Below are 453,398 nucleotides of genomic sequence, written 5' to 3'. Positions count from 1 at the left end.
CTGGTGCTGCTGGATCTGAACATGCCCGGCGCGTATGGCTTCTCTGGCCTGGTGTTGTTGCGCGGACAGTATCCGCAGATCCCCGTGGTAATGGTGTCGGCTCAGGAAGAGGCTTCGGTGATGGTCAAGGCCCGCGAGTTCGGTGCCAGCGGGTTCATTCCCAAATCCAGTTCCCTGGAAATGATTCAGAGGGCGGTAAAGGCCGTCCTCGATGGCGATGTGTCCTGGCCGCCGCAGGCGTTCGAAGCGGTGAGCGTGTCGGCGGAAGCCAAGGCTGCCAGCGAAGGGTTGGCCAGCTTGACGCCGCAGCAGTTCCGAGTGCTGACCATGGTCTGCGAAGGCCTGTTGAACAAGCAGATTGCTTATGAATTGAACGTGTCGGAGGCAACCATCAAGGCCCACGTCACCGCCATCTTTCGTAAACTCAACGTGCGTACCCGAACCCAGGCGGCGTTGTTGCTGCAACAACTTGAGTCAATTTCGCCGCAGTCGTAGCGTTGGATTCACGCTTTTTTGACTGGGTTTACATTAGCTTCTCCACTCCTTCCGATCAGTTGCCTACTCTATGTCACCTTTTAAAGGCCAAACCGGCCTGAAACGCATCCTCAATGCCTCCGGCTACTCCCTGGACGGGCTGCGTGCCGCTTTCGTCGGCGAAGCCGCATTCCGCCAACTGGTCCTGCTCAACGTCATCCTGATTCCGCTGTCGTTCTTCCTGAATGTCAGCCGTGTCGAACAAGCGTTGTTGATCGCGGTCTGCTTGCTGGCCCTGATCGTCGAGCTACTCAATTCAGCAGTGGAGGCGGCGATCGACCGTATTTCCCTCGAGCTGCACCCGCTGTCGAAGAACGCCAAGGACATGGGCAGCGCCGCCCAGTTTGTCGCCCTGACGATGATTGCGTTGGTGTGGGGCCTGGTACTGCTCTAAGTCTCAGGCGATGGCCGGCAGGACGATTTCGTCGCTGCGCTGGACCCCTGCGGTAAATGCCCGGCACAACTCTAGAAATTCACGCATGGCCGAGGTCTGGTATTTTTGCTTGTGCCAGATGAAGTAGAACTGGCGCGCCAAATCCATGTCCGGCGTTTCCACCGCCACCAGGCTGCCGCGGCGAAAGGCATCACGCAAAGCCAAGCGTGAGATACAGCCGATCCCCAGGCCGGATTCCACCGCGCGCTTTATCGCTTCGGTGTGTTCCAGCTCCAGGCGAATGTTCAACGCGCTGCGGTGGTGGCGCATGGCCTGGTCGAAAGTCAGCCGGGTGCCGGAACCCTGTTCACGTAAAATCCAGGCCTCATGGGTCAATTCCTCCATGGTCGCCTGCCCGCGCTTGGCCAGTGGATGCTGGGGCGCGCAGAACACCACCAACTCATCCTCGACCCAGCTCTGCACCTCGATGTCCGGGTGGCTGCAGTCGCCTTCGATTAGACCCAGATCAATTTCATAGTGGGCAACCTGGTGCACGATGTTGGCAGTGTTTTGCACGTGCAGCTTCACCTGGCTTTCCGGATGGCGCTGCATGAAACCGCCGATCAGCAGGGTCGCCAGGTAATTGCCAATCGTCAGCGTGGCGCCGACCGCCAGTGAGCCGAAGCCGGACTTGCCGTTGAGCAGGTCTTCGATCTCCTTGGCCTGGTCCAGCAACGCCACGGCCTGTGGCAGCAACTGTTTGCCCAAGGCATTGAGGCTCAGGCGCTTGCCGGCGCGGTCGAAGAGTTGACAGCTCGATTGGCGCTCCAATTCGGTGATGGAGGTGCTGGCAGCCGACTGCGAAAGATTGAGCAGGCCCGCGGCACGGGACACGCTCTCTTGCTGGGCGACAGCGACGAAGACTTGAAGTTGACGTAGAGTAAATCGCATATCTATATAACCGATAACCCTTATCTTAATAATCCATTTAACAGATATTGTCGCCGCCATTAGAATGCGATGCAATTGCGCAGATTATCGACGCAGGCATCATTTCCAGGAGTCCCCCGTACATGAGCAACATGAACCACGAGCGTGTCCTCAGTGTTCATCACTGGAACGACACTCTGTTCAGCTTCAAGTGCACCCGCGATCCGGGCCTGCGCTTCGAGAACGGTCAGTTCGTGATGATCGGCCTGCAGCAGCCCAACGGCCGCCCGCTTATGCGCGCTTATTCGATCGCCAGCCCGAACTGGGAAGAGCATCTTGAATTTTTCAGCATCAAGGTCCCCGACGGTCCGCTGACTTCCCAGTTGCAGCACCTGAAGGAAGGCGACGAGATCATCATCAGCAAGAAGCCTACCGGCACGCTGGTGCTGGACGACCTCAAGCCTGGCAAGCATTTGTATCTGCTCAGCACCGGCACCGGCCTGGCGCCATTCATGAGCGTCATCCAGGATCCGGAAACCTACGAGCGTTTCGAAAAAGTGATCCTGTGCCACGGCGTGCGTTACGTCAATGAAGTCGCCTACCGCGAGTTCATCACCGAGCACCTGCCGCAGAACGAATTCTTCGGCGAAGCGCTGCGTGACAAGCTGATCTACTACCCGACCGTGACCCGCGAGCCGTTCGAGAACGAAGGCCGTCTGACCGACCTGATGCGCAGCGGCAAACTGTTCCGCGACATCGGCCTGCCACCGATCAACCCGCAAGACGACCGTGCGATGCTGTGCGGCAGCCCGAGCATGCTCGACGAGACCAGCGAAGTGCTCAACAGCTTCGGCCTGACCGTTTCGCCGCGTATGCGTGAGCCGGGTGATTACCTGATCGAACGAGCATTTGTGGAAAAGTAAGTCGCAGCCCATAAAAAGCCCGCGCCGCCTGAATAAGGCCGCGCGGGCTTTTTCGTTCCTGGACTTATTTAACCGCTGGAATCACTTCCAGCACGCGGATCACGCCGGGCTCCGGGTAATGCCAGCGTACGTCCAGGTCCCAGAACTGCGCGCCATATTCCCGTTCGGCTGTAGGAATCTGGTACGCCGGGCGTGGGTCCTGCGCCAGGCATTGCTCAATCAACTCCACCAACGGCTCGTCGAGGCGCAAGGCGTGATCGCGGGCTTGAAGCAAGGCTGACTCCGCCCATTGCACCGGGATCAGGCCAGGCGCTGCGCTGGCGATGTCGTTGGAGGCTGAGCCGATGATGTCGGCGTAGGGCACGTAGGGCTTGATGTCCAGCACGGGCGTACCGTCCAGCAAGTCAATGCCCGAGATCCACAGTCGGTCGGCTTCTACCCGATCCAACTTTACCACCGACTGGCCGATTCCATTGGGACGATGGGTGGCGCGGGTGGCGAACACGCCCATGGATTTGTTGCCGCCCAGGCGCGGCGGGCGCACTTTCAAGCGGGGTTTGTCTTCCAAAGCCTGGTGGAACAGAAACAGCAGCCAGACATGACTGACCTGCTCCAGGCCCTGCACCGCGTCGCCCTGATCGAACGGCGCCACCAGCTCCAGCACGCCGCGCGCGGCCGGGGCCAGTTGTGGTTGGCGCGGGATGGCGAACTTCTCCTTGAAACAGGAGCGGACGAAGCCGACGGGGGAGACGGTGTAGGTCATTTCGAGTGCTTCAAGTGGCAAGCGACAAGCCGCAAGCTTATGGCTGCTGTTTAAGCTCTGACGCGCAGCGTCAGGCCCTTGAGGAAGTTGCGCAGCAACTGGTCGCCACATGGGCGATAGTTGGTGTGGCCGAACTTGCGGAACAGCGCGCTCAATTCCGGCTTGGACACCGGGAACTCGGCAGCCTTGAGGATGGCGTGCATGTCGTCTTCCTTCAGCTCGAAGGCGACGCGCAGTTTCTTCAGGATGATGTTGTTGGTCACCGGCACTTCGATCGGCTGCGGCGGACGGCTTTCGTCCTTGCCGCGCTTGAAGATCACCAGGCCATCGAGAAAATGCGCCATGACCTCGTCAGGGCAGAACACGAAGCCTTCTTCCTCGTCTTTCTTGAGGTAGCCGGCGAGGTCCTCCAAGGAAACCTCCAGGCCGCCCAGCTTGATGATCTCGATGACTTTCTTGTCGCTGATGTCGAGCATGTAGCGCACGCTGCGCAGTACGTCGTTGTGAATCATGTGTGCAGTCCTGATCAATCGACAGTGGGCGCCGCGCTTCGCTGCGGCGCCGGAAAATTAGAATTTCTCTTTGGCGGACAAATAGCGCCACTGGCCCAGCGGCACCTTGCCGATGGAGACGCCGCCGATGCGGATGCGGCGGATGGCGACGACCTTCAGGCCGACCGCCTGGCAAAACAGCGCGATCACGCCCGGTTGCGGGTTCTTCATGGCGAAGCGCAGGCGGTTCTCGTTCTGCCAACTGGCCTTGACGGCCGGCAGCTCCTTGCCCTTGTAGGTCAGGCCATGGTTCAGGCGATTGAGGCCATGGGCGACCATTTCGCCTTCGACTTCAACCACGTATTCCTGCTCGATCTTGGCCGCGTCGGCGGTGAGCTTGCGCAGGATCTTCCAGTCCTGGGTGAACACCAGCAAGCCGCTGGCACCAGCCTGCAAGTCGTCACTGGCGGTCAGGCGCAGAAAATGCCCTTTGAGTGGGCGCTTGCCGAAGCGATGTTCATCGCTGAGGCTCTGCGGTCCAAGGGAAGCCATCGCGGTGTCTACATCCATGCCCACCGGGGCGTTCAGCAGGAGCGTCACTGGCTCCGGCGCGGTAGCCTTGGCCTCGGGGTCGAGTTCGACCTTCTGGGTCGTCACCTTGAACTGCGGCTCGTCGATCACTTCGCCATCCACAGTGACCCAGCCGCCCTCGATGAACAGCTCAGCCTCCCGACGGGAACAGCCGACGAGTTCGATGAGGCGTTTGGAGAGACGAATCGGGTCAGTCATGACGGGGGCCGTAACAAAAAGAGGGTGGGCATTGTACCTGCCTGGCGCCGGTTAATCGCGGGTCCATTTGCCTCATGCAACTATTAGCCGCGTCCAACCCTCAGGCCAGGCTGCTTGTAACGCATATGCAGCAGTGGGTAGGGCTGGTTCATGCCATCTCTTGGCGAGCGCCCGACCACTTCGAAGCCTTGCTTGAGATAAAAGCCCAGCGCCTGCGGATTCTGTTCGTTGACGTCCAGTTGATGGGCGTTCAGATGTTCCATGGCGTAGCGCAGCAACTGCTTGCCCAAGCCTTGGCCGCGGTGTTCAGGACCGATGAAAAGCATCTCGACCTTGCCGGCCGCCACCCCAGCGAAACCGGTGATGCGCTGGCGTGTGTCTCGCGTGCAGATGAGCATCACCGCGTCCAGGTAGCGGGTGAGCACCAGGTTCTTCAGCAGCTCGATGTAACTGTCCGGCAGGAAGTCATGGGTAGCGCGTACCGACGCTTCCCAGACGCGGGTCAATTCCTGGTAGTCGCTCGGTTTCGGTGTGTAAATGACCGAATGCTGACGCATGTCCGCCTGTTCCTTGTGGTGGGTGTCTCCATACGATAGCCGTAAAAAAGCCCCGCATCTTGTTGCAAGAGCGGGGCTTCAGGATTTTTTCGAGGCTGGCAGGCGAGTGGCTGAAAACAACAGCAGTCCCGCCTGGTCTGGATCAACCGATCTGTTCAGCCCACAAATCGTACTCGTCGGCGTCGGTCACCTTGCACCAGACCTTGTCGCCTGGCTTGAGGTTGCTGCCATTGTCGATGAACACGTTGCCGTCGATTTCCGGGGCGTCGAAGAAGCAGCGGCCCACGGCGCCTTGTTCGTCGACTTCGTCCACCAGCACTTCGATTTCACGGCCGATGCGCATTTGCAGGCGTGCCGAGCTGATGGCCTGTTGGTGCGCCATGAAACGATCCCAGCGGTCCTGCTTGACGTCGTCCGGCACCACGTCCAGGTCCAGGTCGTTGGCCGGTGCACCGTCAACCGGCGAATACTGGAAGCAGCCGACGCGATCGAGTTGGGCCTCGGTCAGCCAGCCCAGCAGGTACTGGAAGTCTTCTTCGGTTTCGCCGGGGAAGCCGACTATAAAGGTCGAACGGATGATCAAGTCCGGGCAGATCTGGCGCCAGTTCTTGATGCGGGCCAGGGTCTTGTCTTCGAAGGCCGGGCGCTTCATGGCCTTGAGGACTTTCGGGCTGGCGTGCTGGAACGGGATGTCCAGGTACGGCAGGATCTTGCCGGCGGCCATCAGCGGGATCAGCTCGTCGACATGCGGGTACGGATAGACGTAATGCAGACGCACCCAGACGCCGAGGGTGCTGAGGGCTTCGCACAGTTCGGTCATGCGGGTTTTCACCGGCGCGCCGTTCCAGAAACCGGTGCGGTACTTGATGTCGACGCCGTAGGCGCTGGTGTCCTGGGAAATCACCAGCAGTTCCTTGACGCCAGACTTGACCAGGCGCTGGGCCTCGTCGAGCACATCACCCACCGGGCGGCTGACCAGCTTGCCGCGCATCGACGGGATGATGCAGAAGCTGCAGCTGTGGTTACAGCCTTCGGAGATCTTCAGATAGGCGTAGTGACGCGGGGTCAGCTTGATGCCTTGCGGCGGCACCAGGTCGATCAGCGGGTTGTGGTCCTGGCGCGGCGGTACCACGTCGTGCACGGCGTTGACCACTTGCTCGTACTGCTGCGGACCGCTCACCGACAACACGCTCGGGTGCACGTTGCGGATGTTGCCTTCTTCCACGCCCATGCAGCCGGTGACGATGACCTTGCCGTTTTCCTTGATGGCTTCGCCGATCACTTCCAGGGACTCGGCCTTGGCCGAGTCGATGAAGCCGCACGTGTTGACCACAACCACGTCGGCGTCCTGATAGGTGGACACAACGTCATAGCCTTCCATGCGCAGCTGGGTGAGGATGCGCTCGGAGTCGACCAGTGCCTTCGGGCAACCCAGGGATACGAAGCCAACTTTTGGATTGGCCGGCGCGGGAGTGGTGGACATGTCTAACCTCGGTGTAGGGGGGATCGTCTCTTGCCGAGACAGGGCGCCTGGCGCGCCTCTGATCAAAAAGTGCGCAATTCTATCCATGGCCGACGCACTTGACCAGCTTTATGCAGGTTTATGCAGGGAAATGCGACGAGTGCTGCGCTATGCTTCGCGCCTTTACGCCTTGAAGAATTCCGACAGTCAATAAAACGTCTGTAACAATGCGTAAAAAGCGCATGCTGACTCACTCGGCATGGTGCTTCGCTCAAGAAGACAGGTCTGCAAACCAGGAGTATTGGATGGGTCATGCAAGTAGTCAGGCGGCGGGGGCCGGGCATTCGGCAGCGAAACCGCTGAGCATGCTGGTCGCGGCGGTTGGAGTGGTCTATGGCGACATCGGCACCAGCCCGTTGTACACCCTCAAGGAAGTGTTTTCCGGTGCCTATGGCGTGCCCGTCAATCACGATGGGGTGTTGGGGATCCTGTCGCTGATTTTCTGGTCGTTAATCTGGGTGGTGTCGATCAAATACATGATGTTCGTCCTGCGGGCCGACAACCAGGGCGAGGGCGGGATCATGGCCCTGACCGCCTTGGCGCGGCGGGCGGCGGCGGGAAGGGCGCGGCTGCGCACGTTGCTGGTGATCTGCGGCTTGATTGGCGCGGCGCTGTTCTACGGCGACAGCATGATCACGCCAGCGATCTCGGTGCTTTCGGCGGTCGAAGGCCTCGGCCTCGCATTCGAAGGCATCGATCATTGGGTGGTGCCGCTGTCGGTGGTGGTGCTCGTCGCACTGTTCCTCATCCAGCGCCACGGCACCGCGCGGATCGGCATTCTGTTCGGCCCGATCATGGTGACCTGGTTCCTGGTGCTCGGTGCCCTCGGCGTCTATGGCATCAGCCAGCATCCGGAAGTATTGCAGGCTGTGAGCCCGGCCTGGGCCGTGCGGTTCTTTGTTGTCCATCCGGGCATGGGCGTGGCGATCCTGGGCGCCGTGGTGCTGGCGCTGACCGGCGCCGAAGCGCTGTACGCCGACATGGGCCACTTCGGTCGCAAGCCGATCGCTCGTGCCTGGTTCATCTTGGTGTTGCCCGGCCTGATGCTCAACTATTTCGGCCAGGGCGCCTTGCTGCTCGGCGATCCGGAAGCGGCGCGCAACCCGTTCTATCTGCTGGCGCCGAGCTGGGCGTTGCTGCCGCTGGTGGGTTTGTCGACGCTGGCCACGGTAATTGCTTCGCAGGCGGTGATTTCCGGTGCTTTCTCCCTGACGCGCCAGGCGATCCAGCTCGGTTACATCCCGCGCATGTACATCCAGCACACTTCCAGCGCCGAGCAGGGCCAGATCTATATCGGTGCGGTGAACTGGTCGCTGATGGTCGGCGTGGTGCTGCTGGTGCTCGGTTTCGAGTCCTCTGGTGCGTTGGCTTCGGCCTACGGCGTGGCTGTGACCGGGACGATGCTGATGACGACGATCCTGGTGTCCGCCGTCATACTGCTGTTGTGGAAATGGCCGCCGTTGCTGGCGGTACCGCTGTTGTTCGGTTTCCTGCTGGTGGACGGGCTGTATTTCGCCGCCAACGTGCCGAAGATCATCCAGGGCGGTGCGTTCCCGGTCATCGCCGGCATTGCCTTGTTTGTGTTGATGACGACGTGGAAGCGCGGCAAGCAACTGCTGGTGGATCGCCTCGACGAAGGGGCGTTGCCGCTGCCGATCTTCATCAGCAGCATTCGCGTGCAACCTCCCCACCGGGTGCAGGGCACGGCGGTGTTCCTGACCGCGCGCTCGGATGCCGTGCCTCACGCGTTGTTGCACAACTTGCTGCACAACCAAGTGCTGCATGAGCAAGTGGTCTTGCTGACAGTGGTGTACGAGGACATTCCCCGTGTGCCACCGCAACGGCGCTTCGAAGTCGATGCCTACGGCGAGGGATTCTTCCGGGTCATCCTGCACTTCGGTTTCACTGACGAGCCGGACGTGCCCGAGGCGCTCAAACTCTGCCATCTGGATGAGCTGGATTTCAGCCCGATGCGCACCACTTACTTCCTCAGCCGCGAAACCGTCATTGCCTCCAAACTCGAAGGCATGGCTCGCTGGCGTGAGTCGTTGTTCGCCTTCATGTTGAAAAACGCCAACGGCAACCTGCGCTTCTTCAATCTACCGTTGAACCGGGTGATCGAGCTGGGGACGCAGGTCGAGATGTAGCACCGGGAAACCACAAGCCCTCGTTGCCTTGCGGCGGCGGGGGCTTTTTTATGGGTGCTGTTTTTCAATGCGTCATTGGTCGAATAGTGTTTTCCCAGCTTGATTCATACGCATTGTCGCGCAATACTTCGCGCATCAAAGTATGTATAAAGATATGCGAAATTTATGCTGTAGGAGGCAAGACATGGCAGCATTACTCGATCGGGCTGATCAAGCAGTATCCGTTACGGCAATGGTCAGAGGGTTCAGCGCGAAGCTCAAGGAAGTATCGAGCCGTGCAACCGAAAGGCTGGTCATCTTCAAGGACAATGAACCGGCAGCGGTGATTATCAACGTCGATGCCTATCAGGAAATGCTCGATGAACTGGAAAACCTTCGCGTCGAAGCGACGGCTCGCGAGCGCCTGATCGGTTTCGACCAGGCCAAGGCTATCAGCCATGAGGGTATGCGGGCACGGTACGCCAAAAACAACTGAAGGAGTGGTGAATGGCTTGGGGCATTATTTATCACCCGGAAGTTCAAGACGATTTGGATCAGTTGGGTGCGGCCGCGGCGAACCGTATTCTTGATGTCATCGAGGAGCGGATCATGAATGGCGAGCCGGACAAAACCGGCAAGCCGCTCAGAGCCAGCTTGGCGGGATGTCGAAGAATCCGAACCGGGGACACCCGTATCGTGTACAGGGTCGACGGGAAAGCGATTCAAGTCTTGATCGTAGCCGTTGGTGCGCGGCGGGATAAGGAAGTATATGACGCGGCAGAGCGTCGTCTTTAACCATTTTAAAAAGCCCTCGTTGCCTTGCGGCGGCGGGGGCTTTTGTCAGGCGGGTAGCCGCTTATTGTTCGGCTGGCTTGCTCTGCCGCTTGTTGATTTCATCGATCAACCGCTTGGCCAGGGCCGGGTAGTTTTCGTCGAAGTGGTGCCCACCAGGTAGCTTGATGGCTTCGCCGACGGCTGTCTTGTCGGTGCAGCCGCTTTCGTCGGTTTCTTCAGCACCATAGATGCAGACTACTTTTTCGGCGGGCAGCTTGGCCATTTCCGGGCCGGTGGCGGCTTCGGTGCCCGCGTTGCCGAGCCAGCCTTCCACTTCGATCTCGAAACTGCCCGTGCGGGCGAAGGCGAGCAGGATGATTGCATCGACCCGCTGCTGCTCCGTCGCTGGCAAGCGGTTGTAGATCGCTGGCAGCACATCGGCGCCGAAGGAATAACCGGTCAGGATGAAGCGCTTGGTGCCCCAGATCTGGCGGTAGTGCTGCATCAACTCGGTCAGGTCGGCCGCGCTTTGCTCCGGGCTCTTGTGCTGCCAGTAATAGCGCAGGGTGTCGATGCCCACCACCGGGTAGCCGATCTTGGCCATTTCGTCGGCCACGTCGCGGTCGAGGTCACGCCAGCCGCCGTCGCCGGAGAGGAACAACGTCACGGTATCGCGGGCCTGGCTGGCAGGGATTTCCACGACTGGAATGCTCAGGCCACCCTTGCCCTTCTCGGCGCCCACCAGGATCTTGCGCAGCTCGTTGTTCAGCACCTGCGGCAGATTGATGTCGTAGTCGCTGATGCTGGTTTCGGCATTGCGTTGATCGCGTACGAAGCCGGCACTGGTGTCGTCGGGGTTATCGTTCCAGGCCACCAGCCAGCGACCGTGGGCCGCGCTTTTCGGCAACAGGTGCGTGCAGCCAGGTTTTTCCAGGGCCAGGTCCACCGAGATGGCCTGGGCCTTGTCGTCTTTCTGTTCGGCCAGCCAGCGCCAGGCCAGCACCGCGCCAGGGCCGATGCCGCTGACCAGCGTGGCCGGGCCTCGGAGCTGTCTCAGGCCAGCCTGCAGGGCGCGACCTTGGAGCATGCAGTCCTTGGGCAGGATCACTTGGACAATCTCGGCCGAGCCGCTGCGGCTGAGGGTCGTCAACTGCGTGTCGCTGAGCTTCTGGTCCTCATTGACTGCCACCAGCACGTGGGCGCGGGACTTGGTGCCGGGCGTGATCCGCGTCATCGGCACGCCGTCGGCGGGTTCCAGTTGTTCCAGGGTTGGTTGCGGGGCCGGACGGTTCCAGTACCAGTAGCCGCCACCGAGAATCACCGCCAGCACCAGCAGGGCGGCCACTACGTATCGCCAGGAGCGTTGCATCATCAGCGTTTCACCAATCCAGTCAGGCCGCCCGCAATCAGGGCGGCGGTATCGGCCAGCGCCACCAGCGGATCGAGTCCGGCGGGCACGGCCATGTAACGAGGTTCCCAGTCAGGCTGGAATTTGTCTTTGAAGCGGCGCAGCCCCTGGAAATTGTAGAGCTGCTCGCCACGGCGAAACACCATCGAACCCAGGCGCTGGGTCAGCGGTGCGCCGCGACGTGGTTGCAGGCCCGAGAGTGGGACCATGCCGAGGCTGAAGCGGGCGTAATCGTGGTTCTTATAATGCTGGATCAAGCCGACCATCATGAATTCCATGGTCAGTTTCGGAGCGTCGGGGTGCGCGCGCATCAGGTCAAGGCTGGCCAGTTCGTGGTTGTGGGTTTCCAACAGATTGGCAAACGCCACCGGGCGACCTTCGAAACGAATCACGGCGATGCGGAAATGCTTGAGGTAGTCGTTGCTGAAACGGCCCAGGGAAAAGCCTTTCTCGCGCACATTCTTGCCGGTCAGCCAGGCATCGGAAATGACCTTGAGCTCATCCATCGGCGCCTGGCCTGGCTCATGGATCTCCAGCGACAAGCCATCGCGGGTGCCCCGGTTCCAGGTGTAGCGCAGGTCCTTCATCTCCTTGCCCTTGGCTTCGAGATCGAAACGCTTGAGATCCACGCGCGCTTCTTCGCCAAGCTTGATCGCGGTCAGGCCGATGTCCATGTAGTACGGCAGGTTCTCGGCGCGCACTTGATAAAACACCGGCCTGGCGTGGTGGATGTCGCACAGGTCACGAAACTGCCAGATCATTTCCGCGCGCTGCAGGGGTGGCCCGATCGGGTCGTACAACGCCACCAGGCTGCGGCCACGGCGGGCATACATCAGAAAGGCTTCATCGTTGGGATGAAACAGCAACGCCTTGTCGCCGGTCAGCGCGAGGCCGCCGTCGGGCTGCGAAGACGCCATGAGAATCGTCTTGGCCCGCTCCAATTCGTCAGCAATGGGCAGGTGGATCACCGGTCGCGCGGTCCGCAGCAGCCAGGTCAGCGACACCACCACCAGCAGCACCGCGGCGCCCAACAATGAGCGCAGGCCGCGAGGGGCGTCGGCGTCCAAGGTGAACTGCCACCACAGTTGATGGCTGTAGGGCACGTCCTGGTAGGCAAACAGCAGCAGCCAGATCGACGCGCCCAGCACGCACAGGCTGGCAATCAGGAACAGTGGCGAAAACGGCAGCTCGGTCAGGCGACTCGGCCGATAGAAAGACCGCCGGAACACCGCCAGCAGGGCAGCCGTCAGGGTCAGCAGCGTGGCTTCTTCCCAGTCGAACCCCTTGAGCAGCGAGAGCAGGGCACCGACTAGCAGCAGAATGGTGGTCAGCATCCAGGCAGCGGACAGGCGACGGCGCAAGCCTTGGGCCAGCAACAGGCACAGCACGCCTACCAGGCTGGCGCCAAAGTGCGAAGCGTCCACCAGTCGATGGGGGATCAGGAAGCCGATGTGCTCAAGACGCGTGTCGATCTCGGGCGTCACGCCGGAAAACAGCAGCACCACGCCGGACAGGAACACCAGCACCGCCAGGATCGGCGCGGCGAAACCCGACGCCGCCCGCAGCGTCTGACGGGTCTGGAACAATCGTTGCGCCTCATTGATCAGCAGCAACACGCACGCCACCAGCATCGGCAGCAGCACATAGATCAAGCGATACAGCAACAACGCGGCGGCAAGTGGCGCGGCCCCGAGTTTGTCGGCAAACGCGGCCAGCAGGATCGCCTCGAACACCCCGACGCCGCCCGGCACATGGCTGAGTACGCCGGCGGCCAACGCCAGCAAGTACACCAGCAAGAAGGGAGCGAACGGTGGCGCCTCGGGTAGCAACAGGTAAAGGACCGTGGCGGCGGCCGCGACATCCAGCGCGGTGATGACCAATTGCAGGAATGTCAGGCGGCGGCCCGGCAGACGCAGCGTGCGGCGACCGGCCTTGACCAGCAGGGCATCCCGATAGGGTTGTTCCGGTAGGCGACGGCGATAGATGCCGATGGCCAGCGCACTGGTCAGCACCAATACGGCGACGGCGATGGAGCCCAGCAAAGCGGCTGGAAGGTGCAAGGCCGCCGATGCGGCGGGCAGGTTACTCAGGGTTGCCAGCGCCGCCAACGGCGGCAGCGCGCAGCCCAGGGACAGGCTGGCGAACAAGGTCATGTGGGCAACGTCCGCCGCCCCCAGGCCATGTCGGGCGTACAGCCGGTAGCGAACCGAACCGCCTGAGAGCAACGAAAGGCCAATGGCATTGCCGATGGCGAACGCACTGAAGCCACCCAGGATCAGGGTCTGTGGCGGCAGCTTCACGCCGGCGTAGCGAGTGGCGGACCATTCATAGCCCAGCAAAATGATGAAACCGACCACGGTGGCGGCGATCGCACCGAGCAGGGCCGGTCTCGGCACCTCCAGGATAGAGTCATGAAGGGCGTAAAGGTCGAGTTCGCTCAATAAGTGGTGACAAGCAATCAAGGCAATCGCGAACAGCAGTAACGTGACAGCGAGGCCGATCGGTTGGCGGTACTGGCTGATCCGATTCAGCCAGCGTAATCGCTCGGCCTTGATCGGTTGTGTCGCAGTAACAGTGTCTTGTGAGTCAGACGAGTGGGCGCGCATCAATCACCTCTTGAGCTATGCGCGACAGGATGGGGGTATCCAGCCAAGTAACCAATCCCTGCGGCGGAAAATAATTACAAAATATTTGTAATGCAGACTTTTTCGACACACACAAAAAAGGCCACTCTTTCGAGTGGCCTTTCTTGATATTTGGTTGCGGGAGCCGGATTTGAACCGACGACCTTCGGGTTATGAGCCCGACGAGCTACCAGACTGCTCCATCCCGCGTCTGTGTGGCGGCATTCTACAGGCGAACGCCGGAGTGTCAACCGTTAATAAGATGCTGGGCAAAATAAACGCCCGGTTGGCTAAATACGCGAAAACAAACGGAAAATCGTCCTACAACTTTGACGGCGCGGAGCGGTGATGGAGTCGGGTCTCCACGACGCTGCAAAACAAGCGCACACAAAAAAGGCCACTCTTTCGAGTAGCCTTTCTTGATGTTTGGTTGCGGGAGCCGGATTTGAACCGACGACCTTCGGGTTATGAGCCCGACGAGCTACCAGACTGCTCCATCCCGCGTCTGTGTGGCGGCATTCTACAGAGGATCGGCGCCCTGTCAACCCCTTACCTGGAAAAACCTGTTCCGCTTCAAGTGGTTAGCCTCGGGCAAAGCGAATGTTGCAGTGCTGTGACGCAAGCCTGGCAAGGGCTGGCGCTCTATCGAGCGGTTCGCTGCGATTGAAGAAACACATTCACGTAGGTTTTTTCCCTGTCCGCTGAAGGATCTTTCAAACTACTGGTGCTATGTACAGGTTCGGGTGAGATACTGGCGCTCCGATCCATCCCACGTACCGCTTCTTTATATGACGCAACGCAAAATCATCCACGTCGACTGCGACTGCTTCTATGCCGCGATCGAAATGCGCGATGATCCGCAGCTGGCCGGCAAGCCCCTGGCGGTCGGCGGCTCGGCGGACCGGCGTGGTGTGATCGCCACTTGCAATTACGAGGCGCGGGCCTATGGCGTGCGCTCGGCCATGTCCTCCGGCCACGCCTTGAAACTCTGTCCGGACCTGACCATCGTCAAGCCGCGGATGGATGCCTATCGGGAAGCGTCGAAGGAAATCCATACGATTTTCAGTGATTACACCGACCTTATCGAACCGTTGTCCCTGGACGAGGCCTATCTGGATGTCTCCGCCAGCGCGCATTTCGGAGGCAGCGCCACGCGTATCGCCCAGGACATCCGCCGACGGGTTTCCAATCAGTTGCACATCACTGTGTCTGCCGGCGTCGCGCCGAACAAATTCCTCGCCAAGATTGCCAGTGACTGGAAAAAGCCCAACGGCTTGTTCGTCATCACCCCCGACCAAGTAGAAGATTTCGTATCGGCCTTGCCAGTGAACAAGCTCCACGGTGTCGGCAAGGTCACCGCCGACAAGTTGAACAGGCTCGGTATTGTCGATTGCCGGCATCTGCGCGAGTGGGACAAGCTCGCGCTGGTGCGCGAATTCGGCAGTTTTGGCGAGCGACTCTGGAGCCTCGCCCGTGGGGTTGACGACCGCCTGGTGCATAACGACAGTCGGCGTCAGTCCATCAGCGTTGAAAACACCTACGACGTCGATTTGCCCGACCTGCAGAGCTGTCTCGACAAGCTGCCCGAACTGATGGAAACCCTGAGCGGCCGCATCGCGCGGATCGACAGCAGCTACCGTCCGGGCAAACCGTTCGTCAAAGTCAAATTTCATGACTTCACCCAGACCACCCTGGAACAGGCCGGGGCAGGGCGGGACCTGGGCAGTTACCAGTTGCTGTTGACCCAGGCCTTCAACCGCGGCGGCAAGCCGGTACGGTTGCTGGGAATAGGGGTGCGGCTGGAGGATTTACGGGGTGGGTTTGAGCAGTTGGAGTTGTTTGAGCGGTAAAGCCGCAGCCCAGCGGGAGCAAGCTCCCTCGCCACAGGGGAGCATTCACTCAGCTAGCGCCCGGGTCCGCCACCAGCCGCCCGCCGTCCTTGGTCAGGGCTTTCAGGAATTCGGCCTGCAGTTCCGGATCATTGCGGGTCAGTTCGATCAGGCTCTGCTCCAGCTCGCTGGCTTCTTCTTCAAGGCCCAGCTCCGACAGCCGCTTGACTCGGTGAACCCACTGGCTCACTTCGTCATCTTCCAAGTCGTCATAGATCAACGCATGGGCTTCCACCAATTTGCTGCGCAAGGTGCTGCTGATGCTCAGGGACGAGTCAGTATGCACCTCGTCCTGGGCATCGGTGACGCTGATCTGCAATTTGCCGAACTGGCTCAGGTCATGTTCGGCAAACGGGCTTTCCAGCAGGTTCAAGCGCAACACGCCGTTGCGGTCGGTGCTCAGCTCGAACGTCTGGCGGGCAGCTTTCACCTCGACCGGGCGCTCGCTCCAGGGCAAGCTCGAATATTCGGTGCGCTTGTCCCGTTGGACTTCGTCGATACCCGCCAGGTTCTGTTGCGCCCGGCCGTTGGACGGAACGTTCATGAACGGGTTGAGCCCGGCGAAACCGTAGCTGATCCAGTCGCGGGTCGCCGTGTCGGGCAGGGTGCCGAAGGCGAACACATTGACGACGTTCGCGCCGACACCGGCCACCACCGCCACCGCGCCCAACGGGATCTCATAGACCTCCCGCCAAGGTTGGTAGGGCGTGTAGCGGTCGTAATGGCGGGTGACCTCGAACTCGGTGACTTCGAAAGTCTTTTGTTCGTTGATCCGCACGCGACGCTGCGGCAAGTCGAGCACCTTGGGTTCGCCCACATCGATCTGCAGGCTATGGTCGAGCAGTTTGCGCTCGATCCGTTCTTCGTGCTCGTTGCGTTGCGACATCTGGTTGGCGCATCCGCTGACCAGCAGGGCGCCGCACAGTACGGCGCCCCCCAACGCTAAGGTGTTTCGCTTGAACATGACGTCTCTATCTGGTCTCAGCGGCGGATACGGGCCTGGAGGAAGGACAGCACGTCGGCGACCGGCAGCGCTTGTGGCTCGGCCTCGGTGCGGCTCTTGTATTCCAGGTTGCCATCGGCCAGTCCGCGGTCACTGACCACGATCCGGTGTGGAATGCCGATCAGTTCCATGTCCGCGAACTTGATGCCTGGGCTGGTTTTCTTGTCGCGGTCGTCCAGCAGCACCTCGAAGCCGGCGGCCGTCAATTCGGCGTAGAGCTTGTCGGTGGCTTCGCGGACCTGTTCGGTTTCATAGCGCAACGGCACCAGGGCAACCTGGAATGGCGCCAGGGTGTCGCTCCAGATGATCCCGTTTTCGTCGTTGTTCTGTTCGATCGCTGCCGCCACTACGCGGGACACGCCAATGCCGTAGCAGCCCATTTGCAGGGTGACCGGCTTGCCGTTCTCGCCCAGCACTTCGCACTTCATCGCTTTGCTGTATTTGTCGCCCAGCTGGAAGATGTGCCCGACTTCGATGCCGCGCTTGATTTCCAGGGTGCCCTTGCCGTCCGGGCTCGGGTCGCCGGCAACCACATTGCGCAGGTCCGCGATGGTTGGAACCGGCAGGTCGCGCTCCCAGTTCACGCCGAAATAATGCTTGTCATCGATGTTGGCGCCGATGGCGAAGTCGCTCATCAATGCCACCGAGCGGTCGATGATGATCGGCAACGGCAGGTTCAATGGGCCGAGGGAGCCCGCACCGGCGCCGATGGCATCACGCAGTTCGGCGTCGGTGGCCATGACCAATGGGCTGGCGACGCCTGGCTGGTTGCCGGCCTTGATTTCGTTCAGCTCATGGTCGCCGCGGATGATCAGGGCAATCAGCTTGCCTTCTTCTTCCGCGCGCACGATCAGGGTCTTGATAGTGCGCTCGATCGGCAGGTTGTAGCCTTCCACCAACTGGGCAATGGTCTTGGTGTTCGGCGTATCCACCAGGCGCAGTTCTTCGGTCGGCGCGGCGCGGGAGGTTTCCCGTGGCACGGCTTCGGCCTTCTCGATGTTCGCGGCGTAGTCGGAGCCGTTGCTGAAGACGATGTCGTCTTCACCGGATTCGGCCAATACGTGGAACTCATGGGAGCCGGCACCGCCGATGGAGCCGTTGTCGGCTTCAACCGGGCGGAATTTCAGGCCCAGGCGGGTGAAGACGTTGCAGTAGGCCTGGTGCATGCGGTCATAGGTGACTTGCAGCGAGGCCAGGTCGGCGTGGAACGAGTACGAATCCTTCATGATGAACTCACGGCCGCGCATCAGGCCGAAGCGTGGACGGATCTCATCGCGGAATTTGGTCTGGATCTGGTACAGGTTGATAGGCAGCTGCTTGTAGCTGCTCAACTCGTTGCGCATCAGGTCAGTGATCACTTCTTCGTGGGTCGGGCCAGCACAGAAGTCGCGACCGTGACGGTCTTTGATGCGCAGCAGCTCAGGGCCGTATTCTTCCCAGCGGCCAGATTCCTGCCACAGCTCGGCCGGCTGGGTGCTCGGCATCAACACTTCCAGGGAGCCGGCGGCGTTCATTTCTTCGCGGACGATGGCTTCGACCTTGCGCATCACTCGCAGGCCCATCGGCAGCCAGGTATACAGGCCGGAGGCGAGCTTGCGGATCATGCCGGCACGCAGCATCAGCTGATGGCTGATCACGACGGCGTCGGAAGGCGTTTCTTTCTGTGTGGCGAGCAAAAATTGACTGGTGCGCATGGTTGGCCGTTGTCGGTTGCTGATGACGAGAAGTGACGCAGCATTGTACGGGCGAGATGCCCTGGCGTACAGGCGCGTGGCCTGCCGCCGGAACCAGGCACCGCTTTCTTCGGCGCCTGCTGAAATTTCCTACGACTCTTCGGCGGGCCGGGTCGGCGGCGATTCCGGATCGGAGTTCACGCCCTCGCGGCGGTTTTCCTGGTACCAGTGCAAGGCGATCAGCAGCAGGGTCGGAACGCCGAGCAGGGCGGTGATCAGGAAAAAATCGTGATAACCGAATTTTTCCACCATGACCCCCGAATAGCCGCCGATCAAGCGTGGCAGCAACAGCATGATCGAGCTGAGCAGGGCATATTGAGTGGCGGAGAACTTCAGGTTGGTCAGGCTCGACAGGTACGCGACGAACGCCGAGGTAGCCAGGCCGGAGCTGAAATTGTCCAGGGAAATCGTGCCAATCAGCATCTGCAAGTCGGGGCCCATGTCGGCGAGCATCAGGAACAGGATGTTGGTCGCGGCCGAGGACACGCCCCCGATGAACAGGATCGGCAGGATGCCGAAACGTACGATCAACAGGCCGCCCATGCCTGCGCCGACCAGGGTCATGATCAGCCCGAAGATCTTGCTGACGCTGGCAATCTGGTCCTTGGTAAATCCTTGGTCGATGTAGAAAACGTTGGCCATGACGCCCATGACCGTATCGGACATCCGGTAGGTTGCGATCAGCCCCAACAGCAAGAGCGCCTGCCAGCGGTAACGGAGGATGAAGTCGTTGATGGGCGTCAGCACAGGCGCAAGGCCTCGGCGACCTATGGATGACAGGCAGATGGCGGTCAGGATGATATAGAGGATGGCGCGCAGGAAGGCGCGGTCTTCGAGCAGCAGGTCGAGCAGGCTGACCCCCTCGAACAGCACGCTGGCGAAGTCGGTGTTATAGAGCTGGGTGAACATCGCCGGCACTGACACCAGCAGCACGATCAGTACGAAAACCGACGCCAGTTGATGGACGAACGTATAGCGCCCCGCCTGCAGCTGTGTGCGCAGTGGCACGGGCGGTTCGCGCATGATCAACGAAGTCAGCAACGCCGGCACCATCAATACGCCAAACAGCAGGTACGTACCGGCCCAGGCTGAGTGCTTGTAGCTGAACCCGGTGGAACCGAAGCCTTCGGCGAAGAACAGGGCACCGGCGGTGGCCAGCAGAGCGGCGATGCGATAGCCGGACATGTAGCTGGCGGCGAGGGCGGCCTGACGCGTGTCGTCGACGATTTCCAGTCGATAGGCATCGACGGCGATGTCCTGGGTGGCCGAGGCGAAGGCCACTATCACGGCAATCGCGATCAGCCAGGACAAGTGTTTTTGCGGATCGCAGAAACCCATGCCGATCAAGCCCAGGATCACCAAACCTTGAGAGAGCACCAGCCAGGAGCGGCGACGCCCCAGCTTGCCCAGCAACGGCAGGCGCCATTGGTCGAGTAGTGGCGACCAGACCCATTTGAAGGCGTAGGCCAGGCCGATCAGGCTCGCGTAACCAATGGTTTCGCGGGCCACGCCGGCTTCACGCAACCAGACCGACAGCGTGGAGAAGACCAGCATGTAGGGCAAGCCGGCGGCGAAGCCAAGCAGCAATAGCACGAGCGTCGAAGGACTGGCATAGGCGGCGAGGGCGGCGCGCCAGGTTTTACGGGGCATGGGCTGGAGTCTGCCTCAAAAATTGCGAAAACAAAGCGCGCACTCTAACCGCTGTGCTCTACCGGACGCCAGCCATGGCGCTGAATATCAACACGATTGTTCAGGACACTGATCCCTTCCATGCGCAAGCGCGCACGTTGTTCATCCCCCGAGGCGCTGCCCGCCGGCAGGCTGATCCGGCCACCGGCCGCCAGGACCCGGTGCCACGGCAGCTTCGTGTCGTTCGGCAACTGGCTGAGCGTCCGTCCGACCCAGCGCGCGGCGCGACCCAGGCCGGCCATCTCGGCGAGCTGACCATAGGTGACAACCTTGCCGGCCGGTACTTGGGCCAAGGTCAGATAAAGCGTGGTACGGCGGATTTGGGCGGCATTCTCGGTGGCCGCTGGAGCGTCAGTCACGAGCAAGGTTCCTAAAGGTGTCCGTCTGTAGATTAATTCCTACAGGATGCGTTGATAAATGAACTCATCCCCCATACGCGGGTCAGTCGTTGCTGAGGTGTCATCCTGGGGGATAATGCCGCCTTTTCAACGCAAACTTGAGCTCATTATCGCTTATGTTGTCTAGAACCCTGCTGTGCCTAGCTGTTACGAGCGCCTCCATGCCCTTGCTTGCCGATACCGTCTGGTTGAAGAACGGCGACAAGCTCAGTGGCAAGATCACCGTTTTCGATGGCGGCAAACTGCTGATCCAGACCGATTACGCCGGCGCAATCCCGATTGACTGGAACCAGGTCAAGACGCTTGAAAGCGACCAGCAATTGCTGGTCAAGCAGGACGCCTATACCGGCGAGAAGGCCAAGGCGTTGCAGGCGGCCGAGGATGGCAAGGTCACCCTGGCCAACGGTGATACGCCCAAGACCGTCGATCTGGCGAGTATCCAACAGATCCTCAAGCCCAAGCCGGTGGTCGAGGATCTGGTATGGAAGGGCAATATCGATGCCGCGCTGGACTACCAGCGAGCGGAAAACGATACCGACGATTACGACGTCGACTTCAAGACCTCGGCACGCCACGGCAGATGGCGGCATATCGCCGAGGGCGAGTACAACCGTGAATTCCAGGACGACGTGGTGTCGACTGACAACTGGCGGCTGGAGTATTCCCTCGACCGCTTCTTCACGGACAAGTGGTTCTGGCAAGGTCGCCTCAACTACAAGCGCGACAAGGTCGAAGACCTGGCTCGCCAACGCGTGGTGGGTACCGGTCCGGGCTATCAGTTCTGGGATGACGAGTTGGGCGCGTTCTCGCTGGGTTCATTGTTCAACCGCACCGACTATGAATACCGTGATGGCGGCAAGGACAACTTCTATTCCGTGGCGATGAAGTGGGACTACAACCGCTACCTGATCGGCAAGCGCGTCGAGTTCTTCACCAACGGCGAGGTGGGCAAGCCGCTTTCGGGTGTTGCCGAGTATGCCTACGACGCGGAGATGGGACTGCGCTACAAGGTGACCGACTGGGCGTCGCTCAATCTCAAGGCCGAGAAGGATGTCATCGAGGGCACCGAGGATAGCGACCTGAGCAAGACTCGCTACACGGCAGGATTTGGCGTCACCTGGTAAGTAACCAGTCAAGGCGGAACAATGTGGGGGCTTGCTCCCACATTTTTTTTGCGCGGGATTAAAACTGGCAGGCACAAAAAAGCCCCGCTTTTGAGGGCGGGGCCTTTTACTAAAGCAAGGACAAGTTAGATAACTTGAACTTCTTCAGCTTGCATGCCTTTCTGACCGCGGGTAGCGATGAAAGAAACCTGTTGGCCTTCTTTCAGGCTTTTGAAGCCGTCGGATTGGATAGCTTTGAAGTGAACGAACAGATCGTCACCGGATTGTGGGGTGATGAAGCCGAAGCCTTTTTCATCGTTGAACCACTTAACGGTACCGGTTTGGCGATTAGACATGGTGTAACTCCTTGAACAAAGATAACTGCGACACAGGAAGAACCCTGGCCGAGACTGAGTGCAAAGAGCAGGAAAAATTCTTGTAGATGGTTGGATCGAAATTCAACATATCGTGTAGAGATTCTCAGTGACACAAGCAGCACAGTGACGTCACCTTACCCCTTTTTCCGGAACGTGCCAATGGTCTTTGCGAAGGTTTCTCGGTTTTAATGACTGACGGCGCGCACGATGGCCGTCAGGGCCCGGAAATCAGGGTGGATCGCCGAGATTTGCTTCCCGCACTTTGAACCCGCCCCGCGCCCCGGTAAGATGCCGGACAGTTTTTTCCACCTCGCTATTCAGGACACCGCCATGAGCATCAAATCGGACAAGTGGATTCGCCGCATGGCGCAAGAGCACGGCATGATCGAGCCCTTCGTGGAACGCCAGATGCGTGGCGAAGGCGCCAACCGGCTGATTTCCTTCGGTGTCTCGAGCTACGGCTACGACGTGCGCTGCGCGGACGAATTCAAGGTGTTCACCAACATCAACTCGGCCACCGTCGACCCGAAGAATTTCGACGAGAAGAGCTTCGTCGACGTCAAGAGCGATGTCTGCATCATTCCGCCGAACTCCTTCGCCCTGGCCCGCACCGTGGAATACTTCCGCATCCCGCGCAACGTGCTGACCATCTGCCTGGGTAAAAGCACCTACGCCCGTTGCGGCATTATCGTCAACGTTACGCCGCTGGAACCGGAGTGGGAAGGCCATGTGACCCTGGAGTTTTCCAACACCACGACCCTGCCGGCGAAGATCTACGCCAACGAGGGCGTGGCGCAAATGCTGTTCCTTGAGTCCGACGAAGAATGTGAAGTGTCCTACAAGGATCGTGGCGGCAAATACCAGGGCCAGCGTGGCGTGACATTGCCGCGCACCTGATTCTGACGAGCTGTTGGAATTCCTGGGCGGGCAGGCACTCTATGAAGTGTACTGCCCGTTTTTTTTTGCGTTAACGCAGCGGGCCTTCGCTCAGGAGTTGCTCTATGAAGATCGATCCGCGAATCAGTGCCGAACTGGCAAGGCTTGAGCCCAATCAGATCGGCGTCCTGGCCTGGTCACTGCTGGCCCATCCCGCTGAGGCGGCAGGCGGTATTCCTGGTGATCCCGATCCTGATCCCAATCCTACGGAACCCACTGAACCCGGCGAGCCGACTCTTCCGGACGAACCGCCGCCCGCGCCTGTAGCATGACGTCAGCTTCAAGCTACAAGTGACAAGCTGCAAGTGGGTGCGCCTAGCCTTGTTTTGAAGCTTGAAGCTTGAAGCTTGAAGCTTGAAGCTTGAAGCTTGAAGCTTGAAGCTTTCAGCCAATCGGCCATATTTCATTGTCGCCGACCACGAAGATCTTGCAGCCCTTGTCCTGTTCGACCCGGTAGCCTCCGGTGAATGCACCGAAGGCCGGCAGCAGGCTGATCTCGCTGCCGAGGCGGAAGCAGGCCAGGCGCAGGCGCTGCCGGCCCTTGCCGCTCAGGTGATAGACCGGGTGCACGTGCCCGGCCAGCACATGACGGCTGGGGTGTGGATTGGGCTCGTGTTGCACGGCGAAGGGCCCCAGCAGCAAAGGCTCGGGAACGACGCGGATGTTCAGCGCCAGCGGCGGGTCGCCGGCGTGTTTGTCGTGGTTGCCGCGAATCAGCGTCATGGCCAGGTGCGGATGTAGCCCACGCCAATCGGAAAGTGCCTTCAAGGTGCCGGGTGCGTGGGAGCCGGGTCCATGAAGAAAGTCCCCGAGAAAAATCAACTGTCGACACGGCAGGTCGGCCAGCAGCGCATCGAGTGCCGCGATATTGCTCGCGGTGGTGCCGTGGGGCACCGGTTGACCGAGGCTGCGGTAAGCCGCGGCCTTGCCGAAATGGACGTCGGCCACCATCAGGGTTTCCTGGGCCGGCCAATACACGGCCTTTTGCGGCAGCAGCCAGAGTTCTTCCCCGGCGAGGTTGACCGGATACGGGGCGGGCATCAGGCGTCCCCTCGATCGGCGGTTTTTTCCAGTTCGCTGACCATTCGGCGGATGCGATCGGCAAGCTTCTCCGAGCTCATGCTTTCGCGAAAACGCTCCACCAGCAAGGGGAAGCCCAGGGGCGTGGGGCGCTTGATGATGTGCAGGTCCAGCTTCAACGTACCGAGGCGTAGCAAGGTGTGCTCCAGTCGACGTATATCCAGTTCTTCGCGCAAGACTTCCTCCCCGGCTTGGGCCAGCAGCAGGTTGTCGGCGTCGTATTGCTTGAACACTTGAAAAAACAACCCGCTCGAGGCTTGGACTTGCCGGGTACTTTTCGGCGCGCCGGGGTAGCCGGCGAAGACCAGTCCGGCGATGCGAGCGATTTCGCGAAAGCGGCGCAAGGCCAGTTCCCCGGCATTCAGGCTGGCGAGCACATCGTCCAAGAGGTTTTCAGCGCTCAGAAGCGTCGGGTCCAGGTGTGTCGACCAATCCACCGCGGTAGCACTGAGCAGTTCCAGGCCGTAGTCGTTGACGGCGATGGAAAAGGTCACCGGCTGTTGCTGGCTGACGCGCCAGGCCAACAGGCTCGCCAGCCCCAGATGCACTTGGCGCCCGGCAAACGGATAGACAAACAGGTGCCAGCCTTCCCGTGATTTAAGCGCTTCAGCCAGCAAGGTGTTTTGCGTAGGCAAGCCGGACCAGCGATGCTGGGTCGATAGCAAAGGCTGCACCGCCTGCATTTCCGGCCCCTCGAAGCGGCCAGCGGCGGCTTCGCTCAGGCGCGCCACGACGGCTGCCGCCAACTCGTTTGAGAGCGGCATTCGCCCACCGTTCCAGCGCGGCACGGCAGCTTTTTTGGCCTGGCTGCGGCGCACGTAGGCGGTCATGTCTTCGACCCTGACCAGTTCCAGCAAGCGCCCGGCAAACAGGAAGCCATCGCCAGGGCGCAGGCGAGCGATGAAACCCTCTTCCACGCTGCCCAGGATCTTGCCGCCACCGCCCTTGCTCCAGAATTTCAGTTGCAGGCTGGCATCGCTGACGATGGTGCCGATGCTCATGCGGTGACGCCGGGCCAGACGTGCATCGGGCACGCGCCAAATGCCGTGTTCGTCCGGCTCGACCCGTCGGTAGTCAGGGTAGGCGGTCAACGACAGGCCGCCGTGGCGCACGAATGCCAGGGCCCACGCCCATTCAGCCAGGTTCAGGTCTCGATAGGCCCAGGCGCCGCGCACCTCCTCAAGCAGTTCGTCGGGAACGAAACCGCCGCCCAAGGCCATGCTGACCAGATGCTGGACCAACACGTCCAAAGGTTTGTGGGGCGATTCTCGGGGCTCGATTCGCCGCTGCGCCACGGCGTCCTGGGCGGCGGCCGCCTCGATCAGTTCAAGGCTGTGGGTCGGCACCAGGGTGATCCGCGAAGTCCGCCCAGGCGCATGTCCGGAGCGTCCGGCACGCTGCATCAACCGCGCGACGCCCTTGGCGGAACCAATCTGCAGCACCCGCTCCACCGGGAGGAAATCCACACCGAGGTCCAGACTGGACGTACACACGACCGCCTTGAGTTGGCCGTCCTTCAACGCTCGTTCCACCCAATCGCGGGTGTCACGGGACAACGAGCTGTGGTGCAGGGCGATAAGCCCGGCCCAATCCGGACGTGCTTCGAGAATCGCCTGGTACCAGATCTCCGATTGCGCACGGGTGTTGGTAAACACCAGGCAACTGCTGCTGGCGTCGATTTCAGCGACCACCTGGGGCAGCATTTTCAAGCCGATGTGCCCGGCCCAGGGAAAACGTTCGAGGGTCGGCGGCAGCAGCGTATCGATCTGCAGCGCTTTCGCGTTGGCGCCTTGCACGCTGATTCCATTGCCTTGCGGGATCAACACCTGCTCGGCGTGGGCCTGGTTGCCCAAGGTTGCCGATATACCCCAGACGATCAGTTCGGGGTTCCAGCGCCGCAATCGTGCCAAGGCCAGTTGCAATTGGACGCCGCGCTTGTTGCCGAGCAATTCATGCCATTCATCCACCACGACCATGCGCAGCGTCGAAGCCGCTGTTTGCGCGTCGGCGCGGGCGAGCATCAGGGTCAGGCTTTCTGGCGTGGTGATCAATGCCGTGGGCAAGCGGCGGCCTTGGCGGGCGCGTTCGCTGGCGCTGGTGTCACCGGTGCGCAGGCCAACGCTCCAAGGGATGTGCAAGGGTGCGAGAGGCGCTTCGAGGGCCTTGCCGGTGTCGGCGGCCAGCGCGCGCATCGGGGTGATCCACAAGACCGTCAACGGTTCGGCCGGCGGTTTGCGTTTACGCGGTGTGTCAGGCGGCGGTACTGAGCGGGCGAAACGGTTGAGGGCGGCGAACCATACGGCGTAGGTCTTGCCGGCGCCGGTGCTGGCATGCAGCAACCCCGACTCGCCACGCTTGACCGCGGTCCATACCTGCTTTTGAAAAGCGAACGGCTTCCAGCCGCGGGCATCGAACCACTGTTTTGCGAGGTTGTTAGATGTCGCCATGCGTGCCGTGTGCGCCCTGAAAGTCTTCTTTCAGTGACCACGGCGAGAGATGAAAGGTTTAATGAACGACATCACGGCGGGCGCGCTTTTGCGTTGATCGTTCCCACGCTCTGCGTGGGAACGATAGAAGGGATCTGTCTACTTCAAGTTGCCGCTGAGAAACTGCTTGAGCCGTTCGCTCCTGGGATTGCCCAGCACATCTTCCGGCGCGCCTTCTTCTTCCACCAGGCCTTGGTGCAGGAACAGCACCTGATTGGATACCTTGCGGGCGAAGCTCATCTCGTGGGTCACCATGATCATGGTCCGGCCTTCTTCCGCCAGGCCCTGGATTACCTTCAAGACTTCACCCACCAGTTCCGGGTCCAGCGCCGAGGTCGGCTCGTCGAACAACATGACCTCCGGTTCCATCGCCAAGGCGCGAGCAATCGCCACGCGCTGTTGCTGGCCACCCGACAGGAACGCCGGGTATTGCTCGGCAACGCGTGCCGGCAGGCCGACCTTGTCGAGATAACGGCGGGCGCGATCCTCGGCGTCCTGCTTGCTGACCCCCAGCACCCGGCGCGGCGCCATGGTGATGTTTTCCAGCACGGTCATGTGGCTCCACAGGTTAAAGTGCTGGAACACCATGGCCAGGCGCGTGCGGATGCGTTGCAGTTCGTCGGGGTCAGCCACGCGCATGCCGTGGTGATCCTTGATCATCTGGATCGATTGGCCGTCCAGGCTCATGGCGCCGTCGTTGGGCTGTTCCAGGAAGTTGATGCAGCGCAGGAAGGTGCTTTTGCCCGAGCCGCTGGCGCCGATCAGGCTGATGACGTCGCCGGTCCTGGCCTTGAGCGAAACCCCTTTGAGCACCTCGTGTTGGCCATAGCTTTTATGTAGGCCTTCGATGGTCAGTTTGTACATGGAACAGGCATCCTCAAGGCGAAAGTAGGTAGCCGCTGCGGTAGGCTTCGGTCCCGGCGACATGGGCGATGACCATGCCGGCAGTGGCCATGCGACGCAGCGAACGGGCGTATAGCAGCCCGGCATTACGGCAATGAACCGGTGTGACGGTGTCGTTGATCGGGTCGATGATTTGCGCAATCAGCTGTCCCGCTTCCAAATATTCGCCGGGCATGGCGCTGTAGACCAGCAGGCCGCCGACCGGGGTGGTCACCGGTTCGACACCGGCCAATGGGGTGGCCGGGTAGGGCAGCTCGGGCAGCGGCATCGGCTCGCCCTCGATGGCGCCGAAGTGAATCAGGTATTCGACCAGGGCCTGGCAATCGAGACTCGCCAGGCCATGGTTGACGTCGCCCTGGCCACGCAATTCGACGGTCACCGAAAAGCTGCCGAGGGGAATCTCGAACTGCTCGCCGAAACGTTCCTTGAGTTGCCACCAGAGCAGCGTAAAGCATTCATCGAACGACTGTCCGCCCGAATCGGTGGCCAGCAGGCTGGCCTCGGCACCGATGTAGCGGGCCAGCGGCTCGACCTGGGGCCAGGCTTGCGGCGTGGTGTAAAGGTGCGCGACGGCTTCGAAATCGCAATGCAGGTCCAGCACCATGTCGGCGTCGCAGGCCAGTCGCTGCAGGACCAGGCGCTGGGATTGCAGTTGCGTGCTGGCGGTTTGCCGGTTCAGAGCGTCACGCAGGCTGGTGCGGATCAGCAATAGGTTGTGCTGCGGGTCGTCGGTGAGCAGGCCTTCGATTTCGTTGCCGATCTCTTCACTCAAGTCGACGAACCGGCGGTTGAAGTTCTGTCCGCTTTCCAACTCGTAGCGGCCCAGGGGCACGTCCATCAGCACTTGTTCAAGGCCGATGGGATTGGCGACCGGCACCAGCACGATCTCGTGCTGCAGGTGCCCCGACGCTTCGAGTTCGGCCAGGCGCTGCTTGAGGTGCCAAGCCACCAGCATGCCCGGCAATTCGTCGGCGTGCAGGGAGGCCTGGATGTAGATTTTGCCGACCGCTTTTTCCGGGCCGAAGTGAAAACTGTGGATCTTGCGTGCGGTCCCCGGCAGCGGGGCCAACAGGTCATGAATCTGGTGGCGCATTTACGTGGGTGTCCTGGGAGCGGAAGCTTTAGTGAGTCGGCCCTAGAAAAGCCAGCCAGCGACGCTCGGCGAGGCGGAAGAGGCCGACCAGTGCAAACGTGACGGTCAGGTAGATCAACGCGGCAATCCCGAACGACTGGAACGTCATGAATGTCGCCGAGTTGGCATCCCGGGCGACTTTCAGCACGTCTGGAACGGTAGCGGTGAAAGCCACCGTCGTCGAATGCAGCATCAGAATCACTTCGTTGCTGTAATACGGCAGCGAGCGACGCAGCGCCGAAGGCATGATCACATAGGTGTAGAGCTTCCAGCCGGTCAACCCGTAAGCCTTGGCCGCTTCGACTTCACCATGGTTCATGCTGCGAATTGCCCCGGCGAAAATCTCCGTGGTATAGGCGCAGGTGTTCAAGGCGAACGCCAGGATCGTGCAGTTCATCGCGTCGCGAAAGAAACTGTCGAGCAGGGGTTGGGCGCGCACCGCCTCGATGCTGTAGATGCCGGTGTAGCAGATGAGCAGCTGGATGTAGAGCGGTGTCCCACGAAACAGATAGGTGTAGAACTGCACCGGCCAACGCACGTAGACCTTGGGCGAAACCCGGGCAATGGACAATGGAATCGACACCACGAAGCCGATCAACAGCGAGGCGCTGAGCAGCCACAGGGTCATGGCCAGGCCGGTGATGTGGGTGCCGTCGCTGTAGAGGAACGGCCGCCAGTATTCTTGCAGGAGTTCGATCATCGCACCGCCTCCCGGGCTCCGGCGGCGTAGCGACGTTCGAGCCAGCGCAGGATGAAATTGGACGCGCTGGTGATCAACAGGTAGATCAGCGCCGCCAGCACCAGGAAGTAAAACAGCTGGTAGGTGCTCTTGCCCGCATCCTGGGCGGCCTTGACCAAGTCAGCCAGGCCAATGATCGACACCAGGGCGGTGGCCTTGAGCATGACCATCCAGTTGTTGCCAATGCCCGGCAGGGCAAATCGCATCATCTGTGGGAACACCACGAAGCGAAAGCGCTGGCCACGCTTTAGGCCATAAGCCGTGGCGGCTTCCACTTGCCCGCGAGGCACCGCGAGGATCGCCCCGCGAAACGTCTCGGTGAAGTACGCGCCATAAATGAAGCCCAGGGTGATCACCCCGGCGCCGAATGGGTTGATCTCGATGTATTCCCATTCCATGAAATCGGTAAAAGAAGTCAGCCAGGTTTGCAGGCTGTAGAAAATCAGCAGCATCAGCACCAGGTCCGGTACGCCGCGAATGAGCGTGGTGTAGAGCTGGGCCGGGATACGCAGCAGCTTGACGCTGGACAGCTTGGCACTGGCGCCCAGCAGGCCGAGCAAGACGCTCAGCAACAGCGACAGTACCGCCAATTTGATCGTCATCCAGGTGCCTTGCATCAGCAGCGGGCCAAAGCCCTGCAGGCTGAAGGCCGAGAGCCCCAGATTTTGTAGGAGTTGTTCGAACATGGAAGGTGCCTTTGGCAGAAAAAAAGTGCCCACCCGAGGCCGGGTGGGCACTGCACATTATTTGCCGCTGTACAGATTCAGATCGCCAAAGTGTTTTTTCTGGATCTCGGCGTATTTGCCGTCGTCGTGTAACGCTTTGATACCTTTGTCCAAAAGCGCCTTCAGCTCTTTGTTACCTTTCTTGATACCGATGGCGGTCTTGGATGGCAGCAGTTCGCTGTCGACCGGCTGGCTGACTTCATAGCCTTCGCCTTTTGGCGACTTCAGGAAGCCCAGCTCGGCCTGGAGCATGTCCTGGATCGCGGCGTCGAGGCGGCCGGAGGTCAGGTCAGCGTAAACCTGATCCTGGTTCTGATAGGCCTGGGTCTTGACGCCGGCCTTATCCAATACGGCCTTGGCGTAGGCTTCCTGGATGGTGCCTTGCTCATAGCCGACGGTCTTGCCCTTGAGCGAGGCAACGTCTGCGCTCAGGCCCGAACCCTTCTTGAAGACATAGGCCGTTGGGCCGGAGAACAGCTCGCTGGAGAAGTCGATGACTTTTTCGCGGGCCGGGGTCACTGTCATGGACGAGATCACACCGTCGAATTTATTGGCCTTGAGGCCTGGGATCATGCCGTCGAAATCGCTTTCGACCCATTTGCATTTGACCTTCAGCTCTTCGCAGATGGCATTGCCCAAGTCGATGTCGAAACCTACCAGGCTGCCATCGGCGGACTTGGATTCGAACGGGGCGTAGGACGGATCGACACCAAAACGCAGTTCCTTGTATTCCTTGGCCGTGGCAACGCCAGCAGCCATGCACAACGCCAGTGCAGAAAGGGTCAGCAGTGCTTTTTTCATTATTGAGTCCCTAAAACCAATTTGAGCGCTTGTGGCGCATAAGTTGTTACCGGTGAAGGTCTGAACGGTATGACGGCATAAAGGTAGCAATTTCCGAACCATAGTGCCGAACAAGTGTTTTAAAAGCACGGGCGGCGGTGGACGGAACGCGATGGTGCGCGAGCGTGAGCGTACATCAAAAAGCGCACCGGGATGGAGCATGCTGTGCGTTGGCTTATGGCAAGGCAGCGAGGGCTATTTCAACAGGTCCTGCAGCGTTGCCAGGGTGTCCGCTTCTTCGACGGCTTTATCCTGGCGCCAGCGCAACATCCGCGGAAACCGTACCGCGATGCCGCTTTTGTGGCGCTTGGACAAGGCGATGCCTTCGAAACCCAGCTCGAACACCAAGGTCGGCGTCACGCTGCTCACCGGGCCGAATTTTTCCACGGTGGTCTTGCGCACGATGCTGTCGACCTGGCGCATTTGCTCGTCGGTCAGCCCCGAATAGGCCTTGGCAAACGGCACCAGGGTGCGCTCGCGGCTGCCGGGCGGGTTGTCCCACACGGCGAACGTGTAGTCGCTGTACAGGCTGGCGCGGCGGCCATGGCCGCGCTGGGCATAGATCAACACCGCGTCGACACTGAACGGGTCGATTTTCCACTTCCACCACACGCCCATGTCCTTGGTCCGGCCGACGCCATACAGCGCGTTGCGGGCCTTGAGCATCATGCCCTCGACGCCGAGGCTGCGGGATGCCTCGCGCTGGCGGGCGAGGTCGAGCCAATCCTCGCCCGTCACAATGGGCGACGGCAGCAGCACCGGGCTGTGGCAGCGGCCGATCAACGCTTCCAGCTGCTCGCGGCGTTCGGCCTGTGGCCGGCTGCGCCAATCCTTGCCTTGCCATTCCAGCAGGTCATAGGCCATGACCACCACCGGGGCGTCTTCAAGCACTTTCTTGTTCAGCGTCTTGCGGCCGATGCGTTGTTGCAACAGCGCGAAGGGCTGCACCGCCGGTTGCAGCGGTGCTTCTGGATCAAAGGCATCCTCAGTGACGGACTGAGGCGCTTTCCAGACGACGATTTCTCCATCGATCACCGTGCCGTCGGGCAGGGCCTGCGCCAATGAATGCAATTCGGGGAATCGCTCAGTGACCAGGTCTTCTCCTCGTGACCAGACCCACAAGTGGCCGTCGCGCTTGATCACCTGGGCGCGGATGCCATCCCATTTCCATTCCACTTGCCAGTCGCTGGCCGGTCCCAGCAGGGCGTCGAATTGTTCCACCGGTTGCGACAAGGCGTGGGCCAGGAAGAATGGATAAGGCTGCCCGCCGCGCTGGGCATGTTCATCGTCGGACTCGGCAGCGATCAGCTTGAGGTAACTGACCGCTGTCGGACGGTGGGACAGGTCGGTATAGCCCACCAAGCGCTGAGCCACCCGTTTGCTGTCCAAGCCAGCCATGGTGGCCAACGCCCGAGTCACCAGCAGCTTGGACACACCGACGCGGAAACTGCCGGTGATGAGTTTGATGCAGAGCATCAGGCTCGGCCGGTCGAGCTGTGCCCAGAGGGCCGGGAGCCGTTCGGACAGCACCTCGGGCGGCGCGCCTCGCAACGGCAGCAGTTTTTCCTCGATCCACGACGCCAGGCCTTCATCGGAGCTGTGGGGCGATTCGGGCAATACCAGCGAGATGGTTTCCGCAAGATCGCCCACGGCCTGGTAACTTTCCTCGAACAGCCACAGTGATAATCCAGACATCTGGACCGCCAGTTCCCTGAGGATTTTTACCGGCACCAACTGCCGTGGCCGGCCACCGGAGAGAAAGTACACGGCCCAAGCGGCGTCCTCGGGCGGCGCCTTGCTGAAGTAATCCTGCATGGCGGCAAGCTTGGCATTGCTGGAGGTGGTCGCATCCAACTCGGCATACAGTTCGGCGAAGGCTTTCATGAGGCCTCCGCGCCAGTGTCGACTGCCGACACGCTGTCTTCTTCGTCGTCGCCGTATTCCGTGGTAAAGCCCTGGGCATCGAGGCCTTGCTCGCGCAGATGGCGCACCAGCACGCCGACCGATCCGTGGGTGACCATGACCCGTTCGGCGCCGGTCTGTTCGATGGCCCAGAGCAAGCCTGGCCAATCGGCGTGGTCTGACAGCACGAATCCCCGGTCCACGCCACGGCGACGACGGGTACCCCGCAAGCGCATCCAGCCGCTGGCGAAGGCGTCGCTGTAATCGCCGAAACGACGTACCCAAGTGCTGCCGCTGGTGGACGGCGGGGCGATGATCAGTGCCTGGCCCATGATCGGATCGTTCTTCTTCACATCCCCAGCGTAAATCGTCGGCGGCAGGTGCACACCGGCCTCGCGATAGACCCGGTTCAGCGGTTCCACCGCCCCGTGGGCGAGGATCGGTCCCAGGCTTGCATCAATGCCGTGGAGAATTCGCTGCGCCTTGCCGAAGGAGTAGCAGAACAACACGCTGGCCCGGCCTGCGGCAATATTCCCGCGCCACCACTGGTTGATTTCGTCGAAGATTTGCGCCTGGGGCTGCCAGCGATAGATCGGCAGGCCGAAGGTGGATTCGGTGATGAACGTGTGACATTTCACCGGCTCGAATGGCGCGCAAGTGCCGTCGGGCTCGACTTTGTAGTCGCCGGACGCCACCCATACCTCGCCTTGGTATTCCAGCCGGACCTGGGCTGAACCCAGTACATGGCCGGCGGGATGAAAACTCAGGGTGACGCCATGATGCTGCAGGCGTTCGTCGTAGGGCAGGGTTTGCAGATTGATGTCTTGGCCCAGCCGCGAACGCAGGATGCCTTCGCCGGGGGCCGCTGCCAGGTAGTGCTTGTTGCCGCCACGGGCATGGTCGCCGTGGGCGTGGGTGATGACCGAGCGCTCCACCGCACGCCACGGGTCGATGTAGAAATCTCCCGGCGGGCAATACAGGCCTTCGGGGCGGGCAATGACAAGATCCATGCGTTTACCGGGGCGATGGGCTTGTCAGGTAGAGGCGGGAGGCGCGGGAGAAGTTCGATCGGGTTTGGGCGGGCAGGATCAGGTGACAGGATGGACAAATGTGGCGAGGGGATAAATCCCCTCGCCACATTGGTGTATCTATTTCCCGGGCACCAGAGTCAACCGGGTCTTGCCGTACGCCCGGTCGAAGTTCTGCGGTTGCAATGGTAGGCTTTGATATTGACCTTTGATCCATTGATCGATGCCGTTCAGATAAGTCGGGCTGGCCGGGTTGCCCGACTGGCCGGCAGCGCTCTGGATCGTCAACGGTTCGGGCTGGCTGAAGTCCACGATAAAACGCGTGGCCGGCGCCAGGGTCGTGTTGAAGTCCTGGCCCCAGGCGAACGCGGCGGTATTGAGCGTGGTGGCATCGCCGCCGGCTGCCAGCGGGCCGCGTACGACCTGGCCACTGCCGTTCTTCCACTCATGGCGGTGCAGCTTGCCCCATTGCCAGGTGGCGCGGTCGCCGCCCAATTGGTTCTCCCCGGCGCTGATGGCCGCTGCCAGGCTGCGGGCCAGGATGACGGCCTTGTCTTCCTTCTGCGGCGTGCGCACATCGTCCCAGAACGGACTGTCCTCGCGACTCAGCAAATGATCGGCCTGGGCCGAGTAGGACAACTGGCCGTTGGCGACCAGCGCTTTCCAGGCCGGGCTGCCTTCCGGGCCCAATTCGTCGAGGAAAATCTGCTTCATGCTTTCTTGCAGGAACAACTCATAGATCGCTGCGTCGGTGGAGACCGGACTGAGCCGGCCGTCGAACGCCATCAAGCGGGTATAAGCCTCGCGAGCCTTGGCCCGGTCCGCCACCGGCAGGGCCTCAATCGCTTGTTTGAGCGGCTGGGCCATGCCCGGGGCTTCGAAGACTTTCTTGAGCTTGGCCGCGAACGTCGTGGTCTGGTCATATTGCATGGCGCTCAGGCTGCGGGCGTCGTGCTTGCCCGCGCCGGCCAGCTCGGCCATGCGCTCGCCACGCTCCGGCGCCGCCCAGGAATTGGACAGTTGCATGCCGTAGCCATGGGGAATGACGCGCTGGTTGGTGGTGCCGAGCCAGCCCTGGGCTGGATCCTGGTCGTAGGGATGCAGCATCGGATCGGCGTAACCATCCCAATCGTAGCGACCTTCCCAGCCTGGCGATGGCAGCAGGCCTTCGCCTTCGCGGCGGTTCGGATAGCGGCCAGTGACTTGCCAGCCGATGTTGCGGGCATCGGCGAAGACCATGTTCACCGCCATGGCACGGATTTCCCGGCTGGCATCGGATGCCTTCTCGACACTCTGGGCGCGTGACAGATCGAAGAACGCGTCTAGGGTCTTGTCATCAGTGAAGCTCGGCAGTTGCAGGGCCAGTCCGAAACCATTGGCCATGGCCAGGCCTTGGGCGCTATTGAGCAACGGACCGTGGCGGGTTTCGTACACGGCTTCGCGTATAGGCCGTTGTCCCTTGATGAAGTAGGTTTCGTTGCGCACGGTCACTGGCTGCCATTTGCCATTGACTTCGTAGGACAACCCATTGCCCTGGCGTCGGATCTTTTCCAGGAAGAGATCCTGGTTGTCGCCCAGCACGCTGGTCATGCTCCAGGCCACGTTACCGTTGAAGCCCGCCAGGATCATGGGGACGCCTGCCACGGACAGCCCGGCGGCCTGGTATTTGGGCGCGCGGATCTGCACCGGGCTCCAGAGCGACGGTACGCCCAGCGGTCCCTGGCTGTCGCTTGCCAGCAGGCTCTTGCCGTTGCGGCTGCGCTGCGGGGCGATGGCCCAGTTATTCGAGGAGGCTGCGCCCAGCAGGTTCAGGTCGGCCAGTTGAGTGCCCGCCTTGCTGATTTCATCCAGGCCGGGAACCTGGCCATTGAGCCGCACGCCCTGAAGCTTTTCGGCTTCCGCCAAGGGCAGTGGCTCATCCGGGTAGGACGGGCTCAGCCAAGCCAATTTGTCGTGGGTAACGGTCTGGGCAAGCACCAGTGCCTCGACCTCTTCCGGCAGGTTGGCCGACTGGCTGAAGTTCAACAGACAGAAGATCAGTGCCGAGTCTTCCGGTTTCCAGTATTCGGGTTTGTAGCCGGTGGCGGCGAGGTCCGAAGGCAGTTTGTCGCGATAGCGGAACAGGTAGGCATTGACGCCGCGCGCATACACTTCGAAGAAACGCTTGAGGCGTGGTGAAGATGCCTTGTACAGCTCGTCGGCGCTTTTCTTCAGGTTCACCGCGCGCATATAGCGATCGACATCCAGCCGCTCGGCGCCGGACATCTCCGCCAATCGGCCCTGGGCAAGCAGGCGCAGGGTCGTCATTTGCGTGATCCGGTCGCTGGCATGGACATAGCCGAGGGCAAACAGGGCGTCATGAAAACTGTTGCTTTCAATCAGCGGCATGCCCATGGCGTTGCGCCGGATCGAGACATTTTGCGCCAGCCCCTTGAGCGGTTGTACACCGGTGGCGGGTGGGACCGTGTCCTGGGTATTCCAGGCCTGGCAACCGCTCAGACCGAGCACGCTGGCCACTGCTGCGGCAACGCCGAGCTTGGGAAAGAACGAAATAGAGGCTGGCGAGGCCATGGCAAAGCTCCTGCGGGAGGGGGTAGCACCAATAAAGGCGCTACGTTAGTGAGCGGGAGGAGGGCGCGCAAGCGGGGGCTGGGGTTATTTGTTGATTTGGCGATGAAAGCCCGGGGCAGGCGCTTTCGACACAGGCCGATGGAGGGCTTGCTTGTAGGAAACGGTGATGCTCAAGTGTGGAAAATCAATGACCGAGCATGAGAAGACCGGCATGGAACTACAGGAAAACGCAGCACTGATCCTCATCGACCAACAAAAAGGCATCCTCGAACCCAGGCTCGGCCGTCGTAACAATCCCCAGGCGGAGCTGCGCATGCTGGCGTTGCTTGCTCACTGGCGAGGTTCGGCGCGGCCGGTCTTCCACGTCCATCATTTGTCCCGCTCTCCCGAGTCAGTCTTCTGGCCCGGTCAGTCAGGCGTGGACGTCCAGCAGCGCTTCGCGCCGGTGGCCGGGGAAAGTCTGGTTCAAAAGCAGGTGCCGGACGCCTTCTGCGGCACGGACCTGGAAGCGCAGCTGCGGGGCGTCGGGATCTCGCAACTGGTGATCGTCGGTGTGGCCACGAACAATTCGGTGGAGTCCACCGCTCGTACGGCCGGCAATCTGGGGTTCGATACCTGGGTGGCCGAGGACGCCTGTTACACCTTCGACAAGGCCGATTACTTCGGCAATGCCCGTTTAGCGGCCGAGGTGCACGCCATGTCCTTGGGGAACCTGAACGGGGAGTATGCAACGGTGGTGAATGTGGAGCGGATTCTGCAGGCGGGCTGATAAAAAATGGAGATCGGCTGCGGCGGCGTCATCGCGAGCAAGCTCGCAATGACGTCTAGCCGACGAAAAAGCTTATCGCCTGGGCCATCAAGCCCCGTGGCACTTCTTGAACTTCTTGCCGTTGCCGCAAGGGCAAGGGTCGTTGCGACCGACGTCTTTCAGGGCATTGCGCACGGGCTCCTGATGAGCGTGGCCGCAATTGGGGCCGTGGACATGGCCGTGATCATGATCGTGGTGATGGTCATGATCGTGGTCGCAATCAGGGCCATGGACATGGGGTTGTTGGGTCATCGGGGGTCACTCCGCAATTAAATCGGCGGCGATTATCACGCCATTGCGTTCCAGGTGCACGTAGTCAGCGATGAATAAACCGGTTTCCAGCTCACCTTCCAGACGATAGGGGATCTGCTGCCGGGGTTTCTCGAGCATTTTCACCACTTCCCGGACCTGCGGCCACAGGTTGGTGCGGATCGGCACCTTGAAGTAAGCGCTGCGTCGGGGACGGACGGTGAACCAGTGTTCATGCTCGCCTTCGGTCAGCAGCAGGTCGCCCAAGTGGATCCGGTAGGTCAGGCCGCGTACGGTGAGATCACCCTCGCCGGGGTTGTCGACCCGAAAGTGCAACATGAACTTCTGCTCCAGCAACCGGGCCCGCACCACCTCGACCTTGACCAGATGCACCTGCGGCTCGGGCGTTTCGTCACCTCTCCAGGACGCGCAACCGCCAAGCCCGATGAACAGCAGCAGGCAAGTGATGCGTAAAAACTGTGATGGCTGTGTCATGTCCGTGCCTCTGGTTTATACCCAGTCTAGGCTTCTGACCGGCGGGCGAGCGTCGGACGCTTGCGAAACTAACGGGTGAAGTAAGCGGCGCAGCACTTCTTGAATTTATGTCCGCTGCCACACGGGCAACTGTCGTTGCGGCCGGTCTTGACCGGCACGGTCGGGTCGATGAAATACCAGCGACCGCCGTTCTGCACGAACGAAGAACGTTCCCGGTGGCTGTGTTCGCCTTGGCCGTCATGCCAGCGCGCCGTGAATGTGACAAACGCGTGTTCCGGCTGGCCGCCGAACACTTCGCTGCTTTCGACGTCCAGCCCCAGCCAGGTGCTGCCGGCGCTCCATTCGGCGATGGAATGACGGTCGAGACCGTCCTGCTGCGCGGGCAGGGTTGTGCTGACCAGATAATCCACCAGGCCCAACACGTAGGCGCTATAGCGCGAGCGCATCAAGGCTTCGGCGCAGGGCGCCGGGTGGCCGTCGTGATAATGGCCGCAGCAGGCGTCCAACGGATTGCCGCTGCCGCAGGGGCAAATGGGTGTGTGCATGGGTGTGTTCACCGCTACCACCAATATTTTCCAAAGTTTTCCGGGTTGGCCCAGAAACGTGAGTTGAGCCAGTCGGGGACTTGTTTGTATTCAAGCAGATCGTAGGTAAACAGGGTCAGCACCTGATCTTCGCGCTGGAACCGCTCGCTGGCCTGCAGCGCCAGCGAGAAAAAGTCTGTCTCTTGCCATCCGCAGGCGTCGAGGTCCGCCAGCACGGCGATCCGGCTGGCGTTGAGATTGCGGATGCCACCCAACAGGTTAAGACCATCGCGCTTGGGCAAATGCTCCAGGCAATCGAGCGCCAGGGCCAGGTCAAAACGTCGCGCCGCCACCTCCGCCGGCAGCACGCCTGGGCTGGCGTGGACGACCTCGGTATCGGGGTGCGCTTGTTGGAACGCCTCGAGCGCAGGAAAACTGCTGGCGCCGATCAGCAAGAGCCTTTGCGGGGCGTAACGGTCGAGTACGGCAGCCAGGGCTTGCTGGGGCGTACGCGAAGAAATGGCAACGGTCATCGAAGTTCCTCAGTCAGAACCGCCACGATAGCCTGCCCGCACAGCATGGCCTAGAGCGGTTTGTCCCTGAATGTGCGCAAACGTCGCAAACACGGGGCGAAAACCCGCGATTGCTCAGGCTGGCGCAGATCCGAAGTCGGGTCTTTACTCCCCTGAATCGGCGACAAGCCGATCCTTCAAGGAGAAACCCGATGAGCATAGTTCGGACAGCGTTACCCCTGGTTCTGCTAACCAGTGTGTTGACTGGTTGCGCAGGTTTGCAGAAAACCGACTGGCCGACTTGTGCGGCCGTTGGCGGAGCGATTGGCGCCGGATTAGGCGCAATAGAAAGTACATCCTGGGCTGGCGGCGGCGCGCTGTACGTTGGCGGCATGGCGGCAGCTTATTGCTGGGTCAAGGGCGACGGCGACGAGGATGGCGATGGTGTGCCGGACAGCCGTGACAAGTGCCCAGGCACACCGAAGGGCGTGCAGGTCGATGCCGACGGCTGCCCACCACCCGCCCCGGCCCCCGTGGTCGAGGAACCGGTCGTGGTGACGGAAGAAACCATCGTCGTGCGTGATGTGCATTTCGAGTTCAACAAAGCCACGTTGACGCCGACCGACAAGGAGGTGCTGAGCACCATCGCAACCCGCCTCAAGCAGGAAACGTCCACCGCGCAGCTGCGGGTGACGGGCCATACCGACAGCGTCGGCAGTGATGCCTACAATCAGAAACTGTCGGAAAAACGGGCCAACTCGGTCGTGCAATACCTGGTCGAAAGCGGCGTGCCTCGCGCCAGTTTCGTCACGGTATCCGGCGCTGGGGAAAGCCAGCCGGTGGCCGACAACAACACGGCCGATGGTCGCGCCATGAACCGTCGCACCGAAATCAAGATAAACCGCTGAAGCCCTTGTCGTCCGCGGCTTGTACAGTCGCGGATGCGGGTCTTTACTCCTGTGTGACCGGTATGGGCCGGTGACACAGGAGCTTTCACCATGAACGTTCTAATCAAAGTCGCCTTACCGGTGCTGCTGGCGAGCAGCCTGTTGTCCGGCTGCGCCACCCACAGCGACGGCAGCGCACCACTCAATCAACGTACCTGGCCAATCTGCAGCCTGCTCGGCGGACTCGTCGGCGGTGGGCTGGGTGCCATCAAAAGCAGCGGCTGGGCCGCCGGTGGAGCCGCTTTGGGCCTGATCGGTGGCGGCTTGATCTGCTACGCCCAGGATGGTGACGAAGACGACGACGGTGTGTTCGATCGTCGCGACCGTTGTCCCGATACGCCCGCCGATACCCCAGTCGAACACCACGGCTGCCCGCTGCCGCAATACCCCGCCAGCGTTCCGCAAGACGAACCCGAGACGCCGACCAGCGAAGTCATCACCCTTAATGACGCTGGCAAGGTGTTGTTCGATTTTGATCAATCCGATCTCACCGCCGCGGCACGAGGCCAACTCGATGGGCTGGTGGCGAAGTTGAGCCATGCCAACGTCGCCAGCATTCGTGTGGTGGGCCACACCGACAGTGTTGGCACCGATACCTATAACGAGGGACTGTCCGAGCGCCGGGCCGGCAGTGTCGTGGAGTACCTGCTGACCCAGGGACTGGCACCGGACAAACTCACCAGCGAAGGCAAGGGCGAAAGCGAGCCGGTGGCCGACAACGAGACCGACGAGGGGCGTGCGCAGAACCGTCGGGTTGAATTGCATATCCAGCGTTGAGCGCCGGGCCAGGGCTGTCGGGTCGTCGGAAGGCGAACCGCTGGCCCCGGTCTGGGATCAGATTAAATTTGCCGGGCCCTCTGGCTTATCCGCCGCGCATGCCGTTACTGTGCGTGCAAAGAATAATTCCCGAATGGGGGGCGTATGAAGGTGTTTTGGGGGCTGGGGCGCTTGCTGACCCTGCTGTTCTGGCTGGTGGTGCTGGTCAATCTGTTGATGCCGTTCGTCCATCCGCTGCATCTGTTGGTCAATTTCGCCGGGGGGCTGTTGCTGGCGGTCCATTTGCTCGAACTCTTGCTGTTCAGGGCGCAGTTTCGCGGACGTCCCGCGCCTGGCCGTGACCGCCTCCGAGTGCTGCTGTTCGGCATCTTTCACGTGCAAACCCTTCCGACCGCACCAGAGGCTTCCCATGCGTAAATTGTGTCTGCTCGCAGCATTTGTGTGCCCATGGGCTTGTGCCCAAGTGGTCCAGGTCGAAAGTCATTCGCTGATGCGTCTGCCCAACACGACCAGCGCGCTGGCCCTGGAGCGCTTGGACGTTGCCGATTACGGCACGCTGCTGGTGCCATCCAACGTTACCGAACTGTCCATCGGTCAGTTGCACTTGGGGCGCGAAGCGCGGATCGCAATCGTGCCAGCGCAACAGGTGCTGGAGATGAAAGTCACCCAGGCTGAAATGGCCGAAGGCAGCCAGATCACTGCGCGCGGCGCGCCAGGGACTTATACGAAGGCGGCACGCCCGGGGCGCAATCTCAATGTGCGCTTCAATGCGTTGAACGCGACGCTGCTGTCGGTGGACGCCCGTGGCGGAACCGGTGCGCCCGGTTACGTGGGGCTCGACGGTGCCAACGGGCAGGCGCCGGGTTGCACCTGGGGTTCGGCCGGTCGCGGCGCCGACGGCAGCAATGGCGGCGATGGCCAGGCCGGTGCGGCCGGTGCGCTGGTGCGCCTGGAACTACCCCGAGAATACCCCGACGAACGCATCAAGGTCGCGGTGGATGGCGGCGCCGGAGGCGCACCTGGGGCGGGTGGCAAGCCCGGCGCGGGAGGCAAGGCCAAGGGGTGCCTGGTCTATACCGCCGACGGCGGCAAGAGGGGTCGCCCTGGCACCGATGGCCAGCCGGGGCCAGCCGGCGCGCCAGGGGCGGTGACGGTGCAGCGGTTCTGAGGAACGTCAGACGGGTGGGAGCGCGTGCGCCCCCCACTTGTCGATGACGCTCTTTCAGAACATCGGTCTTGCCGCGCCAAGCGCCACCACCAGCAGCCCGATCAACAGGTTGATGCCCACCAACCGACGGATCTTGCCCAGCACCGCCGCGCCCGTCGGCCAGTCCTGCGCGGCTACCGCGCTACGCAACGACGGCAGTTGCAAGGCCTGGATGCGGATGAACAGCGCCGTCATCACCACGTACAGCCCCATCATTACCTGCACATAACGCGGCGCGGTTTCGAAGCCGGCGAAGCGTAGATGGATCAGGCCGACGCCACTGATCGGCAGAATCGCCACGGCGACCCACACCCAGACAAAAAAAAGCTGAAACACTTCTACCCACAACGTGAGCCGTGCAGGGCCTTCAAGGGCCGTCATTGCGGCGGGACGAAGGATCATCCAGGCGAAAAACATGCCGCCGACCCAGACCAGGGCCGCCAGTAAATGCAGGGTGTAGACGAGGGCAAAGGGTGTCATTGGGTCACTCCGTTCTGCGCAGGATTGATTAGCGGGGTATGATAGCCGCCGATCCGAACCACTGAAAATTTATCCAGCGTTTATTGCGCCCGACCATTCATGATCAGCACCGAACTCAAAACCACGATCCAGGGCGCCTACTCGCGTTTTCTCGAAGCCAAGAGCCTCAAGCCGCGATATGGCCAACGCCTGATGATTGCCGAAGTGGCAAAGGTCCTCGGTGACATCGACACCGACGACGAAGGCCGGCGCAGTGGCGAGCCTGCGGTGGTGGCGGTGGAGGCCGGCACCGGTACCGGCAAGACCGTGGCTTATAGCCTGGCGGCCATTCCCACTGCCAAGGCCGCCGGCAAGCGCCTGGTGATCGCCACGGCCACCATCGCTCTGCAAGAGCAGATCGTCTACAAGGACCTGCCCGACCTGATGCGCAACAGCGGGCTGAACTTCACGTTCGCCCTGGCCAAGGGCCGTGGGCGCTACATGTGCCTGTCCAAGCTCGACATGCTGCTCCAGGAGGGGCACGCGCAGACCGCCACCGCGCAGTTGTTCGAAGAGGAAGGCTTCAAGATCGAGGTCGATGAAGCCAGCCAGAAGCTGTTCACCAGCATGATCGAGAAACTGGCCGGCAATAAGTGGGACGGCGACCGGGACAGCTGGTCCACGGCCCTGGAAGACGCCGACTGGTCCCGCCTGACCACCGATCACAGCCAGTGCACCAACCGTCATTGCCCGAACTTCGGCCAGTGCGCCTTCTACAAGGCCCGCGAAGGCATGGGCAAGGTCGACGTGATCGTTACCAACCACGACATGGTCCTGGCCGACCTGGCCCTGGGCGGTGGCGCGGTGCTGCCAGACCCGCGTGACACGATCTACGTGTTCGACGAAGGCCATCATCTGCCGGACAAGGCCATCGGCCATTTCGCCCATTACACGCGCCTGCGTTCCACTGCCGACTGGCTGGAAACCACCGCCAAGAACCTCACGAAACTGTTGGCCCAGCATCCGCTGCCGGGTGACTTGGGCAAGTTCATCGAGCAGGTGCCCGAGCTTGCGCGCGAGATCAAGACGAACCAGCAATTCATGTTCACCGCGTGCGAGCAGGTGGCCGACTTCAAGCCCGGCGAAGATGTCGAGGGCCGCGAGCGACCGCGGCATCGTTTTGTCGGCGGGGTCATTCCCGAGTACATGCGTGAAATGGGCATCGAGCTGAAGAAAGGCTTTGCGCGCCTGACCGACCTGTTTACGCGCCTGACCGATCTGCTCAAGGAAGGCATGGATGGCGAGGTCAATATTGGCATTGCCAGCAACCAGGCCGAGGAATGGTATCCCTTGTTCGGCAGCCTGCTGTCTCGCTCGCAGGGCAACTGGGAGCTGTGGACGGCCTTTACCGTCGAAGATCCGGAAGACAACCCGCCGATGGCGCGTTGGCTGACCCTGGCAGAAAGCGGTTCGCTGTTCGACATCGAGGTCAATGCCAGCCCGATCCTGGCGGCGGACATGCTGCGACGCAACCTGTGGAATGTTGCCTACGGTGCGCTGGTGACCTCCGCCACGCTCACCGCCCTGGGCACGTTCGACCGTTTCCGCATGCGCGCCGGCCTGCCGAAAAAAGCCGTGACCGCCGTGGTCCCGAGCCCCTTCCATCATGCCGACGCTGGTGTGCTGCGGGTGCCGGACCTCAAGGCCGATCCACGGGACGCCCCCGCCCACACCGCCGCGATCATCCGCGACCTGCCGGAGCTGGTGGAGGGTTCGAGAGGCACGTTGGTGCTGTTTTCCTCGCGCAAACAGATGCAGGACGTGTTCGATGGGCTTGACCGTGACTGGCGCAAGCAAGTGTTCATCCAGGGCAACCTGTCGAAGCAGGAAACCTTGAACAAGCACAAGGCGCGGGTCGATGGCGGGGATTCCAGCGTGCTGTTCGGCCTGGCCAGTTTTGCCGAAGGCGTCGACTTGCCGGGTGCCTACTGCGAGCACGTGGTGATCGCCAAGATCCCGTTCTCGGTCCCGGACGATCCGGTGGAAGCGGCACTGGCCGAATGGATCGAAGCGAGGGGCGGCAATCCGTTCATGGAGATTTCCGTGCCGGACGCGTCGCTGAAACTCGTCCAGGCCTGCGGTCGCTTGCTGCGTACCGAGGAAGACCGCGGCACCATCACGCTGCTCGACCGCAGATTGGTGACCCAGCGCTACGGTAAAGCCATCCTCAATGCGCTGCCGCCGTTTCGGCGGGAGATTTCCTAGCCACAACCAACCGTCTCACGGCGGTTCCCAAAACCCTCAATGGCTGAAACAATGCCAGCCACCTGAAAAAGTGTTTTGTTTCAAGGGAGTTGCGGGTGCAAATTCAAGGTCATTACGAGCTTCAGTTCGAGGCGGTGCGTGAAGCGTTCGCGTCGTTGTTCGATGATGCCCAGGAGCGCGGCGCGGCGTTGTGCATTCAAGTGGGCGGCCGCACGGTCATCGATATCTGGGCTGGCACGGCTGATAAAGATGGCAGTGAAGCCTGGCACAGCGACACCATCGCCAACCTGTTTTCCTGCACCAAGACCTTCGCTGCCGTGACGGCCCTGCAACTGGTGGCGGAGGGCAAGCTGCAGCTGGACGCCCCGGTCGCTCGCTATTGGCCTGAATTTGCGGCCGCCGGCAAGGAATCCATCACCCTGCGACAGTTGCTCTGCCATCAGGCCGGGTTACCAGCGCTTAGAGAGTTGATGGCTCCTGAAGCACTTTACGACTGGCAAGCCATGGTCGACGCCTTGGCGGCTGAAGCGCCTTGGTGGACGCCCGGCGAGGGGCACGGTTATGCCGCGATCACCTACGGCTGGTTGGTCGGCGAATTGCTGCGAAGGGCCGACGGTCGAGGGCCGGGTGAGTCCATCGTCGCCCGGGTCGCAAAACCGCTGGGCCTGGACTTCCATGTCGGCTTGGCCGACGACGAATTTTATCGCGTGGCGCATATCGCCAGGGGCAAAGGCAATGTCGGCGATGCCGCGGCCCAGCGCCTGCTGCAGGTGACGATGCGCGAACCGACGGCCATGACCACTCGGGCGTTCACCAATCCGCCGTCGATCATGACCAGCACCAACAAACCCGAGTGGCGACGCATGCAGCAGCCGGCCGCCAACGGCCACGGCAACGCGCGCAGCCTCGCCGGGTTCTACGCCGGCCTGCTCGATGGCAGCCTGCTGGAGGGCGAGATGCTCGACGAGCTGACGCGCCAGCACAGCTTCGGCGAAGACAAGACGCTGCTGACCCAGACCCGTTTCGGCCTGGGTTGCATGCTTGACCAGCCGGAAGTGCCTAACGCGACCTACGGCCTCGGGCCACGGGCGTTTGGTCATCCAGGGGCAGGGGGCTCCATCGGTTTTGCCGATCCGGAGCATGACGTCGCGTTTGGTTTCGTGACCAACACACTTGGGCCCTACGTCTTGATGGACCCGCGTGCGCAGAAGCTTGCGAGGGTGCTTGCCACTTGTCTATAAAACGCCCTTGCAGGTAGCAGGGACAGGAACCTCATGTCCTTTTCAGTTTCAAAGCGTCTGTTTATGCGGCCGGAACATGGCCTTTGTTTTTTCATTTTGATCATTTTGTGGATATCCAATGTCATCGAATAAAACCCTCGCTCTGGCGCTGTGCTTCGCTATCACCGGTTGCGCACAAAACCCACAAAATGATGCCGAAGGCGGCAGCGGTTGGTGGCCGTTCGGTTCGTCCGACAAGGTTGCAGCTAAAGAACCGGCTCCAGCGGCACCCTTGAAGCCTGCCGCAGCAGCACCGCAAGCCAAGGCCGAAAGTGCCGGTGGCACGCATTGGTGGTGGCCATTCTCCTCCGACGACGCCGCTGATAACGTCGCGCAAAAAGATCCGGTGAAGCCTGAAGCCAAACCTGAAGCCAAGGCGCCGGCGACCGTTGCCAAGGCCGATGCCGAAAGTAACGGCAAATGGTGGTGGCCATTCGGTGGCAAGGACCAGGAGACCGCCAAGGCGGTGCCGATGCCCGACCCGAAAGTCACCCAGGCCTGGCTCGACGACTATGAGCCGAAGCTGCGTACCGCCATCCAGGACAGCAAGCTTGAACTGGAGCGCCGCGATAACGTGCTGGTCGTCACCGCCCCCGTCGACGGCTCGTTCAACCCGGATCGGCCGGCCATGCTGCTGCCGGTGACACTTGGCCCGTTTACCCGCGTCGCCAAGATTCTCGAAACCGATCCGAAAACCGCCGTGCTGATCCTCGGCCATGCCGATACGTCGGGCGCGGCACCGGCCAATCAGAAGCTCAGCCAGGAGCGTGCCCAATCCGTGGCGGCGATCTTCCGGCTCAGTGGCTTGCAGCGTGATCGCCTGATGCTGCGCGGCATGGGCTCGGTTGCTCCCCGTGCAGCCAACGATAGCGTAGAAGGCCGGGCCTTGAACCGTCGTGTGGAGTTGCTGGTCACGCCGGCAAACACGATGGTTGCGCTGTTGAGCAAATACAACATGCCGGCCCCTGCACCGGTGACTCTGGTGGCAGCCCAGGACGTCAAGCCTGCGGCCCCGGCCCCGGCTCCTGCGACGAAAAAAGCCGCAGCCCCGGCAGCCAAGAAAGCCGCGGCCAAGAAGGCTCCCGCCAAGGCCCCTGCGAAGAAGACCCCGGCCAAGAAAACCACGCCAGCGAAGAAACCGGAACCGGCCAAGGCCGCTGCCGATGGGAAAAAAGTCGCTGCCGCCGATACGTCCAAAAAACAGTGATGGGCTGATCACAAGGAGCGCGCCATGACCCAAACGCTGGCTGATATGCGCCGTGACTACACCCGCGATGGCCTGACCGAGGCACAAGCTCCGGCCGAGCCGTTCGCGCTGTTCCACCAGTGGTTCGCCGACGCGGTGAAAACCGAACAGGCTCCGGTGGAGGCCAACGCCATGACCTTGGCGACGGTGGATGCGGACGGTCGGCCGCACTGCCGGATCCTGCTCCTCAAGGGACTGGATGCCCAGGGTTTCACCTTCTTCACCAACTACGACAGCGCGAAGGGCCAGCACTTGGCGGCGAATCCTTACGCGGCCATGACTTTTTTCTGGCCTACCCTGGAGCGCCAGGTGCGTATCGAGGGCAAAGTCCTGAAGGTCACGGCGCAGGAGTCGGACGCCTACTATCAGGTGCGGCCGCTGGGCAGCCGTCTCGGTGCCTGGGCCTCACCCCAGAGCCGGGTGATCGCCGGACGTAGGGAGCTGGAAGATCTGCTGAAAGCCACCGAACAGCGTTTCAGCGACAGCCAACCTCATTGCCCCGAGCATTGGGGCGGCTATCGCCTGTTGCCTGAGCGCATCGAATACTGGCAGGGACGGCCGAGCCGTCTTCATGATCGTCTCAACTATCGTCTGCAGGGCGGGGATTGGGTTCTCGAGCGTTTGGCGCCTTGACTTCGGGATAAGCTGCCGCAGCGGCTTGAAGCCATTGCGGCAGGTCCCGGCGCTTGATGCCTTGTTCGCGGGCACGGGCCAGTTGTTTCAGCATGTGAGTTTTCTTCTGCTCATCCTGTCCCGCCAATGACAACGCCAAGTCACGGTCCATCCAGCGTTTGATGCGTACGTACAGCCACCAATGGAAGTACAGGCCCGCCACGGTGGTAGCGACTATGATGAAATAATCCATGGAAATCCCTGGGTCGGTGACGCGGACTTTTGAAATGAGCGCTACTGTGTGGTGAATTTTTTCCGGTGCGCCTGTATCCCACCTGAATGAAAACAAATTTTCCCTGGCGAGGCCGTGACAGGCGTCAAGCCGGGGAGTTTAATGGATCCCTGTCTTTTGGAGTTGATGCTATGCGTAAGTCTGTTTTGCTGGTTGCTTCCTTTTCCACGATGGCGATGTTGCTCACTGGCTGTCAGTCGAGCCTGACCGGTGACTCCTACTCCCGTGACGAAGCGCGTCGCGTCCAGACGATTCGCATGGGTACCATCGAATCCCTGCGTCCGGTCAAGATCGAAGGCACCAAGACCCCGATCGGCGGTGCAGCCGGTGCGGTGGTGGGTGGTGTGGGTGGCAGCGCCATCGGCGGTGGCCGTGGCAGCATCGTCGCCGCTGTGATCGGCGCCGTGGCTGGCGGCTTGCTCGGTTCTGCTACTGAAGAAGGCCTGACCCGCACCCAGGGTGTTGAAATCACTGTTCGTGAGGACGATGGCAGCATGCGTGCCTATGTGCAGCAGGTTCAGGAGAACGAGGTGTTCCGTGTGGGTGAGCGGGTTCGTATTTCTACTGTCGGTGGTACGAGTCGCGTATCGCACTAAGCAGTTTTTGATTCGTGGGGCTGTATCTGTCCTTCGAGCGGTGGGCATATCCGTTTCTTTGGTAATGGCCACTTATGGTTCCGCTCTTACAGCGGGTCACTTTTGAACAGCGCAAAAGTAACCAAAACGCTTTTGCCCCACCACTTGGTGCCTCGCCTAGGCTCGGCATGCCTGAACGAAGGCACTGCTCCGTGGGTCGCGAAGGGCCATGGATGGCCCTTCGCGGCGGCCCACGGAGCAATGCCGGAGTGAGGGCACACCGAGCCCAGGCGAGGTGCCGAGTGGTGGGCAGAGCGTTTTTGGTTACTTTTGGCGCTCTTCCAAAAGTGACTCGCCGTCAGGGCGAAACCCTAAGTGGCCATTACCGCAGCAACGGATATACACACCAACCGCCCGAAACAAAGCGGCCGTTACCGCAGCAACAGATACACACACCATCAAGAAGGCCGCAAAACAGCCTTACGACTGGCCATCGCCGTCACCCCATAGCCAATCACCGCCGCCAGAATCGACCCCGTCAGAATCCCCATCCGATCCATGCCGGCATACTCGCTCACACTCGGATCGAACGCCAGGGAGCCGACAAACAGGCTCATGGTGAAACCGATGCCGCAGAGAATCGCCACGCCCAATATCTGCCCCCAATTGGCCCCGGCGGGAAGGCTGGCGATGCCGATTTTCACCGCCAGCCACGTCAGGCCGAACACGCCGACAGTCTTGCCCAGCAACAGGCCGACCGCGATGCCCATCGGTACGTGATGAGTGAAACTCTCGACCGTGACGCCGCTCAGGGACAAGCCGGCGTTGGCGAATGCGAACAGCGGCAAGATACCGTAGGCCACCCAGGGATGCAGCGCGTGTTCCAGCGTCAGCAGGGGTGACGTTTCGGCGTTCCTGGTGCGCAGTGGAATGCAGAACGCCAAGGTCACGCCCGCCAATGTGGCGTGGACACCGCTCTTGAGCACACAGATCCATAGAATCAGCCCGACCACCATGTAGGGCCCGAGCTTGACGACGCCCATCCGGTTCATCGCCACCAGCCCGGCGATGCAGGCGGCTGCCAGTCCCAGTGACAAGGTCGACAGATCACCAGAGTAGAAGATAGCGATGATGACGATGGCGCCCAGGTCGTCGATGATCGCCAGGGTCATCAGGAACAGCTTGAGCGACACCGGCACCCGCTTGCCGAGCAAGGCCAGCACGCCGAGGGCGAAGGCGATGTCGGTCGCCGTCGGAATCGCCCAGCCCGCGAGGGCGGCCGGGTTGTCGCGGTTGAGAAACCAATAGATCAACGCTGGTATTAGCATGCCGCCAATCGCCGCCGCGCCAGGCAAGACAATTTGTGAAGGATTCGACAATTGCCCGTCCAGTACCTCACGTTTGACCTCGAGGCCGATGAGCAAGAAGAACAGCGCCATCAGGCCGTCGTTGATCCACAGCAGCGCCGGTTTCGCAATCTTCAGCGCCCCGACCTGAGCCACCACGGGCGTGTCCAGGAAATCTGTATAGAGCCACGACAGTGGCGAGTTATTCAGTATCAGGGCTAGCACGGCAGCGGCGATCAAAAGCAAGCCGCCGGCGGCTTCCAACTGAAGAAAACGGGTCAAAGCGCTACGGATAGGCAAGGTAGCTCTCCATTATTTGAATCAAAAAGATGGCACACCCTAACCCGTACCGTTAGTTGTTAAAACAAAAGTTATATTCTTTTTTGTTATATGTCGTTACAGGCTCTCGCCAGGCTGTCGGGCAGTTATGCGGCATATTGGACCTTAGCTGTACCTGTGCGAGATGTCGGTTTTTTCCTAAGCTTGCGTCACGTATTTCCGAAACCAGGTCGTGTATGCGGGGCCGTCAGGTTCGCTCGCGTCGAACCGATCCAGTGAGAACACACCATGAATGACCCTCGCCAGTGGGCGCGCGAAGCCATCCGCATCATCGAGGCGGATTTCCAGCGCAGTGCCGACACGCATTTGATTCCACTGCAACTGCCGGGACTGCCGGGCATCGAGCTGTATTTCAAGGACGAATCCAGCCACCCTACCGGCAGCCTCAAGCATCGACTGGCCCGTTCCCTGTTTCTCTACGCGTTGTGCAACGGCTGGCTCAAGCCGGGCGCGCCGGTGATCGAGGCCTCCAGCGGCTCGACGGCGATTTCGGAGGCTTACTTTGCCCGCTTGCTGGGCCTGCCGTTCATTGCGGTGATGCCGGCAACTACCTCCAGGGAAAAAATCGCACAGATTGCCTTCTATGGTGGCAAGAGCCATCTGGTGGACGATCCTACGCAGATCTACGCCGAATCCGAACGCCTGGCGCGCGAGCATGACGGACATTTCATCGACCAGTTCACCTACGCCGAGCGCGCCACGGACTGGCGCGCCAACAACAATATCGCCGAGTCGATCTTCCAGCAGATGCGCTTCGAGCGGCATCCGGAGCCTGCTTGGCTGGTTTCCAGCCCTGGGACGGGCGGTACGACGGCGACCCTCGGGCGCTATGTTCGTTATCGCCAGCACTGTACCCGCGTGCTGTGTGCCGACGCCGAGCGTTCGGTATTCTTCGACTACTACCGCAGCGGCAACGCCGACCTGCGCCTGGATTGCGGTTCGCGGATCGAAGGCATCGGCCGGCCACGGGTCGAGGCGTCGTTCCTGCCCAAGGTCATCGATGCGATGGTCAAGGTGCCGGACGCCTTGTCCCTTGCGGCCATGCATTACCTGGCCCAGCGGTTGGGGCGACGGGTCGGCGGATCCAGCGGCACCAACCTGATCGGCGCGTTGATTGCCGCGAAGCGAATGGCAGACGCCGGCGAGTCGGGGTCGATCGTGGCGATTCTATGTGATGGCGGGGAGCGCTATGCCACGACGTATTACGACTCGGCCTGGCTCGAGGCTCAGGGGTATGAATTGAGTGGATTGATCGATGCCGTGGCGGCATGTGCGGAGCGGGGAGAGGCGTTGCCGGAGAGTGTGTTGCGAGCTGATATCTGAATCTTCGATAAGACGAGTTTCCTGGTGGAGCGAGCAAGCTCGCCCCCCAGCAAACTTGGTCAGGCTTTCAGGCCAAGTACATCCCGCGCCACCGCTTCGGCAATCCGGATACCGTCCACGCCCGCTGACAGGATCCCGCCCGCATAACCGGCGCCTTCGCCTGCCGGGAACAGACCCTTGACGTTCAGGCTCTGCAGCGTTTCGTCGCGGGTGATGCGCAGCGGTGACGAGGTACGAGTCTCGATGCCGGTGAGCACCGCGTCGTGCAACGAATAGCCGCGGATCTGTTTTTCGAATGCCGGCAGGGCTTCGCGGATGGCTTCGATGGCGAAGTCCGGCAGGGCCAAAGCCAGATCACCCAGGGACACCCCCGGCTTGTAGGAAGGTTCGACGCTGCCCAGTGCGGTGGACGGCTTGCCAGCGATGAAGTCACCCACCAGTTGCGCGGGGGCTTCGTAATTGCTGCCGCCGAGCACGAAGGCATGGGATTCCAGGCGTTCCTGCAACTCGATGCCCGCCAGCGGTCCGCCCGGGTAGTCCACTTCCGGGGTGATGCCGACGACGATGCCGGAGTTGGCGTTGCGCTCGTTGCGTGAGTATTGGCTCATGCCGTTGGTCACGACGCGGTTCGGCTCGGAAGTCGCCGCCACCACGGTGCCGCCCGGGCACATGCAGAAGCTGTACACCGAGCGACCGTTCTTGGCGTGGTGCACCAGTTTATAGTCGGCGGCGCCGAGTTTCGGATGGCCAGCGTATTTGCCCAGGCGCGCGCTGTCGATCAGCGATTGCGGGTGTTCGATGCGGAAACCCACCGAGAACGGCTTGGCTTCCATGTACACGCCACGGCTGTGGAGCATACGGAACGTGTCCCGGGCGCTGTGGCCGAGGGCGAGGATCACGTGTTTCGAATGGATCCGCTCACCGCTGGCCAGCTCGACGCCAACCAGCTGACCATCCTCGATCAACACATCGGTGACCCGCTGGCCAAAGCGCACTTCGCCGCCCAAGGCGCGAATCTGCTCACGCATGGTTTCAACCACGCCGGTCAGGCGGAACGTGCCGATGTGCGGCTTGCTGACGTAGAGGATTTCTTCCGGTGCGCCGGCCTTGACGAATTCGTGCAGGACCTTGCGCCCAAGGAATTTCGGGTCCTTGATCTGGCTGTAGAGCTTGCCGTCGGAGAAGGTCCCCGCGCCGCCTTCGCCGAACTGCACGTTGGACTCGGGGTTGAGCACGCTTTTGCGCCACAGGCCCCAGGTGTCCTTGGTGCGCTGGCGCACTTCCGGGCCACGCTCGAGGATGATCGGCTTGAAGCCCATCTGTGCGAGCAACAGGGCGGCGAAGATCCCGCACGGCCCGAAGCCGACCACGATCGGCCGCTCGCTCAGGTCGGCCGGTGCCTGGCCAACGACTTTGTAACTGACATCCGGCGCTTCGTTGACGTTCCGGTCATCGGCGAACTTGCGCAGCAGGCTGGCTTCATCGCGCACCGCCAGGTCGATGGTGTAGATGAAGCACAGCTCAGAGGATTTCTTGCGTGCGTCGTAGCTGCGCTTGAACAAGGTGAAGTCGAGCAGGTCATCGCTGGCGATGCCCAGGCGTTGCACGATGGCAGGGCGCAGGTCTTCTTCGGGATGGTCGATCGGCAGCTTGAGTTCGGTGATTCGTAACATGGCGTGATCCGGTTCGCGGGGTGCACAACTGCACCAGGGCGTGAACCGGCGATTATAAGCCAAAAGCTGCGAATCAGTCGTCGCGCGCACCACCGAAGTAGGCGCAGCCGCGCTGGACCTGGCCGTTGACCCGCAACTCGGCGCTCATGTGCTGCACGCTGCCGCTGGCGCTGTCGACACAGCGTGCCGGTGTCACCCAAAGCTCGACTTTCTCGCCGTTGGCCTCGGTGCCAAGGTTGAAGCGGCCGTCGCCCAGTTGCTCCTCGACATAAGGCACCGCCAGTGGAGGCTTACCGACGCGATCCAGCACCAGGCCCTTGCCGCTGGCCGTGAGGGTCCATTCCGGACTGTGGCCCACTGCGCGCAGAATCACCCGTTTGAAGTCAGCGTTATCGCAAGCTGTTCCCGAAGGTTCCAGGCGATAGAGCTGCTCGACGTCCAACTGGCTGTCAGTACCGGCCGCCGCGCTGGAAACGATGCGGCCGCGCACATCGGCAAATAGCTTGCCGCGATCATCCGCCAGGGTGGCAGCTTGTTGCAGCACGCTCGTCCCGCCGGCGTCGTTGACGATATAACGCCGTTGCTCCTGGCACGGCTGGAACACCAGCTTGCCGTCGGCCGCCGTCAGCTCGCCCTGCATGCGCACCTGTCCGACATGGGACGCACTCTGGCGCGGAGCGTCGAGCAATTGGCAACCGGCGAACAGCGGGAGCAGGGCAATACACAACAGGGAACGAACGGCACGCATCATTGGGTCTCCAGACAAGTGCCGCCACGTTACTCAGACTATTCTTTCACCACAACCCATGGAACGAAGTTACAGATCAATCGTGTGGCTTCTGCAACATTCCGTGCTATCTCAAAAACCAAGGCGCTGGGTGGGGGCTGTAGTCTTGGGCAAGTTCAAATTGCAGGTGATCGCATGAAGAAGGCGCAACAGGCGTTGTTCGTAGCATTAGGAATGGCGGCGGCTTTGCAGTGCCTGGCGGCCGATATCAATTTCTCGTCCGCTACGGACTTTACGACAATGAATCTGAGGATCGAGCAAGTGGGCGACCCCAAGCCAGACTTCGTAACGCTTGATGTCACGCTTAGCCCGGACGCGCAACGCCGCATGGCACAGGTTTCGCGCGAGGAAATGAACAAGCCCTTGCGCCTGTTTATCAACGGGATTCTGGTGAGCACCCCGACCGTAAGATCGGTAATCGACGGTGTTGGCATGCAGATAGCCGTGCCAAGTGACGTTGCCCGTTCGTTGATCCCGACGTTGTTGGAACCTTTGGCGCCCTGATGAAGCACTGGGCGCCGCTAGGTATCCTATCCTTCAGCCCACGTGAAACGTCTGGCCGGTTTGCAGGCCTTCGACACTCTTGGCGTAGGCCAGCGCCACATCCGCCGCAGGAACCGGCTTGTAGCCACGGAAGTACGGGACATATTTGTCCATGGCTTCGAGCAGCACGTTCGGGCTCACCGAGTTGACTCGAATGCCCCGTGGCAACTCGATTGCCGCGGCGCGCACAAAACTGTCCAGGGCGCCGTTGACCAGGGCCGCTGAAGCACCGCTCTTGATCGGATCGTGGCTGAGCACGCCGGTGGTGAAGGTGAAGGACGCTCCGTCGTTAGCGAATTCGCGGCCGATTAGCAAAAGATTCACCTGGCCCATCAGCTTGTCCTTCAAACCGAGGGCGAAGCTTTCTTCGGTCATGCCGTCCAAGGACGCGAAGGTGACGTTGCCCGCTGCGCAAACCAGCGCATCGAAACGCCCGGTCTTAGCAAACAGGGCGCGAATCGAGGCGCTGTCGCTGATATCCACCTGCAAGTCACCGCTGTGGCGGCCGATCCGAACGATTTCGTGGCGGGGCGACAGTTCGTTATCGATGGCTGAACCGATGGTGCCGCTGGCGCCGATCAACAGGATTTTCATGGGCTGTTTCCTCAATGGGTTGAACGAGGTTGCAGTCTAGGATGGATTTTCTCGTAGATAAGCGTGCTAATAGGAAACCTTTGGTTTTCAATTGGAAACAATCCAATGAGCGAGATAGACGATCTTGCGGCATTTGCCGTACTCGTCGAGGCCGGGAGTTTTACCTTGGCGGCGCAGCAGTTGGGGTGCAGCAAAGGCCAACTGTCCAAGCGCATCAGCCTTTTGGAAGAACGGTTTTCGGTGCTCTTGCTCCAGCGCACGACCCGTCGCTTGAGCCTCACGGCGGCGGGGGCGGCGCTGCTGCCCCAGGCCCAGGCATTGCTGGTCCAAGTGGAAAGGGCGCGTCAGGCATTGGCCCGCTTGAAAGGCGAAATCTCCGGGCCGGTGCGTATGACGGTTCCGGTCTCGCTGGGGGAAACCTTCTTTGAAGGCCTGCTGACGGAGTTCGCCCATGCGTACCCCGACGTGCAGATCGAGTTGGAGCTCTACAACGGCTATCGTGACCTGTCTCGTGATGGCTTCGACCTGGCGATTCGCTCGGATGCCTCTATCGATGAGCGGCTGGTGGCCCGCCCGTTGCTGGCCTGGCATGAAATGACCTGCGCCAGCCCGGCCTACCTGGAGCGTTATGGCGAGCCCGAGGCGCCCCGGGCCCTGGCCGAGCACAAGTGCTTGCTCAACAGCCATTACAGCGGCCGGGAGGAATGGCTGTATCACCAGCAGCACGAACTGCTGCGGGTGCGGGTGTCCGGGCCGTTTGCCAGCAACCACTACAGCCTGTTGAAAAAAGCCGCCCTGGCCGGGGCAGGAATCGCGCGATTGCCGTCGTATTTGCTCAACGAGGAACTGGCTGATGGACGCCTGCGCTGGTTGCTGCGCGATTTTCAGACCCGCCGGATGCCGATGTACCTGGTGCATCCGTATCAGGGCGGGTTGCCCAAGCGTACGCAGGTGCTGGCTGATTATCTGATTGATTGGTTCAAGCGCAGTGGGGAGGCGTTGGATCGGTTGTAGCCGGTCCCTGTGGCGAGGGAGCTACGTCCAACATCCGAGCAAAAAAACGGCCCGAAGGCCGTTTTTCTTGTAGCGACAGACTCAACCGCCCAAATACGCCTCGCGCACTTTGGGGTCGGTCAGCAGCGCTTCACCGCTGCCCTGCATCACGACGCGGCCGTTCTCCAGCACATACGCCCGGTCGGCGATTTTCAGCGCCTGGTTGGCGTTCTGCTCCACCAGGAACACCGTCACGCCATCCTTGCGCAGCTGTTCGATGATGTCGAAGATCTGCTGGATGATGATCGGCGCCAGGCCCAGTGAGGGCTCGTCGAGCAACAGCAGCTTGGGCTTGCTCATCAGCGCACGGCCGATGGCGAGCATTTGCTGTTCGCCGCCGGACATGGTGCCGCCGCGCTGGGTAAAACGCTCTTTCAGGCGTGGGAAAAGGTGCAGCACCTTGTCCATCTGTTCCTGAAAGTCGCCCTTGTCGGTAAAAAAACCGCCCATGGCGAGGTTTTCTTCCACGGTCAGCCGGGCAAATACCCGACGGCCTTCCGGCACCACGGCGATGCTCTTGCGCATGATCTGCGCCGAGTCCTGGCCCACCAGTTCCTCCCCCATGTAACGGATACTGCCGCTGTGGGCCTGGGGCGAACCGCAAAGCGTCATCAGCAGGGTGGATTTACCGGCACCGTTGGCGCCGATCAGCGTGACGATTTCGCCCTGGCGAACTTCGACGTTGACGCTGTGCAGGGCCTGGATCTTGCCGTAGAAGGTGGAAACGTTTTCGAATTGCAGCATTTACGCTTCCCCCAGGTAGGCTTTGATCACTTCAGGATTGTCGCGGATCTGTTCCGGCGTACCGTCTGCCAGGGGCGTGCCCTGGTTGATCACGACGATGTGGTCGGAAATGCTCATGACCAGCTTCATGTCGTGCTCGATCAGCAGCACGGTGACGTTGTGCTCCTCGCGCAGCACGCTGATCAGCGCCTTCAGGTCTTCGGTTTCCTTCGGGTTCAGGCCGGCGGCCGGTTCGTCGAGCATGAGGATCCGCGGGCGGGTCATCATGCAGCGGGCGATTTCCAGGCGCCGTTGCTGACCGTAGGCCAGGGTCCCGGCGGTACGGTTGGCGAACTCGGTGAGGTTGACCTTGTCCAGCCAGTACTCGGCGTACTCCATGGCCTCGCGTTCGCTCTTGCGGAACGCCGGGGTCTTGAACAGGCCGGCAAAGAAGTTGGTGTTCAGGTGACGATGCTGGGCGATCAGCAGGTTCTCGACCGCCGTCATGTCCTTGAACAGCCGCACGTTCTGGAAGGTCCGCACCACGCCCTTGCGAGCGATGTGGTGGCCGGGCAGGCCCTGGATCGGCTCGCCGTCCAGCAGGATGGTGCCGCCGGTAGGCTGGTAGAAGCCGGTCAGGCAGTTGAACACAGTGGTCTTGCCCGCGCCGTTCGGCCCGATCAAGGCAACCACTTGTTTCTCTTGCACGGTCAGGGCCACGCCGTTGACCGCCAGCAAACCGCCGAAGCGCATGCTCAGATTTTCGACTTTCAGGATCTCGCGGCTCATTTGCGCAGCTCCATGTGCGGACGTTGCATAGGCAGCAGACCTTGAGGACGCCAGATCATCATCAGCACCATCAAGGCGCCGAACATCAACATGCGGTATTCGCTGAATTCACGCATCATTTCGGGAAGCAGAATCATCACGATCGCCGCCAGGATCACGCCCAGCTGCGAGCCCATCCCGCCCAGCACGACGATGGCGAGGATGATTGCCGACTCGATGAAGGTGAAGGATTCGGGCGTCACCAGGCCCTGGCGAGCGGCGAAGAAGCTGCCGGCAAAACCGGCAAACGCAGCGCCGAGGGTGAAGGCCGACAGCTTGATCACGGTCGGGTTGAGACCCAGCGCACGGCAGGCGATTTCGTCTTCGCGCAACGCTTCCCACGCACGGCCGATCGGCATGCGCAGCAGGCGGTTGATGACGAACAACGCGGCCAGGGCCAGCAGCAACGCCACCAGGTAGAGGAAGATCACCTTGTTGATCGAGTTGTATGGCAGGCCAAAGTACTCGTGGAAGGTCTGCAGGCCTTCGGCGGCTTTACGCTCGAAGGTCAGGCCGAAGAACGTCGGCTTCTCGATGTTGCTGATGCCGTTCGGACCACCGGTGATGTCGGTCAGGTTGCGCAGGAACAGACGGATGATCTCGCCAAAACCCAGGGTCACGATTGCCAGGTAGTCGCCGCGCAAGCGCAGGACCGGGAAGCCCAGCAGGAAACCGAAGGTGGCGGCCATCATCCCGGCGATCGGCAGGCAGATCCAGAAACTCAGGCCGAAGTAATGGGACAGCAGCGCGTAGCTGTAGGCGCCGACGGCATAGAAACCGACGTAGCCCAAGTCCAGCAGGCCGGCCAGGCCTACGACGATGTTCAGGCCGAGGCCGAGCATCACGTAGATCAGGATCAGCGTGGCGATGTCCACCGCACCGCGCGAACCGAAGAACGGCCACACCAATGCCACGACGACCAGGCCCAGGACGATCCAGCGTTGGGTCGACGGCAGGGTCAGGAAGTTGCTGGCCTTGGGCGGGATCACCGGCAGGCCGGGCGAAGCTTTCCAGGCGGCGCTGATCTGCGTGCTGAACAACACCCGCAGGAACATCAGGACGGAACACACGGCGATGGTCGCCAGGATGGCCGGGCTGGTGCCGTGCACTTCCAGGTTGATGCCGACGATGGTCAGTTTGAGACCGAGTACCGGGTAGGCCACGGCCCAGACCAGCAGGGCGCTGAAGAGCGCCGATTTGAGATGCCTAGTCATACTTTCTCAACCTCCGGGCGGCCCAGGATGCCGGTCGGCCGGAATAACAGAACCAGAACCAACAAGCCGAACGCTACGACGTCCTTGTACTGGTCGCCGAAGATGTCGGCGCCAAAGGCTTCCGCCACGCCCAGCACCAGCCCGCCGAGCATCGCGCCGGGAATGCTGCCGATGCCGCCCAGTACCGCGGCGGTGAAGGCTTTCAGGCCCACGAGGAAACCGGCGTTGGGGTTGATCACGCCGTATTGCATGCTCAGCAGCACCGCGGCGATGGCCGCCAGGGCGGCACCGATGACGAAAGTCAGGGCGATGATGTTGTTGGTGTTGATGCCCAGCAGGTTGGCCATCTTGATGTCCTCGGCGCAGGCACGGCAGGCGCGGCCCAGGCGGGAACGGGAGATGAACAGCGTCAGGCCGAGCATGGCGACCAGGGTCACCACGAACACCACGATTTGCATGTAGGAAATCAGCACTTCATGTGCCCCGCCTGGCCCGATGGCAAAGTTGCCCGGGATCAGGTTGGGAATGGATTTGTCCTTGGAGTCTTGCGAAAGCAGTACCGTGTTCTGCAGGAAGATCGACATACCAATGGCGGAAATCAGCGGAATCAGACGGTTGCTGCCGCGCAACGGACGATAGGCAATCCGCTCGATGCTGTAGCCATAGGAACTGGTGACCACGATGCTCGCGATGAAAGCTGCGGTCATCAACAGCGGGACACTGTCGAGTCCCATCATGGCCAGCCCGGCGATGGCGATGAACGCCACGTAGGAGCCAATCATGTACACCTCGCCGTGGGCGAAGTTGATCATTCCAATGATGCCATAGACCATCGTATAGCCGATGGCGATCAGGGCATACGTGCTGCCAACGGTCAGGCCGTTAACCAGCTGCTGGAAGAAGTGATAGATGTCAGGCATTACAGCGCTCCTAAAAACCTGATACGCATTTCACTGGTGGAGTCATTTTCCCGCCCGGGCCCCGTGGATCTTCATCCACTTCGAACACGAGGTTTGCCAGCGAACCGCTGATGACGGTTTTGAGATTTTCAGGTGGGGAGACTGGCGGATCACGCCAGCGCGGCCCAATACATTTAAAACAAAGCCCACGGCACGCCGTGGGCTTTATTGGCAGTCAGTCAGGCCAGGCCTTACTGAGGCGAAGCTTCGGTTTTAGGTTTGCCGAAATGCCACTCGTAAACCACGAACTTGAAGTCCTTCAGGTCGCCCTTCGCGTCGAAGCTCAAGTCACCGGTTGGGGTCTTGAAGGTGCCGGCGTGGATGGCTTCGGCCACTTTTTCCGGGTCTTCGCTCTTGGTGGAAGTGATGGCCTGGGCGATCACTTGCACGGCCGAGTAGGACGGGAATACGAACGGACCGCTCGGGTCTTCTTTCTTGGCCTTGAACGCGTCAGCCAGGGCGACGTTGGCCGGGTCCTGGTCGAAGGATTTCGGCAGGGTCACCAGCAGGCCTTCGGAAGCTTCCTTGGCGATCTGCGAGATCGAGTCGTTGCCCACGCCTTCCGGCCCCATGAACTTGGCTTTCAGGCCTTTTTCCTGGGCTTGACGCAGGATCAGGCCCAGCTCCGGGTGGTAGCCGCCGTAGTAGACGAAGTCGACATTGGCTTGCTTGAGCTTGGCGATCATCGAAGAGAAGTCCTTGTCGCCGGCGTTCACGCCTTCGAACACGGCAACCTTGGTGCCTTTCTTCTCGAGGGTGGCTTTTACGGCGCTGGCGATGCCTTCGCCGTACTGCTGCTTGTCGTGCAGGACCGCAACGACTTTCGGCTTGACGTGGTCGGCGATGTAGTTGCCGGCCGCTGGGCCTTGGGCGCTGTCCAGGCCGATGGTGCGGAAGATCATCTTGTAGCCGCGAGCGGTGATGTCCGGGCTGGTGGCGGCCGGGGTGATCATGATCACGCCTTCGTCTTCGTAGATGTCCGAAGCCGGTTGGGTGGAGCTGGAGCACAGGTGGCCGATCACGAACTTGACGCCGTCGTTGACCACTTTGTTAGCAACCGCGACCGCTTGTTTCGGATCGCAGGCGTCATCGTATTCAACGGCGACCAGTTGCTTGCCGTTGACGCCGCCCTTGGCGTTGATCTGCTCGATGGCCATTTTCGAGCCACTGAACTGCATGTCGCCGTATTGGGCTACAGGGCCGGTTTTCGGGCCGGCGATGCCGATCTTGATGGTGTCGGCGGCGAACGAATGGCTGGCAACCCCGGCCAGAACCATAGCGGCAAACAGTTTGGAAATCTGCTTAGTAGCCTTAGTCATAGTGCTCCACTCATGCTGTTGTAGTTTTTATAGTCCTGGCGCCGTAGCAGCAGAACCGGGTCAGATATCTTGGATATCCTCGCGGAAAATGCCCCCGGCAACTGTACCGGTACAGTGTAGAGCGCCGATTGTTGGCAAGGGAAGCTGGCGCTTGGGGGCAAAACCTGAGGGTGTCGCTTTATTGAAAGAAAAAGACAGATTGGCGGCGGGGTTGGTCCGGTCAAATCGGCAATCCTTGGCTTTGCTGCGCTTTTCAATCGGTACTGCAATTGCAACCGGGTTTTTCTGCCAGACCACCGACGTTATCATTCGCGCCGATTTCTTTTCCGGACAGCTCCCCATGAATCAAGAACCTAGCACCCTCTATGCCAAATTGCTCGGTGAAACGGCATCCATCACTTGGAAGGAGCTGGAGCCGTTCTTTGCCAAGGGTGCCCTATTGTGGGTCGACCCGGCATTGGATCTGATCGCAGCCGCCGAGGCCGTTGCCCAGGACGAAGGTACCAAAGTCGCTGCCTGGCTGGCCGCCGACCAGCTCGCCAAGCTGTCTGAGACGCGGGCGCTGGATCTTTTCGAGCGTGATCCGCAGCTTTGGGCCGTGGTGGTTTCTCCTTGGATTTTGATCCAGGAAAGGGCATCGAATTGATCGATGCACCAAGTTGGTTCGTGTTGTTGCGCTTGGGAAAGTGTGTACGTGAGTAGCGTGATGGCAGCCTGCCGTGGCGAAACGCCACAGGGGAGGGTGACGTATACGTAACGGGAACAGTTTATCGAGCAGCCTTTGGGCTGCTCAATTGTTTCTGAATGCCTCAGTAACTCTTGCCAGTGTGGTTATTAAGAGAAATAACCTTGGTCTTGCCGATCCGGTGACGGTAGATCTCGCGCAGGTACTTGATCGCCTTCTTCACGCAGTCGCGGGACAGGCGGATGTCGTTGATCGAGACAAACTTGTCCTTGTCGCTGATCAGCTCGCGGTACTTCTTCTCGTACATCGGCTTGATCGCGTACCAGTTGGTGTCGAGGATCTTCGCCGGGTTCTCGAATTCGTTGAGCAACTCATTGATGCGTCCTTCATCGAACTCTTCATTGATGATGAAGTCCAGGATCGAGTTGTCCAGGGTGTCGTCGAAACGGTACGGGTTGCGAGCGAAGCAGCGCTTGATGAAGGCCACGATCAGCGTCAGGAAGTCGTCCGACAGGCACGGGCTCTTGGCGATCAGGGTGGTCAGCGACAAGTTGGCCGAGGCGCCGATCACCAAGGCGTAACGCTTGAGCGTGGTGTTGGGGAACAGGCTGTTGAGGTGGGTCTTGAGCCGGTTCAGGTCCATGTAGGACAGCTTGTAGTCTTTAGGCAGCGAGACGATCGACACCACCGACGAGCAGTTCTTGAAAAAGTGCAGGTCGTGCAGGGCGGCGGCGTCGTAGCCGGAATTCTTGTATTGCTCCAGCGAGGCCCGGTAGCGCTTGGATTCGATGGGCAACAAGCTGATGCCTTCGATGGCCTGGGTGACTTTGTTGAAGTGTGGCAGGTCGATGGAGCGGAAGAACAGGTCGTCGATGTTCAGGCGTGGCGGTTCTTTCTCGAATACCTTGAACTTGTCGCCGCTCGGCGCCGGGGTTTCCGGGACCACGGATTCGGCGTAGGCAATCGCCACGGGGCCGGCCAGGCTCATGAACAGGTCGTTGGCGTCCAGGCGAATGGTTTCGCCAATGTCGATGCCGGCGCGCCGGAAATAGTTCTGGTCGTAGTCGGTGGTCACGGCCTGGGCCGTCAGAATGTTGAAGATCTGCTGGGAGATGTACTGGTTGGCGTGCTTCTCCATCGCATTGACGTCAATGTTCTGGATGTTGCCGTCATCGCTTTCCTCGGCGTAGCGCATGATGTCGTTGGAGATCAGCATCATCGCGTTCCATGGACGGATACGGCCCATGACGCTGGCTTCGCTGCTGTCTTCATTGGCGAAGTTGTAGGAGAAATCCCATTCTTCCGAGAGGTATTTGCACAGCAGGCGTCCGGCGTTGATGTGCAGCGCCTCGGACATTTCACTGCGGTGATCGGAAATGTTCGGCAGTACGCAGATGCCGCTGGTGAAGATTGGCTCGAAGACGAAGGAGTGGCCGCTCTTGCTGTCGTGCTCGTCCATCGGCTTGGTGTCGAACGTCTTGTTCATGTACGAGTACTGCTGGGCCAGGCCGAACTCCGAGGCCATACCTGAACCGGTACCGCCGCCGGCGCTGAAGATCGAGAAATACAGGCGCGACTGGTTGGCCTTGATGCCGCAGCTGTCGATCAGGTACGAGTGGATCATTTTCCAGTCGGGGCTGGAGAAACGCTGGGTGTCCTTGTTCAGGATGATCTTGGCCAGGTACTGGCCGAGGATCGGCGCGTTACCGGCACCGCCGGCATGGACTTCCGACAGGTCCATGATTTTCATCTTGCTGTAGTCGCGCAGGAAACCGCTTTTCTCGCCCTTGCGCGAGAAGCGGATGCGTCCGGCGATGTCCTTGTCCAGGTCGCCGAGCATGACCAGCGGTTCTACCAAAAACACCGGTTTGCTGGCCTTGCTGGTGCCCAGGCGCAGGTTGCGCATCCATTGTGCGGGGCGATAGCCTTTGTCGCCGTACTTCTTGTCTTCGGCGTTGAATTCGTTGAGGTAGAACTTGCGCGCGTTGTAGACCAGTTCCGCGACGTCCAAAGCGATGTTGGAGCCGCAGCGCCCCAGTCCGATCAGGCACACCGACGGGAATTCCTGCTGGCCACGCTCGCTCTCGTCGTCCACCAGGTGGGGCGGACGGGGGAACACGGCATCGCGCAGGCCATCGAGGTTATCGAGGATGCGGTCGGTGTTGGTCTCGGTGAAATACAGGTATTGCTGGGTCGCCAGGGATCGCGAGCTGCTCGAAAGCGTAGTGGCTTCGGGGCCGTTGGCGGCCGGGCTCAGGGTCAGATCGGAAACCGCAGTGGCTGTTTTTTTGGAGGTCATTGTGCGCCGTATGCCTGACTGGTCGGTCCAACGACCTCTGTCATCGAACCATCGCGGATGGGAACTCGCGTCCTGACGGTCGCGAATGTCGGCCCAAGCGTTCAGGGCTGCAGCCTGAGTAGCGCTCGGGGGAATCTTTTCCTGATCATCTTGGATCGGCCATCGCGCGGCGTTCTTTAACGGTTAACAGGCAAAATGATGGCTATTGTTACGGGAAGTTGGCTGAGGCCATGAATAACGCTGCGCGCCATGGTCGGGTATCAGCCCTGCGAATGATTGGAGACAGCGCGCGCGCCGCTGTCTAGATTGCAGACTCCGGGCTCGGATGCCTCGCCCAACAATAAAAAGAGACGGACCCATGCAGAACTCGACCCAAGCGGCGAATGCCTGGCGCATTCTGTTCCTGCTGTTCCTGGCCAACCTGTTCAATTTCTTCGACCGTACCATCCCGGCGATCATCATCGAGCCGATCCGCATGGAATGGAGCCTCAGCGACTTCCAGATCGGCATCATCGGTACCGCCTTCACCATCGTCTACGCCATTGCCGGCTTGCCGTTGGGGCGGATGGCCGATACCGGTTCGCGCAGCAAGCTGATGGGCTGGGGCCTCGCGGCCTGGAGCGGGCTGACGGCGGTCAACGGCCTGGTGGGCAGTTTCTGGGCGTTCCTGGTGGTGCGCATGGGCGTGGGCATCGGTGAAGCCAGTTATGCACCGGCGGCCAACTCGTTGATTGGCGATCTGTTCCCGGCCCACCGCCGAGCTCGGGCGATGGGCATCTTCATGCTCGGCCTGCCGCTGGGCCTGCTGTTGGCGTTCTTCACCATCGGCGCGATGGTCAAGGCGTTCGATAGCTGGCGTGCGCCGTTCTTCATCGCGGCGGTGCCGGGGTTGATCCTGGCGGTGTTCATGTTCTTCATCAAGGAACCCAAGCGCGGCGCGGCGGAAACCGTGCAGGTGTCCCAAGAAAAGGTCGATCGGCCGGTTCGCCGGGTGTTGGCGGTGCCTACATTCCTGTGGCTGGTGATGGCGGGGCTGTGTTTCAACTTTGCCACTTATGCCTGCAACTCATTCCTGGTGCCGATGCTGCAGCGTTATTTCTTGATGCCGCTGCACGAGGCCGCCGTGGCGACCGGGATCATGGTCGGCGTGACCGGGTTGTTCGGGTTGACCCTCGGGGGCTGGGTGGCCGACAAGATTCACCAGCGCGTGCCCAACGGCCGCTTGCTGTTCGCGGCGTTCAGCCTGGCTATTTCGACGATCACCACTGCGTGGGCGTTGCATGCCGGGCGCATCGAGATCGGTGTGTTCGTGGCGGTGTTCAGCGTGGGTTGGCTGTTTGCCTACAACTTCTACACCTGCGTCTATACCGCGATCCAGGACGTCGTCGAGCCGCGCCTGCGCGCCACCGCGATGGCCTTGTATTTTGCCGGGCTGTATCTGCTCGGCGGCGGCCTGGGACCGGTGGTGGTTGGCGGCTTGTCGGACTACTTCGCCCACACCGCCATGGCGGCCGCGGGCGTCGACCAGATGACCGAAGCGTTCAAGGCCATCGGCTTGCATGACGCGATGTACCTGATCCCGGTAGCGCTGCTGTTGACCATGGTGTTCTTGTTCCTGGCGTCACGCTGCTTCGTGCGCGATGCCAAGCGGATGAAAGAGGGAATGAGCGTGGTGGAGGCGCCGGGGGCCGTGGCGGCGACGGCCTAAAGGGATTTTGGGGCGACGATGCTTTTGTGGCGAGGGAGCTTGCTCCCGCTGGACTGCGCAGCAGGCCCAAAAAATCTGAGTCAGACGGTGAAAGATGGGGCCGCTTCACGGCCCAGCGGGAGCAAGCTCCCTCGCCACGGGTTCAGTGTCGTCTTTGCTACCGAGCCTTCTCTTCGCGCCCACGCAACAGGTGATTAGGCATCGCTACCGCTGCCGCCAACCCTAGCAGTGATATAGCCGCGCTGATCATCAACAAGTGCCGGAACGTTGCCTGCAATTGCTCATGCAAGGCGCCCAAGGTCTGGCCCGGCGCGGCGTTGAGGCCGTCGAGCAGGACGTTGCCGGAGTGCCCTTCGCCTATCAGCGCCGAACCGGCGAGCTGGGCCAGGCCCGACCCCTGCAGCAGGGCCAGCAGCAAGGCCGACATCAGTGCCACGCCGACCGCGCCGCCGAGAGAGCGGAACAGGTTGGTGGTGCTGGTGGCCACGCCGATGTCCCGTTGTTCCACTGAATTTTGCGAGCCCACCAGCGACGTGGGAAATTGCATGCCGGAGGCGATGCCGCTGAGCAGCATGAACAGGCCGCTGAGCCAGAATGCATCGGGCGGGGTGAAGGCCATGCCGAGGATGGCGAACGGGAAGAGCAGGGCGCCACTGAGGATCATCGGTTTGTAGCGACCGGTGATCGAGGTGCGGCGTCCGGCGAAATAGGCGCCCATCGGCAAGCCCATCGCCAGCGGCAGCAGATGTAACGCGGCGCTGTCGGCACCGGCGCCGGTCACGCTCTGGAAGCGCAACGGCACCAGCACCGTCAACGAGATCGCCTGGAAACTGGTGAAGAATACCGTGCACCAGCACAACACCGCGCTGCGGTTGACGAACAGGTGCATGGGCAACAACGGCTCCCGGGCACGGCGTTCGTGCCAGACGAAACTCCCCAGCACAATCACCGCGCAAGCCAGCAGCCCGAGCACCTCGCGGCTGTGCCAGGCATGGCCCTGGCCGATCTGGGTAATGCCCAGCAGCAGCGCGGTCAGGCCGATGATCAGCAAAACGGTGCCCAGGTAGTCGATGATCGGTGTGCGTTGCGGCACGGGCAGCCCGACCAGGCTGCGATGGGCCACCCACCACGCGCCCAGGCCCAGCGGCAGGTTGATCCAGAACACCCAGCGCCACGACAGGTACTCGGTCATGTAGCCGCCCAACACCGGCCCGGCGACGCTGGCCACCGCATACATGCTGCTGAAATAACCCTGGTAACGGCCCCGCTCCCGGGGTGGAATGATGTCGCCGATGATCGCCTGGCTCACGGAGATCATCCCGCCAGCCCCGATACCCTGGACGATCCGCGCCAGCACCAGTTGCTCCATGTTCTGTGCCAAGCCGCAGAACAGCGAGGCGAGCGTGAACAGGCCCATGCCGAACAGCATCAGCGGTCGCCGACCGTACAGGTCGCCCAGCTTGCCGTAGATCGGCACCGCAACGGTCATGGCGACCATGTAGCCGGAGATCACCCAGGCCAGCAGGCTGACATCCTTGAATTGCGCGGAAATGGCCGGCATCGAGACCGCGACGATGGTCTGGTCCAGCGCCCCGAGGAAAATCGCCATCATCAGCGCCACCAGTACGCTGCGGATCGCGGGTTGCGGGGCTTGGGGCGTGTCGAGCTGAGTCAAGGTAAGACCTGCGGGCACCGTGCCGGGGAGGCGAATGAACGGGAGCCCGCAGTTTAGATCGATAGTTGGCTATTCGATAGCCTCGTAAGGAAGGCCCACATAATTTTCCGCGATGGTTTTTCGGCCGGCCTCGGAGTCGACGAAATATTCCAGCTCCGCTTCGCTGATGCGCTGGTTGAACGCATCGTCCTCGAAGCGGTGCAGCATCGAGGTCATCCACCAGGAGAACCGCTCGGCTTTCCACACGCGCCGCAGGCAGATCGCCGAGTAGCGTTGCAACAGATCGACGCGGCCGTCGCGGTAGACCTTCAGCAGGATGTTGTACAACGTGCTGACATCGCTGGCGGCCAGGTTCAAGCCTTTTGCGCCCGTGGGCGGAACGATGTGAGCGGCGTCGCCCACGAGGAACATCCGCCCGTACTGCATCGGTTCGACGACGAAACTGCGCAGCGGCGCGATGCTTTTCTCGATGGACGGACCGGTCACCAGCGTTTCGGCCAGGTCGGCGGGCAGGCGATTTTTCAGCTCGCCCCAGAAACGCTCGTCCGGCCAGTCAGCCACTTGCTCTTCGGCGGGGACTTGCAGGTAGTAACGCGTGCGGGTCCGCGAGCGCATGCTGCACAGGGCGAAGCCGCGCTCGTGGCGAGCGTACACCAGTTCTTCGTGGACCGGCGGGGTGTCGGCGAGAATGCCGAGCCAGCCGAACGGGTAGACACGCTCGAAAACCTTGAGTTTTTCCGTCGGGATCGACTGCCGCGCGACACCGTGGAAACCGTCACAGCCGGCCACGTAGTCGCAGTCCAGGCGCCAGGTTTCCCCGGCGTGTTCGAAGGTCACGAACGGGCGTTCGGTCTGCAAGTCGTGGGGCTGGGCGTTATCGACTTGATACAGCGTTTGGGCGCCGGATGCCTGGCGGGCGGTCATCAGATCGCGGGTGACTTCGGTCTGGCCGTAGACCATGACGTTCTGGCCGCCGGTCAGGCCCTTGAGATCGATGTGCACGCGCCGGCCGCTGAGCACCAGTTCGAAACCGTCATGGGGCAGGCCCTCGGCGTCCATGCGCTGGCCAACGCCGGCCTGGCGCAGCAGATCGACCATGCCTTGCTCGAGCACGCCGGCGCGGATGCGACCGAGGACGTAGTCGGGCGTCTGGCGTTCAAGGATCAGGGTCTCGATGCCGGCGTTGTGCAGTAGCTGGCCGAGCAGCAGTCCAGAGGGGCCGGCGCCGATAATGGCGACTTGGGTCTTGAGTGTTTTCATTGTTGTTATGACTCGCAAGGAGCACGCGACCAGGGTCGGTGTTTATTATTAGTAATCCTGGCCTGCATTTTTCGCTTGCGAACCTGTCAATTGAAGGGGAAAACTGCGCTGATACCTGTACTTTCTGCCAATCGGTGCGATTATCGCCCGTAACCCGAGGCCGAACCTCGCTATGAAGAAAACTGAGCTGCCTTCTATTCCGGTGTTCAAGCTTTATGGCGAGAGCCAGGATTGGCCGACGCCGGACCTGCTGCACTGTGAAACCATTTCCTCGCGCAGCAGCGAGCACCAATGGGAAATCAAGCCCCATCGGCATGCCGACCTGTGCCAGTTGCTGTTTGTCTTCAAAGGCCAGGCAGAGCTGGAAATCGAAGGCCAGCGCACCCGGCTCGAAGAGCCGGCCGTGCAGATCCTGCCGCCGCTGTCGGTGCATGGCTTTCGTTTTTCCGAGGATGTGCAAGGCTATGTGGTGACCCTGGCGGCGCCGTTGGTGACGCACCTGCAGGCGCAGCTCGGCCATTCGGTGAATGTCCTGGCCCAGGCCGAAGCCTACCCGGCCGGTGAAAATGCCGATTATCTCAACAGCCTGTTCAGCGCCTTGCAGGCAGAGTACGTCGGCCACCAACCGGCCCGGGAAATGCTGATGCATGCGCTGGTCAGCGTGATCATGGTCTGGGTCAGTCGGCAAGTGATGCACCGGCGCACCTCCAGCCAGCGTCCGCAACGGGCCCGGGAATACCTCAACGGGTTCATTCAGTTGGTGGAAGAAACTTATCGCCAGCACGTCAAGGTAGAAGACCTGGCCCATCGCCTGGGCATCTCGGTGTCACACCTCAACGGGACCTGTCGCGAACTGGCGGGGCAGCCGGCGTTGCAGATCATGCATGAGCGTCAGTTGCTCGAAGCCAAGCGGCTGCTGACTTATACCGGCATGACCATCTACGAGATTTCCGAGGCGCTCGGCTTCTCCGATCCAACCAACTTCACCCGGCTATTCCGCCGGCGCGTCGGCATCTCGCCCAAGGCCTTCCGCGACCGGCTCAAGACCGATCCGCAGGACGACTGAAACCGCCTCAGCGCAGCGCGTTCAAGGTGGCGTTGTGCGGTATGCAGCGCTCGAAGTTGCAACTGGCGTAATCACGGGGCAATTGCCTGGCCTGCTCGACCCGATAAGCCGCAGTGCCATACAGCGCAAGCGTGGCGGTGCAAGTGACAAAAATGGCGAGGCGTCTTCTTGTTTTGATGTTCATGGCGATGACCTCTGAACGAATACCCGGGGGTACTGTTTTCAGCATAGGTCAGCCGTGGCGGGTTGCCAGTGAGCAAGGTGTTGTGTGTAGCCCGATATTCAGGTTACTGATAGCCGCTATGTACAGGGATTCATTGTGGCGAGGGAGCTTGCTCCCTCGCCACAGGTGCTTTTGATGCACGAAATGGCATGTCAGGCATTACTCCAAATGTTCTGGCTTCATCGGATCCCCCGACTTGACCTCCAGTTGCTGGCGTACGTCTTCGAACATTTCGTCGTAGTACTTGTGCATCGAGCCGATGCTGGCGGTCTTGGGCATGCCGTATTGCTGGGCGATCCGCGTGGCGTGGCGGGCGAAGTCGAAGGCCTGGTCCTTGGCCAGGAAAAACGTCTTGTCCACGCTCTTGTCTTCCACCGTGCCGTGCAGCCGGAACGACATGCCCTTGCCCTCCTTGTCGTCCTGATCGACCTTGTAGTCGATGCACAGGTTATAGCTGTAGTCATCCTTGTTCAGCGCATGGCGTTCCATGTGCAGGTGACCGGGTTCGAACGTGGCCATGGATCTCTCCTTCGAAGGCGTGGAGAACGGCAGACACCGCGCCTGCCGCATAAGTTTTGCGGTTACCGATAAACAATGCCTGGCGTTGCCGTGCTGACGTGCGTTTGCTCGCGATAGCGCTCGTGCTGTCACCACTGCGGGCGATGAGCGCCCAATTCGGCCGCCGGCAAGGTCCATTGCAGCGGCGTCCCGGTGATCTTCAATGGCACCCGCAAGCGATGGGCGGGTCCCCATGGCGTCTGTTCGACCAATAATCCCTGATCATCGTTGGCCTCGGCTCGCAAGGGACTCGCGTCGCCTGCGCCGCGCTCGATCAACAGCTTCGCCGTGCGTGCCAGGGACAAGCGTGCGCAACCGCCACGGCCATCGACCAAGCGGCGGAAGAACAACACGATCGCACTGGCCGCCATCAGGTAGCCCGTGCCATGGTCCAGTGCCTGGACGGGGAGCGGCGTCGGTTTGTCGGCCTGTTTCCACACCATGCCGGCCTCGGCGATGCCGCTGCTCATCTGCACCAGGCTGTCGAAGCCACGGCGATGCTGCCATGGCCCGCTCCAGCCGTAGGCGTTGAGGCTGACATCGATCAGCCCAGGCGCCACTCGCCGGCGTTGCTCGACGCTGTAGCCCAGACGCTCCAGCGCGTCGGCGCGATAGCCGTGCAGCAGGACATCGGCGTCTTTGAGCAGCGCCTCGAACACCGCGCGGTCAGCGGATTGATGCAAGTCGAGGCGGGCACACCGTTTGCCGAGGGTGACTTCCGGCACCACGCCGGGTTCGTTCCAGTTCGGCGGGTCGATGCGCAGTACATCGGCGCCCAGGCCGGCGAGGAAGCGACTGGCAATCGGGCCGGCCAGTACGCGGGTCAGGTCCAGTACCTTGAGGCCGGCCAATGGCTGGGCGACGGAGCCAAGCCAGGGCCTGAGCGGACCTTGCCCATCGTCGTACCGGTGGACGAGGGGCTCGGCGTTCACGGCCATGCCCTGTGGATGAGCCTGCCATGCTTGCCAGGATCGCATCTGCGCGGCGCAACCACCGGCGTCGACCACGGCCTGTTCCAGATCCGTCTTGTGCCAACGGAGAACTTTGCGCGCCATGTCGGCGCGGTCGGTGCAGGTGCCGAGGACTTTTTCCGCGGCAAGGCGATGGTGCGGTGCATTGGTGTGCAGGCGAATCCAGCCGTCGACGGTGGCGTAGTCGCCAGCCACCGGATCCCACATCGGCGGGACGCTCCAGCCAATGGGCCGCAGGGAGGTGGAGAACCAGAACGAGGCCAGGCGCCGGTCGACTTCGAGCGTCGGCATGCGGCCAGTCTGCTGGCGGATGAGTTCGGCGGCGGCTTGACCGGCCGTGGCGATGCTGGCGCTGGCCAGTTCCGTGACGGCGAAGGCCGAAGGCAAGGCGCCTTCGCCCGTGAAGGGGATCGGGGTCATCGGCAAACCGAGGGCGGCCTGCATGGACGTGAGTAGATCTGACATCGAAAGCCCTCCACTACGAGAGGGCGATCATAGTTCAAAACTGCGTTTGAGGTCGCTCGTAGCCGCGTGCGAGCAAGCGCCGACCGTCAGGCCAATTCTGTCGCATACGCTTGTTCCAACAGCACCGTAAACCGGTTGAAGGCGTCCAGCGCGCCTTTGTCCGCTTCGGCTTCCTGCTGTTCGGTGAAGGGCAGGTTGTCGAGGGTGCGCGTGAAGCTTTTCCAGCCTGCGGCGCGTCCGCCCGCCGGTTCCGCCAGATGACGGGCGCCAAAGGTTTCATTCATCCCCAAGGCCACGGCGCGCTTGATCAGGAACGCCGCGCCGAGCTTGGAGCCTTCGGAGACGAACAGCCAACCGAGGGCTTCGGCCTGGGTCGGATTTTTCACCGCACCGGCGACCGGGGCGGGTACTTCGGTGTGCAGGTCCGCCAGGTCGGCCTTGGCCGCTTCGGCGCGGCAGCGAGCAGGCAAGTCGAAGATCAGCGCGGTCAGTTGCGCGTCGTTGTACAGCGCCACCAATTCCGACTGGAACAGGTACTGGGCGACGACGAAGCGGGCGAAGCTGGCCCGGGTCTCGAAGGGCGCGTGGGCCTTGACCAACGCGTCGAGCTTGCTGTGGGACTCGTGGGTGATCTGGTTGAGGCGTTGGGAGCGTGAAGCGGGGCGTTGGATGGTCATGTAAATTCCTTCGAGTGAATACAGTGTGGCGAGGGAGCTTGCTCCCGCTGGACTGCGTAGCAGGCCCCGAGGACTTGCGGCCGCTGCGCAGCCGAGCGGGAGCAAGCTCCCTCGCCACGGGGTCATCTTTTGTCAGGCGACCGATCAGATATCCCAGATCAGGTTGACCGCGAAGTTGCGCCCGGGCGCGGTCAGGCGATCGAGGTTGGCCGGGCTCAGCACCGCTGCTTCGCCAACGCTGTCGTAGCCGCGCACGTCATCCCACAACCAGTACTTTTTGTCGGTGAGGTTGTAGAGGCCGCCGCTGACCGTGACGTCCTCGGTAACCTTGTAGTAGCCGCTCAGGTCGAGGATGCCGAAGCCGGGCGTCTTGAACTGGCTGGTCACGCCGTCGGGCGAATTGAAATTGCTGTCATCGACGCGGTTTTTCTTCTTCACCAGGGTCCAGCTGAGCAAGGTGCCGAACTGTTCCTGGTCGTAGCCAAGCCCGAACACGCCGGTGAGCGGGTTGATGCTGTTGAGCGGTTCGCCGGTGTCGTTGTTGCGGCCATGGAGATAGCTGACCGAACCTTGGGTGTAGAGGCCCTGTGGTGCGCCGAACACGTCCAGGTCGAGGCGTCCCTTGGCCTCGACGCCCTTGATGGTGGCGTGCTTGATGTTATTGCTCTGGAAAGTCAATTGATCAGCGCCAGGGGTAATGGCGTCTTCGTTGATGAAGTCGCGGTACTTGTTGTAGAACACCGCCACGTCGAACGAGCCCGAATCGAAACGACCGCGCAGACCGCTCTCATAACCTTGGCTTTTTTCCGGTTCCAGATCGGGGTTGGGCTTCACGCTGTAGCCCACGCCTGTGTTATCGAAACGACCGTACAAGGCCTTGGCGGTCGGGGTGCGGAACCCCTCGGCATACTGGCCGTACCAGGTGTATTGGTCGGTGAGGGCATAGGTCAGGCCGAATTTGGGCGAGACGCGGTGCCAGGTCTTGTTGTCGTCGCTGACCGTGCCGCCAGCGGTAGGGTCCACGGTGCTGAGGAACTCATCGGTCAGGTGGGGCTTGAGCCGGGTGTAGTCGTAGCGCAGCGCTGGCGTGAAGGTCCATTTGTCCCAGCTGATCTGGTCCTGGGCGAACAGGCTGTAGGTGTTGATGGTCGGGTCCGGGAAGTCACTGGCTTTTGCCAATACGTCTCGCGTGCTGAGGGCGCCGACGGCGGGACAACCCACGCCGACCGCCAGGCACACGCCGTTACCGCTGCGCGAACCGGTGACCTTTTGTTGCTTGAGGGTAGTGCCGTAGGTCAGCGCGTGATCGGTGTCGGCAATGCTGAAAGCCTTGTCCAACTGCGCGTCGAAGACCCACTGCTTTTCTTCATAGAGTGTTTCCCGGGTTCGCAGTACCTGGCGGGTGATCGGGAAATAGAACTCGGCGGTGCTCTGGTCGGTCTTGGCGACCTGGTGGTTCAGGCTCCACTTGATGCTGTCGGCGAACAGGCTATCCAAGGCGAAGCTGTGTTCCAGGCCGAAACGCTCGCGGGTGATGGTGTCGTTGCCGGTGCGCCATTGGTACATGCCGCCGGGCAGGATCGACCCGGGAATGGCCGGTTGGCCATTGGCGTAGGGGCCGCCGTAGGCGCTTTTCAGGTCGGTATCGCGATCGTCCTTGTACTTTTCATAAACCAGGGACAGGCGCGCATCATCGCTGTAGTTCCAACCGAGTTTGGCCAGCACGTTGTTGGCGCGCACGTCTTCCGGGTTGGCCGCGGTGCGGTCCAGGCCGGTGCCGTTGTTGCTGCCGTAGGATTCGGTTTCGTGACCGTCGCGCTGGCTGTAGTGGAGCAGGCCATCAAACGGTCCGCTGCGACCGGCGACGGTGCCGGATTTAAGCCAGCTTTCATCGACGGAGCTGTAGCCGGTCTTGAGTCGAGCGCCGACGTCCTTGCCGGGCTTGATGATGTCGTCCGGATCGAGGGTGAAATAACTGACGACGCCGCCAATGGCATTGCTGCCGTACAGCACCGAGGCCGGCCCGCGCAGGATCTCCACGCGCTTGATGATTTCCGGGTCGACGTAGTTGCGCTGGGTCTTGGCGTAGGGACCGTTGAAGAAACCGCCGGGTACTTCCACGCCATCGATCTGGGTCAGGATCCGATTGCCGTCGATGCCACGGATGTTGTAGCCGCTGATGCCGCCACGCTGGCCCGCGCCGCCCACTGACATGCCGGGCTCATAGCGCACCAGGTCCTTGATGGTGTTGACGTTGTTGCGGTCCAGCTCCTGGCGACCGTGAATCGAAACGGTGCTCGGCACGCTGGTGATGTCCTGTTCCTGGCGGGTGGCGCTGATGGTCACCTGCTGCAGGTCCAACACGTTGCCGGCGCTGCGCTTTTCCAGGACGACGCTGTTATCGCCCAGTTTGCGGTAGTTCAGGTGCGTCCCTGCCAGCAGCCGTTCCAGGGCTTTCTCCGGTGGCAGCGAGCCATTGACGCCTGGCGACGCGACCCCCTCGGCCAATTCGGCGGGCAGCCCAACCTGCCAGCCCGTGACGGCGGTAAAGGCATTCAGGGCCGAGACCAGCGGCTGCCGGGCAATCGAAAACGTGTAGTCGCCCATGTTGCGAGCCGGCGGTTGCTCGGCGGTGGCGGCCAAGACGGCCGGCGCGGTGCCGGCCATCAAGATGGCAGCGGTCAGCAGTGACAGCGTGTTAGGGGCAAGGAGTCGGCAAGTAAAGCGCGAGGACATCGATAGTGCTCCGTGTCGCATCTGTTATAGGTGCAGATCGGCATCGGGAGATGCGAATCAATTGCATTGGCTATAACGAGACGAACCAGCGAAGCCTATCGAGTAAAAATAATTCTCATTTAGTTCAAGATCACCAGCGCCGGAAATTCCCTCAGGCGCGCGGAGGTGATGTGGGCCAGGGAGCGCACCACGTCGAGGGGTTGATCGAGGCGGTAGTTTCCGGTGACCGCGACGTTGGCCAGCCGGTCGTTACGGGTGATGATCCAGCCGGGGTAGTAGCGCCGCAATTCGGCAAGGACCTGGCTCAGCGGCCGGTTTTCGAACACCAGCCGACCCTGGACCCAGGCCAGGTCGGTGCCGACGTCGAGCCGTGCCGGGCGGTCGAAGCCGTTGGGGCCGATGCGAATGCTCTCGCCGGCCGAGAGCCGGACATGGGTGTCATAACGGGTTGCCCTCAGGTCGATATCGCCGCGTTGCACCTGGACCTGCGCGACACCGTCCAGGTAACGCACCGCGAATGTGGTATCGCTGACGCTGGCGGTGACCGGGCCGGCGTCCAGCTCCAGCGGCAGGTTGCGGCTGGCCGGCACCTCGAAAAACGCCTCGCCCTTGTACAGCCGGGCGACGTGCCGGTGTTCGTCGAAGGAACTGGAAAAAGCCGAATCGGTGTTGAGCAGGACCTTGGAGCCGTCTTCCAATTGCAGGCGCTGACGTTCGCCGACCACGGTCAGGTGATCGGCCTGGAATTGCAGGGGCAGGTCGCTGAAGTTGAACAATCCCAATAACAGCACGGCAGCCGTGGCCAATGGTTTCCAATGGCTGCGCAGGCGCGACAGTGCGCTGACCTTGGGGCGGTCCAGCAGCTGCCGGGCGCTTTCGATGATTTGCGGGCCGTTCCAGATCGCCTGGGCCCGGGCGAACGCTTCGCCGTGGCGCGCGTCGGCCGCCAGCCAGGCCTGGAACTGTCGGCGCTGTTCCTCGCTGGGGTTATCGAGCAGGATCAGCCAGTCCAGCGCCTGGTCCATGGCATGGGCGGTGAGCCGTGCCTCGGCGGCTTCAGGGGGGCGGGGCGTATCCGTCACGGTGGATTCTCGATGTAAGCAGTGAGCGATAAGCTACAAGCTGCAAGCTGTAAGCTGCAAGTGGCCTGTACGCAGCTTGAAGCTTGAAGCTCATAGCTGCAGTTGCCCCACACAGATCGCCATGATCAATTTCAGTTCCTTTTGCACGGTACTCGAGGACACGCCCAATCGTTCGGCGATGTCCTGGTAACTGTGGCCGTGCAAGCGGCTGAGGATAAAAATCTGCTGCTGGCGCGAGCTCAGCGATTGCAAGCGTATATTCAGTCGCTCAAGCATTTGCTCGGCATGGGCGGCGTCTTCGGCGCTGCTTTGGGGCGCGACCACATTATTCACGACGTCCAACGGAACGTCGTCGAGCACGGTTCGCGACTGGATCCGCCGCGCGCGCAAATGGTCCAACGCCAGGTTGCGGGCGGTCTGGAAGACAAAGGGTTCAAGATGATCGATCGTGCGTTCGGCCAATGCGCGGGTGACGCGCAGGTAGGTTTCCTGCAGCAGGTCTTCGGCGGTACTCGGGTTGTTGACCATGCGCTCGAGGGTGCGCAGCAGCGGGGTGCGCTGGGCGAGAAAGACGTGGTGAAAGCGCGATTGACTCACGGTAGGGCCCGATCCGATTCGACTAGATGATAATGCTTATCATCTGCGCGAATGGTCAAGCCCTGATTTGCCACGGCAGAGCCGTTGTGGGAGCGAGCTCCCACGATTGGCTCGCGTTAACGTCGCGCTGAGTTACTCGGCGTTACACAACGCCAGGCAGTTATCCAGCATGCGGTTGGAGAAACCCCATTCGTTGTCATACCAGGCCAGTACCTTGAGCAGCTTGCCGCTGGCCTTGGTGTGGTTGGCGTCGAAGATCGACGACAGCGGGTTGTGGTTGAAATCGCTGGAGACCAGAGGCAGGGTGTTGTAGCCGAGGATCGTCGAATGCTGGCTGGCCTGGCGCAGCAGTTCGTTGACTTCTTCGGCCGACGCTTCGCGCTTGAGCTGCACGGTCAGGTCCACCAGGGACACGTTGATCACCGGTACACGCACGGCCATGCCGGTCAGTTTGCCGGCCAGTTCCGGCAGCACCAGGCCCACCGCTTCGGCGGCGCCGGTCTTGCTCGGGATCATGTTCTGGGTGGCCGAGCGGGCGCGGTACGGATCGCTGTGATAGACGTCGGTCAGGTTCTGGTCGTTTGTGTAGGCATGGATGGTGGTCATCAGGCCGCTTTCGATGCCCAGCTCGCGGTGCAGCACCTGGGCCACCGGTGCGAGGCAGTTGGTGGTGCACGAAGCGTTGGAAATGATCTGGTGGGACTGGCGCAGGATATCGTGGTTCACGCCATACACCACGGTGGCGTCGGCGCCCTTGGCCGGGGCCGAGATGATCACCTTGCGGGCGCCGGCGCTGATGTGCGCGGCCGCCTTGGCACGGTCGGTGAACAGCCCGGTGCACTCGAACACCACGTCGATTTTCTCGGCGGCCCAAGGCAGTTCGGCCGGGTTGCGGATGGCGCTGACCGAGATGCGGTCGCCGTTGACCGTCAGGCTCTCATGGTCGTGCTGTACGTCAGCATCGAAGGTGCCGTGGACGGTGTCGAACTTGAGCAGGTGAGCATTGATTGCACTGTCGCCCAGGTCGTTGATGGCGACGATCTGCAAGTCGCGACGGTAGCCTTGGGTATACAGTGCACGGAGGACGTTGCGGCCGATGCGGCCAAAACCATTGATTGCAATTCGAAGAGTCATTAACTGCGCCGCCGTCGATTTGTTGTTGGAATTACAAGATTATTCGCATAAAAATAGAAAACAAGCCTTTTTAATGGCAATATTTTGTTTTATCTACAACGAGTGACCTGAATCAACTGGTCCGATTGGTCAGAAACCGTTTGTCGCCCGGTCTTTCCTGCGGTGCGCAAGGGGCTTTGAACCAGCATAGACAATCAGGTCGCCATACCCGTTAGCCTGGAGTTCTACACATGCATCCCCGCGTACTTGAGGTCACCGAACGGCTTATCGCCCGCAGTCGCGCTACACGCGCGGCTTACCTTGAACTGATCCGCGGTGCAGCCAGCGACGGTCCGATGCGCGGCAAGTTGCAGTGCGCCAACTTCGCCCACGGCGTGGCCGGTTGCGGCACCGAAGACAAGCATCACCTGCGGATGATGAATGCCGCCAACATCGCCATTGTGTCGTCCTATAACGACATGCTCTCGGCGCACCAGCCCTACGAAACCTTCCCTGAACAAATCAAGAAAGCCCTGCGCGAGATCGGCTCGGTCGGCCAGTTCGCCGGCGGCACCCCTGCCATGTGCGACGGCGTGACCCAGGGCGAAGCAGGGATGGAACTGAGCCTGCCGAGCCGTGAAGTGATCGCGCTGTCCACGGCGGTGGCGTTGTCCCATAACATGTTCGATGGCGCGCTGATGCTCGGTATCTGCGACAAGATCGTCCCGGGCCTGATGATGGGCGCGCTGCGCTTCGGTCACTTGCCGACGATCTTCGTGCCGGGCGGGCCGATGGTCTCGGGCATTTCCAACAAGGAAAAAGCCGACGTGCGCCAGCGCTACGCCGAAGGCAAGGCCACCCGCGAAGAGCTGCTGGAGTCGGAGATGAAGTCCTACCACAGCCCGGGCACCTGCACGTTCTATGGCACCGCCAACACCAACCAGCTGCTGATGGAAGTCATGGGCCTGCACCTGCCGGGCGCTTCGTTCGTCAACCCGAACACGCCGCTGCGTGATGCGCTGACCCGCGAAGCGGCGTTCCAGGTGACACGCCTGACCAAGCAGAGCGGTCATTTCATGCCCATCGGCGAAATCGTCGACGAGCGTTCGCTGGTCAACTCCATCGTCGCGCTGCACGCCACCGGCGGCTCCACCAACCACACCTTGCACATGCCTGCCATCGCCATGGCGGCGGGTATCCAGCTGACCTGGCAGGACATGGCCGACCTCTCCGAGGTGGTGCCGACCCTGAGCCACGTCTACCCGAACGGCAAGGCCGACATCAACCACTTCCAGGCGGCGGGCGGCATGTCCTTCCTGATCCGCGAATTGCTGGAAGCCGGTCTGCTTCATGAGAACGTCAACACCGTGCTCGGTCACGGCCTGAGTCGATACACCCAGGAGCCGTTCCTCGAGGATGGCGAGCTGGTGTGGCGCGACGGTCCGGTCGAAAGCCTCGATGAAAACATCCTGCGCCCGGTGGCCCGTGCCTTCTCGCCGGAAGGCGGGTTGCGGGTGATGGAAGGCAACCTGGGCCGTGGCGTGATGAAGGTCTCGGCCGTGGCCCTGGAAAACCAGGTTGTCGAAGCGCCGGCCATGGTCTTCCAGGATCAACAGGACTTGGCCGATGCGTTCAAGGCCGGTTTGCTGGAGAAGGATTTTGTCGCGGTGATGCGCTTCCAGGGCCCACGCTCCAACGGCATGCCGGAACTGCATAAAATGACGCCGTTCCTCGGCGTACTGCAGGATCGCGGCTTCAAAGTTGCGCTGGTGACGGACGGGCGCATGTCCGGCGCGTCGGGGAAAATCCCCGCGGCCATTCATGTCAGTCCCGAGGCATATGTCGGTGGTGCGTTGGCCCGGGTGCGGGAGGGCGATATCATTCGTGTCGATGGCGTCAAAGGCACCTTGGAATTGAAGGTGGACGCCGAGGAATTCGCCGCGCGCGAACCGGCCAAGGGCCTGTTGGGCAACAACATCGGCACCGGTCGCGAGCTGTTTGGCTTCATGCGCATGGCCTTCAGCTCGGCAGAGCAGGGCGCCAGCGCGTTCACTTCTGCCCTGGAGACGCTTAATTGAAACTGGCTTTGGTCGGTGACATCGGTGGGACCAACGCACGTTTCGCGTTGTGGAAGAACCACAGCCTGGAAAACATCCAGGTGCTGGCGACGGCGGATTACGCCTGCCCGGAAGATGCCATCAAGGTGTACCTGAGCGGCATGGGCATGGTACCGGGGTCGATTGGCTCGGTGTGCCTGTCGGTGGCCGGCCCGGTGAGCGGCGATGAGTTTCGCTTCACCAACAATCACTGGCGATTGAGCAACCTGGCCTTCTGCAAGACCTTGCAGGTGGACAAGCTGCTGCTGGTCAACGACTTCTCCGCGATGGCCCTGGGCATGACCTGTTTGCGTCCCGATGAATATCGGGTCGTTTGCCAGGGTACGCCCGAGCCGATGCGCCCGGCGGTGGTGATTGGTCCGGGCACCGGGCTGGGCGTCGGCACGCTGCTGGACCTGGGCGAGGGCCGTTTCGCGGCGTTGCCGGGGGAGGGCGGTCATGTCGACCTGCCGATGAGCAGTCCGCGCGAGACTCAACTCTGGCAACACATCTACAACGAGATCGGCCATGTCAGCGCCGAAACGGCCCTGAGCGGCAGCGGTCTGCCTCGCGTCTATCGGGCGATCTGCGCGGTGGACGGGCATGTGCCGGTGCTCGATACACCTGAGTCGATTACCGCCGCCGGCCTGGCCGGCGACCCCATCGCCCTGGAGGTACTCGAGCAATTCTGTCGTTGGCTGGGGCGCGTGGCCGGCAACAACGTGCTGACCATAGGTGGGCGCGGCGGCGTGTACATCGTGGGTGGGGTGGTCCCGCGGTTCGCCGATTTCTTCCTTGAAAGCGGTTTCGCCGCCTGCTTCGCCGACAAAGGCTGCATGAGCGATTACTTCAAGGGCATTCCGGTCTGGCTGGTGACCGCGCCGTACTCTGGGCTGATGGGTGCGGGCGTGGCGTTGGAGCAGTCGGCGTCGGCCTCCGTCTGAAATAGGCTACCTGTGGGAGCGGGCTCGCTCGCCTCGCAGGTTGTGGTGTTTGCAGGTTCCGTCCATCAGGCATAATCCGCCCCAACCTAAACAGCAAGGACGATGCCCCGTGAGTTCAGTGAACAAATCGATTTTGTTGGTCGACGACGACCAAGAGATTCGCGAACTGCTGGACACTTACCTCAGCCGTGCGGGGTTCCAGGTGCGCACTACGCCTGACGGCGCCGGGTTTCGCCAGGCCCTGAACGAGGCGCCGAGCGACCTGGTGATCCTCGACGTGATGCTGCCGGATGAAGACGGTTTCAGCCTTTGCCGCTGGGTTCGCCAGCATCCGCGCCAGGCGCACGTGCCGATCATCATGCTCACCGCCAGTTCCGACGAGGCCGACCGGGTCATTGGCCTGGAGTTGGGGGCCGATGATTACCTGGGCAAACCTTTCAGTCCTCGTGAATTACAGGCGCGCATCAAGGCGCTGCTGCGCAGGGCGCAGTTCGGCCAGGAACGCACCGGCGGCGAAGTGCTGGCCTTTGACGAGTGGCGCCTGGACATGGTCAGCCACCGGCTGTTCCACGCCGATGGCGAAGAAGTGATCCTGTCCGGCGCCGACTTTGCCTTGCTCAAACTGTTTCTCGACCATCCCCAGGAAATCCTCGACCGCGACACCATCGGCAACGCCACCCGGGGACGTGAACTGATGCCGCTGGACCGGATCGTCGACATGGCGGTGAGTCGCCTGCGCCAGCGTTTGCGCGACACCGACAAGCCGCCGCGGTTGATCCGCACCGTGCGCGGCAGCGGTTATCAATTGGCGGCCAGTGTGGTTGCCAGCAATGGTCATTGAAGGGGTCAAGAAGCTTGTCCGGCGAGTGCCCGTGCCGCGTTCGTTGCTAGGACGAATGCTACTGCTGACGTTGCTGGTGGTGCTGTTCGCCCAGACCCTGTCCAGCCTGATCTGGGTCTCGCAATTGCGCGCCACCCAGCTCGAAGGCCTGGTCACCAGCGCTCGCAGCCTTGCGCATTCGATGACCGCCACTGTCAGCTACCTGCGTTCGCTGCCGGTGGCCTATCGGCCGTTGGTGTTGGACCAATTGCGCAGCATGGGCGGCACGCGGTTTGTCGTGACGCTCAATGACAAGCCACTGGGCATGGACGTGTTGCCAGTGACGCCGCGCAAACTGGCGGTGCTAAAGGCCGTGGACGAAGTGTTGCGTCGTTCCCTGGGCAATAACGCCGATATCTCCGTCAAGTTTGTCAGCCCCGAAGACCTGCGAATCTTCAATGGCGGACTCAAGCTCGATGAGTTGCCCCGCTCTTGGGCTCATTACGCCTTGACCCTTGAACCGGTGAACCCGCCGGTGCTGGTCACGCAAATCCAGATGGCCCCAGGCGAATGGCTGTACATCGCCTCGCTGCTGCCCGAACCCTACACCAGCCTCGAAGAACAGGACCTGCCCAAGCAACAGGTTGGTTTCATCGTGCTCACCAGCAGCCTGTTGCTGCTCTTTATCGGTTTGCTGGTGCATTGGCAGAGCCGACCGCTCAAACGCCTGGCCCGGGCCGCGCGGGACATGTCCCTGGGCGCCGAAGTGGAGCCCGTGGCCGAGGGCGGCGGCAGCGAAGTGGTGGAAGTGGGGCGCGCGTTCAATGCCATGCGCGAGCGGATCAGCCGCTACCTGACCGAGCGCAGCCAGTTGTTCAGCGCGATCTCCCATGACCTGCGCACGCCCATTACCCGACTGCGACTGCGGGTCGAGCTGCTGGAGGACGAAAACCTGCAAGCCAAGTTCGGCCGCGACCTGGACGAGTTGGAGCTGCTGGTCAAAGGCGCGCTGCAATGCGTCAAGGACACCGATATTCATGAAAACATCGAGCCGGTGGACCTCAACCACGTGCTCGACTGCCTGGTGGAACCTTACCTCGCCCCCAACGGTAACGGCCGGGTTACACAGGATGGCCGGGCGCTGGCGCCGTATCCCGGCAAGCCGCTGGCCCTCAAGCGTTGTATTGGCAACCTGATCGACAACGCCTTGAAATACGGGCAAAGAGCCCACCTGCACATCGATGACGATGAAACGGCGTTCATCCTGCATGTGGACGATGAGGGCCCTGGCGTGCCGGAGCAGCGTCTGGAACAAGTCTTCGAACCGCACTTTCGCCTTGCCGGGCAACAGCAGGGCTACGGCCTGGGGCTGGGCATCGCCCGCAACATCGCCCACAGCCACGGCGGCGAAGTGAGCCTGCAGAACCTGCGCGAGGGTGGGTTGCGGGTGACGTTGCAATTGCCGCGCAGTCAGGATTAGCCGGGTTGTGTCGACTGATCGTTCCTGCGCATAGCGTGGGAGCGTTCATTATCAATGTCACGGATTGGTGACATAACTCGTCCCTTTCGTTACCTGTCGCTTGCCTTCCCTTGTTTAGACTCCCCGGGTCAGAACAACAAAAAAGGGACCTTGATGGACACCTTCCAACCGGCGTTCAGCAGTTGGCTGAATGCACCAGCCCACCAGCAATGGCTCGCCGCCGAAGGCTTGCGCCTGCTGGCGTTCGCCAAGGCCTCGCGGCTGCCGGCCGGCTTCGGCAACCTGGATGAGCTGGGTCGCCTACCGGCCGATGCGCGGGCCGAAACCATGAACACCGCGCGCATGACTCATAGCTTCGCCATGGCCCACATCCAGGGCCTGCCGGGGTTTGCCGAGTTGGTCGATCATGGCGTCCAGTCCCTCGCAGGGCCGCTGCGCGACGCCGAGCAGGGGGGCTGGTTCGCCACGGCCAATCCCGATGAAAACGACGCCGGCAAAGCCGCTTACCTGCACGCCTTCGTTGCCTTGGCTGCCAGCTCTGCGGTGGTGGCCCAACGGCCCGGCGCCGAGGCATTGCTCAAAGAAGCGGTGCGGGTCATCGACGAGCATTTCTGGTGCGAAGAAGAGGGCGCCATGCGCGAGTCCTTCAACCGCGACTGGAGTGGAGAAGAAGCCTACCGGGGCGCCAACAGCAACATGCACGCCACCGAAGCATTCCTCGCCTTGGCCGATGTCACCGACGATCCGCGTTGGCTGGCGCGTGCGCTGCGCATCGTCGAACGGGTCATTCACGGCCATGCAGCTGCCAACGACTACAGGGTCGTGGAGCATTTCGACCGCGACTGGCAGCCGCTGCGCGAGTACAACCACGACAATCCCGCCGATGGGTTTCGCCCTTACGGCACCACGCCGGGCCATGGCTTTGAGTGGGCGCGGCTACTGCTGCACCTTGAAGCCGCGCGCGTCCAGATTGGCATGCTGACGCCGGGCTGGCTGGCCCAGGATGCGCAGAAACTCTTCGACCAGAATTGCCGCCACGGCTGGGATGTCGATGGGGCCCCGGGAATTGTCTACACGCTGGATTGGGACAACCGCGCCGTGGTTCGCCATCGCCTGCACTGGGTGCATGCCGAAGCGGCAGCGGCGGCCAGTGCCTTGCTCAAACGCACCGACGAGGTCCAGTACGAGACCTGGTACCGGCGCTTTTGGGAGTTTTGTGACAAACATTTCATCGACCGTTGCAACGGTAGCTGGCATCACGAACTCGATCCGCAAAACCGCCCCAGCGCTGACATTTGGCCGGGTAAACCGGACCTTTATCACGCCTGGCAGGCGGTGCTGATACCTCGTCTTCCGTTGGCACCCAGCATGGCATCAGCCCTGGCGCGGTTGTCTGATCCTGCGCCTGTGTAACCATGTCGTGACATACACGCGTCCCTTCGTTACCTGCGAAGGGATATCCCCTGATTAGAATCCATGCAGCGCAAGCACCAGACTTGCATGCATAACAACAAGAAAGGTACTTCTAGATGAATGCGATTTCTCGCCTCGCTACTGTCATTTCTCTTGCTTCCTTGCTTCCCGCCGCAGCATTCCCTGTCAGCGCACTCGCCGCCGAATCGAAAGGTTCCGTGGAAGTCGTCCATTGGTGGACGTCGGGTGGTGAAAAAGCCGCGGTCGATGTGCTCAAGGCGCAAGTAGAAAAAGACGGCTTTACCTGGAAGGACGGCGCTGTCGCCGGCGGTGGCGGCTCCACTGCCATGACCGTGCTCAAGAGCCGCGCCGTGGCCGGCAACCCGCCAGGCGTGGCCCAGATCAAAGGCCCGGACATCCAGGAATGGGCGACTACAGGCCTGCTCGACACCGACGTCCTGAAAGACGTCGCCAAGGAAGAGAAGTGGGACAGCCTGCTCGACAAGAAAGTCTCCGATACCGTGAAGTACGAGGGTGACTACGTGGCCGTGCCGGTGAACATCCACCGCGTCAACTGGCTGTGGATCAACCCGGAAGTCTTCAAGAAAGCCGGCATCACCAAGAACCCGACCACCCTTGAAGAATTCTACGCAGCCGGCGACAAGCTCAAGGCCGCGGGCTTCATTCCCCTGGCCCACGGTGGTCAACCTTGGCAGGACAGCACCGTGTTCGAAGCCGTGGTGCTTTCGGTCATGGGCGCCGATGGCTACAAGAAGGCACTGGTTGACCTGGACAACAAGGCGCTGACCGGTCCGGAAATGGTCAAGGCGTTGACCGAGCTGAAGAAAGTCGCGACCTACATGGATCCTGATGGCAAGGGTCAGGACTGGAACCTGGAAGCGGCCAAGGTCATCAATGGCAAGGCCGGCATGCAAATCATGGGTGACTGGGCCAAGAGCGAATGGACTGCCGCGAAGAAAGTCGCCGGCAAGGACTACGAATGCGTAGCCTTCCCGGGTACCGACAAGGCCTTCACCTACAACATCGACTCCTTGGCGGTGTTCAAGCAGAAAGACGAAGGCACCGCGGCCGGCCAGAAAGATATCGCCAAAGTCGTGCTGGGTGAGAACTTCCAGAAAGTCTTCAGCATCAACAAGGGCTCGATCCCGGTGCGCAACGACATGCTGGGCGACATGGCCAAGTACGGGTTCGACTCCTGCGCCCAGACCGCTGCCAAGGACTTCCTGGCGGACGCCAAGTCCGGCGGACTGCAACCAAGCATGGCGCACAACATGGCGACCACGCTGGCGGTACAGGGCGCGTTCTTTGACGTGGTGACGAACTACATCAACGACCCGAAAGCCGACCCTGCCGATGCCGCCAAGAAGCTTGGCGCAGCGGTTCAGTCGGCCAAGTAAGGCAGCTGCAAGCTACAAGCTACAAGCGTGCACCGGCTTTAGCTTGCAGCTTGCAGCTTGCAGCTTGCAGCTTATAGCTGCTCTTAGTCCCTATTCTCTGTCTTGGATTTCCCCATGAGTTCTGTTGCTGTGTTCAGCAAGGCCTCGCCGTTCGATGCATTGCAGCGCTGGCTACCAAAACTGGTGCTGGCGCCGAGCATGTTCATCGTGCTGGTGGGCTTCTATGGCTACATCTTGTGGACGTTCGTCCTGTCGTTCACCACCTCGACCTTCCTGCCGACCTACAAGTGGGCGGGCCTGGCGCAATACGCGCGGCTGTGGGACAACGACCGCTGGTGGGTGGCGAGCAAGAACCTCGCGGTCTTCGGCGGCATGTTCATCGGCATCACCCTGGTGATTGGCGTGCTGCTGGCGGTGTTTCTTGACCAGCGTATCCGTCGCGAAGGCTTTATCCGCACCATTTACCTGTACCCGATGGCGCTCTCGATGATCGTTACCGGTACCGCTTGGAAATGGCTGCTCAACCCAGGCATGGGCCTGGACAAATTGTTGCGCGACTGGGGTTGGGAAGGCTTCCGCCTGGACTGGCTGATCGACCCTGATCGTGTGGTGTATTGCCTGGTTATCGCTGCCGTATGGCAGGCGTCGGGCTTCATCATGGCGATGTTCCTGGCCGGCTTGCGGGGTGTCGATCAATCGATCATCCGCGCCGCGCAGATCGACGGCGCGAGCATGCCGCGCATCTACTGGAAAGTGGTGTTGCCGAGCCTGCGTCCGGTGTTCTTCAGCGCCGTGATGATCCTGGCGCACATCGCGATCAAGAGTTTCGACCTGGTAGCGGCCATGACGGCCGGTGGACCAGGCTACTCCTCGGACCTGCCCGCCATGTTCATGTATTCCTTCACATTCAGTCGCGGCCAGATGGGCATGGGCTCGGCCAGTGCCATCCTGATGCTCGGTGCGATTCTCGCGATCATCGTGCCTTACCTGTATTCCGAGCTGAGGGCCAAGCGTCATGACTAGTCTCGCTGCCAAACCCTCCATCAGCCTGAGCCGCATCGCGATCTACGCGGTGCTGATCGTCGCGGTATTACTTTACCTGGTGCCGCTGGTGGTCATGCTGTTGACCAGCTTCAAGACGCCGGAAGACATCAGCACCGGCAACCTGTTGAGCTGGCCGACCGTGGTCAGTGGTATCGGCTGGGTCAAGGCCTGGGCCACGGTCAATGGCTACTTCTGGAACTCGATCAAGATCACCGTTCCGGCCGTACTGATTTCCACCGCCATCGGCGCGTTGAACGGCTACGTGTTGTCGATGTGGCGCTTCCGCGGTTCGCAGCTGTTTTTCGGCTTGTTGCTGTTCGGCTGCTTCCTGCCGTTCCAGACCGTGCTGCTGCCGGCCTCGTTCACCCTCGGCAAGATGGGCCTGGCCAGCACCACCACTGGCCTGGTGTTTGTCCACGTGGTCTACGGGCTGGCATTCACCACGCTGTTTTTCCGTAACTACTACGTGAGCATACCGGACGCGCTGGTGAAGGCCGCACGGCTGGATGGTGCGGGCTTCTTCACGATCTTCCGCCGGATCATCCTGCCGATGTCGACGCCGATCATCATGGTCTGCCTGATCTGGCAGTTCACCCAGATCTGGAACGACTTCCTGTTTGGCGTGGTGTTCTCCAGCGGTGACTCCCAGCCCATTACGGTGGCACTGAACAACCTGGTCAACACCAGCACCGGGGCCAAGGAATATAACGTGGATATGGCGGCGGCGATGATCGCCGGGTTGCCAACCCTGCTGGTCTATGTGATCGCAGGCAAGTATTTCGTGCGCGGCCTCACGGCTGGCGCGGTCAAGGGGTAATCATGGCTACGCTTGAACTTCGCAACGTAAACAAGACCTATGGCGCGGGCCTGCCCGACACCTTGAAAGACATCCAATTGTCGATCAAGGAGGGTGAGTTCCTGATCCTGGTCGGCCCTTCGGGCTGCGGCAAATCCACACTGATGAACTGCATCGCCGGCCTGGAGACCATCACCGGCGGTGCGATCATGATCGGCGACCAGGACGTCAGCGGCATGAGCCCCAAGGATCGTGACATCGCCATGGTGTTCCAGTCCTACGCGCTGTACCCGACCATGAGCGTGCGCGAGAACATCGAGTTCGGCCTGAAGATTCGCAAGATGAAACAGGCGGACATCAACGAAGAAGTCGCGCGTGTTGCCAAGCTGTTGCAGATCGAACACCTGCTGAACCGCAAGCCCGGCCAGCTCTCCGGCGGCCAGCAACAGCGCGTTGCCATGGGCCGGGCCCTGGCGCGGCGGCCGAAGATTTACCTGTTCGACGAACCGCTGTCCAACCTCGACGCCAAGCTGCGGGTCGAGATGCGTACCGAAATGAAACTGATGCACCAGCGCCTGAAAACCACCACGGTCTACGTGACTCACGACCAGATCGAAGCCATGACCCTGGGCGATAAGGTGGCGGTAATGAAGGACGGCATCATCCAGCAGTTCGGCACGCCAAAAGATATCTACAACAACCCGGCCAACCTGTTCGTGGCGAGTTTCATTGGTTCTCCACCGATGAACTTCATTCCCCTGCGCCTGCAACGCAAGGACGGTCGCCTGTTGGCTTTGCTCGACAGCGGTCAGGCCCGTTGCGAGTTGCCGATGGGCATGCAAGACGCCGGCCTCGAAGATCGCGAAGTCATCCTTGGCCTGCGCCCGGAGCAGATCGTGCTGGCCGCAAATGAGCCGAACGGTTTGCCGACCATTCGGGCAGAAGTCCAGGTCACCGAGCCCACCGGTCCGGACACCCTGGTGTTCGTCAACCTCAACGACACCAAGGTCTGCTGCCGCCTCGCACCGGACGTTGCGCCAGCGCCGGGCGAAACCCTGACGCTGCAATTCGACCCATCGAAAGTGCTGCTGTTCGATGCCAAGTCTGGCGAGCGCCTGGGCGTGGCCGGCCACCCACAAGCGCAAGCCCGAACCGACAATGTCGCGCAGTTCAAAGGCCGATGAGTAATAGAAGGCGGAGCGGGCTTGATCGCTCTCGACAGGAGTCTGCGGCGAGTGGGGGACCTCTCGTCGCAATCGTTGTAAACCGCGTTAGATAAAAACAGTTAATAACAATAAAGACGAGGATGTAGGGATGAAGAAGAAGAACAATGCCCAGCTTATCTGCCAGTTGTCAGCCGTTGCGGCGATGATGCTGGCCGGTAGCGCCCATGCTGCCGACGCGTTCAGTGCCGACTCGAAGTGGATGACGGGCGACTGGGGCGGTGAGCGGACCAAGCTGATCGAGCAAGGTATCGACATCAAGGCTGACTTCGTCGGTGAGATGGGTGCCAACCTCGACGGCGGCTACAACGATGACAAGACCGCGCGTTGGTCCCAACAGTTTGGCTTGGGCGTAGCCCTGGACCTGGAAAAACTGCTGGGCTGGAATGAAACGGAAGCCAAGATCCAATTCACCCGCCGGGATGGTCGCAACATCTCCAACGACCGTATCGGTGATCCGCGTGCCGGCACCCTCAGCTCCTCCCAGGAAGTCTGGGGTCGCGGACAGACTACCCGTCTGACCCAGCTGTGGATCAAGCAGAAATACTTCGACAGCAAGCTGGATGTCAAAGCCGGTTACTACGGCGTGGGCGAAGACTTCAACACCTTCCCTTGCGAGTTCCAGAACCTGGCCTTCTGCGGTTCCCAGGCAGGCAACTGGGCCACCGGCATCTGGTACAACTGGCCAATCATGCAGGCAGCTATCCGGTTCAAATACAACATCACGCCTGAGCTGTATGCGCAAATCGGCGCCTACAACCAGAACCCTTCGCAGCTGGAAAACAACAACCGCTACAAGCTCAGCGGCAGCGGCACCCAGGGCACCTTGATTCCGGTCGAATTGGTCTGGTCGCCGAAGATCAACAACTTGCCGGGCGAGTACCGTGTCGGTTACTACAAAAGCACCGCTAAGGCTGATGACGTCCGCGAAGACGACAATGGCAATGACGCCGCGACCACCCGTAACGCCTACCGCAGCCACAGCAGCAAGGACGGCTACTGGTTCGTCCTGCAGCAGCAGCTCACCGACCACAACGGTGACGCTACGCGCGGCCTGAACATCGCGGCCAACGCCACCTTCCATGACAAGGAGACCAACGTCGTCGACAACTATCAGTCGCTGATGTTTGTGTACAAGGGGCCGTTCGATGCGCGTCCTAAAGACGACGTCGGGATCGGTTTCTCGCGCATCCATGTCAACGAAGACGTGAAGAAAAACGCCGAGCTGACCAACGTTGCCAATGGTGTAAGCGATTACGACAATCCGCTGTTCTCGCCGTTGCGCAGCACTGAGTACAACTATGAAATCAACTATGGCTTCCATGTCACCAACTGGCTGACCGTGCGTCCTAACTTGCAATACGTGACTCACCCAGGCGGTGTCAATGAAGTCGATGACGCGCTGGTGGCCGGTCTGAAAATTCAGTCGGTGTTCTAACGCTGTTGCGATAAGCTCCTCTCTATGTGCGCATATTTGCGGACAGCCAAGGCTGTCCGCTTTTTTTTGCGGAGTGCGTTTGGTTGTGTGCAGAACCCGTGGCGAGGGAGCTTGCTCCCGCTGGGTTGCGAAGCGACCCCAAAGCCATTCACTGCGATGCTTCAGCCAGATCACAGTTGCCTCGTTTACGACTGCTTCGCAGCCGAGCGGGAGCAAGCTCCCTCGCCACAAAAAACGCGTCGTACACCGTTGAATATCGAATGATTTCCAGGACCGCGACCCATGCATGAGCATCCGCTACAACGCTTTTTCAGATCCTTGCGCGAGCGTCCGGTGTTTGCGTGGGAGCGTTATCAGCAGCGCGATGTGCTGGTGATCGACCACCCCTTGTGCCAGGCGGTGTTCAGTCGCCAGGGCGCGCAACTGTTGCACTTCCAGCCGCGCGGGCAAAAACCGTGGTTGTGGTGCGCGGCCAGGTGGCCACAGGTCGGGGCGATTCGGGGCGGGGTGCCGGTGTGTTGGCCATGGTATGGCCGGCATCCAAGCGAAAACGCTTGGCCCTCCCATGGTTGGGCGCGGCTGATCGATTGGAAATTGCTGGACAGCAGCAGCGACGAGCAGGGCGTCCACCTGCATTGGCAATTGCAACTGTGTGACTGGCAAGTAGACCTGCATGCCGACCTGGGCGAGCACATGGAGCTGCGCTTGAGCACCGAGCATCACGACAGCTTGCCTTGCCAGTTGAGCCAAGCCTTGCATGCCTATTGGCGTATTGGTGACGTCGGCGAGGTAGCGCTGTCTGGGCTCGAAGGCGCGCACGGTTACGACCAGTTGAACCGTGCGGTTTGCCAGCAGGAAGGCGAGTTGCGAGTCGATGGTGGGTGTCAGCGGGTGTTCCAGCATGAGGGAGAATTGCAGCTCAAGGATCACGCCTGGCAGCGCGAATTGTGCATCGATACCGGTGATAGCGCCGACACGGTGGTGTGGCACCCGGGTGCCAGGCCATTGCTGGGGGTGAGCTGGGATGAAGTCAGTGAGTTCGTTTGCGTCGAAGCGGCCAGTGGCGGCACCGAGAGCCTATGCCTGGCACCCGGGGAGCAGGCGCATTTGAGTTTGCAGGCGCGGGCGGGAGTTTAGGTCAGATGATCGGTCCCACGCTCTGCGTGGGAATGCCTCTACGGACGCTCCGCGTCCGACGCAGAGCGTGGGAACGATCAGGATGGTCAGTTGAACTCATCCCCCACTGGATACCGGCTGGCGTTCAGGCTTTCCTTGATCTTGCGCAGGTGCGGCTGGAAGTCCACGCCTCGGCGCAAAGTCATGCCGGTGGCCAGCACGTCCAGCACGGTGAGTTGGATGATGCGCGAAGTCATCGGCATGTAGATGTCGGTGTCTTCCGGCAGCGGGATGTTCAGGCTCAAGGTGCTCGCCTTGGCCAGCGGCGAGCCCTCGGCGGTCAGGCCGAGCACCGATGCACCGTTTTCCCGGGCAATGCGCGCCACTTCCACCAGCTCGCGGGTACGCCCGGTGTAGGAAATGATCACGAACAGTTCGCCGGTATGGGCCACCGACGCGATCATGCGTTGCATCAGCACATCGGCGTGGGCGGTCACCGCCAGGTTGAAGCGAAAAAACTTGTGCTGGGCATCCAGCGCCACAGGGGCCGAGGCGCCGAGGCCGAAGAAGTGGATCTGGCGAGCCTGGATCAACAGATCCACCGCGCGACTGATCAAATTGGGATCAAGGGCCTGGCAGGCGCTGTCCAATGAGGCAATGGCACTGCCGAAGATTTTCCGGGTGTAGGCTTCCGGGTTGTCATCGGCCTCCACGGCACGACTGACATAGGCCGCGCCGCTGGCCAGGCTCTGGGCCAGTTGCAGCTTGAGTTCCGGGTAGCCGCTGACGCCGAAGGAGCGGCAGAAGCGGTTGACGGTCGGCTCGCTGACCGAAGCCGCCTGGGCGAGGGCGGCGATGCTGAAACGGGTAGCCTGCTGCGGGTTGAGCAGGATCACTTCGGCCACCTTGCGTTCGGCCTTGTTCAGGTCTTCCAGGCGACTCTGGATTTGCTCCAGTAGATTTCGCACGCGGTCCATACAAGATTCCTAGAGAGACGGGTCTTTGATACGACCCTTTGCGGTGGCCTATCCTACTGATGGCTCCGACGGACCACCACTCGGAATCGGTATTTTCGGAAAATGTTGTGGTTATTACTACATTTTTCCTTGAGTGATACCTTGAAAAAAGGTATTTGTAGCTTAACTTGATAAAAGAACAAACATCATGCATTCGATTACGGTTGAACCGTGCACTTTTGCCTTGTTCGGCGCGCTGGGCGACCTGGCGTTGCGCAAGCTGTTTCCTGCCCTTTATCAGCTCGATGGCGCCGGCCTGCTGCATGAGGACACGCGAATCTTCGCGCTGGCCCGTGAACCCGGCAGCGAGCAGCAGCACTTGGCATTCATCACCACGGAGCTGCGCCGTTATGTGGGCGATAAAGACCTCGACGAAGCCGTGATCGAACGCTTCCTGGGGCGGTTGACTTACCTGCATGTGGATTTCCTCAAGGCCGACGACTACGTTGCGCTCGCTGAGCAGGTCGGCCAGACCCCACAACAGGTCATCGCCTATTTCGCCACCCCGGCGGCGGTCTACGGTGCTATCTGCGAAAACCTGGCGAAAGTCGGCTTGAGCGAAAACACCCGCGTCGTGCTGGAAAAACCCATCGGCTCGGACCTGGAATCGTCGCGCAAGGTCAACGACGCCGTGGCGCAATTCTTCCCGGAAAACCGCACCTATCGTATCGACCATTACCTGGGCAAAGAGACGGTCCAGAACCTGATCGCGCTGCGGTTCGCCAACAGCCTGTTCGAAACCCAGTGGAACCAGAATTACATTTCCCACGTGGAAATCACCGTGGCCGAGAAGGTCGGTATCGAAGGCCGTTGGGGTTATTTCGACAAGGCCGGCCAACTGCGCGACATGATCCAGAATCACCTGCTGCAGTTGCTGTGCCTGATTGCCATGGACCCGCCGGCCGACCTGTCCGCCGACAGCATCCGCGACGAGAAGGTCAAGGTGCTCAAGGCCCTGGCGCCGATCAGTCCGGAAGGCTTGACCACCCAAGTAGTGCGCGGCCAGTACATTGCCGGCCACGCCGAGGGCAAGGCCGTCCCGGGTTACCTGGAAGAACCCAATTCCAATACCCAGAGCGACACCGAGACGTTCGTCGCCCTGCGCGCCGACATCCGCAACTGGCGTTGGGCTGGGGTGCCGTTTTACCTGCGCACCGGCAAGCGCATGCCGCAGAAGCTGTCGCAGATTGTCATTCACTTCAAGGAACCGTCGCACTACATCTTCGCCCCCGAGCAGCGCCTGCAGATCAGCAACAAGCTGATCATCCGCCTGCAACCGGACGAAGGGATTTCCTTGCGAGTGATGACCAAGGAGCAAGGCCTGGACAAGGGCATGCAATTGCGCAGCGGTCCATTGCAACTCAACTTTTCAGACACTTATCGCAGCGCACGGATTCCCGATGCCTACGAGCGGTTGTTGCTGGAAGTCATGAACGGCAATCAGAACCTGTTTGTCCGTAAAGATGAAATTGAAGCCGCGTGGACGTGGTGTGACCAGTTGATCGCCGGATGGAAGAAGTCTGGCGATGCGCCCAAGCCGTATGCCGCTGGGTCGTGGGGGCCGATGAGCTCCATTGCACTGATCACGCGGGATGGGAGGTCATGGTATGGCGATATCTGAAGTGAAACTGCCCCAGGGCGTTACTGCCCTGGCGTTCAAGAACCCGGTGATGCTGGCTGAAAGCCTGGCGCTGAACGTTGCCGAGCAATTGCGCGCGGCGATCGATGGCAATGGCGCGGCCACCTTGGTGGTCTCGGGCGGTCGCAGCCCGGTGGCGTTTTTCCAGCACCTGTCCAAGCAAGCGCTGGATTGGTCGAAAGTGGTGGTGAGCCTGGCGGACGAGCGCTGGGTGCCGGTTGAACATACCGACAGCAATGCCGGTCTGCTCAAGCGGTATCTGCTCCAGGGCGCGGCGGCCAAGGCGCAGTTCCTGAGCCTGTACAACCCCAGCGCGAACTTGGAAGCGGCGGCCGAACAGGCCGATCGCCTGCTGGCCGAGTTGCCGCCTATCGACGTGCTGGTGCTGGGGATGGGCGATGACGGGCACACCGCCTCGTTGTTTCCCGACAGCCCGAACCTGGCCGAGGCCCTGGACGAACAAGGTGCTCGCCGTTGCTGGCCAATGCTCGCACCGACCGTGCCGCACCAACGCCTGACCATGAGCCGCGCCTTGCTGGCTTCGGCGAAACACAAGGTGCTGGCGATTTCCGGTCAATCGAAATTGACCACCCTGAACGCCGCGGTGGCCGGTGACGACGTCGCCGCAATGCCGATCCGCGCGTTTCTGCAACCTACGTTAGAGATTTACTGGTGCCCATGAACCAAGGATCAGCCGCTATGAAAAACCCATCCCCTACCGTTTCCATGGCGGACAAAGTGACGCTGATCGACAGCCTCTGCGCCAAGGCGAGAATCCTGCCGGTGATAACCATCGCCCGTGAACAAGACATCCTGCCATTGGCCGATGCCTTGGCCGCCGGTGGCCTGACGGCACTGGAAGTGACCTTGCGTTCGCAGTACGGGCTCAAGGCCATCCAGGTGCTGCGCGAGCAGCGCCCGGAGTTGGTGACTGGCGCTGGCACGGTGCTCGACCGCCATATGCTTGCTGCCGCTGAGGCGGCCGGTTCGCAATTCATCGTGACCCCAGGCATCACCCGGGATTTGCTGGAAGCGAGCGTCCAGAGCCCGATCCCATTGCTGCCCGGGATCAGTAACGCCTCGGGCATCATGGAAGGCTACGGCTTGGGCTATCGCCGCTTCAAGTTGTTCCCGGCCGAAGTCAGCGGCGGCGTTGCCGCTATCAAGGCCTTGGGCGGACCGTTTGGCGAAGTGAAATTCTGCCCGACCGGCGGCGTGAGCCCGGCCAACATCAAAAGCTACATGGCGTTGAAAAACGTGATGTGCGTGGGCGGCAGCTGGATGCTCGATCCGGAGTGGATCAAGAACGGCGACTGGGCCCGTATCCAGGAATGCACCGCCGAGGCGCTGGCGCTACTGGACTGATTGTCTTACCAAACTTCGTTGGATGTTCTACGGCTTTACGGTGCGCTTGGTCGGCGCGCCGTTTTTTTTTGCCTGTTATTTCGCCACGGGTTATGTACTGCTCAGGTTAATCAGCGCCTCAGTCAAACGCTCGATATCACGGCCCAAGGTAATCAACCCGGGCGTAATGCGAATGCACGCCCCAGCGCTGGTCTTGCGCACCACGGTAAAAATCCCATAGTCGTCGAGCAGTCGATCAGCCATGGTCTGCTGGTCACTTTGGGCGGTAAACCGCATCGAGGTGATGCCGCAATAAAGACGACGGTCGTCCGGTGTCATGACTTCGATGCCAGGCACATCGCGCACCGCGCTCACCCACATATCCCGCAAGTAGCGCAGCCGTGCGCCTTTGGCCGATGCGCCACCCAAGGCACGGTGTTCTTCAAACACCAGTGGCAGCGTCAGCAGGGCCGGGATGTTGGGCGTGCTGTGTGGCGTGCGTGAGCGTATGTCGGCGGCGGGATAGGTGGCTTCGTCCATGTCCGGGTCGATGTCGGCCAGCCGCTGTGGCGCGATATAGAGAAAGCCCAGGGCCAAGGGGCCACCAATCCACTTCTGCAAGTTGAACCCGGCGAACTCAATACCGAGTTTCTTCAAGTCGAATTCGATCTGACCCAAGGCGTGGGCGCCATCGAGAATGATGTCGACATCGAACTCCCGAGCCGCCTCGGCAATGGCCTGGACCGGCATCACCAGACCGGTCAGGTGATTGACATAGGTGAGTGGCATCAGCTTGAGGCGGGGATACCGAATGAAGGTTTCTCGATACGTGCCAACCAGGCTGTCGAAACTGGCGGGGTGCGGGTGGACCAGTTCAATGACCTCCGCCCCGCGTTGGCGGGCCAGCCAGCGCATCGCACTCTTGACCGACTCGTATTCGACATCGCTTATCAAGACCTGATCGCCCGGCTTGAGACCGTTGTAATTACGAATCAGCCTTTGCAAGGCGTCCACGGCGCTGGTGGCCAGCGCCACGGTAGACGGGGGGACATGGATCAGTTTAGCCACCTGGAGACGAATCGCCTCGCCATGTTCCCGATCAAAATCCTGGCGCACGTAAAACGAATTGCCGCGGTTGACGAACTCGATGTTGCGTTGGTACTCCTCGACCACGGTGCGCGACATCCGCCCGAAGTAGCCATTTTCAAGATTGAGCGGCCCGCCGGCATCGACATCGTACCGATCGACAAAGGTTTCCCAGAAGCGTTCATCGTGGGCGCGTAGCGTATTTTCGGGCATGGCGGGCTCAATCAATCAATGGCAGCGGTCAGTGGCGAGGTTTAGGCAAGCCATGTTTAGCCCGCAGCGGGTCCAGCAGGCCTGACAAACCGTTGTGGTCGATCTCCTGCATCAGTGCCAGCAAACCGCCCAGTTCGCCCTTGGGGAAACCCTCCCGGGCGAACCAGTTCAAGTACTGGCCAGGCAGGTCGGCAAGGATTCGCCCCTTGTATTTACCGAAGGGCATTTGGCGCGTTACCAACAGTTCGAGCTTTTCTGGATTCATGGCAATTGTCTTGTTCGGGACCATCGGCAAAATACAGGCATTCTGCATGCAGGCCAAATGACAGATCATGCAAATAACGCGGATACAGATTCTTTCCGTGTAAATAAATGATTGAATTTAAACGTATTTTTTATAATTAAGGGCTGGCACGACCGATGCAATATTCCTTGCAGGTTTTTATTCACCAAGCAAAGGAACTGAAAAATGACTGACATCAATAAAGAATCCATCTCTGTCTTGAACGACCTGATCGAGACCAGCAAGGATGGCCAGGAAGGATTCAAGACCTGCGCTGAAGACATCAAGCACCCAGAACTCAAGGCTTTGTTCGTTAAACGCGCCGCCGATTGCGCAACCGCCGCGGCCGAACTTCAAGCTGCTGTCCGCTCCCTGGGTGGCGATCCGGAAACTTCTACCAGCGTTGCCGGTGACCTGCATCGCCGTTGGGTAGACGTGAAAGCGATGTTCACCGGCAAGGATGAAGAGGCGGTGCTCAACGAAGCCGAGCGCGGCGAGGACCACGCACTGAAGGCTTACAAGGAAGCCATCGAGAAAATCAACAAGCACAACCTAGTGGGCATTCGTGACCTGGTGGAACGCCAGTACCACGGCGTGCAACGCAACCATGACCAAGTCAAGGCCCTGCGTAACCAGGCACGCGCCAGCTAATACTCGTGTGTGATGCAAAAAACGCCAGCTCGTCTGGCGTTTTTTTATGGGAGGCAATCAGTGGAAAGACGCGTAATAGTGTTTGTCGAATCCGTCAACAAACAACGCTGGACTCAATTAGATAGCTAGCTAATAATTGCGCCACCTCTAACGCAATCTATTGTTACAACGTCCCCAGAAAAGAGTTTTCCGCGTGCCCATCACCTTCCAGGCCCTGTTCGCTCCCGATCGCCTCGCTGTGCAGTTCGCCATCAAAACCGTCCTCGGCGGTGGCCTGGCGCTGTGGCTGGCGTTGCGCTGGGGTTTGGAGCAGCCGTCTTGGGCTTTGATGACGGCGTTCATCGTCGCCCAGCCGCTGTCCGGCATGGTGGTGCAAAAGGGCTTGGCGCGATTGGTCGGGACGTTGGTGGGAACGATCATGTCGGTCGTGTTCATGGGGCTGTTTGCCCAGGCGCCGTGGTTGTTTTTGCTGGCGCTGGCGTTGTGGCTCGGCGTGTGCACAGCCTGTTCGACGCTGTTGCGCAGCGCCTGGTCGTACTCTTTCGTGCTGGCCGGCTACACGGTGGCGATCATCGCCCTGCCGGCCATCTCCCATCCGCTTGGCGTGTTCGACCAGGCCGTGGCCCGTTGTACCGAGATCAGCCTGGGCATCACCTGCGCCACGGCGGCCAGTGCGTTGCTCTGGCCGTTGCGGGTCGAACGACAATTGGCGGATCAGGCTCGCGCTGCCTGGCAGAGCGGCATGCAGGCGGCCCGTGCGACATTGGCCGGCGATGCCCAGGCGCGCAAAGGTTTGCTGGAGATTCTCGGCAAGATCGTCGCGGTGGATGCCCAGCGCGAGCACGCCTGGTTCGAAGGCAGCCTGGGTCGCCAGCGCGCCCGGGCCATCAGCGGTTTGAGCCAGAAGCTGCTGATGCTGCTGCGTATTGCCCGTTCGGTGCGTCGGCAATGGAAACAGCTTGAGCCGCTGGAGGCCGAAGCGCTCCAGCCGTGGATGACAGAGGTGCAGCAGGCTCTCGACGCGGATAGCGCGACGCTGCAGGCGCTGCGGCCTCGGGTCCTGGACGCGTCTCACGACCCGCGGATCAGCTCGGCGCAAAGTTATTGCCTGGCGCGTTTCGCCTTGCTGCTTGATACCGCCCTGGCCGCTTGCGCTGCGCTGTCGGCAGTGCAGGAGGGCAGGGAAGCGGCGGACCCGCCGCGAACCCTGGCACCCCACCGGGATGTGTCCCTGGCCATGGTGTTCGGCGCCCGCAGCGCCTTGGCGTTCCTGACGGTGTCGTGTTTTTGGCTGGCGACCGCCTGGCCCGCCGCGTCGGGCGCGCTGCTGCTCACCTGCGTGGTCTGCAGCCTGTTCGCCAGCCGTGAAAACGGTGCGCAGATCGGCATGAGTTTTTTGCGCGGCATTCTGTTGGCAGTGCCGACAGCGTTTGTGATCGGTGAAATCCTGCTGCCGCAATGGAGCAGTTTCGCGATGCTCTGCATCGCCATGGGCGTGCCGTTGTTCTTCGGCGCGCTGGGCATGGCCAAGCCGCCGCTCTACGCCACGGCCACGTCGTTCTGCCTGCACTTTGTGGTGTTGGTGTCGCCGCTCAACGCCATGAAGTATGACGTCTCGACTTTCTTCAATAACGCCCAGGCCATAATGATTGGCGTAGGTGCGGCGGTATTGGCGTTCAAGCTGTTGATCCTGCGCAACCCGGCCTGGCACAGCCGTCGGCTGCTGGCCGCGACGCTGGACGATCTGGTGCGCCTGACCCATCGCAACCTGCGCGGGGCCGAGAGCTGGTTTGGCGGACGCATGGCCGACCGTTTGTTGCAACTGGCGCGGCATTATCCCGAACTGCCGGTGCCCGCGCGCAGTCGTTGGGATGACGGTTTGTTGGGCCTGGACATTGGCGATGAGTTGCTGCACCTGCGCTTGAGCCTGGCCGTCGCCCAAGTGCCCGAGGCCCCGGCCCAGCGCCGCTATTTCGAAACCCTGGAGCAGGCGCTGGAACGCGGTCCGTCCGGTGGCGAGGCCGAGGCATTGGCCCAGGCGAGCGACGAGTATCTGCAAGTGCTGTCGCAGCAGCCCTCCAGCGATGCGCTGAAGTTGGCGCAAGGCGCGGTCGTGCAGTTGCAGAACAGCTGGCGCGCCTGGTGCCGTCAGCACGAACCTCAACGAGGGGAGCATAGCCATGGGCTTGCGTGAGTGGTCGATCGGCGGGGTCTTGCTCAGCCCGTTCCTGATTTATGTGGTGCTGGCCTTGCTGGTGACGGGGGCGCTGCGCCTGTTGCTCAGCGTCGTGCCGGCCGGGCGCTGGATCTGGCATGAGGCCTTGTTCGACTGCGCCCTGTATGTCTGTGTCCTGACTGTCATTACCCTGGTCCTCGGACCGTTATAAGGAGTTGAACATGCGTACTTCCGTACGTGTTGCCGTCACGCTGAGCGTGGTGGCCGTGGCGATCTTCGCCGGGTTTCATTTGTGGCAGTACTACATGCTCACGCCCTGGACCCGGGATGCGCGGATCCGTGCCGACGTGGTGGTAATCGCGCCCGACGTATCGGGGTGGGTGCGCGAGCTCAAGGCCGTGGATAACCAGCAGGTCAAGGCCGGCGACGTATTGCTCAATATCGATCGCGAGCGTTTCGAGGCCGCGGTGGAGAAGGCCAGGGCGGTGGTCCAGACTCGCCAGCAGCAACTGAGCCTGCGCGAACACGAAGCCAGTCGCCGCGCCGCATTGGGTCCACAGGCCATCAGCGCCGAGTTGCGCGAAAACGCCCAGATCAACGCGGGGATCGCCCGTGGTGAACTGCGCGAGGCCCAGGCCGAGGCCAAGGTTGCCGAGCTGAACCTGGCGCGCAGCCAGGTCCTGGCCCCACGTAGCGGCCACATCACCAACCTGCGCCTGGCCGAAGGCAACTACGTGAACGCCGGGCAGCCGGTCATGGCGCTGGTGGATGACTCAACGTTCTACGTGCAGGCCTATTTCGAAGAAACCAAACTGCCGCGGATCCGCGTCGGCGATCCGGTCAAAGTCTGGTTGATGAGCGCCGGCCATGCGCTCGAAGGCCATGTGCAAAGCATCAGCCGAGGCATTACCGACCGCAATACCAACCCCGATGCGCAACTGTTGGCCGAGGTCGAGCCGACGTTCAACTGGGTGCGCCTGGCCCAGCGGATTCCGGTGCGGATCAAGCTGGACAAGGTGCCGGAAGGGGTGAGCCTGAGCGCGGGGATGACGGCGAGCGTGCAGGTGCAGGAGGGGCGGCAATAACCGTTGCCTGCGGACCCTGTGGCGAGGGAGCTTGCTCCCGCTCGGCTGCGAAGCGGCCGCAAAAAGAACACACGGTTAATCAGATTAAACGCGGTGGGCTTTTCTCAGGGGCGCTTCGCACCCCAGCGGGAGCAAGCTCCCTCGCCACGAAGAGCACCATGTGCCATCAGCCGATGCTGATCGGCGGCAACGTCGGCAATGTCACGGTCTGCTGTTTACGCGGGGCGAGAATCTCGGCCTCGCCGTCCACCACCATTTCATCACGCTGGTTGAACACGCGGGTGGCGATGCGCACGCGAAATTTTGGCAGCTTCTCCAGGATCTCCAGGCGCACGGTCAAGGTGTCACCGATCTTTACCGGTTTCTGGAAACTCATCTGCTGGCCAATATAAATGGTGCCCGGCCCAGGCAATTCACAGGCGACCGCCGCGCTGATCAACGCACCGCTGAACATGCCATGGGCGATGCGTTCCTTGAACATGCTGGCTGCGGCGAACTCGGCGTCCAGATGCACCGGGTTGTGATCGCCCGACATCGCGGCGAACAACTGGATGTCGCGCTCTTCGACGGTCTTGCTGTAGCTGGCAGTCTGACCGACTTCGAGGGCTTCGTAAGGGATGTTGGTAACCTGGGTCATGTCTGGATCCTGGACGGGTAAGGGAAAACGCGGCAAAGCTACTCGCTGCGTGGCGGCCGCTGGTGACTCAGGGCCTGGGCAATCCAGACCAGCACATCGGCCGTCACTTCATCGCGGTTGGTTTCATTGAACAGTTCGTGCCGGGCCTGCGGGTAAATCGTCAAGTGCATATGTTGGTTGCCGGCGTCGCGCAAGGCGTCGGCCAGATCCTTCAGACGCTTGCCCTCGCTCACCGGATCACATTCGCCGCCAATCACCAGCAGCGGCAGGCCCGGATCGATCTGCGCGAGATTGGACGCTTTGCTGATCTGCTGCAACCCACCCAGCAGGTCGACCCACAGCTGATTGGTGCAACGAAAGCCGCATAGCGGGTCTCGGACGTATTTGTCCACCTCGGCCGGGTCGCGGCTGAGCCAGTCGAAAGGCGTGCGCACGGGTTTGAATTTTTTGTTGAAACTGCCGAATGACAACCACTCGATCAGCGCGCTACGCCCCGTTGCTCCCTGACGTCGACGCTCGAAGCGGGCGATCAGGCGCGCCGCACGGTAAAGCGCCACGGGTTGGAAATTCGAACCGCTGAGAATCGCCCCGTGCAGGCTGGCGCTGTGGTGCAGCAGGTAAGCTTGGGCGATGTAGCTGCCCATGCTGTGGCCCAGCAGCAGGATGGGGATATCGGGATGCTGCTGGCCGATGTGGTGGTTAAGGCTCGCCAGGTCGCCGACGACCTTGGCCCAGCCGTCCTCGTCCGCGAAATGACCGAGGATGGCTTCTTCACCGGTCTTGCCGTGGCCACGCAGGTCCGGCGCATAGACGCCGTAACCTTCGTCGCACAGCGCTTGCGCCAGGCGCCCATAGCGGGCGCTGTGTTCGGCCATGCCGTGGGCCAGCATGATCACCGCCGATGGGGCGGTTTCGGGCAACCACTGATTGACGAACAGGCGGCTGTGGTCGGTCGCGGTCAGCCAGAACGTTTGGTGGATCATGGCGGTTCCTTTGCACAAATCAGACGCAGCGTCGCTGCATTGTATAGCGCATCCGCTGCGTCTCGCCTGATCAGCTCTCGGCGAGGCAGGAAGATTCACACAATCTATGACGCAAGTTGCCATATTTGCCTGATTGGCCATAGCTGCTAGTGTCCCATGAGCACCGCCTGTGCAAGCGATACGCAAGCGGTCCCGGATACGTTCAGGTAAAGAGGACAAAAACAATGCAGCCTGATTTCTGGAATGACAAACGCCCGGCCGGCGTGCCTTCGGACATCGAACACGGTGTCTACAAGTCGGTCGTCGAGGTGTTCGAGCGTTCCTGCAAGAAATTTGCCGACCGTCCGGCGTTCAGCAACATGGGGGTGACGCTCACTTACGCCGAGCTCGAGCGCTACAGCGCGGCCTTTGCCGGTTACTTGCAGGCCCATACCGACCTGGCACCGGGCGATCGCATCGCGGTACAGATGCCCAACGTCCTGCAATACCCGATCGCCGTCTTCGGTGCGCTGCGCGCCGGACTGGTGGTGGTCAACACCAACCCGTTGTATACCCCGCGGGAAATGCGCCACCAGTTCAAGGACTCCGGAGCCCGGGCGCTGGTGTACCTGAACATGTTCGGACAGAAAGTCCAGGAAGTGCTGCCTGACACCGACCTGCAATACCTGATCGAGGCAAAGATGGGCGACCTGATGCCCACCGCCAAGGGCTGGTTGGTGAATACGGTGGTGAGCAAGGTCAAGAAAATGGTCCCGGACTATTCGCTACCCCAAGCCGTTTCTTTCAAGACTGCCTTGCGCCTGGGCCGTGGCCAGGGCATCAAGCCGTTGAACGTCAGCCTCGACGACATTGCCGTGCTGCAATACACCGGCGGTACCACCGGGCTGGCGAAAGGCGCAATGCTGACCCACGGCAACCTGGTGGCCAACATGCAGCAGGCCCGGGCCTGCCTGGGGCAGATCGGCGACGACGGCCAGCCGTTGTTGCGCGAAGGCCAGGAAGTCATGATCGCGCCGCTGCCGCTGTACCACATCTATGCATTCACGGCGAACTGCATGTGCATGATGGTCACGGGCAACCACAACGTGTTGATCACCAATCCACGGGACATCGGCGGCTTCATCAAGGAGCTGAAGAACTGGCGGTTTTCCCTGTTGTTGGGGCTTAACACGTTGTTCGTGGCGCTGATGGATCATCCGGATTTCAAGACGCTGGATTTCTCCAACCTCAAGGTCACTAACTCAGGCGGTACCGCGCTGGTCAAGGCCACCGCCGAGCGCTGGAAACAGCTCACCGGTTGCGGTATTACCGAAGGGTACGGGCTGACCGAAACCTCGCCAGTGGCCAGTGCCAACCCTTACGGCGGCAAGTCGCGCCTGGGTACGGTGGGCTTGCCGGTGCCGGGGACGCTGATGAAAGTCATCAGCGATGACGGTATCGAGCTGCCTCTTGGTGAGCGCGGAGAGCTGTGCATCAAGGGCCCGCAGATCATGAAGGGCTACTGGAACAAGCCTGAAGCTACCGCTGAAGTGCTGGACAGCGAAGGCTGGTTCAAGTCCGGCGATATCGCGGTGATCGACCCCGATGGATTTGTGCGTATCGTCGACCGCAAGAAGGACATGATCATCGTCTCGGGTTTCAACGTGTACCCCAACGAGATCGAGGACGTGGTGATGGCTCACCCGAAAGTCGCCAGTTGCGCCGTCATCGGCGTGCCGGACGAACGTTCGGGGGAGGCGGTGAAGCTGTTCGTGGTGGCGCGTGAGTCGGGCGTCAGCCTTGAAGAGCTCAAGGCGTACTGCAAGGAGAACTTCACGGGGTACAAGATCCCCAAGCACATCGTGCTGCGAGAGTCGCTGCCGATGACGCCGGTGGGCAAGATCTTGCGACGGGAGCTGCGCGACATCGCCTGAACCAGAGAGGTCCGGTAGAACCCCTGTGGGAGCAAGCATGCTCCCACAGTGCTTTATGTACTTGACGTAATTATTCAGGGCTTAGAATTTTTACTCTAAAAATGACTATTGAATGTTCTTAAGTCATGTTTGTGACTGTGGGGGCCGTTTTTGGCTCTAGGCGACCCTTGGCAAAGCTGCTACTCTCGGCGCGCTTTTGTGACTTCTCGGCCTTTACCCAGCCAGATTCACCAATAGACACACACCAATAATAATCGCATCAAATGCGGTGAGAATTCGCGTTGCTGAGGAGTGGGGCTTCCATGATCGAAGACTTTTGGAAGGATAAATACCCAGCTGGGATTGCTGCCGACATCAATCCAGATGAGTATCCGAATATTCAGGCGGTGTTGAAGCAATCCTGCCAACGCTTCGCCGACAAGCCGGCATTCAGCAACCTTGGCAAGACGATCACCTACGGTGAGCTGTACGAGTTGTCCGGTGCCTTTGCCGCTTACTTGCAACAGCATACCGATTTGCAGCCGGGCGATCGAATTGCCGTGCAACTTCCCAACGTCCTCCAATACCCAGTGGCCGTGTTCGGTGCGATTCGTGCCGGGCTGATCGTGGTCAATACCAACCCGCTCTACACCGCGCGGGAAATGGAACATCAATTCAATGACTCCGGTGCCAAGGCGCTGGTGTGCCTGGCAAACATGGCGCACCTGGCCGAGCACGTGGTGCCCAAGACGGGCGTCAAGCACGTCATCGTGACCGAAGTCGCCGATCTTCTGCCGCCGCTCAAGCGTTTGCTGATCAACAGCGTCATCAAGTACGTCAAGAAGATGGTCCCGGCTTATCACTTGCCCAAGGCCATCAAGTTCAACGATGTGCTGAGCAAGGGCCATGGCCAACCCGTGACCGAAGCCAACCCTGCCAGCGATGAAGTGGCCGTGTTGCAGTACACCGGCGGCACCACTGGCGTGGCGAAGGGCGCGATGCTCACCCATCGCAACCTGGTGGCGAACATGCTGCAGTGCAAGGCGCTGATGGGCTCCAACCTCAATGAAGGCTGCGAAGTGCTGATCACGCCGCTGCCGCTTTATCACATCTACGCATTCACCTTCCATTGCATGGCGATGATGCTGATCGGCAACCACAACATCCTGATCAGCAACCCGCGCGACCTGTCGGCGATGGTCAAGGAACTGTCGAAGTGGAAGTTCAGCGGTTTCGTTGGCCTCAACACGTTGTTCGTGGCGCTGTGCAACAACGAAGCTTTCCGCAAGCTGGACTTCTCAGCGCTGAAGGTGACCTTGTCTGGCGGCATGGCCTTGCAATTGGCCGCGGCGGAGCGTTGGAAAGCGGTCACGGGTTGTCCGATCTGCGAAGGCTACGGCATGACCGAGACGAGCCCGGTCGCCACCGTCAACCCGATCCAGCACATCCAGGTTGGCACGATCGGTATTCCGGTGCCGTCGACGCTGTGCAAGGTCATCAATGACGCTGGCGTCGAGCTGCCATTGGGTGAAATCGGCGAGTTGTGCGTGAAAGGTCCACAGGTCATGAAGGGCTATTGGCAGCGCCAGGACGCCACCGACGAGATGCTCGACAGCGATGGCTGGCTCAAGACCGGCGACATCGCGGTGATCCAGCCGGACGGCTACATGCGCATTGTCGATCGCAAAAAAGACATGATTCTGATCTCCGGCTTCAACGTGTACCCCAACGAATTGGAAGATGTATTGGCGACCCTGCCGGGTGTGCTGCAATGCGCGGCCATCGGGGTGCCGGATGAGAAATCCGGCGAGGCGATCAAGATATTCATCGTCGCGCGCCCGGGTGTCACCCTGACCAAGGAGCAGGTGATGGAGCACATGCGCGCCAACGTCACGGGCTACAAGGTGCCCAAGACCGTGGAATTCCGCGATGCGTTGCCGACCACCAACGTGGGCAAGATCCTGCGCCGTGAGCTGCGTGATGAAGAACTGAGGAAGTTGGGGTTGAAGAAGTAAGCCCTCCACCCACAAAAAGCCCCGCTGATGCGGGGTTTTTGTTACAAGGTGAAGTCCTCGCGCGGGGCTGCCGTTGTGGCGAGGGAGCTTGCTCCCGCTGGGCTGCGCAGCAGCCCCATCCGGTCCGACTGATACACCGCAAGGGGCCGCTTCGCGTCCAGCGGGAGCAAGCTCCCTCGCCACAGGGGAAACCGGCGTCTGGCGATCGGACTACAACCGAAACTGCGCAAAATCTAGATTAGTGCCACCCGGGCGCATGTCTTGCAGGTACGAATCCTTGTCGGCACTGAGTTCCAGACTCAAGGCTGCCTTGCGTTTGCCCTGGTTGCGCACTTCCAGGTTTTCCATTTTTTCGCGAAGGAACACGGTCGGTACCTTCAGATGCAACAACTCGTCGGTGGCCGGCGTGTGCAGCAGCAGGTGAATCCATTCGTATTGCCCAATGGCCAGGCGGGCCACTGGAATGTCGAACCAGAAAATGTTGCGGTTGCGGTTCAGTTCGCTGAAATGGCAGTTATTGACGCCCAGGACGGCGCCGCCCAGTTCTTGGTTCCTGCGGGCGATGGCCTGCTTTTTATCGAGTTTCATAACGTTCCTACGGGATTGGAGCTTCGGGCCGCAGCCTGAATACGTGGAGCATTCTCGGGGGTGGATCGGCAAACATAAAGCGTAACCTGCATCTGACGATGAAATGCGCCGCTGAAAAAATGAAACTCCCCGCAAACGGCCTCGGTCAACCCTATGTAATGACTTTTCGTACAGTTATTCACAGGAGAGACATCATGGGTAGCACGAGCGATAAAGTGAAGGGCGTTGCCAACGAAGCCGTCGGCAACATCAAGCAAGGCGTCGGCAAGGCCACCGACAATGACCGCATGCGCGCCGAGGGCGTGGTCCAGGAGAAAAAAGGTGAGGCCCAGCAAACCGTGGGCAAGGCCAAGGATGCGGTCAAGAAAGGCGTTAACGAGGCGTAACCGGCCTGTTAAAAAACGATTGGAACGGCCATCCGCGGGTGGCCGTTATCATGTCGGCTCGAACTTGCACCGGGGAAAATTGTTCCAAAGTCGCCAAACAGGTTACTTTTGTCTTGGATAGCAACTCCGTGAGTCGCCAGGCGACCTTCCTTTTTTGCGGCGAAAGGAGACGCACATGATGTTCTCGGCCTTGAAAGGCTTGCCCCTGCACCGCGTGATGATACGCACGGTGAATGAATTTCTCGACGACGAGATGTCGACGTACGCCTCCGCTCTGGCTTACCAGATGCTGTTTTCGCTGTTCCCCTTCATTCTTTTCCTGATTGCCCTGATCGGTTTCCTGCACCTGCCGGACTTCTTCTCCTGGTTGCGCCTGCAATCGGAGCTGGTGCTTCCGCCCCAGGCCCTGGAACAGGTCAACCCGGTGATCGACCAGCTCCAGCAATCCAAGGGCGGATTGCTTTCGATCGGTATCGTGATCGCGTTGTGGACTGCCTCGGCCGGTGTGCGGCTGATGATGAGCGCGATGAACGCAGCCTACGATGTGGTCGAGGGGCGTCCGGCCTGGAAGCGCTTTCCGCTGTCGATTTTCTACACCATCGGCATCGCCGGCATGTTGCTGGCCGCTGCGGCGCTGATGGTGCTGGGGCCGCAGGTGATGGGCTGGATTGCCGCCCAGGTCGGGCTGGAGGAGTTTATCGTCACCCTCTGGACCCTCGTGCGCTGGCCGATCATCGTCTTTCTGCTGATGGTGGCCGTGGCGCTGATCTATTACGTGATGCCCGACGTCAAGCAGGAGTTTCGGTTCATCACGCCAGGCTCGGTGTTGGCTGTGGTGGTGTGGATCATCGCGTCCCTGGGCTTCGCGTTCTACGTCAAGACCTTCGCCGACTACAACGCCATGTATGGCAGTATCGGCGCGATCATCGTCTTGCTGCTGTATTTCTATATTTCTTCGGCGGTGCTGCTGCTCGGTGCGGAGATGAACGCGGTGATCGAGCACATGTCCGCCGAAGGCAAGGACAAAGGCGAAAAGAATCCGGACGAGCATAGCGAAAAACAGCATGTGTCCGGTCTTGGTCGCGACCACTCCATTAAGACGAAAACTGACGAAGCCCAAACATGATCCGCGAAATCCTGAAGATGGGCGATGAACGCCTGCTGCGCGTTGCGCCGCCGGTGCCAAAGGAGATGTTCGACACTCCTGAGTTGTGGCAACTGATCGATGACATGTTCCAGACCATGGAGAGCGTTGGCGGCGTTGGCCTGGCGGCACCGCAGATTGGTGTCGACCTGCAATTGGTGATTTTCGGCTTCGAGCACAGCGAGCGTTATCCCGACGCCGAGGCCGTGCCGCAGACTATCTTGATCAATCCGCTGATCACGCCGCTGGATCCGCTGACGGAGGAAGGCTACGAAGGCTGCCTGTCGGTACCGGGCCTGCGCGGTGCGGTGGATCGCTACCAGCACATCCGCTACGAAGGTTTCGACCCCAAGGGCGAAGCCATCGTGCGCACGGCTTCAGGTTTCCACGCCCGGGTGGTCCAGCATGAATGCGATCACCTGATAGGTCGCTTGTACCCATCGCGCATCACCGCTTTCAGCAAGTTCGGATTTACTGAAGTGATGTTCCCGGACCTTGACCCAGCGGCCGACGATTGATCGTCAGGGTTTTGCAGGTTCCAACCCCATTGCAATCATCGGCTTGCTGCGCGCGTACCGGCTCAGGCGTTCAGCCAGCGCATAGGGCAACTGAGGGTCGACGCTGAAACCACGTCGCTCATAAAAGCTGCGCAGGTCAGGATGGCAAAACAGCCAAACCGGCCCCTCCACGCCGCTCAGCGCCTCTTCGATCAACCGCGCGGCGATGCCTTGCGTGCGGTATGCCGGGTCGACGAACAATCCGGTCAGCCAATGCCCACCCGACAATGGGCGCAGGCACAAGGCGCCGACGATTTTATCCCGCCGCGCCACCCACAATTGCGCTTCACGTACCGCTTTCATCGACGATTGGTGGGCGCGATAAAACTTGTTCATCAGCGGCCACAGCGATTCTTCGAGCTGTGTGTAATGGATTTCCAGCATGGCGGGGGGGCTTAGGCGATAAGGGGAGGGCGATTATAAAAGAACGCCGGTGCAGCGATAGGTGTATACCTGGCTTACATCCCGTATGACTGGAGTACGTATCATGGCCAAAGGCATGGATTCAAAAAAGGCGGCAAAGAAAAAACCGGCGAAGACCGCCGATGAAAAGCGCGCCGACAAAAAAACCAAGAAGGTCAACCTGTTCGGCCATTGAACCGGCAACGCCTGGCTTTGCCTCGGGAGGAGCTGGGGCTGTAGCCCCAGCTTCACATTCGCGGTTCGTCGGCATGGATCGACCGCTTCATGTCGGAACCGCTCAGGTACTTTCGCGAACCTTGAGTTCGAATCCCAGGTCAACCACCGGCTGGGTAATACGATTGCCAGCCATCAAGGTGAGCATCTGTTCAGCGGCGCGGCGGCCAATCGCTTCCCTTGGAGTGCTGATGCTGCTCAAGCGCGGCACCATATGGGCCGAGGCGGGCAGATCGTTGAAGCCCAGGATCGATACCTGATCGGGGACCTTGATGCCACAGCGCAACGCCTCGAGCAGGGCGCCGTGGGCCAGATCGTCGTTACCGAAGAAAATCGCATCGACGTCCGGGTGGCTGGCGAGCAATTGCAGGAACAGTTCTGCGCCCAAGCCCACCGACGACGGACGCGGCGTCAGTACTTCCAGGTCCGGGTCGTAGAGTTCGGCTTTCTGCAGCGCATGGCGGAAGCCCTCGCCGCGCAGCAGCGTGCGTTGGTCTAGCTGGGCGCCGATATAGGCCAGGCGCTTGCGACCTCGGAAAATCAAATGCTCGGCGGCGGTCTCGCCGGCCTTGAGCTGGGAAAAGCCTACGCAGTTCAAGCCGGCGCCTGGGTCCAATTCCATCATGTACACGCAAGGAATATTGCTGGCCTCGATCATGCGCCGGGCGCTTTCGGTACGGTCGAATCCGGTCAGCAGCAAGCCTCGAGGCTGGTACGCCATGTAATTGCGCAGCAGGTCTTCTTCTTCATCCCGGGAATAGTGGTAGTTGCCAATCACCACTTCGAAGCCTTTGGGCCGCAGCACGCGATGAATGGCTTCCAGGGTGTCAATGAACAGGAGGTTGGACAACGACGGCACCAGCACCACCACCGAATGGCTCTGGGCCGAGGCCAGTGCGCGGGCGGCGGGGTTGACGACGTAGTTGAGTTCCAGGGCGGCCTGGCGGACCTTGTCCACCAATTCGGCGGCCACGGTGCTGACGCCACGCAGGGCACGGGAGGCGGTGATCGGACTGACACCGGCCAGGCGTGCGACTTCGTTGAGCGTGGGGCGACCGGTGGTGCGAGTATTCTTATCGTTTTTAGGGGCGGTCATCAGGGTGGCTTGCCAAACAAAAATCAAGGCACTAAGGTAGCGCTGTCTCGGCGCGGCTGCAAATGCGCGAGCAGGGTTTGCCTGATCCCTGTGTGCAAGTGTCGTGGACGTACATGCTGCAACCACAAAAATGACAAGAAGGCGTCGGCAACTTCTGCTTTTGCTGCGGTGTCATAACTGGCAAAGGTAGCGCTGTCTGCGCGCTGAGGTGTTACATGAATAATCCAATCACCGCCCTGGTCATCATGGGCGTTGCCGGTTGCGGCAAAACTTGCGTCAGCCAGGCCCTGTGCCAACTGAGCGACGCCACCGCCATTGAAGGCGACACGTTCCACCCTGCGGCCAACATCCAGAAGATGAGCGCCGGTATTCCCTTGAACGACGACGACCGTGCCGGCTGGCTCGACAGCCTGTGCGACGAACTGCGTCGTGTCGACGCCCAGGGCAACCGCCCGGTGTTGACCTGTTCCGCGCTCAAGCACAGTTATCGCGAGCGTCTGCGCAGCGCCTTGCCAGGCCTGGGCTTCGTATTCCTAGAATTGACTCCAGAAGTGGCCGCTGATCGGGTTTCCCATCGTCCCGGCCATTTCATGCCGTCGACCCTGATTGACAGCCAGTTCGCCACTCTTGAATCCCCTGTCGGCGAGCCCCTGACCCTGGCTCTGGATGCGTCCAGCCACAGCGTTGATGAACTGGCGCGCCAGGCTTACGTCTGGTGGCTGGCCCATGGCTTGAAGCTCGCCAGCTGAGCCTGGAAAAATTTGCGTCAGAAAGATAGCGCTGTCCCGACGGCTTGAAAATAACTGCTTCAATAACAACAACAAATCAGGAGACACCTCCCATGTTCGGCATGTCCCACGAGACGTACCTACTGCTCGATGCAGTGGTCACGGTGATTGGACTCATCGTCCTCATCACCAAGTTCAAGATCCACCCCTTCATCGCACTGACCATCGCCGCCGCTTTCCTCGGCCTGACGTCGGGCATGCCGGCCGGCACTATCATCAAGGCGTTCCAGGACGGCTTTGGTGGCGTGCTGGGCTTTGTCGGCATCATCCTGGCGCTGGGCACGATGCTCGGCAAAATGATGGCCGAGTCGGGCGGCGCCGATCAGATCGCCCAGACCCTGATCCGCGCCTTCGGCAAGGACAAGGTGCAGTGGGCCATGATGTTCGCCGCGTTCCTGGTGGGCATCCCGCTGTTCTTCGAAATCGGCTTCGTGCTGCTGATCCCGCTGGTGTTCATCGTCGCGCGCCGCACCGGTGTGTCGATCATCAAGATCGGTATCCCGCTGTTGGCCGGTCTTTCCGCGGTCCACGGCTTGGTGCCGCCGCACCCGGGGCCTCTGCTGGCGATCGGCATCTTTGGCGCTGACATCGGCAAGACCATTCTCTATGGCCTGATCGTCGCGCTGCCGACCGCCATCATTGCCGGGCCGATCTTCGGTACCTTCATTGCCAAGCACATCCCCGGTCATCCGAACCAGGAATTGGTGGATCAGCTGGCGCGTGATACGAACGCCGCCGAGCTGCCAAGCTTCAGCATCACCTTGATCACCGTGTTGTCGCCGGTGTTCCTGATGTTGCTCAAGACCTTCGCTGATGTGGCGCTGCCGGACGGCAACGTGTTCCGCGTCTGGATGGACATGATCGGTCATCCGATTTCGGCGCTGCTGCTGGCCTTGCTGCTGTCGTTGTACACCTTTGGTTATAAACAAGGCATCGGCTCCAGCCAGATGCTCAAATGGCTGGACGCAAGCCTGGCCCCTACGGCCGCGATCATCCTGATCATCGGTGCCGGTGGCGGCTTCAAGCAGATGCTGGTGACCAGCGGCGTGGGTGATGTGATCGGCCATATGGCGGTCAGCGCGCAGATCTCGCCGATCCTGCTGGCCTGGCTGGTGGCGGCGGTGATTCGGATTGCGACGGGTTCGGCGACGGTGGCAACCATTACCGGTGCCGGGATCGTCGTGCCGGTGGTAGGAATGATGCCGGGTGTGAACCGCGAATTGCTGGTGCTGGCGACCGGTGCCGGTTCGCTGATCCTGTCTCACGTCAACGATGCGGGCTTCTGGCTGGTCAAGCAGTACTTCAACATGACCGTGGCCGAGACCTTCAAGACCTGGACCGCGATGGAAACCATCCTGTCCGTGGTGGCGCTGGGCTTCATTCTGTTGCTGTCGCTGGTGATCTAAGAACACCAGGGTTGTCTGCGGCGAGGGGCAAGCTCCCTCGCCACATTAGCCGCGTAATCAGCTGTTGGGTTTGCTTAACCCATCCGCCCTAAACATCCCACGGATCCCGCGCACCGCCTGGCGAATCCGGTCCTGGTTTTCGATCAGCGCAAAGCGCACGTGATCATCCCCATATTCCCCGAACCCCACCCCCGGCGAGACGCAAACCTTGGCCTCGGCCAACAGCTTCTTGGCGAATTCCAGCGAGCCGAGGTGGGCATAGGCCTCGGGGATCTTGGCCCAGACGTACATCGACGCCTTGGGGATTTCCACCATCCAGCCCAGCTCATGCAGGCCCTTGACCAGCACATTACGGCGCTGGCGGTATTGCTCGGCGATGTCACGCACGCATTGCTGATCACCTTCAAGGGCGGCGATGGCGGCAACTTGAAGCGGGGTGAAGGTGCCGTAGTCGTGATAACTCTTGATCCGGGCCAAGGCGTTGACCAGTTCCGGGTTGCCGACCATGAAGCCGATGCGCCAGCCGGCCATGTTGTAGCTCTTGGACAGGGTGAAGAACTCCACCGCAATGTCTTTCGCGCCCGGCACCTGCATGATCGAAGGGGCTTTCCAGCCGTCATAGACGATGTCGGCGTAGGCCAGGTCATGGATGACCAACACGTCGTATTGCTTGGCCAGGGCGATGACCCGCTCGAAGAAATCCAGCTCCACGCATTGGGCGGTGGGGTTGGATGGAAAGCCGAGGATCATCATCTTCGGCTTTGGAATCGAGCCACGGATGGCACGCTCCAACTCATCGAAGAAATCCACGCCTGGCACCAACGGCACCGAACGCACTTGGGCGCCAGCTATCACCGCGCCGTAGATGTGGATCGGATAACTGGGGTTGGGCACCAGCACGGTGTCGCCCTGGTCCAGGGTCGCCAGCATCAAGTGCGCCAAGCCTTCCTTGGAGCCAATGGTGACGATGGCTTCGGTTTCCGGGTCGATGTCCACCTCGTAGCGGTCCTTGTACCAGCGCGAAATGGCGCGGCGCAGGCGCGGGATGCCTTTGGAGGTGGAATAGCCATGGGTGTCTTCACGCTGGGCGACGGTGACCAATTTTTCCACGATGTGCGGGGGCGTGGCGCCGTCGGGGTTACCCATGCTCAAGTCGATGATGTCTTCGCCGCGCCGACGCGCAGCCATCTTCAGCTCGGCAGTGATATTGAATACATACGGGGGGAGTCGATCGATGCGCGCAAAGCGGCGCGGCGAACCTTGTTCGGCCATTGTTGCCTCGAGATACGTGAGCGCCCGGAACCGTCCGAGCGACGTCGGCCACTGCGGTGGCCTGCGGCGCAAGATAATAGGGCCAGTGTCAGATTGTCCAGTAGCGGCGCCGAATTATTTTCGACGACACTGTGGCGCTGCCGTGGGGCCATCAAGGCGTCCTGTCGGCAGTTGAATACGTCATACCCAATCCTGATGGAACGAATAATGGAATTTTCCAGCGGCTTCCTGCTGAGTCTTTCGCTGTGCCTGGACATCGGTGTCGCCAATATCGCGATGATCACCCTGGCGATGCAGCGCGGCTATTTCCAGGGGTTTGCCTTGGGCCTGGGCACCTGCGTGGGGGATCTGGTCTACGCGGTCCTGGCATTGGCGGGCATGACCGTGCTGCTGCAATACGAAACGGTGCGCTGGGTGCTGTGGATCGGCGGCTCGGTGCTGCTGTTGTATTTCGCCGCGAAAATGGTGCATTCGGCGATCTATCACAGCGCGTTGCTGGCCGAGGCCGGCGAGGTCCGGGGCCACTCGCCACGCCAGGAGTTTTTCCGCGGGATCTTCCTGGCCATGTCGTCCCCCCAGCGCCATCCTCTGGTTCGCCGCGGTGGGCGGGACGCTCATCGCCCGCTCCGGGGGTGGAACGATGCTCAGCTCGGCGCTGTTCCTGGGCGGATTTCTCTGTGCCGGGCTGCTGTGGAGCGCGGGCTTGTGCCTGGCGGCGACCCAAGGCGGCAAATTGTTGGGCGACAAGTTGCTGCGCTACTCTTATTGGGCATCCGCAGCGATCTTCTGCTATTTCGCGGTCTATGTGGTCGTTTCTGGTTACAACGAGTTTGTAGGAGAGACTACCGCAGTCGTCCTGCCTGGACTTTGACAAGCGAAACGGCCTGGCAATCACGGTTTGGCTTCTATACTGCCAAGCCCGACTTCAAGTTTTCCGGAGTGTTGAAACAATGGAAACGCAAAAACGCGTTAACGCAATCGAGCCGCGCTTTGAACAGGGACGCTTTCAGCTCATCGCCGGTTTCGGCGCGCGTTTTACCCAGGACACCGCCCAGGACATCCCGCAGCTCTGGGAAAAATTCCTGCCTTGGCTCGGCAAGGTGCCAGGTCAGAAAGACGAAGTGACCTACGGTGTGTGTTGCAACCCGGACGGCAAGGGTGGCTTCGAATACATCGCCGGCGTGGAAATCAGTCGGCTCGACGACCTGCCTGAGCAATACCGCTGGATCGAAATCCAGCCCGGGCCCTACGCCGTGTTCGTACACAAAGGGCCGCTGAAGAGTCTTCCTGACACTTTCCAATACATTTGGAAAGAATGGTTGCCGCAGTCCGGCCACCAAGCGGCGGACGAGCCTGAGTTCGAGCGCTACAGCGAGGATTTCAATCCCAGGACCGGTGAAGGCACCCTGGAAATCTGGATACCCCTCAAACCGAGCTGAGCGATGGATCCGTCTGGTCAAACACCAGCCGCATCCGCCGTTCATAACCGATACGGCCTTTATAGGCCTCGCCGTTGTCGACCCAGCCCAGCCGCGTGTACAGGCCAATCGCTGCTTCATTGTCTGCGTCGACTGAAAGCTCCAGTCCATTTATTTCCGGCCACGCCGAGCGGGCCACCGTCGGCAGTGCTTGCAAGCAGGCCATGCCGTATCCCTTGCCCTGGGCTCGGAAGTCGACCTGCAAGGCATGCAGGGTGGCGCTGTGTTCATCGGCCCACTCGGGCAGCACGGGCGGGCGCTTGAGCAGCAAGAACGCGACGGGCACATCGCCAGCCAGCAATGCGAAACCCTTTACACCCGGTCCGGGCCTGGACAGCAGCGTATGCAGCGCACCGTGGATATCGCCGGAAAACTTGATCTGGTCAGGGTGGATTTCGATGGCTTCGACCTGTTGCTGTTGCGTCGGGGTCAGGTCTTCATAAGGTACGAGCTGAGCGGTCACGAGAACGTCCGTTGTTTGCCGACAGAATGGGCCTCGAATTCTAGCGAAAATTTTTCTTTGGTTTATTTTTGTTTGGCTGTCGATTCACTGTTTCACCAAACGACAAAGGGTGTCTCTAACAAAAACCTGCGGAGAATCACTATGAATACCCAAGCTACCGAAAGCGAAATCCAGACGCTGATCGACACCTATCGCCAGGCGGTCATGGCCAAGGACGTGGAAAAGGTCATGGCACTCTATGACGACAACATCGTCTCGTTCGACGCCATCCAGGCCCTGCAATTCAAGGGCAAGGTCGCCTACCGGGCCCATTGGGAGGCGTGCATGGAAATGTGCCCCGGCCCGCACAAGTTCGATTTCCATCAGGTCCAGATCACGCCGGCCGAGAACATCGCGTTCGCCCATTGGCTGGCCTATTGCGGCGGCACCAACGATAAAGGCGAGGAACAGGCCTGCTGGATGCGCGTGACAGCTTGTTACAAGCGTACGGCCGGGCAATGGAAGATCGCCCATGAACATTGGTCGGCGCCGTTCGATCCGATGGCGGGAACGGCGATATTCGACTTGCAGCCCTGATTGGCCACGGTTTCTTCTGTCATCCTCGTCGATCAGTTCGACCACGGAGCTTACCCATGAAGTATTTATGCCTGGTGTATAGCAACGAACAGGCCCTGCACAACTCGCCCGACAGCCCTGAGGACGCCGAATGCATGGCTTATGCCGAGTCGATCCAGGGCAGCGGCCGGATGGTTGCCGCCGAAGCCCTGGAGTCGGTGCAGACCGCCACGACAGTGCGCATGCGCGGCGGCAAGCTGTCGATCACCGATGGTCCGTTCGCCGAAACCAAGGAACAACTGGCGGGCTTCTACCTGATCGAAGCCAGGGACCTGAACGAGGCGATCCAGGTCGCCGGCAACATTCCGGCGGCCCGGGTCGGCTGCGTTGAAGTCCGGCCGGTCCGTCAACTCAATCCCTGAACAGGACTGTGTCCATGAACCTTAAACCCGCATCTTTGGAATGGGTCGTCGGCCGGCTCGAAATGCTGATAGCCCAGGGCATGCCCGACTGATGCCGGCCGAGGCGGTCAAGGCGCGGGTCGAGCAGGTTTATCGGCAAGACTCGCGGCGGATCCTGGCAACGCTGATTCGCTTGCTGGGCGACTTCGATCTTGCCGAAGAAGCCCTGCACGAGGCGTTCTTCGTCGCGGTCGAGCGCTGGCAGCGCGACGGTGTGCCGGACAATCCACGGGCGTGGCTGGTGTCGGCAGGGCGTTTCAAGGCGATTGACAGCCTGCGTCGGCGGGCGCGCTTCGCGGCGTCCCAGCCGATGCTGGTTGCACAGCTCGAAGAGCTGGAGCAGGCCGATTGGAGTGGTGAGGACGTGGAAGACGATCGCCTTCGGCTGATTTTTACCTGTTGCCATCCGGCCCTGGCGGCTGATGCCCAGGTGCCGTTGACGCTGCGTGAAGTGTGCGACTTGACCACCGAAGAAATTGCCCGTGCCTTTCTCGCCTCGCCGGCGGCCATCGCCCAGCGCATCGTGCGGGCCAAGGGGAAAATCCGCGACGCGAAGATTCCCTATCTAGTGCCATCGCGCACCGAACTGCCGGAACGGCTGGACAGTGTGTTGCGGGTGATCTACTTGGTGTTCAACGAGGGGTATTCGGCCTCGATGGGCGCAGAATTGACCCGTGAAGATCTCACCCGCGAAGCCATACGCCTCGCGCGTTTGCTGATGGAGTTGTTGCCGGAAGCTGAAGTCATGGGGTTGTTGGCGCTGATGCTGTTGCACGAATCGCGACGCCGGGCACGAAGCTCGGTGACGGGTGAACTGATTCTGCTGGACGAGCAGGACCGATCCCTGTGGGATCAAGGGATGATCGCCGAAGGCTGCGCCATGGTGGAGGCCGCGCTCAATACCCGGCGGTTCGGACCCTATTGTCTGCAAGCAGCGATTGCCGCCGTGCACGCTGAAGCGGCCACCGCGCAAGAAACCGACTGGCCGCAGATCGTTGGCCTCTACGATGTGTTGTTGCGCGCGATGCCATCGCCAGTCATCGAGCTCAACCGCGCGGCTGCCCTGGCCAAGCGCGATGGGCCGCAGGCAGGGTTAAGTCTGGTCGAGGGGATACTCGCAAGGGGTGAGTTGCTCGACTATCACCTGGCCCATTCGGCGCGGGCGGAATTCTGTCGGCAGTTGGGGCGGGTGGACGAGGCGAGGGCGGCTTATGGACGGGCGCTTGAACTGACGCAGCAATTGCCGGAGCGACGGTTTATCGAAGCCAGGTTGGCCGGGTTGGATTGATAGTCCAGAGGTATCCGAACCTATTCGTGGCGAGGGAGCTTGCTCCCGCTGGGGCGCGAAGCGGCCCCCCGCGGTGTGTCAGTTGAATCAGGAGGGCTGCTGCGCAGCCCAGCGGGAGCAAGCTCCCTCGCCACGGGGTTTTCCTGAGTTTTCTGAACTGGCGGACAACAAACAAAAAAGGCGACCCGAAGGTCGCCTTTCTCATTCGCCCAACGTTGATCAGAACTCGTGATCAGCGTTGTCCGGGTTCAGGTCGCTGATGCCCAGTTTGCCCGCAGCTTGTTCGATCGAACCGGTCTGCTTGACCAGGGCGGCGATGGCGTCGCGCACGATCTGGTTGCCCGCGGTGTTGCCGGCGGCGATCAGCTGGTCGTAGTGCTCACCCTTGTTGGCGTGATCGACCATAACCTGAATCTTGGCTTCGGTGTCGGCCAGGTCGGCCTTGAGCGCGGTGTCAGCGGCCGGATCGGCCTTGGCTATCAGCGACGACAGGCTGGCGCCGGTCATCTTGGTGCCGTCTGCGCGGGTGTATTCGCCCAAGTAAACGTTACGTACACCCTTGGCATCGTAGAAATGCGAGTTGTGGGTGTTGTCGCTGAAGCAGTCCTGTTCGTCTTCCGGGGAGTTGGCTTCCAGGGACACCTTCATGCGCTCGCCTGCCAGTTCGCCCAAGGACAGGCTGCCCATGCCGAACAGCATCTTGCGCAGGCCGGTTTCGGCCGGCTCGGCTTCCAGGGTGGCGCGGTAGTTGTCGGCCACGTTCGGCTTCCAGTTACCGACCATTTCCTGCAGGTCGTTGACCAGCAGTTGGGTCACGGACTTCAGATAGGCACGACGACGATCGTTGTGGCCTCCGGTGGCGCCTGCCCCTTCCAGGTAATCCGAAGCTGGGCGATTGCCAGCACCAGGGCCGGTGCCGTTGAGGTCCTGGCCCCACAGCAGGAATTCGATGGCGTGGTAGCCAGTGGCGACGTTCGCCTCGGAACCGCCCAGCTCGTTCAGGCTGGCGAGTTTTTCCGGGGTAATGTCTTTGACATCGACCTTGTCTTCGCCGACCTGAACCTCGGTATTGGCGATGATGTTGGCGGTGGCGCCCGGGTTACCCAGGGCATGCTCGTAGGTCTTGTCGACGTAGTCGATCAGGCCCTCGTCCAGGGGCCATGCGTTCACTTGGCCTTCCCAGTCGTCGATGATGGTGTTGCCGAAGCGGAACACTTCGCTCTGCAGGTAAGGCACGCGGGCGGCGACCCAGGCAGCCTTGGCGGCTTTGAGGGTGTCGGCGTTCGGCTTGGCCAGGAACGCGTCGACGGCGGTTTGCAGGGTTTTCGCGGTGGATTCGGCATCGCTGTAGACGGCATGGACGATGTCGGCATAGTGCGCGACAACAGCCTTGGCGGCGGCTTCGTCGATCTTGCCAGCGGCAGCGGGGGCAGCCGGAGCAGCGGTACTGGCGGCCGGCGTTGGCGCTTGCGGCGCGGCGGCCTTGTCTTTGCCTTCGCCGCAACCGGCGAGGGAAATAGCGATGGCCAACAGACTGGCGGTAGCCAGAGGCATACGAATCATGGCGAACATCCTGCTTCGGTGATGAATGGGACAGGCGCAAGGGTGCGCAAAAGCTGCGACATAATGCGAAAGATTTGCATTATGTGTAAAGGGCTGTGGCTGTAAATATTTCTTATTTAATAATGCAGATCGCTGCGTTTGGGCGGCGTCTGTAGGGATTGTCTGGTTGCCAACTCCTTGAGCGGAGCAATGGCCGCGCAAAAGATTCAGACGATGGAGGCCTTGGTGCGCTCCGCCTGCTTCAGATAAAGGCCCAGCTCCCGTGCCGGCAGGGGTTTGCTGTAGTAATACCCCTGGCCTTCATGGCAGCCCTCGGAAATGATGTAGGCCTCTTGCTCGATCGTCTCGACGCCTTCGGCAATGACCTGCATCCCCAGGCTTTTGCCTAGCTGGATGATGGCCCGGACGATGGTGGCGTCGTCTTCGTCGTCGAGCAGGTCTTGGACGAAGCTCTTGTCGATCTTGATCTTGTCCAGCGGCAAGCTCTTGAGGTAACTCAACGAGGAATAGCCGGTTCCGAAGTCATCGATGGCGATCAGCGCACCGGAACGGCGCAGGCTCAGCAGGTGCTGGGCAGCGGTGGTGATGTCTTCCATCAGGCCGGTCTCGGTGACTTCCAGCTCCAGGCTGCGAGGCGGCAAGCGATACATCTGCAGGAAGTTGTTCACCACCCGCGGCAATTCGGCGTGGTGCAGTTGTACGGTGGACAGGTTGACCGCCATGCGCAGGTCGACGAAGCCCTGGTCATGCCATTCGCGCAATTGCTTGCAGGCCTGGTCCAGTACCCATTCGCCAATGGCAATGATGGTGCCGTTCTGCTCGGCCAGGGGAATGAACAGGTCTGGCGGCACGAGACCGTGTTCCGGATGATGCCAGCGGATCAAGGCTTCGGTGCCCACCACGCGCAAATCGCGATAACTGATCTGTGGCTGGTACACCAGGCTGAATTGCCCGCGGGCCAGCGCCTCGCGCAGGTCCTTTTCCAGTTCGCGACGGCGGCGCATCTCGCTGTCGACGCTGGCGATGTAGAACTGGTAGCGATTGCGCGAGCGGGTCTTGGCCAGCGTCATGGTCTGCTCGGCCTTTTGCAGCAGCTTCTCGGTGCTGTCGCCGTCCTCGGGAAACAGCGTGATACCGATGGTTGCCCGCAGGCGGATCTCCTGGTCATCCAGTGCGAACGGCGCTTCCAAGTCATCCAGAATGCTCTGGGCCAGTTCGGCGGCCTCGTAAGGTTGCTCGATATCGGCCTGGACCAGGGCGAACTGGTCACCGCCCAACCGGGCCAACGCACCGAGGCGTCCGCTGTGGGCCCGCAGCCGATCAGCCAGGGCCAGCAGCAGCTGGTCGCCGGTCTGGTAGCTGAACTGTTCGTTGATGCTCTTGAAATCATCCAGCCCCACGCAGAGCACTGCCACGCGACGTTGCAGGCGTCCGGCATCCACCAGGATCTTGTCGAGTTGTTGTTGCAGTTGCTGGCGGTTGGGCAGGCCAGTCAGGAAGTCGTACTGCGCCATGCGCAACAGGCTGTTCTCGGCTTCGTGGCGTAGATGGGTGTTGCGCTCGATGGAGGCCAGGAGCTGGTTGGCGGTATTGATCCATAGGCCCAGCTCGTTCTTCTCATGGCCTCGCAGTTGCGGGATCTTGTGTGCGCTGGGGCGGTCAGGGTTGATTTCGGTCAGGTGCTGGATAATCCGCGACAACGGCTTGGTCAGCAGCCAGTGATAGACCAGGTACAGCACCAGGCCCATGGCGAGGGCGCGCAGCATTCCAGAAATGAAAATGATAACGGAGCTGATAATGAAGCCCTGGCCGTAGGTCGCGGTATCGAGCGTGATGCTCAGGTCGCCGTAATATTCGCTGTAGGGGCCGCGGCCCACCAGTTGTGTGGTGAAGGTTCGTTCCTGGCCAAGGATCAGGTCGGTCAGCCAGCGACTTTCGGAGTGCTGCAAGGGCCGGGTTTTTTCGGCAAGCATGGTTTCGCGAGGGTGGCCGATGGAGGCCATGCGCACGGCCTCGTCCTGGAACAGCCCTTCGATGACCTGCATGCCCATCTCCCGATCCAGGCTGTAGACCGCCTGGGTAGAAGGATCGCGGAACATATCAAGGATGCGCTGGGCGTCGACAGCTACGGCACGGTTGGTTTTGTAGGCGTCGAATACGATCTGGGCACAGCTCAAGATCATGCCAACGATCAACGCCGAGAGGAGCACGACCCGGAGCAACTTCACAGACAAGCTGTTTTTAAGTTCCAGCTTCAAAGATGGATTCCTTGTTTCGTGCGGATAGCGTCAAGTTGCCATGAGTATTGGCAATCCTGTGATGTCAGTCAAAGGGACAATCAAACACAAGGGTTTTCGCCTGAAGCCTGGCCGTTATACGGTGTCTACAGAGTTATTACTCTACGACCATTGTTTCGGTTGGAAAGGCCTGCAACTTGAGGCTTGGCGGGATTTTTTATTGGATTTCGGACGCGAGGTCATGTGCCTACTGCTGGGGATCGAGAGAGCGAGCTTAAAAAAAAGGCGCTTTGCCCTCTCGGGAAAAGCGCCTTTTTCCTGGCATCAAAGCTTAGGCAGTAAAGGCTTTGCCTTCGAACTGCTCAGCCACGAACTTCCAGTTGACCAGGTTCCAGAACGCTTCGACGTATTTCGGGCGAACGTTGCGGTAGTCGATGTAGTAGGCGTGTTCCCAGACGTCGCAGGTCAGCAGCGGGGTGTCGCCGCTGGTCAGCGGGTTGCCGGCGCCGATGGTGCTGGCCAGGGCCAGGGATCCGTCAGCCTTTTTCACCAGCCAGCCCCAGCCGGAACCGAAGGTGCCGATGGACGTCTTGCTGAATTCTTCCTTGAACTTGTCGAACGAACCGAAGGCAGCATTGATGGCTTCAGCCAGTGCGCCGGTTGGTTGGCCGCCGGCGTTTGGCGCCAGGCAGTTCCAGTAGAAGGTGTGGTTCCAGACCTGAGCGGCGTTATTGAAGATACCGCCCGAGGAAGTCTTGACGATCTCTTCCAGGGTCTTGCCTTCGAACTCGGTGCCAGGCACCAGGTTGTTCAGGTTCACGACATAGGTGTTGTGGTGCTTGTCGTGGTGGTATTCCAGAGTCTCTTTGGAGATGTGCGGCTGCAGTGCATCGTGAGGATAGGGCAGCGGCGGCAATTCGAAAGCCATGGTGATTCTCCTAATCAGGTCAGTTGCGGTGAGCGCAAGGCCGATCACGGGCGGCCAGACTAGCGCCGGGGAGTTTGTACTCTTTGCGGCGCAGGAGTCGGATCATAGCACCGGGGGTGCGGCATAACCACGCAACAACTGTGTGGAATAGAGGTTCCAGAGCGGTTTGGAATATCAGCCGGAGACGATCAGCTGCACCGCCACGGTGAACATCATCAGTGCCACCAGCAGGTCGAGGATTCGCCACGTGCTGGGTCGGGCTAGCCAAGGGGCCAGCCACGCGGCGCCCAGCGCCAAGGTGGAAAACCAAAGCAGCGAGGCGCTGGCCGCACCCGCTACATAGGCACCGGGAACGCTTTGCTGGGCGCCGAGGGAGCCGATCAGCAACACCGTGTCGAGATAGACGTGGGGGTTGAGCAGCGTGACCGCCAAGGCGCTGAGCAGCACGGTTCGCAGTGAACGCGTGACGTGTTTTTCATTGCGCTGCAGGCTCTGTTTCGAACACGCCCGACGCAGCGCCTGGCTGCCGTACCAGAGCAGGAACGCCGCGCCGCCCCATCGTGCGATCGAAAGCAGCAGCGGGCTTTGAGCCAGCAGCGTCGCCAACCCGAACACTCCGGCGGCGACCAATAGCGCATCGCAGGTGATGCACAGCGCGGCGACCGGCAGGTGGTGCTCACGCCGCAGGCCCTGGGCCAGCACAAAGGCGTTCTGGGCGCCAATCGCCATGATCAATCCAAGCGCCACCAGCAGCCCGTTGACGTAACTTTGCCACATGAGTTCTTCCCTTTGAGTGTTTGCAATGCTGGTCATTCTCCAGTGCGGGGATGTATAAGAAAAACCAATACTGCTGATTGCCCATTAGGAATACTGATGTTCGATTACAAACTGCTTTCTGCCTTGGCGGCCGTCGTCGAACAGGCTGGTTTCGAGCGTGCCGCGCAGGTGCTGGGATTGTCGCAGTCGGCCATCTCCCAGCGGATAAAACTCCTGGAAGCACGGGTCGGCCAGCCCGTCCTGGTGCGCGTCACGCCGCCGGCGCCTACCGAAATCGGCCGCCGGTTACTCAACCATGTGCAACAGGTCCGGCTACTGGAACGTGACCTGCAAAGCCTGGTGCCGGCGCTGGATGAGGAAGGGTTGCCGGAGCGCCTGCGGATTGCATTGAACGCCGACAGCCTGGCCACGTGGTGGGCCGGCGCCGTGGGGGCTTTTTGTGCAGAACAGCATCTGTTGCTCGACCTGGTGGTGGAAGACCAGACTGTCGGACTCAAGCGAATGCGCGCCGGCGAAGTAGCGGCGTGTGTCTGCGCAAGCGAACGCCCGGTGGCCGGGGCCCGCAGCGTATTGCTGGGGGCGATGCGTTATCGTGCGCTTGCCTGCCCTGCGTTCATCACTCGACATTTCCCTGAAGGGGTGCGCGCCGATCAGCTGGCGCGCACGCCAGCCCTGGTGTTCGGCCCGGACGACTTCCTGCAGCACCGATACTTGGCGTCCCTCGGCGTCGAAGGCGGTTTCGAGCACCATTTGTGTCCTTCGTCCGAAGGCTTCATTCGCCTCATCGAAGCCGGGCTGGGATGGGGCCTGGTGCCTGAGCTGCAAGTGCGCGAGCAGTTGGAGCGAGGCGAGTTGATGGAATTGCTGGCAGATAAGCCGATCGACGTGCCGCTGTACTGGCATCATTGGCGCAACGGCGGACAGTTGCTCGGTTTGCTGACCGAACAATTGATCGCAGCGACAAGCAGCACGCTGCAAGCAGTGAGTTGAAGTCGTATGGCTTGCAGCTCTTGGCTTGTAGCTCGAAACTGATTTTTAGGAGCACCACATGAAAATTCTGGTCACCGGCGCAAGCGGCTTCATTGGCGGACGCTTTGCGCGTTTTGCCTTGGAGCAAGGCCTGGATGTTCGGGTCAATGGCCGCCGGGCCGAAAGCGTCGAGCATCTGGTCCGGCGCGGCGCCGAATTCATCGAGGGTGACCTGGTCGACCCGATACTGGCCCGTGATCTGTGTCGCGATATCGATGCCGTGGTGCATTGCGCTGGTTCGGTGGGCGTCTGGGGACGCTATCAGGATTTCCACCAGGGCAACGTCCAACTCACCGAAAACATCGTCGAGGCTTGCCTGAAGCAGAAGGTCCGGCGATTGGTGCATCTCTCATCGCCGTCCATTTATTTCGACGGTCGTGATCACCTCGCGTTGACCGAAGAGCAAGTGCCCAAACGCTTCAAGCATCCCTATGCCGCCACCAAGTACCTGGCCGAGCAGAAGGTCTTCGGCGCCCAGGAGTTCGGCCTGGAAGTGTTGGCCTTGCGGCCGCGTTTCGTCACCGGGGCCGGCGACATGAGCGTCTTCCCGCGGCTGCTCAAGATGCAGCGCAAGGGGCGACTGGCCATCGTCGGCAACGGATTGAACAAGGTCGATTTCACCAGCGTACAGAACCTCAACGAAGCGCTGCTCAGCAGCTTGCTGGCCACCGATTCAGCCTTGGGCAAGGCCTACAACATCAGCAACGGAGCGCCGGTCCCGCTGTGGGACGTGGTCAATTACGTAATGCGACAAATGGAGGTCCCACAGGTCAGGCGTTATCGCTCCTACGGGCTGGCCTACAGTGTCGCGGCCATGAATGAAGGTTTCTGCGCGTTATGGCCCGGCCGCCCCGAGCCGACGCTGTCGCGCCTGGGCATGCAGGTCATGAACAGGAATTTCACCTTGGACATCGGTCGGGCGCGGCATTATCTCGATTATGATCCGCAGGTCAGTTTGTGGGCCGCCCTCGATGAATTTTGCGCTTGGTGGCGCGTCCAAGATGCCCGCTGATCGGTCCGTCATGAACCGAGTGCCCAGTTCGGGGTCAATGGGTGCGGCGGTTGCGGGGGTTATACTCGCTGCACCGAGCCATTACCGGTTTTCCAAAGGTTGAACCCATGCCCATGCGTAACGATGCCGACGACGACTTCGATGATGTACCGAGCCTGCGGATGCGGGCCGACATTCCCGATGACGATGACTTCCCGACCAACCGCGAGCCCCGCGTGCAAGCGCGTCCGGCACCCGCTGCGGCGGCCAAAGTCAAGGCACCGAGCACTGGGCCGCTGTGGGCATTGGTCGGTGCCCTACTGTGCGCATTGGCCTTCCTGGCGTGGTGGAGCTTCCAGCAGATTTCCCTGATGGAGCAGCAACTGGTCGCTACCCAGGAAAGTTTCGCCCGGATCAGTGAGGACGCGGCGGGACGCTTGCAGGACATTTCCGGCAAGGTCGTCGCCGGGCAGTCCAACGTGATGAGCGACAGTGAAGCGTTGAAATTGCAGATCAAACAGTTGGATAACAAGCTGCAGGAGCAGGCACGGCAATTCGAAGGCAAGCTGCAAGAACAGTACAAACTCCTGCAAGGCGCGTTCGGTCCATCTGCCGACCTGGACAAGCAGCTGGCCCAGATGATCGCCCAAGACTCCGAACAGCAGAACGCCTACACCCAGTTGCAAGCAGCCAATACCCAGCTTCAGGCCCAGGTCAAGACGTTGGCGGCGGAGATGGCAGCCTTGAAGAACCAAGGCGAGGGCGGCGCGCTGGATGCCCAGCTCAAGAGCATCGGTGCCGACATCACCGCTCTGAAAAGAGCCACCTCGAACTCGGCCATCGAGCGCCTGGAACAGGACATGATCGTGCTCAAGAGCCAACAGGAGAATCGTTCGGGCGGCTCTGCCGCGGAGTTCGATGCCTTCCGTGGCCAGGTCACGCGTAACATCAATACCCTGCAATCGCAGATCCAGTACCTGCAACAGCAACTGAGCAACCGGGCCCAGTGACGCTCTGGAACCTGTGGAAGCCAGCTCGCTTCCACAGGTTTGCGCTTGCCTCGCAACAATCCCCTGAATACTCCCACATCACCCCGCGCCGTCTACGCTCTTGAAACATCAACAAGAACGAGGGCGCGCGCATGGGATTGATTCGAAAGATGGCCAGGCTGACGGCGTTGCTGTTTCTGGTAACACAGGTCCAGGCCGCCACTCCGGACGACGGTCAGGCAGCCCGGGCACTGCTGGAAAAGGCCCTGGCCTACTATGACGACTACGGCGACTATGCGTTCGCCGCCTTCAGCCGCCAAGGCGAGTTCGTCGACAAGGACCGCTACGTGTTCGTGGTCGACACCCAAGGCGTGATGCTCGCCAGCGGCGGTCCCTCGTCAGCATTGATCGGGCGAGACGTTTCCGAGGTGCTGGGGCCGGAGTTGCGCAAGGCCTTCAAGGACGCACTGAAAACCCCTGAAGCCAGCGGTATCCAGCAGGCTGAATACCGTTGGCAGAACTGGGCCGACGGCAAGGTCGAGCGCAAGCATGTGTACTTTCAGCGGGTCGGCGAGCGAATCCTCGCGGTCGGCTATTACCTGCCTCGGGCCTCTGCCGAACAGGCCAGGGCGCTGCTGGACAAGGCGTCGGCCGATTTGTTGAAAAACGAGAAAGCGACGCTGACGGCGATCAACGCTCTCAAGGGCGGCTATCTTGAGGATGACCTGTATGTCTTTGTCGTCGACCTTGATACCCGACGCTATGTCGGTCATGGCACCAACCTGCGCTTGATCAATACTGATTTTGCCAAGGTCAAGGATCCGGCGGGCAAGCCGGTGGGCGAGCCGATATTGGCCATGATCGGTAAGCAGGATGCGGGGGAGTATGAGTATCGCTGGAAGAATCCGGTAACGGGGAAGGTCGAGAACAAGCATGCCTATTTGAAGAAGGCGGGGCATTTGCTGGTGGCGGTGGGGTATTACAGTCCTTGAGGCTGGGTGGCTGGGGTTTTGGGTGTATATCCGTTACCGAAGATACGGATATACACACCCAAAAACCGCCGAAATCAGCCCGCCACCAACACCCGAATCGCCTCCAACCGCAACGCAGCCTTCTCCAGCATCGCCAGCCCTTGCTCGCGCTGCTGACGCAAAGCCTCCAGCTCGCTATCGCGCACGGTAGGGTTGACCGCTTGCAGCGCGGTCAGACGTGCCAGTTCCTCTTCGGTATCGGCTGCAAGGCGGCGTTGAGCCTCGGCCACGCGCTCGGCATGGCGCGGGATGATCTTCTCTTCGCCGGCATTGATCCGTGGTGATAGCTGATCACGCTGGGCCTGGATGAACTTGTTGGCGCTGGCGCGGGGCACGCTTTCGAGCTGGTCGTTCAGGGTCTCGAACGAGACCCGGGCAGCCAGGTCGTTGCCGTTGGCGTCCAGCAGGCAGCGCAGGGCGGCCGGTGGCAGGTAGCGGCCCAGTTGCAGCGAGCGCGGGGCAACCACTTCGCTGACGTAGAGCAATTCCAGCAACACGGTGCCGGGCTTGAGTGCCTTGTTCTTGATCAGCGCCACGGCGGTGTTGCCCATGGAGCCGGACAGCACCAGGTCCATGCCGCCTTGCACCATCGGGTGCTCCCAGGTGATGAATTGCATGTCTTCGCGGGACAGCGCCTGGTTGCGGTCGTAAGTGATGGTCACGCCTTCGTCGTCGCCCAGCGGGAAACTGGCGTCGAGCATTTTTTCGCTCGGCTTGAGGATCAGCGCGTTGTCGGAATGGTCCTCGCTGTCGATGCCGAAGGCGTCGAACAGGGTTTCCATGTAGATCGGCAGGGCGAACTGGTCGTCCTGTTCGAATATGGCTTCTACCAATGCGTCACCTTCTCCCGCACCGCCGGAATTGAGCTCCAGCAGACGATCGCGGCCGGTGTGCAGCTCGGCTTCCAGGCGTTCACGCTCGGCGCGCGCCTCGTCGATCAGCGCTTGCCACTCGCCGTCATCGGCTTCTTCCAGCAAGGGCAGCAGGCGCGGGCCAAACTGGTGTTGCAAGGCGTTGCCGGTCGGGCAGGTGTTGAGGAAGGCATTCAGCGCTTCGTGATACCACTGGAACAACCGCGCCTGCGGGCTGGTTTCCAAATAGGGCACGTGCAGCTCGATGGTGTGTTTCTGGCCAATCCGGTCCAGGCGGCCGATGCGTTGTTCGAGCAGGTCCGGGTGCGCCGGCAGGTCGAACAGGACCAGGTGATGGGCAAACTGGAAGTTGCGACCTTCGCTGCCGATTTCCGAGCAGATCAGCACCTGGGCACCAAACTCTTCGTCGGCGAAATAGGCGGCCGCGCGGTCTCGCTCAAGGATGTTCATGCCTTCATGAAACACCGTGGCCGGGATGCCGGAGCGCACGCGCAAGGCGTCTTCCAGGTCCATGGCGGTTTCGGCGTGCGCGCAGATCACCAGGACTTTGGTGCGCTTGAGCATTTTCAACTGATCGATCAGCCACTCGACGCGCGGATCGAATTTCCACCAGCGCTCTTCTTCACTGGCGTCCGGCTGGGCCTGGAAGCTGACTTCCGGGTACAGCTCGGCGTGATCGCCCAATGGCAGTTCAAGGTATTCGTCCGGGCACGGCAGCGGATAGGCGTGCAGCTTGCGCTCGGGGAAGCCCTGTACGGCGGCGCGGGTATTGCGAAACAGCACGCGACCGGTGCCGTGGCGGTCCAGCAGTTCGCGGACCAGGCGGGCGCTGGCTTCGATATCACCGTCATTGACGGCGGTCAGCAACGCTTCGCCTTCGTTCCCCAGGAAACCGTGGATGGTCTTGTGGGCTCCGGGCGACAGGCGACCTTTGTCCAGCAGTTCCTGGACAGCCTCGGCCACCGGGCGATAGTTTTCACTCTCGGCGCGGAAGGCCTTGAGGTCATGAAAGCGGTTCGGGTCGAGCAGGCGCAGACGGGCAAAGTGGCTGTCCTGGCCCAATTGCTCTGGGGTTGCGGTCAGCAGCAATACACCCGGGATCGTTTCGGCAAGCTGTTCGACCAGCGCGTATTGCGGGCTGACGTGGTCTTCATGCCAGACCAGGTGATGCGCCTCATCGACGACCATCAGGTCCCAGCCGGCGGCGAACAGCGCGTCCTGGGCTTTCTCATCTTCCACCAGCCACTCCAGCGCCACCAGCGCCAGTTGGGTGTCTTCGAACGGGTTGCTGGCATCGCTTTCGATGAAGCGTTCTTCGTCGAACAGCGCAACCTGCAGGTTGAAACGTCGGCGCATTTCCACCAGCCATTGGTGCTGGAGGTTTTCCGGCACCAGGATCAGCACGCGGCTGGCGCGGCCGGACAGCAGTTGCCGATGGATGATCAGGCCGGCTTCGATGGTCTTGCCCAGGCCCACTTCGTCCGCCAGCAACACCCGGGGCGCGATGCGGTCGGCCACTTCACGGGCGATGTGCAGTTGATGGGCGATCGGTTGGGCGCGTACGCCACCCAGGCCCCAGAGCGACGACTGCAACTGCCGGCTGGTGTGTTCCAGCGTGTGATAACGCAGGGAAAACCAGGCCAGCGGGTCGATCTGGCCGGCGAACAGACGGTCGCTGGCCAGACGGAACTGGATGAAGTTCGACAACTGGGTTTCCGGCAGGGTTACGACTTCGTTCTGTCCGTTGAGGCCGTGATAGACCAACAGCCCGTCGACGTCATCGACTTCGCGCACGGTCATTTTCCAGCCTTCGAAGTGAGTGATCACATCGCCCGGCGAAAACCGTACACGGGTGAGGGGCGCATTCCGGAGCGCGTACTGGCGGGTGTCGCCAGTGGCCGGATAGAGCACGGTCAACAAGCGGCCGTCCTGTGCCAGAACGGTGCCTAAACCCAGCTCGGCTTCGCTGTCACTGATCCAGCGTTGCCCCGGTTGATACTGCTGCGCCATGCTGCCTGACTCCCGCCGTGAAAAAGCCGGCTATCTTAACGGAATGAGCCGTCAGACCAAAGGATTTACGCACGCATCCTGGCCTCATACAGCGTGCGTACTCTTCCTCCGAAGGGAACTTAACCTTGCTTAGGGATCAAAGAAGCTTGTGTGTGGGCAGGGCATAATGCCAACTAGGTCACAAGTTTCAGACCAGCGGTTCAAGCTGCATCCACCACAGCCGACAACCTGAAGACAGGAGACCTTTATGTTGCCACCCATGCTTCCTTTGAGCGCCGTACCCGTTACCGCGCAACAGGATCCGGTCCGCCAGCGACCGGACATACCGCCCGTGGTCCCGGTGCAGAAAAGCTCCAGCGAAAGCACCATCGACCTGCAAAAGCGTGACCCGGAAGAAACCGCGCTGCTGCTGCGTGAGGAACAGCGCCGCCAGCAGGAACGCCAAAGGCGCCGCCAGGAAGCCGACGAAGATCCCGAGGAACACTTGGCTGTACCGGGTACGGAACTGAACGCCGACAACACTGTGCCGGTCGCGCCGCTGGTGGAGGGGGAGTCGCGCCAGGGCCTCTGGGTCGATATTCAGATCTGATCCAGGCGTACCGAACCGACAGGCTGGTCAAGCTCGACGACAGCCCGCATCATGGGCGCATCCGCAACTCACCGTACGATGCCGACACGCCATGAGCCAAGAAGACAAGCTGATCGACCTCTGTGCTGAGCGCGCCAAGCGCGTTCACGACCTCAACGATAAACGCCTCAATGAAGTCCGCCAGGCTTTCGAGCAGGCCATGCCTTTGAGCAAATCCAAGAAAAAATCTAAAAACAAACCGAAAAAGCGCTGAGTCCCCCCCGATCCATTGATACAGATCAGTTATTCCCCCTCCATTTCGCTCAGTCACGAGCGTTATTGACGCCGGTCAATTTTTATCCAGGCCTGATTGGTTACCTTGGCTCCAACGAAACAAGGGCAAGACCAGGAGGCCAGTCATGTTTTTCGATAATGTGGTGTTTGCCGGTGTGTTGACGGTCGGCCTCATGTTCGTGTTTTTCGCAGGTTTTGGATTATTCATCTGGAAAGACGCACACAAGCGCAAGAAGCTGTAGATCTTTCCAGCGACAACGAGCACGCAAGGCATTTTGGGCGACTTCGGTCGCCCTTTTTTTTTGCGCCGCGATTGTTGGACCTACAAAAGCAATGGCATAAAAAAAGGTGCGAACCGCAAGGGACGCACCTTTTTTACGCTCCGCTGGAAATCAGCTGCCGATGGCCTTGGAGGCCAGCCAGAACAGTGCGGCCGACAAGGCCACCGTGGCCGGCAGGGTCAACACCCAGGCCAGCAGGATGGTCCTGACCGTGCCGCCTTGCAGGCCGCTCTTGTTCGCGACCATGGTGCCCGCCACGCCGGAAGACAGCACGTGGGTGGTGGACACCGGAAGGCTGAATATATTCGCCGCGCCGATCATGCAGGCAGTGGTGATCTGGGCGGACATGCCTTGGGCATAGGTCATGCCTTGCTTGCCGATCTTCTCGCCGATGGTCAATACCACGCGTTTCCAGCCGACCATGGTGCCCAGGCCGAGTGCCAAGGCGACCGCCAGGATCACCCAGAATGGGGCGTATTCGGTGGTGGCGGTCAGGTCCTTGCGCAGCTTGTTCAGGTCGTCTTTTTCACGCGCCGCCAGCCCAGGCAACTTGCCGACTTTTTTCGCCGTGTCGTCGAGGCAGAGCAGGTAGCGACGCACTTCGATACGGCTTTCCGACGGCAGCGAGTGATAGTCCGCCACGCCTTTGAGGGTGTCTAGCAGCGCATTGATGGTCGGCTCGGTCTGCTGCGGGTTGCAACGGAATTTCTCCGGCAGGTCGCCTTCGACGCTTTTGCCCAAGGCCAGGAATTCGCCGAGGGACTCGTTGTTGCGCTTGTAGAACTGGCTCAGGTGCAGGGTCGCGTCGCGAGTGCGCTCGATCTGGTAGGTGGTGCTGTTCAGGTCGAGTACGAACTGCGCAGGCACGATACCGATCAATACCAGCATGATCAGGCCGATGCCTTTCTGGCCATCGTTGGAACCATGGACGAAGCTCACGGCCATGGCGGAAATCACCAGCACCAGGCGGTTCCAGAATGGAGGATGCTTCTTGTCATCGATCTTGCGGCGCTGTTCCGGCGTCTTGTGCATCTTCGACAGGGGACGCCACCATTTCAGGCCGATCAACACCAGGGCAGCGATCAGGAAACCGGCCATCGGCGAGAACACCAGGGAGGCACCGATGTCGATCGCCTTCTGCCAGTTCACGCCGTCGCCCAACGGAATATCGTTGATCAGGGCGTTGGCCAGGCCCACGCCGAGAATCGAGCCGATCAGCGTATGGGAACTGGAGGCCGGAATACCGAAGTACCAGGTGCCCAGATTCCAGGTGATGGCCGCTGCGAGCAGCGAAAACACCATGGCCAGTCCGTGCCCGGTGTTCACATTGATCAGCAACTCTACCGGCAGCAAGTGAACGATGGCATACGCCACGCCTACGCCGCCCAGCAGTACGCCGAGAAAATTGAACACACCGGAAAAGAACACCGCCAGGTGGGGCGGCATGGCTTTGGTGTAGATAACAGTGGCAACCGCGTTAGCGGTGTCATGAAAGCCGTTGATGAACTCGAAGGCGAGGACAAAAGCCAGGGCGAGCAAGAGGCTCACAAGCACCCAAGCATCCAGTCCGCTGAATAAATCGATCATGAAGGTTTTCTGACCCGGTCATAAGGGGGCGCGATTATGCCAGAAAACCGCGTTAATCGATGCATTGCCTGCTCATCGGTAACATTCTTCTACGAAATAACCGCGAGGAAACCTGCCCGGTCCTGGTTAGCCATGAGGATCGCAACCCTTTGTTTAGAAGGTCAAATGCCCTGTGGGCAGGGTTCGTATCGAGATGGGAAGGGAGTAGGAATAGTCGTAGGAAAAATCCAAAGCAGGACCTCCACTCAAGCTCTCCGATCGATGGCGGAGGAGCACAACGGCCCGCTTTTGGCGGGCGCTCGATGCCGGGGCGCCAGCCTGGGTGACGACCGGACACGGTAAGCAAGAACGTCCAGCCCCGGAAGCTAACCCTCTTCGGCCTTGAGTTCTTTTTCGATCTTCTGAAGTTCCTGGCTGAAAGCCTGGTCCTGAACGGTGGCGCGTTTACGCCAAGGTTTGCGTTCCGGTTCTGGTTGCGCGGCGTAAGTGGTGATTTCCCCGCCGTAAACTTCCTTGTAACGTTGTTCCTGGCGCTCAAGTTCCGCGCGCAGTTCGTCTTTCGTCACAGTATTACCTAATGAATTGAAATTAATCTGGTGATACGCACTGCATGCAGGCATGCAGACGGCCACGGCACCAGAGCTGACAGCTGACGTAGCATCAGGGCTTCGGATATTGCCGATACAGCGGAAGCGTCATGGGTGCTTCAGGCACCGGCTTTTGACACCATAGGGACTCACTGTGGTGCCGGAGACGGGCAAGCCTATTGGCCGCGCCGTCACCGAACGCATTATAGCGGTCTGCCTGAAGAACACTATCAGTAAACGTTAAACCGTACGTTGCCTTGTGTGAATTGATGTTTGTATGGGCTAGTTATGTAGACAGAGTTACACGCTGCACCACAAGTTCAAATATTGCTCGATCTGTTCAAGTCAATCGCGGCGCTGTCCTCAAGTTTCATTTGCCAGTAAGACGAGACGAATCAAATGGAACAAGCGGGGGGCGGGGCATTGCGATTATCGGTCGTCGGTTCGATAATCGAACGGTCTTGGCGATTCGGCCGTTGTCTGTCTGCCGGGTAGCCGCGTGTAATAGCCGTCATTCCCAGAGGACCCGACATGAACGACCAATTGCGCAATGCCTTCACGTCAGTCGCGCCGCCGATCGTTGCCTCGCCGGCCAAGCGGATCCAGGCCCTCACTGGCGACCCGGATTTCATGACATCGCTGGCCCGTGGGCTGGCCGTGGTCCAGGCCTTCCAGGAGCGCAAGCGGCACCTGACCATCGCCCAGATCAGCCACCGCACCGAAATCCCCCGCGCCGCGGTCAGGCGTTGCCTGCACACCCTGATCAAGCTTGGCTACGCGACCACCGATGGGCGCACTTATTCCTTGCTGCCCAAAGTGCTGACCCTGGGCCATGCCTATCTGTCCTCGACGCCCTTGGCCGTTTCCGCCCAGCCGTATCTGGACCGCATGAGTGAACAACTGCACGAGGCCTGCAACATGGCGACGCTCGAAGGCGACGATATTCTCTATATTGCGCGGTCGGCCACCACCCAGCGGCTGATTTCCGTGGACCTGTCCGTGGGTGGTCGCCTGCCGGCTTATTGCACATCGATGGGCCGGATTTTGTTGGCGGCCCTGGACGATGCTTCGCTGCGCGATTACCTGGACCATGCCGACCTGCAGGCCAAGACCAGCCGGACATTGCACACACCCGAGGCTCTGCTCGAATGCTTGCAGGAGGTCCGTCAACAAGGCTGGTGCATCGTCGATCAGGAACTGGAACAAGGCCTGCGCTCGATCGCCGTGCCGGTCTATGACGCTTCGGGTCAGGTGGTGGCTGCGCTGAACGTCAGCACCCACGCCGGGCGGGTCAGCCGCAACGAGCTGGAACAACGATTTTTGCCAGGCTTGCTGGGGGCCAGCCGGGACTTGAGCGCGCAGTTGTTCACGTAGCTGTTCGATAAACGCACACAGTCGGCCGCGCTGAATTGACGGTGTTTGCCTGGGCTCATTAATGTCGCGCAGCGTCATCTGGCGTTTCTTGCGTGGAATAAAAATAAAATGAACCAGCCCCACACTTCCGTAGGCACTTGCCTCGATGTGCAGTCCTTTATCAATGCCCAACCCATCTCGCGCTATCAATGGCGGGTGGTGATTCTGTGTTTCCTGATTGTTTTCCTCGACGGCCTCGACACGGCCGCGATGGGTTTCATTGCGCCGGCACTGTCCCAGGATTGGGGCATCGACCGGGCCAGCCTTGGCCCGGTGATGAGTGCAGCACTGATCGGCATGGTATTCGGCGCATTGGGTTCCGGCCCCTTGGCGGATCGCTTCGGGCGAAAAGTCGTGTTAGTGGGGGCCGTCGTGTTGTTCGGCGGGTTCAGCCTGGCGTCGGCGTACAGCACGAATGTCGACCAGCTGCTGGTGCTGCGCTTCCTCACGGGCCTGGGCCTGGGCGCCGGGATGCCGAACGCAACCACGTTACTTTCGGAATACACCCCGGAGCGCAAGAAGTCGCTGCTGGTCACGAGCATGTTCTGCGGCTTCAACCTCGGCATGGCCGCCGGCGGATTCATCTCGGCCAAGTTGATCCCTGCCTTTGGCTGGCACAGCCTGTTATTCATCGGCGGCGTCTTGCCATTGATCCTGGCGGTTGTGCTGCTGTTCTGGCTGCCAGAGTCGGCGCGTTACCTGGTGGTGCGCGATCGTGGCACCGATAAGGTGCGCAAGGCCCTGGCGCCGATTGACCCGCAGACCGTTGCCCACGCGGCGAGCTTCAGCGTCCCCGAACAGAAAACCGTAAAGGCGCGCAACGTGCTGGCGGTGATTTTCTCCGGTACCTACAGCGCCGGCACCCTGTTGCTGTGGCTGACCTATTTCATGGGGCTGGTGATTGTTTATCTGCTGACCAGCTGGCTGCCGACCCTTATGCGCGACAGCGGCGCGAGCATGGAACAGGCCGCGTTCATCGGCGCGTTGTTCCAGTTCGGTGGCGTATTGAGCGCGGTGGGCGTGGGCTGGGCGATGGATCGGTTCAACCCGCACAAGGTCATCGGCATTTTCTACTTGATGGCCGGGCTGTTTGCCTACGCGGTAGGGCAGAGCCTGGGCAACATTACCCTGCTCGCCACCTTGGTGCTGGTGGCCGGCATGTGCGTCAACGGCGCGCAATCGGCGATGCCGTCCCTGGCGGCGCGTTTCTACCCGACCCAGGGCCGGGCCACCGGGGTTTCCTGGATGCTCGGCATCGGCCGGTTTGGCGCGATTCTCGGTGCTTGGATGGGCGCGACATTGCTGGGCCTGGGCTGGAATTTCGAACAGGTCTTGACCGCGCTAGTGATTCCCGCAGCCCTGGCGACCACGGCTGTGGTGATCAAGGGCGTGGTCAGCCATGCGGATGCGACCTGAGTTATTCACCTGCACGAAACGCTGGGTCCGCACCTGTGGCGAGGGAGCAAGCAAGCCCCCTCGCCACGGTTTTAGTGTGTTTTCGAGTTAAGGAAATATCGATAGCCAAGCAACAATCTGTTCGATAAACGAACACTTAGTCGATTATCGGATTGTTTTGGCGTTATCCCGAAGCTTAATCTTCAGGCATTCCGGCGCTGAACCTCGCGCCTTTTTCTTCATGCCGGTCCACTGGAAAACGGGAGCCTGCCCCATGGCTGAAATCCTTTCGCTGCACGACGCGGTGAAGCAATTCGTCAACGACGGCGATACCGTCGCGCTCGAGGGCTTTACCCATCTGATTCCGACGGCGGCGGGTCATGAAATCATTCGTCAGGGCAAGAAAGACCTGACCTTGGTGCGAATGACCCCGGACCTGATCTACGACCAGTTGATCGGCGCCGGTTGTGCTCGCAAACTGATTTTTTCCTGGGGTGGCAACCCCGGCGTGGGCTCCCTCCATCGGTTGCGCGACGCGGTCGAGAAGCAATGGCCGCACCCGCTGGAAATCGAGGAACACAGCCATGCCGACCTGGCCAACGCCTACGTCGCCGGCGCCTCCGGCCTGCCATTTGCGGTATTGCGAGCCTACGCCGGTTCCGACCTGCCGAAGGTCAACCCGCTGATCAAGAGCGTGACCTGTCCGTTCACCGGTGAAGTCCTCGCTGCCGTGCCTTCGGTGCGCCCGGACATCACGGTGATCCACGCCCAGAAAGCCGACCGCAAGGGCAACGTGCTGCTGTGGGGCATCCTCGGCGTGCAGAAAGAAGCCGCCCTGGCCGCCAAGCGTTGCATCGTCACCGTCGAAGAGATCGTCGACGACCTGAACGCGCCGATGAATGCCTGCGTACTGCCGACCTGGGCATTAAGCGCGGTGTGCCACGTACCCGGCGGCGCCCATCCGTCCTACGCCCACGGCTACACCGAACGTGACAACCGTTTCTACCAAGCGTGGGACCCCATCGCTCGGGACCGTGAGACCTTTACCGCATGGATCAACGAATACATCCACGGTACCCGGGATTTCAGTGAATTCCAGGCCCGGCTGGCAGCCGCTTCGCAGGTGAAACCATGACCTATACCACCAACGAAATGATGACCGTCGCTGCGGCGCGTCGCTTGAAAAACAATGCTGTGTGCTTCGTTGGCATCGGCCTGCCGTCGAAAGCGGCCAACCTGGCGCGGCTGACCTCGTCACCCGATGTCGTCCTGATCTACGAATCCGGCCCGATCGGCGCCAAGCCCAGCGTACTTCCGCTGTCCATCGGCGACGGTGAACTGGCGGAAACCGCGGACACTGTCGTACCGACCGGTGAGATTTTTCGCTACTGGTTGCAGGGCGGCCGTATCGACGTCGGTTTCCTTGGCGCCGCCCAGGTCGATCGTTTTGGCAACATCAACACCACGGTGGTCGGCGACTACCGCCAGCCCAAAGTGCGCCTGCCGGGTGCCGGTGGCGCGCCGGAAATCGCCGGTTCGGCCAAGAGCGTGTTGATCATCCTCAAGCAGTCGGCGCGTTCGTTTGTCGAAAAGCTGGATTTCATCACCTCGGTCGGCCATGGCGAAGGCGGCGATTCGCGCAAGCGTCTTGGCCTGCCGGGTGCCGGCCCCGTGGGCATCATCACCGACTTGTGCATCATGGAGCCGGAAGCTGGCAGTCATGAATTCGTGGTTACCGCGCTGCACCCGGGCGTGACCCGCGAGCAGGTCATTGCCGCCACCGGGTGGGCGATCCGTTTCGCCGACCAAGTGCAAACCACCGCCGAACCGACCGAAGTGGAGCTGCGCGCACTGCGCGACCTGGAAGCTCGTACCGCGGCGGCCCACGGCCAGGCGCCGGGAGAAGCTTGATGCGCGACGTGTACATCTGTGATGCGATTCGAACCCCTATCGGGCGGTTTGGCGGCGGTTTGTCCGCCGTGCGCGCCGATGATCTGGCGGCCGTGCCGATCAAGGCATTGATGGAACGTAATCCGTCGGTGGACTGGAGCGCGGTGGACGAGGTGTTCCTCGGCTGCGCCAACCAGGCCGGCGAAGACAACCGCAACGTGGCGCGCATGGCGCTGTTGCTGGCGGGTTTGCCGCAGAGCATTCCCGGCGTGACCCTCAACCGCCTCTGCGCCTCGGGCATGGACGCCATCGGCACGGCATTCCGCGCCATTGCCAGCGGCGAGATGGAGTTGGCGATTGCCGGCGGCGTGGAGTCGATGTCCCGCGCGCCGTTCGTGATGGGCAAGGCCGACGCGGCGTTCTCGCGCAACATGAAGCTGGAAGACACCACCATCGGCTGGCGCTTCATCAACCCGTTGATGAAAGCCCAGTACGGCGTGGACGCAATGCCGCAGACCGCGGACAACGTGGCCGATGACTACAGGGTGTCCCGCGCCGACCAGGACGCCTTCGCCGTGCGCAGCCAGCAACGCGCGGCAGCCGCCCAGGGAGCGGGTTTTTTCGCCGAAGAAATCGTTCCGGTGCGCATTGCCCATAAGAAAGGCGAAACCGTTGTCGAGCAGGATGAACATCCTCGCGCCGACACCACACTGCAAACCTTGAGCAAACTCAAACCAGTCAACGGCCCGGACAAGACCGTCACCGCCGGCAATGCCTCAGGCGTCAACGATGGCGCGGCGGCGATGATCCTGGCGTCGGCCGAAGCGGTGAAGAAACACGGCTTGACCCCTCGGGGTAAAGTGCTCGGCATGGCCAGCGCCGGGGTTGCGCCTCGGGTGATGGGCATTGGCCCGGTACCGGCGGTGCGCAAACTCACCGAGCGCCTCGGCCTGGCGGTCGCGGATTTCGATGTGATCGAACTCAATGAAGCGTTTGCCAGCCAGGGCCTGGCGGTGCTGCGTGACTTGGGGCTGGCGGACGATGCGCCGCAGGTCAATCCGAACGGCGGCGCTATTGCCCTCGGGCATCCACTGGGCATGAGCGGGGCGCGCTTGGTCATGACGGCGCTGCACCAGTTGGAAAAGACCGGCGGCAAGAAAGGCCTGGCGACCATGTGCGTTGGCGTCGGCCAGGGCCTGGCGCTGGCCATCGAACGCATCTGACGGGTCGTCTACCAATAAGAAATCGAGGAATGCTTCATGACTGACAAGCCTGGTTATCGTCGCCCTCAAGCGGGCACCCAGCCGGAGTATTTGCACCCGCCGTACCAGTCCACCAACCTGCGCTCGCCGTCCAAGCCGTTGGTGTATTTGCCTCACTCGCTGTCGGAAATTACCGGGCCGACTGTAGGCGCTGACCGCTTGCAGGAGAAAGATCACGACCTCACCGCCCAACACGCCGGCGAACCATTGGGTGAGCGGATCATCATTCACGGGCGCGTGCTGGATGAGCACGGCCAGCCGGTGCCGGGCATCTTGGTGGAGATCTGGCAAGCCAACGCCGCCGGTCGCTATAACCACGACCGTGACAAACACGATGCGCCGCTGGACCCGAACTTCACCGGCACCGGTCGCACCGTGACCGATGCCGATGGCTGGTATCAGTTTCAGACGATCAAGCCCGGCGCCTACCCGTGGGGTAATCACCACAACGCCTGGCGCCCGGCGCATATCCATTTCTCACTGTTCGGGCCGAGTATCCTGACGCGGCTGGTGACGCAGATGTATTTTCCTGGCGACCCGCTGCTGGAATACGACCCGATCTACAACTGCGTGCCGGACACCCGTGCCAAGGAACGCCTGATCGCCCGTTTCGACCTGGAAAAAACCATCCCCCACTACGCCCTCGGTTATCGCTGGGACATCGTCTTGCGCGGCCGCGAAGCCACGCCGATGGAGAAATAAGATGACGCTCAACGCCACTACGTCCCACACCGTCGGCCCGTACTACCACATCGGCCTGACCTGGCTGAACCGCGAAGACCTGACCGTCGCTCAGACCCTGGGCCAACGCGTGGCGATCACCGGGCAGGTGATCGACGGCGACGGCCAGTTCGTCAACGATGCGATGCTGGAAGTCTGGCAGGCCAACGCCGCCGGCAAGTACGCCCACCCGGAGGACGACCAGGACAAGCCTCTGGACCCGCACTTCGAAGGCTTCGGCCGGGTGCCGGTGGATGCCGAAGGGCGCTTTCGTTTCACCACGATCAAGCCGGGCACGGTGCCGGGCCTCGGCGGCACGACCCAAGCGCCGCATCTGGTGGTGCTGGTGTTCGCGCGTGGACTGGTCAAGCATCTACTGACGCGCATCTACTTCGACGGCGAACAGGCCAACGGGGCCGATCCGTTGCTGGCCTGCGTGCCCGAAGAGCGCCGGAGCACAATCGTCGCCAAGCTTGATGCGTCGGGCGTGTACCAGTGGAACGTGATCCTGCAGGGCACGGATGCCGAGACGGTGTTCTTCGATTACTGATTGAAAACCCCCGTGGCGAGGGAGCTTGCTCCCGCTGGCTTGCGCAGCAAGCCAATGGCAGGCGAAGCGGTGTATCAAAGCAGTGCGGAGCCTGGTTTTGCGACTGCTGCGCAGCCGAGCGGGAGCAAGCTCCCTCGCCACGGATGGCCAGACTGTGGAACGGGATTGTTACCAAGTGTGTCTAGACGTGGTCAGTCCCCAACGAGTGAATAACCCATGACCACCCCAATCAGCCACTACACCGGTGAGGAACGCAGCAAGCGCATCTTCGCCATCGTCGGTGCCTCATCCGGCAACCTGGTCGAATGGTTCGACTTCTACGTCTATGCGTTCTGCGCGATCTACTTCGCGCCGGCGTTCTTTCCCTCGGACAACCCGACGGTGCAACTGGTCAACACGGCCGGTGTGTTCGCCGCTGGGTTCCTGATGCGGCCCATTGGCGGTTGGATCTTTGGTCGAGTGGCGGACCGCCACGGGCGCAAGAATTCGATGATGATCATCGGTGATGATGATGTGCTTCGGCTCGTTGCTCATCGCCTGTCTACCGACCTACAAGGACATCGGCGTCTGGGCGCCGGTGCTGCTGTTATTCGCCCGTTTGTTGCAAGGGCTGTCGGTGGGCGGCGAATACGGCACCACCGCCACCTATATGAGCGAAGTCGCCCTCAAGGGCCAGCGCGGCTTTTTCGCCTCGTTCCAGTACGTGACGCTGATCGGCGGGCAACTATTGGCGGTGTCGCTGGTAGTGGTCCTGCAACAATTTCTCAGCGAAGACGAACTGCGCGCCTATGGCTGGCGGATCCCATTCGTGGTGGGCGCCGCGGCCGCATTGATTTCCCTGTTCCTGCGACGCTCCCTGAAGGAAACCAGCAGCAAGGAAATGCGCGAAAACAAGGACGCCGGCAGCATTGCGGCGCTGTTTCGCGACCACAAGGCCGCGTTCATCACCGTGCTGGGCTACACCGCCGGCGGTTCGCTGATTTTCTACACCTTCACCACCTACATGCAGAAATACCTGGTGAACACCGCCGGCATGCACGCCAAGACCGCCAGCTACATCATGACCGGTGCTCTGTTCCTCTATATGTGCATGCAGCCGCTGTTCGGCATGCTGGCGGACAAGATCGGCCGACGTAACTCCATGCTCTGGTTCGGCGGGCTGGGGGCGTTGTGCACCGTGCCGATCCTGCTGACCCTCAAAAGCACCAGCAGCCCGTTCCTGGCGTTTGTCCTGATTACGTTGGCGCTGGCGATCGTCAGTTTCTACACCTCCATCAGCGGTCTGGTGAAAGCCGAAATGTTTCCACCGCAAGTGCGGGCGCTGGGAGTAGGGTTGGCCTACGCGGTGGCGAACGCGATTTTTGGCGGTTCGGCCGAATATGTCGCCCTGAGCCTGAAGGCCCAGGGCATGGAGAACGCCTTCTACTGGTATGTCACGGTGATGATGGTGGTGGCGTTCCTGTTCAGCCTGCGCCTGCCCAAGCAACCGAAGTATTTGCACCATGATCTTTAAGGCATCCACCTTGCGAAGGACTGTTTATGAGCGAACGACCGGGCAATCAGCTGTTCGATGCCTATTTCACCGCCCGCGACATGCGCGAGGTGTTCTGCGATGCGGGGCGGGTCCAGGCGATGCTGGATGTCGAGGCGGCCCTGGCCCGGGCCGAGGCGCGGGTAGGGTTGATTCCCCAAGACGCAGTTGCGTCGATCGAGAACGCCTGTCGCGCCCAGCTGTACGATTTTTCGCAGTTGAGCGAAGCAATCGCCAGCGCCGGTAACTCGGCAATCCCGCTGGTCAAGGCGCTGGGCAAGCGCATCGCCGCCCAGAGCACCGAGGCTGAGCGCTACGTACACCTGGGCGCCACCAGCCAGGATGTGATGGACAGCGGGTTGGTGCTGCAATTGCGTCAGGCGTTGGGCCTGATCGAGGCAGAGCTGGCGCAACTGGCGGGCGCCCTGGCCCGACAAGCCGAACGCTACGCCGCCACGCCGTTGGCCGGGCGCACCTGGTTGCAACACGCCACGCCAGTCACCCTGGGCATGAAAATCGCCGGTTGGCTGGGGGCGATCACCCGCAGTCGCCAGCGCTTGAAAGAGCTCAAACCACGCCTGCTGGTGCTGCAGTTTGGCGGCGCCTCCGGGACGCTCGCCGCCTTGGGTGACCAGGCGCTGCCGGTCGCCGAAGCCTTGGCCGCCGAACTGCAACTGACCCTGCCGGAACAGCCGTGGCATACCCAGCGCGATCGTTTGGTGGAGTTCGGCGCGGTGCTGGGCTTGCTCGCCGGCAGCCTGGGCAAGTTGGGGCGCGACGTCAGCCTGTTGATGCAAACCGAGGCTGGCGAAGCGTTCGAACCCTCCGCGCCGGGCAAGGGCGGTTCTTCCACCATGCCGCACAAGCGCAACCCGGTGGGCGCGGCCGTGTTGATTGGCGCGGCGACGCGGGTGCCTGGTTTGTTGTCGACATTGTTCAGCGCCATGCCCCAGGAACACGAGCGCAGCCTGGGCCTGTGGCACGCCGAATGGGAAACCCTGCCGGAAATCTGCTGCCTGGTCTCCGGCGCCCTGCAACAGGCGCGGCTGCTGGCCGAAGGGCTGGAAGTGGATGCGGCGCGCATGGCCCGCAACCTGGAACTGACCCAGGGTTTGGTGCTGGCCGAAGCGGTGAGCATCGTCCTGGCCCAGCGTGTGGGACGCGACACGGCGCATCATTTGCTGGAGCAATGCTGCAAGCGCGCCGTGGCTGAACAGCGGCATCTACGTGCGGTGCTGGGAGACGAACCCCAGGTCACCGCGCAGTTGTCCGCAACCGAGCTTGATCATCTGCTCGACCCGGCGCACTACCTCGGCCAGGCCCAGACCTGGGTTGCCCGGGCCGTGGCCGAACACCTTGCCTTGAACGCCTGAAAGGAGATTGTTGTGGGATTGGTCAAACTCGCCGATGGCGAACTGAACTATTGTTTGGATGAGCGACGATTGGACGGGCCACAAGACGCCCCGGTGCTGGTGCTCTCCAACTCCCTGGGCACCGATCTGCACATGTGGGATGAGCAGGTCGCGGCCTTCAGCGAACACTTTCGCGTGCTGCGTTTCGACACCCGCGGCCACGGCCAGTCGCTGGTCACCGAAGGCCCCTACAGCATCGAACAGCTGGGCCGCGATGTGCTGGCGATGCTCGATCAGTTAAACATCGACAAGGCGCATTTCTGTGGCTTGTCCATGGGCGGCTTGATCGGCCAGTGGCTGGGGATCAATGCCGGCGAGCGCCTGCACAAATTGGTGGTGTGCAACACCGCCGCCAAGATCGGCGACCCGTCGGTGTGGAACCCGCGCATCGAAACCGTGCTGCGTGACGGCAAGGCCGCGATGGTGGCCTTGCGTGATGCCTCGATTGCCCGTTGGTTCACGCCTGATTTTGCCGAGGCCCATCCGGACAAGGCCAAGCAAATCACCGACATGCTCGCCGCGACGTCGCCTCAGGGCTACGCGGCCAATTGTGCCGCCGTGCGCGATGCCGATTTCCGCGCGCAGTTGTCTGCGATTCGCGTGCCGCTGTTGGTGATCGCCGGCACTGAAGATGCCGTGACGCCGCCGTCGGGTGGGCACTTTATCCAAGAGCGGGTCAGTGGCGCCGAGTACGCCGAGTTCCATGCCGCGCACCTGTCCAATGTCCAGGCGGGCGCGGCGTTCAGCGCGCGGGTCCTGGATTTCCTGATTGATTCTGGCCGTGCCTGAGGAGTTTTTTGTGGACGAGAAACAACGTTACAACGAAGGCATGCAAGTACGCCGCGCGGTGCTGGGCGATGCCCATGTCGATCGCAGCCTTGATGCCCTGACTGAATTCAACAGCGAATTCCAGGAAATGATCACCCGCCACGCCTGGGGCGACATCTGGACCCGCCCGGGCCTACCGCGCCATACCCGCAGCCTGATCACCATCGCCATGTTGATCGGCATGAACCGTAACGAGGAACTCAAGCTGCACCTGCGCGCCGCCGCCAACAACGGCGTGAGCCGCAGCGAGATCAAGGAAGTGATCATGCAGAGCGCTATTTATTGCGGCATCCCGGCGGCCAATGCGACGTTTCATTTGGCCGAGTCGGTTTGGGATGAACTGGGCGTTGAATCCCGGGGTTAAGAATCGCCCCCAATCGTCCATGGGATCGGGCTTGCTCGCGATAGCGATGGGTCAGTTGGCATCGACACCCGCTGACCCATCACTTTGGCTTACAACAAGCTGATCGGGTAGCTGACGATCAAGCGGTTCTCATCGAACTCATTGACGTTGAAATCCCGGCGCATCGTCGAGTTGCGCCACTTCACATTCAGGCTCTTCAGCGCGCCGCTCTGCACGGTGTAGGCCAGTTCACTTTCACGGCCCCATTCCTTGCCATCGTCAACGGTGGCGGTGTGCACGTTATCGCCGCTGATGTAGCGGTTCATCAGGGTCAGGCCCGGCACGCCGACAGCGGCGAAGTTGTAGTCGTGGCGCACTTGCCAGGATTTTTCCTTGGCGTTGTCGTAGCTGGAGTTATAGCTGTCGTTCGCCAGGGTGCCGCCGCTGGTGCCGTTGACGCGCATCCAGGCATCATCGCCGCCGACTTTCTGCAGGCCGACGTAGAAGGTGTTGCCGCCGTATTTGGCCGAGAGCATGGCGAATGCGGTTTTGTTGTCCAGGTCGCCGGCCAAGGCACTGCCATTTTCCTTGCCGATGAAGTAGCCAAGGTTGGCGCCCAGGGTCCAGTCGCCCATGGGTTGGCTGTGGGTCAGGTTGAAATATTGCTGCTGGTAGATGTCGGACAGTTCCGCGTACCAGACGCCCACCTGGGTGCGTTTTTCGTTGAAGGCGTATTCGCCGCCACCGAAGTTGAAGCGGTCGGAGGTGAACGCGCCGCGGCCGTTCATCGACATGTCTTCCATGCTCGCGTCGTTGCGCGGGCTGTTGCCACGGAACTGGCCGCCGTAAAGGCTCAGGCCGTTGATTTCGGTCGAAGTCACCTGGCCGCCACGGAAGGTTTGCGGCAGGGAACGACCGTCGTCGGAACGCAGGATCGGCAGCACCGGCATCCATTCGCCGACTTTCAATTCGGTCTTCGACACTTTGGCCTTGAGGGCTACACCCAGGCGACCGTAGTCGTCGGCGGGGCGGCCATCGTCATGAATCGGCAACAGGGACGTGTTCGCCGTGCCACGGCCACCGTCGAGCTTGACCGCGTACATCCCCAGCACGTCCAGGCCGAAACCGACTGTGCCTTGGGTGAAACCGGACTTGGCGTCGAGGATGAAACTCTGGGTCCACTCTTCGGCTTTGCCCTGGGCATTGTCCGGGTTGATGAAGTTGCGGTTGATGTAGAAGTTGCGAAGGTTGAGATTGACCTTGGCATCCTCGACGAAGCCCGATTCCGCGGCCAGGACGGGCAGGGCGGTGCTGGTCAGGGCGACGGCAATGAGGCTTGGGAACAAGTGCTTTGTGGGCTTCATGGGCGTTGTCTCTATTTTTGTGGACGAAGCGAGTCGTTGCCGCACTTTTGAGGTGCAGACGGTACGGGTGTAGCCAGGGTCGTCAGGGCGATCGGGATCAGCCGGGTGAGGCGGGGCGTCTGGGCATGGCATCGAACCTGTTGTTATTGGTTTTGTGCGAGCGATGGTGAAGCGCGGGTCGGGATCGGTTCAATTGCCGTTTGCGGGTTTTGGGCGATTATCGAACGGCAAAACGCTGACCGGGTACATATCCGTTCCTGCGGTTACGGCCACTTATGGTTCCGCTTTTACAGCGAGTCACTTTCGAAGGGCGCGAAAGTAACCAAAGCGCCTTTGCCCCACCACTCGGTGCCTCGCCTAGGCTCGGCATGCCCTCTCTCCGGCATTGCTCCGTGGGCCCGCCGCGAAGGACCATCCATGGTCCAGCGCGGCTATCCCGGCGTCCATGCCGGGATGCCCACTGCGCAATGCCGGAGTGCGGGCACACCGAGCCTAAGCGAGGTGCCGAGTGGTGGGGCAAAAGCGTTTTGCTTACTTTTACGCTTCATAAAAGTGAGTCGCTGTAAGAGCGAAACCGCCAGCAGCCGTGGCCGCAGCAATGGATATGTACTCAGTCAACAACGTCCCGCGAGCTGTCAGGCCGCCATCGCGAGCAAGATTTGTAGCCGGTCTGACAGACGCGACGACTTTTCCGACGAGGTTTTAAGGTTGCTGCTCGGAAGCGATATCTCTAGCTTGTCAGTGTCGCTGCCAACTCAGCGACCGGGACTGCAAGCCCGTCCGATCTGGAAGGCTCTCGGCGACATGTCGCGTTAGGCGTGGTGCAGATGATCGACTTGAGTGAGTTGTTGGCCAATCGAGCGCTGGATCTCGTCGATCCCCGTTAGCCTAATCGGACCGTATTGTGGCGAGGGGATTTATCCCCGTTGGGCTGCGTAGCAGCTCATACGCCCGCCACCTCGGTTCATCAGTTTTTTTCGCATCGAGCCTTTGGGGTTGCTGCGCAACCCAGCGGGGATAAATCCCCTCGCCACAGAGTTGTGTGTTGAACTCGGAGACTTATTAATCCTTGAAAACAAAAAGCCCACCTTTTCGGTGGGCTTCGTGTTCAGCATTCAAGCATCCATCAGAACAGCTTCGTCTCTGGCGCTTTCTCCGCGATCGGCTCGTGCTTGCCGGTCTCGGCATTCCAACCACCGCCCAGTGCCTTGTACAAATTGACCTCGCTGGTCAGCTGCGAAAGGCGGTCAGTGATCAGCGATTGTTGCGCGCTGAAAAGCTGGCGCTGGGCATCAAGGAAGGTCAGGTTGCTGTCGACACCGATGCGGTAGCGCCGCTCGGCCAGGCGGTAGTAGTCCTGGTTGGCGGCGACGAAGTCGGTCTGCGCCTGCAACTGTTCGTTGTAGGTCTGGCGCGCGGCCAGGCCGTCCGAGACTTCCTGAAACGCCGTCTGAATAGACTTCTCGTAGTTGGCCACGTTGATGTCTTTTTGGATCTTGGCGTAATCCAGGCTTGCCCGCAGGCTGCCGGCGTTGAAGATCGGCAGGTTGATCTGCGGCGCGAAGGACCAGGTGCCCGAGCCGCCCTTGAACAGGCCGGACAGGTCCGGGCTCAGGGTGCCGGCGTTGGCCGTCAGGCTGATGCTCGGGAAGAACGCGGCCCGCGCGGCACCGATGTTGGCGTTGGCGGCCAGCAGGTTGCGTTCGGCCTGGAGGATGTCCGGGCGCCGTTGCAGCAGGTCCGACGGCAAACCGGCCGGCACTTCGCTCAGCAGGTCATCGCTCAGCGGTTGGGTGCGCAGGTTGGCCGGCAGGCCGGTGCCCAGCAGCAGGGTCAGGCTGTTTTCATCCTGGGCCACCTGACGGGTGTAACGGGCCAATTGCACCCGGGCGTTTTCCACCGCCGTACGTGCCTGGCTCAACTCCAGGGCCGAGGCCACGCCGACTTCGGCGCTGCGCGAGGTCAGCTTCAGGCTTTGCTCGTAAGTTCCCAGGGTGTCCTGGGTCAGCTTGAGCAGTTCCTTGTCGGCCTGCCAGGTCAGGTAGGCGTTGGCGACGTTGGCCACCAGGCTGATCTGCGTGCTGCGGCGGGCTTCTTCGGTAGCGAAGTAGTTCTGCAGCGCTTGCTCGCTCAGGCTGCGGACGCGGCCGAACAAATCCAGCTCATAGGCGCTGATGCCCAAAGTCGCCGAGTAGGAACTGGTGATTGCTGCTTCACCGGTTTGCGAGGCCCGTGCCGGCACCCGCTGACGGTTGCCGGAGCCCGTGGCCGAGACCGCCGGGAACAGGTCCGCCCGCTGGATGCGGTATTGCGCGGCGTAGGCATCGATGTTCAGGGCCGCGACGCGCAGGTCGCGGTTGTTTTCCAGGGCGACCTGGATCAGCTGTTGCAGCGCCGGGTCATGGAAGAACTGTTTCCAGCCTTGCTCGGCAGCGGCCTGGCCGGGTGCCTTGGCCGGCTCGTAGGCCGGACCTTGCGGGTACTGGGCCGCGACCGGTGCTTCGGGCCGCTGGTAGTCGGGAATCAGCGAGCAACCGCTGAGCACGACGGCGGCGATGGTCAGGGAAAGTAGCGACTTGCTCATTGGCCAGCCTCTTTAGAAGTTTCAGGAGTGTTGTCCTGGTCGATATTTTTTCGGCGACCCATCGACGACACCGTCACGAAGAACAAGGGCACCCAGAAGATTGCCAGGATGGTCGCGGTGAGCATACCGCCAATCACGCCGGTACCGATGGCGTGCTGGCTGCCCGAACCGGCGCCGGTGGAGATCGCCAGCGGAACCACGCCGAGGACGAACGCCAGGGACGTCATGATGATCGGTCGCAGACGCATCCTACAGGCTTCGATGGCGGCTTCCGTCAAGGTCTTGCCCTGTTCATGGAGTTCCTTGGCGAACTCGACGATCAGGATGGCGTTTTTCGCCGCCAGCCCGATGGTTGTCAACAGGCCCACCTGGAAGTACACGTCATTGGACAGGCCGCGCAGGCTGGTGGCCAGCAGGGCACCGATGATCCCCAGTGGCACCACGAGCATGACCGCGATCGGGATCGACCAGCTTTCATACAGCGCCGCCAGGCACAGGAACACCATCAGCAGCGACAACGCATACAACGCCGGCGCCTGGGAACCCGACAGGCGTTCCTCGTACGACAGGCCAGTCCAGGAAATACCGACACCGGCCGGCAGCTTCTTGGCGATGGCTTCTACTTCGGCCATCGCTTCACCCGTGGAGTAACCCGGGGCCGGGGCACCGAGGATTTCCATCGCTTCTACGCCGTTGTAACGGGCCAGTTTTGGCGAGCCGTAGATCCATTCTCCCTTGGCAAACGCGGTGAACGGCACCATGGTCCCGGCGCTGTTGCGCACGTACCACTTCTGCAGGTCTTCTGGGCTCATGCGCGCGCCCGGCTGGCCTTGTATGTACACCTTCTTCACACGACCACGGTCGATGAAGTCGTTCACATAGCTACTGCCCAAGGCAATCGACAGGGTGTTGTTGATGTCCGAAAGGGTAATGCCCAGCGCGCTGGCCTTCTCGTCGTCAATTTCCAGTTGATATTGCGGTTCGTCGTTCAGGCCGTTCGGACGCACCTGGGACAGGATCTTGCTTTGCGAAGCCATGCCCAGGAACTGGTTGCGGGCTTCCATCAACTTGTCGTGGCCGATACCGGCGCGGTCCTGCAGGAACACGTCGAAACCGGTCGCGTTCCCCAGCTCCAATACCGCTGGCGGGGCGAAGGCGAACACCATGGCGTCGCGGAAGGAGAAGAAGTGCTGCTGGGCGCGCGCGGCGATTTTCGACACGCTGTTGTCGGCGTTCCGCTCGTCCCAAGGACGCAGCATGATGAAGGCCATGCCGGAGCTCTGGCCACGACCGGCGAAGTTGAAGCCGGTCACGGTGAACACCGAAGCCACGCCGTCGCCTTCACCGCCATCCTTGCTCGGACGCAGCAGGAACTCACGCATCTTGTCCACTACCACCTGGGTGCGTTCGGCGCTGGAGCCGGCCGGTGTCTGCACCTGGGCGAACAGTACGCCCTGGTCTTCTTCCGGCAGGAACGCCGTCGGGATGCGGGTGAACAGCCAGATCATGCCGACCACGATAATCAGGTAGGCCAGCAGGTACGGCGCCTTGTGCTTGAGCATATTGCCCACGCCCCGCTCGTAGCTGCGGACACTGCGGTCGAAATTACGGTTGAACCAGCCGAAGAAGCCGCGTTTCGGCGTGCCGTGCTCACCCTTCGGAATGGCCTTGAGCATGGTGGCGCACAGGGCCGGGGTGAAGATCAGGGCAACCAGCACCGACAGGGCCATGGCCGAGACGATGGTGATGGAGAACTGCTTGTAGATCACGCCGGTGGAACCGCTGAAAAATGCCATCGGCAGCAGTACCGCCGAGAGCACCAGGGCAATGCCCACCAAGGCGCCCTGGATCTGGCCCATGGACTTTTTGGTGGCCTCCTTGGGCGACAGGCCTTCTTCGCTCATCACCCGTTCGACGTTCTCCACCACGACAATGGCATCGTCCACCAGCAAGCCGATGGCCAGCACCATGCCGAACATGGTCAGGGTGTTGATGCTGAAGCCAAACGCCGCGAGGATCCCGAAGGTACCCAGCAATACCACCGGCACCGTCATCGTAGTGATGATGGTGGCGCGGAAGTTCTGCAGGAAAAGGAACATCACCAGGAATACCAGCACGACCGCTTCGACCAGGGTTTCAACCACACCCTTGATCGATTCGCTCACCACCGGCGTGGTGTCATACGGGAACACCACTTCCATGCCTTGCGGGAAGAACGGCTTGAGATCGTCGATGGTCTGGCGCAGGGCCTTTGCCGTGTCGAGGGCGTTGGCGCCGTTGGCCAGTTTCACCGCCAGGCCGGATGCCGGGGCGCCGTTGAACTGGGCGCTGATGCTGTAGTTTTCACCGCCCAGGCCCACATCGGCCACGTCGCCGACGCGCACTTGCGAACCGTCCGGGTTGACCTTGAGCAGGATCGCCTTGAACTGCTCGGCGGTCTGCAGACGGGTCTTGCCGATGATGGTGGCGTTCAGTTGCTGGCCGGGCAGGGCGGGCAAGCCGCCGAGTTGGCCGGATGAAACCTGGACGTTCTGCGCGGCGATGGCGGTTCTCACGTCCACCGGGGTCAGGTTGAAATTGTTCAACTTGGCCGGGTCGAGCCAGATCCGCATCGCGTACTGGGCGCCGAAGACCTGGAAGTCACCGACACCCGCGGTGCGCGAGATCGGGTCCTGCATGTTGGACACGATGTAGTTGGACAGATCGTCCTTGGTCATGCTGCCGTCGCGCGACACCACGCCGATGACCATCAGGAAGTTCTTCACCGCCTTGGTCACACGGATGCCCTGTTGCTGCACTTCTTGCGGCAGCAGCGGGGTGGCCAGGTTCAGCTTGTTTTGCACCTGGACCTGCGCGGTATCGGAGTTGGTGCCCTGCTCGAAGGTCGCGGTGATGGTCATGCTGCCATCGGAGTTACTTTCCGACGATACATAACGCAGGTTGTCGATGCCGTTGAGCTGTTGCTCAATGACCTGGACCACGGTGTCCTGCACGGTTTGTGCGGACGCGCCTGGGTAAGTCACCTGGATCGCAATGGCTGGCGGCGCGATGCTCGGGTATTGGTTGATCGGCAATTTGAGGATCGATAGAGCACCGACCAGCATGATCACCAGGGCGATCACCCAGGCGAAAATCGGACGGTCGATAAAGAATTTCGACATGGTTTACTCCCCTTTGCCGCCGGCGGCTTTGTCAGCTGCCTGGGCGGGGGCCGGGTTGTTTGCGCCAACGTTGGTGGCTTCGGTGGCTTTGACTTCCACCCCTGGCCGTACGTACTGCAATCCCTCGGTAATCAAGCGATCGCCGGCCTTGAGGCCGTCTTCGATCAGCCACTGGCTGCCAACGGTGCGGCTGGCCTTGAGCTGGCGCAGTTCGACCTTGTTGTCCGCGCCAACGACCAATGCGGTCGGCATGCCCTTGAGATCGCGAGTCACGCCTTGCTGCGGCGCGAGGATTGCCGCGCTGTTCACGCCGGCCTGCAGTTGCGCATGAACGAACATGCCTGGCAGCAGCGTGTGGTCAGGGTTTGGGAACACGGCGCGCAAGGTCACCGAACCGGTGGTCTGGTCGACCGACACCTCGGAAAATTCCAGTTTGCCCTCGTGCGGGTACTGGCTGCCGTCTTCCAGGGTCAACTTGACCATGGCGGCGTTGTCGCCAGCCTTTTGCAAACGACCGCTTTCAAGTTCACGGCGCAGTTGCAACAACTCGACGGAGCTCTGCGTCACGTCGACATAGATCGGGTCCAGCTGCTGGATGGTCGCCAGGGCATCGGTCTGGCCGTTGCTCACCAGCGCACCTTCGGTCACCGACGAGCGGCCGATGCGGCCGGAAATTGGTGCATAGACCTTGGTGTAGCGCACGTTGATCTGGGCGGTCTGCAGGTTGGCTTCCGACTCCAGGCGATTGGCCACGGCGGTGTCGTATTCCTGGCGGCTGACGGCCTGTTCGTCCACCAACTGCTTGTAGCGGTCGGAAATCGACTTGGTGGACCGCAGGTTCGCCTCGGCGCTCTTGAGGGTCGCTTCATACACGGCCGGGTCGATCTGGTACAGCTGCTGGCCGGCCTTGACGTCGGCGCCTTCCTTGAACAGGCGCTTGAGAATGATCCCGTTGACCTGTGGCCGTACTTCCGCGACGCGAAACGCGCTGGTGCGGCCCGGCAGTTCCGAGGTCAAGGTAAAAGGTTGGGTCTTGAGGGTTACAACGCCGACCTGAGGGGGCGGTGCGGCAGGTGCCGCCTCTTCCTTTTTGCATCCGCTAAGCAGCGATGCCAGGGCGATGGCAGTAACCAGAGCGGTAACAGCTGGCTTGAATTGCATGGAAATCCTCGGGTCCAGGCGCGTAATGGGCGCGCTCGAAAAATGAAAGATGAAAAAAGAGCGAGATACGCAATTAGTAGGATGCTAAGAAATATACTTACGTACACGGTTGTTTGTAAACAGCCAAATTGCGTACCATCCGGATTTACAAAAGCCTGACAAAGGCCAATGTGGGGCGGGGACGCGACCTGACAGGCGCTGCCTCATAGCTTGTCCTGCTGATCCTTACGCATTGCTTACGCATCCTGATTGAGGTGTTTACTGCCATGGTCCGTCGTACCAAAGAGGAAGCGCTGGAGACTCGCAGCCAGATACTCGAAGCGGCCGAAAAAGCGTTTTTCGAACGAGGCGTGGCGCGCACGACGCTGGCCGATATCGCCATGCTCGCCGGCGTGACGCGTGGCGCGATCTACTGGCATTTCAGCAACAAGGCGGACTTGCTCCAGGCCATGCTTGACACCTTGCATGAGCCGCTCGATGAACTGGCCCGCGCCAGCGAAAACGAAGAGGAGCTTGACCCTCTGGGCTGCGTGCGCAAGCTGCTGGTGCGGTTGTTCCAACAGGTGGCCCTGGATCCGAAAACCCGACGCATTAATGAGATCCTGTTCCATAAGTGCGAGTTCACCGATGAAATGTGTGACTTGCGACAGCAGCGACGAGAGGTCAGCCTCGATTGCAATGTGCGAATTGCACTGTCGTTGCTCAATGCAATGAAACGCGGCCAATTGCCGCATGACCTTGACCCGGAAAGGGCCGCCGTGGCGATACATGCCTACATCGACGGCATCCTCTACCAATGGCTGTTGGCCCCCGACAGCTTCGCACTGGCGGGCGAGGCCGAGCGCTGGGTGGAGATCGGGCTGGATATGCTGCACCTGAGCCCGAGCCTGCGCAAATGAAACAAAATGCGTAATTGCGTCGCTTTGTGTCAATAGCCGATCCTAACGTACCCCGCTGGGCCTGATCCCGGCGGGGTACTTTATATAGCTGCTCCGGCGCCTTTGACAGGCGGCGAGCCGGCTATTTTGTAGGGAAATTGTTGCGTGTTGGTTAAGTCGCGTCTCGGTCGGGCACTCCCCTTGGTAGGCGCAGGGGTAAAGCCGATCAGCTCGGGTTGTTATCGTCGACTGTCAGGCTAATGGTGTAGCTGAACGGCGCTTCAGTCATTTTTTGGGTGATGACAGCTTTGCAACTGTAGTTGTCATTGCCAGAAGTATTAACTGTTTTACTCCAGCGAGGGTTGTAGCTGGGCTCCGACCAGCCAGGAATAATGGGAACTTCGAGTCGAGTGACAAGTTGGCAAATATGGCCGTTGATTTCATAAGTCAGGTTGAACTGGATGGGCGAGATTTTTCTGAGTGTGGGTTGCCAGCCGGACGTCGGGTAAGTGAATATCCTTTGAAAAGGGATGTTTATATTGCGCAGCTTGTTCGGCGCTACGTCGTAGCCCGAAGTAGGATAGTCGGGTGGCAGAACCGAAAGATGTGTCAATTTCAACGTGTCCGAACTGTTGTTCGTGACTTGAACCAATACGGCAGTGTCCGCCAGGGCGCTGCTGATAAATACTGGCGTCAGTACGGCAGCCAGGGTGAAACGCTTTAAGTCATTCATGATGGACTCTTCCATGAGCACAGATGCAGTTGGGTTTGCATGAGCTGTTTGATGTATAAGTTATTTGCTGTGGGGCGGTGATATAACTGGGGTGTTTGTCACTGTCTCAGCGCATTTATTATTATCGAGTTCCAGGTGATCAATCCAGCGAGCGGGTTGTTTGGGTTGTTTTATGATGTGTCGTCACTGTGTGGGTGGGCATGGGTTGTTGATGGGGTAAGTGTGCCAGGCATAAAAAAAGCCCCGGCGTCTTTCGATGCCGAGGCTTTTGCATATACAGCGGTCGTGAACTTACATGACGGGATAATCGATATAACCCACCGGTCCCTTGGCATAAAAGGTTTCCGGATGCGCTTCGTTCAGCGGTGCATCGGTTTTCAAGCGTGCCGGCAGGTCGGGGTTGGCAATGAACGGCACACCGAACGCCACGGCGTCGGCCTTGCCCTCGGCCAGCCAGGCATTGGCGCTCTCCTTGGTGAAGCGTTCGTTGGCAATGTACGGGCCGCCGAAGGCTTGCTTGAGTTGTGGGCCAATGCTGTCTTCGCCTTCTTTTTCCCGGGAGCAGATGAAGGCGATGCCACGCTTGCCCAATTCACGAGCCACGTAGCTGAAGGTTTCCAGGCGGTTCTCGTCGCCCATGTCATGGGAGTCGGCACGCGGTGCCAAGTGCACGCCAACACGGCCGGCGCCCCAGACTTCGATGGCGGCGTCGGTCACTTCCAGCAGCAGGCGCGCACGGTTCTCCAGGGAACCGCCGTAGTTGTCGGTGCGCTGGTTGGTGCTGCTTTGGAGGAACTGGTCAAGGAGGTAGCCGTTGGCGCCGTGGATTTCCACGCCGTCGAAACCGGCGGCCTTGGCGTTCTCGGCACCCACCCGGTAGGCGTCGACGATGTCGGCGATCTCAGCGGTTTCCAATGCGCGTGGGGTCGGGTAGTCGGCCAGCGGCCGCACCAGGCTCACGTGGCCCTTTGGCTGGATGGCGCTCGGCGCGACCGGAAGTTCACCGTTCAGATAGGAAGGATGCGAGATTCGCCCCACATGCCACAGTTGCAGGAAGATCTTGCCGCCGGCGCCGTGGATGGCCTTGGTCACGTTGGCCCAACCGCGTACCTGGTCGTTGGACCAGATCCCCGGGGTATCCGGATAGCCCACGCCCATCGGCGTCACCGAAGTGGCTTCGCTGAGGATCAACCCGGCGGAGGCGCGTTGCACGTAATACTCGGCCATCAGCGCGTTGGGCACACGGCCCGCGTCAGCGCGGCAGCGGGTCAGCGGAGCCATGATGATGCGGTTCTTCAGCTCGATGTCGCCGAGTTTGATAGGGTCGAAAATTGTCGCCATGAAATAACAACCTCGCAAGTAAAAGGATTAAAGGTCAGTGAGTGGCAGGCGCCAGGCCGGCATTGCCGCCCTGGCGGAAAGTAATCAGGGTCACCAGCAGCGCCAGCACGGCGAGTGCGCCAGCAGCCAGGGGCACGGCGGTCAGGCCCAGGCCATGGGCGATGACGCTGCCGCCGACCCAGGCGCCCAAGGCGTTGCCGATGTTGAAGGCGCCGATGTTCAAGGTGGAAACCAGGTTCGGCGCATCTTTGCCGAAGGTCACCACGTTGACTTGCAGCGCCGGCACCGCGGCGAAGCACGCCGTGGCCCAGAGGAACAGGGTGATTTCAGTCGGGATCAGCGCCACGCTGGTCCAGCTCAGTACCGTTGAGACCACCGCCATGGCGATGAAAACGCCCATCAGTGTGTTGACCAGGCTCTTGTCCGCTAGCTTGCCGCCAATGATGTTGCCCAAGGTCAGACCCAGGCCGATCAACACCAGGGTCCAGGTCACGCCACGGGGCGATACGCCGGTGACTTCGCCCAGCAACGGGGCGACGTAGGTGAACAAGGTGAACACCGAGGCGGAGAACAGCGCGGTGATGCCCAGGGACAGCCACAGGCCGGCGCCTTTGAGCGCCACCAGCTCCGAACGCATGTCGAGTTTTTCCTCGTCGCGCTTGGCCGGCAGGAAGCGGATCAGGCCGATCAGCGCAATCACACCAATGACCGTTACCGCCCAGAAGGTCGAGCGCCAGCCGGCCTGCTGGCCAAGCGCGGTGCCCAGCGGTACACCGAGCACATTGGCCAGCGTCAGGCCGGTGAACATCAGGGCAACCGCCGAAGCGCGCTTGTTAGGCGCTACCAGCCCGGCCGCCACCACCGAACCGATGCCGAAGAACGCACCGTGGCACAGAGCGGTAACGACCCGGGCGAACATCAACACGTTGTAGTCACTGGCGATGGCACAAAGCAGGTTGCCGACGATGAATATCCCCATCAACACCACCAGCGCTGCCTTGCGCGGCAGTCGCGCAGTGGCCAGGGCCATGAACGGTGCTCCGATGGCCACGCCGAGGGCGTAGCCGGTCACCAGCCAGCCGGCGCCGGGAATCGAGACGCCCAAATCCGCCGCCACATCGGGCAACAGGCCCATGATGACGAATTCCGTCGTGCCGATGGCGAAGGCGCTCAGCGCCAGGATGATGAGTGAAAGGGGCATGTCGAATCCTTGTCAGGTTAGAGCTCTTGGCTCATTTGCTTGAGGAACTGCTGGATCACTTCCTCGTTGCGTTTGAAGAAGTGCCATTGACCGACCTTCTGGCTGGTAATCAGCCCCGCCCGTTGCAATACCGCCAAGTGCGCAGACACCGTGGATTGCGACAGGCCGCAACGCTGGTCGATCTGCCCGGCGCAAATGCCGAACTCGTGGTTGTGCAACTGTTCGGGGAATTGGACCTTGGGGTCCTTGAGCCAGTTGAGGATGTCTCGCCGTACTGGGTGCGCCAGGGCTTTTATTATTTCGTCGAGGTCGAGGGTCATGGGCTGCTCATTTGAGTAACGCTATATCGCGATGAGGCGAACCTTAAATCGTTGCTTCCCGATATACCAATATGTATTTGATCTGAACGCCGAACAAATCGCTATATCGGGTTATAACGATACAGGCACAGCGGTGCTAAGCTGCCCGCCATGAACTATCTCGCACACCTGCACCTCGGCGGCCCTGGCCGGGAACAACTGCTCGGCAGCCTCTATGGCGATTTCGTCAAAGGTCCTCTGCAAGGGCAATACGATCCGCAGATCGAAGCGGCGATAGCCCTGCATCGACGCATCGACATGTACACCGATCGCCATCCGTTGGTGGACATCGCCTTGTCGCGCTTCTCCACGGTGCGGCGGCGTTATGCCGGGATCGTGCTGGACGTGTTTTTCGATCATTGCCTGGCGCGGGACTGGATGCTGTACGGCGAAGGCCCGTTGGTCGACTTCACTTCCCGGGTCTACCAGGTCCTTGCCAACGAACCTCGATTGCCAGGACGCTTGGCGCAGATCGCGCCTTACATGGCGGCGGATGACTGGTTGGGGTCTTATCAGCAATTTCAGGTGCTGGGACAGGTGTTGCGCGGCATCTCGCGACGCCTATCCCGGCCCGAAGAACTGGCCGGGGCGATGGAGGAGTTGGTCAGGCTTTATGAGCCGTTAAGCGAGGACTTCCGGTTGTTCTACCCGCAGCTTCAGGATTTTGTGCAGAACCACTCGACAGCGCAAAACTGAAGGGATCAGGCCGCAATCGCAGGCCGCATCGGCACGTGTTGCTTCTCGGGTATCGCACCAAACAATGCCTTGTGTACCGCCTGTTGCGCCTGGAATGCCAGCGCTGCGCGTTCTTGGCCGTGGCAGGCGATAGGTTCGAGCAAATGGATTTCTACGTCGCCACGGTCGTTGGCAAACAGACGCATCAGGTGCGATAGCAGATCGTCATCGCCCACGAACGGTGCCAGCAAGTCGATTTCGCCATTGCGCAGGTAACGGATCGCTACCGGTTGCAAGGCGACGTCGGCGTCGATGGCCGCCGACAACAGGCGACCATGAAAGGTGCGCAGGGTCCGGCCGTCAGTGGTGGTGCCTTCCGGGAACATCAACAGCGGATGGGCTTGTTCCAGGTGTCGGCTCATCTGCTTGCGGATCAACTGGCTGTCGCCGGAACCACGACGTATGAACAGGCTGCCAGCCTTGGCGGCCAGCCATCCGGCCACCGGCCAGGTGCGCACCTCAGCCTTGGACAAAAACGATAGCGGAGCGAGCATGCCCAGCAGTGGGATGTCGGTCCATGACACATGGTTGCTGACCCACAGCATCGGCCGTTGCGGCAGTTGACCGTGGACGGTGACGGAAAAGGGCAGGGCATGGCTCAGCCGCGCCATGAAAAACCGCGACCAGCGCTGGCGACGGACCATGGAGTTGGCCACCCCCAGGCGCTCGAACAGGCCGAACACGCTGGCCATGGTCAGGCCCAGGGTCACCACCAGTAAGACTCGCGCGATTCGCGCGTACACCCGCAGCCGGCTCATCAGACCGCCGCCTTGAAGTGACGGGCATAGCGCGGGCAGAGTTCGTCGCGCTTGAGCAGGATGAACACGTCCGCCACTTGGAAGTCCTCGTCCCAGCACGGCTCGCCGCAGATTTTCGCGCCCAGGCGCATATAAGCCTTGAGCAATGGCGGCATCTCGGCGATGACGTTGGACGGCACGTCCAGGGTCGGCAAGGGTTTTTTCGGTACCGCTTGCAGGTGTTCGGTGCACAGGTAACGTTCGCGCAGGCGCTGCATGATCGCCTGGGCCTGGACGCCGCCGTCCTGCATTGGAATGCTCGCGCAGCCCATCAAATAGCTGTAGCCGCCTTCGTTGAGAACTTCGGCCAATTCACCCCAGAGCACCGCGATGGTGCCGCCGTTGCGGTAGGCCGGGTCGACGCAGGTGCGGCCGATTTCCAGGATCGGGCCCTTGAGATGGACCAAGCCGTGGAGGCTGAACTCTTCTTCGCTGTAGAACCGGCCCAGGCTGCTGGCGGCCTGGTGATCGAGCAAGCGGGTAGTCGCCACGAGGCGGCCGGTGTTCAAGTCGCGTACGCCGATGTGGGCGCAGTGAACATCATAGTCATCCATGTCCAGACCCATCTCCGCGCCCTTGAGCTTGGCGTTGAATTCGCCGCTGAAGACGTTGAAGCGCAGGGCCTGGGCTTCTTGCAAAGCGTGGGCGCCAATCAGGCGTTCGGCTTGCAGGCGGCGTTCATTGCCGGTGTCGCTGATGCGGGCGATCTGAGTCATAGCGAATCTCCGTGCGGGCTGTGGACCCGTCTTGGGTGGCAGCCAATCGACTTTCTTTATGCAGCCATGTTGTGCAAAGTCAGGCTATGTAGCCCCGGTGTCATCGCCATGAAGCTTTGGTGATGCTTATATGACAGCCCTCCAAGGAGGCCCTTATGCCCTGGCAAACCCTGATCGAACGCGGCGAGCGACTGGCTGCTTTTTCCCACCTGGCGGACGGTTATTCGACCTTGCTGCAGCGCTTGGGGCCTGTCGCGCCGTTCGAGTTGGCCGTGGCCGGTGCGCGATTGATGGCCACGCCGGGGCTGGCTTTCCTGATGGGCTATCAAGCGGCGCTGCGGGCGCTCTGGCCGAGCGCTCCGCACAGCCTCGGCGCCTTGTGCGCCACCGAACGGCGTAGCCTCTCAGTGCGATGGCCGCGTGGCTGTATGGCGTGGGCGAGGAATGCGCCTGGCCCCAGGTCTTGCAACTGCGTCTGTTGGCGTTATTGGCCGGTTGCGCGCAGGTGAGCCGCCATAACCCGTCCAGCGCCGTCGGGCACGTGCTGCTGGGCGGGTTGTTCGCCCAGTTCGAAGGGCTCGACGGCGAGCTCAACGATGCCCTGGCCGCCGGGCCTGCGACGTGGCGCGAGATGTGGGCGCGGGACAAAGGTGTGATGGCGATTGCCGCTGGGGCACGGGCCAAGCGGTTGGCCAAGGCCCTGGGGTAGCCTGCTCAACGAGAAATCTGCTGTTGGGGAATATCCAAACTGTCATCGAGCCTGATTAGGCTTTGCAGGTTCAACCCCACGAGCTCCCGAGCATGTCCAAAGGCTGGCTGCTGATTCCGTTCCTGCTGCTCAACCTGCAGGCCCACGCCGAGGACTGGCCCGGCGAGCAGTGGCCGACCGCTCCGATGCCCACCGGGCCGGCCATCGAAGCCTTGGAGCAATACGCCTTCGCGCCTCAGGACGATGCGACCCGCCAAGGCATCCGCACCGATGCGCTGTTGGTCATCCAAGACGGTCGGCTGGTCTACGAGCGCTACGCGGGAAACACTCGGGCGGACACTGCGCACCTGACCTGGTCGATCAGCAAAAGCCTGCTGGCGACGGTGTACGGCGTCGCCTATGGCGAAAAGCTATTTGCCTTGGAAGATCCGGCAGCCAACTACTATCCGCCATTGAGCCGGCTGCCGCGCATGACCCTGGCCGATCTGTTCCACTGGGCGTCCGGCCTGGACTGGCAAGAAGACTACGAATACGCGCCGCTCAATTCCTCGGTGGTGGCGATGCTCTACACCCGTGGACGCCACGACATGGCGGCATTTACCGCCGGGCACGACAGCTTCAGCCCGCCCGGGCAGGCGTTCCGTTATTCCAGCGGCGACAGCAACCTGCTGGCGGCGGCGCTGAAAAACATCGTCGGTCCGGCGCGATATGCCGATTATCCGTGGACGGCTTTGTTCGAGCCGCTGGGCATTCGTCACGCGACGTGGGAAACCGACCCCAGCGGTACGTTCGTTGGTTCGTCCTATGCCTATCTCACCGCGCGCGACCTGGCGCGGGTCGGATTGTTGATGCAACGCGAAGGCCGCTGGGGCGGGCGGCAACTGATTCCCAAGGATTGGATCGCGTTCAACCGCGAGCCTTTCGCGCACTTTCAGGCCGGCCAGGACGAAGCCGTGCCGGGCGGGCATTGGTGGCTCAACCGCGCCGCCGATCCGACGATCCACCCCTGGCCCGATGCGCCGCCGGATACCTTCGCCGCGCTGGGCCATTGGGGCCAGGCGCTGTACGTCATTCCCAGCGCGCGGTTGGTGATCGTGCGCTACGGCGATGACCGCGACGGCAGCTACCGCCATAACGAAATGCTCAAGCGCGCCGTGGCGGCGTTCGCCGGGACGGTGCAACCATGAGGCGCAGCGTATTGCTGACCTTGTTGTCGGTGCTGCTCATCGCCCTGTTCGGCTGGATGTGGTTGGAGCGGGTGGCGTTACGGGCCTTTCCCGACATCATCAGCGCCTACACCGCCAAGGAATATTGCTCGTGCCGCTATGTGATGCTGCAACCGGCCGAATATTGCCGGGGCTATGTGAAGCAATCGGTGCCCATCAGCGAATTCCTCGAAACGGCGCAAGCGAAACGCATCACCGTCAGCGGCTTGGGGCGTAGCCACAGCGCACGGTGGATAGGCGAGCGGCAGGGGTGCCGGTTGGAGTAGATCCCGAAACGACTCCTGCCATTGTCGAAACAGACAGTTTGCAAGCGCTCTCGGCCCGGTTAAGGTTCGCCACAGGTTTATCTGCCCCCGAGTGTGTATGTTCAAGCGGTTTCTCCCTCACGCTGTCGCGAGCTTGCTTCTGGCCTGTATCGCGCTGCCGGCCCAGGCCGACTGGTACCTGGACGGCGAGTCGTCACGGCTATCGTTTATCAGCAGCAAGAACGGCAACGTCTCCGAGGTCCAGCGGTTTCTCGTGCTTCACGGCCAAGTCCAGCCCAAGGGCCAGGCGCGGTTAGAGATCGAGTTGGAATCGATCAACAGCGGCATTCCGTTGCGGGACGAGCGCATGCGCGCCGATCTTTTCGAGGTCAAGCAATTTGCCGAAGCCACCATCACCGCGCAGTTGGACCTGATGCCGATCCAGGACCTGGCCAACGGTGCGCAACTGGAACTGCGCCTGCCAGTGACGGTGGACTTGCATGGCAAGCAGCATCAATACACTGTCGAACTGTTGGCGACGCGCCTGGACGAACGCCGTTTCCAGGTCGTGACCCTGGAGCCGGTCGTGCTCAACGCGGCCGACTTCGACTTCGCGCCGAGACTGGAAAAGCTTCGTGAACTGGCCGGGTTGTCGGCCATCAGCCTCTCGGTGCCGGTAAACGCGGTGCTGATTTTTACGGCGCGCTGACGTGAGCGGCCCGGTATTTCCCTGGCGCGAAGGCAACCGTTTCGAGCTGTTGATCGACGGTCCACAGTTCTTCCCACGCATGCTGGTGGAAATCGCTCGTGCCCAAGAGCAAGTCGAGCTGGAGTTGTACCTGGTGGAGACGGGTGCTTGCGCCGAGGCGATGGTCCAAGCCCTTGTCCAGGCCGCCCGACGTGGCGTTCGCGTGCGTTGCCTGTTCGATGACTACGGTAGCTTGGCGTTTACCCTGAGCTTGCGCAATCGCCTGGTCGAGGCCGGGGTCGAGCTGCGTTTCTACAATCGCCTCAGCTGGCGCCGCTGGGTGCGCAACCTTTACCGGGATCATCGCAAATTACTCTTGGTCGATCAGCGCCTGGCGGTGGTCGGCGGCACCGGGGTGACCGATGAGTTCTGGAATCCCCTGGATGATCGCAGCGACTGGCACGAGGTGATGGTGGAGATCGTGGGTCCGCTGGTGCTCGACTGGCAGCTGCTGTTCGATCGTCAATGGCTCGCCAACCGTCATCGCCAAGCCTGGAAGCCCGCTTCTAATTTCGGCTTGCCGCGTCTGCCCCGCGTTCCGCCGATGGGTGAGGGCATGGGCCGGGTAGCCTATGCCGACGCCCGCCAGCACCGTGACATCTTGCAATCACTTTCCCGGGCGCTGAACAGCGGCCAGAAACGCATCTGGATGGCCACGCCGTATTTCCTTCCGACCTGGAACGTGCGCCGCTCGTTGCGCAAGGCTGCCGCGCGAGGCATCGATGTGCGCCTGCTGCTGACCGGGCCGCGCACCGATCATCCCTCCGTGCGCTATGCCGGACATCGTTATTACCCGCGCCTGCTCAAGGCCGGCGTAAAAATCTACGAGTACCAGCCGTGCTTTCTGCATTTGAAAATGGTGCTGGTGGACGATTGGGTCAGCATCGGCTCGTGCAATTTCGATCATTGGAACCTGCGCTTCAACCTGGAAGCCAATCTGGAAGCCCTTGATTCCGGGCTCAGCCGTGCCGTGGCAGCCAGTTTTGAACGGGACTTCGAGCAAAGCCTGCAAGTGAGCCTCGACGCGTGGCAGCGCCGACCTCTGTGGAAACGCGTCAAGCAGCGGTTATGGGGATGGGTGGATCGACTGGTGGTGAATCTGCTGGATCGGCGCGGCTAAGCGTCCATCGGCAAAACGCTGGGAGCGAGCAGGCTGGCTCCCAGGTTTAACGGTATGGATAAATCAGAGCAACTCGAAACTCTGCTGCTTGACCTCCTGGGAGTCCAGGCCGATCTGCACATTGAACTTGCCCGGTTCAGCCGCGTATTTGAGCTGGGTGTTGAAGAACTTCAGGTCGTCTTCCGTAAGGGTGAAGTGGATGACCTTCTTCTCGCCGGCCTTGAGCATCACCTTGCGGAAATTCTTCAACTCTTTCACCGGACGGATCATCGAGCCGGTGACGTCCTGGATGTACAGCTGGACCACGGTTTCGCCATCACGCTGGCCGGTGTTTTCCAGGGTGATGCTGGCGTCGAGCTTGCCGGACTTGTTCAGCGTGGTCGACGACAGCACCATGTCCGACAGACTGAACTCGGTGTAGCTCAGACCGTAGCCGAACGGGTAGAGCGGACCGGTGGTGTCGTCGAAGTACTGCGAGGTGTAGTTGCCCGGCTTGCCTGGCGTGAACGGCCGGCCGATGCTCAGGTGATTGTAGTAGGTCGGAATCTGCCCGACCGAGCGTGGGAAGGTGATTGGCAGCTTGCCTGACGGGTTGTAGTCGCCGAACAGCACGTCGGCGATGGCGTTACCGCCTTCGGTGCCGCTGAACCAGGTTTCCAGGATCGCATCGGCCTGTTGCTTTTCTTCCAGCAGCGACAGCGGACGGCCATTCATCAGCACCAGTACCAGCGGTTTGCCGGTGGCTTTCAGCGCCTTGATCAGCTCGCGCTGGTTGGCCGGGATGTTCAGTTCGGTGCGGCTCGACGATTCATGGGACATGCCACGGGACTCGCCCACGGCGGCCACGACCACGTCCGCTTCCTTGGCGGCTTTCACCGCTTCATCGATCAGCACCTGGGCCGGGCGCGGGTCGTCCACCACTTCCGGTGCGTCGAAATTGAGGAAATTGAGGTAGTCGAGCACCTTCTTGTCGCCGGTGATATTGGCGCCACGGGCATAGATCAGCTTCGACTCGCCGCCCAACGCGCGGGTAATGCCGTCGTACACGGTGACCGATTGCGCAGGCCGGCCAGCGGCTGCCCAACTGCCCATCATGTCGATCGGCGCCTTGGCCAGCGGCCCGACCAGGGCGATTTTCGCGGTTTTCTTCAGGGGCAGGGTCTGGTTGCGGTTTTCCAGCAGCACCAGGCTGCGGCGCGCCACGTCACGGGCATCGGCGCGGTGCATGCGGCTGTCGGCATAGACGTCGGCCGGGTCATCCTCGGCCTTGCCAATGCGCAGGTACGGGTCCTTGAACAGGCCCATGTCGTATTTGGCGGCAAGCACCGCGCGCACCGCGTTGTCGACGTCGCTCTGCTCGATCTCGCCGGCCTTGAGCAGCCCTGGCAGCTCCTTGCCGTACAGCGAGTCGTTCATGCTCATGTGGATACCGGCCTTGATCGCCAGTTTCGCCGCTTCGCGACCATCGCGGGCGACGCCATGCTTGATCAACTCGAAAATCGCACCGTGGTCGCTGACCGCCAGGCCCTTGAAGCCCCATTCCTTGCGCAACAAGTCATTCATCAGCCAGGTATCGGCGGTGGCCGGCACGCCGTTGATGGAGTTCAGCGCGACCATTACCCCGCCCGCGCCGGCATCGATGGCGGCGCGATAAGGCGGCAGGTAGTCCTGGTACATTTTCACCGGGCTCATGTCCACGGTGTTGTAGTCCCGGCCGCCTTCCACCGCGCCATACAGGGCGAAGTGCTTGACGCTGGCCATGATGCTGTCCGCCGCGTTGGCGCCGTTGCCCTGGAACGCCTTGACCATCACCGCGGCAATGCGCGACACCAGGTAGGTGTCTTCGCCGAAACCTTCGGATGTCCGGCCCCAGCGCGGGTCGCGGGAAATATCGACCATGGGCGCGAAGGTAATGTCCAGGCTGTCAGCCGCCGCTTCCTTGGCCGCGACACGACCGGAGCGGTAGATGGCGTCCATGTCCCAGCTTGAGGCCAGGGCCAGGGGAATCGGGAAAATGGTGCGATGGCCGTGGATCACGTCATAGGCGAAAAACATCGGGATCTTCAGCCGGCTGCGCATGGCCGCGTCCTGCATCGGACGGTTTTCATCACGGGTGATGGAATTGAACGTGCCGCCAATGTTGCCGGCGGCGATTTCCTTGCGGATCATCTCCCGGGGCATTTCCGGGCCGATGCTGATCAGGCGCAGTTGGCCAATCTTTTCCTCAAGGGTCATTTGCTTCATCAGGTTATTGACGAAAGCGTCCTTGTTCTCTATGGGGGCTGGCACGTTGTCGGCTAATACGGATTGACTGGCCAGGGTGACAAACAGGCCCAGCAAACACAGCTTCTTCATGAATAGTTTTCTCGCAAGCCTAAAGGGCGGTGATCTGTACACGCCGGTCAGCCTAAATGTGAGGAGCGGCTATTGTTGTTCGGGTGTTATCCAGCTAAATGCAGCACACTTTCGAACCTGTGCCGATGAACTTAGTTTCGCACCGCGCATCTTTTAGCCCATAGACCTGATTCGATCCAGTGCGGGGGCGATTATGCCCCAGACGCCGGTAAGATAGGTGGCGGTGTTTTTTTAATGCAATGCAAGGGAGAGCTTCACCTGATGAATCCACGACTGAATCACCGCAGCGCGCTGCAGATGCTGGCCCTGATGCTGTTCACCACGCTACTGGCCGGTTGCGGCATCAATAATATTCCGACGCTGGATGAGCAGGCGAAGGCGGCCTGGGGCCAGGTGCAGAACCAGTACCAGCGCCGCGCGGACCTGATCCCCAATCTGGTGGAGACCGTCAAGGGCTACGCCCGGCATGAGCAGGAAACCCTGACCGCTGTGGTTGAAGCGCGTGCCAAGGCCACGTCGATCCAGGTCGATGCCAGCACCTTGGACAATCCGGAAAAACTCAAGCAGTTCCAGCAGGCCCAGGACCAACTGAGCGGCGCGTTGAGCCGACTGATGGTGGTGGTCGAGCGCTACCCGGACCTGAAGGCCAACCAGAATTTCCTGGCGTTGCAATCGCAACTCGAAGGCACCGAGAACCGTATCGCCGTGGCGCGCCGCGACTTCATCCTGGCGGTGCAGAAGTACAACACTGAAATCCGGACCTTTCCCGGGCGCCTGTGGCACAGCGTGATGTACAGCGACTTGCCGGTTCGCGAGACCTTCGAGGCCACCAGCCCGAACGCCGAAAAAGCGCCTGAGGTGAAGTTTTGATGGAGCAGCTTCAAGTTCCAAGCTGCAAGCTTCAAGCTCAGGCAACGCGTACCGCTTGCAGCTTGAGGCTTGCAGCTCAATGCTTGTTTGCGCTGTTGCTCTGGGTATTTGCAGTCACGGCCCAGGCCGATTTGAAATTCCCGGCGCTGACCGGGCGGGTGGTGGACAGCGCCCAGATGCTCGAACCGTCGGTTCGTACGCAACTCGATGCGCAGCTCAAGGCCCATGAACAGGCCTCTGGCGAACAGCTGGTGGTGGTCACGCTGCCGGATCTGCAAGGCGCGAGCATTGAAGATTTCGGCTATCAATTGGGCCGCCATTGGGGCATCGGGCAGCAAGACAAGAACAACGGCGCGCTGCTGATCGTGGCGCGCGATGACCGTAAACTGCGGATCGAAGTGGGCTATGGCCTGGAGGATCGGCTGACCGATGCCCAGAGCTCGGTCATCATCAACCAGGTGATCACCCCGGCGTTCAAGACCGGCAACTTCAACAAGGGCATCAGTGACGGCGTCGCGGCGATGCTCGTGGTCTTGGGCGGCAGCCCGCTGGACGAGCCGGCCCCGGTATACAGCGCGGACGGGCAGGATGAGGGCGACTTCATCGAGCGCCATCCGGGGCTGTTCATCTTTCTGGCGATGCTGTTCATCCTGACCATATTCGTCTGCCAGGTGCTCGGTATCCTGCCGAGCGGCGGCGGCTCCGGCGGCGGCTCGCGAAGCAGCGGTGGCGGTTTCGGTGGCGCAGGGGGTGGCGGCTTCAGCGGTGGCGGTGGCAGTTTCGGAGGCGGCGGTTCGTCGGGCGGCTGGTGATAATCATAATGAGCAGGCATTTTTAACCATGGCATTACTGACTGAACACGAACAACGCAAAGTGGCCGAGGCCATCGCCCGGGTCGAGCGCGACACCGATGCCGAACTGGTCACGGTGCTCGCTGCCCGCGCCGACGATTACGCCTACATCCCGCTGCTGTGGGCCAGCTTGCTGGCGCTGGTGGTACCCGGAGTGCTGCATTACCTGACGGGATGGCTGAGCATGCACAGTTTGTTGTGGGTGCAATGGAGCAGCTTCATCGTGCTGTGCCTGCTGTTTCGGATTCCCTTCATCACCACGCGCCTGATCCCGCGCTCCGTGCGCCATTGGCGAGCCTCCAACCTGGCGCGCCGGCAATTTCTCGAGCAGAACCTGCACCACACCGCGGGCGGCACCGGCATGCTGATCTTCGTCTGCGAGGCCGAGCGGTATGTGGAAATCCTGGTGGACGAAGGCATTTCCAAGCGACTCGACAACAGCAATTGGGACTCCATTGTCAGTGCGTTCACCCAGCAGGTTCGCCAGGGGCAGACATTGCAGGGCTTTGTGACCTGTATCGAGGCCTGCGGCGAGTTGCTCAAGACGCACGTACCGGTGACTCACGAGCGCAATGAATTGCCGAATCGGTTGGTGGTGTTGGCGTAGCGGCTTCAAGCTTCAAGCTTCAAGCTTCAAGCTTCAAGCTTCAAGCTTCAAGCTTCAAGCTTCAAGCCAAAGCCTATCTACTGCGTTTGACTTGCAGCTTGCAGCTTGCAGCTTGCAGCTTGCAGCTTGCAGCTTAAAATACCATTCCCGATTCGCCCGCCCCGAGGCCGCTTCTCCATGTCTGCCACCGCCACGCCAGTCCGTCCCGCGCCGGATCATCACGCCCAGTTCATCGAGCTGCTGCAAACCAGCCTCGAACAGAACGCGTTCATCAAGCTGGTGCTGGCCAAGTACTGCGGTGACGAAGCCGATCTGCAGCGGCTGATCATCAAGCAACTGATGGTCAAGGATCAGCCGTGCCTGTCCTTCGTCTATCGCTACAAGACCCGCGATATCACCAAGAACTTTGCCTTGGCCGAAGGTGTGCAAACCGTTGCCGCACTGCTGCCGGCGTCGTTCAAGAACGCACATCTGCTGGCGGTCACCGATGAGGCGCAGCTGGAATACAGCAAGAAGGGCAAGAGCTCGCTGTTCAAGAGCAAGCCCCAGCAACTGCGGGAAGTGCCGTCCGCCGGGCACAACCGTGAGAAGAACCGTTTCCTCGACCTGAGCCGGCCATTCCTGGCCGACCTGGGCGTGACCAACCACAAGCACGAGTTGATCCCGGCGATGTCGCGCAAGTGGAAGCAGATCAACAAGTTCATCGAAGTCTTCAGCCATGCGCTGACGTCTTCGCCACTGGCGCTCGACAAACCGGTACGGGTCTCGGATTTCGGCTCGGGCAAGGGTTACCTGACGTTCGCCATCCACGATTACCTGCGCAACACTTTGCAGGCCGAGGGGCTGGTCACCGGCGTGGAGCTGCGCGAGGACATGGTCAAGTTGTGCAACGAAGCTGCCGCGCGGCTTGAGCACCCAGGCCTGGACTTCCAACACGGTGACGTGCGCAGCGTGGCGCCGCGCGCGGTGGATGTGATGATCGCCCTGCATGCCTGCGACATTGCCACCGATTATGCGATCCACATGGGCATCCGCTCGGGCGCCTCGATCATCATGTGCTCGCCGTGCTGTCACAAGCAGATCCGCCTGCAAATCCAGAGCCCGGCGCTGCTCAAGCCCATGCTGCAATACGGCCTGCATCTGGGCCAGCAGGCCGAAATGGTCACCGATAGCCTGCGAGCGCTGTTCCTGGAAGCCTGTGGCTACGAGACCAAGGTGTTCGAGTTCATTTCCCTGGACCACACCAACAAAAACAAGATGATCCTGGCGGTCAAGCGCGCCGAACCGGTGGACGCTACCGAGCTTTTGGCCAAGATCCAGGAACTGAAGGCGTTCTATCACATCACCGAGCATTGCCTCGAAACGCTGCTGCGGGCTGACGGTTACCTCGTCTGATCCGCGGCCTCAATCAAGATTTTGCCAAGGTCCAGGCGGCCGACTACGACGCGCTGCTGGTACCGGGCGGACGTCCAGCGCCACGTGCCGGACTGGGAGCGCGGATTGGCGAATCTAGACCTCCACCGGCACCGTCAACTTCGGATCGCCCAGCGGATGGCTCTTGGCGTCGAAGAAGCGCAACTCGGTGTCCAGTCCCTCGAATACCTTGGCGTAATGGCGCTTCTGATGTTGGATAAACGCCTGGCTGCGCGGGTAGATCGAGATCGCCACGGTCCTCGGCGCGGCAAGGCGCAAGGCATGGGCGATATGACTGTCCTGTTCGCCCAAGGCATGGCCAAACAGGCACAGGTTGTCGCGATGGTGGAGCAGCTGTTCGTAGCAGAACGACAGATAGTCGCTGCTGCGGATGGTCTTGAGTTTGTCCTGGCTCGGCCCCTCATTGACGAACAGCGGTACGTCGTCGAGCGTCTTGAGCGTGTTGTTGATGGCGAAACTGCCCAGCAGCGTGCCCTCGGTGGAGGTGAGCTTGCGCGCGGTGCCGTCCTGGTTGCGCACCAGGTGCAGGCCGCCGTGCAGATACAGCAGGCGAGGTTTGTCAGAGTCGGCCTGGCTCAGGTCGAAGCTATGGTCCGCACCGAGGAACAGGTCGGTGATGGTTTCGGGCGAGTGCTGGATCGCCCAATAGCTCAGCAGATCGTAGTTGGTGGTGAACACGGTGCGGTAGCGGCCCAGTTCCTGGTTGAGGCTCGCCAGGGTTGAGGGCTGCACCAGCCGCCACGGGATGTGCACGGTGTGCACGGTGTTGATCAGCGCTTCCTTGATCGCGTAGTAGCGGTTACGCGGTGCGGCGGAGCTGACGGCCAGGGCCTTGTTGACCCGGCTGGTGGTTTTCAATGCGCCGAGCACCTGTTCGAAACTGCGCGTCTGCAGCGCGTCGAACACGCTGAGTTCCGACGGGCTCAAGGGTTTCTCCTCGACGGTGCGGGCGTTTTCGTACAACGAGTCATAGCCGAAATCGTCCCACACGGCGCGGCTGGCGCCATTGCCCACCAGAAGGCCGCTGAAGGCGGTGTTGGCGCGCAACGTCTGCCAATCTTCGAGCCGGGTGTCGTATTCCTGGAAATCGGTCATCACGAAAGTCATCTCAAAACGTGGCAAAGGCAGGGCTGTGACTTTATCACGACCCAGTCTTGAGCCAGATCAAGATACGTTGTGACCGGTCGGTCAATGCTGTACGCCCCTGCCGATCCGGCCTTTATCAGGAGCGTGTCCCATGAGCAGCACTTTTTTCATTCCCGCCGTGAACATCATGGGCCTCGGTTGCCTCGACGAAGCCATGACCGCCATCCGCAACTACGGGTTTCGCAAGGCCCTGATCGTCACCGACGCGGGACTGGCGAAGGCCGGGGTCGCCAGCAAGGTGGCCCAGCTGCTGGCCCTACAGGACGTCGATTCGGTGGTTTTCGACGGTGCCAAGCCCAATCCGAGCATCGCTAATGTCGAATTGGGGTTGGGCTTGCTGAAAGAGGGCCAGTGCGACTTTGTCGTGTCGCTGGGCGGTGGTTCTCCCCATGATTGCGCCAAGGGCATCGCGCTCTGCGCAACCAATGGCGGCCAGATCCGCGACTATGAAGGGGTCGACCGTTCGAGCAAGCCGCAACTGCCGCTGATCGCCATCAACACCACGGCAGGCACCGCCAGCGAGATGACCCGTTTCTGCATCATCACCGACGAAACCCGCCATGTGAAAATGGCGATTGTCGACCGCAACGTCACGCCGCTGATGTCGGTCAACGACCCGGCGCTGATGGTGGCGATGCCCAAGGGCCTGACCGCCGCCACTGGCATGGACGCATTGACCCACGCGATCGAGGCCTATGTCTCGACCGCCGCCACGCCGATTACCGATGCCTGCGCCCTGAAAGCCATTACCCTCATCAGCAACAACCTGCGCCTGGCCGTGCGCGACGGTAACGATCTGGCGGCGCGGGAGAACATGGCCTACGCGCAGTTCCTGGCGGGCATGGCGTTCAACAACGCCTCACTGGGTTTCGTGCATGCCATGGCGCATCAACTGGGCGGTTTCTATGACTTGCCCCACGGCGTATGCAATGCGGTGCTGTTGCCTCATGTGCAGAGTTTCAACGCCATGGTATGCGCCACCCGGCTGACCGACGTAGCCGTTGCCATGGGGGCCGATGCGCACGGTTCCAGCCCGGAAGAAGGCGCGCAGGTCGCCATCGCCGCGATCCGCAGCCTGGCCTTGGACGTGGAGATCCCCGCAGGCCTGCGCGAGTTGGGCGTGCGCCTCAACGACGTGCCAGTCCTGGCGGCCAACGCCATGAAAGACGCATGCGGGCTTACCAATCCACGGGCGGCGGACCAGCGGCAGATCGAAGAAATTTTCCGCAGCGCATTCTAGGCGGTCCGCGCTGGCGTGAGCCTGATACAGAGCATCGCCGCCGCCGCCAATAACGTGCACAACACCGCCAGTGGCCAGGCCTGTTGACTCAATAACAGGCTGGCCATGGCGCCGATCAAGGAGGCCATCAGTTGGTGCAGGAAACCGCTCAACGCCATCGCATAAGCGCCGGCGATTGGCGCTCCCTCGTTCGCCAACGACAGGCTGATGGGGTAGTTCAACGACTGGCCGAACACCGCGAAGCAGTAAGGCAGCCAGAACAGCAGGGCGACGCTGCTCATTGAAACACTGCCTGCCAGCATGGTGACGCTGCCGCCCAAAACCAGGGCGATGCCCCAGCCCATCAGCCGCCGCTGGCCCGTGCGCAATACAAACGCATTCACCGCAAGCGCACCCAACAAATACGCCGCACTGATCGGCCAACCCAACAGACCGTATTCGATCGCTGACCAGTGAAAGCTTTCCTGCAGGATCAGCGGCGCAGCCGTGTTGAAAGCGATGATCACGCCATAGCCCAATCCTCCTGCCAGCGCTGGCAACAGGAATCCACGATGACGCAGTATCTGTCCGTACACCCACCACGCCGATTGCCCGTTGCTCGCCTCGGCCAGGACCGGGAAGCGGGCCCTGGACACTGCCGCTGCCATGGCGAGGCTGGCCGCGCCCAATCCCAGGAAGATCGCCTCCCATCCGAACGCCGCCTGGATCAGCGAGCCCAGGTACTGGCCGATGCCGAGGGCCACCACGAAGGCGATCGATATCCAGGACAGGGCCTTGGCCAGCAGATCGCCACTGAAACTGTCGCGTATCAGCACTCGCGCCATGACGGAAATGCCGCTGGCGCCGATCCCCTGGATTAACCTGAGCGTCAGGAACGCCTCTATGGACGTGCCCAACGGCAAGGCCAGGTTGCCCAGGCCGTAAAGCGCCAAGGCCGCCAGCAGGACAGGCTTGCGCCCGAGCCGCTGGCTCAGGCTGCCCCATAACAGCATTGGTAACGCCATGCCAATCAGGTACACCGGCAAACCCCACGAAACCCGCGCCGCGTCGGCTCCCAGGTCTTGGGCGATATCAGGCAGGGCCGGCAAGTAGATGCTCATGCCCAGTTGGGCCAGGAAGACGGTGGCGCAGGTGACGATCAGGGTTGTGCTGTTCTTCATCAGGGGCTCGTTTCAAGGGCGAATGTCACGCCCATGGGCCAGCAGCCGGTCAATGACCCGCTCGCAGAACGAACGAATCACGTCCGCCTCCATATCGGCACGCAGGGTGATGCGGATTGCGGCCTTGTCTTGCGGTACCACGGGGAAAAAAACCGCTGAAGTGAAATACCCCAGGTCGGCCAGTTCGACCGCCAGGCGGGTGGCCACGGCCGCCTCGCCGCAGTTCACCAGGCGGATTGCCATGGGGCTGGCGTACTGTTCGGTTCGGATGAGGCTGTCGAAGAAGCGGATATTAGCCTGCAAACGCTCCTGCAAGGTCTGGAATTCGCGGCTGCGATGCAAACGGATCGAGGCCATGCCGGCGCCGATCGCCGCCGAATTCAGGCATTGCGACCAGTTGCTGGGACCGCCGTAACGCTGCACCAGCGTCTTGTGCCGTTCATCGCCGAACATGGCCAGCCCACCGCCGGCGCCGAATGACTTGGCCAGCGAGGCGACGATCAAGGTGCGCTCATCCACCGTGTGCACCCGCGAGCGCATCAGGCCGATGCCGGATTTCCCTACAGTGGACAGCGCGTGGGAATCGTCCACATAAAGAAACAGGTCATAGCGTTGCTTGAGGTACAGCAAGCTGTCCAGGTCCGCCATGCCGCCCATGCTGTAGGCGCCGTCGGCCACGTAGGCTACGTTGCCCTGGCGTTTGCACACGTCTTCGAGAAAATCCATGTCGTTGTGCGGGCAGGTGAGGACTTGGGTTTCGTCGGCGCACGCGGCCTTGATGTGGTTCATCGAGTAATGGGCCTGCTTGTCGAACACCATTACCGGCGGACGGTTGCCCGTCAGCGCGCCGCTGGCCAGCAGCGGCAGGATCCCCGCGCTCGCCGCGCTGCAGGACAGCGCACTGAGGCAACTGGCGCCAAACAATTCCGACAGTTGGGTTTCGTATTGGTCCAGGATCGCTAGCCGGCAACGGTTTCTCGAATTGGCGATGCGCAGGGTCCCGGTTTCCCACAGCATGGTCATGACGCCATCCAGCAGCGCAGGGTGGTAATCCAGGCCCAAGTAGGAGGTCGTGCAAAAGTGTTGCAGGGTGCGGCCGTATTGGTCGACGAGAACATTGGGCGTCTTGACCTCGACATTCAGCCCTGCGACTTTTCCGGTTTCGGCGCTTTGCCAGTCCTGGTCTGCCAGGGAAACGATTTTGCGATAGTTGCTGAAGTGATGAGTCGGTTGCGAAGTCTGGTTCATGGGTAAATTAGATCCTTGGTTAAGCAGGCTGTCCGTAGGGGCGTTTCAATATCTGTGTGTTTCCAGACTTTACAGATGGGCGGGTAGCGCTTTGAATCGGCCGTTTCCGGTGTGTTTGAGTGTTACCGGAGACTTCTATGTAGGACCTTGCCTAAGGGCTTGGGCGGGGAATCCATTTGCAGCGTCGGAGCTGCGTCTTGACCCTGTATATGTTGGGCCTGCCTTGTTCCGCTGCTCGGGCAACCCACTGCTTGACGAATCTCAGAGCTGCTTGTCGATGCGGCACGGCTGGGGACCGGCCTGGCATTTGGTTTCACCCTACCGTTTGTCGTGGCGCCAGTGTTTTTCTCAAACCTTGAGTCTTGGATCACTTCGAATGAGATACGGGGTGCGCATGCCCATCATTCATAAAAACGGAGGGCCGGATCATGCGAGGGCCGAGCAACATTTATCCGGGAAACATCACTCACGATCGAACGAAGGTGTCTGAATCGGGTCGCAAAAGTGGAAGGACCACCATCATGAGCGTCGATAGATACCCGGGGAAAGGTGAAGTTGGCCGCCAGCCGGGACGGATGCCTCGCTGAATATCCATCGGTGGTTCTGATTCAGCGGCGGGCAAATCCCGTCGAAATTTTCTTATCAGAGGAGGGCGCGACCATGAGCCGGATGGCCACCTTTTTACGCACCACCAGCGTTGTCGTGCTGATGGGCCTGGGTGCCAGCAGCGCCTGGGCCCAATCGCCAGCCGAATTCATCAACGATGCATCAGCCAAAGGCATGGCTGACATCGAAGCCAGCCGCGAGGCGCATTCCAAAGCCGAATCCCGGGAGGTCAAGGATTACACCATCATGGTGATCAACGACCGCACCACCGCGAATCAACACCTGGCGAAAATCGCCAAGAAACTCGATTTGCCTGTTGCCCCAAGAGAAGAGGTGGCTGACAAAGCCAAGGCCCTCATGCCGAAGGTAGCCGAGGGCGAGTCGTTCGAAGCGGCTTATGCCGCCAGTCAGGTCAAGGCCACTGAGGAAGCCATCGAGCAGATCCAGCAGCAGGCCCAGACCACCGAAGTGCCGGAAATCAAGGCATTCGCTGACGAAACCCTGCCCAAGTTGCAGACTCATCTCGAAATGGCCAGGGCGCTGCAGGCCAGCCGCTGATCCGCTGCACCTGCTTTACATAGAGGACCGGGGCGCCCGCGTCCCGGCTTGTTTTGCCCGCAGAAAAGGAGAACCTCAATGTCTACACGCCGAGAACCCAACCAATACGCGATGCAGAATCCACTGACCCAATACCCTCGTCCGGAGTTTCCCGACCAGCCACAGTCGCCGCCGGGCATTGACCAGGACATGGAGCCGCAACCCGATCATGGCGAAAAAAGTTATCAAGGCTTCGGTCGCCTGGAAGGTCGCAAGGCGCTGATCACAGGAGGCGATTCGGGTATCGGTCGCGCAGCGGCTATCGCCTATGCGCGAGAAGGGGCTGACGTAGCGATCAATTATCTGCCTAGCGAAGAGCGCGACGCGCAGCAAGTCATCGAACTTATCAAGGCTGAAGGCCGCAAGGCCATCGCGATTCCTGGCGATCTCAAGGATGAAGCGTTCTGCGTGCAGCTGGTAAAAATGGCGCAACAGGAACTTGGTGGGCTGGATATCCTGGTGAATGTCGCCGGCAAGCAGGAGGCGCAAAAAGACATCGCCGACATCACCACCGCGCAATTCGACGACACCATGAAAACCAACATCTATGCGATGTTCTGGATCTGCAAGGCTGCGGTGCCGCTGATGCCGGCCGGGGCGACCATCATCAATACCGCGTCGATCCAATCCTACGATCCGTCCGCGACGCTGCTGGATTACGCCACCACCAAAGCGGCTATCGTCGCCTTCACCAAGGCGCTGGCCGGACAAGTCATCAGCAAGGGGATTCGGGTCAACGCCGTCGCACCGGGCCCGATCTGGACCGTGTTGCAACCCAGCGGCGGACAACCTCGCGAGAAGATTCCTACGTTTGGCTCCCAAGTACCGATGAAACGTCCGGGACAGCCTGCGGAGTGCGCGCCGCTCTATGTACTGCTCGCCTCGCAGGAATCGAGCTATATCACCGGGGAAGTGTTCGGCGTTACGGGTGGCAACCCGCTGCCCTGATCGTTTGACCAACCGTTGCATGGGCGATCGACGCCCATGCAATGCCGGTCAGCACTGGTTCAGATCAACCTTGTTTTTTTCTTCCAGCCCTTCAAGGTGCTTGGCCTCACCTTCTCCCATGGCCTGGTAGTGCTTTCTGAGTGCCTCTAGCTGCTTGAGATCCAGCGATTCGAGCCCAAGCATGGCGTTCTGTGCACTTTTGCTGGCGCGCAGCAATTCGTCGACTTTCAAATGCAGGATATCGGTGTCGCGGTTTTGCGTGTTCTGGATCAGGAACACCATCAGGAAGGTGATGATCGTGGTCGAGGTATTGATGATCAATTGCCAAGTGTCGTTGAAACCGAAGAACGGTCCGCTGGCAGCCCAGAGCGCCAACAACACGATGGCTCCCAGAAAGGTCTTGGGACTCCCCGCCCACAGGGCCAGTTTTTGAGCGATTTTTGCGAACGTCATTGCCGTGTTTCCTTATGGGATGCACCTGTCTGGTGTGACAGCAACGAGGCGGCGAAAATTCTACTTACATTTCAATCTGACGTCTGTCGGTATTCGTCATCCAGGCCCAAGACTGTCGCAACCATCTGCTCCATCCAAGGGTCACTCTTTAAAGCCTTAATCTAGGGAGTACGTCATGAATCTCACTCGCACTTTTTGCCTCGCCTGCTGCCTGTTCGCCCTGCAAGGCTGTTTCGACAACTCCAACAACGAGACCAAGGACAACACCGACGGCACCAAGTCGTCGGTGCAGATGCAGGAGTCCAAGTCGCAAAGCAAGTAGATGGCATAGCCCAAGCTTGGCTATGGAAAACCTGGGGGAACAAGCTTGCCCCCAGGTTGGGGCTGTTTCTCACCGGCCCTGCTGCAACACCTTCAGCGCTGCCGAGGCAAGGAAGCCGGAGCGGCTCTTCTCTTCAGGATGGTGCAACACGTATTCATCAATACGATTGAGCAGGTAGCCGGGCAACGTAATGTTGAGCTTCTGTGCCTTGCCCAGGTATTTGGTCACGTCGATATCCACCAGCGCCCATGTACATCCGGCATATTTCGGGTCGGCCGCGTGCAGCGTGACCGTATTGGCTGGCGGAATGGGCGAGCCATCCTCGGCGAGAATTTCGAAGTGCCCTTCGATGGCCTCGCGCGCCATGGCCATGGCTTCATCGAGATCGTCGCCAGCGGAAAAACAACCGGGAATATCCGGCACTTCCACACCCCAGGCGTGGTTCTCATCGCCCAAGGAAATCGCAATTGGGTAAAGCATTCAATGGTCCTCCGGAAAAGCTTGGCAACTGGCTTCCTGAAGCAGGGCCTGTTGCAAAATACTGATGGCCGTTTTCTTGAGCAGATCTTTTTTTGGATGGGGAACCGTGACCAGTCCCGGTTTGGTCGGGTGCTTGAAATGATGGTGACTGCCTCGAATCCGCACCAGGTACCAACCATCCGCAACAATCTGACCTATCAAGAATCGGCTATTCACAACACCTCCGTGTGGTGCGCTTGGTGGGAACTATACCCACTAAAAAATAATGATCAACACTATAACCACCGCAGGGGGATAAGCGGGTTTAGCGGTATGTCGTAACCAAGTCTAGAAGCCGCGCCAGGGAAGGCGGGCAGGGGGCGGGTTGGGTTTATTTCTGGATGTGAGGCCGCGTACAGATGCCCCTGGTGGCGAGGGAGCTTGCTCCCGCTGTGCTGCGCAGTAGCCCCCGTTTGAGCTCAACCGCGAACAACAGCTGTTCGCCCTAAGCGCCTATGATTGCTGCAAGAAAGTCAGCCGCACCGCAAACCCAATCAGAAGGCCACCAAACAACCACTGCTGCACCCGCTGCGCTGTGGGCGATCGTTGAAGCCAGCGCCCCAGGGCTACTCCAGCGAAGGCATAGAGCACGTCGTACAACAAACCGACGCAGACCAATATCACCCCCAACGTTGCAAACTGCGCCAGCACCGGTCCGTTCTGGGGGGCGATGAATTGCGGCATCAACACCGAGCAAAACAATAGTGCCTTGGGATTAAGCAGATTGGTCAGCAGGCCGCGCTGCACCGCTTGCCAGCGTTGCCCTTCGGTTGCAAGGCTGTGGTCTTGAAGGTTCGGCAACAACGTGGTCCGCAAACACTGAAGCCCGATCCAGGCCAAATAAGCAGCCCCGGCCAGGCGCACCACATCAAAGGTCCAAGGCGCCGACTTGAATAGCACCGAGAGTCCCATCGCTGCCAGCGCGACATGACATGCCCGGGCGATCCCCAAGCCCACCGCCGTGGCTAACGCCGCGCCCTTACCCTCGCGGGCGCCGGTTTGCAACACCAGGATCATATCCGGCCCGGGCAGCAGATACGCCACCGTCAACGCCGTGAAAAACAACCAGAGCCCTGTCATCCCTACACCCCTTATTCGACGAATCAGTGCTGTCAGTCTATGGCCGAACAGCAGGGCAGGTGGTTGCGTAGTCGGCTTCTAATGATTCGTAAATTGGCATAACCTGCCAAGCACTCGAACTACTCAATCGGAAGATGCCAATTCATGAAGCTGGACGCCTTCGACCGCAAAATCCTCGCCGCACTGCAACGGGACGGCCGCCTGAGCAACGTGCAACTGGCCGAAGAAATAGGCTTGTCTCCCTCGCCGTGCCTGCGTCGCGTGCGGATGCTTGAGGACGCCGGAGTGATTCGCGGCTACCAGGCCATCCTCGACCGTGATGAAGTGGGCCTCGGGATGACGATCTTCGTCGGCGTCAAGGTCGAGCGGCACACCGACGAACGAGCCGAGGCGTTTCGTCAGGCGGTAATGGCTTTGCCTGAGGTGATCTCGGCGTTCCTGGTGTCAGGCGAGTCGGATTTTTTGCTGCAAGTGGTGGTGCCGGACCTGCGGGCCTATGACCGTTTTGTCTCAGGGCATCTGCTGAAACTGCCGGGGATCAGGGATATCCGCAGCAATTTCGCGATTAACACTGTGAAAGCGCCGGTGCCGTTGCCGTTGGGGCATTTGGCTGGAGGGTGAAGCACTGGCAATTCTCTGTCGCACACCATTCTCTGATTTTGCCTACAAACTAAGCGGGAGTCGCCCGCTACCCACAATTGCACAAATAGGAAATAGTGTTCCGCAAACGGACTATGCGACTGGCAACGAACAATTGACGTCCGACAGATTCTGCCGGCTTCGCAGAGCGCGATGCTTGGGGCAGTGGGGCAAACCTTGGAGGGATGGTCAATGTATCCTAATACGGTAATTGAGCTTTCAAGCACACGGCTCACATTGTTCCAGATGGTTCACAGACTCAGCACGGCCTCCGGCCGCGGAGGAGAAAGGAGACATGCCTACACCTCGTAGTTATCAAGCAAGCATCGAGCAATTGCATCAAGAGGTAGAGGCGTTAGCTGAAGAAATGAGACGCCCGACTCCAACTACGGTTCGCGTTACGCTGCTGCCGTTCAGCATCGGCGCTGCGTTCGCCCTGACCTTGTTCACCATCGTGGCTTTTGTCGCAAAGCATGTTTGATCCTCCTGCGCGACCGTCAGGGACGCCAACCCCAAAAACCCCAGACCAAAAAAAACCGGCCACCAAGAGCCGGTTTTTTTTTTATCCCCCGTCAAAACCACACGACGCAGGACCAGAATTTGATTGGAGCGGGTGAAGGGAATCGAACCCTCGTTATCAGCTTGGGAAGCTGGAGTAATGCCATTATACGACACCCGCTCAGAGCGGCTGACTTTGTACCAGATGTCGCTTGGGATTTGAAGTTTTTCTTTCCGGACGGTGAGGTCATCCGTCCACGCAAGCCTCAAACCAGAGCGGTCGTTCGCGGGCGAGCCCCGTTGCCGGAGGCTTGCTCGCGACGACTTTTTTCAAATGGCCAGCGCATGGTAATCCTGCACGTAGCTGTACCGCGGTCGGCTTTCGTGGTGGGTCGGTTTCAAGAAGCTCAGCAACGCGTCGCGGCTGTCGCGGCAGGCGGCCTTGTGTTCCATGTCCAGGAAATGCCCGGTGGCTTGCAGCGTGGTGAAGGTGCTGTGCTGGACATGGTTGCCGAAGAGCCTGGCGTCGGTGGCCGAGGTGTACTCGTCCCATTCGCCGTTCAGGAACAGTACCGGCACGTTGATTTTTCTCGCCGCGTTGACGTAGCACTGCTGGTCGCTGTGGAGGATGTCATGGATGTGAAAGTGCATCTGCCCATATTCATGCTCGGCCAGGTTGCTGACGTGGCGATAATTGAAGCGCTTGAACAGCGGCGGCAGGTGTTTGCCAATGGTGCTGTTGACCAAGTGCCCCACACGGTGACCGTCCAGGCTGCCCAGGTAGTCCACGCCGCGTTCGAGATAGTCGCGCATCGGCGCGTTGAGCACCGGTGAGAACGAGCTGATCACGGCCTTTTCGATACGACGCGGGCGCTGGGCCAGTGCCGTCAGTGCCGCGGCGCCGCCCCACGAGAATGACAATACGTGCTCGGCAGCGAAGTGGTCGATCAGCTCCAGCAGGATCTGTCCTTCGATTTCCTTCGTCAGCATTTGCTCGTGGAGGTTGTGGGGCTTGGATTTGCCCGCGTAGGGCTGGTCGTACAACACGACGTTGAATTGCGGATAGAGGTTTTTGGCGGTCTGTGCAAACGACGCGGTGGTGGCCATCGAGCCGTTGACCAAGATGATGGTCTTTTGTGCGGCGTCTGCGCGATAGAACTCCGTGTAAACCCGATACTGACCCTGTATATCCAGCACAGCGATTTCTGGCCTCATGTCATAAGACTCCTGGCAAGCGGGTATGCGCGCAATGAGATTGCACGGGCAATGTGACAGGTAGGCATACGCCTGGAAGATAAGGCCCATGTCGATCCAGGAAAGCCGGTCGACGGGTATTGTTATGGCGGGCAGCTTGCCGGCGGATATGGCGGAACCTGAGGGTTCCAGCCGGCAAAAAGTTTCTTAGAGGTATGAAGTGACCAGTCGGTCACATTTCGGCCGACGGTTTGATTCAAGCAGGGGGTCGACCGTTGCGCAAGTGCTCTTTGAAAATTGCTCGACACTTCTGCCCAGCGGTCATCTGGCTCAGATCAGGCGGATTTCATCGGGGCTCAGGGCGCGGTATCGGCCCGGTTCCAGATCGACGTCCAGCACCAGCGGCCCCATGCGCTCGCGGTGCAGGCGCAACACCTTGTTATTGAAGTGCCCGAACATGCGCTTGACCTGGTGATAGCGTCCTTCAACGATGCTCAATCGCGCCGAAGACGGCCCAAGCAACGTCAGCTCCGCCGGTTGAGTGGTGAGGTCTTCGAAAGCGAAGTACAGGCCTTGGGCGAACGTGGCGGCGTATTCGGCGGTGATGGTCTGTTCGGTCTCGACGTAGTAGACCTTGGGCAGCTTGGTCTGCGGCTGGGTCAGGCGCCGCGACCAGCTGCCATCATTGGTGATCAGCATCAGTCCGGTGGTGTTGAAATCCAGGCGGCCGGCGATGTGCAGGTCGTCCTTGTCCGGTTCGTCGAGCAAGTCGAGCACGGTGCGGTGCTGCGGGTCGTGCGTGGCACTGACGCAGCCTTGCGGTTTGTGCAGCATGAAGTACCGCGCCATTCGGCCTGCCTGCAACACCTCGCCATCTACTTCGACGTGGCTGAATTCGCGCACTTGCGCGTGCGGATCGTTGACGGTCTGGCCATCGATCCGCACTCGGCGCTCCGCCAATAGCAGTCGGACCTGTTGGCGATTGAAACGCGGCAGATTACTGAGGAAACGGTCAACGCGCATGGGCAATTCGGGCAAGGAGGCGGAGGGCGGGCATCTTACGCCAACGGTTGGGGCTTGGCGCGCAACTGGTCGTCCACTCGCGCGCATTGCGGGCACAGGCAGGATTTATCGCGCAATTGCGCTGGCAGGGCCTCGAGCACGGCCGGGTCGATACTCACGCCATAGCACCAGCAGGCGCGGTCGGCGGTTTTCGGGTTGGCCAGGGTGCAGTCGTTGGCGGCGCCGCAGGCGGGGCAGAGGTCAGGTTTATTCATAACTCGAATGAGGCATCTCCACGCAGGTTCTGTTGGTTCCGGTTTGTCGGGCGCGTTGCAGGGCATGATCGGCCCGGGACAGCAGGCTGTGCAAGGTGTCCTCGTCCTGCAAGGTGGTCAGGCCGATGTTGATGGTGACGCGCAATTGTTTCCCGCTGCAAAAGTAGCGCTGTTGCTCAATGCGCTGGCGAATTTTCTCGGCGATCTTCAGACCGTTCTGTCCATCGGTGTCCTTGAGAAGCAAGGCGAAAGCGTCAGCACTCCAGCGGCAGACAATGTCCGAATGGCGCACGTTATTGGTCAAGTCGCGCGCGAATCCGCTCAACAATTGATCGCTGGCGATGTGGCCATGGGTGGAATCCAGTTGCTTGAAATTGTCCACTTCCAGCAGCAGCGCACTCAACGGCTTGGGTTCACGTTGGGCTTCGTGCAGGGCCTGCACCGCCAGCAGGTCGAAGCCCCGTCGGTTGGGCAGTTCGGTGAGGCCGTCAAGAATGGCTTGGGCATCGATCCGACGTTGATAGCTGACCACCAGCCGATAAAGCATCGCAAGTACGGCCACCGTCACCAGCAGGCCGATCAGCAGATTGAGGTACAACGCCTTGAGAATCGTGTCCCGCAGCAAGGTGCCGGCAGCGTAGTACCCCAGCAGCGAGGTCACCAGGAAGCCGGCACTCAACAAAATGGTCAGTACCAGCATTGGCGAGCGCGGGGAATACAACGGCGAACGAAGCGACATGGCGATTCCCTTGGAGTGATCCGATGGAATCAGTTTAGTGGCCTTGTGGGAAAAGGTGCCTGGATTTGTAGTTCGTGAAGCGGTGGAGAGGGAGCAGCCCCCTCGCCGGAATAAAGCAAAAGGCTACATGTTTCGAGTTATTGCCACGTCGCACCAGATTCCGATTTCACTGTCAGATTAATCGTCAGTCACCTCAATAGATGACTGCCGCCCGTCAGCGTCGCTGATGTGGCCCACCCGCGGTCCAGGAGGCCGCCATGTATCGACGACTGCTGTTCATTGCGTTTCTCGGTTTGACTCTTTCAGCCTGCGTGCCTTACGAGGGAGGAGGTTCGAACTATTACCGTTCCGAGGTCTACACCTCACCAGCGCCGGTCTATTACGGTGGCGGGAGTTATTATTCGGCCCCACGTGGCTACTACGCGCCACGGTACTATCAGCCGGCCCCACGTTATTACTCGGCACCGCGTTATTACCAGCATGGGCCTCGTTATTACTCGCCCCCGCGAGCAGCGTACCGGCCTTATCCACACCGGGGCGGCTGGGATGGCCGTGATCGGGGCGGCTGGAACGACGATCGCGGTCGTCGAGGCGGTCGTGATCGCGGACACGATCACCGGGGACGCGGCGGTCATGATGGACGAGGCGGCCATCGCTGACAGAGTGGCAGCAAAAAGCGGCGCATTGAGCGCCGCTTTTTTTATGCGTGCACTTTTTATACGGATCCCAGGTATCGCTTCCTCTATTGCCGCTCGCCCATTGTTCGATGACTACTGGCCAAAAGCGGCAGAAAAGCGGCATCCAGCGGAAGCCGATTGCCGCTTTTCTGGCATTGCCGCCGTGCCAATATCCCGCAAAGCGCCGGTTTACGGGGCTTTCTGCAAGTGGCACGCCGCTTGCTAAAGCCATCGTAAGTACATTTCTGGTCACCCAAAGGTTTCCGACATGAGCATCAGCTTCGATAAAGCGCTCGGTATCCACGAACAGGCCCTGAGCTTCCGCGCCCAGCGTGCCGAAGTCCTGGCCAACAACATTGCCAACGCCGACACCCCGAACTACAAGGCGCGCGACCTGGACTTCTCCAAGGTGCTCGCCGAGCAGAACGAAAAGACCAAGAACGGCCACTTCGCCTTGAACATGACCAACAACCGTCATATCGAAGCAGAAGGCCTGGGCAGCGGCGACGAATCGCTGATGTACCGCACGCCGATGCAGCCGTCGATCGACCAGAACACCGTGGACGCCCAACTGGAACAGTCCAACTACGCGGAAAACTCCGTGAACTTCCAGGCCAGCTTCACCCTGCTCAACAGTAAATTCAAAGGGCTGGTATCAGCCCTGCGTGGAGAGTAAGCCATGTCGATCGCGAGCGTATTCCACATCGCCGGCAGTGCCATGAGTGCCCAGACCACTCGCCTGAACACCGTCGCCAGTAACATCGCCAACGCCGAGACTGTTTCGTCGAGCATCGACCAGACCTACCGCGCCCGTCATCCGGTCTTCGCCACCATGTTCCAGGGCGGCCAGTCCGGCGGCAGCGACTCGCTGTTCCAGGACCAGGACGCCGCCGGGCAGGGCGTTCAGGTGCTTGGCGTGGTCGAAGACCAGAGCAACCTCGACGCCCGTTATGAACCAAACCATCCGGCCGCGGACGCCAAGGGTTATGTCTATTACCCGAACGTCAACGTCGTCGAAGAAATGGCCGACATGATTTCCGCCAGCCGTTCGTTCCAGACCAACGTCGAAATGATGAACACCGCCAAAACCATGATGCAGAAGGTCCTGACCCTCGGTCAGTGATAAGGGGCGAGTCACATGAGCGTCACCAACACCACCAGCGGTTTGAGCCTCAACGAGATTCTGGCCAACTCCTCGGTCAAGACCAACACCGCCACCGATACCCTGGGTACGGTGACCGGCACGGCGACCGGCAAGAAGGAATTGGGCAAGGATGCGTTCCTGCAACTGCTCGTGACCCAGCTGAAAAACCAGAACCCGCTGGAGCCTCAGGACAACGGTGAGTTCGTTGCCCAGCTGGCGCAATTCAGCAGCCTGGAAGGCATCACCACGCTCAACCAGACCGTGAGCGGCATCGCTGGCAACTACAACTCGTCCCAGGCCTTGCAGGCTTCGTCGCTGGTGGGTCGTTCGGTCATCGCGCCTGGTGACAAGGCGGTGGTCGATACCTCCAAGAGCCTCAACGGCACGGTGGTGGTGCCGGCATCGGTGTCCTCTGTCGCCGTCAAGATCGTGGACAAGGACGGCAAGACCGTTCGCACCATCGACCTGGGCAGCCAGAACGCCGGCAAATCGGCATTCATCTGGGACGGCAAGAACGATGCGGGCGCGACGGTCGAGTCGGGCACGTACACCTTCGCGGCCTCGACCACCATCGATGGCAAGGCCACGTCGCTGATCACCCACCTGCCGGCCACGGTCAGCAGCGTGACGATCAGCCAGACGGGCGGTGAGCTGATGCTCAACCTGGCCGGGCTGGGCAGCATTGCCCTGTCCAAAGTACAAACTATTGGTATGTAGAGCCGACTAACCGGCAAAAGGAGTCAACATGTCTTTCAACATCGGCCTTAGCGGTCTCTATGCTGCCAACAAACAGCTGGACGTGACCGGCAACAACATCGCCAACGTGGCGACCACCGGTTTCAAATCGTCCCGCGCGGAATTCGAAGACGTCTACTCGGCCACCAAGCTGGGTTCGGGCTCCAAGACCGTCGGCAACGGCGTGCGCCTGGCCAACGTTTCCCAGCAGTTTGGCCAGGGTGACGTGAACAACACCGGTAACGTATTGGACATGGGTATCCAGGGCCAGGGCTTCTTTGTCCTGAGCAACGACGGTTCCCTGAGCTACACCCGTGCCGGTACTTTCAAGACCGACAAGGAAGGCTACGTCACCAACAGCGATGGCACTGCACGCCTGCAGGGTTATGGCGTGGATGCCAACGGCAAGATCCAGAACGGTATCCTGACCGACCTGCGCATCGACACCTCGAACCTGCCGCCGAGCGCCACCAGCCTGGTTTCGTCGACGATCAACCTGAACTCCACGGCGACGCCGATCACCGCCGCGTTCAATCCGACCGACACGGCCACGTTCACCAAGCAGTTCACCACCCCGGTCTATGATAGCCAGGGTAACCAGCACTCCATGGACCAGTACATGGTCAAGACGGGCTCCAACACCTGGAACGTCTATACCTTGATCGACGGTCGCAACCTCACCGGTAGCTTGCCAACCACGACCGGTGCGACCGCGCCTGTTCCGTCGACCATGAACTTCGATGCGAACGGCAAGTTGACGACGGTCACCACTCCGCCCGCGACGGTCAATAGCGATCTGGTATTGACTGGCTGGGTTCCTGGCACCGTGACCAACGGAACATGGACCGCCAACGGCGCCGCGAGTGCACCGACAATCACGATCTCCATGGGCACCACCACCCAGTTCAACGCCGACACCGCTCGTTCGATCCCGGCCCAGAACGGCTACGCCACTGGCCAGATCACCAACCTGACCATCGACGGCAGCGGTGTATTGCTGGCCAACTTCAGCAACAACCAGACCAAGCCGATCGGCCAGCTCGCGCTCGCCAGCTTCACCAATGAGCAAGGCCTGCAGCCGGTAGGCGGCACCAGCTGGAAAGAAACCTTCGCTTCGGGTATCCCGGGCTACGATGCTCCGCAAACCGGCACCCTGGGTTCGATCGTCTCCAACTCGCTGGAAGAGTCCAACGTCAACCTGACCAACGAACTGGTCGAGCTGATCAAGGCGCAGAGCAACTACCAGGCGAACGCCAAGACCATCTCCACCCAGAGCACCATCATGCAGACCATCATTCAGATGGCTTGATAACGTTGGTTGCTTGAAGGCTGCACGAAGAGCCCCTCGCAAGAGGGGCTTTTTTGTGGCGGCTCTTTTTGTGGTGCTTGTCCCGGGCCACTCCAGGCCCCGGCTTTCTCCAGGCAAAAGAAAACCCCCGATAAACCAGCGGTCTATCGGGGGTTTCTTCAGCAGGCGCCTTGCAGCGCCTACCCGCTCAGCTTATTGGCAAGCTTCGCAATCCGGCTCGTCGATCGCGCAGGCCTTTGGCACTGGCGCAGGTCCTGCTGGAGCAGCCAGGACCGAGTCGTCACCGTGGTTGCCGCCGCTGGAAACCGCGTTCAGCTTGCCGGTGTTGATGGTCGACTTCTCGGTGCTGGTGGCGGCCAGGGCACGAAGGTAGTAAGTGGTTTTCAGACCACGGTACCAAGCCATGCGGTAGGTCACGTCGAGCTTCTTGCCCGAGGCGCCGGCAATGTACAGGTTCAGCGACTGAGCCTGGTCGATCCACTTCTGGCGACGGCTGGCAGCGTCGACGATCCACTTGGTGTCCACTTCGAACGCGGTTGCGTAAAGCTCCTTGAGCTCTTGCGGGATGCGTTCGATCTGCTGCACGGAACCGTCGTAGTACTTCAGGTCGTTGATCATGACCGAGTCCCACAGGCCGCGAGCCTTGAGGTCGCGAACCAGGTACGGGTTGATCACGGTGAATTCGCCCGACAGGTTCGATTTCACATACAGGTTCTGATAGGTCGGTTCGATCGACTGCGACACGCCGGTGATGTTGGCGATGGTCGCGGTCGGCGCGATGGCCATGATGTTGGAGTTACGGATGCCTTTCTGTACACGGGCGCGAACCGGTGCCCAGTCCAGGGATTCGTTCAGGTCAACGTCAATGTACTTCTGGCCGCGCTGGGCGATCAGGATCTGTTGCGAGTCCAGCGGCAGGATGCCCTGGGACCACAGCGAACCCTGGAATGTCTCGTAGGCACCGCGCTCGTCGGCCAGGTCGCAGGAAGCCTGGATCGCGTAGTAGCTGACCGCTTCCATGGACTTGTCGGCGAACTCGACCGCAGCGTCCGAACCGTACGGGATGTGCTGCAGGTACAGCGCGTCCTGGAAGCCCATGATGCCCAGGCCGACCGGACGGTGCTTGAAGTTGGAGTTCTTCGCTTGCGGCACCGAGTAGTAGTTGATGTCGATCACGTTGTCGAGCATGCGCACGGCCGTGTTCACGGTGCGTTGCAGCTTGGCGGTGTCCAGCTTGCCGTCATTGATGTGATTCGGCAGGTTGATCGAGCCCAGGTTGCAGACTGCGATCTCGTCCTTGTTGGTGTTCAGGGTGATCTCGGTGCACAGGTTCGAGCTGTGGACCACGCCCACGTGCTGCTGCGGGCTGCGCAGGTTGCACGGGTCCTTGAAGGTCAGCCATGGGTGGCCGGTTTCGAACAGCATCGAGAGCATCTTGCGCCACAGGTCTTTGGCCTGGACGACTTTGAACAGCTTGATCTTGTTGTACTCGGTCAGGGCTTCGTAGTACTCGTAGCGCTCTTCGAAGGCCTTGCCGGTCAGGTCGTGCAGGTCCGGTACTTCGGATGGCGAGAACAGGGTCCACTTGCCGTCGTCGAAGACGCGCTTCATGAACAGGTCCGGGATCCAGTTGGCGGTGTTCATGTCGTGGGTACGACGACGATCATCACCGGTGTTCTTGCGCAGCTCGATGAACTCTTCGATGTCCATGTGCCAGGTTTCCAGGTAGGCACAGACCGCGCCCTTGCGCTTGCCGCCCTGGTTGACCGCGACCGCGGTGTCGTTGACCACTTTGAGGAACGGCACGACGCCTTGGGATTTGCCGTTGGTGCCCTTGATGTACGAGCCCAATGCGCGAACCGGAGTCCAATCGTTGCCCAGGCCGCCAGCGAATTTCGACAGCATGGCGTTGTCGTGGATCGCGCCGTAGATGCCCGACAAGTCGTCTGGCACGGTGGTCAGGTAGCAGCTGGACAGTTGCGGACGCAGGGTGCCGGCGTTGAACAGGGTCGGGGTCGACGCCATGTAGTCGAAGGACGACAACAGGTTGTAGAACTCGATCGCACGGTCTTCGCGTTGCTTCTCTTCGATCGCCAGGCCCATGGCCACGCGCATGAAGAAGATCTGCGGCAGTTCGAAACGCACGCCATCCTTGTGGATGAAGTAACGGTCATACAGGGTTTGCAGGCCCAGGTAAGTGAACTGCTGGTCGCGCTCGTGGTTGATCGCCTTGCCGAGTTTTTCCAGGTCGAATTCGGCCAGGACAGGGTTCAGCAATTCGAACTCGATACCCTTGGCGACGTAGGCCGGCAGGGCCTTGGCGTAGAGGTCGACCATTTCGTGGTGGGTCGCGCTCTCGGCGACTTCCAGGAAGCTCAGGCCTTCGGCGCGCAAGGTGTCCATCAGCAGGCGGGCGGTGACGAACGAGTAGTTCGGCTCGCGTTCCACCAGGGTCCGTGCGGTCATCACCAGGGCGGTGTTGACGTCCTTGAGCGCGACGCCGTCATAGAGGTTCTTCAGGGTTTCGCGCTGGATCAGGTCGCCGTCGACTTCTTCCAGGCCTTCGCAGGCTTCGGTGACGATGGTGTTCAGGCGGCCCATGTCCAGCGGCGCCAGGCTGCCGTCGGCGCGGGCGATGCGGATCGAAGGGTGAGCCTGGACCGGTGCGTCGGCCGGGGTGCGGATGGCGCGCTCCTTGGCGCGCGAATCACGGTAGATCACGTAGTCGCGAGCGACTTTCTGCTCGCCAGCACGCATCAGGGCCAGTTCGACCTGGTCCTGGATTTCTTCGATGTGGATGGTGCCGCCCGAGGGCATGCGACGCTTGAAGGTCGCAGTGACTTGCTCGGTCAGGCGGGCCACGGTGTCGTGGATTCGCGACGAAGCGGCAGCGGTGCCGCCTTCAACTGCGAGAAACGCTTTGGTGATGGCGACGGTGATCTTGTCATCGGTGTAAGGAACGACAGTCCCGTTACGCTTGATCACGCGCAGCTGGCCAGGCGCGGTGGCGGACAGATCCGGGTTCGAATCAGCGGCCAGCGGCGCGGTGCCCTGCGGGTTCTCGCGAGTTGTGTCGGTGTGCATGGGTGTCTCCACGTTCTCTATGTTTATTTGGGCACCATCACGGTGCCCACCGTTCCGTCCTGAAGCACTACAACCGACTGGCGCCGGGTATAACAACTTCGGGACAGTAGGAAGCGAGCCAGTGGCGCCGCTTCCATCCGAAGTTCTCGGGTCGCGAGCCTGGGCTCGAAACCGGGTTTGCAGGGGTGGCAGCAAAGGACTGCAACACCCGTACCGTTTCGGTCGTTCCAGACCCTGAAACAGTCGCCATCCGCAGGGGGCGGTCTGGACTTGGAAAAACTGTCGTGTTGCAGGAGGGCAGAGGCAAGAAAATCGCTTGAATTCTCTATCCAACTTGTGTTTGGTTTTTGGCCTGAAACCCTACATGTAGGGTTTTTTACGCGGCGGGCTACAAGATAATGCGTTTTGGGGCATGAATCAACGTGCTACCTGTGGATAAGCCTGTGCGTAATTTGTGTGCGAAACGTGGAACTGCTCTGTAGGCCGCGACCTTGCTGGAGCGCGGCTTTTTTCATCGATTTTGACGACTTGAAAACAGCCCGGGGTTTTTTCGGGCGCGGACGTTACCACACAAATCCAGCCCGACCGAACGCATTTGTCCGCTTGTTTTCTGTACAGCCGGCGTTTATACAATCGGCCGGCGCATGGGCGTGTTTATCCTCCTTTGATATGACAAACAGACGGGAGGATCCGGGTTTCAAGCGGCCACAGGGTGAGTGTTCATCCTTTCTTTTTATACCTACAACAAGACGAGGCCCCCACGTGGAACAAGAAGCCTGGCAGATATTGATCGTCGAGGATGACCAGCGTCTGGCCGAACTGACCCGCGAATACCTGGAAAGCAACGGCCTGCGCGTCGCCATCGAAGGCAACGGCGCGGTGGCGGCGCAGCGGATTATCAGCGAACAGCCAGACTTGGTGATCCTCGACCTCATGTTGCCCGGCGAAGATGGCTTGAGTATCTGCCGCAAAGTGCGCGAGCAATTTGACGGACCGATCCTGATGCTCACCGCCCGTTCCGATGACACCGATCAGATCCAGGGCCTGGACCTGGGCGCCGACGACTACGTCTGCAAGCCGGTGCGCCCGCGTCTGCTATTGGCGCGCATCCAGGCGCTGTTGCGCCGCAGCGAACCGGAGCCGTCCGTGCCGCAGAAACAGCGGCGCCTGGAGTTCGGTCCGCTGGTGGTGGACAACGCCTTGCGCGAAGCCTGGCTGCAGGGCAACGGTATCGAGCTGACCAGCGCCGAATTCGACTTGCTGTGGCTGCTGGTGTCCAACGCCGGGCGCATCCTGTCCCGTGAGGAGATCTTCACCGCCCTGCGCGGCATCGGCTACGACGGCCAGGACCGCTCGATCGATGTGCGTATCTCGCGCATCCGCCCCAAGATCGGCGACGACCCCGACCATCCGCGATTGATCAAGACCATTCGCAGCAAAGGCTACCTGTTCGTCCCCGAAGCCTGCGTAGACGCGGCTTCGTGAACTCGATCTTCCTGCGCATCTACGGCGGCATGTGCGCGGCACTGGTGCTAGTGGCGGTGCTTGGCGTGCTGGCCCTGCATCTGCTCAACCAGACGCGTGGCGAGCAATACCGCGAGCGCTTGGCCCATGGCACGTTTTCCCTGATGGCCGATAACCTGCGGCCGATGAACGACACCGAGCGTCGACGGGCGCTGGCGGTGTGGGAACGCCTGCTGGGGATTCCGCTGCAGCTGAGGACTTTCAATCAGACCGACCTCGACCTGGGGCAGCGCACCCGCGTGCTGCGCGGTCAAGTCCTGGTGGAGCAGACCGGCCCCCATGCGGCGAAGGTCTATCGGCTGGTCAGCGATGGTGAACAGTTGACGCTGGTGGGCGAGGTTCGCCAGATCAGCGAGCAACTGGCCCGGGCGACTATCTATCTGCTGGCCGATGAGCTGGTGCGTTACCCGGTGGCCGAGCAGCCCGGACGGCTCGCGCAACTGAAGCAGGAAAAAGGTTTCGGCTTCGACCTGCGGCTGATGAAGGTCGAGCAGGCGGACATGGACGACGATCAGCGTCGGCGAGTATCGGAGGGCGATACGGTGATGGCGCTGGGCAAGGGCGGTGACTCGATCCGGGTCTTTGCCGGGATGGTCGGCACGCCGTGGGTCCTGGAGATCGGTCCGTTGTACCAAATGAATCCGTACCCACCCGAATGGCTGGTGCTGATCGCCGCGTTGGGGTTGAGCCTGATCGGTTTGATCGTCTATCTATTGGTGCGCCAGTTGGAGCGACGCCTGCGCGGCCTTGAGTCGGCCGCCACTCAAATCGCCCAAGGCAGCCTGGAGACCCGCGTCCCCGCCCGAGGCGCCGACTCGGTGGGGCGCCTGGCCGCTGCGTTCAACGGCATGGCGGAGCATTTGCAGCAGTTGCTGGCGATCCAACGAGAATTGGTGCGCGCGGTCTCCCACGAGTTGCGCACGCCGGTGGCGCGTCTGCGTTTCGGCCTGGAAATGCTCGGCAGCGCCAGCACGCCCGATGCCCGGGACAAATACCTGGCGGGCATGGACCACGATATTGAAGACCTGGACCGGCTGGTGGATGAAATGCTGACCTACGCCCGACTGGAACAAGGGTCGCCGGCGTTGAATTTTCAGCGGGTGGACCTGGATGCGCTGGTCAATCAGGTCATCGAGGAACTCGGGCCTTTGCGCGCCGGGGTTACCGTAGAGCGTGGCCTCTGCCTGTCCGCCGCCGATTGTGACGACGCCTGGGTCGAGGCCGAGCCGCGGTTTTTGCACCGTGCCCTGCAGAACCTGGTGGGCAATGCCATGCGCCACGCCAGATCCCGGGTCACGGTGAGTTACCAAGTTGGGCAGTTGCGTTGCCGGGTCGATGTCGAGGATGACGGACCCGGTGTGCCCGAGGCCGCATGGGAGCGGGTGTTCAAACCGTTCCTGCGCCTGGATGACAGTCGCGCGCGGGCGTCGGGCGGCCACGGGTTGGGGCTGTCGATCGTGCGGCGGATCATCCACTGGCATGACGGCCGGGCGTTGATCAGCAGGAGCAAAAGCCTCGGAGGAGCCTGTTTCAGCTTGAGTTGGCCGAGGCACCAGGACCGGTCTTGAGGGATGGGGCCCAAATCTCAGGCCTTGATCCCCATCAGACTCAGCAATTGCCCGTTCTTCACAGCAAATTGTCCGTGCAGTTCACTGCCATGACGCCACTCGGGCGACAGGTCAATCAACAAGCGCAATCGCACGTGCCCATCGTGCGCCCACTCCAGCACCTCAGCGTGTTCGAAGTAAAAACGCTGCCCGACGATCGGGTACAGCGCTTTGAACAGGCTTTCCTTCATGGAAAAGGTCAGGGTCACCAGCAGCGCCCGATCATCTCGCGAGACAGTGGCCAGGCGCAGCAGCTCGGGTGGCGTGAGGATTTCACCGGCCAGGCGCTCGGCGCGCTCAGGGTCGAGCAGGTTTTCCAGATCCATGCCCAGCCCTTGCCAGTGCTGTTTTTGCGCGACAATCGCCGCCGCCCGGCCTGTGCTGTGGGTGATCGAGCCGCTGACATGTGCCGGCCACACGGGCGCGCGATCTTCGCCGATGGGCGGCACGCAGGCTTGGCCGTCAAGGCGCAGCAAGGCCGCCCGGGCGCAGATTCTCCCGGCGAGGAACTCCGCCTGCCGCTTGGCCACCGAGCGCTGGATGCTCGCCGGCGGCTTGATGGCGCTGTTGGGGAAATCGTCAGCGACGAGCAACAGTGGATCGAAGCGAGTGCTGACCAGCACCGTATCGGGCAAGGCGTCGGGCAGCAGCCAGTGTTCATCCAGAGGCGAACAGCAGGCGGGCAGGGCGGGGAGTCGGTTCATGCCGGGCATTTTGCCGGGTTGGCTTGAGGCTGGGTAGTGGAAAGAGCAGTACGCGAAGATGCTTCTGTGGCGAGGGAGCTTGCTCCCGCTCGACTGCGCAGCAGTCGCCGGTAATCTTGGGACCGCTTTGCGGCCCAGCGGGAGCAAGCTCCCTCGCCACAGGTATTTGTTTCAGCTTGAAGGAATCGGTATCAGCCAAAGATCTTTTTGAAGAACTTCTGCATATCCGCCCACGATTTCTCATCGGCTGCCTTGTTGTAGCCGATGTCCGGCCCGCCATGTTCGCCATGGCTCAGGCGGTCGGCGTCCGGGTTGCTGAAGCCGTGCTTGGCGCCGTCGAGGCTGACGAATTTATAGTCGGCGCCAGCCTTGTCCATTTCGCTCTTGAACGCGGTCACGTTGTCGCCGGTGACCATGCTGTCCAGCGCGCCGTGTTCCACCAGGATCTTTGCCTTGACGCTGCCTGGAGTCGCCGGGGTATTGGTGACCAGGGCACCGTGGAAACTCACGACGCCAGCCAGCGGCAGGCCCTGGCGCGCTGCGTCCAGCACGACCTTGCCGCCGAAGCAGTAACCGATGGCGGCGATTTTGTCCGGGTCGGTCTGGGGTTGCTTCTTCAACAGATCGAGCCCGGCCTGGAAGCGCGCACTGGCCGCCTTGCCGTCCTTGAGCGCCGCCTGCATGAAAGCCATGGCGTCCTTGGGATGCTCGGTGTTCTTGCCGTCTCCGTACATGTCGATGGCCAGGGCGCTGTAGCCAAGCCCGGCGAGGTCGCGGGCGCGGCGCTTGGCGTAATCGTTCAGCCCCCACCATTCATGCACCACCACCACGCCGGGGCGCGGGCCTTTGACCGCGTCGTCATAGGCGTAATAACCGATCAGCTTCGTGCCGTCGGCACTGGTGTAGGGGATCTCCTGGGTCTGGATGGCGGCGTGGCTTGCGCCGCTCAAGGCCAGAAGTACAACAGCAAACAACCTGCGCATGATTGAATCTCCTTGAAAAGTTGTTCGGACAGACTAGCCGATTCATTCAGCCCAGGTTCAGAGAACGTTCAAGAGGGGTTCAGGGACCGTTGGATAACGTGGCTGCGACTTCACACAACCACGGCTTCAAAAGGAACCTGATCATGACTCATATGAAAAAACTGCTGTTGGCCTTCACCGTGCTGGGCGCCAGCGCCCTGGCTCACGCCGACGATAACTTTGCCAGCCTGACGCTCGGCCAGACCAGCGACAAGGTCAAGAAGTCCAATGCCTTGAACAGCGCGCTGAACAACCCGAACGCCGACGGCATCATCGCCAAGGACAGCACCTATGGCCTGCGCCTGGGCCGGCAAAACGACCAGGGTCGCTACTACGCCACCTACGATAACGTCTCGGGCAGCCACAACGGCATCAAGTTGCGCCAGGAAAACCTGCTGGGCAGTTACGACCTGTTCTATCCGGTCACCAGCAGCACTAAACTGTTCGGTGGTGGCACGGCGGGCCTGACCAAGCTGACCCAGGATTCCCCAGGCTTTAGCCGCGACACCGACATCGGCTACGCCGTTGGCCTGCAAGGGGGCGTGTTGCAACAGATTTCGCAAAACACCTCGGTGGAACTCGGGTACCGTTACTTGCGCAGCAATGCGAGCACCGAGATGAGCCCGCACGGCGGTGACAAAGTCGGTTCGCTGGACTTGACCAGCAGCGCCCAGACCTACCTGTCCGCCAACTACACGTTCTAGGCAACCTGGGGATGAGCATGTCCAGCCGGATCGGCCCGAGGCGATCCGGCGCCTTTTGTTTGAAATCGGCTTTTTGATTGGCCTGGGAGCGGTTCATGAAACTATTGGTTGTCGAAGACGAAGCGTTGTTGCGTCATCACTTGCAAACCCGTCTCACCGACAGCGGCCATGTGGTGCAGGCCGTGGCCAATGCCGAAGAAGCCTTGTACCAGGTGCGCGAGTTCAATCATGACCTGGCGGTGATCGACCTGGGCCTGCCGGGCATCAGTGGCCTGGAACTGATCCGCCGATTACGCTCACAGGACAAGACTTTCCCGATCCTGATCCTGACCGCCCGCGGCAATTGGCAGGACAAAGTCGAAGGCCTGGCCGCCGGGGCCGATGATTACGTGGTCAAGCCGTTTCAATTCGAAGAGTTGGAAGCGCGGCTCAATGCCCTGCTGCGTCGCTCCAGCGGCTTCACCCAGTCGACCATCATCGCCGGTCCGCTGTTGCTGGACCTCAACCGCAAGCAGGCGTCCCTGGGCGACGAGCCGTTGGCCTTGACGGCCTATGAGTACCGCATCCTTGAATACCTGATGCGCCATCACCAGCAAGTCGTCGCCAAGGACCGCCTGATGGAGCAACTCTACCCGGACGACGATGAGCGCGACCCGAATGTCATCGAAGTATTGGTAGGACGCCTGCGTCGCAAACTCGAAGCGCCGGCCGGCTTTAAACCGATCGATACCGTGCGTGGCCTGGGTTATTTGTTCAACGAGCGCTGCCAGTGATTCGTTCGCTGCGGCTGCGGCTGATGCTGGCCGCCATGACCCTGGCGGTGCTGTTCATGCTGGCGCTGCTGCCGGCGATGCAAGGCGCGTTCAGCCTGGCCTTGCAGGAGTCGATCGAACAACGCCTGGCCTCGGATGTGACCACGCTGATTTCCGCCGCCCGGGTGGAAAACAATCGTTTGAAGATGCCCGCGCAGTTGCCCGACGAGCGATTCAACCTTGCCGATGCTCGCCTGCTGGGCTACATCTATGATCGCGAGGGGCGGTTGGTCTGGCGTTCGAAGGCGACCCGGGAAGAACACATCAATTACACCCCGCGCTATGACGGACAGGGCAACCAGTTCGCGCGTATCCGCGAGGACAACGGCCAGGAATTCTTCGTCTACGACGTCGAGGTCAAGTTGCTGGGCGGCCAGAGCGCCGCGTTCAGTATCGTCACCCTGCAGCCGGTGCATGATTATGAGCTGACCCTGCAAGGCCTGCGGGAAAACCTCTACCTGGGGTTCGGCGCCGCGCTGGCGGTGTTGTTGGCACTTTTGTGGATCGGCCTGACCTGGGGCTTGCGAGCCCTGCGGCGCCTGAGCCAGGAATTGGATGAAATCGAAGCCGGCACCCGCGAAAGCCTCAGCACCGCGCACCCTCGGGAGCTGTTGCGGTTGACCGGCTCCCTCAATCGCCTGCTGTACAGCGAGCGCGAGCAGCGCAGCCGTTATCGCGATTCCCTCGATGATCTGGCCCACAGCCTGAAAACTCCGCTGGCGGTATTGCAAAGCGTCAGTGAGGACATGGCCCGGCGCCCCGAGGACCGTGGCCAGGCCTGGGTGCTGCAAACCCAGATCGAACGCATGAGCCAACAGATCGGCTATCAGTTGCAGCGTGCCAGCCTGCGCAAAAGCGGCCTGGTGCGCCATCAGGTGCGCTTGCGCCCCGTCCTGCAAAGCCTGTGCGACACACTCGACAAGGTGTACCGCGACAAGCGCGTGCAGGTCGTATTCGACCTGCCGGAGCACTGCCAGGTGCCGATCGAACAGGGCGCGCTGCTGGAAATGCTCGGCAACCTGTTGGAAAACGCCTATCGGCTGTGCCTGGGGGAAGTGCGGGTCAGCGTGCACCAGACCCTCGGCGGTACGGAGTTGAGCATTGAAGACGATGGTCCGGGCGTGCCGCCAGACCAGCGTGCGCGGATCCTTGAGCGTGGCGAAAGGCTGGATCGCCAGCATCCGGGACAGGGAATTGGCCTGGCGGTAGTCAAGGACATCATTGAAAGCTATGGGGCGAAATTGGCCCTAGGGGATTCGGAGCTGGGCGGGGCGGCGTTTCGGATTCATTTTTCGATGGTTTGAAACCAAAATCAGTTTTCCTGCTCCCGATAAGCCCCCGGCGTCACCCCCGTCCACTTCTTGAACGCCCGGTGAAACGCCGATGGCTCGGAGAACCCGAGCTGTTCGGCGATCTGCTGCAATGACAGATCGGCCCTTCCCAAATGGTAGATGGCGATATCCCGCCGCAGCTGATCCTTGAGCTCCTGGAAACTCGTGCCTTCCTCGCGAAGGTGCCGGCGCAACGTCTGGGCGCTGATGTGCAAATGCGCGGCGACGTTGTCCAGGTCCGGCCAGCGCGCCGTGTCACGGCTGAGCAGGCGGCGCAACTGGCTGGTCAGGCTGCGGCCATCGTCCGGTCGTGATAGCAGGTCAGCGGGGGAGCGTTCGAGAAAACGCTTGAGGGTTCGCTCGTCCTGCAGCAGCGGCATCTCCAGATAGCGGCCATGAAACAACAGGCTGTTGCGTTGCGCCTCGAACAGCAGCGGGCAGGGGAACAGCAGGTCGTATTCTGCGCCGTGGGGCGGCTTGGCATAGCTGAACGTCGCTTGTTCCAGGCCGATCCGCTGGCCGATCAGCCAACTGCCGAGGCGATGCCAGATGACCAGCAGGCTTTCGGCCAGGAAATTCTCGGGGTCACGCAGCGTCGACTCATCCAGGCTCAACCGTACCCGGTCTCCTTCAGCCTCCAGCGTCAGGCGCGGTGCGTCGGCAAACAGGCTGTAGAACAACAAACCGCGTTGCAGGGCCTTGCCCAGCGTCCGACAGTGGATCAACGTGTGACACATCATGGCAAACGTCCCGGGTTTACTCGTCACCCGGCCGAATCCCAGATATTCATCCTCCAGCGCCGACCACAGCGCCCGCAACAGGCGGGCGAATTGCTCTGGCGCGATGCGCGCACGCGGTTCGTCGAGCAGCTCGGGGCTGATGCCCAGCTGTTGCAGCAGGGGAAGGCAGTCGAACCCTTGCCGGCGCGCGCCACCGAGGGCTGCACGGGCGAAGTGACTGGCGATGGTGCGTTGGCGCATGGGCACTGATCCGTCCGTTAAGCGAGGCGATGTTAGCAGGGACTTCAGGCTCGACAAGGCGGATATCCGCCAAATCATGGAGTGGTAAGCGGTAGGTTGGCGGATATCCGCCACGTTTAGCCTTGTGTTTAATCCTTCAGAAATACACAAATACCGCCTGCGATGGCGCTTGTAGGGCGTTTCGCAAAAATGGCACGCGCCTTGCGATGCAGTTTGCAGGTCTGCAGCGTGCAGCCGACAAAAAACAAATCCCTCCAGTGCAGGAGGGTTCGCAATTGAGGTGTCGTGGACAACAGGCGGATGTTGTCACACGGGACTCTTGAGGAAGGTTTTGCCATGACGACTCGTCAGCCCCTGTACAAATCCCTGTATTTCCAGGTAATCGTAGCCATTGCCATCGGCATTTTGCTCGGCCACTTCTACCCGCAGACCGGCGTTGCCCTCAAGCCCTTCGGTGACGGGTTCATCAAATTGATCAAGATGGTCATCGCCCCGATCATCTTCTGTACCGTCGTCAGTGGCATCGGCGGCATGCAGAACATGAAATCGGTGGGCAAGACCGGCGGCTACGCGCTGCTGTATTTCGAGATCGTCTCCACCATCGCCCTGCTGATCGGCCTGGTCGTGGTCAACGTCGTGCAACCGGGCGCCGGCATGCACATCGACGTATCGACCCTGGACACCAGCAAGATCGCCGGTTTCATCTCGGCCGGTAAAGATCAAAGCATCATTGCCTTCATCCTCAACGTGATCCCGAACACCATCGTCGGCGCGTTCGCCAACGGCGACATCCTGCAAGTGCTGATGTTCTCGGTGCTCTTCGGTTTCGCCCTGCATCGCCTGGGTGCCTACGGCAAGCCGGTGCTGGACTTCATCGACCGCTTCGCCCACGTCATGTTCATCATTATCAACATGATCATGAAGCTGGCGCCAATCGGTGCGTTCGGTGCCATGGCCTTCACCATCGGCGCCTACGGTGTCGGTTCGCTGGTGCAACTGGGCCAGTTGATGATCTGCTTCTACATCACCTGCGTGGTGTTCGTGCTGGTGGTGCTGGGCGCCATCTGCCGCGCCCACGGCTTCAGCGTGATCAAGCTGATCCGCTACATCCGTGAAGAACTGCTGATCGTGCTGGGCACTTCCTCGTCGGAATCGGCCCTGCCGCGCATGCTGATCAAGATGGAGCGCCTGGGTGCCAAGAAGTCTGTAGTAGGCCTGGTCATCCCGACTGGCTACTCGTTCAACCTCGACGGTACTTCGATCTACTTGACCATGGCTGCGGTGTTCATCGCCCAGGCCACCGACACCCCGATGGACATCACGCACCAGATCACCCTGTTGTTGGTGCTGCTGCTGTCGTCCAAAGGCGCTGCCGGCGTCACCGGTAGCGGCTTCATCGTGCTGGCAGCCACCCTGTCGGCCGTAGGCCACCTGCCGGTCGCCGGCCTCGCGCTGATCCTGGGTATCGACCGCTTCATGTCCGAAGCCCGCGCCCTGACCAACCTGGTGGGTAACGCCGTTGCGACGATCGTGGTTGCCAAGTGGGTCAAGGAGCTGGACGAAGACCAGTTGCAGACCGAGCTGACTTCCGGTGGTCGCGGTATTTCCGACGTTCGTGAAGACGACGAGCAGATCGCGCAAGCGCAGATTGTAGCGGCTGAATCCTCTGCCCCAGGCACTGTAAGGTAATCTTAAGGCTGCAATGAAAAACCCGCTTCGGCGGGTTTTTTATTGCGCCGCATTTTCCAGGTGAGCTGCTTTTGTGGCGAGGGAGCTTGCTCCCGCTGGGTTGCGCAGCAGCCCCAGGATATATCTGCCACCGCATGGCTTCAGGTCATACGTAGGGGACTGCTGCGCAGTCCAGCGGGAGCAAGCTCCCTCGCCACAACAGCCCTCGCACTGAGCAGATTTGTCAGCCCGAACGACACCCTTGGTAATTGCCCCAGCGCCAGTCCCTGCCTAGTCTTGAATGCATCATTCAAGCGGAGGTCGTCCATGCAAGGCCCACTGGCATCGCTCAAGGTTCTGGATTTCTCGACCCTGCTGCCGGGCCCGTTCGCCTCGCTGCTGCTGGCGGACATGGGCGCCGAGGTGCTGCGCATCGAATCACCGGATCGTCCGGATCTGCTGCGGGCCTTGCCGCCGCACGACCAAGGCATCTCGGCCAGCCATGCCTACCTCAATCGCAACAAGCGCAGCCTGGCCTTGGACCTCAAGCAGCCGGCGGCGCTGGAGATCATCAAACGGTTGCTGGGTGACCACGATATCCTGCTGGAACAGTTCCGCCCCGGGGTGATGGAGCGGCTGGGCCTGGGGTACGAAGCTCTGAAGGTGATCAACCCCCGGCTGATCTACGTGTCGATCACCGGCTATGGCCAGACCGGGCCCTACAAGGATCGCGCCGGCCATGACATCAACTATCTGGCCCTGGCCGGTTTGGCGAGCCAGACCGGTCGTGTCGACAGCGGCCCGTTGCCGCTGGGCATCCAAGCGGCGGACATCGCCGGTGGTTCGTTGCATGGCGTGATCGGGTTGTTGGCGGCGGTGATCGCTCGCCAGCACACTGGGCTGGGCCAGCACCTGGACGTGAGCATGACCGACTGTGTCTTCAGCCTGCACGCCATGGCCGGTGCAGGTTATCTGGCCTGCGGTGTGGAGCCGGGCTGGGAGCGCCAGATGCTCAACGGCGGCAGTTTCTATGACTATTACCGCACCCGCGATGGTCGCTGGATGTCGGTGGGCAGCCTTGAGCCGTCCTTCATGCAGGCGCTGTGCGACGTCTTGGGACGGCCGGAGCTGGCGGCCTTGGGACTGGCGCCTGAACCTGGGCAGCAGCAGACCCTCAAGCAGCAACTTCAAGCCGAGTTCGAGAAGCATGACTTCGCTGACATTTGCGCGTTATTCGCCCGGGTCGATGCGTGCGTCGAGCCGGTGCTGAGCCTGGAAGAAGCACTTGAGCATCCACAATTGCAAGCCAGGGAGTTGGTGACCACAGTGCCTCGCAGCGACGGTTCGAGCCAGGCGCAGCTGGCCTGTCCGTTGAAGTTTTCCCAAGGGCTGCCCGAGCCCCGGCACGTTGGTGCGATGCTGGGCGAGCATACCGACCAGGTACTGGAAGAATTGGGGTTCAGTGACGAACGGATTGCCCAACTGCGCGGCGACAGGGTCGTTGGGTAGTGTCATCAGGGCCCTATCGCTAGCCGGCGCATAACCAACTCCAGCTATTCGACCCGCGTTTCTCCACTGAACACCAAGGTATTGCGGCAACTGCGGCATAAATATCGTCGCCCCTGGCGCACCAGGCTGTGGCGCTGGGCTGTGAACGAAAAGTCGCTGCCGTCGCAAGGGCATTTGTAGATGTAGCGGGTGGCGGTGCGGCGCTTGATCTCATAGGTGTGGCAGCGGTTGGGCGGCAGTTCGTAGACCCCGCGCATGATCAATTGCCATTCTTCGCCGTGGGCCTGGATGCGGTCGCCGAACAATTGGTGGGCGATCAGGTGCGCGACTTCATGGGCGACCGTCTGTTTGAGGAAGTCCTCGGCGTTTTCCCGGTACAACTGTGGATTGAAGCGCAGCAGGTTTTCATGCAGGTGTGCGACACCGGCCTTCTGGCCGCGCAATTTGAGGCTGACGACCGGGCGTTTGAAAGGACGTTTGAAAAAGGATTCGGCTTGTTGGTAACACTCTTCGACGCGGGTATTGAGTTGCTCGAGCATGCTTTACGGGTCTCCAGAAAGCCGAGTATGCCGCAAGCGCCGGCCGTTGCGAATCGCCCAGGCGCCCAATGGTCGTTTCGGCAGTTCCAGGCGCAGGAAGGCCGCCTTGCGGCGGCCTGTGTTGGCAGGTTCTTTTTTGTTGGAGAGCTTCAAATCTTCAGTTGGTATAGACCGGACCAACGCCCAGCCCCCAGACAATCACCGTGAACGCCATGATGGCTACCAGCACGACCAGGCCGACGGCGAGCACCGAGCTGGAAAACAGGAAGCCTTCATCCTGGGGAATGTTCATGAACGTCGGCAAGCCCACGTACAACAGGTAGACCGTGTAGCAGATCGCCGCGGTGCCGACGATCATCCCCAGCCACATATGCGGATAGAGTGCCGCCAGGCCGCCGATGAACAGCGGGGTCGCAGTGTAGGTAGCGAACGCGACGCAACGAGCCAGGCTCGGGTTGGCGTCATAGGTGCGGGCCATCCAATGGATGAAGGCGCCCATCACTGCCACGCCGCCCAACATGGCCAAGTACGACATGACGGTCATCCACAGCGCGCTTTCCTGGGTAAGCATGACCGGTGGACGATTGCCGATGACCCATCCCACCTGCGTGGTGCCGATGAACGCGGATATGGCGGGGATCGCCGCCAGGATCAGCGTGTGGGTGAGGTACATGTGGCTGATGCTTTCCTCCTGATCGCCACGGATTTCCTTCCATTCTTGATCAGGGTGGGTAAAGAGCCCCACGACATGATGGATCATAGTCAGTCACTCCTTTGTTGTTGCCATCGCCCCCCAACGGAGCGCCTACGGGCCAAATGGCCGGGTAAGTGAAGGTCTGTAAGTGTGTGCGACCTTATGTCGCAGTATAGAAAGGAGTCGCCGCGAGGGGGATGGGCGGCTTAGAGCAAATCGCGCTGTAGGGGAGGCTGCTGATAGCTAAAAGCTGCAAGCCATAAGCTGCAAGATAAAGCACCTCGCCTGGCTTGCCGCTTGTGGCTTGTAGCTTGCAGCTGCTTGAAAAGCTAAAATGCCGGCCTTTCGTCACACCTCACGGATTTCGCGTCATGGGCACTCTTACGGTCAATCAGAACAAACTGCAAAAGCGCCTGCGCCGCCTGGCCGGTGAGGCGGTCGCCGATTTCAACATGATCGAGGATGGCGACAAGGTCATGGTCTGCCTGTCCGGCGGCAAGGACAGCTACACTTTGCTCGACGTGCTGATGCATTTGCAGAAGGTTGCCCCGATCAAGTTCGACATCGTTGCCGTGAACATGGACCAGAAGCAGCCCGGTTTTCCCGAGCATGTGCTGCCGGCCTACCTCGAGTCTCTCGGCGTTGAATACCACATCGTCGAGAAAGACACCTATTCGGTGGTCAAGGAGCTGATTCCCGAGGGCAAGACCACTTGTTCGCTGTGTTCGCGCCTGCGCCGTGGCACGCTCTACACCTTTGCCGACCAGATCGGCGCGACCAAGATGGCCCTGGGGCATCACCGCGACGACATCGTCGAGACCTTCTTCCTGAACATGTTCTACAACGGCTCGCTAAAGGCCATGCCGCCCAAGCTGCGCGCCGATGACGGACGCAACGTGGTCATTCGCCCGCTGGCTTATTGCAACGAGAAAGACATCCAGGCCTATTCGGATTTCAAGCAATTCCCGATCATTCCCTGCAACCTGTGCGGCTCCCAGGAAAACCTGCAGCGCCAAGTGGTCAAGGAGATGCTCCAGGAATGGGAACGCAAGACCCCGGGCCGTACCGAGAGCATCTTCCGCGGTTTGCAGAACGTCATTCCGTCGCAACTGGCGGACCGCAACCTGTTCGACTTCACCAACCTGCGTATCGACGAAAGCGCCACGCCGCGGTTCGTCAATGTGGTGAACCTCTGACGGTCCCAACGGCTTTTATTCACGGCGCTCGCGAGCGCCGTTTTCATTTTTAAACCAGGAGAGGGCATGCGCGATTACAAGTGGCTGCACGAGTATTGTCTGAACCGCTTCGGTTCAGCGGCTGAACTGGAAGCCCACCTGCCGATTCCCAAGACCCCGGCGCAACTGCGCAAAATCAGCGACGACCGCTACCTCTCGACCATGGCGCTGCGGGTGTTTCGTGCCGGGCTCAAGCACAGCCCGGTGGACGCTAAATGGCCGGCATTCGAAGAGGTGTTTTTCAAGTTTGACCCGGAAAAAGTCGTGTTGATGAGCGCCGAGCACCTGGAACGGCTGATGCAGGACGCGCGAATCATTCGCCACCTGGGCAAGCTCAAGAGCGTGCCGCGCAATGCGCAGCTCGTATTGGATGTGGCCCATGAAAAAGGCAGTTTCGGCGCGTTGATCGCCGACTGGCCAGTGACCGACATTGTCGGCCTGTGGACCTACCTGAAAAAACACGGCCATCAACTCGGCGGTCTGTCGGCGCCGCGTTTCCTGCGAATGATGGGCAAGGACACCTTCGTGCCGAGCTATGACGTGGTGGCGGCGCTCAACGCCCAGGAAATCGTCGATAAAGTCCCGACCAGCCTGCGGGACCTGGCGACGGTGCAGAACGCGTTCAACCAGTGGCATGAAGAAAGCGGCGGGCGGCCGATGAGCCAGATCTCCATGATGCTGGCTTACACCGTCAACCATTGACCTGCGTTGCGAGGGCGTTGTTTCAGGCAGCCGAAGGCTCACCCTCGCCAGCCAGCCGCCGGTTCAACTGGAACCGCCATCGCACATACAGCAAGGCCGAGCAGAACAGCGCCACACTCGCGGCCATTTCCAGCATGCCGAACAGCTGCCGGTTCGGGTCGTAGGCCGCCAGCGCGCCCTTGATGAAATACAGGTTCACCACGAAGCACATCCACGAATGCCCGCGCGCGCTGCCGCTGAGCATGCCCGGCGCCAGGATCAACAGCGGCACCAGCTCGATCGACAGGATCACCCAGGGACGCGCGCCATGCAGATCGGCGATCAGCAGGTAATACGCGCTGAGCAGCCCCACCAGGCCGAAAAAGCACAACAGGCTCAGGTTGCGAGCGATGCGTACACGCGGCTCCAGCCATTGGATCGGCGGCAGGATCTTCGGCTTCTTAGCCACGGCCGTTCTCCAGCAACAGAGCGGTTTTTGCCAGGCGCAAGCCCAAGGCACGGCACAGGGCGACTTCATGTTCGTTCAGGCCGCTCTTGCCGTCGGCGCCAGCATGGTGGCTCGGGCCGTAGGGCGTACCGCCACCTTGGGTGTCGATCAGGGCCGATTCGCTGTAGGGCAGGCCGGTAATCAACATGCCGTGATGCAGCAAGGGCAGCATCATCGACAGCAAGGTGGTTTCCTGGCCGCCATGCAGGCTCGCGGTGGAGGTGAACACGCCGGCCGGCTTGCCCACCAGCGCGCCGGTCAACCAGAGGTTGCTGGTGCCGTCGAGGAAGTATTTGAGCGGTGCGGCCATGTTGCCGAAGCGGGTCGGGCTGCCGAGGGCCAGGCCGGCGCAATTTTTCAGGTCATCAAGGCTGGCGTAGAGCGGACCTTGCTCCGGGATGTCTGGCGACACGGCCTCGCACTCGGTGGAAATCGCCGGCACGGTGCGCAGCCTGGCTTCCAGGCCGGCCTGCTCGACGCCTCGGGCGATCTGCCGGGCCATTTCGTTGGTGGAGCCACTGCGGCTGTAATACAACACCAGGATGTACGGCGTACTCACGGCAGGATCTCCAGGATCTTTTCCGGTGGGCGGCCGATCGCGGCCTTGTCGCCGGCCTCAAGGATCGGTCGCTCCATGAGTTTCGGGTGGTCGGCGATCGCTGCGATCAACTGCGCCTGGCTCAGGCCTTGGGCTGCCAGGTTCAAGGTCTTGTACTCATCTTCGCCAGTGCGCAGCAATTGCCGCGCCTGGATGCCGAGCTTGCCCAGCAGGCGTTCAAGTTGCGCGGCATCCAGCGGGGTTTCGAGGTAGCGGACCACCGTTGGTGACAGGCCGCGGGCCTCCAACAGTTCCAGCGCGCCGCGGGATTTTGAGCAACGCGGGTTGTGATAAAGCGTCAGATCAGTCATGGGCGGGTCGCATCTTGCGTAAGGTGGCGGCTATTCTACTGTGCTGCGAAGTCCCTAGCACCTCAGACAAGGATCGACACATGGCAAGGCGATTGGTGGCGGCACTGACTTTCATCGGTATTTTGATGCTCGCCGGCTGCGGAAACGATTACGGAGTGGACCAGAACGGCCAGCCGATTGCCTCGCAGCGGTTGGACAAACACTGGGTGGTACTCAATTACTGGGCCGAATGGTGCGCGCCATGCCGTACGGAAATCCCCGAGTTCAATGCTTTGGCCGACCAGCTCAAGGAGCGAAACGTCGGCGTGTTCGGGGTCAATTTCGACCAGGTGCAGGGCGAGGAGCTCAAGAGCGCCAGCGAGAAGATGGGCATTCGTTTCACCGTCATGGCCCAGGACCCGGCTGAGTTCTTCGATATCCCGCGCAGTGAAGGGCTGCCCGTCACTTACATCATCGATACCGAAGGCAAGGTCCGCGAACAACTGCTGGGGGAGCAGACGGCGGCGGGGGTGATGGCCAAGCTCGAGGCATTGCAGGCGCTCAAGTGATCCCCCAACTGACATAGGGCGTTTGGTTATATAGGTTCTTTGTGACAGGGAGCTTTTGTGGCGAGGGAGCTTGCTCCCGCTGGGCCGCGAAGCGGCCCCAGATGTACCTGTCACTTTGATGTGTCAGACAGAATGGAGGGGGCCGCTGCGCAGCCCAGCGGGAGCAAGCTCCCTCGCCACAGGGTCAACCATGTCCCTGGTCCAAACTGGGGTTGTCTGGAGGCTCAGGCCTCAGCCTTCCTCCAACCACCAACGCAGCGGCTTGCCCTGGGCTGGCCAGAAGCGCGTCTGTTCGATCGGCGAGATGTCCCACCGCTCGACCTTCTCCAGTGCCTGAAAAAAGCGCGTTTCCTGCTCCATCAGCGCCGGGGCGCAGAGTTTGCGGGTGCTGCCGATCTTGCCGAAACTCAGTCGGTCGCCTTCCAGGGTGTACGGCGCGAACCAATGGTTGCAGCCCGCGTTGCCATAGGCGCGACCGTCATCGCCGAGGGTGATGGTCAGGTGGCTGTAATCCATCAACGGCCGTTCACCGATCCATTCAAGGATGTAGCTGCGGTTCTGTTGCAGTTGCACCGGCTCGGCGGCGCAACCCATCAGGCCGGCGCCGATCAGCGCGGCCAGGACCAGGCGTTTCATCAGGCGGCTTCCTGACATTGAGGGCACACGTGCTTTTCACCGACAGTCGTCCAGCCCAACTCGGCGATGCGCGCGGTGGCGGCCGGTTTCTGGGCCTTGCTGCCAAGCTTGGCATCGACGGCGAATTCGAAGCTCAGCGCCTTGGCGCAGCGGTCGCAATTGACCTGCCAGGTGTGTATCGCCAGTTCGCCGAACACCGGGCCGGTGGTCATGGCGGTCCATTGCCCCATCGGCTTGAGCAGGTGCCTAACGGTGTCCACGGTCAGTCGCATGGACAGGTCCTTGCTGCCCTTGAGGGTCACGAGCAACACATCGTTGGCCTGGATCGAACCGCCGTTGCCGGTGACTTGGTAACGGCCCGGCGCCAGGGCGCGGACCTCGGTCAAGGTGTGCTGTGGGTTCATCAGGGTGTAGCGGAAATCGTGTTCGGCCATGGGTCCTCCAAATAGGCGCGACATGCTAGCACGGGGCAGGGTTGCCCATGGCCCGCAGGCGACGAACTTCCGCTGCCAGGATGGCGAAGGCGTTCAGCCTTCCACGAGATTGCGTGGCGCACCCTCGGCCCAGGCCGCGATATTGTCCAATGTGGTAGCGGCGATCGCTGCCAAGGCTTCCCGGGTCAAAAACGCCTGGTGCGCCGTGACCATCACGTTGGGAAAGGTCAGCAGCCGCGCCAATACGTCGTCCTGCAAGGGCAGGTCGGAACGGTCTTCGAAGAACAGCTGGGCCTCTTCCTCGTAGACGTCGAGGCCCAAGTAGCCCAGTTGGCCGCTTTTCAACGCGTCGATCAGCGCCGGCGTGTCCACCAGACCGCCGCGCCCGGTGTTGATCAGCATGGCGCCGCGCTGCATCGAGCTCAGGGAATCAGCGTTGATAAGGTGCCGGCTCTGTTCGTTGAGTGGGCAGTGCAGGCTGATGATCTGCGCTTGGGCCAACAAATCGGCCAAGGGCAAATAGCGGGCACCCAAGGCCTCGACCCGTGGATTGGGGTAAGGGTCGTATGCCAGCAATTGGCAGCCGAAGCCGGCCATGATCCGGGCGAAGGTCGCGCCGATCTGGCCGGTGCCGATCACGCCGACGGTCTTGCCCACCAGGTCGAACCCCGTCAGCCCGTGAAGGCTGAAATTGCCGTCCCGGGTGCGGTTGTAGGCGCGGTGCAGGCACCGGTTGAGCGCCATGATCAACGCCACGGCATGTTCGGCGACGGCGTGGGGCGAATAGGCCGGCACCCGGACGATGCTCAACCCCAGGCGTTTGGCCGCGGGCAGGTCGACATGGTTGTAGCCGGCCGAGCGCAGGGCGATCAGCCGCGTGCCGCCCTCGGCCAACCGTTCCAGTACCGGGGCGCTCAGGTCGTCGTTGATGAACGCGCAGACCACCTCGTGCCGTTCGGCCAGGGCCACGGTGTCCAGGTTCAGCCGCGCCGGCTGGAACTGCAATTCAAGGCCAGCCGGTAAAGGGGCCTTGCTAAAACTGTCGCGGTCGTAGCTCTGGCTGCTGAAAAGAATGGCGCGCACGACGGCCTCCTGGCATTGGGATGAGCCCAGCCTAGCAGCCCTCGCGCCGATGACCATTGCGCTGGGTCAGGCGCTGATGCGTGCCTCGTTGGCCAGGCGATTGATGGCGTGTTCCAGCTCTTGCAAGGCGGCTGCGGCTTTCGGGTCCTGCTGCTTGAGCAGGGTTTCGCTGCGCTGGCAGGCCGCGCGCAGTTGCGGCACGCCGCAGTAGCGTGTGGCACCGTGCAGGCGATGGACGCGTTCAATCAGGGCGTTGTGATCGTTGGCCTCGCTGGCCTCGCGAATCGCTTCACGGTCAGCCTCCAAGGAGGCCAACAGCATCGCCAGCATGTCTGCCGCCAGATCGGCCTTGCCAGCGGCCAGGCGCAGGCCTTCCTCATGATCGAGGACCAGCAGCTCACTGCCGCCATGGGCGTCGACGGCCCGATCCGGCGCCTGGTTACGCAACGCCAGGCCAGTCCATTTGAGCACCACTTGGGCCAGTTGGCGCTCGCTGATGGGTTTGGTCAGGTAGTCATCCATGCCGCTTTGCAGCAACGCGCGCTTCTCGTTGGCCATGGCATGGGCGGTGAGGGCGACGATGGGCAGCGGCGTGCAATGGCGTTCGCTTTCCCACTGGCGGATCGTCTCGGTGCTCTGGCGACCGTCCATGCCGGGCATCTGCACGTCCATCAAGACAAGGTCGAAGGTTTCCTTCTGCACAGCCTGGACCGCCGAGTAACCGCTTTCCACCGCCAGCACCCGGGCGCCCATGTCTTCGAGCAGCGTCTGCACCAGCAGCAGGTTGGCCGGGTTGTCGTCTACGCACAACACTTTCGGCGCGCGGCTGGCCACCGGTTCGTTGGGCTCGTTGCGTTGCGGGCGCGGGTTGACCAGGTCGGACAGCGCTCGGCGCAGCTTGCGGGTGCAGGCCGGCTTGGCTTGCAGCTGGCTATGAGGATTGGGTACCGAGAGGTGGTACAGCGTCTGTTCCGTGGTCGGGCACAGCACGAGCACTTTGCAGCCCAAATGTTCCAGGTCCCAGATGTGCTGGTTCAGACGTTCCGGTGGCATGTCGTTGCTGGTGATGCCGAGCACGGCCAAGTCGATCGCCTGATCGGTCTGGTGGGCGACCGTGACGCCGTTGGCCAGGTTCTCCAGCGTGTTGAATGGCGTGACTTGCAGTCCGCAATCCTCGAGCTGATGTTGCAAGGCCTGGCGGGCCAGCTCGTGATTTTCCACAACGGCCACGCGTCGGCCCAGCAACGGTGGACCGGGCAAGTCTTCGACGTCGTCACGAGCCTTGGGCAGACGCAGGCTGATCCAGAATTCGGAACCTTCGCCCGGTGTGCTGTCGACACCGATTTCCCCGCCCATCTGTTCCACCAGCCGCTTGGAAATCACCAGGCCCAGCCCGGTGCCGCCGGGTTGCCGGGACAAGGAATTGTCAGCCTGGCTGAAGGCCTGGAACAGCGCTCGCACGTCCTGGTTGGAGAGGCCGATGCCGGTGTCCTGGATGCTGATGCGTAGCTGAACGCTGTCTTCGTGTTCGTCCTCGAGCATGGCCCGGGCGACGATGGTGCCTTCTCGGGTGAACTTGATGGCGTTGCTCACCAGGTTGGTGAGGATCTGCTTGAGACGCAGCGGGTCGCCCACCAGTGACAGCGGCGTGTCCCGGTAGACCAGGCTCACCAGCTCCAATTGCTTGGCGTGGGCGGCGGGGGCGAGGATGGTCAGGGTGTCCTGCAACAGGTCCCGCAGGTTGAACGGAATGCTGTCGAGCACCAGCTTGCCGGCCTCGATCTTCGAAAAATCGAGGATTTCGTTGATGATGCCCAGCAGGCTGTCGGCGGATTTTTCAATGGTGCCCAGGTAGTCGAGCTGGCGCGGGGTCAGTTCGCTTTTTTGCAATAAATGCGTGAAGCCGAGGATGCCGTTGAGCGGCGTGCGGATTTCATGGCTCATGTTCGCCAGGAATTCGGATTTGATCCGGCTCGCTTCCAGCGCTTCCTTGCGGGCCAGGTCCAGCTCGATGTTCTGGATCTCGATAGTTTCGAGGTTCTGGCGCACGTCTTCGGTGGCTTGGTCGATGCTGTGCTGCAACTCTTCCTGGGCATTTTGCAAAGTGCCGGCCATGCGGTTGACACCCGAGGCCAATTCATCCAGTTCCTGGCTGCCCAGCGGCGGCAGGCGGGTTTCCAGGTGACCGTCCTTGAGTTGCGCCACGGCTTGCTTGATCTGGCTCAGCGGGCGATTGATCGTGCGACCCATGCGCAAGGCCAACAGCGCGGTGCAGCCCAGGCCAGCGGCGATCAGCAGCAGGCTGGCGAACAGGCTGCGATAACCGCGCAGCAACATGCCGCTGTGGGACAACTCCAACTCGACCCAGCCCAGCAGGCGGTCGGCTTCTTCGGGAATCAATTCACCGGCCAGGTTGCGGTGCTTGCCGAACACCGGCAGCAAGTAGCGGGTGGCATCGTTGCCAGTGCGTTGCAGCAATTGGCTGCTGTTGCCCTCAGGCGCGCGGTTGAGCATGGTCGGGCCGGCATGGGCCATGGGCGTGCGGTCGGGCGCCAGGAAGGTCACGGCGCGTACGTCCGTCTGTTCAAGGGATTGGGTGGCGACGCGCTCCAGCAGTTCGGTGTCCTGGCGGCTCATGGCCGGCGCGACCAGCGGGGCCAGCTGTTCGGCGATCATCTCACCGCGCTGCAGCAACTGGGCGTGCAGGTCCGATTGCTGCATCCAGGTGAAATAACCACCCAGGACCAATGCCATCAGGCTGGTCGGCAACAGCGTCAGCAACAACACACGGCCTTTGATTCCCAGTTTCTTGAGCACGCTTGTCTCCTGCATCCAGCGGTCTTGGTTAGCTTTGCGCGCATCCGGCACGCAATACCTGCGCAGTGTAGCGATTTGCGGGCGGGGGATCTTTGTAAAAATCGTGTCGACCGAGGGCAACAAAGATCGGTGGGTACTTCAGATCTCCTTAAGGCAGGCAGCGACGCAGGATTAATTCACTACTATCGAAAGGGGACCGGGGGAACACATCTTCCTCGCCCGGCCGATAAGGGCGACTGTGTCCGCGTATTTTAAGCGGATGCAATTACCCCTGGCTTCAGGATCACCATGTGCCGATGTAAGTAATCAGCCCCTGATCAAGGTCGTTCGTGGGGGGGGCGCACCCGTTGCCAGCAGATCGATGCCCCGACGAAGCCCAGAGTGCTGATCACTGGAAGTTTAGCTCCGTACAAACCGCAGACGTGGCACGAAGTGTACGCAGCCCCAAAAGCACGATCACCACCATGGCCAGGCCCGCGACAATCGCGACGCCGAACCCTGCCTGCGCGCCATAGACGTCGATGACCAGTCCTGCCAATACGCCACCGAGCGCTACGCCGATGCTGATGCCTGTAGTCATCCACGTAAGTCCTTCGGTGATCCTTGACGGTGGAACAATGATCGACCCGAGATTCATGACGACGACCATCGTTGGCGCAAATGACATACCTGCAACAAATAACATCCCGGAAAGGATGTAGACGTTCGGTGAAAGAATGGGCAACACGGCAGTGACCGCCGTTATCAGTACCCCGATAAAGAACTGCTTTTCAATCGGCAAGGAAATTCTTAAAGCGCCGAACGTCAGACCCGCGATCATTGAACCAAGTGCATAGGCTGCCAGGATGAAACTGGCAGACGCCGGCCAGCCTTGTACGTTGGCGAAGGCCACAACCGCCACGTCGATTGATCCGCCAATCACACCCATTGCCAGGAGCGCTAGCACGATGGTACGAACGCCGGGGATAAGCAGGGTCGAGCTTGCGCTCCTTCCAATGCCCACGATCACCTTCGGCTCTGTCTGCCGCTGCATAAGAAAAGCCGTCACGCCGACAACCAGCAGCAAAACGGCTACAAGAGGCCCGGCTTCCGCGAAAAAGCTGACACTCAAACCAATGGCAAGTGGTGGGCCGATGATAAAGGCGAGTTCAGTTAGAACCGTGTCCAAGGAGAACGCCGTGTGTAACTCTGGCTTGCCACGGAAAAGCTGCGTCCAGCGCGCTCTTATCATGGCGGGCATGCTCGGCATCGTGCCCGCCAATGCCGCAAGAATAAACAGCAGTGTGGCTGGAGCGCTCATGTAGACGGCAATGATCAGCGCGAGCAACATACCAATGCTGAAGGCCGTCACAAAGGGCAGAACCCGACGTTGCCCCCGCTGATCAACAAGTTTCGATACTTGCGGACCGATAAGCGCATTCGCCAAGGTAAAAGTACCGGCGAGCGCGCCCGCCAGCCAATAAAGGCCCGTCTGCTGCACCAACATGGTGATGATGCCGATGCCGATCATTGCCTGTGGTAGCCGGGCAATGGAGCTCGCGATCACTAACCCCATGACGCCTGGGGTGGTGAAAAGTTCGCGGTAGGGATTTGCCATGATTCTTCCTATAATTTGATGCTGATGAAAGCCAGCTGCATGCGATGCAAACTAATAGAGGGTAAATCGGCGCCTGAGTTGAGCAAATATGCAAGTGGGCAGTAACAACCCACTTGCACGTAGATGGGCGAAACGCTCAATCCTCACCTCTTACGAAAGCGCTCGATTCAATGCATCCATTTGCGTCTGGCTTCAGCCCCCTCGATGTCAAAAGCGGCATCAGGTCATCCGTTTGTTTGCATTTTTTCGCGGACACCTTGCGGCAGCCATTTCCTCAGTAACAGGCGTATGTCCCCCAGATCGGAATGGGATGATGCTTTCATCAGGGATGTGTTTGAGGCCCAATCTCTTCTGTTCTAGCTCCCGATATGTCACGGGCCCGCTCACCCACCCCAGTCACCAGCCACACGTCACTAACACTCAGCAACCGTGCCAATTGCTCCACCCGCAGCCGAGGTATCCCCCGCGCGCTCCAGTTCGTCAGGCATTGAGGGCTGATACCGAGCACCTCGGCAAACGCCGAGGGAGAGATGCCGTACTCTTCCAATAGGGTGCGCAGGCGTTGCCCGCAAGTGCGCTGGGCGCAGGGCTGCTGATCTTTTTGTTTTGCGTCGACCATCGTTATCGCTCGATACCTACTAATACGTTTGGCGGTACAACTGTAAAGAACCCGGTGCAAAGCCAGATAGCCTTGGCTGCTTGACCATCAATACAGAAGGAACGAACCCACAAACAGGCAGGAAGAGTGCCTACAGACGGTGCTTACAACAGCTATACATGCACGATTCGAGCGCTCAAATCTGTAGGAAAAGGATTGTGTGGAGTGCAGATTAACTACATGAGCCTGAGCATCACGTGCGCGAGCGTGGATCCGGTGGCAAGTGAACAAGCTCCCCACACAGCAGCGCGCTGCTCTCTTATTCCCATAAGCCATAACCCCCTTACTTTGCGTGATATGGCCTCGCCGGGTTTGCCGGTATGATAGGCGCCCCCGCAGTCCGGATTGCGAATACGCCATGACTCTGCAGTACCCAACCATCGCCGATTGCGTCGGCAACACTCCGCTGGTCAACTGCAATGCGCCGTCGAAGTGGACTGCTGGGTCTAGGGCAACCTCAACACCCTGGCCCAGGCTTTAGAAAGTATCCTGCGCAACGCAATCCGACATTCACCGATCGGCGGCGTCGTTCGCTTGGATGGCCGTCGCGACGGTAGTTTTTGGCATCTGTGGCTGGAAGATGAAGGTGGTGGCGTGGCCGAACAGGAGCTGGAGCGGATCTTTGATCCTTTGATCCGTCTCGATGGTTCCCACCAGAGGAACGGTGGTTTTGGGCTGGGGTTGAGTATCACCCGCTATGCGGTGGCGCGTCAGGGTGGATGACTGTGGGCGCAGAACGGTTGAAAAGGCTTGCGCTTGAACTTGCGTTTATTGGCCAATAAGCCGAGGACCGTTGTGGCGAGCTTGCTCTCGTTGGGGCGCGAAGCGGTCCCCTGCAATCTGCCCGATGTCTGCCGACCCTCATCTTAGGGAAGTTGATGCAATACGTCTTCGAAAAGTGCTTTAAGTGACCGCACTGGCGGTTACCACGGTGTTGTGAAAAGCGATCAAGCGATCCGTAGTCGCTTTCCAATCGGCGAGCCTGTGATAGGCGTTGATAAACCAACTTAAATTTCCACTCAGGTTTCCGAACGCTGAGTTGATTTGCATGAAGTCTCCAAACGTAATGCTGCCAGAGAATAATCGTGGGGCGGCCAATAAGCTGCTTAAAACTAGCGCCAGCTGACTATATGTTTCAGTAAATAATGAGAGTCGCATCTTTAAATTTATTATTTTTCTCATGTTTAGTTGGGTTGCATCCAGTCTAAGTTTGACAGTGTTCTGTCGGTCGTTTTGTATTGGTGGTGTCCGGAAATTCTTATCGTTTTCTTGTAATTTTATAAGGCTATACCGAAGGTCCGCTTCTGATCGTTGTTGGTGGTTGCTCAGTGAGACGAGCTTGAAACCTATTTTTTGACTAATATAAGTTCCCGCCGTGGCGTAGGTTATGGCAGAAAAAAACATGTAGCAAGGTACTGTTATCCCGGTGAGTTTGATCTCGCCGGATATTTCTATGAGTACCACGCTGAATGATATGATGCTGGCTATGGTGAATATTAATCCACACCCTAGATCAATTGTCTCAAATGTAAATTTGTTGATGTCTTCCGCAATGCGCTGATCAGGATTGTCTATCGAGTGGTCAGCCTGGATCGTATTGATTGGGACTAGCGTCCAATGGGCTAGATAATGCTTGGTCAGCCAACGACGCCATCTCAGGGCTAGCAGATCAACTAGATAAGAAATGGATACAGACCGAAGAACAGAAAACGATACAATTCCAAAAAAAATAAATATCAGATTGTAAAACAGCTCGATGTCAGTGTTTTGGATTGCATTGTAAAAGTATCTATACCAGTCGTTGATCGCGAGCGCGGTTGCGACTCCTAATAAAGATAAAATTACTAGGGTGGCGACGCCAGTCCATGCGAATAATTTCTCGTCACTTCCCCAGTAAAGATGCATGATGGTAAGGAGGCTGTTCGAAAAAGTTGGTTTCGTTTGTAAATTTTTGTTTGTCACGGTTATGCGCTCCATGCGGAATTTTGTGATGTTGGATGTATGGGATGGGTAGATTCCGTATCAATTTAAATTCCAATAGCCTAATGTGCCAAGATGTTGGCAGACTTTTAATCGGGTGATTTGCCAAACGTTCATGGTAGCGGCTTTCTGCCGTTCTGCATTTGCATAGATGCTTAGGGCGGAAAGTAACTCGGTCATGTCTCCAATTCCAGAGTTATAACGGCCCTGAACTACCTTTAACGCCTGGTGTGACTGCGTTACTAGTTTGTTAATCTGAATTAAGCGTTGTGTTTCAGTGTCTAGCGTTCGGTAACCTTCCCATAGTTCCAATGACAAGCGTTGCTCCTCTTTGAAGAGTTTATCTTTGCTTTCCTCAAGGCGAGCAAGGTCGTGACTCACAAGAGAGCGTTGTCTGAACCCGTCAAATAAAGGCACGCTTAACTGAAGGCCGATCGCCCTATCTCGCTCACTTCTGTCTTGGTTACCCATCTGGGATTGATTGAACTGGGCATAAGAAAAATCTGCTGTCAGTGATAGGATGGGTTTTCCAAGCGCGCGATTTCCATCGAGTTTCGCTTCCTTTGCTCTGATTTCTGCGCGGATTGCCGCTAGGGCCGGGTGGTCCTGCTGAGCTTGCCGAAGTAGTGCCGCGAAGTCATTAACAAGCTCCGCGCTGGGCAGGGGTGCCCGATCATCTTCAAGGTTGAGCGGAATATCCGGTGGAAAACCCATGCGTAGTGCGATTACCCCGACGGCCTCGCGAAACTTTCCCGCATCGTAAATCTGATTCACATTCGCTTGGGAGTAAGCTGTTTGAGCTTGGAGCCAGTCTGAAAGCGCTGCGGCGCCAGATTTATATCTGGCTGCGGCCGCTTCAAGGTTGTTTGCCGTGAGAGCTGTAATTTTTTTTGAGATCTTCAAGTCGTGCTGCGCAGCCAAAGCGCTGTAGTAGAGTTGAGCCGCGGAGAAAAAATACATTTGCAGTAGAGCGTCTTGGTTGGCGTTGGCCGCTGCCAATAACTGCAAATTCTCACGTAGAGCCGCTTCTCGCTGACCGAAGTCGAAAAGCGTCCAACTCAGGTTCAGTTGGTTGGATAGTTTTCTTAGACGACCATCGCTAGAGAGTTCGTTACGTTCGTCGTAGTTCGTTGTGTTGCGTCCATTCACCAGACGAGCAGTTCCTTTGATTGTGGGATAATAAGCCGCCCTAGCGACGTCTACCAATGCCGCTTGGATTTTGACTTGGGTCCAGGTCGAGCGCGTTCTTGGATCATGGCAGAGTATGCGTTCAATCGTTTGTTGTAATGAAACCCCTCGCGGTAAATTACCGAAAACACACGGTGATAAGTGGGCGTCTATATCTGAATTTGGATGAGCTTCTGTAAGGGTATCAATAAAGTTACGTTCCGTCCCATTAGCCGAAAAACTAATGAAAAAGAATATTGGAAATATATGTCTTGGGCTTATCTTTTTATTCATCGTGCCGATCCACAATTTAACCATTCAGAGGCGAGCTTTAATTCCCCTGCCTGCATTAGGAAAACTCGATCCGCGGAATTTATTGTCTCGGGTCTGTGGGCAACAATAATCCTAGTTATTTTTAATGAGCGTATCGCTTCGTTTACCTTTCGTTCGCAGACCAAGTCAAGATGGCTCGTGGCCTCGTCTAGGACCAAGATTCTGGGTTTTTTGTATAGGGCTCTTGCTAACAGCACGCGTTGTCTCTGTCCGCCTGACAAGACTGAGCCCATGTCTCCTATAAGCGTGTTGTATCCCATCGGCATAGATTGAATATCATCATGTATGGCCGCCATCTGCGCACATTCTATGATCCAGGGTAACTCCGCATTAGGGTCAAAGAACGAAATGTTGTCTGCCAGCGATCCAGCAAATAGAGTATCGTCCTGCATGACCGTCCCGACTATGGCGCGAATCGCGTCCGCACCTATTTTTTTGATATCGTGTCCCGCTATGCTAATTTTCCCACCCGTTGGGGTTACAATTCCCAACAGCAGGTTAATCAATGTACTTTTTCCACAACCCGAGGGACCGATAATAGCTATGTATTCTCCCTCCATAACCGAAAAATTCAGGTTAATAACAATGTAAGGTTCGTTATCAGCATGGCGGTACGTTAGCTCGCTGATTTCAATGTTCGCGTGGTGTTCTCGAGAGATATGTATGTTGGCAAGAGTGGGGGTGCTTTCAACTGGGTGAAGAATGATATCTGCCAAGCGCTCCCCTTGTAGCTGAAGCATATGCAGTTCGAACAAATGATCTATAAGACTGGTGACCCTGTTCACAAATTGTGTTTTATAGGCGATAAATGCCATCAGAACGCCAATGCTGAAATGACCAGTCATTACAAAACCAGCACCGAACCAAACGGCGAGAAGATTTTCTAAGCCGAACAGTAGTCCATTTAGCTGCGTATAACAAAGTTGCATTTTTTGGGTGCGTAGATTCGCATTAATTTGCTGAATTAATAGCATTAGCCATGTAGCTCTGCGCTCATAGTTTCTTCCAAACGATTTTATTGCACGAATGCCCCTGATTGTTTCGAGGAAGTGGCTCTCTTGCTGGGTGGCATGGATAATCTGCTCTTCAGTGGCTTCTCTGAGTGGGCTATACCAGACCCAACGACCGAAAATGTATAGAACCATGGTACAGAGAGAAATGGAGGCCAGAACTGGACTAAACATAAACATTAGCGCCAATGTGGCGAAAGTCATAATGCCGTCGAGAACACTAGAGAAAAATGCAGCGGTCAAGGTTTGCTGGATATGAGTAGCTGCCCCGAAACGCGACACAATATCTGCCAAGTGCCGTCTAGCGAAGTACTGTATTGGCAGTTTCAATAAATGAGTGAATACGTTGCTCTGCCATTGCACACTGACCATTGTATTCATATGAAGCGTTATCCATGAGCGGATTGCTGTCACTGTTTGCTGAATAAGCATCAACAAGCCGAAGCCGATCATCAGGCTCTTAAGTAGATCCTTGTCCTCGCTCAGAAGTACATTGTCAATCGTCCATTGGAGGAGGAGTGGACTAACTAGCGAGAATATTTCCAGCGCGAAAGCCAGCAATAATATCTGCGCAAGCGAACGATACAGACCGCTTGTCTTGCCCAACATATTTACAAGTTTTATTCTCGGTTTTGCTTCATGTTTCTCGAAGTCGGCATTGGGCCATAGTTCCAATGCGACGCCAGTAAATAATTTACTGGCGTCGTTGAATGTCAAGTGGCGAATTCCTACGGCCGGATCATGCAGTACTAAGTGGTTCATACGTACCGATTTCAGGACCACAAAGTGATTGAAATTCCAATGAAGTATGCAAGGCAGTTTGAGGCCGGTGAGGTCTCTCATCTCCAACCTGACAGGTCGGGTGCCCAGTTTTAACTGGTCGGCAATCGATATGAGTTGCTTAAGCGTTAGGCCTTTTAAGGAAATATGGAAGCGGCCGCGTAAATCCGATAATTTGGTGTGATGCCCATAATAGCCGAGCAGCATTGCCAGACATGCCAAACCGCACTCTGTCGCCTCGGTCTGTAGTCGAAGAGGCAGTTCGCGCCCCATGCGGAGTGCTATTGAGTTCAGATTGTTCAACGATGCAGCTCCTAAAGTTTGCCGGTCAAGCTATACAGCGGTTCCAACACCCATTCGTAGAGGTGTCGGGTCTCTTGAAGTATGTCGGCCTCAAGCAGCATCCCCGTTGTTAATGCGCGCTGCTTGCCATAAGCTGGAACGCTTTGATTTTCCAGTTCGACGCGAATTCGATAGAAACGTTGTTCACCTATAAGAAGTCTGGGTATCTCACCCACCGTTCCAGTTAAGTCTGATGCAGAAACAGAAGCTTTTGAAATAGACCGGATCGTTCCGTTGTGTTGTCCAAATTTTTGGTACGGAAAGGCTTGATAGCGAATACGTACTTTATCTCCTATATCAATAAAGCCAACTGTGTTACTTGGCGCGTAGAGCTCAGCTTGAAGCAAGGAATTTGCTGGGACTATGCTTAAGAGTGGGCGTACTTGATCTATAGTCTGGCCTGGTTCCGCAGAGATGGCCGTGACGACACCTTCTTGGGAGGCGGTGATAACCACCAGCCGCTTAGCCTCACTTTCCACAACCTGCTGCTCAAGCCCGGATAATGCCCGCTTGATAAGGGCGAGCTGGTTCTCATGTCGGGCCGGTAGCCCTGAAAGATCATTGCGGCGTTCGCTTATACGATGTTGGATTGAAGCCAGCTCCCGTTCCAAAAGCTGTAGCTCTTGCTGTTGCTGCAGTAGCGCAGCTTCGCGCTGTTGAAACTGATCCATCGATACATAGCCATTGGTTATCAAAGTAGCGTAGCGTTGTTTTGCATTCGATGCTAATGAGATCAGCCGTTTTTGGCTTTCAATTTGCTGCCCCAAGGTCATACGTTCTTTTTTTAGACTTTCTAGGTGACTTACAATGTTATTGCGTTCGTCTTGCTGGAGCGAATGCTGCTTGTCGAGTTCTTCTTGTAAAGACATTTTTCTGTTTAGGAGACTCTTGCTGATGCTTGCTTGGACTGGGTCTGAGTTCTCACCATACCTTTCCCCAGATATGCTCATCAATTGTGCTCCCTTTGTTACGTATTGCCCCTCTTGAACGAATCGCTCAAGAACTCGTCCAGATTGCGATGGAAATATCTTTATTTGACCTGAAGCTGGTATTAGCTGCCCCGACACTGTGTTTCGTTTGGTATAGCTTCCCAATATCAAAAAAACTGTTACGAGTAACGCCATGCTCACAGAGAAGAGGGTAAGGATTGTAAAAGAGACTGGGTTAATCAGCACGATGTTGCCCAGCCACTGTGTACGATTGTTATCCAGCGCCTCTGGTCTGAATAGCGGTGTATTCCCGTTCAAAGTGAGCTTCCTGGTAATTAGGTTTTTCCGCAAACAAGTCGTTAAGTCTGGTAGTGCGTTCCTGATCAAGCTTCAAAGGTCGCACAATTCTTTGTTCGGGTCTTCCCCTACATGTGTAGGGTTCCGGCATCTATTTTCTGTTGCTACTGTAATGGCTGACAGTGAGAGAGAATTCTATGAAGAAACTAGCGGATCTACACGAAGTATTCGTAGGCTTCAATGCTCGGCGAATTGAAGGTGCTTCTCTTGAATTCTACAACGGGCGTTTAGTTTCTGGTCTTACTAAAGAAGAGGTCCTTTTTAAATACAGTTATGTCGTAGGCGATGCAGGCTCATCAGAAGGAAGAGGATCGCAAAAAATCTTCCAGGCAGAACGATACGGCGGCGACGGAATTTTACGAAATGGTGGAGGCGGACGCTGCGGCTTTGACGGTGAGTACCAGCTAAAAGGGATAGGGCCCAATGAGTTGGTGAGTGAGGATGCAGGCGACGCGCATGGCAACGGTTTCCTGAGTCTTGAAAGTGCAATCTACGAGTCAATATGGGCGGAAATAATAAATATTGCACTGCCTTACGGCGCTGTTAGAACTGTCGCGGTAATCAATACGTGGACGAAGTTTGAGCAACATGGAGTGAAATATTGGCGAGGGCTTTTAGTTAGAGAACCTGCTGTGCGTCCCGCACATTTTATCAGGGCGCTATATTTTAAAGAACGCTTTACCAGTTTATTGAGCAGTGACGCGAAGCGTGTGCGGTCTACGGTACAGAGGCTGGCGGAATTCCTCCCTTTTGATCCGGGCTGGGCCTCGGAGCGCAGGCTTGATATCCGCCTACATCGCGGCTTGGTTGAGCTGACTAAGCGTTATGCGCGCCAGTTTGCCGCCGCAAGGGCAAAACGAATAATTCATTATAATGTAAGTGCGTCTAATCTATCGATAGACGGTGGGTGGATGGATTTGAGTGGTGCCGGAGTTTTCTCCCAATTAATTTTGGGCGACAAAACGGATATTGACCGTTTCTTGAATGAATACCTGCCTGCGCTGAACGCTATTCGATGTATATGCTATAACCTGGGTAAATATAGAGTGATTGATCGTCACTTTGCAGAAAGCCTCTTTGAGTGTGTATTGGCTCAGTTTGAGTCGGAATATGAGCTTCAGTTTGGTTATTATCTTGCCTTGCAAGTGGGGTTCAGCCCCTTTCTTTTAAGGGCATGTATGGGGAGCGCGCAATTTTTGGCGTTTTCGGCAGCCTTGAAGAGCGTGCTGTTAGCAGATGAATTCAGTGTGTTTTCGGTTTCTGGTGAAAAGGGAAAGTGCGGCTCTGGCTTCTGGGCGCTAGGGTTGTACGAGTCTTTATTGTGGAATGAGGTTTTTGACCTGTCTAGGGAGTCATCATGGCCTCTTATCAGCTCTGTTAAGTTGGAACGATTAAGATCTACATATTCCGCTCTTTTTGATTTAGTAACCAGTCAGGCAACATTGGATGGGATAGAACGTGCAGGGCTGGTTCGCGGTATGGCCATTAACCTAATCAGACTCAATCGAAGGGGTCAATCGTTGCTTGATCTAAAGGCGAGGGTTTCCGATTTGTGGGGGAACAAAGAGAAGTCGTGTTCCTTTGCTACTATCGACGAGCTAACTAGCGAATCCGTATTTGCAGCTGCTATTAATTATGGCCATGAGGAGGAATGTCTCGTTCCCTTTTGGGAGGGAGCATCAGTAAGAGTGTTTTACGACATAAGACATGATTGTTTTCAAGTGGCACTTGAAGGTGCGGAATTTTTCATCGTCTCAAGTTTTTGCGATGTTGTGAATGTTTGTGAAGAAACTATGAGAGCACGATTGTATTACAAGCCAATATGAAATTTTTTTTATGAAGAAGACTTATGACCTGCGTATCGTCTCTAGGCAGACAGAAATGCTCAGTAAAGCTCAGATGTTGGGGTACGGTTGCATGGTTATGTTGAGCTGTCGCCGCTATCTGAGCTTTCAATTGGTAAATTTGAAAGCTTGGTTAGAGCCAGCGATTGATCATGATCAAATTGTTTTCTTTTTTGATCGAGCAGGCAGCACGGTCGGTTATGTTACGTGGGCTTTTTTGGCGCCTGATAGTGAGTTGCGTTTGCTTAATGATCCTCGCTTCTTATTAGACGTTTCGGAGTGGAATGAGGGAGGAAATGTTTGGGTTATCGATTTTTGTTTTCCCTCAGGGGGAGTTTTGAGCGCCGTAAGTTTATTAAAGAGTCATTTTCGTAATAAGGGCGTGGCGCAGGTGTCTTGGGCTCGGCAAGATGCCCGCGCCGACATGCGGAAGGTGAGCAGCTATAAAGTGAGGGGGTAATTGACATGTGAATGGGTTGGGAAGAGGTTTTAAATAACTAGAGGCTCTATTTTGAATGAGCCTTAGATTTATCTAATCATGCAGAGGAATAAATGATGCGAGAAATAACGATGGATGAAATTGACTTAATTAGCGGCGGTGTCGGTGTGCCTGGCGCTGTAGCTGGTGCGGCGGCTGGAGCTGCTGCCTACGTAGGAACTGTGGTCGGCGGTGGGGGAAAATTTGATTCGATTGATTTTGCAGGCGCAACTATTACTGGGGCTGTTTCAGGCGCCCTGGCTGGGCCTGTAGGAATAGGTAGAACGTTAGGGTTTAGCGGGGGGGCTTATGGTGCGGGAATTATAGGTGGAGGCGTCAGCCACGAAATGCGGGCAGCTTAAGTACACCGAAAAAAGGGGGGCGCACTTAACATCCAGATGCGAAGTGCGCTACCTGGTGCTTTGGAATGGGAGGGTGGATGGAGTCTATATTGTTCTCACTCACGGTTGGGGCAGGGTTAAGTCTATTTATTATATTCTTTCTAAAGGTGGTCCTTATGTTGTTGCGAAGGTGGTGTGGGTACGTTTTGCCGGTAAAATATTTTGTTGGTTTTGTATATATTGTGATTATTTTTGTGGTTGTTTTTTTAATGCCGATATTTAATGGTTATTTTGAATTGTAGTTTTGTTCGTGTTGAGCGATTGTATGAAAGTCAGGTTTGTCTGGGGTCCGTGTTTGTGGTGAGCTATTCTAAATAGTGCTCTTATGAAGGGGTGTTAATAGGTATGGGGGCGCTTATTATGGTAGGAGGTTAGACTCTGGTGATCAACGCTGACCGTGATGCCAGGTCAGCTACGTTCAAAAAATTATTCGCAGTGTTTTCGTTTAGGGGGGGGGCGCTGTTTTTATGGGTGAATATATGTCGCTTGTTGCTTCCTGAAAAATATTCAAATTTGTTCTTGCTTTCGGTGATCGTGGTCATACAGATTTCGCTTGCGCCGATATTGGTGTGAGTTGAGTGGGGAGGGCGATTCTGTTGATAATGGAATGTTTCTTCGGTTGTGTAGCACGCGTCAGGAGTTAATAATTTTTTGTGCTAGTAACGCTGCTCTGGTACTCGCCTTTTTTTTACGCAAAATTGAGGATACATGATCTCGCACGGTGAAGTCGCTAATGCCAAGGGCTAGGGCGATTGTCTTATTTGTATCGCCTTTAAGTAGTAGTTTAAAAATTTCATGCTCTCGTAGAGTGAGGCTTTTGTCGTCTTGCTTCAATTTATTACTCCGCATTTTTGAACGACGGTTCAGTTGATGGTCTACATCGGAATTGCTTGGTAATAACATTATAGATGTTATCGATTTTTTGGAAGTTGGAAGCGTCTCGAAAAGCTGCGTGAAATATCTGTGGTTTGCTGTTAATCCTACAAATTTTGGATGTTTCTTAGGAAAAAGCTTTCAGTCGGCGGTAGAAACTCCTACAAGATGTTCGACATGTCGCTTTCTATAAGGCCTAACAATTAAGGAGTTTTGCTTGTTATCTATAGGGAGTCTCAATTGCCGAGATAGATTCCAAGACGCTCGGCGCAGTGCGGTCAAGCTCGGCGAAGGTGTCAAGATGCAACCAGCGGGGCACAGCTACATTTTGGCAGCATTTGGTCGATGAGATTCTGAGAGGCGGGGCCGCAACGTTCGCCTCACTTATTCCCATAAGCCATAACCCCCTTACTTTGCGTGATATGGCCTCGCCGGGTTTGCCGGTATGATAGGCGCCCCCGCAGTCCGGATTGCGAATACGCCATGACTCTGCAGTACCCAACCATCGCCGATTGCGTCGGCAACACTCCGCTGGTCCGCTTGCAGCGCTTGCCCGGCGAGACCACCAATACGCTTTTGCTCAAGCTCGAAGGGAACAACCCGGCGGGTTCGGTCAAGGACCGGCCGGCGTTGTCGATGATCACCCGTGGCGAATTGCGCGGGCAGATCCGGCCCGGCGATACGCTGATCGAGGCGACGTCCGGCAACACCGGTATTGCTCTGGCGATGGCGGCGGCGATCAAGGGCTACAAGATGATCCTGATCATGCCCGACAACTCCAGCGCCGAGCGCAAGGCGGCGATGACTGCCTATGGCGCCGAGCTGATCCTGGTGACTCAGGAAGAGGGTATGGAGGGCGCCCGGGACCTGGCCGAGCGCATGCAGGCCGAGGGGCGTGGCAAGGTGCTCGATCAGTTCGCCAACGGCGATAATCCCGAGGCCCACTACACCACCACGGGCCCTGAGATCTGGCGCCAGACCGACGGCACGATCACCCATTTCGTCAGCTCGATGGGCACCACCGGCACCATCATGGGCACTTCGCGCTATCTGAAAGAACAGAATCCCAACGTGCAGATCATCGGCCTGCAACCGATGGAAGGTTCAGCCATCCCCGGCATCCGCCGCTGGCCTGAAGAGTATCTGCCGAAGATCTACCAGGCCGACCGCGTCGACCGCATCATCGACATGGCCCAGAGCGAAGCCGAGGACGTGACCCGTCGCCTGGCGCGTGAGGAAGGCATTTTCTGCGGCGTGTCGTCGGGCGGTGCCGTGGCGGGGATGCTGCGCTTGTCGAAGGAAGTCGAAAACTCGGTGATCGTCGCGATCATCTGTGACCGTGGCGACCGTTATCTGTCGACCGGCATTTTCGACGCGCCCAACTGATGGCCAAGCATGAAAGAGGCTTGCGCTTCCAGCCCAGCGGCGGAAGCCGGGCCCCGCAGGTGCCCACCGGTAAAAAGCAGCGCTTGACCATTGAACGCCTGGCCAATGATGGCCGTGGCATCGCGTTTATCGACGGCCGGACCTGGTTCGTTATCGGTGCCCTGGCCGGTGAAGAGGTCGAGGCGCGCGTGCTCGGTGCCCATGGCAAAGTGGTCGAGGCGCGTACCGAACGGGTTTTCCTGCCCAGTGAACTGCGTCGTCCGGCGCCGTGCATCCATGCTGGTCGTTGCGGTGGTTGCAGCGTCCAGCACTTGCCCCACGCCGAGCAGCTTGCCCTGAAACAGCGCATGCTTGCCGAGCAGTTTTCCCGAGTGGCCGGCATAGAGCCGGACGAATGGGCCGCGCCTTTGAGCGGGCCGGAATTGGGCTACCGACGTCGCGCCCGCGTGGCGGTGCGTTGGGACCAGAAAGCAAAAAAACTCGAAGTAGGTTTCCGTGCGGTCGGCAGCCAGGACATCGTTGCCATCGACCAGTGCCCGGTGCTGGTACAGCCCTTGCAGCCGATCATGAGCCGCTTGCCGGAAATGCTCCGTCGCCTGGGCAAACCCCAGGCGTTGGGTCATGTGGAACTGTTCGCCGGTTCTTCCTTGGCTTTGCTGTTGCGGCACATGGCGCCGCTGTCGGAAGCCGACCTGACGATCCTCAAGGATTTCTGCGCCTTCCATGAAGCGCAGTTGTGGTTGCAGGGTGAAGGCGAGCCACAACCGGTCGATCCGGAGCAGGCCTTGGGTTATCGCCTGGATAGCTGGGATCTGGAACTGGCTTACCGGCCAGGGGATTTCATCCAGGTCAACGCCACCGTCAACGAAGCGATGATCGCCCAGGCCCTGCAATGGCTGGCGCCTCAATCGAATGAGCGAGTGCTGGACCTGTTCTGCGGCCTGGGCAACTTTGCCTTGCCGCTGGCCAGGAGCGTGCGCGAGGTGGTGGCCGTGGAAGGCGTACAAACCATGGTGGACCGCGCGTCCGCTAACGCCGTCAGCAACAATTTGAATAACACTACTTTTTTTCAGGCCGATTTATCCCAGCCATTGGCGGATGCCGAATGGATCGGCGAAGGCTTTTCTGCGGTACTCTTGGACCCACCCCGTGACGGTGCTTTCGAGGTGGTACGCAAGCTGGCGTCCCTCGGAGCCGGACGGTTGGTTTATGTCTCGTGCAACCCGGCAACTTTGGCTCGGGACACGGTCGAATTGATCAAGCAGGGCTACCGGTTAAAACGTGCCGGGATTCTCGATATGTTTCCTCAGACGGCGCATGTCGAGGCCATGGCGTTATTTGAAGCGAGCCAGGATGGCTTGTCCGACTGACCCGTCCGTGCCAACCCGCCACTGCCCTGGGCGCAAACACGGGCACGAAGGTCAGCGCTGTTGACGCATTGAATCTGCGTCGTAGGGAAGGTAAGTAAAGATGGTACAGGTGAGAGCACACCAGCCGATCAACACCGACGGCAGTATCAATCTCGAGGCTTGGCTCGATCACGCGGTCAGTATCGACACGGCACTGGATCGCGAAGCCTTGAAGGCCGCCTGCGAGTTCGCTCGCGAGGCGGAACAGCAACACAATGCGGCGAAGAACCTCTGGTCCGAAGGCACCTCGAGTTTCCAGACGGGCCTTGAGATCGCCGAAATCCTCGCCGACCTCAAGCTTGACCAGGACTCGCTGGTCGCTGCGGTGCTGTACCGCGGCGTGCGCGAAGGGCAGATCCAGCTGCCGATGGTCCACCAGCGTTTCGGCACTGTGGTCGCCAAGCTGATCGACGGCGTGCTGCGCATGGCGGCCATCAGCGCCAGCCTCAGCCCGCGCCAGTCCATGGTCTTGGGCACCCAGGGGCAGGTGGAAAACCTGCGCAAGATGCTCGTGGCGATGGTCGACGACGTGCGCGTCGCGCTGATCAAGCTGGCTGAGCGCACCTGCGCGATCCGCGCCGTGAAGTCCGCTGACGATGAAAAGCGCAATCGCGTCGCCCGCGAGGTGTTCGATATCTACGCGCCACTGGCCCACCGTCTCGGTATCGGTCATATCAAGTGGGAGCTGGAGGACTTGTCCTTCCGCTACCTGGAGCCTGACCAGTACAAGCAGATCGCCAAGCTGTTGCACGAACGACGGCTGGATCGCGAGCGCTTCATCACTGACGTCATGACCCAGTTGCGCGAAGAGTTGCAGGCCACGGGCGTCGAAGCCGACATCAGTGGCCGGGCCAAGCACATCTATTCGATCTGGCGAAAGATGCAGCGCAAGGGCCTGGAATTCAGCCAGATCTACGACGTTCGCGCCGTTCGCGTGCTGGTTCCGGAAATGCGCGATTGCTACACCGCGCTCGGCATCGTCCATACCCTGTGGCGGCACATTCCGAAGGAGTTCGACGACTACATCGCCAACCCGAAGGAAAACGGCTACCGCTCACTGCACACCGCGGTTATCGGCCCCGAAGGCAAGGTGCTGGAAGTGCAGATCCGCACCCACGCCATGCACGAGGAAGCCGAGCTGGGCGTCTGCGCCCACTGGAAATACAAGGGCACCGACGTCAAGTCCGGGTCCAACCACTACGAAGAGAAAATCTCCTGGTTGCGCCAGGTGCTCGAATGGCACGAGGAACTGGGTGACATCGGCGGCCTGGCCGAACAGCTGCGCGTCGACATCGAACCGGACCGGGTCTATATCTTCACCCCCGATGGCCATGCCATCGACCTGCCCAAGGGCGCGACGCCGCTGGACTTCGCCTATCGGGTGCATACCGAGATCGGCCACAACTGCCGTGGCGCGAAGATCAACGGGCGGATCGTGCCGCTCAACTACAGCCTGCAAACCGGCGAGCAGGTCGAGATCATCACCAGCAAGCACGGCACGCCGAGCCGCGACTGGCTGAACCCGAACCTGGGCTACATCACCACTTCACGGGCGCGGGCGAAGATCGTCCACTGGTTCAAGTTGCAAGCCCGCGACCAGAACGTCGCGGCCGGCAAGACCTTGCTCGAACGCGAGCTCAGTCGCCTGGGCCTGCCGCAGGTGGACTTCGACAAGTTGGCCGAAAAAGCCAACATGAAGACCGCCGAGGACATGTTCGCCGCCCTCGGCGCCGGTGATTTGCGCCTGGCGCAACTGGTCAACCTGGCCCAGCAACTGGTGGAGCCGGAGCGTGGCAACGAGCAACTGGAGCTGATCCCGCGCAAGGCCACCGGCTACAAGCCCGGCAAGCGCGGCGACATCCAGATCCAGGGCGTGGGCAACCTGATGACGCAGATGGCCGGCTGCTGCCAGCCGCTGCCGGGCGATGCAATCGTCGGCTACATCACCCAAGGCCGTGGCGTGAGCATTCACCGCCAGGATTGCGCCTCGGTGCTGCAACTGGCCGGTCGCGAGCCGGAACGCATCATCCAGGTCAGCTGGGGCCCGGTGCCGGTGCTTACTTACCCGGTGGACATCATCATCCGTGCCTACGACCGCTCCGGCTTGTTGCGTGATGTCTCCCAGGTATTGCTCAACGAGCGGATCAACGTATTGGCGGTCAACACCCGCTCGAACAAGGAGGACAACACGGCGTTGATGTCCCTGACCATCGAGATCCCCGGGTTGGACGCGCTGGGGCGGCTGCTGGGGCGGATTTCCCAGCTGCCGAACATCATCGAGACCCGGCGTAACCGTACGCCGGGATGATCCGTGAGCCAATTGTGGGAGCGGGCAATCTCGCTCCCAGAGTTTCGTGTGATGAGACGGATTAATGTATAGCCTCGAAGACCTGCTCCACCTGATGAATCGCCTGCGGGACCCGCAGTACGGTTGCCCTTGGGACATCAAGCAAACCTACGCCACCATCGTCCCGCATACGCTTGAAGAAGCCTACGAGGTCGCTGATGCGATCGAGCGTGGCGATTTTGATCACCTGCAGGGCGAATTGGGCGACCTGCTGTTCCAGGTGGTGTATTACAGCCAGTTGGCCCGGGAGGAGAACCGCTTCGAATTCGCCGGTGTGGTCGACAGCATCACCCGCAAGCTCATCCGCCGCCATCCCCATGTGTTTCCTACCGGCGACCTCTATGCACCCGTGGATATCCCGCGCCTGAGCGAAGAACAGGTCAAGCAGCGCTGGGAGCAAATCAAGGCCGAGGAGCGGGCCGAGAAAGCCTCGGCGCCCGAGCAACTGTCGCTGCTCGACGATGTTCCGGCGACCCTGCCGGCGTTGTCCCGTTCGGCGAAGTTGCAGAAGCGTGCCGGTCAGGTCGGTTTCGACTGGCCGGGCCCGTTGCCGGTGCTCGACAAGGTCCGCGAGGAACTGGACGAAGTGCTCGAGGCGATGGCGGATAACGACCCGGCGGCCATCAGCGATGAGGTCGGCGACTTGCTGTTCAGCGTGGTCAATCTGGCCCGGCACCTCAAGGTCGACCCCGAAGCCGCCCTGCGTGGCGCCAATGCAAAGTTCGAGCGACGTTTCCGATTTATCGAACAGGCATTGCGCGACACCCACCGTCCCATGGAAGATTGCACCCTCGAAGAGTTGGACGCCTTGTGGGGCGAAGCCAAACGTCAGGAAAAGAATTTGCCCAGCTGTGGCTGAGGCCGTTGCCTAAGTGAGTAAGCACCATGAGCCTTTCCCTTCGCGACCAGTTGCTCAAAGCAGGGCTGGTCAACCAAAAGCAGGCCAAGCAGGTCGGCAAAGATAAACAGAAGCAGCAGCGCCTGGCCCATAAAGGCCAGATCGAACTGGATGACACCCAGCAGCGCGCGGCCCAGGAAGCCATGGCCGAGAAGGTCAAGCGCGACCAGGAACTCAACCGGCAGCAGCAGGAAAAGGCCGAGCAGAAGGCCCGGGCCGCGCAAATCAAGCAACTGATCGAAGTCTCGCGCCTGCCGAAGCTGACCACCGACGACTATTACAACTTTGTCGACGACAAGAAGGTCAAGCGTATCTCGGTCAACGCCCTGATGCGCAATAAGCTGAGCAGCGGTTCCCTGGCGATCGTCCATCATGGCGGTGGCTATGAAGTGATTCCCCGTGAAGCGGCCTTGAAGATCCAGGAGCGTGATCCCAAGCGCATCGTCCAGCTCAATACCCAGACGGAAGAAGTGGACGCCGATGATCCGTACGCGGCGTATCAGATTCCTGACGATCTGATGTGGTAAGCAGGGCGGCAAGCTAAGCACAGGCTCAATGTGGGGCGGGAAAACCCGCTCCCACAGGTGTTTCTGTCTTCAGGATTCTGCCGTTTCACGCGAGCGCAACCGTTCTTCGCGCTCCAGCTCGGCCCGGTAGTTCTGAGCGTCCGTCTCGGAATGGAACATCCCCACCAGTAAGTCTTGTTGATGCACATCCCAGATCCGGATGCCGGCAGCAATGCCTTCATGGGACATATGGGCGTCGTCGCGTTCAGTTACTTTCACAGTCATCTTGCAAGCTCCAATCTCTGTTATCTGCAGCAAGGCGTGTGCAGGGCTTTGTTATAGATTTTGGTAGCCAGCTAAGTAAATGCTTCGGCGCGTTAAGAAACTTTCATGAAAATCGCGACAATCCCGCGGGCCAGCCAGGGCGCGGCATTCGGTCGCAGTCGGGTGGGGTTCATGAAGAAGGTTTCATGTTGCAGTGATGACGCATGCGCACGTCAGCGGACATGGGATGAGCAATTTGCGGGCAACAAAAAGCCCCGCATGGCGGGGCTTCTTATCGGGTTAATCAGCTGCCTTTCACAGCCTTGCCGTTGACCGTACCGTCCTGGAGCATGATGTTGTACTCCTTGCCGTCAGTCTCGACCTGTTGCAGGCGCACCAGCAGATAATCCCAATCCTTGGCGAACCAGAGCACGGTGATGCGCTTGCTTTGAGTCGGGTCACGCACGCGCTCGACCTTGATGGCTTCGATCTGGCCGGCCTTGGTGGCGACCTTTTCCGAGCCCAGCACGCGGAAATCGTAGGTGTCGATCTCACCGTCATCGACAACCTGGTAGCTCATGCTTTTCTTGCCGGCCGCCACGTCGTGCTGCAGGGCGAGCTGATAAGTCGACTTATCGACCATGCCCCGGTTCAGCGTCAGCTTGACCGGGTCGCCGCGATCCGTGCCGGTGACCATCTTGGCGTTCCAGTCGAAGTCCAGGTCAGCCTTCTTGGCTTTGCCCAGGCCGCCGCGTTCGAAATGGTAGGACTGTGGCAACAAGGTGTCCTTGTCCACGGTCAGGGTGCTTTCTTCGGTCAGGCTGGCGATCATCATCGACGCCTTGAAGCTCAGCTTCCAGGTGCCGTTGGCCTCTTTGGTCAGGCTGCGCTCGGCGGTGCCGCTCATGGGCAGCTGTTTCCAATCAGCGGTGTAGCTGGCGGAGAACGGTTGAAGGTCTGCGGCCTGTGCCAGGGGCAAGGCGAGCAGAGCGCAAGCGAAGAGCAGGGCGCGACGCATAAAATCTCCTAGTATCGAATCAAATGGCCGCTGGCGGCGAGCAACTGGCCGTCCAGTGAGGCCCCGCGATCGTCGAGGGTCAGCCGGCCTTCGGCAAACCAACGCACGGCCATCGGGTAGATCTGGTGCTCGCGGGCGTGGACCCGTTGCGCCAGGCTTTGCGGCGTGTCGTGCAACTCTACCGGTATTACTGCCTGTACGACCAGTGGTCCGCCATCGAGTTCCTCGGTGACGAAGTGCACGGAGCAGCCGTGCTCCGTGTCGCCGGCCTCCAGCGCGCGCTGGTGAGTGTGTAACCCTTTGTATTTGGGCAGCAGCGAGGGGTGGATATTGAACAGGCGGCCTTGGTAATGACGCACGAAGCCGGCGCTGAGGATGCGCATGAAGCCAGCGAGTACCACCAGTTGCGGATCGAACGCGTCGATCTGTTCGATCAGCGCGGCGTCGAAGGCTTCGCGACCGTCGAACGCCTTGTGGTCCAGGACGCGGGTATCGATACCCGCTTCCTTGGCACGTTGCAGGCCGTAGGCATCGGCGCGGTTGGAAATCACCGCGCGGATACGGACCGGGCTGTTGCCGGTCTGCGTACTGTCGATCAGGGCCTGCAGGTTACTGCCGGTGCCGGACAACAACACCACGACGTTACAGGTGGCAGGCGGCTGCTCGTGCATCAATGTGCCTTAAGGTTTTTCAGCTCGACTTGCGCAGCGCCTTCGGCGGCGGTGGCGATCTGGCCGATGACCCAAGGCTGTTCGCCAGCGTCACGCAGTACGTTCAGGGCGGTCTCGACGTGCTCCTGGGCCACGCAGATGACCATGCCTACGCCGCAGTTCAGCACCCGGTGCATTTCGGATTCGTCGACGTTGCCTTTCTCTTGTAGCCAGTCGAACACCGCCGGGCGGGTCCAGCTCGCCACGTCGACCACCGCCTGGGCACCTTTTGGCAGCACGCGCGGGATGTTATCCAGCAGCCCGCCGCCAGTGATGTGGGCCATGGCCTTGACGGCGCCGGTGTCCTTGATCAGCTTGAGCAGTGGCTTGACGTAGATGCGCGTCGGCGCCATCAGCAGGTCGGCCAGCGGCTTGCCGTCGAGCTGGGTGTTCTCGATGTCGGCGCCCGAGACTTCGATGATCTTGCGGATCAGCGAGTAGCCGTTGGAGTGCGGGCCGGAAGACGGCAGGGCGAGCAGGGCATCGCCGGCGGCGACTTTCGAACCGTCGATGATTTCGGCTTTTTCCACGACACCGACGCAGAAACCGGCCAGGTCGTAGTCTTCGCCTTCGTACATGCCTGGCATTTCAGCGGTTTCGCCGCCAACCAGCGAGCAGCCGGACAGCTCACAGCCGGCGCCGATGCCGGTCACGACCTGGGCGGCGGTGTCGACGTTCAGTTTGCCGGTGGCGTAGTAGTCGAGGAAGAACAGCGGCTCTGCGCCGCAGACCACCAGGTCGTTCACGCACATGGCCACCAGGTCGATGCCTATGGTGTCGTGCTTGTTCAGGTTCAGGGCCAGGCGCAGCTTGGTGCCCACGCCGTCAGTGCCGGAGACCAGTACCGGTTGCTTGTAGCCGGCCGGGATTTCGCAGAGGGCGCCGAAACCGCCCAGGCCGCCCATGACTTCCGGGCGCGCGGTGCGCTTGGCGACGCTCTTGATGCGTTCGACCAATGCTTCACCGGCGTCGATGTCTACACCGGCGTCCTTGTAGCTCAGGGAGGGTTGCTTGCTCATGATCCAGGCCTTTAAAGGGGGGATTTCTGGGTAACGACCGATCGCCGGGGCCGTGGAATAACCGTTGTACGAATTATCCCGGGTGCCCAGCCATTGCCGGTCTGCGAAGGCGCGCGATTTTATCAGGCTTGTGCAGCAGCGGCCATCCTCGTGCCGACGGCAGGGACATATCCGCCAAAAAAAACCGATATATGTGGTGATGGCACTGCACGGCGCGTCTGTATAAGGTGTAGCGGTAAGCGACTATGGCGATGACCGTGGGAAACTTGCATCGGGCGGCTGAATGTTTTGCCCGGTGCCGTGTCACAGCCATGCTCAATCTTCTCCACACGGCCGCTGCCAGCCGTTTTGTCCGGGAATTCTCCATGCGTTTGTTCAAATTCTTGTCTGTGGGCTGCTTGTCGCTGATCAGCCTGGCGAGCCATGCCGAAACCCTCAATAGCCTTTATCAAGTGCGTGAACCGGTCAGCAGTCAGGCGCCGGATGAGCGTAACCAGGCGACGTTGCGCGCCCTGGATACCTTGGTGTTGCGCCTGACCGGCGACGCCAAGGCCGCCCAGAGCCCCGGCCTGGCGGCGATCCGCAAGGACCCGCAACAGATCATTCTTCAATATGGCTACGAGGCCGGCCCTCCGGAAAGCCTGCAGGTGGACTTCGATCCAGCCAGCACCGACCGGGCGTTGCGTTCGGCGGGGCTGTCGCTTTGGGGGGCGAATCGTCCATCGATCCTGGGTTGGTGGCTGAACGATTCAGTGGAGGGTTCCAGCCTGGTCGGCGATGGCCAGGCCAGCGCCACGCCGTTGCGCCGGGCTGCCCAGCACCGGGGTTTGCCGCTGCATCTGCCCCTGGCGGACTTGAGCGAGCAGATTGTCGCCACGGCGCCGAACTTGCAAGGCAACGACCCGGCGCCATTGCGCGAGGTGTCGCAGCGTTATGGTTCCGACGCGTTACTGGCGGTCCATGCCAAGGAAGAGGGCGGCCAATGGCAAGCGAGCTGGCGCCTGTGGCTGGGCGACCAGCGCGAACAGGGCAGCGCCCAGGGCGCCGATCCCGCCGCATTGGCTGATGCCGTGATGCTGGCGGTGAGCCAACGCCTGGCGCCGCGTTTTGTGGCCAAGCCGGGTGTCGCCACCGAACAATTGCTGGAAGTGCAAGGTACGAACCTTGAGCGTTACGCGGCGTTGGGGCGGTTGCTTGAACCGTTCGGTGGGCAAGTGCAACGGGTCGAAGGCGACGTGATCGTCTACAAGGTCAGCGCAAGCGCAGAGCAGTTGAAGGCACAGTTGGCCCTGGCGAAGCTGCAGGAGATACCCGCCGGAGAGGCCATCGCGCCGACGCCTGCGGTCCAGCCCGCTGCTGATGGAGCGATTGCGCCTGCGCAGCCAACGCCAGCGCCGGCAGCCAACCTGCGGTTCCGCTGGTAGTTTTTCTTTCTATATAAAGAGTCAGGAGTGGTTCATGGGCGACACGCGGCGTTGGTTCTGGTTGGGTGGGGTCGCCCTGCTGATTGCGTTCATCTGGTTGTTGCACCCGATCCTCACGCCCTTCCTGGTTGCGCTGTTGCTGGCCTACCTGTTCGATCCGGTCGTGGATCGCCTGGAAAAACTCGGTCTGTCCAGGACCTGGGGCGTGGTAGCGGTGTTCGCGCTGTTCACGCTGATCGTGAGCGCTCTGTTGCTGGTGCTGATACCGATGCTCGCCAAGCAACTGGTGCGCCTGTACGAACTGGCGCCGCAGATGCTCGATTGGTTGCAGCACAGCGCGGTGCCATGGGTGCAGTCGAAGCTGGGGTTGTCCGACGGTTTCTGGAAGTTCGACAAGGTCAAGGCTGCGATCAGCGAGCACATGGGCCAGACCACCGATATCGTCGGCGTGGTCTTGAGCCAGGCCACGGCGTCGAGCCTGGCGCTGATCGGCTGGCTGGCGAACCTGGTGTTGATTCCGGTGGTGGCCTTCTATCTGCTGCGTGACTGGGATCTGATGATGGCCAAGATCCGCAGCCTCCTGCCGCGTCATCGCGAAGAACGCATCATGACGTTGACTGGTGAATGCCATGAAGTACTCGGGGCATTCGTCCGGGGCCAATTGCTGGTGATGGTCGCGTTGGGTTTCATTTATGCCGCAGGGCTGATGCTGGTCGGGCTGGAGCTGGGGTTGTTGATCGGCCTGATCGCCGGGCTGGCGGCCATTGTGCCTTACATGGGGTTTGTCATCGGGATTGGTGCGGCCTTGGTCGCCGGGCTGTTCCAGTTCGGTGGGGATTTGTATCCCATGGTCGGCATCGTCGCGGTGTTCATGGTTGGGCAGGCGCTGGAGGGCATGGTGCTGACGCCGCTGCTGGTGGGCGACCGTATCGGCCTGCATCCGGTTGCGGTGATCTTCGCGATCCTGGCAGGCGGCGAGTTGTTCGGCTTTACCGGAATCCTGCTGGCACTGCCGGTGGCGGCGGTGATCATGGTGCTGGTGCGCCATGTGCACGATCTGTACAAGGATTCGGACATCTATAGCGGCGTCGAAGACCCTGATCTGTAAGGCGAATGATCGGTGGAGTGTCAGGGAAACTGATGCTCCGCACCCTTGCCGCTGCAAACCTTTGATTTTGCTCGTGGTCCGGCGCATTGTGCGGTCCGCGTCACGGGTATAAACTTTGCGCACTTTACACAGAGGCCACTAACGGTTCCCGTGGAACTGTTCAGTCAGCATGAAACCGATTCAGCTGCCCCTAGGTGTGCGTCTGCGTGATGACGCCACCTTTATCAACTACTACCCAGGCGCCAATGCCGCTGCACTCGGCTATGTCGAGCGGCTTTGCGAAGCCGACGCTGGCTGGACCGAGAGCCTGATCTATCTGTGGGGCAAGGATGGGGTAGGGCGCACGCATCTGTTACAGGCCGCTTGCTTGCGGTTCGAGCAATTGGGCGAGCCGGCGGTGTATCTGCCCTTGGCCGAGTTGCTGGATCGCGGCGTTGAAATCCTTGACAACCTCGAGCAGTACGAACTGGTCTGCCTGGATGACCTCCAGGCCGTGGCCGGCAAGACCGATTGGGAAGAGGCGTTGTTTCACTTGTTCAATCGGCTTCGCGACAGTGGTCGGCGCTTGCTGATCGCCGCCTCGACATCGCCGCGAGAGCTGCCAGTGAAACTGGCGGACCTCAAGTCTCGTCTCACCCTGGCGCTGATTTTCCAGATGCGCCCTCTTTCCGATGAAGACAAGTTGCGTGCATTGCAATTGCGGGCTTCGCGCCGTGGCCTGCACCTGACCGACGAAGTCGGGCATTTCATCCTCACCCGGGGCACCCGCAGCATGAGCGCGTTGTTCGAATTGCTCGAGCGTCTCGACCAGGCCTCACTCCAGGCCCAGCGCAAGCTGACCATTCCTTTTTTGAAAGAAACTTTAGGCTGGTAAAACTGTCGTCAGATGATGGCTTAAAGCCTCTTCTGAACCCGGCGAAGCCCGCGGTTTTACTGGGTCGAAGGCCTGTATCCCGTTCAGGACGGGGCTAAGCGCTTAGATGGTAACGAGAAATCAAGAAGTCACATTTGCATCGATTGAATTTGCAAATGAGATTGATAGAAGGCATAGTCTCGCCATCTTTACTACTTCAGCCACGGTCGTGCCCATGCTAAGTCGCTTCGCACCCCTCGTGCCTCTCGCACTCGTTACCCTGTTGTTTGGTTGCGCTGCCCACTCTCCAGTGACCCAGCAAGCGCCTCAACCACAGGTCAAGAATTCCGTTATCGCCCAGTCTTCCTCCGTTGCGTTCCAGGAAGAAATGGCCTCCGATAAAGAGCTGGCGGACTTTGCCGGCAGCAAGCCTTATCAGCTTCCAGTTCTGGCAGACAGCATCCTGGAACGCGGCATGTCCTTGATCGGCACGCGTTATCGTTTTGGTGGCACCTCCGAAGCAGGCTTCGACTGCAGCGGTTTCATCGGTTATTTGTTTCGTGAAGAGGCGGGCATGAACCTGCCGCGCTCCACTCGCGAAATGATCAACGTAAAAGCCCCGCTGGTTGCCCGCAATCAACTTGAACCCGGTGACTTGTTGTTCTTCAGCACCAACGGTCGTCGCGGTCGCGTCAGCCACGCCGGTATCTACCTGGGCGACAACCAGTTCATCCACTCCAGCAGCCGCCGCAGCGGTGGGGTGCGAATCGACAGCCTGGGCGACAGCTACTGGAGCAAGACCTTCATCGAAGCCAAGCGCGCCCTCGCCATGGCACCGACTGTGGTCACCGCTCGCAAGTAAGCACACAGTTTGTGGGGCAAACTTAAAGTCTTACTTGAAGTTTGCCCGATAGGCGCTAGAATCCATGATCATTGATTGATGGCAATCCGCCTGCGCTCTGCGCAGGCGGCTTTGTTTCCATCACCACGGCAGAAAAGCCGCATCCAGATCAGGATTGTTCTGCTTATGTCGACGTCGGCCCGCCTCGCTCTCATGTTTCTCGCCGCGCTGCTCAGCGCATGCGCAAGCCGCACCCCACCGCCTGCGCCGGTGCGGGCCCCAGTGGTTTTTGCGCCTTCCCAAACTTTTTCTCCTGCCGCCGAAGACGTGCTTTTTCGAGCGCTGGGCCTGGTTGGCACACCCTATCGCTGGGGCGGCAACACGCCCGATTCAGGTTTCGATTGCAGTGGTTTGATCGGCTACGTGTACCGTGACGCTGCCGGTATTGCCCTGCCACGTTCCACGCGGGAAATGATCAGCATGCGCGCGCCAGCTGTTGGCAAGGAGGCGTTGCAGAGCGGTGACCTGGTGTTCTTCGCCACCAATGGCGGCTCCCAGGTCAGCCATGCTGGGATTTACGTAGGGGAAGGGCGTTTCGTCCATGCGCCGGCCACCGGCGGGACGGTCAAGCTCGACAGTCTTTCCAAGGCGTATTGGCAAAAAGCCTACCTGGGCGCCAAGCGTGTGCTGCAGCCGGAACACCTGGCGCGTAATCCCTGAGATATAGCAACTTGGCTGATGAGGCTTCTGTGGCGAGGGAGCTTGCTCCCGCTCGGTTGCGTAGCAACCGCTGAAAAGCTAGGGGCTGCTGCGCAGCCCAGCGGGGCGGTGCGACGTTTCGCTAAATCCCCTCGCCACAAGCATCAGCTTACTTTGCCGACACCCGCCAAATCTTGTTCCCCACATCGTCAGCCACCAACAACCCTCCCTGCTTATCGATCACCACACCCACCGGCCGGCCCTGGGCCTTTTCGTCTGTGCTGAGGAAGCCAGTCAGCACGTCCACAGGCTGTCCCACCGGCTTGCCGCCATTGAACGGGACGAAGATCACTTTGTAGCCACTGTGGGGTTTGCGGTTCCAGGAGCCGTGCTGCCCGATGAATGCACCTTGGGTAAAGGGTGCGGGCAACTTGCTGCCCTCGGCGAAAGTCAGCCCCAAAGAGGCGGTGTGAGGGCCGACGGCATAGTCCGGAGCGATAGCCTTGGCCACCAGGTCCGGGTTCTGCGGCTCGACCCGGACGTCGATGTTCTGCCCGTAATAACTGTAGGGCCAGCCATAAAAGCCTCTGTCTTTCACCGAAGTGATGTAGTCCGGTACCAGGTCGCTGCCGATCTCGTCCCGTTCGTTGACCGCCGTCCACAACGCCCCGCTGCTGGGTTCCCACGCCAGGCCGTTGGGGTTGCGCAGACCCGAGGCGAAGATGCGGTGCTTGCCCGTGGCCCGGTCCACTTCCCAAATCGCCGCGCGCCCTTGCTCAACCTCCATGCCATTTTCCGCGACGTTGCTGTTGGAGCCGGTAGTGACATACAGCTTGCTGCCGTCCCGGCTGGCGATCACGTTTTTGGTCCAGTGGTGGTTGAGGGTGCCGCCCGGCAAATCGACGACTTTGGTGGGTTGCGCCTTGATCTGCGTATCACCCTCCTTGTAAGGGAAGCGGATCAACCGGTCGGTGTCGGCGATGTACAGGTCATTCCCCACCAAGGTCATGCCGAACGGCGAATTGAGATTTTCCAGGAAGATCGTCCGGGTTTCGGCGATGCCGTCGTGATTGGCGTCTCGCAGCAATGTAATGCGGTTGGGACTGGGCACGCCAGCGCCGGCACGCCCCATGACTTTTTTCATCACCCAGCCCCGAATGCCCTTGGCGTCGTCGGGCTTGGGTGGCGCGTTGGTTTCCGCCACCAACACATCGCCATTGGGCAAGACGAACAGCCAGCGCGGATGGTCCAGTCCCTCGGCGAACGCGACCACTTGCAGGCCCTGGGCCGGGGTTGGCTTGGCGCCATCCGGCCAGCCGACGGCTTCGGCGATGTTCACCGTGGGAATCAGGGTCTTGTTCGGTTCGGGCAGTTTCGGCGACGGGCCGAAACCGTCGGACACCTGCAACGTGGAAGACTCGCCACAAGCAGCAAGCCCAGTAGCAAGGGCGATGATAAAAAGATGCGGTGGCTTGAGCATGCGCGCTTCCCTATGAATGCATGTGGTTATTCATAGAGAAGCGTAGCCGTGGGATGGTTCAACCGTCAGCTATGAGCCTGTTTCAGTAGCACGGCGATGCCGGGGTGATAATGGCCGGCCTCGTTGCGCAACTTGCGGTAGGCGTAGGGGAAGTACCAGGCCACGGCGCAGGTGTTTTCTTTCTGCAAGTCATCGATCATGTCCTGCAGCTCTTCGGGCGTGGCGCTTTGCTGGACTTTTTGCGGGGCGACGAACAAGCAGCCCACCTTCAAGTCGCTGGCATAGCTGATACGTTTGGCGTCGCTGGCGGCTTCTTGCAACGGTTGGGTCAGGTTCAGGTTGTTGACCTTGGGCCAGCGTTGCGTGGCCTGGATGAACACGCGTTCGTCGCTGCTGGCGATCAGCAGGTCGGCGCTGGCGTTACGCTCGCCTTCTTCATTCTGTTTGCGGGTCGGGGCATTTTGCAGCGTGACCATTTCAGCCATCCAGGCTGCTGCTGCCAGCAGTCCGAGGTTGGCTTTCTCATCGTGCCAGTAGGGTGTGTCGTTATCGCCGCGCACGGCGTTGTAACGGTCGATGCAGTCGAACCAGCGTTCCAGCACCGGGCGCAGGAATTCCAGTTTTGGATTGCTGATGATCATGCCTTGCATGTATTTGCCCTCTTGTTCTTGTGATATCGGGTCGTAGTGTCTCTTTGATATCACTTGCCGCAGATTCACACAAGATAGGCGTCAGTTTATTGATCAGGGCCGAGTAGCGAACCGAAACAGCTGGCGGCTTTAATTGACGCTCCACCCCCAACCCTCTAACCTTCGCGGCTTGTTTCAGGTGCTCTATGGCCGTGGCCGATAGGGTGAAACAGGGAAGCCGGTGAGTGCACACGAACCCGGCGCTGCCCCCGCAACGGTAAATGAGTAAACGCTGTGTACAGGGCCACTGTGTCGCAAGACATGGGAAGGCGCGCAGCCCGGCACCACGCCGCTCATGAGCCCGGAGACCGGCCTGATTCATCCAACGGCATCACGGTGGGCGATGCCAGGCTCCTTGCCGTCTTTTTTTGTGCCCGCCCGCCGTTATCCAGTCCCAAACGGAGAGCTCCCCATGACCGACACGCCTGATCGCGACGAACGCCACTTGGCGCGCATGCTGCGCAAAAAAGCCGTGATCGATGAGCGCATTGCCAATTCACCGAACGAGTGCGGCCTGCTGTTGGTGCTGACCGGCAACGGCAAGGGCAAGAGCAGCTCGGCGTTCGGTATGTTGGCCCGGGCCATGGGACATGGCATGCAGTGCGGCGTGGTGCAGTTCATCAAAGGGCGCAACAGCACCGGCGAGGAGCTGTTTTTCCGCCGCTTCCCGGAGCAGGTGCGCTTCCACGTGATGGGCGAGGGCTTTACCTGGGAAACCCAGGATCGCCAGCGTGACATCGCCGCAGCCGAAGCGGCCTGGGCCGTATCGCGCCAACTGCTCGGCGATCCATCGATTGGCCTGGTGGTGCTTGATGAGCTGAACATCGCTCTCAAGCACGGCTACCTCGACCTCGATCAAGTCCTTGGCGATCTGCAGGCCCGCCCGCCGATGCAGCATGTAGTCGTGACCGGCCGTGGCGCCAAGCCCGAGATGATCGAGCTGGCCGACACCGTCACCGAAATGGGCATGATCAAGCACGCGTTTCAAGCAGGCATCAAGGCGCAGAGGGGCGTCGAACTGTGAGCAATGCTTCGATGACCAGCCGCCACTGCCCGGCGGTGTTGATCGCCGCCCCGGCTTCGGGCCAGGGCAAGACCACCGTCACCGCCGCCCTGGCCCGCTTGCATCGCAACCAGGGACGCAAGGTGCGCGTATTCAAATGTGGCCCGGATTTTCTCGACCCGATGATTCTCGAGCGTGCGAGTGGCGCGGCGGTCTATCAGTTGGATATGTGGATGGTCGGCGAGCAGGAAAGCCGGCGACTGCTGTGGGAAGCCGCCGCCGAAGCGGACCTGATCCTGATCGAAGGCGTCATGGGATTATTCGACGGCACCCCGTCCAGCGCCGACCTGGCGCGGCATTTCGGCGTGCCGGTGCTGGCCGTGATCGATGGCACCGCCATGGCCCAGACCTTCGGCGCCCTGGCCTTGGGCCTGGCCCGCTATCAACCGGACTTGCCTTTTGCCGGCGTGCTGGCCAATCGGGTCGGCACCTTGCGTCATGCGCAGTTGCTCGAAGGCAGCCTCACCGAAGGCCTGCGCTGGTACGGCGGGCTCTCGCGGGAAACCGGCATCGAATTGCCCAGCCGCCACCTGGGCCTTGTCCAGGCCAGCGAGTTGAACGACCTGGATGTTCGCCTCGACGCCGCCGCCGAGGCGTTGGCCAGCAGTTGTGAAGTCGCGCTGCCGCCCATGGTCGAATTCGCGGCGCCCGAACCGGCCGCCGTTGAGCCGTGGCTCGACGGCGTGCGCATTGCCGTGGCCCGGGATGAAGCGTTTGCCTTCACCTACGGCGCAAGCCTGGATCTGCTGCGGGCCATGGGCGCCGAGCTGCGCTTCTTTTCGCCGATTCATGACACCTCCCTGCCTGAGACGGACAGTCTTTACCTGCCCGGCGGTTACCCGGAACTGCATCACGTTGCCCTGGCCGGCAACGCGCCGATGCTCGCGGCGATCCGTGCGCACCATGAGGCCGGCAAACCGCTGCTCGCCGAATGCGGCGGCATGCTGTATCTGCTCGATTCATTGACCGACCTCGAAGGCGCTCGCGCCGACCTGCTCGGCCTGTTGCACGGTGATGCGCAGATGCAGACACGTCTGGCGGCCTTGGCGTTGCAGTCGGTTGAACTGCCGGAAGGCACCCTGCGCGGGCATACCTATCATCACTCCCTGACCAGCACTGAGCTGGCGCCGATTGCCCGTGGTCACAGCCCTAACGGTGGGCGCGGGGCTGAAGCGGTTTTTCGCCAAGGACGGATGACGGCTTCCTACGTGCATTTTTATTTCCCGTCCAACCCGAGGGCCGTTGCCGCGCTGTTTGCGCCGGATCTTGAGCCCATTGGCGCGAGCAGGCAATGACCGATAACGCCTTCTCCGAGGCCGAACGCGAAGCCGTCTACCGCGCTATCGCCGAACGCCGTGACATGCGCCACTTCACCGGCGGCACGGTCGAACCGGCGTTACTGCGCCGACTGCTGGAAGCGGCGCATCGGGCGCCCAGCGTCGGGCTGATGCAACCTTGGCGGTTCATTCGCATCAGTGACCGCGCCGTGCGGGGGCAGATCCGCGAGCTGGTGGAGCAGGAACGCATCCGCACCGCCGAGGCCTTGGGCGAGCGCAGCGATGAATTCATGAAACTCAAGGTCGAAGGCATCAACGACAGTGCCGAGGTGCTGGTGGCGGCCTTGATGGACGATCGCGAGCGGCACATCTTCGGCCGTCGGACGTTGCCGGAAATGGACTTGGCCTCGCTGTCCTGCGCGATCCAGAATCTGTGGCTGGCGGCCCGCGTCGAAGGGCTGGGAATGGGCTGGGTGTCGCTGTTCGAGCCCCAGGCGCTGGCAGACCTGCTGGGCCTGCCCTCCGGGGCCAAGCCGTTTGCCATACTTTGCCTGGGCCCGGTAGAAGGTTTTTACCCGGCGCCGATGCTCGCCCTGGAAGGCTGGGCGCAACCGCGTCCGCTCGACGAATTGCTGTATGAAAATCGTTGGGGCGTGCGGCCATGAGCGTGGCGTTGCTCAGTGCCGCCGCGGTCGCGCTGGATGCGCTGTTGGGCGAGCCTCGGCGCGGGCATCCGCTGGTCGCTTTCGGCCGTTTCGCCAACCGTATCGAACAACGGTTCAATTCCGGCGGGCGCGGCTGGCGCAGTCATGGCGTCACGGCGTGGATCATTGCCGTCCTGCCACTGACCCTGCTGGCCACGGCACTGTCCTGGGCACCGCTGGTGGGCTGGTTGGTGGATATTCTGGCGCTGTACTGCGCCCTTGGCCTGCGTAGCCTCGGCGAGCACGTCGAGCCGGTGGCGCGGGCGCTGCGCAAGGGCGATCTGGATGAAGCGCGCCAGCGTGTCGGCTATCTGGTCAGCCGCGAAACCGCTGAGCTGGATGAAACCGCCGTGGCCCGCGCCGCGACTGAGTCGGTACTGGAAAACGGCAGCGACGCGGTATTCGCCGCGCTGTTCTGGTTCGCCGTGGCCGGTGCGCCCGGAGTGGTGTTGTACCGGTTGAGCAATACCCTCGACGCCATGTGGGGTTATCGCAACGCGCGTTTCGAGCGTTTCGGCTGGGCGGCGGCGAAGATCGATGACGTGCTGAACTATATTCCCGCGCGCCTGGTGGCGTTGACCTACGCCGTGCTCGGCAAGACCCGTTTGGCGCTCAAGTGCTGGCGTACCCAGGGACCGACCTGGGACAGCCCCAATGCCGGGCCGGTGATGGCCGCCGGTGCCGGAGCGTTGGGCGTGGAACTGGGGGGCGCGGCGGTGTATCACGGCGAACTGCATCAACGCCCACCATTGGGCGAAGGCGTGCCGGCGAGCGCCGATTCTATCGATCGCGGCTGGCAATTGGTCCAGCGCGGCGTATGGTTATGGCTGCTGATTCTCTGCCTCGGAGCCGAGTTTTATGCTTGAACACGGTGGGCGACTGCGCAACGCGGCCCGGCAATACGGCATTGCCGAGGCCGACTGGCTCGACCTGTCCAGCGGCCTGGCGCCCTGGCCGTTCGACATTCCGACTATTCCACTGCGCGCCTGGGCGCGCCTGCCCGAAATCGACGATGGCTTGGAGCAGGCTGCTTGCGATTACTACGAGGCAGCGCATGTGCTGCCGGTGGCGGGTTCGCAAATGGCTATCCAACTGCTGCCGCGCCTGCGCCGGGTCGGCAAGGTCGGCGTCTTGTCGCCCTGTTACGCCGAGCACGCCGAAGCCTGGCGCCGCAGTGGCTACATCGTGCGTGAAGTACTGGAAGCGGAAGTGGACTTCTTTCTCGACAGCCTCGACGTGCTGGTGGTCGTCAACCCCAACAACCCCACGGGCCTGAGCCTGAGCCCCGAACGCCTGCTGGACTGGCATGCCCGGCTGGCCCAGCGCGGCGGCTGGCTGGTGGTGGATGAAGCGTTCATGGACGTCACTCCGCAGCTGAGCCTTGCCGCCCATGCGCATCAGGTCGGGTTGATCGTGTTGCGCTCGTTCGGCAAGTTTTTCGGCCTGGCCGGGGTTCGCCTGGGGTTTGTCCTGGCCGAGCGGCACTTGCTCAAGCTGCTCGCCGAACAGGTCGGGCCGTGGGCCATCAGCGGACCGACCCGGGTGCTGGGCCAGGCGTGCCTGCTGGACACTGAGGCGCACGCGCGTCAACGACTGCGCTGCGAACAGACCAGTCAACGCTTGGCACTGGTGCTGGAGCGCCATGGCTTCAAGCCGCAGGGCGGCTGTGGGTTGTTCCAGTGGCTGATCACCGAGCATGCCCAGGCGCTTCACGACTTCATGGCCCATCGCGGCATTCTCCTGCGGTTGTTCATCCACACCAGCAGCCTGCGCTTCGGGCTCCCTGCCGATGACGCTGAATTCTCGCGCCTCGAACAGGCGTTCGAGGCCTACGCCAAGGACATTCGATGACCACCTTGATGGTGCAGGGCACCACCTCCGATGCCGGCAAAAGTACCTTGGTCACGGCGCTGTGCCGCTGGGTCAGGCGTCAAGGGGTGAGTGTGGTGCCCTTCAAGCCGCAGAACATGGCCCTCAACAGCGCGGTGACCGCCGATGGTGGCGAAATCGGCCGGGCCCAGGCCGTCCAAGCCCAGGCCTGCGGCCTCGAACCGCATACCGACATGAACCCGGTGCTGCTCAAGCCCAACAGCGATACCGGCGCCCAGGTCATCATCCATGGCCGCGCCGTGACCACCATGAACGCCGTGGCCTATCACGATTACAAGGCCATCGCGATGCAAGCGGTGCTGGCTTCCCATGAACGCTTGAGCGCCGCGTATCCCGTCGTCATGGTGGAGGGCGCCGGGTCGCCGGCCGAGATCAATCTGCGGGCCGGCGACATCGCCAACATGGGCTTCGCCGAGGCGGTGGATTGCCCGGTGTTGCTGATTGCCGACATCAATCGCGGCGGGGTATTCGCTCATCTGGTCGGTACCTTGGAACTGCTTTCGCCCAGCGAACAGGCGCGGGTCAAGGGCTTTGTCATCAACCGCTTTCGCGGTGATCTGGCCTTGCTGCAACCTGGCCTGGATTGGTTGCAAGCGCGCACCGGCAAACCGGTGATCGGCGTATTGCCCTACGTGATGGATTTGCATCTGGAAGCGGAGGACGGTCTCGACCAGCGCCAAACCGACAAAGCCGAACAGGTGCTCAAGGTGGTGGTGCCGGTCTTGCCGCGTATCAGCAACCACACGGATTTCGATCCGCTGCGCCTGCATCCGCAAGTCGACCTGCAATTTATCGGCCCCGGCCAAGCCATCCCGCCAGCGGATCTGGTCATCCTGCCCGGTTCGAAAAGCGTGCGCAGCGACTTGGCCTACCTGCGGGCCAACGGTTGGGAAACGGCAATCCATCGCCACTTGCGTTACGGCGGCAAATTACTGGGCATCTGCGGTGGTCTGCAGATGCTCGGCCAGCACGTCCACGATCCGCTCGGGCTCGAGGGCGCGGCGGGCTCCAGCCCCGGGCTGGGGCTGTTGGATTTCGCAACGACGCTCGAGCGCGAGAAGCAACTGCGCAATGTACGTGGGCGACTGGCCTTGGAGGATGCCGAGGTCAGCGGGTACGAAATCCATGCCGGCGTGACCACCGGCGCCGCGCTGGAAAACGCCGCTGTCTATCTGGATGACGGCCGCTGCGATGGCGCGCAGAGCCTCGATGGACAGGTTTTTGGTACGTATCTGCACGGGCTGTTCGAATCACCGGCGGCCAGCAGCGCCTTGTTGCGCTGGGCCGGGATGCAGGATGTGCAAACGGTGGATTACCACGGGTTGCGCGAGCGGGATATCGAGCGGTTGGCGGATCTGGTCGAGCGGCATCTGGATACTGGGCTGTTGCGTGAGCTTTGTGGGATCCATGGCGAGCCGGCAGCCACTTCGCCTATTTGAAGGAAAAAAACATGCTGCAACTGATCCTCGGCGGCGCCCGTTCCGGCAAGAGTCGCCTGGCTGAAAAACTCGCCACGGACACAGGATTGCCGGTGACTTACATCGCCACCAGCCAACCGCTGGACGGCGAGATGAACGAGCGTGTCGCCCAGCACCGCGCCCGGCGTCCGGTGGAATGGGCGTTGCTGGAAGAGCCGTTGGTGCTGGCGCGGGTGCTACGCGATAACGCCGCCAGCGATCGATGCCTGCTGGTGGATTGCCTGACCCTTTGGCTGACCAATCTATTGATGCTCGACGATCTCGGGCAACTGAACGCCGAGCGCGAAGCACTGTTGAACTGCCTCGACTCGCTGCCCGGTGAAATCATTTTTGTCAGCAACGAAACCGGAATGGGTGTTGTGCCGCTGGGCGAGTTGACTCGCCGTTACGTCGATGAAGCCGGTTGGCTGCATCAAGCCCTGGCCGAATGTTGTCAGCGCGTCGTGCTGACCGTTGCTGGCCTGCCCCTGACTCTCAAAGGTACTGCGTTATGAATCACCGGTGGTGGCTGGAACCGTGCAAGCCTGTTGATCTCCAAGCGCTGGAACAGGCCGCGGCCCGTCAGCAACAACTGACCAAGCCGGCCGGCTCCCTGGGACGACTGGAGTCGGTGGCGGTGCAACTGGCGGGCCTGCAGGGGCAAGTCAAGCCGAGCCTGGACCGGCTGTGGATCGCGATTTTCGCCGGTGACCACGGTGTGGTGGCTGAGGGCGTATCGGCCTTTCCCCAGGAAGTGACCGGGCAGATGCTGCTCAATTTCGTCAGCGGCGGCGCGGCCATCAGTGTCCTGGCTCGGCAATTGGGCGCCTCGCTGGAAGTGGTCGACTTAGGTACTGTCACGCCCTCGTTGGACCTGCCCGGCGTGCGCCATTTGAACGTGGGGCCTGGCACCGCCAATTTCGTCCAGCGTCCGGCCATGACCGTTGCCCAAGGCGAGCAGGCCTTGCAAGCCGGGCGTGACAGCGCAATGCGCGCCTTGGCGACCGGGACGCAATTGTTCATCGGCGGCGAGATGGGCATCGGCAACACCACGGCGGCCAGCGCCCTGGCCTGTGCCCTGCTCGAATGCCCGGTAGCACATCTGGTCGGGCCGGGCACAGGGTTGGATGCGGCGGGTATCAGCCGCAAGACTCAGGTGATCGAACGGGCGCTGGCGCTGCACAAGGCCCAGAGCGAGGATCCGTTGCAGACCTTGTTCAACCTCGGCGGATTTGAGATCGCAGCATTGGTCGGTGCGTATCTGGCCTGTGCCCAGCAGGGCATCGCCGTGCTGGTGGATGGGTTCATCTGCAGCGTCGCGGCCCTGGTGGCGGTGCGGCTCAATCCCGCATGCCGGCCGTGGTTGCTGTTCGCTCATCGCGGTGGCGAACCAGGTCATCGCCATGTGCTGGAAACCCTCGGCGCTGAACCGCTGCTAGACCTCGGTTTGCGCCTGGGCGAGGGCAGTGGTGCGGCGTTGGCGGTGCCACTGTTACGCCTGGCTTGTGACCTTCACGGGCAAATGGCGACGTTTGCCGAAGCGGCCGTGGCGGATCGTCCGGCATGACCTTGCGCCTGGACCTGCTGCGTCACGGCGAAACCGAACTGGGCGGCGGCTTGCGCGGCAGCCTCGACGATGCGTTGACGGCCAAGGGCTGGGAGCAGATGCACGCGGCGGTCGCACGAGGCGGACCGTGGGATCGCTTGGTCAGTTCGCCTTTGCAGCGCTGCGCTCGTTTCGCTGAGCAGCTCGGCAGTCGACTCGGCGTGCCGGTGCAAGTGGACAAAGACCTGCAGGAGCTGCATTTCGGCGCCTGGGAAGGCCGCAGCGCGGCGGCTTTGATGGAGAACGACGCCGAAGCCCTCGGCCGCTTCTGGGCCGATCCTTATGCCTTCACGCCGCCCGAAGGCGAGCCGGTGCTCGAATTTTCGTCGCGTGTCTTGAGGGCGATCGAACGCTTGCACCAGGCCTACGCCGGGCAGCGTGTCTTGCTGGTCAGCCACGGTGGCGTGATGCGCCTGTTGCTGGCCCGGGCCCGTGGCCTGCCGCGCGAGCAGTTGCTCAATGTCGAAGTCGGCCACGGCGCGCTGTTTTCCCTTTCAGTGTCGGCCGGCTCCGTGCTTGAAGAGGCGAATTGACGATGCTGCCCTTCTGGATCGCCTTGCAATTTCTGAGCAGCGTGCCGATTCGTCTGCCCGGCATGCCCGAGCCTGAACAACTGGGCCGTTCACTGCTGTTTTACCCTTTGGTGGGGCTGTTGTTCGGTGGCGTGCTGTGGTCGCTCGATGCGCTGTTGCTCGGCACGCCCTCGCTGCTGCATGCCGCGCTGTTGCTGGCGGCGTGGGTGCTGCTCAGCGGCGGGCTGCATTTGGATGGCCTGGCCGACAGCGCCGATGCCTGGGTTGGCGGTTTCGGCGATCGTGAGCGCACGTTGCTGATCATGAAGGATCCTCGCAGCGGGCCGATCGCTGTCGTTACGCTGGTGCTGGTGTTGCTGCTCAAATGGGCCGCGCTGGCGGCGCTGATCGAGCAGGAGCAGACGTTGGCGCTGCTTGTCGTGCCGATGGTAGGGCGCGGCGCATTGCTGGGGTTGTTCCTGACGACGCGCTATGTGCGCGCCGGTGGGCTGGGCCAAGCGCTTGCCGATCATCTTCCGCGGCGCCTGGGCTGGCAGGTGTTGGCCGCCTGTGCGCTGGGTTGTGTATGGCTGGCGGGTTGGGCAGGGCTATGGTCGCTGGCGGTCGCCGCGCTGGCATTTTTCGGGTTGCGACAGCTGATGCTGCGCAGGCTGCAGGGATGCACCGGCGATACCGCCGGCGCCCTGCTGGAACTGTTGGAAATGGTCGTTCTGGTGACCCTGGCGTTGGGCTGAATCCGGTCCTCGCCGGCACGCAACCGTTGATTTAAATTTGCATTCATTCAGTCGCGGGTATATACACGCATCATGCTTCCTTCCCAATGTCTGTGCATCAACCTGCGTCGTGCCGCTCGAGGCGTCAGCAGGTATTACGACGGCGCTCTCGACGGCTTCGGGATCAACGTCGCCCAGTATTCTTTGCTCAATAACCTGGCGCGCCTGGACCAGCCGAGCATTTCCTCGTTGGCCGAGGCCATGGGCCTGGACCGCAGCACCCTGGGGCGCAACCTGCGGGTGCTGGAAGGCGAGGGGTTGGTGACCCTGGCCGAGGGCGACGACCTGCGCAACCGTATCGTCGTGCTCACCGAGACAGGGCATGCGCGGTTGGCGGCGGCGTTGCCGGCCTGGGAAGCGGCGCAACAGAAACTGATCGACAAGCTTGGCGCCGAGAAACGCGCGACCTTGCTGGCCTTGCTGGATGAACTGGCGTGACGCTGGTTCGTCCGATGATAAGTGGGTATATACCCGCGACCGGAGAATAACAATGACATCGATGTGGCGTACCTGTGGTTGGGTCCTGGTCGGCAGTGCGCTGATCCTGGCGTTGTCGTTGGGTGTGCGGCATGGCTTCGGCCTGTTCCTCGCGCCCATGAGCGCCGAGTTCGGTTGGGGTCGCGAGGTGTTTGCCTTTGCCATTGCCTTGCAAAACCTGATCTGGGGCTTGGCGCAACCGTTCACCGGCGCGCTGGCCGATCGCTTCGGTGCGGCGAAAGTGGTATTGATCGGTGGCGTTCTCTACGCACTCGGGCTGGTGTTGATGGGCATGGCCGATTCGCCATGGTCGCTGTCGTTGAGCGCTGGCTTGTTGATTGGCATCGGCCTGTCTGGCACGTCGTTCTCGGTAATCCTCGGCGTGGTCGGGCGGGCGGTGCCGCCGGAAAAACGCAGCATGGGCATGGGCATCGCCAGTGCCGCCGGCTCGTTTGGCCAGTTCGCCATGTTGCCGGGCACGCTGGGTTTGATCGGTTGGCTCGGCTGGTCCGCCGCGCTGCTGGCGCTGGGGCTGCTGGTGGCGTTGATCGTGCCGTTGGTGAGCATGTTGAAGGATGCGCCGGCGCCACTGAGCGGCAACGAACAAACCCTCTCCGAAGCGTTGCGCGAGGCGTGCGGTCATTCGGGGTTCTGGCTGTTGGCCGTGGGCTTTTTTGTCTGCGGCTTCCAGGTGGTGTTCATCGGCATACACCTGCCGGCCTATCTGGTGGACCAACACCTGCCCGCCAGCGTCGGCACCACTGTGTTGGCCCTGGTCGGGCTGTTCAATATCTTTGGTACCTACACCGCCGGGTGGCTGGGCGGGCGCATGTCCAAGCCGCGCTTGCTGACCGGGCTTTATTTGGCGCGAGCGGTGGTGATCGGCCTGTTCCTTTGGCTGCCGGTGACGACCACCACGGCCTACGTGTTCGGAATGGCGATGGGCTTCTTGTGGTTGTCGACGGTGCCGTTGACCAATGGCACGGTGGCGACCCTATTTGGCGTCCGAAATCTGTCGATGCTGGGTGGGATCGTGTTCCTGTTTCACCAGTTGGGATCATTCCTCGGCGGCTGGCTGGGCGGCGTGGTGTACGACCGCACCGGCAGCTACGATTTGATCTGGCAAGTGTCGATCTTGCTCAGCCTGCTGGCGGCGGCGCTGAACTGGCCGGTGCGTGAACGTCCGGTGGCGCGTCTGCAAGTCCAGGCCGGTGCGGCATGAGTCGCGTCGGCCCATGGTTGCTCGCGGCCGGTGCGGCTCTGCTGCTGGCGTTCGCCTGGTGGGGCTGGCACCAGGGCGGGCTGGCCTTGATGCAACTGGGCATGGGTAGCTGCTGATTGATGGACGGCACCTGTCGCGGCGGAGTAACGTCTTGGTCTGACAGGCTTACAAGGAAAATCCGACATGCTGATGCGTTGGCTTGCTGTTCCCGCCCTGCTGCTGGCTGTGTCCGGGCACGTATGGGCGGCTGATTGCCCGCCGTTGCTGGAAGGCTCATTGCCGAAGTTGAGGGCCAAGGAAACCGTCGATCTGTGCCAGCGTTTCGCCGGCAAGCCCTTGGTGGTGGTCAACACCGCCAGCTTCTGTGGGTTCGCTCCACAGTTCAAGGGACTGGAAGCGCTGAACCAGCGCTACAAGGGCGAAGGGCTGGAGGTGCTGGGCGTACCGTCCAATGATTTCAAACAGGAGTCCAAGGATGGCGCGGAGACGGCCAAGGTCTGCTACGTCAACTATGGCGTAACCTTCACCATGACCGAGCCGCAACCGGTACGGGGCTCGGACGCGATTCCGTTGTTCAGGCACTTGGCCGAACAATCCAGCGCGCCGAAATGGAATTTCTACAAGTACGTCGTGGACCGCCAGGGCAACGTGGTCGGCAGTTTTTCCAGCCGGGTCAAGCCAGACGATCCTGATTTCATCAAGGCAGTGGAAACGGCCATCGCTTCCAAACCCTGACCGCCAGCCACGAAAAAGCCCCGCCCTCTTTGCAGGGAGCGGGGCTTTTTATCGCTTCAAGTGACGAGCGGCTGCCTGGTTACAGTCAGCCTCGCCGTGAATTATCAGAAGCGGTAGGTTGCACCGACACCGAAGCCGTTGGCGCTGTTTTCGTATTCAGCGTTGTAGGCCTGGCCCAGAGCGTTGCTGCTGTTGACGCTGACTTTTTCTTCCTTGAGGTAGGAATAAGCCACGTCGATGGTCAGGTCTTCGGTTGGGCTCCAGCCGGCACCCAGGCTGAAGATGGTCCGGTCGCCGGTAGGAATGCGTGGCGAGCGGTCGGTGTTGTTGGTTGGTGACTGGTCGAAGGTCAGGCCGGTGCGCAGTACCCACTGTTTGTTCAACTGGTAGGAGGTACCGATGGCGTAGGCCCAGGTGTCGTGCCAGTTCTGTTCTTCGGTAATGGTGCCAAAAAGCAGTGGATTAAAGCCGCCGCCACTTGTGCCTACATCGTTGTTCACTGTGATGTCTTTCAGGCGGCTCCAACGAGTCCAGGTACTACCGGCATAAACGGTCCAGGCGTCGTTAATTTGTTGAGTAACCGAGAAGTCCACGGACTCAGGTGTTGTGATGTCCAGCGAGGCGTCGTAGCGCTCGGCACTCAGCAGAGGAGGAGGTGTGCCAGCCCCGGGGTTAACTTCGGTGTGACCCTCAAGCTTGTATTTGACCTTGGAGTGATAAGTCAGGCCGACACGGGTGGTATCGGTTGGCAAGATCAGTACGCCGATATTGTAGCCATAGCCAATGTCATCACCCTTGATCTTCACGTTGCCTTCGGGCACGCCTGGTACCGGCACGTTCAACGCCGACTCCAACGAACCCGATAGCCGGTTGATGGTCGGGCCAAAACCAATCGACACCTTGTCGTTGAAGGCGTAGCTGATAGTTGGCTGGAAGGTGACGACCTTCACTTCGCTCTTGCTGCCGAAATTGCGGCCCTGGAAGCTGTTTTCATAGTCGGTGATCAGGCCAAACGGGGCGTAGACGCCCAGGCCGAAAGCCCATTGATCATCGATAGGCTTGACGTAGTAGCCCATCGGAACGCCAGTGAACGGGACCATGTCGCCATCGTTGGTGCCGGACTGGGTGCCGCTGGTGTCGTTGAGATCAGTGGACGCGTCGATGACAGCGAAACCACCGGTAACTTGTTGGCGCTTGAGGCGCGACATGCCGGCAGGGTTGCCGAACACGGTGCTCGCATCATCGGCAGAAGAAGAACGACCCGCGAAGCCAGTGCCCATGCCACTGATGCTTTGTTCGTTCAAGGCAAAGCCACTGGCAAAAATTTGGGTGGATGCCAAGGTAACGGCAAGGCCAAGGGTGGTTTTGAGCATCATTTTTTTCATTGTTAGAACTCCAGGTGATCACCGAGGCGAAAATTACCAACATTTTCGGTCTAGCGCTATAGCTTGTATGGCTTGATTTAGAGGGGTTTTGTAGGACAATCTGACCAAAATCGCCGCTTTTGTAGGAACTTTCCTTTTTTCCGTTCAGCAAGCCACCTGATTCAGCGGCGAAACACAGTTTTGCCAGGCGCAAGTGAAATCTCGCAGGCGACCTTGAGGGTGAAAAGTCTGTCGCCAGATCCGGGCCATACCCAGCAAGTCGTCGGCACTGGGCAATGGGGAGGCTTGTTCTTCGACCAGCAACCAGGCGATGGCGGTGGCGTAGCGCAGGTTGACGGTCAATTCCAGATGGGGGCTGCTCAGGAAGGCATGTTGGCTTGCCAGGCCGCGAACCAGGCTGGCACGTTCCGGATCCAGCGCCAGATAATCGTCCCACAGCGCTTGGTGGCGAGGTTCGGTAATGCGGTACAAACCGTGTCCGCGGCGATCATGCAAGGCAGCGCCCAGACCGGACTGGCTGGCGGCAATACCCAGCAACAAGGTCTCCGCCGTGGTGCTGTGACGCCCCAGGTAAAGGAGCGTCGGGCGGATCACGTATCTACACAGTTCGCTGGCGGCGATACCCATAAAACCCTCGAGATGGGAAATGGGCGAAGCCTGACGGTAAGGGCTTGGCAGCGAGTGGATCGGATCAGGCTTCGCCGAAAGCGGATCATGCCGCTCGAGTTGAAGTGTAGTGTCATATCTGTGCTGTAAAGGACTGTTTTTAAACCAAGTTCGTCGAACGGTTATGACTGTTATAGCGGTTTGTGCTTAAGCCGTTGCGCTTTATCGAGAAACCTTGGGCAATAAAAAGCCCCGCGTTTTGGGCGGGGCCTTTGGGGTTTTCAGTTGTCTCGGGTCTCAGGCAACCAGTGCCTGACGGGTACGCTCGATCACGGCCTGCAGCGGTTCTGCGCTGGAGTACTGGTCGGGATACAAGCGTTCGCTGTGACGAGCGATGCCGTGTTCGTTGACCAGCGTGAAGCTGAAGCAGCCTTTGCGAGCGGCCATGATCAGGCAGTTCATTGGGGCAAAAGCGTTGGTTAGGGTGCGGATCGCATCCTGCGTGTGGATTTGAGTAGACATGTTATGGGTGTTCCTACAAATGACACGGTTAAGAACCGTGCAACGTTAAAACGTTCCAGTAACGTCGACCACCGTTGGTCGAACGAAGAGCCTGACTGGAACAAAGCAGCCAGTTTGAGCGCTATATGAGTGCGCGCTTGGGCTGGCAGGTAGGTACTTAGGAGGGCAGGCAGCACATCAAGGGCAAAGGTTCTGGGCCCGGGGTGAAGATCCTGATCAATTTTGCAGGTTGGTTCGGTCAGAGTAGTGAGCCTGGCAGCACGCTTCGCATTCGTTCGAAGTGTATTGGCGCAAGGGTTACCTGGAAACCATCGAGGGGGGCGGTCTCTTTTTTCAGTAAGGCGTCCTTTTTAGGATGGCTGACCGTAGAGATGTTTCCGACCCGGAATTGACTTTCAGCTTGGTACTAACGCCGCGGATACTAACGGATCGAATAGTGGAAGGGAAGGGCTCTTGTCAAAAAAGATTCGATCCGGCCCAGGCACGGCGAAAATAATGGCCTGATGCCATAGATCTGCGCTTGTCCACAGGGTTTTCTGCGCCGTAGGTGCCAACAAAGCGCGGCGATATAACCACTTCGGCTGTTACTTGTACACACTCCCGGTGCGGACTGTCACGGTATTGTCATGTTGGAACAATCGGGGGTGGGTGCCTGCATCCAAAATTTAAGTCAATGAAAAACATCGCTTTTTTTGACTGGTGAAAAAATCGTCAGTTTGAGCGCAGGCCCCGTTCCACAGGGCTTGCGGACAGTTCAGGGTAGGTTGTCCACTGAGTTATCCACAGCTTCTGTGGATTGTCCCAAGCGCTTGCTCTAGCACGGGGGGTGCTGGTTTTTTCGACTTTACCCGCACGAAAAAAGGAGTAGAGTGGCGCGCCTTCCGATCTGTCCCGTAGTGCGTCATGAAGTTTCGCTCAGTATCAAATCCTGTTACCTCGGTACCCCCGGGTGTTACCCCGCCCAAGCGCATGTCGATGCGCGTCGCCGAGTGGCTATTGGATAGCCCACGCCTGGGAGAACGCCCCAGCGTCAAGCATCTGGCCGGCCGTTTGCTCAAGCAACCGGCCCGAGAAGGGGTGGTGGCTGCACAAAGTCGCCTCGGGCAACTGATGTGTCGCGAATGCGGTAATGCGCGGGACCGGCGCATCGGCCACGACTTGTTACGCCAAGCCGCCCGGGCCGGCGATCACCGCGCCCGCCTGGCGCTGGGTGAAATCGAAGACTGAGCTGGGCAACGCTTGGCTGCTTGGTTAACCTTCGGGCTTTATTTGATCGGCAGGAACTGTCATGGCTTTGGATTTGACCAGCCTGTTGCTGGGCCTGGCGGGCGCAGCAGTGCCGTTGCTGGCGCTGGCCTGGCACCTGCAACGCCGGGCCACTGCCGCGCAGACTGAGCTGGCATTGCTCGAAGAGCGCCTGAGCACGGCCCACATGGCCCACGATGGGCTGAACGCCCAACTCGATGCCTGTCGCGACGAAATCAGTGACCTGAGCCAGGCCAATGCCGCCAAGCAAGCTGAACTTGCCGCCGCGTGTCGCGAGGTCGAGTTGCTGCAGGTCGAGCGCGACAACGCCAGGGACGCAGCCCATGCCTGGAACCTGGAGCGCGCCAATAAAGAAGCGGAACTGCGACGCCTCGATGCCCACGCGGCTTCGTTGCAGGCCGAATTGCGCGAGCAGCAGGAAAGCCATCAGCAGCGCCTGGACGACTTGCAAGGTTCGCGAGATGCGTTGCGGGCCCAGTTCGCCGAGCTGGCCGGGAAAATCTTCGATGAGCGTGAACAGCGTTTCGCCGAAACCAGCCAGCAGCGCCTGGGGCAATTGCTCGATCCGCTGAAGGAACGCATCCAGTCCTTCGAAAAACGCGTCGAGGAAAGTTATCAGGCCGAGGCGCGCGAACGGTTCTCCTTGGGCAAAGAACTGGAGCGGCTGCAACAGCTGAACCTGCGCCTGAGCGATGAAGCCACCAACCTGACCCGTGCCCTCAAGGGACAAAAGACCCAGGGCAACTGGGGGGAGCTGATCCTCGAGCGAGTGCTCGAACATGCCGGTTTGGAAAAGGGCCGCGAATACCAGACTCAGGTCAGTCTCAAAGGCCCGGACGGTGAACGTTTCCAGCCCGACGTGCTAATTTACCTGCCCGGCGACAAGCAAGTAGTGGTCGACTCCAAGGTCAGCCTGACGGCCTATCAGCAATACGTCGCCGCCGAAGACGACGCCATCGGCCAGCTTGCCCTCAAGCAACATGTCGTATCGTTGCGCGCTCACGTCAAAGGCTTGGCCGGCAAGGATTACAAACGCCTGGACGGGCTGCACAGCCTGGATTTCGTGTTGCTGTTCGTGCCGATCGAAGCGGCATTCTCCGCCGCGCTGCAAGCCGAGCCGAACCTGTTCCAGGAGGCGTTCGATCGCAACATCGTGATTGTCAGCCCGACCACCTTGCTGGCGACGTTGCGGGTGATCGACAGCTTGTGGAAGCAAGAGCGCCAGAGCCAGAACGCCCGGGAAATCGCCGAGCGGGCGGGGTGGCTATACGACAAATTCGTCCTGTTCATTCAAGACCTGGACGAAATCGGCAGCCGCTTGCAACAGCTGGACAAAGCCTACAGCGCCGCACGCAACAAGCTGACAGAAGGGCGCGGCAACCTGATCAGCCGCAGCGAACAGCTGAAATTACTCGGTGCCCGGGCCAGCAAGAGCCTACCGCCCGAGTTGCTTGAGAGAGCGATGGCGGATGTGGATGGGTTGCCTGAGTTGCCGGAAGAAGCCGAGCCCTCTCAAGGTTGACCCCCCGTGGCGAGGGAGCTTGCTCCCGCTGGGCTGCGCAGCGGCCCTCTGGATTTGCCTGACACACCGCAAGGGGACGCTGCGCATCCAGCGGGAGCAAGCTCCCTCGCCACGATAGAATGCAGTTGCTCTCTAAAGCGGCAAATGCCGGCTCAACAAAGCCCTCAACGCCGCAGGCTTGACCGGTTTGGCCAGGTAATCCAGGCCCGCCGCATGCACCTGCGCCACCGTCTCGGGCCGGCCGTCGGCACTGATCACCACCCCCGGCACCGGTTCGCCCATGCGCGTGCGCAGCCAGGTCATCAGCTCGGTACCGGTCTCGCCGTCGTCCAGATGAAAATCCACCAGCGCCAATTGCGGGCGGACCCCTTGGGCGAGCCAGCGCTCGCATTCTTCACGGTTGCGCGCCGTCCGTACCTGGCAACCCCAGCGGGTCAGCAGACTGTTCATGCCGACCAGGATGCTGTCTTCGTTATCGACACACAGCACCTGTGCGCCGCTGGGCAACTGGCCGTTGGGTTCGGGCGCGATCTGGGGCTCGACGGCTTGGGTTCGGGCTAACGGCACGCTGACGCTGAAGACACTGCCGCACCCCGGCCAAGAGCGGACCCGTAACGTGTGGCTGAGCACGCGGCACAGCCCGTCGGCAATCGCCAGGCCCAGGCCCAGTCCTTTCTCGGCGCGGGTCTGATGGCTGTCGAGGCGTTTGAATTCTTCGAAGATGACCTGCAGTTTGTCTTCGGCAATGCCCGGCCCGCGATCCCAGACCTCCAGGCACAGCTCGCCGTCGCGGCGGCGTACGCCCAGCAGCACCGGTCCCTTGGCGTAGCGAAAGGCATTGGTAAGGAAGTTCTGCAGGACGCGGCGTAGCAACTTGATGTCGCTGTCTACCCGCAGCCGTGAACCGCGAACCCGGAATTTAAGGCCTTGCTCGCGCGCCAGCACCGTGAACTCCGCGCCGAGCGTGTCAAACAGGTCGCTGAGGGCGAACGGTTTGCGATCAGGGTTGATCTTGCCGTTTTCCAGCCGGGAGATGTCCAGCAGGTCGGTGATCAGATCTTCGGCCGAGCGCAACGAACTGTCCAAATGCTGCACCAATTGCTGGGCTTCGCTCGGCAAGCCTTCGTGCTGATGGGACAGCGCCGCGGAGAACAGGCGCGCGGCATTGAGGGGTTGCATCAGGTCATGGCTGACTGCGGCGAGGAAGCGGGTTTTGGATTGATAGGCCGCTTCGGCCGTGCCTTTGGCGTCGGTCAGCGCCAGGTTCAGTTGCGACAGCTCGCGGGTGCGTTCGGCGACCCGCTGCTCGAGCCCTTCGTTGGCGTCGGTCAAGGCTTTTTCAGCTTCGCGGAACGCGGTGATGTCAGTAAAACTCATGACAAATCCGCCTCCGGGCATCGGGTTGCCGATCAACTCGATCACCCGGCCGTTGGGGAACAGCCGTTCCGAGGTGTGCGCGCGCCCCTGGCGCATCCAGTGCAGGCGCCGGGCGACATGGACTTCAGCCTCGCCAGGACCGCAAAGGCCGCGCTCGGCGTTGTAGCGGATGATGTCGGCAATCGGTCGGCCGACACTGATAAGGCCGTCGGGATAATTGAACAGTTCCAGGTAACGGCGGTTCCACGCCACCAGCCTGAGGGACTGGTCCACCACGCTGATGCCCTGGGTGATGTTTTCGATCGCGCCTTGCAGCAGCGCGCGGTTGAACTGCAACACCTCGGACGCTTCGTCGGCGATCCGCACGACGTCTTCCAGTTGCATCTCCCGGCCTTCGATCGCCGCTTTCACCACCGCCCGCGTCGAAGAAGCCCCGAGCACACCGGCCAGCAGGCGCTCGGTGTGGGCGATCCATTCGCTGTCGGCGTTCTGGCTCGGGTTGAAGCCTTTGCCTTGGCGATAGGCGAACCGGATAAAGCTCTGGCGCGCCCGTTCTTCGCCGACGAAGCGGGCGGCCAGTTGCAACAGGTCGTCGATTTGCACCGCCAGCATCGAGCGCGGGTTGGGGCGAGCATTGATCTCCTGGCCGATAAACCGTCCGGCCTGCCAATGTTCCGACACACGCGTGCGCGACAACACCGAGACCCAGGCGAACAGAATGAAGTTGCCGGCCAGCGACAGGACTACGCCTTGCGTCAATGGGGTGATCGGCAGGTCCAGTGGATTGCCGTGCAGCCAGGCCAGGCCGGGGAAACTGCTCAACGACCAACCCAGGCTGTGGGCGGCGATCGGCAGCACCAGCGTGTAGAACCAGAGGAAAATCCCTGTGGCGAGGCCGGCGAACACACCGCGTCGGTTCGCCTGCTTCCAATACAGCGCACCGAGCATGGCGGGCGCCAGTTGCGTCACGGCGGCGAAGGCGATCTGGCCGATGGTCGCCAGGCTCGCCGTCGAACCGAGCAGTCGATAGCTGACGTAGGCCAGTAGCAGGATCACGACAATGCTTACCCGACGTACCGACAGCATCCACTGGCGGAACACTTCGAAGGGCCGCTCGGCGTTGTTGCGGCGCAACAGCCAGGGCAGCAGCATGTCGTTGGAAACCATGGTCGACAAGGCGACGCTCGCGACGATGACCATGCCGGTGGCGGCCGAGGCGCCGCCAATGAATGCCAGCACCGCCAGGGCTGGATGAGCCTGGGCCAGTGGCAGGCTGATGACGAACGAATCCGGCAGCACGGAGGTGGGCAGCAGCATTTGCCCGGCAAGTGCGATCGGCACCACGAACAGCGCGGCCAGGGCCAGGTAGGCGGGAAACACCCACTTGGCCAGGCGCAGGTCCTGAGGGTCGATGTTTTCTACCACGGTGACGTGGAATTGCCGGGGCAGGCAAATGATCGCCATCATCGCCACCCCGGTTTGCACCACCATGGATGGCCAGTTGATGGTTTCCTTCCAGTATTGCTCCAGGCGAGGCGCGAGCATCGCCTGGTTGAACAGATCGTCAAAGCCGTCATAGAGGCCATACGTGACGAACGCGCCAACCGCCAGGAAGGCGAACAGCTTGACCAGCGATTCGAAGGCAATCGCCAGCACCATGCCGCGGTGGTGTTCGGTGGCATCCAGGTTGCGCGTGCCGAACACGATCGTGAACAGCGCCAGGATCAGCGAGACAATCAGCGCCGTGTCCTGGGCGCGGGTGCCCATTGCATCGGCACCCGCGCCGATCAGCAGGTTCACTCCCAGCACGATGCCCTTGAGTTGCAAGGCAATGTAGGGCAACACGCCGACCAGGCAGATCAACGCGACCACGATCGCCAGGGACTGGGACTTGCCATAGCGGGCGGCGATGAAGTCGGCGATGGAGGTGATGTTCTCCTGCTTGCTGATCATCACCATTTTCTGCAGGACCCACGGCGCAAACACCAGCAGCAGGATCGGCCCGAGGTAGATCGGCAGGAATGACCAGAGCTGTTCGGCGGCCTGGCCCACGGCGCCAAAAAACGTCCAGCTGGTGCAATACACCGCCAGCGACAAGCTATAGACCCAGGCCCGCACGCGCGGCGGCAACGGCGTGCTGCGCCGATCACCGTAGAAGGCGATGGCAAACATGATGGCCATATAGGCCAGGGCAACAACGGCGATCAGCCCGCTGGACAGCGACATGGATACTCCCAGACAAATCCTTCCGGGCTTGAGCCCGGCACGACAGTCTCGCATGCCCGCTCGGGTTCGTCAGTGTCGACCAAGGTCGAGGCATGGGGGTAGTCTTGGTGCCCAAGCCTTTTTTCGGACATCCTCTTGAAAATTATCCGCAGTAAATCCTTCGTTGGCGACCGCGCCTGGGCGGCGCTGGATATCGCCAATATGAACGGGATCACCACGCGCTTGCACTGGACTGATCAGCCGTACAAATGGCACATCAATGATGGGCAGGAAGTATTCGTAGTGCTCGATGGGCAAGTGCAGATGTGCTACCGGGAAGAGGGTAGCGAAAAAGATACCTTGTTGGAGACCGGGGACATTTTCTACGCATCCGTAGGCACCGAGCACGTGGCCAGACCTATAGGCGAAGCGAGAATCCTGGTGATCGAGACTGAGGGCAGCGTTTGAGGTGTATCTGGTGAATAGATAACCCATAGAGAAATTACCCGTTATATAGATATTCTGTTCGGCTCTAGCATGGCCTCACCTCATTCGAGGAGAGGAAATCACCGTGACGTGCCTTGCCGAAAAATATCCCTTGCGACCGCTTAGCCACCTGCCAAGGCCGTTGGAGGTGATTCGACAATTCACCCCGAACTGGTTTGCCGCGACCATGGGCACCGGCGTGCTGGCCCTGGCCCTGGCGCAACTGCCAGGGTCCTACCCCGGTTTGCACGCGCTGGCCGAAGGGCTGTGGTTGTTCAACATTCTCCTCTTCGGTTTGTTCACGGGACTTTACGCCGCTCGCTGGGTGCTTTTCTTCGACGAGGCCCGGCGGATTTTCGGACATTCAACCGTGTCGATGTTCTTCGGCACCATTCCCATGGGGTTGGCGACGATCATCAATGGTTTCCTGGTGTTCGGCGTGCCGCGCTGGGGCGAGGGGGTGTTGCCGTTGATCGAGCTGTTGTGGTGGGTCGACGTGGCGATGTCGCTGGCCTGCGGCGTGCTGATTCCGTTCCTGATGTTTACCCGCCAGGAACACCGCATCGACCAGATGACTGCCGTGTGGCTGCTGCCCGTAGTCGCCGCCGAAGTGGCTGCTGTCAGCGGCGGGCTGTTGGCGCCGCACCTTGCCGATGCCCATTCACAACTGGTCATGCTGGTGACCAGTTACGTGCTCTGGGCCTTTTCCCTGCCGGTGGCGTTCAGCATCCTGACCATTCTGCTGTTGCGCATGGCCTTGCACAAACTGCCGCACGAGAACATGGCCGCTTCGAGCTGGCTGGCCCTCGGCCCCATCGGGACCGGCGCCCTGGGCATGTTGCTGCTGGGGGGTGACGCGCCGATTATCTTTGCCGCCAATGGCCTGTCGGGCGTGGGCGAGGTCGCCTCCGGGCTGGGATTGGTTGCCGGCGTCACCCTGTGGGGCTTCGGTTTCTGGTGGATGTTGATGGCACTGCTGATCACCGCGCGCTACTTGCGCGAAGGCATCCCGTTCAATCTCGGCTGGTGGGGCTTCACCTTTCCGCTGGGTGTGTTCGCCCTGACGACGCTGAAGCTGGCGAGCCTGCTGGGCCTGGTTTTTTTCAATGTGTTCGGTTGCGCGCTGGTGGCGATGCTGGCGGTGATGTGGCTGATCGTGGGCTGGCGCACGTTACTGGGCGCCTGGCACGGTGAGTTGTTTGTGTCGCCCTGCATTGCGGGGCTGGCGAAATAATCGTTAAAGACAGGTAATGTGTGGCCTGGATCGAAAAAGCGTCATTCCAAACAAGCGTCCACGCCACTCAGGAACATGGAAGATGAGTCACCCTTCGCAGTTCACCTTGCTTCGCACGCGGCGCTTCCTGCCGTTTTTCATCACGCAGTCCCTCGGGGCGTTCAACGACAACATTTTCAAGCAGTCGCTGATCCTCGCCATTCTCTACAAGCTGACCATCGAGGGTGACCGCTCGATCTGGGTCAACCTCTGCGCGCTGCTGTTCATCCTGCCGTTCTTCCTGTTTTCGGCGTTGGCGGGTCAATTCGGAGAAAAGTTCGCCAAGGACGCGCTGATTCGCCTGATCAAGCTCGGCGAAATCGCGATCATGGCGGTCGGCGCGCTGGGTTTCCTGTTCGATCATTTGTGGCTGATGCTGGTGGCGCTGTTTGCCATGGGCACGCATTCGGCGCTGTTTGGGCCGGTGAAATATTCGATCCTGCCGCAGGCATTGCGCGAGGATGAACTGGTCGGCGGCAATGGCCTGGTGGAAATGGGCACGTTCCTGGCGATTCTTGCCGGCACCATCGGCGCGGGGATCATGATGTCGTCGGCGCACTACGCGCCGGTGGTGTCGGTGGCCATCGTCGCCATCGCCGTGGCCGGTTACCTGGCCAGCCGTGGCATTCCACGGGCGGCGGCGGCCTCGCCGCAGATGCGCTTGAACTGGAACATCTTCAGCCAGTCCTGGGCCACGTTGAAGCTCGGCCTGGGACAGACCCCGGCGGTTTCCCGCTCCATTGTCGGCAACTCGTGGTTCTGGTTCGTCGGGGCGATCTACCTCACGCAGATTCCCGCGTATGCCAAGGAGTGGATGCACGGCGACGAAACCGTGGTGACGTTGATCCTTACGGTGTTTTCGGTGGGGATCGCCCTGGGTTCGATGCTCTGTGAAAAACTCTCGGGGCGCAAAGTGGAGATCGGCCTGGTGCCATTCGGTTCCTTCGGCTTGACCGTGTTCGGGCTGCTCTTGTGGTGGCATTCCGGCGCAATCCCAGACAGTGTCGACGGCCACGGCTGGCTGCAGATCCTGGGGTTCGGGCATGCCTGGCTGGTGCTGATCGACATTCTTGGCCTAGGGATTTTTGGCGGTTTCTACATCGTGCCGCTCTACGCCCTCATTCAGTCGCGTACCGTGGAGAACGAGCGGGCGCGGGTGATTGCCGCCAACAATATTCTCAACGCACTGTTCATGGTGGTCTCGGCGGTCGTTTCCATCGTCTTGCTGAGCCTGGCCAAACTGTCGATCCCGCAACTGTTCCTGGTGGTGTCGCTGCTGAACATCGGCGTCAATGCCTACATCTTCAAGATCGTTCCAGAGTTCAGCATGCGTTTCATGATCTGGCTGCTAAGCCATTCCATGTACCGGGTGGAGCATCGCAACCTCGAAGCGATTCCTGATGAGAGCGCGGCGCTGTTGGTGTGCAATCACGTGTCGTTTGTCGATGCCTTACTGATCGGCGGAGCGGTGCGTCGGCCGATTCGTTTTGTGATGTATTACAAGATCTACAACCTGCCAGTCCTGAACTTTATCTTTCGCACCGCGGGCACAATTCCGATCGCCGGGCGCCAGGAAGATATCCAGATCTACGAAAAGGCCTTCAGCCGAATCGCCCAGTACCTGAAGGACGGCGAGCTGGTGTGCATCTTTCCTGAAGGAAAATTGACTGCCGACGGTGAGATCAATGAGTTCAAGAGCGGACTGACACGCATCCTCCAGGAAACCCCGGTGCCAGTGATTCCCTTGGCGTTGCAGGGCTTGTGGGGCAGCTTCTTCAGTCGCGATCCGGACAAGGGGCTTTTTCGCCGGTTCTGGTCGCGAGTGACCCTGGTGGCGGGTTCGGCGGTTGCGGTCGAGACGGCTGAGCCTGCGAAGTTGCAGGCGATGGTGGGAGAGCTTCGCGGCGCGGTCCGATAACGCAAAACGATGCAGGAACCGGGAAGTCCGGCTCCTGCATTCGGTTCAGTTGCTGACCTTGAGGCCGATCAACCCGGCAATGATCAACGCCACGCTGACCAACCGAATCAGCGCCATCGACTCGCCAAACAGAATGATCCCGGCGATCACCGTGCCTACGGCACCGACACCGGTCCAGATTGCATAGGCGGTGCCCAACGGCAGCTCTTTCATGGCAAGGCCCAGCAGGCCAAGGCTGATCGCCATGGCCGCAACGGTCAATGCAGTGGGAAGAGGGCGGGAAAAGCCGTCGGTGTATTTCAGGCCGACAGCCCAGCCGACTTCAAACAGGCCAGCGAAAAACAGAATGATCCAGGACATCACACACCTCATCGATGGATGGGGTCGTCCCCGGATAAAACTCTTTGGAGTCGCGAGGTCGTCCCCGCATTGGGCAAAAGGATGCCCAATGCTGACTATTCGGTCAAGGCGCCCGGTCAGTCCGCCGCTTGACGGGCAAGCTGCTCACGGTCTTGCTTTTCACTCATGCGCCGGAAGTGGGTTGCCAGCAACGCGCCGGAAATATTGTGCCAGACGCTGAACAGTGCACTGGGCACCGCCGCCAGCGGCGAAAAATGCGCACTGGCCAGGGCCGCGCCCAGGCCGGAGTTCTGCATGCCCACCTCCAGCGACAAGGTTTTGCGCTGGGCCAGTGGCAATCCGAACAGGCCCCCGGTGAAATATCCCAGCAGGTAGCCGAAGCTGTTGTGCAGCATCACTACTGCCATGATCAACAGGCCGGATTCGGCGATTTTCGCCTGACTGGCCGCGACCACTGCCGCGACGATGATCACGATGCTCACCACCGACACCAACGGCAACACATCGACCGCGAGACGAACCCGTTCACCCAGTAGACGTTGGGCGACGACGCCAAGGAAGATCGGCAACAGGACTATTTGCAGGATCGACCAGAACAGCGCCGAGAACGACACCGGCAACCAGGCCGAGGCCAACAGCCAGATCAGCGCCGGGGTAATCACCGGGGCGATCAGGGTCGTGATGGCCGAAATCGACACAGCCAAGGCCAGGTCACCACGACCCAGCCAGGTCATGACGTTGGAGGATGTGCCGCTCGGGCAGCAGCCTACGAGGATCACCCCCACGGCAATTTCCGGCGGCAGGCTGAATATCTGGCAAAGCAGCCACGCGGTGCCTGGCATGATCACGAATTGAGCAGCAACTCCCAGGGCGACGCGTCCCGGATGGCGGGCCACTTCGGCAAAATCCTCGGTCTTCAGGGCCAGGCCCATGCCGAACATCACCAGGCCAAGCAACGGCACAATGGCCACTTTCAGATCGACAAACCATTGGGGAAATAGAAACGCTACTACCGCAAACAACAGTACCCAGTAAGCGAAGGTGTTGCCGACAAAACGACTCAATGCAACCAGTGCGCGCATGACCTGATCCTTATTATTAGTTGCAGCACAGCCCGACATGAAAGCGAGCCTGCTTAAGATAACGGATTATCGACCCACATTACTGTGGGTGATCGACCGTCATCGCGAGCGGGCTTGCTTCCAAAGGACAACTTCTGCCATTAGATTCCCTGCGGAAGCTCTTCACCACCCAACGCTTCAACCAGCGCCGGCAGGAACTCACCGAATGTCAGCATCATCAGGGTGAAGCTGGCGTCCAACTGGCCCAAGGCTTCGTCGCCGCCGTCCTGTTCCGCCTGGTCCTGCAGCAAGTCCTCGAACTTCAGGCGCTTGACTACCATTTTATCGTCGAGCACGAAGGACAACTTGTCCTGCCAGGCCAGCGACAGCTGCGTCACGACCTTGCCGGTGCTCAGGTGCAGTTGGATTTCGTCGCTGGTCAGGTCCTGGCGCTTGCAACGAACGATGCCGCCGTCTTCATGGGTGTCGCGCAATTCACATTCGTCCAGCACGAAGAAATCGTCTGCGGCTTTCTGAGTCTTGACCCAGTCGGTCATGATCGCGGTTGGGGCCGTCTTCACGGTGAGCGGACGTACCGGCAGCGTGCCGATGACTTCGCGCAGGGTGGAAAGCAGGTCTTCGGCGCGTTTCGGGCTGGCGGAGTTGACCAGGATCAGGCCCTGTTTCGGCGCGATGGCGGCGAACGTGGACGAGCGACGGATGAATGCGCGAGGCAGGAACGCCTGGATGATTTCATCCTTGATCTGGTCCCGCTCCTTTTTATAGACCTTGCGCATCTGTTCGGCTTCGATCTCTTCGACCTTTTCCTTCACGGCGTCACGCACGACGCTGCCGGGCAGGATGCGTTCTTCCTTGCGGGCGGCGATCAGCAGGAAATCCTGGCTGACATGCACCAAGGGCGCGTCTTCGCCTTTGCCGAAGGGCGCGACGAAACCGTAAGTGGTCAACTCCTGGCTTGCACATGGGCGTGCCAGTTTGGTCGCCAGTGCAGTTTCCAACGCCTCGGCATCAACAGGCAGATCTTGGGTCAGGCGATAGATAAGCAGGTTCTTGAACCACATGGGGTGAGTCTCTCCTTTATACAAAGGGGGGCATTATTCTCTTCGCGGCGCCATAGGCCAACCCTTAGCTAAGCCTTTGGAAGGCCTGAGAAAATTAATGTAAAAAGTGCTTGCCAGCTTAGGGAGTGCTCCGTAGAATGCGCGCCACACCGAAAGCGAAGGGTGATTAGCTCAGCTGGGAGAGCGTCTGCCTTACAAGCAGAATGTCGGCGGTTCGATCCCGTCATCACCCACCATTCGTTTCAAGTGTTACGCGCAGCGGTAGTTCAGTCGGTTAGAATACCGGCCTGTCACGCCGGGGGTCGCGGGTTCGAGTCCCGTCCGCTGCGCCATATTCGGTAACCTGGAACACTGAACGCCAGGTCACCACAAGAAGCCCGCTAACGCGGGCTTTTTGCTGTTTGCAGTTTCTCCGCGGTACGCATGAATCATTTGTTTTGCTGACTTTTTCAATTAAATCAGCACGTTATAAAAAACTGTGAGAGAATGCGCACCGCATCGAAAGTGAAGGGTGATTAGCTCAGCTGGGAGAGCGTCTGCCTTACAAGCAGAATGTCGGCGGTTCGATCCCGTCATCACCCACCAAGCTTTCAATGTTACGCGCAGCGGTAGTTCAGTCGGTTAGAATACCGGCCTGTCACGCCGGGGGTCGCGGGTTCGAGTCCCGTCCGCTGCGCCATATTCGGTCATCTGGAATGCTGAACGCCAGGTTGCCAACAAAAAGCCCGCTCATTTGAGCGGGCTTTTTGTTGTCCGGCACTTTATCTACTGCTCGGCGTTCCGGCTGTGACGATAATCACTGACCGCCTCATACACGGCCTTGCGCAAACGGTTGATACCGCCAATAGGCCGATGATCCTCGATGCCGAACCAAGGGTTGAAGGACTGGTTATCACAAGCGAGGTTCAGCTTGGGCGTGTCGAAATCCTGAGCCGGCACCTTGATTCGCGCCACCGTCTCGAACGGTGCATCGTCTTCCTGCCATTCAATGCTGGTGTCTTCGATGGGCATGTACCTGCTCGGATCCTGACGCTGGATCTGCAAGACAAAACAGGCCGGCACGCGATCTGTGGATAACTGCTGATTCAATGCGCTGCGCAAGAAATTCGGCAGGTCCTGGTTCTGCGCAGGCAAGGTGTAGCTTGGACAGCTGTCCGGGTCCGGTGCGACGCGAAACTTGGCATTGGCCGCGCCGAATTTGTAAGGCGATACCGAGAAGTAGGTGGTCTGGGTCGGGCTGGTCGGGGGCGGCGAAAGGGTCGCCAGGGCGATGAATAAATGACGGATCTGCCAAGTGCGCGGATCCAGGCTCGGGAAGAATGCCATCGCCTTCTTCCCGTCAGCCTGAGCGGCCACATTCTGACGATACTCGGCGACATCACTGACAAAGAAGTTCGGATGATTGAACATCACGAAGTCCTGCTCGCCTTGTGATTGCCGACCAGCGAGCAGTTGCTTGCCGGGCACCTCCAGCAACTTGATCGCCATCCCCCGCGCGTCGCGCAAGCTGTCGAATTGCGGATAGGCGTTACCGTTGGACAGGCGGATCGTTGCCTGCCAGGTCTTGCCCGGCTCGGCAAATACCCCTTGGCGCAAAGGCGCTGGCAGATCGCTCGGCACCTGGACTTCGGCCATGACACAACCGTGTGCCTTGGCGTGGGCATCGCGCAGGTAGCGGGTGCCTTCGCGGTGCTGATCGACGATGCGGATGGCGGTCTGGATGATGTCCTGGGTCATGGCGCTTTCGCCCGGGGGGATCTGCTCCTTGTTCGAGACCGAGCCGCTGTGTTGCCAGGCAAACCAAGCGGTGGACAAGGCCCAGCCGAGCAGCCCGATGCCCAGCAGCCACAAGAGCGTCTTGCCCAAAAAGGCGCCGAGGCGCAGCCAGAGCGTGATCAACATGCAAACATCCTTTTACCTGTGGGATTCATCATTACAGTTGCGACTCCAGCGACCCGCCCAACACTTTCAAATATTCCAGCAAGGCCCAGCGTTCCTGCGGTTGCAGCAAGCGGCCAATGACGCCGTTGCCTCGCTCGCCTGAGCGGAATTCATGGCCGCTGTTGTGGTTGCCGGTAATCTTGGTATCGAAGAGAAAACCGTTGGCAAAGGCTTCGGTGCGATAGCCCAGATGTCGCGGGTCATATTCGAAGCTGCCTTTATAGAAGGTCGTCGCCCGCTCGGCCTGGGGAGACAGCAGTTGATAAATCGTCGGCACCGAGCCGTTGTGCAGGAATGGCGGCGTGGCCCAGACACCTGCCAGCGGCCGGGCTTTATAAGCGCGCAATTCGCGCACGCCGATGGGCAGCCCGAAACCATCCAGGGCCGGGCGCTCGACCGGCGTCACGCCGGCGTCGCGATAAGCGCGGTTTTCGACAAACGCTGTGACATAGGCCAGGCCCTTGGCAACCGAAACCTGGCTGAGATCCAACGGCTCTGTCGGCGTCGGGTGCAGGTGCACCTCCAGCTTCGCCAGCTCGGCCGGGTCCCATTGCAGACTGGTCAGGTTGAAGCGATGGTCGGCGATATTATTGGCGGTGCCGGGGTCGGTACCGATCACTTTCACCGGCAACATGCGCAATTGTTGAACAGGCCTGTCAGGCCCCTGAACCACTTCCGGGACATGGCAGCCGGCGCAGTTCTCGGTGAACAGCGTCCGGCCTTTGGCCGCCAAAGGCTTGTCGATCGAGCCTAGCAGCGCCTCAGGCCATGTCGGAGGCTTGAGCAGTTGCAAGGTTTCTTCAATCTTGTTCAGGTCGCGCACGCGCACGCTGGAAGGATAGCGCGCATCGCCCTGCAGCGGCTTGCCCTGGGCGTCGAAGAAATTCAACGTGGCGCCGACTCCCAAGGCTTCGCCGACATTGCGCGCCATCGGTTGCTGGGCCGAGCCGTTCCACTGCACCCAGTCAAATGTCCACATTTCCCACAGCTGAGGGTAATCCACCGGCGCGTTGGCGACCCGGTAGTTTTCCGCTGAAATGGCATCGCCAAAGCTGGCGTTGGCGATACGGCCAAAGGCGTCGGTACGTCCCGGACCTTCCTCGGTGGGGTAAAGACCGCGATGGGTGTCGTTCCAGGCCGTGCGCAGAAAGGTATCCAGGGAAACCTTGAATGTCTTGCGCAGCTGTTCATGACGGGCGTCATAGTCCTTGCCCAGCACCTGGCGGGCGAAGCGTTCGAATTTCCAGGGGTTGTAGTAGGTCGAAGCTAGACTTGCGACCAAGGCTTGTCCGAAGCTGCCCCCGCGTAATGTCGGAACAGTCGACGGCAACACGTGTTGGGCCGAGCCGCCATCGATCCGTATCGCTTGGCCCTTGAAGTGCAGTTCGCCCGTGTGGCAAGCAGCACAAGTGATGTCCAGATATTGCTCGCGGCTGCCCGCATTCTGATGCCGCGTGAAGCCCACCGGCAAATTACCGGGATTGTCCGGCGTGGCTTTTTGCGCTGGATCGACCAGGAAGCCGAAGCGCGCGAGGTATTCGGGCGACGCGAAGCGCTGTTGCGAGAACGGCAGCTCCAATGCCGTGAACCACTCGTAGCGCAGGCCTTTGACCTGAGTACCCTGCGGGGTGAAATAGTACGTCTGGCGCTCGGCGGCGCTCCACTGATCCAGGTAGTGCACTTGCTCGACAGGCGTATAGGCCGGCAATCGCGGGTTGGCGACGTAATAAAGCACCACGGCCACGACGACGACAAGCAATGCGAGGATGAGCAAGAGAATGCGAGAGAGGAGGCGCACGGTAACGTCCTTGTTTTTCTGATATGCCCTTATGCCTCAGCGCCGCCCGGCCGGCAAGTGGCCATTATCTCGGGCCGTAGGGGGTGGCAAGTTGTCTCTGTACGTAATAGATGACAGATGCTTCATCTGCCCAGGTTCAAAAAGCGTTTGCCGGCCTGAACTTATCATCGCTTTGTGGCTCACATGCCGGTAGCCATTGGTCGTGGCCGCCTGATAAGCTCGCGGCTTTACTCGATTGCCCTTTAGGCGCATGAACAAGGAAATAGCATGAAACAGCATCGGTTGGCGGCGGCGGTAGCCCTGGTTGGCCTGGTACTCGCGGGTTGTGACTCGCAGACCAGCGTAGAGCTGAAAACCCCGGCGCAAAAAGCTTCCTACGGCATTGGCCTGAACATGGGCAAGAGCCTGGCTCAGGAAGGTATGGATGACCTGGACTCCAAAGCAGTCGCCCAGGGCATCGAAGATGCCGTCGGCAAGAAAGAACAGAAGCTGAAAGACGAAGAACTGGTCGAAGCCTTCGCCGCCCTGCAAAAGCGTGCCGAAGAACGCATGGCCAAGATGAGTGAAGAGTCGGCAGCGGCCGGCAAGAAATTCCTCGAAGAAAATGGCAAGAAGGCGGGTGTTACCACCACCGCTTCCGGCCTGCAGTATGAAGTGGTCAAGAAAGCCGACGGCGCACAGCCCAAGCCGACCGACGTGGTGACCGTTCACTACACCGGCAAGTTGACCAACGGCACTGTGTTTGACAGCTCCGTGGAGCGTGGCAGCCCGATTGACCTGCCGGTCAGCGGCGTGATCCCGGGTTGGGTCGAAGGCCTGCAACTGATGCACGTCGGCGAGAAGTACAAGCTGTACATCCCGAGCGACCTGGCCTACGGTGCCCAGAGCCCGAGCCCGGCTATCCCTGCCAATTCGGTCCTGGTGTTCGACCTGGAGCTGCTGGCAATCAAGGATCCGGCAAAAGAAGGCGCAGCCAAGTAATCGCGTCTGCTATAACGACAACGCCTCGCTTATGCGGGGCGTTGTTGCATCTGGCGTTCGGTGAATGACAAAAAAACCGAACGCTCCCGGCGGGCTACAGTCATAGGCAATACAGGCGCTGCGCTAGACGCAGTTGGCCGATCAAGTCAATGAAATATTGGGTTTTTTTATGTGAGTAAAAAACGCCCGATCTAAGCCGGGCCCTTATTAAACGGGGGCTTCAGCGGTGAAATGCAGCTCTGTTCACAAGGTTATCCACAATTTGTGTGGATAACATTTCAGTGGGAGAAAAAATGAAGGCCCCGTGGAATTTCACTCGGTTTCTACCTCTGGCGGGACGGCTGCTGGCCCGCGGTAGACTGCCGACGTTGCTGTTCGCCGTTGCCAGCAAAGGCGCGCGCGAGGGCGGCCGGCTGGGCAAGCTCAAGGAAGACCTGCGCTTGTTGCAGGCGTTGTGCCTGGCCTACTGGCGTGGCGAGTACCGGGCGGTCAGTGCCAAGTCGTTATTGTCGGTCGTGGCGGGGCTCATGTATTTCCTCAGCCCCCTGGACGCGATTCCAGACTTGCTGCCGATGTTTGGCATGTTCGACGACATCGCCGTGCTAGCCTGGATCATGAAAACACTCGACGACGAACTCAGTGCCTTCCGCGCCTGGCGTGACCAGCAGTCACCCGAGAAGCTCGCGCTGGTCGAAAGACTTCCCGACACCCCGGAACAACTCCAGCTCCAAGGTCCGAAAAAGACCTGATCCCGCCTGTTTATCCCAGAACATCATCGCCCCGCGACCTCGGCTGCTATTTAGGATTACACTTCCAAGGAAAAAAGCTGACTCGCTAAGTGTTGTTGTCCTACGGGGTAAACATGGATATTCAAATAATCACACGCGACGGAGAGCCCGAGTACGCGGTTTTGCCGTGGGATCAGTACCAGTCGTTATTGAAGGCAGCAGGTCTCAATCAAGCTCCGCCGCGGCAGGCAAAAGCCCAGGATACGGCGGCACCCGATCAGGTCCTTCCTGGTCTGGATCAGTTGCGCAGCTTGCGCGAAGGGAAGGGCATTGCCATCGAGGCGCTGGCCCGCACGGTAGGCATCAGCCCGTCTTATCTGGCCATGATCGAAAGCGGCGAGCGTCAACCCGATGCCGCGATCAAGCGCAGCCTGGCCTGGGAACTGACGGTGCCGGGTTGGAGGGATGAATCGTGAGTGTACGCATCAGTCGACAACATTGGGATGGGTTGTTGGGGGAGTTGGACCAGGCACGTCGCCAGCGCCATTTGCTGACATACCGCGCCTTGCTGGAACGCTTGCAGCTTCCAAGCCCGGCGATGCAGACCTTGACCGCCGCGCTCGAGCACCTGGCCGCGCTGGACGCCCGGGCTGAACAGCCGCTGCGCAGTTCGCTGGTTATCAGCCAGGGTGCCAGCCGATTGCCGCGCACCGGTTTCTTCGAATGTGTCGAACGCCTCGGCCGTTTTTCCGGTCCTTCCGACGGCGTCGCCGCTGCGTCCTGGCATGCTTCGGAAGTGGTTCGGGTGTTCGAATACGAGTACCCCGAATCGGCGGAAGCCTGAGTGCTCTGGCGCATCAAGGCGCGGGCCGGCTATTGGCTGGCGCGGCGGTTGTTTCATTGGTCATGGTTCGTCCGACAGCCGCGTGGCTGGGCCTGGCTCGAAGGTCAGTTTGCACGCATGGCGAACCTGGGTGATGTCGGCGCCCAGAGTTTCTACGGGCATATCCTGACGTTTCGCGGCCAGGGGCTGGGCGCGCGGGAGGAGGGCATTCGCCTGCTGCGATTGGCCGCACTGGCCGGGGATGGCAAGGCCGCCTATCAGGTCGGCGTCATCAGCCTCGCCGGCACTGCCACTAAAGCGCCGGATCCGGCCGAAGCGGCGCGCTGGTGGACCCTGGCCGCAAAGGCCGGGCATCCGCTGGCCGAGATCAAGCTCAAGGCGCTCGAAGACCAGTCCCCTTAGCTGTTATCCACAGGCGGTATTTCTTTTCTTCGCTAATGGGGCATGTCCTTTAGGGCAAATCTCAGAATAGTCCTACGCTGTCCGTCTCCTTATCTGACTTAATTCTCCGGCCTTCCCCGGCACAGTCTCGCGCTTCCCGATTCCCTCGCGAGACGCCTGCCCATGCCTGATCGATTTTTCCTGTTGGCCTCTGATCGAGCGGTGCCTTGATGGATCAGGTGCGCCGCATCGAGGACGCACTCGACAGTTTCAAAGAGACCCTTCCCCTTTACCGCGAGCAGCTCGAGAGTTGGTACAGCCGCGCTGTGGACGGCGCTAGCCAGCTAGCCGACCTGCCTTCATTGATGGGCATGGAGCGGGTGATCCGCTTCGGTGACAGCACCACGGCGGTCAGCATTCAGGACACGGATTTTCTCTCCACCGTCGCCCGGTGCCCCAAGGGCGGCGTCTTGACGATCGAGAGCAAGCTCGAGTCGGTGTACGACATTCCGCTGGGCGGCATCGTTGTAGATGTGGTGGAGGTCGGCACTGGAAAGATCACGCCGGTCACGCTGGATGCCCAAGGCGTGGGGACCTTCAAAGGCGAAGCGGGTCGCTACTATCAGGTACACGTCCAAGGCGAGGTATCTCCCAAGCAAATCGAAGAACTGTTTTCTTCCTACGACGGCCTGACCTCCGATCTGACGGACTGGCTGCGCGGCGAGTGGCAGGGTTTCAAGCCGCAGTGGGCGCAGCAATCCCTGGCTACGTCGGCGGCTGCGGTGGGCAATGGCCTGCTCGCCGGCGGTTGGGCAGCGATCGAAGGGGTGTGGGACAGCATCGGCCTGATCTCGGACATCCTCAAGGACCCCGCTCGGTTCGGCGCGGAGTTGGGCAGCGGAGCGGCCGATCTAGCCAAGCTTGCACAGTCGGCACCGCAGGTCATGGCGAAGCTGCAGCTGCTGGCCAGTGACGAAGCGGCGCTGTGCCTGCTGGTGCGCACCGCCAGTCTCTGGCTGGACATGCTGCCGCCCAGTGAGCTCGCCGGCAGCACGGCCCAAGCGTTATCCACAATGCTCGTGCAGTTGGTGATCGACCTGCTGATCGGCGTGGTCCTGACCTTCGCCGCGGCGGGAGCCGGCATTGCTTATCTGTCGATGCGCCTGGTTCGGCACAGCGCTCGCCTGCTGGAGGCCGCGAAGCGTTTCATTCGTGCCATCTTCGCAGTGGTGAACGGTTTCATGGCCTACGTGGACCGCTACAAAACCGTGGCGGCGCGAGGCATCACCGCCGCTGTGAAAAAGGGCCGGATGCAACTGCGCTGGGACGCTAAGCGCAATACCACGCTGAAACAAGACCAACCCCACGACGACGCCCCCGCCCAATCGAAAAACCCCAACGGCGACCCCGCCGACAGCGCCGACCAGACCCGCACCCACGGCTGTCCGGTGTCGATGGTCACCGGCGAAGAACTGCTGACCCTGGAAGACGGCACCCTCGACGGGCGTTTGCCCTTCGTCTTCACCCGCCTTTATCGCACCAGCGCCGCCGACCTGGACATTGGCCTCGGCCGTGGCTGGAGCCATGCCCTGGCCCATCGCCTTTTGATTGAAGGCGAGCAGGTCATCTGGATCGATCAGGAAAACCGTCGCACGACCTTTCCGCGACCTAATATCCAACGTCCAGCAATCCACAACAGCCTGGCCCGCGCCGCCATTTATATGAGCAGCGAGCCGGACGAACTGATCATCGCCCAACCCGGCGACGGTGCGCCTTTCCTACACTTTCGCGACGGTCATCTGATTGCCCTGAGCGATCGGTACGACAACCGCCTGACGATCCAGCGCAACATCTACGGCGACATCAGCCGCCTGGACAACGGTGCCCGGCGCTGCCTGCGCCTGCGTTATGAACACCGCCACCTGGTCGCCATCGACTACCAGAGTTTTCACCTGGAACTGCTGCCGGACGAAGCCTGGCGCACCGAACAGACGCTGGTGAGCTACCGCTACGACGCGCGTTGGCGACTCATCGAAGCGACCAACGCCGCCGGCGAAAGTGAACGCTACGACTACGACGACCAGCACGTCATCCTCCAACGGCAACTGGCCGGCGGGGCGAGTTTTTATTGGGAATGGCAAGGCCTCGGCCCGGCGGCCCGCTGCGTGCGGCACTGGGCCTCGTTCGCGCAGATGGACAGCCGCTACAGCTGGGGCGAGGACGGTAGCGTCACGGTCCAGAACCTCGATGGCAGCCGGGAAGTGTACGTCCATGACGACCGCGCGCGGCTGGTGCGCCAAGTCGATCCTGATGGCGGCGAACACCTCAAGGCCTATGACGAACAGGGTCGGCTGGTCGCTGAGCAGGATCCACTCGGCGCGGTGACCGAATACCGCTACGACGAAGTCGGACGGCTGGCGGCGCTGATTCCGCCCGAAGGCGAGCCCACGTCCTACGAGTACCGCAACGGTTTCCTGCACGCCCGGCATCGCGGCAACGCGGTGTGGACCTACCGGCGCAATGAACAGGGCGATGTGATCGAGGCGATCGACCCGGATCGCCACAGCACCTGGTACTCCTACGACACCCAAGGCCAGCTGATCTCCATCCGCTACCCGGACGGCAGCCAGCACACTTTTGTCCGTAATCGCCTAGGCCAGTTGACCGAAGAAATCCTGCCCGACGACAGCCAGCGGATCTTTTCCTACGACGCCCTCGGGCGTTTGCTGACCCGCCAGGACGAACATGGCGCCATCACCCATTGCCAATGGGACGCCGTGGGCCGTTTGCTGCAAACCACCTTGCCCACCGGCGCAACCCGCGCCTGGAGCTACAACGCCTACGGCAAGGTCAGCGCCGAACGCGACGAACTGGGGCGCATCACCCGCTACGAATACGCCGACGACCTGCACCTGATCAGCCGCCGCCTCAACCCCGACGGCAGCGAGCTGAAATACCGCTATGACTCGGCGCGGCTGTTGCTGACGGAAATCGAGAACGAATCCGGTGAAAAATATCAGCTGGACTACACGCCCAACGGACTGATCCGACAGGAAACCGGCTTCGACGGCCAGCGCACCGGCTACGCCTACGACCTCAACGGTCACCTGCTGGAAAAGACCGAGTTTGGTTCCGACGGTAATCAACGGGTCACCGCTTACCAAAGGGATTCTGCAGGACGCCTGCTGCGCAAGACCTTGCCCGACGGCGAAACGGTCGAGTACCGCTACGACGGCCTTGGGCGTCTGGTCAGTGTCGACGACGGTCATTGGCCGCTGGCCTACGAATACGACGCGCAAGACCGCCTCGTCGCCGAACACCAAGGCTGGGCCACCCTGCGTTATCGATACGACAGCGCGGGCCGGCTGATCCATTGCCGTCTGCCCGATCGCAGCACCCTCGACTACCGCCACCTCCCGGGCGGCGCGCTGATTGCCATCGACCTCAACGGCACGTGCCTGACCGAACACCGCTTCAAAGGCGGACGCGAGACCCAACGCCAGCAGGGCCGGCTGCTCAGCGACTACAGTTACGACGAACAAGGCCGCCTCAAGGCCCAGACCGTGTGGCAGACCCAGCAACAGCAATTGTTCTGGCGCGACTATTCCTACGACGCGGGCGGCAACCTCGCCGCGCTGTCCGACACACGAAACCGCCGCAGCTACCAATACGATAAGCAAGATCGCCTGCTGCGCATCGACTACGCCCACAGCCAAGCCCCGGAACGCTTCGCCCACGACCCGGCCGGCAACCTGCTGATGCAGGACCGCCCCGGCCCGACCACCCTCAAGGGCAACCGCCTATTAATGGAGGGCGACCGCCATTACGACTACGACGCCTACGGCAACCTCGTCCGCGAACGCCGCGGCACGGCCCAATGCCTGGTCACCGAATACCGCTACGACAGCCAACACCGCCTCATCGGCGTCACCAGCCCGGACGGCAACGAAACGTCCTACCGCTACGACGCCTTCGGCCGACGCATCAGCAAGACCGTGGACGACCAGACCAGCGAATTTATCTGGCAAGGCGACCAGGTCATCGCCGAAAGCAGCGACCAGCACTACCAAAGCTACATCTACGAACCCGGCACCTTCCGTCCCCTCGCCCTGCTCGAAGGCGAAGGCCCAGAAAAAGCCACGCCGTTCTACTACCACCTCGACCATCTCGGCACGCCGCAGGAACTGACCAGCCACCAAGGCGAAGTGGTTTGGGCAGCGCGCTACAGCGGCTACGGCAAACTCACCGAACTGCGTCACGGCGACGGTCCCCGAATACATCAACCGCTACGTTTCCAAGGGCAATACCACGACCGGGAAAGCGGCCTGCACTACAACCGCCATCGCTACTACAATCCGGAGACAGGGCGGTACCTGACGGCGGATCCGAGCAAGCTCAAGGGTGGGCTTAACGGGTATCGGTATACCCTGAACCCGACGGGGTGGGTGGATCCGTTGGGGTTGGAAGGCTGTCCGGGTGACGGGTGCAAGAAGCCGGCAGTTGGCGAGCACGATCCGGCGGCTAAGGTTGGGATGGATGAAGGCGAGCCGACGCTGCCGATGACGGCGGAGCAGCGGCGGGCGCGGATTGATGAGTTGGGGGAGGCGAATGCTCATCGACGTTTGGATGAAATGGAAAGATCGATTGAGGGCGCGCATTTCCTAGAGAAACATGGTGCCCAGACTACGGCGGACGCTCAGTTAGAACGCGTTACGACCGGCCGGAACCCCGGGACGGGGGAGATTGAAGTTCATACGAGGGGCCGTAGGGAAGGTCAGCCGAAAATTCCTTCAGCGGCGACACGCTTCGTAAGTCATCGAGATCAATGGAACGCCATACATAGGGCGAAACTAATTTTTAGGCGAAGTGGTCTTAGGCAATCCCGCGAGCCAATTGAGTTTGGAAGAGTGATAGGAGAGGGGTATGAAAAAGACGGATTACAATATGGGCGTCAAACGAAAGCAGTGGTGATATTGAATGATGCCGGTCTTCCAATAACTAGCTATACGGAATTTGAGTAATGACAATGTCGTCTGATATGGTTGTGCTAAGAAGTCTTCTATTTGTATTTGATATAGAGAATACGATAGATGAGGCTAGAGAGGAGGCCATTGTTTCGAAGGATGTTAACTCTGATTCTGAATTGGTAGAATTATTTGATTCCTTGCTCAAACCGGACTTTTTGATATTTAAATCTCATGAGCGCGAATGGTTTATCGAAAAAATCACGTTTTATCTGGCGAAGGGGGAAAATTTTGATGAGGTGTTTTCGAAGATAACGACATATTTCGATGATGATGTTAAGGATCAGCGTCGCTTTATGGGGATATTATTGGATTGCTTGATTCGATATCATTTAGAAGTAATTCAGTAATTATGATTTAGAGGGGGTTTTGTTTGAGGAAGTCAAAAAAATATGGTTCGTACATGCCTGGCGAAATCTCATTGGAAAACCGCACTGAAAACGTACAGTCCCCAAGGCACAGGCAGTGGAGAGCTAACTGCAGCACCAAATTCAATAGTTTTCGACTACAGCATCAAGCCATAAATGAAGCGCTAACCCGGGAAGCACGAGGCCTGCCACGCTTTACGGGCGAAGACAAGAGAGGCAATCCAATCGTGCGCATGTATATGCCCAAGGTTGGGCAGGGATACATACCCAACGTAAATGATAGAGAGAATCCAATATTTCAAAGCGAAATAAATATATTCGAAGTCCGATTCGATTACGAAACGCTACGTCCGGTCGCTTATTATCCCGTAGGAGGTTTTGATGTTGATGCATCCGTTTCTTGATCGTCCCTATGACCCTCAGATTGGTCATTTTCTCGGCGGCTTCGAGGTATATGATCGCGAAGAGACCTTGGGTGAGGAGCTGTCGCAGTTCGATCTCAATAGTGCTGAAGATCGGAAGGACTTGATTTGTAAGTATGTAGTGCATCGCTTTAGGAATCTAAGCTATCGACACAAGTTCTTGTTTTTTTGTGTGCTCGCAATTGCGCTTGATGACCCGGACTATGATTTCAATGCTCTGTTCGAACACGACGTGGTTTCACATTCAGCCCTTCCACCGGAGTGGGATGAAATGCAAGATTTCAGAATTTTCTTTGAGGATATCTATAAGTATCTGGCGGAAGAGTGGGGCGGGGATCTTGATAAGGCCAACCAGGAAGACCCTGCAACCTGGTAATCCGTATAAGACAATATTTGATAGTGAAGCTACCTTGCAAACAAAGCCTCTTTGATGTCCGAGATAGATGAATCGAGCTGATTACCAAATCGCTTTTCCGTGGCGAGGGAGCAAGCTCCCTCGCCACAGGATTTGTAGCTGCCATTCCGTTGGCGTGAAGGCAACCCACCTTCACACCGACAAACCCAACTCCAAGGCCGGCACCCGCCCAACCCCCCCATCAATCAAATACAAACTCCCCCCTACGATCTCCTTTGCATGATGCTTCGCCTGGGAAGCCATCTCCGCCAACTGACTGGCATCCAATCCAGCACAGGCCTCCGAACGCAAATGCACCACCCCAATCGACAGCGATAGCAACGCAAACTCCTGTCGCACGCCTTGGCGATTCAACGCGGTAAAACATCCAGCTTCCAGGTGTTCAGGGCGGTAGAAGCGGCGGCAGTGGGTTTGGAAGTCGGTCAGCAGCAGGTTCAGGCGTTTGCGCCAGTCGTCCGGGCCGAGGACCAATAGGAAGTCGTCGCCGCCGATGTGGCCGACGAAGTCGCGGCTGGGGTCGATGCGTTCGTTCAGGCACTGGGCCAGGCACAGCAGGACTTCGTCGCCGCGGCCGTAGCCATAGATATCGTTGAAGGGTTTGAAGCTGTCGATGTCGACGTAGCAGATCACCGACTCCTGGCGTTGCTGCAACAGGCGCGTGAGGCATTGTTGGATTGGTACGTTGCCCGGCAGCAAGGTCAGCGGGTTGGCGTAGCGGGCCTGTTGGATTTTCAGTTCAGTGATCAGCTTGAGCACGTCGATGACCCGGCCCAATCCCATGTAGCTGCCGTTGAGGGTGATGATGAAGTCTTCTTCAATGCGCTGCCGGGCGCGGCTGGTGATGAGGCGGCTGACTTGTTGCAGCGACTGGCTCAATTCCACCGCGAGGAAATCGTCGCTCATCAGCCGACTGATCGGTTTGCGGGCGAACAGGTCGGTGGCGAAGGGCTTGAGCAGGGCGTCCGAGAGCGAGTGGCGATGCACGATGCCGCACGGTTGGCCCTGATCGTCCAGCACCGCCAGGGAATTGAGGTTGGCCTGGCGCCGGAACGCTTCCAGCACGGTGGCCGTTGGCGTGCGGTGCGCCACGGCCGGTTGTTCGTTGAGCAGGGCGCCGAGGTCATTGACTTCCTCGGTCAATGGCACCACGCCGCTGTCCTGTCGGGGCATCAGGGCCCTGGCGTCCTGGGAAGGATGTTCCTGGGGGCGGGCGAGCAGATACCCTTGGACCAGATCGACCCCCATTTCAATCAACACCGCCAATTCTTCTGGCAGTTCTATGCCCTCGGCAATTACCTGGGCCCGTGACGCCTGGGCGATTTTAAGGATGGAACCGACGAACTCGCGCTTGAGCGCGTCCTGGTGGATGCCGTCGATGAAATGCCGGTCGATCTTCACATAATCCGGCCGCAGTTCAGACCAGAGACGCAGGCTTGAATACCCAGCGCCCAGATCATCCAGTGCGATGGAAAAGCCCATGGCGCGGTAGTGGTGAAGGGCGGTCTGCAAGAGCTGGAAATCATCGATGGGGGTTTGTTCGGTCAATTCGATGACGACCTGGCTGGGCGGGATGCCAAAGTCTTGTAGCAGTTGCAACGTGCGGCCGGTCTGGTGCGCCGATTCCAGCAGCGACTCGGGCGAAACGTTGAGGAACAGTTTGCCGGGCAGCTTCTGCTCGTTGAAACGTTGGCAGGCGCTGCGTCGGCAGGCCAGCTCCAGCTCGCTCAGCCTTCCGGCCTGGCGGGCCACGGACAATAAAGCGATGGGGGAATGCAATGGGCTGTTGGACGGGCCACGAGTCAAGGCTTCGTAGCCCAGGATACGTCGTTCGGAGAGGCAAATGATTGGTTGGAACAGGCTGTGCAATCCGCTTTGACTCAGGATTGAGTTCAAGGCACCCAGCTGTTCTGTCGTGGTCATGGCGATCTCTGGCGATAAAAAAAGGACTGGGCGCAACCCCTGCTGGGGTGCGCCCGGTCCTGTATTTCACGACAGACTGATGTCAGTTTGATGACACTCCGACGAGCATCACCATTAAATGGCCATCATCTCAATGCGTGGCGACCGTCGTATTAAGTTTCAGGTAGTCCAGCAGGATCCGCCCGGTTTCGCTCAGGTAGGCATCGTCTTCCGGCTTGGTCTTCTCCGGTTCGGTGATCAAGTCTTCGTCTTCTTTCTTCAGCTCTTTGAGCGGCTCTTCGCCCTTGGCCTTGCGGCGCAGGTTCTCCATCGCCAATTGCTTGGCTTCGATATCGGCGTGCTGTGCGCGGCGGTCGGTTTCGTTGAGGGTGACGGTTTTCTCGGTCATCAGCTTTTGTGCCAAGGCCAGCTTGTCGCGAATGAATACAAACTCCGCGTCCTGGGCCGAGCGGGCGTCATGCTCGGATTTGAGCTGGGCCAGGAACGGTTTGAACGGGTCCACGGCCGGCTTGATCGCAGGGCGGATGGTGTCCCACGGCATGGCTTCGGGCAGGGCACTTTCACCGATTTCCTTGGTGTCGATGATCGACGGGTAATCGATGTCAGGCAGTACGCCCTGGTGCTGGGTACTTTGGCCGGAAACCCGGTAGAACTTCGCCAGGGTCAGTTTCAGTTCCCCATGGTTCAGCGGCTGGATAGTCTGCACGGTGCCTTTGCCGAAGGTCTGGCCGCCGATGATCAGCGCCCGGTGATAGTCTTGCATGGCGCCGGCGAAAATTTCCGAGGCCGAGGCCGACAGGCGATTGACCAGCAACGCCATCGGGCCCTTGTAGAACGCGCCAGGATTTTCATCTTCGAGGACATCGACGCGGCCATCGGCGTTACGCACGAGCACGGTCGGGCCCTTGTCGATGAACAGGCTGGTCAGCTCGGTGGCTTCCTGCAGCGAGCCGCCGCCGTTGTTGCGCAAGTCGATGACCACGCCGTCGACCTTTTCCTTCTGCAATTCGGTCAGCAGTTTCTTCACGTCGCGCGTGGTGCTCTTGTAGTCCGGGTCTCCGGCGCGGAAAGCCTTGAAGTCCAGGTAGAACGCGGGAATCTCGATGATGCCGAGCTTGTAGTCCTTGCCATCCTGTTTCAGTTTGAGGACCGACTTCTTCGCTGCCTGTTCTTCCAGCTTCACCGCTTCGCGGGTGATGGACACGACTTTGCTGGTCTGGTCGTTCGGCGCATTACTGGCCGGAATGACTTCCAGGCGCACCACCGAGCCTTTCGGGCCGCGGATCAGCTTGACCACTTCGTCCAGGCGCCAGCCGACGACATCGACCATTTCCTTGTTGCCCTGGGCGACGCCAATGATCTTGTCCGCCGGGCTGACTTGCTTGGTCTTGTCGGCGGGTCCCGCCGGCACCAGGCGCACGATCTTGACCTGGTCGTTGTCGCTCTGCAGCACCGCGCCGATGCCTTCCAGCGACAAGCTCATGTTGATGTCGAAGTTTTCCGCGTTATCCGGCGACAGATAATTGGTGTGCGGGTCGTAGGACATGGCGAAGGTGTTGATGTAGGCCTGGAAGACATCTTCGGCACGGGTCTGGTCCAGGCGCGCCAATTGGTTCTTGTAGCGCTTGGTCAGGGTTTCCTGGATCTGCTTGGGATCCTTGCCGGCGATCTTCATGCGCAGCACCTCGTCCTTGACGCGCTTGCGCCACAGGTCGTCGAGTTCGGCTGTGCTCTTGAGCCAAGGGGCGTCCTTGCGATCGACCAGCAAGGTTTCCTTGGCATTGAAGTCGATCTTGTCGACGCCTTTGTTCAGCTCGGCAAGGGCGTAGTCCAGACGCGCCTTCACGCGGTCCAGGTAGCGCTTGTAGATGGTGAACCCGGCGTTCAGGTCGCCGCTCTTGAGGAAGTCGTCGAACTGGGTTTTCCACTTGTCGAATTCGGCGATGTCGCTGGCCAGGAAATAACTGCGCGACGGATCAAGCAGCTTCAAATAGCTGTCGTAGATGATGACGGAACGTGCGTCATCAAGTGGCGGCTTGCTGTAGTGATGCCGCTTGAGCAACTCAACCACGTTGAGGCTGGCAATCACCTCGTCGCGATCGGGCTGAAGCTTGTCCCAGCTGTTGGCCGCGAACACAGGGTTCGAAAGCGTTGAAGCGCCAAGGCCAATGAGGAGGGCAAGTGCGGTGCTGGGAAAAAAGTGCTTCATGCTGATTCGACGCAGGGACAATTGATCACGCATATTAGGCCGTCTTTGAAGTCGCCGGTTCCATGTGGCCCGGGCGCATAATGCAAGAAAGCCCGGCGTTGTTACAGCAGCGGGCCCAGTCGAGACTCACTATGGAGGCACCGTGAAAGCATTGCAAGGCGTTGAAGGCCAAGTGGTATGGGCAGATGAGCCGAGTCCGGCCTGTGATGCGGGGCAAGTTCGCATCCGCGTGGCGGCCGCTGGCCTGAATCGGGCGGATTTGTTGCAAAAGGCCGGGCATTATCCCCCGCCACCCGGCGCGAGCGAGGTGTTGGGGCTGGAATGTTCCGGGGTGATCAGCGAGGTCGGGCCAGGCTCTTCCTGGCAGGTCGGCGACCGGGTTTGCGCATTACTGGCCGGCGGTGCAATGGCCGAGGAAGTGGTGGTCGATGGCCGCCATGTCCTGCCGGTGCCCGAAGGCTTGTCGATGGCCGAAGCCGCCGCACTGCCGGAGGTTTACAGCACCGCTTGGTTGAATCTGTTCCAGCTCGCCGGCCTCACACCGGGCGAGAAAGTGCTGTTGCACGCCGGGGCCAGTGGTGTCGGTTCGGCCGCAATCCAGCTGTGCAAAGCTTTCGGCAACCCGTGCTGGGTCAGCGTCGGTTCGGCGGATCGGCTGGCCTATTGCGAAGCGCTGGGCGCCCAGGGCGGCGTGGTGCGCACCGACGACATCAACAGCCTGAACGACTTCGGGCCGTTCGACGTGATCCTCGATCCAGTCGGCGCCAACTACGCCTCGCTCAACGTGAAACTTTTGTCAGTTGACGGGCGCTGGGTGCTGATCGGGCTCATGGGCGGGCGCACGACCGAATTCGACCTGGCCCAGGTGCTGGGCAAGCGCATCCAATTGCTCGGCTCGACCCTGCGCAGCCGCAACGACCCGTTCAAGGCCGACCTGATCAGCGACCTGGGCCAGAACGTATGGCCATTGTTCGCCGACAAACGCCTGAGCCCGCAATTGGCCAAGACGTTTGCGATCAAGGATGCCGAAGCGGCGTTCGCGGAGCTGGCGACCAATCAGGTGTCTGGGAAATTGGTGCTGGTGATAGATGAGAGCCTGAGCTGATTTTTGCGTAGACCTGTGGGAGCAGTATGGATCGCCCCCGTGGCGAGGGAGCTTGCTCCCGCTGGGTGGCGCAGCCGCCCCCAACCAAATAGGGGCGACTCAACCGTCCAGGTAGACCGCGCCAGCTGGTTTTACGACTGCTTCGCAGCCGAGCGGGAGCAAGCTCCCTCGCCACAAGAGCCAGGGTGTTCTTCCCGCCTGTCTATTTCCAGGTATGAATCGGCCACCCAGCCGATTCGGCATGGGCCTTCAGCACTGGGTCCGGGTTCACGACGTGCGGGTAATCGACCTTGAGCAACAACGGCAAATCGTTGCGCGAATCGGAATAGAAACTCGCGCCTTCGAGGTTCTCTTCCTCGGCATCCAGCCAATCCAGCAGTCGCTCGATCTTGCCTTCGCGGTAGGTCAGGGTGCCCACGGTCTTGCCGCTGTAGACGCCATGGGCCAGCTCCAGCTCGATCGCCAGGATCTCGTCGATGCCCAGGCGTTCGGCAATCGGCTTGACCAGATGCGTGCCCGAGGCCGAGATCACCAGGATCCGGTCACCGGCCTTGCGGTGTTCGGCGATGGCCTTGGTAGCGTCGCTGAAAATGATCGGTTCGATGAAATCTTCCACCCAGGGCGCCACCAGGTGCTCGATTTCTTCCGGCGTACGACCGATCATCGGTTCCAGGCTGAAGTCCATGTACTCTTCCATGCGCAGCTTGCCGTGGCTGTAGGCATCCATCAGCTCGTTGTTGCGCCGCATGAACGACTCAGGGTCGACCCAGCCCAGGCGCCCCATCTGTTCGCTCCAGAGCGTGGCGCAGTCGCCGTGGATGAGGGTTTCGTCCAGATCAAATATTGCCAGGGCCATCAGCGCGTTTCCCTTTTCAGAATCATCTTCAAAATCAATGGAGCCGTCAGGCTACCTCACACAGCGCCGACGGATCGATGGAAAGTGCCAATCGTGCGCCATCCGGGTGCAGGTCGGCGGCCGAGCGGTTGAGCACATCCACCACCAACTCCACGCCACGGGCCTCGACCCGGTAACGGATGACGTTGCCCAGCAGGCTGTGGCTGCGGATCAGTGCATCGGCCTGGCCGTTGCGGCTCAGCTCGATGGCTTCCGGGCGAATCGCGATGCGGCTGTTCACCGGGCGTTGCAGCAGGCGGGTGGCGGTGTCGGCGTCGAGCAGGTTGTAGTTGCCGATGAAGCCGGCGGCAAAGGCATCGACGGGCGCAGTGTAAAGGGTTTCGGCATCGCCGCTTTGGACGATCTTTCCCTGGTTCATCAGGAATATCCGGTCAGACATGGTCAGGGCTTCTTCCTGGTCGTGCGTGACGAAAATCGTCGTCAGGCCCAACTCGCGCTGGATCTGGCGGATCTGTTCGCGCAGATGCTTGCGAATCCGCGCATCCAGGGCCGACAGCGGTTCGTCCAGCAACAGCAGGCGGGGCCGGGTCACCAACGAACGGGCCAAAGCCACCCGCTGGCATTGACCACCGGACAGTTGATGGGGATAGCGGGCGGCAAAATCATGCAGCTCCACCAGGCGCAGGATCTCCAGCACGCGCTGGCGGCTGTCGTCGGCCGCGACTTTTTGCATGCGCAGGCCGAAAGCGACGTTCTGCTCCACGGTCATGTTGGGGAACAAGGCGTAGCTCTGGAAGACCATGCCGATCCCGCGTTTTTGCGGGCTCAACGGCACGATGTCCTGGCCGTCCAGCAGGATCTGGCCCGCGTCCACTGCGGTCAGGCCGGCGATGCAGCGCAGCAGCGTGGATTTGCCGCAGCCCGAAGGGCCGAGGAGGGTGACGAATTCGCCCTTGTGGATTTCGCAATTGATGTCGCTGAACACCGGTGTGCCCGCGTAGCTTTTTTGCAGGTGTTGGACGCTGACGTAGCTCATTGGCTTTTGTCCTTGTTCAAGATGTTGGCCGCCCAGGTCAGGACCAGTACGAAGAAGAAGTAGGAAATCACCAGCGCACTGGTGAAGTGACCGCTGCTGTTGCGCATGTTGTTCAGGTACACCTGCAGGGTTTCATAGCGGGTACCGACGAGGATGTTGGCGAACACGAACTCGCCGAACAGGAACGAGAAGGACAGCAACAGTGCGACCATCAAGCCCTTGCGCAGGTTCGGCAGCACCACCAGCAACGCCGCCTGGAAAGTGCTGGCGCCAAGCAGTTGGGCGGCGTCCATCAGGTCGCGCAGGTTGATGGCTTGCAGGTTGTTGGTGATCGCCCGGTACATGAACGGCAGGGCAACGGTGAAGTAGCAGCCGATCAGAATCCACGGTGTACCGACCATCGCCAGTGGCCCGGAGCCATAGAGCTGCAACAACCCCACCGAAGACACCACGGGCGGCACCGCGAAGGGCAGCAGGATGAGGACGTTCATCAGCGCGTCGAGCTTGGGAAAGTGGTAATGCACCACGAACAGCAGCGGCAGGATCAGCACCACCGAGAGCACCAGCGCCCCGACGCAGACGATCAGCGATTGGCCGAACGCATTGAGAAAGCGCGGATCGCTCCACAGCTGCACGTACCATTTAAAGGTAAAGCCGCTGGGCAACACGGTGGCCGACCAACTGCTGGCAATGGAGTAGACCAGCGTGCCGACCAAGGGCAGCAGCAGGATGGCGAACAGCAGGTATACCACCACCCGATGATAGAGCCCGACGGAGCTCGATTCAGCGCGAGACATGATAGCTCCTCTTGAGCAGCAATTGATGGACGATGGTTACCAGGGTCATCAACGCCACCAGCACTACGGCCAAGGCGCTGGCCATGTTCGGGTCGAGGGAAATATCACCGGAAACCATGGCTGCGATGCGAATCGGCAGGACGTTGAAATTGCCAGTGGTCAGCGCATAGACCGTCGCGTAGGCACCGAGGGCATTGGCCAGCAGGATCACGAAAGTACCCAGCAGCGCCGGGGTCAGGACCGGCAAACCGATGTGTCGCCAGAATTGCCAGCCGTTGGCGCCGAGCAGGGCGGCCGATTCGCGCCAGTCTTCGCGCAACGCATCAAAGGCTGGGTAGAGCAGCAGCACGCCGAGGGGAATCTGGAAATAGGTGTAGAGGATGATCAGCCCGGTTTTCGAATACAGGTTGAAATCCTCGATGATCCCCGCCTGCTTGAGCATGATCGTGATGCTGCCGTTGAACCCCAGCAAAATGATGAAGGCGAAGGCCAGGGGCACGCCGGCGAAGTTGCTGGTCATGTTGGCGAACGCATTGACGAAGTTGCGTAATCGCGAATCGACACGGCGCAGGGAGTAGCTGCCGAGAACGGCGATGATGATGCCGAAGACGCTGGACCAGAAGCTGATCTCCAGGCTGTGCTGGATCGCCTGCCGGTAAAACTTTGAGCTGAAGATCTTGCTGAAGTTGGCCAGGCCCCAGCCGAACTCTTCCGATTCCAGGCTGTTGACCAGCACCCAAAGCAGCGGGGCGATCTGGAACACGATGAAGAAAATCGCGAAGGGCACCAGGCACAACGCTGCCAGCCATTTGCCGCGCGTCATGGCGTTCACTTGAGCAACTCCTGGCAATAAGGTTTGTCGTGGGCGACACCGAGCAATCGGCAAATGGTGCCGCACAGTTCGGTCTGCCGAGGGGCCGCATCGGCCTTGAGACTAAAGCCATCACCGAGGACAAACAGCGGCACCTCCCGTTCCTCAGCCAGCAGGCCGTTGTGGGAGCGATCGTTGTTCATGCCATGGTCCGACGTCACCAACACCTGGTAACCGGCGTCGAGCCAGGCTTGCAGGTAGGCCGCCAGGTTGATGTCGGCCGAGCGGGCGCTGTTGCGGTATTGCGGGGTGTCGAGGCCGTGCTTGTGGCCGGCATCGTCGATGTTCATCGGGTGCACCAGCAAGAAGTTCGGCAGGTAGCGCTGGCGCAAGTGTTCGGCGTCGGCGAACAGATGGGAATCGGGGTAGTGGTCATTCCAGTAGAAATGCCCGTATTGAATCGGCAGGTCGGGGTTTTCGGTATGACGGTCCCGACCGGCCACGAAGGGTGACACGTTGTACAGCTCACTGACCCAATGATACGCAGCGGCTGCCGTGCTCAAGTTGGCGTCGGTGGCGTAATGAAAAATGCTCCGCTGGTTGGACAGGCGCGAGACATCGTTGTGCACGATCCCGCTGTCGATGGGCACGACGCCGGTGAGGATGCATTCGTAGAGTGGGCGGGACAGGGCGGGCAGTTCACATTCCAACTTGTAGAGCGCCGCGCGTCCTGCGCCAACATACGCCTGCAAATGTCCCATGGCGTGCCGGGCGACTTCATAGTTGAGGCCGTCGAGCAGCACCAGGATGACGTTGTGCTTCATGGGGACCGGGACTCCGGACAGATACCAGAAAACTCGGATTTACCCAGGCACCTGACGCGGGAACAAGCAGGCTTTCTCCCGCGTCAGGTTCTCTGTTGCTTTTCCGAGCGGAGCGACTAGCGCCTCACTTCATCTCGACGATGACTTGTTCATTCCACGCCTGCGGCAGTGCCTTGGAAGTCTTCTCCCACGCATCCGCATCCTTGATCGGGGTCACGCCTTTGTACTGCTCGTTCGGCAGCAGCTTGGCCTGGACCTCTTCCGGCAGTTTCAAGTGCTCGGCGCGGATGGGGCGGGCGTTGCCTTTGGCCAGGTTGATCTGCCCGGCGTCGCTGAAGATGTATTCGCGGGTCAGCTTGGCGGCGTTCGGGTGCTTGGCGTATTTGTTGATGATGGTGGTGTAGCCGGAGATGACCGAGCCGTCGGACGGAATCAGCACGACGTAGTCATCCGGGTTGGCCATCTTGGCTTTGTAGCTCAGGCCGTTGAAATCCCAGACCACACCGACTTCCACTTCACCTTTCTCCATCGTGGCGATGGTCGGGTTGGCCATGGACAGCCGTCCCTGCTTGGCGATTTCAGCAAACATCAACAAGGCCGGTTGAACGTTTTTCTCGTTGCCACCGTTGGCCAGGGCGGCTGCCAGAACGCCGTTGGCGGCCTGGGCGGCGGTGCTCACGTCGCCAATCGAGACCTTGTATTTACCGGTTTTCAGATCGGCCCATTTGGTCGGTACATCGGAGCCGTGCAGCAGTTTCTTATTGACGATGAAGGCGATGGTGCCGGTGTAGGCGAGTGCCCAGTTGCCGTCCTTGTCCTTGGCCCAGTCCGGGATCTGTTCCCAGGTGCTTGGTTTGTAGGGTTGCACCACGCCTTGCTTGACTGCGATCGGGCCGAAGGCCGCGCCAACGTCACCGATATCTGCGCTGGCGTTGTCTTTTTCGGCGGCGAACTTGGCGATTTCCTGGGCCGAGCTCATGTCGGTGTCGATGTGTTTCAAACCGTAGAGCTTGGCCAGGTCGTCCCAGGTGCCTTTCCAGTTCGCCCAGTCGTCGGGCATGCCGACGCTGTTGACGGCGCCTTCCGCTTTCGCAGCGGCTTCCAATGTTTTCAGATCGGTATCAGCGGCCATGGCGGCGGTGCACATGGCAATGGTCGAGCCTAACAGTGATGCCAGGAAAAGCCGTTTCATCCGAAGCTCCTATGGGCGTTTTCAACGCTGCGATTGCGGTTGTGTTGGTCTAGGTCAGCAATACCTGAGCCAATGTAGGCGCGCCCCATGACATTTTGATGTCGATGGGAAGTTCGCCAGCAGTCGTCAGGCTCATGGAGGGTCGCTGCGTCATAAGCGTAGACCATGAGTAAATAACTGATCTGCAAGGGCTTGGCCGCTTAATTGCAAGCCGATGTGTAGACCGTTCAGCGGTTGTGTCATCTGTCAGTCATGGTCAAGGCCTAGGCTTGCAGGCGTGAATTGCGGATCGACGCGGTGAAGATCCTGCCCCGAAACAGTGCTGGTCTAGTCCAGATAGGTAACGTTGATGCGCGTTGAGGCAACCAAGGCGGTGACAACCATTGGGCAGGTCCTGCAAGAGCAGATCGACCACGGCTTGCTGGCGCCCGGTTGCAAGTTGCCGGCCGAGCGCAAGCTCAGCGAATTGTTCGGCACCACCCGGATCACCGTTCGCGAGGCGCTGTTGCAGCTCGAAGCCCAGGGACAGATCTACCGGGAGGAGCGCCGAGGCTGGTTTGTCTCGCCGCCACGGCTGGCCTACAACTTGATGCAGCGCAGTCATTTTCACGCCATGGTCGCTGCCCAGGGACGAGTGCCGTCCACCGAAGTGATCTCGGCGCGCCTGCAACCTGCCTCGGCGGCGGTATGCGCCTGGCTCCAATTACCGGCGCTGTCCAGCGTCATCCAGATCTGCCGCACCCGTCGTATCGACGAACGCCTGGTGCTGTACGTCGAGCATTACCTGAACCCGCTGTATTTTCCGGACATTCTCGAGTTCGACCTCAACCAGTCGATGACTGAGTTGTACGCGAGCCATTACGACCTGCACTACGGCCGGGTGAGATTCGAGATCGTGCCGACGTCGTTACAGCCCGAAGCGGCGGCGGCGCTGAAAGTCTCGGTCGGTAGCCCTGGGCTGCGGATTGCCCGGGTCAATTATGACCAGCATCAGCGCCTGATCGATTGCGACCTGGAGTTCTGGCGGCACGATGCGATTCATGTCGGCGTCGACGTCCCGGAACAGCCAGTTTGTGACGAGCTCAGGACGATTCGTTGAGCTTGGCCATGATCCTGAACAGCACGGTCAAAAGGATAAGCAGCATGCCAATCCACATGGCAAACACCCCGACGTTTTTATCGCGGAAGTTGAAGCCGATGGCGAGCAGGATCATGCCGGCGATGATGGGCACCAGCATGGCGTTGAACGAGGACATGGAAATCATGGCGACAGCCTTGTCGGGAGCGATAAGGTCAGTCTAGTTGGGGTTTGGCGGGCAGATCATTAGCATCCGCACATTTCGAAGCGGACGCTCTTGTGGCGAGGGAGCTTGCTCCCGCTCCAGTGCGCAGCACTGGCATATCTGCATTCAGTTGCAAATTTGGGGCGGCTGCGCCACCCAGCGGGAACAAGCTCCCTCGCCACGAAGGCTTACGGCAACTCGCGACAGGCGTAGAACGCGCTCAGGACTTTCACCAGGTGCGCCAAGTCATGGCTGCCACACAGTTCGCGAATCGAATGCATGGCGAACGTCGGCAGGCCTATGTCCACGGTGCGTACGCCCAGTTGGCTGGCGGTGATCGGGCCGATGGTCGAGCCGCAGCCCATGTCGCTGCGCACCACGAAGCTCTGCACCGGTACTTCTTCGGCCATGCACAGATGGCGGAAGAATCCGGCGGTTTCGCTGTTGGTGGCGTAGCGCTGGTTGCTGTTGACCTTGATCACCGGCCCGGCATTGAGCTTGGGCCCGTGATTGGCGTCGTGCTTGTCGGCATAGTTGGGGTGTACGCCGTGGGCATTGTCGGCAGAAACCAACAGGGATTTCTGAATGGTGCGTACGAATTCCTCACCTTCGGGCAGCAGTCGGCGCAGGGTCTGTTCGAGCATCGGGCCGTCGGCGCCGCAGGCCGAAGTGGAACCCACCTCCTCGTGATCGTTGCACACCAGCACGCAGGTTTCTTCGGTGTCGGCGGTCAGCAGGGCTTGCAGCCCGGCATAGCACGACAGCAGATTATCCAGGCGCGCGCCGGCGATGAAATCGCCATGCAGGCCGATGACCGCGGCGCTTTGGGTGTCGTAGAAACTCAGCTCGTAATCGAGCACCACGTCGGCGTTCAGGCCATGTTCGCGCGCCAGTTGGTCGGTGAGCACGGCGCGGAAATCAACGCGCTCGTCGCCGGCGAATTGGGCGAGGATCGGCGGCAGTTCATTCTGTGGGTTGATCGCCCAGCCTTGGTTGGCTTCACGATTGAGATGGATCGCCAGGTTCGGGATCGTGGCGATGGGGACCTTGAAGTCGATCAACTGGCTCTCGACCTTGCCGTCGCGGCGCAAGGTCACGCGCCCGGCCAGCGACAGGTCGCGGTCGAACCACGGCGCCAGCAGCGCGCCACCGTAGACTTCGACGCCCAGTTGCCAGAACCCATGGCGTTGCAGTTCAGGCTGCGGCTTGACCCGCAGGCAAGGGCTGTCGGTATGGGCGCCGACCAGGCGGATGCCGTCGTGCAGCGGTGAGTTGCGACCGAGCTTGAAGGCGATGATCGAGGAATCGTTGCGCGTGACGTAATAACGACCGTTGGCCTCGGTGGCCCAGGTTTCGCGTTCGTCAAGACGCTGGTAACCCGCCGTCTCCAGGCGCTGGACAAGGCTGGCGGTGGCATGGAACGGGGTGGGGGAGGCCTTGAGGAAGTCGATGAGGCCCCGGTTCAACTCTGCGCGCATAAATAACTCCAGACAGCAATGGGCGGGAGTTTACCCCATCGGGTCGCGACATTGCAGGGCCAATGCCTCGCCCCGGGCGGGTCAGCCGAGGATCAACCGGCCCTGCAAAAACACCTCGCGGCGCTCCTTGCGACCTAGGTGGGTGTGCTTGCTGACTTGGTAAACCTTGTCGAAATCCGTCATCGAAACCGTCGGGTTCTGTTTGAGGTAGTCCTCAACCAGGCTGTCGTATCGGGCTTCGGTGATGAATCGATAAATCTGCCGGTGATAGAAAAAGCCGAGCTGAAAGCCGAGTGTTTCGCTGGGATACAGCGTTGGCCGGGAGAAACAGTTTTCGAAATCGATCGCCATGAGCGGGCATTGCCCATCAGCAGGTTGCATGAGATTGCCCGCCCATAAATCCATGTGACTAATGTTTCTACTGGTGAGGGAATCCAACAGATCGAACGATTTTCGGATGAATGCTTCGATTTGCCCAGGATGCTCGACCAACCATCTTGCGCCGTCGGTGTAACCTTCCAGCAACTGGGTGATAAGGAAATAATCCTGGGCCAGGCCTAATCCGCCGCGGGTGTAGCCGAACCCCTGGAGCGCAGGCATCTGAACACCTCGATGCTGGGCCTGCAGCATGTTCTGCAATTCTTCCAGTGGCCAATCGAAGCGCCCGTTGCGCCGGGGCGTGCCGAAGGTTACGCGGACTTTGCTTTGAAAGCTGTCCAGGCGCTGGACCTTCGCGAACAGAGACTGTTTGCTGCCGAGGATAATCGCTGTCGCGCGCGTCACCGTGCGCTTGCGGCGATTGACGATCAACTGTCGCAGCGCGTGCTCAGTGCGATGACAAGGTACGTCCCGCAAATGCAAATCGGTGTTCAAGAAGCGAAAAGTGTAGGGATAGTCCCTATGGAGTGTCGAGGGGTCTGGCACGGGCGTCCTGCCTTGGCGAAAGGCCATTATCTTAGACACATTTCGTTTAATGTGAATTTTTTTTTACAAACAGGACGGTCGCCGAAGCCGAAGCCTGTAAGTCCGGGACTGCATGGCTCGACTTAATATAAACGTCAACGTCTAGAACGGCGCCGGGCACTCGAAGCGCAGGCGCTCGCCGCTTTGCGGGTGGGTGAAGCTGAGCATGCTGGCGTGCAGGCACAAGCGTGGCCAGGCGGCCAAGGCCTGCGGGTGGGCGTAGAGTCCGTCGCCTAGCAACGGATGGCCGATGGAAAGCATGTGCACCCGCAACTGGTGCGAGCGTCCAGTGATCGGCGTCAGTTCGACCCGACACCAGTCGCCGCAACGTTCCAGTACACGCCAGAACGTCAGGGCGTGTTTGCCCTGTTCATGGTCCACCACGTGACGAGGTTTGGTCGGCGGGTCGTAGCGCAAGGGCAGGTCGATGCTGCCGCTGTCCAGCTCCGGTTGGCCCCAGCACAATGCCGTGTAGGCTTTTTCGGTTTCACGGTCATGAAACTGCCGAGACAGTTCGCGATGCGTATCCGGGTCGCGGGCCAACAGGATGATGCCGGACGTTTCCCAGTCCAGCCGGTGCACGATTCGTGCTTCCGGATAGCCGTTTTCCTGCAGGCGGGTGATCAGGCAGTCTTTGTTGTCGTCCGCCCGGCCAGGCACGGAGAGCAGCAGGGTCGGCTTGTCGACCACGAGCACGGCGGCGTCCTGGTGGATGATGCGGATGTTGGACAGGGGCATTAAACGGTCTCGTTACAAACGCCAACGGCGGCCCGGGCCTTTCTCAATTCCCAAAGGAAGAGCAGAAGAGCCCGAGCCGCCGTGGCTCCCGCCGGTGCGATCAGCGATCCGGCAGGGTGATATTGAGTTCCAGGATCGAGCAGCTGCCCTGGCTTTCCAGCGCGACATGTACGTCATCGTTGCCGATATTGACGTACTTGCGGATCACCTCCACCAGTTCCTTCTGCAACGCAGGCAGGTAATCCGGGGTGCTGCGTTGGCCGCGTTCGTGCGCCACGATGATCTGTAGACGCTCTTTCGCTACCGAGGCGGTACTTGGCTTTTTGTTGGCACGAAAGAAGTCAAAAAGGTTCATTACCTACCTCCAAACAGGCGCTCGAAGAAACCTTTCTTCGTGACATCGAGGAATCGATGCTCGACGGTTTTGCCCAGCAGACGATCGACTGCATCGCTGTACGCCTGGCCGGCGTCGCTCTGGTCGTCAAGGATGACCGGCACGCCGGAGTTCGAGGCCTTGAGTACGGCTTGGGATTCCGGGATCACGCCCAGCAGGGTCACCGCGAGGATTTCCTTGACGTCTTCGACGCCGAGCATTTCGCCGTCGCTGACGCGTTGGGGATTGTAGCGGGTCAGCAGCAAGTGTTCCTTGATCGGCTCTTCGCCTTTCTCGGCACGCCGGGATTTGCTCGCCAACAGGCCCAGCATGCGGTCCGAGTCACGCACCGACGAGACTTCCGGGTTGGTCACGACAATCGCTTCGTCCGCGAAGTACATGGCCAGGTGGGCACCCTTCTCGATACCGGCCGGGGAGTCGCAGACCACGAACTCGAAGTCTTCCTTGAGTTGCATCAGGACTTTTTCCACGCCTTCCTGGGTCAGCGCGTCTTTGTCGCGGGTCTGGCTGGCGGCCAGCACGTAGAGGTTTTCAAGGCGCTTGTCCTTGATCAGGGCCTGCTGCAGGTTCGCTTCGCCGTTGACCACGTTGACGAAGTCATAGACCACGCGACGCTCGCAACCCATGATCAGGTCGAGGTTACGCAGGCCGACGTCGAAGTCGACGATGACTGTTTTGTGGCCGCGCAAGGCGAGGCCGGTACCGATAGCGGCGCTGGTGGTGGTCTTACCCACACCACCCTTGCCGGATGTAACCACGAGAATCTTGGCCAAGGTGTTTCACCCCTAAGGAAAAAGGACTTTGTCAGCCCCTGAAAAACATCTCTGGAAAACTGCTGCAATTGGACAGGCTTGGCTGGAATCGGATGTGCGGCGGGGTCTACCTCCGGTAAACACTGCCTGATCTTTTTCCTACGTCGTTCAAGCCGTTTTCGCTACGTTTTAGAGATGCTTGGAAAATGCGGCAGTATCCGTTAAAGCCGAATGATGTTCAACACGTCGCCCGAAAGGCTGACCTGGACGCCGGCCCCCCACAACGGGTCGCGCCGCAAATCCTCGGAAACCTTGTAATGCCCGGCGATGGAGATCAGTTCCGCGCTCAACTGCTGACAGAAAATCCTTGCCTTGGTGTCGCCCTTGACACCGGCCAGCGCTCGGCCGCGCATCGGGCCGTATACATGGATGTTGCCATCGGCGAGAAGTTCCGCGCCGGGGCTGACCGAAGAGATGATGACCAGATCGCCACCTTGGGCATAGATCTGCTGCCCGCCGCGCACCGGCGAGGTGATGATTCGGGTGGGCTTGACGGTGGGCTCTGGCGGTTTTTCCGGCTTTTTCGTTTCGGCCGGGCTCAGCTCCAGCACGCGTTCGCGGGCGCCGGAGGGCGGCAGCACCGGAATGTCCACGGCGATGGCGGCGGCGATGTCTTCAATGCGGCTGGCGCGGATCGCCAGGGTGCGCAGTCCATGCTGGCGGCAAACGCGCATCAGCCCTGGCAAATCCACCGAGCCTTCGCCAGCCGGCAGCTTGTCCAGCGCCAGTACCAGCGGGGCGTTGCTGAAAAAGTTCGGCGCCTGGGCGACTTTCGCCGCCAACTGCCGGTCAAGTCCTTCCAGGTCGTTACGGGCCAGTTCCAGCACCGTAATGGCGAGCATGCTGCCCTTCAGCTGGAACACGGGATCTTGGTCTAGCGGTTCGGTTTGGCTCATGGTCGGCGTACAACGACTTGTCACTAAAAGTGCCGAGACTTATAACGAGATCGCCCGCGAGCCGCAAGCCGAGTCGAACAATGTAGAATGCGCGGCCCAGGTCTTGATGGAAGCTGTAATGGATCGCCCGCGTTTTCGAGCTGCGTTTTTTCACCCGCGTTTCTGGCTACTGTGGTGTGGCCTGGGATTGTTGTGGCTGATCGTTCAGTTGCCCTATCCACTGTTGCTGCGGGTCGGCCGTGCGTTGGGCGCGCTGATGTACCGTGTGGCCGGCGACCGGCGGCGCATCGCCAGTCGCAACCTGGCGTTGTGCTTCCCCGAGAAGTCCGCTGCCGAACGCAAGCGCTTGCTCAAGGAAAACTTTGCCTCCACCGGCATCGCCTTCTTCGAAATGGCCATGAGCTGGTGGTGGTCACGTTCGCGCCTGGCGAAGCTCGCCCATGTCGAAGGGCTCGAGCATCTCAAGCAGGCCCAGCGCGACGGCAAGGGTGTGATCCTGATGGCGCTGCATTTCACCACGCTGGAAATCGGCGCGGCGTTGCTGGGGCAGCAGCACACCATTGATGGCATGTACCGCGAGCACAAGAACCCGCTGTTCGACTACATTCAGCGCCGGGGTCGTGAACGCCATAACCTCGATTCCCTGGCGGTGGAGCGTGATGACGTGCGCGGCATGCTCAAGTTGCTGCGCGCCGGCCGGGCGATCTGGTATGCGCCGGACCAGGACTACGGCGCCAAGCAAAGTGTGTTCGTGCCGCTGTTCGGTATCCAGGCGGCGACAGTGACCGCAACCAGTAAATTCGCCCGCTTGGGCAAGGCGCTGGTCGTGCCGTTCGTCCAGGAACGCCTGGCCGATGGCAGCGGCTATCGTCTGGTGATCCAGGCGCCGCTGGAAGATTTTCCGGGCGAGACCGAAGAGGCCGATTGCCTGCGGATCAACCAATGGGTAGAGCGTTCGGTCAGCCAGTGTCCCGCGCAATACCTATGGGCCCACCGGCGGTTCAAGACCCGTCCACCGGGCGAGCCGAAGCTGTACGAAAAGCGCGGTTGAGCGTGTAGCCTAATTGACTGACGACGGAGTTTTGCGATGACCCCAGCTGAACCGGTAACAGGTTTGATTCTTTCCGGCGGCGGGGCTCGGGCGGCGTATCAGGTAGGCGTACTGGCGGCCATCGCCGAGTTGTTGCCGGACGGGGCGCGAAATCCTTTCCCGGTGATCGTCGGGACGTCGGCCGGTGCGATCAACGCGGTCAGCCTGGCGAGTGGGGCGATGGACTTCAAGACTGCCATCGAACGCCTGACGGCCTTCTGGCAGGCGGTGCGCAGCCATCAGGTCATGCGCAGCGACTGGCGTGGCGTGATGGGCCAGGCGACGCGTTTTTTCAGTCATAGCCTGCTCGGCCTGGGCGCCAAGCTGCCGGTGGCGCTGATCGACAGTTCGCCCTTGCGCGAGCTGCTCCAGGCACAGTTCCACGCATCGGGCATCGAACAGGCGATCGCCGAGCATCAATTGCGCGCAGTGGCGGTGACAGCGTTCGGCTACGAATCCGGACAGGCAGTGACGTTCTATCAAGGTCGCGGCACCATTGGCGCCTGGCTGCGGCATCGACGCATCGGTGTGCCCACGCAGTTGACGGTGGAGCACCTGCTGGCCAGCTCGGCGATCCCCTTGTTGTTTGCTCCGGTCAAGATCGGCCCACAATATTTCGGCGACGGCGCGGTGCGCCAATCGGCGCCGATCAGCCCGGCCCTGCACTTGGGGGCGAATCGAGTACTGGTCATCGGTGTGAGCGGCAACCCCCGTGGCGCGGGTGGGCTGACTCCGACGGAGCGCACCTACACCGGGCAGCAACCGACCCTCGCACAGATCGGCGGCCATATGCTCAACAGTACGTTCATCGACAGCCTGGAAAGCGACATCGAGCTGCTCGAGCGTCTGAACCAGTTCAGTCACATGCTACCCGACGACGTACCGGCCCACGCCCTCGGCGCAGCTCCGGTGGAGGTGCTGGTGATTTCGCCGAGCCAGCCAATCGACGAGATCGCTGCCCGTCATCGCCAGGAATTGCCCCGTGCACTGCGGGTGTTCTTGCGCGGGCCGGGCGCGACCAAGACCAGCGGCGCCGGGGTGCTGAGTTATCTGCTGTTCGAGGCGGGGTATTGCGGCGAGTTGATCGAGCTGGGACGTCAGGATGCGTTGGCGCAACGTGAGGCGTTGTGCCGGTTCCTGGGGCTACAAGCAGGTCCACCGCTATCGTGAGCCGGCTCGCGCCGACAATGGACCTGCTGGGAGCGCTCGTTTCGATCAGAAGTGGTACTTCAACAAGAAGCTGGTATTGCTCTGGTTGGTCTTGAACCCGTCGCTGTCTTCAATCGCGTATTTGTTCTTCCAGTAGTCATATTCCACTCCCACATACAACTGCTTGGCGCCCAACTTCAGGGCTTTGCCCAAGTCATATTTGATCTGCGGGACGATGTGCAGGTTGGCGTGGTACGTGCCCTTGGAGTGGGTGTCGTTGTCCACGACCCAATCGATGAACCCGTCGAACAGGATGTCGGATGAACCCACGGGCACGGTAATGGCCCAGACCGGGGTTATCTGCCAGACGTTGTCGCCGGCACGCGGGCCTTCGGTCTGGCGATTGTAAAAATTCAGTTGGAAGTAATCGAACCCAGGAATCGCCAGGTCAAAACCTGGACCGATCAGGTACGACTCGTTGTCGCCTTCACCGAACTCGTACGTCATGGCCAGCAGGACGTCTTTGACCGGACCCAGTGCGAGCTTCTGGTCGAAGATCTTGCCGAACGACAAGCGTGGGCTGAATTCGCCGTAATAAGTGTTCGGGCCGGAATTGCTGTCGTCCTGGCCGTTGTAGAAGATCCGGTCAAGGAAGAAGAAGTTGTCGCCATATTGCCAGGCATCGGCGTGCTCGAACGTCACGGTCTGCTGGATGCGCGGGTTGATCTGGAAATCCTTGCCATAGAGGTAGCTTAGGCTGTTGTTCTGCCACTGGAGGAGATCGCCTGCCATCGCCTGGCCCCCGGCCAACAACGCTCCCGCGAGTATCAGGTTGGTGCACGTACGCTTCATTCGGTTTGCTCCCAAAGGTAAGTGGTCTTGTTGTTATTGTTGAGGCGCAGGCAGCCGCAGACAGGCGACCGGTCGGGTGCCGGTCTGCCTGTCTGCGGTATTGCGTTTGTAACGGGACTAGTGGGTGCGCGCGCCTTGGGTGATCCAGGCGCCGATCAGGTCGCGTTCCTGCTGGGTCATCTGCGTGATGTTGCCCAACGGCATGATCTGGGTGGTCACCGCCTGGGCCTGGATGCGCGCGGCCTCTTGCTGGATCTGCTGCGGCGTGTCGAACATCACTCCGCCCGGCGCCGCGCTGAACAGCGGGCTGGTGGGTTTGGCCGAATGGCAGACCGAGCAGCGTTCCTGGATCACGCTATGGACTTTCTCGAACGAAGGGCCTCGGGCGTTGGAAGCCTGGGCGGGCGCCGCTGCCGGGGCGGTCGCCGCCGTCGCCGGTTTGGCTCCGCCGCCCACTGCAGTCTCCGGCAATGGCTGGTACTCGATGACGCTCGGGTTCTTGGCCACTTCCGGTGCGGTGGACATGGGCTTGGGACCGGTGACATACGCCAGGCAGATCATCGCCAGGGCACCTACCGGCAAGGTCCAGGCGAATTTGTTGCTGTCATGCCGCGTGTTGAAGTAGTGCCGCACCAACACCGCCGCCACGGCGATCCCGGCCAGGATCAGCCAGTTGTATTGGCTGCCGTAGGTGCTCGGGAAGTGGTTGCTGATCATGATGAACAGCACCGGCAGGGTGAAGTAGTTGTTGTGGCGCGAGCGTAACAAGCCCTTGGCCGGCAATGCCGGGTCAGGCGTGCGATTTTCGGCGATGGCCGCGACCAGCGCGCGTTGGGCCGGCATGATGATGCGGAACACGTTACCGACCATGATCGTACCGATGACCGCGCCCACGTGCAGGTAAGCACCACGACCGCTGAACACCTTGCTGAACCCGTATGCCGCGGCGATCAACAGCACGAACAGGATCAGGCCGAGCAGGGCAGGGCGCTTGCCCAGCGCGGAATCGCAAAGAAAGGAGTAGACGAACCAGCCGACGAACAAAGAACCGATGCCCAGGGCCACGCCCTCGGTGCCACTCAAGTTGCTGCCGGGAGCCAGCAGGTAGACAGTCGGGTTCCAATAGAACACCACGCACAGCAGGGCGATGCCCGACATCCAGGTGAAGTAGGCTTCCCATTTGAACCAGTGCAGGTTGTCCGGCATGGACGGTGGCGCGAGTTTGTATTTTTCCAGGTGATAGATACCGCCACCGTGGATGGCCCACAGGTCGCCAGCCAAGCCGCTCCTGGGGTTGACGCGATTGAGGTTGTTTTCCAGCCAGACGAAGTAGAACGACGCGCCGATCCAGGCCACGCCAGTGATCATATGAACCCAGCGAACGCTCAGGTTCAGCCATTCCAGCAAATGTGCTTCCACAGTCTTTACCTCTCGCCCGTCACCCTTGTTTCGGGTGATCGGACCTTCTCTTATTGGTGGGGGGCGAGGATCAAATACTCATCCTCTTTGAAAAAATGCTCATCGCAGTTATTGCCTGTGCCACTGCGATCAACCACCAGGAAGTCATCCCGCTTTTCGATCGTCAGCACCGGGTGGTGCCAGACGCCGCGATGGTAATTGATGCCCTGCCTGCCGTTGGTGACGAAGGCGCGGACCAAGCCTGATACAGGTGCATCGCCAAGTGGCGCGACCACAATCAGAAAGGGGTTGCCGAGCAGCGGGATGAAAGCCTGGCTGCCCAGCGGATGACGCTCCAGCATGCGCACGGTCAGCGGCATGTCCTGCGCGTCGGCGCGGAAAATGCTGATGATCGCCTGGTCGTCCGGCGTAGCGGTTTCAACCGTTGCCAGGCGATGGAAGCGCAGGGTCGAACCGTTATTGATCATGAAGTGATCGCGGCCAGAGGTTTCGATCACGTCACCGAACGGGGCGAAGGCTTCTTTGGTCAGCGGTTCGATCTTGAGTGTGCGCATGCTGGTCTTCTTTATCTTTTGAGTGTGATCGTTTATTTCGCAACTTTACCCAGCACCCGGAGGCGACTCACACCACCGTCCGGGAACACATTCAGGCGAATGTGGGTGATCGGTCCCAGCGCCTTGATCTGTTCGGCGAAGGCGTGTTCGGCATGCATTTCCAGCTTCTGGCTTGGCAACAGTTCGCGCCAGAACAGCGACTGGGTCTCGATCTGGCTGTCGGTGCCGCCCTTGACGAACGCGCCCTGGATCGAGCAACTGTCGGGGTAGTTGCCCTTGAAGTGCAGCGTGTCGACGACGACTTTTTCAACGATGCCGGCGTGGCCCAGGGCGACGATCACCCAGTCATTGCCCGGGGTGCGACGACGGGCGGTTTCCCAGCCGTCGCCCATGTTGATGCCACGGCCCGGGTTGAGGATGTTGCTCATGCGGCCGAAGTGTTCGTCGGAGCAGGCCAGGGCGCGGCCACCGTTGAGGGCAGCGGCCAAGTCGATCTGTTCGTTGTCGCCGACGGCGGACCAGTCGCGGTACGGAATGCCGTACACCCGCAATCGGGCCACGCCGCCATCCGGATAAATGTTGAAGCGCAGGTGGCTGAAGGCCTGGTCGTTGCCGATTTCATGGTAGTGATGGCTGTCGCCTTTGAGCTCGACGGCTGACAGCACTTCGGTCCACTGGGTGTGTTCGTCCGGCTCGCCTTGCGCCACGAAGCAGGCTTCCAGGGAGGCCGACGGTGGGTAGTTGCCGGTGAAGAATGAGGTGTCGATGTCCACGCCCTTGATCGAGCCGGGTACACCGAGGCGAATCACCGCGCTGTCGTAGCCTTCAAAGCGCTTGCGGCGCGACTCCCAGCCGTCCATCCATTTGCCGTTGTCATCGAACACGCCCTCCTTCCACACGGCCGGGGTCGGCTGGAACAGCCGGTTGGCGTCGGCGAACCAGTCATCGGTCACCGAAATGATTTTGGTGCCCAGGCGGGCATCGGCCAGGTTGACGAACTTCTCGAACGGTACGGCGTAAGCTTTCATTCTTCTTGTCTGCCTTTGATAAGTTGGCTGGGGATGCTTGCAGTCCCCCGGTTCCCGGGGCCTGCTTGCTAAAGGGTCAGTAATCGGAACAACGCGATCTTGTTGATCTCCGCCAGCGCGCATTTGAATTCGACGTCTGTCGAGTTGTGGATGCGCGTTTCGAACGCGGCGAGGATCTGGTGCCGGTTGCTGCCTTTTACCGCCATGATGAAGGGAAACTTGAACTTGGCTTTGTAGGCCTCGTTCAGCTCGGTGAAGCGCTGGAACTCTTCGGCCGTGCATTGGTGGATACCGGCGCCAGCCTGTTCGTTGGTGCTGGCTTCGGTCAGTTGGCCCTGAACGGCAGCTTTGCCTGCCAGGTCCGGGTGAGCGTTGATCAGCGCCAGCTGGCTGGGGTGATCGGCACTCAACAGGATGTCGCTCATGCGCTGGTGCAGGGTTTCGATCTCGTCGATCGAGGGATCCTGGCCCAGGTCAAAGGCCTTTTCGGCAACCCATGGCGAATGTTCGTAGATGTCGGCGAAGGCCTTGACGAAGGCTTCGCGGCTCAAGGTGGAAGGCTTGAGGGTCTGGAAGGCACTCATTTGGCAGCTCCCTGATACGGGTGGGTCTGCTGCCAATGGCGGGCAATGTCGACGCGACGGCTGAACCACACGCGCTCATGGCCTTTTACATATTCAAGGAAACGCTTGAGTGATGCCAGGCGCGCAGGGCGGCCGATCAAGCGGCAATGCAACCCAATGGAAAGCATCTTCGGTGCCTCAGCGCCTTCGGCATACAACACGTCGAAGGCGTCCTTGAGGTACTGGAAAAAATCGTCACCCTTGTTGAAACCCTGCACCTGAGTGAAGCGCATATCGTTGGTGTCCAGGGTGTACGGGATCACCAGGTGCGGCTTGCCGGTGGGGTTGTTCGGTTCCCAGTAGGGCAGGTCGTCGTCGTAAGTGTCGCTGTCATAGAGAAAACCGCCTTCTTCCATCACCAGTCGACGGGTGTTGGGACCGGTGCGGCCGGTGTACCAACCCAGCGGGCGTTCGCCGGTAATTTCGGTGAGGATGCGGATCGCCTCGAGCATATGCTCGCGTTCCTGGGCTTCATCCATGTACTGGTAGTCGATCCAGCGATAGCCGTGGCTACAGATTTCATGACCGGCGGCGACCATGGCGCGGATCACGTCGGGGTGGCGCTGGGCGGCCATGGCGACGGCGAAGATGGTCAGCGGGATGTCGAACTCTTTGAACAACTTGAGGACCCGCCAGACACCGGCGCGGCTGCCATACTCATACAGCGACTCCATGCTCATGTTGCGCTCGCCCAGCAGCGGTTGCGCCGACACCATTTCGGAGAGGAACGCTTCGGACTCACGGTCGCCATGCAGGATGTTGCGCTCGCCGCCTTCTTCGTAGTTGAGCACGAACGACAGGGCGATGCGGGCATTGCCCGGCCAATGAGGATGGGGAGGGTTACTGCCGTAACCGATCAGGTCGCGTGGGTAGTCAGCGCTCACTGCAGTCTTCCTTCTTGTTCGAACCATGTGGGTGGCGCCCGGGCTTGAATATCTGGCTGGCGTCACGACGATGGACTGATTGTATACAACTTCGCTAGCGACTTGTAAGCCCGTTTTTTGCATTTTTTACCGCAGGCGGCAGTTTGTCTACACTGCAAGAAATCTGCCCACTTGGTCAATTTATACCCCGACAGCTGGCGGGTGCGCTGGATCGCGCACAGATCGAGGCGCTGCGCGCATCATCAACCACATGACGCAAATTTTTGTTTTTTATTGTGTACAATTTATGTTTGAAGTGTCTTAATTCGCCCACTGCCGCACCGTTTCATGCTTCGAAACGGTGCAGCCTGTCTTTTCAACTGACTCAGGAGGCGCCGTGCCGGGCTGCTCAGCAGCGAGGCACGCACAATCAATGGGACGTCTGACTACACACGTTTTGGATGCCGCACACGGCTGCCCGGGCAGCTCCATCAGGATCGAGCTATACCGCGTGGAAGGTTCGCAATTGCTCTTGGTTGCCAGTGCATCGACCAACAGCGACGGCCGTTGCGATACACCGCTGTTGCAAGGGGATGACTACCGCAGCGGCGTCTATCAGATTCAATTCCATGCCGGCGATTACTACCGCGCCCGTGGCGTCCAGCTGTCCGAACCGGCGTTCCTGGATGTGGTGGTGCTGCGCTTTGGTATTTCTAACGAGCAAGAGCACTACCATGTGCCCTTGCTGATTTCGCCTTACGCCTATTCAACGTATCGAGGCAGCTGAGCCCCCAAGCAGCTGCCTTGCCCTGGAAGCGACTGCGCATAGCTTCTTTGGTTTTTAGCCCGCTCACACTGCGGGCTTTTTTTCATGGGTGTCGCGGTCCTGTGTTTTAGGTGTCATCCCTGACGATGAAGACGGTCTCTCGCGTTTCCTGAGTCCCCAGGTTTGTATAGCGCTGTATGCCTCCGCGCAGACAAATGAGCTTGTTGTTTGCGTGTGCATTTTGCAAAACGTCTGCTGCGCTGTCATCGAACTGAAGGCGCAATGCAAGCTCGTTGCCTCTTGGGTTCAGGGCAGGTATGGAGATCGTGCTATCTGCTGTGCGGTGCAGGGTCATGAAATAGACATAATCATGTTGTGGTCGTTGAAATATCAATGCGGTAGGGAGCCAGGGAATCGGACGAACTGTGTAACCGTTACGTTCAAGACGCTCGGTCATGAATTCATTAAGACGTACGTCATCAGCCAATTCACTCCAATTTTTTCGTTTCGGGAACACATTTGGATCGAAGTCCAATCGTGCGAAGGGACCGAGCACCATCGCAGGGTGCGGCAGTTCCAGGGAGCGAACTGTGTCCGGAACGACTGAAATGACCGGTAAGGTCGGTAACATCAATAGTGGATCACTCAACTCGGGATGAAGAGAACGTGTCTCGCTTCGCCAGCTGTGGAATACCTGCCTCAACGTGGTCAATCCTTGGGCATCGGCAAATTTCCCGTCGTTGGCCAGCTCAAATTGCCTTCTGGAAAATCTATCGTGAATGTAAGGCCGTAGTTCAGGGAACGATTTAATTGAAGAAGCGATCAACGGCATCTCGAAGGGACGCCCTGGATCAATTTCCCATTGATTGTGAGGCGGCACCCGAATGGCGCCTCTAGGCTGGGAGTTGGGATTATCCAGGAGGATGTTCTCCAGGGTGTCGAAGTCATAGCTTAAATGCGCAGGATCCTTGATATAGGCGATGGGGTGTGCCCTGGCATTGTCGTTAACCACTGTCCAGTAGTGATGACCGCCTATGGTGATGCGGTTAGGTGCAGCGAATGCCGATTGGACGCGCCAACGGCTGATTATGGCTGCGTCCTGTGCTGCTGGGTTCGGGGCCGCTGCTTGCTGCCGGGCCTCACGCCATAGCAGGCTTGCTTCGATACGTTCGAGATATGGCCCGGAGGGTTCGAGTTCACTGTCCAGTCTCGCTCGGTAATGGCTGTTCGCGTCCTGGGCAATCCGGACCGTTCCCCCTCCCACGAGATCGACATAGGCGCGCGATTTGAAGGTGCGAATGCCTGACTCTAAATCTGGCGCCGGCAACCTCTCAACCACGGAGGGTGCCAAGCGGTAGTTGCTCAACGGGGCCGAGGTAGTTGGACCGGCGCCTAGAATTGATGCGGGGATGTCCGCTATCGCGACGGTCGGGTGTTGGACGGCATCGGGCCGGGATGAGGGCCCTGCCGCCGTGTCGTGGGTCGTGTCGGGATTCCAGGGTCTTGTTGGCCTGGGCGGCCTTTCGGGTTCCGTATCCGGCATCGCCTCGTGCGCAGTAGCATGAGGGTTGGGCGGCGTGTTTGTATTGGGTCGCGGTCTTTTTGGAGAAAGCATCTGTTCGTCTCAATGAAATGGTCGAGGAGGTTCGCGCCTGCGTCAGCATACGAGCGCTGATTTTCGGCGCGAATCAAACGAAAAATGCGGTATATACGTCTAGCGGAGTCGTTGCGTGTTACACGATGTGTTTCATAGCTGGAATATTATCGAGGCGGCGGGTGATCTCGGTTCGATATCCTGTCCGTAATATATTCCGTATTGGAGCTCGGTTGTCCCGAAGGCCTTTTGCAACGCCGCTGAAAACGCTGCATCGTCAACGACGTTTGGTATCACGCTATCAGACAGCGTGATGCACACGGTGCGAATAACTTGCAAGATATCAACGGTGAAGTCGGCGTTTTCATTGAGTGTATGCTGAACAAAGTCTTGATAACGCGCGATCTGATGCTCACACATATTGGTTTTTCGCAGGTCGCTCGCGTCCAACACACGGAGACTGTCCGCGCGCAGGTACCAGTTTCGTTTCTTCCAGTTGTAGCTCACCGTCCCGGCTGAACCATCCCTGACGGCGACATTGAGGACCTTTATATCCTCCGACGTCAGGCTGGACAGTTCTTTTGCAAGTGTATCGTCCGCGTTTTTTGGTGGGCGGAAGTAGCGGGCGTCAAGAGCGTCTATATAGACTTCTTCAAACAGAACATCGACGGCATGGACAATGCCCTCTGCGGTGATGACCCGTATTGGGTCGATAAGGTCTTCGGGGCCATACTCAGGTAGATGAATAAGCACGCTGCCAACTTTCAACCGATTGGGAAGCAAGGTTATTTCCACCCGGCCCAATTGAGTGGCGTCGAGCTCCCAGGTGGAAGCAGCAGGCAGGCGAGGATTGGCGTTGGCCAGTGCGCCTGGCGTCGAAAGGCGTAGCGTCGTTTCCGGCTTCAAGTGGATAAGGTAGGTAGAGCCCTCGCCAATCAAGACTTCAACTCCCGATGCATCAGATGGCGGATTCAATCGAGCGCAAGTCGCTCTGTTGCGCATGTGGAAGGGTTCTTTTTCCAGCGGTGGCAGAGAGGGATATAGGTGTTTCGTAGGTTTGAGTGGCAGCCGTACATCCGTCTTCCATTGCAGTGGATTATCTTTTGTAATTTCACGGTTGAGGAAAAGCGCGGGGTTGGGATCGGGGAGGGTAAGCCGATAGGATTTTCCATCGTTCATGACGAGGATAAAAGTGTGCTGCGGGCGTAGCTTGGAAAACATCCGTCGTCCAGGGGCTAGGGCGGTGAAGCGTTCGTCGGCGCTTTCCAGATTGAGCAGCTTTACCCGTTTTTTGCCAAGAGATAAAGTCAGGCCGCACTTTCCATATTTAATGTTATCGATTTCATCTTCATCCGTGCCGGCGAAGTAAATGCTGTAGTCGGCTTCGATGCGCGTCAGTTCGGCGCTGGCATAATCCAGGTGGAGCGTCGTGGTGAAGGCGCTGCGTTGTTTGATATTGAGCGTGGTCTCGTTGGTGAAGCGTGAGAAGTAATAGTGCGTGTCTTTATCGTGCGGGACTGTCTGTATGACCCAATCTTTCAATATCCACGGATTTCGTAGCGTTCCCTGTTTGGTCATCGCAATGGTTATCTGGAAAGGGCCGTCAACTTCAAGAAACTCAGGCAGATCTGGGGTCAGCTGGTAACCATCCTTCGTCAGGAAATTCATTTCTTTATTATTAATGCTACGACGTCCGTCGATACGCTTATAAACGTCCCTGATGACCACTTGGCGAACGTCCAGGTCATTCGCGTCGAAGTGTGATGTGAGCACCAAGTCGTTTTGGGTGATTTGCCAGTTTTCAATCAGGTCGGCTCTCCAGTCCAGCAAGATGATGCTGCCGTCCAGGCCGTCTTCTGTAAGGGTGATGCGACCGGGTCTATGGGCGATGACGTACGAATCGTTTCCGGCCCCGCCTTTTGCGTCGAGATTGTTTTTCCCTAGCAGATAAATACGGTCGTCGCCTCCACCCGCTTCGACAGTATCGCAGCCGTAGGACTTGATAATGTTCACCGCGTCCGAGCCCTTGATGGTATGAGTGCCGCCTTCATGGATCTCTATGTTTTCGATGTTTTTCAGCACCGTCTGCAGGTGGCTTGTGTTATCGGCTTTGGTCACCAGAACCTGGTTGCGGGAGAGGTCGACACGGTAACCCAGCTTCCAGACCTGGTGATCTTTAGACCTGCCTGCGAGAATCAAGGTGTCGTTGCCTTGGCCACCATCCAGCGTGCCCGGCACGAAATCGTCGTCCGTCTCGTTGGGCAGCGCATTGATCCCCTCGAAAATGAACACGTCGTCCTTTTCGCCTCCGGTGAGGTTTTTGATGCCCTCGCCGTAGCGAAAGATATTCTGTTTTTTTTCATCGCCCCAGACAGTGTCGCTACCGCCGCCGATATACCAATGGACGTTTTTATCCTCGGCCGAAGTGCCCAATACTGCGCCTGGCGTATCGACGGTAACGCCCCCACGGGCATCGATCGTATCGTCTCCACCTGTAATCTTTGGTCGCTGTAGGTAATCAACGTATTTGTTGCCGGTCAGCCAATGCGTTGCGTTGAAGGGCACGTCTTCGAGTTCTACGTTGAACGCACCGTTTACGATCGCTTCCGTGGTGTCTTTGAGGGGCCCCTGCAATAAGTACAGGGCTTCAGCCTCGAGCTTTTTCGTGTGCTCGGCTGTCGCTTTGGCAATAAGGTATCGGTCGTTGATGTCTCGGTCCGGGTCGATGAGCCAGAAAGCGAACCATCCAGTACGCAGGCGTTCAAGGGCGGTGAGCTCAATATAGTCGGCGATCTCATCCACTTGGCGTACTGCTCCCCATATTTGCGCGCCTAGCGCTAGGATAAGTCCAGCGACAAGCCCCACGGGGCCGGCTGCAGAAAAGCCTGCCAACGCCGCAATACCGAGCGACACTGTCATCACCGCACTGGTAATGCTCAAGGCTGCGCTGACGTAATGATCGATGGCGTCCTTACCGGTACTTTTCGCTGCATCCTTGAAGGCATTGATCGCGGAGATAATGTCGATGGGCAGTGTTAATGCACCTGCAATCAAGCCGGCACCGCGGCCCAATCTGACGGCAAATGTCGTTCTGGTGAAGTCTTTCAAAGCGCCCTGGCTCGCCTTGAGCATGTGAGTGGCCTGCCTGGTCAGCGCGGCCTCAATGGCAATTGAACTTACCTCGGCGCCGAGGCTGGCGCTATTGAATATCGTGTTATAGCTGTCCTTGTTTCGAATGGCGTCTTGTAGCCCTCGTAAGCCACTGTAAATACCGAAGCCCTGAAGTCCCAGGCCGGTATGGGTCATGGCTATGCTCTTCGCCTGGTTGACCCAGGGTAGTGTGCTGAATTGGAGGGATTGGCGAAATTCCAGTCGTTGGGCGTATATCAATAGCTTTTCCAGTTTGCTCCGATAACTGTTCAACGTTTTCGGTTGTACTGACGGAACGCTTAACAACGGGACGGCGCTGGGTGATCGTTGACTTGCCATTTCAAACAGTAACGTCGGCAGCCGATAATCTTCGACGGCAGCGATTGTTTTCATCCGCGCTTCGATATCAATCGAGCTGAACTGCAGCGCATTGATGAAAAACCGATTGGGTGTGCGGAAAAAGCAATTCTGGCCATTCAATGGTTGTCCATCGATGGTTGCACCTAGTGTATCCAGTGCTGAGCGGGTCACGGTCAGCGACGCAATGTTCAGCGGACCATATAACTTGTCGACAACGTCCAGTTGAACGCGCCTGAGCTTACGTTCGAGGTCGATTTTCTCGTTTTCGGCCAAGCTGAAATCGATCGTCTCGCTGGTAAACTCGTTGGCATGAAGACCTATGTCGGTAATGACGACAGCATGATCGTCCAGAGAGGAAAGAGGGGCGTCGGTAACCATTGAGAACGTCCATGTTCGGAAATGATGGGAGCGCTAGATGTAGTGAGTTTTGCGAGGCGTGTACATCAAAGGGTTGTTGCGATATTTTGCCTGGCCCTGGTGTATCAGTGAGTTGATAACAACGAAGCGGCGCCGGCGCTGCCGAACAGCCCCGCACTGATACGGTTGAACCAACTCTGACCCTTGCCGCTCCGTAAGTAGCGCGCCGCTCCGTGGGCGCTCAACCCGTACATCAACTTGCAGCCAAGATCGAGCACCGTCCAGGTGGCGATCATGACCAGCAACTGCGGGAGAAAGGGGTGTTCCGCGCTCAGGAATTGCGGCAGGAACGCGGCAAAAAACAAAATATCCTTTGGATTACTCGCGCCTAACACGAACGCACGGCCAAACAATGCAGCAAAGCGTGGAGTCGCAACAGCGTGGGGCAGGTCAGTGGCAATCGAGGGCTGGCGCGACTGCTTCCAGCTCTGCCAAGCGAGATAGAACAGGTACAGTGCTCCGACTATCTTCAGCACGCTGAACAGTTGTTCGGACGCCATCAACAGTGCCCCCAGCCCGAGCGCCGAGGCACTAAGCAAGCAGATCGAAGCAATGACCCCGCCGAGGAATGCCGGATAGGAGCGGCGCAGGCCGTAGTTCAAACTGTTGCTGATCATCAACAAGGATAACGGGCCGGGGATGAGGATCACCACTAACGCGGCGCCGCTGAACAACAACCAGGTTTCCAGATTCATTGCTTTGCTCCTGATGCACAATAGCCCCACCAACGGGGTGAGGCGGATGAAGATGTGTACCGTCTACAAGAAGATGAACTTGGCGATAAAGATCGCGCAGAGCGCCCACAAGCTGACGGATATTTCCTTGTATTTACCGGTGCCAGCCTTTAGCACCACGTAGGTGATGAAACCCAGGGCAATGCCATCGGCGACCGAAAAGGTCAGCGGCATCATGATGGCTGTAACGATTGCCGGGATGCTGTCAGTCGCTTCGTCCCACTCGATGTGGGCCATGCCGCCCATCATCAGCATGGCGACATAAATCAGCGCACCGGCCGTGGCGTAGGCGGGGATCATCCCCGCCAACGGTGCGAAGAACATGGCGGCAATAAATAACACGCCGACTGTCACGGCGGTAAGCCCGGTGCGGCCACCGGCGGCGACACCGGCGGCGCTTTCCACATAACTGGTGACGGGTGGCACACCGACCATGGCGCCGAATACGCTGGAAGCGCTGTCGGCCTTCAGGGCCTTGGACAGGTTTTCGATCTTGCCATCGGGCTTCACCAGGCCGGCGCGCTGGGCCACGCCCATCAGGGTGCCGGCGGTGTCGAACATATGGACGAAGAGGAAGGCCAGCACCACGCTGATCATGCTGACATTGAATACGCCGGCCACGTCCATCGCCATCCAGGTGGGTGCGAGGCTTGGCGGCGTGGACATCACACCGTTGTATTGCACCAGCCCAAGGCCCCATCCGGCCAGGGTCACGGCAATGATGCTGATCAGGATCGCGCCGAACACGCGGTGGTAACTGAGCACAGCGATCATCAGAAAGCACACCGCGGCCAGCAGCGGTCCGGGCTCGTGCAGGGAGCCCAGCTTGATCAGCGTGGCGGGGCTGTCGACGACGATGCCGGCGGTTTTCAGGCCGATCAGTCCAAGGAACAGCCCGACCCCGGCGCCCATCGCGTAGCGGAGGCTGACCGGGATACTGTTGAGCAACCACTCACGGATCCGCGACAGGGTCAGGACCATGAACAACACACCGGAAACAAACACTGCGCCCAGCGCGGTTTCCCAGTTGTAGCCCATCGTGCCGACTACGGTGTAGGTAAAAAAAGCGTTCAGGCCCATGCCGGGTGCCAGGCCTACCGGCCAGTTGGCATACAGGCCCATCAACAGGCAACCGAGGGCTGCGGCGATGCAGGTGGCGACAAACGCGGCGCCGTGATCGATGCCGGCATCGGCCATGATGTTGGGGTTGACGAAGATGATGTAGGCCATGGTGATAAAGGTCGTGACACCGGCGATAAGCTCGGTCTTCACCGTGGTGCCATGCAAGCTGAGTTTGAAGAGGCGTTCCAGCCAGCCACTGCGTAATGGCGGCGAGAGATCCAGCGTCTGGGCTTCGGGTTTGCGGCTTTCCACAGCGAGTACTCCTCAAGAGTTTTATTGTTATTCCAGCACCGCGTGTTCCCTGAGGAAGGCTGCGAGGCATTGAGGCAGGTAAGGCTGGCGAAGTTGTTGACTGCTTGGTCAGGAACTCGCACGAAGCGAATTATGCTTTTGTATACAAATAAAGCAAATAATGTTTTCTGTTTTGTCGACGAAATTTATGGCGATAGGGATATATCGCCATGAGAATGCCTTGGGATCGGACGCGCAAGCTGTCAGTCGCTAGCCTTCCCTAACCCCAGATTCACCGCCAACCAGCCATCGACAGCTGCTTCGCCTGCCTCGGCAAACACTCGTTCGAGCAATTTCACCTGCTCGCGCCGCAACGCCCCGCCGCGATCCATGGGCCAATACGGCATGAGCGAAGGCGAGCCGGCCCTGCGTGAAGCGTTGGCAGCGCAGGCGCGATCCTTAGGCCTGCCATGTGCGGCAAGCCAGGTACTGGTGGTCAGCGGTTCCCAGCAAACCCTCGACCTGGCGGCGAAGTTGCACATCGACGTCGGCACCGAGATCACGCTCGAAGCACCGACTTACTTGGCGGCGCTGCAGATTTTCCTGTTCCCGTACCTGCTGCGGCTCAAGCAATCGGCGGATTTGCATACCAACCGCATCGGCCATTGGCAGGCGTGGCAATGGATCGGCACCGAGCAGTGCCGCAGCCATCTGAGCAAGTTGAGGGATTTCTACCGGGAGCGTCGCGACGGGTTCCAAGCCGCGCTGCAACGGCATTTTTCCGACCTGGCGGACTGGAAGGTGCCTCGTGAAGTCTTCAGGGCGGATGGCTTGCGACGCTTGCGCGCGATAAGGCCATCCACGGCCTTGAAAATCCTTAGGCCGCCGAAAAGCGCTTATCCAGATAATCGATGATCGCTTTCGACTCATACAACCACGTGGTCTCGCCATTTTCTTCAATTCGCAGGCACGGCACTTTGATCCTGCCGCCTTGCTCCAGCAGCGTTTGGCGATCCTGCTCGTTGTTCTTCGCGTCGCGCAGGGCCACCGGCATGTTGAGGCGACGCAGGGCGCGGCGGGTCTTCACGCAAAAAGGACAGGCGTGGAATTGAAACAGCGTCAGGCCGCTGGCTGCCTGGTCAACTTGCGCCTGGGCTTGCGCCGTGCGCTGTTTCTTGGCGGGCCGGGCGATGAAATCGAGGAAGATGATGAGCTGGCCCAGGCCAACTCGAAGCGCTTTGACGATCACGGTACAAGCCTCGCGGGAAGAACAGGGCGCGCAGCTTACCTGATTTTTCGTGGGCGAAAAAAAACCGGCGATCAATGCCGGTTTTTTTACGCGACGGATTACTTGATGAGGCTGAGGAATTCCATGCGCGTCGCCGCATTTTCGCGGAATTCGCCAAGCATCACCGAAGTGATCATCGAGGAGTTCTGCTTTTCCACACCGCGCATCATCATGCACATGTGCTTGGCCTCGATGACGACCGCCACGCCGAGTGCACCGGTCACCTGCAGGACCGCATCGGCGATCTGGCGGCTGAGGTTTTCCTGGATCTGCAAGCGACGCGCGTACATGTCGACGATGCGCGCAACTTTTGACAGGCCCAGGACCTTGCCGCTCGGGATATAGGCGACATGGGCCTTGCCGATAAACGGGAGCAGGTGATGCTCGCACAGCGAGTACAACTCGATGTCCTTGACCAGCACCATCTCGCTGTTGTCGGAGCTGAACAAGGCACCGTTGGTGACTTCTTCCAGGGTCTGTTCATAACCGCGGCAAAGGTACTGCATGGCCTTGGCAGCGCGCTTGGGCGTGTCGAGCAGGCCCTCGCGGGAAACGTCCTCGCCCAATTGGCCGAGAATCGCGGTGTAATTCTGTTCCAGTGTCACAGAGGCTGATTCCATAAGGGTTTCAGGAGGGTACTTGTTCTGTCGGTACCAATTTTGTACCACTCAAGCTGTTTTCGAGTTTCCCGAGTTCGCCCCAGTCGGTGCTGGAGTTGATCCATCGGGCATAGGTCGAGAGCAACATCTGAACGCTGTGACCCAGCTGAGTGGCAATAAACGCAGGGTTCATACCCGCCATGAGGCACATGGTAGCGTATGTGTGTCGGCAGTTGTATTGCCGACGGGCGCGAATCTCCAATTCGGTCAGTGCCGCCTGGAAGTGTTTGTCGGTGACGCTGGACGGCTGGATGAACTCGAAATTCTTCGTGGGTGGGAACACATAGGGCGACATCGGCTGCTTCCTAAGGCTCTGTTTCGCAGGTTGTCCGGCAGTTCGCTCCGCCGCCTCAATGGCATGCATCGCACGGCTGTTGAGCATGACCTGCCATTCATTGCGGGTTTTGGTGTGCTCCTCGATCTTATAGTCCGCGACGATCCGACACACGTTGGCTAGGCGTTTCTGCTTGTCTACCTCGTCCCGGAGCAGGGCCGCTATTACCGATGCCCAACGTGATCAGGATCGCCTGGGTGGTCGCCTCGCTACTGCTGATGTGTCGGGAATAACTCGGCACACCATTCAATCATTATTTAAGCTCCGGTCCGAACTTAATAGGATTGTTGTTGGAGGGCCTGCTCGTATGTTCGATCAGCGTATCTCTTCCCAAGGCCAGCGCGCAATTGACAACAGTGAGCGTAAATATCATCACCGACAGTGAAAGGATTTGTTGAGGTGTAACGGTGACGATATGAGTGGCTAGCCCTAACGATAATATGCCGAAGATCGCTCCTAAGCCCGTACGTGTGATGGTGAGGAAGCCGGTCCCAACTTCTGCGATGATGCTATGGACGAAATCAAATATCCATATGCTTTTTTCCGAGCTGAACCGTATTCCATACTTAATGATAAATACCAGGGCGTAAGGCGCAATCAAATAAGCGGAATATTCAATTAATGGGCCAATAGCAAGTAGACCTTGAATGATGTCTTCAACGTCTTTTTGCGTGGAGCTGAAGAACCAGAGCGGTACAGTGCCCAGTAGAAATGCTATGGCCCATTCACTAGGTATTTTGCTAATTAACGCAAGCGTGTCTTTTTTGAAGTTATTAGGCTTTTTTTTCATTGGCTTTCCTTGAGGGGCTCACATTGATTTGACCTTTAAAAGGAGCGAGCCGGGCCGATGCGTCAACATCTAGCCCTGCTCGTCGAACCGCAGACCTTTCCTGCAAGTCCAGCCGTGGCCCCCGCCTTGTGCACAAAGCCCGGTGAGCCTATCACTTGTTTGCAGACCGCTGGATATGGCGTGGACTTCCCGTTCGAGAATTACGAGCGGATGGCTGACTTCATGCGTCGCTGCAAGGGCAAGGCCAGCATCACCGATCACCCGGACATCCGCCGTGTATTCGAGGGCTTTCGCTTCGAGACGTTGGACATTCGCCATAGCAACACGAATCAGCGTCAGGGCAAGGCTGAGGTCAGCGGTGAGCGGTGAGCGGGTGATCATGAACTGGGAGCCAGCAACCTTGGGCGGACTGTCCAACCATTCATTTTTGTTCTGCTACAGTGAAGACGCGGAAAGGGAAAGCTTGGAAACTTAAATTACACAAGGGAAAAATGGACATGACTTCTGCAACGGTCGCTTCAAATGATTTTCCGGCTGTCATGAAAGAACAGCGCGCACAGGCAAACAAAAGCATCGCAAGCCTCTCCACCGGTGCCTTGGTACCTATGGCGGGGATACAGGCTTTACAGGAGCAGTTGGGATCGCTTCCAGTATCCAACAGCGATGCTCTTGATGATGCTTTCCAGCAAATAAAGGCCGTGGCAAATTTAGGCGCCACCGCTGTCGCTGATCAAGCGCAACATGAGATTACGACCATCACAAATACTTATATCAATAGTGCAAAAGATGGAAATGCAAGTTCGCTTTTTAGAGAGCAAATGGAGCAATGCATTGGGCACGCCAAAAGTAACGCGAATAATGCGATTGATAAAGCCTACGATAAGGCAGAAAATCTTGGTCAAAACCTTAACCCGTCCGAGCAAAATGCATTAATCAGCTTCATGTCAAATGTCGTTGAGAAGGGGGTTTCAGCCGTTCTTAATGAAATTGTTGAATTCATAACTAATGCAGTAAGAACTTTGCCGAATTGGATTGCGCACGCATTTGATGCTATTAAACAAACCTTTGCAAAAATCGCGGCATTTATTAGAAGCATATTTTAATTAGGTGCGGACCACTCTGTCGTCAGATAGGGTGGTTCGACCAAACAGGCAAGCCCTGGTCAGCACCGGTATAGCTTGCTGGGTACCAGCCTACGCCGGCCGGCAAAAGCTGTTTGTAGAGGCTTCCCCGTCGTAACGGTCTCGATCCTCGGTTATTGATCGGATCCAGACGTACTCATTTCCTCCAAAGGTCGCTGAGGACGTAGCTCTCCGGTGCCACCGTTCCTCGTATCGCCGAATCTCCCACACAGAGGCCGTCCCGTCTGTCAGAATTTTCCTATACAAATTGACCAGAAAACTTGTACAAAGTTAACTGTATATCCGTACAGGTTTTTTGGAAGTCGTGCGTCATGAACTTTACAATCCTAGGCCCTATCGCCGAGGGTGGCTTGAAGCTGCCCTTGTGTTCGTTTCGAGTGCCTGCCGGGTTTCCGTCCCCGGCGGCGGACCACATCGAAGCGCACATCTCATTGGATGAGGTTCTGAACATTCGCGCCCCGCATGTCTACCTGGTTTCCATCGCCGGGGAGAGCATGCAGGGCGCTGGGATCTTTGAAGGGGACCTAGCCGTTGTGGATCGTGCGATGGAACCTGCGCATGGCCACATCGTCGTGGCGCTGCTAAACAACGAACCTGTATGCAAACGCCTTTGCATCCGTGGGAAGGAAGTGATTCTCCTGTCGGAGAACCCAAAGTACCCACCGAGGTACGTGCTCGAAGGCGACGAACTGGTTATCTGGGGCGTCATCACCTGCAGCGTGCGCAGCCATGTCTAAAGCCCAACCAGTTTTCGCCCTAATCGACTGCAACAGCTTCTATGCCAGCTGCGAAAGAGTGTTTCGCCCGGATCTGGCCCGCGTCCCCATCGTAGTGTTGAGCAACAACGACGGCTGCGTGATCGCTCGCAGCTACGACGCCAAGCCCTACGTGAAAATGGGCGAGCCGTATTTCCAGATCAAGCACAAGCTGCAGAAGCACGGCATCGTCCCGTTCTCGTCGAACTACGCGCTTTACGGCGACATGAGCGAGCGCGTGATGACGCTAATTGAATCGATGGTGCCGGCCGTCGAGGTCTATAGCATCGACGAAGCCTTCGCGGATCTGACCGGCATTGACGGCCGGGACGCCCTCGGCCGCAAGATCCGCAGCCATGTGTTGCGCTGCACCGGCATTCCGGTTGGGGTAGGGATCGCTCACACGAAAACCCTGGCAAAGCTGGCGAATCACACGGCCAAGCGGCTCCAGGTGCAAACGGGCGGTGTGGTCGATATCTGCGACCCGTTCAAGCGCGACTGGGTGCTGCGCAACACCGACGTGTCCGAAGTCTGGGGTGTCGGTCGCAAGATGAAACTTCACCTGGACGCCATGGGCATCAAGACCGCGATGGATCTGGCGAAGGCCGACCCGTGGACACTGCGCAAGAAGTTCAGCGTGGTGATCGAGAAGACAGCCCGCGAGCTGGCCGGCACGCCGTGCCTGGAGCTGGACGAGCCGGACCCCCCGAAGCAGGAAATCTGCTGTAGCCGGATGTTCGGGAAGCGGCTCACGGAGTTGGCACCGATCAAGGAGGCAGTGGCCACCTACATAATGCGCGCCTCGGAAAAGCTCAGGGCGCAGAAGTCGCTGTGCAAGAAGGTCCGCGTCAGCATCCGCACCGGCATGTTCAATCCGGAAGAAGCGAAGTATGCCAATGGCGTGTTGATTGACCTGCCGTATCCCACTGATGATGTGCGGTTGCTGACCAAGGCAGCGGTGGACGCGCTCGAACGGGTCTTCCGGCCAGGCTTCAAGTACAGCAAGGCTGAGGTGCTGTTGATGAACCTCTGTCAGCAAGGGGAGTACACCGACGATTTGTTTGCCGCTTCTCAGCCAGCCGACGCCACCAAATTAATGCTGGTATTGGACCAGATCAATGGTCGTTGGGGTAGGGGAACGCTTCGATCAGCAAGCGTGCCCACCAACCCTGACTGGGACATGCGTCGCGTTATGATGAGTGAACACTACACAACAAGGTTGGAGGAATTATGGAAAATTTACTGCAAATGACAGGCTGGGTTGTAGATATTTCTCGCTTCAGGGTTAGTATAAGGGAGTGTCGGGGCTAATGAATGGCACAAAAAAATGGATAAGTATCTAACTTGATCGTCGCTGGGGTAAATATGAGCTTTGAATTTGAAACGGGAGATTTGATTGATGATCGATATAAGGTAAGAGGGCTCTGCAGTGATAGCGGAGGGATGGGGCAGATTCTATTTGTAGAGGATACCGAGCAAGGTCATGATAATCTGGTTTTGAAATATTGTCGCGAAGAGGGTGAGGAATATATTAAGCGCTTTCGTAGAGAGGTTAGGCTTTTAGAGAGTTTTGCTGGTAATTCAAAAGTTGTAAGTGTTGTGGATAGTAATGTATACCATGAGCCTCCATATTTTGTTATGGAACACTATTCTGATGGGGATCTAACAACGTTGATCGATGAGCTGGTGGATGACCCTGGTAGGCAAGAGTCAATTTTCAACCAGATGATTGATTGCGTTGCAGAGCTACATTCTAAGGGGGTTTTTCATAGGGATATCAAGCCGCAAAATTTTTTGATTGGAAGGCGGGGCATTGTTGTATCGGATTTTGGCTTAGGAATGGAACCGGATTCGTCGTCTCGATTTACAAGCAGCTCGATGTTTTGGGGAACCCAAGGTTATTTGCCACCCGAATTTGAAAGTGGCGGGTTTAAAGCTGCTGATGCGGCTGGTGATATATTTATGCTCGGTAAGAGTATCTACGTCCTGCTCACTAAGCAAAATCCAACATATTTAATGGATGGCGGAATGCATCCGGCGATATTTTATGTCATCGAAAGGGCTTGTGAGCTGGATAAGAGGCGGAGATATCAAAGTCTTGCTGAGATGAAGCAGGCGCTCCAAATGGCATATGACGTTATCATAGGCCGTGGGGGGCGACTTGGTGAAGTGAACCAGTTAATATCAACCATAACTGATCGATTGGAAAATGAAAATAAGTTTAGTTCGCTTCAGGTGATAGATTTTATTGACGGCTTGGGGATGTTGGACGATGAAGACAAAATACGTCTTTGTTTGGAGTTAAAGAGTTCCTTCATATCGCTTTTAGTGTTGCCGCGACTGGTGTCGCATGTCTCAGATTTTTTGAAGATTTATAGGTTGATGGTAGAGGATGCTCGTTATAGTTGGGCTTTTGCTGAAGACATAGCAAGAAATATGAAGGTCATCTTCGAGGGTGAAGATGTGTCTAATCGAGATAAGGCTAAGGCACTTGAACTTGCCGTTGAAAGCGCCTATCGGATGAATAGATTTGCGGCCATGAACACCTGTGTTTCAATGATAATCTCAGTGGATGACGAGGCATTAGGTATGCAGGTTGTAGCTGTTATGCAGAGGAATCAGCACGAGTTTCTTGAAGAGATCGAAGCTTCACAGTGTAAGTCCACTGCCATTAGAAAATACTTAAATTCGCTATGAGGGTACGAGCGGTGATTACGTAGTCGTCAATGGATGACCTCTTTAGCCAACGACACTTAGCGAGAAGCGTAGGTGACGTCGGATTCGCGATGAGTAAAGTTCCCTAAATTCAAAAGCCTACGGCGTTCTGATCCCGAACTCAGGCGGAACGTCTCTCAACCATAGCGATATTACTCTCAGCCAACGACCTCTGGTGTAGCGAAGCCAGCCCGCGGTTGCTAAATATTTGCTACAGACGGGTTGATCATCCCGCGTATAGCAAGTAGAGCGGTAGCCATGGGGCTGGATCTATCCAATCCATCATCGGTAGGCTTGAAGGACGCGGATCCCTATCCGCGTTGGGATAGGGATCTTACGAGGAGCTTGGTCGAGTAAGCTGGCAATTTCGATAGAGTACTAGATCGGCGTGGGGGGCACGAGGCGGCAAAAACTCATTCTCTCCTCAGCCATTTCTTGAGGCACCATAGCCCAACGGAAAAAAAGCCGCTCACCACCGAACAGTCCATCTTTAACAGTGCCCAGAGTCTGATCGTCAGTAGGGCGCGTTTCAAGGATTTGACCAGCGATGAAATATACGTTCCCTTTTTTTACAGTGAGATTGAAGCGGTCTCCGATGAAAGAGCCCCCAAGCGGCGGCGTGTTGGCCTCAAAGACGTGTGAGCCTTCAGGCAGCTGGAGTTTCAGATAGCCACCAGATGGTAGCTCTGCCACCTGCTGATCATCGAGTTCAATATATAGGTTCACTCGGCGAGCGGCCCTGTGTACTGGACGATAAACGTAGACTGTAGCGCTATTGGCGTTTGCTTCTGCCGGCCCTTGATAATAAGGCCGGTGGTCTAATGATGGACCGCTAGAGCAACCTTGCAGCAAGCTAAGTATGCCCAACAGGCAACCAGTAAAAAATATACGGAACATCAGAACAACTCCCTTCTGTATGGGTTGCAGAAAAACGCTAATGGTATAGCGGAACCATCCATCGACTTAGTCTAACCCGCAGACGTTTAGCTATGCGCTATTGCGCTAGCTTGGAGCATCCCAATTCTGGGAGTTCCACCAATAGGGACACGGGCTTTGATAGAACTTGGGGCAAAAATGGGGCAAATTCTACCCCTAACGTTGCCCTGGCTCATATCATCGAGTACGCCTTGTCGAAATCACTGAAAGCCTGTTCGACTTTGTAGCGAAGCATCAACGATGCAGAAAGCTTAACCATCGCTTCGAAAAGCACGTGCCCTGATTTAATCTCACATTGACCAACGCATCGCCCACCATATCCGCCGGGCTCATATGCGTAGACAGTATAGAAAACACCACGAGAGTCTCGGTTTAAACCGGCAGTGATATGCGTTACAGGGCTATCCCCGTTTGAACCGTCAGGAAGCGTAAATTCTAAGACATCATCAAAAGGAATGAACATAGCTGAAGCGGACGTTACAAACAGACTTGCGATGTCTAGCGCTTCCTCAACTGATTTAAGCTCAGGGCGTCCATATTCGTGCTCAAGAATATTTCGCATTTTGACCACTTTACGCAAAAGGCTCGGAGCCAGTAAGCCAAGCGCTCTCAATCGCCTTATCTTTTCCGGTACATCCAATCTGAGTGATTGATACCCAAACGAGATCAGCAGTTGGTCAAGCTGAGAGACAATTGCGCGCTTCACATTAGTTGTTGCATTGATAAGGGCCGACAGTCCGCCTCGTTCAAAATCGTCTTCCGCTAAGCTCAAAAATTCCACAGGCGAGGTTTTAAGCTCCACCAATACGAAGCTCCCGCCACCTAACGCGACTGCACATTTGCTCATATCGAATCCATGAGCGAGGCAAAACTCTTTAATGTCCATTTTTTAGACCCGACTTGTCGTTTAGGGCAATGAGCAGATGTCTGTTCCTACCTGCACTTGAACGCACGCTGAGATGCATAAGTGTGATGGATTGGGTTCGGCTATGAAAAGGCGTCGTCGCAACCCGACGCAGGACTTTCAAGGAATGGGTCGGGTAGATCTCGTACCAATTTCCGTACCAGTCGTTGCGTTTCGGCGAGAAAAATCAGGTGGCTCTGAGCACAAAACCCCCGATTTCATTACCTCTGAACACCAAGCAGAACCCACCCCACATAGCGGTGTAATTCTGTTCCAGAGACATGAAACTACCTGTGGGATTTTACGCAAAGGGCAAGGGTACGGTGGCGGACACGGCGCTGCAAGCTCGGCAATCGAGGGCTACTCGTCGCGGCCTTCCATCATGGTGCGCTTGAGCATCACGTACACCGCCCCGGCGCCGCCGTGTCTGGCCTGGCAGGAAGTGAAGCCCAGCACCTGCGGATGCTGGCGCAGCCAAGTGTTGACGTGACTCTTGATCATCGGCCGCTTGCCGTCCAGTCGCACGGCTTTGCCGTGGGTGACGCGCACGCAGCGGATTTCGAATTTGGTGGCTTCAGCCAGGAAGGCCCAGAGGGTTTCCCGGGCTTTTTCGACGGTCATGCCGTGCAGGTCGAGGCTGCCTTCGAAGGGGATCTGGCCGACCTTGAGCTTGCGCATCTGGCTTTCCTGCACGCCGTCGCGAGCCCACATCAGCTCATCTTCAGGGCCGACATCGATCACAAACTGATCGGACAAACCGTCCACGGTGGTGGCATCGGTACGCACGGTGGCGGCTTGGCGCAACTTGGCGATCTGCGCGCGATCGGCTTTGGGTTTGCCGGTTTCAGCGCGATCGTGCTTGATCGGTTTTACGCCTTGGATGGCACTTTTGAACAGGGAAAAGTCGTCGTCTTGCATGTCAGCCTCCGCGAAGGCCGGCCAGTTTACCGAACTCCTACGGGATCAGGCGCAAGAAAACGTCGGATGGCGGGTCAGTCGTGTTTTTTCATCAGGTGCGGAGACATGGCCAGCTCCAGGGATTGGCGGGCGCGACGGCGGCAACGGCGCCAAAGCCAGACGCCCAACAGCAAGACCAGCAAGCCGATCGCCAGGATCAGCGCCGAGCCGAGCGGGGTGGCATTCAATTCACCCAGTGCCGGTGGGCGGCCAAGCAGGCTGGCGGCGCCGGCCATGGCCAGCAGGACACCGAGCGTTGCGAGCAGCGCGGCAATCGCCGCGCCGAAACGAAATCGCCAGTTGCTCGGGCCCTTGGGCCGCAAGCGACGGGCGTCAAAACCATCGGATATCTTCATTCCGACCTTCCTCAATGGGTATCGGCCCTTCGACCGGAAGATGTTCGGGTTGTTCCTGAGGCTAGGGTATTTGAAGGAAATGAGAGGCTTTTGCGGATGAGCGGCGGAACGGGCCGCTCATCGAGGGCATCAGGTGAAGTCGCGGGTCAGGGCCAAGGTGGCAAAATTGTCCGCCATGATCGCCATTTCGGTCTGGTGCACCTGTTCGGCGCTCAGCACGCCGCCTTTGTGCGGCAGGTCGCGCGTGGTGCAGGCGTCTTCGACGAGGGTGCACCGGAACCCCAGGTTCTTGGCGGCGCGCACGGTGGTGCTGACGCTGGAATGGCTCATGAAGCCGCAGACAATCAGGTCCAGGGGGCCGAAGTCTTCGAGGCGCTTCTTCAGCTCTGTGCCGTGGAATGCGCTGGGCAGCAATTTTTCGATCACGGTTTCGTCGCCCTGGGGTTCGAGGCCCGGAATGAACTCGCCGCGTTCGCCTTGCGGATCGAACAGCCCGCCATGGGTGCCGAGATGGCGCACATGCACGATCGGGCGACCGGCGGCTCGGGCCGCGCCGAGCAATTGCTTGATGTTCGCGACCGCCGCGTCCATGCCGCTCAGGGCCAAGGGGCCGGCGAGGTATTCTTTCTGGGCATCGATGATGATTAGGGTCGCTTGACTCAGGTTGGCCGCCGCATAGCCACGGCCGCTGAGTTGAAACATCGTTTTTGGAACGGACATTCTGGGGCTCCTTCGGGTGGGGCTTTTGTGACATTGTCCTCCGGCTGAGCGGTTCTGTGAATCGCTTCCATCGCAGGGGCCGCCGTTGCTGGCCTACAGCCTTGTCAAGATTGGCATCTTGTTCAATAGGACGTGCAAAAAAGGGAGGTTTCTTACAGCTAAGCCGGCACTTTTCGTTCGTCCTTGGCGCGTGTTTGGGTGGGCATGCGTTTGGCTGTTAGACTCGCCCGTCGATTTTTCTGGAGTTTGCCGCCGTGATCACTTCCCGCCTTCGTACCCTGCGCGACCACATCCGTTGGGCCGTCAGCCGTTTCCATGGGGAGGATCTGTTTTTCGGCCATGGCACCGATAACGCCTGGGATGAAGCTCGCCAGTTGGTCCTTGGCGCGCTGCACCTGCCTTGGGAAATTGCCGACAGTTACCTGGATTGCCGCCTCGAAGACGAAGAGCTGGTGCACGTCCAGCGCTTGCTGCGCCGACGCATTGACGAGCGCATCCCCACTGCCTATTTGCTGGGTGAGGCCTGGTTCTGCGGCATGTCTTTCATCGTTGACGAGCGCGTGCTTATCCCGCGCTCACCCATCGGCGAGCTGATTGAAAAACGCTTCGAACCCTGGTTGGGGCAGGAGCCGGCACGGATCCTCGACCTCTGCACCGGTTCCGGCTGCATCGGCATCGCGTGTGCCTATGAGTTTCCCGAGGCCGAAGTGGTGCTGGCCGACCTGTCGTTCGAAGCGCTGGAGGTGGCCAACCAGAACATCGAGCGCCACGGTGTCGACGAGCGGGTGTTTACTGTCCAGGGCGATGGCTTCGATGGATTGCCTGGGCAACGTTTCGATCTGATCGTGTCGAACCCACCCTATGTCGATGCGGAGGATTTCGCCGACATGCCCCAGGAGTACCAGCATGAGCCTGAACTGGGCCTGGCCTGCGGCGATGACGGCTTGAACCTGGTTCGCCGGATGCTTGCCGAGGCGGCCGATCATCTGACCAACAAAGGATTGCTGATTGTCGAAGTGGGCAACAGCCAGGTGCACGTCGAAGCACTGTACCCGGAAGTCGACTTCGCCTGGCTGGATTTCGAGCGCGGCGGCCATGGCGTGTTCATGCTCAGCGCCGAACAGTGCCGTCAGCACCAGGCGTTGTTTGCTTCGCGGGTTTGATTCTGGTTACGACGGACTGCCTTTGTGGCGAGGGAGCTTGCTCCCGCTGGGCTGCGCAGCAGCCCCCGTTTTAAGGTCTCGGAATAACAGTCGCCAGATTTACGACTGCTGCGCAGCCGAGCGGGAGCAAGCTCCCTCGCCACGGGATCGGGTGCGGCTCTCCCGTACAACGGTGATCAATGCCGCGTCGCAATCCAGATCAGCAACCCGGCCTGGAACATCGCAAACGCCACCAGGCAGGTAATGGTGAAGCGCAGACCGGTGTCTTCGCGTTTGAACTTGTTGACCTTTTCTTCCTGCTTCTTGAGTTTGACTTCCTGTTCCGCCAGGTTCTGCTCGGCTTGTTGGAGCATTTGCGCGGCTTCGAGGATCTCGACGAATTGCAGTTTCTCGGTGTTCCAGTCACCCAGCAGATCGCCGACCTGGGCTGGCTTGACGCTGCCCTTGAGGTGTTGGGCGTCGGCGTAGACCACTTCAAAGCCGTGGGCCTTGAGGAAGTGGTCGCGGCGCAGACGCGTGTCTTCGTTCAGCGCGTCCTTGTTATTCAGATCGGTACCGTCGACCCGGTAGCCCGACCAGCGCTTCTTGGCCCAGGTAATGCCTTGGGCAGCGAGGAAGCGACCAATGCCTCGGTTCAACGGCTCGACTTGCAAACTGTCGGGAGAGAAGTACAGGCGTTTTTCGACGTGGTCGGCCCAGACATCCAGATGGTTCTGTTCCTTGCGCACCCGCTGGCCCGGCAGCTGGACGCTCATGCGCAGCAAGCTGCGCTCCTTGCTATGGCGCTCGGCATAGCTGAACTCGACAAACCGCAGCGGTCGCACGCCGGTGGTGCGATCGGTCTTGAGCGGGGCCAGCCGGAGCATTTTGTGATGCTCGGCGTGCACGTCCGCCCAAGGCAGGTCCGCCGCAGGTGGGGCGGCCGTTTCGGCGACGGTGTCGGGTGAAGTTTCAGTCTCAGTCATAACGGCAAAATCCTGTCCAGGCCGGCTCCTCGGCAGCCAATGCGCTGTCCGACACCGGTTTATCGGCCGTTTTTGCCAAGACTGGAGAGCTATAGGCCACTAATCCCGCTCAACGGGCGGCCAACGCACCAATAAAGTTCAGGATGTGCGCGCCAAGCTCGGCGGCCAGGGGCAGGTTGGGGTCCTTGTAGGAAGCCAATTGCCGCTTCACATCGTTGGGCACAATGCGCATCACGTGGTTCATGCCCTCGATCAGCGCCAGTTGTGCATCCGGCTTGGCGGCTTTTAACCGCTTGGCGTCGTCGACGCTGACCTGGATATCGTTGCTGCCCTGGATAATCAATGCCGGCATCTTCAGCGCGGCGAAGGCGTGGGCCGGGTCCTGGCGGAACAAGGAAATGAGGTACGGCTGCACGCTGGGGCGGAAGATGACGTGCAGTTGCGGCGGCACGTCAGCGTCGGGGCGGCCGGCCTTGAGGCTGTCGAGCAATTCGTTGCTGCGCAACATCAGCGCCGGAGGCAGGCGATTGCTGAGCTGTTGGCGCAGCACTTGGTCAATCGGACGAGCGCTGCCGGACACCGAGATGACAGCCGCCGCGTTGGCCTGGGGCGCGGCGAGGCTGGCGATCAGCGCGCCTTCGCTGTGACCGAGCAGAATCAACGGGCCCAGCCGAGGATCAGCGGCCAGTTTGTGGCTCCAGGCCACGGCATCGGCGACATAGGCTTCGACGCTCAGGTTGCGTTCGTCGGGCGTGGCCGCGAGGCTGGCCGCCACGCCGCGCTTGTCGTAGCGCACACTGGCGATGTTATGCCTGGCCAACACCCAGGCCAGTCGCTTGAGGCTGTCATTGCGCCCGCCCTCGGGGTTGTTTCCGTCACGATCCGTAGGACCTGACCCTGAAATGATCAGGACAACCGGCACCGGCGTGTCGGACTTGGGCAGCAGCATCGAGCCGAAAAGCTCACCGCTACCGGTGTCGAGGCTGATGGGACGTTGCAGCACGGTGGCCTGGGCGAAGCCAGGAAGCAGGCCGGTCAACAGGGTAAGGCTCAAGGCAAACGCTCTTAACATCATGATGCCATTAGTTGCGAAGGTGCCGGTTGGACTGGCGGGCACCGATAAGGTTCGAGGATGAACTACTTGGGGAGCCTGCGTATACTGGCGCCCACTACGAATCCAAGGTTGAGTCTCTCAGCGATTTCACGGAGCACCCTGCATGTCCGGCAATACCTACGGCAAGCTGTTCACCGTCACCACCGCGGGCGAAAGCCATGGCCCGGCGTTGGTCGCCATTGTCGACGGCTGCCCGCCGGGCCTGGAGATTTCCCTGGAGGACCTGCAGCGTGACCTCGATCGACGCAAGCCTGGCACCAGCCGCCACACCACCCAGCGCCAGGAAGCCGATCAAGTCGAAATCCTCTCCGGTGTGTTCGAAGGGCGCACCACCGGTTGCGCCATCGGCCTGCTGATTCGCAACACCGACCAGAAATCCAAGGACTATTCGGCCATCAAGGACCTGTTCCGCCCGGCCCATGCCGACTACACCTATCACCACAAATACGGCGAGCGCGACTACCGTGGCGGCGGCCGCAGCTCAGCCCGGGAAACCGCCATGCGCGTGGCGGCCGGGGCGATTGCCAAGAAATACCTGGCCAGCCAGGGCATCGTCATCCGTGGCTACATGAGCCAGTTGGGCCCGATCGAAATCCCCTTCAAGACCTGGGATTCGGTGGAACAGAACGCCTTCTTCTGTCCCGACCCGGACAAGGTGCCGGAACTCGAGGCCTACATGGACCAGCTGCGCCGCGACCAGGATTCGGTCGGCGCGAAAATCACCGTGGTCGCCGAAGGTGTCATGCCTGGCCTCGGCGAGCCGATCTTCGACCGTCTCGACGCTGAACTGGCCCACGCGCTGATGAGCATCAACGCGGTCAAGGGCGTGGAGATCGGCGCCGGTTTCGCCTGTGTCGCCCAGCGTGGCACCGAGCACCGCGACGAACTGACCCCGCAAGGTTTCCTCAGCAACAACGCCGGCGGCATCCTTGGCGGCATTTCCTCGGGCCAGCCGATTGTCGCGCACCTGGCCCTGAAGCCGACGTCCAGCATCACCACGCCCGGACGTTCCATCGACGTTCATGGCAACCCGGCGGACGTCATCACCAAGGGCCGCCACGACCCTTGCGTGGGCATCCGCGCGACGCCGATTGCCGAAGCGATGATGGCGATTGTGTTGATGGATCATCTGCTGCGTCATCGTGGCCAGAACGCCGACGTTCAGGTCAGCACGCCGGTGTTGGGTCAGCTTTGATGACTGGCCTGCCGAACGCCGTGGCCTGACGACCATGGCGGCGTTGCCGTACTGGCGGCTTTCCAGTTTCTACCTGTTCTATTTCGCCTTGCTCGGTTCGACTGCGCCGTTCCTGGCGCTGTACTTCGATCACCTGGGTTTCAACGCGGCGCGTATCGGCGAGCTGGTGGCGATTCCCATGCTGATGCGCTGCGTGGCGCCGAATCTCTGGGGCTGGCTGGGGGACTACACCGGCCGGCGCCTGGCGATCGTGCGCTTCGGCGCGGTCTGTACGCTGCTGAGCTTCTCGCTGATTTTCATTGATAAAAGCTACGCCTGGCTGGCGATGGTCATGGCGCTGCATGCGTTCTTCTGGCATGCGGTGCTGCCGCAATTCGAGGTCATCACCCTGGCCCACCTGAGCGGGCAGGCGTCGCGCTACAGCCAGGTCCGCCTGTGGGGCTCCATCGGTTTCATCATCACCGTGGTCGTGCTGGGGCGGTTGTTCCAGTGGCTGAGCCTGGACGTCTATCCGGTGGCCCTGGCCCTGATCATGGCCGGTATCGTGCTCAGCAGTTTCTGGGTGCCCAACGCCCAGCCCGTGCAGGGGCCGCGAGTGGCTGGGGACGGTTTTCTGCGGCAATTGCGCAATCCGGGTGTGCTGGCGTTTTATGCCTGCGTCGGTTTGATGCAACTGAGCCACGGGCCCTACTACACTTTTCTGACCTTGCACCTCGAGCGCCTGGGTTACAGCCGTGGATTGATCGGCGTGCTCTGGGCCGTTGGCGTGGTCGCCGAGGTGCTGGTGTTCCTGCTGATGAGCCGGATCCTGGCGCGGTTTTCCGTGCGCCGGGTGCTGATGGCCAGCTTCCTGCTGGCGGCGCTGCGCTGGTTGCTGCTCGGGTCGCTGGCTGAGTTTCTCTGGGTACTGTTGTTTGCCCAGGTGCTGCACGCGGCGACGTTCGGCAGCTTTCACGCCGCTGCCATTCATTTCGTGCAACGTAGCTTCGGCCCTCGCCAACAGGGCCAGGGCCAGGCGCTATACGCCGCGCTGGCCGGTACTGGCGGGGCGCTGGGCGCGTTGTATTCCGGCTATAGCTGGAATGCGTTGGGCGCCGGATGGACGTTCAACATCGCCAGCCTCGCAGCCTTGGCTGCAGCCGTTATCATTGCCACACGCATGCAAGAGGACAGGCCATGAGCCTTACCCATGAACAGCTCGCCCAGGAAATCATCGACGCCGGGCGTTTTTTGTATGGTCGCGGCTGGTCCCCGGCCACCAGCAGCAATTATTCGGCGCGGTTATCGCCTGACCAGGCCTTGCTCACCGTGTCGGGAAAACACAAGGGACAGTTAAGCATCGACGACGTGCTCGCCACCGACCTCGACGGCAACAGCCTGGAACCTGGCAAGAAACCGTCCGCTGAAACCCTGCTGCACACTCAGTTGTATCGCTGGCGCCCGCAGATCGGCGCGGTGCTGCATACCCACTCAGTGAACGCCACCGTACTGTCGCGCCTGACGAGCGAAGCCTTCATTGACTTTGAAGACTACGAACTGCAAAAAGCCTTCAGTGGGATCACCACGCACGAATCCCAGGTCCGCGTGCCGATTTTCGACAACGACCAGGACATCGTGCGCCTGGCCGCCAAGGTCCAGCCATGGCTGGAGGCCCACCCCGATTGCGTCGGCTACCTGATTCGTGGCCACGGCCTGTATACCTGGGGGGCGCGGATGAACGATGCGCTGCGGCAGATCGAAGCGTTCGAATTCCTGTTCGAGTGCGAACTCAAGACCCGCGCACTCCTGAACCGTTAATTTGCTGGAGCCATTGCCATGAGCAGCCTGTCCGTCTACCACGTATCGAGTCCCGAGATTCCGAACAAGGTGCTGACCCACTTTGAAGACATTGCCTCGACCCTGGCCGAGAAAGGCGTGCGGTTCGACCGATGGGAAGCTGCGGCCAAGATCCAGCCCGGCGCCAGCCAGGAGGCAGTGATCGCCGCCTACCGGACCCAGATCGACAAGCTGATGACCGAACGCGGCTACGTCACCGTCGATGTCATCAGCCTCAACAGCGATCACCCGCAGAAAGCCGACCTGCGCGCCAAGTTCCTCGATGAACACCGCCATGGGGAGGACGAGGTACGATTTTTCGTCGCCGGTCGTGGCTTGTTTACCTTGCACATCGACGATTATGTCTACGCAGTCCTCTGTGAAAAGAACGACCTGATCTCGGTGCCCGCCGGTACGCCGCATTGGTTCGACATGGGCGAACACCCGCATTTCGTTGCCATTCGCCTGTTCAACAATCCCGAAGGTTGGGTCGCGAAGTTTACCGGCGACGACATCGCCGGCCGTTTCCCGCGGCTGGAGGACTGAGCTCATGACGATCAAAGCCATCCTCACTGACATCGAAGGCACCACCAGCGCGGTGAGCTTTGTATTCGACGTGCTGTTTCCCTACGCCGCTGAACACCTGCCGGATTTTGTCCGGCACAACGCCGCGCGCGTTGATGTAGCCGAGCAATTGGATGCGGTGCGCCGCGACAGTGGTGAAGCCGACGCCGATACCGAGCGGGTCATCGCGATCCTCTTGGGCTGGATCGCCGAGGACCGCAAGGCTACGCCGCTCAAGGCGTTGCAGGGAATGGTCTGGGAGCAGGGCTACCAGGCCGGACAGTTGAAAGGTCATGTTTATCCGGACGCGGTACAGGCGCTCAAGAACTGGCACCAGCAAGGCTATCGCCTATTTGTCTATTCCTCGGGTTCGATCCAGGCGCAGAAACTGATTTTCGGCTGTTCCGAAGCGGGCGACTTGTCGCCGCTGTTCAGCGGCTATTTCGACACCACGTCGGGGCCCAAGCGGGACGTGCAGTCCTACCAGCGGATCAGCGAGGCGGTGGGTGTTGCGCCGGGGGAAATCCTGTTCCTGTCGGATATCGTCGAGGAACTGGATGCGGCTCGCGGTGCGGGCATGGCGACCTGTGGCTTGGCGCGGGACGGCGGTGAGCTGGTCGGCCACGAAACCGTGGAAAGCTTTACACGGATCGATCCGGCTGGTTTCTGAATCGCAGCACTGCCGCTCAAACGAAATCGGGCCATGGCGCCGCAAAGTGCCATGGCCCGATCAGGGACGTTGCTATCAGGCGCTGTGATAAGTCGGCAGCGCAAAGCGATGCTGGCTCTGCAACATGGCGACCGGCGGTAGCTCGCTGGCCTGTTCAGCCAGGTCACGGCGAATGGCGCTGATTGCCCAGGACAATTGGTCCCCAGCGTGCAACTGAGCGTAGGAAATCGTGCGTTTGAACAGTTTGCCGTCGCTGTTGCGCAAGGTCAGCAGGATGCCGCCATCCGGGCGAGCCTGGGTGGTGACGTCGTAGTTCGAAAACAGCGATGCAAATTTCTCTTGAATCATGTTCATAGTTGACTGCTCCATGGTATGGCAAACCGTGGAGGGGTAGTTGCAGTGTCTGTGCCAGCCTTTGATGCGAAGAAAAATCCTTCCAAAACAACAGGTTATATTTTTATCGTTTTTCTGCTTTCGTGCATCTTGCATGAACGGCCATCGTGCATCCTGCATTTTGCGTGGTTGGAGCAGATTTTTGGAACCAAACCAGGCCCGCACGCTCACGCTTCGCCTGGCCTCGGGTTGCGGATACAAAACATTGCAAAAACCGCGTGTACAGCCGCCGAATCGCTGGCGTACTTTCGAATCCAGATTTCGCACAACCTATAACAAGAACCGCGGCCCACAAGGCCGGACGGGGAAGGATCATCCATGAGTCGTACACCCAGCGACGCTATTACCTGGGGCATGATGCTGCGCAAACTGCCGGCCATCGCCAGGGCTGTTCCCCGCATTGTCAAAGGCACGAAGCTCGCCAACGTCCAAAACCCTACCCAGCCCTGCGGCCTGGGCTGGTGTTTCGAACAGGCCACGCGACGTAATCCCCAAGGCCCGGCGTTGCTGTACGGCGACGCAGTGTTGAGTTATGCACAGGTCAACGCGCAGGCCAACCGCATCGCCCATTACCTCCAGGTGCAAGGCATCGGCAAAGGCGACTGCGTGGCGGTTTTCCTGGAAAACCGTCCCCAACTGTTGATCACCGTGCTGGCGGTGGCAAAGGTCGGCGCGGTCAGCGCGATGATCAATACGTCGCAGACCGGTGATGCCCTGGTCCATAGCCTGGCGCTGGTCGCGCCCGTTGCCGTAGTGGTCGGGGATGAACGAGTCGCGGTGTACAACGACGTGCGTGGTCGAACCGCGCTGTCGCAGGCTCGGATCTGGTGGGTGGCTGATCAGGCGAGCGCTGCGGCTCCGTGCGGATTCGTCGACCTCATCAGCAACAGCGAGCAATACCCGGGGGATAATCCGGCCAGCAGCCAGCAGGTCTTCTTCAACGACCCGTGCTTCTACCTCTACACCTCAGGGACTACCGGACTGCCCAAGGCCGGCGTTTTCCGCCATGGCCGTTGGATGCGCACCGCCACCAGTTTCGGCCTGATCGCCCTGGACATGCAGCCCGAGGACATCGTCTATTGCACGCTGCCGCTGTATCACGCCACCGGACTGTGTGTGTGTTGGGGCGCGGCGGTTTGTGGTGCGTCGGGATTCGCGATCCGCCGCAAGTTCAGCGCCAGTCAGTTCTGGAACGACGTCCGCCGCTATCGGGCGACCACCTTGGGTTATGTCGGCGAGCTGTGCCGCTATCTGGTCGACCAGCCCGAGAACGGCACGGACCGGCAGCATGCCGTGACGAAAATGATCGGCAATGGCCTGCGCCCAGGCGCCTGGTCGGCCTTCAAGACCCGCTTTGGCGTTGGCCACATCTGCGAGCTGTATGCGGCCAGCGACGGCAATATCGGCTTCACCAATATCCTCAATTTCGATAACACGGTGGGGTTTTCCCTGATGGGCTGGGAGCTGGTGCAGTACGACCATGACAGCGGCGCGCCTTTGCGAAATCTGCAAGGGCGCATGCAGAAGGTTCCCAAGGGCGAGCCGGGCTTGCTCTTGGCGCGCATCGACGACAAGGCGCCGCTGGACGGCTACACCGATGCGGCGAAAACCGAAAAGACCATCTGCCGGGATGTCTTTGTCCCCGGCGACCGCTATTTCAACACTGGCGACCTGCTGCGCAACATCGGGTTCGGCCATGGGCAGTTCGTCGATCGCCTCGGCGACACCTATCGTTGGAAGGGCGAGAACGTCTCGACCACGGAAGTCGAGAACGTGCTGCTGCAACACCCGCAGATCTGCGAGGCGGTGGCTTATGGCGTGGAAGTCAACGGCACCAATGGCCGTGCCGGCATGGCCGCGATCACGCCGTCCGAATCCCTTGCGACGCTGGACTTCAGTGAACTATTGCAGTTTCTCCAGGGCGAGTTGCCTGGCTACGCCGTGCCGCTGTTCCTGCGCATCAAAGTGAAGATGGACACCACGGGCACCTTCAAATACCAGAAGACCCGGCTCAAGGCTGAAGGCTTCGACCCTTGCCTCGCCGGCGACGAACCGGTCTTCGCTTGGCTGCCCGATACCGCGACCTACGTGCGAGTAGACCGGCAACTGGCGACGCGGATCCAGGGCGGGCAGTACCGCTATTGATTCTGGCTATGGCTGTTGCAGGGAAAAAAGGGATGACAGCGCCTAAGTCCCTCGGGAAACTAGCGGCTTTGCGAAGAGCCAACTGGAGTTTTCCCATGTCCGATACAAGCCGCCAGATGACCCCGGAAGAGGCTGCGGAATTTGCCGAGCAGGTGTTCAACGTCGCTCGCCAGGGCGATGCCGCGATGATGGCTGCGCTGCTGAGCAAAGGCCTGCCGCCGAACCTGCGTAACCACAAGGGCGACACCTTGCTGATGCTCGCCGCGTACCACGGGCATGTAGAAACCGTGAAAGTGTTGCTGGAAAACCAGGCCGATCCGGAAATTCGCAATGACAACGGCCAGAGTCCGATTGCCGGCGCGGCGTTCAAGGGCGACCTGGCGGTGGTCTCGGCCTTGGTAGACGGCGGCGCGCAAGTGGAAGGTTCCTCATTTGATGGGCGCACGGCCTTGATGATGGCGGCGATGTTCAACCGGGTGGAAATCGTCGATTACCTGATCAGCAAAGGCGCCGATCCCAAGGCCAGGGATGCCAACGGCGTTTCGGCACTGGACGCGGCCAAGACCATGGGCGCGGTGGACACCACGGCGCAGTTGGAGAAGTTGCTGGGCTGAGAGCCAGCGCCACCGCCACCGCCACCGGATGTGCCCTGACATCAGCCGAGGTGATGCGCTATCCTGCGCGCCTGAAAATTCAGCCACAGGATTCGCCCAATGAAAGCCGCACTCGCCGAACTCATCAGTAAAATCAGCTCCGGCTGCCTCGACGAAGCGGACATTGAGAAAATCGCCGACGAAGCGGCCCAGGCCTACGCCGATCCGGTGGCGTTCCTGGCGGCAAATCCGGACATCAACTACGACGACACCTTTCCCATCCCGTTGGGCGAATGGGTGGTGGTGGGCAGCCTGCCAGACACGGTGTTGTTCCAGGCAGACGCCTACGTCGAGTTGTTCGAGCAGATTGTCGCCTCGTTCGGCCCCGGTGTCGCCTTCAACCTCAAGCCCAAGCAACTGGCCAAGACCGAAGCGCTGACCGCACTCAACCGCATCCAGATCCAGATGAGCAGCCTGAACAAGGAAAACGGCGGCTACGTGCTGATGAACTTCAGTCAGTTGCTCGACGATGAGTTGCAAATGGTGCTGGTGTACGGCAATGACCTGCCGCGCGTGCTGGCGCTGTGTGCCGAAGTCGGCATCGCCGCTGCGCCCGCCCTGGAAGCGCTCAAGGTCGCGGTTCACGTCTGAAACAATAATACGGAACCCTTGCCCCGGCGCCGCTATCCTAAGTGTGCATATCACCATTTGGGAGCGACACCATGGGTTCCACTTTCAACGGCCTGATTGGCCTGATCATCCTGGCGCTCGATATCTGGGCCATCATCAACGTGCTCAAGAGCGGCGCGGGCACCGGGGCGAAGGTCCTGTGGGTATTGCTGATCCTCCTGCTGCCGGTGTTGGGCTTGATTATCTGGGCGATTGCCGGGCCGCGTGGCAACGTGCGGATCTGACCGCTCCAGCAAAAATGCCCGACAGGTACTGACCTGTCGGGCATTTTTTTGGGCACGATTTTTATAGCAGCAAAGTTTCAGGCCGTTGCCAGCGTGGATTTCTGCGAAGCTCTCAAGAAGCGCAGCAATGCCAGCAACGGGAAGGCGCTGCCGACGATCACCACCCACAGCCAGCCGCCATGTTCATAGACCGCACTGGCGATCGACGAGCCGAACGCGCCGCCGACAAAAATGCTGGTCATGTACAGCGCGTTCAGCCGGCTGCGACTTTTCGCATCCAGGGCATAAATAGTCCGTTGGCCCAGGACCATGTTCATCTGCACGCAGAAGTCCAGCACCACACCGGTGACTGCCAGGCCGATGACGCTGTACAGCGGATGAATGAACGCGGGCAGGAAACTCAGGGCGGCGAACAGCATGGCCAACAGCGAGGCGATGCGTGTGTGACCGGCATCGGCGAGGCGGCCAGCAATGGGCGCAGCGATGGCGCCGATGGCACCCACCAGGGCGAACAGCGCGATCTCTGTCTGGGACAGGCCGTGGTTGCGCGACAGCTCCAGGGGCACGGCGGTCCAGAACAGGCTGAACGTGGCGAACATGCAAGCCTGATAGAAAGCTCGCTGACGCAACTGCGGTTGCTGGCGCAGCAGCGTGCCGAGCGAGCCCAGCAGTTGCCAGTAGGATGCGCGGTGGTCGGGCTGGCGCTTGGGCACGGTGACCGCCAGGACAATACTGATCGCGGCCATCAGCCCGGCGGCGATCATGAACATCGCCCGCCAACCGAAGTGATCCGCCACGAGGCTGGACACCGGCCGTGCCAACAGAATTCCGAGCAACAGCCCGCCCATGATCCCGCCCACGACGCGACCGCGCGATTCTTCCGGCGCCAAGTGCGCGGCAAGCGGGATCAGCACCTGGACCGAGACCGAACTGAACCCGACCAACAACGAAACCAGCAGGAATACGTTCGGTTGCTCGGTGAACGCCGCGCCCAGCAGGCTGGCAATCGCCACCACGGTGGTGAGGATCATCAGGCGGCGGTTTTCCAGCAAGTCGCCCAGCGGCACCAGGAAAAACAGCCCCAGCGCATAACCGATCTGGGTGAGCGAGACGATCAAGCTGGCCATGGTGCTGGACAGTCCGACGTCGGGCGCAATCAGTTCGATGATAGGTTGCGCGTAGTAGATATTGGCGACGATGGCGCCGCAGCAGAAGGCGAACAACAGGACCATGCCCCGGGTCAGGGCAGCGGGCGAGGCGGGTAAATGGGCACTCATGGCAATCTCATCGATCGATTGGAAGGGACGGCGAGAGGCTAAAGACTTACGGGGCCCTGGAACAGGGCTTGGGGTTGATAGCAGTCATGCTTGCGGTTGATGATGATTGCTGCGATGAACGCTTATGTGGCGAGGGAGCAAGCTCCCTCGCCACAAAAGCTTGATTGCAATCCTAGGCGAATCAGCGCCTCACTGCCCGCTATAGATCTGGTCAAAAATCCCACCGTCGTTGAAGTGGGTCTTCTGCACGGTGCGCCAGTCGCCAAAGGTTTTTTCCACCGAGAGGAAGTCGACTTTCGGGAAGCGGTCGGTGTATTTCGCCAACACCGCCGGGTCCCGAGGGCGCAGGTAATTGGCCGCAGCGATTTCCTGGCCTTCTGGCGACCACAGATATTTCAGGTACGCCTCGGCGGCGGCACGCGAGCCTTTTTTCTCGACGACTTTATCCACGACGCTGACCGGTGGCTCGGCTTCAGCGGACACGCTTGGGTAGACCACTTCGAACTGGTCGCGGCCAAATTCACGGGCGATCATTTCCGCTTCGTTTTCAAAGGTCACCAACACGTCGCCGATCTGATTGGTCATGAAAGTCGTTGTAGCAGCGCGGCCGCCGGTGTCCAGCACGGGCGCTTGCTTGAACAACTTGCCAACGAAGTCCTTGGCCTTGTTTTCGTCGCCGCCATTCTTCAGCACGTAACCCCAAGCCGACAGATAAGTGTAGCGGCCATTGCCGGAAGTTTTCGGGTTGGGCACGATCACTTGCACGCCGTCCTTGAGCAGGTCGGGCCAGTCCTTCAGTGCCTTCGGGTTGCCCTTGCGCACGATAAACACCGTGGCCGAGGTGAACGGCGCGCTGTTGTTCGGCAGGCGGGTGACCCAGTTCTCTGGGACCAGCTTGCCGTTGTCCGCCAGGGCATTGATGTCGGTGGCCATGTTCATGGTGATGACATCCGCCGGCAAACCGTCGATCACCGAGCGCGCCTGTTTGCTGGAACCGCCGAAGGACATCTGCACGGTGATGTTCTCGTTGTGCTCGGCCTGCCAGTGTTTCTGGAACGCAGCGTTGTAGTCCTTGTAGAAATCACGCATCACGTCGTAGGAAACATTGAGCAGCGTCGGGGCGGCGTGAGCCAGGCTGCCGAACGCCAGGCCAGCGGCGAGAAGGGTGGCGCCAAAGAATTTCTTCACTGCGAATTCCTTTTTGAAAGAGGTAGGGCGATAAGCCAGCACACTAGCGATTGGCTTATAGGCCTTCAAGTATTTAAAAGTGCTTTACTTATTCCAATTTCTTGAACAGCGCGTTGCCACAACGGGAGCAGAAGGCGGCGCCATGTTCGTGGTTGTTTTTACTGCACACCGGGCAGTTGTGCTGGAGCTGGTCGCCGCGCATGGCGTTGGCCAGCTCGGCGGTGAAAATCCCCGTGGGCACGGCGATGATCGAGTAACCGGTGATCATCACCAAGGATGAAACCACTTGGCCCAACGGGGTTTTCGGCACGATGTCGCCGAAGCCCACCGTGGTCAATGTCACGATAGCCCAATAGATTCCCTTGGGAATGCTGGTGAAGCCGTGCTCGGGGCCTTCGATGACGTACATCAGCGTGCCAAACACCGTGACCAGAGTCGATACGCTGACCAGGAACACGATGATTTTCTGCTTGCTGCCCCGTAGCGCGGCCAACAGGTAGTTGGCCTGCTTGAGGTACGGGCTGAGCTTGAGCACCCGGAAAATCCGCAGCATGCGGATGATCCGCACGATCAACAGATATTGGGCATCGCTGTAGTACAGCGCGAGGATGCCCGGCACGATCGCCAGCAAATCCACCAGCCCGTAGAAACTGAACGCGTAGCGCAGCGGCTTTGGCGAGCAGTACAGGCGCAAGCCGTATTCGACGATGAAGATGAACGTGAAGCCCCATTCGATGGCGGCCAGCAGCGTGGCGTAGTTCTTGTGCACGCTGTCGATGCTGTCGAGCATCACGATCACCAGGCTGGCGAGGATGATCAGCAGCAGCGCGCTGTCGAAGCGCCGGCCGGCCACGGTGTCGGTCTGGAAAATGATCACGTAGAGGCGTTCACGCCAATTGTTGCTGCTGTCCATAACCTTCGCCTGATCGATATTCAGCGAAGCCTAGGGTGATTGCCCCGCAGAGTGCAAGGCGCAGTGTCGAGGCTGGCCTGATGCCACAGCCGCCCGGTCGCCTGCACCAGCCAGCACGCGAGGATGAAGGGCGCTGTCAGCGGTGCCAGGCCCAGCGCCGCGAAACCCGGCGTGAGGAGGACCGCCAGCAGGATGCCTGCCAGCGGCTTCCATGGCTGACCGCGCTGTTGGCTCAGCGCCACGGCGACCAGCGCCGGGTTGTAGCCGCCCAGTCCGGACAGGGCTTGCAGAGAGTCTTGATGCAACCCGGTGAAAACCAGGCCCGCGACCGAACCGGACAGCGCCCAGGCAGCGGCGCGACGGTTGGCAATCAGCAAACCGATGGCGATCAGCGCACCGGCGAGCGGATGGTCGAGAAACATCACCTGTCCGAGACCGTTCAAAGGGGCGGCCAGCAAAGAGAGGGAGGTCATTTCCAGCGACGTGGGCGCGGGCGCCTGCGGGGCAAAACCCAGCAGCAGCCAGCCAAACCCGACGAAAGGCGCAGTATAGGCCGGCAGGCAGCGTGGGCCTGGGGTTCGCTTGAGCCATTGTTGGGTCAACATCGCGCTGAGACCTGCGCTGGCGATGATCAACAGTGGCAGCAAAACCGACCAGGGAAATATCAGGCTCAGCAGTAATCCCAACAGGATGCCGTTGTAGCTGAACAGCCCGGCCTGCCGATGTTCCTTGGCATAACCGCGTCGCTGCGCAGTCAACAAACCCGCCACGCCGCCCAGCAGCGCACCGCCGAGCAAGGCGGGCGCGGTCAGCAGAATGGCCAGCAGGCACAGCAAGCCGCACAGCGGATGACGCTGGAGGAAAATCTGACTGAAGCCGTTGAGCAGGGCCGTGGCCCAGTCGCCACGGAAAATCAGATCAATGTCTCGATACGCAGCGAATTGGTCGACCCCGGCTGTCCAAACGGCACGCCCGCGGTGATCAGCAAGGTGTCGCCGCGCTGGGCCATGCCTTGGGCCTGGGCGATTTCCAAGGCGGTGGAACAGACTTCGTCCACTTGTTTCAACCGGTCGTTGACCACCGAGTGCACACCCCACGCCACGGTCAGGCGGCGCGCTGCCTGCAGATTCGGCGTCAGATTGAGGATCGGCACCGTTGGCCGTTCCCGCGCCGCCCGCAAGCTGGAACTGCCCGATTCGCTGTAATTCACCAGCACCGCCACCGGCAGCACGTTGCTGATCCGACGGATCGCGCAACTGATCGCGTCCGACACCGTGGCCTCGGCTTTCGGCCGGCTGACATCCAACTGCGCCTGGTAGTCCGGGCCGCTTTCCACCTGGCGAATGATCTTGCTCATCATCTGCACGGCTTCGAGGGGATAGTCGCCCGAAGCCGTTTCCGCCGACAGCATCACCGCATCGGCGCCTTCGGCCACGGCGTTGGCGACGTCGGTGACCTCGGCGCGGGTCGGCGCCGGGGAAAAACGCATCGACTCAAGCATCTGCGTTGCGACAACCACCGGTTTGCCGAGGGCGCGGCAGGTGCCGATGATGTTTTTCTGAATCTGCGGCACGCTCTCGGCCGGCACCTCGACACCCAGGTCACCGCGGGCAACCATGATTGCGTCGCTCAACTCGGCAATTTCCCGCAACTGGGCGACGGCCGAGGGTTTCTCGATCTTGGCCATCAAGAACGCCTGGTTGCCGATCAGGGCGCGCGCTTCGCGAATATCCTCGGGGCGCTGCACGAACGACAGCGCCACCCAGTCCACGCCCAGCTCCAGGCCGAAGCTCAAGTCGCGGCGATCCTTGGCGGTCAGCGGGCTCAGGTCCAGCACGGCTTGTGGCACGTTCACGCCTTTGTGGTCCGACAATTCGCCGCCATTGAGCACTTCGGTGTCGATGGCGTCGGCGTGTCGGGCGACCACCCGCAGGCGCAGCTTGCCGTCGTCCAGCAGCAGGTCCATGCCGGGCTCCAGCGCCGCAATGATTTGCGGATGGGGCAGGTTCACCCGACGTTGATCCCCCGGCGTTGGATCCAGGTCCAGGCGCAAGGCCTGGCCTCGTTGCAGCAGCACCTTGCCGTCGGCAAATTTGCCGACCCGCAGTTTCGGCCCTTGCAAGTCCATCAGGATGCCCAGTGGATAATTGAGCTGCCGCTCGACTTCGCGGATCCACTGGTAGCGCTGGGCGTGGTCGGCGTGGTCGCCGTGGCTGAAGTTCAGGCGAAAGATGTTCACGCCGGCCTGCACCAGTTCACGAATGTCATCGATCCCGCGGGTGGCGGGGCCTAGTGTCGCGAGGATCTTGACCTTCTTGTCAGGCGTCATTTTTTGGGTTCTCGAGGATCAGGATGGCGCGGAAGTCGTTGACGTTGGTGCGGGTCGGCTCGGTGATGATCAACGCATCCAGGGCGGCGAAGTAGCCGTAGCCGTTGTTGTTATCCAATTCGTCGCTGGCGCTCAGGCCCAGTTCGGCGGCGCGGCGATAGCTGTCCGGGGTCATGAGCGCGCCGGCGTTGTCTTCGGACCCGTCGATGCCGTCGGTGTCGCCCGCCAGCGCATAGATGCCGGGGTAGCCCTTGAGGCTGTCGGTCAGGCTCAGGAGAAATTCGGCGTTACGTCCGCCACGGCCATTGCCACGAACGGTGACCGTGGTTTCGCCGCCGGACAGGATCACGCACGGCGCTGCCAAGGGCTGGCCGTGTTGGGCGATTTGTCGGGCGATGCCGGCGTGGACTTTCGCCACCTCCCGGGATTCGCCTTCCAGGTCGCCCAGAATCAGCGGACTGAAACCGGCCTGGCGGGCTTTCACCGCGGCGGCTTCCAGCGATTGTTGCGGGCGGGCGATCAGTTGGAAATGACTGCGGGCCAGGCTTGGGTCGCCGGGCTTGACGGTCTCCGACTCGGGGCTTTCCAGCCAGGCGCGCACCGAGGCCGGTACGTCGATGTCGTAGCGCTTGAGGATCGCCAGGGCGTCGGCCGACGTGCTGGGGTCGGCCACGGTGGGGCCGGAGGCGATGACGGTGGCCAAGTCGCCCGGCACATCGGAAATTGCGTAGGTGTAGACCGTCGCCGGCCAGCAGGCTTTGCCCAGCCGCCCACCCTTGATCGCCGACAGATGCTTGCGCACGCAGTTCATCTCGCCAATGGTGGCGCCGGATTTGAGCAGGGCTTTGTTGATCGATTGCTTGTCAGCCAAGGTGATGCCGGCAGCGGGCAACGCCAGCAACGCGGAGCCGCCCCCGGACAACAGGAAAATCACCCGGTCGTCTTCGTTCAGGTTACTCACGAGTTCGAGTACCCGTCCGGCCACTTCCAGGCCTGCGGCGTCCGGCACCGGATGGGCGGCTTCGACCACTTCGATTTTCTGACAGGGCGCGCCGTGGCCATAGCGGGTCACCACCAGGCCGGTGACTTCGCCCTGCCAGCAACGCTCAACCACCTGCGCCATGGCCGCCGCAGCTTTGCCAGCACCGATGACGATCACCCGGCCGCTGCGGTCAGCGGGCAGGTATTGTTCGAGGACTTGCTGCGGATGGGCCGCGTCGATGGCTGTGGCGAACAGCTCGCGGAGCAATTGTTGCGGATCGACCGACATGGCGGGCTCCCGATTTTTATTATGGGTGTGATGCAGGCCCGTGGGGAGCGAGCGAACCCGCCCCCGCGGGTGGCGCGGCAGGGCTTATTTTTCTCGGATCGAGAAGTTGGCCATGTGTTCCAGGCCCTTGATCAGCGCCGAATGGTCCCAGTTGCTGCCGCCGATGGCCGCGCAGGTGCTGAACACTTGTTGGGCGTTGGCGGTGTTGGGCAGGTTGATGTTCAGTTCCTTGGCGCCTTGCAGCGCGAGGTTCAGGTCCTTCTGGTGCAGGCTGATACGGAAGCCCGGGTCGAAGGTGCCCTTGATCATGCGCTCGCCGTGTACTTCGAGGATCTTCGACGAGGCGAAACCGCCCATCAGCGCTTCGCGGACCTTGGCCGGATCGGCGCCGTTCTTCGAGGCGAACAGCAGGGCTTCGGCCACTGCCTGGATGTTCAGCGCAACGATGATCTGGTTCGCCACTTTGGCGGTCTGGCCATCGCCGTTGCCGCCGACCAGGGTGATGTTCTTGCCCATGGCCTGGAACAGCGGCAGGGCGCGCTCGAAGGCGGCGCTGTCGCCACCGACCATGATGCTCAGGGTCGCGGCCTTGGCGCCGACTTCACCGCCGGACACCGGGGCGTCGAGGTACTGCGCGCCTTTCTCGTTGATCTTCGCCGCAAACGCCTTGGTGGCGGTGGGCGAGATCGAACTCATGTCGATCACCACTTTGCCCGCGCCCACGCCGGCCGCCACGCCGTCGGCGCGCAACAGCACGTCTTCGACCTGCGGGGTATCCGGGACCATCACAATGATGAACTCGGCTTCCTGGGCGACTTCCTTCGGGTTGGCCAACGCCACCGCGCCACCGGCCACCAGGTCGGCGGGGGCGGCGTCGTGGTGCTGGGACAGGAACAGGCTGTGACCGGCCTTTTGCAGGTTCAGGGCCATGGGGTGGCCCATGATGCCGGTGCCGATGAATCCGATTTTAGCCATGGTGAAATCCTCTCTTATTTAAATGTCCCGGGTCTCACAAGAGCGCTGTCGGGTCAGATCGCGTTGTGGGTTTTCAGCCAGCCCAATCCCGCTTCGGTGGTGGTCAGTGGCTTGTATTCGCAGCCGACCCAACCCTGGTAGCCGATGCGGTCCAGGTGTTCGAACAGGAAGCGGTAGTTGATTTCGCCCGTGCCCGGCTCGTTGCGGCCTGGGTTGTCTGCCAGCTGCACATGGTTGATTCCGCCCAGGTGCGCCGACAGCGTCCGGGCCAGGTCGCCTTCCATGATCTGCATGTGATAGATGTCGTACTGCAGGAATAGGTTGGCGCTGCCCACCTGTTCACGGATCGACAGGGCCTGGGCGGTGTTGTTCAGGAAGAAACCCGGGATGTCGCGGGTGTTGATGGCTTCCATCACCAGCTTGATGCCGGCGCCCTGGAGCTTCTCGGCGGCATGTTTCAGGTTGGCGACGAAGGTTTTTTCCGCCAGCGCTGCGTCGCACTTCTGCGAACGAATCCCGGCCAGGCAATTGACCTGGGTATTGCCCAGCACCTTGGCATAGGCAATCGCCAGGTCGACGCCGGCGCGAAACTCCTCGACCCGGTCCGGCAGGCACGCGATGCCGCGCTCACCGTTGGCCCAGTCGCCGGCCGGCAGGTTGAACAGCACCTGGGTCAGGCCATTGGCGTCGAGCAGGGCCTTGAGTTCGGCGGAGCTGTAGTCGTAGGGGAACAGGTACTCGACACCACTGAAACCGGCCTTGGCGGCCGCTTCGAAACGGGCGAGGAAATCCTGCTCGGTGAACAGCATGGACAGGTTGGCGGCGAAACGCGGCATGGTGGTCTCCTGTAAGTAAGGTTGTTTCTGATCGTTCCCACGCGGGCGCAGGAACGATCAACTGGCTAATCGAGCAACGAAATGGCGGTCGGTGCATCGTTGCCCACCAGCGCCAGGTCTTCAAACTCATTGACGGCGTTGATCTCGGTGCCCATGGAGATATTGGTCACCCGCTCCAGGATGATCTCGACGATCACCGGTACCTTGAATTCCTCGATCATTTCCTGTGCCCTGCGCAGTGCAGGCTGGATGCCAGAGGGTTCGAATACCCGCAACGCCTTGCAGCCCAGGCCCTCTGCCACGGCGACGTGGTCCACGCCATAACCGTTGAGTTCCGGCGCGTTGAGGTTGTCGAACGATAGTTGCACACAATAATCCATGTCGAAACCGCGCTGGGCCTGGCGGATCAAGCCCAGGTAGGAGTTGTTCACCACGACGTGGATGTACGGCAGCTTGAACTGCGCGCCCACCGCCAGTTCTTCGATCATGAACTGGAAATCATAGTCGCCCGACAGCGCCACGACCTTGCGGCTTGGGTCGGCCTTGACCACCCCCAGCGCGGCCGGGATGGTCCAGCCCAGGGGGCCGGCCTGGCCGCAGTTGATCCAGTGGCGCGGCTTGTAGACGTGGAGGAACTGCGCCCCGGCGATCTGCGAGAGGCCGATGGTGCTGACGTAGCAAGTGTCCTTGCCGAACACCTGGTTCATTTCCTCGTAGACGCGTTGCGGCTTGACCGGCACGTTGTCGAAATGGGTCTTGCGCTGCAGGCTGGCCTTGCGTTGCTGGCAATCCTGGAGCCAGGCGCTGCGGTCCTTCAGCTTGCCGGCGGCTTGCCACTCGCGGGCTACTTCGAGGAACACGGTCAGGGCCGAGGCGGCGTCGGAAACGATGCCGAGGTCGGGGGTGAATACCCGGCCGATCTGGGTCGGTTCGATGTCCACATGAATGAACGTACGGCCTTCGGTGTAGACATCCACCGAGCCGGTATGACGGTTGGCCCAGCGGTTGCCTACGCCCAGCACCACGTCCGACTTGAGCAACGTTGCGTTGCCGTAGCGGTGCGAGGTTTGCAGGCCGACCATGCCGACCATCAGCGGGTGATCGTCGGGGATCGTGCCCCAGCCCATCAATGTCGGGATGACCGGGATGCCGGTCAGTTCGGCGAATTCCACCAGCAGGTCACTGGCATCGGCGTTGATGATGCCGCCACCGGCGACCAGCAATGGGCGCTCGGCCTGATCCAGCATCGCCAGGGCTTTCTCGATCTGCACGCGGTTGGCCGAAGGTTTGGCCAGGGGCAGCGGCTGGTAGGCGTCGATGTCGAATTCGATCTCGGCCATCTGCACATCGAACGGCAAGTCGATCAGCACCGGGCCCGGACGGCCTGAGCGCATTTCAAAGAACGCCTTCTGGAATGCGTAGGGCACCTGGCCCGGCTCCAGGACGGTGGTCGCCCACTTGGTCACTGGCTTGACGATGCTGGTGATATCCACAGCCTGGAAATCTTCCTTGTGCATGCGGGCGCGGGGTGCTTGCCCGGTGATGCACAGGATCGGGATCGAGTCGGCCGAAGCGCTGTAGAGCCCGGTGACCATGTCGGTGCCGGCCGGCCCGGAAGTGCCGATGCAGACGCCGATATTGCCAGCCTTGGTCCGGGTGTAACCCTCGGCCATGTGCGAGGCGCCTTCAACGTGGCGAGCGAGGACATGATCGATGCCGCCAACCTTTTGCAGGGCAGAGTACAGCGGGTTGATCGCAGCACCCGGGATGCCGAAGGCGGTGTCCACGCCTTCACGACGCATCACCAGGACGGCGGCTTCGATTGCTCTCATTTTGCTCATGGTTTTGTGCCTCTTACGTTTTGTAATTGTATACAAGTGGCTTCTGGTCGAAGTGTATTCAGAGCGAGCGGCGCAGGTCAATGCATTTCCTCAAGCAGCTGTTTCATTCATCGAAAGACGCCATATAGCCAGGTTTTCCGAAGTAATCTACGTTCTATCGAAATTATTGTATACAAAATAGCTGTTTGTTGTGTTCTATTTGGTTCTTTACATAACCGAGAAGGATCGCATCCATGAACGCTCTGACCCTGAAAGTCGCCGTCAACCTGACGGTGCAAGCCCTTGCCGCAGGTCGTGAAATCAGCGCCGCGCCCCTGACCGTCGCGGTTCTGGACAGTGGCGGGCACCTGATTGCCCTGCAACGGGAAGACGGCGCCAGCCTGCTGCGCCCACAAATCGCCATCGGCAAGGCCTGGGGCGCCATCGCGTTGGGCAAAGGCTCACGCCTTCTGGCCCAGGACGCCCAGCAGCGCCCGGCATTTTTTGCTGCACTGAACGGGCTGGGGCAGGGCAATATCGTGCCGGCACCCGGCGGGGTGTTGATTCGAGATCAGGACGGGAAGGTGTTGGGCGCCATTGGGATCAGTGGCGATGTGTCGGATGTCGACGAACAGGTCGCGATCAGGGCAGTAGAGGCATTGCAGCTACGGGCCGACGCCGGGGCGGCCGCTTGATGCCACGGGCATGACCGAACTCCACACCTCTTGTCAGCGGCCCCCTTTGCAACGAAGGGCTCGGGTATACTGCCGCGTTTTGTGATGCCCTGCGGTGCCCGGCCGGTTCGAAACGCACACTTACGATTTGTCGGTGCGTTTTTTGGATTCTGAACCAGCCTTGCAGGGATGATTCGGTGATTTTGGAGTTTCTATGCTCGAACAGGCTCAACGCGTCCTCAAGGACATCTTCGGCTACGACAGTTTCCGTGGCCGCCAAGGTGCCATTATTGAGCGCGTTGCCAGCGGTGGCGATGCGTTGGTGCTCATGCCCACCGGCGGCGGCAAGTCCTTGTGCTTCCAAGTCCCGGCGCTGTTGCGCGATGGCCTGGCGGTGGTGGTTTCGCCGCTGATCGCCTTGATGGATGACCAGGTGGCTACCCTTGAAGAACTCGGTGTCGCTGCCGCTGCGCTGAACTCCACCCTCAGTGCCGAACAGCAGCGGGACCTGGCGGCGCGGATCAAGCGCGGCGAAGTGAAAATGCTCTACCTGGCGCCGGAGCGCCTGGTGCAACCGCGCATGCTGGCGTTTTTGCAAAGCCTGGAAATCGCCCTGTTCGCCATCGACGAAGCGCACTGTGTGTCGCAATGGGGTCATGATTTCCGCCGCGAGTACTTGCAGCTGGGGCAACTGGCCGAACTGTTTCCCGATGTGCCGCGCATCGCCCTGACCGCCACCGCCGACAAGCGTACCCGTGAAGAAATCGTCGAACGACTGCATCTGCAGAACGCCGAGCGGTTCCTCTCGAGTTTCGACCGGCCGAACATTTTCTACCGCATCGTGCCCAAGGAGCAGCCGCGCAAGCAGTTGCTGGCGTTCCTTGCCGAGCGGCGCAGCGACGCCGGCATCGTCTACTGCCTGTCGCGCAAGAAGGTCGAGGAAGTAGCAGCGTTCCTGAGCGCACAGGGTTTTCCCGCATTGCCTTACCACGCCGGCCTGCCCAACGACCTGCGCGCCTATCACCAGAAGCGCTTCCTCAATGAGGAAGGCCTGATCATGGTCGCCACCGTGGCGTTCGGCATGGGCATCGACAAGCCCAACGTGCGGTTTGTCGCACACCTGGACTTGCCCAAGTCCCTCGAGGCGTACTATCAGGAAACCGGGCGTGGCGGCCGCGATGGGCTGCCGGCCGATGCCTGGATGGCCTACGGCCTGCAAGACGTGGTGATGCTCAAGCAGATGTTGCAGAACTCTGAAGGCGATGAGCGCCACAAACGGCTGGAGCAACACAAGCTCGACGCGATGCTTTCGCTCTGCGAAGAAACCCGCTGCCGTCGCCAGACCTTGCTGGCCTATTTCGATGAAGACATGCCGCAACCTTGCGGGCATTGCGACAACTGCGTCGATGGCGTGGAAACCTGGGACGCCACCGAACCGGCGCGCCAGGCCCTGTCGGCGATTTATCGCACCGGCCAGCGTTATGGCGTGGGGCACCTGGTGGACGTGCTGCTGGGCAAGGACAACGAAAAAGTGCGCAGCTTCGGCCACCAGCACCTTTCGGTATTCGGCGTGGGCAAGGCCCGCAGCGAGAGCGAGTGGCGGTCGTTGTTCCGACAGCTCGTTGCACGTGGCCTGGCGGACATCGACCTGGAAGGCTACGGCGGCCTGCGCTTGAGCGCGAGCTGCCGGCCGTTGCTCAAAGGCGAGGTCACCCTCGAGTTGCGCCGTGACCTCAAGCCCGCCACGGCGGTCAAGAGCAGCAAGAGCCAGGCCAGCCAACTGGTGCGCGGCGAGGAGCGCGATCAGTGGGAAGCCTTGCGTGCCCTGCGCCGCAAGCTGGCCGAGGAACACGGTGTGCCGCCGTATGTCATTTTCCCCGATTCCACGTTGCTCGAAATGCTCCGCAGCCAACCGACTTCCCTGGCGGAGATGGCCCGGGTCAGCGGCGTCGGCGCACGCAAGCTGGAGCGTTATGGCGAGGCCTTCCTGCAGGTGCTCGGCGGCGAAGTCGAGGCACCCCCGGCAGTCGCCGATGTACGTCACGAACTCATCACGCTGGCCAGGGCTGGCATGACCCCGATGCAGATCGCGGGGCAATTGCAATGTTCGGAAAAAAACGTCTACACGATGCTGGCCGAGGCCATTGGCCAACAACAGCTGTCGTTGGAGCAGGCGCTGGACCTGCCCGAGGAACTGATGGGCGAAGTGCAGGACGCTTTTCTCGATGGCGAAGGCGAACTGCCGCCGGTATCGGAAGTGGCCGCGCTGTTTACCGGTCGGGTCCCGGAAGGCGTCTTGTATTGCGTCAGGGCCGCACTGCAATCGGAATTCGAAGTCTGATCAGTCAGTTACATTCCTTTAACGATTCACTACAGTGCCAGCCTTGCCTGAATCCAAAGCTCATGCTTAGCTGACTAATAATTAGTTTTTCTCTATTTCAGATCCGATGAGTTTTTTATGCCCTTGACCGATCAACACCGTTTTGGCATGCAGCTGGCACAGATGTCCCGCGGCTGGCGCGCCGAGCTGGACCGCCGCCTGGCCGGGCTGGGCCTGTCCCAGGCACGCTGGCTGGTGCTGCTGCACCTGGCCCGGTTCGAACAGGCGCCGACCCAGCGCGAACTGGCCCAGAGCGTTGCCGTAGAAGGCCCGACCCTGGCCCGTTTGCTCGACAGTCTGGAAACCCAGGGACTGGTGCAGCGCCAAGCGGTCGCTGAGGACCGTCGGGCCAAGAAAATCGTACTCTGCGCACCGGCGCTGCCGTTGATCGAGCAAATCGAAACCATTGCCACCCAGTTGCGCCGGGAATTGTTCGAAGGCGTCGATGAGGAGGACATGCGGGTATGCATGCGCGTCCACGGCACGATCCTGGCCAACCTGGAAAAATCCTGAGGCATATCCCCGGCGCCAGACTTTTGAGATTCGGCCGTTAGCGAACTATAACCAGTAGGGAGCGTTCGTATTGGAAGCGTTTCGTACTGGTTAGTGAATCAAAAGGATGCCCATGCTTGAAAGTCTGAAGTCCACGTTGCGCAGTTGGATCAACGTGTCGATCGTCGTGGGTGCCCTCGGTTTTCCGGCCTTGGCGTCGGCGCTGGGCCTGGGTGAGATTACGCTTCATTCCGCGCTCAACCAGCCGTTGCGCGCCGATATCGCCCTGGTCGACGCGGCCGGCCTCAGTGAAGGTGACTTGTCCGCGAGCCTGGCGGGTCCGGACGATTTCAGTCGTGCTGGCGTAGAGCGGGTGTTCTTTCTCAGTAACCTGCGCTTCACGCCGGTGCTGCGCGGCGGGCGCAGTTTCATTCGGGTCACTTCCAGCAAACCGGTCGAAGAACCCTTCCTCAATTTCCTCGTGCAGCTCAACCAGCCCAACGGACGCCTGCTGCGCGAATACACCGTGCTGATCGATCCGCCGGGAACGCCGGGTATCGTGCCCCTCCGCGACGAGCCGTCCACCCCCGCCGAGGCAAAGCCTGCCAGCAAGCCGCCGCCAGCGACACAAGGCAAGCGCTACACCGTCGTGCAGGGCGATAACCCGTGGATCATCGCCAAGCGCCTGCATGATGCCGGCAGCAATGCGTCGGTCAACGAGCTGATGCAGGGGATCCAGGCGCTCAATCCCGGTAGCGAGCGGCTCTCAATCGGCCAGCGCTTGTTGTTACCGGATTCTGCGATATTGCCGCCCGCCGAACGCAGCCCGGCCGCGGCCTCCGTCGCGCCTGACAACAACGCCGAGCAATTGGCGACCAGCGTGCTGCAAAGCCAGCAGCAACAGCAGACCATCGAGCAACTGCAGGCCCGGATCCAGGCCCAGGATGAGGAAATTGCTGCCCAGCGGCAGCAGATCAGCGATCTGCAAGCGCAACTGACCCAAGCCACGCCGCCGGCCGATGCGTCACCATCGTCAGCCTCGGAACCCGACGAATTCGCTCCGGCGGTTGAGGCAGAGCCATTCGTCGACGCAGTGCCGGTCGCGCAAGGCGAGGGCATCGACTGGTTGTGGATGACGGGACTGGTGGGGCTGCTAGGGCTGCTTACGCTGTTGCTTTTTCTCCGTCGCCGGCAACAGCAGGAACTGGCCAGCCCCGAGCCGATGCAGGGTCGTCCCGACCTGACGGTGGACGATGACACCGAGACCTATGCAGAAGCCGCCGACGCCGAGCGACCCGAGGGCGCCGCGTCGTTCCATAACGGCGATGCTCCGTTGGGCGATGTGCTCGAAGGCGTGGGCATCTACCTGACCTATGGCCGTTTCACCGAAGCCGCTGGGCTGCTGCGCGCTGCATTGCTGGCGGAGCCGGGGCGCACCGACCTCGGCCTGAAGTTGTTGGAGGTACTGGGTAAGCAAGGTGATGTCATCGGCTTCCAGGCGCAGGAGAATCACCTGTTGGCCCAGGGCGTCGATCACGAAGCGCTGGAAGAGATCCGCAAGCGCTATCCCAAGGTTGCGGTGATCAACGCGCCGATCGAGGCGCCGGCAGAGATCCAGGCACCGGAGCCTCCACCGACACCTGAACCAGCCCCCGAAGCCGGCGACGAATTCGAACTGAAGCTCGACGGGCTCGCCCTGGAAAACAGCTGGGACCTGGGCGATGCCCAACCGATGTCCGCCGGGCCACAGACGCCGCCGTCCGCCAGGACCGAGACGTTGTCGCTCTCGGGATTCGACGAGCCCGACCTGCAATGGGGCGCGCCGCTGGAAACCGAATCGCTGGACGATGATTTCCTCGACGGATTTGCCGATGAAGAACAGTCGCTGGAGCTGGAACCGATGAGGCTTGAGCCGTTGTCGCTCGAACCGGTCTCCTTCGAACCGCCGCCGGAACACTCGCTCAAATTGGAAGAAGCGCAGAATTGTATCGATGAGGGCGACCTGAAGAGCGCCATCACCTTGCTCGAAGAGTTGCTGGAAGAGGGCGATGAACCGCTCAAAGAGACCGCCCGGGTGTTGTTGGCCGGGATTCGTTGAGTGGGTCTTGGGGCGGACGTGATCAATGAACGGGTCTAGAACGTCTGCCCAAGATTCAAATATACCGCCTGCTCGTCGTCATCGTTAAATCCATAGCTGAAATTCAGCGGCCCCAGCGGCGTATCGAACCCGAGGAAGACACTGGCGGCGTTGATGTAGCCGCTGTCGAATTCGTTGTCGTTGTTCCAGGCCCGACCGCGCTCCAGCGATCCGCCGATGTACAACGGAAAGTCCAGCGGCAAATAGGCGCGTGGGGTGAGCCTGCGGTAATACACGGCGCGCATCAGGCTCATGTTCTGTCCGGATATCCCATCCTCGCGAAAGCCCGACAACTGCCGCGCACCGCCCAGTACGAAACTTGAGGTCACCACCTCGGCGGTGTCCAGAGTCCGGCCGTAGCGGCCGCCCAGGATGAAGGTGTCCGGGCCGCTGCTCAGGGCCTTGTCCAGCTTGAACTCCCACTGACGGTAACGCTGGTCGGAACCCAGGCCCGGTTCGTATTGGCGCCACGACAGGCCGATGTCCTCGCCTTCGTGAGGGAAGTACACGCTGTCGAGGGAGTCGAACGAATATTTGAGCTCGTAGAAGCCTTCGTTGAAGTTTTCGCTGGGTTGGTCATGATCGCCGATGCGCACATCTGCCTTGCCCCAGGCCTGGCCGACGCCGAAGCGGATCTCCCCGCTGTTGCCAATCTGACGGCCCAGGTTCAAGCCGAATCCATAGCGCTCGACCCGGTATTGAGCGACCGGATCGTTATCGAGGATCGACTCGACGTTGCGCGATTCGAATTGCCCATAGGGCGCGATGAAGTAGCGCGAACCGACGTCCAGCGGCTGATAGAACTCGCTGTACAGCTCCTGCTTGTCGCCGATCTGCGCCCGGGTCAGCCATTCCGCGCCGAGGCGATTGATGCCATTGACCCGGTAGCTGGCGCCGAGGTTGAAGGCGCTGTCGCCGCGCATGTCGTCCGACAGGCTCAGGCCCAGACGCAGGTAGTCGGTGCCGGTGCGCCTGCCGCGGGCGCTGATCACCAAGGTATTGTCAGCGCCTTTGTGCACCACGCGGTATTGCACCTGCTCGAAATAATCCAGGCCGTACAGCGTGCCCATGTCGGTCTGCAGGCGACCCAGGTCCAGCGGCTCGCCGATCTGCTGGCGGATGTAGTAGCGGATCACGTCGTCGCCGACTTTCGAATCGTTTTCCACGCGGATCCCGGTGATGACCGGGGTACGCTCGCTGGGCGTGCGCGCCGCCATCAGGTCGGCATCGACTTGTTTGACGGGGAGCAGGTGCGCCAGGCGCGCCTCGAGTATGCGGGTGGCGCGATAGCCGGCATCGATCATCTCCTGGGCCCGGCCAAAATCGGTCGAGCCGTAGCTCGCCAGCGCCGGTTGAATCAATACGTCGTCTTTTCTCAGCGTCGCCAATTGTTCTTCGGAGTTGCGTCGGGTCATCAGGGTGGTCGACTGATTCAAGACGTCCACCACCGTGACCAATTGCTTGCGATTGCGCAACGGTGTGCCGATGTCGACGACGATGGCCATGTCCACGCCCATTTCCCGTGCCACATCCAGCGGTATGTTATCGGCCATGCCGCCGTCCACCAGCAGCCTGCCGTCCAATTCCACCGGGGCGAATACCGCCGGAATCGACATGCTGGCCCGGATCACCTTGGGCAGGTGGCCCTTGCGGAACACGACTTTTTCGCCCGTGGCGATGTCGGTCGCCACGGCCCGGAAAGGGATTGGCAACTTGTCGAAATCCCGGGTATCGCTGGCATGGGCCAGCAGGCTTTCGAGCAGCAAGGCCAGGTTCTGTCCCTGGATGACCCCCAGCGGCAGGCCCAGACTTCCGTCATCGCGAAAGCTGAGTTTCTGTTTTACCAGGAAATCCCGATCATCCTGCTTGCGCCGGAAGGGCACGTCCTTGCGCGGCGGCGCATCGGACAAGGCCTGTTGCCAGTCGATGCCCAGGGCGAGTTTTTCCAGTTCGTCGATCTTGTAGCCCGAGGCATAAAGCCCGCCGATCACCGCGCCCATGCTGGTGCCGGCGATGGCGTCGATCTTGATGCCTTGTTCTTCCAGGGCCTTGAGCACGCCGATGTGGGCCAGGCCACGGGCCGCGCCGCCGGACAATACCAGGCCGATTTTCGGGCGCGGCGGTTCGACCGCGTCGGCAAACAAGGGCAGCAGTAACAGAAGCAGGCAAGGCAGCAGGCGGCGCATCGTCAATCTCGAGGCAGGCAATCAAAGGCGAGTAGTATAACGACGCCTTTGAAACCAGGAGTTCATCCGCCATGACCAAGCCAAAACCAGAAGTCGTCATCACCTATTGCACCCAGTGCCAATGGCTGCTGCGCGCCGCGTGGCTGGCCCAGGAGCTGCTCAGCACGTTCGCTGACGACTTGGGCAAGGTGTCGCTGGTGCCGGGCACCGGTGGGGTGTTTCACATCAGTTGCGACGGCACGCAGCTGTGGGAGCGCAAGGCCGACGGCGGCTTTCCCGAGGCCAAGGTCCTCAAGCAGCGGGTCCGCGACCGGATCGATCCGGAGCGCGACCTGGGGCACAACGACCGGACTCAGTGAGACGGCGCTTGAGCGCTGACGCTGGATTTTTTCGTACCACTGAGTTGGCTCGATACCACAATCGCGACGATGATCAGCATGCCTCCCAGCAGCATGCGCAACGTCGGATTCTCATCGAACAGCAGCCAGGCGATGGTGATGCCATAGACCGGCTCCATGGCGAACACCACCGCTGCGGTGCGGGCCTTGATCACCGCCAGGCTGGCGACGAACAGGCTGTGGGCCAGGCCGGTGCAGAACACGCCGAGCAGGCCGATCCACAGCCAGTCGATGGGGCGCACTTCGCTCAATTGCGGCGCGGCCATCGGCAGCAGGCACAGCCCGACCACCAGGTTCTGGCAGAGCGCGGCCTGTACCGGTGGGACATGCCCGGAGCCGGCGCGGTTGGTCAGCGACAGCAGTGAGAACAGCAGCCCCGACGCCACCGCCCACAGCAGGCCGGTGGTGGCGCCGCTGGCCAGGTCGAAGTCCGGCGTGACCAACACCAGGCCGATGCTCACCAGGACCACCAGGAGGAATTCGTTGGCGCGGATCCGTTCGCGGAAGATCAGCCCTTCGAGCAGCACCGTGAACGCGGGGAAACTGGCGAACCCCAGTGTGGCGATCGCCACGCCGGCAATTTTCACCGAGATGAAAAAACTCACCCAGTGTGCGGCCAGCAGCAGTCCGCCAAGCAGCAAGCGGCGAGCGTCCAGGGCCCGAAGTTTCTGCCAGCGGGTGCTGCTGGCGAACCGGGCGAAAATCGCCAGGGCCAACACGGCGAACACCGCGCGGCCAAACACAATGACGGCCGGCGAGGCGGCGGCGAGTTTGCCGAATACACCGGTCAGGCCAAACATGAGTGCGCCAATGTGCAGGGCGCCGAGGGCGGTACGGGGTGTCATTGCAATCCTTGTTGAGCGGTTGGACGTGCGGGTATTGAACCCGGTGCCGAGCGTTTTTGTCTGTCGCGATCCTAGCGATTTTTAACGCGGATCTAGTGTTGGCGTCGGAGTTTGCCCGGCGGGGCGCCGAACTCGCGCAGTACCGCCGCGGCGAAGGCACTCTGGGAGCTGTAGCCGACCCGGTGGGCGATCTCCCCGATGGGCAGGTCTGTCTCGCGCAACAGCGCCACGGCCTTGTGCAAACGACGGCTGCGGATGTACCCCATCGGCGTCTGCCCACGTTCGACGACGAAACGGGCATGCAGGCGAGCGCTCGAAAGCCCGGCGACCCGGGCCAAGTCCGCGACCTGCAGCGGATAAGCGGCATATTGGTCGATGTGAGCATCGAGCGCGGCATAGGGCAGGCGCCGGCCGCCGGTCGTTTCGTGACGGGCGCCATTGAGGCTGGCCAGCAGCAACACCGCGCCTTGCTGAGCGATCAGCGGATCGTCCACCGGGCTGCCCGCGAGCCAGCTGACCAACTGGCTTTGCCCCGCATCCAAGAGCAGGCGGGCGGTGTTGTCGAGCAATCTGCGACTGGCATCGGCGTGATTGCCCAGGCATTGCCCCACCCAGTCATCGTCAGGCACATCCAGCACCAGGCAGCGACTGCCCAGGGGACTGCCACAGGCGTGATGGGCGCCGGCCGGCACCACCACGAAACTCTGCTGCACCACTTGGCTGCCGCAACCTTCGACTTCGAAGTCCAGCGCGCCCGACAACCCGAACACCAGCTGTGCATGGTCGTGGCTGTGGACAATCAAGTCGTGGCTGTAATGGCGTAGCGTGAGGATCGGTCTCATCGCGGTCTCCAGGGGCTGACGGCCAGTCTACACCTGGGGCGCGGCGTCTCGCGCTGTCATGTAATCGACTTATTGCTGTCATGACGCATTAACCGCTGGCGTGCACTGTGGTGAAAACGATCAGAGGGTTGCCCATGACCAGCGCCGAGCTCGCCAGACCCAGCCGCAAGCAGCGTGTTCGCACCCTGTGGATTTCCGACGTCCACCTGGGCACCCGGGACTGCCAGGCCGAGCACCTGTCGCAGTTTCTCAAGGGCTACCACACCGACAAGATTTACTTGGTAGGAGACATCATCGACGGTTGGAAGCTGCGCGGTGGCATGTATTGGCCTCAAGCCCACACCAACGTCATTCGCCGCTTGTTGACCATGAGCAAGCGCGGCACCGAAGTGATCTACGTCACCGGTAATCACGACGAATTCCTGCGACGCTATTCAAAGCTGATCCTGGGCAATATCCAGTTGGTGGACGAAGCGGTGCACGTGACCGCCGATGGCCGGCACTTGTTGGTGATCCATGGCGATCAGTTTGACGTCATCACCCGCTATCACCGTTGGCTGGCGTTCCTCGGGGATTCGGCCTACGAGTTCACCCTCACGCTGAACCGCTGGCTCAACCATTGGCGGGCCCGTTATGGCTACGGCTACTGGTCGCTGTCGGCGTACCTCAAGCACAAGGTCAAGACCGCCGTCAGTTTCATCAGCGATTTTGAAGAAGCCATCGCCCATGAATGCGTCAAGCGCGAGTTGCACGGTGTAGTGTGCGGGCACATCCACCACGCCGAGATGCGCAAGGTGGGCGAAGTGGAATACCTCAACTGCGGCGACTGGGTCGAGTCGTGCACGGCACTGATCGAGCATTGGGACGGGACGATCGAGCTGTATCGACTGGCCGACGCCCAGGCGCGCGAGGCGCTGGTCAAGGCTGAGCTGAAGGTGACCGAGCCTGCCTAGGCCCTTGTAGTGGGCTAGAACGCAACCTTGCCCAGCAACATGTCGCGGTACATGACGAAATCGCCAAGCAAGCTATAGAGCGGATGCTGGAAGGTGGCGGGGCGGTTTTTTTCGAAGAAGAAGTGCCCGACCCAGGCAAATCCGTAGCCAGCCACCGGCAGGGCGACCCACAGCCACCAGGCGCCGACGACAAGGGCCATGGCGAAAATCAGGATGACCAGGGAGGTGCCGATGAAATGCAAGCGTCGGCAGGTGCTGTTGCTGTGTTCGCCGAGGTAATACGGGTAGAACTCGGTGAACGTAGTGAATCGTTTGGTGTTTTCCAAGACTGCAGGCTCTTTGGTTATTATTTTTGGCGGCTGATGTGTCCAGCCGCTAACGTTGAGTCTAGAGCGTCCACTTGCCACAACCAGTGACAATCAGCGCCAGTCTAGTGTCCTGTCTTACAAATACTGTTCCTTCTGGACGGCGTCTGTTGCCATCATGCTGCGTTGCCGCTCCTCGCCATAGCTGGCTATGACTCGTCGCGGCGCCTTGCCTGACGACAACAGCCACTCGTCCAAAAGGAACGTATTCATAAGACAGGACACTGATATCCTTCGCAAATCCGGCCGTACCCCGCGGCTCGTCATGCAAGTAAACGTCATGAGCGAACGAACGACTTCTTCGAGCTGGGCGATGGGGATTGTCAAAGCGTTGGAAATGGATGGCCTGGACTGTCGGGCGCTGTTCAAGCAGTTGGGGTTGGATTATGCCGCGTTGGAGGATCCGGACGCGCGTTTTCCCCAGGACTCGATGACGCGGCTCTGGCAGTTGGCGGTGACGCTGTCGGGTAACCCCGCCATAGGCCTGAACATGGGCAAGGTGGTGCGCCCGGCATCGTTCCATGTGGTCGGTTACGCCTTGATGTCCAGTCGAACGTTGGTCGAAGGGTTCCAGCGCCTGGTGCGTTATCAGCGAATCATCGCCGAAAGTGCCGAGCTGACTTTTCGTCGCCTGGAAGAAGGCTACGGGCTGATCCTGACGGTGCACGGCGACCACCTTGCGCCCACCCGCCAAAGTGCCGAAGCGTCCATGGCTTGTGCGCTGGCCTTGTGCAACTGGTTGACCGGACGCACCTTGCACCCGGTGAAGGCGCTTTTCCAAGGCGCAGAGCCCGTTGACGTTACGCCTTATCAACAGGTTTTCGGCGCGTCGCTGGTGTTCGATGCGCCCTATGACGCGCTGATTTTCCAGCAGGTCGACATCGAAGCGCCGCTGCCCACGGCGAACGAGGCGATGGCGCTGCTTCACGATCGGTTTGCCGGGGAGTACTTGGCGCGTTTCTCCGAAAGCCGCGTGACACACCAGGCGCGGCAAGTGCTTTGCCGGCTGCTGCCCCAGGGCGAGCCCAAGCGTGACGCCGTGGCGCAGACGCTGCACCTGTCGCAGCGCACCTTGCAGCGGCGCTTGCAGGAAGAGGGCACCAGTTTCCAGAGTCTGCTGGACGACACCCGTCGCGAGCTGGCCGAGCAATACCTGGCGCAGCCGGGCATGACTTTGTTGGAAGTCGCCTATCTATTGGGCTTTGCCGACCCGAGCAATTTTTTCCGCGCTTTTCGTCGCTGGTTCGGGACCACGCCCGGCGAATACCGGGCGCGCAGCGCGACTCCGCTCAGTGACGCCAGAACGCCGGAATACACAATACGAACACCGTAATGATCTCCAGTCGGCCCAACAGCATGCCGCCCGAAAGAATCCATTTGGCCGCGTCCGGCAGCGGCGCGAAGTTGCCGGCCGGGCCGATGGTCTCGCCAAGGCCCGGGCCGACGCCGGATACGGTGCTGGCTGCGCCGGTCAGCGCCGTCATCCATTCCACGCCCAACAGCGACAGCAGCAGGGCGATCACGCAGATGGTGATGGCGAAGAAGAACGAAAACGTCAGGATCGAACGCACGATTTCTTCATCCAGGCGATGACCGTTGTACTTCTGCTTGATCACCGCGCGTGGGTGGATCAGTTGGTTAAGGTTGGCCCGCAGCAGGATGTAGGCGACCTGGAAGCGGAAAATCTTGATCCCGCCGGCGGTCGAGCCCGAGCAGCCACCGACAAAGCCCAGGTAGAAAAACAGCATCAGCGAGAAATTGCCCCACAGGCTGTAGTCCCCCAGGGCGAAACCGGTAGTGGTGACGATCGACGTTACGTTCAGCGCCACGTGTCGCAGCGCCTCGAGCCAATGCAGGTCGGTAGTGATCCAATACCAGGTGCCGAGCACCAGCCAGGTGACCAGCAGCACGCCTAGAAGCCCTTGGACTTGCTGGTCCTTGATCAGCGCCCGACGGTTGCCGCGCAGCGTCGAGACGTACAGGGCAAACGGCAGGCTGCCGAGGATCATGATGACAATGGTCACCCAATGCACGGCCGGTTGGGTCCATTTGGCCAGGGACAGGTCCGAGGTGGAAAAACCGCCGGTGGAAATGGCCGACATCGAGTGGTTGATTGCATCGAACAGGCTCATCCCGGCCCACCACAGGGCCAGGGTGCCGAGGATGGTGATGCCCACGTAGGACGCCACGATCAGCCGCGCCACCATGTGCGAGCGGGGCATGACCTTTTCCGAACGGTCAGACGATTCGGTCTGGAACAGCCGCATGCCACCGATTCGCAACAGCGGCAGGATCGCCACCGCCATGCCGATAAAACCGATGCCACCGAGCCAGTGCAACAGCGAGCGCCACATCAGGATTCCCGGCGACATCGTGTCCAGGCCGCTCAACACCGTGGCGCCGGTGGCGGTGATGCCCGACATGCTTTCAAAGAACGAATCGGTGTAGCTGATGTGCTGGGTCAGCAAAAAGGGCAGCGCGGCGAAGACGCACACCACCAACCAGCTGCTGACGGTCAGCAGGTACATGTCGCGCGGGCGCAGGTGAATATGCTCCGGGCGCCCGGGAAGCACCAGGGCCAGGCCGGCGACAAAAGTGATCATGCTCGACCAGAGGAACGACGGCAGGTCGCTGGTGCGCTCGTAGACTAGCAACGTGGCCATCGGCACGACCATGAAGATCGCCAGGGTGATCAGGAAGATGCCGATGATAAAACCAATGATCCGCAGGGTCGGCAACGCCATGGAGTCCGCTCGGGCTGAAAGGGAAGGGGCGCCATTCTACCTGCGACAGGCGGCATGTAAACCGGCGCCCGCTGCCGCGTGTATCGGAATTTGAACTAACCAACTGACGGTACAAGCCACTAGAATAGCCGAACATTTTTTCCAGGAGGTGGCCGATGCAGGCTCTCGACGCTTTGCTCAACCGTGTTTCCGTCCCGCGCCTGGTGGACCCGGCACCGACTCTCGAACAGCGCGAGGTGATGTTCGCCGCTGCGATGCGCGCGCCCGATCACGGCCAGTTGCGCCCATGGCGTTTCCTCACCGTCGAAGGGCAGGCGCGAAACCGCATGGGTGAGTTGCTGGCCGAAGCGGCCCGCTTCAATGACCCGCTGGTGCCCGAAGCGGTTGTGGAAAAAGCCCTTAATGGCCCGCTGCGCGCGCCACTGGTCGTGGTGGTGGTTGCGCGTCTGCAGGACCATTTCAAGATTCCGAAAGCCGAACAATTGCTGGCGGCCGGCTGCGCGGCCCACGGCATCCTGCTGGCCGCTTATGCCCAAGGGGTAGGTGGCGTGTGGCGTACCGGTGAGTTGGCGTATTCGCCGCATGTGGCGAGGGGGCTGGGCCTTGAAGACGGGGAAGAGGTGATCGGTTTCCTCTACCTGGGCACGCCGCAGAAAGAAGCGCGCACGGCGCCGAAGGTGGAAACCGCAGAATTTGTCAGCGAGTGGACAGGCCAGTAGCCCCGCAAGGGCAGCGGATTATTTGAGGCTGGTTTTATCCATTGTGGCGAGGGAGCTTGCTCCCGCTGGGCGGCGAAGCCGCCCCAAATGGAACAACGCTATCTGCCTGGCACACCGCGCCAGGCCTGTTTACGACTGCTGCGCAGCCGAGCGGGAGCAAGCTCCCTCGCCACAAAATCAACGGCCGACGGTGGTGTTATTTGCAAACCTCGGCAATCGCCTCGGCCAGCGCATCCAGGCGCGTCGCATCGATGCCCGCCACATTGGCCCGGCCGGTGCCGACCATGTAGACGCTGTGGCGCTCGCGCAACTGCCTGACGTGCTCCGGCGAGAGGCCGGTGTAGGAGAACATCCCGCGTTGTACGCCGATATGGGCGAAGCGTTCACGCAAGCCATGGGGTTCGAGCGCTTCCAGCAGGCCGCTGCGCAACTGAGCGATGCGTTGGCGCATGGCTTCCACTTCATCGGCCCATACATTTTTGAGCTCGGGGTTGCCGAGGATCGTCGTCACCACCGCCGCGCCGTGATCCGGTGGCGTCGACCACAGGTTGCGGGCGATGTTGGCCAGTTGACTGCGAATGTCGAGCAGTTTGTCTGCGTCGCGGGCACAGACGATCAGCGCACCGGTGCGGTCGCGATAAAGACCGAAGTTCTTCGAGCATGAACTGGTGATCACCACTTCCGGCAACGCTTCGGCAAACAATCGCACGGCCCATGCGTCCTGTTCCAGCCCGTCGCCAAAGCCCTGGTAAGCGAAGTCGATCAACGGTAGCAGGCCGCGGCTGCGAACCACATCCAGCACCTGGCGCCATTGCTCGTGGGTCAGGTCGAAGCCGGTGGGGTTGTGGCAGCAGGCATGCAGCAGCACCACATCGCCTTTGGGCGCCTGGTTCAGACTCGCCAGCATCGCCTCGAAGTCGAGGCGGTTGTCGGCGCCCACGTAGGGATAATGACTGGCCTTGACGCCGGCGGCGGCGAAAATGGTCTCGTGGATCGGCCAGGTCGGGTTGCTCAGCCACACGCCTCGGCCCGGCAGGCACTGGGCGATGAAGTCGGCGCTCAAGCGCAGCGCGCCAGTGCCGCCCGGGGTCTGGGTGGCGCCGGCGCGTTTGTCGGCAAGCAGCGGCGAGTCGGCCCCCAGCACCAGTTCATTAATCAATTGGCCGAACGTGACATCACCGTGACCGCCGATGTAGGTCTTGGTGACCTGGCGATCAACCAGTTTCTGTTCAGCCTGTTTCACCGATTGAAGAATCGGCGTCAGGCCTTGGGCATCCTTGTACACACCGACGCCGAGGTCGAACTTGCCGGGATTGCTGTCCGCCCCGTAGGCCTCCATCAGGCCGAGGATCGGGTCGCCGGGCACACGGCCGATGGCATCGAAATGCATTACTTGCGGCCCTCGGCGGTCATGGCTACGTCATCGGTGCGGGCGGCCATGATGAAGTCGTTGCGGTGCAAGCCCTTGATGGAATGACTCCACCAGGTCACGGTGACCTTGCCCCATTCGGTGAGCAGGCCTGGGTGGTGGCCTTCGGCCTCGGAGATTTCACCAACCGCGTTGGTGAACGCCAGGGCATGCTTGAAATTCTTGAACAGGAAAACTTTTTCCAGCTGCATCACGCCGTCGCGCACTTCGATGTTCCAGTCCGGGATCTGCTTGATCAGGATCGGCAGTTCTGCGTCGCTGACTTGCGGGGCGTCGGCGCGGCAGGCTTCGCAATGGGCTTGGTTCAGAGTGGTCATGGTGTGTTCCCGAATCGAATATTGGAAAACGTCGATGCAGCCACGCTAAAGCAAAGGGGCGTGGCGCAACAGACTCAATTGAAATCAAAAGTAGCGGTTCACGCCGCTTTCGGTGGAAATTTTGGCGCGTGCAGGCCCAGCTCCCGGCCACGCTGGACCATGCCCATGATGTCTTCATGAGCGAGGTCGAACAGGCGCTTGAGCTCGGGCAGGACGAAATACAAGGGCTGCAGGATGTCGATGCGATACGGCGTGCGCATGGCTTCCAGTGGGTCGAAGGCCTGGTGTTCCGGCTCGTCCGACAGGCAGTACACGGTTTCCTTCGGGGAAGACAGGATGCCGCCGCCGTAGATGCGCCGGCCTTGCGGAGTCTGGACCAGGCCGAATTCGATGGTCATCCAGTACAAGCGAGCAAGGTAGACGCGCTCTTCCTTGGACGCCTGTAGCCCGAGTTTGCCGTAGGTGTGGGTAAATTCGGCGAACCAAGGATTGGTTAGCAGTGGGCAGTGGCCGAAGATCTCATGGAAAATGTCCGGCTCTTGCAGGTAATCCAGCTCTTCGCGGGTGCGGATAAACGTCGCGACCGGAAACTGTTTGTTGGCGAGCAATTCGAAGAACGTCTGGAACGGAATCAGCGCCGGCACCCGGGCGACTTGCCAGCCCGTGGTCTCGCCCAGCACGTTGTTGATTTCCCCCAGTTGCGGGATGCGGTCGTGGGGCAAGCCAAGCTTGTCGATGCCGTCGAGGTATTCCTGGCACGCGCGGCCTTCGATGACTTTCAGTTGGCGGGTGATCAGCGTGTTCCACACCGAGTGTTCTTCGGCGGGGTAGTGGATAAAACCTTGCGCATCGGGCTCGCGAGCCACGTATTGCGTCTGCTTCATGCTGCTCTCCTGCTGTTTTCCTCCGGCGTTTCGAGCCGGCGGAAAGGCTGTTTGTTTTTATGTCCAGCGATGCATTAGAGATAACCCGAAGCGAGGGCGTGTGCAGCAGGTAAATCCAGGCAGGAACAGCTTGCCAACCCGAAATATGTAAAGTTTTCGTTACGTTTTTCCGCCGTGCTCGGCGTCGTGGGGATTTTTGGCTGTGAAATATCCTACAGCTGTCACATAATCTTGACGGCTATTTACACCACAGGGCAGAAAGCTGTGGCAAGGGGAGCTTGCTCCCCGCTGGACTGCGAGGCGGTCCCTATATTCATGCTTGCAAACACATCGGGCCTCTTATGCGCATCAAAGTCCATTGTCAGAATCGCATCGGCATCCTGCGGGACATTCTCAACCTGCTGGTGGAGTACGGCGTCAACGTCGCCCGTGGCGAGGTCGGTGGTGAGCATGGCAACGCGATCTACCTGCACTGCCCGAACCTGATCAACATCCAGTTCCAGGCGCTGCGTCCGAAATTCGAAAGCATCGCCGGGGTATTCGGCGTCAAGCGCGTAGGACTGATGCCCAGCGAGCGTCGGCACATGGAGCTCAACGCCTTGCTTGGCGCCCTCGAGTTTCCGGTGTTGTCCATCGACATGGGCGGCTCCATCGTCGCGGCCAACCGGGCTGCAGCGCAGTTGCTTGGGGTGCGAGTGGACGAGGTACCAGGAATTCCCCTGTCCCGGTATGCCGAGGACTTTGACCTGCCTGAGCTGGTGCGCGCCAACCAGTCGCGCATCAATGGCTTGCGGGTCAAGGTCAAGGGCGACGTGTTCCTGGCGGATATCGCCCCGCTACAGTCGGAACACGACGACAGCGAGGCCATGGCCGGCGCGGTGCTGACCCTGCACCGCGCCGATCGGGTGGGCGAACGTATCTATAACGTGCGCAAGCAGGAGCTGCGCGGTTTCGACAGTATTTTCCAGAGTTCGAAAGTGATGGCGGCGGTGGTCCGTGAGGCCCGGCGCATGGCGCCGTTGGACGCGCCGCTGTTGATAGAAGGCGAAACCGGCACCGGCAAGGAATTGTTGGCCCGCGCCTGTCACCTGGCGAGCCCGCGTGGGCAGTCGCCACTGATGGCGCTCAACTGTGCCGGGCTGCCCGAGTCAATGGCCGAGACCGAGCTGTTTGGCTACGGTCCCGGTGCCTTCGAAGGCGCCCGGGCCGAAGGCAAGCTTGGCCTGCTGGAATTGACCGCTGGGGGAACGCTGTTCCTCGACGGGGTAGGGGAGATGAGCCCGCGCCTACAAGTGAAATTGCTGCGCTTCCTGCAGGACGGATGCTTCCGTCGCGTAGGCAGTGACGAAGAGGTTTATCTGGATGTCAGGGTGATCTGCGCGACCCAGGTCGATTTGTCGGAGCTCTGCGCACGGGGAGAATTTCGCCAGGATCTGTATCACCGCTTGAATGTCCTTTCCCTGCACATTCCACCGCTGCGCGAATGCCTCGACGGCCTCGCGCCGCTGGTGGAACATTTCCTCGACCAGGCCAGTCGCCAGATCGACTGCCCGCTGCCCAAGCTGGCCCCAGCGGCCATGGACCGTCTCAGCCACTACCATTGGCCGGGCAACGTCCGGCAGTTGGAAAACGTATTGTTCCAGGCCGTTTCCCTGTGTGACGGCGGAACGGTCAAGGCCGAGCACATCCGCCTGCCGGACTACGGCGTGCGCCAACCCCTTGGCGATTTCTCACTTGATGGTGGGTTGGAGGATATCGTCGGACGGTTCGAGAAAGCCGTGCTGGAGCGCTTGTATTCCGAGCACCCCAGCAGTCGGCAACTGGGCAAGCGCCTGGGGGTTTCCCATACGACCATTGCCAACAAATTGCGCGAATATGAAGTTGGCAAGGAGCCCGGACCGGGCTAGATCAGCTTGGCACAGAAATAGGGTGCCGCTGCCGGATAGGTAAACCTTTGCCTTGCAGCGGCACGACACCGCCGGTTTTTCGTCTTCGATACATCTGCAATATCCCTTCAGGTAGTCCCAAGCCCTTTGTTTACCGGGTCTATCAGCGCCAGAAAAAAGTTGGTCTGCAAATTGCTTAAGGCTGTGCAACACAGCAGTGGACGGCAAACGTCCGGCATGCAGAGGAACGACAGTGGACAAGTACCTTTATGTGGCAATGACCGGCGCCAGCCAAAACGCGCTGGCGCAACGGGCCCATGCCAACAACCTGGCGAACATCTCCACCAATGGTTTTCAGAAAGACCTGGAGCAAGCACGTTCGATGCCGGTGTTCGGCGACAGCTTTCCGGCGCGGGCGTTTGCGATGTCCGAGCGTCCCGCCACCGACTTCACTCCGGGTGCGCTGATTGAAACCGGTCGCGACCTCGACGTGGCGGTCAGCGGGCCGGGCTGGATGGCGGTGCAGAACCCCGACGGCGGAGAAAGCTACGTGCGCACCGGCAGCCTCAATGTCGATGCATTGGGTGTCTTGCGGGCCGGCAACGGCATGCCGGTGATGGGCAACGGTGGTCCGATCGCCGTGCCGCCAGAGCAGAAAATCGAGATCGGCCAGGACGGCACCATCAGCATCCGCGCCATGGGCGAAGGCCCGCGTGTGATGGCTGAAGTGGACCGCATCAAGCTGGTCAACCCGGACCTCAAGACCATGACCAAGGGCTTGGACGGTTCGATCCGTTCAAAAGACGGCCAGGCGGCGCCCATCGATGCCAACGTACAGTTGGTGTCGGGGTTCCAGGAGGCGAGCAACGTCAACGCCGTGGATGAGATGACTTCGGTGCTGGCCCTGGCCAAGCAGTTCGAGCTCCACGTCAAGATGATGACCACCGCCAAAGAAGGCGATGAAGCCATGGCTCGGGTCTTGCAGATCTAACTATTAATTACAGCGTTGCGCCGAAAAACAGGCGTACGAGGAGAATCGAATGCTTCCGGCTCTTTGGGTTGCCAAAACAGGTCTGTCCGCCCAGGACACCAACCTTTCCACTATTTCCAACAACCTGGCGAACGTGTCGACCACGGGTTTCAAACGTGACCGCGCCGAGTTCCAGGACTTGCTGTACCAGGTAAAACGCCAGCCAGGCGCCCAGTCGACCCAGGACAGCGAACTGCCGTCGGGCCTGCAAGTGGGTACCGGTGTGCGCATCGTCGGCACCCAGAAAAACTTCAACGCCGGCAGCCTGCAAACCACCGAGCAGCCGCTGGACATGGCCATCGACGGTCGCGGTTTCTTCCAGATCCTGCAACCGGACGGCACCACGTCCTACACCCGTGACGGTACGTTCCACCTCGATTCCAATGGCCAGATTGTCAATGCCAGCGGTTTCGCCCTGGAGCCGGCCATCATCATCCCGAACGATGCCCAGACCTTCACCGTCGGTCGTGACGGCACCGTGTCCATCACCATTGCAGGCAACCCGGCCTCCCAGGTGATCGGCAACCTGCAGACCGCTGACTTCATCAACCCGGCCGGCCTGCAAGCGGTGGGTAACAACCTGTTCATGGAAACCGCCGCCAGCGGCGCGCCGCAAGTCGGCACTCCGGGCCTGAACGGTTTCGGCACCACGCTGCAGAACACCCTGGAAACCTCCAACGTGAGCACCGTTGAGGAGATGGTCAACATGATCACCACCCAGCGCGCCTACGAGATGAACTCCAAGGTGATTTCCACCGCCGACCAGATGCTCTCGTTCGTTACGCAGAATCTTTAACCGCGTCGTCCGTCATTACGTAGACAGGGCGGCCCCAGGGTCGCCTGCAACACCAAGAGGTAGGGTCATGAAACGCTTCGTATCTGTTCTGGCACTGAGTGGGATTACCGCACTCGCGGGCTGTGTCGCGCCAACGCCACGGCCCAATGACCCGTACTACGCTCCGGTGTTGCCGCGCACGCCGTTGCCGGCAGCCGCCAACAATGGCTCGATCTACCAGGCCGGTTTCGAGCAGAACCTGTACAGCGACCGCAAGGCTTTCCGGGTCGGTGACCTTATCACCATCACCCTGAACGAGCGGACCCAGGCCAGCAAGAACGCTAACTCGCAGGTCGACAAGACCAGCGAGACCAGCGTCGGCCTGACGTCGTTGTTCGGCTCGAGCCTGACCACCAACAACCCGATCGGCAGCAACGACCTGAGCCTCAGTGCCGGTTATGGCGCCGACCGTGCCACCAAGGGCGACAGCAAGTCGGGCCAGAGCAACAGCCTGACCGGCTCGATCACCGTGACCGTTTCCGATGTGCTGCCTAACGGCATCATCGTCGTGCGGGGCGAGAAATGGCTGACCCTCAACACCGGTGATGAACTGGTGCGCATCGCCGGCATGGTCCGCGCCGATGACATCGCCACCGATAACACCGTTTCGTCCACTCGCGTGGCCGATGCACGCATCACCTATTCGGGCACTGGTGCCTTTGCCGATGCAAGTCAGCCAGGTTGGTTCGACCGTTTCTTCCTCAGCCCGAAGTTCCCTTTCTAGGTGGCCCAGTTGAATCTTAAGCGGTTGAACCTCAAGCAGCTGTTGATCGGCGCCCTGGCAATGACGGCAGCCTTCAGCGCTCACGCCGAGCGCCTGAAAGACATCGCCAGTATTTCCGGTGTGCGCTCCAACCAGTTGATCGGCTACGGCCTGGTCGTGGGCCTTAACGGCACCGGTGACCAGACTACCCAGACCCCGTTCACCCTGCAGACCTTCAACAACATGTTGTCGCAGTTCGGCATCAAGGTGCCGGCCGGCTCCGGCAACGTGCAATTGAAGAACGTCGCGGCGGTGTCGATCAGCGCCGATCTGCCGGCGTTTGCCAAGCCCGGCCAGCAAGTGGATATCACCGTTGCCTCCATCGGTAACTCCAAGAGCTTGCGCGGCGGCACCTTGTTGATGACTCCGCTCAAGGGTATCGACGGCAACGTCTATGCCATCGCCCAGGGCAACCTGGTGGTAGGCGGTTTCGATGCCGAAGGGCGCGACGGTTCGAAGATCACCGTCAACGTTCCGTCGGCCGGTCGCATCCCCGGTGGTGCGTCGGTGGAACGTGCGGTGCCGAGCGGTTTCAACCAGGGCAACAGCCTGACCTTGAACCTCAACCGTTCCGACTTCACCACGGCCAAGCGCATCGTCGACAAGATCAACGACCTGCTCGGCCCAGGGGTGGCCCAGGCCATCGACGGCGGCTCGATCCGCGTCACCGCGCCACTGGATCCGAGCCAGCGCGTCGACTACCTGTCGATCCTGGAAAACCTCGAGGTCGATCCAGGCCAGGCGGTGGCGAAAGTCATCATCAATTCGCGCACCGGCACCATCGTGATCGGCCAGAACGTCAAAGTGTCGCCGGCCGCCGTGACCCATGGCAGCTTGACCGTGACCATTACCGAAGACCCGATCGTCAGCCAGCCCGGACCGCTGTCCAACGGCCAGACTGCCGTGGTACCGCGTTCGCGGGTCAACGCCGAGCAGGAAATGAAGCCGATGTTCAAGTTCGGCCCGGGCACTACCCTGGATGAAATCGTCCGGGCGGTGAACCAGGTCGGCGCGGCGCCGGGCGACCTGATGGCGATTCTCGAAGCCTTGAAGCAGGCCGGCGCGTTGCAAGCCGACCTGATCGTGATTTAAGGAAAACGGGCCATGGTGGATATGCGCAAAGGCGCTTTGACCAGCGGGGATTCAGCCTCCTATTCGGACCTGAATCGTCTTAACCAGCTCAAGGTCGGCGACAAGAACAGCGAAGGCAACCTGCGCAAAGTGGCGCAGGAATTCGAGTCGCTGTTCCTCGGCGAAATGCTCAAGTCCATGCGCTCGGCCACCGAGGCCTTGGGCAAGGACAACCCGATGAATACGCCGGAAGCCAAGCAGTACCAGGAAATGTACGACCAGCAGTTGGCTGTTTCCATGTCCCGCGAAGGCGGCGGCATCGGCCTGGCCGATGTGCTGCTGCGCCAGATGTCCAAGAACAAGCCGCTGGCCTCCGGCGAGGCAGCCACGTTGTCGGCCGCCAAGCAGCAAGAGGCGCTGGAAAAAGTCGTCAAGGCACCGGTGCCTACGCCAGTGGCCGCCGGAACGCTGCCCGATGGACCTTTGTCGCGCAGCAACGGCCAGCGTCCGCTCTGGGCTTCGCGGGCCGTGAGCGCGCCGCAAGGGGCCGAGGGTATTCATCGCAACGACATGGAGCTGATCAACCAGCGTCGCCTGGCCCTGCCGCCGAAGCTCGCTGATCGCTTGCTCGCCGGCTTGGTGCCGCCAGCCGCGGTCAACGCCGAAGCCGTCGCCCATAACGTCTTGCCGGATCGCGCCGTGACCGCCGTCAAGCCCGCCACCGGTGAACTGGCCAATGGCGACTGGCTGGCTGCGCTCAAGGCTGCCGAGCCCAAAGGCGACCTGCAGGTTTACGGTCGCGCCGTGGCCCAGCCACCGCTGGCACCCGCGCGCAAGGCCTTCCGCGATGCCGATGAATTCGTCGACGCCATGCTGCCGATGGCCAAGGAAGCTGCCGACCGCATCGGTGTCGACCCGCGCTACCTGGTGGCCCAGGCTGCCCTGGAAACCGGTTGGGGCAAATCGGTCATGCGCCAGCCCGATGGCAGCAGCAGCCACAACCTGTTTGGCATCAAGGCCAGCAAGAACTGGACGGGCGATTCGGCGCGTGCCATCACCAGCGAATTCCGCAATGGCGCGATGGTCAAGGAGACGGCCGAGTTCCGTTCCTACGCCTCCTATCGCGACAGCTTCCATGACTTGGTCAACCTGCTGCAAAGCAACAGTCGCTATCAAGATGTCCTGAAGTCTGCCGATAACCCGGAACAGTTTGTACGCGAGTTGCAGAAGGCCGGTTACGCCACCGACCCGAACTACGCCAGCAAGATTTCGAACATAGCCCGGCAGATGACGAGTTACCAAAACTACGCTTCGGCTGGTGCCACCACGACTTTATAAGGTCTGAACCATGAGTTTGCTCAATATCGGGATGTCGGGTCTGTCCGCAAGCCAGACCGCACTGGTGACCACGGGTAACAACATTGCCAACGTCGATACCGCTGGGTATTCGCGTCAGCAGACCGTGCAGACCACCAAGGCGTCGAACCAGTACGGCAACGTGTTCATCGGCTCCGGCACCACCCTGGCGGACGTTCGCCGGGTGTATAACTCGTATCTTGAAGCGCAGTTGAAAACCACCACCTCGCTCAACAGCGACGCGGCGGCTTACCAAGGGCAGATTACCCCGCTCGATTCCCTGTTGTCGGACAGCGGCACCGGCCTCAACGGCGCGTTGACCAAGTTTTTCGCCTCGGTGCAGAACGTCAACGCCAAGCCAGGTGACGATGCATCCCGCCAGTTGCTGCTCAGCGATGCCCAGGCCCTGAGCAACCGTTTCAATTCGGTCGCCAGCCAGTTGACGGAGCAGAGCCAGAACATCAACGGCAACCTGTCGAACATGGTCGACCAGATCAACAGCCTGGCCACCACCGTCGCCCAGTTGAACAAGAAAATCGCCGAAGTCTCCAACGCCGGCGGCGCCCCCAACGACCTGCTCGACGCCCGCAGCGAGACCATTCGCCAACTGTCGACCTTCACCGGCACTCAAGTCGTCGAGAACGGCAGCAGCCTGGACATCTACCTTGGTTCCGGCCAGCCGCTGGTCATGGGCAACATCACCAATAAATTGGAAGCGGTGCCGGACAGGAACGATCCGGGGCGCATAGGCATCCAGCTCAACAGCGGCTCCAGCGTCATGGACCTCACCCAGGTGCTCACCGGCGGCGAAATCGGCGGCCTGATGCGCTACCGCAGCACCGTGCTGGACCCGGCCATGAACGAGCTGGGCCGCGTGGCGCTGGTCGTCGCCGACCAGATGAACAGCATCCAGGCCTCGGGTATCGACAAGAACGGCGCCTTCGGTTCCAACCTGTTCAGCAGCATCAACAGCGCCGCGCAGATGAGCCAGCGCAGTGTCGCCTCGCTGAGCAACAGCGCCGGGTCCGGCAACTTCAACGTGTCGATCGAAGACACCGGCAAGCTGACCACCAACGACTACAAGATCACGTTCACCAGCGGTACCAACTACACCGTACAGCGCTTGCCCGATAACACGCCGATGGGCACGTTCAGCACCACGACCACGCCGCCACCGGTGGTCGATGGTTTCGCCCTGACGTTCGGCAGTGGCCCGGCGGTGGCCGGTGATTCGTTCAAGATCACCCCCACCCGCAACGCGGCGGGCAGCATCAAGACCGAGATGACCGACTCCAAGCGGCTGGCGATTGCCGCGCCGTTGGGCGCTGCCATCACGCCGGGCGGCAGCGGTACGCTGACCATCCCGGCCAGCGGCCAGCCGACGATGACCACGAAGCTGGACATCTACGACGAAGCCACCACCAGCATCATCCAGAACGGCATCAAGAATTCCATGCCGGTCAAAGTGGTGTTCGGCGCGACCTCGACCGACGGCACCAGCCAGGCTTATCAGTTACTCGATGCCAAAGGCGGTACGATCAGCAGCGGCACGATCAAGCCCGGCCAGAGCAACACCCTGAGCCTGAGTGTTCCGCTCAAGGATGCGACGGGTGCCCCAATCATGGATTCGTCCGTACCGCCGGTGCAGCGCACCGTCACGTTCGACATGTCCATCGCTGGCGCGCCTTCCCAAGGTGCCGGCATCGACATCAGCCTCAGCCAGCCCGGCAGCCTGGACAACCGTAATGGTACTGTCCTGGCCGGCTTGCAGACCGCCAAGACCGTGGACACCAACACCGCCAGCAAAGGTATTTCGCTGAACGATGCCTATGGCAAGCTGGTGGAAGGCGTCGGCGCCAAGGCCGCCCAAGGCAAGCTCGACAGCGCCGCCACCGGCGCGATCCTGGACAACGCCAAGAATGCCCGCGACTCGCTTTCGGGGGTGGACCTGGATGAAGAAACCGGCAATCTGGTCAAGTTCCAGCAGTACTACACCGCGTCTTCGCAGATCATCAAGGCTGCGCAGGAAATTTTCAGCACGTTGATCAACAGTCTTTAAGGAGCCGTAGCCCATGCGCATTTCTACCTCTCAGTTTTACGAAAGCACGGCTGCGAACTACCAGAAAAACTTCGCCAATGTGGTCAAGACCAGCGAAGAAGCCAGTAGCCTGGTGCGCATAAACACCGCCGCCGATGATCCGGTGGGGGCTTCGCGTCTATTGCAACTGGGTACTCAGGCCTCGATGCTGTCCCAGTACGAAACCAACGCCAACACGATCAAGGCCACCCTGGGCACCACCGAGGCGGTGATGACCAGCATCGGCAACGTGCTGCAGCGCGCCAAGGAATTGGCTGTCGGTGCCGGCAACGCCGGTTATACCGATGCCGACCGCCAGGCCAACGCGTCGGAGTTGGCGCAGATTGAAGAACAGTTGCTGAGCCTGATGAACAGCAAGGATGAAAATGGCAAGTACATTTTCTCCGGTTCCAAAGGCGACACCATTCCGTTCACGCGCAATACCGATGGCTCCTACAGCTACAACGGCGACCAGGTGACCCTCGACCTGCCGGTTGGCGATACCATGTCGATGGCCACCAACAGCACCGGCTGGGAAGTGTTCCAGCAGGCCGTCAACACCAGCCGCAGCCAGGTCACCCGGACCGCTCCAGCGGTGGACGATGGGCGCGTGGTGTTGTCCAACGGCCAGGTGTCGTCCAGTGTCAGCTACAACAGCAAGTTCCGTAGTGGCGAGCCGTACACCGTGGATTTCACCAGTGGCACGCAACTGCGGATCACCGACTCGCTCGGCAACGACGTGACCGCCGAAGCCAGCCGGGGCGGCGCATTCGACCCTAACAGCAAGAGCGGGCAGGCCGTGCAGTTCCGAGGTGTGGAACTGACCCTGAACATCAATCTGCAAACGGGTGATGCTCCCGGTGCTGTATTGCCAGGCCATACCTTCACCCTCGCCGCCAAGCCGGACAGCTTTGTTCCGACACGTAGCCCTGGTAACCCGACCGCAGTACAGATCACTGGCAGCGAAATCACCGACCCGGTGGCTTATCACGCCAGTTTCCCTACGGGCTCGGCCGTGTTGAAATTTACCAGCGCCACCGATTTCGACCTTTACGCTGCACCGTTGACGGCCGACAGCCAGCCTGTCTCCAGCGGTACGCTGGCCGGCAACGTAGCCACTGCATCGGGCGTGAGCTTTACCCTGAACGGTGCGCCTGGCGCAGACGATCAATTCAGCATCGCGGTCAACACCCACGAAACCCAGAACGTCCTGGACACCGTGAGCCAACTGAAGGCGGCGTTGAGCACGCCTACCAACAACGATCCGATCGCGTTGCAGAAGCTGCAGGCTTCGCTGGCTTCCGGTATCGGCAACCTGGCCAGCGGCACCGATCAATTGTCCAGTGGCTTGAGTTCGGTGGGTGGGCGCGGTCAGGCCCTCGATACCCAAAGTGATACCAATCAGAGCCTGATCCTGGCCAACAGCCAGACTCAGTCGTCGATCCGCGATTCCGATGCGGCCGAAGTAATGACCCGCCTGACGTTGCAACAGACCATGCTGCAAGCCTCGCAACTGGCGTTCAGCAAAATCGCCCAGTTGGGCCTGTTCAATAAGATCTGAGCCGGTATCGACCGAGCCGCCAACCGTCTTTTTTTAAGCGGTTCCGGGGCCCCGACCTGAAAAGGTCGGAGCCCGCCGCTCGAGAGTTTTAACCGTGAAGCCACTTCCCCTCGTCAGCATCGTCATTCCCGCCTACAACCCCAGGTTTTTTGACCAGGCACTGCTCAGTGCGCTGGCGCAGACTTACGAAAACATTGAGATCATCGTTTGTGACGATTCGCCTGGCGAAGAAATTCGCCATATCGTCACATCCTTCACGGAACCGGCCCATCCGGTCCGTTATCTGAAAAACCCACAACGGCTGGGGCTTCAGGGCAACCTGTTGCGCTGCGTCGAAGAGGCGCAGGGCGAATTCATCAAGGTGTTGTGCGATGACGACCGTCTATTCGCGCCGAGCATTGCGATGCAGGCCCAGGCGTTGATGGATCATGCTGATGTCAGCGTGGTGTTTGCGCTACGGTTGTTGTGTGACGCAGGTAACTTCATCTTGCCGCCGCGCGTGGACAATTGCCGCTTCTCGCCCAATGACGCTCTGCTCAAGGGCGACGACATGCTGGCGATTTTCGAGAGCACGCCGACCAACTTCATTGGCAATTTCAGCTCGACCCTGATGCGTAGGGCCGATGTGCTGGAGTTGTTGCCTGCGCTGATTCAGGACGGCGTCGGTTTTCTCGCTTTGCTCGATTTTGCTTTGTTTGTGTGCCTGATGCGTCGCGGCAACGTGATTGCCTTGAACACTGTATTGAGTATCGAGCGACTGTACCCGGAGCGTTTGAGCAAGACCCCGGAGATGCTGAAGACCGCCAAGGCAGAGTGGGGCTGGCTTTCGCAGATGCTTGTGGCGCGCAGCGGCGAAGCGGCCCCGGCCTCGGGGTGGGTGCGCTGCATTGATCTGGACAAAATCACCGATCAGCCCCATGCGTGGCAGGAGCTCTGCGTAACCCGCGTGCTGGGCAACCGCAATACCGTCGTCAATGGTCGGGTGGGGGCGCAAAGTGAGAGCTACGCCGATTTCTACCGCGAGTGGCTGGCCGTCCGCCAGTTCAGCGAGGTGGAGCAGCGTGTAATGCCGGCGCGCATCGATAGCTGGCCGTTTCGGCCGAACATCGTGCCCGTGATCCTCGACAGCCTCGGCGACGCGACATCGCTCGCGAAGACCTTGCGTAGCATCCAGGGCCAGTTATATCCATCCCAGGCCGTGGTAGTGCTTTCCGATGCGCAGTGCGAGGTCGACCAGCGAGTGCTGCAGCTGCCTTATCAAGCTGATTGGCCGCGCCAGCTCAATGACATCGTTCCACAGCTCGAAGGTGCGCATTGGTTCTACCTGTTGCAAGCGGGCGACGCCTTGCGCGATTCGGCGTTGCTGATCCTGGCCGAGCGCATTGCTGGAAAGGACGGTGTTCTCTGTATCTATAGTGACGAAGGCGCGCTGGTGGACGGAGAATCGTTCGAGCCGGTATTCAAACCGGACTTCAACCTGGACCTGATACGCGCCTATCCCTATGTCGGTCGGACCCTGGCTTTCGAGCGTGAGCGGTTCATGACGTTGGGTGGTTTTGAACCTGCCCAGGGTGAACTGGCACCCCACGACCTGCTCTGGCGCCTGGTGGAAGAGGCGGGCCCCCAGACCATCGAACACATCGCGGAAATCCAGGTAGAGTCGGCCCGCAGCTTCGCCCAATGGTTGTCGCTGCCCGAGGTCATCGAAGGTAATGCCCGGTTGGTTGGCGCACACCTGGATCGTATCGGCATCGCACACGAGATCTCATCGGATACGTTGCCGTTGATCAACCGCATCAACTATCGACACGGTGGACACCCGCTGGTGTCGATTATCGTGCGTACCGGTGACTCGCTCGCAGCCTTGCAACGTTGCGCCGAGAGCTTGATCGAACGCACCGCTTACACCCAATACGAAATTCTGATCGTCGACAGCGGCGTCCGGGACCCAGCCATGCTCGGCTGGTTGGAAAACATGTCGCAGCTGGGCGCCAGCATGTTGCGGGTGCTGCGTCATGGCGGTGAGGACAATGACGCTTCGGTGCGCAACTTTGCTGCTGGCCAGGCTCGGGGCCAATACTTGCTGTTGCTCAGTCCACACATGGTTATTTGCGAAAACGACTGGCTGGGCGAGATGATCAATCACGCCCAGCGCCCTGAGGTCGCGGTGGTGGGGGCCAGGATACTCAGCCCCCAGGGTGCGATTGTCGGCGGCGGACAGGTTCTCGGTTTGGCCGGGCCGGTGGGGACACCGTTCTACGGGGAATCAGCGGCTTCGCGCGGCTACATGCAACGTCTGCATACCACCCAGAACTGGAGTTCGGTCAGCAGCGATTGCCTGATGATCCGCAAGCAGGTTTTTGATGAGCTCGGCTGCCTGGACGACGCTTCATTCACTGTCGACCTCAGCGACGTCGACCTATGCCTGCGCGCAGGTATAAACGGCTATCTCGTGGTCTGGACGCCCTATGCCACGGTGATGAAAGTCGTCCCGCAAACGGCCTCTGCCCAGCCTGAAGAAACCACAGTGGCAGAGCGCGAACGCGAGATTTTCTATCGCAAATGGCTGCCGCAGATCGCCCGGGATCCGGCCTACAGCCCCGCGCTGAGTTTGGGGGCGTCGAGCTTCAGCCTGGAACCGTCGTTGCGCAACAACTGGAATCCGTTCTGCAGTAGAGCGCTGCCACTCGTACTCGGTTTACCGGTCAACGCTACCGCCGTCGGCCATTATCGTGTTACGGCCCCGCTGGCCGAGTTGGAGGCCGCCGGGCGAGTGATCGCCCGGGTCGCCTATGAGTCTCCTTCTACCGTTGAAATCGAGCGCTTGTCGCCGGATGCAATCGTACTGCAGGGGCGCTACAGCGAAGGTTCCGCGGGTGACATCCTGAGGATGAAAAAATACTCCAACGCCTTGCGCATCTTCGAACTCGACGACTACGTTGTCAGTGCTCCCAAGAAGAACACCCATGCGCGCAACAAACCGTCCAATATCGAGCAGATGCTGCGTGAAGGGATCGGGTTGTGTGATCGCGTCGTGGTAACGACCCCGTCGCTCGCTGATGCCTTGTCCAGGATGCACAATGAAATCCGTATCGTGCCCAACATGCTGCCGCCCGAGCCTTGGAGTCGGTTGACCAGTCGACGTGGTACATCCTCCAAACCCCGGGTGGGTTGGGGAGGCGGGACCAGCCACAGCGGCGACCTGGAGATCATCGCCGACGTGGTTAAACAGCTCGCCAACGAAGTGGAGTGGGTGTTCTTCGGCATGTGCCCGGATGCACTGCGGCCATACATCCATGAGTTCCACGGCTCGGTCGGTCTCCACACCTACCCGTTCAAGCTGGCCAGCCTGAACCTTGACCTGGCCCTGGCACCGCTGGAATTCCACATCTTCAACGACTGCAAGAGCAACTTGCGCTTGCTGGAATACGGTGCCTGCGGCTATCCGGTGATCTGCACCGACACCAAGGCCTACGACGGTTTCCTACCCTGTACCAAGGTGCGCAGCAACAGCACCGAGGAATGGATCGCGGCCATCCGCATGCACCTGGCCGACCCGGACGCCAGTTACCGAATGGGTGACGAGCTGCGCGAAGCGGTGCTGCGTGACTACATGCTCAGCGGCAAGAACCTGCAGCATTGGTTGTGGGGGTGGTTGCCCGATTGATCGTTGCCTGGTGCAGCGCTGTTACGGCGAGGGGGCACTTCCTCGCCAGGATCACGGCGCCTGGCCATCCACCTGATGTTTTTCTCTTCGAATAATCCGCCGCCACAGCTGGCGCGTTTCCTGCAAGACCCCCTCATATCGCCATAAAACGAGCGCTCGCGGCTCATCGCAGCGCTCGGATCGGCATCGAAGGTGTAATCCCCTGCGCCCGCAAAGCGAAACAACGCTTGCCGAGCCCGGGGATGAACAAGAGGGGAGACGATGAAGGCAGTTATCTTGGCAGGTGGTCTCGGTACGCGGATCAGCGAAGAGTCGCACCTCAAGCCCAAGCCGATGATCGAGATCGGTGGCAAGCCAATTCTTTGGCACATCATGAAGCAGTATTCCGCCCATGGAATTCATGACTTCGTGATTTGCCTGGGCTACAAGGGCTACGCCATCAAGGATTTCTTCGCCAACTATTTCCTGCACACCTCCGACGTCACGTTCGACATGTGCAACAACCGGATGGACGTCCACCAGAACTACAGCGAGCCGTGGCGCGTGACCCTGATCGATACCGGCGAGGACACCATGACCGGCGGACGCCTGCGTCGGGCGGCACGTTACCTGGAAAACGAAGAAGCGTTCTGCTTCACCTATGGCGATGGCGTCTCTGATCTCAATATCGGCGCGCTGGTGGATTTTCACTTGTCCCACGGCAAGCTCGCCACCGTGACGGCGGTTCAACCGCCGGGACGTTACGGTGCGTTGGAGCGCGACGGTGATTCGGTCCTGGGGTTTACCGAAAAACCTCGTGGCGATGGCGGTTGGATCAACGGCGGGTTCTTTGTGCTCTCACCGAAGGTCTTGCCTTATATCGCAGATGACCAGACCTCCTGGGAAGCCGAGCCTCTGGCGACGCTTGCGGCTGAGGAACAACTCAATGCCTTCCAGCACGACGGCTTCTGGCATCCGATGGACACGTTGCGGGATAAGAACCACCTTGAGGCCCTATGGCTAAGCGGGGAGGCTCCATGGAAGCAATGGGGATGAGCCCGGAATTCTGGCGTGGCAAGCGCGTACTGGTCACCGGCCATACCGGCTTCAAGGGCAGTTGGCTGACGCTGTGGCTGCAGAGCCTGGGGGCCAACGTCAGTGGTTTTTCCCTTGACCCGGCCACCCACCCGAACCTGTTCGAACTGGCTCGCGTAGGCGAGGGCATCGATGACCGGCGCGGCGACTTGCGCGACCTCGGTGCCTTGCTGGAAATCCTGGCGGACGCGCAGCCGGAAATAGTCCTGCACCTGGCGGCCCAGCCGTTGGTACGTGAAGGTTATCGCGATCCGCTGGGCACCTATTCCAGCAACGTCATGGGAACCCTCAACCTGCTGGAAGCGGTTCGCCAGGTGGGCGGTGTCAAGGCATGCGTACTGGTCACTACCGACAAGGTCTACGCCAACCAGGAATGGTTATGGCCGTATCGCGAAAACGAGCCCTTGGGCGGTCACGATCCTTACAGCAGCAGCAAGGCCTGCTGCGAATTGCTGGCGCAGTCTTATGCCGCCTCATTCTTTTCGGCTGAACGTTATGCCGAACACGGCCTGGCCCTGGCCACGGCGCGGGCTGGTAATGTCTTGGGCGGCGGTGACTTCGCCCCCGAGCGCCTGATCCCCGATGTACTTAAAGCCTGGTCGGCCGACGAGCCGGTGACGCTGCGTTATCCACAAGCCGTGCGCCCATGGCAGCACGCGCTTGAACCATTGGCCGGTTACCTGCAATTGGCTGAGTGCCTGTATCAGCAGGGACCAGAGTTCGCCGGGGCCTGGAACTTCGGCCCGGGTGAGGCTGACATGTGCAGCGTTGGCGAAGTCGTCCAGTTGCTGGCCGAGCGCTGGCCACAAGCGCCGGGCCTGCGCATTGAGCCGAGCGATTTGCATGAAGCCGGCCTGTTGCGCCTGGACAGCAGCCGCGCCCGGCAACTGCTCGGCTGGCAGCCGCGCTGGTCGTTGCAACAGTGCTTGGCCCAGACCCTGGATTGGCATTTGGCATGGCAGAACGGTGACGAGATGCGTCAGGTCACCCTCGGCCAATTGAACCTGTACCGAGGCGCGTTGTGAGCGAGTTCTCCTTGACGGCATTGCCGCTGGACGGCCTGTTCAGCGTCCAGCACAAACGCTTCGCAGACCAGCGCGGGCATTTCGCCCGGCTGTTCTGCGAAGGCAGTCTGAATGCGTTCGGCCAGCCGTTTCATATCCGCCAGATCAATCATTCCTGCACCCATGAGCGCGGTAGCGTGCGCGGTTTGCATTATCAGAACGCGGCGCAGCCGGAAGCCAAGCTGATTACTTGCCTGCGTGGCGAAGTCTGGGATGTGGCGGTGGACCTGCGCCCCGAGTCCGAGACTTTCCTGCAATGGCATGCCGAGCACCTGAAGGCTGGGGATGGTCGCAGCCTATTGATCCCGGCCGGGTTCGCCCACGGCTTCCAAACCCTGACCGACGATGCCGAACTGCTTTACTTGCACAGCGCCGACTACGCCCCGGAGCATGAGGGCGGTTTGTCGGTGAATGATCCGCGGCTGGCGATTGCCTGGCCGTTGCCTGTCAATAATCTGTCGAGCCGGGACAGCAACCATCCCTTGCTCGACGAGCGTTTCGCTGGAGTGCGTCTATGAACTGCCGAGGTTGCGGGACTGCCCTGGCGTTGCCATTGATTGACCTCGGCACGTCGCCGCCGTCCAATGCCTATGTGCGAGCCGACCAGTTGGATCAGGCTGAGCAGTGGGTACCGCTCAAGGTCGCGGTGTGCCAGCAATGCTGGCTGGTTCAGACCGAAGATTACACCCGCGCAGACACGTTGTTTGACGCCGAGTACGCCTACTTCAGTTCTTTCTCCAGCACCTGGCTAGCCCACGCCGAGCGTTATGTTGCCGAGATGGTCGAGCGCTTCGACCTGAGCGCTGACAGTCGCGTGGTGGAAATTGCCGCCAACGACGGCTACCTGTTGCAGTACGTGGCCAAGCGCGGTATCCCCTGCCTGGGCGTCGAGCCGACCCGCAGCACCGCCGAGGCGGCCCGCGGCAAGGGCCTGGAGATTCGCGAGTTGTTCTTTGGCCGCGAAACAGCCATGCAGCTCAAAAGCGAGGGCTGGGCGGCGGATTTGATGGCAGCCAATAACGTGCTGGCCCACGTGCCGGACATCAACGATTTCCTCGTCGGTTTTGCCACCCTGCTCAAGCCGACCGGTGTCACCACGTTCGAGTTTCCGCAACTGCTCACATTGATGGCCGGGCAGCAGTTCGACACGCTGTACCACGAACACTTTTCCTACTTGTCGCTGACGTCCGTGCAGACCCTGTGCGAGCGCAATGGACTGGAAGTATTTGATGTCAGCCAACTGTCGACCCACGGCGGTTCGTTGCGAGTCTTCGTCCAGCGTGCCGACGGCATTCGGCGGTCGATCGAGCCCTCCGTGCAACAACAATTACAGGCCGAACTGGATGCTGGCGTTAAAACCGCGGCGTATTACAGCACCCTGGCACCGGCTGCCGAGGCGATCAAGCATGGCCTGTTGCGCTTTTTGTTGCAGGCCAAGGACGATGGCAAGCGTGTGGTCGGCTATGGCGCTGCGGCCAAGGGCAACACCTTGCTCAACTACGCCGGGGTCAAGCCTGACCTGTTGGCGTGGGTGGCCGATGCCAACCCGCACAAGCAGGGCAAGTACTTGCCCGGTAGCCGAATTCCCATCGTGTCGCCTGAGCGCATCGCGGTCGAGAAGCCTGATTACATCCTCGTCCTGCCCTGGAACCTGCTGAGCGAAGTCAGCCAGCAATTGGACGAGGTCCGTCAGTGGGACGGCCGGTTTGTCATCGCTGTACCTGAGTTGACGGTCTTATGAAGGTTCTGGTGACGGGGGCCACCGGGTTTGTGGGGCGTCATTTGGTTGAGGCCTTGCTGGCCCGTGGCTGTCAAGTCCGCGCTGTTGCCCGTCGGGCCGAGCCGGCAAGGGAGCTGCCCTGGTTCGACCGGGTTGAATTCGTTGCGGTCGATATTCATGGCGAAGGGCTGGATGTCGCAGCAGTGGTCGAGGGCATCGATGCGTTGGCGCACCTGGCATGGCCCGGCCTGCCGAATTATCAGGCGTTGTTTCATTATGAAAACAACCTGATGGCTGACTATCGTTTTATCAAATTGGCTATCGCTGCTGGGGTTCCTCAGGTCCTGGTCACCGGCACTTGTTTTGAATATGGGTTGCAAAGCGGACCGCTCGACGAACTGACGACGCCGCAACCGGCCAATCCTTATGGTTTGGCGAAAAACACCTTGCGGCTGTTCCTCGAGCAGTTGCAACGCGAGCAGCCGTTCACCTTGCAGTGGGCGCGCCTGTTCTACCTGTACGGCGCCGGCCAGAACCCCAGCAGCCTGTTGGCAGCGCTGGATCGGGCGATTGATGCGAGGGAGACCGATTTCAATATGTCCAGCGGCGAGCAGTTGCGCGATTACCTGCCCATTGAAAGGGCCGCCGCTTATCTGGCGGGCCTGATGCAGCGGCGCGAATTCAATGGCGTCGTCAACTGTTCCAGCGGTCAACCGGTGTCGGTGCGGGCGCTGGTTGAAGCACGCCTGCGCGAGCGAGGAGCCGACATTCGCTTGAACCTGGGCCATTACCCTTACCCGACCCACGAACCGATGGCGTTCTGGGGCGTGGCTGACCGTTTGCACACCTTGCTGGGAGCCACACATGACGCGTGAGCTATACCGGGCCTCCGGCCTTCCGGTTTTGCAGAACCGTACGTTCGTCGATGAACAGTCGGCCAGAGCCTCGGCGAGTGCCGACATGGTGTTGGTCCAGGACGAAGTGAGCGGGTTGATCTTCAATCAGGCATTCGATGCCGACAAGCTCAGCTATGACAGTGACTACCAGAACGAACAGGCCCACTCCGGTCAGTTCCAGAAGCATCTTGCTGACGTGGAAAGCATCATCGCCCGACATTTCAACGGCCAGGAACTGATTGAGGTCGGTTGCGGCAAAGGCTATTTCCTGGAACTGCTCAAGGAGCGCGGTTACGCGATCACCGGCATCGATCCGGCCTATGAGGGCGACAGCATCGATGTCATCAAGGCCCCGTTTACTCGTGACCTGGGCCTATCGGCCGATGCAGTCGTGCTGCGTCACGTGCTGGAGCATATCCAGGATCCGGTGGGCTTCCTGGCTCAAATCGCAGCCGCAAACCAAGGTGGTCAGATCTACATCGAAGTACCGTGCCTGGACTGGATTCTGGAGCATCGTGCCTGGTTCGATCTGTTCTACGAACACGTCAATTATTTCCGCCTCGACGACCTGCGACGAATGTTCGGCACGGTGCACGAAGCGGGGCATCTGTTCGGTGGCCAATATTTGTACGTCGTCGCCGACCTGGCCACGTTGCGCATGGCTCCTGCGCAACCGGTGCCAAAGCTGGCGCTGCCCAACGGATTTACCGCAAGCCTCGGTCGCGCCGTGCAGATCATCCAGGCCGCGCCGCAACAAGGCTCGGCGATCTGGGGCGCCTCTTCAAAAGGGGTGATTTATTCGCTGTTCCTGCAACGGGCCGGCGTGACGGTGGATTGTGTTGTGGATATCAATCCGGCCAAGCAGGGTCGATATCTGCCGCTGTCGGGCGCCCGGGTGTCTTCGCCGCAAGAAGCGATGAATACGCTGCCCGAAGGCGCCAACCTGTTTGTGATGAATTCCAATTACCTCGAAGAAATCAAGCGGATGACCGGTGGGCGCTACGTCTACCACGCCGTTGACAGCGCTTCGTTCCAATAACCGCGAGATTCGAACATGACCGACAATACTATTCATCAAGCTTTCGAAGCCCAATGCCAGACCGAAATCGCCGGTCAAGGGCAAGATCAAAAACTGGTTGGCCTGGCCAAGGATTTTTTCAACGAATCGGCCAAGCATAAGTACAGCTACCATTTTTCATGGATGGGCCGCCCCATCATTCAGTTGCCGCAGGACATGATGGCAATGCAGGAGCTGATCTGGCAGATCAAGCCTGACCTGATCATCGAATGCGGTATTGCCCACGGCGGTTCGATCATTTATTACGCTTCGTTGCTGGAGTTACAAGGCCAAGGCGAAGTACTCGGTATCGACCTGGATATTCGCCCGCACAATCGCGAAGCCATCGAGAGCCATCCGATGAGCAAGCGCATCTCGATGATTGAAGGTTCGAGCATCGATCCGGCTATCGCCCAGCAGGTGCATGCGGCGGCCGCAGGCAAAAAAGTCATTCTGGTTCTCGATTCCAATCACACTCATGACCATGTACTCCAAGAGCTGCGTCTGTACGCACCGCTGGTTTCGGTGGGCAGCTATTGCGTGGTGATGGACACGGTGGTGGAAGACATGCCGGCGGATTTCTTCCCCGATCGCCCATGGGGCCCGGGCGACAATCCGAAAACTGCCGTGTGGAAATACCTCGAGGAAAACGACAGCTTCGAAATCGACCAGCAACTGCAGAACAAGCTGCTGATCACCGTCGCACCGGATGGCTATCTGCGCCGGGTTCGTTAATTCATTCGTTTCAAGTCATTGGTGTCTGGCAGGTTGTGGGGATCAGGAAATATGCAGGTTCGAAATAGGCTTCAAGACAACGTGGCACCGCTGAGCGAGCGGTTCACCGTGGTGGTCATCTCCCACAACCGCAGCGCCTTCCTGCGCCGCACGCTGCACTACTACAACAGCTACCCTTGTTCAGTGCTGGTGCTTGATTCGTCGGTGGAAAAGGACGAACAGATTGTCCGGGATTTCCCATCGGTCGATTACCGCCATTTGCCTCAGTTCACCTACAAGGGGCTTCAGGAAAAACTCACCTATGGCGCCGGTCAGGTCAAGACGCCTTACATGGTGTTCGCTGCTGACGATGATTTCCTGTTGCACGATGCCTTGACCGAGTCGGTGGAGTTTCTCGAAGCCAATCCCGACTATGGCCTTTGCCACGGCTACGGCATCATGTATCTGTCTTGCGCGACAGAAGTCTGTTATTTCCGTCGCGACCGCAAGGTGCACGAAGACTACAACAGTGAGTTGGCCGAGGACCGGGTGATCCGCTTCATGGATCAGTTCCTGCCGCCGTTCTACGCCGTGACCCGAACCGACCTGCTGCAGCAGTGGTACGGCATGCTGCCGCCAGGCACCAGTTTCGAATGGCAGGAAATTGGCCATACATTTTACCTGCTGGCGTGTGCCAAGGCGCGGATCCTGCCGATTCCGTTCGCTGTGCGCGAACTCAACTATGGCGGTTCCGAACACAACACCAACGTACTGACGGTGCTGAGTTACAAGGACGCCAAAAGCGTTGCCGAACGAGAGCAATTCGCCGAGTTCCTGGCATCAGTCCCAACCCAGCTCAGCGAGCAGGCACCGGAGCGCATCAAACAAATTGCTTTGGACAGTTTTGCGGCCATGGCCGACTGTCTGCAACAGGGGCGCTCGCTCAAGGGGACGCAGATCATCCGTTCGACCTGGTTGGAGGCGGGGGGCGAGCCGATTCGTTCGTTTGGCCCGCAGCAATTTGTCGAAATGCCTTTCTACAACCAGCCGGTCTTCGATCTGCTGACCCAGTTTGAATTCCTGCTGCATGCAATGCCGGCCGGTCGCCTTCAGCTCCAGCAGTTGGAAGGCATCCTGCTACGCCAACACGAACTGATGCAGGTGCAACCCAACGACAACGAACGCACGATACGCAGCCGCTTGTGGGAAGCCCAAGGCCTCTATGCGTTCAACCGTACCGTGGTCAAGCGCCTTGCAGCATCCTTGAAAACCAGCGACGAGCCCGAGGAAGCCTTGAACTTGCAAGCCTGGGCCGAGCGCCTGGATTCAGTGCCTGGGCAGCAGAATCGCCAGTTGCTGGAGAACATGCCTTCCGGTCGCCTGTTGAGCTGGCTCGAAGCGCGCAACCCGGACGAAAAACAGCTCCAGTCGATCGCTGCCCATCTAGCCAAGCATCAAGGCGGCCCGCGGTTCGGCATCCTGTTGCTGGACCTGGACGCCGACATGGCCAAGCTGCAGGCGACCTTCGACAGCCTGGTCAATGGCCACTGCAGGACCTTCAACGTCGTAGTCTTCACCACCGGCGACTTGCCGGCGACCACTACCGTGCGCGACACCGTGCATTTCGTCAAAGTCAGCGCGACCAACTATGTCGAGCGCATCAACCAGATCATCGGGCAGTCTAGCGCTGACTGGATGATGCTGGCCGAGGCGGGCGACCGATTCACCCAGAGCGGCCTGCTGCGCGCGAGTCTCGAGCTGATCGGTGCCGAAGGCGTACGCGCCGTGGCCATGGACGAAATCCAACGCAAAGCCGATGGCAGTCTCACCGACGTATTCCGCCCGGGCGTCAACCTCGATCTGCTGCAATCGGTGCCCTCGTTGATGGCGCGTCACTGGCTGATTCGTCGTGATGTGCTGGCCCAGGCTCGCGGCTTTACGGCTGAATACACCCAGGCCTTGGAGTTGGACGTGTTGTTGCGCCTGATCGAGGACGCTGGGCTTGCCGGTCTGGCGCACCTGGCCGAGCCGTTGCTGATCTGCAACGCACCGGCACAAGAGGAAAATCCTCAGGAGCGCCAAGTACTGACACGCCACCTGGCAGCCCGCGGTTACCGGGTCCAGATCACTTCGGCGCAACCGCTGACCTATCAGATCGACTACCAACATGCTGAACGGCCCTTGGTATCGATCATTCTCGAAAGCCTGGACAACTTTGAACAAGTACAGCAGGCGCTGATCAGCGTGCTGCAGCGCACCCGTTACTATCGTCATGAAATTCTGATCGCGGACAATCATAGCCAGTCCGAAGCGTTGGCCCAATGGCTCGACAGCCTGGAAGGCAAGGGCGACCGGATCCGCATCCTGCGCAGCGACCAACGCTTGAGCACATCGGCGCTGTATAACTGGGCCAGTGCCCAGGCCAAGGGCGAATACCTGGTGGTGCTGTCGGCCGAGGCGCAAGTGATCAATGCCAACTGGCTCGACAGCCTGCTCAATCAAGCCCAGCGGCCTGAAGTGGGGATCGTTGGCAGCAAGCAGATGGACATTCGCGGTATCACTACCGAGGCTGGCCTGGTGCTCAAGCCCGACGGACAGGTGGCCTCGGTGTTTGTTGGCGAGCGCAAGGACGCCAAGGGTTACCTCAACGGCCATCAGGTTGAACAGAACTACTCAGCGGTCTCCGGCGTCTGCCTGATGATTCGCAAGGACCTGTTCGACGCTGTAGGCGGCATGGATGAGCAACATTTCGCCGAATCCTTTGCCGACGTCGACCTTTGCTTGAAAGCCGCAGACGCAGGCTACCTCACGGTCTGGACGCCCCAGGCCCAGATGCTGCACGCCGGTAGGTCCCCCGATGCGCCGGAGGCGGCCGATGCCTTGCGCGACAAGTGGCAGGCGCGCTTCGAACATGACGCGGCCCGTAATCCCAATCTTGCCTTGACGGGCAACGGCTTCGCGCTGGGTACCGCCAAGGCGGTGGATTGGGCGCGGTTGCTTCCATAAGCCCGGCCCCTTAAAAAGGACTCATTGCATGGTTAACGATAAACCTGATTTTAAAAAAGTGTGCTTGCCCTGGTTGCCTACTCCATGCGTTGAGTCTCAACTATGATGCCATATCGAATTCCTTATGGCAGGCAAAGCATTAATCAGGCAGATATTGACGCAGTCATGGAGGTGCTTACTTCGCCTTGGCTGACCCAGGGTCCTACTATCGAACGTTTTGAGAAAGCTTTGGCTGAGCGTTGCCAGGCTAAGTATGCTATTGCCGTTTGCAATGCCACAGCGGCCTTACATATAGCCTGTCTCGCCGCGGGGCTGGGACCTGGAGACCGCCTTTGGACCAGCCCGAACACTTTTGTAGCGTCGGCAAACTGCGGGCGCTACTGCGGGGCTGAAGTCGACTTCGTTGACATTGATCCGGGCACGCTGAATCTGGATGCGAAATTGTTGGCGGACAAGCTTGCAGCGGCTGAGGTGGCTGGAAAGCTACCCAAAGTTGTGGTGGCGGTTGCTTTTGCGGGACAGAGCTGCGACATGCTGGCCATTTCGCAGTTGTCCATGCGTTATGGCTTTACGTTGATCGAGGATGCTGCCCACGGAGTAGGTGCGTCCTACCTAGGGCGCCCGGTAGGTTGCGGTCAATACGCGGCAATGACCATCTTCAGTTTTCATCCTGTCAAAATCATCACCAGTGCCGAGGGTGGCATGGTGCTGACCAATCATACGGAGTTTGCCGACCGTCTTCGGCGGTTACGAAGCCACGGGATTACAGGTGACCCTGGGCAGATGAGCATACCCGACACAGGTCTTTGGTATTACCAACAGTTGGAGCTGGGCTTCAATTACCGTATGACCGACCTTCATGCCGCGTTGGGTTTGTCTCAATTGGCGCGCCTGGATGGTTTCGTTGCCAGGCGTCGTCAACTGGCTGCACGCTATAACGATTTGTTAGTAGATCTGGCGGTCACTTTGCCTGTCGCGCAGCCCGGGGCTGAATCTGCGTGGCATCTTTATGTTGTGCGATTGAAGTTGGCTCATACCAAATTGAGCCAAACACAAGTCTTTGACGCCTTGAGAGCTGCCGGGCTGGGTGTGAACTTGCACTACATTCCTGTGCATCTGCAGCCGTATTATCAAGAGTTAGGCTTCAAGGATGGCGATTTCCCCGAAGCAGAGCGCTATTTCGGTGAGGCGATCAGCCTGCCGCTTTATCCTGATCTGACAGATGAGAATCAGATTGAAGTGGTGGAGATATTGCGACAGACATTGAAACGAATATAAGACCTGAGAGATCTAAAGAAATGCATTCTAGAGGCCGGCGGCGGAGCTTTTATGGCGAAGAACGTCGTTGAGAAAACACTCTTGAGCGCCATCGCGATCATTCCTGCCCGTGGAGGCAGCAAACGTATCCCGCGCAAGAACCTGAAGCTGTTCGATGGGGTCCCAATGATCATCCGCTCGATTCGTATTGCCTTGGCATCACGGTTGTTCGATGACGTGATCGTCAGCACCGACGACGAAGAGATCGCCAAGGTGGCACAGGCCCATGGTGCACAGGTGCCGTTCATGCGGCCAGCGATGTTGGCCGATGATTTCACGGGAACGGCAGCGGTGATTGCCCATGTCTTGGGCGAATTGCATGAGCGCTCGTTCGATTTTGCCTGTTGCATCTATGCCACCGCACCGCTGCTGCAGGCTCGGTTTCTGCAGCGGGGATTGGAACTGTTGCGCGAGTATCCTGACAAGTCGTTCGCATTTTCGGTGACCGGTTTCGGCTTTCCGGTGCAACGTGCATTGACACTGGACGAGCAGGGGGCTCTGACCCCGCTTTATCCACAGTTTCGCGACACCCGTTCCCAGGACCTGGCCGAAGCTTTTCAGGATGCCGGCCAATTCTATTGGGGGCGCCGGGACGCCTGGTTGCGTGGCGATGCATTGTTTTCGCCGAAAAGCCTGCCGGTAGTGCTGCCTCGTCATCTGGTGCAAGACATCGATACAGCCGAAGACTGGAAGCGCGCCGAGTATCTCTACGCCGCTTTGAAAGCAGGCGGTGAATTGCAATGAGAGTGCTGATCCGCGCCGACGCTTCGCCCAGCATCGGCAGCGGGCACATCGCCCGTTGCCTGACCCTGGCGCGCGCGTTGCGCGGGCAGGGCGCGCATGTCGCGTTTGCCTGTCGGGCGCTCGCCGGGCACCGTCTGCATGCCCTGGAAACCGAGGGCTTCGAAACGTTCGCCCTGCCGAACTTTTATTCCGGGGAGGACCCGCAACAAGCCATCGAATCGTTGCTGCCTTGGCAAGCGGACATCGAAGCGTTGGAACAAGCGCTGGTCGATTGCTCGGGTTTCGATTGGATCATCGTTGACCACTATGGCCTGGATCATCACTGGCAGACCGCTGCCCGGCGCCTTGCGCCAAGGATCATGGCGGTGGATGACCTGGCGACCCGGACCTATAACGTTGACCTCCTGCTCAATCAGAATCTGTCCGCAACTCCAACGGCGTATGAAGGGTTGCTGCCCGATCATTGCCGCACGCTGCTGGGACCGCGTTATGCGTTGTTGCGCGATGAGTTTCGTTGCGGGGCGATTGAAATAAAACCGAAGGCCAGGCGGGTCCTCGTCAACTTCGGCGGTTTTGATGCGGCAATGCAGACCCACCACGCGATGTTGGCGTTGGCGGATTACCACGATCTGGAAGTGGATTTCGTTGCCGGTGCGGACAATCCGGCCTGGGCTCGGATGCAATTGATGGTGGCGGGTCGACCGCACTGGCGACTGCACAGTTTCGTCAGTCATTTTCATCAACTCATGATGGAAACCGATCTGTTCATTGGTGCCGGTGGCGGAACCAGTTGGGAACGTGCCGCCATGGGCCTGCCAACGATTTGTATCGCGGTATCGAACAATCAGCAGGCCAACAGTGAAGTGATAGCAACCGTCGGCGCACATATTTACCTGGGCCCCCGAGAGACAGTTACCGTCGAACAGTTGCGCGATGCCGTCGGGTTTGTCATGGGCAATCAAGGGCTGCGCCAGAGCTTGGCCCGACACTCCCGGCGACTGGTCGATGGCTCGGGCGCCTCACGCGTCGCCGTAGCACTGGCTGGCGCCTTGCTGCAGGTTCGTCCGGCCACGCAAGCTGACGCCCGGTTGCTTTTCGAGGGCCGTAACGCCGAGGCCGTGCGCCGCGTGTCGCTGGATGATTCGTTTATTGACTGGGACCCACATTGCCAATGGCTGCAAGCCAGCCTGGTCAATCCACAACGTCTATTGCTGGTGGGTGAAACGTCAGACGGACCCGTCGGCGCGTTGCGCTACGACCTGCAAGGCAGTGAAGCAATCGTATCGATTTATCTGTTTGAAACCCGCCTTGGTTTGGGGTGGGGCAGGGCGTTGCTGACCCGTGGCGAGGCGTTTTCGAGCGCCCATTGGCCGCAATTGCGCAGCTTCACCGCTCAGGTTTTGCCTGGCAATCAAGCGTCTCTGGAGCTGTTCCGCCAAGCCGGATTCACTCAGGACACATGCGTGTTCACGCGCGTATTGAAGGATATTCCCCATGAGTAGTTTCAAGATCGGTCAGCGCAGCATCGGGGCTGACGCGCCGCCTTTCATCATTGCCGAGATGAGCGGCAACCATAACCAGTCTCTGGAGGTGGCGTTGCAGATCGTCGAAGCCGCCGCCCGGGCCGGTGCTCATGCGTTAAAGCTACAGACTTACACCGCCGACACCATGACGCTGGATCTGAGCGAAGGGGAGTTCTTCATCAAGGACCCCAGCAGCCTTTGGGCTGGCACATCGCTCTACGATTTATACGAAAAAGCCCATACGCCCTGGGAATGGCACGCTCCGATTTTCGCCCGGGCCAAGGCGCTGGGGATGCTCGCGTTCTCGACGCCGTTCGACGAAACAGCCGTGGGCTTCCTCGAAAGCCTGGACGTGCCCGCCTATAAGATCGCCAGTTTTGAAAACACGGACTTGCCGCTGATTCGTCGGGTCGCCGCCACCGGCAAACCGCTGATCATCTCCACCGGCATGGCTAGCATCGCGGAACTCGATGAAACCGTGTGTGCCGCCCGTGAGGCCGGTTGCAAGGATCTAATATTGCTCAAGTGCACCAGCACGTATCCAGCCACACCGGCCAACAGCAACGTGCGCACCATCCCTCATCTTCGCGAGTTGTTCGGTTGCGAGGTGGGTTTGTCGGATCATTCGATGGGAGTCGGCGTGGCCGTGGCAGCGGTGGCGTTGGGGGCGACTGTGGTTGAAAAGCATTTCACCCTCGATCGCGCCGCTGGCGGCGTGGACGCCAGTTTTTCCCTCGAACCGGCGGAACTGGCAGCGTTAGTGATCGAAACCGAGCGCGCCTGGCAGGCGATGGGGCAGGTGCATTACGGCGCGACCGAGGCCGAGCGCAAGTCGTTGGTCTACCGTCGTTCGTTGTACGTAACGCAAGACATTGGCCCCGGAGAAGCATTTACATCGCAGAATGTCCGCGCCATCCGCCCGGGCCTCGGCCTGGCGCCCAAACACCAGGATTCGTTGATGGGCCGTCGCGCTCGCCAGGCTATCAAGCGTGGCACCCCGCTGTCCTGGTCGTTAGTTGAATAGCTTTTTGATGGGGCCTATTCAGCAATTTAGCGTGACCTGCGAGTCATAACGCGCATCTTCACTGTATTGTATTGACCGGGAAGATGGCGCCTGGCCCTTATCAGGACCAGTGATAGCCCTTTACACTTCCCATTTGTCGGCGCCCCTCGATTCCTTGCGAGCGGTGGTATTGGGCTGTTTTTGATTGGGAAGCCGTAATGATTGGCATAAAAAGCATTGCGAGCTACGTTCCTGTAGCCGGCGTGGACAATTACGCACAAGGTGCAAAGTTTGAAAAGGATGAAGAATTCATCCTTGGCAAGATTGGTTCCGCCTTCTTGCCACGCAAGGATGACGGGCAGGAAACCTCGGATCTGTGCGTCGAAGCAGCTAATGCGCTATTTGCCAATAATCCCGATCTGAAGCGCGAATCCGTTGAGGTACTGATCGTTGTCACTCAGAACGGCGATGAAGAAGGTTTGCCTCATACAGCGGCTATCGTCCAGGACAAGCTCGGCCTGCCCACCACAGTGGCAGCGTTTGATATTTCCCTCGGCTGCTCGGGTTATGTCTACGGCATCTATGCCATCAAGGGCTTCATGGAAGCCGCCGGCCTGAAGAATGGCCTGCTGGTGACCGCCGACCCTTATTCGAAGATTGTCGATCCGGAAGACCGCAACACTACGATGCTGTTCGGCGACGCCGCCACCGCTACATGGATGGGCGAGGACGCGCCGTGGCAATTGGGCAAGGCCAAGTTCGGCACCGACGGTTCCGGTGCGCCGCACCTGAAGGTCAGCGATGGCGTGTTCTTCATGAACGGCCGGCAGGTATTCAACTTCGCCTTACTCAAGGTGCCGGCCCATCTTCATGAGTTGCTTGCCGATTCCAACCTGCAACCCAGTGATATCGATGCCTTCTGCATCCACCAGGGCAGTGCCGCGATTGTCGACGCCGTGGCGCGTCGTTTTGAAGGCGAGCCGGAGAAGTTCATCAAGGACATGGTCGAGACCGGCAATACCGTGTCGTCGAGCATCCCGTTGTTGCTGGAAAAGCACGTGCTTGATTCCAACTGGAAGCGCGTGGCGTTGAGTGGTTTTGGTGTTGGGTTGTCTTGGGGGTCGGCGATTATCTATCGTCCCTGAGTCGTTTAAACCCAGGCACAAAAATGGCGTCCAAGGTGTAACCTTGAACGCTATTTTTTTTGCCTGATGCAAAAGCGAGACGCCATGAGCGAATTCTTCGAGCGCAATCTTCAGACGATCCAGCAGCGTTGGCCGGCCATGGCCGAGCGCTTGTCGCTTGAGGATATCGGTGGGTTGCAGGCTGATCTGGTGGAAGGCCTCGGGTCAACTTTGAGTATCAACGGCATTCAACTGAGCAGCCGACATGACCGTCTTGCCGAGGCCGACCTGCAAGCCGCCAGTTTTCCCTTGGACGCGCCCGTTGTGCATGTCTATGGAACCGGGCTGGGCGATCTGCAGAACCGCTTGCTGGAGCGGGCGGGGCTCGAAAGGTTATGTGTGCATATCCTCAACGGTTCGGTGTTCGCCTTGGTGTTGCAGGTGCTGGATCAATTGTCATGGCTCGACGACCCGAGAGTGGTATTGCTTTATGCCGGTGATCTGGCGGAAATCCAGTTGCCATTTTTTGCACTGCCCGCCGAGCTGGTGCTGGCCGACGATTACAACGCCAAGATTCGTGATCGATTGATCAGTGAAGTCCATCTGGCTTTCACCAACCGAGAGTTTGACCCCAGGTCCCCTGAGATTGTTGAACGCCTGCAATCCACCTTCAGCCTGGTGCGCGAAGATCGCGATGTTGCCGAGCTGTTCGGCGCGCTCAAGGGGCGTGAGGCGTTCGTCGTGGCTACCGGCCCCAGCCTTGAGCAACATTTCGAAAGGCTGCGCCACCTGAGCGAGCAAGCCGAGCGACCCTTGTTGATTTGTGTCGATACGGCCTACCGGCCGTTGATCAATCACGGCATTCGTCCCGACATCGTGGTCAGCATCGACCAGCGTATCTCGGCGCGTCATCTTCCCCCGGAAAACACCGACGGCATCGCGCTGGTCTATCTTCCGATGGCTGACCCCTCGGTGATCGAGGCGTGGCAAGGGCCGCGCTACGTCGGTTACTCCTCCAGCCCAGTCTATCGCCAGATGCGTGAGCAACTGCACCGGGCCGAACTCCACGTAGGCGGGAGCGTGATTCATCCGGCGGTCGATCTGGCGGTGCAAATGGGCGCTGCGCACATCACGCTTTTTGGTGCTGATTTTGCCTTTCCCAACGACAAGACCCATGCAGGATGGGGCGATGGCGACTTGGGACCGCAGCTAGGGGCGTCCAGGCACTGGGTGCTTGATGGGCATGGCCGACGGGTCAAGACCCAGCTCAACTTCCGTAGCTACCTATGCGAGCTGGAGCGTTTTATCGCCAGGCATCCCCAGGTGCGGTTCTATAACAGCAGTCGAGACGGGGCATTGATTGTGGGCACCGATTTCCACCCGGAATATGCGCAATGACCAAGCTTGAAGTAGTGATCGATGATGCCCGCGAATGCGCGCGCCTGTTTCGTCTTGGGCGAGATGTCGAGGCGGGGCTGGCAATGGTCGCGCTGATCGAATCGGCGCAGCCTCTGGTCGAGCTGATGCCAGGCGATGTCCCCGCGTCGTGGAACAAGCTGCTTGCCTTGATGCTGGATGACCAGCAGGCGCAGAACTGGATCTCGTTGGCCGATTACCTCGAGTATGACTGGGCCCAATTGTTGACCGCTGGTCGGCGCAAATAACTTCCTCGACGCCATTCAACGCTGTCTCGTGCCTCCAGCGCCGTCGCCGGCGTTTCCCTGGCGCCATTTTTTCACCCTCCAGGCGCAGCCAAGTCCTTGATTTACGAGGGGTGGCATCCTGATGGCAAAATTTTTGAAAATTCTGCTAAAGCAAGTTCCGATTACGACGATAACTATTACGAAGGTTCTCTAGGCCACACCCGGCGGTTGCCAGGGCCGGAAGCCGCAGTACCCAACCAACGAGGAATTCGTCATGGCTTTAACAGTAAACACTAACGTCACATCGTTGAATGTTCAGAAGAACCTGAACAAGGCTTCCGATGCTCTCTCCACTTCGATGACCCGCCTGTCTTCCGGCCTGAAAATCAACAGCGCCAAAGATGACGCCGCCGGCCTGCAGATCTCCACTCGTATGACCTCGCAAATCCGCGGTCAGACTGTTGCGATCAAAAACGCCAACGACGGTATCTCCATCGCTCAGACCGCTGAAGGCGCTCTGCAGGAATCCACCAACATTCTGCAGCGTATGCGTGAACTGGCAGTACAGTCGCGAAACGACTCTAACGGTACCGCAGACCGTGCCGCTCTGGACAAAGAATTTGCTCAGATGTCGGACGAACTGACTCGTATCGCCAACTCGACAAACCTGAACGGCAAGAACCTGATCGATGGTACCGCTGGCACCATGACCTTCCAGGTCGGTTCCAACACCGGTGCTGACAACCAGATCACTCTGACCCTGGACAGCGGCTTCGACGCAGCGACCCTGAGCGTGGACTCGGCTACTCTCAGCCTGAGCGCTACCGATAGCGCCATGTCTGAAACTAACTCCAGCGCCGCGATCGATGCAATCGACGCTGCTCTGGCGACTATCAACGCCGCCCGTGCTGACCTCGGTGCTTCGCAAAACCGTCTGACCAGCACCATCTCCAACCTGCAGAACGTCAACGAAAACGCCGCTGCTGCACTGGGTCGCGTACAAGACACCGACTTCGCTGCTGAAACTGCCCAGCTGACCAAGCAGCAGACTCTGCAACAGGCTTCCACTTCGGTTCTGGCCCAGGCCAACCAACTGCCGTCCGCTGTACTGAAGCTGCTTCAGTAATAGCCGGATGAGTTTTAGCGGGGGAGTGCGCTTGCGTACTCTCTCGCTTTTTTCGTTCAAGAGGTGATGGACATGGATATGAGCGTGAAGCTGAACTTGTCTTATCCGGCGGCGAAACCGGCTCCGACAGTTGCCGACAAGCCAGTGGAGAAGCCTCGAACCGAGGTCACCAGCCTGGCATCCGTCAAAGACGCGCCTAAAGATGCAATGGCCGAAAAAGACAAGCTCAAACAAGCGGTTCAGGAAATTGAAAAGTTTGTGCAGTCGGTCAAGCGTAACCTGGAGTTTTCTATTGATGAGCCTTCAGGCAAAGTAGTAGTCAAAGTGATTGCCAGTGGTTCCGGCGAAGTGATTCGTCAGATCCCTAATGAAGAAGTTTTGAAGCTGGCCAATAGCTTGAATGATGCAAACAGCCTGTTGTTCAGCGCGCAAGCCTGACAGCTGGTACGAATTTTGTTGATCGGTTCTTTAGCGTCGCAATCGCCAAAAGATCGCCGACACACTGAAGGGAGTCCCACATGGCAAGTCCAATTCTACCTGGCTTGGGTTTAGGCTCTGGCCTGGACACCGGTGCTATCGTCAAGGCATTGGTGGATTCTGACAAAGCAGCCAAGCAAGGTCAGATTGACCGTGCCACCAAGACTAACACCTCCAATATTTCCGGGATTGGCACCCTGAAATCCTTGTTGGCTACCTTCCAGTCCACGCTGAAAGCCTTAGGCAGCACGAGCACGCCTCAATTCACCGGCGTTGCCGCCACTTCGGCCAACACCAGTGCGTTGACGGTGACAGCGGGCAACTCGGCGGTAAGTGGTACCTACACGGTAGACGTCGCTCAACTGGCCACTTCTTCAAAAGTTGCGACGGCTGCTTTCGCCGGTGGGGCTTCCAGCGCTGTGGCGACCGGTACGCTGACTATCAGCCAGGGCGGTACGGATTACGCCCTTGATATCCCGGCTGATTCGACGCTGCAGTCAGTTCGGGATGCCATCAACAGCAAGTACTCCTCCAGCGGCCTGACCGCCAACATTGTGACCGACAGCTTCGGTTCACGCCTGGTGGTCGGCTCGACTAAAACCGGTGCGGGTAACGATATTTCCCTCAGCGGTATTGCCAGCCTGACGGCTGACGGTTCCGTTAAAATGGTCTCGCCACCGACCGCGAATTCTTCAGGGTCCCTGGGGCTCGCCCAGGACGCCATATTCAAGGTTGACGGCCTGGAGATGAGCAGCAAGACCAACAAGCTGGATAACGTGGTCTCGGGCTTGAGCATGACGTTACTGGTTGAGGACACAGGCCCGACAATCGTTACCGTCGCTACTAACGCTGACGGCCTGAAGGCTTCGATCCAGAAATTCGTCGATGCCTATAACGCCGTTGCAAGGGCTGTGACCTCCCTGACCAAGCCGACGACAGACGCGGAGGGGAATTCGGTCCCGGCGGCCTTGACCGGTGACTCCTTGCCTCGCTCGCTGTTGGCGGCCATTCGCGCGCCTTTGTCTGAGGTCGGTACAGGTGACAAGCTGACTGTTCTTTCTCAGTTGGGTATCACCACCAACCAGACGACCGGAACTCTGGATTTCGACAGTGGCAAATTCACCACTGCGTTGAATGACAAGCAGTTGGGCGGGGAGGTCCAGACACTGTTCGCCGGTGAGAATGGTCTGCTTGAGCGCATGGATAACGCCATTAAGCCGTACACTGAAGGCAAAACGGGTGTGGGGGGCGTTGGCGGCTCAGAGGCCATCCTGACCACTCGCTCCAAGAACCTCGACATCATCAAGACGAAGCTGTTCGAAGATCAGCAGGCGCTGGACCGCCGGATCGAAACCCTTACCGCAGTGCTGACTAAAAAGTACAACGACATGGACACCTTGGTCGGCAAGCTGAAAGCCACCGCCAACAACATCACCTCCATGTTTGAAGCGATGACGGCTCAACAGAAGAACAGCTGATTTCGACCGATGCAAAAGCCCGGCAGCGTTTGACAACGCTCCGGGCTTTCGGCTTTTCGGACTAAAGTTTTTTGACCCGGCGTCGATACGCTGTTTATACGAACCGAAGTTTTTTTGATGAGGTAGAACATGAATCCGATGTTAGCCCTTCGCCAATACCAGAAGATTGGTGCCCAGGCGCAAACCTCCGAAGCAAGTCCCCATCGTCTTGTGCAGATGCTCATGGAAGGCGGGCTGGACCGTATCGCCCAGGCCAAGGGCGCGATGGAGCGTAAGGATATCCCGAACAAAGGCGTTCTGATCAGCAAGGCCATCGGCATTGTTGGCGGCCTGCGCGAAGGCCTGGACCTGGAAAACCAGGCTGGGTCGGTCGCAGAGCTCGATGCCCTTTATGCCTACATGATGAAGCGCCTGGCCGAAGCCAACGCCAAGACCGATCCGAAGATCCTCGACGAAGTTGCAGATCTGCTTCGCACGGTCAAGGAAGGATGGGATGGCATCGCGGCGCCTGGCCCGCAATTCTGAGGAGCACGCTCATGAGTCTTGTCCTGCAGCGAATCGAACAAACCCGTGACGCCCTGGTTGATGCCCTGGCCGAGCGAAATTGGGAAGCCATTGGTCAATTGGACCTGGCGTGCCGTACCTGCATGGAAGACGTCATGAGCGAGTCCGAGGTGGACGAGGCGGCGTTGCGTAATAATCTGGAAGAGTTGCTAGGGGTTTACCGCAACTTGCTGGAAGCGGCGACCGGAGAGCGTCAGGCAATCGTGAATGAGATGGCGCAGATTCATCAGGCACAGAACGCGGCGAAGGTTTATCACCTGTTCGGCTGATTTAATTTTCAGTTAACCCGAACAAACTGCGCCATAAATTTGACTGTGCACGATTTTTTGACTTAACTAGTGGCTGTTTACAGATTTCAGGCGTCTACAGGCATGACAGGTCTGCAAGCGTCTAGCTTGCCCCCAAATTCGGGCACTGAGTTGACTAGGGAAGTTGCTATTGCATGTGGCGTGAAACCAAAATTCTCCTGATCGATGACGATAGCGTCCGCCGCCGCGACTTGGCGGTGATCCTCAATTTTCTTGGCGAAGAAAATCTGCCCTGCGGTAGCCATGATTGGCAGCAGGCTGTCGGCTCTCTGTCCTCCAGTCGTGAAGTCATTTGCGTCCTGATTGGGACCGTAAATGCTCCCGCGTCGCTTTTGGGCTTGCTAAAGACACTCTCAACCTGGGATGAGTTCCTTCCAGTTTTGCTGATGGGCGAAAATTCTTCTCTCGACCTGCCGGAAGATCAGCGCCGCCGGGTACTTTCCACCCTGGAAATGCCGCCCAGCTACAGCAAGCTGCTGGATTCGCTGCACCGCGCCCAGGTTTATCGCGAGATGTACGACCAGGCCCGAGAGCGCGGTCGGCATCGCGAGCCCAATCTGTTTCGCAGCCTCGTCGGGACCAGCCGTGCGATCCAGCACGTGCGCCAGATGATGCAGCAAGTGGCCGACACCGATGCCAGTGTGCTGATCCTGGGTGAGTCCGGCACCGGCAAGGAAGTGGTTGCGCGCAACTTGCATTACCATTCCAAGCGTCGCGAAGCGCCGTTCGTGCCGGTCAACTGCGGTGCGATTCCCGCCGAGCTGTTGGAAAGCGAATTGTTCGGCCACGAAAAGGGCGCCTTCACCGGTGCTATCACCAGTCGCGCCGGGCGTTTCGAATTGGCCAACGGCGGCACGCTGTTCCTCGACGAAATCGGCGACATGCCGCTGCCGATGCAGGTCAAGCTGCTGCGGGTCCTGCAGGAACGTACGTTCGAGCGCGTGGGCAGCAACAAGACCCAGAGCGTTGACGTACGGATCATCGCCGCGACCCACAAGAATCTCGAGACCATGATCGAGATCGGCAGCTTCCGCGAAGACCTCTATTACCGCCTCAACGTTTTCCCAATCGAAATGGCGCCGCTGCGCGAGCGGGTCGAAGACATTCCGTTGCTGATGAACGAACTGATCTCGCGCATGGAGCATGAGAAGCGTGGTTCGATCCGCTTCAACTCGGCGGCGATCATGTCTCTCTGCCGCCACGGCTGGCCAGGCAACGTCCGGGAGCTGGCGAACCTGGTCGAGCGCATGGCGATCATGCACCCCTACGGTGTGATCGGCGTCGCGGAGTTGCCAAAGAAATTCCGCTACGTCGACGACGAAGACGAGCAGATGGTCGACAGCCTGCGCAGCGACCTGGAAGAGCGCGTGGCGATCAACGGCCATACGCCGGATTTCACCAGTAATGCTTTGCTGCCGCCGGAAGGCCTGGACCTCAAGGACTATTTGGGCGGCCTGGAGCAAGGGCTGATCCAGCAAGCCTTGGACGACGCCAACGGCATCGTGGCTCGTGCCGCAGAACGCCTGCGCATCCGTCGTACCACCCTGGTGGAAAAGATGCGCAAGTACGGCATGAGCCGTCGCGAAGGAGATGAACAGGCGGATGATTGACGCCTGTTTTGCAACCGACTGATTTTCAGGCGGTTTTTTTTTCGGCACGGGTATTGCTATAGCCCTCGCAACGTTCCGTTTAACTGACGGTCAGCCAAGCGAGAGAGCACGATGACCCAAGCCGCCCTGATGTCTCCTGTCCCAGAGTCGGGACACATGCCGTCCGCCGAACAGGCTAGTCGTCTTGGACTTGAGCAGGCGTTTTCGCTGTTTAACCAGATGTCCAGCCAGCTGACCGACTCCTACAGCCTGCTTGAAGCCCGGGTCACCGAGCTCAAGGGTGAGCTGGCAGTGGTCAGCGCTCAGCGCATGCAGGAGCTGGCGGAAAAAGAGCGCCTGGCCAATCGGCTGCAAAACCTCCTCGACCTCTTGCCTGGCGGCGTCATCGTCATCGATGCCCTCGGCTTCGTGCGCGAAGCCAACCCGGCGGCCTGCGAGCTGCTGGGCTTGCCGCTGGAAGGCGAGTTGTGGCGACACGTCATCGCCCGTTGCTTCGCTCCGCGCGAGGATGACGGTCACGAAGTCTCCCTCAAGGACGGCCGTCGCCTGTCCATCTCGACTCGATCACTGGACGCCGAGCCCGGTCAACTGGTGTTGCTCAACGATCTGACTGAAACCCGTCACCTGCAAGATCAACTGGCCCGTCACGAGCGCTTGTCCTCCCTTGGGCGGATGGTGGCGTCGCTGGCTCACCAGATCCGTACGCCGCTGTCCGCTGCGTTGCTGTACGCCAGTCATTTGACCGAGCAGCAATTGCCGATGGAGACCCAGCAACGCTTCGCCGGTCGCCTGAAAGAGCGCCTTCACGAACTCGAACACCAAGTGCGCGACATGCTCGTGTTCGCCCGTGGCGAGCTGCCCCTGACCGACCGCGTAACGCCCAGGGCGCTGCTGCAATCCTTGCAGGCTGCGGCGCTGACTCACGTGCAGGGCTTGCCGATCCGCTGGCAGTGCGACAGTCACGTCGGTGAGGTGCTGTGCAACCGCGACACGTTGGTGGGGGCAGTGTTGAATCTTATTGAAAATGCGATCCAGGCCAGCGACGGCGACGTGCGGCTCAAGGTCCATCTATACACACGCGACAACACCTTGCGCCTGTGCGTCAGTGACAGCGGCAGCGGTATCGAGCCGGCCGTGTTGACGCGTCTGGGCGAGCCATTCTTCACCACCAAGACCACCGGGACGGGCCTCGGCCTGACCGTGGTCAAGGCGGTGGCCCGTGCCCATCAGGGAGAATTGCAGTTGCACTCGCGGCCGGGGCGCGGCACGTGCGCGCTGGTGCTCCTGCCGCTGTTTTCCAGTGCGCCAGGGTTGGAGTGAAGGTTATGGCGATCAAGGTTCTGCTGGTCGAGGACGACCGCGCCCTGCGCGAAGCGCTGGCCGATACGCTGCTGTTGGCCGGGCATGATTATGCCGCCGTCGGTTCGGCAGAAGACGCATTGCTCGCCGTGGCCCGTGAACCGTTCAGCCTGGTGGTCAGCGACGTCAACATGCCAGGCATGGACGGCCATCAGTTGCTTGGTTTGCTGCGGGCGCGCCAGCCGCAATTGCCCGTCTTGTTGATGACCGCCCATGGCGCCGTCGAGCGCGCGGTGGATGCCATGCGCCAGGGCGCCGCGGATTATCTGGTCAAGCCGTTCGAGCCCAAGGCGCTCCTGGATCTGGTCGCGCGGCATGCCTTGGGCAGCGTCGCTGTCGAGGGTGAGGGGCCGGTGGCGTTCGAGCCCGCCAGCGCGCAATTGCTGGAATTGGCCGCGCGGGTAGCCCGCAGCGATTCGACGGTGTTGATTTCCGGCGAGTCCGGTACGGGCAAGGAAGTGTTGGCTCGCTATATCCACCAGCAATCCCGGCGCGCCAGCGAACCGTTCATCGCCATCAATTGTGCGGCGATTCCTGACAACATGCTCGAGGCAACGTTGTTCGGGCACGAAAAAGGCTCGTTTACTGGCGCTATCGCGGCCCAGCCCGGCAAGTTCGAGCAGGCCGACGGCGGGACGATCCTCCTCGATGAAATTTCCGAAATGCCGCTGGGCCTGCAAGCCAAGTTGCTGCGTGTATTGCAGGAACGGGAAGTGGAGCGGGTCGGCGCGCGCAAGCCCATCAGCCTGGACATCCGCGTGGTGGCAACGACCAACCGCGACCTGGCAGGGGAAGTGGCAGCGGGGCGCTTTCGTGAAGACCTTTATTACCGACTGTCGGTTTTCCCCCTGGCCTGGCGTCCATTACGCGAGCGCACCGCCGATATCCTGCCGCTGGCCGAGCGCCTGCTGGCCAAACACGTCAATAAAATGAAGCACGCAACGGCCCGGCTGTCTGCCGAGGCGCAGGCTTGCTTGATTGCGTATCCCTGGCCCGGCAATGTCCGTGAGCTGGACAATGCCATTCAGCGGGCATTGATTCTTCAGCAGGGCGGCTTGATCCAGCCCGAGGATTTTTGCCTGGCGGGTCCGGTGGCCTGCGCGCCATTGCCAGCGCTCAAGCCTGTGCCAACGCAGGTCCAGCCGGTCGAAGTGACGGGGGAATCGGCTGGAGCCCTGGAAGACGACCTGCGTCGTCGCGAATTCCAGATGATCATCGACACCCTGCGCGCCGAGCGCGGCCGGCGCAAGGAGGCCGCTGAACGCCTGGGCATCAGCCCGCGTACCTTGCGCTACAAGCTGGCGCAGATGCGCGATGCCGGGATGGACGTGGAGGCTTATCTCTTCGCCAGTTGATGCCTGTCGCCAGGGGCTGGCCAAGCATCAGTGCGAAGCGCTCATGCATGTAACGGTTGAACCGTGTAGCGCCGGATGCGCTCGCGCGCGCATTTGTTTCTGACGGCCATGGAGCTGGCACCCTTGTTGCTAACACCTGTATACCCGCTGAGTAAGTGTCAAAAAAATGCGGGCCGCCAGAGAGAATAGATCATGAGCCAAGGTATTGAATTTAATCGGTTGATGTTGGACATGCGGTCCATGCAGATGGACGCCATGGCCCAGCCTAAATCGGTCGCGGTGCCACAAGTGGCCGGCAGCAGTTTTTCCGACATGCTCGGTCAGGCCGTCAATAAAGTGAACGATACCCAGCAGGCTTCGAACCAGTTGGCCAGTGCTTTCGAGATTGGCAAAAGTGGCGTCGACCTGACGGACGTAATGATCTCTTCGCAGAAAGCCAGTGTCTCGTTTCAGGCGTTGACCCAGGTACGCAACAAACTGGTTCAAGCCTACCAAGACATCATGCAGATGCCGGTCTAAGGAAATTATTGAGTCATGGCAGAAGCAGCCGCTGATAACGTTCCAGCCAAGACCACACCGGTAGACGGCAAGCCGCCGTTGTTCGGTCTGTCTTTCCTGGAAAACCTCTCCGAGATGACCATGCTGCGTCAGGTAGGCCTGTTGGTCGGCCTGGCTGCCAGCGTGGCGATTGGTTTCGCCGTGGTGTTGTGGTCCCAGCAGCCAGACTACCGTCCTTTGTACGGCAGCCTGGAAGGCATGGATGCCAAGCAAGTCATGGAAACCCTGGCTTCTGCCGACATTCCTTACACCGTCGAACCTAACTCTGGCGCCTTGTTGGTCAAGGCCGACGATGTGGCGCGTGCGCGCCTCAAGCTCGCCGCGGCTGGCGTAACGCCGACCGATGGCAACATCGGGTTCGAGATTCTCGACAAGGACCAGGGCCTGGGCACCAGCCAGTTCATGGAAGCGACGCGTTATCGTCGCGGCCTGGAAGGCGAACTGGCGCGGACCATTTCCAGCCTCAACAACGTCAAGGGTGCCCGCGTGCACCTGGCGATTCCGAAAAGCTCGGTATTCGTGCGCGATGAGCGCAAGCCGAGTGCTTCGGTCCTGGTCGAACTGTATTCCGGCCGCTCCCTGGAGCCAGGCCAAGTCGTTGCCATTATCAATCTGGTGGCGACCAGTGTTCCTGAACTGAGCAAGTCGCAAATCACCGTCGTCGACCAGAAGGGCAACCTGCTGTCCGACCAGGCGGAAAATTCCGAACTGACCATGGCCGGCAAGCAATTCGACTACAGCCGTCGCATGGAAGGCATGCTGACCCAGCGGGTGCACAACATCCTGCAACCTATACTGGGTAATGGTCGTTATAAAGCTGAAGTCTCGGCTGACGTAGATTTCAGCGCCGTCGAGTCGACGTCCGAACAGTTCAATCCGGATCAACCGGCGTTGCGCAGCGAACAATCGGTGAACGAGCAGCGTACCGCCAGCAATGGCCCGCAAGGTGTGCCGGGTGCCCTGAGCAACCAACCGCCATCGGCAGCCAGCGCGCCGCAAACCACCGGTGGCGCCACTGCGGCCGCAGGCATGGTGCAGCCAGGCCAGCCGCTGATCGATGCCAACGGCCAGCAGATCATGGACCCGGCCACCGGCCAGCCAATGTTGGCGCCATACCCGGCCGACAAGCGTCAACAATCGACCAAGAACTTCGAACTCGACCGTTCCATCAGCCACACCAAGCAGCAGCAGGGCCGTTTGAATCGCCTGTCAGTTGCCGTGGTGGTGGACGATCAGGTCAAGATCAACGCGGCCAACGGCGAAACCAGCCGTGCGCCATGGACTGCCGACGAATTGGCGCGCTTCACTCGCCTGGTGCAGGACGCCGTCGGTTTCGACGCCAGCCGTGGCGACAGCGTCAGCGTGATCAACGTGCCGTTCTCCCTGGAGCGCGGAGAAGAAATTGCCGACATCCCGTTTTATTCGCAACCCTGGTTCTGGGATGTGGTCAAGCAAGTATTGGGTGTGCTGTTCATCCTGATACTGGTGTTCGGCGTGCTGCGTCCGGTGCTCAACAACATCACCGGTGGCGGCAAGAACAAGCAGCTGGCAGGCTTGGGCGATGTAGAGCTGGGAGGCATGGGCGGCCTGGATGGCGAATTGGCCAACGATCGCGTCAGCCTCGGCGGGCCGCAGAGCATCCTGCTGCCAAGTCCGAGCGAAGGCTATGACGCACAGTTGAACGCCATCAAGAGTCTGGTGGCAGAGGATCCGGGTCGTGTGGCCCAGGTCGTGAAAGAGTGGATTAACGCAGATGAGTGATAATCGAGCCGCTGTTGCCAAATTGTCCCGGGTCGACAAAGCCGCGATCTTGCTGCTGTCCCTGGGTTCGACCGACGCCGCCCAGGTGCTGCGCCACATGGGCCCCAAGGAAGTCCAACGCGTCGGCGTGGCCATGGCGCAGATGGGCAACGTGCACCGTGAACAGGTCGAGCAGGTCATGAGCGAGTTCGTTGACATCGTCGGCGATCAGACCAGTCTGGGCGTCGGTTCCGACGACTACGTACGCAAGATGCTCACCCAAGCCCTGGGCGAGGACAAGGCCAACGGCCTGATCGACCGGATCCTGCTCGGTGGCAACACCAGCGGCCTGGACAGCCTCAAGTGGATGGAACCGCGCGCGGTCGCCGACGTGATCCGTTACGAGCACCCGCAGATCCAGGCGATCGTCGTGGCGTATCTCGACCCGGACCAGGCTGGTGAGGTGCTGGGCAACTTCGACCATAAAGTGCGTCTCGACATCATCCTGCGGGTATCGTCGTTGAACACCGTGCAGCCGGCGGCCCTGAAAGAATTGAACCAGATTCTCGAGAAGCAGTTCTCGGGCAACTCCAATGCTTCGCGCACCACCCTGGGTGGTATCAAGCGCGCGGCAGACATCATGAACTTCCTCGACAGTTCGATCGAAGGTCAACTGATGGACTCGATCCGCGAAGTCGACGAAGACCTGTCCGGTCAGATCGAAGACCTCATGTTCGTGTTCAACAACCTGGCCGATGTCGACGATCGTGGCATCCAGGCACTGTTGCGCGAAGTGTCCTCCGATGTGCTCGTCCTGGCCCTCAAGGGTTCGGACGAAGGCGTCAAGGAGAAGATCTTCAAGAACATGTCCAAACGAGCGGCCGAACTGTTGCGTGACGATCTCGAGGCCAAAGGCCCAGTGCGCGTCAGCGACGTGGAAACCGCACAGAAGGAAATCCTCACCATCGCCCGCCGTATGGCCGAAGCCGGAGAAATCGTCCTCGGTGGCAAGGGCGGCGAAGAGATGATCTAAGGTCGTTATGTCTGCCAAGAGTGATGATTCACCCAGCGACCTGATCCGCGCCCGGGACGTCGGTGGCTTCGACGTCTGGTCGCTGCCCAGCTTCGATCCCCACGTGCCCGAGCCTGAGCCTGCACCGGTGGAAGAACTGCCGGAGATGGAAGAGGTGCCGCTGGAGGAAGTGCAGCCGCTGACCCTCGAAGAAGTCGAGAGCATTCGCCAGGAAGCCTATAACGAAGGGTTCGCCATCGGCGAAAAAGAAGGTTTCCACAGCACCACGCTCAAGGTCCGCCAGGAAGCCGACGTGGCGCTGACGGCCAAGTTGCGGGCGCTGGAAGCGCTGATGCTCAATTTATTCGAGCCCATCGCCGAACAAGACACCCAGATCGAAAAATCGTTGGTCGGGCTGGTGCAACACATCACCCGGCAGGTAATCCAGCGCGAGCTGGCGATTGATTCGAGCCAGATCGAACACGTCATGCGTGAAGCCCTCAAGTTGTTGCCGCTGGGCGTGGGCAACGTGCGGTTGTACATCAACCCGCAGGACTTCGAACTGGTCAAGGCGCTGCGCGAGCGCCATGAAGAAACCTGGCGAATAGTCGAAGACGAAACCTTGCTGCCGGGCGGATGCCGGGTCGAAACCGAGCACAGCCGTATCGATGCGACGGTCGAAACCCGCATCAGCCAGATCATGGCCAAGCTGTTTGACCAACTGCACGAACAGGCCTTGCACCCGGCCCCCGCCGACCTGAGCCTGGAGTTGCCGGACGAATCCAAGGCCGCCGTCATCGTCGATCCGAACGGTGCCGATGTGATAGCCCATGAACTGGACGGCCGCGATGCGCCTTGATCGAACCAGCTTCGGCAAGCGCCTGGGCAGCTACGCCGAAGCCACCGAACTGGCCGGCCAGCCGATCCTGGAAGGGCGCCTGCTGCGCATGGTCGGCCTGACCCTCGAAGCCGAGGGCCTGCGTGCCGCCATGGGCAGCCGGTGCATGGTGATCAACGACGACAGCTATCATCCGGTGCAAGTCGAAGCCGAGGTCATGGGCTTTTCCGGCAACAAAGTATTTTTGATGCCGGTGGGCAGTGTCGCCGGCATCGCCCCCGGCGCCCGCGTGGTGCCCCTGGCCGATACCGGTCGGTTGCCCATGGGCATGAGCATGCTCGGACGAGTGCTGGACGGAGCCGGGCGTGCCCTCGACGGCAAGGGCGGCATGAAGGCCGAAGACTGGGTGCCGATGGACGGCCCGACAATCAACCCCCTCAAGCGTGACCCGATCAGCGTGCCGCTTGACGTGGGCATTCGCTGCATCAACGGATTATTGACGGTAGGACGCGGCCAGCGTCTGGGCCTGTTCGCCGGTACCGGGGTGGGCAAGAGTGTGCTGCTGGGCATGATGACCCGCTTCACTGAAGCCGACATTATCGTGGTGGGGCTGATCGGTGAGCGGGGCCGCGAGGTGAAGGAATTCATCGAGCACATCCTCGGCGAAGAAGGGCTCAAGCGTTCCGTGGTGGTGGCGTCGCCAGCGGACGATGCGCCGCTGATGCGCTTGCGCGCCGCCATGTACTGCACGCGCATCGCCGAATATTTTCGCGACAAGGGCAAGAACGTCCTGTTGTTGATGGACTCGCTCACTCGTTTCGCCCAGGCCCAGCGGGAAATCGCCCTGGCCATCGGCGAGCCTCCGGCCACCAAGGGTTATCCGCCTTCAGTATTTGCCAAGCTGCCCAAGTTGGTAGAGCGAGCCGGTAATGCCGAGAAGGGTGGCGGTTCGATCACCGCGTTTTATACCGTGTTGTCCGAAGGCGATGATCAACAAGATCCGATCGCCGACTCGGCGCGGGGTGTGCTCGATGGCCACATTGTCTTGTCTCGGCGCTTGGCCGAAGAAGGGCACTACCCGGCCATTGATATCGAAGCGTCGATCAGCCGGGTCATGCCGTCGGTCATCAGTGCCGAGCACATGAAACGCGCGCAGCAATTCAAGCAGTACTGGTCGCGCTATCAGCAGAGCCGCGACCTTATCAGCGTCGGTGCCTACGTGCCGGGTGGTGACCGCGAGACGGACATGGCCATCAATCTCTATCCGGCCATGGCGGTTTATCTACGCCAGAGCCTGAACGACAACATCGGCATGGGCGCCAGCGAAGCGCACCTGCAGACCATCTTCACCCCCGTCGCTGGCGCGTAACCGGTCATGGCCACGAGTCGTGCTGCACGCCTGGCGCCAGTGGTGGACATGGCGGAAAAAGCCGAGAAGACCGCCGTCCAGCGGCTGGCTTATTTCCAGGGACAAGTGGCCGTGGCCGAGAGCAAGCTGGCCGACCTGGAGAATTTTCGTCTCGAATACCAAGAGCAGTGGATCGCCCGCGGCAGCCATGGCGTTTCCGGGCAATGGCTGTTGGGCTACCAGGGGTTCCTCGCACAGCTGGGCACCGCGATCGATCAGCAGCGCCAAAGCCTCGTCTGGCACCAGAACAACCTGGAAAAGGCTCGCCAGAGCTGGCAGGAAGCCTTCGCCCGGGTCGAAGGGCTGCGCAAACTTGTACAGCGCTATATCGATGAGGCTCGGCAGCTGGAAGACAAGCGCGAGCAGAAATTGCTCGATGAACTGTCTCAGCGTCTGCCGCGCCATGATCCGTATTGATCATGAAAGCGGAATTCTGTCGGTTGGAGGGTTTGATTCCTTGCTCAGACCTCTACCTGATGCTACACCTTGTACACATATGTCCACGACAAGGAAGTGAATATGTCTGTCGTAACTGAAGTGTCCCCAGATGGACAAAAGCTGACGATCTCGATCAAAGGTCGATTCGATTTTGGCCGACACCAGGAATTTCGTGAGTCTTACGAAAAGCTCAATACGAAGCCTGAGTCCATCGTGGTGGATTTGAAAGAAGCCACTTACCTCGACAGCTCTGCCTTGGGCATGCTCCTGCTGTTGCGCGATCATGCCGGTGGCGACGAGTCGGATATCCGTGTGGTCAACAGCAGCAGCGACGTCAAGAAAATCCTCGCGATTTCCAATTTCGACAAGTTGTTCGATATCAGTTGATTACCATGCAATCGTCGCCGGAGCCGCTGACGATCCTGATTGCCGAAGACAGTGCTGCTGACCGACTGCTGTTGTCGACCATCGTCCGCCGTCAAGGCCATCAGGTGCTCACCGCAGCGGATGGCGCCGAGGCGGTCGAAGTCTACCGGGAGCAGCGTCCGCACCTGGTGCTGATGGACGCGATGATGCCGGTCATGGATGGCTTCGAAGCCGCGCAGCAGATCAAGCATCTGGCCGGGGACCAGCTGGTTCCGATCATTTTCCTCACCTCGTTGACTGAAAGCGAAGGGCTGGCCCGTTGCCTGGAGGCTGGCGGTGACGATTTCCTCGCCAAGCCCTATAACCAAGTGATCCTGGCTGCCAAGATCAAGGCCATGGACCGCTTGCGTCGGTTACAGGCCACGGTGGTCGAACAACGTGACCAGATCGCCCGGCACCACGACTACCTGCTTAACGAGCAGCGGGTCGCCAAGGCCGTATTCGACAAGATCGCCCACTCCGGTTGCCTCAGCGCGCCGAACATCCGTTACCTTCAATCGCCCTATGCCTTGTTCAACGGTGACTTGCTGCTGGCTGCGTTCAACCCGGCTGGCGACATGCACATCCTGCTCGGGGATTTTACTGGCCACGGCTTGCCAGCGGCGGTCGGGGCGATGCCGCTGGCGGAGGTGTTCTACGGGATGACCGCCAAAGGCTACGGCCTGGCGCAAATCCTGCGGGAGATGAATGCCAAGCTCAAGCGCATCCTGCCGGTGGACATGTTCTGCTGTGCGACGCTGTTGTGCCTGAGTTTCCAGCGCTGCACCGTCGAAGTCTGGAACGGCGGCATGCCCGATGGCTACTTGCATGACAGCCTGAGTGGCGCGCGCACGCCCTTGCCGGCCCGGCATTTGCCGCTGGGCGTGCTGACGCCGCAGTTATTCGATGACCGAACTGAAGTGCACCCGATGTCGGTGGGTGACCGTGTATTCCTGTTGTCTGACGGTGTCATCGAAGCCAGCGACCGCGATGATCAGCCGTTCGGCGTAGAGAGGTTGCAGCAGGTGTTTGCGGCCAACCGAGAGCCCGACCGCCTGTTCGAAGATATCCAGCAGGCCCTCGGCGATTTTCGCGGCGAGGCCCGCGACGACTTCAGCATGGTCGAAGTGCGGCTGGTCGCGCCGACGCAACTCAGCCCGCCGCCACCGGTCTATTCCGATAGCGGCCAGTCGAGCCCTCTGGATTGGTCGGTGAGCTTCGAGTTCCGCGCCCAGACGCTCAAGCGTTTCAACCCGATGCCTTACCTGTTGCAGTTATTGCTTGAGGTCCATGGGCTCAGGGGTCAGAGTGGCGCCTTGTATAGTGTCCTGACGGAGCTTTACTCCAACGCACTGGAGCATGGCGTACTGGGGCTCGATTCGAGTCTCAAGCGTGATGCGGCGGGTTTCGCCCGCTATTACACGGAGCGCAGCACCCGTCTGGACGAGCTGGACAGTGGCCATATCCGCGTGCATCTGCACGTCACTCCCCAAGGGGATGGTGGGCGCCTGGTCATTGAGGTCGAAGACAGCGGCGAGGGGTTCGATGTCAGCCGAGTGCTGGCCCGGCCAGTGGACCGTGACCGGTTATCCGGACGTGGTGTAAGCCTGGTGCGCCAGCTATGCCATGAGGCCAGTTGGTCCGACGATGGTCGTAGTGCGCGCGTGGAGTTTTTCTGGGAGGCTCTGGCATAATTAGGGCCATTCTTGATCAAGGAGCGAACAAGTGAGCGAGATTCATCTGGATCGGGACGTGCTCAGCACGTTGAGGGAAGTCATGGAGGACGGGTATCCGGAATTGCTGGATACGTTTCTCAACGATTCCGAAGCACGCCTGCGTGTATTGCTTGAGGCCAGGGATGCCGAACAATTGAGCGCCACCGCCCACAGTTTCAAGGGCAGTAGCAGCAATATGGGCGCCCTGCGCCTGGCTGAACTGTGCGGCGAGCTCGAACAGCGCGCCAAGCAGCCCTCGCTGGGGGGTATCGAGAAACTGGTCAGCGAGATCAACAGCGAATTCACCTATGTTCGCGAGCTTTGCAAGGAAGAGCGCGAAGGCTTCCACTGTTAAAGTCGTTGTTGTTCGGCGCGTTGGCCCATCCCTTGCATTGTCCTGTCTCGACTGCATCAAAGATCCCAGTGCAGCGGAGACCATTTTATGCCCGTTACGCCTAATACACTCATCCAGGCCACTGCCCAGGCCAAGCCGCAGGCCGCTGTCAATCCGCTGGCAGCAGGCCCGGACGCCGGGAATAAAGCCTCCAGCTTCGCCCAGGTCTTCGCCAAGCAGGCGCCCGTCAAATCACCGGCGGTACCTGAGCCGCCGACAAAACCGCTGCGCGACAAGACGGCCGATAATACCGTCAAGAAGGATGCAGGCAGCGACACGGCTGCCGCTCCTGAGCCGGCGGTTGCCGATAGCGGCAAACCCTTGCCCGCCGACAAGCCGGCGACTGCCGACGGCAAGGCAACGGAAGATGCCGCCGCCGATACGGCTGAAGCGCCGGTAGTGGATGCGGCGCCTTCCGATCCGACGCTTGATCCGACCTTGCTGCCGGACGCCGTTGCTCTGGTGGCCGCCGTCGAGGCTCAGCGTACGCCTGTCGTGATCCCGACCGAGGCTCCCGTCACTGCGGCGGTAGCGGCTCCCGTCGTTGCCTTAGCCACGCCAGCCAAGGCAACGGACCCGGCGATCGATCCGGAGTTCGACCCGCAGGCCGATCCACTCGATGCGCTTCCAGCCCTGCGCCTGGCGATGGAGCAGGGCGGCCACGTGTCCGCTGCCAGCCAGGCACAGCCCAAGGCAGCGGCATCGGCGTCTCTTGATGGCGAGCCGACATCGGCCCAGACCTTCACTGCCGGCATGGCGAGCATGCTCACCGTGCAAGCCGACCAAGACAGTACCGGCGCCGGTAGCCAGGGCGGCGAGAAAGCGTTCAGCGGCTTGATCAGCGAAGGCCTCAAGGACCTGACCGCGGCGTCCAGCGATACGCGCGTGGACGACTTCGCCAACCGCCTGGCAGCGCTGACCCAGGCGGCCACGCCAAAAACCGCCAACGCGGTGCCGGTCAACCAGCCTATCGCCATGAACCAGAGCGGTTGGACCGAGGAAGTGGTCAATCGGGTGATGTACTTGTCGAGCGCCAATCTCAAGGCGGCCGACATCCAATTGCAACCGGCCGAACTCGGTCGCCTGGATATCCGGGTGAACATGGTTCCGGACCAGCAGACCCAGATCACTTTCATGAGCGCACACTCAGGCGTTCGCGAAGCCCTCGAAGGCCAGATGCATCGCCTGCGCGACAGTTTTGCCCAGCAGGGCATGGGGCAGGTCGACGTCAACGTATCGGATCAGTCGCGTGGCTCGCAGGGCCAGGATCAGCAAGCCCAGCAGCAGGCCCAGGCGGGACGCACGACTTCCTCCGGTGGTCGAGTGGATTCGGGGAATGAAGATCTGCCGGCCAGCGTGGCCGAGGTAGCGGTCAACACCGTCAGCGTGATTGGCACCAGTGCGGTCGATTACTACGCCTGATTCACTGCAATAAACCTGCGGGAGCGCGTTTGCTCGCGATAGCGGATTTTCAGCCAGCGTTGTTCTGGCCGGAATCCACCCTATCGCGAGCAGGCCCGCTCCCGCTTTGTTTGTGGGCGGCGCAAACCACATGAGCTACACACTTCTGGCATAACACTTGCTCCTGCCTAGCCGTGCAACAGTGAAACCCCCGATTAGTGACGGATTATTGGCATGGCGAAGAGCGAAGCAGCAGCAGTAAAAGACCCTGCAACCAAAGGCAAACTCAAAATGATCATCATGATCGTGGTGGGCTTGCTCCTGGCGGTGGGTGTTTCCGTGGGGGCGACCTGGTATTTCATGCACAGCGCTCAGAGCAAGCCGGCGCCGGCAGTCGAAGCCGCTCCAGTAGGCAAGCAGCCGGCGATTTTCGAGCCCATGGCCCCGGCCTTCGTGGCCAACTACACCCAGAACGGTCGCCAACGCTACATGCAGGTGAGCATTACCCTGTTGGGACGCAACCAGGCTGACCTGGAAGCGTTGCGGGTGCACATGCCGCTGATTCGCAATAATCTGGTCATGTTATTTTCAGGACAGAGTTTCGACACCCTGGCCACTCCGGTCGGCCAGGAAATGCTGCGTCAGAAAGCCACGGCCAGCGTTCAGGAAGTGGCTCAGAAAGAGCTCGGCAAAGTGGTGATCGAACAGTTGCTCTTCACTAACTTCGTATTGCAGTAGGAACCCGACATGGCCGTGCAGGACCTGTTGTCCCAGGACGAAATCGACGCGCTGTTGCATGGTGTCGACGACGGCCTGGTGCAGACCGAAAACGCTGCTGAACCGGGCAGCGTCAAAAGCTACGACCTGACCAGCCAGGATCGCATCGTTCGCGGACGCATGCCGACCCTGGAAATGATCAACGAGCGTTTTGCCCGATACACCCGCATCAGCATGTTCAACATGCTGCGCCGTTCGGCCGACGTGGCCGTTGGGGGCGTGCAGGTGATGAAGTTTGGTGAATACGTGCACTCGCTGTACGTGCCCACCAGCCTCAACCTGGTCAAGATCAAGCCGCTGCGCGGCACTGCGCTGTTCATCCTCGACGCCAAGCTGGTGTTCAAGCTGGTGGACAACTTCTTCGGCGGTGACGGTCGTCACGCGAAGATCGAAGGGCGTGAGTTCACCCCGACCGAGTTGCGCGTGGTGCGCATGGTCCTGGAACAGGCTTTCGTCGACTTGAAAGAAGCCTGGCAGGCGATCATGGAGGTGAACTTCGAGTACATCAACTCGGAAGTGAACCCGGCCATGGCCAACATCGTCGGGCCAAGCGAAGCGATTGTCGTCTCGACTTTCCATATTGAACTCGACGGTGGTGGCGGCGACCTGCACGTGACCATGCCGTATTCGATGATCGAGCCGGTGCGTGAAATGCTCGATGCCGGTTTCCAATCGGATCTCGATGACCAGGACGAGCGCTGGATCAACGCCTTACGCCAGGACGTGCTGGACGTCGACGTGCCAATCGGCGCAACCGTTGCCCGGCGCCAGCTGCGCCTGCGAGACATCCTGCACATGCAGCCGGGGGACATCATTCCCGTCGAAATGCCTGAAGAGATGATCATGCGCGCCAACGGCGTACCGGCCTTCAAGGTCAAGATGGGCGCTCACAAAGGCAACCTCGCGTTGCAGGTGATCGAGCCGATCGAACGCCGCTGAGCGCTGTCAATCGCTTAAGTTTGTAACGAATTTTTAGGTTTTTAACCGATTTTTGCCCGCCGAGGACACATGATGGCTGACGATATGAATACCCAGGATGACCAGGCGCTGGCCGACGAATGGGCTGCCGCCCTGGAAGAAACCGGAGATGCCGGGCAGGCCGATATTGACGCGCTGCTGGCCGCCGATACCGGTAACGCTTCCAACCGTCTGCAGATGGAAGAGTTTGGCAGCGTGCCAAAAAGCAACGAGCAAGTGACCCTCGACGGGCCGAACCTGGACGTCATTCTCGACATCCCGGTGTCGATTTCCATGGAAGTGGGCAGCACCGATATCAACATTCGCAACCTGTTGCAGCTCAACCAGGGCTCCGTGATCGAACTGGACCGCCTGGCCGGTGAGCCGTTGGACGTGCTGGTCAATGGGACGCTCATCGCCCATGGCGAAGTGGTGGTGGTCAACGAGAAGTTTGGCATTCGCCTGACGGACGTGATCAGCCCGAGCGAACGCATCAAGAAGCTGCGCTGAATGAAAGGCTTTCTCGCCGCAGCCTTGATGCTGCCGTTCAGCGTGCTGGCGGCCGAACCGGTGGCCTCGGCGGCCGCTGCGCCGGCGGGTGGCAGTGGTATCGCCGGACAATTGGCGCAATTGGTGTTGGGCCTGCTGCTGGTGCTCGGATTGATTTTCTTCCTGGCCTGGATGTTGCGGCGCGTGCAACAGGCGGGGCCTGCCGGCAAAGGGCAGGTGATCGACATCGTCAGTTCCCGCGCGCTCGGCCCGCGGGACCGACTGGTGCTGGTGCAGGTTGGCAACGAGCAGATCCTGCTCGGCCTGAGTCCCGGCACGATTACCGCCTTGCATGTCCTCAAGGAGCCGGTGCAGGTGCCCACCACTGAGCAGGCTACCCCCGAATTTGCCCAGCGGCTCATGGAATTGCTGGGTAAAGACCAGAAGGATAAGAAGTAATGCCGTTGCGCATTCTGTTGGCGTTGGCCCTGATGCTGGCCGCGCCGTTGGTGTTTGCCGCCGACCCGCTGTCGATCCCGGCGATTACCTTGGGTACCAACGCCGAAGGCGCGCAGGAATACTCGGTCAGCCTGCAGATCCTGCTGATCATGACCGCGCTGAGTTTCATCCCGGCGTTCGTCATGCTGATGACCAGTTTCACCCGGATCATCATTGTCTTCTCGATCCTGCGTCAGGCCCTGGGCCTGCAGCAGACGCCGTCGAACCAGATCCTCACCGGCATGGCGTTGTTCCTGACCATGTTCATCATGGCGCCGGTGTTCGACCGAGTGAACAAGGACGCGCTGCAACCCTATCTGGCGGAAACGCTCAGTGCCCAGGACGCCGTGGCAAGGGCCGAGGTGCCCATCAAGGACTTCATGCTCGCCCAGACTCGCAGCAGCGACCTGGAGCTGTTCATGCGTCTGTCCAAGCGCACCGACATCCTCAGTCCCGACCAGGCGCCCCTGACGATCCTGGTGCCGGCGTTCGTCACGTCCGAACTCAAGACGGCGTTCCAGATCGGCTTCATGATTTTCATCCCGTTCCTGATCATCGACCTGGTGGTCGCCAGTATCTTGATGGCCATGGGTATGATGATGTTGTCGCCGCTGATTATTTCGCTGCCGTTCAAGATCATGCTGTTCGTGCTGGTGGACGGCTGGGCCTTGATCATCGGCACTCTGGCGGGCAGTTTCGGCGGTGTTTAGGCCCTTTGCGTGGATAGGACATTATGACGCCTGAAGTAGCGGTAGACCTGTTCCGCGAAGCGCTCTGGCTGACCACTGTGATGGTTGCCATCCTGGTAATTCCGAGCCTGCTGGTGGGCTTGATGGTGGCGATGTTCCAGGCCGCCACGCAGATCAACGAACAGACCCTGAGCTTCCTGCCGCGCCTGCTGGTAATGCTGGTGACGCTGATTGTCGCCGGCCCTTGGCTGGTGCAAACCTTCATGGAATACATCCTGCAGTTGTACGGCAGTATTCCGCAGTTGATCGGCTGAGCCGATGTCGATGCTCGAGCTGACGGACACCCAGATCAGTACCTGGGTGGCGTCGTTCATCCTGCCGCTGTTTCGCGTCGCCGCGGTGCTGATGAGCATGCCGGTCTTTGGCACTACCCTGGTCCCGACTCGGGTGCGCCTGTACCTGGCCCTGGCGATCACGGTGGTCATCGCCCCGGGACTGCCGCCGATGCCGCCCGTCAACGCCCTGGACCTCAGTGCGCTGATGCTGGTGGCCGAACAGATTCTCATCGGTGCCTTGATGGGCTTCTCATTGCAGCTGTTCTTCCAGGCATTCGTGGTCGCTGGACAAATCATCTCGATCCAGATGGGTATGGCGTTCGCCTCCATGATCGACCCCACCAACGGCGTAAACACCGCGGTCATCGGGCAGTTCCTGACGATGCTGGTGACGCTGTTGTTCCTCGCCATGAACGGACATCTGGTGGTGTTCGAAGTGCTGACCGAGAGCTTCACGACGATGCCGGTGGGCAGCGCGATGCTGGTCAATCATTTCTGGGACATTGCCGGCAAGCTCGGCTGGGTCCTCGGCGCGGCGATGCTGCTGGTGTTGCCGGCGATCACCGCGCTGCTGGTGGTCAACATAGCCTTTGGCGTAATGACCCGGGCGGCGCCGCAATTGAACATCTTTTCCATTGGTTTTCCGCTGACCCTCGTGCTGGGCATGGTGATTTTCTGGGTCACCCTGGGGGATATTCTCAACCAGTATCAGCCGCTGGCCACCCAGGCCTTGCAGCTGCTACGCGATATGGCACAGGCGCGCTGAACCATGGCTGAAAGCGAGAGTGGCCAGGACAAGACAGAAGACCCCACGGAGAAACGCAAGAAAGAGTCCAGGGACAAAGGCGAGGTCGCACGTTCCAAAGAGCTCAATACACTTGCGATCATGCTCGCCGGCGCTGGCGGCTTGCTGATTTATGGCGGTGGGCTGGCTTTGGATTTGCTGGAAATCATGCGCCTGAATTTCTCTCTGCCTCGAGAAGTGCTACTGAGTCCTGGCGCGATGACGCAGTACCTGTTGCATTCGGGCAAGATCGCAATCATTTCGATGCAGCCGATCCTGATTTTCTTGCTGCTGGCGGCGTTTCTGGGGCCCATTTCCTTGGGCGGATGGCTGTTTTCCGGCAAGACCATGGCCCCGAAATTCAGTCGGATGAACCCTGCTGCGGGCCTCAAGCGCATGTTCTCAACCACGGCGGTGATGGAGCTGCTGAAGGCGCTTGGGAAGTTTCTGCTGATCCTGTTCGTTGCGCTGACGGTGCTGCAGGCCGACATCGACGACTTGCTGCGTATCGCCCATGAGCCGCTGGAACAAGCCATTATCCACAGCGTTCAGCTGGTTGGCTGGAGCACCTTGTGGATGGCCTGCGGGCTGATTCTGATTGCCGCCATCGACGTGCCGATCCAGCTTTATCAAAGCAAGCAAAAGCTGATGATGACCAAGCAGGAAATTCGCGACGAGTACAAGGAGCAAGAAGGCAAGCCCGAAGTCAAGCAGCGGATCCGTCAGTTGCAGCGCGAAGTGTCCCAGCGACGAATGATGGCGGCCATCCCCGACGCCGACGTGGTCATCACCAACCCGACCCATTTCGCCGTGGCGCTCAAGTACGACCCCGAAAAAGGCAACGCACCGGTGTTGCTGGCCAAGGGCAGCGATTTCCTGGCGCTGAAGATCCGTGAGATAGCCGTGGCCAATGAAGTGATGCTGCTCGAATCCCCGGCGTTGGCGCGGTCGATTTACTATTCCACTGAGCTCGACCAGGAAATCCCGGGTGGCCTGTATCTGGCCGTCGCCCAGGTGTTGGCCTACGTCTACCAGATTCGCCAGCACCGCGCCGGCAAGGGCAAGCGCCCCGATCCGCTCAAGGATTTGCCGATTCCGCCGGATCTGCGGCGCGATTCCTGAGTCGGTCGGCACCCTTCAAACCTTTCTATTTTAGCCTCCTACAAAAGTTGGAAGGCTTCTTGCAATACCCCGCCTGAGCCCCTTCAGGGCGTCAAAAGTTTGCTTCACAGGAACGGGGAATTTTGGTGGATCGCTCTCAGTTACTCAGCAATGCGCGCAGCAACGTAGCAGACCTCAGCCGGGGTAATCTGGGCGTGCCGCTGTTGCTGCTGGTCATGCTCGCCATGATGATGCTGCCTGTGCCGCCGTTCTTGCTGGACGTGTTCTTCACGTTCAACATCGCCTTGTCGATTGTCGTGTTGCTGGTCTGCGTATACGCCTTGCGGCCGCTGGATTTTGCAGTGTTTCCGACCATTCTGCTGGTAGCTACGCTGATGCGGCTGGCGCTGAACGTAGCGTCGACACGGGTTGTCATGATCCACGGTCACGAAGGTCACGAAGCCGCTGGTAAGGTGATCCAGGCCTTCGGCGAGGTGGTAATCGGCGGTAACTACGTGGTCGGTATCGTGGTGTTCGCGATTTTGATGATCATCAACTTCGTCGTGGTGACCAAGGGTGCCGGGCGGATTTCCGAGGTGAGCGCACGTTTTACCCTCGACGCGATGCCCGGCAAACAAATGGCAATCGATGCTGACCTCAACGCCGGCCTGATCGACCAGGGCCAGGCCAAGGCCCGTCGTCTTGAAGTCGCCCAGGAAGCCGAGTTCTACGGTTCCATGGACGGTGCCAGCAAGTTCGTGCGCGGCGACGCCATCGCCGGCCTGCTGATTCTGTTCATCAACCTGATCGGCGGCATGGCCGTCGGTATCTTCCAACATGGCATGACCTTCGGTGACGCCGGCAAGGTGTACGCCTTGCTGACCATCGGTGACGGTTTGGTGGCGCAATTGCCATCACTGTTGTTATCCACAGCTGCCGCGATCATGGTGACCCGTGCTTCGGGCTCCGAAGACATGGGCAAGCAGATTGGCCGTCAGATGTTCGCGTCGCCCAAGGCCTTGGCCGTGGCCGCCGGCTTGATGGCGGTGATGGGTATCGTGCCGGGAATGCCGCACTTTTCCTTCCTGAGCATGGCTGCCCTGGCTGCCGGTGGCGCCTACCTGTTCTGGAAGAAGCAGAACGTGCAGAAAGTCCAAGCGTTGGATGAGGTCAAGCGTCAGCAGGAACTGCTGCCGTCGCCGGCCCGCGCCATGGAAACCAAGGAACTGGGCTGGGACGATGTGACGCCGATCGACATGATCGGCCTGGAAGTCGGCTACCGCCTGATTCCATTGGTTGATCGCAATCAGGGTGGTCAACTGCTGGCGCGGATCAAGGGCGTGCGCAAGAAGCTGTCCCAGGACCTGGGCTTCCTGATGCCCACCGTGCACATCCGCGACAACCTCGACTTGGCACCCAGCGCCTATCGCCTGACGCTCATGGGCGTGATCCTGGCCGAAGCCGAGATCTACCCGGACCGCGAGCTGGCGATCAACCCGGGGCAGGTCTACGGTTCGCTCAACGGCATTACCGCCAAGGATCCGGCTTTCGGCCTGGAAGCGGTGTGGATCGAAATCAGCCAGCGAGCCCAGGCCCAGTCCCTCGGTTACACCGTGGTGGACGCCAGCACCGTGGTCGCGACTCACTTGAACCAGATTTTGTACAAGCACTCCAGCGAGCTGATCGGCCACGAGGAAGTCCAGCAATTGCTGCAAGTACTGGCCAAGGGCTCGCCGAAGCTGGCAGAAGAATTGGTGCCGGGCGTGGTTTCACTTTCGCAATTGCTCAAGGTGTTGCAAGCGCTGCTGGCCGAACAAGTCCCGGTTCGCGACATTCGCAGCATCGCCGAAGCGATCGCCAACAACGCTTCGAAGAGTCAAGATACCGCCGCCTTGGTGGCTGCGGTGCGGGTCGGCGTATCCCGCGCAATCGTCCAAAGCATTGTAGGCACTGAGTCCGAGCTGCCTGTGATCACTCTGGAGCCAAGGTTGGAACAGATATTGCTCAATAGTTTGCAGAAGGCAGGACAAGGCTCGGAAGAGGGTGTTCTGCTGGAGCCAAGCATGGCCGAGAAGCTGCAACGTTCGTTGATTGATGCGGCCCAACGGCAAGAGATGCAAGGCCAACCAGTGATCCTGCTGGTGGCCGGTCCGATTCGCGCGATGCTCTCGCGATTCGGGCGCCTCGCGGTCCCGGGGCTGCATGTGCTGGCGTACCAGGAAATACCGGACAACAAGCAAGTGACCATCGTTGCGACAGTAGGGCCCAACGGCTGAGGTAGTGGTTTATGCAAGTGAAGCGTTTTTTCGCCGCCGATATGCGTCAGGCCATGAAACTGGTTCGTGACGAACTGGGCGCTGAAGCAGCCATCATCGGTAACCGTCGTATCGCCGGCGGTGTCGAGCTGACGGCAGCTCTGGATTACAAACTGTCGGCGCTGGCCCCACGGGTTCCGAACATGGAACTCGAGGATGAGCTGCGCAAGACCCAGTCGCGCATCGCCAGCGCCCAGGCCGAACTGAGCCTGCGCAGCAGCGAAGGCGACGGCAGCGCGGGCACCAATCGCCAATTGTTCGCCGGTCAGCCATTGACTGCCGGCCTGCCGTTGACCGCTGCCGAACCGCTGATCGAGCCAGCCTTGGCCGAGCCGCGTCGTCCGGCACCGATGCAGGCAGCGCCAGCGGCGGGCGTTGACCCACGCGCCTTGGACTCGATGCGTTTCGAACTCAACAGTTTGCGCGAGCTGATGGAAGTCCAGCTCGGCTCGCTGGCCTGGAACCAACTGCAAGGCAGCCGTCCGGCCCAGGCCAACCTGTGGCGTCGCCTGCAACGCATTGGCCTGTCCGGCCCGTTGTCGCGGGACCTGCTGGCGCTGATCAATGGCATCGAAGAGCCTCGCCAGGCCTGGCGCATGTTGCTCGCCCACTTGGCGCGGATGATCGCCACGCCGGAAGTAGAGCCATTGGAAGAGGGCGGTGTCATCGCCATGGTCGGCCCAGCCGGCATGGGCAAGACCACCACCTTGGCCAAGCTCGCGGCTCGCTATGTTCTCAAGTACGGCGCTCAGAGCATCGCCCTGGTGAGCATGGACAGTTTCCGCATCGGCGCCCAGGAACAACTCAAGACCCTGGGCCGGATCCTCAATGTGTCGGTGACCCATGTGGATCCGGGCCAATCCCTGGCCCAGGCGCTGGAGCCTTTGATGCGCAAGCGCGTCGTACTGATCGACACCGCCGGCCTGCAAGCCAGCGATCCGGCCCTGCGCATGCAGCTCGAAAGCCTGGCCGGGCGTGGCATCAAGTCAAAGAATTATCTCGTGTTGGCAACCACCAGCCAGAAACAGGTTCTAACCGCCGCATACCACAGCTACAAACGCTGCGGGCTGGCCGGCTGCATCCTGACTAAGCTGGACGAAACGGCAAGCCTGGGCGAGGTGTTGAGCCTGGCAATCGGTCATGAACTACCGGTGGCCTACCTGACCGACGGGCCGCGGATCCCGGATGATTTGCATCTGCCGCGCCGTCATCAACTGGTCAGTCGTGCCGTGAGTGTGCAAATGCAGGAAGAACCCAGCGAAGAAGCCATGGCTGACATGTTCGCTGATATCTACCACAGCCCGACCAAGCAGGTCGGCTGAGGTAATCATGAATATTTTTTGTACCTACATCGATGGTCTGCCATGCATTGTTCCATATGTGAACGCGCAGCCAGTAATGTGGCCTCCGTCTAAGTAAGACAAGGTAAAGAACGAACATGGGCAGCATGCATCCCGTACAGGTGATCGCGGTGACCGGCGGCAAAGGTGGCGTCGGGAAGACTAACGTGTCAGTGAACTTGTCCCTGGCTCTGGCAGAGCTTGGCCGACGGGTCATGCTGCTGGACGCCGACCTGGGCCTGGCGAACGTCGACGTGTTGCTGGGGCTTACACCCAAGCGCACGCTGGCGGACGTGATCGAAGGTCGCTGTGAACTGCGCGACGTGCTCTTGCAGGGGCCGGGCGGGATTCGCATCGTGCCGGCGGCCTCCGGCACCCAGAGCATGGTTCACCTGACACCGGCGCAGCACGCGGGCCTGATCCAGGCTTTCAGCGACATCGGCGACAACCTCGATGTGCTGGTGATCGACACGGCCGCCGGTATCGGTGACTCGGTCGTCAGTTTCGTGCGCGCCGCCCAGGAAGTCCTGCTGGTGGTGTGCGACGAACCGACGTCCATCACCGATGCCTACGCCCTGATCAAATTGCTTAACCGCGACTATGGCATGAACCGCTTTCGCGTCCTGGCCAACATGGCCCAGAGCCCGCAGGAAGGACGCAACCTGTTCGCCAAGTTGACAAAGGTCACGGATCGCTTCCTGGACGTCGCCCTACAATACGTCGGCGCAGTGCCTTACGACGAAAGCGTACGCAAGGCCGTCCAGAAGCAACGTGCCGTTTATGAAGCCTTTCCACGTTCCAAATGCGCGCTGGCGTTCAAGGCAATCGCCCAGAAAGTCGATACCTGGCCCTTGCCGGCCAACCCACGCGGGCATCTGGAATTTTTCGTCGAGCGTCTCGTGCAACAAACAGCAGGGCCCGTGTTATGACAGCCAGCGGTTACAACCATCTCTACAAAAAATCGGCACGGGACGCCCAATACGAATTGATCGAGCGTTACGCGCCCCTGGTCAAGCGTATCGCCTATCACTTGCTGGCGCGCCTGCCGGCCAGTGTCCAGGTCGAAGACTTGATCCAGGCGGGCATGATCGGCTTGCTCGAAGTGTCGAATAAATACGACGCGAGCAAGGGCGCCAGTTTCGAGACGTATGCCGGTATCCGTATTCGCGGAGCGATGCTCGATGAAGTCCGCAAGGGCGACTGGGCACCCCGTTCGGTGCATCGCAACACCCGCATGGTCAGTGACGCGATCCGCGCTATCGAAGCTAAAACCGGACGTGACGCTAAAGATCACGAGGTTGCGGCCGAACTCCAGTTGAGTCTCGATGATTATTACGGGATTTTGAACGATACCTTGGGCAGTCGCTTGTTCAGTTTCGACGACCTGTTGCAGGACGGCGAACACGAAGGGCTGCATGAGGATAACGCGAGTGCTCACATGGAGCCGTCGCGTGACCTGGAAGATGAACGTTTCCAGAGCGCGCTGGCGGAAGCGATTGCCAATTTGCCGGAACGTGAGCGACTGGTCTTGGCGCTGTACTACGACGAAGAGCTGAACCTCAAGGAAATCGGTGAGGTCCTGGGGGTCAGCGAATCACGGGTCAGCCAGTTACACAGCCAGTGCGCGGCCCGCTTGCGGGGGCGTTTGGGGGAGTGGCGAGCGCGCTGACGGGCAGTGTGGGGACGCTGCGAGCGGGGCTGGCCCGGCATATGTGTGCCGGGCCAGTCTCATCCGTTGTGCTCCAGACCGTTGTCGAGTGTTATGCCAGAATTGATTGAAATGGCGCGTCCAGGTGCTGGACGCGTTTAAGACTGCTTGGAGGTCGAATTGGACAAGAACATGAAAATCCTCATCGTTGATGACTTCTCAACGATGCGGCGGATCATAAAAAACCTGTTGCGTGACCTCGGGTTCACCAACACGGTCGAGGCCGACGATGGCATCACTGCCATTCCCGTCCTCAACAGCGGGAGCATCGACTTTCTGGTGACTGACTGGAACATGCCTGGCATGACCGGTATCGACTTGCTGCGCCACGTGCGCGCCGACGAAAAACTCAAGCACCTTCCGGTGCTGATGGTGACTGCCGAAGCCAAGCGCGAGCAGATCATCGAAGCGGCCCAGGCCGGTGTAAACGGCTATGTGGTCAAACCCTTCACGGCCCAGGCGTTGAAAGAGAAGATCGAAAAAATCTTCGAACGCATCGGTTAACGGCGCCACGGGGGAGCTATGGACAACGAATCTTCAATGGGCGATTTCGAATCGACCCTGAAAAAACATGCCCGCGAACTGGTCGACAGCCTTGAAAAGGGCCGCTTCGGTGATGCGGTTCAAATGATTCATGAGCTCAACCAGACCCGTGACCGAGGTCTGTACCAGGAAGTCGGCAAGCTCACCCGTGAACTGCACAGTGCGATCGTCAATTTCCAGATCGACCCGAACATGCCACAGGCCGAGGAAGTCTCGCAGATCACCGACGCCACCGAGCGCCTGGGTTATGTGGTCAAGCTGACCGAGGCCGCGGCCAACCGCACCATGGACCTGGTGGAAAGCGCAACCCCCCTGGTCAACGGCCTGAGTGATGAAGCCCAGGCGTTGAGCACCGATTGGGGTCGGTTCATGCGTCGCGAAGTCGGCGCCGAAGAGTTTCGCGAGCTGGCCCGTCGGGTCGACGGTTTCCTGACGCGCAGCAGCACCGAGAACCGTGCCGTGGCGAGCAACCTCAACGACATTCTGTTGGCCCAGGATTACCAGGACCTGACCGGTCAGGTAATCAAGCGCGTGACCCAACTGGTCACCGAAGTGGAAAGCAATTTGCTCAAGCTGGTGTTGATGGCCAGCCAAGTCGACCGCTTTGCGGGCATCGAACACGACCGTGAAGCGATGCTTGCTGAAAAAGATCCACAAAAACATCTCTCTCAGGGTGAAGGTCCGCAGATTCATGCCGATAAAAGAGAAGACGTTGTGTCCGGTCAGGACGATGTGGACGATTTGCTGTCCAGCCTTGGATTTTGAGTTTTAGCCCTATTTTAGGAGCAGCCATTAATGAGCTTCGGCGCCGATGAAGAGATCCTTCAGGATTTCCTGGTTGAGGCCGGCGAGATTCTAGAGCAACTTTCCGAACAACTGGTCGAGCTGGAAAGCCGACCTGATGATGCGGACCTGCTCAATGCAATTTTTCGCGGTTTCCACACTGTAAAAGGAGGCGCCGGCTTCCTCCAGCTCAACGAGCTGGTGGAGTGCTGCCACATTGCCGAGAACGTGTTCGACATCCTGCGCAAGGGTGAGCGTCGCGTTGATTCGGAACTGATGGACGTGGTGCTCGAAGCGCTGGATGCGGTCAATAGCATGTTCAGCGAAGTGCGTGAGCGCTCGCCGGTCACCGCTGCCACCCCTGAGTTGCTCGCCGCGCTGGCACGCCTGGCCGAGCCGCAATCGGCTGACGAAGCCGCGCCTGCCGAACCTGTGGCTCAAGAGCCGGTTGCCGAGGCATCGGGTGACATCACCGATCATGAATTCGAATCGCTGCTGGACTCGCTGAGCGCCGTCAAGGCCCAGGCCGAGGCTCCGGCCGCGCCTGCTGCGCCAGCCACCGGCGCAGCTGCCAGCGATGAAATTACCGACGCCGAGTTCGAGTCGCTGCTCGACCAGCTTCACGGCAAGGGTCAGTTTGCTGCCGATGCCGTCGCAGCCCCGGCGACCCCGGCCCCGGCCGCGCCAAAGGCGGCTGGCGATAATTCCGACATTACCGATGATGAATTCGAGGCGTTGCTCGATCAACTGCATGGCAAGGGAACCTTTGCCGTCGATGCGCTGGATTCGGCCATCGCTTCCGCGCCGACCCCGGCCAAGCCAGCCGCCGCGGCAGCTGGCAGCGACCTGATCAGCGATCACGAATTTGAATCACTGCTCGACGAGTTGCACGGCAAGGGCAAGTTCAGCGAAGTCGGTACGGCCTCTGCTGCGCCGGCGGCTACCGCTGCGGCTGTCGCCAAGGCCGCGCCAAAACCGGCCGCCAAGGCACCCGAGCCCAAGGCCGAGACACCCAAGCCCGCCGCTGCTGCACCGGCGCCTGCCCGTGCGCCGGCTGCACCGCCCGCCGAAAAACCGGCCAGCGAAGCCGAGACTACCGTTCGGGTCGACACCGCGCGCCTGGACGAGATCATGAACATGGTCGGCGAATTGGTGCTGGTGCGTAACCGCCTGGTGCGCCTGGGCCTCAACAGCCAGGACGAAGCCATGTCCAAGGCCGTGTCGAACCTCGACGTGGTCACGGCCGACTTGCAGACCGCGGTCATGAAGACCCGGATGCAGCCGATCAAGAAAGTCTTCGGGCGCTTCCCGCGCCTGGTTCGAGACCTGGCTCGCCAGCTCAAGAAAGAAATCAACCTGGAACTGGTGGGTGAAGAGACCGACCTCGACAAGAACCTTGTCGAGGCCCTGGCCGACCCGCTGGTCCACTTGGTGCGCAACGCGGTCGACCACGGCATCGAGTCGCCGGAAGAACGCGAGGCCTCCGGAAAGGTTCGCGGCGGCAAGGTGATCCTGGCTGCCGAGCAGGAGGGTGACCACATCCTGTTGTCGATCTCCGACGACGGCAAGGGCATGGACCCGAATGTGTTGCGCGCCATCGCGGTGAAACGCGGCGTGATGGACAAGGACGCGGCCGATCGCCTGAGCGAATCCGAGTGCTACAACCTGATCTTCGCCCCGGGCTTCTCGACCAAGACCGAGATTTCCGACGTGTCGGGTCGTGGCGTGGGCATGGACGTGGTGAAGACCAAGATTTCCCAGCTCAACGGCTCGATCAACATCTACTCGACCAAGGGCCAGGGCTCCAAGATCGTCATCAAGGTCCCGTTGACCCTGGCGATCATGCCGACCCTGATGGTGATGCTGGGCAACCAGGCCTTCGCCTTCCCGCTGGTCAACGTCAACGAGATTTTCCACCTCGACCTGTCGCGCACCAACGTGGTGGACGGCCAGGAAGTGGTCATCGTCCGGGACAAGGCGCTGCCGCTGTTCTACCTCAAGCGCTGGTTGGTCAGCTCCGCCGCTCATGTCGAGCAGGGCGAAGGCCATGTGGTGATCCTTTCGGTGGGCACCCAGCGGATCGGCTTCGTTGTCGATCAGTTGGTTGGCCAGGAAGAAGTGGTCATCAAGCCATTGGGCAAGATGCTCCAGGGCACACCGGGCATGTCCGGCGCCACCATCACCGGCGACGGCCGCATCGCGTTGATTCTCGATGTGCCTAGCATGCTCAAGCGCTACGCCGCTCGGCGTATTTGATTCTGGAGGGGCATGGCCCAGCGCCGCGCCTCGTCTAACGGAGTGTTTATGGTAGTTAAAGTCCTGGTGGTGGACGATTCGGGGTTCTTCCGCCGCCGCGTCTCGGAAATTCTTTCAGCGGACACGAGCATTCAGGTCGTCGGCACGGCGACCAATGGTAAAGAGGCGATCGATCAAGCCCTGGCACTCAAGCCGGACGTGATCACCATGGACTACGAGATGCCGATGATGGATGGCATCACGGCGGTGCGGCATATCATGCAGCGCTGCCCGACCCCGGTATTGATGTTTTCCTCCCTGACCCACGAAGGCGCTCGTGTCACCCTCGATGCGCTGGACGCCGGGGCGGTGGATTTCCTGCCAAAGAATTTCGAAGACATTTCGCGCAACCCGGACAAGGTCCGGCAGATGCTGTGCGAGAAAGTCCACAGCATCTCCCGCAGTAATCGGCGTGTCAGTGCCTACAGCGCACCTGCACCTGCACCTACTGTCGCGCCGACGCCTGCGCCAACGCCAGCGTCGTCCAGCGGTTTCAACCCGGCACCGGTTCGCAGTGCCCCGGCACCTGCTCCCGCTCGTTCGGCGCCTGCCAGCGCTTCGTCGCCGGCGCCCAAGCGCAAGGCTTACAAGCTCGTCGCCATCGGCACGTCCACGGGCGGCCCGGTCGCGCTGCAGCGGGTCCTGACCCAGTTGCCGGCCAATTTTCCGGCCCCCATCGTGCTGATCCAGCATATGCCTGCCGCGTTCACCAAGGCTTTCGCCGAGCGCCTGGACAAGCTGTGCAACATCAGCGTCAAGGAAGCCGAAGACGGCGACATCCTGCGCCCAGGCCTGGCACTGCTGGCGCCGGGTGGCAAGCAGATGATGATCGACGGCCGTGGCGCGGTGAAAATCCTGCCGGGCGATGAGCGTTTGAACTACAAGCCATGCGTCGACATTACCTTCGGTTCCGCCGCGAAATCCTACGGCGACAAAGTTCTGGCAGTGGTGCTCACCGGCATGGGCGCCGACGGTCGCGAAGGCGCACGCCTGCTCAAGCAGGGCGGCAGTGCGATCTGGGCCCAGGACGAAGCCAGTTGCGTGATCTATGGCATGCCGATGGCGATCGTCAAGGCGGACCTGGCCGACGCGGTCTACAGCCTGGACGATATCGGTAGACACCTGGTCGAGGCGTGCCTGTAATGGATGTGCTCAGCCTGATCGGCATCATCATGGCGTTCGTCGCCATCATTGGTGGCAATTATCTGGAAGGCGGTCACCTGGGCGCGCTGGCCAACGGCCCGGCCGCATTGATCGTGATCGGTGGCACCGTCGGCGCCGCGCTGTTGCAATCGCCGATGAGCGCGTTCAAGCGCGCCATGCAGGTACTGGTCTGGATTTTGTTCCCGCCGCGGGTCGATCTGGCCGGTGGCATCGACCGCGTCGTCAACTGGAGCCTCACCGCGCGCAAGGAAGGCTTGCTGGGTCTGGAAGGGGTGGCCGATGCCGAACCCGACAGCTACTCGCGCAAAGGCCTGCAATTGCTGGTGGACGGCGCCGAACCGGAAGCGATCCGCAGCATCCTGGAAGTGGATTTCTACACCCAGGAAAGCCGCGACATCGAAGCGGCGAAAGTCTTCGAAAGCATGGGCGGCTACGCGCCGACCATCGGCATCATCGGCGCGGTCATGGGCTTGATCCACGTGATGGGCAACCTGGCCGATCCGTCGCAGCTGGGCAGCGGTATCGCCGTGGCCTTCGTTGCCACGATCTACGGCGTGGCGAGTGCCAACCTGGTGTTGTTGCCGATTGCCGCCAAGCTCAAGTCCATTGCGTTGCGCCAGTCGCGCTACCGCGAAATGCTGCTGGAAGGGATCCTGTCGATCGCCGAAGGTGAAAACCCGCGCTCCATTGAGTTGAAGCTCCAGGGCTTCATGGACTGATGGAGGATATGGAAAATGGCACGTCGCAGGCATCGTGAAGAACACGTCAACCATGAACGCTGGCTGGTTTCCTATGCCGACTTCATCACGCTGCTGTTCGCCTTTTTCGTGGTCATGTATTCGATCTCGTCGGTCAACGAAGGTAAGTACAAAGTGATCTCCGAGGCGTTGATCGGGGTTTTTACCGACTCCGATCGCGCCCTCAAGCCCATTCCCATCGGTGACGAGCGTCCGAAGACGACGACCCCGGCCAAGCCTCTGGTCAGGGACGCCGAGCAGGTCGATGCCGGTATTGCCGGTGGCAGCGATCCGCTGAAGAGTATCGCCGATGACATCAGCGCGGCGTTCGGCGACCTGATCAGCTCCAACCAGATGACCGTGCGCGGCAATGAGTTGTGGGTCGAGATCGAACTCAATTCCAGCCTGTTATTCGGCAGCGGCGACGCGATGCCCAGCGACATGGCGTTTACGATCATCGATAAGGTCGCGACGATCCTGAAACCGTTCGACAACCCGATCCACGTCGAAGGTTTCACCGATGACCAGCCGATCCGCACCGCGCAGTACCCGACCAACTGGGAATTGTCCTCGGCCCGTTCGGCGAGCATCGTGCGCATGCTGGCCATGCAGGGCGTCAATCCCGGTCGGCTGGCATCGGTGGGCTATGGCGAATTCCAGCCGGTGGCGAACAACGCCACCGCCGAAGGGCGTGCGCGCAACCGGCGGGTGATGCTGGTGGTCTCGCGCAACCTCGATGTCCGTCGCAGCCTGACCGGTACGGGCACTGCGAACGCAAAACCGGATGCGGCATTGAAGCGGGCTGGCACACAAACTGCACCGCCCCCGGTCAAGTCGCCGGTAAGACAGAACGCCGTCAATTCTCCGTCACCGGCTTTATAACCGAGCTATTTCTCGATCGAGCGCGTCTTGATCGGGAGGAACGATCCGAATGAGAGTCTGGGCAGTCGCCAATCAAAAAGGTGGTGTGGGCAAAACCACATCCTCCATCGCTTTAGCCGGTTTGCTGGCCGAGGCGGGCAAGCGCGTGGTCATCGTCGATCTGGACCCCCACGGCTCGATGACCAGTTATTTTGGCTACGATCCCGACAGCCTGGAGCACAGCAACTACGACCTTTTCCTGCATAAGGGCGTTGTGCCCGAAGGCTTGCCAGGGCAACTGCTGCTCTCCACCAGCGATGAGCGAATTTCATTGTTGCCGTCGAGCACGGCGCTGGCGACCCTGGAGCGTCAGTCGCCCGGCCAGAGCGGCCTGGGCCTGGTGATCGCCAAGAGTCTGGCGCAGCTGTGGCAGGATTTCGATTATGCAATCATCGACAGCCCACCGTTGCTCGGGCTGTTGATGGTCAATGCGTTGGCGGCCAGCCAGCAATTGGTGATTCCAGTACAGACTGAACACCTGGCAGTGAAAGGCCTGGAGCGCATGGTCAACACCCTGGCGATGATCAACCGCTCGCGCAAGCAATCGTTGGCTTTCAGCATCGTGCCGACCTTGTTCGACCGTCGCACCCAGGCGTCCTTGGGCACCCTGCGTGTGTTGCGCGATATGTACCCAGACGACATCTGGCAAGGTTACATCCCGGTCGATACCCGTCTGCGCGACGCCAGCCGCGCAGGCGTCACACCGTCGCAATTCGACGGCAAGAGCCGTGGCGTACTGGCCTATCGCGCGCTTCTCAAACACCTGCTGGCCCAGCAGCTCGTTCCGCAGCAGGTGGCTTAAGGTGATGAGGTTTTCCACAGACGTTGCGCTTGCATGCGGGCGCTCAAGTCCTGCCGTATCCATGCCGATAACCTATTCAAGTGGCGCACAGTTCCTATGAACCGCCCGATCAAGACAACCTCGCGTCCGCAAATGGCCTTGCAGTCCTACCTGGACGGGCTATTGCAGGAAGCGACTGAAGAAATACCGGCGCAGCCGAGTACGGTCGAGGCGTTGCCCGAGCCGGTCGAAGCCGAGCCTGAAGCGGTGCTGGATGAGTTCCAGGCGGCGGTACTCGAGGAGCAGGCCCGTGATGCGCGGTTGCCAGTGGCTGCCGCAGCAGTCGAGGCACCGGTCAGCAAGCCGCAGGTGGCGGTGAAGGAAGCGCCCGCGCCGATCCTGGCGCCGGTTTCGACCGTCGCACCGTTGTTGCAAGGCCTGGCGACGCCGGTGGTGGAAATCCACCTGCCGCCGAGCAGTCCACCGCCGCCGGTGCCGGGCGATGATCGTCCGGCGTGGGCCGCCGAGCCGTTCGAGTGCCTGTTGTTCGATGTCGCCGGGTTGACCCTGGCGGTGCCGTTGGTCTGCCTGGGATCGATTTATTCCTTGGCTGGCCAGGAATTGACACCGTTGTTCGGCCAGCCGGAGTGGTTCCTCGGGATCCTGCCAAGCCAGGCCGGCAACTTGAAAGTGCTGGATACCGCGCGTTGGGTCATGCCGGACCGTTATCGCGATGATTTTCGCCAGGGCCTGCAGTACGTGATTTCGGTGCAGGGTTACGAATGGGGATTGGCGGTGCACCAGGTCAGCCGTTCGCTGCGCCTGGACCCGAACGAAATCAAATGGCGCAGCCATCGAGGGCAACGGCCATGGCTGGCCGGTACGGTGATCGAACACATGTGCGCCTTGCTGGACGTTTCCGAACTGGCGGAGCTGATCGCCAGCGGCGGGGCAAAACACCTGGACGGCGCAAAGCCGGTCCGCAAACCGATATAAGACAACCGGTGGCGCAGGGCGCCGCCGGACAGAACACACACCGCCACAGGCGGTTTTTCGAGGGGTCAGGGTATGAATGATAAGGCGTCGTCTCAAAAGGGTTCTGAAGATCCGATTCTGCAATGGGTGACCTTCAAGCTCGATAACGAAACCTACGGCATTAACGTGATGCGCGTTCAGGAAGTGCTGCGCTATACCGAGATCGCCCCGGTTCCAGGTGCACCGAGCTATGTGTTGGGCATCATCAACTTGCGCGGCAACGTGGTCACGGTGATCGATACCCGTCAGCGCTTCGGCCTGATGAACGCCGAGATCAGCGACAACACCCGGATCGTCATCATCGAAGCCGACAAGCAAGTGGTTGGCATCATGGTCGACAGCGTTGCCGAAGTGGTTTACCTGCGTCAGTCGGAAATCGAGACCGCGCCGAACGTGGGTAACGAAGAGTCCGCCAAGTTCATCCAAGGCGTTTGCAACAAGAACAATGAGTTGCTGATTCTGGTCGAACTGGACAAGATGATGAGCGAAGAAGAGTGGTCGGAACTGGAGAGTATCTGATTTGATTCTTGAGGTAGCAGTCATTGTCCTGTTCCTTTTCTGGGCAGGCACGCTGGCGATGTTCGTGGCGTACATCCGCGCCCAGCGGCAGATCGCCGCTGAGCAAGCCCAGGGCGATGCGCTGCGCGACCAGCGCATCCGGGACCTGGCCAAGCGCGTCGACGATTACCAGAACGGCACCGTGCGCATGGGCGAAGCGCTCCATGAGCTGCGTGCCGTCGTCGCGCCGTTGCCGGACAAGTTGGCGCAACTGGAACAACGCGACCCCTCCAGCCTGTCCTTCGCCCAAGCCGCCCGACTGGTCGGCATGGGCGCCAGCGTCGACGAACTGACCCAAGCTTGCGGCCTGACCCATGCCGAGGCGGAGTTGATGAGCAAGTTGCACAAGGGCGGTTGATTGCTTTGAGCAGCAAGCTGCAAGAGATCGCAGCCTTTGGCGGCGCCTATAGAGGTTCACATACCTCTATAGGAACTGCCGGAGGTTGCGATTTTTTGTTTTCGACCCGTAGCCTTTGAAACGCATTCCCCGTGGCGAGGGAGCTTGCTCCCGCTGGGGCGCGCAGCGGCCCTAAGTTTTTTGGCGGTCGCTGCATACTTGGGGCGGCTGCGCCACCCAGCGGGAGCAAGCTCCCTCGCCACAGGAGCAGCGTCGTCTCTGGTCAGTAATCATCACCGCGATCTGTCACATCCTTCTCGACAGGCTGCGCATGCGGGTCAAAGCCCTGGGGAAACTTGCCCTTCAGGTTCCAGGCGAACGCAATGATCTCGGCAATCGTGCGGTACAGCTCTTCCGGAATGCTGTCGCCTAACTCCATCCGTGCCAGAAGCTTTACCAGCTCGGCATTCTCATAAATCGGCACTTCGCTTTCCCGGGCGATGCGCAGGATTTCCTCGGCCAGGGCTTCGTCGCCCTTGGCGGTGAGGGTCGGGGCGTGGTGGCCGTCGTACTTGAGGGCGATGGCCTGGCGGGGTTCGGTGTGGGTTGTCATGCGGTTTCGTCCACCCAGCGTTGTTCCAGTTGGGTCTTCGGCCCTTGGGGCGGGGTGCCGAGGTGGCAATCCAGGTCACCAACATTGAGCCCGCACGTCACCAGGCGCTCACGCAACGCGGCCAGGTTGCTCTCGATCAGGCTCGCGGTGTACGGCCGTTGTGCCCAGAGCTGGCTGGACAGGCTACCGCTGAGCAATTGCGCCTGAATCTGCAATGGCCCCAGCGGCTCCATGTCGAACGACAGCTCGACCCTCCACAATTGCTGCTTCTGTTCTCGTGGCTCTCGACGTTCGTCCGGTTGTTCCCGGGGCGGGGTTTCCTCGCGTTGGAATTTGACCTGCAATGGCACGATGTCCTGCAGGTTGCGCATCGGTATCTCCAATTGCCAAGTGCTCATCAACCGGCCGTCGTCAGTCAGCCCGGTTTGCTCCAGGCTCGACAATTGATGGCTTTGCAGGCGCGACACGGCGGCTGCCGCCAGGCGCAGCAGATGTTCCAGATCGCCTTCATCATCCTGGCCTTTCAACAGCCGCGAGGGCAGCGGAAAACTCGTGGGTTGTGGCTTGGCGCTGACTTGGCCGAGCATCCCCAAGGCGCTGCGCACGAAGCTGGGCAGGGCTTGGGCCAGGGTGTTGGCGGCAATGACGGCGGTGAGGTTGGTGGAGGCGGGCAGGGCCGGTGTCAGTTGGGCGATCAGCTTCAACAGGTCGCCTTTCATGTCCGGTGCCACGCTCGGCGGCTGGCCGGCCAGCAGTTTGCTTTCCAGGAACACGCCGCTGGCGACCATGGCCTGGGCCAGGCCCTTGGGGGTGCTCAGTTGCTGTATGTCGGGCAGAGAGGCTAACAGGCGTGTGACGGCGGCGCGCAGCTCGGGCCCGGCATCGTCGGCAGCGGGAAGGTTTTGCAGGGCGGTGAGCAAGCCGTCCAGCGAACCCTGGCGGCTCACCTGCGTCACCAGTTGCTGGCTCACCGCCAATTGCTCTTGGCGATTGCTCAGGGGAATGAACTTCAACGTCTGGGCATCTTGCACCTGGGCACTCAACAATGTGCCGATGCGCAATGGCTGGGGGCTGTCGATGTCCAGGGTGCTGCCGGCCTGGGCGGTGTTGAGCAGGCTCACCAGCGAGCGATACACCGCCGGTTGCCCGGGCAATTGCGGCAACGCCTGGCTGGTCAGCACTTTGCCCTGCAGCAGCGTACCCACGGGCAGCTGCGTCGTGTCGATGCGGGTCAGGGTGGCGACGCTGGAAGCCAGTGCCTGCTGCACGGTAATCGCCAGGTTGCTGGCGGACGGCTGGGTCACGGCCAGGCTGGTGCCTTGCGGCAGCGGCTGGGTGCTGGTGGCCTGCACGGTGGCCTGGCGACCGCTTTCCAGGGTGACCTTGAGCAGCAACTGAAACGCCTGGTCCGCCTGTTTGAGCGACAGCACCTCGGCCTTGGCGGTCTGGCCGGGCCCGATCAGGCCTTCAGCCGGCGCCAGCAGCTTGAGCAGCTCGCCAGTCACCGCTGGCATACGCGTGGTTGCCGTGGGCTGAGGCAGCGGCGGGATGTTCATGTCGCCTGTCATCTGCGGTCTTACCTTGGGGAAATAAGCCCTCTTGGGCGTAAGGCTTCACATGTATAATGCCGCCCGCCTTCCAGGGAGTGGCAAAAACCTCGCTTTTGTTGACGCAGCTCTGTGGAACAGGCCATCAATGCATCTATGCTGCACCACTTTAACGGCCGCTGCATTGCCGACTTGAACCGTATAAGGCCCGTGATCCCTTGACCAGTCCTCTCTTGCAAACCGTTGGCCTCGCCTGTGAGCGAGACCTGCGACTGCTTTTCGAAAATCTCGAACTGAGACTCTCGCGTGGCGATATGGTGCAGATCAGTGGACCCAACGGCAGTGGCAAGACCAGCCTGTTGCGCCTGCTGGCCGGGTTGATGCAACCCACCGCCGGCCAGGTGCTGCTCAATGGCAATCCTTTGCACAGCCAGCGCAGCGAGCTGGCCCGCAACCTGCTATGGATCGGCCATGCCGCCGGTATCAAGGATCTGCTGACCCCCGAAGAAAACCTCAGCTGGCTCTGCGCGCTGCATCGGCCGGCCGGGCGCGAGGCGATCTGGCAGGCCTTGGCGGCGGTAGGCTTGCGCGGCTTCGAAGATGTGCCGAGCCACACCTTGTCCGCCGGGCAACAACGCCGCGTGGCCCTGGCCCGGTTGTACCTCGACTGCCCGCCGCTGTGGATTCTCGACGAACCTTACACTGCCCTGGACAAGCAGGGCGTCGCGCAACTTGAAGAACATCTGGCCCGGCATTGCGAGAACGGTGGGATGGTGCTCTTGACTACTCACCACACACTGGCCCGGATGCCGTCCGGTTATCGCAACATCGATCTGGGGAACTGGGCGGTATGAGTGTGTTTGGCCTGTTGCTTACCCGTGAGGCGCGCCTGCTGTTTCGCCGTCCGGCCGAACTGGCCAACCCGTTGGTGTTCTTTGCGATCGTCATCGCGCTGTTCCCGTTGGCGGTCGGTCCGGAGACTCAATTGTTGCAAACCTTGTCGCCCGGGCTGGTCTGGGTGGCAGCGCTTTTGTCGGTCCTGCTCTCGCTGGACGGGCTCTTCCGCAGCGATTTCGAGGACGGTTCCCTGGAACAGTGGGTCCTTTCGTCGCACCCCCTGGCCCTTCTGGTTTTGGCCAAGGTACTGGCACACTGGGTTTTTTCCGGCCTGGCGTTGGTGTTGCTTTCACCACTGCTGGCGATGATGCTGGGGTTGCCCGCTGAATGCATGCCGGTGTTGCTGTTGTCGCTGCTGCTGGGTACGCCGGTGCTGAGCCTGCTCGGTGCGGTGGGTGCGGCGCTGACGGTGGGACTCAAGCGTGGCGGCCTGTTGCTGGCCTTGCTGATCCTGCCGTTGTACATCCCGGTGTTGATCCTGGGCAGCGGCGCTTTGCAGGCGGCGTTGCAAGGCATGCCGGCAACCGGTTATCTGCTGTGGCTTGGAAGCCTGACCGCCCTGGCGATAACCCTGACACCCTTTGCAATAGCCGCTGGCCTGAAGATCAGCGTCGGCGAATAATAATGAGGCCTGGTCAAGAACTGACCACTTCTTTTGAAGTAAAGGCCGACCTGGCGACTCGTGATGGCGAGCCGCGACCGTGATGGAAACTGCAATGAACTGGACCTGGTTTCATAAGCTCGGCTCACCCAAGTGGTTCTACGGCATCAGCGGCAAAATGCTGCCTTGGCTGAGCGTCGCCGCGCTGTTGCTGATCGGTATCGGCCTGGTCTGGGGCCTGGCCTTCGCGCCGCCGGACTACCAGCAAGGCAACAGCTTTCGCATCATTTATATCCATGTTCCGACGGCGATGCTGGCCCAGTCCATCTACGTGATGCTGGCGATCTGCGGGGTGGTCGGGCTGGTGTGGAAGATGAAACTGGCCGACGTCGCCTTGCAATGCGCCGCGCCCATCGGCGCCTGGATGACTGCCGTGGCGCTGGTCACCGGGGCGATCTGGGGCAAGCCGACCTGGGGTTCGTGGTGGGTCTGGGATGCACGACTGACGTCGATGCTGATCCTGCTGTTCCTGTACTTCGGTCTTATTGCGCTGGGCAACGCCATCAGCAATCGTGACAGCGCCGCCAAGGCCTGCGCGGTGCTGGCGATTGTCGGCGTGATCAACATCCCGATCATCAAATACTCGGTGCAATGGTGGAACACCCTGCACCAGGGCGCGACGTTCACCCTCACCGAAAAACCGGCGATGCCGGTCGAGATGTGGCTGCCGCTGCTGCTGACCGTGCTGGGTTTCTACTGCTTCTTCGGCGCTGTGCTGCTGCTGCGCATGCGCCTCGAAGTGCTCAAGCGCGAAGCCCGGGCCAGTTGGGTGAAGGCCGAAGTACGGAACAGCCTGGAGGCCGCTCGATGAGTTTCGCGTCATTCGGCGATTTCCTCGCCATGGGCCATCATGGCCTGTATGTCTGGTCAGCCTATGGCATCTGCCTGGCGGTGCTGGCCCTCAACGTGGCGGCGCCGATCCTGGCCCGCAAGCGGTATCTGCAACAAGAGGCGCGTCGTCTGCGCCGGGAGAACGGTCAGTGAATCCGCTGCGCAAAAAACGTCTTGTCATCATTCTTGCGATCCTCGTCGGGGTCGGCGCAGCGGTCGGCCTGGCCTTGAGCGCTTTGCAGCAAAACATCAACCTGTTCTACACGCCGACCCAGATTGCCAACGGCGAAGCGCCCGAGGACACCCGTATCCGCGCCGGCGGCATGGTGGAACAGGGCTCGTTGGTGCGCTCCGGCGATTCGCTGGACGTGAAGTTCAACGTCACCGACTTCAACAAGACCGTGACCATCACCTATCGCGGGATCCTGCCGGACCTGTTCCGCGAAGGGCAGGGCATCGTCGCCCTGGGCAAGATCAACGCCGACGGCGTGGTAGTGGCCGATGAAGTGCTGGCCAAGCACGACGAGAAATACATGCCGCCGGAAGTGACCAAGGCCTTGAAAGACAGCGGCCAGTCGGCGCCCGCTCCCGTGAAGGAGGGCTGATCGATGACGAGTCTCTACGTTCCTGAGTTGGGCCATCTGGCAATGATTCTGGCCTTGTGTTTTTCGGTGGTGCAGGCGGTGGTGCCGTTGCTCGGTGCCTGGCGTGGCGACCGTTTGTGGATGAGCCTGGCCCAGCCAGCGGCATGGGGGCAGTTCGCCTTCATGCTGTTTTCCTTCGGTTGCCTGACCTACGCGTTCATGGCCGATGATTTTTCCGTGGCCTATGTCGCCAGCAACTCCAACACTGCCTTGCCCTGGTACTACAAGTTCAGTGCGGTGTGGGGCGCCCATGAAGGGTCGCTGTTGCTCTGGGCTTTGATTCTCGCCGGCTGGACCTTCGCGGTCTCGGTGTTCTCCCGGCAATTGCCGCAAGTGATGCTCGCCCGCGTGCTGGCGATCATGGGCATGATCAGCATCGGTTTCCTGCTGTTCCTGATCCTCACGTCGAACCCGTTCGAGCGCATCCTGCCGCAAGTGCCGATGGACGGCCGCGACCTCAACCCGCTGCTCCAGGACATCGGCCTGATCGTCCATCCGCCGATGCTCTACATGGGCTACGTCGGCTTTTCCGTGGCCTTCGCCTTCGCCATCGCCGCGTTGCTCGGTGGTCGTCTCGATGCGGCCTGGGCTCGCTGGTCGCGCCCGTGGACCATCGTTGCCTGGGCCTTCCTCGGCATCGGTATCACCCTCGGTTCGTGGTGGGCCTATTACGAGCTCGGCTGGGGCGGCTGGTGGTTCTGGGACCCGGTGGAAAACGCCTCGTTCATGCCATGGCTGGTGGGTACGGCGTTGATCCACTCCTTGGCCGTCACGGAAAAGCGCGGCGTATTCAAGAGCTGGACCGTGCTGCTGGCCATCGCGGCCTTCTCCTTGAGCCTGTTGGGCACGTTCCTGGTGCGTTCCGGCGTGCTGACGTCGGTGCATGCCTTTGCCTCGGATCCTGAGCGCGGTGTGTTCATCCTGATATTCCTGCTGTTCGTGGTCGGTGGTTCGCTGACCCTGTTCGCCCTGCGTGCCCCGGTGGTGAAGAGTCAGGTTGGCTTTAACCTCTGGTCGCGGGAAACCTTGCTGCTGGGCAACAACCTGGTGTTGGTGGTGGCGGCGTCGATGATCCTGCTGGGGACGTTGTACCCGCTGGTGCTCGATGCATTGTCCGGGGCCAAGCTGTCGGTCGGCCCGCCGTACTTCAACGCGTTGTTCATTCCGCTGATGGCGATCCTGATGGTGGTGATGGCGGTCGGCATGCTGGTGCGTTGGAAAGACACGCCGGTGAAATGGCTGGTAGGCATGTTGACACCGGTGCTGCTGGGCACGGCTGCCCTGGCCGTGGTGGCGGGCGTTGCCTATGGCGACTTCAACTGGGCGGTGCTGGCGACATTTGCGCTGGCGGCCTGGGTGTTGCTGGCCGGTGTGCGGGACATCTTCGACAAGACCCGCCACAAAGGCCTGATCAAGGGGCTGCCGACGCTGACCCGCAGTTACTGGGGCATGCAGATCGCTCACTTGGGCATCGCCGTCTGTGCCCTGGGCGTGGTGTTGTCCAGCCAGAACAGCGCCGAGCGCGACCTGCGCCTGGCGCCGGGCGAGTCCATGGACCTGGGCGGTTATCAGTTCGTCTTCGAGGGCGCCAAGCATTTCGAAGGGCCGAACTTCACCTCCGACAAAGCCACCGTGCGGGTCATTCGCAACGGCCAGGAAATCACCGTCCTGCACCCGGAAAAACGCCTCTACACCGTGCAGAACTCGGTCATGACCGAGGCCGGGATCGATGCCGGTTTCACCCGCGACCTTTACGTGGCACTGGGCGAGTCCCTGGGTGATGGCGCCTGGGCGGTGCGGGTCCATGTCAAGCCGTTCGTGCGTTGGATATGGTTCGGTGGCTTGCTCACCGGCCTGGGTGGGGTGCTGGCGGCGCTGGACCGGCGTTATCGAGTCAAGGTGAAAGCCCGGGTGCGTGAAGCCCTGGGTGTGAATGGAGCCACTGCATGAAACGTTGGTTGATGGTGTTGCCGCTGGCGCTGTTCCTGTTGATGGCGGTGTTTTTGTACCGTGGGCTGTACCTGAATCCGAGCGAGTTGCCCTCGGCGATGATCGGCAAGCCGTTCCCGGCGTTTTCCTTGCCCTCCGTGCAAGGTGACAAGACCCTGACCCGCGCCGACCTGCTGGGCAAGCCGGCGCTGGTCAATGTCTGGGGCACCTGGTGCATTTCCTGCCGGGTCGAGCACCCGGTGCTGAACAAGCTGGCCCAGAACGGCGTGGTGATCTACGGCGTCAACTACAAGGACGTCAACGCCGATGCCCTCAAGTGGCTGGCCGAGTTCCACAACCCTTATCAATTGGACATCCGCGACGAAGAAGGCACCCTCGGCCTGAACCTGGGCGTCTATGGCGCGCCGGAAACCTTCTTCATCGACGCCAAGGGCATCATTCGCGACAAGTTTGTCGGCGTGATCGACGAACAGGTCTGGCGTGAGAAACTGGCGGCCAAGTATCAGGCCCTGGTGGATGAGGCCAAGCCATGAAGCGCTGGTTAGCCGCCGTCGTTCTTGGCTTGAGCCTGGCCGGCGTGGCTCACGCCGCCATCGACACCTATGAATTCGCTAACGAGGGTGAGCGCGAGCGGTTTCGCGAACTGACCAAGGAACTGCGCTGCCCCAAATGCCAGAACCAGGACATCGCCGACTCCAATGCTCCAATTGCCACCGACCTGCGCAGGGAGATATTCCGCATGCTCGGCGAGGGCAAGGACAACCAGCAGATCATCGATTTCATGGTTGATCGCTACGGTGAGTTCGTGCGCTACAACCCGGCCCTATCCTCCAAGACCGCGCTGCTCTGGTTCGGCCCAGCCGGGCTGCTGCTGGGTGGTTTCGTCGTCATTGCGGTGATCGTGCGTCGCCGCCGGGTCCAGCGCAGCGCTGCCCCGGACACGCTTTCTGTCGAAGAGCGCCAGCGCCTCGACCAACTGTTGGAAAAAACCAAGCATGATTGATTTCTGGCTCGCTGCAGGTCTGCTCCTCCTGGTTGCCCTGAGTTTCCTGTTGATTCCTGTGCTGCGCGGTCGCCGCGCCCAGTTGGAAGAAGACCGCACCGCGCTGAACGTGGCGCTGTACCAAGAGCGCGTCGCCGAGCTGCAGGCCGAGCGGGAGGAGGGCGTGCTCAATGCCGCGCAACTGGACACAGGCCGCGCCGAGGCCGCGCGGGAACTGCTCGCCGACACCGAAGGCGCCGATGCACCGCGTGAATCCCGCTTGGGCAAGCCGTTGCCACTGCTCGCTGCTGTGCTGGTGCCGATATTGGGCCTGGCGCTGTACCTGCATTTTGGCGCCAGCGACAAGGTCGAGCTGACCCGTGAATTCGCCCAGGCGCCGCAGTCGATGGAAGAAATGACCTTGCGCCTGGAGCGCGCAGTGGCGGCACAACCGGACTCCGCCGAGGGCCTGTATTTCCTCGGTCGGACCTACATGGCGCAGGACCGGCCGGCGGACGCGGCGAAGATCTTCGAGCGCACCGTGGCGGTGGCCGGTCGCCAACCCGAGCTGCTGGGACAGTGGGCCCAGGCGCAGTATTTCGCCGACGGCAAAAAATGGTCGGACAAGGTCCAGGCCCTGACCGACGAGGCGCTGAAGCTCGATCCGAAGGAAGTCACCAGCCTCGGCCTGTTGGGGATTGCCGCGTTCGAAGGCGAGCGCTATCAGGAAGCGATCGATTATTGGGGACGCCTGCTGGCGCAACTGCCTGAAGGTGACAAGTCCCGTGAAGCATTGCAGGGCGGCATTACCCGCGCCAGCGAGAAGCTCCAGGCCAGTGGCGGCAAGGTCGCTCAGGCGCCGGCGACCAAGGCTGCGGCGCTGCTCAAGGTGCGCGTCGACCTGGATCCGGCGCTCAAGGCCAAGGTGCAACCGGGCGACAGCGTGTTCATCTTCGCCCGCGCCGTTTCCGGTCCGCCGGCGCCGCTGGCGGCCAAGCGCCTGACCGTCGCCGACCTGCCGGCCAGCGTCGAGCTGGGCGACGCCGATGCGATGATGCCGCAACTGAAACTGTCCAACTTCCCCGAAGTCCAACTGGTGGCGCGCATCTCCCGGGCCGGTCAACCGACCGCCGGCGAGTGGATCGGTCGCAGCCAGCCCTTGGCGAGCAGTACCACCGCGCTGCAACAATTGACCATCGACAGTCCGGACCAATGACAGGAAATCGCACCATGACCGCCATCGCTCGTATGACCCTGCTCACGCTCGTCCTGGGCCTGAGTGCTTGTGCGGTCCAGCGCCCACCGGAGCCTCCGACGCCGTTGCCGCCCATTCCGCCTTCGACACCGACCACCAAGCCGGTGCCGTCGACCGCGCCCGGCAAACCAGTAACCCCGAACAAACCGGCCAAACCCGTGCCGCGCACCTCCGCCAGCTTCGCTCCGCCACCGGGTGGCAACAGTCACTGGGATGCCAAGCTTGGGGTTTATGTCCTCGATAACCAGACCAATACCTTCTACCGCCAGCGCACCTATTACCGCTGGAACAACGGCTGGAGCCGCTCCGTCAGCCCGAACGGACCGTGGGAAGAGACCACCATCGAGGGCGTGCCGGCGGGGCTCGGACGCAAATTCAACTAACGACTGTGATCGTTCTCACGCTCCGCGTGGGAATGCCGCCCCGGGACGCAGAGCGTCCTCTGTGACGCAGAGCGTTACTGGATGCGTTCCCACGCAGGCGTGGGAACGATCGGACTTTGGAGCGCCAAGGTTCGACCTGTCATCCCCAGCGTCGTAGAATGCGCGCCTTTGCGAGCCTCATTGGCCAACCGCGTATTTATCGGAGCACCTGACCATGACGACCACCCCGACCGGCGATTACCTGGAAACCCTCTACGAAGGCTACGGCCAGCGTTTTCGGATGGACAAGCTGCTGCATGAGGTGCGCACCGAGCACCAGCACCTGGTGATCTTTGAAAATCCGCGCATGGGCCGGGTCATGGCCCTGGACGGCGTGATCCAGACCACCGAAGCCGATGAATTCATCTACCACGAAATGCTGACCCACGTGCCTATCCTGGCCCATGGCGCGGTCAAGCGCGTGCTGATCATCGGTGGTGGCGACGGCGGCATGCTGCGCGAAGTGACCAAGCACATCGGCATCGAGCACATCACCATGGTCGAGATCGATGGCACGGTGGTGGACATGTGCAAGGAATTCCTGCCCAACCACTCCAAGGGGGCCTACGATGACCCGCGCCTGAATCTGGTGATCGACGACGGCATGCGTTTTGTCGCCACCACCCAGGAGAAATTCGACGTCATCATTTCCGATTCCACCGACCCGATCGGCCCGGGTGAAGTGTTGTTCTCGGAGAACTTCTACCAGGCTTGCCATCGTTGCCTGAACGAAGGCGGCATCCTGGTAACCCAGAACGGCACGCCATTCATGCAACTGGGTGAAGTGCAGACCACTGCCGGGCGCCTGCGCGGTTTGTTCGCCGACTGGCATTTCTACCAGGCAGCCGTGCCGACCTACATTGGCGGCGCCATGACCTTTGCTTGGGGCGCGACTGAACCTGCCTATCGCAAGTTGTCGTGTGAAACCCTGCGCGAGCGTTTCATCGGCAGCGGCATCGTCACCCGTTACTACAACCCCGAGATCCACATCGGCGCCTTTGCCATGCCGCAATATGTGTTGCAGGCAATCAACAAGCCGAGCAACGACTGAGGCCCCGGCAATTGAGGCGAGATGCTTCTGTGGCGAGGGAGCTTGCTCCCGCTGGGGCGCGAAGCGGCCCTCCTGGATCTACCTGACACACCCAGTTGCCTCTGCGTGTGTTGGGGGCCGCAGCCCAGCGGGAGCAAGCTCCCTCGCCACAAGAGCGCTCGGGCGCTTTTGTGTTTCCAGATATTCATTGAACGAAATTTTCACCAAACCTTGCGGACAATCCCACGCGCTTTTATTGCCGCGGTTATTTAATGGCAATGCCATGGCCGTTGGTGCAAGATTTGCGCCTTCGCGAAAGCCCCGGGCCTGTTATTGGCCAACAGAGGGCGCGCCGTTGTTCTTTTTTGTTCCTCCAATTCCAATAGGTCCCTAAACGACATGGCAATCCCGGACGCCCTGAGTCAGCAGCGCACCACGCATCGCCTGCTGCAACCGACCGTCAAATCGCACCTGGCCTATACGTTGCTCTGTGCCTTGGTGATGATGGTCATGCTGAGCCTGTTGCGCGTTGCGCTGCTGGTCTATAACCGCGAAATGATCCTCGACACCCCAGCCTCCACCTTCGTTGAAGCATTTGCCAACGGCCTGCGTTTTGACTTGCGCCTGGTCGTCTATCTCTGCATTCCGCTGCTGCTGGCATTGTTCAGCGCGCGAGCGATGGCGGCACGTGGATTCTTTCGTTTCTGGCTGACCGTCACTTCCAGTATTGCGCTGTTCTTGGGCCTGATGGAAATGGACTTCTACCGTGAATTCCACCAGCGCCTCAACGGCTTGGTCTTCCAGTATGTGAAGGAAGACCCGAAAACCGTGGCGAGCATGCTTTGGTACGGTTTTCCGGTGGTGCGTTACCTGCTGGCCTGGGTCGGCGGCACCCTGCTCATGAGCCTGGCGTTCAAGGGCGCCGATCGCGCCACCCGGCCGCGCGGGCCTTTCAGCGGCGGCAGCATCGGCACACGCCAGATCGCCCCGTGGTACGGACGTGTCGCGGTGTTCATGATCTGCCTGGTGGTGGCGGTGGCCGCTGCGCGTGGCACCCTGCGCCAAGGCCCGCCGCTGCGTTGGGGCGACGTCTACACCACTGATTCGAACTTCGCCAACCAATTGGGCCTCAACGGCACGTTGTCGTTGGTGGCGGCGGCCAAGAGCCGCATGTCCGAACACCGCGACAACATCTGGAAAGCCACCCTCGAGCAACCGCTGGCGCAACAGACCGTCCGTGACATGCTGGTGATGCCCGACGACAAACTGGTGGATACCGAGACGGCCGCCGTGCGCCGCGACTACACGCCGCCGGCCGACAAGACGCTGCCGATCAAGAACGTCGTGGTGATCCTCATGGAAAGCATGGCCGGTCACTCGGTGGGCGCCTTGGGCGCGCCGGGCAACATCACGCCTTACCTGGACAAACTGTCCAAGGAAGGCCTGCTGTTCGACCGTTTCTTCTCCAACGGCACCCACACCCACCAGGGCATGTTCGCCACCATGGCGTGTTTCCCGAACCTGCCGGGCTTCGAATACCTGATGCAGACGCCGGAAGGCAGCCATAAGCTGTCGGGCCTGCCACAGTTGCTCAGCGCGCGTGAATACGACGACGTGTATGTCTACAACGGCGATTTTGCCTGGGACAACCAGTCAGGCTTCTTCAGCAGCCAGGGCATGACCCACTTCATCGGGCGCAATGACTATGTGAACCCGGTATTCTCCGACCCGACCTGGGGCGTTTCCGACCAGGACATGTTCGACCGTGGCCTGATCGAGCTCAAGGCGCGGGAAAACGGCAAGCCTTTCTATGCCTTGCTGCAAACTCTGTCCAACCACACGCCGTACGCGCTGCCGACACCGTTGCCAGTCGAGCCGGTCACTGACCGTGGCAGCCTGAACGAACACCTGACCGCCATGCGTTACTCCGATTGGGCGCTGGGGCAGTTCTTCGAGAAGGCGCGCAAGGAGCCTTACTTCAAGGAAACGCTGTTTGTCGTGGTCGGCGACCATGGCTTCGGCAACGAGCGTCAGATCAGCGAAATGGACCTGGGTCGTTTCAACGTGCCGATGCTGTTGATCGGCCCGGGCGTCCAGGAAAAATTCGGCCAGCGCAGCCACACCGTGGGTACCCAGGTCGACATCGTGCCGACCATCATGGGCCGGCTCGGTGGGCAAGTGCGTCACCAGTGCTGGGGCCGTGACTTGTTGAACTTGTCGGAAGGCGACACCGGTTTTGGCGTGATCAAGCCGTCGGGTAGCGATCAGACTACCGCGATCATCCGTGGCGATACGGTTCTGATGCTGCCAAAGGATATGCCGCCGAAGATGTACCGATACGAACTGGGCGCCACCCCCCGTGCGCAAATTCTCCCGGATGCACCGGAGGCTGCCGAGTTGAAACTCAAGCTCGAAGCGTTCCTGCAAACCGCGACCAAGAGCCTGATGGATAACACCGCAGGCGTTATAGACGGCAAGCCGGACTGATATCGGCGACCCATAAAAAAAGAGGCCCGAAGGGCCTCTTTTTTTTTGCGCTTGGTATTTATATCTTGCCGAGTAACAGCAGGACCAACAGCACCACCAGTACGACGCCGATGATACCGGACGGGCCATAACCCCAACTTCTGGAGTGCGGGAAGACCGGCAGGCCACCGATCAGCAGGAGGATCAGGATGATGATTAGAATAGTGCCCATTGTTGATTTCCTTATTGGTCAGTTCTGGAGTGATGTAACTTTCAACTGCCAGCGCGCATGCATTAAATCCGGGCGGCTTAATAAGTCCGACCGTAACGCCCAGTAAAAAATTCAATGTTTTTTGCTGTTGCCATAACGCATGACTTTGGCGTTCGCAGGTTCCAGGCCAAGACTTCAAAACCGCCTGCGGTTTGCCCCCGCCATTCAGCAATCTGATGGAGCGTGGGTCCGGCCGGCGCCTTCGCTACACTCGGCCCATCTCTCCCGGAACAACAAGGCTGTTTCCCTATGCAAAATCGCATGATGATCACTGGTGCCGGCTCTGGCCTGGGTCGCGAAATCGCGCTGCGCTGGGCCCGCGAAGGCTGGCGCCTGGCCTTGTCCGATGTCAGCGAGCCTGGCCTGCTGGAAACCCTCAAGCTGGTACGCGCCGCAGGCGGCGACGGCTTCGTCCAGCGCTGCGATGTGCGCGACTACAGCCAGCTCACGGCGTTTGCCCAGGCCTGCGAGGAAAAACTCGGCGGCATCGACATCATCGTCAACAACGCCGGCGTAGCTTCAGGCGGGTTCTTCAGCGAATTGTCCCTGGAGGATTGGGACTGGCAAATCGCGATCAACCTGATGGGCGTGGTCAAGGGCTGCAAGGCGTTCCTGCCGCTGCTGGAAAAAAGCCGTGGGAAGATCATCAACATCGCTTCCATGGCTGCGCTGATGCAGGGCCCCGCCATGAGCAACTACAACGTGGCCAAGGCCGGTGTGGTGGCGCTGTCGGAGAGCCTGCTGATCGAGCTGGCGCAGCAGGAGATTGGGGTGCATGTGGTCTGCCCGTCGTTCTTCCAGACCAACCTGCTGGACTCGTTCCGCGGCCCGACCCCGGCCATGAAAGCCCAAGTCGGCAAATTGCTGGAAAGCTCGCCGATCAGCGCCGCCGACATCGCCGATTACATGTACCAGCACGTCGCCCAGGGCGAATTCATGATCCTGCCCCATGAGCAGGGGCGCATGGCCTGGGCCACCAAACAAAAGAATCCCAAGCTGTTGTATGACGAAATGACGGCCATGGCCGACAAGATGCGCGCCAAGGCCCGTCAGAACCAGGGTTGACCCCAGGTTCCAATGTCCTCAGGATGGCGCGCTCGTGCCTTCCTGATGGACTGCTCCATGCTCAACTATTTGTGGTTTTTTCTCGCCGCACTCTTTGAAATCGCTGGCTGCTACGCCTTCTGGATGTGGTTGCGCCAAGGCAAGAGCGCCTGGTGGATCGCGCCGGCGCTGCTCAGCCTGACGCTGTTCGCCCTCTTGCTGACCCGCATCGAAGCGACCTACGCCGGTCGTGCCTATGCCGCCTACGGGGGAATTTATATCATCGCTTCCATTGGCTGGCTGGCCGTTGTAGAGCGAGTACGGCCGCTGGGTTCCGACTGGATTGGCGTGGCGCTCTGCGTGTTGGGCGCGGGTGTGATTTTGTTTGGGCCGCGGTTCTCCGGTCCTTGAATTGACCCAGTGCCTGACCGGGTTTTGCAGGACGTTTCCTTCAGCTGCCGGAGTTTTGTTTGTAGGGGGTTACTGAATTCCCTCCGGCACCTTGTGCACAGAAAACAGCCCGGGCATGGTCGAGGTCCAGACATTCTTAAGGACAAGAGCCATGCTCGTACTAAGCCGCGCTGTAGGTGAGTTGATTTCCATCGGTGACGACATTTCCGTCCGCGTCCTGTCGATCAGCGGCAGCACCGTGCGTTTCGGCGTGGAGGCGCCCCGGCACGTCGACGTCCATCGCTCGGAAATCTACGACAAGATCCAGAGAAAAAAGGCCCAGGCCGCACGCAAGGCCTGTTCAGTCGAATAGGTGCTTGGGCACGTCATGCTTGAGCATCAGTTGGCACTGTTCGCTTTCGGGGTCGAAGACAATCATGGCCTGGCCTTTGGTCAGGGCCTGCCTGACCCGCAGAACTCGCGTCTCCAAAGGCGTATCGTCGCCATTGTCAGTCCCATCGCGGGTGACGAAATCCTCGATCAGGCGGGTGAGCGTGTCGACTTCGAGTTGGTCGTAGGGGATCAGCATCATAGGGCTCCGCTAAACAATGAAGCGGATGCTACGGTGGATAGGCCGTCGCGGCTAGCCTGGGCTTCGCGACGGCTGCTCCAGCGTTATCCCCCAATGCTTGAATCCGGATCACTGATCCGAACGCTGCCCGATCAGGCTGTCGACTGACGGCACGCGGGTATCGCTTTCCATCTGCGCATCGTGTTCGATCTGGTGGCTGAAGCGGTCCAGCGACCCCTGGGCGGGTTGCGCGTCGCTGGCAAACACCGGTGGGCTGAGGATATACGCGCCAAGCAAGCGGCTCAGTGCGGCCAGGCTGTCGATGTGGGTGCGCTCATAGCCATGGGTGGCGTCGCAGCCGAAAGCGAGCAGGGCGGTGCGGATGTCGTGGCCGGCGGTGATGGCCGAGTGGGCGTCGCTGAAGTAGTAGCGGAACAGGTCGCGGCGCGCCGGCAACTCGTTCTCGCGGGCCAGCTTCAACAGGTGGCGCGACAGATGATAGTCGTAGGGGCCTCCGGAATCCTGCATCGCCACGCTCACCGCATGTTCGCTGGAATGCTGGCCAGGTGCGACCGGAGCGATGTCGATCCCGACGAACTCACTGACGTCCCAGGGCAATGCCGCCGCCGCGCCGCTGCCGGTTTCCTCCGTGATGGTGAAGAGTGGGTGGCAGTCGATCAGCAACTCTTCGCCGCTGTCGACAATGGCCTTGAGCGCTGCCAGCAACGCGGCAACGCCAGCCTTGTCATCC

428 protein-coding genes, 7 tRNA genes, 10 pseudogenes and 1 riboswitch (2 of these 446 running past the window's edge) are annotated in these 453,398 nt (G+C 60.3%); of the genes and pseudogenes, 260 read left to right on the top strand and 185 right to left on the bottom strand.

Translation table 11 applies throughout. The features are described 5' to 3' along the window. Window positions 1-495, top strand: partial view of a response regulator transcription factor ErdR gene (gene erdR / locus J3P95_RS19770; protein ID WP_434558397.1) — the 3' portion only. 159 nt of this gene lie to the left of the window's left edge; 495 of the gene's 654 nt are visible here — the last part of the coding sequence; its start codon lies off the left edge, out of view; its stop codon occupies window positions 493-495. Window positions 496-565: 70 nt separating this feature from the next. Next, complete coding sequence (locus J3P95_RS19765) at window positions 566-928, top strand: diacylglycerol kinase (protein WP_186611246.1); 363 nt, start codon at window positions 566-568, stop codon at window positions 926-928. 3 nt (window positions 929-931) lie between these two features. Here J3P95_RS19765 and J3P95_RS19760 read toward each other — a convergent pair whose 3' ends face one another. After that, window positions 932-1,858, bottom strand: a complete 927-nt coding sequence (locus J3P95_RS19760) for a LysR family transcriptional regulator (RefSeq protein WP_053214485.1) — start codon at window positions 1,856-1,858, stop codon at window positions 932-934. A gap of 122 nt (window positions 1,859-1,980) precedes the next feature. On the opposite strand from J3P95_RS19760, the gene fpr reads away from it, so the two are divergent. Then, window positions 1,981-2,760, top strand: a complete 780-nt coding sequence (fpr, locus tag J3P95_RS19755) for a ferredoxin-NADP reductase (RefSeq protein WP_003184787.1) — start codon at window positions 1,981-1,983, stop codon at window positions 2,758-2,760. Window positions 2,761-2,824: 64 nt separating this feature from the next. Here fpr and tsaA read toward each other — a convergent pair whose 3' ends face one another. From tsaA to rimO, 5 genes are all read right to left on the bottom strand, one after another. Beyond that, the gene (gene tsaA, locus J3P95_RS19750; RefSeq protein WP_434579983.1) at window positions 2,825-3,523 is read right to left on the bottom strand and encodes a tRNA (N6-threonylcarbamoyladenosine(37)-N6)-methyltransferase TrmO; all 699 of its coding nucleotides are present in this window, start codon (window positions 3,521-3,523) and stop codon (window positions 2,825-2,827) included. Between the two features lie 50 nt (window positions 3,524-3,573). Then, entirely contained in the window at window positions 3,574-4,035 is a 462-nt protein-coding gene (locus tag J3P95_RS19745) for a DUF1456 family protein (protein WP_186611248.1), read from the bottom strand. 57 nt (window positions 4,036-4,092) lie between these two features. After that, entirely contained in the window at window positions 4,093-4,803 is a 711-nt protein-coding gene (locus tag J3P95_RS19740) for an rRNA pseudouridine synthase (protein WP_434579986.1), read from the bottom strand. 83 nt (window positions 4,804-4,886) lie between these two features. Then, window positions 4,887-5,360, bottom strand: coding sequence for a GNAT family N-acetyltransferase (locus J3P95_RS19735; RefSeq protein ID WP_434558395.1), 474 nt, complete (start codon window positions 5,358-5,360; stop codon window positions 4,887-4,889). Between the two features lie 142 nt (window positions 5,361-5,502). Beyond that, window positions 5,503-6,843: a 30S ribosomal protein S12 methylthiotransferase RimO gene (gene rimO, locus J3P95_RS19730; protein ID WP_434579987.1), complete on the bottom strand. Its 1,341-nt coding sequence runs from the start codon at window positions 6,841-6,843 to the stop codon at window positions 5,503-5,505. A gap of 344 nt (window positions 6,844-7,187) precedes the next feature. Here rimO and J3P95_RS19725 point away from each other — a divergent pair, with 344 nt between their 5' ends. The 3 genes from J3P95_RS19725 to J3P95_RS19715 all read left to right on the top strand — a co-directional run bounded on the left by J3P95_RS19725 (window position 7,188) and on the right by J3P95_RS19715 (window position 9,803). Beyond that, on the top strand, window positions 7,188-9,029 hold the full coding sequence (locus J3P95_RS19725; protein ID WP_434563915.1) for a potassium transporter Kup: 1,842 nt from the start codon (window positions 7,188-7,190) through the stop codon (window positions 9,027-9,029). A gap of 184 nt (window positions 9,030-9,213) precedes the next feature. After that, complete coding sequence (locus J3P95_RS19720) at window positions 9,214-9,504, top strand: type II toxin-antitoxin system Phd/YefM family antitoxin (RefSeq protein ID WP_434558393.1); 291 nt, start codon at window positions 9,214-9,216, stop codon at window positions 9,502-9,504. A gap of 11 nt (window positions 9,505-9,515) precedes the next feature. Further along, window positions 9,516-9,803, top strand: coding sequence for a type II toxin-antitoxin system RelE family toxin (locus J3P95_RS19715; RefSeq protein WP_434558392.1), 288 nt, complete (start codon window positions 9,516-9,518; stop codon window positions 9,801-9,803). Between the two features lie 61 nt (window positions 9,804-9,864). On the opposite strand, the gene J3P95_RS19710 is transcribed toward J3P95_RS19715, so the two are convergent. The 4 genes from J3P95_RS19710 to J3P95_RS19695 form a co-directional block, all read right to left on the bottom strand. Then, window positions 9,865-11,154 (bottom strand): virulence factor family protein, encoded by a 1,290-nt coding sequence (locus J3P95_RS19710; protein WP_434579988.1) that lies wholly within the window; start codon window positions 11,152-11,154, stop codon window positions 9,865-9,867. Further along, window positions 11,154-13,796, bottom strand: coding sequence for a bifunctional lysylphosphatidylglycerol flippase/synthetase MprF (mprF, locus tag J3P95_RS19705; protein WP_434558390.1), 2,643 nt, complete (start codon window positions 13,794-13,796; stop codon window positions 11,154-11,156). The genes J3P95_RS19710 and mprF overlap by 1 nt, the downstream gene beginning before the upstream one ends. A 151-nt stretch (window positions 13,797-13,947) precedes the next feature. Continuing rightward, window positions 13,948-14,024, bottom strand: a tRNA-Met gene (locus tag J3P95_RS19700). A gap of 217 nt (window positions 14,025-14,241) precedes the next feature. Further along, window positions 14,242-14,318: transfer RNA gene (locus J3P95_RS19695), tRNA-Met, on the bottom strand. Window positions 14,319-14,602: 284 nt separating this feature from the next. On the opposite strand from J3P95_RS19695, the gene dinB reads away from it, so the two are divergent. Further along, entirely contained in the window at window positions 14,603-15,664 is a 1,062-nt protein-coding gene (gene dinB / locus J3P95_RS19690) for a DNA polymerase IV (RefSeq protein WP_434579990.1), read from the top strand. A gap of 49 nt (window positions 15,665-15,713) precedes the next feature. On the opposite strand, the gene J3P95_RS19685 is transcribed toward dinB, so the two are convergent. The 4 genes from J3P95_RS19685 to J3P95_RS19670 all read right to left on the bottom strand — a co-directional run bounded on the left by J3P95_RS19685 (window position 15,714) and on the right by J3P95_RS19670 (window position 20,487). After that, a complete protein-coding gene (locus J3P95_RS19685) occupies window positions 15,714-16,667 on the bottom strand; it encodes a hypothetical protein (protein ID WP_434558389.1) in 954 nt (317 codons plus the stop codon). A gap of 17 nt (window positions 16,668-16,684) precedes the next feature. Further along, a complete protein-coding gene (locus J3P95_RS19680; RefSeq protein ID WP_434579992.1) occupies window positions 16,685-18,400 on the bottom strand; it encodes a proline--tRNA ligase in 1,716 nt (571 codons plus the stop codon). A 129-nt stretch (window positions 18,401-18,529) separates the two neighbouring features. Further along, window positions 18,530-20,089 (bottom strand): AmpG family muropeptide MFS transporter, encoded by a 1,560-nt coding sequence (locus J3P95_RS19675; RefSeq protein ID WP_434558387.1) that lies wholly within the window; start codon window positions 20,087-20,089, stop codon window positions 18,530-18,532. Window positions 20,090-20,133: 44 nt separating this feature from the next. Beyond that, complete coding sequence (locus J3P95_RS19670; protein ID WP_186615273.1) at window positions 20,134-20,487, bottom strand: MGMT family protein; 354 nt, start codon at window positions 20,485-20,487, stop codon at window positions 20,134-20,136. 155 nt (window positions 20,488-20,642) lie between these two features. Between J3P95_RS19670 and J3P95_RS19665 the strand changes: the two genes are divergently transcribed. Beyond that, entirely contained in the window at window positions 20,643-21,650 is a 1,008-nt protein-coding gene (locus J3P95_RS19665; protein ID WP_434558386.1) for a DUF481 domain-containing protein, read from the top strand. A 125-nt stretch (window positions 21,651-21,775) separates the two neighbouring features. On the opposite strand, the gene J3P95_RS19660 is transcribed toward J3P95_RS19665, so the two are convergent. Continuing rightward, window positions 21,776-21,985 carry a cold-shock protein gene (locus tag J3P95_RS19660; protein WP_002554837.1) on the bottom strand — a complete coding sequence of 70 codons (210 nt, stop codon included), beginning with the start codon at window positions 21,983-21,985 and terminating at the stop codon, window positions 21,776-21,778. 351 nt (window positions 21,986-22,336) lie between these two features. On the opposite strand from J3P95_RS19660, the gene dcd reads away from it, so the two are divergent. Next, window positions 22,337-22,903: a dCTP deaminase gene (dcd, locus tag J3P95_RS19655; RefSeq protein ID WP_186615277.1), complete on the top strand. Its 567-nt coding sequence runs from the start codon at window positions 22,337-22,339 to the stop codon at window positions 22,901-22,903. 104 nt (window positions 22,904-23,007) lie between these two features. Continuing rightward, entirely contained in the window at window positions 23,008-23,214 is a 207-nt protein-coding gene (locus J3P95_RS19650; protein ID WP_186615279.1) for a hypothetical protein, read from the top strand. Between the two features lie 112 nt (window positions 23,215-23,326). On the opposite strand, the gene pdeM is transcribed toward J3P95_RS19650, so the two are convergent. The 10 genes from pdeM to J3P95_RS19600 form a co-directional block, all read right to left on the bottom strand. Next, window positions 23,327-23,983: a ligase-associated DNA damage response endonuclease PdeM gene (pdeM, locus tag J3P95_RS19645; RefSeq protein ID WP_434579995.1), complete on the bottom strand. Its 657-nt coding sequence runs from the start codon at window positions 23,981-23,983 to the stop codon at window positions 23,327-23,329. Beyond that, window positions 23,983-26,469, bottom strand: coding sequence for a ligase-associated DNA damage response DEXH box helicase (locus J3P95_RS19640; protein WP_434579997.1), 2,487 nt, complete (start codon window positions 26,467-26,469; stop codon window positions 23,983-23,985). Before J3P95_RS19640 ends, pdeM begins: the two co-directional genes overlap by 1 nt. A gap of 138 nt (window positions 26,470-26,607) precedes the next feature. Beyond that, window positions 26,608-27,372, bottom strand: a complete 765-nt coding sequence (locus tag J3P95_RS19635) for an ABC transporter ATP-binding protein (protein WP_434558383.1) — start codon at window positions 27,370-27,372, stop codon at window positions 26,608-26,610. A 13-nt stretch (window positions 27,373-27,385) separates the two neighbouring features. After that, on the bottom strand, window positions 27,386-28,504 hold the full coding sequence (locus J3P95_RS19630; RefSeq protein ID WP_434558382.1) for a succinylglutamate desuccinylase/aspartoacylase family protein: 1,119 nt from the start codon (window positions 28,502-28,504) through the stop codon (window positions 27,386-27,388). 28 nt (window positions 28,505-28,532) lie between these two features. Next, window positions 28,533-29,243, bottom strand: a complete 711-nt coding sequence (locus J3P95_RS19625; RefSeq protein WP_434558381.1) for an ABC transporter permease — start codon at window positions 29,241-29,243, stop codon at window positions 28,533-28,535. Further along, complete coding sequence (locus J3P95_RS19620) at window positions 29,240-29,968, bottom strand: ABC transporter permease (RefSeq protein WP_434579999.1); 729 nt, start codon at window positions 29,966-29,968, stop codon at window positions 29,240-29,242. Before J3P95_RS19620 ends, J3P95_RS19625 begins: the two co-directional genes overlap by 4 nt. Window positions 29,969-30,025: 57 nt before the next feature. Further along, window positions 30,026-30,808 (bottom strand): transporter substrate-binding domain-containing protein, encoded by a 783-nt coding sequence (locus J3P95_RS19615; protein ID WP_434580001.1) that lies wholly within the window; start codon window positions 30,806-30,808, stop codon window positions 30,026-30,028. A 234-nt stretch (window positions 30,809-31,042) separates the two neighbouring features. After that, window positions 31,043-32,731, bottom strand: a complete 1,689-nt coding sequence (locus tag J3P95_RS19610) for an ATP-dependent DNA ligase (protein ID WP_434580003.1) — start codon at window positions 32,729-32,731, stop codon at window positions 31,043-31,045. Continuing rightward, window positions 32,728-33,759: a ligase-associated DNA damage response exonuclease gene (locus tag J3P95_RS19605; protein ID WP_434580004.1), complete on the bottom strand. Its 1,032-nt coding sequence runs from the start codon at window positions 33,757-33,759 to the stop codon at window positions 32,728-32,730. Before J3P95_RS19605 ends, J3P95_RS19610 begins: the two co-directional genes overlap by 4 nt. Window positions 33,760-33,897: 138 nt before the next feature. Next, entirely contained in the window at window positions 33,898-36,348 is a 2,451-nt protein-coding gene (locus J3P95_RS19600; protein ID WP_434580005.1) for a penicillin acylase family protein, read from the bottom strand. A gap of 211 nt (window positions 36,349-36,559) precedes the next feature. Between J3P95_RS19600 and J3P95_RS19595 the strand changes: the two genes are divergently transcribed. Continuing rightward, on the top strand, window positions 36,560-37,117 hold the full coding sequence (locus J3P95_RS19595) for a cysteine hydrolase family protein (RefSeq protein WP_434581166.1): 558 nt from the start codon (window positions 36,560-36,562) through the stop codon (window positions 37,115-37,117). Between the two features lie 87 nt (window positions 37,118-37,204). Here J3P95_RS19595 and J3P95_RS19590 read toward each other — a convergent pair whose 3' ends face one another. The 4 genes from J3P95_RS19590 to J3P95_RS19575 all read right to left on the bottom strand — a co-directional run bounded on the left by J3P95_RS19590 (window position 37,205) and on the right by J3P95_RS19575 (window position 38,957). Then, entirely contained in the window at window positions 37,205-37,408 is a 204-nt protein-coding gene (locus J3P95_RS19590; RefSeq protein ID WP_186615305.1) for an SEC-C metal-binding domain-containing protein, read from the bottom strand. Between the two features lie 6 nt (window positions 37,409-37,414). Continuing rightward, window positions 37,415-37,900, bottom strand: a complete 486-nt coding sequence (locus J3P95_RS19585; protein ID WP_434580007.1) for an LEA type 2 family protein — start codon at window positions 37,898-37,900, stop codon at window positions 37,415-37,417. A 68-nt stretch (window positions 37,901-37,968) separates the two neighbouring features. Further along, window positions 37,969-38,445, bottom strand: a complete 477-nt coding sequence (locus J3P95_RS19580; RefSeq protein WP_434558374.1) for a YchJ family protein — start codon at window positions 38,443-38,445, stop codon at window positions 37,969-37,971. Between the two features lie 14 nt (window positions 38,446-38,459). Continuing rightward, window positions 38,460-38,957, bottom strand: coding sequence for a DUF6231 family protein (locus J3P95_RS19575; protein WP_434580009.1), 498 nt, complete (start codon window positions 38,955-38,957; stop codon window positions 38,460-38,462). Window positions 38,958-39,148: 191 nt separating this feature from the next. Here J3P95_RS19575 and J3P95_RS19570 point away from each other — a divergent pair, with 191 nt between their 5' ends. The 4 genes from J3P95_RS19570 (at window position 39,149) to J3P95_RS19555 (ending at window position 41,828) form a co-directional block, all read left to right on the top strand. Further along, window positions 39,149-39,844, top strand: coding sequence for an OmpA family protein (locus J3P95_RS19570; protein ID WP_434580011.1), 696 nt, complete (start codon window positions 39,149-39,151; stop codon window positions 39,842-39,844). A gap of 90 nt (window positions 39,845-39,934) precedes the next feature. Beyond that, complete coding sequence (locus J3P95_RS19565) at window positions 39,935-40,660, top strand: OmpA family protein (RefSeq protein WP_434580012.1); 726 nt, start codon at window positions 39,935-39,937, stop codon at window positions 40,658-40,660. Between the two features lie 144 nt (window positions 40,661-40,804). After that, the gene (locus J3P95_RS19560) at window positions 40,805-41,077 is read left to right on the top strand and encodes a DUF1145 domain-containing protein (protein WP_434580013.1); all 273 of its coding nucleotides are present in this window, start codon (window positions 40,805-40,807) and stop codon (window positions 41,075-41,077) included. Further along, window positions 41,070-41,828, top strand: coding sequence for a collagen-like protein (locus J3P95_RS19555; protein WP_434558370.1), 759 nt, complete (start codon window positions 41,070-41,072; stop codon window positions 41,826-41,828). The genes J3P95_RS19560 and J3P95_RS19555 overlap by 8 nt, the downstream gene beginning before the upstream one ends. Window positions 41,829-41,882: 54 nt before the next feature. On the opposite strand, the gene J3P95_RS19550 is transcribed toward J3P95_RS19555, so the two are convergent. Continuing rightward, complete coding sequence (locus J3P95_RS19550; protein ID WP_434580015.1) at window positions 41,883-42,347, bottom strand: CopD family protein; 465 nt, start codon at window positions 42,345-42,347, stop codon at window positions 41,883-41,885. Window positions 42,348-42,446: 99 nt separating this feature from the next. On the opposite strand from J3P95_RS19550, the gene dinG reads away from it, so the two are divergent. The 4 genes from dinG to pdxH all read left to right on the top strand — a co-directional run bounded on the left by dinG (window position 42,447) and on the right by pdxH (window position 47,750). Next, a complete protein-coding gene (gene dinG, locus J3P95_RS19545) occupies window positions 42,447-44,591 on the top strand; it encodes an ATP-dependent DNA helicase DinG (RefSeq protein WP_434558368.1) in 2,145 nt (714 codons plus the stop codon). A gap of 95 nt (window positions 44,592-44,686) precedes the next feature. Then, a complete protein-coding gene (locus J3P95_RS19540; RefSeq protein ID WP_434580016.1) occupies window positions 44,687-45,832 on the top strand; it encodes a serine hydrolase domain-containing protein in 1,146 nt (381 codons plus the stop codon). A gap of 118 nt (window positions 45,833-45,950) precedes the next feature. Next, window positions 45,951-47,078 (top strand): OmpA family protein, encoded by a 1,128-nt coding sequence (locus tag J3P95_RS19535; RefSeq protein WP_434580018.1) that lies wholly within the window; start codon window positions 45,951-45,953, stop codon window positions 47,076-47,078. Window positions 47,079-47,102: 24 nt separating this feature from the next. Then, the gene (gene pdxH / locus J3P95_RS19530; RefSeq protein WP_434558365.1) at window positions 47,103-47,750 is read left to right on the top strand and encodes a pyridoxamine 5'-phosphate oxidase; all 648 of its coding nucleotides are present in this window, start codon (window positions 47,103-47,105) and stop codon (window positions 47,748-47,750) included. Here the strand turns inward: pdxH and J3P95_RS19525 are convergent. After that, window positions 47,698-47,982: a hypothetical protein gene (locus J3P95_RS19525; protein WP_434558364.1), complete on the bottom strand. Its 285-nt coding sequence runs from the start codon at window positions 47,980-47,982 to the stop codon at window positions 47,698-47,700. The two genes, pdxH and J3P95_RS19525, sit on opposite strands and share 53 nt — an antisense overlap. Before the next feature lie 170 nt (window positions 47,983-48,152). Here J3P95_RS19525 and J3P95_RS19520 point away from each other — a divergent pair, with 170 nt between their 5' ends. Next, the gene (locus J3P95_RS19520; protein ID WP_186615330.1) at window positions 48,153-48,617 is read left to right on the top strand and encodes a glycine zipper 2TM domain-containing protein; all 465 of its coding nucleotides are present in this window, start codon (window positions 48,153-48,155) and stop codon (window positions 48,615-48,617) included. Window positions 48,618-49,054: 437 nt separating this feature from the next. On the opposite strand, the gene nhaA is transcribed toward J3P95_RS19520, so the two are convergent. Beyond that, window positions 49,055-50,242: a Na+/H+ antiporter NhaA gene (nhaA, locus tag J3P95_RS19515; protein WP_434580021.1), complete on the bottom strand. Its 1,188-nt coding sequence runs from the start codon at window positions 50,240-50,242 to the stop codon at window positions 49,055-49,057. A 267-nt stretch (window positions 50,243-50,509) separates the two neighbouring features. Here nhaA and J3P95_RS19510 point away from each other — a divergent pair, with 267 nt between their 5' ends. After that, window positions 50,510-51,604 (top strand): PLP-dependent cysteine synthase family protein, encoded by a 1,095-nt coding sequence (locus J3P95_RS19510; RefSeq protein WP_434558362.1) that lies wholly within the window; start codon window positions 50,510-50,512, stop codon window positions 51,602-51,604. 59 nt (window positions 51,605-51,663) lie between these two features. Here the strand turns inward: J3P95_RS19510 and J3P95_RS19505 are convergent, their stop codons facing one another. After that, window positions 51,664-53,277 carry an NAD(P)/FAD-dependent oxidoreductase gene (locus tag J3P95_RS19505; RefSeq protein ID WP_434580023.1) on the bottom strand — a complete coding sequence of 538 codons (1,614 nt, stop codon included), beginning with the start codon at window positions 53,275-53,277 and terminating at the stop codon, window positions 51,664-51,666. A gap of 73 nt (window positions 53,278-53,350) precedes the next feature. Next, window positions 53,351-54,025 (bottom strand): COG3650 family protein, encoded by a 675-nt coding sequence (locus J3P95_RS19500; RefSeq protein ID WP_434563911.1) that lies wholly within the window; start codon window positions 54,023-54,025, stop codon window positions 53,351-53,353. A gap of 174 nt (window positions 54,026-54,199) precedes the next feature. Between J3P95_RS19500 and J3P95_RS19495 the strand changes: the two genes are divergently transcribed. Continuing rightward, window positions 54,200-54,568 carry a hypothetical protein gene (locus J3P95_RS19495; protein WP_434558360.1) on the top strand — a complete coding sequence of 123 codons (369 nt, stop codon included), beginning with the start codon at window positions 54,200-54,202 and terminating at the stop codon, window positions 54,566-54,568. 33 nt (window positions 54,569-54,601) lie between these two features. On the opposite strand, the gene J3P95_RS19490 is transcribed toward J3P95_RS19495, so the two are convergent. Further along, on the bottom strand, window positions 54,602-55,201 hold the full coding sequence (locus tag J3P95_RS19490) for a short chain dehydrogenase (RefSeq protein ID WP_434580025.1): 600 nt from the start codon (window positions 55,199-55,201) through the stop codon (window positions 54,602-54,604). Window positions 55,202-55,306: 105 nt separating this feature from the next. On the opposite strand from J3P95_RS19490, the gene J3P95_RS19485 reads away from it, so the two are divergent. Further along, window positions 55,307-56,215, top strand: a complete 909-nt coding sequence (locus J3P95_RS19485) for a LysR family transcriptional regulator (RefSeq protein WP_434558358.1) — start codon at window positions 55,307-55,309, stop codon at window positions 56,213-56,215. A gap of 81 nt (window positions 56,216-56,296) precedes the next feature. On the opposite strand, the gene J3P95_RS19480 is transcribed toward J3P95_RS19485, so the two are convergent. From J3P95_RS19480 to J3P95_RS19460, 5 genes are all read right to left on the bottom strand, one after another. Continuing rightward, window positions 56,297-56,998, bottom strand: coding sequence for an ABC transporter ATP-binding protein (locus J3P95_RS19480; RefSeq protein WP_434558357.1), 702 nt, complete (start codon window positions 56,996-56,998; stop codon window positions 56,297-56,299). Then, window positions 56,999-57,766 (bottom strand): high-affinity branched-chain amino acid ABC transporter ATP-binding protein LivG, encoded by a 768-nt coding sequence (livG, locus tag J3P95_RS19475; protein ID WP_434558356.1) that lies wholly within the window; start codon window positions 57,764-57,766, stop codon window positions 56,999-57,001. Further along, on the bottom strand, window positions 57,763-59,019 hold the full coding sequence (locus J3P95_RS19470) for a high-affinity branched-chain amino acid ABC transporter permease LivM (protein ID WP_434558355.1): 1,257 nt from the start codon (window positions 59,017-59,019) through the stop codon (window positions 57,763-57,765). The genes livG and J3P95_RS19470 overlap by 4 nt, the downstream gene beginning before the upstream one ends. Then, window positions 59,016-59,939, bottom strand: coding sequence for a high-affinity branched-chain amino acid ABC transporter permease LivH (livH, locus tag J3P95_RS19465; RefSeq protein WP_014336891.1), 924 nt, complete (start codon window positions 59,937-59,939; stop codon window positions 59,016-59,018). Before livH ends, J3P95_RS19470 begins: the two co-directional genes overlap by 4 nt. 230 nt (window positions 59,940-60,169) lie before the next feature. Beyond that, a complete protein-coding gene (locus J3P95_RS19460) occupies window positions 60,170-61,297 on the bottom strand; it encodes a branched-chain amino acid ABC transporter substrate-binding protein (protein WP_434558354.1) in 1,128 nt (375 codons plus the stop codon). A gap of 340 nt (window positions 61,298-61,637) precedes the next feature. Here J3P95_RS19460 and J3P95_RS19455 point away from each other — a divergent pair, with 340 nt between their 5' ends. Continuing rightward, complete coding sequence (locus tag J3P95_RS19455) at window positions 61,638-61,943, top strand: DUF2288 domain-containing protein (RefSeq protein WP_434581168.1); 306 nt, start codon at window positions 61,638-61,640, stop codon at window positions 61,941-61,943. Between the two features lie 163 nt (window positions 61,944-62,106). On the opposite strand, the gene J3P95_RS19450 is transcribed toward J3P95_RS19455, so the two are convergent. Further along, window positions 62,107-64,281, bottom strand: coding sequence for a hypothetical protein (locus J3P95_RS19450; RefSeq protein ID WP_434580027.1), 2,175 nt, complete (start codon window positions 64,279-64,281; stop codon window positions 62,107-62,109). Between the two features lie 358 nt (window positions 64,282-64,639). Here J3P95_RS19450 and J3P95_RS19445 point away from each other — a divergent pair, with 358 nt between their 5' ends. Beyond that, window positions 64,640-65,989 (top strand): spinster family MFS transporter, encoded by a 1,350-nt coding sequence (locus J3P95_RS19445; protein WP_434580029.1) that lies wholly within the window; start codon window positions 64,640-64,642, stop codon window positions 65,987-65,989. A 157-nt stretch (window positions 65,990-66,146) separates the two neighbouring features. Here J3P95_RS19445 and J3P95_RS19440 read toward each other — a convergent pair whose 3' ends face one another. Further along, window positions 66,147-67,601, bottom strand: a complete 1,455-nt coding sequence (locus J3P95_RS19440; RefSeq protein ID WP_434581170.1) for an MDR family MFS transporter — start codon at window positions 67,599-67,601, stop codon at window positions 66,147-66,149. A gap of 132 nt (window positions 67,602-67,733) precedes the next feature. Next, the gene (gene pobA, locus J3P95_RS19435) at window positions 67,734-68,924 is read right to left on the bottom strand and encodes a 4-hydroxybenzoate 3-monooxygenase (protein WP_434580030.1); all 1,191 of its coding nucleotides are present in this window, start codon (window positions 68,922-68,924) and stop codon (window positions 67,734-67,736) included. A gap of 172 nt (window positions 68,925-69,096) precedes the next feature. On the opposite strand from pobA, the gene J3P95_RS19430 reads away from it, so the two are divergent. Beyond that, window positions 69,097-69,990 (top strand): helix-turn-helix domain-containing protein, encoded by an 894-nt coding sequence (locus tag J3P95_RS19430; RefSeq protein ID WP_434558350.1) that lies wholly within the window; start codon window positions 69,097-69,099, stop codon window positions 69,988-69,990. Between the two features lie 7 nt (window positions 69,991-69,997). Here J3P95_RS19430 and J3P95_RS19425 read toward each other — a convergent pair whose 3' ends face one another. The 8 genes from J3P95_RS19425 to gap all read right to left on the bottom strand — a co-directional run bounded on the left by J3P95_RS19425 (window position 69,998) and on the right by gap (window position 78,433). Then, window positions 69,998-70,174: a hypothetical protein gene (locus J3P95_RS19425; protein WP_186613605.1), complete on the bottom strand. Its 177-nt coding sequence runs from the start codon at window positions 70,172-70,174 to the stop codon at window positions 69,998-70,000. Window positions 70,175-70,372: 198 nt separating this feature from the next. Continuing rightward, entirely contained in the window at window positions 70,373-70,732 is a 360-nt protein-coding gene (locus J3P95_RS19420) for a DUF5064 family protein (RefSeq protein ID WP_434580033.1), read from the bottom strand. Between the two features lie 128 nt (window positions 70,733-70,860). Further along, a complete protein-coding gene (locus tag J3P95_RS19415; protein WP_434580034.1) occupies window positions 70,861-72,207 on the bottom strand; it encodes a CoA transferase in 1,347 nt (448 codons plus the stop codon). An 86-nt stretch (window positions 72,208-72,293) separates the two neighbouring features. Further along, window positions 72,294-72,884 (bottom strand): biliverdin-producing heme oxygenase, encoded by a 591-nt coding sequence (locus J3P95_RS19410; RefSeq protein WP_434626027.1) that lies wholly within the window; start codon window positions 72,882-72,884, stop codon window positions 72,294-72,296. Between the two features lie 144 nt (window positions 72,885-73,028). Then, a complete protein-coding gene (locus tag J3P95_RS19405) occupies window positions 73,029-75,620 on the bottom strand; it encodes a TonB-dependent receptor (protein WP_434580037.1) in 2,592 nt (863 codons plus the stop codon). 119 nt (window positions 75,621-75,739) lie between these two features. Beyond that, window positions 75,740-76,702 carry a FecR family protein gene (locus J3P95_RS19400; protein WP_434558345.1) on the bottom strand — a complete coding sequence of 321 codons (963 nt, stop codon included), beginning with the start codon at window positions 76,700-76,702 and terminating at the stop codon, window positions 75,740-75,742. A 90-nt stretch (window positions 76,703-76,792) separates the two neighbouring features. Continuing rightward, on the bottom strand, window positions 76,793-77,299 hold the full coding sequence (locus J3P95_RS19395) for an RNA polymerase sigma factor (protein ID WP_434558344.1): 507 nt from the start codon (window positions 77,297-77,299) through the stop codon (window positions 76,793-76,795). A gap of 132 nt (window positions 77,300-77,431) precedes the next feature. Then, on the bottom strand, window positions 77,432-78,433 hold the full coding sequence (gap, locus tag J3P95_RS19390) for a type I glyceraldehyde-3-phosphate dehydrogenase (protein ID WP_434558343.1): 1,002 nt from the start codon (window positions 78,431-78,433) through the stop codon (window positions 77,432-77,434). 230 nt (window positions 78,434-78,663) lie between these two features. On the opposite strand from gap, the gene edd reads away from it, so the two are divergent. From edd to J3P95_RS19335, 11 genes are all read left to right on the top strand, one after another. Then, complete coding sequence (edd, locus tag J3P95_RS19385; protein ID WP_434558342.1) at window positions 78,664-80,490, top strand: phosphogluconate dehydratase; 1,827 nt, start codon at window positions 78,664-78,666, stop codon at window positions 80,488-80,490. Then, window positions 80,487-81,452 (top strand): glucokinase, encoded by a 966-nt coding sequence (locus tag J3P95_RS19380; RefSeq protein WP_434580039.1) that lies wholly within the window; start codon window positions 80,487-80,489, stop codon window positions 81,450-81,452. Before edd ends, J3P95_RS19380 begins: the two co-directional genes overlap by 4 nt. Before the next feature lie 109 nt (window positions 81,453-81,561). Further along, window positions 81,562-82,293: a response regulator gene (locus J3P95_RS19375; RefSeq protein ID WP_186613587.1), complete on the top strand. Its 732-nt coding sequence runs from the start codon at window positions 81,562-81,564 to the stop codon at window positions 82,291-82,293. After that, entirely contained in the window at window positions 82,283-83,752 is a 1,470-nt protein-coding gene (locus J3P95_RS19370) for an ATP-binding protein (protein WP_434558340.1), read from the top strand. Before J3P95_RS19375 ends, J3P95_RS19370 begins: the two co-directional genes overlap by 11 nt. A gap of 153 nt (window positions 83,753-83,905) precedes the next feature. Next, window positions 83,906-85,165: an AGE family epimerase/isomerase gene (locus tag J3P95_RS19365; protein ID WP_434580041.1), complete on the top strand. Its 1,260-nt coding sequence runs from the start codon at window positions 83,906-83,908 to the stop codon at window positions 85,163-85,165. A 116-nt stretch (window positions 85,166-85,281) separates the two neighbouring features. After that, window positions 85,282-86,583: an ABC transporter substrate-binding protein gene (locus J3P95_RS19360; protein ID WP_434558338.1), complete on the top strand. Its 1,302-nt coding sequence runs from the start codon at window positions 85,282-85,284 to the stop codon at window positions 86,581-86,583. 114 nt (window positions 86,584-86,697) lie between these two features. Beyond that, the gene (locus J3P95_RS19355) at window positions 86,698-87,606 is read left to right on the top strand and encodes a carbohydrate ABC transporter permease (protein ID WP_030139360.1); all 909 of its coding nucleotides are present in this window, start codon (window positions 86,698-86,700) and stop codon (window positions 87,604-87,606) included. Further along, complete coding sequence (locus J3P95_RS19350) at window positions 87,599-88,444, top strand: carbohydrate ABC transporter permease (protein WP_186635327.1); 846 nt, start codon at window positions 87,599-87,601, stop codon at window positions 88,442-88,444. The genes J3P95_RS19355 and J3P95_RS19350 overlap by 8 nt, the downstream gene beginning before the upstream one ends. Window positions 88,445-88,446: 2 nt before the next feature. Next, window positions 88,447-89,607 carry an ABC transporter ATP-binding protein gene (locus J3P95_RS19345; RefSeq protein WP_434580043.1) on the top strand — a complete coding sequence of 387 codons (1,161 nt, stop codon included), beginning with the start codon at window positions 88,447-88,449 and terminating at the stop codon, window positions 89,605-89,607. 130 nt (window positions 89,608-89,737) lie between these two features. Beyond that, complete coding sequence (locus J3P95_RS19340; RefSeq protein ID WP_434558335.1) at window positions 89,738-91,084, top strand: carbohydrate porin; 1,347 nt, start codon at window positions 89,738-89,740, stop codon at window positions 91,082-91,084. 282 nt (window positions 91,085-91,366) lie between these two features. Beyond that, the gene (locus tag J3P95_RS19335) at window positions 91,367-92,221 is read left to right on the top strand and encodes a D-hexose-6-phosphate mutarotase (protein WP_434558334.1); all 855 of its coding nucleotides are present in this window, start codon (window positions 91,367-91,369) and stop codon (window positions 92,219-92,221) included. A gap of 86 nt (window positions 92,222-92,307) precedes the next feature. Here J3P95_RS19335 and J3P95_RS19330 read toward each other — a convergent pair whose 3' ends face one another. After that, the gene (locus tag J3P95_RS19330; RefSeq protein WP_171061416.1) at window positions 92,308-93,168 is read right to left on the bottom strand and encodes a MurR/RpiR family transcriptional regulator; all 861 of its coding nucleotides are present in this window, start codon (window positions 93,166-93,168) and stop codon (window positions 92,308-92,310) included. Window positions 93,169-93,364: 196 nt separating this feature from the next. On the opposite strand from J3P95_RS19330, the gene zwf reads away from it, so the two are divergent. Genes zwf through J3P95_RS19315 form a run of 3 tightly spaced genes read left to right on the top strand, consistent with a single transcriptional unit; the run spans window position 93,365 to window position 96,220 of the window. Further along, window positions 93,365-94,837: a glucose-6-phosphate dehydrogenase gene (zwf, locus tag J3P95_RS19325; RefSeq protein ID WP_434580045.1), complete on the top strand. Its 1,473-nt coding sequence runs from the start codon at window positions 93,365-93,367 to the stop codon at window positions 94,835-94,837. Continuing rightward, window positions 94,824-95,537: a 6-phosphogluconolactonase gene (gene pgl, locus J3P95_RS19320; RefSeq protein WP_434580047.1), complete on the top strand. Its 714-nt coding sequence runs from the start codon at window positions 94,824-94,826 to the stop codon at window positions 95,535-95,537. The genes zwf and pgl overlap by 14 nt, the downstream gene beginning before the upstream one ends. 17 nt (window positions 95,538-95,554) lie before the next feature. Next, on the top strand, window positions 95,555-96,220 hold the full coding sequence (locus tag J3P95_RS19315) for a bifunctional 4-hydroxy-2-oxoglutarate aldolase/2-dehydro-3-deoxy-phosphogluconate aldolase (protein ID WP_186613569.1): 666 nt from the start codon (window positions 95,555-95,557) through the stop codon (window positions 96,218-96,220). Between the two features lie 90 nt (window positions 96,221-96,310). On the opposite strand, the gene J3P95_RS19310 is transcribed toward J3P95_RS19315, so the two are convergent. Continuing rightward, a complete protein-coding gene (locus J3P95_RS19310) occupies window positions 96,311-97,498 on the bottom strand; it encodes an aminotransferase class V-fold PLP-dependent enzyme (protein ID WP_434580049.1) in 1,188 nt (395 codons plus the stop codon). Window positions 97,499-97,526: 28 nt separating this feature from the next. Further along, window positions 97,527-97,763, bottom strand: coding sequence for a DUF3820 family protein (locus J3P95_RS19305; RefSeq protein ID WP_434580051.1), 237 nt, complete (start codon window positions 97,761-97,763; stop codon window positions 97,527-97,529). Window positions 97,764-97,967: 204 nt separating this feature from the next. Between J3P95_RS19305 and J3P95_RS19300 the strand changes: the two genes are divergently transcribed. From J3P95_RS19300 to J3P95_RS19285, 4 genes are all read left to right on the top strand, one after another. Then, window positions 97,968-98,432, top strand: coding sequence for a PA2169 family four-helix-bundle protein (locus J3P95_RS19300; protein ID WP_434558329.1), 465 nt, complete (start codon window positions 97,968-97,970; stop codon window positions 98,430-98,432). Between the two features lie 193 nt (window positions 98,433-98,625). Further along, window positions 98,626-100,626: an FUSC family protein gene (locus tag J3P95_RS19295; RefSeq protein ID WP_434580052.1), complete on the top strand. Its 2,001-nt coding sequence runs from the start codon at window positions 98,626-98,628 to the stop codon at window positions 100,624-100,626. After that, entirely contained in the window at window positions 100,613-100,819 is a 207-nt protein-coding gene (locus tag J3P95_RS19290; protein ID WP_434558327.1) for a DUF1656 domain-containing protein, read from the top strand. The genes J3P95_RS19295 and J3P95_RS19290 overlap by 14 nt, the downstream gene beginning before the upstream one ends. A 10-nt stretch (window positions 100,820-100,829) precedes the next feature. Further along, window positions 100,830-101,693: an efflux RND transporter periplasmic adaptor subunit gene (locus J3P95_RS19285; RefSeq protein WP_434580054.1), complete on the top strand. Its 864-nt coding sequence runs from the start codon at window positions 100,830-100,832 to the stop codon at window positions 101,691-101,693. A 166-nt stretch (window positions 101,694-101,859) separates the two neighbouring features. Here J3P95_RS19285 and J3P95_RS19280 read toward each other — a convergent pair whose 3' ends face one another. Continuing rightward, window positions 101,860-102,330: a MaoC family dehydratase gene (locus J3P95_RS19280; RefSeq protein ID WP_434558325.1), complete on the bottom strand. Its 471-nt coding sequence runs from the start codon at window positions 102,328-102,330 to the stop codon at window positions 101,860-101,862. Between the two features lie 38 nt (window positions 102,331-102,368). Next, entirely contained in the window at window positions 102,369-103,313 is a 945-nt protein-coding gene (locus J3P95_RS19275) for a lysophospholipase (RefSeq protein WP_434580056.1), read from the bottom strand. Window positions 103,314-103,537: 224 nt separating this feature from the next. Here J3P95_RS19275 and fadD2 point away from each other — a divergent pair, with 224 nt between their 5' ends. Both fadD2 and fadD1 read left to right on the top strand, forming a co-directional pair. Next, window positions 103,538-105,226: a long-chain-fatty-acid--CoA ligase FadD2 gene (gene fadD2, locus J3P95_RS19270; protein WP_434558323.1), complete on the top strand. Its 1,689-nt coding sequence runs from the start codon at window positions 103,538-103,540 to the stop codon at window positions 105,224-105,226. Between the two features lie 302 nt (window positions 105,227-105,528). Continuing rightward, on the top strand, window positions 105,529-107,220 hold the full coding sequence (gene fadD1, locus J3P95_RS19265; RefSeq protein WP_434558322.1) for a long-chain-fatty-acid--CoA ligase FadD1: 1,692 nt from the start codon (window positions 105,529-105,531) through the stop codon (window positions 107,218-107,220). A gap of 210 nt (window positions 107,221-107,430) precedes the next feature. Here the strand turns inward: fadD1 and J3P95_RS19260 are convergent, their stop codons facing one another. After that, complete coding sequence (locus J3P95_RS19260; protein WP_186613553.1) at window positions 107,431-107,808, bottom strand: hypothetical protein; 378 nt, start codon at window positions 107,806-107,808, stop codon at window positions 107,431-107,433. A gap of 194 nt (window positions 107,809-108,002) precedes the next feature. Here J3P95_RS19260 and J3P95_RS19255 point away from each other — a divergent pair, with 194 nt between their 5' ends. The 3 genes from J3P95_RS19255 (at window position 108,003) to def (ending at window position 109,856) form a co-directional block, all read left to right on the top strand. Next, complete coding sequence (locus J3P95_RS19255) at window positions 108,003-108,194, top strand: CsbD family protein (RefSeq protein WP_186635368.1); 192 nt, start codon at window positions 108,003-108,005, stop codon at window positions 108,192-108,194. A 175-nt stretch (window positions 108,195-108,369) separates the two neighbouring features. After that, the gene (locus J3P95_RS19250) at window positions 108,370-109,320 is read left to right on the top strand and encodes a YihY/virulence factor BrkB family protein (protein WP_434580057.1); all 951 of its coding nucleotides are present in this window, start codon (window positions 108,370-108,372) and stop codon (window positions 109,318-109,320) included. Then, the gene (gene def / locus J3P95_RS19245) at window positions 109,317-109,856 is read left to right on the top strand and encodes a peptide deformylase (protein WP_434558319.1); all 540 of its coding nucleotides are present in this window, start codon (window positions 109,317-109,319) and stop codon (window positions 109,854-109,856) included. Before J3P95_RS19250 ends, def begins: the two co-directional genes overlap by 4 nt. A 3-nt stretch (window positions 109,857-109,859) precedes the next feature. Here the strand turns inward: def and J3P95_RS19240 are convergent, their stop codons facing one another. Both J3P95_RS19240 and J3P95_RS19235 read right to left on the bottom strand, forming a co-directional pair. Further along, window positions 109,860-110,279, bottom strand: coding sequence for a GNAT family N-acetyltransferase (locus J3P95_RS19240; protein WP_434558318.1), 420 nt, complete (start codon window positions 110,277-110,279; stop codon window positions 109,860-109,862). 316 nt (window positions 110,280-110,595) lie between these two features. After that, window positions 110,596-111,627, bottom strand: a complete 1,032-nt coding sequence (locus J3P95_RS19235; protein WP_434580058.1) for a LacI family DNA-binding transcriptional regulator — start codon at window positions 111,625-111,627, stop codon at window positions 110,596-110,598. A gap of 215 nt (window positions 111,628-111,842) precedes the next feature. Here J3P95_RS19235 and J3P95_RS19230 point away from each other — a divergent pair, with 215 nt between their 5' ends. Together J3P95_RS19230 and J3P95_RS19225 are read left to right on the top strand one after the other, a co-directional pair. Next, window positions 111,843-112,376 (top strand): gluconokinase, encoded by a 534-nt coding sequence (locus J3P95_RS19230; RefSeq protein ID WP_434558316.1) that lies wholly within the window; start codon window positions 111,843-111,845, stop codon window positions 112,374-112,376. Window positions 112,377-112,468: 92 nt separating this feature from the next. Continuing rightward, the gene (locus J3P95_RS19225; RefSeq protein ID WP_434626014.1) at window positions 112,469-113,821 is read left to right on the top strand and encodes a GntP family permease; all 1,353 of its coding nucleotides are present in this window, start codon (window positions 112,469-112,471) and stop codon (window positions 113,819-113,821) included. A gap of 57 nt (window positions 113,822-113,878) precedes the next feature. Here the strand turns inward: J3P95_RS19225 and alaC are convergent, their stop codons facing one another. Next, on the bottom strand, window positions 113,879-115,093 hold the full coding sequence (alaC, locus tag J3P95_RS19220; protein ID WP_434580060.1) for an alanine transaminase: 1,215 nt from the start codon (window positions 115,091-115,093) through the stop codon (window positions 113,879-113,881). Window positions 115,094-115,300: 207 nt separating this feature from the next. Here alaC and J3P95_RS19215 point away from each other — a divergent pair. Next, window positions 115,301-115,964, top strand: a pseudogene (locus J3P95_RS19215) (LysE family translocator). Window positions 115,965-116,043: 79 nt separating this feature from the next. Continuing rightward, entirely contained in the window at window positions 116,044-116,532 is a 489-nt protein-coding gene (locus tag J3P95_RS19210) for a GyrI-like domain-containing protein (RefSeq protein WP_434580063.1), read from the top strand. On the opposite strand, the gene J3P95_RS19205 is transcribed toward J3P95_RS19210, so the two are convergent. Beyond that, window positions 116,519-117,034, bottom strand: coding sequence for a GNAT family N-acetyltransferase (locus J3P95_RS19205; protein WP_434580066.1), 516 nt, complete (start codon window positions 117,032-117,034; stop codon window positions 116,519-116,521). The two genes, J3P95_RS19210 and J3P95_RS19205, sit on opposite strands and share 14 nt — an antisense overlap. A 141-nt stretch (window positions 117,035-117,175) precedes the next feature. Between J3P95_RS19205 and J3P95_RS19200 the strand changes: the two genes are divergently transcribed. The 3 genes from J3P95_RS19200 to J3P95_RS19190 all read left to right on the top strand — a co-directional run bounded on the left by J3P95_RS19200 (window position 117,176) and on the right by J3P95_RS19190 (window position 119,338). Continuing rightward, complete coding sequence (locus tag J3P95_RS19200) at window positions 117,176-117,610, top strand: YybH family protein (protein WP_434580067.1); 435 nt, start codon at window positions 117,176-117,178, stop codon at window positions 117,608-117,610. Window positions 117,611-117,666: 56 nt separating this feature from the next. Further along, window positions 117,667-118,011 (top strand): YciI family protein, encoded by a 345-nt coding sequence (locus J3P95_RS19195; RefSeq protein WP_434558309.1) that lies wholly within the window; start codon window positions 117,667-117,669, stop codon window positions 118,009-118,011. Window positions 118,012-118,102: 91 nt separating this feature from the next. Beyond that, complete coding sequence (locus tag J3P95_RS19190) at window positions 118,103-119,338, top strand: RNA polymerase sigma factor (protein ID WP_434580069.1); 1,236 nt, start codon at window positions 118,103-118,105, stop codon at window positions 119,336-119,338. A 219-nt stretch (window positions 119,339-119,557) separates the two neighbouring features. Here the strand turns inward: J3P95_RS19190 and J3P95_RS19185 are convergent, their stop codons facing one another. The 4 genes from J3P95_RS19185 to J3P95_RS19170 all read right to left on the bottom strand — a co-directional run bounded on the left by J3P95_RS19185 (window position 119,558) and on the right by J3P95_RS19170 (window position 124,843). Next, entirely contained in the window at window positions 119,558-120,901 is a 1,344-nt protein-coding gene (locus tag J3P95_RS19185) for an imelysin family protein (RefSeq protein ID WP_434580071.1), read from the bottom strand. Between the two features lie 206 nt (window positions 120,902-121,107). Continuing rightward, entirely contained in the window at window positions 121,108-123,159 is a 2,052-nt protein-coding gene (locus J3P95_RS19180; RefSeq protein ID WP_434558306.1) for a putative bifunctional diguanylate cyclase/phosphodiesterase, read from the bottom strand. A gap of 310 nt (window positions 123,160-123,469) precedes the next feature. After that, the gene (locus J3P95_RS19175) at window positions 123,470-124,066 is read right to left on the bottom strand and encodes a superoxide dismutase (RefSeq protein ID WP_186635411.1); all 597 of its coding nucleotides are present in this window, start codon (window positions 124,064-124,066) and stop codon (window positions 123,470-123,472) included. A 174-nt stretch (window positions 124,067-124,240) separates the two neighbouring features. Further along, a complete protein-coding gene (locus tag J3P95_RS19170) occupies window positions 124,241-124,843 on the bottom strand; it encodes a LysE/ArgO family amino acid transporter (RefSeq protein ID WP_434558305.1) in 603 nt (200 codons plus the stop codon). Between the two features lie 90 nt (window positions 124,844-124,933). Between J3P95_RS19170 and J3P95_RS19165 the strand changes: the two genes are divergently transcribed. The 4 genes from J3P95_RS19165 to J3P95_RS19150 all read left to right on the top strand — a co-directional run bounded on the left by J3P95_RS19165 (window position 124,934) and on the right by J3P95_RS19150 (window position 128,844). Continuing rightward, window positions 124,934-125,833, top strand: a complete 900-nt coding sequence (locus J3P95_RS19165; protein WP_434563905.1) for a LysR family transcriptional regulator ArgP — start codon at window positions 124,934-124,936, stop codon at window positions 125,831-125,833. A gap of 58 nt (window positions 125,834-125,891) precedes the next feature. Continuing rightward, window positions 125,892-126,884 carry an NAD-dependent epimerase/dehydratase family protein gene (locus J3P95_RS19160; RefSeq protein ID WP_434580073.1) on the top strand — a complete coding sequence of 331 codons (993 nt, stop codon included), beginning with the start codon at window positions 125,892-125,894 and terminating at the stop codon, window positions 126,882-126,884. Between the two features lie 107 nt (window positions 126,885-126,991). Further along, window positions 126,992-127,873 carry an ATPase gene (locus J3P95_RS19155; protein WP_434580075.1) on the top strand — a complete coding sequence of 294 codons (882 nt, stop codon included), beginning with the start codon at window positions 126,992-126,994 and terminating at the stop codon, window positions 127,871-127,873. Window positions 127,874-128,004: 131 nt separating this feature from the next. Next, entirely contained in the window at window positions 128,005-128,844 is an 840-nt protein-coding gene (locus tag J3P95_RS19150; RefSeq protein WP_434558302.1) for a cache domain-containing protein, read from the top strand. A 74-nt stretch (window positions 128,845-128,918) separates the two neighbouring features. Here J3P95_RS19150 and rapA read toward each other — a convergent pair whose 3' ends face one another. Further along, window positions 128,919-131,765 carry an RNA polymerase-associated protein RapA gene (rapA, locus tag J3P95_RS19145; RefSeq protein WP_434558301.1) on the bottom strand — a complete coding sequence of 949 codons (2,847 nt, stop codon included), beginning with the start codon at window positions 131,763-131,765 and terminating at the stop codon, window positions 128,919-128,921. A 247-nt stretch (window positions 131,766-132,012) separates the two neighbouring features. Between rapA and J3P95_RS19140 the strand changes: the two genes are divergently transcribed. The 3 genes from J3P95_RS19140 (at window position 132,013) to ccoM (ending at window position 132,869) form a co-directional block, all read left to right on the top strand. Beyond that, a complete protein-coding gene (locus J3P95_RS19140; RefSeq protein WP_434580077.1) occupies window positions 132,013-132,354 on the top strand; it encodes an aspartate-semialdehyde dehydrogenase in 342 nt (113 codons plus the stop codon). 91 nt (window positions 132,355-132,445) lie between these two features. After that, the gene (locus J3P95_RS19135; protein ID WP_434580079.1) at window positions 132,446-132,607 is read left to right on the top strand and encodes a hypothetical protein; all 162 of its coding nucleotides are present in this window, start codon (window positions 132,446-132,448) and stop codon (window positions 132,605-132,607) included. A gap of 145 nt (window positions 132,608-132,752) precedes the next feature. Further along, window positions 132,753-132,869: a cytochrome c oxidase subunit CcoM gene (gene ccoM, locus J3P95_RS19130; protein ID WP_276568887.1), complete on the top strand. Its 117-nt coding sequence runs from the start codon at window positions 132,753-132,755 to the stop codon at window positions 132,867-132,869. 150 nt (window positions 132,870-133,019) lie between these two features. Here the strand turns inward: ccoM and J3P95_RS19125 are convergent, their stop codons facing one another. Together J3P95_RS19125 and J3P95_RS19120 are read right to left on the bottom strand one after the other, a co-directional pair. Continuing rightward, the gene (locus tag J3P95_RS19125) at window positions 133,020-134,495 is read right to left on the bottom strand and encodes an inorganic phosphate transporter (RefSeq protein WP_434580080.1); all 1,476 of its coding nucleotides are present in this window, start codon (window positions 134,493-134,495) and stop codon (window positions 133,020-133,022) included. 365 nt (window positions 134,496-134,860) lie between these two features. Beyond that, window positions 134,861-135,061 (bottom strand): hypothetical protein, encoded by a 201-nt coding sequence (locus tag J3P95_RS19120; protein ID WP_434558298.1) that lies wholly within the window; start codon window positions 135,059-135,061, stop codon window positions 134,861-134,863. 552 nt (window positions 135,062-135,613) lie between these two features. Between J3P95_RS19120 and pcaR the strand changes: the two genes are divergently transcribed. From pcaR to pcaC, 11 genes and pseudogenes are all read left to right on the top strand, one after another. Then, window positions 135,614-136,456, top strand: coding sequence for a pca regulon transcriptional regulator PcaR (gene pcaR / locus J3P95_RS19115; RefSeq protein ID WP_053119186.1), 843 nt, complete (start codon window positions 135,614-135,616; stop codon window positions 136,454-136,456). A 108-nt stretch (window positions 136,457-136,564) separates the two neighbouring features. After that, complete coding sequence (locus J3P95_RS19110; RefSeq protein WP_434580082.1) at window positions 136,565-137,911, top strand: MFS transporter; 1,347 nt, start codon at window positions 136,565-136,567, stop codon at window positions 137,909-137,911. A 253-nt stretch (window positions 137,912-138,164) separates the two neighbouring features. Continuing rightward, window positions 138,165-139,025 (top strand): CoA transferase subunit A, encoded by an 861-nt coding sequence (locus J3P95_RS19105; protein ID WP_072409760.1) that lies wholly within the window; start codon window positions 138,165-138,167, stop codon window positions 139,023-139,025. Beyond that, window positions 139,022-139,801 carry a CoA-transferase subunit beta gene (locus J3P95_RS19100; RefSeq protein WP_434558296.1) on the top strand — a complete coding sequence of 260 codons (780 nt, stop codon included), beginning with the start codon at window positions 139,022-139,024 and terminating at the stop codon, window positions 139,799-139,801. The genes J3P95_RS19105 and J3P95_RS19100 overlap by 4 nt, the downstream gene beginning before the upstream one ends. After that, window positions 139,798-141,003: a 3-oxoadipyl-CoA thiolase gene (pcaF, locus tag J3P95_RS19095; protein ID WP_434558295.1), complete on the top strand. Its 1,206-nt coding sequence runs from the start codon at window positions 139,798-139,800 to the stop codon at window positions 141,001-141,003. Before J3P95_RS19100 ends, pcaF begins: the two co-directional genes overlap by 4 nt. Window positions 141,004-141,039: 36 nt before the next feature. Beyond that, on the top strand, window positions 141,040-141,744 hold the full coding sequence (gene pcaH, locus J3P95_RS19090) for a protocatechuate 3,4-dioxygenase subunit beta (protein ID WP_434580085.1): 705 nt from the start codon (window positions 141,040-141,042) through the stop codon (window positions 141,742-141,744). Window position 141,745: 1 nt separating this feature from the next. Further along, entirely contained in the window at window positions 141,746-142,312 is a 567-nt protein-coding gene (gene pcaG / locus J3P95_RS19085) for a protocatechuate 3,4-dioxygenase subunit alpha (RefSeq protein ID WP_434580087.1), read from the top strand. Window positions 142,313-142,528: 216 nt separating this feature from the next. Beyond that, window positions 142,529-143,825, top strand: a pseudogene (locus J3P95_RS19080) (MFS family transporter). Window positions 143,826-143,851: 26 nt separating this feature from the next. Then, entirely contained in the window at window positions 143,852-145,216 is a 1,365-nt protein-coding gene (locus J3P95_RS19075; RefSeq protein WP_434580088.1) for a 3-carboxy-cis,cis-muconate cycloisomerase, read from the top strand. 12 nt (window positions 145,217-145,228) lie between these two features. After that, window positions 145,229-146,044 carry a 3-oxoadipate enol-lactonase gene (gene pcaD, locus J3P95_RS19070; protein WP_434558290.1) on the top strand — a complete coding sequence of 272 codons (816 nt, stop codon included), beginning with the start codon at window positions 145,229-145,231 and terminating at the stop codon, window positions 146,042-146,044. Between the two features lie 10 nt (window positions 146,045-146,054). Beyond that, window positions 146,055-146,447: a 4-carboxymuconolactone decarboxylase gene (gene pcaC / locus J3P95_RS19065; RefSeq protein WP_434558289.1), complete on the top strand. Its 393-nt coding sequence runs from the start codon at window positions 146,055-146,057 to the stop codon at window positions 146,445-146,447. An 89-nt stretch (window positions 146,448-146,536) separates the two neighbouring features. On the opposite strand, the gene J3P95_RS19060 is transcribed toward pcaC, so the two are convergent. Continuing rightward, window positions 146,537-147,790 carry an OprD family porin gene (locus tag J3P95_RS19060; RefSeq protein ID WP_434580090.1) on the bottom strand — a complete coding sequence of 418 codons (1,254 nt, stop codon included), beginning with the start codon at window positions 147,788-147,790 and terminating at the stop codon, window positions 146,537-146,539. A 782-nt stretch (window positions 147,791-148,572) separates the two neighbouring features. Here J3P95_RS19060 and J3P95_RS19055 point away from each other — a divergent pair. Continuing rightward, window positions 148,573-148,677 (top strand): annotated as a pseudogene (locus tag J3P95_RS19055) (DUF6124 family protein); the annotation flags it as partial. A 239-nt stretch (window positions 148,678-148,916) separates the two neighbouring features. Here the strand turns inward: J3P95_RS19055 and adeC are convergent. The 3 genes from adeC to J3P95_RS19040 are packed head-to-tail and all read right to left on the bottom strand — an operon-like array spanning window position 148,917 to window position 154,696. Then, window positions 148,917-150,374, bottom strand: coding sequence for an AdeC/AdeK/OprM family multidrug efflux complex outer membrane factor (adeC, locus tag J3P95_RS19050; RefSeq protein ID WP_434558286.1), 1,458 nt, complete (start codon window positions 150,372-150,374; stop codon window positions 148,917-148,919). Continuing rightward, a complete protein-coding gene (emhB, locus tag J3P95_RS19045) occupies window positions 150,371-153,535 on the bottom strand; it encodes an efflux RND transporter permease subunit EmhB (RefSeq protein WP_434558285.1) in 3,165 nt (1,054 codons plus the stop codon). The genes adeC and emhB overlap by 4 nt, the downstream gene beginning before the upstream one ends. Window positions 153,536-153,538: 3 nt before the next feature. After that, window positions 153,539-154,696 (bottom strand): efflux RND transporter periplasmic adaptor subunit, encoded by a 1,158-nt coding sequence (locus tag J3P95_RS19040; protein ID WP_434558284.1) that lies wholly within the window; start codon window positions 154,694-154,696, stop codon window positions 153,539-153,541. A gap of 266 nt (window positions 154,697-154,962) precedes the next feature. Here J3P95_RS19040 and J3P95_RS19035 point away from each other — a divergent pair, with 266 nt between their 5' ends. Then, entirely contained in the window at window positions 154,963-155,595 is a 633-nt protein-coding gene (locus J3P95_RS19035) for a TetR family transcriptional regulator (protein WP_434580094.1), read from the top strand. A 205-nt stretch (window positions 155,596-155,800) separates the two neighbouring features. Here the strand turns inward: J3P95_RS19035 and J3P95_RS19030 are convergent, their stop codons facing one another. From J3P95_RS19030 to J3P95_RS19015, 4 genes are all read right to left on the bottom strand, one after another. Continuing rightward, window positions 155,801-156,307 carry a hypothetical protein gene (locus tag J3P95_RS19030; protein ID WP_434580096.1) on the bottom strand — a complete coding sequence of 169 codons (507 nt, stop codon included), beginning with the start codon at window positions 156,305-156,307 and terminating at the stop codon, window positions 155,801-155,803. 291 nt (window positions 156,308-156,598) lie between these two features. Continuing rightward, window positions 156,599-157,648: an alkene reductase gene (locus J3P95_RS19025; RefSeq protein WP_434558281.1), complete on the bottom strand. Its 1,050-nt coding sequence runs from the start codon at window positions 157,646-157,648 to the stop codon at window positions 156,599-156,601. 34 nt (window positions 157,649-157,682) lie between these two features. Next, window positions 157,683-158,849: an MFS transporter gene (locus J3P95_RS19020; RefSeq protein WP_434580099.1), complete on the bottom strand. Its 1,167-nt coding sequence runs from the start codon at window positions 158,847-158,849 to the stop codon at window positions 157,683-157,685. A 17-nt stretch (window positions 158,850-158,866) separates the two neighbouring features. Further along, entirely contained in the window at window positions 158,867-159,169 is a 303-nt protein-coding gene (locus tag J3P95_RS19015) for an ArsR/SmtB family transcription factor (RefSeq protein ID WP_003198672.1), read from the bottom strand. A gap of 150 nt (window positions 159,170-159,319) precedes the next feature. Between J3P95_RS19015 and J3P95_RS19010 the strand changes: the two genes are divergently transcribed. Beyond that, complete coding sequence (locus J3P95_RS19010) at window positions 159,320-159,904, top strand: ACP phosphodiesterase (RefSeq protein WP_434580100.1); 585 nt, start codon at window positions 159,320-159,322, stop codon at window positions 159,902-159,904. Between the two features lie 5 nt (window positions 159,905-159,909). Here the strand turns inward: J3P95_RS19010 and J3P95_RS19005 are convergent, their stop codons facing one another. Continuing rightward, window positions 159,910-160,701 (bottom strand): lysophospholipid acyltransferase family protein, encoded by a 792-nt coding sequence (locus J3P95_RS19005; RefSeq protein WP_434580102.1) that lies wholly within the window; start codon window positions 160,699-160,701, stop codon window positions 159,910-159,912. After that, window positions 160,701-161,456 (bottom strand): L-ornithine N(alpha)-acyltransferase, encoded by a 756-nt coding sequence (gene olsB / locus J3P95_RS19000; RefSeq protein ID WP_434580103.1) that lies wholly within the window; start codon window positions 161,454-161,456, stop codon window positions 160,701-160,703. Before olsB ends, J3P95_RS19005 begins: the two co-directional genes overlap by 1 nt. Before the next feature lie 155 nt (window positions 161,457-161,611). Here olsB and J3P95_RS18995 point away from each other — a divergent pair. The 5 genes and pseudogenes from J3P95_RS18995 to J3P95_RS18975 all read left to right on the top strand — a co-directional run bounded on the left by J3P95_RS18995 (window position 161,612) and on the right by J3P95_RS18975 (window position 165,504). After that, window positions 161,612-162,165, top strand: a pseudogene (locus J3P95_RS18995) (hypothetical protein). Between the two features lie 92 nt (window positions 162,166-162,257). After that, on the top strand, window positions 162,258-163,352 hold the full coding sequence (locus J3P95_RS18990; RefSeq protein WP_434580105.1) for a serine hydrolase domain-containing protein: 1,095 nt from the start codon (window positions 162,258-162,260) through the stop codon (window positions 163,350-163,352). Next, the gene (locus tag J3P95_RS18985; RefSeq protein WP_434558274.1) at window positions 163,349-163,657 is read left to right on the top strand and encodes an amidase; all 309 of its coding nucleotides are present in this window, start codon (window positions 163,349-163,351) and stop codon (window positions 163,655-163,657) included. The genes J3P95_RS18990 and J3P95_RS18985 overlap by 4 nt, the downstream gene beginning before the upstream one ends. Before the next feature lie 97 nt (window positions 163,658-163,754). Then, window positions 163,755-164,345 (top strand): YceI family protein, encoded by a 591-nt coding sequence (locus J3P95_RS18980; RefSeq protein ID WP_434580107.1) that lies wholly within the window; start codon window positions 163,755-163,757, stop codon window positions 164,343-164,345. Window position 164,346: 1 nt separating this feature from the next. Next, complete coding sequence (locus tag J3P95_RS18975; protein ID WP_434580108.1) at window positions 164,347-165,504, top strand: phospholipase D-like domain-containing protein; 1,158 nt, start codon at window positions 164,347-164,349, stop codon at window positions 165,502-165,504. Between the two features lie 63 nt (window positions 165,505-165,567). Here J3P95_RS18975 and bglX read toward each other — a convergent pair whose 3' ends face one another. Further along, entirely contained in the window at window positions 165,568-167,859 is a 2,292-nt protein-coding gene (gene bglX / locus J3P95_RS18970; RefSeq protein WP_434580110.1) for a beta-glucosidase BglX, read from the bottom strand. 261 nt (window positions 167,860-168,120) lie between these two features. Here bglX and J3P95_RS18965 point away from each other — a divergent pair, with 261 nt between their 5' ends. The 5 genes and pseudogenes from J3P95_RS18965 to J3P95_RS18945 all read left to right on the top strand — a co-directional run. Next, window positions 168,121-168,729, top strand: coding sequence for a LemA family protein (locus tag J3P95_RS18965; protein ID WP_434558270.1), 609 nt, complete (start codon window positions 168,121-168,123; stop codon window positions 168,727-168,729). Between the two features lie 83 nt (window positions 168,730-168,812). Further along, window positions 168,813-169,541, top strand: coding sequence for a TPM domain-containing protein (locus J3P95_RS18960; RefSeq protein ID WP_434580112.1), 729 nt, complete (start codon window positions 168,813-168,815; stop codon window positions 169,539-169,541). A gap of 28 nt (window positions 169,542-169,569) precedes the next feature. Beyond that, entirely contained in the window at window positions 169,570-170,187 is a 618-nt protein-coding gene (locus tag J3P95_RS18955; protein ID WP_434558268.1) for a TPM domain-containing protein, read from the top strand. A 177-nt stretch (window positions 170,188-170,364) separates the two neighbouring features. After that, the gene (locus tag J3P95_RS18950; RefSeq protein WP_434558267.1) at window positions 170,365-171,582 is read left to right on the top strand and encodes a class I SAM-dependent methyltransferase; all 1,218 of its coding nucleotides are present in this window, start codon (window positions 170,365-170,367) and stop codon (window positions 171,580-171,582) included. An 8-nt stretch (window positions 171,583-171,590) separates the two neighbouring features. Then, a pseudogene (locus J3P95_RS18945) lies at window positions 171,591-171,656 on the top strand (protease); the annotation flags it as partial. Window positions 171,657-171,696: 40 nt separating this feature from the next. Here J3P95_RS18945 and J3P95_RS18940 read toward each other — a convergent pair. Then, on the bottom strand, window positions 171,697-172,716 hold the full coding sequence (locus J3P95_RS18940) for a DUF4917 family protein (RefSeq protein WP_434558266.1): 1,020 nt from the start codon (window positions 172,714-172,716) through the stop codon (window positions 171,697-171,699). Between the two features lie 142 nt (window positions 172,717-172,858). Here J3P95_RS18940 and yiaY point away from each other — a divergent pair, with 142 nt between their 5' ends. Continuing rightward, on the top strand, window positions 172,859-174,007 hold the full coding sequence (gene yiaY / locus J3P95_RS18935) for an L-threonine dehydrogenase (RefSeq protein ID WP_434625997.1): 1,149 nt from the start codon (window positions 172,859-172,861) through the stop codon (window positions 174,005-174,007). Here yiaY and J3P95_RS18930 read toward each other — a convergent pair. Together J3P95_RS18930 and J3P95_RS18925 are read right to left on the bottom strand one after the other, a co-directional pair. Continuing rightward, complete coding sequence (locus tag J3P95_RS18930) at window positions 174,004-175,167, bottom strand: MFS transporter (protein WP_434580116.1); 1,164 nt, start codon at window positions 175,165-175,167, stop codon at window positions 174,004-174,006. The genes yiaY and J3P95_RS18930 overlap by 4 nt on opposite strands. A gap of 12 nt (window positions 175,168-175,179) precedes the next feature. Beyond that, entirely contained in the window at window positions 175,180-176,415 is a 1,236-nt protein-coding gene (locus tag J3P95_RS18925) for an aminotransferase class I/II-fold pyridoxal phosphate-dependent enzyme (RefSeq protein ID WP_434580118.1), read from the bottom strand. A 660-nt stretch (window positions 176,416-177,075) separates the two neighbouring features. Between J3P95_RS18925 and J3P95_RS18920 the strand changes: the two genes are divergently transcribed. Further along, window positions 177,076-177,579 (top strand): DUF4142 domain-containing protein, encoded by a 504-nt coding sequence (locus J3P95_RS18920; protein ID WP_186615065.1) that lies wholly within the window; start codon window positions 177,076-177,078, stop codon window positions 177,577-177,579. A 78-nt stretch (window positions 177,580-177,657) separates the two neighbouring features. Next, window positions 177,658-178,566 (top strand): SDR family oxidoreductase, encoded by a 909-nt coding sequence (locus J3P95_RS18915; protein ID WP_434558262.1) that lies wholly within the window; start codon window positions 177,658-177,660, stop codon window positions 178,564-178,566. Between the two features lie 48 nt (window positions 178,567-178,614). Here J3P95_RS18915 and J3P95_RS18910 read toward each other — a convergent pair whose 3' ends face one another. Further along, a complete protein-coding gene (locus tag J3P95_RS18910; protein ID WP_434558261.1) occupies window positions 178,615-179,019 on the bottom strand; it encodes a low affinity iron permease family protein in 405 nt (134 codons plus the stop codon). A 175-nt stretch (window positions 179,020-179,194) separates the two neighbouring features. Between J3P95_RS18910 and J3P95_RS18905 the strand changes: the two genes are divergently transcribed. Continuing rightward, the gene (locus J3P95_RS18905; protein ID WP_434558260.1) at window positions 179,195-179,341 is read left to right on the top strand and encodes a hypothetical protein; all 147 of its coding nucleotides are present in this window, start codon (window positions 179,195-179,197) and stop codon (window positions 179,339-179,341) included. Window positions 179,342-179,410: 69 nt separating this feature from the next. On the opposite strand, the gene J3P95_RS18900 is transcribed toward J3P95_RS18905, so the two are convergent. The 3 genes from J3P95_RS18900 to J3P95_RS18890 form a co-directional block, all read right to left on the bottom strand. Further along, window positions 179,411-179,821: a type II toxin-antitoxin system HicB family antitoxin gene (locus J3P95_RS18900; RefSeq protein WP_434558259.1), complete on the bottom strand. Its 411-nt coding sequence runs from the start codon at window positions 179,819-179,821 to the stop codon at window positions 179,411-179,413. Next, entirely contained in the window at window positions 179,822-180,037 is a 216-nt protein-coding gene (locus tag J3P95_RS18895) for a type II toxin-antitoxin system HicA family toxin (RefSeq protein ID WP_434558258.1), read from the bottom strand. A 276-nt stretch (window positions 180,038-180,313) separates the two neighbouring features. Then, on the bottom strand, window positions 180,314-180,940 hold the full coding sequence (locus tag J3P95_RS18890) for a LysE family translocator (protein WP_434558257.1): 627 nt from the start codon (window positions 180,938-180,940) through the stop codon (window positions 180,314-180,316). 144 nt (window positions 180,941-181,084) lie between these two features. Between J3P95_RS18890 and J3P95_RS18885 the strand changes: the two genes are divergently transcribed. After that, on the top strand, window positions 181,085-181,561 hold the full coding sequence (locus tag J3P95_RS18885) for an Lrp/AsnC family transcriptional regulator (RefSeq protein WP_434558256.1): 477 nt from the start codon (window positions 181,085-181,087) through the stop codon (window positions 181,559-181,561). Window positions 181,562-181,874: 313 nt separating this feature from the next. Then, window positions 181,875-182,060, top strand: coding sequence for a hypothetical protein (locus J3P95_RS18880; RefSeq protein ID WP_434558255.1), 186 nt, complete (start codon window positions 181,875-181,877; stop codon window positions 182,058-182,060). A 124-nt stretch (window positions 182,061-182,184) separates the two neighbouring features. On the opposite strand, the gene J3P95_RS18875 is transcribed toward J3P95_RS18880, so the two are convergent. The 5 genes and pseudogenes from J3P95_RS18875 to J3P95_RS18855 all read right to left on the bottom strand — a co-directional run. Then, a tRNA-Gly gene (locus J3P95_RS18875) sits at window positions 182,185-182,258 on the bottom strand. Between the two features lie 149 nt (window positions 182,259-182,407). After that, the gene (locus J3P95_RS18870; protein WP_434558254.1) at window positions 182,408-183,292 is read right to left on the bottom strand and encodes an alpha/beta fold hydrolase; all 885 of its coding nucleotides are present in this window, start codon (window positions 183,290-183,292) and stop codon (window positions 182,408-182,410) included. 309 nt (window positions 183,293-183,601) lie between these two features. Then, window positions 183,602-184,294: a pseudouridine synthase gene (locus tag J3P95_RS18865; protein WP_434558253.1), complete on the bottom strand. Its 693-nt coding sequence runs from the start codon at window positions 184,292-184,294 to the stop codon at window positions 183,602-183,604. A 35-nt stretch (window positions 184,295-184,329) separates the two neighbouring features. Next, window positions 184,330-184,548, bottom strand: a complete 219-nt coding sequence (locus tag J3P95_RS18860) for a cysteine-rich CWC family protein (RefSeq protein ID WP_434558252.1) — start codon at window positions 184,546-184,548, stop codon at window positions 184,330-184,332. Further along, window positions 184,541-185,158: pseudogene (locus J3P95_RS18855) on the bottom strand (GGDEF domain-containing protein); the annotation flags it as partial. The gene J3P95_RS18860 and the pseudogene J3P95_RS18855, both read right to left, overlap by 8 nt. Before the next feature lie 386 nt (window positions 185,159-185,544). On the opposite strand from J3P95_RS18855, the gene J3P95_RS18850 reads away from it, so the two are divergent. From J3P95_RS18850 to flgE, 6 genes are read left to right on the top strand one after another with little or no spacing between them, the layout of a single operon-like run. After that, a complete protein-coding gene (locus J3P95_RS18850) occupies window positions 185,545-185,946 on the top strand; it encodes a hypothetical protein (protein WP_434558251.1) in 402 nt (133 codons plus the stop codon). Then, window positions 185,834-186,190: a hypothetical protein gene (locus J3P95_RS18845; protein WP_434563979.1), complete on the top strand. Its 357-nt coding sequence runs from the start codon at window positions 185,834-185,836 to the stop codon at window positions 186,188-186,190. The genes J3P95_RS18850 and J3P95_RS18845 overlap by 113 nt, the downstream gene beginning before the upstream one ends. Window positions 186,191-186,232: 42 nt before the next feature. Further along, window positions 186,233-186,640, top strand: a complete 408-nt coding sequence (gene flgB, locus J3P95_RS18840; protein ID WP_186615027.1) for a flagellar basal body rod protein FlgB — start codon at window positions 186,233-186,235, stop codon at window positions 186,638-186,640. Window positions 186,641-186,643: 3 nt separating this feature from the next. After that, window positions 186,644-187,087 (top strand): flagellar basal body rod protein FlgC, encoded by a 444-nt coding sequence (gene flgC, locus J3P95_RS18835; protein ID WP_186644688.1) that lies wholly within the window; start codon window positions 186,644-186,646, stop codon window positions 187,085-187,087. 15 nt (window positions 187,088-187,102) lie between these two features. After that, complete coding sequence (gene flgD, locus J3P95_RS18830) at window positions 187,103-187,825, top strand: flagellar hook assembly protein FlgD (RefSeq protein WP_434558250.1); 723 nt, start codon at window positions 187,103-187,105, stop codon at window positions 187,823-187,825. A gap of 28 nt (window positions 187,826-187,853) precedes the next feature. After that, window positions 187,854-189,152 carry a flagellar hook protein FlgE gene (flgE, locus tag J3P95_RS18825; protein WP_434580123.1) on the top strand — a complete coding sequence of 433 codons (1,299 nt, stop codon included), beginning with the start codon at window positions 187,854-187,856 and terminating at the stop codon, window positions 189,150-189,152. A gap of 192 nt (window positions 189,153-189,344) precedes the next feature. Here the strand turns inward: flgE and J3P95_RS18820 are convergent, their stop codons facing one another. Beyond that, window positions 189,345-192,236, bottom strand: a complete 2,892-nt coding sequence (locus J3P95_RS18820; RefSeq protein ID WP_434580124.1) for a ribonucleoside-diphosphate reductase subunit alpha — start codon at window positions 192,234-192,236, stop codon at window positions 189,345-189,347. 762 nt (window positions 192,237-192,998) lie between these two features. Here J3P95_RS18820 and J3P95_RS18815 point away from each other — a divergent pair. Both J3P95_RS18815 and J3P95_RS18810 read left to right on the top strand, forming a co-directional pair. After that, window positions 192,999-193,721 carry a response regulator gene (locus tag J3P95_RS18815; protein WP_434558248.1) on the top strand — a complete coding sequence of 241 codons (723 nt, stop codon included), beginning with the start codon at window positions 192,999-193,001 and terminating at the stop codon, window positions 193,719-193,721. Beyond that, window positions 193,718-195,328: an ATP-binding protein gene (locus tag J3P95_RS18810; protein WP_434558247.1), complete on the top strand. Its 1,611-nt coding sequence runs from the start codon at window positions 193,718-193,720 to the stop codon at window positions 195,326-195,328. The genes J3P95_RS18815 and J3P95_RS18810 overlap by 4 nt, the downstream gene beginning before the upstream one ends. 17 nt (window positions 195,329-195,345) lie before the next feature. On the opposite strand, the gene J3P95_RS18805 is transcribed toward J3P95_RS18810, so the two are convergent. Beyond that, window positions 195,346-196,071, bottom strand: a complete 726-nt coding sequence (locus J3P95_RS18805; RefSeq protein WP_434558246.1) for a 4'-phosphopantetheinyl transferase family protein — start codon at window positions 196,069-196,071, stop codon at window positions 195,346-195,348. A gap of 191 nt (window positions 196,072-196,262) precedes the next feature. Beyond that, on the bottom strand, window positions 196,263-197,054 hold the full coding sequence (locus J3P95_RS18800; RefSeq protein ID WP_434558245.1) for a dienelactone hydrolase family protein: 792 nt from the start codon (window positions 197,052-197,054) through the stop codon (window positions 196,263-196,265). Between the two features lie 143 nt (window positions 197,055-197,197). On the opposite strand from J3P95_RS18800, the gene J3P95_RS18795 reads away from it, so the two are divergent. The 3 genes from J3P95_RS18795 (at window position 197,198) to J3P95_RS18785 (ending at window position 199,913) form a co-directional block, all read left to right on the top strand. Continuing rightward, window positions 197,198-197,797, top strand: coding sequence for a hypothetical protein (locus J3P95_RS18795; protein WP_434580126.1), 600 nt, complete (start codon window positions 197,198-197,200; stop codon window positions 197,795-197,797). Between the two features lie 95 nt (window positions 197,798-197,892). Then, window positions 197,893-198,570 carry a response regulator gene (locus J3P95_RS18790; RefSeq protein WP_434558243.1) on the top strand — a complete coding sequence of 226 codons (678 nt, stop codon included), beginning with the start codon at window positions 197,893-197,895 and terminating at the stop codon, window positions 198,568-198,570. Continuing rightward, the gene (locus J3P95_RS18785) at window positions 198,567-199,913 is read left to right on the top strand and encodes an ATP-binding protein (RefSeq protein WP_434580127.1); all 1,347 of its coding nucleotides are present in this window, start codon (window positions 198,567-198,569) and stop codon (window positions 199,911-199,913) included. The genes J3P95_RS18790 and J3P95_RS18785 overlap by 4 nt, the downstream gene beginning before the upstream one ends. 8 nt (window positions 199,914-199,921) lie before the next feature. Here the strand turns inward: J3P95_RS18785 and J3P95_RS18780 are convergent, their stop codons facing one another. Then, a complete protein-coding gene (locus J3P95_RS18780) occupies window positions 199,922-200,920 on the bottom strand; it encodes an AraC family transcriptional regulator (protein WP_434580129.1) in 999 nt (332 codons plus the stop codon). A 336-nt stretch (window positions 200,921-201,256) separates the two neighbouring features. On the opposite strand from J3P95_RS18780, the gene J3P95_RS18775 reads away from it, so the two are divergent. Together J3P95_RS18775 and J3P95_RS18770 are read left to right on the top strand one after the other, a co-directional pair. Continuing rightward, window positions 201,257-202,609 (top strand): dicarboxylate/amino acid:cation symporter, encoded by a 1,353-nt coding sequence (locus J3P95_RS18775; protein ID WP_434580130.1) that lies wholly within the window; start codon window positions 201,257-201,259, stop codon window positions 202,607-202,609. Between the two features lie 306 nt (window positions 202,610-202,915). Further along, window positions 202,916-204,097, top strand: a complete 1,182-nt coding sequence (locus J3P95_RS18770; RefSeq protein ID WP_434580132.1) for a CaiB/BaiF CoA transferase family protein — start codon at window positions 202,916-202,918, stop codon at window positions 204,095-204,097. A gap of 44 nt (window positions 204,098-204,141) precedes the next feature. Here J3P95_RS18770 and J3P95_RS18765 read toward each other — a convergent pair whose 3' ends face one another. Further along, on the bottom strand, window positions 204,142-204,636 hold the full coding sequence (locus tag J3P95_RS18765; protein ID WP_434580133.1) for a SprT family zinc-dependent metalloprotease: 495 nt from the start codon (window positions 204,634-204,636) through the stop codon (window positions 204,142-204,144). A 157-nt stretch (window positions 204,637-204,793) separates the two neighbouring features. Beyond that, a complete protein-coding gene (locus tag J3P95_RS18760) occupies window positions 204,794-205,396 on the bottom strand; it encodes a Yip1 family protein (RefSeq protein ID WP_047736546.1) in 603 nt (200 codons plus the stop codon). A gap of 305 nt (window positions 205,397-205,701) precedes the next feature. Here J3P95_RS18760 and ttcA point away from each other — a divergent pair, with 305 nt between their 5' ends. After that, complete coding sequence (gene ttcA / locus J3P95_RS18755; protein WP_186614398.1) at window positions 205,702-206,526, top strand: tRNA 2-thiocytidine(32) synthetase TtcA; 825 nt, start codon at window positions 205,702-205,704, stop codon at window positions 206,524-206,526. Between the two features lie 66 nt (window positions 206,527-206,592). Further along, on the top strand, window positions 206,593-207,267 hold the full coding sequence (locus tag J3P95_RS18750) for a DNA-3-methyladenine glycosylase I (protein WP_434625988.1): 675 nt from the start codon (window positions 206,593-206,595) through the stop codon (window positions 207,265-207,267). 22 nt (window positions 207,268-207,289) lie between these two features. On the opposite strand, the gene J3P95_RS18745 is transcribed toward J3P95_RS18750, so the two are convergent. The 3 genes from J3P95_RS18745 to arsC are packed head-to-tail and all read right to left on the bottom strand — an operon-like array spanning window position 207,290 to window position 208,663. Next, window positions 207,290-207,715, bottom strand: a complete 426-nt coding sequence (locus J3P95_RS18745; RefSeq protein WP_186640573.1) for a DUF2069 domain-containing protein — start codon at window positions 207,713-207,715, stop codon at window positions 207,290-207,292. Continuing rightward, window positions 207,708-208,313 (bottom strand): NAD(P)H:quinone oxidoreductase, encoded by a 606-nt coding sequence (gene wrbA / locus J3P95_RS18740; protein WP_186614404.1) that lies wholly within the window; start codon window positions 208,311-208,313, stop codon window positions 207,708-207,710. Before wrbA ends, J3P95_RS18745 begins: the two co-directional genes overlap by 8 nt. Further along, window positions 208,310-208,663 (bottom strand): arsenate reductase (glutaredoxin), encoded by a 354-nt coding sequence (arsC, locus tag J3P95_RS18735; protein ID WP_434580135.1) that lies wholly within the window; start codon window positions 208,661-208,663, stop codon window positions 208,310-208,312. The genes wrbA and arsC overlap by 4 nt, the downstream gene beginning before the upstream one ends. A gap of 80 nt (window positions 208,664-208,743) precedes the next feature. On the opposite strand from arsC, the gene J3P95_RS18730 reads away from it, so the two are divergent. After that, on the top strand, window positions 208,744-209,211 hold the full coding sequence (locus J3P95_RS18730; RefSeq protein ID WP_434558234.1) for a TlpA disulfide reductase family protein: 468 nt from the start codon (window positions 208,744-208,746) through the stop codon (window positions 209,209-209,211). Window positions 209,212-209,442: 231 nt separating this feature from the next. Here J3P95_RS18730 and J3P95_RS18725 read toward each other — a convergent pair whose 3' ends face one another. The 5 genes from J3P95_RS18725 to J3P95_RS18705 all read right to left on the bottom strand — a co-directional run bounded on the left by J3P95_RS18725 (window position 209,443) and on the right by J3P95_RS18705 (window position 215,778). After that, window positions 209,443-209,847 carry an META domain-containing protein gene (locus tag J3P95_RS18725; protein ID WP_434558233.1) on the bottom strand — a complete coding sequence of 135 codons (405 nt, stop codon included), beginning with the start codon at window positions 209,845-209,847 and terminating at the stop codon, window positions 209,443-209,445. Then, the gene (locus J3P95_RS18720) at window positions 209,847-210,281 is read right to left on the bottom strand and encodes a hypothetical protein (protein ID WP_434558232.1); all 435 of its coding nucleotides are present in this window, start codon (window positions 210,279-210,281) and stop codon (window positions 209,847-209,849) included. Before J3P95_RS18720 ends, J3P95_RS18725 begins: the two co-directional genes overlap by 1 nt. A gap of 93 nt (window positions 210,282-210,374) precedes the next feature. Beyond that, window positions 210,375-211,364: a 2-hydroxyacid dehydrogenase gene (locus tag J3P95_RS18715; RefSeq protein ID WP_434580136.1), complete on the bottom strand. Its 990-nt coding sequence runs from the start codon at window positions 211,362-211,364 to the stop codon at window positions 210,375-210,377. A gap of 66 nt (window positions 211,365-211,430) precedes the next feature. After that, a complete protein-coding gene (locus tag J3P95_RS18710; RefSeq protein ID WP_434558230.1) occupies window positions 211,431-214,181 on the bottom strand; it encodes a response regulator in 2,751 nt (916 codons plus the stop codon). A gap of 388 nt (window positions 214,182-214,569) precedes the next feature. Continuing rightward, the gene (locus tag J3P95_RS18705) at window positions 214,570-215,778 is read right to left on the bottom strand and encodes an MFS transporter (protein WP_434580138.1); all 1,209 of its coding nucleotides are present in this window, start codon (window positions 215,776-215,778) and stop codon (window positions 214,570-214,572) included. A 1,069-nt stretch (window positions 215,779-216,847) separates the two neighbouring features. On the opposite strand from J3P95_RS18705, the pseudogene J3P95_RS18700 reads away from it, so the two are divergent. Continuing rightward, window positions 216,848-217,159: pseudogene (locus J3P95_RS18700) on the top strand (ATP-binding protein); the annotation flags it as partial. Window positions 217,160-217,339: 180 nt separating this feature from the next. Here the strand turns inward: J3P95_RS18700 and J3P95_RS18695 are convergent. The 4 genes from J3P95_RS18695 to J3P95_RS18680 are packed head-to-tail and all read right to left on the bottom strand — an operon-like array spanning window position 217,340 to window position 223,295. Further along, on the bottom strand, window positions 217,340-218,398 hold the full coding sequence (locus tag J3P95_RS18695; protein WP_434558228.1) for an SbmA/BacA-like family transporter: 1,059 nt from the start codon (window positions 218,396-218,398) through the stop codon (window positions 217,340-217,342). 60 nt (window positions 218,399-218,458) lie between these two features. Then, entirely contained in the window at window positions 218,459-219,877 is a 1,419-nt protein-coding gene (locus J3P95_RS18690) for a TolC family protein (protein WP_434558227.1), read from the bottom strand. Continuing rightward, complete coding sequence (locus J3P95_RS18685) at window positions 219,874-221,979, bottom strand: peptidase domain-containing ABC transporter (protein ID WP_434581172.1); 2,106 nt, start codon at window positions 221,977-221,979, stop codon at window positions 219,874-219,876. Before J3P95_RS18685 ends, J3P95_RS18690 begins: the two co-directional genes overlap by 4 nt. A 41-nt stretch (window positions 221,980-222,020) precedes the next feature. Further along, window positions 222,021-223,295, bottom strand: coding sequence for an HlyD family secretion protein (locus J3P95_RS18680; RefSeq protein WP_434558226.1), 1,275 nt, complete (start codon window positions 223,293-223,295; stop codon window positions 222,021-222,023). Window positions 223,296-223,471: 176 nt separating this feature from the next. Between J3P95_RS18680 and J3P95_RS18675 the strand changes: the two genes are divergently transcribed. Together J3P95_RS18675 and J3P95_RS18670 are read left to right on the top strand one after the other, a co-directional pair. Continuing rightward, window positions 223,472-225,160: a hypothetical protein gene (locus tag J3P95_RS18675; protein WP_434580141.1), complete on the top strand. Its 1,689-nt coding sequence runs from the start codon at window positions 223,472-223,474 to the stop codon at window positions 225,158-225,160. Between the two features lie 10 nt (window positions 225,161-225,170). Further along, window positions 225,171-225,638: a toxin-activating lysine-acyltransferase gene (locus J3P95_RS18670; protein WP_434558224.1), complete on the top strand. Its 468-nt coding sequence runs from the start codon at window positions 225,171-225,173 to the stop codon at window positions 225,636-225,638. Window positions 225,639-226,690: 1,052 nt separating this feature from the next. Here J3P95_RS18670 and J3P95_RS18665 read toward each other — a convergent pair. Further along, complete coding sequence (locus tag J3P95_RS18665) at window positions 226,691-226,906, bottom strand: LuxR C-terminal-related transcriptional regulator (RefSeq protein WP_434563901.1); 216 nt, start codon at window positions 226,904-226,906, stop codon at window positions 226,691-226,693. A gap of 507 nt (window positions 226,907-227,413) precedes the next feature. On the opposite strand from J3P95_RS18665, the gene cysM reads away from it, so the two are divergent. From cysM to J3P95_RS18640, 5 genes are all read left to right on the top strand, one after another. Further along, window positions 227,414-228,316: a cysteine synthase CysM gene (cysM, locus tag J3P95_RS18660; RefSeq protein WP_434558223.1), complete on the top strand. Its 903-nt coding sequence runs from the start codon at window positions 227,414-227,416 to the stop codon at window positions 228,314-228,316. Then, on the top strand, window positions 228,316-229,686 hold the full coding sequence (gene rlmD, locus J3P95_RS18655) for a 23S rRNA (uracil(1939)-C(5))-methyltransferase RlmD (protein WP_434580145.1): 1,371 nt from the start codon (window positions 228,316-228,318) through the stop codon (window positions 229,684-229,686). The genes cysM and rlmD overlap by 1 nt, the downstream gene beginning before the upstream one ends. A 100-nt stretch (window positions 229,687-229,786) precedes the next feature. Next, the gene (relA, locus tag J3P95_RS18650; RefSeq protein ID WP_434558221.1) at window positions 229,787-232,033 is read left to right on the top strand and encodes a GTP diphosphokinase; all 2,247 of its coding nucleotides are present in this window, start codon (window positions 229,787-229,789) and stop codon (window positions 232,031-232,033) included. A 64-nt stretch (window positions 232,034-232,097) separates the two neighbouring features. Next, window positions 232,098-232,931 carry a nucleoside triphosphate pyrophosphohydrolase gene (mazG, locus tag J3P95_RS18645; RefSeq protein ID WP_434580147.1) on the top strand — a complete coding sequence of 278 codons (834 nt, stop codon included), beginning with the start codon at window positions 232,098-232,100 and terminating at the stop codon, window positions 232,929-232,931. A gap of 26 nt (window positions 232,932-232,957) precedes the next feature. Beyond that, window positions 232,958-233,497 carry a DUF2058 domain-containing protein gene (locus tag J3P95_RS18640; protein WP_434580149.1) on the top strand — a complete coding sequence of 180 codons (540 nt, stop codon included), beginning with the start codon at window positions 232,958-232,960 and terminating at the stop codon, window positions 233,495-233,497. Between the two features lie 69 nt (window positions 233,498-233,566). Here J3P95_RS18640 and J3P95_RS18635 read toward each other — a convergent pair whose 3' ends face one another. The 4 genes from J3P95_RS18635 to purM form a co-directional block, all read right to left on the bottom strand. Next, window positions 233,567-233,761 (bottom strand): hypothetical protein, encoded by a 195-nt coding sequence (locus tag J3P95_RS18635; protein WP_186614447.1) that lies wholly within the window; start codon window positions 233,759-233,761, stop codon window positions 233,567-233,569. 283 nt (window positions 233,762-234,044) lie between these two features. After that, the gene (locus J3P95_RS18630; protein WP_434558218.1) at window positions 234,045-234,758 is read right to left on the bottom strand and encodes a DUF3108 domain-containing protein; all 714 of its coding nucleotides are present in this window, start codon (window positions 234,756-234,758) and stop codon (window positions 234,045-234,047) included. 8 nt (window positions 234,759-234,766) lie between these two features. Then, window positions 234,767-235,429, bottom strand: a complete 663-nt coding sequence (gene purN, locus J3P95_RS18625; protein ID WP_434580151.1) for a phosphoribosylglycinamide formyltransferase — start codon at window positions 235,427-235,429, stop codon at window positions 234,767-234,769. Then, window positions 235,429-236,487 carry a phosphoribosylformylglycinamidine cyclo-ligase gene (purM, locus tag J3P95_RS18620; protein WP_434558216.1) on the bottom strand — a complete coding sequence of 353 codons (1,059 nt, stop codon included), beginning with the start codon at window positions 236,485-236,487 and terminating at the stop codon, window positions 235,429-235,431. The genes purN and purM overlap by 1 nt, the downstream gene beginning before the upstream one ends. Before the next feature lie 365 nt (window positions 236,488-236,852). On the opposite strand from purM, the gene J3P95_RS18615 reads away from it, so the two are divergent. From J3P95_RS18615 to J3P95_RS18595, 5 genes are all read left to right on the top strand, one after another. After that, entirely contained in the window at window positions 236,853-237,911 is a 1,059-nt protein-coding gene (locus J3P95_RS18615) for a DUF2066 domain-containing protein (RefSeq protein ID WP_434580152.1), read from the top strand. Window positions 237,912-237,945: 34 nt separating this feature from the next. Next, entirely contained in the window at window positions 237,946-239,019 is a 1,074-nt protein-coding gene (locus J3P95_RS18610) for an AI-2E family transporter (RefSeq protein WP_434558214.1), read from the top strand. A gap of 169 nt (window positions 239,020-239,188) precedes the next feature. Continuing rightward, window positions 239,189-239,893: a DnaA regulatory inactivator Hda gene (hda, locus tag J3P95_RS18605; protein WP_434558213.1), complete on the top strand. Its 705-nt coding sequence runs from the start codon at window positions 239,189-239,191 to the stop codon at window positions 239,891-239,893. A gap of 214 nt (window positions 239,894-240,107) precedes the next feature. Continuing rightward, on the top strand, window positions 240,108-240,734 hold the full coding sequence (locus tag J3P95_RS18600; RefSeq protein WP_434558212.1) for a C40 family peptidase: 627 nt from the start codon (window positions 240,108-240,110) through the stop codon (window positions 240,732-240,734). A gap of 165 nt (window positions 240,735-240,899) precedes the next feature. After that, on the top strand, window positions 240,900-241,433 hold the full coding sequence (locus J3P95_RS18595) for a C40 family peptidase (RefSeq protein ID WP_434558211.1): 534 nt from the start codon (window positions 240,900-240,902) through the stop codon (window positions 241,431-241,433). A 148-nt stretch (window positions 241,434-241,581) separates the two neighbouring features. Here J3P95_RS18595 and J3P95_RS18590 read toward each other — a convergent pair whose 3' ends face one another. Both J3P95_RS18590 and J3P95_RS18585 read right to left on the bottom strand, forming a co-directional pair. After that, window positions 241,582-242,892: a PQQ-dependent sugar dehydrogenase gene (locus tag J3P95_RS18590; protein WP_434580154.1), complete on the bottom strand. Its 1,311-nt coding sequence runs from the start codon at window positions 242,890-242,892 to the stop codon at window positions 241,582-241,584. A 65-nt stretch (window positions 242,893-242,957) separates the two neighbouring features. Continuing rightward, window positions 242,958-243,542 carry a hypothetical protein gene (locus J3P95_RS18585; RefSeq protein ID WP_434558209.1) on the bottom strand — a complete coding sequence of 195 codons (585 nt, stop codon included), beginning with the start codon at window positions 243,540-243,542 and terminating at the stop codon, window positions 242,958-242,960. Between the two features lie 159 nt (window positions 243,543-243,701). Further along, window positions 243,702-243,912: riboswitch (cobalamin riboswitch) on the top strand. 81 nt (window positions 243,913-243,993) lie between these two features. Between J3P95_RS18585 and cobO the strand changes: the two genes are divergently transcribed. The 13 genes from cobO (at window position 243,994) to J3P95_RS18520 (ending at window position 255,318) form a co-directional block, all read left to right on the top strand. Next, window positions 243,994-244,605, top strand: coding sequence for a cob(I)yrinic acid a,c-diamide adenosyltransferase (gene cobO / locus J3P95_RS18580; protein WP_434580155.1), 612 nt, complete (start codon window positions 243,994-243,996; stop codon window positions 244,603-244,605). An 11-nt stretch (window positions 244,606-244,616) separates the two neighbouring features. Next, window positions 244,617-245,939, top strand: coding sequence for a cobyrinate a,c-diamide synthase (locus J3P95_RS18575; RefSeq protein ID WP_434580157.1), 1,323 nt, complete (start codon window positions 244,617-244,619; stop codon window positions 245,937-245,939). Beyond that, window positions 245,936-246,586, top strand: a complete 651-nt coding sequence (gene bluB, locus J3P95_RS18570; protein ID WP_434580158.1) for a 5,6-dimethylbenzimidazole synthase — start codon at window positions 245,936-245,938, stop codon at window positions 246,584-246,586. The genes J3P95_RS18575 and bluB overlap by 4 nt, the downstream gene beginning before the upstream one ends. Further along, the gene (cbiB, locus tag J3P95_RS18565; RefSeq protein ID WP_434558206.1) at window positions 246,583-247,491 is read left to right on the top strand and encodes an adenosylcobinamide-phosphate synthase CbiB; all 909 of its coding nucleotides are present in this window, start codon (window positions 246,583-246,585) and stop codon (window positions 247,489-247,491) included. The genes bluB and cbiB overlap by 4 nt, the downstream gene beginning before the upstream one ends. Further along, window positions 247,484-248,476: a threonine-phosphate decarboxylase CobD gene (gene cobD, locus J3P95_RS18560; protein ID WP_434580160.1), complete on the top strand. Its 993-nt coding sequence runs from the start codon at window positions 247,484-247,486 to the stop codon at window positions 248,474-248,476. Before cbiB ends, cobD begins: the two co-directional genes overlap by 8 nt. Then, window positions 248,473-249,954 carry a cobyric acid synthase gene (locus J3P95_RS18555; RefSeq protein ID WP_434580162.1) on the top strand — a complete coding sequence of 494 codons (1,482 nt, stop codon included), beginning with the start codon at window positions 248,473-248,475 and terminating at the stop codon, window positions 249,952-249,954. Before cobD ends, J3P95_RS18555 begins: the two co-directional genes overlap by 4 nt. An 11-nt stretch (window positions 249,955-249,965) precedes the next feature. Next, window positions 249,966-250,487 carry a bifunctional adenosylcobinamide kinase/adenosylcobinamide-phosphate guanylyltransferase gene (cobU, locus tag J3P95_RS18550; RefSeq protein ID WP_434558203.1) on the top strand — a complete coding sequence of 174 codons (522 nt, stop codon included), beginning with the start codon at window positions 249,966-249,968 and terminating at the stop codon, window positions 250,485-250,487. Continuing rightward, on the top strand, window positions 250,484-251,539 hold the full coding sequence (gene cobT / locus J3P95_RS18545) for a nicotinate-nucleotide--dimethylbenzimidazole phosphoribosyltransferase (RefSeq protein ID WP_434580164.1): 1,056 nt from the start codon (window positions 250,484-250,486) through the stop codon (window positions 251,537-251,539). The genes cobU and cobT overlap by 4 nt, the downstream gene beginning before the upstream one ends. Further along, window positions 251,536-252,111, top strand: a complete 576-nt coding sequence (cobC, locus tag J3P95_RS18540; protein ID WP_434580166.1) for an alpha-ribazole phosphatase family protein — start codon at window positions 251,536-251,538, stop codon at window positions 252,109-252,111. The genes cobT and cobC overlap by 4 nt, the downstream gene beginning before the upstream one ends. A gap of 2 nt (window positions 252,112-252,113) precedes the next feature. Further along, window positions 252,114-252,845: an adenosylcobinamide-GDP ribazoletransferase gene (locus tag J3P95_RS18535; RefSeq protein WP_434580168.1), complete on the top strand. Its 732-nt coding sequence runs from the start codon at window positions 252,114-252,116 to the stop codon at window positions 252,843-252,845. Window positions 252,846-252,917: 72 nt separating this feature from the next. Further along, window positions 252,918-253,322, top strand: a complete 405-nt coding sequence (locus tag J3P95_RS18530) for a MarR family winged helix-turn-helix transcriptional regulator (RefSeq protein ID WP_434558199.1) — start codon at window positions 252,918-252,920, stop codon at window positions 253,320-253,322. A 52-nt stretch (window positions 253,323-253,374) separates the two neighbouring features. Further along, the gene (locus J3P95_RS18525; RefSeq protein ID WP_186640643.1) at window positions 253,375-254,583 is read left to right on the top strand and encodes an MFS transporter; all 1,209 of its coding nucleotides are present in this window, start codon (window positions 253,375-253,377) and stop codon (window positions 254,581-254,583) included. A 183-nt stretch (window positions 254,584-254,766) separates the two neighbouring features. Continuing rightward, window positions 254,767-255,318, top strand: a complete 552-nt coding sequence (locus J3P95_RS18520) for a glutathione peroxidase (protein ID WP_186640644.1) — start codon at window positions 254,767-254,769, stop codon at window positions 255,316-255,318. Between the two features lie 104 nt (window positions 255,319-255,422). On the opposite strand, the gene J3P95_RS18515 is transcribed toward J3P95_RS18520, so the two are convergent. The 3 genes from J3P95_RS18515 to J3P95_RS18505 all read right to left on the bottom strand — a co-directional run bounded on the left by J3P95_RS18515 (window position 255,423) and on the right by J3P95_RS18505 (window position 257,831). Further along, entirely contained in the window at window positions 255,423-256,703 is a 1,281-nt protein-coding gene (locus J3P95_RS18515) for an OmpP1/FadL family transporter (protein WP_434558196.1), read from the bottom strand. A 144-nt stretch (window positions 256,704-256,847) separates the two neighbouring features. Further along, window positions 256,848-257,330 (bottom strand): hypothetical protein, encoded by a 483-nt coding sequence (locus tag J3P95_RS18510; protein WP_434558195.1) that lies wholly within the window; start codon window positions 257,328-257,330, stop codon window positions 256,848-256,850. A gap of 276 nt (window positions 257,331-257,606) precedes the next feature. After that, complete coding sequence (locus J3P95_RS18505) at window positions 257,607-257,831, bottom strand: hypothetical protein (RefSeq protein WP_007898912.1); 225 nt, start codon at window positions 257,829-257,831, stop codon at window positions 257,607-257,609. Between the two features lie 903 nt (window positions 257,832-258,734). On the opposite strand from J3P95_RS18505, the gene J3P95_RS18500 reads away from it, so the two are divergent. After that, window positions 258,735-259,058, top strand: coding sequence for a sel1 repeat family protein (locus J3P95_RS18500; protein ID WP_434558194.1), 324 nt, complete (start codon window positions 258,735-258,737; stop codon window positions 259,056-259,058). Between the two features lie 175 nt (window positions 259,059-259,233). Beyond that, window positions 259,234-260,619, top strand: coding sequence for a DNA recombination protein RmuC (rmuC, locus tag J3P95_RS18495; RefSeq protein WP_186614509.1), 1,386 nt, complete (start codon window positions 259,234-259,236; stop codon window positions 260,617-260,619). A 132-nt stretch (window positions 260,620-260,751) separates the two neighbouring features. Here rmuC and J3P95_RS18490 read toward each other — a convergent pair whose 3' ends face one another. Beyond that, window positions 260,752-264,222, bottom strand: coding sequence for a hybrid sensor histidine kinase/response regulator (locus J3P95_RS18490; RefSeq protein ID WP_434580172.1), 3,471 nt, complete (start codon window positions 264,220-264,222; stop codon window positions 260,752-260,754). A 135-nt stretch (window positions 264,223-264,357) separates the two neighbouring features. On the opposite strand from J3P95_RS18490, the gene J3P95_RS18485 reads away from it, so the two are divergent. From J3P95_RS18485 to J3P95_RS18475, 3 genes are all read left to right on the top strand, one after another. Further along, entirely contained in the window at window positions 264,358-264,669 is a 312-nt protein-coding gene (locus J3P95_RS18485) for a cupin domain-containing protein (RefSeq protein ID WP_434558192.1), read from the top strand. A 103-nt stretch (window positions 264,670-264,772) separates the two neighbouring features. Next, the gene (locus tag J3P95_RS18480) at window positions 264,773-265,921 is read left to right on the top strand and encodes a TDT family transporter (protein ID WP_434580174.1); all 1,149 of its coding nucleotides are present in this window, start codon (window positions 264,773-264,775) and stop codon (window positions 265,919-265,921) included. Window positions 265,922-266,003: 82 nt separating this feature from the next. Continuing rightward, complete coding sequence (locus J3P95_RS18475) at window positions 266,004-267,878, top strand: MFS transporter (protein WP_434558190.1); 1,875 nt, start codon at window positions 266,004-266,006, stop codon at window positions 267,876-267,878. Window positions 267,879-267,923: 45 nt separating this feature from the next. Here the strand turns inward: J3P95_RS18475 and sugE are convergent, their stop codons facing one another. The 3 genes from sugE to rdgC all read right to left on the bottom strand — a co-directional run bounded on the left by sugE (window position 267,924) and on the right by rdgC (window position 270,381). After that, window positions 267,924-268,238 (bottom strand): quaternary ammonium compound efflux SMR transporter SugE, encoded by a 315-nt coding sequence (gene sugE, locus J3P95_RS18470; protein WP_434558189.1) that lies wholly within the window; start codon window positions 268,236-268,238, stop codon window positions 267,924-267,926. A 116-nt stretch (window positions 268,239-268,354) separates the two neighbouring features. After that, entirely contained in the window at window positions 268,355-269,320 is a 966-nt protein-coding gene (locus J3P95_RS18465) for a bile acid:sodium symporter family protein (RefSeq protein ID WP_434580176.1), read from the bottom strand. Between the two features lie 140 nt (window positions 269,321-269,460). Then, window positions 269,461-270,381, bottom strand: a complete 921-nt coding sequence (gene rdgC / locus J3P95_RS18460) for a recombination-associated protein RdgC (protein ID WP_434558187.1) — start codon at window positions 270,379-270,381, stop codon at window positions 269,461-269,463. Window positions 270,382-270,541: 160 nt separating this feature from the next. On the opposite strand from rdgC, the gene J3P95_RS18455 reads away from it, so the two are divergent. From J3P95_RS18455 to J3P95_RS18440, 4 genes are all read left to right on the top strand, one after another. Continuing rightward, window positions 270,542-270,617, top strand: a tRNA-Val gene (locus J3P95_RS18455). A gap of 19 nt (window positions 270,618-270,636) precedes the next feature. After that, a tRNA-Asp gene (locus J3P95_RS18450) sits at window positions 270,637-270,713 on the top strand. A gap of 177 nt (window positions 270,714-270,890) precedes the next feature. Continuing rightward, a tRNA-Val gene (locus J3P95_RS18445) sits at window positions 270,891-270,966 on the top strand. Between the two features lie 17 nt (window positions 270,967-270,983). Continuing rightward, window positions 270,984-271,060: transfer RNA gene (locus J3P95_RS18440), tRNA-Asp, on the top strand. Between the two features lie 86 nt (window positions 271,061-271,146). On the opposite strand, the gene J3P95_RS18435 is transcribed toward J3P95_RS18440, so the two are convergent. Beyond that, window positions 271,147-272,283, bottom strand: a complete 1,137-nt coding sequence (locus tag J3P95_RS18435; protein WP_434580178.1) for a catalase family protein — start codon at window positions 272,281-272,283, stop codon at window positions 271,147-271,149. A gap of 31 nt (window positions 272,284-272,314) precedes the next feature. Then, on the bottom strand, window positions 272,315-274,120 hold the full coding sequence (locus tag J3P95_RS18430; protein ID WP_434580179.1) for a di-heme-cytochrome C peroxidase: 1,806 nt from the start codon (window positions 274,118-274,120) through the stop codon (window positions 272,315-272,317). 267 nt (window positions 274,121-274,387) lie between these two features. Here J3P95_RS18430 and J3P95_RS18425 point away from each other — a divergent pair, with 267 nt between their 5' ends. From J3P95_RS18425 to J3P95_RS18390, 8 genes are all read left to right on the top strand, one after another. Then, window positions 274,388-275,101, top strand: coding sequence for an FKBP-type peptidyl-prolyl cis-trans isomerase (locus tag J3P95_RS18425; protein ID WP_434580181.1), 714 nt, complete (start codon window positions 274,388-274,390; stop codon window positions 275,099-275,101). Window positions 275,102-275,394: 293 nt separating this feature from the next. Then, complete coding sequence (locus J3P95_RS18420; RefSeq protein WP_434558183.1) at window positions 275,395-275,850, top strand: YkvA family protein; 456 nt, start codon at window positions 275,395-275,397, stop codon at window positions 275,848-275,850. Window positions 275,851-275,963: 113 nt separating this feature from the next. Beyond that, complete coding sequence (locus tag J3P95_RS18415) at window positions 275,964-276,305, top strand: helix-turn-helix domain-containing protein (protein ID WP_434558182.1); 342 nt, start codon at window positions 275,964-275,966, stop codon at window positions 276,303-276,305. Next, window positions 276,302-276,673, top strand: coding sequence for a hypothetical protein (locus J3P95_RS18410; RefSeq protein ID WP_003179080.1), 372 nt, complete (start codon window positions 276,302-276,304; stop codon window positions 276,671-276,673). The genes J3P95_RS18415 and J3P95_RS18410 overlap by 4 nt, the downstream gene beginning before the upstream one ends. Continuing rightward, window positions 276,674-277,075 (top strand): sel1 repeat family protein, encoded by a 402-nt coding sequence (locus tag J3P95_RS18405; protein WP_434558181.1) that lies wholly within the window; start codon window positions 276,674-276,676, stop codon window positions 277,073-277,075. It abuts the gene before it with no gap. A 209-nt stretch (window positions 277,076-277,284) separates the two neighbouring features. After that, window positions 277,285-282,075: an RHS repeat-associated core domain-containing protein gene (locus J3P95_RS18400; protein WP_434580183.1), complete on the top strand. Its 4,791-nt coding sequence runs from the start codon at window positions 277,285-277,287 to the stop codon at window positions 282,073-282,075. Then, the gene (locus tag J3P95_RS18395) at window positions 282,075-282,428 is read left to right on the top strand and encodes a hypothetical protein (protein WP_434580185.1); all 354 of its coding nucleotides are present in this window, start codon (window positions 282,075-282,077) and stop codon (window positions 282,426-282,428) included. The genes J3P95_RS18400 and J3P95_RS18395 overlap by 1 nt, the downstream gene beginning before the upstream one ends. A 399-nt stretch (window positions 282,429-282,827) precedes the next feature. Next, the gene (locus J3P95_RS18390) at window positions 282,828-283,244 is read left to right on the top strand and encodes a hypothetical protein (RefSeq protein ID WP_434580187.1); all 417 of its coding nucleotides are present in this window, start codon (window positions 282,828-282,830) and stop codon (window positions 283,242-283,244) included. A 171-nt stretch (window positions 283,245-283,415) separates the two neighbouring features. Here the strand turns inward: J3P95_RS18390 and J3P95_RS18385 are convergent, their stop codons facing one another. Then, window positions 283,416-285,203, bottom strand: a complete 1,788-nt coding sequence (locus J3P95_RS18385) for a bifunctional diguanylate cyclase/phosphodiesterase (protein ID WP_434558178.1) — start codon at window positions 285,201-285,203, stop codon at window positions 283,416-283,418. Between the two features lie 130 nt (window positions 285,204-285,333). Then, window positions 285,334-287,412 (bottom strand): carboxy terminal-processing peptidase, encoded by a 2,079-nt coding sequence (locus tag J3P95_RS18380; RefSeq protein ID WP_434563897.1) that lies wholly within the window; start codon window positions 287,410-287,412, stop codon window positions 285,334-285,336. A 142-nt stretch (window positions 287,413-287,554) separates the two neighbouring features. On the opposite strand from J3P95_RS18380, the gene J3P95_RS18375 reads away from it, so the two are divergent. Then, on the top strand, window positions 287,555-288,517 hold the full coding sequence (locus tag J3P95_RS18375; RefSeq protein WP_434580188.1) for a zinc-binding dehydrogenase: 963 nt from the start codon (window positions 287,555-287,557) through the stop codon (window positions 288,515-288,517). A 202-nt stretch (window positions 288,518-288,719) separates the two neighbouring features. Here the strand turns inward: J3P95_RS18375 and J3P95_RS18370 are convergent, their stop codons facing one another. From J3P95_RS18370 to J3P95_RS18345, 6 genes are all read right to left on the bottom strand, one after another. Continuing rightward, window positions 288,720-289,373: an HAD family hydrolase gene (locus J3P95_RS18370; protein WP_434558176.1), complete on the bottom strand. Its 654-nt coding sequence runs from the start codon at window positions 289,371-289,373 to the stop codon at window positions 288,720-288,722. Window positions 289,374-289,419: 46 nt separating this feature from the next. Then, complete coding sequence (locus J3P95_RS18365) at window positions 289,420-290,409, bottom strand: ABC transporter ATP-binding protein (protein ID WP_434558175.1); 990 nt, start codon at window positions 290,407-290,409, stop codon at window positions 289,420-289,422. Next, on the bottom strand, window positions 290,406-291,206 hold the full coding sequence (locus tag J3P95_RS18360) for an ABC transporter permease (protein ID WP_434580192.1): 801 nt from the start codon (window positions 291,204-291,206) through the stop codon (window positions 290,406-290,408). The genes J3P95_RS18365 and J3P95_RS18360 overlap by 4 nt, the downstream gene beginning before the upstream one ends. After that, complete coding sequence (locus tag J3P95_RS18355) at window positions 291,193-292,029, bottom strand: ABC transporter permease (RefSeq protein WP_186610549.1); 837 nt, start codon at window positions 292,027-292,029, stop codon at window positions 291,193-291,195. Before J3P95_RS18355 ends, J3P95_RS18360 begins: the two co-directional genes overlap by 14 nt. 5 nt (window positions 292,030-292,034) lie before the next feature. Further along, entirely contained in the window at window positions 292,035-292,841 is an 807-nt protein-coding gene (locus tag J3P95_RS18350) for an alkaline phosphatase family protein (protein WP_434558174.1), read from the bottom strand. Window positions 292,842-292,965: 124 nt separating this feature from the next. Then, on the bottom strand, window positions 292,966-294,033 hold the full coding sequence (locus J3P95_RS18345) for an ABC transporter substrate-binding protein (RefSeq protein WP_186637366.1): 1,068 nt from the start codon (window positions 294,031-294,033) through the stop codon (window positions 292,966-292,968). Window positions 294,034-294,382: 349 nt separating this feature from the next. Here J3P95_RS18345 and J3P95_RS18340 point away from each other — a divergent pair, with 349 nt between their 5' ends. Further along, window positions 294,383-295,132, top strand: a complete 750-nt coding sequence (locus J3P95_RS18340) for a UTRA domain-containing protein (protein ID WP_434558173.1) — start codon at window positions 294,383-294,385, stop codon at window positions 295,130-295,132. Here J3P95_RS18340 and J3P95_RS18335 read toward each other — a convergent pair. From J3P95_RS18335 to minC, 7 genes are all read right to left on the bottom strand, one after another. Next, the gene (locus J3P95_RS18335) at window positions 295,116-295,298 is read right to left on the bottom strand and encodes a hypothetical protein (RefSeq protein ID WP_186610346.1); all 183 of its coding nucleotides are present in this window, start codon (window positions 295,296-295,298) and stop codon (window positions 295,116-295,118) included. The two genes, J3P95_RS18340 and J3P95_RS18335, sit on opposite strands and share 17 nt — an antisense overlap. A 206-nt stretch (window positions 295,299-295,504) precedes the next feature. Next, window positions 295,505-296,794, bottom strand: a complete 1,290-nt coding sequence (locus J3P95_RS18330; RefSeq protein WP_434558172.1) for a M18 family aminopeptidase — start codon at window positions 296,792-296,794, stop codon at window positions 295,505-295,507. 81 nt (window positions 296,795-296,875) lie between these two features. Further along, window positions 296,876-297,604 carry a hypothetical protein gene (locus J3P95_RS18325; protein WP_434625967.1) on the bottom strand — a complete coding sequence of 243 codons (729 nt, stop codon included), beginning with the start codon at window positions 297,602-297,604 and terminating at the stop codon, window positions 296,876-296,878. A 255-nt stretch (window positions 297,605-297,859) separates the two neighbouring features. Next, entirely contained in the window at window positions 297,860-298,495 is a 636-nt protein-coding gene (locus tag J3P95_RS18320; protein ID WP_018612476.1) for an RluA family pseudouridine synthase, read from the bottom strand. A 100-nt stretch (window positions 298,496-298,595) separates the two neighbouring features. Continuing rightward, on the bottom strand, window positions 298,596-298,850 hold the full coding sequence (gene minE / locus J3P95_RS18315; RefSeq protein WP_039594520.1) for a cell division topological specificity factor MinE: 255 nt from the start codon (window positions 298,848-298,850) through the stop codon (window positions 298,596-298,598). Beyond that, complete coding sequence (gene minD / locus J3P95_RS18310) at window positions 298,850-299,662, bottom strand: septum site-determining protein MinD (RefSeq protein WP_003179114.1); 813 nt, start codon at window positions 299,660-299,662, stop codon at window positions 298,850-298,852. Before minD ends, minE begins: the two co-directional genes overlap by 1 nt. Window positions 299,663-299,862: 200 nt before the next feature. After that, window positions 299,863-300,597: a septum site-determining protein MinC gene (gene minC, locus J3P95_RS18305; protein WP_434558169.1), complete on the bottom strand. Its 735-nt coding sequence runs from the start codon at window positions 300,595-300,597 to the stop codon at window positions 299,863-299,865. 118 nt (window positions 300,598-300,715) lie between these two features. On the opposite strand from minC, the gene J3P95_RS18300 reads away from it, so the two are divergent. Both J3P95_RS18300 and J3P95_RS18295 read left to right on the top strand, forming a co-directional pair. Continuing rightward, on the top strand, window positions 300,716-301,648 hold the full coding sequence (locus J3P95_RS18300; RefSeq protein WP_434558168.1) for a lipid A biosynthesis lauroyl acyltransferase: 933 nt from the start codon (window positions 300,716-300,718) through the stop codon (window positions 301,646-301,648). 36 nt (window positions 301,649-301,684) lie between these two features. Beyond that, the gene (locus tag J3P95_RS18295; protein WP_434580197.1) at window positions 301,685-302,857 is read left to right on the top strand and encodes a patatin-like phospholipase family protein; all 1,173 of its coding nucleotides are present in this window, start codon (window positions 301,685-301,687) and stop codon (window positions 302,855-302,857) included. A 45-nt stretch (window positions 302,858-302,902) separates the two neighbouring features. Here the strand turns inward: J3P95_RS18295 and J3P95_RS18290 are convergent, their stop codons facing one another. From J3P95_RS18290 to puuE, 6 genes are all read right to left on the bottom strand, one after another. Then, window positions 302,903-303,688 carry an outer membrane protein OmpK gene (locus tag J3P95_RS18290; RefSeq protein WP_434558167.1) on the bottom strand — a complete coding sequence of 262 codons (786 nt, stop codon included), beginning with the start codon at window positions 303,686-303,688 and terminating at the stop codon, window positions 302,903-302,905. A gap of 117 nt (window positions 303,689-303,805) precedes the next feature. Continuing rightward, complete coding sequence (locus J3P95_RS18285; RefSeq protein WP_434558166.1) at window positions 303,806-305,107, bottom strand: urate hydroxylase PuuD; 1,302 nt, start codon at window positions 305,105-305,107, stop codon at window positions 303,806-303,808. A 50-nt stretch (window positions 305,108-305,157) separates the two neighbouring features. Then, entirely contained in the window at window positions 305,158-305,661 is a 504-nt protein-coding gene (locus J3P95_RS18280) for an ureidoglycolate lyase (RefSeq protein ID WP_434580200.1), read from the bottom strand. 32 nt (window positions 305,662-305,693) lie between these two features. After that, window positions 305,694-306,689, bottom strand: a complete 996-nt coding sequence (alc, locus tag J3P95_RS18275; protein WP_434580202.1) for an allantoicase — start codon at window positions 306,687-306,689, stop codon at window positions 305,694-305,696. Between the two features lie 68 nt (window positions 306,690-306,757). Then, on the bottom strand, window positions 306,758-307,273 hold the full coding sequence (gene uraD / locus J3P95_RS18270; RefSeq protein WP_434558163.1) for a 2-oxo-4-hydroxy-4-carboxy-5-ureidoimidazoline decarboxylase: 516 nt from the start codon (window positions 307,271-307,273) through the stop codon (window positions 306,758-306,760). Beyond that, window positions 307,270-308,196, bottom strand: a complete 927-nt coding sequence (gene puuE, locus J3P95_RS18265) for an allantoinase PuuE (protein ID WP_434558162.1) — start codon at window positions 308,194-308,196, stop codon at window positions 307,270-307,272. The genes uraD and puuE overlap by 4 nt, the downstream gene beginning before the upstream one ends. A 412-nt stretch (window positions 308,197-308,608) precedes the next feature. On the opposite strand from puuE, the gene uraH reads away from it, so the two are divergent. After that, window positions 308,609-308,962 (top strand): hydroxyisourate hydrolase, encoded by a 354-nt coding sequence (gene uraH / locus J3P95_RS18260; RefSeq protein ID WP_434558161.1) that lies wholly within the window; start codon window positions 308,609-308,611, stop codon window positions 308,960-308,962. 106 nt (window positions 308,963-309,068) lie between these two features. On the opposite strand, the gene J3P95_RS18255 is transcribed toward uraH, so the two are convergent. From J3P95_RS18255 to J3P95_RS18235, 5 genes and pseudogenes are all read right to left on the bottom strand, one after another. Then, window positions 309,069-310,280, bottom strand: coding sequence for a hypothetical protein (locus tag J3P95_RS18255; protein WP_434580204.1), 1,212 nt, complete (start codon window positions 310,278-310,280; stop codon window positions 309,069-309,071). A 408-nt stretch (window positions 310,281-310,688) separates the two neighbouring features. Continuing rightward, complete coding sequence (locus J3P95_RS18250; RefSeq protein WP_434580205.1) at window positions 310,689-314,423, bottom strand: calcium-binding protein; 3,735 nt, start codon at window positions 314,421-314,423, stop codon at window positions 310,689-310,691. Between the two features lie 104 nt (window positions 314,424-314,527). Then, entirely contained in the window at window positions 314,528-315,157 is a 630-nt protein-coding gene (locus J3P95_RS18245; RefSeq protein ID WP_434580207.1) for a LysE family translocator, read from the bottom strand. Window positions 315,158-315,220: 63 nt separating this feature from the next. Continuing rightward, window positions 315,221-316,570 carry an NCS2 family permease gene (locus J3P95_RS18240; RefSeq protein WP_434580209.1) on the bottom strand — a complete coding sequence of 450 codons (1,350 nt, stop codon included), beginning with the start codon at window positions 316,568-316,570 and terminating at the stop codon, window positions 315,221-315,223. 242 nt (window positions 316,571-316,812) lie between these two features. Next, window positions 316,813-316,926: pseudogene (locus J3P95_RS18235) on the bottom strand (MarR family transcriptional regulator); the annotation flags it as partial. A 4-nt stretch (window positions 316,927-316,930) separates the two neighbouring features. Here J3P95_RS18235 and J3P95_RS18230 point away from each other — a divergent pair. After that, window positions 316,931-317,359: pseudogene (locus J3P95_RS18230) on the top strand (aminotransferase class I/II-fold pyridoxal phosphate-dependent enzyme); the annotation flags it as partial. 67 nt (window positions 317,360-317,426) lie between these two features. On the opposite strand, the gene J3P95_RS18225 reads toward J3P95_RS18230, so the two are convergent. From J3P95_RS18225 to J3P95_RS18210, 4 genes are all read right to left on the bottom strand, one after another. Continuing rightward, window positions 317,427-317,798, bottom strand: a complete 372-nt coding sequence (locus J3P95_RS18225; RefSeq protein ID WP_434581174.1) for a glutathione S-transferase N-terminal domain-containing protein — start codon at window positions 317,796-317,798, stop codon at window positions 317,427-317,429. 98 nt (window positions 317,799-317,896) lie between these two features. Continuing rightward, complete coding sequence (gene folE, locus J3P95_RS18220) at window positions 317,897-318,442, bottom strand: GTP cyclohydrolase I FolE (RefSeq protein ID WP_434581176.1); 546 nt, start codon at window positions 318,440-318,442, stop codon at window positions 317,897-317,899. A gap of 22 nt (window positions 318,443-318,464) precedes the next feature. Beyond that, window positions 318,465-318,944 carry a tyrosine-type recombinase/integrase gene (locus tag J3P95_RS18215; RefSeq protein WP_434580211.1) on the bottom strand — a complete coding sequence of 160 codons (480 nt, stop codon included), beginning with the start codon at window positions 318,942-318,944 and terminating at the stop codon, window positions 318,465-318,467. A 139-nt stretch (window positions 318,945-319,083) separates the two neighbouring features. Beyond that, entirely contained in the window at window positions 319,084-319,620 is a 537-nt protein-coding gene (locus tag J3P95_RS18210; RefSeq protein ID WP_434580213.1) for a hypothetical protein, read from the bottom strand. 162 nt (window positions 319,621-319,782) lie between these two features. On the opposite strand from J3P95_RS18210, the pseudogene J3P95_RS18205 reads away from it, so the two are divergent. From J3P95_RS18205 to J3P95_RS18185, 5 genes and pseudogenes are all read left to right on the top strand, one after another. Beyond that, window positions 319,783-320,095, top strand: a pseudogene (locus J3P95_RS18205) (hypothetical protein); the annotation flags it as partial. Window positions 320,096-320,117: 22 nt separating this feature from the next. Continuing rightward, window positions 320,118-320,723: a hypothetical protein gene (locus J3P95_RS18200; RefSeq protein ID WP_434580214.1), complete on the top strand. Its 606-nt coding sequence runs from the start codon at window positions 320,118-320,120 to the stop codon at window positions 320,721-320,723. A 350-nt stretch (window positions 320,724-321,073) separates the two neighbouring features. Next, entirely contained in the window at window positions 321,074-321,499 is a 426-nt protein-coding gene (locus J3P95_RS18195; RefSeq protein WP_434580215.1) for a LexA family protein, read from the top strand. Continuing rightward, window positions 321,492-322,769 carry a translesion error-prone DNA polymerase V subunit UmuC gene (umuC, locus tag J3P95_RS18190; RefSeq protein WP_434580216.1) on the top strand — a complete coding sequence of 426 codons (1,278 nt, stop codon included), beginning with the start codon at window positions 321,492-321,494 and terminating at the stop codon, window positions 322,767-322,769. The genes J3P95_RS18195 and umuC overlap by 8 nt, the downstream gene beginning before the upstream one ends. 113 nt (window positions 322,770-322,882) lie before the next feature. After that, a complete protein-coding gene (locus tag J3P95_RS18185; protein ID WP_434580218.1) occupies window positions 322,883-324,214 on the top strand; it encodes a serine/threonine protein kinase in 1,332 nt (443 codons plus the stop codon). Window positions 324,215-324,610: 396 nt separating this feature from the next. On the opposite strand, the gene J3P95_RS18180 is transcribed toward J3P95_RS18185, so the two are convergent. The 5 genes from J3P95_RS18180 to J3P95_RS18160 all read right to left on the bottom strand — a co-directional run bounded on the left by J3P95_RS18180 (window position 324,611) and on the right by J3P95_RS18160 (window position 328,105). Beyond that, window positions 324,611-325,129, bottom strand: coding sequence for a DUF2846 domain-containing protein (locus tag J3P95_RS18180; protein WP_434580220.1), 519 nt, complete (start codon window positions 325,127-325,129; stop codon window positions 324,611-324,613). Window positions 325,130-325,340: 211 nt separating this feature from the next. After that, window positions 325,341-326,054: a hypothetical protein gene (locus J3P95_RS18175; RefSeq protein ID WP_434580221.1), complete on the bottom strand. Its 714-nt coding sequence runs from the start codon at window positions 326,052-326,054 to the stop codon at window positions 325,341-325,343. A gap of 378 nt (window positions 326,055-326,432) precedes the next feature. Further along, window positions 326,433-326,990, bottom strand: coding sequence for a Smr/MutS family protein (locus tag J3P95_RS18170; protein ID WP_434580223.1), 558 nt, complete (start codon window positions 326,988-326,990; stop codon window positions 326,433-326,435). Window positions 326,991-327,064: 74 nt separating this feature from the next. Beyond that, window positions 327,065-327,385, bottom strand: coding sequence for a hypothetical protein (locus J3P95_RS18165; protein ID WP_434558154.1), 321 nt, complete (start codon window positions 327,383-327,385; stop codon window positions 327,065-327,067). 129 nt (window positions 327,386-327,514) lie between these two features. Continuing rightward, entirely contained in the window at window positions 327,515-328,105 is a 591-nt protein-coding gene (locus J3P95_RS18160; RefSeq protein ID WP_186610365.1) for a cysteine hydrolase family protein, read from the bottom strand. A 254-nt stretch (window positions 328,106-328,359) separates the two neighbouring features. On the opposite strand from J3P95_RS18160, the gene prmB reads away from it, so the two are divergent. Beyond that, complete coding sequence (gene prmB, locus J3P95_RS18155) at window positions 328,360-329,268, top strand: 50S ribosomal protein L3 N(5)-glutamine methyltransferase (RefSeq protein ID WP_434558153.1); 909 nt, start codon at window positions 328,360-328,362, stop codon at window positions 329,266-329,268. A gap of 176 nt (window positions 329,269-329,444) precedes the next feature. On the opposite strand, the gene J3P95_RS18150 is transcribed toward prmB, so the two are convergent. Both J3P95_RS18150 and J3P95_RS18145 read right to left on the bottom strand, forming a co-directional pair. Beyond that, window positions 329,445-330,233: a hypothetical protein gene (locus tag J3P95_RS18150; RefSeq protein WP_434558152.1), complete on the bottom strand. Its 789-nt coding sequence runs from the start codon at window positions 330,231-330,233 to the stop codon at window positions 329,445-329,447. A gap of 109 nt (window positions 330,234-330,342) precedes the next feature. Continuing rightward, entirely contained in the window at window positions 330,343-331,308 is a 966-nt protein-coding gene (locus tag J3P95_RS18145) for an alpha/beta hydrolase (protein WP_186610368.1), read from the bottom strand. A 142-nt stretch (window positions 331,309-331,450) separates the two neighbouring features. On the opposite strand from J3P95_RS18145, the gene aroC reads away from it, so the two are divergent. From aroC to mtnC, 5 genes are read left to right on the top strand one after another with little or no spacing between them, the layout of a single operon-like run. Continuing rightward, window positions 331,451-332,542 (top strand): chorismate synthase, encoded by a 1,092-nt coding sequence (aroC, locus tag J3P95_RS18140; protein WP_434558151.1) that lies wholly within the window; start codon window positions 331,451-331,453, stop codon window positions 332,540-332,542. 34 nt (window positions 332,543-332,576) lie between these two features. Next, on the top strand, window positions 332,577-333,722 hold the full coding sequence (locus tag J3P95_RS18135) for an MFS transporter (RefSeq protein ID WP_434558150.1): 1,146 nt from the start codon (window positions 332,577-332,579) through the stop codon (window positions 333,720-333,722). Then, complete coding sequence (locus tag J3P95_RS18130) at window positions 333,719-334,339, top strand: methylthioribulose 1-phosphate dehydratase (RefSeq protein ID WP_434558149.1); 621 nt, start codon at window positions 333,719-333,721, stop codon at window positions 334,337-334,339. The genes J3P95_RS18135 and J3P95_RS18130 overlap by 4 nt, the downstream gene beginning before the upstream one ends. Window positions 334,340-334,357: 18 nt before the next feature. Further along, a complete protein-coding gene (locus J3P95_RS18125; protein ID WP_434580226.1) occupies window positions 334,358-334,903 on the top strand; it encodes a 1,2-dihydroxy-3-keto-5-methylthiopentene dioxygenase in 546 nt (181 codons plus the stop codon). Window positions 334,904-334,907: 4 nt separating this feature from the next. Next, window positions 334,908-335,591, top strand: coding sequence for an acireductone synthase (gene mtnC, locus J3P95_RS18120; protein WP_434580228.1), 684 nt, complete (start codon window positions 334,908-334,910; stop codon window positions 335,589-335,591). A gap of 75 nt (window positions 335,592-335,666) precedes the next feature. Here the strand turns inward: mtnC and J3P95_RS18115 are convergent, their stop codons facing one another. Beyond that, on the bottom strand, window positions 335,667-335,945 hold the full coding sequence (locus tag J3P95_RS18115) for a DUF3509 domain-containing protein (RefSeq protein WP_434558146.1): 279 nt from the start codon (window positions 335,943-335,945) through the stop codon (window positions 335,667-335,669). A gap of 357 nt (window positions 335,946-336,302) precedes the next feature. On the opposite strand from J3P95_RS18115, the gene J3P95_RS18110 reads away from it, so the two are divergent. From J3P95_RS18110 to J3P95_RS18095, 4 genes are all read left to right on the top strand, one after another. Continuing rightward, window positions 336,303-338,129 (top strand): long-chain-acyl-CoA synthetase, encoded by a 1,827-nt coding sequence (locus tag J3P95_RS18110; RefSeq protein WP_434580229.1) that lies wholly within the window; start codon window positions 336,303-336,305, stop codon window positions 338,127-338,129. Window positions 338,130-338,224: 95 nt separating this feature from the next. Continuing rightward, the gene (locus tag J3P95_RS18105) at window positions 338,225-338,743 is read left to right on the top strand and encodes an ankyrin repeat domain-containing protein (RefSeq protein WP_434580230.1); all 519 of its coding nucleotides are present in this window, start codon (window positions 338,225-338,227) and stop codon (window positions 338,741-338,743) included. Window positions 338,744-338,842: 99 nt separating this feature from the next. Further along, the gene (locus J3P95_RS18100; RefSeq protein WP_434558143.1) at window positions 338,843-339,373 is read left to right on the top strand and encodes a hypothetical protein; all 531 of its coding nucleotides are present in this window, start codon (window positions 338,843-338,845) and stop codon (window positions 339,371-339,373) included. Between the two features lie 71 nt (window positions 339,374-339,444). Continuing rightward, window positions 339,445-339,636, top strand: coding sequence for a PLDc N-terminal domain-containing protein (locus J3P95_RS18095; RefSeq protein ID WP_047229615.1), 192 nt, complete (start codon window positions 339,445-339,447; stop codon window positions 339,634-339,636). A 77-nt stretch (window positions 339,637-339,713) separates the two neighbouring features. Here the strand turns inward: J3P95_RS18095 and J3P95_RS18090 are convergent, their stop codons facing one another. The 9 genes from J3P95_RS18090 to gcl all read right to left on the bottom strand — a co-directional run bounded on the left by J3P95_RS18090 (window position 339,714) and on the right by gcl (window position 350,265). After that, window positions 339,714-340,913, bottom strand: a complete 1,200-nt coding sequence (locus J3P95_RS18090; protein ID WP_434580232.1) for an MFS transporter — start codon at window positions 340,911-340,913, stop codon at window positions 339,714-339,716. Window positions 340,914-341,102: 189 nt separating this feature from the next. Further along, the gene (locus tag J3P95_RS18085) at window positions 341,103-342,101 is read right to left on the bottom strand and encodes a sulfate ABC transporter substrate-binding protein (RefSeq protein ID WP_434558141.1); all 999 of its coding nucleotides are present in this window, start codon (window positions 342,099-342,101) and stop codon (window positions 341,103-341,105) included. An 88-nt stretch (window positions 342,102-342,189) separates the two neighbouring features. Then, window positions 342,190-343,014, bottom strand: coding sequence for an ion transporter (locus tag J3P95_RS18080; protein WP_434558140.1), 825 nt, complete (start codon window positions 343,012-343,014; stop codon window positions 342,190-342,192). 20 nt (window positions 343,015-343,034) lie between these two features. After that, complete coding sequence (locus tag J3P95_RS18075) at window positions 343,035-343,937, bottom strand: urea transporter (RefSeq protein WP_434581177.1); 903 nt, start codon at window positions 343,935-343,937, stop codon at window positions 343,035-343,037. Next, the gene (pyk, locus tag J3P95_RS18070; RefSeq protein WP_434580235.1) at window positions 343,928-345,343 is read right to left on the bottom strand and encodes a pyruvate kinase; all 1,416 of its coding nucleotides are present in this window, start codon (window positions 345,341-345,343) and stop codon (window positions 343,928-343,930) included. Before pyk ends, J3P95_RS18075 begins: the two co-directional genes overlap by 10 nt. Then, window positions 345,333-346,613 (bottom strand): glycerate kinase type-2 family protein, encoded by a 1,281-nt coding sequence (locus J3P95_RS18065; protein WP_434558138.1) that lies wholly within the window; start codon window positions 346,611-346,613, stop codon window positions 345,333-345,335. The genes pyk and J3P95_RS18065 overlap by 11 nt, the downstream gene beginning before the upstream one ends. A gap of 84 nt (window positions 346,614-346,697) precedes the next feature. Beyond that, entirely contained in the window at window positions 346,698-347,588 is an 891-nt protein-coding gene (locus tag J3P95_RS18060; RefSeq protein ID WP_434580237.1) for a 2-hydroxy-3-oxopropionate reductase, read from the bottom strand. Window positions 347,589-347,641: 53 nt separating this feature from the next. After that, window positions 347,642-348,424, bottom strand: coding sequence for a hydroxypyruvate isomerase (gene hyi / locus J3P95_RS18055; protein WP_434580239.1), 783 nt, complete (start codon window positions 348,422-348,424; stop codon window positions 347,642-347,644). A gap of 65 nt (window positions 348,425-348,489) precedes the next feature. Further along, complete coding sequence (gcl, locus tag J3P95_RS18050; RefSeq protein WP_434558135.1) at window positions 348,490-350,265, bottom strand: glyoxylate carboligase; 1,776 nt, start codon at window positions 350,263-350,265, stop codon at window positions 348,490-348,492. Between the two features lie 233 nt (window positions 350,266-350,498). Here gcl and J3P95_RS18045 point away from each other — a divergent pair, with 233 nt between their 5' ends. The 4 genes from J3P95_RS18045 to J3P95_RS18030 all read left to right on the top strand — a co-directional run bounded on the left by J3P95_RS18045 (window position 350,499) and on the right by J3P95_RS18030 (window position 355,888). Beyond that, window positions 350,499-350,939 (top strand): GlcG/HbpS family heme-binding protein, encoded by a 441-nt coding sequence (locus J3P95_RS18045; protein ID WP_434558134.1) that lies wholly within the window; start codon window positions 350,499-350,501, stop codon window positions 350,937-350,939. 193 nt (window positions 350,940-351,132) lie between these two features. Beyond that, entirely contained in the window at window positions 351,133-353,259 is a 2,127-nt protein-coding gene (gene recQ, locus J3P95_RS18040) for a DNA helicase RecQ (protein WP_186637267.1), read from the top strand. A 117-nt stretch (window positions 353,260-353,376) separates the two neighbouring features. Then, window positions 353,377-353,811, top strand: coding sequence for a MarR family transcriptional regulator (locus J3P95_RS18035; protein ID WP_434558133.1), 435 nt, complete (start codon window positions 353,377-353,379; stop codon window positions 353,809-353,811). Window positions 353,812-353,923: 112 nt separating this feature from the next. Continuing rightward, the gene (locus J3P95_RS18030; RefSeq protein ID WP_434580242.1) at window positions 353,924-355,888 is read left to right on the top strand and encodes a FimV/HubP family polar landmark protein; all 1,965 of its coding nucleotides are present in this window, start codon (window positions 353,924-353,926) and stop codon (window positions 355,886-355,888) included. A 35-nt stretch (window positions 355,889-355,923) separates the two neighbouring features. Here J3P95_RS18030 and J3P95_RS18025 read toward each other — a convergent pair whose 3' ends face one another. After that, on the bottom strand, window positions 355,924-358,113 hold the full coding sequence (locus tag J3P95_RS18025) for a patatin-like phospholipase family protein (RefSeq protein WP_434558131.1): 2,190 nt from the start codon (window positions 358,111-358,113) through the stop codon (window positions 355,924-355,926). A gap of 71 nt (window positions 358,114-358,184) precedes the next feature. Between J3P95_RS18025 and J3P95_RS18020 the strand changes: the two genes are divergently transcribed. Beyond that, window positions 358,185-358,472, top strand: a complete 288-nt coding sequence (locus tag J3P95_RS18020) for a SelT/SelW/SelH family protein (RefSeq protein WP_434558130.1) — start codon at window positions 358,185-358,187, stop codon at window positions 358,470-358,472. Here J3P95_RS18020 and J3P95_RS18015 read toward each other — a convergent pair. Together J3P95_RS18015 and J3P95_RS18010 are read right to left on the bottom strand one after the other, a co-directional pair. Beyond that, complete coding sequence (locus J3P95_RS18015) at window positions 358,466-359,356, bottom strand: DMT family transporter (protein ID WP_434558129.1); 891 nt, start codon at window positions 359,354-359,356, stop codon at window positions 358,466-358,468. The two genes, J3P95_RS18020 and J3P95_RS18015, sit on opposite strands and share 7 nt — an antisense overlap. Window positions 359,357-359,448: 92 nt before the next feature. Continuing rightward, complete coding sequence (locus J3P95_RS18010) at window positions 359,449-360,198, bottom strand: AraC family transcriptional regulator (protein WP_434558128.1); 750 nt, start codon at window positions 360,196-360,198, stop codon at window positions 359,449-359,451. Between the two features lie 134 nt (window positions 360,199-360,332). Here J3P95_RS18010 and J3P95_RS18005 point away from each other — a divergent pair, with 134 nt between their 5' ends. Then, window positions 360,333-361,151, top strand: coding sequence for a UDP-2,3-diacylglucosamine diphosphatase (locus J3P95_RS18005; protein ID WP_186637248.1), 819 nt, complete (start codon window positions 360,333-360,335; stop codon window positions 361,149-361,151). A gap of 14 nt (window positions 361,152-361,165) precedes the next feature. Here the strand turns inward: J3P95_RS18005 and J3P95_RS18000 are convergent, their stop codons facing one another. Continuing rightward, window positions 361,166-361,477, bottom strand: coding sequence for an Mpo1-like protein (locus tag J3P95_RS18000; RefSeq protein ID WP_434558127.1), 312 nt, complete (start codon window positions 361,475-361,477; stop codon window positions 361,166-361,168). A gap of 319 nt (window positions 361,478-361,796) precedes the next feature. Here J3P95_RS18000 and J3P95_RS17995 point away from each other — a divergent pair, with 319 nt between their 5' ends. Further along, entirely contained in the window at window positions 361,797-362,849 is a 1,053-nt protein-coding gene (locus J3P95_RS17995) for an AraC family transcriptional regulator (RefSeq protein WP_434580246.1), read from the top strand. Here J3P95_RS17995 and J3P95_RS17990 read toward each other — a convergent pair. After that, window positions 362,806-364,260, bottom strand: coding sequence for a TrkH family potassium uptake protein (locus J3P95_RS17990; RefSeq protein ID WP_434558125.1), 1,455 nt, complete (start codon window positions 364,258-364,260; stop codon window positions 362,806-362,808). The two genes, J3P95_RS17995 and J3P95_RS17990, sit on opposite strands and share 44 nt — an antisense overlap. Before the next feature lie 155 nt (window positions 364,261-364,415). Between J3P95_RS17990 and J3P95_RS17985 the strand changes: the two genes are divergently transcribed. After that, the gene (locus J3P95_RS17985; RefSeq protein ID WP_434580248.1) at window positions 364,416-364,979 is read left to right on the top strand and encodes an NAD(P)H nitroreductase; all 564 of its coding nucleotides are present in this window, start codon (window positions 364,416-364,418) and stop codon (window positions 364,977-364,979) included. A gap of 196 nt (window positions 364,980-365,175) precedes the next feature. Here the strand turns inward: J3P95_RS17985 and J3P95_RS17980 are convergent, their stop codons facing one another. The 3 genes from J3P95_RS17980 to phhA form a co-directional block, all read right to left on the bottom strand. Then, window positions 365,176-366,369 (bottom strand): amino acid aminotransferase, encoded by a 1,194-nt coding sequence (locus J3P95_RS17980; RefSeq protein WP_434580250.1) that lies wholly within the window; start codon window positions 366,367-366,369, stop codon window positions 365,176-365,178. Next, the gene (locus tag J3P95_RS17975; protein WP_434580252.1) at window positions 366,369-366,725 is read right to left on the bottom strand and encodes a 4a-hydroxytetrahydrobiopterin dehydratase; all 357 of its coding nucleotides are present in this window, start codon (window positions 366,723-366,725) and stop codon (window positions 366,369-366,371) included. Before J3P95_RS17975 ends, J3P95_RS17980 begins: the two co-directional genes overlap by 1 nt. 98 nt (window positions 366,726-366,823) lie before the next feature. Then, the gene (gene phhA / locus J3P95_RS17970) at window positions 366,824-367,609 is read right to left on the bottom strand and encodes a phenylalanine 4-monooxygenase (protein ID WP_434580254.1); all 786 of its coding nucleotides are present in this window, start codon (window positions 367,607-367,609) and stop codon (window positions 366,824-366,826) included. 341 nt (window positions 367,610-367,950) lie between these two features. Here phhA and J3P95_RS17965 point away from each other — a divergent pair, with 341 nt between their 5' ends. The 64 genes from J3P95_RS17965 to J3P95_RS17650 all read left to right on the top strand — a co-directional run bounded on the left by J3P95_RS17965 (window position 367,951) and on the right by J3P95_RS17650 (window position 437,094). Beyond that, window positions 367,951-369,516: a sigma-54-dependent transcriptional regulator gene (locus J3P95_RS17965; protein ID WP_434580256.1), complete on the top strand. Its 1,566-nt coding sequence runs from the start codon at window positions 367,951-367,953 to the stop codon at window positions 369,514-369,516. A 232-nt stretch (window positions 369,517-369,748) separates the two neighbouring features. Continuing rightward, window positions 369,749-370,486 carry a flagellar basal body rod protein FlgF gene (locus J3P95_RS17960; protein WP_434558119.1) on the top strand — a complete coding sequence of 246 codons (738 nt, stop codon included), beginning with the start codon at window positions 369,749-369,751 and terminating at the stop codon, window positions 370,484-370,486. A 49-nt stretch (window positions 370,487-370,535) separates the two neighbouring features. Continuing rightward, a complete protein-coding gene (flgG, locus tag J3P95_RS17955) occupies window positions 370,536-371,321 on the top strand; it encodes a flagellar basal-body rod protein FlgG (RefSeq protein ID WP_057448533.1) in 786 nt (261 codons plus the stop codon). Window positions 371,322-371,388: 67 nt separating this feature from the next. Continuing rightward, on the top strand, window positions 371,389-372,084 hold the full coding sequence (gene flgH / locus J3P95_RS17950; protein WP_434558118.1) for a flagellar basal body L-ring protein FlgH: 696 nt from the start codon (window positions 371,389-371,391) through the stop codon (window positions 372,082-372,084). A gap of 60 nt (window positions 372,085-372,144) precedes the next feature. After that, complete coding sequence (locus tag J3P95_RS17945) at window positions 372,145-373,215, top strand: flagellar basal body P-ring protein FlgI (RefSeq protein ID WP_434563889.1); 1,071 nt, start codon at window positions 372,145-372,147, stop codon at window positions 373,213-373,215. Between the two features lie 15 nt (window positions 373,216-373,230). Continuing rightward, window positions 373,231-374,532 (top strand): flagellar assembly peptidoglycan hydrolase FlgJ, encoded by a 1,302-nt coding sequence (flgJ, locus tag J3P95_RS17940; protein WP_434581179.1) that lies wholly within the window; start codon window positions 373,231-373,233, stop codon window positions 374,530-374,532. A gap of 10 nt (window positions 374,533-374,542) precedes the next feature. Further along, window positions 374,543-376,609: a flagellar hook-associated protein FlgK gene (gene flgK / locus J3P95_RS17935; RefSeq protein WP_434558117.1), complete on the top strand. Its 2,067-nt coding sequence runs from the start codon at window positions 374,543-374,545 to the stop codon at window positions 376,607-376,609. A 13-nt stretch (window positions 376,610-376,622) separates the two neighbouring features. Continuing rightward, entirely contained in the window at window positions 376,623-378,188 is a 1,566-nt protein-coding gene (locus J3P95_RS17930; RefSeq protein WP_434580259.1) for a flagellar hook-associated protein 3, read from the top strand. Window positions 378,189-378,282: 94 nt separating this feature from the next. Continuing rightward, on the top strand, window positions 378,283-381,855 hold the full coding sequence (locus J3P95_RS17925; protein ID WP_434625949.1) for a glycosyltransferase: 3,573 nt from the start codon (window positions 378,283-378,285) through the stop codon (window positions 381,853-381,855). Between the two features lie 261 nt (window positions 381,856-382,116). Beyond that, on the top strand, window positions 382,117-382,890 hold the full coding sequence (gene rfbF, locus J3P95_RS17920) for a glucose-1-phosphate cytidylyltransferase (protein WP_434558114.1): 774 nt from the start codon (window positions 382,117-382,119) through the stop codon (window positions 382,888-382,890). Beyond that, window positions 382,872-383,954 (top strand): CDP-glucose 4,6-dehydratase, encoded by a 1,083-nt coding sequence (gene rfbG / locus J3P95_RS17915; RefSeq protein WP_434580263.1) that lies wholly within the window; start codon window positions 382,872-382,874, stop codon window positions 383,952-383,954. Before rfbF ends, rfbG begins: the two co-directional genes overlap by 19 nt. After that, complete coding sequence (gene rfbC / locus J3P95_RS17910; protein ID WP_434580265.1) at window positions 383,951-384,511, top strand: dTDP-4-dehydrorhamnose 3,5-epimerase; 561 nt, start codon at window positions 383,951-383,953, stop codon at window positions 384,509-384,511. Before rfbG ends, rfbC begins: the two co-directional genes overlap by 4 nt. Beyond that, on the top strand, window positions 384,508-385,734 hold the full coding sequence (locus J3P95_RS17905; RefSeq protein WP_434580267.1) for a methyltransferase domain-containing protein: 1,227 nt from the start codon (window positions 384,508-384,510) through the stop codon (window positions 385,732-385,734). Before rfbC ends, J3P95_RS17905 begins: the two co-directional genes overlap by 4 nt. Further along, window positions 385,731-386,588, top strand: coding sequence for an NAD-dependent epimerase/dehydratase family protein (locus J3P95_RS17900; RefSeq protein WP_434580268.1), 858 nt, complete (start codon window positions 385,731-385,733; stop codon window positions 386,586-386,588). Before J3P95_RS17905 ends, J3P95_RS17900 begins: the two co-directional genes overlap by 4 nt. Further along, a complete protein-coding gene (locus tag J3P95_RS17895; RefSeq protein WP_434580270.1) occupies window positions 386,578-387,648 on the top strand; it encodes a class I SAM-dependent methyltransferase in 1,071 nt (356 codons plus the stop codon). The genes J3P95_RS17900 and J3P95_RS17895 overlap by 11 nt, the downstream gene beginning before the upstream one ends. A 15-nt stretch (window positions 387,649-387,663) precedes the next feature. Continuing rightward, a complete protein-coding gene (locus J3P95_RS17890; protein WP_434580272.1) occupies window positions 387,664-388,401 on the top strand; it encodes a cephalosporin hydroxylase family protein in 738 nt (245 codons plus the stop codon). Window positions 388,402-388,452: 51 nt separating this feature from the next. After that, window positions 388,453-391,386 carry a TIGR00180 family glycosyltransferase gene (locus J3P95_RS17885; RefSeq protein ID WP_434580274.1) on the top strand — a complete coding sequence of 978 codons (2,934 nt, stop codon included), beginning with the start codon at window positions 388,453-388,455 and terminating at the stop codon, window positions 391,384-391,386. Window positions 391,387-391,488: 102 nt separating this feature from the next. Next, entirely contained in the window at window positions 391,489-392,664 is a 1,176-nt protein-coding gene (gene pseC, locus J3P95_RS17880) for a UDP-4-amino-4,6-dideoxy-N-acetyl-beta-L-altrosamine transaminase (protein WP_434580276.1), read from the top strand. An 81-nt stretch (window positions 392,665-392,745) separates the two neighbouring features. After that, on the top strand, window positions 392,746-393,447 hold the full coding sequence (pseF, locus tag J3P95_RS17875; protein ID WP_434581181.1) for a pseudaminic acid cytidylyltransferase: 702 nt from the start codon (window positions 392,746-392,748) through the stop codon (window positions 393,445-393,447). Then, window positions 393,444-394,949: a UDP-2,4-diacetamido-2,4,6-trideoxy-beta-L-altropyranose hydrolase gene (gene pseG / locus J3P95_RS17870; protein ID WP_434625942.1), complete on the top strand. Its 1,506-nt coding sequence runs from the start codon at window positions 393,444-393,446 to the stop codon at window positions 394,947-394,949. The genes pseF and pseG overlap by 4 nt, the downstream gene beginning before the upstream one ends. Then, window positions 394,942-395,994, top strand: coding sequence for a pseudaminic acid synthase (pseI, locus tag J3P95_RS17865; protein WP_434580279.1), 1,053 nt, complete (start codon window positions 394,942-394,944; stop codon window positions 395,992-395,994). Before pseG ends, pseI begins: the two co-directional genes overlap by 8 nt. Before the next feature lie 197 nt (window positions 395,995-396,191). Then, window positions 396,192-397,118, top strand: coding sequence for a ketoacyl-ACP synthase III (locus J3P95_RS17860; protein WP_434580281.1), 927 nt, complete (start codon window positions 396,192-396,194; stop codon window positions 397,116-397,118). A gap of 84 nt (window positions 397,119-397,202) precedes the next feature. Beyond that, a complete protein-coding gene (locus J3P95_RS17855; protein ID WP_434580283.1) occupies window positions 397,203-398,495 on the top strand; it encodes a motility associated factor glycosyltransferase family protein in 1,293 nt (430 codons plus the stop codon). Next, window positions 398,492-398,761: a hypothetical protein gene (locus J3P95_RS17850; protein WP_434580284.1), complete on the top strand. Its 270-nt coding sequence runs from the start codon at window positions 398,492-398,494 to the stop codon at window positions 398,759-398,761. The genes J3P95_RS17855 and J3P95_RS17850 overlap by 4 nt, the downstream gene beginning before the upstream one ends. A gap of 253 nt (window positions 398,762-399,014) precedes the next feature. Then, window positions 399,015-399,866, top strand: coding sequence for a flagellin domain-containing protein (locus J3P95_RS17845; protein WP_434580286.1), 852 nt, complete (start codon window positions 399,015-399,017; stop codon window positions 399,864-399,866). 72 nt (window positions 399,867-399,938) lie between these two features. Next, window positions 399,939-400,304 (top strand): flagellar protein FlaG, encoded by a 366-nt coding sequence (locus J3P95_RS17840; protein WP_434580287.1) that lies wholly within the window; start codon window positions 399,939-399,941, stop codon window positions 400,302-400,304. An 80-nt stretch (window positions 400,305-400,384) separates the two neighbouring features. Continuing rightward, on the top strand, window positions 400,385-401,821 hold the full coding sequence (gene fliD / locus J3P95_RS17835; RefSeq protein ID WP_434580288.1) for a flagellar filament capping protein FliD: 1,437 nt from the start codon (window positions 400,385-400,387) through the stop codon (window positions 401,819-401,821). Between the two features lie 129 nt (window positions 401,822-401,950). Beyond that, window positions 401,951-402,346 (top strand): flagellar export chaperone FliS, encoded by a 396-nt coding sequence (gene fliS, locus J3P95_RS17830; RefSeq protein WP_434558103.1) that lies wholly within the window; start codon window positions 401,951-401,953, stop codon window positions 402,344-402,346. Window positions 402,347-402,357: 11 nt separating this feature from the next. Next, a complete protein-coding gene (locus J3P95_RS17825) occupies window positions 402,358-402,654 on the top strand; it encodes a flagellar protein FliT (protein WP_434558102.1) in 297 nt (98 codons plus the stop codon). Window positions 402,655-402,827: 173 nt separating this feature from the next. Next, window positions 402,828-404,303 carry a sigma-54 dependent transcriptional regulator gene (locus tag J3P95_RS17820; RefSeq protein ID WP_434558101.1) on the top strand — a complete coding sequence of 492 codons (1,476 nt, stop codon included), beginning with the start codon at window positions 402,828-402,830 and terminating at the stop codon, window positions 404,301-404,303. A gap of 111 nt (window positions 404,304-404,414) precedes the next feature. After that, complete coding sequence (locus J3P95_RS17815) at window positions 404,415-405,623, top strand: sensor histidine kinase (RefSeq protein ID WP_434558100.1); 1,209 nt, start codon at window positions 404,415-404,417, stop codon at window positions 405,621-405,623. Window positions 405,624-405,628: 5 nt separating this feature from the next. Next, complete coding sequence (gene fleR / locus J3P95_RS17810; protein WP_434558099.1) at window positions 405,629-407,017, top strand: sigma-54-dependent response regulator transcription factor FleR; 1,389 nt, start codon at window positions 405,629-405,631, stop codon at window positions 407,015-407,017. Between the two features lie 192 nt (window positions 407,018-407,209). Beyond that, window positions 407,210-407,536 carry a flagellar hook-basal body complex protein FliE gene (fliE, locus tag J3P95_RS17805; protein ID WP_305499603.1) on the top strand — a complete coding sequence of 109 codons (327 nt, stop codon included), beginning with the start codon at window positions 407,210-407,212 and terminating at the stop codon, window positions 407,534-407,536. Window positions 407,537-407,551: 15 nt separating this feature from the next. After that, window positions 407,552-409,336, top strand: coding sequence for a flagellar basal-body MS-ring/collar protein FliF (gene fliF / locus J3P95_RS17800; RefSeq protein ID WP_434558098.1), 1,785 nt, complete (start codon window positions 407,552-407,554; stop codon window positions 409,334-409,336). After that, window positions 409,329-410,348 carry a flagellar motor switch protein FliG gene (fliG, locus tag J3P95_RS17795; protein ID WP_007958288.1) on the top strand — a complete coding sequence of 340 codons (1,020 nt, stop codon included), beginning with the start codon at window positions 409,329-409,331 and terminating at the stop codon, window positions 410,346-410,348. The genes fliF and fliG overlap by 8 nt, the downstream gene beginning before the upstream one ends. A 7-nt stretch (window positions 410,349-410,355) precedes the next feature. Beyond that, window positions 410,356-411,186 (top strand): flagellar assembly protein FliH, encoded by an 831-nt coding sequence (fliH, locus tag J3P95_RS17790; protein ID WP_434580290.1) that lies wholly within the window; start codon window positions 410,356-410,358, stop codon window positions 411,184-411,186. Then, on the top strand, window positions 411,176-412,534 hold the full coding sequence (gene fliI, locus J3P95_RS17785) for a flagellar protein export ATPase FliI (protein ID WP_434580291.1): 1,359 nt from the start codon (window positions 411,176-411,178) through the stop codon (window positions 412,532-412,534). The genes fliH and fliI overlap by 11 nt, the downstream gene beginning before the upstream one ends. A gap of 6 nt (window positions 412,535-412,540) precedes the next feature. Continuing rightward, window positions 412,541-412,990, top strand: a complete 450-nt coding sequence (gene fliJ, locus J3P95_RS17780) for a flagellar export protein FliJ (RefSeq protein ID WP_198797723.1) — start codon at window positions 412,541-412,543, stop codon at window positions 412,988-412,990. Between the two features lie 102 nt (window positions 412,991-413,092). Continuing rightward, window positions 413,093-413,398 (top strand): STAS domain-containing protein, encoded by a 306-nt coding sequence (locus J3P95_RS17775; RefSeq protein WP_258648063.1) that lies wholly within the window; start codon window positions 413,093-413,095, stop codon window positions 413,396-413,398. Between the two features lie 5 nt (window positions 413,399-413,403). Then, the gene (locus J3P95_RS17770; protein ID WP_434580293.1) at window positions 413,404-415,110 is read left to right on the top strand and encodes an ATP-binding SpoIIE family protein phosphatase; all 1,707 of its coding nucleotides are present in this window, start codon (window positions 413,404-413,406) and stop codon (window positions 415,108-415,110) included. A 31-nt stretch (window positions 415,111-415,141) separates the two neighbouring features. After that, the gene (locus J3P95_RS17765) at window positions 415,142-415,486 is read left to right on the top strand and encodes an Hpt domain-containing protein (protein WP_434558095.1); all 345 of its coding nucleotides are present in this window, start codon (window positions 415,142-415,144) and stop codon (window positions 415,484-415,486) included. Between the two features lie 87 nt (window positions 415,487-415,573). Further along, a complete protein-coding gene (locus J3P95_RS17760; RefSeq protein WP_434580294.1) occupies window positions 415,574-416,947 on the top strand; it encodes a flagellar hook-length control protein FliK in 1,374 nt (457 codons plus the stop codon). Window positions 416,948-417,160: 213 nt separating this feature from the next. Beyond that, on the top strand, window positions 417,161-417,664 hold the full coding sequence (gene fliL / locus J3P95_RS17755) for a flagellar basal body-associated protein FliL (protein ID WP_186637176.1): 504 nt from the start codon (window positions 417,161-417,163) through the stop codon (window positions 417,662-417,664). A 9-nt stretch (window positions 417,665-417,673) separates the two neighbouring features. Continuing rightward, window positions 417,674-418,642, top strand: a complete 969-nt coding sequence (gene fliM, locus J3P95_RS17750) for a flagellar motor switch protein FliM (protein WP_434558093.1) — start codon at window positions 417,674-417,676, stop codon at window positions 418,640-418,642. A 72-nt stretch (window positions 418,643-418,714) separates the two neighbouring features. Next, the gene (gene fliN, locus J3P95_RS17745) at window positions 418,715-419,170 is read left to right on the top strand and encodes a flagellar motor switch protein FliN (protein WP_186637171.1); all 456 of its coding nucleotides are present in this window, start codon (window positions 418,715-418,717) and stop codon (window positions 419,168-419,170) included. Continuing rightward, window positions 419,171-419,608 (top strand): flagellar biosynthetic protein FliO, encoded by a 438-nt coding sequence (gene fliO, locus J3P95_RS17740; protein WP_434558092.1) that lies wholly within the window; start codon window positions 419,171-419,173, stop codon window positions 419,606-419,608. Continuing rightward, window positions 419,608-420,357, top strand: coding sequence for a flagellar type III secretion system pore protein FliP (gene fliP, locus J3P95_RS17735; RefSeq protein ID WP_434558091.1), 750 nt, complete (start codon window positions 419,608-419,610; stop codon window positions 420,355-420,357). The genes fliO and fliP overlap by 1 nt, the downstream gene beginning before the upstream one ends. Before the next feature lie 23 nt (window positions 420,358-420,380). Next, window positions 420,381-420,650 (top strand): flagellar biosynthesis protein FliQ, encoded by a 270-nt coding sequence (fliQ, locus tag J3P95_RS17730; protein WP_434558090.1) that lies wholly within the window; start codon window positions 420,381-420,383, stop codon window positions 420,648-420,650. Window positions 420,651-420,654: 4 nt separating this feature from the next. Then, window positions 420,655-421,437: a flagellar biosynthetic protein FliR gene (gene fliR, locus J3P95_RS17725; RefSeq protein ID WP_186637160.1), complete on the top strand. Its 783-nt coding sequence runs from the start codon at window positions 420,655-420,657 to the stop codon at window positions 421,435-421,437. 3 nt (window positions 421,438-421,440) lie between these two features. Then, the gene (gene flhB / locus J3P95_RS17720) at window positions 421,441-422,577 is read left to right on the top strand and encodes a flagellar biosynthesis protein FlhB (protein WP_434558089.1); all 1,137 of its coding nucleotides are present in this window, start codon (window positions 421,441-421,443) and stop codon (window positions 422,575-422,577) included. A gap of 125 nt (window positions 422,578-422,702) precedes the next feature. Continuing rightward, window positions 422,703-424,832 (top strand): flagellar biosynthesis protein FlhA, encoded by a 2,130-nt coding sequence (gene flhA, locus J3P95_RS17715; protein ID WP_434558088.1) that lies wholly within the window; start codon window positions 422,703-422,705, stop codon window positions 424,830-424,832. 11 nt (window positions 424,833-424,843) lie between these two features. Then, the gene (gene flhF, locus J3P95_RS17710; RefSeq protein ID WP_434558087.1) at window positions 424,844-426,193 is read left to right on the top strand and encodes a flagellar biosynthesis protein FlhF; all 1,350 of its coding nucleotides are present in this window, start codon (window positions 424,844-424,846) and stop codon (window positions 426,191-426,193) included. A 116-nt stretch (window positions 426,194-426,309) separates the two neighbouring features. Beyond that, the gene (gene fleN, locus J3P95_RS17705; protein WP_003184001.1) at window positions 426,310-427,140 is read left to right on the top strand and encodes a flagellar synthesis regulator FleN; all 831 of its coding nucleotides are present in this window, start codon (window positions 426,310-426,312) and stop codon (window positions 427,138-427,140) included. After that, the gene (fliA, locus tag J3P95_RS17700) at window positions 427,137-427,880 is read left to right on the top strand and encodes an RNA polymerase sigma factor FliA (protein ID WP_003199123.1); all 744 of its coding nucleotides are present in this window, start codon (window positions 427,137-427,139) and stop codon (window positions 427,878-427,880) included. The genes fleN and fliA overlap by 4 nt, the downstream gene beginning before the upstream one ends. Before the next feature lie 171 nt (window positions 427,881-428,051). Further along, window positions 428,052-428,423: a chemotaxis response regulator CheY gene (locus tag J3P95_RS17695; RefSeq protein WP_008006721.1), complete on the top strand. Its 372-nt coding sequence runs from the start codon at window positions 428,052-428,054 to the stop codon at window positions 428,421-428,423. Between the two features lie 18 nt (window positions 428,424-428,441). Then, window positions 428,442-429,227, top strand: coding sequence for a protein phosphatase CheZ (locus tag J3P95_RS17690; RefSeq protein ID WP_186637153.1), 786 nt, complete (start codon window positions 428,442-428,444; stop codon window positions 429,225-429,227). 30 nt (window positions 429,228-429,257) lie between these two features. Beyond that, window positions 429,258-431,501 carry a chemotaxis protein CheA gene (locus J3P95_RS17685; protein WP_434580296.1) on the top strand — a complete coding sequence of 748 codons (2,244 nt, stop codon included), beginning with the start codon at window positions 429,258-429,260 and terminating at the stop codon, window positions 431,499-431,501. A gap of 48 nt (window positions 431,502-431,549) precedes the next feature. Then, a complete protein-coding gene (locus J3P95_RS17680; RefSeq protein WP_434558085.1) occupies window positions 431,550-432,683 on the top strand; it encodes a protein-glutamate methylesterase/protein-glutamine glutaminase in 1,134 nt (377 codons plus the stop codon). After that, window positions 432,683-433,423 (top strand): flagellar motor protein, encoded by a 741-nt coding sequence (locus J3P95_RS17675; protein WP_305499634.1) that lies wholly within the window; start codon window positions 432,683-432,685, stop codon window positions 433,421-433,423. The genes J3P95_RS17680 and J3P95_RS17675 overlap by 1 nt, the downstream gene beginning before the upstream one ends. Window positions 433,424-433,438: 15 nt before the next feature. Beyond that, a complete protein-coding gene (motD, locus tag J3P95_RS17670; RefSeq protein WP_434580298.1) occupies window positions 433,439-434,323 on the top strand; it encodes a flagellar motor protein MotD in 885 nt (294 codons plus the stop codon). Between the two features lie 49 nt (window positions 434,324-434,372). Further along, a complete protein-coding gene (locus tag J3P95_RS17665) occupies window positions 434,373-435,164 on the top strand; it encodes a ParA family protein (RefSeq protein ID WP_434558084.1) in 792 nt (263 codons plus the stop codon). A gap of 96 nt (window positions 435,165-435,260) precedes the next feature. After that, complete coding sequence (locus J3P95_RS17660) at window positions 435,261-436,139, top strand: CheW domain-containing protein (RefSeq protein WP_434558083.1); 879 nt, start codon at window positions 435,261-435,263, stop codon at window positions 436,137-436,139. A gap of 72 nt (window positions 436,140-436,211) precedes the next feature. Then, window positions 436,212-436,697, top strand: coding sequence for a chemotaxis protein CheW (locus tag J3P95_RS17655; protein ID WP_003199144.1), 486 nt, complete (start codon window positions 436,212-436,214; stop codon window positions 436,695-436,697). Window position 436,698: 1 nt separating this feature from the next. Then, window positions 436,699-437,094 (top strand): DUF2802 domain-containing protein, encoded by a 396-nt coding sequence (locus J3P95_RS17650; protein ID WP_434558082.1) that lies wholly within the window; start codon window positions 436,699-436,701, stop codon window positions 437,092-437,094. 262 nt (window positions 437,095-437,356) lie between these two features. Here J3P95_RS17650 and J3P95_RS17645 read toward each other — a convergent pair whose 3' ends face one another. Together J3P95_RS17645 and J3P95_RS17640 are read right to left on the bottom strand one after the other, a co-directional pair. Then, window positions 437,357-437,686 carry an EscU/YscU/HrcU family type III secretion system export apparatus switch protein gene (locus tag J3P95_RS17645; RefSeq protein WP_186610451.1) on the bottom strand — a complete coding sequence of 110 codons (330 nt, stop codon included), beginning with the start codon at window positions 437,684-437,686 and terminating at the stop codon, window positions 437,357-437,359. Then, window positions 437,683-439,254: a flagellar hook-length control protein FliK gene (locus tag J3P95_RS17640; protein WP_434580301.1), complete on the bottom strand. Its 1,572-nt coding sequence runs from the start codon at window positions 439,252-439,254 to the stop codon at window positions 437,683-437,685. Before J3P95_RS17640 ends, J3P95_RS17645 begins: the two co-directional genes overlap by 4 nt. A 197-nt stretch (window positions 439,255-439,451) precedes the next feature. Here J3P95_RS17640 and ccmA point away from each other — a divergent pair, with 197 nt between their 5' ends. The 12 genes from ccmA (at window position 439,452) to J3P95_RS17580 (ending at window position 450,392) form a co-directional block, all read left to right on the top strand. Beyond that, on the top strand, window positions 439,452-440,087 hold the full coding sequence (gene ccmA / locus J3P95_RS17635; protein ID WP_434558068.1) for a cytochrome c biogenesis heme-transporting ATPase CcmA: 636 nt from the start codon (window positions 439,452-439,454) through the stop codon (window positions 440,085-440,087). Continuing rightward, window positions 440,084-440,752: a heme exporter protein CcmB gene (ccmB, locus tag J3P95_RS17630; RefSeq protein ID WP_434558067.1), complete on the top strand. Its 669-nt coding sequence runs from the start codon at window positions 440,084-440,086 to the stop codon at window positions 440,750-440,752. Before ccmA ends, ccmB begins: the two co-directional genes overlap by 4 nt. Before the next feature lie 94 nt (window positions 440,753-440,846). Continuing rightward, complete coding sequence (locus J3P95_RS17625) at window positions 440,847-441,602, top strand: heme ABC transporter permease (RefSeq protein WP_434558066.1); 756 nt, start codon at window positions 440,847-440,849, stop codon at window positions 441,600-441,602. Then, window positions 441,599-441,775 carry a heme exporter protein CcmD gene (ccmD, locus tag J3P95_RS17620; RefSeq protein WP_007939192.1) on the top strand — a complete coding sequence of 59 codons (177 nt, stop codon included), beginning with the start codon at window positions 441,599-441,601 and terminating at the stop codon, window positions 441,773-441,775. Before J3P95_RS17625 ends, ccmD begins: the two co-directional genes overlap by 4 nt. Next, window positions 441,772-442,227, top strand: coding sequence for a cytochrome c maturation protein CcmE (gene ccmE / locus J3P95_RS17615; RefSeq protein WP_186637124.1), 456 nt, complete (start codon window positions 441,772-441,774; stop codon window positions 442,225-442,227). Before ccmD ends, ccmE begins: the two co-directional genes overlap by 4 nt. A gap of 3 nt (window positions 442,228-442,230) precedes the next feature. Then, the gene (locus tag J3P95_RS17610) at window positions 442,231-444,216 is read left to right on the top strand and encodes a heme lyase CcmF/NrfE family subunit (protein ID WP_434558065.1); all 1,986 of its coding nucleotides are present in this window, start codon (window positions 442,231-442,233) and stop codon (window positions 444,214-444,216) included. Then, complete coding sequence (locus J3P95_RS17605; RefSeq protein WP_434580304.1) at window positions 444,213-444,749, top strand: DsbE family thiol:disulfide interchange protein; 537 nt, start codon at window positions 444,213-444,215, stop codon at window positions 444,747-444,749. Before J3P95_RS17610 ends, J3P95_RS17605 begins: the two co-directional genes overlap by 4 nt. Continuing rightward, entirely contained in the window at window positions 444,746-445,219 is a 474-nt protein-coding gene (locus tag J3P95_RS17600; RefSeq protein ID WP_434558063.1) for a cytochrome c-type biogenesis protein, read from the top strand. The genes J3P95_RS17605 and J3P95_RS17600 overlap by 4 nt, the downstream gene beginning before the upstream one ends. Further along, entirely contained in the window at window positions 445,212-446,414 is a 1,203-nt protein-coding gene (ccmI, locus tag J3P95_RS17595; RefSeq protein ID WP_434558062.1) for a c-type cytochrome biogenesis protein CcmI, read from the top strand. The genes J3P95_RS17600 and ccmI overlap by 8 nt, the downstream gene beginning before the upstream one ends. A 14-nt stretch (window positions 446,415-446,428) precedes the next feature. Beyond that, on the top strand, window positions 446,429-446,836 hold the full coding sequence (locus J3P95_RS17590) for a hypothetical protein (RefSeq protein WP_434558061.1): 408 nt from the start codon (window positions 446,429-446,431) through the stop codon (window positions 446,834-446,836). A 214-nt stretch (window positions 446,837-447,050) separates the two neighbouring features. After that, a complete protein-coding gene (gene speE, locus J3P95_RS17585) occupies window positions 447,051-447,926 on the top strand; it encodes a polyamine aminopropyltransferase (RefSeq protein ID WP_434580307.1) in 876 nt (291 codons plus the stop codon). A gap of 378 nt (window positions 447,927-448,304) precedes the next feature. Then, window positions 448,305-450,392 (top strand): LTA synthase family protein, encoded by a 2,088-nt coding sequence (locus tag J3P95_RS17580; RefSeq protein WP_434558059.1) that lies wholly within the window; start codon window positions 448,305-448,307, stop codon window positions 450,390-450,392. 58 nt (window positions 450,393-450,450) lie between these two features. Here the strand turns inward: J3P95_RS17580 and J3P95_RS17575 are convergent, their stop codons facing one another. Then, a complete protein-coding gene (locus tag J3P95_RS17575) occupies window positions 450,451-450,603 on the bottom strand; it encodes a DUF3309 family protein (protein WP_003183939.1) in 153 nt (50 codons plus the stop codon). Window positions 450,604-450,891: 288 nt separating this feature from the next. Here J3P95_RS17575 and J3P95_RS17570 point away from each other — a divergent pair, with 288 nt between their 5' ends. From J3P95_RS17570 to csrA, 3 genes are all read left to right on the top strand, one after another. Further along, window positions 450,892-451,707, top strand: coding sequence for an SDR family oxidoreductase (locus J3P95_RS17570; protein ID WP_434580309.1), 816 nt, complete (start codon window positions 450,892-450,894; stop codon window positions 451,705-451,707). 57 nt (window positions 451,708-451,764) lie between these two features. Next, entirely contained in the window at window positions 451,765-452,097 is a 333-nt protein-coding gene (locus J3P95_RS17565; protein ID WP_434580311.1) for a YnfA family protein, read from the top strand. A 151-nt stretch (window positions 452,098-452,248) separates the two neighbouring features. After that, on the top strand, window positions 452,249-452,449 hold the full coding sequence (gene csrA, locus J3P95_RS17560; protein WP_186610467.1) for a carbon storage regulator CsrA: 201 nt from the start codon (window positions 452,249-452,251) through the stop codon (window positions 452,447-452,449). On the opposite strand, the gene J3P95_RS17555 is transcribed toward csrA, so the two are convergent. Beyond that, window positions 452,438-452,665: a YheU family protein gene (locus J3P95_RS17555; protein WP_047226285.1), complete on the bottom strand. Its 228-nt coding sequence runs from the start codon at window positions 452,663-452,665 to the stop codon at window positions 452,438-452,440. The genes csrA and J3P95_RS17555 overlap by 12 nt on opposite strands. A gap of 111 nt (window positions 452,666-452,776) precedes the next feature. Further along, window positions 452,777-453,398 carry the 3' portion of an osmoprotectant NAGGN system M42 family peptidase gene (locus J3P95_RS17550; RefSeq protein ID WP_434558057.1) on the bottom strand. The gene runs 569 nt beyond the window's last position, so only the last 622 of its 1,191 coding nucleotides appear in the window; its start codon lies off the right edge, out of view — the gene reads right to left on this strand; it ends in the stop codon at window positions 452,777-452,779.

Origin of the sequence: Pseudomonas sp. Z5-35 (genome assembly GCF_051131945.1) — a bacterium.
Taxonomy (GTDB): Bacteria; Pseudomonadota; Gammaproteobacteria; order Pseudomonadales; family Pseudomonadaceae; genus Aquipseudomonas; species Aquipseudomonas marvdashtae.
The sequence above is the reverse complement of the archived record's forward strand: the minus strand, read 5'-3'. Positions and strand labels throughout refer to the sequence as shown.

Excerpts from the sequence above, each read along its gene's own strand:
- J3P95_RS19765 (WP_186611246.1), top strand. The coding sequence starts at position 566 with ATGTCACCTTTTAAAGGCCAAACCGGCCTGAAACGCATCCTCAATGCC.
- J3P95_RS19760 (WP_053214485.1), bottom strand. The coding sequence starts at position 1,858 with ATGCGATTTACTCTACGTCAACTTCAAGTCTTCGTCGCTGTCGCCCAG.
- fpr (WP_003184787.1), top strand. The coding sequence starts at position 1,981 with ATGAGCAACATGAACCACGAGCGTGTCCTCAGTGTTCATCACTGGAAC.
- tsaA (WP_434579983.1), bottom strand. The coding sequence starts at position 3,523 with ATGACCTACACCGTCTCCCCCGTCGGCTTCGTCCGCTCCTGTTTCAAG.
- J3P95_RS19745 (WP_186611248.1), bottom strand. The coding sequence starts at position 4,035 with ATGATTCACAACGACGTACTGCGCAGCGTGCGCTACATGCTCGACATC.
- J3P95_RS19740 (WP_434579986.1), bottom strand. The coding sequence starts at position 4,803 with ATGACTGACCCGATTCGTCTCTCCAAACGCCTCATCGAACTCGTCGGC.
- J3P95_RS19735 (WP_434558395.1), bottom strand. The coding sequence starts at position 5,360 with ATGCGTCAGCATTCGGTCATTTACACACCGAAACCGAGCGACTACCAG.
- rimO (WP_434579987.1), bottom strand. The coding sequence starts at position 6,843 with ATGTCCACCACTCCCGCGCCGGCCAATCCAAAAGTTGGCTTCGTATCC.
- J3P95_RS19725 (WP_434563915.1), top strand. The coding sequence starts at position 7,188 with ATGCTGGTCGCGGCGGTTGGAGTGGTCTATGGCGACATCGGCACCAGC.
- J3P95_RS19720 (WP_434558393.1), top strand. The coding sequence starts at position 9,214 with ATGGCAGCATTACTCGATCGGGCTGATCAAGCAGTATCCGTTACGGCA.
- J3P95_RS19715 (WP_434558392.1), top strand. The coding sequence starts at position 9,516 with ATGGCTTGGGGCATTATTTATCACCCGGAAGTTCAAGACGATTTGGAT.
- J3P95_RS19710 (WP_434579988.1), bottom strand. The coding sequence starts at position 11,154 with ATGATGCAACGCTCCTGGCGATACGTAGTGGCCGCCCTGCTGGTGCTG.
- mprF (WP_434558390.1), bottom strand. The coding sequence starts at position 13,796 with ATGCGCGCCCACTCGTCTGACTCACAAGACACTGTTACTGCGACACAA.
- dinB (WP_434579990.1), top strand. The coding sequence starts at position 14,603 with ATGACGCAACGCAAAATCATCCACGTCGACTGCGACTGCTTCTATGCC.
- J3P95_RS19685 (WP_434558389.1), bottom strand. The coding sequence starts at position 16,667 with ATGTTCAAGCGAAACACCTTAGCGTTGGGGGGCGCCGTACTGTGCGGC.
- J3P95_RS19680 (WP_434579992.1), bottom strand. The coding sequence starts at position 18,400 with ATGCGCACCAGTCAATTTTTGCTCGCCACACAGAAAGAAACGCCTTCC.
- J3P95_RS19675 (WP_434558387.1), bottom strand. The coding sequence starts at position 20,089 with ATGCCCCGTAAAACCTGGCGCGCCGCCCTCGCCGCCTATGCCAGTCCT.
- J3P95_RS19665 (WP_434558386.1), top strand. The coding sequence starts at position 20,643 with ATGTTGTCTAGAACCCTGCTGTGCCTAGCTGTTACGAGCGCCTCCATG.
- J3P95_RS19660 (WP_002554837.1), bottom strand. The coding sequence starts at position 21,985 with ATGTCTAATCGCCAAACCGGTACCGTTAAGTGGTTCAACGATGAAAAA.
- dcd (WP_186615277.1), top strand. The coding sequence starts at position 22,337 with ATGAGCATCAAATCGGACAAGTGGATTCGCCGCATGGCGCAAGAGCAC.
- J3P95_RS19650 (WP_186615279.1), top strand. The coding sequence starts at position 23,008 with ATGAAGATCGATCCGCGAATCAGTGCCGAACTGGCAAGGCTTGAGCCC.
- pdeM (WP_434579995.1), bottom strand. The coding sequence starts at position 23,983 with ATGCCCGCCCCGTATCCGGTCAACCTCGCCGGGGAAGAACTCTGGCTG.
- J3P95_RS19640 (WP_434579997.1), bottom strand. The coding sequence starts at position 26,469 with ATGGCGACATCTAACAACCTCGCAAAACAGTGGTTCGATGCCCGCGGC.
- J3P95_RS19635 (WP_434558383.1), bottom strand. The coding sequence starts at position 27,372 with ATGTACAAACTGACCATCGAAGGCCTACATAAAAGCTATGGCCAACAC.
- J3P95_RS19630 (WP_434558382.1), bottom strand. The coding sequence starts at position 28,504 with ATGCGCCACCAGATTCATGACCTGTTGGCCCCGCTGCCGGGGACCGCA.
- J3P95_RS19625 (WP_434558381.1), bottom strand. The coding sequence starts at position 29,243 with ATGATCGAACTCCTGCAAGAATACTGGCGGCCGTTCCTCTACAGCGAC.
- J3P95_RS19620 (WP_434579999.1), bottom strand. The coding sequence starts at position 29,968 with ATGTTCGAACAACTCCTACAAAATCTGGGGCTCTCGGCCTTCAGCCTG.
- J3P95_RS19615 (WP_434580001.1), bottom strand. The coding sequence starts at position 30,808 with ATGAAAAAAGCACTGCTGACCCTTTCTGCACTGGCGTTGTGCATGGCT.
- J3P95_RS19610 (WP_434580003.1), bottom strand. The coding sequence starts at position 32,731 with ATGAAAGCCTTCGCCGAACTGTATGCCGAGTTGGATGCGACCACCTCC.
- J3P95_RS19605 (WP_434580004.1), bottom strand. The coding sequence starts at position 33,759 with ATGGATCTTGTCATTGCCCGCCCCGAAGGCCTGTATTGCCCGCCGGGA.
- J3P95_RS19600 (WP_434580005.1), bottom strand. The coding sequence starts at position 36,348 with ATGGCCTCGCCAGCCTCTATTTCGTTCTTTCCCAAGCTCGGCGTTGCC.
- J3P95_RS19595 (WP_434581166.1), top strand. The coding sequence starts at position 36,560 with ATGGAACTACAGGAAAACGCAGCACTGATCCTCATCGACCAACAAAAA.
- J3P95_RS19590 (WP_186615305.1), bottom strand. The coding sequence starts at position 37,408 with ATGACCCAACAACCCCATGTCCATGGCCCTGATTGCGACCACGATCAT.
- J3P95_RS19585 (WP_434580007.1), bottom strand. The coding sequence starts at position 37,900 with ATGACACAGCCATCACAGTTTTTACGCATCACTTGCCTGCTGCTGTTC.
- J3P95_RS19580 (WP_434558374.1), bottom strand. The coding sequence starts at position 38,445 with ATGCACACACCCATTTGCCCCTGCGGCAGCGGCAATCCGTTGGACGCC.
- J3P95_RS19575 (WP_434580009.1), bottom strand. The coding sequence starts at position 38,957 with ATGACCGTTGCCATTTCTTCGCGTACGCCCCAGCAAGCCCTGGCTGCC.
- J3P95_RS19570 (WP_434580011.1), top strand. The coding sequence starts at position 39,149 with ATGAGCATAGTTCGGACAGCGTTACCCCTGGTTCTGCTAACCAGTGTG.
- J3P95_RS19565 (WP_434580012.1), top strand. The coding sequence starts at position 39,935 with ATGAACGTTCTAATCAAAGTCGCCTTACCGGTGCTGCTGGCGAGCAGC.
- J3P95_RS19560 (WP_434580013.1), top strand. The coding sequence starts at position 40,805 with ATGAAGGTGTTTTGGGGGCTGGGGCGCTTGCTGACCCTGCTGTTCTGG.
- J3P95_RS19555 (WP_434558370.1), top strand. The coding sequence starts at position 41,070 with ATGCGTAAATTGTGTCTGCTCGCAGCATTTGTGTGCCCATGGGCTTGT.
- J3P95_RS19550 (WP_434580015.1), bottom strand. The coding sequence starts at position 42,347 with ATGACACCCTTTGCCCTCGTCTACACCCTGCATTTACTGGCGGCCCTG.
- dinG (WP_434558368.1), top strand. The coding sequence starts at position 42,447 with ATGATCAGCACCGAACTCAAAACCACGATCCAGGGCGCCTACTCGCGT.
- J3P95_RS19535 (WP_434580018.1), top strand. The coding sequence starts at position 45,951 with ATGTCATCGAATAAAACCCTCGCTCTGGCGCTGTGCTTCGCTATCACC.
- pdxH (WP_434558365.1), top strand. The coding sequence starts at position 47,103 with ATGACCCAAACGCTGGCTGATATGCGCCGTGACTACACCCGCGATGGC.
- J3P95_RS19525 (WP_434558364.1), bottom strand. The coding sequence starts at position 47,982 with ATGGATTATTTCATCATAGTCGCTACCACCGTGGCGGGCCTGTACTTC.
- J3P95_RS19520 (WP_186615330.1), top strand. The coding sequence starts at position 48,153 with ATGCGTAAGTCTGTTTTGCTGGTTGCTTCCTTTTCCACGATGGCGATG.
- J3P95_RS19510 (WP_434558362.1), top strand. The coding sequence starts at position 50,510 with ATGAATGACCCTCGCCAGTGGGCGCGCGAAGCCATCCGCATCATCGAG.
- J3P95_RS19505 (WP_434580023.1), bottom strand. The coding sequence starts at position 53,277 with ATGTTACGAATCACCGAACTCAAGCTGCCGATCGACCATCCCGAAGAA.
- J3P95_RS19500 (WP_434563911.1), bottom strand. The coding sequence starts at position 54,025 with ATGCGTGCCGTTCGTTCCCTGTTGTGTATTGCCCTGCTCCCGCTGTTC.
- J3P95_RS19495 (WP_434558360.1), top strand. The coding sequence starts at position 54,200 with ATGAAGAAGGCGCAACAGGCGTTGTTCGTAGCATTAGGAATGGCGGCG.
- J3P95_RS19490 (WP_434580025.1), bottom strand. The coding sequence starts at position 55,201 with ATGAAAATCCTGTTGATCGGCGCCAGCGGCACCATCGGTTCAGCCATC.
- J3P95_RS19485 (WP_434558358.1), top strand. The coding sequence starts at position 55,307 with ATGAGCGAGATAGACGATCTTGCGGCATTTGCCGTACTCGTCGAGGCC.
- J3P95_RS19480 (WP_434558357.1), bottom strand. The coding sequence starts at position 56,998 with ATGCTGCAATTCGAAAACGTTTCCACCTTCTACGGCAAGATCCAGGCC.
- livG (WP_434558356.1), bottom strand. The coding sequence starts at position 57,766 with ATGAGCCGCGAGATCCTGAAAGTCGAAAATCTGAGCATGCGCTTCGGC.
- J3P95_RS19470 (WP_434558355.1), bottom strand. The coding sequence starts at position 59,019 with ATGACTAGGCATCTCAAATCGGCGCTCTTCAGCGCCCTGCTGGTCTGG.
- livH (WP_014336891.1), bottom strand. The coding sequence starts at position 59,939 with ATGCCTGACATCTATCACTTCTTCCAGCAGCTGGTTAACGGCCTGACC.
- J3P95_RS19460 (WP_434558354.1), bottom strand. The coding sequence starts at position 61,297 with ATGACTAAGGCTACTAAGCAGATTTCCAAACTGTTTGCCGCTATGGTT.
- J3P95_RS19455 (WP_434581168.1), top strand. The coding sequence starts at position 61,638 with ATGAATCAAGAACCTAGCACCCTCTATGCCAAATTGCTCGGTGAAACG.
- J3P95_RS19450 (WP_434580027.1), bottom strand. The coding sequence starts at position 64,281 with ATGACCTCCAAAAAAACAGCCACTGCGGTTTCCGATCTGACCCTGAGC.
- J3P95_RS19445 (WP_434580029.1), top strand. The coding sequence starts at position 64,640 with ATGCAGAACTCGACCCAAGCGGCGAATGCCTGGCGCATTCTGTTCCTG.
- J3P95_RS19440 (WP_434581170.1), bottom strand. The coding sequence starts at position 67,601 with ATGATGGCGATTTTCCTCGGGGCGCTGGACCAGACCATCGTCGCGGTC.
- pobA (WP_434580030.1), bottom strand. The coding sequence starts at position 68,924 with ATGAAAACACTCAAGACCCAAGTCGCCATTATCGGCGCCGGCCCCTCT.
- J3P95_RS19430 (WP_434558350.1), top strand. The coding sequence starts at position 69,097 with ATGAAGAAAACTGAGCTGCCTTCTATTCCGGTGTTCAAGCTTTATGGC.
- J3P95_RS19425 (WP_186613605.1), bottom strand. The coding sequence starts at position 70,174 with ATGAACATCAAAACAAGAAGACGCCTCGCCATTTTTGTCACTTGCACC.
- J3P95_RS19420 (WP_434580033.1), bottom strand. The coding sequence starts at position 70,732 with ATGGCCACGTTCGAACCCGGTCACCTGCACATGGAACGCCATGCGCTG.
- J3P95_RS19415 (WP_434580034.1), bottom strand. The coding sequence starts at position 72,207 with ATGTCAGATCTACTCACGTCCATGCAGGCCGCCCTCGGTTTGCCGATG.
- J3P95_RS19410 (WP_434626027.1), bottom strand. The coding sequence starts at position 72,884 with ATGACCATCCAACGCCCCGCTTCACGCTCCCAACGCCTCAACCAGATC.
- J3P95_RS19405 (WP_434580037.1), bottom strand. The coding sequence starts at position 75,620 with ATGTCCTCGCGCTTTACTTGCCGACTCCTTGCCCCTAACACGCTGTCA.
- gap (WP_434558343.1), bottom strand. The coding sequence starts at position 78,433 with ATGACTCTTCGAATTGCAATCAATGGTTTTGGCCGCATCGGCCGCAAC.
- edd (WP_434558342.1), top strand. The coding sequence starts at position 78,664 with ATGCATCCCCGCGTACTTGAGGTCACCGAACGGCTTATCGCCCGCAGT.
- J3P95_RS19370 (WP_434558340.1), top strand. The coding sequence starts at position 82,283 with ATGGTCATTGAAGGGGTCAAGAAGCTTGTCCGGCGAGTGCCCGTGCCG.
- J3P95_RS19365 (WP_434580041.1), top strand. The coding sequence starts at position 83,906 with ATGGACACCTTCCAACCGGCGTTCAGCAGTTGGCTGAATGCACCAGCC.
- J3P95_RS19360 (WP_434558338.1), top strand. The coding sequence starts at position 85,282 with ATGAATGCGATTTCTCGCCTCGCTACTGTCATTTCTCTTGCTTCCTTG.
- J3P95_RS19355 (WP_030139360.1), top strand. The coding sequence starts at position 86,698 with ATGAGTTCTGTTGCTGTGTTCAGCAAGGCCTCGCCGTTCGATGCATTG.
- J3P95_RS19350 (WP_186635327.1), top strand. The coding sequence starts at position 87,599 with ATGACTAGTCTCGCTGCCAAACCCTCCATCAGCCTGAGCCGCATCGCG.
- J3P95_RS19345 (WP_434580043.1), top strand. The coding sequence starts at position 88,447 with ATGGCTACGCTTGAACTTCGCAACGTAAACAAGACCTATGGCGCGGGC.
- J3P95_RS19340 (WP_434558335.1), top strand. The coding sequence starts at position 89,738 with ATGAAGAAGAAGAACAATGCCCAGCTTATCTGCCAGTTGTCAGCCGTT.
- J3P95_RS19335 (WP_434558334.1), top strand. The coding sequence starts at position 91,367 with ATGCATGAGCATCCGCTACAACGCTTTTTCAGATCCTTGCGCGAGCGT.
- zwf (WP_434580045.1), top strand. The coding sequence starts at position 93,365 with ATGCATTCGATTACGGTTGAACCGTGCACTTTTGCCTTGTTCGGCGCG.
- pgl (WP_434580047.1), top strand. The coding sequence starts at position 94,824 with ATGGCGATATCTGAAGTGAAACTGCCCCAGGGCGTTACTGCCCTGGCG.
- J3P95_RS19315 (WP_186613569.1), top strand. The coding sequence starts at position 95,555 with ATGAAAAACCCATCCCCTACCGTTTCCATGGCGGACAAAGTGACGCTG.
- J3P95_RS19310 (WP_434580049.1), bottom strand. The coding sequence starts at position 97,498 with ATGCCCGAAAATACGCTACGCGCCCACGATGAACGCTTCTGGGAAACC.
- J3P95_RS19305 (WP_434580051.1), bottom strand. The coding sequence starts at position 97,763 with ATGAATCCAGAAAAGCTCGAACTGTTGGTAACGCGCCAAATGCCCTTC.
- J3P95_RS19300 (WP_434558329.1), top strand. The coding sequence starts at position 97,968 with ATGACTGACATCAATAAAGAATCCATCTCTGTCTTGAACGACCTGATC.
- J3P95_RS19290 (WP_434558327.1), top strand. The coding sequence starts at position 100,613 with ATGGGCTTGCGTGAGTGGTCGATCGGCGGGGTCTTGCTCAGCCCGTTC.
- J3P95_RS19285 (WP_434580054.1), top strand. The coding sequence starts at position 100,830 with ATGCGTACTTCCGTACGTGTTGCCGTCACGCTGAGCGTGGTGGCCGTG.
- J3P95_RS19280 (WP_434558325.1), bottom strand. The coding sequence starts at position 102,330 with ATGACCCAGGTTACCAACATCCCTTACGAAGCCCTCGAAGTCGGTCAG.
- J3P95_RS19275 (WP_434580056.1), bottom strand. The coding sequence starts at position 103,313 with ATGATCCACCAAACGTTCTGGCTGACCGCGACCGACCACAGCCGCCTG.
- fadD2 (WP_434558323.1), top strand. The coding sequence starts at position 103,538 with ATGCAGCCTGATTTCTGGAATGACAAACGCCCGGCCGGCGTGCCTTCG.
- fadD1 (WP_434558322.1), top strand. The coding sequence starts at position 105,529 with ATGATCGAAGACTTTTGGAAGGATAAATACCCAGCTGGGATTGCTGCC.
- J3P95_RS19260 (WP_186613553.1), bottom strand. The coding sequence starts at position 107,808 with ATGAAACTCGATAAAAAGCAGGCCATCGCCCGCAGGAACCAAGAACTG.
- J3P95_RS19255 (WP_186635368.1), top strand. The coding sequence starts at position 108,003 with ATGGGTAGCACGAGCGATAAAGTGAAGGGCGTTGCCAACGAAGCCGTC.
- J3P95_RS19250 (WP_434580057.1), top strand. The coding sequence starts at position 108,370 with ATGATGTTCTCGGCCTTGAAAGGCTTGCCCCTGCACCGCGTGATGATA.
- def (WP_434558319.1), top strand. The coding sequence starts at position 109,317 with ATGATCCGCGAAATCCTGAAGATGGGCGATGAACGCCTGCTGCGCGTT.
- J3P95_RS19240 (WP_434558318.1), bottom strand. The coding sequence starts at position 110,279 with ATGCTGGAAATCCATTACACACAGCTCGAAGAATCGCTGTGGCCGCTG.
- J3P95_RS19235 (WP_434580058.1), bottom strand. The coding sequence starts at position 111,627 with ATGACCGCCCCTAAAAACGATAAGAATACTCGCACCACCGGTCGCCCC.
- J3P95_RS19230 (WP_434558316.1), top strand. The coding sequence starts at position 111,843 with ATGAATAATCCAATCACCGCCCTGGTCATCATGGGCGTTGCCGGTTGC.
- J3P95_RS19225 (WP_434626014.1), top strand. The coding sequence starts at position 112,469 with ATGTTCGGCATGTCCCACGAGACGTACCTACTGCTCGATGCAGTGGTC.
- alaC (WP_434580060.1), bottom strand. The coding sequence starts at position 115,093 with ATGGCCGAACAAGGTTCGCCGCGCCGCTTTGCGCGCATCGATCGACTC.
- J3P95_RS19210 (WP_434580063.1), top strand. The coding sequence starts at position 116,044 with ATGGAAACGCAAAAACGCGTTAACGCAATCGAGCCGCGCTTTGAACAG.
- J3P95_RS19200 (WP_434580067.1), top strand. The coding sequence starts at position 117,176 with ATGAATACCCAAGCTACCGAAAGCGAAATCCAGACGCTGATCGACACC.
- J3P95_RS19195 (WP_434558309.1), top strand. The coding sequence starts at position 117,667 with ATGAAGTATTTATGCCTGGTGTATAGCAACGAACAGGCCCTGCACAAC.
- J3P95_RS19190 (WP_434580069.1), top strand. The coding sequence starts at position 118,103 with ATGCCGGCCGAGGCGGTCAAGGCGCGGGTCGAGCAGGTTTATCGGCAA.
- J3P95_RS19185 (WP_434580071.1), bottom strand. The coding sequence starts at position 120,901 with ATGATTCGTATGCCTCTGGCTACCGCCAGTCTGTTGGCCATCGCTATT.
- J3P95_RS19175 (WP_186635411.1), bottom strand. The coding sequence starts at position 124,066 with ATGGCTTTCGAATTGCCGCCGCTGCCCTATCCTCACGATGCACTGCAG.
- J3P95_RS19170 (WP_434558305.1), bottom strand. The coding sequence starts at position 124,843 with ATGTGGCAAAGTTACGTCAACGGGCTGCTGGTGGCGCTTGGATTGATC.
- J3P95_RS19160 (WP_434580073.1), top strand. The coding sequence starts at position 125,892 with ATGAAAATTCTGGTCACCGGCGCAAGCGGCTTCATTGGCGGACGCTTT.
- J3P95_RS19155 (WP_434580075.1), top strand. The coding sequence starts at position 126,992 with ATGCCCATGCGTAACGATGCCGACGACGACTTCGATGATGTACCGAGC.
- J3P95_RS19150 (WP_434558302.1), top strand. The coding sequence starts at position 128,005 with ATGGGATTGATTCGAAAGATGGCCAGGCTGACGGCGTTGCTGTTTCTG.
- rapA (WP_434558301.1), bottom strand. The coding sequence starts at position 131,765 with ATGGCGCAGCAGTATCAACCGGGGCAACGCTGGATCAGTGACAGCGAA.
- J3P95_RS19140 (WP_434580077.1), top strand. The coding sequence starts at position 132,013 with ATGTTGCCACCCATGCTTCCTTTGAGCGCCGTACCCGTTACCGCGCAA.
- J3P95_RS19135 (WP_434580079.1), top strand. The coding sequence starts at position 132,446 with ATGAGCCAAGAAGACAAGCTGATCGACCTCTGTGCTGAGCGCGCCAAG.
- ccoM (WP_276568887.1), top strand. The coding sequence starts at position 132,753 with ATGTTTTTCGATAATGTGGTGTTTGCCGGTGTGTTGACGGTCGGCCTC.
- J3P95_RS19125 (WP_434580080.1), bottom strand. The coding sequence starts at position 134,495 with ATGATCGATTTATTCAGCGGACTGGATGCTTGGGTGCTTGTGAGCCTC.
- pcaR (WP_053119186.1), top strand. The coding sequence starts at position 135,614 with ATGAACGACCAATTGCGCAATGCCTTCACGTCAGTCGCGCCGCCGATC.
- J3P95_RS19110 (WP_434580082.1), top strand. The coding sequence starts at position 136,565 with ATGAACCAGCCCCACACTTCCGTAGGCACTTGCCTCGATGTGCAGTCC.
- J3P95_RS19105 (WP_072409760.1), top strand. The coding sequence starts at position 138,165 with ATGGCTGAAATCCTTTCGCTGCACGACGCGGTGAAGCAATTCGTCAAC.
- J3P95_RS19100 (WP_434558296.1), top strand. The coding sequence starts at position 139,022 with ATGACCTATACCACCAACGAAATGATGACCGTCGCTGCGGCGCGTCGC.
- pcaH (WP_434580085.1), top strand. The coding sequence starts at position 141,040 with ATGACTGACAAGCCTGGTTATCGTCGCCCTCAAGCGGGCACCCAGCCG.
- pcaG (WP_434580087.1), top strand. The coding sequence starts at position 141,746 with ATGACGCTCAACGCCACTACGTCCCACACCGTCGGCCCGTACTACCAC.
- J3P95_RS19075 (WP_434580088.1), top strand. The coding sequence starts at position 143,852 with ATGAGCGAACGACCGGGCAATCAGCTGTTCGATGCCTATTTCACCGCC.
- J3P95_RS19060 (WP_434580090.1), bottom strand. The coding sequence starts at position 147,790 with ATGAAGCCCACAAAGCACTTGTTCCCAAGCCTCATTGCCGTCGCCCTG.
- adeC (WP_434558286.1), bottom strand. The coding sequence starts at position 150,374 with ATGAGCAAGTCGCTACTTTCCCTGACCATCGCCGCCGTCGTGCTCAGC.
- emhB (WP_434558285.1), bottom strand. The coding sequence starts at position 153,535 with ATGTCGAAATTCTTTATCGACCGTCCGATTTTCGCCTGGGTGATCGCC.
- J3P95_RS19040 (WP_434558284.1), bottom strand. The coding sequence starts at position 154,696 with ATGCAATTCAAGCCAGCTGTTACCGCTCTGGTTACTGCCATCGCCCTG.
- J3P95_RS19035 (WP_434580094.1), top strand. The coding sequence starts at position 154,963 with ATGGTCCGTCGTACCAAAGAGGAAGCGCTGGAGACTCGCAGCCAGATA.
- J3P95_RS19030 (WP_434580096.1), bottom strand. The coding sequence starts at position 156,307 with ATGAATGACTTAAAGCGTTTCACCCTGGCTGCCGTACTGACGCCAGTA.
- J3P95_RS19025 (WP_434558281.1), bottom strand. The coding sequence starts at position 157,648 with ATGGCGACAATTTTCGACCCTATCAAACTCGGCGACATCGAGCTGAAG.
- J3P95_RS19020 (WP_434580099.1), bottom strand. The coding sequence starts at position 158,849 with ATGCCCCTTTCACTCATCATCCTGGCGCTGAGCGCCTTCGCCATCGGC.
- J3P95_RS19015 (WP_003198672.1), bottom strand. The coding sequence starts at position 159,169 with ATGACCCTCGACCTCGACGAAATAATAAAAGCCCTGGCGCACCCAGTA.
- J3P95_RS19010 (WP_434580100.1), top strand. The coding sequence starts at position 159,320 with ATGAACTATCTCGCACACCTGCACCTCGGCGGCCCTGGCCGGGAACAA.
- J3P95_RS19005 (WP_434580102.1), bottom strand. The coding sequence starts at position 160,701 with ATGAGCCGGCTGCGGGTGTACGCGCGAATCGCGCGAGTCTTACTGGTG.
- olsB (WP_434580103.1), bottom strand. The coding sequence starts at position 161,456 with ATGACTCAGATCGCCCGCATCAGCGACACCGGCAATGAACGCCGCCTG.
- J3P95_RS18990 (WP_434580105.1), top strand. The coding sequence starts at position 162,258 with ATGTCCAAAGGCTGGCTGCTGATTCCGTTCCTGCTGCTCAACCTGCAG.
- J3P95_RS18985 (WP_434558274.1), top strand. The coding sequence starts at position 163,349 with ATGAGGCGCAGCGTATTGCTGACCTTGTTGTCGGTGCTGCTCATCGCC.
- J3P95_RS18980 (WP_434580107.1), top strand. The coding sequence starts at position 163,755 with ATGTTCAAGCGGTTTCTCCCTCACGCTGTCGCGAGCTTGCTTCTGGCC.
- bglX (WP_434580110.1), bottom strand. The coding sequence starts at position 167,859 with ATGAAGAAGCTGTGTTTGCTGGGCCTGTTTGTCACCCTGGCCAGTCAA.
- J3P95_RS18965 (WP_434558270.1), top strand. The coding sequence starts at position 168,121 with ATGAATCCACGACTGAATCACCGCAGCGCGCTGCAGATGCTGGCCCTG.
- J3P95_RS18955 (WP_434558268.1), top strand. The coding sequence starts at position 169,570 with ATGGCATTACTGACTGAACACGAACAACGCAAAGTGGCCGAGGCCATC.
- J3P95_RS18950 (WP_434558267.1), top strand. The coding sequence starts at position 170,365 with ATGTCTGCCACCGCCACGCCAGTCCGTCCCGCGCCGGATCATCACGCC.
- J3P95_RS18940 (WP_434558266.1), bottom strand. The coding sequence starts at position 172,716 with ATGACCGATTTCCAGGAATACGACACCCGGCTCGAAGATTGGCAGACG.
- yiaY (WP_434625997.1), top strand. The coding sequence starts at position 172,859 with ATGAGCAGCACTTTTTTCATTCCCGCCGTGAACATCATGGGCCTCGGT.
- J3P95_RS18930 (WP_434580116.1), bottom strand. The coding sequence starts at position 175,167 with ATGAAGAACAGCACAACCCTGATCGTCACCTGCGCCACCGTCTTCCTG.
- J3P95_RS18925 (WP_434580118.1), bottom strand. The coding sequence starts at position 176,415 with ATGAACCAGACTTCGCAACCGACTCATCACTTCAGCAACTATCGCAAA.
- J3P95_RS18920 (WP_186615065.1), top strand. The coding sequence starts at position 177,076 with ATGAGCCGGATGGCCACCTTTTTACGCACCACCAGCGTTGTCGTGCTG.
- J3P95_RS18915 (WP_434558262.1), top strand. The coding sequence starts at position 177,658 with ATGTCTACACGCCGAGAACCCAACCAATACGCGATGCAGAATCCACTG.
- J3P95_RS18910 (WP_434558261.1), bottom strand. The coding sequence starts at position 179,019 with ATGACGTTCGCAAAAATCGCTCAAAAACTGGCCCTGTGGGCGGGGAGT.
- J3P95_RS18905 (WP_434558260.1), top strand. The coding sequence starts at position 179,195 with ATGAATCTCACTCGCACTTTTTGCCTCGCCTGCTGCCTGTTCGCCCTG.
- J3P95_RS18900 (WP_434558259.1), bottom strand. The coding sequence starts at position 179,821 with ATGCTTTACCCAATTGCGATTTCCTTGGGCGATGAGAACCACGCCTGG.
- J3P95_RS18890 (WP_434558257.1), bottom strand. The coding sequence starts at position 180,940 with ATGACAGGGCTCTGGTTGTTTTTCACGGCGTTGACGGTGGCGTATCTG.
- J3P95_RS18885 (WP_434558256.1), top strand. The coding sequence starts at position 181,085 with ATGAAGCTGGACGCCTTCGACCGCAAAATCCTCGCCGCACTGCAACGG.
- J3P95_RS18880 (WP_434558255.1), top strand. The coding sequence starts at position 181,875 with ATGCCTACACCTCGTAGTTATCAAGCAAGCATCGAGCAATTGCATCAA.
- J3P95_RS18870 (WP_434558254.1), bottom strand. The coding sequence starts at position 183,292 with ATGAGGCCAGAAATCGCTGTGCTGGATATACAGGGTCAGTATCGGGTT.
- J3P95_RS18865 (WP_434558253.1), bottom strand. The coding sequence starts at position 184,294 with ATGCGCGTTGACCGTTTCCTCAGTAATCTGCCGCGTTTCAATCGCCAA.
- J3P95_RS18860 (WP_434558252.1), bottom strand. The coding sequence starts at position 184,548 with ATGAATAAACCTGACCTCTGCCCCGCCTGCGGCGCCGCCAACGACTGC.
- J3P95_RS18850 (WP_434558251.1), top strand. The coding sequence starts at position 185,545 with ATGTATCGACGACTGCTGTTCATTGCGTTTCTCGGTTTGACTCTTTCA.
- J3P95_RS18845 (WP_434563979.1), top strand. The coding sequence starts at position 185,834 with ATGGCCGTGATCGGGGCGGCTGGAACGACGATCGCGGTCGTCGAGGCG.
- flgB (WP_186615027.1), top strand. The coding sequence starts at position 186,233 with ATGAGCATCAGCTTCGATAAAGCGCTCGGTATCCACGAACAGGCCCTG.
- flgC (WP_186644688.1), top strand. The coding sequence starts at position 186,644 with ATGTCGATCGCGAGCGTATTCCACATCGCCGGCAGTGCCATGAGTGCC.
- flgD (WP_434558250.1), top strand. The coding sequence starts at position 187,103 with ATGAGCGTCACCAACACCACCAGCGGTTTGAGCCTCAACGAGATTCTG.
- flgE (WP_434580123.1), top strand. The coding sequence starts at position 187,854 with ATGTCTTTCAACATCGGCCTTAGCGGTCTCTATGCTGCCAACAAACAG.
- J3P95_RS18820 (WP_434580124.1), bottom strand. The coding sequence starts at position 192,236 with ATGCACACCGACACAACTCGCGAGAACCCGCAGGGCACCGCGCCGCTG.
- J3P95_RS18805 (WP_434558246.1), bottom strand. The coding sequence starts at position 196,071 with ATGAACCGACTCCCCGCCCTGCCCGCCTGCTGTTCGCCTCTGGATGAA.
- J3P95_RS18800 (WP_434558245.1), bottom strand. The coding sequence starts at position 197,054 with ATGCGCAGGTTGTTTGCTGTTGTACTTCTGGCCTTGAGCGGCGCAAGC.
- J3P95_RS18795 (WP_434580126.1), top strand. The coding sequence starts at position 197,198 with ATGACTCATATGAAAAAACTGCTGTTGGCCTTCACCGTGCTGGGCGCC.
- J3P95_RS18790 (WP_434558243.1), top strand. The coding sequence starts at position 197,893 with ATGAAACTATTGGTTGTCGAAGACGAAGCGTTGTTGCGTCATCACTTG.
- J3P95_RS18780 (WP_434580129.1), bottom strand. The coding sequence starts at position 200,920 with ATGCGCCAACGCACCATCGCCAGTCACTTCGCCCGTGCAGCCCTCGGT.
- J3P95_RS18775 (WP_434580130.1), top strand. The coding sequence starts at position 201,257 with ATGACGACTCGTCAGCCCCTGTACAAATCCCTGTATTTCCAGGTAATC.
- J3P95_RS18770 (WP_434580132.1), top strand. The coding sequence starts at position 202,916 with ATGCAAGGCCCACTGGCATCGCTCAAGGTTCTGGATTTCTCGACCCTG.
- J3P95_RS18765 (WP_434580133.1), bottom strand. The coding sequence starts at position 204,636 with ATGCTCGAGCAACTCAATACCCGCGTCGAAGAGTGTTACCAACAAGCC.
- J3P95_RS18760 (WP_047736546.1), bottom strand. The coding sequence starts at position 205,396 with ATGATCCATCATGTCGTGGGGCTCTTTACCCACCCTGATCAAGAATGG.
- ttcA (WP_186614398.1), top strand. The coding sequence starts at position 205,702 with ATGGGCACTCTTACGGTCAATCAGAACAAACTGCAAAAGCGCCTGCGC.
- J3P95_RS18750 (WP_434625988.1), top strand. The coding sequence starts at position 206,593 with ATGCGCGATTACAAGTGGCTGCACGAGTATTGTCTGAACCGCTTCGGT.
- arsC (WP_434580135.1), bottom strand. The coding sequence starts at position 208,663 with ATGACTGATCTGACGCTTTATCACAACCCGCGTTGCTCAAAATCCCGC.
- J3P95_RS18730 (WP_434558234.1), top strand. The coding sequence starts at position 208,744 with ATGGCAAGGCGATTGGTGGCGGCACTGACTTTCATCGGTATTTTGATG.
- J3P95_RS18725 (WP_434558233.1), bottom strand. The coding sequence starts at position 209,847 with ATGAAACGCCTGGTCCTGGCCGCGCTGATCGGCGCCGGCCTGATGGGT.
- J3P95_RS18720 (WP_434558232.1), bottom strand. The coding sequence starts at position 210,281 with ATGGCCGAACACGATTTCCGCTACACCCTGATGAACCCACAGCACACC.
- J3P95_RS18705 (WP_434580138.1), bottom strand. The coding sequence starts at position 215,778 with ATGGCAAATCCCTACCGCGAACTTTTCACCACCCCAGGCGTCATGGGG.
- J3P95_RS18690 (WP_434558227.1), bottom strand. The coding sequence starts at position 219,877 with ATGAATAAAAAGATAAGCCCAAGACATATATTTCCAATATTCTTTTTC.
- J3P95_RS18685 (WP_434581172.1), bottom strand. The coding sequence starts at position 221,979 with ATGGGGCGCGAACTGCCTCTTCGACTACAGACCGAGGCGACAGAGTGC.
- J3P95_RS18675 (WP_434580141.1), top strand. The coding sequence starts at position 223,472 with ATGAAGAAACTAGCGGATCTACACGAAGTATTCGTAGGCTTCAATGCT.
- J3P95_RS18670 (WP_434558224.1), top strand. The coding sequence starts at position 225,171 with ATGAAGAAGACTTATGACCTGCGTATCGTCTCTAGGCAGACAGAAATG.
- J3P95_RS18665 (WP_434563901.1), bottom strand. The coding sequence starts at position 226,906 with ATGCGGAGTAATAAATTGAAGCAAGACGACAAAAGCCTCACTCTACGA.
- cysM (WP_434558223.1), top strand. The coding sequence starts at position 227,414 with ATGACTCTGCAGTACCCAACCATCGCCGATTGCGTCGGCAACACTCCG.
- rlmD (WP_434580145.1), top strand. The coding sequence starts at position 228,316 with ATGGCCAAGCATGAAAGAGGCTTGCGCTTCCAGCCCAGCGGCGGAAGC.
- relA (WP_434558221.1), top strand. The coding sequence starts at position 229,787 with ATGGTACAGGTGAGAGCACACCAGCCGATCAACACCGACGGCAGTATC.
- mazG (WP_434580147.1), top strand. The coding sequence starts at position 232,098 with ATGTATAGCCTCGAAGACCTGCTCCACCTGATGAATCGCCTGCGGGAC.
- J3P95_RS18640 (WP_434580149.1), top strand. The coding sequence starts at position 232,958 with ATGAGCCTTTCCCTTCGCGACCAGTTGCTCAAAGCAGGGCTGGTCAAC.
- J3P95_RS18635 (WP_186614447.1), bottom strand. The coding sequence starts at position 233,761 with ATGACTGTGAAAGTAACTGAACGCGACGACGCCCATATGTCCCATGAA.
- J3P95_RS18630 (WP_434558218.1), bottom strand. The coding sequence starts at position 234,758 with ATGCGTCGCGCCCTGCTCTTCGCTTGCGCTCTGCTCGCCTTGCCCCTG.
- purN (WP_434580151.1), bottom strand. The coding sequence starts at position 235,429 with ATGCACGAGCAGCCGCCTGCCACCTGTAACGTCGTGGTGTTGTTGTCC.
- purM (WP_434558216.1), bottom strand. The coding sequence starts at position 236,487 with ATGAGCAAGCAACCCTCCCTGAGCTACAAGGACGCCGGTGTAGACATC.
- J3P95_RS18615 (WP_434580152.1), top strand. The coding sequence starts at position 236,853 with ATGCGTTTGTTCAAATTCTTGTCTGTGGGCTGCTTGTCGCTGATCAGC.
- J3P95_RS18610 (WP_434558214.1), top strand. The coding sequence starts at position 237,946 with ATGGGCGACACGCGGCGTTGGTTCTGGTTGGGTGGGGTCGCCCTGCTG.
- hda (WP_434558213.1), top strand. The coding sequence starts at position 239,189 with ATGAAACCGATTCAGCTGCCCCTAGGTGTGCGTCTGCGTGATGACGCC.
- J3P95_RS18600 (WP_434558212.1), top strand. The coding sequence starts at position 240,108 with ATGCTAAGTCGCTTCGCACCCCTCGTGCCTCTCGCACTCGTTACCCTG.
- J3P95_RS18595 (WP_434558211.1), top strand. The coding sequence starts at position 240,900 with ATGTCGACGTCGGCCCGCCTCGCTCTCATGTTTCTCGCCGCGCTGCTC.
- J3P95_RS18590 (WP_434580154.1), bottom strand. The coding sequence starts at position 242,892 with ATGCTCAAGCCACCGCATCTTTTTATCATCGCCCTTGCTACTGGGCTT.
- J3P95_RS18585 (WP_434558209.1), bottom strand. The coding sequence starts at position 243,542 with ATGCAAGGCATGATCATCAGCAATCCAAAACTGGAATTCCTGCGCCCG.
- cobO (WP_434580155.1), top strand. The coding sequence starts at position 243,994 with ATGACCGACACGCCTGATCGCGACGAACGCCACTTGGCGCGCATGCTG.
- J3P95_RS18575 (WP_434580157.1), top strand. The coding sequence starts at position 244,617 with ATGACCAGCCGCCACTGCCCGGCGGTGTTGATCGCCGCCCCGGCTTCG.
- bluB (WP_434580158.1), top strand. The coding sequence starts at position 245,936 with ATGACCGATAACGCCTTCTCCGAGGCCGAACGCGAAGCCGTCTACCGC.
- cbiB (WP_434558206.1), top strand. The coding sequence starts at position 246,583 with ATGAGCGTGGCGTTGCTCAGTGCCGCCGCGGTCGCGCTGGATGCGCTG.
- cobD (WP_434580160.1), top strand. The coding sequence starts at position 247,484 with ATGCTTGAACACGGTGGGCGACTGCGCAACGCGGCCCGGCAATACGGC.
- J3P95_RS18555 (WP_434580162.1), top strand. The coding sequence starts at position 248,473 with ATGACCACCTTGATGGTGCAGGGCACCACCTCCGATGCCGGCAAAAGT.
- cobU (WP_434558203.1), top strand. The coding sequence starts at position 249,966 with ATGCTGCAACTGATCCTCGGCGGCGCCCGTTCCGGCAAGAGTCGCCTG.
- cobT (WP_434580164.1), top strand. The coding sequence starts at position 250,484 with ATGAATCACCGGTGGTGGCTGGAACCGTGCAAGCCTGTTGATCTCCAA.
- cobC (WP_434580166.1), top strand. The coding sequence starts at position 251,536 with ATGACCTTGCGCCTGGACCTGCTGCGTCACGGCGAAACCGAACTGGGC.
- J3P95_RS18535 (WP_434580168.1), top strand. The coding sequence starts at position 252,114 with ATGCTGCCCTTCTGGATCGCCTTGCAATTTCTGAGCAGCGTGCCGATT.
- J3P95_RS18530 (WP_434558199.1), top strand. The coding sequence starts at position 252,918 with ATGCTTCCTTCCCAATGTCTGTGCATCAACCTGCGTCGTGCCGCTCGA.
- J3P95_RS18525 (WP_186640643.1), top strand. The coding sequence starts at position 253,375 with ATGACATCGATGTGGCGTACCTGTGGTTGGGTCCTGGTCGGCAGTGCG.
- J3P95_RS18520 (WP_186640644.1), top strand. The coding sequence starts at position 254,767 with ATGCTGATGCGTTGGCTTGCTGTTCCCGCCCTGCTGCTGGCTGTGTCC.
- J3P95_RS18515 (WP_434558196.1), bottom strand. The coding sequence starts at position 256,703 with ATGAAAAAAATGATGCTCAAAACCACCCTTGGCCTTGCCGTTACCTTG.
- J3P95_RS18510 (WP_434558195.1), bottom strand. The coding sequence starts at position 257,330 with ATGGGTATCGCCGCCAGCGAACTGTGTAGATACGTGATCCGCCCGACG.
- J3P95_RS18505 (WP_007898912.1), bottom strand. The coding sequence starts at position 257,831 with ATGTCTACTCAAATCCACACGCAGGATGCGATCCGCACCCTAACCAAC.
- J3P95_RS18500 (WP_434558194.1), top strand. The coding sequence starts at position 258,735 with ATGAAGTTTCGCTCAGTATCAAATCCTGTTACCTCGGTACCCCCGGGT.
- J3P95_RS18490 (WP_434580172.1), bottom strand. The coding sequence starts at position 264,222 with ATGTCGCTGTCCAGCGGGCTGATCGCCGTTGTTGCCCTGGCCTATATG.
- J3P95_RS18475 (WP_434558190.1), top strand. The coding sequence starts at position 266,004 with ATGAGTCACCCTTCGCAGTTCACCTTGCTTCGCACGCGGCGCTTCCTG.
- sugE (WP_434558189.1), bottom strand. The coding sequence starts at position 268,238 with ATGTCCTGGATCATTCTGTTTTTCGCTGGCCTGTTTGAAGTCGGCTGG.
- J3P95_RS18465 (WP_434580176.1), bottom strand. The coding sequence starts at position 269,320 with ATGCGCGCACTGGTTGCATTGAGTCGTTTTGTCGGCAACACCTTCGCT.
- rdgC (WP_434558187.1), bottom strand. The coding sequence starts at position 270,381 with ATGTGGTTCAAGAACCTGCTTATCTATCGCCTGACCCAAGATCTGCCT.
- J3P95_RS18435 (WP_434580178.1), bottom strand. The coding sequence starts at position 272,283 with ATGTTGATCACGCTCTGGCTGCGCCTCGGCGCCTTTTTGGGCAAGACG.
- J3P95_RS18425 (WP_434580181.1), top strand. The coding sequence starts at position 274,388 with ATGAAACAGCATCGGTTGGCGGCGGCGGTAGCCCTGGTTGGCCTGGTA.
- J3P95_RS18420 (WP_434558183.1), top strand. The coding sequence starts at position 275,395 with ATGAAGGCCCCGTGGAATTTCACTCGGTTTCTACCTCTGGCGGGACGG.
- J3P95_RS18415 (WP_434558182.1), top strand. The coding sequence starts at position 275,964 with ATGGATATTCAAATAATCACACGCGACGGAGAGCCCGAGTACGCGGTT.
- J3P95_RS18400 (WP_434580183.1), top strand. The coding sequence starts at position 277,285 with ATGGATCAGGTGCGCCGCATCGAGGACGCACTCGACAGTTTCAAAGAG.
- J3P95_RS18395 (WP_434580185.1), top strand. The coding sequence starts at position 282,075 with ATGACAATGTCGTCTGATATGGTTGTGCTAAGAAGTCTTCTATTTGTA.
- J3P95_RS18390 (WP_434580187.1), top strand. The coding sequence starts at position 282,828 with ATGTTGATGCATCCGTTTCTTGATCGTCCCTATGACCCTCAGATTGGT.
- J3P95_RS18385 (WP_434558178.1), bottom strand. The coding sequence starts at position 285,203 with ATGACCACGACAGAACAGCTGGGTGCCTTGAACTCAATCCTGAGTCAA.
- J3P95_RS18380 (WP_434563897.1), bottom strand. The coding sequence starts at position 287,412 with ATGAAGCACTTTTTTCCCAGCACCGCACTTGCCCTCCTCATTGGCCTT.
- J3P95_RS18370 (WP_434558176.1), bottom strand. The coding sequence starts at position 289,373 with ATGGCCCTGGCAATATTTGATCTGGACGAAACCCTCATCCACGGCGAC.
- J3P95_RS18365 (WP_434558175.1), bottom strand. The coding sequence starts at position 290,409 with ATGAGCTACGTCAGCGTCCAACACCTGCAAAAAAGCTACGCGGGCACA.
- J3P95_RS18360 (WP_434580192.1), bottom strand. The coding sequence starts at position 291,206 with ATGTCTCGCGCTGAATCGAGCTCCGTCGGGCTCTATCATCGGGTGGTG.
- J3P95_RS18355 (WP_186610549.1), bottom strand. The coding sequence starts at position 292,029 with ATGACGCGCGGCAAATGGCTGGCAGCGTTGTGCCTGGTGCCCTTCGCG.
- J3P95_RS18350 (WP_434558174.1), bottom strand. The coding sequence starts at position 292,841 with ATGAAGCACAACGTCATCCTGGTGCTGCTCGACGGCCTCAACTATGAA.
- J3P95_RS18345 (WP_186637366.1), bottom strand. The coding sequence starts at position 294,033 with ATGAAACGGCTTTTCCTGGCATCACTGTTAGGCTCGACCATTGCCATG.
- J3P95_RS18340 (WP_434558173.1), top strand. The coding sequence starts at position 294,383 with ATGCGCGTTGAGGCAACCAAGGCGGTGACAACCATTGGGCAGGTCCTG.
- J3P95_RS18335 (WP_186610346.1), bottom strand. The coding sequence starts at position 295,298 with ATGATTTCCATGTCCTCGTTCAACGCCATGCTGGTGCCCATCATCGCC.
- J3P95_RS18330 (WP_434558172.1), bottom strand. The coding sequence starts at position 296,794 with ATGCGCGCAGAGTTGAACCGGGGCCTCATCGACTTCCTCAAGGCCTCC.
- J3P95_RS18320 (WP_018612476.1), bottom strand. The coding sequence starts at position 298,495 with ATGCCCCTGTCCAACATCCGCATCATCCACCAGGACGCCGCCGTGCTC.
- minE (WP_039594520.1), bottom strand. The coding sequence starts at position 298,850 with ATGAACCTTTTTGACTTCTTTCGTGCCAACAAAAAGCCAAGTACCGCC.
- minC (WP_434558169.1), bottom strand. The coding sequence starts at position 300,597 with ATGAGCCAAACCGAACCGCTAGACCAAGATCCCGTGTTCCAGCTGAAG.
- J3P95_RS18300 (WP_434558168.1), top strand. The coding sequence starts at position 300,716 with ATGGATCGCCCGCGTTTTCGAGCTGCGTTTTTTCACCCGCGTTTCTGG.
- J3P95_RS18295 (WP_434580197.1), top strand. The coding sequence starts at position 301,685 with ATGACCCCAGCTGAACCGGTAACAGGTTTGATTCTTTCCGGCGGCGGG.
- J3P95_RS18290 (WP_434558167.1), bottom strand. The coding sequence starts at position 303,688 with ATGAAGCGTACGTGCACCAACCTGATACTCGCGGGAGCGTTGTTGGCC.
- J3P95_RS18280 (WP_434580200.1), bottom strand. The coding sequence starts at position 305,661 with ATGCGCACACTCAAGATCGAACCGCTGACCAAAGAAGCCTTCGCCCCG.
- alc (WP_434580202.1), bottom strand. The coding sequence starts at position 306,689 with ATGAAAGCTTACGCCGTACCGTTCGAGAAGTTCGTCAACCTGGCCGAT.
- uraD (WP_434558163.1), bottom strand. The coding sequence starts at position 307,273 with ATGAGTGCCTTCCAGACCCTCAAGCCTTCCACCTTGAGCCGCGAAGCC.
- uraH (WP_434558161.1), top strand. The coding sequence starts at position 308,609 with ATGGGACGTCTGACTACACACGTTTTGGATGCCGCACACGGCTGCCCG.
- J3P95_RS18250 (WP_434580205.1), bottom strand. The coding sequence starts at position 314,423 with ATGGTTACCGACGCCCCTCTTTCCTCTCTGGACGATCATGCTGTCGTC.
- J3P95_RS18245 (WP_434580207.1), bottom strand. The coding sequence starts at position 315,157 with ATGAATCTGGAAACCTGGTTGTTGTTCAGCGGCGCCGCGTTAGTGGTG.
- J3P95_RS18210 (WP_434580213.1), bottom strand. The coding sequence starts at position 319,620 with ATGAAAAAAAAGCCTAATAACTTCAAAAAAGACACGCTTGCGTTAATT.
- J3P95_RS18200 (WP_434580214.1), top strand. The coding sequence starts at position 320,118 with ATGACTTCTGCAACGGTCGCTTCAAATGATTTTCCGGCTGTCATGAAA.
- J3P95_RS18195 (WP_434580215.1), top strand. The coding sequence starts at position 321,074 with ATGAACTTTACAATCCTAGGCCCTATCGCCGAGGGTGGCTTGAAGCTG.
- umuC (WP_434580216.1), top strand. The coding sequence starts at position 321,492 with ATGTCTAAAGCCCAACCAGTTTTCGCCCTAATCGACTGCAACAGCTTC.
- J3P95_RS18185 (WP_434580218.1), top strand. The coding sequence starts at position 322,883 with ATGAGCTTTGAATTTGAAACGGGAGATTTGATTGATGATCGATATAAG.
- J3P95_RS18180 (WP_434580220.1), bottom strand. The coding sequence starts at position 325,129 with ATGTTCCGTATATTTTTTACTGGTTGCCTGTTGGGCATACTTAGCTTG.
- J3P95_RS18175 (WP_434580221.1), bottom strand. The coding sequence starts at position 326,054 with ATGGACATTAAAGAGTTTTGCCTCGCTCATGGATTCGATATGAGCAAA.
- J3P95_RS18170 (WP_434580223.1), bottom strand. The coding sequence starts at position 326,990 with ATGCAAGACGACGACTTTTCCCTGTTCAAAAGTGCCATCCAAGGCGTA.
- J3P95_RS18165 (WP_434558154.1), bottom strand. The coding sequence starts at position 327,385 with ATGAAGATATCCGATGGTTTTGACGCCCGTCGCTTGCGGCCCAAGGGC.
- J3P95_RS18160 (WP_186610365.1), bottom strand. The coding sequence starts at position 328,105 with ATGTCCGTTCCAAAAACGATGTTTCAACTCAGCGGCCGTGGCTATGCG.
- J3P95_RS18150 (WP_434558152.1), bottom strand. The coding sequence starts at position 330,233 with ATGACTGAGACTGAAACTTCACCCGACACCGTCGCCGAAACGGCCGCC.
- J3P95_RS18145 (WP_186610368.1), bottom strand. The coding sequence starts at position 331,308 with ATGATGTTAAGAGCGTTTGCCTTGAGCCTTACCCTGTTGACCGGCCTG.
- aroC (WP_434558151.1), top strand. The coding sequence starts at position 331,451 with ATGTCCGGCAATACCTACGGCAAGCTGTTCACCGTCACCACCGCGGGC.
- J3P95_RS18135 (WP_434558150.1), top strand. The coding sequence starts at position 332,577 with ATGGCGGCGTTGCCGTACTGGCGGCTTTCCAGTTTCTACCTGTTCTAT.
- J3P95_RS18130 (WP_434558149.1), top strand. The coding sequence starts at position 333,719 with ATGAGCCTTACCCATGAACAGCTCGCCCAGGAAATCATCGACGCCGGG.
- J3P95_RS18125 (WP_434580226.1), top strand. The coding sequence starts at position 334,358 with ATGAGCAGCCTGTCCGTCTACCACGTATCGAGTCCCGAGATTCCGAAC.
- mtnC (WP_434580228.1), top strand. The coding sequence starts at position 334,908 with ATGACGATCAAAGCCATCCTCACTGACATCGAAGGCACCACCAGCGCG.
- J3P95_RS18115 (WP_434558146.1), bottom strand. The coding sequence starts at position 335,945 with ATGAACATGATTCAAGAGAAATTTGCATCGCTGTTTTCGAACTACGAC.
- J3P95_RS18110 (WP_434580229.1), top strand. The coding sequence starts at position 336,303 with ATGAGTCGTACACCCAGCGACGCTATTACCTGGGGCATGATGCTGCGC.
- J3P95_RS18105 (WP_434580230.1), top strand. The coding sequence starts at position 338,225 with ATGTCCGATACAAGCCGCCAGATGACCCCGGAAGAGGCTGCGGAATTT.
- J3P95_RS18100 (WP_434558143.1), top strand. The coding sequence starts at position 338,843 with ATGAAAGCCGCACTCGCCGAACTCATCAGTAAAATCAGCTCCGGCTGC.
- J3P95_RS18095 (WP_047229615.1), top strand. The coding sequence starts at position 339,445 with ATGGGTTCCACTTTCAACGGCCTGATTGGCCTGATCATCCTGGCGCTC.
- J3P95_RS18090 (WP_434580232.1), bottom strand. The coding sequence starts at position 340,913 with ATGAGTGCCCATTTACCCGCCTCGCCCGCTGCCCTGACCCGGGGCATG.
- J3P95_RS18080 (WP_434558140.1), bottom strand. The coding sequence starts at position 343,014 with ATGGACAGCAGCAACAATTGGCGTGAACGCCTCTACGTGATCATTTTC.
- pyk (WP_434580235.1), bottom strand. The coding sequence starts at position 345,343 with ATGACGCCTGACAAGAAGGTCAAGATCCTCGCGACACTAGGCCCCGCC.
- J3P95_RS18065 (WP_434558138.1), bottom strand. The coding sequence starts at position 346,613 with ATGTCGGTCGATCCGCAACAATTGCTCCGCGAGCTGTTCGCCACAGCC.
- J3P95_RS18060 (WP_434580237.1), bottom strand. The coding sequence starts at position 347,588 with ATGGCTAAAATCGGATTCATCGGCACCGGCATCATGGGCCACCCCATG.
- hyi (WP_434580239.1), bottom strand. The coding sequence starts at position 348,424 with ATGCCGCGTTTCGCCGCCAACCTGTCCATGCTGTTCACCGAGCAGGAT.
- gcl (WP_434558135.1), bottom strand. The coding sequence starts at position 350,265 with ATGAGCAAAATGAGAGCAATCGAAGCCGCCGTCCTGGTGATGCGTCGT.
- J3P95_RS18045 (WP_434558134.1), top strand. The coding sequence starts at position 350,499 with ATGAACGCTCTGACCCTGAAAGTCGCCGTCAACCTGACGGTGCAAGCC.
- recQ (WP_186637267.1), top strand. The coding sequence starts at position 351,133 with ATGCTCGAACAGGCTCAACGCGTCCTCAAGGACATCTTCGGCTACGAC.
- J3P95_RS18035 (WP_434558133.1), top strand. The coding sequence starts at position 353,377 with ATGCCCTTGACCGATCAACACCGTTTTGGCATGCAGCTGGCACAGATG.
- J3P95_RS18030 (WP_434580242.1), top strand. The coding sequence starts at position 353,924 with ATGCTTGAAAGTCTGAAGTCCACGTTGCGCAGTTGGATCAACGTGTCG.
- J3P95_RS18025 (WP_434558131.1), bottom strand. The coding sequence starts at position 358,113 with ATGCGCCGCCTGCTGCCTTGCCTGCTTCTGTTACTGCTGCCCTTGTTT.
- J3P95_RS18020 (WP_434558130.1), top strand. The coding sequence starts at position 358,185 with ATGACCAAGCCAAAACCAGAAGTCGTCATCACCTATTGCACCCAGTGC.
- J3P95_RS18015 (WP_434558129.1), bottom strand. The coding sequence starts at position 359,356 with ATGACACCCCGTACCGCCCTCGGCGCCCTGCACATTGGCGCACTCATG.
- J3P95_RS18010 (WP_434558128.1), bottom strand. The coding sequence starts at position 360,198 with ATGAGACCGATCCTCACGCTACGCCATTACAGCCACGACTTGATTGTC.
- J3P95_RS18005 (WP_186637248.1), top strand. The coding sequence starts at position 360,333 with ATGACCAGCGCCGAGCTCGCCAGACCCAGCCGCAAGCAGCGTGTTCGC.
- J3P95_RS17995 (WP_434580246.1), top strand. The coding sequence starts at position 361,797 with ATGAGCGAACGAACGACTTCTTCGAGCTGGGCGATGGGGATTGTCAAA.
- J3P95_RS17990 (WP_434558125.1), bottom strand. The coding sequence starts at position 364,260 with ATGGCGTTGCCGACCCTGCGGATCATTGGTTTTATCATCGGCATCTTC.
- J3P95_RS17985 (WP_434580248.1), top strand. The coding sequence starts at position 364,416 with ATGCAGGCTCTCGACGCTTTGCTCAACCGTGTTTCCGTCCCGCGCCTG.
- J3P95_RS17980 (WP_434580250.1), bottom strand. The coding sequence starts at position 366,369 with ATGCATTTCGATGCCATCGGCCGTGTGCCCGGCGACCCGATCCTCGGC.
- J3P95_RS17975 (WP_434580252.1), bottom strand. The coding sequence starts at position 366,725 with ATGACCACTCTGAACCAAGCCCATTGCGAAGCCTGCCGCGCCGACGCC.
- phhA (WP_434580254.1), bottom strand. The coding sequence starts at position 367,609 with ATGAAGCAGACGCAATACGTGGCTCGCGAGCCCGATGCGCAAGGTTTT.
- J3P95_RS17965 (WP_434580256.1), top strand. The coding sequence starts at position 367,951 with ATGCGCATCAAAGTCCATTGTCAGAATCGCATCGGCATCCTGCGGGAC.
- flgG (WP_057448533.1), top strand. The coding sequence starts at position 370,536 with ATGCTTCCGGCTCTTTGGGTTGCCAAAACAGGTCTGTCCGCCCAGGAC.
- flgH (WP_434558118.1), top strand. The coding sequence starts at position 371,389 with ATGAAACGCTTCGTATCTGTTCTGGCACTGAGTGGGATTACCGCACTC.
- J3P95_RS17945 (WP_434563889.1), top strand. The coding sequence starts at position 372,145 with ATGACGGCAGCCTTCAGCGCTCACGCCGAGCGCCTGAAAGACATCGCC.
- flgK (WP_434558117.1), top strand. The coding sequence starts at position 374,543 with ATGAGTTTGCTCAATATCGGGATGTCGGGTCTGTCCGCAAGCCAGACC.
- J3P95_RS17930 (WP_434580259.1), top strand. The coding sequence starts at position 376,623 with ATGCGCATTTCTACCTCTCAGTTTTACGAAAGCACGGCTGCGAACTAC.
- rfbF (WP_434558114.1), top strand. The coding sequence starts at position 382,117 with ATGAAGGCAGTTATCTTGGCAGGTGGTCTCGGTACGCGGATCAGCGAA.
- rfbG (WP_434580263.1), top strand. The coding sequence starts at position 382,872 with ATGGAAGCAATGGGGATGAGCCCGGAATTCTGGCGTGGCAAGCGCGTA.
- J3P95_RS17905 (WP_434580267.1), top strand. The coding sequence starts at position 384,508 with ATGAACTGCCGAGGTTGCGGGACTGCCCTGGCGTTGCCATTGATTGAC.
- J3P95_RS17900 (WP_434580268.1), top strand. The coding sequence starts at position 385,731 with ATGAAGGTTCTGGTGACGGGGGCCACCGGGTTTGTGGGGCGTCATTTG.
- J3P95_RS17895 (WP_434580270.1), top strand. The coding sequence starts at position 386,578 with ATGACGCGTGAGCTATACCGGGCCTCCGGCCTTCCGGTTTTGCAGAAC.
- J3P95_RS17890 (WP_434580272.1), top strand. The coding sequence starts at position 387,664 with ATGACCGACAATACTATTCATCAAGCTTTCGAAGCCCAATGCCAGACC.
- J3P95_RS17885 (WP_434580274.1), top strand. The coding sequence starts at position 388,453 with ATGCAGGTTCGAAATAGGCTTCAAGACAACGTGGCACCGCTGAGCGAG.
- pseC (WP_434580276.1), top strand. The coding sequence starts at position 391,489 with ATGATGCCATATCGAATTCCTTATGGCAGGCAAAGCATTAATCAGGCA.
- pseG (WP_434625942.1), top strand. The coding sequence starts at position 393,444 with ATGAGAGTGCTGATCCGCGCCGACGCTTCGCCCAGCATCGGCAGCGGG.
- pseI (WP_434580279.1), top strand. The coding sequence starts at position 394,942 with ATGAGTAGTTTCAAGATCGGTCAGCGCAGCATCGGGGCTGACGCGCCG.
- J3P95_RS17860 (WP_434580281.1), top strand. The coding sequence starts at position 396,192 with ATGATTGGCATAAAAAGCATTGCGAGCTACGTTCCTGTAGCCGGCGTG.
- J3P95_RS17855 (WP_434580283.1), top strand. The coding sequence starts at position 397,203 with ATGAGCGAATTCTTCGAGCGCAATCTTCAGACGATCCAGCAGCGTTGG.
- J3P95_RS17850 (WP_434580284.1), top strand. The coding sequence starts at position 398,492 with ATGACCAAGCTTGAAGTAGTGATCGATGATGCCCGCGAATGCGCGCGC.
- J3P95_RS17845 (WP_434580286.1), top strand. The coding sequence starts at position 399,015 with ATGGCTTTAACAGTAAACACTAACGTCACATCGTTGAATGTTCAGAAG.
- J3P95_RS17840 (WP_434580287.1), top strand. The coding sequence starts at position 399,939 with ATGGATATGAGCGTGAAGCTGAACTTGTCTTATCCGGCGGCGAAACCG.
- fliD (WP_434580288.1), top strand. The coding sequence starts at position 400,385 with ATGGCAAGTCCAATTCTACCTGGCTTGGGTTTAGGCTCTGGCCTGGAC.
- fliS (WP_434558103.1), top strand. The coding sequence starts at position 401,951 with ATGAATCCGATGTTAGCCCTTCGCCAATACCAGAAGATTGGTGCCCAG.
- J3P95_RS17825 (WP_434558102.1), top strand. The coding sequence starts at position 402,358 with ATGAGTCTTGTCCTGCAGCGAATCGAACAAACCCGTGACGCCCTGGTT.
- J3P95_RS17820 (WP_434558101.1), top strand. The coding sequence starts at position 402,828 with ATGTGGCGTGAAACCAAAATTCTCCTGATCGATGACGATAGCGTCCGC.
- J3P95_RS17815 (WP_434558100.1), top strand. The coding sequence starts at position 404,415 with ATGACCCAAGCCGCCCTGATGTCTCCTGTCCCAGAGTCGGGACACATG.
- fleR (WP_434558099.1), top strand. The coding sequence starts at position 405,629 with ATGGCGATCAAGGTTCTGCTGGTCGAGGACGACCGCGCCCTGCGCGAA.
- fliE (WP_305499603.1), top strand. The coding sequence starts at position 407,210 with ATGAGCCAAGGTATTGAATTTAATCGGTTGATGTTGGACATGCGGTCC.
- fliF (WP_434558098.1), top strand. The coding sequence starts at position 407,552 with ATGGCAGAAGCAGCCGCTGATAACGTTCCAGCCAAGACCACACCGGTA.
- fliG (WP_007958288.1), top strand. The coding sequence starts at position 409,329 with ATGAGTGATAATCGAGCCGCTGTTGCCAAATTGTCCCGGGTCGACAAA.
- fliH (WP_434580290.1), top strand. The coding sequence starts at position 410,356 with ATGTCTGCCAAGAGTGATGATTCACCCAGCGACCTGATCCGCGCCCGG.
- fliI (WP_434580291.1), top strand. The coding sequence starts at position 411,176 with ATGCGCCTTGATCGAACCAGCTTCGGCAAGCGCCTGGGCAGCTACGCC.
- fliJ (WP_198797723.1), top strand. The coding sequence starts at position 412,541 with ATGGCCACGAGTCGTGCTGCACGCCTGGCGCCAGTGGTGGACATGGCG.
- J3P95_RS17775 (WP_258648063.1), top strand. The coding sequence starts at position 413,093 with ATGTCTGTCGTAACTGAAGTGTCCCCAGATGGACAAAAGCTGACGATC.
- J3P95_RS17770 (WP_434580293.1), top strand. The coding sequence starts at position 413,404 with ATGCAATCGTCGCCGGAGCCGCTGACGATCCTGATTGCCGAAGACAGT.
- J3P95_RS17760 (WP_434580294.1), top strand. The coding sequence starts at position 415,574 with ATGCCCGTTACGCCTAATACACTCATCCAGGCCACTGCCCAGGCCAAG.
- fliL (WP_186637176.1), top strand. The coding sequence starts at position 417,161 with ATGGCGAAGAGCGAAGCAGCAGCAGTAAAAGACCCTGCAACCAAAGGC.
- fliM (WP_434558093.1), top strand. The coding sequence starts at position 417,674 with ATGGCCGTGCAGGACCTGTTGTCCCAGGACGAAATCGACGCGCTGTTG.
- fliN (WP_186637171.1), top strand. The coding sequence starts at position 418,715 with ATGGCTGACGATATGAATACCCAGGATGACCAGGCGCTGGCCGACGAA.
- fliO (WP_434558092.1), top strand. The coding sequence starts at position 419,171 with ATGAAAGGCTTTCTCGCCGCAGCCTTGATGCTGCCGTTCAGCGTGCTG.
- fliP (WP_434558091.1), top strand. The coding sequence starts at position 419,608 with ATGCCGTTGCGCATTCTGTTGGCGTTGGCCCTGATGCTGGCCGCGCCG.
- fliQ (WP_434558090.1), top strand. The coding sequence starts at position 420,381 with ATGACGCCTGAAGTAGCGGTAGACCTGTTCCGCGAAGCGCTCTGGCTG.
- fliR (WP_186637160.1), top strand. The coding sequence starts at position 420,655 with ATGTCGATGCTCGAGCTGACGGACACCCAGATCAGTACCTGGGTGGCG.
- flhB (WP_434558089.1), top strand. The coding sequence starts at position 421,441 with ATGGCTGAAAGCGAGAGTGGCCAGGACAAGACAGAAGACCCCACGGAG.
- flhF (WP_434558087.1), top strand. The coding sequence starts at position 424,844 with ATGCAAGTGAAGCGTTTTTTCGCCGCCGATATGCGTCAGGCCATGAAA.
- fleN (WP_003184001.1), top strand. The coding sequence starts at position 426,310 with ATGGGCAGCATGCATCCCGTACAGGTGATCGCGGTGACCGGCGGCAAA.
- fliA (WP_003199123.1), top strand. The coding sequence starts at position 427,137 with ATGACAGCCAGCGGTTACAACCATCTCTACAAAAAATCGGCACGGGAC.
- J3P95_RS17695 (WP_008006721.1), top strand. The coding sequence starts at position 428,052 with ATGAAAATCCTCATCGTTGATGACTTCTCAACGATGCGGCGGATCATA.
- J3P95_RS17690 (WP_186637153.1), top strand. The coding sequence starts at position 428,442 with ATGGACAACGAATCTTCAATGGGCGATTTCGAATCGACCCTGAAAAAA.
- J3P95_RS17685 (WP_434580296.1), top strand. The coding sequence starts at position 429,258 with ATGAGCTTCGGCGCCGATGAAGAGATCCTTCAGGATTTCCTGGTTGAG.
- J3P95_RS17680 (WP_434558085.1), top strand. The coding sequence starts at position 431,550 with ATGGTAGTTAAAGTCCTGGTGGTGGACGATTCGGGGTTCTTCCGCCGC.
- J3P95_RS17675 (WP_305499634.1), top strand. The coding sequence starts at position 432,683 with ATGGATGTGCTCAGCCTGATCGGCATCATCATGGCGTTCGTCGCCATC.
- motD (WP_434580298.1), top strand. The coding sequence starts at position 433,439 with ATGGCACGTCGCAGGCATCGTGAAGAACACGTCAACCATGAACGCTGG.
- J3P95_RS17665 (WP_434558084.1), top strand. The coding sequence starts at position 434,373 with ATGAGAGTCTGGGCAGTCGCCAATCAAAAAGGTGGTGTGGGCAAAACC.
- J3P95_RS17660 (WP_434558083.1), top strand. The coding sequence starts at position 435,261 with ATGAACCGCCCGATCAAGACAACCTCGCGTCCGCAAATGGCCTTGCAG.
- J3P95_RS17655 (WP_003199144.1), top strand. The coding sequence starts at position 436,212 with ATGAATGATAAGGCGTCGTCTCAAAAGGGTTCTGAAGATCCGATTCTG.
- J3P95_RS17645 (WP_186610451.1), bottom strand. The coding sequence starts at position 437,686 with ATGACAACCCACACCGAACCCCGCCAGGCCATCGCCCTCAAGTACGAC.
- J3P95_RS17640 (WP_434580301.1), bottom strand. The coding sequence starts at position 439,254 with ATGACAGGCGACATGAACATCCCGCCGCTGCCTCAGCCCACGGCAACC.
- ccmB (WP_434558067.1), top strand. The coding sequence starts at position 440,084 with ATGAGTGTGTTTGGCCTGTTGCTTACCCGTGAGGCGCGCCTGCTGTTT.
- J3P95_RS17625 (WP_434558066.1), top strand. The coding sequence starts at position 440,847 with ATGAACTGGACCTGGTTTCATAAGCTCGGCTCACCCAAGTGGTTCTAC.
- ccmD (WP_007939192.1), top strand. The coding sequence starts at position 441,599 with ATGAGTTTCGCGTCATTCGGCGATTTCCTCGCCATGGGCCATCATGGC.
- J3P95_RS17610 (WP_434558065.1), top strand. The coding sequence starts at position 442,231 with ATGACGAGTCTCTACGTTCCTGAGTTGGGCCATCTGGCAATGATTCTG.
- J3P95_RS17605 (WP_434580304.1), top strand. The coding sequence starts at position 444,213 with ATGAAACGTTGGTTGATGGTGTTGCCGCTGGCGCTGTTCCTGTTGATG.
- J3P95_RS17600 (WP_434558063.1), top strand. The coding sequence starts at position 444,746 with ATGAAGCGCTGGTTAGCCGCCGTCGTTCTTGGCTTGAGCCTGGCCGGC.
- ccmI (WP_434558062.1), top strand. The coding sequence starts at position 445,212 with ATGATTGATTTCTGGCTCGCTGCAGGTCTGCTCCTCCTGGTTGCCCTG.
- J3P95_RS17590 (WP_434558061.1), top strand. The coding sequence starts at position 446,429 with ATGACCGCCATCGCTCGTATGACCCTGCTCACGCTCGTCCTGGGCCTG.
- speE (WP_434580307.1), top strand. The coding sequence starts at position 447,051 with ATGACGACCACCCCGACCGGCGATTACCTGGAAACCCTCTACGAAGGC.
- J3P95_RS17580 (WP_434558059.1), top strand. The coding sequence starts at position 448,305 with ATGGCAATCCCGGACGCCCTGAGTCAGCAGCGCACCACGCATCGCCTG.
- J3P95_RS17575 (WP_003183939.1), bottom strand. The coding sequence starts at position 450,603 with ATGGGCACTATTCTAATCATCATCCTGATCCTCCTGCTGATCGGTGGC.
- J3P95_RS17570 (WP_434580309.1), top strand. The coding sequence starts at position 450,892 with ATGCAAAATCGCATGATGATCACTGGTGCCGGCTCTGGCCTGGGTCGC.
- J3P95_RS17565 (WP_434580311.1), top strand. The coding sequence starts at position 451,765 with ATGCTCAACTATTTGTGGTTTTTTCTCGCCGCACTCTTTGAAATCGCT.
- csrA (WP_186610467.1), top strand. The coding sequence starts at position 452,249 with ATGCTCGTACTAAGCCGCGCTGTAGGTGAGTTGATTTCCATCGGTGAC.
- J3P95_RS17555 (WP_047226285.1), bottom strand. The coding sequence starts at position 452,665 with ATGCTGATCCCCTACGACCAACTCGAAGTCGACACGCTCACCCGCCTG.